The organism is Vibrio sp. B1ASS3 (assembly GCF_905175355.1).
GTDB lineage: Bacteria > Pseudomonadota > Gammaproteobacteria > Enterobacterales > Vibrionaceae > Vibrio > Vibrio owensii.
Map to the genome: position 1 here is coordinate 461,373 of NZ_HG992743.1, position 461,373 is coordinate 922,745.

Annotated in this window: 399 protein-coding genes, 1 tRNA gene, 17 pseudogenes and 2 riboswitches (2 of these 419 running past the window's edge); of the genes and pseudogenes, 214 read left to right on the forward strand and 203 right to left on the reverse strand. The window is 45.6% G+C overall.

Going from position 1 to position 461,373, the window contains the following annotated elements; translation table 11 throughout:
• The 3 genes in view from KJB05_RS20565 to KJB05_RS20575 are tightly spaced (at most 3 nt apart) and all read left to right on the forward strand, a layout consistent with a single transcriptional unit that may run on beyond the window.
• On the forward strand, positions 1-1,083 hold the 3' portion of the coding sequence (locus KJB05_RS20565) for a membrane protein (protein ID WP_005439147.1). Its footprint begins 60 nt before the window's first position; 1,083 of the gene's 1,143 nt are visible here — the last part of the coding sequence; its start codon lies off the left edge, out of view; the stop codon is at positions 1,081-1,083.
• The gene (locus KJB05_RS20570) at positions 1,073-1,999 is read left to right on the forward strand and encodes a zinc ABC transporter substrate-binding protein (RefSeq protein WP_208445083.1); all 927 of its coding nucleotides are present in this window, start codon (positions 1,073-1,075) and stop codon (positions 1,997-1,999) included. The genes KJB05_RS20565 and KJB05_RS20570 overlap by 11 nt, the downstream gene beginning before the upstream one ends.
• Before the next feature lie 3 nt (positions 2,000-2,002).
• Positions 2,003-2,797: a metal ABC transporter permease gene (locus KJB05_RS20575; protein ID WP_208445078.1), complete on the forward strand. Its 795-nt coding sequence runs from the start codon at positions 2,003-2,005 to the stop codon at positions 2,795-2,797.
• 144 nt (positions 2,798-2,941) lie between these two features.
• On the opposite strand, the gene KJB05_RS20580 is transcribed toward KJB05_RS20575, so the two are convergent.
• Entirely contained in the window at positions 2,942-4,288 is a 1,347-nt protein-coding gene (locus KJB05_RS20580; RefSeq protein ID WP_208445077.1) for a DUF1501 domain-containing protein, read from the reverse strand.
• A 5-nt stretch (positions 4,289-4,293) separates the two neighbouring features.
• Complete coding sequence (locus tag KJB05_RS20585) at positions 4,294-5,778, reverse strand: DUF1800 family protein (RefSeq protein ID WP_208445076.1); 1,485 nt, start codon at positions 5,776-5,778, stop codon at positions 4,294-4,296.
• A gap of 440 nt (positions 5,779-6,218) precedes the next feature.
• Here KJB05_RS20585 and KJB05_RS20590 point away from each other — a divergent pair, with 440 nt between their 5' ends.
• Positions 6,219-6,938: a beta-ketoacyl-ACP reductase gene (locus tag KJB05_RS20590; RefSeq protein WP_208445075.1), complete on the forward strand. Its 720-nt coding sequence runs from the start codon at positions 6,219-6,221 to the stop codon at positions 6,936-6,938.
• Positions 6,939-7,086: 148 nt separating this feature from the next.
• Here the strand turns inward: KJB05_RS20590 and KJB05_RS20595 are convergent, their stop codons facing one another.
• Positions 7,087-8,991, reverse strand: a complete 1,905-nt coding sequence (locus KJB05_RS20595; RefSeq protein ID WP_208445074.1) for an acyltransferase family protein — start codon at positions 8,989-8,991, stop codon at positions 7,087-7,089.
• 466 nt (positions 8,992-9,457) lie between these two features.
• On the reverse strand, positions 9,458-9,991 hold the full coding sequence (locus KJB05_RS20600; RefSeq protein ID WP_208445073.1) for a dihydrofolate reductase family protein: 534 nt from the start codon (positions 9,989-9,991) through the stop codon (positions 9,458-9,460).
• Positions 9,992-10,090: 99 nt separating this feature from the next.
• On the opposite strand from KJB05_RS20600, the gene KJB05_RS20605 reads away from it, so the two are divergent.
• Positions 10,091-10,657 (forward strand): TetR/AcrR family transcriptional regulator, encoded by a 567-nt coding sequence (locus KJB05_RS20605; RefSeq protein ID WP_039985357.1) that lies wholly within the window; start codon positions 10,091-10,093, stop codon positions 10,655-10,657.
• Positions 10,658-10,873: 216 nt separating this feature from the next.
• A complete protein-coding gene (yghU, locus tag KJB05_RS20610; protein WP_208445072.1) occupies positions 10,874-11,734 on the forward strand; it encodes a glutathione-dependent disulfide-bond oxidoreductase in 861 nt (286 codons plus the stop codon).
• Between the two features lie 54 nt (positions 11,735-11,788).
• Here yghU and KJB05_RS20615 read toward each other — a convergent pair whose 3' ends face one another.
• Entirely contained in the window at positions 11,789-12,688 is a 900-nt protein-coding gene (locus KJB05_RS20615; protein WP_005439129.1) for a LysR family transcriptional regulator, read from the reverse strand.
• Between the two features lie 132 nt (positions 12,689-12,820).
• Here KJB05_RS20615 and KJB05_RS20620 point away from each other — a divergent pair, with 132 nt between their 5' ends.
• A complete protein-coding gene (locus KJB05_RS20620) occupies positions 12,821-13,783 on the forward strand; it encodes an NAD(P)H-dependent oxidoreductase (RefSeq protein ID WP_208445071.1) in 963 nt (320 codons plus the stop codon).
• A 169-nt stretch (positions 13,784-13,952) separates the two neighbouring features.
• Here KJB05_RS20620 and KJB05_RS20625 read toward each other — a convergent pair whose 3' ends face one another.
• Positions 13,953-15,533 carry a BCCT family transporter gene (locus KJB05_RS20625; RefSeq protein ID WP_213053133.1) on the reverse strand — a complete coding sequence of 527 codons (1,581 nt, stop codon included), beginning with the start codon at positions 15,531-15,533 and terminating at the stop codon, positions 13,953-13,955.
• A 525-nt stretch (positions 15,534-16,058) separates the two neighbouring features.
• On the opposite strand from KJB05_RS20625, the gene KJB05_RS20630 reads away from it, so the two are divergent.
• The 4 genes from KJB05_RS20630 to KJB05_RS20645 all read left to right on the forward strand — a co-directional run bounded on the left by KJB05_RS20630 (position 16,059) and on the right by KJB05_RS20645 (position 20,949).
• On the forward strand, positions 16,059-17,228 hold the full coding sequence (locus KJB05_RS20630; RefSeq protein ID WP_005439123.1) for a D-alanyl-D-alanine carboxypeptidase family protein: 1,170 nt from the start codon (positions 16,059-16,061) through the stop codon (positions 17,226-17,228).
• A gap of 294 nt (positions 17,229-17,522) precedes the next feature.
• Positions 17,523-19,469 carry a diguanylate cyclase gene (locus tag KJB05_RS20635; RefSeq protein ID WP_208445069.1) on the forward strand — a complete coding sequence of 649 codons (1,947 nt, stop codon included), beginning with the start codon at positions 17,523-17,525 and terminating at the stop codon, positions 19,467-19,469.
• Positions 19,470-19,638: 169 nt separating this feature from the next.
• Positions 19,639-20,046 carry an SPOR domain-containing protein gene (locus tag KJB05_RS20640; RefSeq protein ID WP_009706270.1) on the forward strand — a complete coding sequence of 136 codons (408 nt, stop codon included), beginning with the start codon at positions 19,639-19,641 and terminating at the stop codon, positions 20,044-20,046.
• A 198-nt stretch (positions 20,047-20,244) separates the two neighbouring features.
• Complete coding sequence (locus tag KJB05_RS20645) at positions 20,245-20,949, forward strand: class I SAM-dependent methyltransferase (RefSeq protein WP_208445068.1); 705 nt, start codon at positions 20,245-20,247, stop codon at positions 20,947-20,949.
• Between the two features lie 70 nt (positions 20,950-21,019).
• Here KJB05_RS20645 and KJB05_RS20650 read toward each other — a convergent pair whose 3' ends face one another.
• From KJB05_RS20650 to KJB05_RS20660, 3 genes are all read right to left on the reverse strand, one after another.
• Positions 21,020-21,493: a peroxiredoxin gene (locus KJB05_RS20650; protein WP_005531886.1), complete on the reverse strand. Its 474-nt coding sequence runs from the start codon at positions 21,491-21,493 to the stop codon at positions 21,020-21,022.
• Positions 21,494-21,630: 137 nt separating this feature from the next.
• Positions 21,631-22,620: an efflux RND transporter periplasmic adaptor subunit gene (locus KJB05_RS20655; RefSeq protein WP_199455286.1), complete on the reverse strand. Its 990-nt coding sequence runs from the start codon at positions 22,618-22,620 to the stop codon at positions 21,631-21,633.
• A gap of 3 nt (positions 22,621-22,623) precedes the next feature.
• Positions 22,624-23,118, reverse strand: a complete 495-nt coding sequence (locus tag KJB05_RS20660; RefSeq protein ID WP_009706267.1) for a hypothetical protein — start codon at positions 23,116-23,118, stop codon at positions 22,624-22,626.
• A gap of 168 nt (positions 23,119-23,286) precedes the next feature.
• On the opposite strand from KJB05_RS20660, the gene KJB05_RS20665 reads away from it, so the two are divergent.
• Positions 23,287-24,210 carry a LysR family transcriptional regulator gene (locus tag KJB05_RS20665; RefSeq protein ID WP_208445067.1) on the forward strand — a complete coding sequence of 308 codons (924 nt, stop codon included), beginning with the start codon at positions 23,287-23,289 and terminating at the stop codon, positions 24,208-24,210.
• Positions 24,211-24,364: 154 nt separating this feature from the next.
• The gene (locus tag KJB05_RS20670; protein WP_208445066.1) at positions 24,365-25,996 is read left to right on the forward strand and encodes a diguanylate cyclase; all 1,632 of its coding nucleotides are present in this window, start codon (positions 24,365-24,367) and stop codon (positions 25,994-25,996) included.
• 94 nt (positions 25,997-26,090) lie between these two features.
• Here the strand turns inward: KJB05_RS20670 and KJB05_RS20675 are convergent, their stop codons facing one another.
• From KJB05_RS20675 to KJB05_RS20685, 4 genes are all read right to left on the reverse strand, one after another.
• On the reverse strand, positions 26,091-27,095 hold the full coding sequence (locus tag KJB05_RS20675; protein ID WP_045483598.1) for an adenosine deaminase: 1,005 nt from the start codon (positions 27,093-27,095) through the stop codon (positions 26,091-26,093).
• A 95-nt stretch (positions 27,096-27,190) separates the two neighbouring features.
• Positions 27,191-27,290, reverse strand: a riboswitch (purine riboswitch).
• A gap of 325 nt (positions 27,291-27,615) precedes the next feature.
• Positions 27,616-27,756 (reverse strand): adenosine deaminase, encoded by a 141-nt coding sequence (locus KJB05_RS20680; RefSeq protein WP_208445065.1) that lies wholly within the window; start codon positions 27,754-27,756, stop codon positions 27,616-27,618.
• A gap of 62 nt (positions 27,757-27,818) precedes the next feature.
• Positions 27,819-28,028: a hypothetical protein gene (locus KJB05_RS28775; protein ID WP_005452681.1), complete on the reverse strand. Its 210-nt coding sequence runs from the start codon at positions 28,026-28,028 to the stop codon at positions 27,819-27,821.
• A gap of 297 nt (positions 28,029-28,325) precedes the next feature.
• Entirely contained in the window at positions 28,326-28,538 is a 213-nt protein-coding gene (locus KJB05_RS20685; protein WP_005439099.1) for a cold-shock protein, read from the reverse strand.
• A gap of 322 nt (positions 28,539-28,860) precedes the next feature.
• On the opposite strand from KJB05_RS20685, the gene KJB05_RS20690 reads away from it, so the two are divergent.
• Entirely contained in the window at positions 28,861-29,709 is an 849-nt protein-coding gene (locus tag KJB05_RS20690; protein ID WP_208445064.1) for a pirin family protein, read from the forward strand.
• 174 nt (positions 29,710-29,883) lie between these two features.
• Here KJB05_RS20690 and KJB05_RS20695 read toward each other — a convergent pair whose 3' ends face one another.
• Positions 29,884-30,732, reverse strand: a complete 849-nt coding sequence (locus KJB05_RS20695; RefSeq protein WP_208445063.1) for a patatin family protein — start codon at positions 30,730-30,732, stop codon at positions 29,884-29,886.
• Positions 30,733-30,910: 178 nt separating this feature from the next.
• Between KJB05_RS20695 and KJB05_RS20700 the strand changes: the two genes are divergently transcribed.
• The 6 genes from KJB05_RS20700 (at position 30,911) to KJB05_RS20725 (ending at position 36,056) form a co-directional block, all read left to right on the forward strand.
• A complete protein-coding gene (locus KJB05_RS20700) occupies positions 30,911-31,369 on the forward strand; it encodes a transcriptional repressor (protein ID WP_061007726.1) in 459 nt (152 codons plus the stop codon).
• A 104-nt stretch (positions 31,370-31,473) separates the two neighbouring features.
• Positions 31,474-32,808, forward strand: coding sequence for a dihydroorotase (locus KJB05_RS20705; protein WP_208445062.1), 1,335 nt, complete (start codon positions 31,474-31,476; stop codon positions 32,806-32,808).
• Between the two features lie 148 nt (positions 32,809-32,956).
• Positions 32,957-33,517, forward strand: a complete 561-nt coding sequence (locus KJB05_RS20710) for a carbonate dehydratase (RefSeq protein WP_005531901.1) — start codon at positions 32,957-32,959, stop codon at positions 33,515-33,517.
• Complete coding sequence (locus KJB05_RS20715; RefSeq protein WP_208445061.1) at positions 33,507-34,517, forward strand: GTP-binding protein; 1,011 nt, start codon at positions 33,507-33,509, stop codon at positions 34,515-34,517. The genes KJB05_RS20710 and KJB05_RS20715 overlap by 11 nt, the downstream gene beginning before the upstream one ends.
• Positions 34,518-34,725: 208 nt before the next feature.
• On the forward strand, positions 34,726-35,640 hold the full coding sequence (gene dmeF, locus KJB05_RS20720) for a CDF family Co(II)/Ni(II) efflux transporter DmeF (protein ID WP_208445060.1): 915 nt from the start codon (positions 34,726-34,728) through the stop codon (positions 35,638-35,640).
• Positions 35,640-36,056, forward strand: a complete 417-nt coding sequence (locus KJB05_RS20725; protein WP_005439069.1) for a MarR family transcriptional regulator — start codon at positions 35,640-35,642, stop codon at positions 36,054-36,056. Before dmeF ends, KJB05_RS20725 begins: the two co-directional genes overlap by 1 nt.
• Before the next feature lie 59 nt (positions 36,057-36,115).
• On the opposite strand, the gene KJB05_RS28890 is transcribed toward KJB05_RS20725, so the two are convergent.
• The 3 genes from KJB05_RS28890 to KJB05_RS20730 form a co-directional block, all read right to left on the reverse strand.
• Complete coding sequence (locus KJB05_RS28890) at positions 36,116-36,244, reverse strand: hypothetical protein (RefSeq protein WP_009706253.1); 129 nt, start codon at positions 36,242-36,244, stop codon at positions 36,116-36,118.
• Positions 36,244-36,372, reverse strand: coding sequence for a hypothetical protein (locus KJB05_RS28895; protein ID WP_009706252.1), 129 nt, complete (start codon positions 36,370-36,372; stop codon positions 36,244-36,246). The genes KJB05_RS28890 and KJB05_RS28895 overlap by 1 nt, the downstream gene beginning before the upstream one ends.
• A gap of 87 nt (positions 36,373-36,459) precedes the next feature.
• On the reverse strand, positions 36,460-36,795 hold the full coding sequence (locus KJB05_RS20730) for a hypothetical protein (protein WP_005439068.1): 336 nt from the start codon (positions 36,793-36,795) through the stop codon (positions 36,460-36,462).
• Between the two features lie 588 nt (positions 36,796-37,383).
• Between KJB05_RS20730 and KJB05_RS20735 the strand changes: the two genes are divergently transcribed.
• Positions 37,384-37,572 carry a hypothetical protein gene (locus tag KJB05_RS20735; RefSeq protein ID WP_009706250.1) on the forward strand — a complete coding sequence of 63 codons (189 nt, stop codon included), beginning with the start codon at positions 37,384-37,386 and terminating at the stop codon, positions 37,570-37,572.
• Positions 37,573-37,643: 71 nt separating this feature from the next.
• Here the strand turns inward: KJB05_RS20735 and KJB05_RS20740 are convergent, their stop codons facing one another.
• The 5 genes from KJB05_RS20740 to ugpB all read right to left on the reverse strand — a co-directional run bounded on the left by KJB05_RS20740 (position 37,644) and on the right by ugpB (position 42,768).
• Positions 37,644-38,453: an HAD-IIB family hydrolase gene (locus KJB05_RS20740; protein WP_208445059.1), complete on the reverse strand. Its 810-nt coding sequence runs from the start codon at positions 38,451-38,453 to the stop codon at positions 37,644-37,646.
• On the reverse strand, positions 38,446-39,603 hold the full coding sequence (locus tag KJB05_RS20745) for a sn-glycerol-3-phosphate import ATP-binding protein UgpC (RefSeq protein ID WP_041056819.1): 1,158 nt from the start codon (positions 39,601-39,603) through the stop codon (positions 38,446-38,448). The genes KJB05_RS20740 and KJB05_RS20745 overlap by 8 nt, the downstream gene beginning before the upstream one ends.
• The gene (ugpE, locus tag KJB05_RS20750; protein WP_208445058.1) at positions 39,604-40,452 is read right to left on the reverse strand and encodes a sn-glycerol-3-phosphate ABC transporter permease UgpE; all 849 of its coding nucleotides are present in this window, start codon (positions 40,450-40,452) and stop codon (positions 39,604-39,606) included.
• A complete protein-coding gene (gene ugpA, locus KJB05_RS20755; protein WP_038865173.1) occupies positions 40,452-41,333 on the reverse strand; it encodes a sn-glycerol-3-phosphate ABC transporter permease UgpA in 882 nt (293 codons plus the stop codon). Before ugpA ends, ugpE begins: the two co-directional genes overlap by 1 nt.
• Before the next feature lie 127 nt (positions 41,334-41,460).
• A complete protein-coding gene (gene ugpB, locus KJB05_RS20760) occupies positions 41,461-42,768 on the reverse strand; it encodes a sn-glycerol-3-phosphate ABC transporter substrate-binding protein UgpB (protein ID WP_038895557.1) in 1,308 nt (435 codons plus the stop codon).
• 230 nt (positions 42,769-42,998) lie between these two features.
• On the opposite strand from ugpB, the gene KJB05_RS20765 reads away from it, so the two are divergent.
• The 3 genes from KJB05_RS20765 (at position 42,999) to KJB05_RS20775 (ending at position 44,833) form a co-directional block, all read left to right on the forward strand.
• The gene (locus KJB05_RS20765; protein WP_208445057.1) at positions 42,999-43,751 is read left to right on the forward strand and encodes a glycerophosphoryl diester phosphodiesterase; all 753 of its coding nucleotides are present in this window, start codon (positions 42,999-43,001) and stop codon (positions 43,749-43,751) included.
• Positions 43,744-44,496: a DeoR/GlpR family DNA-binding transcription regulator gene (locus KJB05_RS20770; RefSeq protein WP_061007508.1), complete on the forward strand. Its 753-nt coding sequence runs from the start codon at positions 43,744-43,746 to the stop codon at positions 44,494-44,496. Before KJB05_RS20765 ends, KJB05_RS20770 begins: the two co-directional genes overlap by 8 nt.
• A gap of 118 nt (positions 44,497-44,614) precedes the next feature.
• On the forward strand, positions 44,615-44,833 hold the full coding sequence (locus KJB05_RS20775) for a hypothetical protein (protein ID WP_005439057.1): 219 nt from the start codon (positions 44,615-44,617) through the stop codon (positions 44,831-44,833).
• A gap of 65 nt (positions 44,834-44,898) precedes the next feature.
• Here the strand turns inward: KJB05_RS20775 and KJB05_RS20780 are convergent, their stop codons facing one another.
• On the reverse strand, positions 44,899-45,324 hold the full coding sequence (locus KJB05_RS20780) for a universal stress protein (protein WP_009706243.1): 426 nt from the start codon (positions 45,322-45,324) through the stop codon (positions 44,899-44,901).
• 154 nt (positions 45,325-45,478) lie between these two features.
• On the reverse strand, positions 45,479-45,730 hold the full coding sequence (locus KJB05_RS20785) for a DUF6482 family protein (RefSeq protein ID WP_033005935.1): 252 nt from the start codon (positions 45,728-45,730) through the stop codon (positions 45,479-45,481).
• Between the two features lie 367 nt (positions 45,731-46,097).
• Between KJB05_RS20785 and KJB05_RS20790 the strand changes: the two genes are divergently transcribed.
• The 5 genes from KJB05_RS20790 to KJB05_RS20810 all read left to right on the forward strand — a co-directional run bounded on the left by KJB05_RS20790 (position 46,098) and on the right by KJB05_RS20810 (position 53,792).
• A complete protein-coding gene (locus KJB05_RS20790) occupies positions 46,098-47,669 on the forward strand; it encodes an ATP-binding cassette domain-containing protein (protein WP_208445056.1) in 1,572 nt (523 codons plus the stop codon).
• Between the two features lie 176 nt (positions 47,670-47,845).
• Positions 47,846-50,002 carry a prolyl oligopeptidase family serine peptidase gene (locus KJB05_RS20795; RefSeq protein ID WP_208445055.1) on the forward strand — a complete coding sequence of 719 codons (2,157 nt, stop codon included), beginning with the start codon at positions 47,846-47,848 and terminating at the stop codon, positions 50,000-50,002.
• A gap of 630 nt (positions 50,003-50,632) precedes the next feature.
• The gene (locus tag KJB05_RS20800; protein WP_208445054.1) at positions 50,633-51,424 is read left to right on the forward strand and encodes a hypothetical protein; all 792 of its coding nucleotides are present in this window, start codon (positions 50,633-50,635) and stop codon (positions 51,422-51,424) included.
• A gap of 286 nt (positions 51,425-51,710) precedes the next feature.
• Positions 51,711-52,832 carry an outer membrane protein transport protein gene (locus KJB05_RS20805; protein ID WP_208445053.1) on the forward strand — a complete coding sequence of 374 codons (1,122 nt, stop codon included), beginning with the start codon at positions 51,711-51,713 and terminating at the stop codon, positions 52,830-52,832.
• A gap of 162 nt (positions 52,833-52,994) precedes the next feature.
• The gene (locus KJB05_RS20810; RefSeq protein ID WP_038895547.1) at positions 52,995-53,792 is read left to right on the forward strand and encodes a hypothetical protein; all 798 of its coding nucleotides are present in this window, start codon (positions 52,995-52,997) and stop codon (positions 53,790-53,792) included.
• Positions 53,793-53,851: 59 nt separating this feature from the next.
• On the opposite strand, the gene speG is transcribed toward KJB05_RS20810, so the two are convergent.
• Positions 53,852-54,376: a spermidine N1-acetyltransferase gene (speG, locus tag KJB05_RS20815; RefSeq protein ID WP_009706233.1), complete on the reverse strand. Its 525-nt coding sequence runs from the start codon at positions 54,374-54,376 to the stop codon at positions 53,852-53,854.
• A gap of 271 nt (positions 54,377-54,647) precedes the next feature.
• Between speG and KJB05_RS20820 the strand changes: the two genes are divergently transcribed.
• From KJB05_RS20820 to KJB05_RS20845, 6 genes are all read left to right on the forward strand, one after another.
• Positions 54,648-54,800 (forward strand): hypothetical protein, encoded by a 153-nt coding sequence (locus KJB05_RS20820; protein ID WP_005452601.1) that lies wholly within the window; start codon positions 54,648-54,650, stop codon positions 54,798-54,800.
• Positions 54,801-54,885: 85 nt separating this feature from the next.
• Positions 54,886-55,806, forward strand: a complete 921-nt coding sequence (locus KJB05_RS20825) for an IS5 family transposase (RefSeq protein WP_213053073.1) — start codon at positions 54,886-54,888, stop codon at positions 55,804-55,806.
• Between the two features lie 414 nt (positions 55,807-56,220).
• On the forward strand, positions 56,221-57,627 hold the full coding sequence (locus tag KJB05_RS20830) for a cytochrome-c peroxidase (RefSeq protein ID WP_038895545.1): 1,407 nt from the start codon (positions 56,221-56,223) through the stop codon (positions 57,625-57,627).
• Positions 57,628-57,742: 115 nt separating this feature from the next.
• Positions 57,743-58,105, forward strand: coding sequence for a VOC family protein (locus tag KJB05_RS20835; protein ID WP_208446448.1), 363 nt, complete (start codon positions 57,743-57,745; stop codon positions 58,103-58,105).
• 127 nt (positions 58,106-58,232) lie between these two features.
• A complete protein-coding gene (locus KJB05_RS20840; protein WP_208446449.1) occupies positions 58,233-58,748 on the forward strand; it encodes a GNAT family N-acetyltransferase in 516 nt (171 codons plus the stop codon).
• A 19-nt stretch (positions 58,749-58,767) separates the two neighbouring features.
• Complete coding sequence (locus KJB05_RS20845) at positions 58,768-59,166, forward strand: NUDIX domain-containing protein (RefSeq protein ID WP_208446450.1); 399 nt, start codon at positions 58,768-58,770, stop codon at positions 59,164-59,166.
• Positions 59,167-59,236: 70 nt separating this feature from the next.
• On the opposite strand, the gene KJB05_RS20850 is transcribed toward KJB05_RS20845, so the two are convergent.
• A complete protein-coding gene (locus tag KJB05_RS20850) occupies positions 59,237-59,890 on the reverse strand; it encodes a DsbA family oxidoreductase (RefSeq protein WP_208446451.1) in 654 nt (217 codons plus the stop codon).
• Positions 59,891-60,084: 194 nt separating this feature from the next.
• Here KJB05_RS20850 and KJB05_RS20855 point away from each other — a divergent pair, with 194 nt between their 5' ends.
• A complete protein-coding gene (locus tag KJB05_RS20855) occupies positions 60,085-61,248 on the forward strand; it encodes a MerR family transcriptional regulator (protein WP_208446452.1) in 1,164 nt (387 codons plus the stop codon).
• Between the two features lie 7 nt (positions 61,249-61,255).
• A pseudogene (locus tag KJB05_RS20860) lies at positions 61,256-61,706 on the forward strand (GNAT family N-acetyltransferase).
• A 278-nt stretch (positions 61,707-61,984) separates the two neighbouring features.
• Here KJB05_RS20860 and KJB05_RS28780 read toward each other — a convergent pair.
• Positions 61,985-62,610: pseudogene (locus KJB05_RS28780) on the reverse strand (IS110 family transposase); the annotation flags it as partial.
• Between the two features lie 3 nt (positions 62,611-62,613).
• On the opposite strand from KJB05_RS28780, the pseudogene KJB05_RS20875 reads away from it, so the two are divergent.
• The 6 genes and pseudogenes from KJB05_RS20875 to KJB05_RS20900 form a co-directional block, all read left to right on the forward strand.
• Positions 62,614-63,180: pseudogene (locus KJB05_RS20875) on the forward strand (hypothetical protein); the annotation flags it as partial.
• A 910-nt stretch (positions 63,181-64,090) separates the two neighbouring features.
• The gene (locus KJB05_RS20880) at positions 64,091-64,348 is read left to right on the forward strand and encodes an AbrB/MazE/SpoVT family DNA-binding domain-containing protein (RefSeq protein WP_208446378.1); all 258 of its coding nucleotides are present in this window, start codon (positions 64,091-64,093) and stop codon (positions 64,346-64,348) included.
• Positions 64,348-64,677, forward strand: coding sequence for a type II toxin-antitoxin system PemK/MazF family toxin (locus KJB05_RS20885; protein WP_208446377.1), 330 nt, complete (start codon positions 64,348-64,350; stop codon positions 64,675-64,677). Before KJB05_RS20880 ends, KJB05_RS20885 begins: the two co-directional genes overlap by 1 nt.
• Before the next feature lie 67 nt (positions 64,678-64,744).
• Positions 64,745-65,434, forward strand: coding sequence for a ParA family protein (locus KJB05_RS20890; protein ID WP_208446376.1), 690 nt, complete (start codon positions 64,745-64,747; stop codon positions 65,432-65,434).
• A 9-nt stretch (positions 65,435-65,443) separates the two neighbouring features.
• Positions 65,444-66,052 carry a hypothetical protein gene (locus tag KJB05_RS28785; protein WP_244142984.1) on the forward strand — a complete coding sequence of 203 codons (609 nt, stop codon included), beginning with the start codon at positions 65,444-65,446 and terminating at the stop codon, positions 66,050-66,052.
• 410 nt (positions 66,053-66,462) lie between these two features.
• A pseudogene (locus KJB05_RS20900) lies at positions 66,463-66,729 on the forward strand (IS91 family transposase); the annotation flags it as partial.
• Between the two features lie 147 nt (positions 66,730-66,876).
• On the opposite strand, the gene KJB05_RS28970 reads toward KJB05_RS20900, so the two are convergent.
• The 3 genes from KJB05_RS28970 to KJB05_RS20915 all read right to left on the reverse strand — a co-directional run bounded on the left by KJB05_RS28970 (position 66,877) and on the right by KJB05_RS20915 (position 69,347).
• Positions 66,877-67,002: a transposase gene (locus KJB05_RS28970; RefSeq protein ID WP_348542170.1), complete on the reverse strand. Its 126-nt coding sequence runs from the start codon at positions 67,000-67,002 to the stop codon at positions 66,877-66,879.
• A gap of 83 nt (positions 67,003-67,085) precedes the next feature.
• Complete coding sequence (locus tag KJB05_RS20910; protein ID WP_208446375.1) at positions 67,086-67,838, reverse strand: hypothetical protein; 753 nt, start codon at positions 67,836-67,838, stop codon at positions 67,086-67,088.
• Positions 67,839-68,138: 300 nt separating this feature from the next.
• Positions 68,139-69,347 (reverse strand): IS256 family transposase, encoded by a 1,209-nt coding sequence (locus KJB05_RS20915; protein ID WP_208446374.1) that lies wholly within the window; start codon positions 69,345-69,347, stop codon positions 68,139-68,141.
• A gap of 198 nt (positions 69,348-69,545) precedes the next feature.
• Between KJB05_RS20915 and KJB05_RS20920 the strand changes: the two genes are divergently transcribed.
• Positions 69,546-71,009 (forward strand): KAP family NTPase, encoded by a 1,464-nt coding sequence (locus tag KJB05_RS20920; RefSeq protein WP_208446373.1) that lies wholly within the window; start codon positions 69,546-69,548, stop codon positions 71,007-71,009.
• Between the two features lie 114 nt (positions 71,010-71,123).
• Here KJB05_RS20920 and KJB05_RS28975 read toward each other — a convergent pair whose 3' ends face one another.
• From KJB05_RS28975 to blaCARB, 8 genes and pseudogenes are all read right to left on the reverse strand, one after another.
• Positions 71,124-71,528: a topoisomerase DNA-binding C4 zinc finger domain-containing protein gene (locus tag KJB05_RS28975; RefSeq protein WP_348542171.1), complete on the reverse strand. Its 405-nt coding sequence runs from the start codon at positions 71,526-71,528 to the stop codon at positions 71,124-71,126.
• Positions 71,529-73,201, reverse strand: a pseudogene (locus tag KJB05_RS20925) (DNA topoisomerase); the annotation flags it as partial.
• A gap of 2 nt (positions 73,202-73,203) precedes the next feature.
• Positions 73,204-73,734 carry a conjugal transfer protein TraL gene (locus KJB05_RS20930; RefSeq protein WP_208446372.1) on the reverse strand — a complete coding sequence of 177 codons (531 nt, stop codon included), beginning with the start codon at positions 73,732-73,734 and terminating at the stop codon, positions 73,204-73,206.
• A 477-nt stretch (positions 73,735-74,211) separates the two neighbouring features.
• Positions 74,212-75,225: an IS110 family transposase gene (locus KJB05_RS20935; RefSeq protein ID WP_102778931.1), complete on the reverse strand. Its 1,014-nt coding sequence runs from the start codon at positions 75,223-75,225 to the stop codon at positions 74,212-74,214.
• A gap of 55 nt (positions 75,226-75,280) precedes the next feature.
• Positions 75,281-76,660 (reverse strand): IS4 family transposase, encoded by a 1,380-nt coding sequence (locus KJB05_RS20940; RefSeq protein WP_213053097.1) that lies wholly within the window; start codon positions 76,658-76,660, stop codon positions 75,281-75,283.
• A 201-nt stretch (positions 76,661-76,861) separates the two neighbouring features.
• Positions 76,862-77,914 carry an alcohol dehydrogenase family protein gene (locus KJB05_RS20945; RefSeq protein ID WP_208445259.1) on the reverse strand — a complete coding sequence of 351 codons (1,053 nt, stop codon included), beginning with the start codon at positions 77,912-77,914 and terminating at the stop codon, positions 76,862-76,864.
• Positions 77,914-78,429: a TetR/AcrR family transcriptional regulator gene (locus tag KJB05_RS20950; protein WP_005435424.1), complete on the reverse strand. Its 516-nt coding sequence runs from the start codon at positions 78,427-78,429 to the stop codon at positions 77,914-77,916. Before KJB05_RS20950 ends, KJB05_RS20945 begins: the two co-directional genes overlap by 1 nt.
• Before the next feature lie 129 nt (positions 78,430-78,558).
• A complete protein-coding gene (gene blaCARB, locus KJB05_RS20955) occupies positions 78,559-79,410 on the reverse strand; it encodes a CARB/PSE/RTG family carbenicillin-hydrolyzing class A beta-lactamase (protein ID WP_208445230.1) in 852 nt (283 codons plus the stop codon).
• Positions 79,411-79,622: 212 nt separating this feature from the next.
• Between blaCARB and KJB05_RS20960 the strand changes: the two genes are divergently transcribed.
• Together KJB05_RS20960 and KJB05_RS20965 are read left to right on the forward strand one after the other, a co-directional pair.
• Complete coding sequence (locus KJB05_RS20960) at positions 79,623-80,954, forward strand: ferric reductase-like transmembrane domain-containing protein (protein ID WP_208445231.1); 1,332 nt, start codon at positions 79,623-79,625, stop codon at positions 80,952-80,954.
• Positions 80,955-81,064: 110 nt separating this feature from the next.
• A complete protein-coding gene (locus KJB05_RS20965) occupies positions 81,065-81,595 on the forward strand; it encodes a hypothetical protein (RefSeq protein ID WP_041056864.1) in 531 nt (176 codons plus the stop codon).
• Between the two features lie 109 nt (positions 81,596-81,704).
• Here the strand turns inward: KJB05_RS20965 and KJB05_RS20970 are convergent, their stop codons facing one another.
• Complete coding sequence (locus KJB05_RS20970; protein ID WP_208445232.1) at positions 81,705-82,613, reverse strand: LysR family transcriptional regulator; 909 nt, start codon at positions 82,611-82,613, stop codon at positions 81,705-81,707.
• Between the two features lie 150 nt (positions 82,614-82,763).
• On the opposite strand from KJB05_RS20970, the gene KJB05_RS20975 reads away from it, so the two are divergent.
• The gene (locus tag KJB05_RS20975) at positions 82,764-83,291 is read left to right on the forward strand and encodes an autotransporter domain-containing protein (protein ID WP_208445233.1); all 528 of its coding nucleotides are present in this window, start codon (positions 82,764-82,766) and stop codon (positions 83,289-83,291) included.
• 80 nt (positions 83,292-83,371) lie between these two features.
• On the opposite strand, the gene KJB05_RS20980 is transcribed toward KJB05_RS20975, so the two are convergent.
• The 5 genes from KJB05_RS20980 to KJB05_RS21000 form a co-directional block, all read right to left on the reverse strand.
• Entirely contained in the window at positions 83,372-83,938 is a 567-nt protein-coding gene (locus KJB05_RS20980; protein ID WP_208445234.1) for a copper-binding protein, read from the reverse strand.
• A 76-nt stretch (positions 83,939-84,014) separates the two neighbouring features.
• Positions 84,015-87,194 (reverse strand): efflux RND transporter permease subunit, encoded by a 3,180-nt coding sequence (locus tag KJB05_RS20985; protein WP_208445235.1) that lies wholly within the window; start codon positions 87,192-87,194, stop codon positions 84,015-84,017.
• A gap of 2 nt (positions 87,195-87,196) precedes the next feature.
• Positions 87,197-88,915, reverse strand: a complete 1,719-nt coding sequence (locus tag KJB05_RS20990) for an efflux RND transporter periplasmic adaptor subunit (protein WP_208445236.1) — start codon at positions 88,913-88,915, stop codon at positions 87,197-87,199.
• Between the two features lie 12 nt (positions 88,916-88,927).
• Complete coding sequence (locus KJB05_RS20995) at positions 88,928-90,316, reverse strand: TolC family protein (protein WP_208445237.1); 1,389 nt, start codon at positions 90,314-90,316, stop codon at positions 88,928-88,930.
• 135 nt (positions 90,317-90,451) lie between these two features.
• Positions 90,452-90,874 (reverse strand): hypothetical protein, encoded by a 423-nt coding sequence (locus KJB05_RS21000; protein ID WP_208445238.1) that lies wholly within the window; start codon positions 90,872-90,874, stop codon positions 90,452-90,454.
• A gap of 324 nt (positions 90,875-91,198) precedes the next feature.
• On the opposite strand from KJB05_RS21000, the gene fdhF reads away from it, so the two are divergent.
• From fdhF to KJB05_RS21020, 4 genes are all read left to right on the forward strand, one after another.
• Positions 91,199-95,437 carry a formate dehydrogenase subunit alpha gene (gene fdhF, locus KJB05_RS21005; protein WP_208445239.1) on the forward strand — a complete coding sequence of 1,413 codons (4,239 nt, stop codon included), beginning with the start codon at positions 91,199-91,201 and terminating at the stop codon, positions 95,435-95,437.
• A 93-nt stretch (positions 95,438-95,530) separates the two neighbouring features.
• Entirely contained in the window at positions 95,531-96,466 is a 936-nt protein-coding gene (locus KJB05_RS21010) for an endonuclease/exonuclease/phosphatase family protein (protein WP_208445240.1), read from the forward strand.
• Between the two features lie 146 nt (positions 96,467-96,612).
• Positions 96,613-98,421, forward strand: coding sequence for an amidohydrolase (locus tag KJB05_RS21015; protein ID WP_208445241.1), 1,809 nt, complete (start codon positions 96,613-96,615; stop codon positions 98,419-98,421).
• Positions 98,422-98,620: 199 nt separating this feature from the next.
• Positions 98,621-98,992 (forward strand): hypothetical protein, encoded by a 372-nt coding sequence (locus tag KJB05_RS21020; RefSeq protein ID WP_208445242.1) that lies wholly within the window; start codon positions 98,621-98,623, stop codon positions 98,990-98,992.
• A gap of 75 nt (positions 98,993-99,067) precedes the next feature.
• On the opposite strand, the gene KJB05_RS21025 is transcribed toward KJB05_RS21020, so the two are convergent.
• The 6 genes from KJB05_RS21025 to KJB05_RS21050 all read right to left on the reverse strand — a co-directional run bounded on the left by KJB05_RS21025 (position 99,068) and on the right by KJB05_RS21050 (position 106,687).
• A complete protein-coding gene (locus KJB05_RS21025; protein WP_208445260.1) occupies positions 99,068-100,165 on the reverse strand; it encodes an ABC transporter permease in 1,098 nt (365 codons plus the stop codon).
• Positions 100,165-101,091 carry an ABC transporter ATP-binding protein gene (locus KJB05_RS21030; RefSeq protein ID WP_047101669.1) on the reverse strand — a complete coding sequence of 309 codons (927 nt, stop codon included), beginning with the start codon at positions 101,089-101,091 and terminating at the stop codon, positions 100,165-100,167. Before KJB05_RS21030 ends, KJB05_RS21025 begins: the two co-directional genes overlap by 1 nt.
• 4 nt (positions 101,092-101,095) lie before the next feature.
• Complete coding sequence (locus tag KJB05_RS21035; RefSeq protein WP_208445261.1) at positions 101,096-102,043, reverse strand: HlyD family efflux transporter periplasmic adaptor subunit; 948 nt, start codon at positions 102,041-102,043, stop codon at positions 101,096-101,098.
• A 368-nt stretch (positions 102,044-102,411) separates the two neighbouring features.
• Positions 102,412-104,043, reverse strand: coding sequence for a methyl-accepting chemotaxis protein (locus tag KJB05_RS21040; protein WP_208445243.1), 1,632 nt, complete (start codon positions 104,041-104,043; stop codon positions 102,412-102,414).
• Between the two features lie 420 nt (positions 104,044-104,463).
• Entirely contained in the window at positions 104,464-105,327 is an 864-nt protein-coding gene (locus KJB05_RS21045) for a MurR/RpiR family transcriptional regulator (RefSeq protein ID WP_005425077.1), read from the reverse strand.
• A gap of 88 nt (positions 105,328-105,415) precedes the next feature.
• A complete protein-coding gene (locus KJB05_RS21050) occupies positions 105,416-106,687 on the reverse strand; it encodes an amino acid deaminase (RefSeq protein WP_208445244.1) in 1,272 nt (423 codons plus the stop codon).
• Between the two features lie 179 nt (positions 106,688-106,866).
• Between KJB05_RS21050 and KJB05_RS21055 the strand changes: the two genes are divergently transcribed.
• The 8 genes from KJB05_RS21055 (at position 106,867) to KJB05_RS21090 (ending at position 116,254) form a co-directional block, all read left to right on the forward strand.
• Complete coding sequence (locus KJB05_RS21055; RefSeq protein WP_208445245.1) at positions 106,867-108,312, forward strand: D-aminoacylase; 1,446 nt, start codon at positions 106,867-106,869, stop codon at positions 108,310-108,312.
• Positions 108,313-108,363: 51 nt separating this feature from the next.
• The gene (locus KJB05_RS21060) at positions 108,364-108,756 is read left to right on the forward strand and encodes a RidA family protein (protein ID WP_005425100.1); all 393 of its coding nucleotides are present in this window, start codon (positions 108,364-108,366) and stop codon (positions 108,754-108,756) included.
• A gap of 234 nt (positions 108,757-108,990) precedes the next feature.
• On the forward strand, positions 108,991-110,514 hold the full coding sequence (locus KJB05_RS21065) for a sodium:solute symporter family protein (protein WP_038895509.1): 1,524 nt from the start codon (positions 108,991-108,993) through the stop codon (positions 110,512-110,514).
• Between the two features lie 102 nt (positions 110,515-110,616).
• Positions 110,617-111,561, forward strand: a complete 945-nt coding sequence (locus tag KJB05_RS21070; RefSeq protein WP_208445246.1) for a sugar kinase — start codon at positions 110,617-110,619, stop codon at positions 111,559-111,561.
• 16 nt (positions 111,562-111,577) lie between these two features.
• A complete protein-coding gene (locus KJB05_RS21075) occupies positions 111,578-112,207 on the forward strand; it encodes a bifunctional 4-hydroxy-2-oxoglutarate aldolase/2-dehydro-3-deoxy-phosphogluconate aldolase (RefSeq protein ID WP_208445247.1) in 630 nt (209 codons plus the stop codon).
• 90 nt (positions 112,208-112,297) lie between these two features.
• A complete protein-coding gene (locus tag KJB05_RS21080; protein ID WP_208445248.1) occupies positions 112,298-114,751 on the forward strand; it encodes a beta-N-acetylhexosaminidase in 2,454 nt (817 codons plus the stop codon).
• 79 nt (positions 114,752-114,830) lie between these two features.
• Complete coding sequence (locus KJB05_RS21085) at positions 114,831-115,877, forward strand: lactonase family protein (protein ID WP_208445249.1); 1,047 nt, start codon at positions 114,831-114,833, stop codon at positions 115,875-115,877.
• Positions 115,878-115,891: 14 nt separating this feature from the next.
• On the forward strand, positions 115,892-116,254 hold the full coding sequence (locus tag KJB05_RS21090) for a RidA family protein (protein ID WP_208445250.1): 363 nt from the start codon (positions 115,892-115,894) through the stop codon (positions 116,252-116,254).
• Positions 116,255-116,371: 117 nt separating this feature from the next.
• Here KJB05_RS21090 and KJB05_RS21095 read toward each other — a convergent pair whose 3' ends face one another.
• On the reverse strand, positions 116,372-117,163 hold the full coding sequence (locus KJB05_RS21095; protein WP_208445251.1) for a PhzF family phenazine biosynthesis protein: 792 nt from the start codon (positions 117,161-117,163) through the stop codon (positions 116,372-116,374).
• A 189-nt stretch (positions 117,164-117,352) separates the two neighbouring features.
• On the opposite strand from KJB05_RS21095, the gene KJB05_RS21100 reads away from it, so the two are divergent.
• Together KJB05_RS21100 and KJB05_RS21105 are read left to right on the forward strand one after the other, a co-directional pair.
• Complete coding sequence (locus KJB05_RS21100) at positions 117,353-117,886, forward strand: YbhB/YbcL family Raf kinase inhibitor-like protein (protein ID WP_005435484.1); 534 nt, start codon at positions 117,353-117,355, stop codon at positions 117,884-117,886.
• A 38-nt stretch (positions 117,887-117,924) separates the two neighbouring features.
• A complete protein-coding gene (locus KJB05_RS21105) occupies positions 117,925-118,707 on the forward strand; it encodes a helix-turn-helix transcriptional regulator (protein WP_208445252.1) in 783 nt (260 codons plus the stop codon).
• A gap of 35 nt (positions 118,708-118,742) precedes the next feature.
• Here KJB05_RS21105 and KJB05_RS21110 read toward each other — a convergent pair whose 3' ends face one another.
• The 3 genes from KJB05_RS21110 to KJB05_RS21120 form a co-directional block, all read right to left on the reverse strand.
• Complete coding sequence (locus KJB05_RS21110; protein ID WP_104047945.1) at positions 118,743-118,961, reverse strand: hypothetical protein; 219 nt, start codon at positions 118,959-118,961, stop codon at positions 118,743-118,745.
• Positions 118,962-119,114: 153 nt separating this feature from the next.
• Complete coding sequence (arsB, locus tag KJB05_RS21115; RefSeq protein WP_208445253.1) at positions 119,115-120,170, reverse strand: ACR3 family arsenite efflux transporter; 1,056 nt, start codon at positions 120,168-120,170, stop codon at positions 119,115-119,117.
• A gap of 86 nt (positions 120,171-120,256) precedes the next feature.
• A complete protein-coding gene (locus KJB05_RS21120) occupies positions 120,257-120,598 on the reverse strand; it encodes a winged helix-turn-helix domain-containing protein (RefSeq protein WP_009706198.1) in 342 nt (113 codons plus the stop codon).
• A gap of 270 nt (positions 120,599-120,868) precedes the next feature.
• Between KJB05_RS21120 and KJB05_RS21125 the strand changes: the two genes are divergently transcribed.
• Positions 120,869-121,453: an NAD(P)H-dependent oxidoreductase gene (locus KJB05_RS21125; protein WP_005375454.1), complete on the forward strand. Its 585-nt coding sequence runs from the start codon at positions 120,869-120,871 to the stop codon at positions 121,451-121,453.
• A 167-nt stretch (positions 121,454-121,620) separates the two neighbouring features.
• On the forward strand, positions 121,621-121,989 hold the full coding sequence (locus KJB05_RS21130) for a helix-turn-helix domain-containing protein (protein ID WP_005435493.1): 369 nt from the start codon (positions 121,621-121,623) through the stop codon (positions 121,987-121,989).
• A gap of 114 nt (positions 121,990-122,103) precedes the next feature.
• On the opposite strand, the gene KJB05_RS21135 is transcribed toward KJB05_RS21130, so the two are convergent.
• Together KJB05_RS21135 and KJB05_RS28900 are read right to left on the reverse strand one after the other, a co-directional pair.
• Positions 122,104-122,643 (reverse strand): peroxiredoxin family protein, encoded by a 540-nt coding sequence (locus KJB05_RS21135; protein ID WP_005435499.1) that lies wholly within the window; start codon positions 122,641-122,643, stop codon positions 122,104-122,106.
• A gap of 236 nt (positions 122,644-122,879) precedes the next feature.
• Positions 122,880-123,011 carry a hypothetical protein gene (locus KJB05_RS28900; protein ID WP_009706196.1) on the reverse strand — a complete coding sequence of 44 codons (132 nt, stop codon included), beginning with the start codon at positions 123,009-123,011 and terminating at the stop codon, positions 122,880-122,882.
• Positions 123,012-123,238: 227 nt separating this feature from the next.
• Here KJB05_RS28900 and KJB05_RS21140 point away from each other — a divergent pair, with 227 nt between their 5' ends.
• Entirely contained in the window at positions 123,239-125,011 is a 1,773-nt protein-coding gene (locus KJB05_RS21140) for an SgrR family transcriptional regulator (protein WP_061007468.1), read from the forward strand.
• 9 nt (positions 125,012-125,020) lie between these two features.
• Here KJB05_RS21140 and KJB05_RS21145 read toward each other — a convergent pair whose 3' ends face one another.
• A complete protein-coding gene (locus tag KJB05_RS21145; protein ID WP_208445254.1) occupies positions 125,021-125,896 on the reverse strand; it encodes a LysR family transcriptional regulator in 876 nt (291 codons plus the stop codon).
• A gap of 167 nt (positions 125,897-126,063) precedes the next feature.
• On the opposite strand from KJB05_RS21145, the gene KJB05_RS21150 reads away from it, so the two are divergent.
• Together KJB05_RS21150 and KJB05_RS21155 are read left to right on the forward strand one after the other, a co-directional pair.
• Positions 126,064-127,032: an aldo/keto reductase gene (locus KJB05_RS21150; RefSeq protein WP_208445255.1), complete on the forward strand. Its 969-nt coding sequence runs from the start codon at positions 126,064-126,066 to the stop codon at positions 127,030-127,032.
• Between the two features lie 9 nt (positions 127,033-127,041).
• On the forward strand, positions 127,042-127,428 hold the full coding sequence (locus tag KJB05_RS21155; protein ID WP_208445256.1) for a heme-binding protein: 387 nt from the start codon (positions 127,042-127,044) through the stop codon (positions 127,426-127,428).
• A gap of 237 nt (positions 127,429-127,665) precedes the next feature.
• On the opposite strand, the gene manA is transcribed toward KJB05_RS21155, so the two are convergent.
• From manA to mngA, 3 genes are all read right to left on the reverse strand, one after another.
• Complete coding sequence (manA, locus tag KJB05_RS21160) at positions 127,666-128,859, reverse strand: mannose-6-phosphate isomerase, class I (RefSeq protein ID WP_208445257.1); 1,194 nt, start codon at positions 128,857-128,859, stop codon at positions 127,666-127,668.
• Positions 128,860-128,974: 115 nt separating this feature from the next.
• Complete coding sequence (mngB, locus tag KJB05_RS21165; RefSeq protein WP_208445258.1) at positions 128,975-131,629, reverse strand: mannosylglycerate hydrolase; 2,655 nt, start codon at positions 131,627-131,629, stop codon at positions 128,975-128,977.
• 156 nt (positions 131,630-131,785) lie between these two features.
• Positions 131,786-133,720 carry a PTS 2-O-a-mannosyl-D-glycerate transporter subunit IIABC gene (mngA, locus tag KJB05_RS21170; protein ID WP_045414679.1) on the reverse strand — a complete coding sequence of 645 codons (1,935 nt, stop codon included), beginning with the start codon at positions 133,718-133,720 and terminating at the stop codon, positions 131,786-131,788.
• A gap of 313 nt (positions 133,721-134,033) precedes the next feature.
• Between mngA and KJB05_RS21175 the strand changes: the two genes are divergently transcribed.
• Together KJB05_RS21175 and KJB05_RS21180 are read left to right on the forward strand one after the other, a co-directional pair.
• A complete protein-coding gene (locus KJB05_RS21175) occupies positions 134,034-134,753 on the forward strand; it encodes a GntR family transcriptional regulator (protein ID WP_020194774.1) in 720 nt (239 codons plus the stop codon).
• A gap of 146 nt (positions 134,754-134,899) precedes the next feature.
• Positions 134,900-136,279: an IS4 family transposase gene (locus tag KJB05_RS21180; protein ID WP_213053097.1), complete on the forward strand. Its 1,380-nt coding sequence runs from the start codon at positions 134,900-134,902 to the stop codon at positions 136,277-136,279.
• A 40-nt stretch (positions 136,280-136,319) separates the two neighbouring features.
• Here the strand turns inward: KJB05_RS21180 and KJB05_RS21185 are convergent, their stop codons facing one another.
• Together KJB05_RS21185 and KJB05_RS21190 are read right to left on the reverse strand one after the other, a co-directional pair.
• Entirely contained in the window at positions 136,320-138,278 is a 1,959-nt protein-coding gene (locus KJB05_RS21185; protein WP_038877719.1) for a monovalent cation:proton antiporter-2 (CPA2) family protein, read from the reverse strand.
• On the reverse strand, positions 138,275-138,892 hold the full coding sequence (locus KJB05_RS21190; RefSeq protein WP_009704823.1) for an NAD(P)H-dependent oxidoreductase: 618 nt from the start codon (positions 138,890-138,892) through the stop codon (positions 138,275-138,277). Before KJB05_RS21190 ends, KJB05_RS21185 begins: the two co-directional genes overlap by 4 nt.
• 662 nt (positions 138,893-139,554) lie before the next feature.
• On the opposite strand from KJB05_RS21190, the gene KJB05_RS21195 reads away from it, so the two are divergent.
• From KJB05_RS21195 to KJB05_RS21205, 3 genes are all read left to right on the forward strand, one after another.
• Positions 139,555-140,496 (forward strand): LysR family transcriptional regulator, encoded by a 942-nt coding sequence (locus tag KJB05_RS21195; protein WP_032802248.1) that lies wholly within the window; start codon positions 139,555-139,557, stop codon positions 140,494-140,496.
• Positions 140,497-140,675: 179 nt separating this feature from the next.
• Entirely contained in the window at positions 140,676-141,629 is a 954-nt protein-coding gene (locus KJB05_RS21200) for a hypothetical protein (protein WP_039839848.1), read from the forward strand.
• Positions 141,630-141,716: 87 nt separating this feature from the next.
• Complete coding sequence (locus tag KJB05_RS21205; protein ID WP_104029108.1) at positions 141,717-142,367, forward strand: hypothetical protein; 651 nt, start codon at positions 141,717-141,719, stop codon at positions 142,365-142,367.
• A 113-nt stretch (positions 142,368-142,480) separates the two neighbouring features.
• On the opposite strand, the gene KJB05_RS21210 is transcribed toward KJB05_RS21205, so the two are convergent.
• The 5 genes from KJB05_RS21210 to KJB05_RS21230 form a co-directional block, all read right to left on the reverse strand.
• Positions 142,481-142,912, reverse strand: a complete 432-nt coding sequence (locus KJB05_RS21210; protein ID WP_208445114.1) for a YccF domain-containing protein — start codon at positions 142,910-142,912, stop codon at positions 142,481-142,483.
• A 193-nt stretch (positions 142,913-143,105) separates the two neighbouring features.
• Entirely contained in the window at positions 143,106-144,320 is a 1,215-nt protein-coding gene (locus KJB05_RS21215) for an MFS transporter (protein ID WP_208445113.1), read from the reverse strand.
• A gap of 12 nt (positions 144,321-144,332) precedes the next feature.
• Positions 144,333-144,485: a hypothetical protein gene (locus tag KJB05_RS21220; protein WP_005535284.1), complete on the reverse strand. Its 153-nt coding sequence runs from the start codon at positions 144,483-144,485 to the stop codon at positions 144,333-144,335.
• A gap of 172 nt (positions 144,486-144,657) precedes the next feature.
• Positions 144,658-145,380, reverse strand: coding sequence for a hypothetical protein (locus tag KJB05_RS21225; RefSeq protein ID WP_208445112.1), 723 nt, complete (start codon positions 145,378-145,380; stop codon positions 144,658-144,660).
• A gap of 106 nt (positions 145,381-145,486) precedes the next feature.
• Positions 145,487-146,005, reverse strand: a complete 519-nt coding sequence (locus KJB05_RS21230; RefSeq protein ID WP_208445111.1) for a cysteine hydrolase family protein — start codon at positions 146,003-146,005, stop codon at positions 145,487-145,489.
• 120 nt (positions 146,006-146,125) lie between these two features.
• On the opposite strand from KJB05_RS21230, the gene KJB05_RS21235 reads away from it, so the two are divergent.
• On the forward strand, positions 146,126-147,049 hold the full coding sequence (locus KJB05_RS21235) for a helix-turn-helix domain-containing protein (protein ID WP_208445110.1): 924 nt from the start codon (positions 146,126-146,128) through the stop codon (positions 147,047-147,049).
• On the opposite strand, the gene KJB05_RS21240 is transcribed toward KJB05_RS21235, so the two are convergent.
• From KJB05_RS21240 to KJB05_RS21265, 6 genes are all read right to left on the reverse strand, one after another.
• A complete protein-coding gene (locus KJB05_RS21240; protein ID WP_208445109.1) occupies positions 147,050-147,982 on the reverse strand; it encodes a Gfo/Idh/MocA family oxidoreductase in 933 nt (310 codons plus the stop codon).
• Positions 147,983-148,108: 126 nt separating this feature from the next.
• Positions 148,109-149,761, reverse strand: coding sequence for a phosphoethanolamine--lipid A transferase (locus tag KJB05_RS21245; protein WP_208445108.1), 1,653 nt, complete (start codon positions 149,759-149,761; stop codon positions 148,109-148,111).
• 21 nt (positions 149,762-149,782) lie between these two features.
• Positions 149,783-150,139 (reverse strand): diacylglycerol kinase, encoded by a 357-nt coding sequence (locus KJB05_RS21250; protein ID WP_011999519.1) that lies wholly within the window; start codon positions 150,137-150,139, stop codon positions 149,783-149,785.
• Positions 150,140-150,318: 179 nt separating this feature from the next.
• Positions 150,319-150,711, reverse strand: coding sequence for a glycine zipper family protein (locus KJB05_RS21255; RefSeq protein ID WP_208445107.1), 393 nt, complete (start codon positions 150,709-150,711; stop codon positions 150,319-150,321).
• A gap of 133 nt (positions 150,712-150,844) precedes the next feature.
• A complete protein-coding gene (locus KJB05_RS21260; protein WP_208445106.1) occupies positions 150,845-152,131 on the reverse strand; it encodes an ATP-binding protein in 1,287 nt (428 codons plus the stop codon).
• Positions 152,131-152,844: a response regulator transcription factor gene (locus tag KJB05_RS21265; RefSeq protein ID WP_005442490.1), complete on the reverse strand. Its 714-nt coding sequence runs from the start codon at positions 152,842-152,844 to the stop codon at positions 152,131-152,133. Before KJB05_RS21265 ends, KJB05_RS21260 begins: the two co-directional genes overlap by 1 nt.
• A 566-nt stretch (positions 152,845-153,410) precedes the next feature.
• Between KJB05_RS21265 and KJB05_RS21270 the strand changes: the two genes are divergently transcribed.
• Entirely contained in the window at positions 153,411-155,213 is a 1,803-nt protein-coding gene (locus KJB05_RS21270; RefSeq protein WP_208445105.1) for a citrate lyase ligase, read from the forward strand.
• Between the two features lie 78 nt (positions 155,214-155,291).
• Here KJB05_RS21270 and KJB05_RS21275 read toward each other — a convergent pair whose 3' ends face one another.
• Together KJB05_RS21275 and KJB05_RS21280 are read right to left on the reverse strand one after the other, a co-directional pair.
• Complete coding sequence (locus tag KJB05_RS21275) at positions 155,292-156,011, reverse strand: SDR family oxidoreductase (protein ID WP_005442483.1); 720 nt, start codon at positions 156,009-156,011, stop codon at positions 155,292-155,294.
• Between the two features lie 225 nt (positions 156,012-156,236).
• Complete coding sequence (locus KJB05_RS21280) at positions 156,237-156,542, reverse strand: isoamylase early set domain-containing protein (protein WP_208445104.1); 306 nt, start codon at positions 156,540-156,542, stop codon at positions 156,237-156,239.
• A 193-nt stretch (positions 156,543-156,735) separates the two neighbouring features.
• On the opposite strand from KJB05_RS21280, the gene KJB05_RS21285 reads away from it, so the two are divergent.
• Both KJB05_RS21285 and KJB05_RS21290 read left to right on the forward strand, forming a co-directional pair.
• Positions 156,736-157,113, forward strand: coding sequence for a hypothetical protein (locus tag KJB05_RS21285; RefSeq protein WP_009704800.1), 378 nt, complete (start codon positions 156,736-156,738; stop codon positions 157,111-157,113).
• A gap of 86 nt (positions 157,114-157,199) precedes the next feature.
• Positions 157,200-157,799 (forward strand): thiol:disulfide interchange protein DsbA/DsbL, encoded by a 600-nt coding sequence (locus tag KJB05_RS21290; protein ID WP_041053586.1) that lies wholly within the window; start codon positions 157,200-157,202, stop codon positions 157,797-157,799.
• A gap of 56 nt (positions 157,800-157,855) precedes the next feature.
• Here the strand turns inward: KJB05_RS21290 and KJB05_RS21295 are convergent, their stop codons facing one another.
• From KJB05_RS21295 to KJB05_RS21340, 10 genes are all read right to left on the reverse strand, one after another.
• Positions 157,856-158,101: a hypothetical protein gene (locus KJB05_RS21295; RefSeq protein ID WP_199458952.1), complete on the reverse strand. Its 246-nt coding sequence runs from the start codon at positions 158,099-158,101 to the stop codon at positions 157,856-157,858.
• A 154-nt stretch (positions 158,102-158,255) separates the two neighbouring features.
• Complete coding sequence (locus tag KJB05_RS21300; protein ID WP_208445103.1) at positions 158,256-158,702, reverse strand: DUF3429 domain-containing protein; 447 nt, start codon at positions 158,700-158,702, stop codon at positions 158,256-158,258.
• An 11-nt stretch (positions 158,703-158,713) separates the two neighbouring features.
• Positions 158,714-159,259 (reverse strand): glutathione peroxidase, encoded by a 546-nt coding sequence (locus KJB05_RS21305; RefSeq protein WP_171371155.1) that lies wholly within the window; start codon positions 159,257-159,259, stop codon positions 158,714-158,716.
• A 109-nt stretch (positions 159,260-159,368) separates the two neighbouring features.
• The gene (ribB, locus tag KJB05_RS21310; RefSeq protein WP_005433496.1) at positions 159,369-160,025 is read right to left on the reverse strand and encodes a 3,4-dihydroxy-2-butanone-4-phosphate synthase; all 657 of its coding nucleotides are present in this window, start codon (positions 160,023-160,025) and stop codon (positions 159,369-159,371) included.
• A gap of 173 nt (positions 160,026-160,198) precedes the next feature.
• Positions 160,199-160,339: riboswitch (FMN riboswitch) on the reverse strand.
• 122 nt (positions 160,340-160,461) lie between these two features.
• A complete protein-coding gene (locus KJB05_RS21315) occupies positions 160,462-161,079 on the reverse strand; it encodes a cob(I)alamin adenolsyltransferase/cobinamide ATP-dependent adenolsyltransferase (RefSeq protein ID WP_005442468.1) in 618 nt (205 codons plus the stop codon).
• A gap of 59 nt (positions 161,080-161,138) precedes the next feature.
• Positions 161,139-162,995 (reverse strand): MFS transporter, encoded by a 1,857-nt coding sequence (locus tag KJB05_RS21320; protein WP_208445102.1) that lies wholly within the window; start codon positions 162,993-162,995, stop codon positions 161,139-161,141.
• Between the two features lie 182 nt (positions 162,996-163,177).
• A complete protein-coding gene (locus KJB05_RS21325) occupies positions 163,178-163,537 on the reverse strand; it encodes a hypothetical protein (protein WP_208445101.1) in 360 nt (119 codons plus the stop codon).
• 10 nt (positions 163,538-163,547) lie between these two features.
• A complete protein-coding gene (locus tag KJB05_RS21330; protein WP_208445100.1) occupies positions 163,548-164,285 on the reverse strand; it encodes a helix-turn-helix transcriptional regulator in 738 nt (245 codons plus the stop codon).
• A 1-nt stretch (position 164,286) separates the two neighbouring features.
• Positions 164,287-164,940, reverse strand: coding sequence for an HD domain-containing protein (locus KJB05_RS21335; protein ID WP_020194105.1), 654 nt, complete (start codon positions 164,938-164,940; stop codon positions 164,287-164,289).
• 106 nt (positions 164,941-165,046) lie between these two features.
• Positions 165,047-165,817 (reverse strand): hypothetical protein, encoded by a 771-nt coding sequence (locus KJB05_RS21340; RefSeq protein ID WP_038893564.1) that lies wholly within the window; start codon positions 165,815-165,817, stop codon positions 165,047-165,049.
• Positions 165,818-166,351: 534 nt separating this feature from the next.
• Here KJB05_RS21340 and KJB05_RS21345 point away from each other — a divergent pair.
• Positions 166,352-166,534 (forward strand): hypothetical protein, encoded by a 183-nt coding sequence (locus KJB05_RS21345; RefSeq protein ID WP_009704791.1) that lies wholly within the window; start codon positions 166,352-166,354, stop codon positions 166,532-166,534.
• Between the two features lie 50 nt (positions 166,535-166,584).
• Here KJB05_RS21345 and KJB05_RS21350 read toward each other — a convergent pair whose 3' ends face one another.
• The 6 genes from KJB05_RS21350 to KJB05_RS21375 form a co-directional block, all read right to left on the reverse strand.
• The gene (locus KJB05_RS21350; protein ID WP_009704790.1) at positions 166,585-167,862 is read right to left on the reverse strand and encodes a cytosine deaminase; all 1,278 of its coding nucleotides are present in this window, start codon (positions 167,860-167,862) and stop codon (positions 166,585-166,587) included.
• Between the two features lie 9 nt (positions 167,863-167,871).
• Positions 167,872-169,110 carry a cytosine permease gene (codB, locus tag KJB05_RS21355; RefSeq protein ID WP_208445099.1) on the reverse strand — a complete coding sequence of 413 codons (1,239 nt, stop codon included), beginning with the start codon at positions 169,108-169,110 and terminating at the stop codon, positions 167,872-167,874.
• A gap of 850 nt (positions 169,111-169,960) precedes the next feature.
• Positions 169,961-171,307: a magnesium transporter gene (locus KJB05_RS21360; protein ID WP_009704789.1), complete on the reverse strand. Its 1,347-nt coding sequence runs from the start codon at positions 171,305-171,307 to the stop codon at positions 169,961-169,963.
• Between the two features lie 74 nt (positions 171,308-171,381).
• Positions 171,382-172,704, reverse strand: a complete 1,323-nt coding sequence (locus KJB05_RS21365; RefSeq protein ID WP_020194107.1) for an AarF/ABC1/UbiB kinase family protein — start codon at positions 172,702-172,704, stop codon at positions 171,382-171,384.
• A 101-nt stretch (positions 172,705-172,805) separates the two neighbouring features.
• A complete protein-coding gene (locus KJB05_RS21370; protein WP_005442453.1) occupies positions 172,806-174,029 on the reverse strand; it encodes a biotin/lipoyl-binding protein in 1,224 nt (407 codons plus the stop codon).
• The gene (locus KJB05_RS21375) at positions 174,029-174,355 is read right to left on the reverse strand and encodes an MFS transporter (protein ID WP_005442452.1); all 327 of its coding nucleotides are present in this window, start codon (positions 174,353-174,355) and stop codon (positions 174,029-174,031) included. Before KJB05_RS21375 ends, KJB05_RS21370 begins: the two co-directional genes overlap by 1 nt.
• Positions 174,356-174,462: 107 nt before the next feature.
• Between KJB05_RS21375 and KJB05_RS21380 the strand changes: the two genes are divergently transcribed.
• Positions 174,463-175,464 (forward strand): AraC family transcriptional regulator, encoded by a 1,002-nt coding sequence (locus KJB05_RS21380; RefSeq protein ID WP_208445098.1) that lies wholly within the window; start codon positions 174,463-174,465, stop codon positions 175,462-175,464.
• 72 nt (positions 175,465-175,536) lie between these two features.
• Here the strand turns inward: KJB05_RS21380 and KJB05_RS21385 are convergent, their stop codons facing one another.
• Positions 175,537-176,226, reverse strand: a complete 690-nt coding sequence (locus KJB05_RS21385) for a hypothetical protein (protein ID WP_208445097.1) — start codon at positions 176,224-176,226, stop codon at positions 175,537-175,539.
• Between the two features lie 12 nt (positions 176,227-176,238).
• Positions 176,239-177,780: a hypothetical protein gene (locus tag KJB05_RS21390; protein WP_208445096.1), complete on the reverse strand. Its 1,542-nt coding sequence runs from the start codon at positions 177,778-177,780 to the stop codon at positions 176,239-176,241.
• Between the two features lie 369 nt (positions 177,781-178,149).
• On the opposite strand from KJB05_RS21390, the gene KJB05_RS21395 reads away from it, so the two are divergent.
• Together KJB05_RS21395 and KJB05_RS21400 are read left to right on the forward strand one after the other, a co-directional pair.
• Entirely contained in the window at positions 178,150-178,842 is a 693-nt protein-coding gene (locus tag KJB05_RS21395; protein ID WP_009704784.1) for a response regulator transcription factor, read from the forward strand.
• Between the two features lie 3 nt (positions 178,843-178,845).
• Positions 178,846-180,168, forward strand: a complete 1,323-nt coding sequence (locus KJB05_RS21400) for an ATP-binding protein (protein WP_208445095.1) — start codon at positions 178,846-178,848, stop codon at positions 180,166-180,168.
• Here KJB05_RS21400 and KJB05_RS21405 read toward each other — a convergent pair.
• Complete coding sequence (locus KJB05_RS21405; RefSeq protein WP_208445094.1) at positions 180,149-180,805, reverse strand: pyridoxamine 5'-phosphate oxidase family protein; 657 nt, start codon at positions 180,803-180,805, stop codon at positions 180,149-180,151. The two genes, KJB05_RS21400 and KJB05_RS21405, sit on opposite strands and share 20 nt — an antisense overlap.
• 100 nt (positions 180,806-180,905) lie before the next feature.
• Here KJB05_RS21405 and KJB05_RS21410 point away from each other — a divergent pair, with 100 nt between their 5' ends.
• Complete coding sequence (locus tag KJB05_RS21410) at positions 180,906-182,336, forward strand: PLP-dependent aminotransferase family protein (protein ID WP_208445093.1); 1,431 nt, start codon at positions 180,906-180,908, stop codon at positions 182,334-182,336.
• 20 nt (positions 182,337-182,356) lie between these two features.
• Here KJB05_RS21410 and KJB05_RS21415 read toward each other — a convergent pair whose 3' ends face one another.
• Positions 182,357-182,962 carry a TetR/AcrR family transcriptional regulator gene (locus KJB05_RS21415; protein WP_208445092.1) on the reverse strand — a complete coding sequence of 202 codons (606 nt, stop codon included), beginning with the start codon at positions 182,960-182,962 and terminating at the stop codon, positions 182,357-182,359.
• Positions 182,963-183,141: 179 nt separating this feature from the next.
• Between KJB05_RS21415 and KJB05_RS21420 the strand changes: the two genes are divergently transcribed.
• Together KJB05_RS21420 and KJB05_RS21425 are read left to right on the forward strand one after the other, a co-directional pair.
• Entirely contained in the window at positions 183,142-184,239 is a 1,098-nt protein-coding gene (locus KJB05_RS21420; RefSeq protein WP_208445091.1) for an efflux RND transporter periplasmic adaptor subunit, read from the forward strand.
• Positions 184,239-187,289, forward strand: a complete 3,051-nt coding sequence (locus KJB05_RS21425) for an efflux RND transporter permease subunit (RefSeq protein WP_208445090.1) — start codon at positions 184,239-184,241, stop codon at positions 187,287-187,289. The genes KJB05_RS21420 and KJB05_RS21425 overlap by 1 nt, the downstream gene beginning before the upstream one ends.
• A 62-nt stretch (positions 187,290-187,351) precedes the next feature.
• Here KJB05_RS21425 and yjeH read toward each other — a convergent pair whose 3' ends face one another.
• Positions 187,352-188,614, reverse strand: a complete 1,263-nt coding sequence (gene yjeH / locus KJB05_RS21430) for an L-methionine/branched-chain amino acid transporter (RefSeq protein WP_208445089.1) — start codon at positions 188,612-188,614, stop codon at positions 187,352-187,354.
• Positions 188,615-188,790: 176 nt separating this feature from the next.
• Here yjeH and KJB05_RS21435 point away from each other — a divergent pair, with 176 nt between their 5' ends.
• The 5 genes from KJB05_RS21435 to KJB05_RS28795 all read left to right on the forward strand — a co-directional run bounded on the left by KJB05_RS21435 (position 188,791) and on the right by KJB05_RS28795 (position 191,923).
• On the forward strand, positions 188,791-189,246 hold the full coding sequence (locus KJB05_RS21435; RefSeq protein WP_005442432.1) for an Lrp/AsnC family transcriptional regulator: 456 nt from the start codon (positions 188,791-188,793) through the stop codon (positions 189,244-189,246).
• Positions 189,243-189,620 (forward strand): nuclear transport factor 2 family protein, encoded by a 378-nt coding sequence (locus KJB05_RS21440; RefSeq protein WP_039839780.1) that lies wholly within the window; start codon positions 189,243-189,245, stop codon positions 189,618-189,620. Before KJB05_RS21435 ends, KJB05_RS21440 begins: the two co-directional genes overlap by 4 nt.
• Entirely contained in the window at positions 189,610-190,524 is a 915-nt protein-coding gene (locus KJB05_RS21445) for a LysR family transcriptional regulator (protein ID WP_208445088.1), read from the forward strand. Before KJB05_RS21440 ends, KJB05_RS21445 begins: the two co-directional genes overlap by 11 nt.
• Positions 190,525-190,632: 108 nt before the next feature.
• Positions 190,633-191,247: a LysE family translocator gene (locus KJB05_RS21450; RefSeq protein ID WP_009704775.1), complete on the forward strand. Its 615-nt coding sequence runs from the start codon at positions 190,633-190,635 to the stop codon at positions 191,245-191,247.
• Between the two features lie 337 nt (positions 191,248-191,584).
• Positions 191,585-191,923, forward strand: coding sequence for a hypothetical protein (locus tag KJB05_RS28795; RefSeq protein WP_244142924.1), 339 nt, complete (start codon positions 191,585-191,587; stop codon positions 191,921-191,923).
• 114 nt (positions 191,924-192,037) lie between these two features.
• Here the strand turns inward: KJB05_RS28795 and KJB05_RS21460 are convergent, their stop codons facing one another.
• A complete protein-coding gene (locus KJB05_RS21460; RefSeq protein WP_005442428.1) occupies positions 192,038-192,259 on the reverse strand; it encodes a hypothetical protein in 222 nt (73 codons plus the stop codon).
• Positions 192,260-192,515: 256 nt separating this feature from the next.
• Positions 192,516-193,949 carry a glyceraldehyde-3-phosphate dehydrogenase gene (locus KJB05_RS21465; protein WP_208445087.1) on the reverse strand — a complete coding sequence of 478 codons (1,434 nt, stop codon included), beginning with the start codon at positions 193,947-193,949 and terminating at the stop codon, positions 192,516-192,518.
• A 631-nt stretch (positions 193,950-194,580) separates the two neighbouring features.
• Here KJB05_RS21465 and KJB05_RS21470 point away from each other — a divergent pair.
• The 3 genes and pseudogenes from KJB05_RS21470 to KJB05_RS21480 all read left to right on the forward strand — a co-directional run bounded on the left by KJB05_RS21470 (position 194,581) and on the right by KJB05_RS21480 (position 199,731).
• Positions 194,581-197,216: pseudogene (locus KJB05_RS21470) on the forward strand (ATP-binding protein).
• A gap of 59 nt (positions 197,217-197,275) precedes the next feature.
• On the forward strand, positions 197,276-198,265 hold the full coding sequence (locus tag KJB05_RS21475; RefSeq protein WP_208445085.1) for a Gfo/Idh/MocA family oxidoreductase: 990 nt from the start codon (positions 197,276-197,278) through the stop codon (positions 198,263-198,265).
• Between the two features lie 128 nt (positions 198,266-198,393).
• Positions 198,394-199,731: an IS4 family transposase gene (locus KJB05_RS21480; RefSeq protein WP_213053116.1), complete on the forward strand. Its 1,338-nt coding sequence runs from the start codon at positions 198,394-198,396 to the stop codon at positions 199,729-199,731.
• A gap of 53 nt (positions 199,732-199,784) precedes the next feature.
• Here the strand turns inward: KJB05_RS21480 and KJB05_RS21485 are convergent, their stop codons facing one another.
• On the reverse strand, positions 199,785-201,110 hold the full coding sequence (locus tag KJB05_RS21485) for an MATE family efflux transporter (RefSeq protein ID WP_208444463.1): 1,326 nt from the start codon (positions 201,108-201,110) through the stop codon (positions 199,785-199,787).
• A 123-nt stretch (positions 201,111-201,233) separates the two neighbouring features.
• Positions 201,234-201,548 carry a DUF496 family protein gene (locus tag KJB05_RS21490; protein ID WP_005442423.1) on the reverse strand — a complete coding sequence of 105 codons (315 nt, stop codon included), beginning with the start codon at positions 201,546-201,548 and terminating at the stop codon, positions 201,234-201,236.
• 238 nt (positions 201,549-201,786) lie between these two features.
• Between KJB05_RS21490 and KJB05_RS21495 the strand changes: the two genes are divergently transcribed.
• The 5 genes from KJB05_RS21495 (at position 201,787) to luxQ (ending at position 207,086) form a co-directional block, all read left to right on the forward strand.
• Positions 201,787-201,990, forward strand: coding sequence for a hypothetical protein (locus KJB05_RS21495; protein ID WP_009704769.1), 204 nt, complete (start codon positions 201,787-201,789; stop codon positions 201,988-201,990).
• A gap of 93 nt (positions 201,991-202,083) precedes the next feature.
• On the forward strand, positions 202,084-202,737 hold the full coding sequence (locus KJB05_RS21500) for a YceH family protein (protein ID WP_208444464.1): 654 nt from the start codon (positions 202,084-202,086) through the stop codon (positions 202,735-202,737).
• Complete coding sequence (locus tag KJB05_RS21505; RefSeq protein ID WP_208444465.1) at positions 202,734-203,048, forward strand: GIY-YIG nuclease family protein; 315 nt, start codon at positions 202,734-202,736, stop codon at positions 203,046-203,048. The genes KJB05_RS21500 and KJB05_RS21505 overlap by 4 nt, the downstream gene beginning before the upstream one ends.
• 361 nt (positions 203,049-203,409) lie before the next feature.
• Positions 203,410-204,507: an autoinducer 2-binding periplasmic protein LuxP gene (locus KJB05_RS21510; RefSeq protein ID WP_208444466.1), complete on the forward strand. Its 1,098-nt coding sequence runs from the start codon at positions 203,410-203,412 to the stop codon at positions 204,505-204,507.
• The gene (gene luxQ, locus KJB05_RS21515; protein WP_208444467.1) at positions 204,507-207,086 is read left to right on the forward strand and encodes a quorum-sensing autoinducer 2 sensor kinase/phosphatase LuxQ; all 2,580 of its coding nucleotides are present in this window, start codon (positions 204,507-204,509) and stop codon (positions 207,084-207,086) included. Before KJB05_RS21510 ends, luxQ begins: the two co-directional genes overlap by 1 nt.
• A gap of 58 nt (positions 207,087-207,144) precedes the next feature.
• On the opposite strand, the gene KJB05_RS21520 is transcribed toward luxQ, so the two are convergent.
• Both KJB05_RS21520 and KJB05_RS21525 read right to left on the reverse strand, forming a co-directional pair.
• On the reverse strand, positions 207,145-207,807 hold the full coding sequence (locus KJB05_RS21520; protein ID WP_039985188.1) for a PilZ domain-containing protein: 663 nt from the start codon (positions 207,805-207,807) through the stop codon (positions 207,145-207,147).
• A 93-nt stretch (positions 207,808-207,900) separates the two neighbouring features.
• Positions 207,901-208,827 carry a DMT family transporter gene (locus KJB05_RS21525; RefSeq protein WP_039985187.1) on the reverse strand — a complete coding sequence of 309 codons (927 nt, stop codon included), beginning with the start codon at positions 208,825-208,827 and terminating at the stop codon, positions 207,901-207,903.
• Between the two features lie 149 nt (positions 208,828-208,976).
• Between KJB05_RS21525 and KJB05_RS21530 the strand changes: the two genes are divergently transcribed.
• Complete coding sequence (locus tag KJB05_RS21530) at positions 208,977-209,432, forward strand: Lrp/AsnC family transcriptional regulator (protein WP_039985186.1); 456 nt, start codon at positions 208,977-208,979, stop codon at positions 209,430-209,432.
• Positions 209,433-209,476: 44 nt separating this feature from the next.
• Positions 209,477-210,091: a class I SAM-dependent methyltransferase gene (locus KJB05_RS21535; protein WP_039985185.1), complete on the forward strand. Its 615-nt coding sequence runs from the start codon at positions 209,477-209,479 to the stop codon at positions 210,089-210,091.
• A 56-nt stretch (positions 210,092-210,147) separates the two neighbouring features.
• Here KJB05_RS21535 and KJB05_RS28980 read toward each other — a convergent pair whose 3' ends face one another.
• Both KJB05_RS28980 and KJB05_RS21540 read right to left on the reverse strand, forming a co-directional pair.
• Positions 210,148-210,378, reverse strand: a complete 231-nt coding sequence (locus KJB05_RS28980; RefSeq protein ID WP_074051703.1) for a hypothetical protein — start codon at positions 210,376-210,378, stop codon at positions 210,148-210,150.
• 176 nt (positions 210,379-210,554) lie between these two features.
• The gene (locus KJB05_RS21540) at positions 210,555-211,097 is read right to left on the reverse strand and encodes an ATPase (protein ID WP_208444494.1); all 543 of its coding nucleotides are present in this window, start codon (positions 211,095-211,097) and stop codon (positions 210,555-210,557) included.
• 174 nt (positions 211,098-211,271) lie between these two features.
• Here KJB05_RS21540 and KJB05_RS21545 point away from each other — a divergent pair, with 174 nt between their 5' ends.
• The 4 genes from KJB05_RS21545 to secF all read left to right on the forward strand — a co-directional run bounded on the left by KJB05_RS21545 (position 211,272) and on the right by secF (position 215,476).
• A complete protein-coding gene (locus KJB05_RS21545; RefSeq protein WP_208444468.1) occupies positions 211,272-211,940 on the forward strand; it encodes an SH3 domain-containing protein in 669 nt (222 codons plus the stop codon).
• Positions 211,941-212,084: 144 nt separating this feature from the next.
• On the forward strand, positions 212,085-212,564 hold the full coding sequence (locus KJB05_RS21550; RefSeq protein ID WP_039839760.1) for a hypothetical protein: 480 nt from the start codon (positions 212,085-212,087) through the stop codon (positions 212,562-212,564).
• Positions 212,565-212,732: 168 nt separating this feature from the next.
• Entirely contained in the window at positions 212,733-214,571 is a 1,839-nt protein-coding gene (gene secD, locus KJB05_RS21555; protein WP_208444469.1) for a protein translocase subunit SecD, read from the forward strand.
• A 2-nt stretch (positions 214,572-214,573) separates the two neighbouring features.
• Complete coding sequence (gene secF, locus KJB05_RS21560; RefSeq protein WP_005442395.1) at positions 214,574-215,476, forward strand: protein translocase subunit SecF; 903 nt, start codon at positions 214,574-214,576, stop codon at positions 215,474-215,476.
• Positions 215,477-215,615: 139 nt separating this feature from the next.
• Here the strand turns inward: secF and KJB05_RS21565 are convergent, their stop codons facing one another.
• On the reverse strand, positions 215,616-215,882 hold the full coding sequence (locus KJB05_RS21565) for a hypothetical protein (protein ID WP_005435281.1): 267 nt from the start codon (positions 215,880-215,882) through the stop codon (positions 215,616-215,618).
• 13 nt (positions 215,883-215,895) lie between these two features.
• A pseudogene (locus KJB05_RS21570) lies at positions 215,896-216,515 on the reverse strand (LysE family translocator).
• Here KJB05_RS21570 and KJB05_RS28905 point away from each other — a divergent pair.
• The 5 genes from KJB05_RS28905 (at position 216,514) to phaC (ending at position 221,463) form a co-directional block, all read left to right on the forward strand.
• On the forward strand, positions 216,514-216,648 hold the full coding sequence (locus KJB05_RS28905) for a hypothetical protein (RefSeq protein ID WP_280528757.1): 135 nt from the start codon (positions 216,514-216,516) through the stop codon (positions 216,646-216,648). The pseudogene KJB05_RS21570 and the gene KJB05_RS28905 overlap by 2 nt on opposite strands.
• 620 nt (positions 216,649-217,268) lie before the next feature.
• Positions 217,269-218,009, forward strand: coding sequence for an SDR family oxidoreductase (locus KJB05_RS21575; RefSeq protein WP_005435287.1), 741 nt, complete (start codon positions 217,269-217,271; stop codon positions 218,007-218,009).
• Positions 218,010-218,020: 11 nt separating this feature from the next.
• Entirely contained in the window at positions 218,021-219,229 is a 1,209-nt protein-coding gene (locus KJB05_RS21580; RefSeq protein ID WP_009704755.1) for an acetyl-CoA C-acetyltransferase, read from the forward strand.
• A 44-nt stretch (positions 219,230-219,273) separates the two neighbouring features.
• Complete coding sequence (locus KJB05_RS21585; protein ID WP_005435289.1) at positions 219,274-219,621, forward strand: phasin family protein; 348 nt, start codon at positions 219,274-219,276, stop codon at positions 219,619-219,621.
• Between the two features lie 66 nt (positions 219,622-219,687).
• Positions 219,688-221,463: a class I poly(R)-hydroxyalkanoic acid synthase gene (gene phaC, locus KJB05_RS21590; RefSeq protein ID WP_009704754.1), complete on the forward strand. Its 1,776-nt coding sequence runs from the start codon at positions 219,688-219,690 to the stop codon at positions 221,461-221,463.
• Positions 221,464-221,745: 282 nt separating this feature from the next.
• Here the strand turns inward: phaC and KJB05_RS21595 are convergent, their stop codons facing one another.
• The 6 genes from KJB05_RS21595 to napF all read right to left on the reverse strand — a co-directional run bounded on the left by KJB05_RS21595 (position 221,746) and on the right by napF (position 226,358).
• The gene (locus KJB05_RS21595; protein WP_009704753.1) at positions 221,746-221,880 is read right to left on the reverse strand and encodes a TIGR02808 family protein; all 135 of its coding nucleotides are present in this window, start codon (positions 221,878-221,880) and stop codon (positions 221,746-221,748) included.
• A gap of 15 nt (positions 221,881-221,895) precedes the next feature.
• The gene (locus KJB05_RS21600; RefSeq protein WP_005435291.1) at positions 221,896-222,474 is read right to left on the reverse strand and encodes a NapC/NirT family cytochrome c; all 579 of its coding nucleotides are present in this window, start codon (positions 222,472-222,474) and stop codon (positions 221,896-221,898) included.
• 28 nt (positions 222,475-222,502) lie between these two features.
• Positions 222,503-222,958, reverse strand: a complete 456-nt coding sequence (locus KJB05_RS21605) for a nitrate reductase cytochrome c-type subunit (RefSeq protein ID WP_033005082.1) — start codon at positions 222,956-222,958, stop codon at positions 222,503-222,505.
• Positions 222,959-223,034: 76 nt separating this feature from the next.
• A complete protein-coding gene (gene napA / locus KJB05_RS21610) occupies positions 223,035-225,524 on the reverse strand; it encodes a periplasmic nitrate reductase subunit alpha (protein ID WP_208444470.1) in 2,490 nt (829 codons plus the stop codon).
• Complete coding sequence (locus KJB05_RS21615; RefSeq protein WP_005433349.1) at positions 225,521-225,829, reverse strand: chaperone NapD; 309 nt, start codon at positions 225,827-225,829, stop codon at positions 225,521-225,523. The genes napA and KJB05_RS21615 overlap by 4 nt, the downstream gene beginning before the upstream one ends.
• A 43-nt stretch (positions 225,830-225,872) precedes the next feature.
• Positions 225,873-226,358: a ferredoxin-type protein NapF gene (gene napF, locus KJB05_RS21620; RefSeq protein ID WP_009704750.1), complete on the reverse strand. Its 486-nt coding sequence runs from the start codon at positions 226,356-226,358 to the stop codon at positions 225,873-225,875.
• A gap of 246 nt (positions 226,359-226,604) precedes the next feature.
• Here napF and narQ point away from each other — a divergent pair, with 246 nt between their 5' ends.
• Together narQ and KJB05_RS21630 are read left to right on the forward strand one after the other, a co-directional pair.
• The gene (gene narQ, locus KJB05_RS21625; protein WP_039988638.1) at positions 226,605-228,341 is read left to right on the forward strand and encodes a nitrate/nitrite two-component system sensor histidine kinase NarQ; all 1,737 of its coding nucleotides are present in this window, start codon (positions 226,605-226,607) and stop codon (positions 228,339-228,341) included.
• Entirely contained in the window at positions 228,328-228,960 is a 633-nt protein-coding gene (locus tag KJB05_RS21630) for a response regulator (RefSeq protein ID WP_009704748.1), read from the forward strand. The genes narQ and KJB05_RS21630 overlap by 14 nt, the downstream gene beginning before the upstream one ends.
• Positions 228,961-229,018: 58 nt before the next feature.
• Here the strand turns inward: KJB05_RS21630 and KJB05_RS21635 are convergent, their stop codons facing one another.
• Positions 229,019-229,192 (reverse strand): hypothetical protein, encoded by a 174-nt coding sequence (locus KJB05_RS21635; RefSeq protein WP_009704747.1) that lies wholly within the window; start codon positions 229,190-229,192, stop codon positions 229,019-229,021.
• Between the two features lie 263 nt (positions 229,193-229,455).
• Between KJB05_RS21635 and KJB05_RS21640 the strand changes: the two genes are divergently transcribed.
• Together KJB05_RS21640 and pepT are read left to right on the forward strand one after the other, a co-directional pair.
• Complete coding sequence (locus KJB05_RS21640) at positions 229,456-230,316, forward strand: DUF6279 family lipoprotein (protein WP_122069804.1); 861 nt, start codon at positions 229,456-229,458, stop codon at positions 230,314-230,316.
• 192 nt (positions 230,317-230,508) lie between these two features.
• Complete coding sequence (gene pepT, locus KJB05_RS21645; protein WP_009704745.1) at positions 230,509-231,738, forward strand: peptidase T; 1,230 nt, start codon at positions 230,509-230,511, stop codon at positions 231,736-231,738.
• A 120-nt stretch (positions 231,739-231,858) separates the two neighbouring features.
• Here the strand turns inward: pepT and KJB05_RS21650 are convergent, their stop codons facing one another.
• Positions 231,859-232,317: a cytidine/deoxycytidylate deaminase family protein gene (locus KJB05_RS21650; protein ID WP_005435882.1), complete on the reverse strand. Its 459-nt coding sequence runs from the start codon at positions 232,315-232,317 to the stop codon at positions 231,859-231,861.
• A gap of 350 nt (positions 232,318-232,667) precedes the next feature.
• Between KJB05_RS21650 and vmeY the strand changes: the two genes are divergently transcribed.
• Both vmeY and vmeZ read left to right on the forward strand, forming a co-directional pair.
• Positions 232,668-233,795: an efflux RND transporter periplasmic adaptor subunit gene (gene vmeY / locus KJB05_RS21655; protein WP_208444471.1), complete on the forward strand. Its 1,128-nt coding sequence runs from the start codon at positions 232,668-232,670 to the stop codon at positions 233,793-233,795.
• Between the two features lie 8 nt (positions 233,796-233,803).
• Positions 233,804-236,956: an efflux RND transporter permease subunit gene (gene vmeZ / locus KJB05_RS21660; protein WP_208444472.1), complete on the forward strand. Its 3,153-nt coding sequence runs from the start codon at positions 233,804-233,806 to the stop codon at positions 236,954-236,956.
• A gap of 93 nt (positions 236,957-237,049) precedes the next feature.
• Here vmeZ and KJB05_RS21665 read toward each other — a convergent pair whose 3' ends face one another.
• A complete protein-coding gene (locus KJB05_RS21665; protein ID WP_208444473.1) occupies positions 237,050-238,819 on the reverse strand; it encodes a methyl-accepting chemotaxis protein in 1,770 nt (589 codons plus the stop codon).
• Between the two features lie 71 nt (positions 238,820-238,890).
• Positions 238,891-239,304 (reverse strand): alternative ribosome rescue aminoacyl-tRNA hydrolase ArfB, encoded by a 414-nt coding sequence (gene arfB / locus KJB05_RS21670; protein ID WP_032802102.1) that lies wholly within the window; start codon positions 239,302-239,304, stop codon positions 238,891-238,893.
• Positions 239,305-239,380: 76 nt separating this feature from the next.
• Between arfB and KJB05_RS21675 the strand changes: the two genes are divergently transcribed.
• Entirely contained in the window at positions 239,381-239,983 is a 603-nt protein-coding gene (locus KJB05_RS21675) for a beta-phosphoglucomutase family hydrolase (RefSeq protein ID WP_032802100.1), read from the forward strand.
• Between the two features lie 75 nt (positions 239,984-240,058).
• Here the strand turns inward: KJB05_RS21675 and KJB05_RS21680 are convergent, their stop codons facing one another.
• Together KJB05_RS21680 and KJB05_RS21685 are read right to left on the reverse strand one after the other, a co-directional pair.
• Entirely contained in the window at positions 240,059-240,532 is a 474-nt protein-coding gene (locus KJB05_RS21680) for an FKBP-type peptidyl-prolyl cis-trans isomerase (RefSeq protein WP_020194145.1), read from the reverse strand.
• Positions 240,533-240,546: 14 nt separating this feature from the next.
• Positions 240,547-241,179 (reverse strand): thiol:disulfide interchange protein DsbA/DsbL, encoded by a 633-nt coding sequence (locus tag KJB05_RS21685; protein ID WP_009704740.1) that lies wholly within the window; start codon positions 241,177-241,179, stop codon positions 240,547-240,549.
• Positions 241,180-241,551: 372 nt separating this feature from the next.
• Here KJB05_RS21685 and KJB05_RS21690 point away from each other — a divergent pair, with 372 nt between their 5' ends.
• Positions 241,552-242,175 (forward strand): OmpA family protein, encoded by a 624-nt coding sequence (locus tag KJB05_RS21690; protein ID WP_208444474.1) that lies wholly within the window; start codon positions 241,552-241,554, stop codon positions 242,173-242,175.
• A gap of 83 nt (positions 242,176-242,258) precedes the next feature.
• Here KJB05_RS21690 and KJB05_RS21695 read toward each other — a convergent pair whose 3' ends face one another.
• The 4 genes from KJB05_RS21695 to KJB05_RS21710 form a co-directional block, all read right to left on the reverse strand.
• Entirely contained in the window at positions 242,259-242,618 is a 360-nt protein-coding gene (locus KJB05_RS21695) for a glutaredoxin (RefSeq protein ID WP_208444475.1), read from the reverse strand.
• Between the two features lie 146 nt (positions 242,619-242,764).
• Complete coding sequence (locus KJB05_RS21700) at positions 242,765-243,307, reverse strand: hypothetical protein (protein WP_199454655.1); 543 nt, start codon at positions 243,305-243,307, stop codon at positions 242,765-242,767.
• Entirely contained in the window at positions 243,294-243,839 is a 546-nt protein-coding gene (locus KJB05_RS21705; protein WP_009704736.1) for a YaeQ family protein, read from the reverse strand. Before KJB05_RS21705 ends, KJB05_RS21700 begins: the two co-directional genes overlap by 14 nt.
• 74 nt (positions 243,840-243,913) lie before the next feature.
• Positions 243,914-244,123, reverse strand: a complete 210-nt coding sequence (locus KJB05_RS21710; protein WP_005433440.1) for a cold-shock protein — start codon at positions 244,121-244,123, stop codon at positions 243,914-243,916.
• Positions 244,124-244,491: 368 nt separating this feature from the next.
• On the opposite strand from KJB05_RS21710, the gene KJB05_RS21715 reads away from it, so the two are divergent.
• Positions 244,492-244,758 (forward strand): ribosome alternative rescue factor ArfA, encoded by a 267-nt coding sequence (locus KJB05_RS21715; protein ID WP_208444476.1) that lies wholly within the window; start codon positions 244,492-244,494, stop codon positions 244,756-244,758.
• Here KJB05_RS21715 and KJB05_RS21720 read toward each other — a convergent pair.
• Entirely contained in the window at positions 244,755-245,918 is a 1,164-nt protein-coding gene (locus KJB05_RS21720) for a threonine/serine exporter family protein (RefSeq protein WP_009704734.1), read from the reverse strand. The two genes, KJB05_RS21715 and KJB05_RS21720, sit on opposite strands and share 4 nt — an antisense overlap.
• 363 nt (positions 245,919-246,281) lie before the next feature.
• On the opposite strand from KJB05_RS21720, the gene KJB05_RS21725 reads away from it, so the two are divergent.
• The 7 genes from KJB05_RS21725 to KJB05_RS21755 all read left to right on the forward strand — a co-directional run bounded on the left by KJB05_RS21725 (position 246,282) and on the right by KJB05_RS21755 (position 254,255).
• Complete coding sequence (locus KJB05_RS21725; RefSeq protein ID WP_208444477.1) at positions 246,282-247,724, forward strand: sensor domain-containing diguanylate cyclase; 1,443 nt, start codon at positions 246,282-246,284, stop codon at positions 247,722-247,724.
• 117 nt (positions 247,725-247,841) lie between these two features.
• Positions 247,842-248,588 carry an outer membrane lipoprotein-sorting protein gene (locus KJB05_RS21730; protein ID WP_208444478.1) on the forward strand — a complete coding sequence of 249 codons (747 nt, stop codon included), beginning with the start codon at positions 247,842-247,844 and terminating at the stop codon, positions 248,586-248,588.
• Positions 248,589-248,654: 66 nt separating this feature from the next.
• Positions 248,655-249,884, forward strand: coding sequence for an FtsX-like permease family protein (locus KJB05_RS21735; RefSeq protein WP_208444479.1), 1,230 nt, complete (start codon positions 248,655-248,657; stop codon positions 249,882-249,884).
• Positions 249,874-251,109 carry an FtsX-like permease family protein gene (locus KJB05_RS21740; RefSeq protein ID WP_208444480.1) on the forward strand — a complete coding sequence of 412 codons (1,236 nt, stop codon included), beginning with the start codon at positions 249,874-249,876 and terminating at the stop codon, positions 251,107-251,109. The genes KJB05_RS21735 and KJB05_RS21740 overlap by 11 nt, the downstream gene beginning before the upstream one ends.
• The gene (locus tag KJB05_RS21745; protein ID WP_009704729.1) at positions 251,109-251,822 is read left to right on the forward strand and encodes an ABC transporter ATP-binding protein; all 714 of its coding nucleotides are present in this window, start codon (positions 251,109-251,111) and stop codon (positions 251,820-251,822) included. The genes KJB05_RS21740 and KJB05_RS21745 overlap by 1 nt, the downstream gene beginning before the upstream one ends.
• The gene (locus tag KJB05_RS21750) at positions 251,815-253,074 is read left to right on the forward strand and encodes a hypothetical protein (protein ID WP_244142901.1); all 1,260 of its coding nucleotides are present in this window, start codon (positions 251,815-251,817) and stop codon (positions 253,072-253,074) included. Before KJB05_RS21745 ends, KJB05_RS21750 begins: the two co-directional genes overlap by 8 nt.
• Positions 253,075-253,364: 290 nt before the next feature.
• On the forward strand, positions 253,365-254,255 hold the full coding sequence (locus KJB05_RS21755; RefSeq protein WP_208444482.1) for a sigma-70 family RNA polymerase sigma factor: 891 nt from the start codon (positions 253,365-253,367) through the stop codon (positions 254,253-254,255).
• 226 nt (positions 254,256-254,481) lie between these two features.
• Here KJB05_RS21755 and KJB05_RS21760 read toward each other — a convergent pair whose 3' ends face one another.
• From KJB05_RS21760 to KJB05_RS21790, 7 genes are all read right to left on the reverse strand, one after another.
• Positions 254,482-254,850 carry a hypothetical protein gene (locus KJB05_RS21760; protein WP_039839724.1) on the reverse strand — a complete coding sequence of 123 codons (369 nt, stop codon included), beginning with the start codon at positions 254,848-254,850 and terminating at the stop codon, positions 254,482-254,484.
• Between the two features lie 108 nt (positions 254,851-254,958).
• On the reverse strand, positions 254,959-257,097 hold the full coding sequence (locus tag KJB05_RS21765) for an ATP-binding cassette domain-containing protein (protein ID WP_005442632.1): 2,139 nt from the start codon (positions 257,095-257,097) through the stop codon (positions 254,959-254,961).
• The gene (locus KJB05_RS21770) at positions 257,094-258,680 is read right to left on the reverse strand and encodes an ATP-binding cassette domain-containing protein (RefSeq protein ID WP_041053448.1); all 1,587 of its coding nucleotides are present in this window, start codon (positions 258,678-258,680) and stop codon (positions 257,094-257,096) included. Before KJB05_RS21770 ends, KJB05_RS21765 begins: the two co-directional genes overlap by 4 nt.
• Complete coding sequence (locus tag KJB05_RS21775; RefSeq protein ID WP_208444483.1) at positions 258,670-260,094, reverse strand: TolC family protein; 1,425 nt, start codon at positions 260,092-260,094, stop codon at positions 258,670-258,672. Before KJB05_RS21775 ends, KJB05_RS21770 begins: the two co-directional genes overlap by 11 nt.
• Positions 260,069-262,300: a response regulator gene (locus KJB05_RS21780; RefSeq protein WP_208444484.1), complete on the reverse strand. Its 2,232-nt coding sequence runs from the start codon at positions 262,298-262,300 to the stop codon at positions 260,069-260,071. The genes KJB05_RS21775 and KJB05_RS21780 overlap by 26 nt, the downstream gene beginning before the upstream one ends.
• 3 nt (positions 262,301-262,303) lie before the next feature.
• A complete protein-coding gene (locus KJB05_RS21785) occupies positions 262,304-263,653 on the reverse strand; it encodes an HlyD family type I secretion periplasmic adaptor subunit (protein WP_009704725.1) in 1,350 nt (449 codons plus the stop codon).
• A 12-nt stretch (positions 263,654-263,665) separates the two neighbouring features.
• Positions 263,666-264,019, reverse strand: coding sequence for a hypothetical protein (locus tag KJB05_RS21790; RefSeq protein ID WP_029790234.1), 354 nt, complete (start codon positions 264,017-264,019; stop codon positions 263,666-263,668).
• 200 nt (positions 264,020-264,219) lie between these two features.
• Between KJB05_RS21790 and KJB05_RS21795 the strand changes: the two genes are divergently transcribed.
• The 4 genes from KJB05_RS21795 (at position 264,220) to KJB05_RS21810 (ending at position 284,613) form a co-directional block, all read left to right on the forward strand.
• Entirely contained in the window at positions 264,220-281,190 is a 16,971-nt protein-coding gene (locus KJB05_RS21795) for a tandem-95 repeat protein (protein ID WP_208444485.1), read from the forward strand.
• Between the two features lie 167 nt (positions 281,191-281,357).
• A complete protein-coding gene (locus tag KJB05_RS21800; RefSeq protein WP_005375589.1) occupies positions 281,358-281,711 on the forward strand; it encodes a hypothetical protein in 354 nt (117 codons plus the stop codon).
• A gap of 121 nt (positions 281,712-281,832) precedes the next feature.
• Complete coding sequence (locus KJB05_RS21805) at positions 281,833-283,833, forward strand: methyl-accepting chemotaxis protein (RefSeq protein ID WP_208444486.1); 2,001 nt, start codon at positions 281,833-281,835, stop codon at positions 283,831-283,833.
• Positions 283,834-284,133: 300 nt separating this feature from the next.
• Positions 284,134-284,613, forward strand: coding sequence for a Dps family protein (locus KJB05_RS21810; protein ID WP_005388254.1), 480 nt, complete (start codon positions 284,134-284,136; stop codon positions 284,611-284,613).
• A gap of 108 nt (positions 284,614-284,721) precedes the next feature.
• Here KJB05_RS21810 and KJB05_RS21815 read toward each other — a convergent pair whose 3' ends face one another.
• Positions 284,722-285,336 (reverse strand): HAD family hydrolase, encoded by a 615-nt coding sequence (locus KJB05_RS21815; protein ID WP_005388252.1) that lies wholly within the window; start codon positions 285,334-285,336, stop codon positions 284,722-284,724.
• Between the two features lie 124 nt (positions 285,337-285,460).
• Between KJB05_RS21815 and KJB05_RS21820 the strand changes: the two genes are divergently transcribed.
• Positions 285,461-286,456, forward strand: a complete 996-nt coding sequence (locus tag KJB05_RS21820; RefSeq protein WP_208444487.1) for a S66 peptidase family protein — start codon at positions 285,461-285,463, stop codon at positions 286,454-286,456.
• Between the two features lie 26 nt (positions 286,457-286,482).
• On the opposite strand, the gene KJB05_RS21825 is transcribed toward KJB05_RS21820, so the two are convergent.
• The 4 genes from KJB05_RS21825 to KJB05_RS21840 all read right to left on the reverse strand — a co-directional run bounded on the left by KJB05_RS21825 (position 286,483) and on the right by KJB05_RS21840 (position 290,002).
• Entirely contained in the window at positions 286,483-287,559 is a 1,077-nt protein-coding gene (locus KJB05_RS21825) for a PQQ-dependent sugar dehydrogenase (RefSeq protein WP_208444488.1), read from the reverse strand.
• A 150-nt stretch (positions 287,560-287,709) separates the two neighbouring features.
• Positions 287,710-288,858, reverse strand: coding sequence for an L-threonine dehydrogenase (yiaY, locus tag KJB05_RS21830; RefSeq protein ID WP_005442614.1), 1,149 nt, complete (start codon positions 288,856-288,858; stop codon positions 287,710-287,712).
• Between the two features lie 334 nt (positions 288,859-289,192).
• Positions 289,193-289,843, reverse strand: coding sequence for an isoprenoid biosynthesis glyoxalase ElbB (gene elbB / locus KJB05_RS21835; RefSeq protein ID WP_188014297.1), 651 nt, complete (start codon positions 289,841-289,843; stop codon positions 289,193-289,195).
• Positions 289,844-289,855: 12 nt separating this feature from the next.
• Positions 289,856-290,002, reverse strand: coding sequence for a hypothetical protein (locus KJB05_RS21840; protein WP_005453721.1), 147 nt, complete (start codon positions 290,000-290,002; stop codon positions 289,856-289,858).
• A gap of 129 nt (positions 290,003-290,131) precedes the next feature.
• Between KJB05_RS21840 and yddG the strand changes: the two genes are divergently transcribed.
• Positions 290,132-291,034: an aromatic amino acid DMT transporter YddG gene (gene yddG / locus KJB05_RS21845; protein ID WP_208444489.1), complete on the forward strand. Its 903-nt coding sequence runs from the start codon at positions 290,132-290,134 to the stop codon at positions 291,032-291,034.
• A 619-nt stretch (positions 291,035-291,653) separates the two neighbouring features.
• Here the strand turns inward: yddG and KJB05_RS21850 are convergent.
• Together KJB05_RS21850 and KJB05_RS21855 are read right to left on the reverse strand one after the other, a co-directional pair.
• A complete protein-coding gene (locus KJB05_RS21850; protein WP_208444490.1) occupies positions 291,654-292,547 on the reverse strand; it encodes a cation diffusion facilitator family transporter in 894 nt (297 codons plus the stop codon).
• Positions 292,548-292,722: 175 nt separating this feature from the next.
• Positions 292,723-293,601, reverse strand: coding sequence for a LysR family transcriptional regulator (locus KJB05_RS21855; protein ID WP_009704717.1), 879 nt, complete (start codon positions 293,599-293,601; stop codon positions 292,723-292,725).
• A 49-nt stretch (positions 293,602-293,650) separates the two neighbouring features.
• Here KJB05_RS21855 and KJB05_RS21860 point away from each other — a divergent pair, with 49 nt between their 5' ends.
• On the forward strand, positions 293,651-294,349 hold the full coding sequence (locus KJB05_RS21860) for a class I SAM-dependent methyltransferase (protein ID WP_208444491.1): 699 nt from the start codon (positions 293,651-293,653) through the stop codon (positions 294,347-294,349).
• A gap of 63 nt (positions 294,350-294,412) precedes the next feature.
• Here the strand turns inward: KJB05_RS21860 and KJB05_RS21865 are convergent, their stop codons facing one another.
• A complete protein-coding gene (locus KJB05_RS21865; protein WP_208444492.1) occupies positions 294,413-296,383 on the reverse strand; it encodes an acetoacetate--CoA ligase in 1,971 nt (656 codons plus the stop codon).
• Positions 296,384-296,604: 221 nt separating this feature from the next.
• Here KJB05_RS21865 and phhA point away from each other — a divergent pair, with 221 nt between their 5' ends.
• On the forward strand, positions 296,605-297,399 hold the full coding sequence (phhA, locus tag KJB05_RS21870; RefSeq protein WP_045495922.1) for a phenylalanine 4-monooxygenase: 795 nt from the start codon (positions 296,605-296,607) through the stop codon (positions 297,397-297,399).
• The gene (locus KJB05_RS21875) at positions 297,389-297,727 is read left to right on the forward strand and encodes a 4a-hydroxytetrahydrobiopterin dehydratase (protein WP_009704713.1); all 339 of its coding nucleotides are present in this window, start codon (positions 297,389-297,391) and stop codon (positions 297,725-297,727) included. The genes phhA and KJB05_RS21875 overlap by 11 nt, the downstream gene beginning before the upstream one ends.
• A 96-nt stretch (positions 297,728-297,823) precedes the next feature.
• On the opposite strand, the gene KJB05_RS21880 is transcribed toward KJB05_RS21875, so the two are convergent.
• Positions 297,824-299,593, reverse strand: a complete 1,770-nt coding sequence (locus KJB05_RS21880; RefSeq protein ID WP_208444493.1) for a choice-of-anchor I family protein — start codon at positions 299,591-299,593, stop codon at positions 297,824-297,826.
• Between the two features lie 232 nt (positions 299,594-299,825).
• On the opposite strand from KJB05_RS21880, the pseudogene KJB05_RS21885 reads away from it, so the two are divergent.
• Positions 299,826-299,918, forward strand: a pseudogene (locus KJB05_RS21885) (type III effector); the annotation flags it as partial.
• Between the two features lie 13 nt (positions 299,919-299,931).
• Here KJB05_RS21885 and KJB05_RS21890 read toward each other — a convergent pair.
• On the reverse strand, positions 299,932-301,140 hold the full coding sequence (locus tag KJB05_RS21890; RefSeq protein WP_001352368.1) for an IS4-like element ISVsa5 family transposase: 1,209 nt from the start codon (positions 301,138-301,140) through the stop codon (positions 299,932-299,934).
• Between the two features lie 107 nt (positions 301,141-301,247).
• Between KJB05_RS21890 and KJB05_RS21895 the strand changes: the two are divergent.
• Positions 301,248-301,508 (forward strand): annotated as a pseudogene (locus KJB05_RS21895) (HopJ type III effector protein); the annotation flags it as partial.
• A gap of 60 nt (positions 301,509-301,568) precedes the next feature.
• Here the strand turns inward: KJB05_RS21895 and KJB05_RS21900 are convergent.
• Positions 301,569-301,877: a cysteine-rich CWC family protein gene (locus tag KJB05_RS21900; protein WP_054823794.1), complete on the reverse strand. Its 309-nt coding sequence runs from the start codon at positions 301,875-301,877 to the stop codon at positions 301,569-301,571.
• 159 nt (positions 301,878-302,036) lie between these two features.
• On the opposite strand from KJB05_RS21900, the gene KJB05_RS21905 reads away from it, so the two are divergent.
• The 3 genes from KJB05_RS21905 to KJB05_RS21915 are packed head-to-tail and all read left to right on the forward strand — an operon-like array spanning position 302,037 to position 303,235.
• Positions 302,037-302,717, forward strand: a complete 681-nt coding sequence (locus KJB05_RS21905; protein WP_208446508.1) for a DUF3313 domain-containing protein — start codon at positions 302,037-302,039, stop codon at positions 302,715-302,717.
• 18 nt (positions 302,718-302,735) lie between these two features.
• On the forward strand, positions 302,736-302,951 hold the full coding sequence (locus KJB05_RS21910) for a DUF3820 family protein (protein WP_005433583.1): 216 nt from the start codon (positions 302,736-302,738) through the stop codon (positions 302,949-302,951).
• A gap of 41 nt (positions 302,952-302,992) precedes the next feature.
• Positions 302,993-303,235 carry a hypothetical protein gene (locus tag KJB05_RS21915; protein WP_020195304.1) on the forward strand — a complete coding sequence of 81 codons (243 nt, stop codon included), beginning with the start codon at positions 302,993-302,995 and terminating at the stop codon, positions 303,233-303,235.
• 161 nt (positions 303,236-303,396) lie between these two features.
• Here the strand turns inward: KJB05_RS21915 and KJB05_RS21920 are convergent, their stop codons facing one another.
• The 3 genes from KJB05_RS21920 to KJB05_RS21930 form a co-directional block, all read right to left on the reverse strand.
• Positions 303,397-303,735 (reverse strand): cytosolic protein, encoded by a 339-nt coding sequence (locus tag KJB05_RS21920; protein ID WP_199455019.1) that lies wholly within the window; start codon positions 303,733-303,735, stop codon positions 303,397-303,399.
• 411 nt (positions 303,736-304,146) lie between these two features.
• Entirely contained in the window at positions 304,147-305,160 is a 1,014-nt protein-coding gene (locus KJB05_RS21925) for an IS110 family transposase (RefSeq protein ID WP_102778931.1), read from the reverse strand.
• 397 nt (positions 305,161-305,557) lie between these two features.
• A complete protein-coding gene (locus KJB05_RS21930; RefSeq protein ID WP_005442576.1) occupies positions 305,558-305,806 on the reverse strand; it encodes a hypothetical protein in 249 nt (82 codons plus the stop codon).
• Positions 305,807-305,978: 172 nt separating this feature from the next.
• Here KJB05_RS21930 and pcp point away from each other — a divergent pair, with 172 nt between their 5' ends.
• The 5 genes from pcp (at position 305,979) to KJB05_RS21955 (ending at position 312,156) form a co-directional block, all read left to right on the forward strand.
• Positions 305,979-306,617, forward strand: coding sequence for a pyroglutamyl-peptidase I (gene pcp / locus KJB05_RS21935; protein ID WP_208444722.1), 639 nt, complete (start codon positions 305,979-305,981; stop codon positions 306,615-306,617).
• 982 nt (positions 306,618-307,599) lie between these two features.
• Positions 307,600-307,863 carry a hypothetical protein gene (locus KJB05_RS21940; protein WP_009704690.1) on the forward strand — a complete coding sequence of 88 codons (264 nt, stop codon included), beginning with the start codon at positions 307,600-307,602 and terminating at the stop codon, positions 307,861-307,863.
• A gap of 64 nt (positions 307,864-307,927) precedes the next feature.
• Complete coding sequence (locus KJB05_RS21945) at positions 307,928-308,914, forward strand: GTP-binding protein (protein ID WP_208444721.1); 987 nt, start codon at positions 307,928-307,930, stop codon at positions 308,912-308,914.
• Positions 308,915-309,079: 165 nt separating this feature from the next.
• Positions 309,080-310,699: a sensor domain-containing diguanylate cyclase gene (locus KJB05_RS21950; protein WP_199481294.1), complete on the forward strand. Its 1,620-nt coding sequence runs from the start codon at positions 309,080-309,082 to the stop codon at positions 310,697-310,699.
• A gap of 164 nt (positions 310,700-310,863) precedes the next feature.
• A complete protein-coding gene (locus KJB05_RS21955; RefSeq protein ID WP_009704686.1) occupies positions 310,864-312,156 on the forward strand; it encodes a DEAD/DEAH box helicase in 1,293 nt (430 codons plus the stop codon).
• A 60-nt stretch (positions 312,157-312,216) separates the two neighbouring features.
• Here KJB05_RS21955 and KJB05_RS21960 read toward each other — a convergent pair whose 3' ends face one another.
• The 3 genes from KJB05_RS21960 to KJB05_RS21970 all read right to left on the reverse strand — a co-directional run bounded on the left by KJB05_RS21960 (position 312,217) and on the right by KJB05_RS21970 (position 317,097).
• The gene (locus KJB05_RS21960; protein ID WP_208444720.1) at positions 312,217-315,189 is read right to left on the reverse strand and encodes a DUF6701 domain-containing protein; all 2,973 of its coding nucleotides are present in this window, start codon (positions 315,187-315,189) and stop codon (positions 312,217-312,219) included.
• A gap of 327 nt (positions 315,190-315,516) precedes the next feature.
• Entirely contained in the window at positions 315,517-316,356 is an 840-nt protein-coding gene (locus tag KJB05_RS21965; RefSeq protein WP_009704684.1) for an arginase, read from the reverse strand.
• Positions 316,357-316,362: 6 nt separating this feature from the next.
• Positions 316,363-317,097 carry an IclR family transcriptional regulator gene (locus tag KJB05_RS21970; protein WP_005442559.1) on the reverse strand — a complete coding sequence of 245 codons (735 nt, stop codon included), beginning with the start codon at positions 317,095-317,097 and terminating at the stop codon, positions 316,363-316,365.
• 448 nt (positions 317,098-317,545) lie between these two features.
• Between KJB05_RS21970 and KJB05_RS21975 the strand changes: the two genes are divergently transcribed.
• Positions 317,546-319,012 carry an EAL domain-containing protein gene (locus KJB05_RS21975; RefSeq protein WP_208444719.1) on the forward strand — a complete coding sequence of 489 codons (1,467 nt, stop codon included), beginning with the start codon at positions 317,546-317,548 and terminating at the stop codon, positions 319,010-319,012.
• Between the two features lie 4 nt (positions 319,013-319,016).
• Here KJB05_RS21975 and modF read toward each other — a convergent pair whose 3' ends face one another.
• The gene (modF, locus tag KJB05_RS21980; protein WP_208444718.1) at positions 319,017-320,465 is read right to left on the reverse strand and encodes a molybdate ABC transporter ATP-binding protein ModF; all 1,449 of its coding nucleotides are present in this window, start codon (positions 320,463-320,465) and stop codon (positions 319,017-319,019) included.
• Between the two features lie 477 nt (positions 320,466-320,942).
• A tRNA-Ser gene (locus tag KJB05_RS21985) sits at positions 320,943-321,033 on the reverse strand.
• 330 nt (positions 321,034-321,363) lie between these two features.
• On the opposite strand from KJB05_RS21985, the gene KJB05_RS21990 reads away from it, so the two are divergent.
• Entirely contained in the window at positions 321,364-322,044 is a 681-nt protein-coding gene (locus KJB05_RS21990; RefSeq protein WP_208444717.1) for a MaoC family dehydratase, read from the forward strand.
• Between the two features lie 64 nt (positions 322,045-322,108).
• On the opposite strand, the gene KJB05_RS21995 is transcribed toward KJB05_RS21990, so the two are convergent.
• Positions 322,109-322,936, reverse strand: a complete 828-nt coding sequence (locus KJB05_RS21995; RefSeq protein WP_208444716.1) for a phosphate ABC transporter substrate-binding protein — start codon at positions 322,934-322,936, stop codon at positions 322,109-322,111.
• A gap of 299 nt (positions 322,937-323,235) precedes the next feature.
• Between KJB05_RS21995 and KJB05_RS22000 the strand changes: the two genes are divergently transcribed.
• On the forward strand, positions 323,236-323,592 hold the full coding sequence (locus KJB05_RS22000; protein WP_009704672.1) for a DUF3024 domain-containing protein: 357 nt from the start codon (positions 323,236-323,238) through the stop codon (positions 323,590-323,592).
• Positions 323,593-323,630: 38 nt separating this feature from the next.
• Here the strand turns inward: KJB05_RS22000 and KJB05_RS22005 are convergent, their stop codons facing one another.
• Positions 323,631-324,425 carry an AraC family transcriptional regulator gene (locus tag KJB05_RS22005; protein ID WP_208444715.1) on the reverse strand — a complete coding sequence of 265 codons (795 nt, stop codon included), beginning with the start codon at positions 324,423-324,425 and terminating at the stop codon, positions 323,631-323,633.
• A 72-nt stretch (positions 324,426-324,497) separates the two neighbouring features.
• A complete protein-coding gene (gene rnb, locus KJB05_RS22010) occupies positions 324,498-326,501 on the reverse strand; it encodes an exoribonuclease II (protein ID WP_208444714.1) in 2,004 nt (667 codons plus the stop codon).
• A 380-nt stretch (positions 326,502-326,881) separates the two neighbouring features.
• Here rnb and KJB05_RS22015 point away from each other — a divergent pair, with 380 nt between their 5' ends.
• Positions 326,882-328,816 (forward strand): DEAD/DEAH box helicase, encoded by a 1,935-nt coding sequence (locus KJB05_RS22015; RefSeq protein ID WP_005440656.1) that lies wholly within the window; start codon positions 326,882-326,884, stop codon positions 328,814-328,816.
• Between the two features lie 50 nt (positions 328,817-328,866).
• Here the strand turns inward: KJB05_RS22015 and KJB05_RS22020 are convergent, their stop codons facing one another.
• On the reverse strand, positions 328,867-330,405 hold the full coding sequence (locus KJB05_RS22020) for a bifunctional diguanylate cyclase/phosphodiesterase (protein WP_033006261.1): 1,539 nt from the start codon (positions 330,403-330,405) through the stop codon (positions 328,867-328,869).
• Between the two features lie 363 nt (positions 330,406-330,768).
• Between KJB05_RS22020 and KJB05_RS22025 the strand changes: the two genes are divergently transcribed.
• Positions 330,769-331,962, forward strand: coding sequence for an acetate/propionate family kinase (locus tag KJB05_RS22025; protein WP_208444713.1), 1,194 nt, complete (start codon positions 330,769-330,771; stop codon positions 331,960-331,962).
• Positions 331,963-332,057: 95 nt separating this feature from the next.
• Here KJB05_RS22025 and KJB05_RS22030 read toward each other — a convergent pair whose 3' ends face one another.
• From KJB05_RS22030 to KJB05_RS22050, 6 genes and pseudogenes are all read right to left on the reverse strand, one after another.
• On the reverse strand, positions 332,058-334,214 hold the full coding sequence (locus KJB05_RS22030; protein ID WP_208444712.1) for a cytochrome c: 2,157 nt from the start codon (positions 334,212-334,214) through the stop codon (positions 332,058-332,060).
• Positions 334,211-334,822, reverse strand: coding sequence for a cbb3-type cytochrome c oxidase subunit II (locus KJB05_RS22035; RefSeq protein ID WP_208444711.1), 612 nt, complete (start codon positions 334,820-334,822; stop codon positions 334,211-334,213). Before KJB05_RS22035 ends, KJB05_RS22030 begins: the two co-directional genes overlap by 4 nt.
• Position 334,823: 1 nt before the next feature.
• Entirely contained in the window at positions 334,824-335,522 is a 699-nt protein-coding gene (locus KJB05_RS28800; protein WP_244868333.1) for a cbb3-type cytochrome c oxidase subunit I, read from the reverse strand.
• Positions 335,453-336,232 (reverse strand): annotated as a pseudogene (locus KJB05_RS28805) (cbb3-type cytochrome c oxidase subunit I); the annotation flags it as partial. The gene KJB05_RS28800 and the pseudogene KJB05_RS28805, both read right to left, overlap by 70 nt.
• Positions 336,233-336,247: 15 nt before the next feature.
• The gene (locus KJB05_RS22045; protein ID WP_020197235.1) at positions 336,248-336,610 is read right to left on the reverse strand and encodes a cytochrome c; all 363 of its coding nucleotides are present in this window, start codon (positions 336,608-336,610) and stop codon (positions 336,248-336,250) included.
• Between the two features lie 386 nt (positions 336,611-336,996).
• The gene (locus KJB05_RS22050) at positions 336,997-337,167 is read right to left on the reverse strand and encodes a hypothetical protein (protein ID WP_009704664.1); all 171 of its coding nucleotides are present in this window, start codon (positions 337,165-337,167) and stop codon (positions 336,997-336,999) included.
• Between the two features lie 344 nt (positions 337,168-337,511).
• Between KJB05_RS22050 and KJB05_RS22055 the strand changes: the two genes are divergently transcribed.
• Both KJB05_RS22055 and KJB05_RS22060 read left to right on the forward strand, forming a co-directional pair.
• On the forward strand, positions 337,512-338,390 hold the full coding sequence (locus KJB05_RS22055) for a DMT family transporter (RefSeq protein ID WP_005440674.1): 879 nt from the start codon (positions 337,512-337,514) through the stop codon (positions 338,388-338,390).
• Between the two features lie 74 nt (positions 338,391-338,464).
• Positions 338,465-339,016, forward strand: a complete 552-nt coding sequence (locus tag KJB05_RS22060; protein ID WP_045402558.1) for a DUF2301 domain-containing membrane protein — start codon at positions 338,465-338,467, stop codon at positions 339,014-339,016.
• Here KJB05_RS22060 and KJB05_RS22065 read toward each other — a convergent pair.
• The 5 genes from KJB05_RS22065 to KJB05_RS22085 all read right to left on the reverse strand — a co-directional run bounded on the left by KJB05_RS22065 (position 339,013) and on the right by KJB05_RS22085 (position 344,071).
• Positions 339,013-339,909 carry a hydroxymethylglutaryl-CoA lyase gene (locus KJB05_RS22065; protein ID WP_208444710.1) on the reverse strand — a complete coding sequence of 299 codons (897 nt, stop codon included), beginning with the start codon at positions 339,907-339,909 and terminating at the stop codon, positions 339,013-339,015. The genes KJB05_RS22060 and KJB05_RS22065 overlap by 4 nt on opposite strands.
• On the reverse strand, positions 339,906-340,751 hold the full coding sequence (locus KJB05_RS22070; protein WP_208444709.1) for an enoyl-CoA hydratase-related protein: 846 nt from the start codon (positions 340,749-340,751) through the stop codon (positions 339,906-339,908). Before KJB05_RS22070 ends, KJB05_RS22065 begins: the two co-directional genes overlap by 4 nt.
• Positions 340,752-340,776: 25 nt before the next feature.
• Complete coding sequence (locus KJB05_RS22075) at positions 340,777-342,381, reverse strand: carboxyl transferase domain-containing protein (protein ID WP_208444708.1); 1,605 nt, start codon at positions 342,379-342,381, stop codon at positions 340,777-340,779.
• A 21-nt stretch (positions 342,382-342,402) separates the two neighbouring features.
• Entirely contained in the window at positions 342,403-343,572 is a 1,170-nt protein-coding gene (locus KJB05_RS22080; RefSeq protein ID WP_208444707.1) for an isovaleryl-CoA dehydrogenase, read from the reverse strand.
• 115 nt (positions 343,573-343,687) lie between these two features.
• Entirely contained in the window at positions 343,688-344,071 is a 384-nt protein-coding gene (locus tag KJB05_RS22085; protein ID WP_009704658.1) for a MerR family DNA-binding transcriptional regulator, read from the reverse strand.
• A 290-nt stretch (positions 344,072-344,361) separates the two neighbouring features.
• On the opposite strand from KJB05_RS22085, the gene KJB05_RS22090 reads away from it, so the two are divergent.
• From KJB05_RS22090 to KJB05_RS22130, 9 genes and pseudogenes are all read left to right on the forward strand, one after another.
• A complete protein-coding gene (locus KJB05_RS22090; protein WP_208444706.1) occupies positions 344,362-345,573 on the forward strand; it encodes a thiolase family protein in 1,212 nt (403 codons plus the stop codon).
• Between the two features lie 36 nt (positions 345,574-345,609).
• The gene (locus KJB05_RS22095) at positions 345,610-347,103 is read left to right on the forward strand and encodes a CoA-acylating methylmalonate-semialdehyde dehydrogenase (protein WP_208444705.1); all 1,494 of its coding nucleotides are present in this window, start codon (positions 345,610-345,612) and stop codon (positions 347,101-347,103) included.
• 17 nt (positions 347,104-347,120) lie between these two features.
• Positions 347,121-348,275: an acyl-CoA dehydrogenase family protein gene (locus KJB05_RS22100; protein WP_208444704.1), complete on the forward strand. Its 1,155-nt coding sequence runs from the start codon at positions 347,121-347,123 to the stop codon at positions 348,273-348,275.
• A 73-nt stretch (positions 348,276-348,348) separates the two neighbouring features.
• Positions 348,349-349,137, forward strand: a complete 789-nt coding sequence (locus KJB05_RS22105; protein ID WP_020197246.1) for an enoyl-CoA hydratase — start codon at positions 348,349-348,351, stop codon at positions 349,135-349,137.
• An 8-nt stretch (positions 349,138-349,145) separates the two neighbouring features.
• Entirely contained in the window at positions 349,146-350,270 is a 1,125-nt protein-coding gene (locus tag KJB05_RS22110) for an enoyl-CoA hydratase/isomerase family protein (protein WP_208444703.1), read from the forward strand.
• A gap of 11 nt (positions 350,271-350,281) precedes the next feature.
• The gene (gene mmsB / locus KJB05_RS22115) at positions 350,282-351,187 is read left to right on the forward strand and encodes a 3-hydroxyisobutyrate dehydrogenase (RefSeq protein WP_208444702.1); all 906 of its coding nucleotides are present in this window, start codon (positions 350,282-350,284) and stop codon (positions 351,185-351,187) included.
• A 59-nt stretch (positions 351,188-351,246) separates the two neighbouring features.
• Positions 351,247-352,005 carry an SDR family oxidoreductase gene (locus KJB05_RS22120; protein WP_208444701.1) on the forward strand — a complete coding sequence of 253 codons (759 nt, stop codon included), beginning with the start codon at positions 351,247-351,249 and terminating at the stop codon, positions 352,003-352,005.
• Between the two features lie 189 nt (positions 352,006-352,194).
• A pseudogene (locus KJB05_RS22125) lies at positions 352,195-352,287 on the forward strand (protoheme IX farnesyltransferase); the annotation flags it as partial.
• Positions 352,288-352,551: 264 nt separating this feature from the next.
• Entirely contained in the window at positions 352,552-353,646 is a 1,095-nt protein-coding gene (locus KJB05_RS22130) for an NADH:flavin oxidoreductase (protein ID WP_208444700.1), read from the forward strand.
• 75 nt (positions 353,647-353,721) lie between these two features.
• On the opposite strand, the gene KJB05_RS22135 is transcribed toward KJB05_RS22130, so the two are convergent.
• A complete protein-coding gene (locus tag KJB05_RS22135; RefSeq protein WP_009704647.1) occupies positions 353,722-354,618 on the reverse strand; it encodes a LysR family transcriptional regulator in 897 nt (298 codons plus the stop codon).
• A 155-nt stretch (positions 354,619-354,773) separates the two neighbouring features.
• Here KJB05_RS22135 and KJB05_RS22140 point away from each other — a divergent pair, with 155 nt between their 5' ends.
• From KJB05_RS22140 to KJB05_RS22180, 9 genes are all read left to right on the forward strand, one after another.
• The gene (locus KJB05_RS22140) at positions 354,774-355,172 is read left to right on the forward strand and encodes a RidA family protein (RefSeq protein WP_009704646.1); all 399 of its coding nucleotides are present in this window, start codon (positions 354,774-354,776) and stop codon (positions 355,170-355,172) included.
• Positions 355,173-355,266: 94 nt separating this feature from the next.
• Entirely contained in the window at positions 355,267-356,727 is a 1,461-nt protein-coding gene (locus tag KJB05_RS22145; RefSeq protein WP_208444699.1) for an aldehyde dehydrogenase family protein, read from the forward strand.
• Between the two features lie 67 nt (positions 356,728-356,794).
• The gene (locus KJB05_RS22150) at positions 356,795-357,781 is read left to right on the forward strand and encodes a membrane dipeptidase (protein WP_199458530.1); all 987 of its coding nucleotides are present in this window, start codon (positions 356,795-356,797) and stop codon (positions 357,779-357,781) included.
• Positions 357,782-357,895: 114 nt separating this feature from the next.
• Positions 357,896-359,500: a BCCT family transporter gene (locus KJB05_RS22155; protein ID WP_071234343.1), complete on the forward strand. Its 1,605-nt coding sequence runs from the start codon at positions 357,896-357,898 to the stop codon at positions 359,498-359,500.
• A gap of 112 nt (positions 359,501-359,612) precedes the next feature.
• Complete coding sequence (locus tag KJB05_RS22160) at positions 359,613-361,352, forward strand: hypothetical protein (protein ID WP_208444698.1); 1,740 nt, start codon at positions 359,613-359,615, stop codon at positions 361,350-361,352.
• Positions 361,349-362,080 carry a DUF3726 domain-containing protein gene (locus KJB05_RS22165; RefSeq protein WP_208444697.1) on the forward strand — a complete coding sequence of 244 codons (732 nt, stop codon included), beginning with the start codon at positions 361,349-361,351 and terminating at the stop codon, positions 362,078-362,080. Before KJB05_RS22160 ends, KJB05_RS22165 begins: the two co-directional genes overlap by 4 nt.
• Before the next feature lie 832 nt (positions 362,081-362,912).
• Positions 362,913-365,255: a M4 family metallopeptidase gene (locus tag KJB05_RS22170; protein WP_208444696.1), complete on the forward strand. Its 2,343-nt coding sequence runs from the start codon at positions 362,913-362,915 to the stop codon at positions 365,253-365,255.
• Positions 365,256-365,326: 71 nt separating this feature from the next.
• A complete protein-coding gene (locus KJB05_RS22175; protein WP_208444695.1) occupies positions 365,327-366,853 on the forward strand; it encodes a M28 family metallopeptidase in 1,527 nt (508 codons plus the stop codon).
• A 143-nt stretch (positions 366,854-366,996) separates the two neighbouring features.
• Positions 366,997-367,389: a nuclear transport factor 2 family protein gene (locus tag KJB05_RS22180; protein WP_208444694.1), complete on the forward strand. Its 393-nt coding sequence runs from the start codon at positions 366,997-366,999 to the stop codon at positions 367,387-367,389.
• A gap of 77 nt (positions 367,390-367,466) precedes the next feature.
• Here the strand turns inward: KJB05_RS22180 and KJB05_RS22185 are convergent, their stop codons facing one another.
• The 3 genes from KJB05_RS22185 to KJB05_RS22195 all read right to left on the reverse strand — a co-directional run bounded on the left by KJB05_RS22185 (position 367,467) and on the right by KJB05_RS22195 (position 371,941).
• The gene (locus tag KJB05_RS22185; protein WP_208444693.1) at positions 367,467-368,261 is read right to left on the reverse strand and encodes a glycine betaine ABC transporter substrate-binding protein; all 795 of its coding nucleotides are present in this window, start codon (positions 368,259-368,261) and stop codon (positions 367,467-367,469) included.
• Positions 368,262-368,529: 268 nt separating this feature from the next.
• Positions 368,530-369,507, reverse strand: a complete 978-nt coding sequence (locus KJB05_RS22190) for an ABC transporter substrate-binding protein (protein WP_208444692.1) — start codon at positions 369,505-369,507, stop codon at positions 368,530-368,532.
• 205 nt (positions 369,508-369,712) lie between these two features.
• A complete protein-coding gene (locus tag KJB05_RS22195; RefSeq protein ID WP_208444691.1) occupies positions 369,713-371,941 on the reverse strand; it encodes a hypothetical protein in 2,229 nt (742 codons plus the stop codon).
• A gap of 531 nt (positions 371,942-372,472) precedes the next feature.
• On the opposite strand from KJB05_RS22195, the gene artP reads away from it, so the two are divergent.
• The 6 genes from artP to KJB05_RS22225 all read left to right on the forward strand — a co-directional run bounded on the left by artP (position 372,473) and on the right by KJB05_RS22225 (position 377,903).
• Positions 372,473-373,201 (forward strand): arginine ABC transporter ATP-binding protein ArtP, encoded by a 729-nt coding sequence (gene artP, locus KJB05_RS22200; RefSeq protein WP_086371358.1) that lies wholly within the window; start codon positions 372,473-372,475, stop codon positions 373,199-373,201.
• 88 nt (positions 373,202-373,289) lie between these two features.
• A complete protein-coding gene (locus tag KJB05_RS22205; protein WP_005443853.1) occupies positions 373,290-374,021 on the forward strand; it encodes an arginine ABC transporter substrate-binding protein in 732 nt (243 codons plus the stop codon).
• A 1-nt stretch (position 374,022) separates the two neighbouring features.
• Positions 374,023-374,712, forward strand: coding sequence for an arginine ABC transporter permease ArtQ (gene artQ / locus KJB05_RS22210; RefSeq protein WP_208444690.1), 690 nt, complete (start codon positions 374,023-374,025; stop codon positions 374,710-374,712).
• The gene (gene artM, locus KJB05_RS22215; RefSeq protein ID WP_208444689.1) at positions 374,709-375,377 is read left to right on the forward strand and encodes an arginine ABC transporter permease ArtM; all 669 of its coding nucleotides are present in this window, start codon (positions 374,709-374,711) and stop codon (positions 375,375-375,377) included. The genes artQ and artM overlap by 4 nt, the downstream gene beginning before the upstream one ends.
• Before the next feature lie 194 nt (positions 375,378-375,571).
• Positions 375,572-377,188: a methyl-accepting chemotaxis protein gene (locus KJB05_RS22220; RefSeq protein WP_208444688.1), complete on the forward strand. Its 1,617-nt coding sequence runs from the start codon at positions 375,572-375,574 to the stop codon at positions 377,186-377,188.
• A 142-nt stretch (positions 377,189-377,330) separates the two neighbouring features.
• Entirely contained in the window at positions 377,331-377,903 is a 573-nt protein-coding gene (locus KJB05_RS22225; protein ID WP_208444687.1) for a protocatechuate 3,4-dioxygenase, read from the forward strand.
• A gap of 9 nt (positions 377,904-377,912) precedes the next feature.
• Here the strand turns inward: KJB05_RS22225 and KJB05_RS22230 are convergent, their stop codons facing one another.
• A complete protein-coding gene (locus KJB05_RS22230) occupies positions 377,913-378,743 on the reverse strand; it encodes a LysR family transcriptional regulator (protein WP_208444686.1) in 831 nt (276 codons plus the stop codon).
• A gap of 118 nt (positions 378,744-378,861) precedes the next feature.
• On the opposite strand from KJB05_RS22230, the pseudogene KJB05_RS22235 reads away from it, so the two are divergent.
• Positions 378,862-379,436, forward strand: a pseudogene (locus KJB05_RS22235) (glutathione S-transferase family protein).
• A 45-nt stretch (positions 379,437-379,481) separates the two neighbouring features.
• Here KJB05_RS22235 and KJB05_RS22240 read toward each other — a convergent pair.
• Together KJB05_RS22240 and KJB05_RS22245 are read right to left on the reverse strand one after the other, a co-directional pair.
• Complete coding sequence (locus tag KJB05_RS22240; RefSeq protein WP_208444685.1) at positions 379,482-381,248, reverse strand: DUF3859 domain-containing protein; 1,767 nt, start codon at positions 381,246-381,248, stop codon at positions 379,482-379,484.
• Positions 381,249-381,697: 449 nt separating this feature from the next.
• Positions 381,698-383,215 carry an arylsulfatase gene (locus KJB05_RS22245; RefSeq protein ID WP_005443018.1) on the reverse strand — a complete coding sequence of 506 codons (1,518 nt, stop codon included), beginning with the start codon at positions 383,213-383,215 and terminating at the stop codon, positions 381,698-381,700.
• A gap of 635 nt (positions 383,216-383,850) precedes the next feature.
• Here KJB05_RS22245 and KJB05_RS22250 point away from each other — a divergent pair.
• Complete coding sequence (locus KJB05_RS22250) at positions 383,851-386,865, forward strand: flavocytochrome c (RefSeq protein ID WP_017190889.1); 3,015 nt, start codon at positions 383,851-383,853, stop codon at positions 386,863-386,865.
• 95 nt (positions 386,866-386,960) lie between these two features.
• Positions 386,961-387,551 (forward strand): annotated as a pseudogene (locus KJB05_RS22255) (FAD:protein FMN transferase); the annotation flags it as partial.
• Here KJB05_RS22255 and KJB05_RS22260 read toward each other — a convergent pair.
• Positions 387,550-388,758 carry an IS4-like element ISVsa5 family transposase gene (locus KJB05_RS22260; protein ID WP_001352368.1) on the reverse strand — a complete coding sequence of 403 codons (1,209 nt, stop codon included), beginning with the start codon at positions 388,756-388,758 and terminating at the stop codon, positions 387,550-387,552. The pseudogene KJB05_RS22255 and the gene KJB05_RS22260 sit on opposite strands and share 2 nt — an antisense overlap.
• A 107-nt stretch (positions 388,759-388,865) precedes the next feature.
• Between KJB05_RS22260 and KJB05_RS22265 the strand changes: the two are divergent.
• Positions 388,866-389,270, forward strand: a pseudogene (locus KJB05_RS22265) (FAD:protein FMN transferase); the annotation flags it as partial.
• Between the two features lie 52 nt (positions 389,271-389,322).
• Here KJB05_RS22265 and KJB05_RS22270 read toward each other — a convergent pair.
• Both KJB05_RS22270 and KJB05_RS22275 read right to left on the reverse strand, forming a co-directional pair.
• Complete coding sequence (locus KJB05_RS22270) at positions 389,323-389,490, reverse strand: hypothetical protein (RefSeq protein WP_153303268.1); 168 nt, start codon at positions 389,488-389,490, stop codon at positions 389,323-389,325.
• Between the two features lie 154 nt (positions 389,491-389,644).
• The gene (locus KJB05_RS22275) at positions 389,645-390,316 is read right to left on the reverse strand and encodes a type 1 glutamine amidotransferase domain-containing protein (protein WP_208445776.1); all 672 of its coding nucleotides are present in this window, start codon (positions 390,314-390,316) and stop codon (positions 389,645-389,647) included.
• Between the two features lie 117 nt (positions 390,317-390,433).
• Here KJB05_RS22275 and KJB05_RS22280 point away from each other — a divergent pair, with 117 nt between their 5' ends.
• Complete coding sequence (locus KJB05_RS22280) at positions 390,434-391,318, forward strand: LysR family transcriptional regulator (protein WP_208445775.1); 885 nt, start codon at positions 390,434-390,436, stop codon at positions 391,316-391,318.
• Between the two features lie 59 nt (positions 391,319-391,377).
• Here KJB05_RS22280 and KJB05_RS22285 read toward each other — a convergent pair whose 3' ends face one another.
• Positions 391,378-393,039, reverse strand: coding sequence for an electron transfer flavoprotein-ubiquinone oxidoreductase (locus KJB05_RS22285; protein ID WP_208445774.1), 1,662 nt, complete (start codon positions 393,037-393,039; stop codon positions 391,378-391,380).
• 278 nt (positions 393,040-393,317) lie between these two features.
• On the opposite strand from KJB05_RS22285, the gene KJB05_RS22290 reads away from it, so the two are divergent.
• Positions 393,318-394,067, forward strand: coding sequence for an electron transfer flavoprotein subunit beta/FixA family protein (locus KJB05_RS22290; protein ID WP_208445773.1), 750 nt, complete (start codon positions 393,318-393,320; stop codon positions 394,065-394,067).
• Positions 394,068-394,078: 11 nt separating this feature from the next.
• Positions 394,079-395,044, forward strand: a complete 966-nt coding sequence (locus KJB05_RS22295) for an FAD-binding protein (RefSeq protein WP_208445772.1) — start codon at positions 394,079-394,081, stop codon at positions 395,042-395,044.
• 712 nt (positions 395,045-395,756) lie between these two features.
• On the opposite strand, the gene KJB05_RS22300 is transcribed toward KJB05_RS22295, so the two are convergent.
• Genes KJB05_RS22300 through pdhA form a run of 3 tightly spaced genes read right to left on the reverse strand, consistent with a single transcriptional unit; the run spans position 395,757 to position 398,966 of the window.
• Positions 395,757-396,899: a dihydrolipoamide acetyltransferase family protein gene (locus KJB05_RS22300; RefSeq protein ID WP_009700782.1), complete on the reverse strand. Its 1,143-nt coding sequence runs from the start codon at positions 396,897-396,899 to the stop codon at positions 395,757-395,759.
• Positions 396,896-397,879, reverse strand: coding sequence for an alpha-ketoacid dehydrogenase subunit beta (locus tag KJB05_RS22305; protein ID WP_009696326.1), 984 nt, complete (start codon positions 397,877-397,879; stop codon positions 396,896-396,898). The genes KJB05_RS22300 and KJB05_RS22305 overlap by 4 nt, the downstream gene beginning before the upstream one ends.
• Positions 397,872-398,966 (reverse strand): pyruvate dehydrogenase (acetyl-transferring) E1 component subunit alpha, encoded by a 1,095-nt coding sequence (pdhA, locus tag KJB05_RS22310; protein ID WP_208445777.1) that lies wholly within the window; start codon positions 398,964-398,966, stop codon positions 397,872-397,874. The genes KJB05_RS22305 and pdhA overlap by 8 nt, the downstream gene beginning before the upstream one ends.
• A 593-nt stretch (positions 398,967-399,559) precedes the next feature.
• Between pdhA and KJB05_RS22315 the strand changes: the two genes are divergently transcribed.
• The 3 genes from KJB05_RS22315 to yegD all read left to right on the forward strand — a co-directional run bounded on the left by KJB05_RS22315 (position 399,560) and on the right by yegD (position 402,183).
• Positions 399,560-399,880: a DOPA 4,5-dioxygenase family protein gene (locus KJB05_RS22315; RefSeq protein ID WP_005450131.1), complete on the forward strand. Its 321-nt coding sequence runs from the start codon at positions 399,560-399,562 to the stop codon at positions 399,878-399,880.
• 236 nt (positions 399,881-400,116) lie between these two features.
• Complete coding sequence (locus KJB05_RS22320) at positions 400,117-400,743, forward strand: hypothetical protein (RefSeq protein ID WP_061011048.1); 627 nt, start codon at positions 400,117-400,119, stop codon at positions 400,741-400,743.
• Positions 400,744-400,830: 87 nt separating this feature from the next.
• Positions 400,831-402,183 carry a molecular chaperone gene (gene yegD, locus KJB05_RS22325; RefSeq protein WP_049537613.1) on the forward strand — a complete coding sequence of 451 codons (1,353 nt, stop codon included), beginning with the start codon at positions 400,831-400,833 and terminating at the stop codon, positions 402,181-402,183.
• Positions 402,184-402,443: 260 nt separating this feature from the next.
• Here the strand turns inward: yegD and KJB05_RS22330 are convergent, their stop codons facing one another.
• Both KJB05_RS22330 and KJB05_RS22335 read right to left on the reverse strand, forming a co-directional pair.
• Positions 402,444-402,920, reverse strand: coding sequence for a copper chaperone PCu(A)C (locus KJB05_RS22330; protein WP_208445771.1), 477 nt, complete (start codon positions 402,918-402,920; stop codon positions 402,444-402,446).
• 92 nt (positions 402,921-403,012) lie between these two features.
• Positions 403,013-403,474 (reverse strand): hypothetical protein, encoded by a 462-nt coding sequence (locus KJB05_RS22335; protein WP_039985069.1) that lies wholly within the window; start codon positions 403,472-403,474, stop codon positions 403,013-403,015.
• A gap of 407 nt (positions 403,475-403,881) precedes the next feature.
• Here KJB05_RS22335 and KJB05_RS22340 point away from each other — a divergent pair, with 407 nt between their 5' ends.
• Positions 403,882-404,922, forward strand: coding sequence for a Preprotein translocase subunit SecY (locus tag KJB05_RS22340; protein WP_208445770.1), 1,041 nt, complete (start codon positions 403,882-403,884; stop codon positions 404,920-404,922).
• A gap of 144 nt (positions 404,923-405,066) precedes the next feature.
• On the opposite strand, the gene KJB05_RS22345 is transcribed toward KJB05_RS22340, so the two are convergent.
• The 3 genes from KJB05_RS22345 to KJB05_RS22355 form a co-directional block, all read right to left on the reverse strand.
• Positions 405,067-405,363, reverse strand: a complete 297-nt coding sequence (locus tag KJB05_RS22345; RefSeq protein WP_208445769.1) for a hypothetical protein — start codon at positions 405,361-405,363, stop codon at positions 405,067-405,069.
• Positions 405,364-405,480: 117 nt separating this feature from the next.
• Entirely contained in the window at positions 405,481-405,816 is a 336-nt protein-coding gene (locus KJB05_RS22350) for a hypothetical protein (RefSeq protein ID WP_009704615.1), read from the reverse strand.
• Positions 405,817-405,940: 124 nt separating this feature from the next.
• The gene (locus KJB05_RS22355; protein ID WP_208445768.1) at positions 405,941-407,131 is read right to left on the reverse strand and encodes a DUF5666 domain-containing protein; all 1,191 of its coding nucleotides are present in this window, start codon (positions 407,129-407,131) and stop codon (positions 405,941-405,943) included.
• Positions 407,132-407,220: 89 nt separating this feature from the next.
• Here KJB05_RS22355 and KJB05_RS22360 point away from each other — a divergent pair, with 89 nt between their 5' ends.
• The 5 genes from KJB05_RS22360 (at position 407,221) to KJB05_RS22380 (ending at position 411,947) form a co-directional block, all read left to right on the forward strand.
• The gene (locus KJB05_RS22360) at positions 407,221-407,889 is read left to right on the forward strand and encodes a response regulator transcription factor (RefSeq protein WP_009704613.1); all 669 of its coding nucleotides are present in this window, start codon (positions 407,221-407,223) and stop codon (positions 407,887-407,889) included.
• Positions 407,861-409,102: a HAMP domain-containing sensor histidine kinase gene (locus KJB05_RS22365; RefSeq protein WP_208445767.1), complete on the forward strand. Its 1,242-nt coding sequence runs from the start codon at positions 407,861-407,863 to the stop codon at positions 409,100-409,102. The genes KJB05_RS22360 and KJB05_RS22365 overlap by 29 nt, the downstream gene beginning before the upstream one ends.
• 128 nt (positions 409,103-409,230) lie before the next feature.
• The gene (locus KJB05_RS22370; RefSeq protein WP_208445766.1) at positions 409,231-410,160 is read left to right on the forward strand and encodes an SRPBCC family protein; all 930 of its coding nucleotides are present in this window, start codon (positions 409,231-409,233) and stop codon (positions 410,158-410,160) included.
• 132 nt (positions 410,161-410,292) lie between these two features.
• Positions 410,293-411,585, forward strand: a complete 1,293-nt coding sequence (locus KJB05_RS22375) for an alkaline phosphatase (protein WP_208445765.1) — start codon at positions 410,293-410,295, stop codon at positions 411,583-411,585.
• Positions 411,586-411,710: 125 nt separating this feature from the next.
• Positions 411,711-411,947, forward strand: a complete 237-nt coding sequence (locus KJB05_RS22380) for a hypothetical protein (protein WP_227739881.1) — start codon at positions 411,711-411,713, stop codon at positions 411,945-411,947.
• A gap of 135 nt (positions 411,948-412,082) precedes the next feature.
• On the opposite strand, the gene KJB05_RS22385 is transcribed toward KJB05_RS22380, so the two are convergent.
• From KJB05_RS22385 to KJB05_RS22410, 6 genes are all read right to left on the reverse strand, one after another.
• Positions 412,083-412,529 carry a hypothetical protein gene (locus tag KJB05_RS22385; protein WP_009704608.1) on the reverse strand — a complete coding sequence of 149 codons (447 nt, stop codon included), beginning with the start codon at positions 412,527-412,529 and terminating at the stop codon, positions 412,083-412,085.
• Positions 412,530-412,541: 12 nt separating this feature from the next.
• Positions 412,542-414,320: a S8 family peptidase gene (locus KJB05_RS22390; RefSeq protein WP_045417780.1), complete on the reverse strand. Its 1,779-nt coding sequence runs from the start codon at positions 414,318-414,320 to the stop codon at positions 412,542-412,544.
• 255 nt (positions 414,321-414,575) lie between these two features.
• A complete protein-coding gene (locus KJB05_RS22395; protein ID WP_005439286.1) occupies positions 414,576-414,911 on the reverse strand; it encodes a hypothetical protein in 336 nt (111 codons plus the stop codon).
• Positions 414,912-414,919: 8 nt separating this feature from the next.
• The gene (locus KJB05_RS22400; protein WP_244142952.1) at positions 414,920-416,695 is read right to left on the reverse strand and encodes a diguanylate cyclase; all 1,776 of its coding nucleotides are present in this window, start codon (positions 416,693-416,695) and stop codon (positions 414,920-414,922) included.
• A 780-nt stretch (positions 416,696-417,475) separates the two neighbouring features.
• Positions 417,476-418,732 (reverse strand): aromatic amino acid transport family protein, encoded by a 1,257-nt coding sequence (locus KJB05_RS22405; protein WP_005439281.1) that lies wholly within the window; start codon positions 418,730-418,732, stop codon positions 417,476-417,478.
• Between the two features lie 220 nt (positions 418,733-418,952).
• Positions 418,953-421,169 carry an EAL domain-containing protein gene (locus KJB05_RS22410; protein WP_208445763.1) on the reverse strand — a complete coding sequence of 739 codons (2,217 nt, stop codon included), beginning with the start codon at positions 421,167-421,169 and terminating at the stop codon, positions 418,953-418,955.
• Between the two features lie 362 nt (positions 421,170-421,531).
• Here KJB05_RS22410 and KJB05_RS22415 point away from each other — a divergent pair, with 362 nt between their 5' ends.
• The 5 genes from KJB05_RS22415 to KJB05_RS22435 all read left to right on the forward strand — a co-directional run bounded on the left by KJB05_RS22415 (position 421,532) and on the right by KJB05_RS22435 (position 427,940).
• Positions 421,532-421,966: an N-acetyltransferase gene (locus KJB05_RS22415; protein WP_208445762.1), complete on the forward strand. Its 435-nt coding sequence runs from the start codon at positions 421,532-421,534 to the stop codon at positions 421,964-421,966.
• 289 nt (positions 421,967-422,255) lie between these two features.
• A complete protein-coding gene (locus tag KJB05_RS22420) occupies positions 422,256-424,919 on the forward strand; it encodes a nitrate reductase (protein ID WP_208445761.1) in 2,664 nt (887 codons plus the stop codon).
• A gap of 20 nt (positions 424,920-424,939) precedes the next feature.
• A complete protein-coding gene (gene cobA, locus KJB05_RS22425; protein WP_208445760.1) occupies positions 424,940-425,845 on the forward strand; it encodes a uroporphyrinogen-III C-methyltransferase in 906 nt (301 codons plus the stop codon).
• Positions 425,842-426,795 carry a glycosyl transferase family protein gene (locus KJB05_RS22430; protein WP_208445759.1) on the forward strand — a complete coding sequence of 318 codons (954 nt, stop codon included), beginning with the start codon at positions 425,842-425,844 and terminating at the stop codon, positions 426,793-426,795. Before cobA ends, KJB05_RS22430 begins: the two co-directional genes overlap by 4 nt.
• Before the next feature lie 227 nt (positions 426,796-427,022).
• Positions 427,023-427,940: a dienelactone hydrolase family protein gene (locus tag KJB05_RS22435; protein WP_208445758.1), complete on the forward strand. Its 918-nt coding sequence runs from the start codon at positions 427,023-427,025 to the stop codon at positions 427,938-427,940.
• A gap of 155 nt (positions 427,941-428,095) precedes the next feature.
• On the opposite strand, the pseudogene KJB05_RS22440 reads toward KJB05_RS22435, so the two are convergent.
• The 3 genes and pseudogenes from KJB05_RS22440 to KJB05_RS22450 form a co-directional block, all read right to left on the reverse strand.
• Positions 428,096-429,473 (reverse strand): annotated as a pseudogene (locus tag KJB05_RS22440) (IS4 family transposase).
• 136 nt (positions 429,474-429,609) lie between these two features.
• Positions 429,610-430,983 (reverse strand): annotated as a pseudogene (locus tag KJB05_RS22445) (IS4 family transposase).
• Between the two features lie 127 nt (positions 430,984-431,110).
• Complete coding sequence (locus KJB05_RS22450; protein WP_208446484.1) at positions 431,111-431,641, reverse strand: type II secretion system protein; 531 nt, start codon at positions 431,639-431,641, stop codon at positions 431,111-431,113.
• Between the two features lie 353 nt (positions 431,642-431,994).
• Between KJB05_RS22450 and KJB05_RS22455 the strand changes: the two genes are divergently transcribed.
• From KJB05_RS22455 to KJB05_RS22470, 4 genes are all read left to right on the forward strand, one after another.
• Positions 431,995-432,717, forward strand: coding sequence for a sulfite exporter TauE/SafE family protein (locus tag KJB05_RS22455; protein ID WP_208446485.1), 723 nt, complete (start codon positions 431,995-431,997; stop codon positions 432,715-432,717).
• 82 nt (positions 432,718-432,799) lie between these two features.
• Entirely contained in the window at positions 432,800-433,705 is a 906-nt protein-coding gene (gene rarD / locus KJB05_RS22460; RefSeq protein WP_208446486.1) for an EamA family transporter RarD, read from the forward strand.
• A 105-nt stretch (positions 433,706-433,810) separates the two neighbouring features.
• Positions 433,811-434,197 (forward strand): MAPEG family protein, encoded by a 387-nt coding sequence (locus KJB05_RS22465; protein ID WP_009705272.1) that lies wholly within the window; start codon positions 433,811-433,813, stop codon positions 434,195-434,197.
• Positions 434,191-434,724, forward strand: coding sequence for a hypothetical protein (locus KJB05_RS22470; RefSeq protein ID WP_039985857.1), 534 nt, complete (start codon positions 434,191-434,193; stop codon positions 434,722-434,724). Before KJB05_RS22465 ends, KJB05_RS22470 begins: the two co-directional genes overlap by 7 nt.
• Positions 434,725-434,995: 271 nt before the next feature.
• Here the strand turns inward: KJB05_RS22470 and KJB05_RS22475 are convergent, their stop codons facing one another.
• Entirely contained in the window at positions 434,996-436,189 is a 1,194-nt protein-coding gene (locus tag KJB05_RS22475) for an ISL3 family transposase (RefSeq protein WP_213053129.1), read from the reverse strand.
• A 201-nt stretch (positions 436,190-436,390) separates the two neighbouring features.
• On the opposite strand from KJB05_RS22475, the gene KJB05_RS22480 reads away from it, so the two are divergent.
• Both KJB05_RS22480 and KJB05_RS22485 read left to right on the forward strand, forming a co-directional pair.
• On the forward strand, positions 436,391-436,930 hold the full coding sequence (locus KJB05_RS22480; RefSeq protein ID WP_208446542.1) for a phosphatase PAP2 family protein: 540 nt from the start codon (positions 436,391-436,393) through the stop codon (positions 436,928-436,930).
• Between the two features lie 121 nt (positions 436,931-437,051).
• Positions 437,052-438,389, forward strand: coding sequence for an IS4 family transposase (locus KJB05_RS22485; RefSeq protein WP_213053074.1), 1,338 nt, complete (start codon positions 437,052-437,054; stop codon positions 438,387-438,389).
• A gap of 58 nt (positions 438,390-438,447) precedes the next feature.
• Here the strand turns inward: KJB05_RS22485 and KJB05_RS22490 are convergent, their stop codons facing one another.
• Positions 438,448-439,812: an endonuclease/exonuclease/phosphatase family protein gene (locus tag KJB05_RS22490; RefSeq protein WP_208445908.1), complete on the reverse strand. Its 1,365-nt coding sequence runs from the start codon at positions 439,810-439,812 to the stop codon at positions 438,448-438,450.
• A gap of 368 nt (positions 439,813-440,180) precedes the next feature.
• Between KJB05_RS22490 and KJB05_RS22495 the strand changes: the two genes are divergently transcribed.
• Positions 440,181-440,495 (forward strand): multidrug efflux SMR transporter, encoded by a 315-nt coding sequence (locus KJB05_RS22495; RefSeq protein WP_208445909.1) that lies wholly within the window; start codon positions 440,181-440,183, stop codon positions 440,493-440,495.
• 89 nt (positions 440,496-440,584) lie between these two features.
• On the opposite strand, the gene KJB05_RS22500 is transcribed toward KJB05_RS22495, so the two are convergent.
• The gene (locus tag KJB05_RS22500) at positions 440,585-441,484 is read right to left on the reverse strand and encodes a DMT family transporter (protein WP_208445910.1); all 900 of its coding nucleotides are present in this window, start codon (positions 441,482-441,484) and stop codon (positions 440,585-440,587) included.
• Positions 441,485-441,634: 150 nt separating this feature from the next.
• On the opposite strand from KJB05_RS22500, the pseudogene KJB05_RS22505 reads away from it, so the two are divergent.
• From KJB05_RS22505 to KJB05_RS22525, 5 genes and pseudogenes are all read left to right on the forward strand, one after another.
• Positions 441,635-442,088 (forward strand): annotated as a pseudogene (locus KJB05_RS22505) (NUDIX domain-containing protein).
• A gap of 17 nt (positions 442,089-442,105) precedes the next feature.
• On the forward strand, positions 442,106-442,693 hold the full coding sequence (locus KJB05_RS22510; RefSeq protein WP_208445911.1) for a GNAT family N-acetyltransferase: 588 nt from the start codon (positions 442,106-442,108) through the stop codon (positions 442,691-442,693).
• Between the two features lie 173 nt (positions 442,694-442,866).
• Complete coding sequence (locus tag KJB05_RS22515) at positions 442,867-443,277, forward strand: GNAT family N-acetyltransferase (protein WP_208445912.1); 411 nt, start codon at positions 442,867-442,869, stop codon at positions 443,275-443,277.
• Between the two features lie 128 nt (positions 443,278-443,405).
• A complete protein-coding gene (locus tag KJB05_RS22520; RefSeq protein WP_208445913.1) occupies positions 443,406-444,818 on the forward strand; it encodes a coniferyl aldehyde dehydrogenase in 1,413 nt (470 codons plus the stop codon).
• A 103-nt stretch (positions 444,819-444,921) separates the two neighbouring features.
• Entirely contained in the window at positions 444,922-445,899 is a 978-nt protein-coding gene (locus KJB05_RS22525; protein ID WP_208445929.1) for a ribonuclease Z, read from the forward strand.
• A gap of 87 nt (positions 445,900-445,986) precedes the next feature.
• Here the strand turns inward: KJB05_RS22525 and KJB05_RS22530 are convergent, their stop codons facing one another.
• On the reverse strand, positions 445,987-446,466 hold the full coding sequence (locus KJB05_RS22530; RefSeq protein WP_208445914.1) for a YbaK/EbsC family protein: 480 nt from the start codon (positions 446,464-446,466) through the stop codon (positions 445,987-445,989).
• 129 nt (positions 446,467-446,595) lie between these two features.
• On the opposite strand from KJB05_RS22530, the gene KJB05_RS22535 reads away from it, so the two are divergent.
• From KJB05_RS22535 to KJB05_RS22545, 3 genes are all read left to right on the forward strand, one after another.
• Positions 446,596-448,137, forward strand: a complete 1,542-nt coding sequence (locus tag KJB05_RS22535; RefSeq protein WP_208445915.1) for a glutamate synthase-related protein — start codon at positions 446,596-446,598, stop codon at positions 448,135-448,137.
• A gap of 113 nt (positions 448,138-448,250) precedes the next feature.
• Positions 448,251-448,703: an antitoxin Xre/MbcA/ParS toxin-binding domain-containing protein gene (locus KJB05_RS22540; protein WP_005426938.1), complete on the forward strand. Its 453-nt coding sequence runs from the start codon at positions 448,251-448,253 to the stop codon at positions 448,701-448,703.
• Position 448,704: 1 nt separating this feature from the next.
• Entirely contained in the window at positions 448,705-449,175 is a 471-nt protein-coding gene (locus KJB05_RS22545; protein ID WP_208445916.1) for an RES family NAD+ phosphorylase, read from the forward strand.
• Between the two features lie 47 nt (positions 449,176-449,222).
• Here the strand turns inward: KJB05_RS22545 and KJB05_RS22550 are convergent, their stop codons facing one another.
• Positions 449,223-451,070, reverse strand: coding sequence for an acyltransferase family protein (locus KJB05_RS22550; RefSeq protein ID WP_208445930.1), 1,848 nt, complete (start codon positions 451,068-451,070; stop codon positions 449,223-449,225).
• Between the two features lie 255 nt (positions 451,071-451,325).
• On the opposite strand from KJB05_RS22550, the gene KJB05_RS22555 reads away from it, so the two are divergent.
• A complete protein-coding gene (locus tag KJB05_RS22555) occupies positions 451,326-451,601 on the forward strand; it encodes a nitrogenase-stabilizing/protective protein NifW (RefSeq protein ID WP_005441361.1) in 276 nt (91 codons plus the stop codon).
• A gap of 150 nt (positions 451,602-451,751) precedes the next feature.
• Here KJB05_RS22555 and KJB05_RS22560 read toward each other — a convergent pair whose 3' ends face one another.
• Together KJB05_RS22560 and gloA are read right to left on the reverse strand one after the other, a co-directional pair.
• Positions 451,752-452,852, reverse strand: coding sequence for an alkene reductase (locus KJB05_RS22560; protein ID WP_050941227.1), 1,101 nt, complete (start codon positions 452,850-452,852; stop codon positions 451,752-451,754).
• 11 nt (positions 452,853-452,863) lie between these two features.
• Entirely contained in the window at positions 452,864-453,250 is a 387-nt protein-coding gene (gloA, locus tag KJB05_RS22565) for a lactoylglutathione lyase (protein ID WP_010452114.1), read from the reverse strand.
• A gap of 291 nt (positions 453,251-453,541) precedes the next feature.
• Between gloA and KJB05_RS22570 the strand changes: the two genes are divergently transcribed.
• The 4 genes from KJB05_RS22570 to KJB05_RS22585 all read left to right on the forward strand — a co-directional run bounded on the left by KJB05_RS22570 (position 453,542) and on the right by KJB05_RS22585 (position 455,485).
• Positions 453,542-454,033: a MazG-related protein gene (locus KJB05_RS22570; RefSeq protein ID WP_208445917.1), complete on the forward strand. Its 492-nt coding sequence runs from the start codon at positions 453,542-453,544 to the stop codon at positions 454,031-454,033.
• 111 nt (positions 454,034-454,144) lie between these two features.
• Complete coding sequence (locus KJB05_RS22575) at positions 454,145-454,483, forward strand: DUF3465 domain-containing protein (RefSeq protein WP_005441369.1); 339 nt, start codon at positions 454,145-454,147, stop codon at positions 454,481-454,483.
• The gene (locus tag KJB05_RS22580; RefSeq protein WP_208445918.1) at positions 454,480-455,001 is read left to right on the forward strand and encodes a GNAT family N-acetyltransferase; all 522 of its coding nucleotides are present in this window, start codon (positions 454,480-454,482) and stop codon (positions 454,999-455,001) included. The genes KJB05_RS22575 and KJB05_RS22580 overlap by 4 nt, the downstream gene beginning before the upstream one ends.
• 46 nt (positions 455,002-455,047) lie before the next feature.
• Positions 455,048-455,485: a GNAT family N-acetyltransferase gene (locus tag KJB05_RS22585; RefSeq protein WP_208445919.1), complete on the forward strand. Its 438-nt coding sequence runs from the start codon at positions 455,048-455,050 to the stop codon at positions 455,483-455,485.
• Positions 455,486-455,581: 96 nt separating this feature from the next.
• On the opposite strand, the gene KJB05_RS22590 is transcribed toward KJB05_RS22585, so the two are convergent.
• From KJB05_RS22590 to KJB05_RS22605, 4 genes are all read right to left on the reverse strand, one after another.
• Positions 455,582-455,761 (reverse strand): hypothetical protein, encoded by a 180-nt coding sequence (locus KJB05_RS22590; protein ID WP_009705290.1) that lies wholly within the window; start codon positions 455,759-455,761, stop codon positions 455,582-455,584.
• 45 nt (positions 455,762-455,806) lie between these two features.
• Positions 455,807-456,142, reverse strand: a complete 336-nt coding sequence (locus tag KJB05_RS22595; protein ID WP_020196294.1) for an Hpt domain-containing protein — start codon at positions 456,140-456,142, stop codon at positions 455,807-455,809.
• 3 nt (positions 456,143-456,145) lie between these two features.
• Positions 456,146-457,690, reverse strand: a complete 1,545-nt coding sequence (locus KJB05_RS22600) for a response regulator (RefSeq protein WP_208445920.1) — start codon at positions 457,688-457,690, stop codon at positions 456,146-456,148.
• 122 nt (positions 457,691-457,812) lie between these two features.
• A complete protein-coding gene (locus tag KJB05_RS22605) occupies positions 457,813-459,957 on the reverse strand; it encodes a serine/threonine-protein kinase (protein WP_208445921.1) in 2,145 nt (714 codons plus the stop codon).
• Between the two features lie 319 nt (positions 459,958-460,276).
• On the opposite strand from KJB05_RS22605, the gene tagH reads away from it, so the two are divergent.
• A protein-coding gene (gene tagH / locus KJB05_RS22610; protein ID WP_208445922.1) for a type VI secretion system-associated FHA domain protein TagH crosses the window boundary here: on the forward strand, positions 460,277-461,373 show its 5' portion. The gene runs 73 nt beyond the window's last position; the window shows 1,097 of its 1,170 coding nt (coding positions 1-1,097); the start codon lies at positions 460,277-460,279; its stop codon lies beyond the right edge, outside the window.

Below are 461,373 nucleotides of genomic sequence, written 5' to 3' on the forward strand. Positions count from 1 at the left end.
GATACGCTTTCGAACCCTCAGATTGGCGTGGTACTAGACGGTTACTATCAAGATGGCCAGCGTCATAACTCAGAGCGTGAAGAAGGTTTTGGCCTAGGTCATACCGAGCTGAACATGTCTGCAAACATCGATGATAAATTCCACGGCGCACTAACGGCGGTTCTAGAAAGCCACGGTGATGAAACCGAGCTGATGCTTGAAGAGGCGTTTATCGAGACACTAGCACTACCATACGGCTTGAATGTTCGTGCGGGTCGCTTCCTATCTGACTTTGGTTACCTGAACAACCAACACATGCACACAGACAGCTTTGTTGAGCGTCCAATTGCTTACCGTACTTTCCTTGGCTCGCATTACTACGATGACGGTGTACGCGCAAACATCGTTCTTCCAACAGACCTATATGTGAAGTTGGGTGTAGAAGCGTTAAGCGGTAGCAAGATGTCTTCTGTTGAAGATGGTTCTGAAGTTGGCGTTTACACGACAACACTTAAGCTTGGCAGCGATTTCTCAGAGTCTTCAAGCTGGCAGTTTGGCCTGAGCTACCTACGTAACGAAAACGGTAAGGTAACAGAGTTCGAAGACCATGATCACGGCCATGCAGATGAACATGATCATGACCACAGCCACGCAGCTGCGGTAACGGGTGAAAACTTATACGGTGCAGACTTTGTATGGAAGTGGGCGCCAGATGGTAACTACAAGTACAGCAACTTCACGCTATCTGCGGAATACATGTTGCTAGACGGTGTGGTAGACAGCAAATATAAGAACGATGCTGAATCACCAGACAACCTAAGCGCATACTACGTATCGGGTGTTTACCGCTTTAACCCAAGCTGGTCTGCTGGTCTACGTTACGGTGAAGCAGAAAGTTACGATGGCCACGCGCACGGCGACCACATGCACTTCACAGCACTGAATGATAAAGAAATGGATGCGATGATCGCATGGGATTCTTCTCACTTCGGTACTATCCGTGCGCAATACACTCGCATTGATAATCAAGACAGCGAGACAGACAACGTATTCACTCTGCAATACGTGATGACATTTGGAGCGCACGGTGCACATGCGTTCTAAGCTGACATTAAATAAATGCAGTTTAGCGATGATGGCGGCGGGGGCTGCCATCGTCTCTTCACCTGCTTTGGCTCTTAACATCTTTGTGTGTGAGCCCGAATGGAAAGCCCTTCTCGAAAGTCACGCTCCAGACGCGACCATCTATTCCGCGACCACCGCCAAGCAAGATCCTCATTACGTACAAGCTCGCCCTTCTTTGATTGCAAAGATGCGCCAAGCCGACATGGCAATGTGTTCTGGTGCGGAGTTAGAAGTAGGATGGTTGCCTATGTTGCAAGTTCGCAGTAGCAATGGTGCTGTACAAAACGGTTCACAAAGCATGATCTATGCGACCGATTTCGTGCGCATGTTAGACACTCATGATCATGTCGACCGCAGCATGGGGGACATTCATGCGCACGGAAACCCACATGTGCAGTTTGCGGCGAATGACATGGTTGCGATTTCGCGTGCTGTGACAGAACGTTTGAAGAGCATCGATCCTGAAAATGCGCAAAGCTATCAAGTGAATGGTATGAAGTTCCGCGCTCACTGGCGTAAAAAGCTCAATGAGTGGAATGAGAAAGCCGCGCCATTAAAGGGTAAACAAGTGGTGGGTTATCACGAAACCTACCGTTACCTATATGATTGGCTTGGTATGGAGCAAATTGCTGACCTAGAACCGAAACCGGGAATTTCTCCTACCACTTCTCACCTTCAATCCTTAACTAAGTTGGACTCCGATTCTTTTGAAGCGATTGTCTACTCGTCGCATCAAGACCAGCGTCCTGCAAACTGGCTACAGAAACAAACCAATAAGCCGCTGATTCAGCTGCCTTTAACGGTTTCTGATGGCGAAAGTTTGGATGAAATGTACGACCAAGTTATTGATGACTTGTTGGATGTGCTCGTGCAACCTGTTCCGGTGAAGATCTAAGCCATGGCAGATTATGCATGGCTATTACCAGCGGTGCTGTGTGGCTTGATTGCTCTGGTGGGTAACGTGGTGCTCGGGCAACAAGTGTTAAAGCGTCAAATTATCTTCATCGATTTGGCGGTGGCACAAGTTGCGGCTTTGGGGGCTGCACTGAGTCACTATTGGTTGAACCAATACGATCTCTTTTCTGGCTCTTTCTTTGGTGAGATGGTTGGTCCTTGGGTGATGTCGTTATTGCTTTGCGGTCTGATCGCCTTAATGGAAAAGCGCTACCAACAGCATTTAGAGCCAATGATTGGCAGCTTGTTTGTGGTGTCGGCATCACTGGCGATATTACTGGTGAGTAAAGATCCGCACGGTGCCGACTTTATCCAAGGTATTCTCAACGGGCAGTTATTGTGGTCAACGTGGGATGATGTTTGGCCTTTGGCATTAATTACCGCTGCGATGTTGTTATTGGTGTGGGTGAAGCCAGAGTTCATGCAGGGCAGTGGCTTCTATCTCATCTTCGCGATATTAATGCCGATTACAGTCAAGCTAACGGGCATCTATTTGGAGTTTGCATTGTTGGTGATTCCGGCTTTATGTGCGGCAGCACTGAAAGGAACAAGATTTTTCGTTGCGAGCATCAGTATTGGCATCGTGGGGATATTGTCGGGTATCGCGGCGTCAGCGCATTATGATTTGCCAAGTGGGGCGAGTATCGTAATCACCTTGTTCATTGCGGGCATGTTGTTCAATCTTTTGCTTCAGCCTTGGTTGTCAAAAGCGCAATCCGTTTATGAAGAGACGGCATGAAAACAGGCTGAGGAATCTACTCGAACTTTGGCCTAATGATAAAAAGGCTCCGCGTGAACGGAGCCTTTTGTTTAGCACTGCTTTTTCTTATTAGTAACCTTGCTAGTTATTAACTGATTACTTAGTTACTTATCTCCTACTATATTAGCAAGATTTGAACAGAGGTAGAGTCTGAGGTTGGATTGAATCTGTCAAAGTGTTATCCAGCGCAGGGAATAATTGATTAATTCCCGTTTCAGACAGTCCTAACCACGCCATTAAGCTCGCATGAAGCTGATCAGAAGAGATAGTTGGAATCACACGGCCACGCGAAAGCACGTACGGGCTCGTCTCAGATAAGTCTGGATATTCACCCACAATCGCTTTTCCGGCTACACCGCCGCCCATGACTAATGCATGGCTTGCCCATCCGTGGTCTGTCCCATCTGTGCCGTTCGGAATCAGGGTTCGACCAAATTCAGAATGCGTGAACGTGGTCACTTGCTCAAACAAGCCGTTGTTCTCTAGTGCCAATTGGAAAGCGGCCATGGCTTCTGCCAGTTCTTGCAGCAAACCGGTTTGGCGGCTGATTTGAGCTGAGTGAGTATCGAACCCGCCCAACTTACAACTAAAGTACTGCGCAGGATGTTGGAACTGATCTTTGTGCAGCAACAGTTTAAAGACCGCTTTCAATTGCTTACCGATTCGAGTTTCTGGGAATACGTCTGGGATCTCGGCATTTAGAATCGCACTGAACTGCTCATACATTCTGGTTGAGTCCACAGCAACGCCCGCATAATGAGACTGGAAGACATTGCCGTAACTGCCCGTACTCTGCAGTTGATCGAACAGATCGCGTGAGCGTTGATCGTTGAAAATATCACTTGGTGGCTGAGAACCGACAGAGTTGGATTGGGCTTCAATACAGTTGGTCCACACTTGTGTGCCGCCAATATCAAACATCGGTGACAACTCGTTCAAGCTGCGCAGCATAGAGCTAAGTTCTGTGGATGTCTTCGCGCCAAAACCTTCTTTCGACAATGATTTGGTGGCATGAGACTGCACCATAGTAGACTGATGTGAGTGACTGAACAGGTGCGCCGGACGAGTGCTTTCATCGTAAATCACATTGTTTACGCGCTGAGTCAACGGGCCGAGGTTCACCACAGGCACAAGGTTAGCACTATCCCAATAAGGTTTGAGTGCTGCCATCGCTGGGTTAAGTGCCAGTTTGGCCTCGTCGTTCACTGCGTCTAAGTGGATACAGGTTGTCTCATCCAAAGCCAAGTTGCCACGTAGCGCGCGGTATTGGCTGTTGGCGTTAGCGGCGGTTGGGATAAGCATGTTGTAGCCATCATTACCGCCCGCAAGGTCGATACCAACCACAGCGCGATAGCCATTCTTACATTGGTTAAACGAATCAGCGAAGGCTGGAAATGCAGCAAGGTTAAGCGCAGAAATCCCCACACCAGCGGAACCTGCTTGTAAAAATCGACGTCGAGTTAAGTTCATGGTGATTACCCCTGTGTGATGAATTCTGGTGAAAGCAGTGCGTTCATAACGAGATTCTTGATCTCTTTGCGCCATTTAGATTGGCGGCTTGGGCACTGAGCGAGGTAATCGAGGTAGCATTGACGTGCTTGCTCACTCATTTGGTAAGCAAACAAATGCTCGTTGAGGTAATCCACAACGCCTTCGTCGTCAAAAGCAAGGTAACGGGTGAATAGCGCTTCATCCATGTACCAATCTTTGGTTTCTTCTTTAAAACGAGCGATTAACTCGCGGAATTGAATGCCGTATTGATAGATGTCGTGCCATTGGTAAACATTGAACTCGGGTGCAACCAGACCATTAAAATCAGGGTGGTTGGGCGCATCATCCGGTTGGTAGTAATAGAACACGGAAGGGGCAGACAGAGGCAGTGTTCGGTTGTACCAGTTGAACTGCTTTGGCCACATCATAACACCGTCACGTCGCTTCACTTGTAGCGCGCGCATCGCATGCGTAAATACAGACAGTGGGTCACGCAGTTTGCCTACGGTGTTGCCAGAACGCAGAGCGTCTTTGTCGGTTAAAATCGCGATCACTAGCGTTTGCATATCGCCATCGGAGCGCTTAAATGCGCGTCGCACACGGCGAATGTAGCCTGCTCTAGGGTTACTGGTCACAAGCTTATTGATGAAGAATTTGGTCACAAAGGTATAAAGCGTGTTTTGGTTCATCAAGAGTTCAATCACGGCTTCCAGTTCATCTACTGCGCTTACGCCGGCAGGGAACTTCTTACCAAGAATGCGTTTTTCACCCATGTCGTGTTCGCCACGCGGTTCCATCGGTTGGCTGTATTTGTCGTTACCGCGAATGTCGATGAATTTCCAACCGGTAAACACACGAGCCAGCTCTTCAATGTCTTCTTGGGTGTACGACGCCACTTCGTTACCTTCGGCATCCAAACGTACTTCACCGTTATTACGCAGTTTGACTGGGCCAAGCGTGAACAGCTGTAGTAGCTCTCGTGCGTAGTTTTCATCTGGGGCAGTGAGCTCATTAGAAACGTTGTTTACGAAGGTCAGATATTCACCCATGATTGGGGATGTCGACACAAAACGAATCACATCTCGGAAGTTAGCAAAAGCGTTATCGAGCAATCCATCAAAGTATTGGCACATGTAGCGACGCTTAGAGGCGGCACTGAACGCCGGATCTTTCACGCTCACCACAAACAGTTGAGAGAGGGTATATGCGATGCGTTGGCGCAGAATGTCTTGTCCTTCCACCGTCATGCGCGTCCAACTGCTGGCGTAATACAAGCCTTGCCCTAAGTCAGGTACGTTAAGCTCATCTTGTTCAAAGTGCGTCAGCCAAGAAGAAGAGGGGATAAGTGTTTGTTGAGCGACCCAGTTTTCAATGCTTCCTGATTGAACAAGGTCATTAATGTCACGCTGGGAACCCCCAAACGTGCATTGTTGCAGCGTTCTTGCTGCGTCTATGTAAGCCTGATTCATTTTATCTCCCGTAGGTATTCTTATCTTTGTCAGGTAAGGCGTCTCTTTTCATGTCCATGTTTAAAAACACGCTGTATCTTTAAAATCGTAATCCAGATTTTTGATATCAAGAATGTAATACCCATAGGTTTAATGTGACTTTGCTGCCTAATCTAAAAATTATTCGTCTGAGCTTTAAATGAAAGGCGGGTTATTCAACAAAAAGCGCATTTGTTGCACAGGTTGATCGGCAGAACGGTGACGGAAACGAACTATTTGGCAAACCATCATCAAGTTGTCTTGATTAGTTCACATCCGACTCCCAGACTATTTCTATAGTTTTTATAAGATATGAAAGACCCTGCGTATGAGAAGCGCAGCTGTAACGCGACTAGGCATAAAAACAAAAAACGCTAGGGATAAAAGCGAATTTGTAATCTCAACATTTAAGGAAGACCAAGATGAAACCGGAAAAAGTAGCAGTAGTCACTGGTGCGGCTCGTGGTATTGGCCAAGCGATTTGTGAGCAATTACTGGAGGATGGATTCCACGTTGTCGGGCTAGATATATCGCCCGTGGAATGGAGCCAGTCGGCGCAGCTAAGCAGTTATCAAGTCAACTTGTGCGATGCAGCAGCCGTCAGTGAAGTGGTAGAAAGTATCGTCGCGCAGCACGGAAGAATCGATGCGCTAGTTAACAACGCAGGCATCACTCGCGATGCACTGTTGCCAGAGATGTTAGAGCAAGATTGGGACAGCGTTATCGACGTGAACCTAAAAGCGGTGTTCTTACTCACCCAGCGCGTTGCCCCTGTCATGCTAGAACAAGGCGCAGGCAGTATTGTCAGTATTTCTTCTATCGTGGGGACGGATGGCAACATAGGCCAGAGCAACTACGGCGCAAGTAAGGGCGGCGTTATTTCTATGAGCAAAGGCTGGGCGAAAGAGCTATCAAGAAAAGGCGCGCAAATCCGCGTCAATTGTGTCGCGCCAGGCTTTATCGCCACCGATATGACCAAGAACCTACCTGAGAAAGTGATTCAAATGATGGAAGGCAAAACCCCATTAGGCAGAATGGGCTCAGTGCAAGACATCGCCAATGGCGTCTCTTTCCTCACCTCCGACAAGAGCGCCTACATCACAGGCCAAGTGCTCAAGATTGACGGTGGGTTAGTGCTTTAACCTTCAATACTCAGCTTCAAATAACAAACGCCCTTCATCTGAGTGAAGGGCGTTTTTGTTTGGCGCACTTTTGCCTCAAAGTTTGCTAGACCAATAGAAAAAAGAGGCTGATGATCAGTCTCTAGTTTTTTTGGTGCGCACTCGAGTGTTATGGTAAATAAATTTTCACTTTAGGTTTTATTATGTTCTGAACAACATAATTGGAGCCTTGCAAAGTCAGATGTCCATAGTCCCACACTATAGGGGTATTTTTATCATCAACTTTTGCAATACAACCAGTGTCATCACATAAATAATCAAGCAGCGAGATGTAAGTTAAATCCTTATCTGAATATTTTTTTTCTAGTTCATCATCAATCCGAAATAGATCTTGTAAAAAAGAAGAGTCTTTAAACTGTTTTTCATTAACACTCATATGTTTCATGGTAATAGCTTTGGGAAGAGATGGTCTCCACTGCGGAACAGGGCCTATTAGTATAAACTTAGAGCTAATATTATACTCTCTAGCCTTTTCTACTATTTTCATGTAATTATTTAAATCATGATCATAATGTTGGGCTAAAAAAACAAAATCAGGTTTTACATCCACTAAGGCTTTAAATGCTTTTTCATTCGAGCGATCACAAGAATTTTTAAATTCTCCTGTTGTTATAGAGTCCATCTCTACTAAAGGTCTACACCCTGAACTAGCAACTTGAAGTAAGTCCATTTCAGAAAATTGGTTTCTCAAACCATAAGATAACGCTTGTGCATGAGAGTCCCCCCAAAGCAATCCAATAAATTTCTTTTCACCTGTTGGAGTAACGCACTGTTTATCTATATCAGTTTCTTTTGCTACATATGCATCTGCATCAAAAAAATTGCACTCTTCTCGATATTCTATCTTAACAGCTTCCGTTAAATAGTTATCTGGGTGGTATTTATCTAAGAACTTAGACTCTAAAGTATTTGCTCCACTTCTAAATTCGTAGTTAACACCATTATTTACAAAAACAAAACCACTTAAAGCACCTATAACCACCCCCATATAAATAGGCTTAACTTTAAAGGTTTCATGCCAACTAGAAAAAGACTTAAACCTAACCCCCTCTACTAACTTGAAACTAACAAAACCTAAAGTTATAGATAATGGCAATCCATATAAAACCCACCATTGAACATCAAAGTAATAGCCATAAACAACGATAGGCCAATGCCATAAATAAATGGAATATGACCACTTACCTAGATACTGAAAGGCTGAATTATTCGTGATGAAACTAGATTGTTGGTTAGAAACAATCATTAGATAAGCTCCAAGAACAGGAAGCAAAGCAAAGTATCCAGGCCATGGGGTATCACTAGACACAAAAGCGTATGATCCTAGAATCAAAGCTAAGCCTGTCAACTCTACCGCTTTCTTTCTACTTTCAGACAAGCTCCAAGGATAAAGAAAAGCGACACCTCCCATCATCATCTCCCATGCTCTTGTTGGAAGAAGATAATACGCAGGATTTGGCCATTTCATGGTTGCTATAACACTTAGACAAAAACCTAAAACTGTCCCAATAACAATTAATCGCTTTAAGTTTTCTAGAGATAAAAACTTCTTAAGTGCGACTAATACGACCGGATAAAGAATGTAGAACTGCCATTCAACTGACAATGACCATGTATGCAATAACCATTTTTCATGTGATGCAGCATCAAAGTACCCAGACTCTCTCCAATAAATAACATTGGAAAGAAAACCCATACTGCTAGCAACATGCTTACCCAATGCGCTGTAGTCTAAAGGAGTGAGGTAAAACCACCCAAACACTAAAAGCAATGAGCATAAAACAGCAAGAGCTGGAATGATTCGATTAGCACGAGCCACATAAAACTTAAAGAGACTAAAGTTATCATTCTCCAACCCTCTAAAAATTATCCCCGTCATCAAAAAACCAGAGATAACAAAGAACACATCAACACCTGCGAATCCACCAGGAACCCAAGCCGGGTTAAAATGGAAAAGAACCACAGCTATCACCGCAATTGCTCTTAAGCCATTAATGTCATATCTAAACTGCATCAAAACTACTCAAACAAAAAATATACGCAGCATTGTATAATCAAGGCAAGATAAAGCAAGGTGCTATAAGAGCAGAACGAACATTGGAGGAGACATGCGTATTCCTCGGTATTCATTATTCCTATTATGTTAAACGGACGAGTTAGCTATTAGAAATCAGGCGTTAAGGCACCTAGAAAGCGTTAGCTACGATTTTGGACACTTGATCAAGGCGATATGCATCCATATCGCTTTGAAAGTTTATGACAGATCTGAGCGTTGATAGTTAGATATTTAGCTGTGTACAAAAATGTTCTTCGTTTGCCATGCAGCTCTCATTTTTACAAGTTTCAATTGGAAGTATTTTTGTGGTTGGCAAACTCGCTTTTGTCCAAAAACGATTTTCACCAAGCTAGAAAAGTTTAATAAAACGCCCTTCATATATCCATGAAGGGCGTTTTTCTTTTATTCTGACTGTCTAGAAAGGTTACCTTTCACGCACGTAAGTGGTTTGAACTAAGGTATCCAAAACAACGTCACTTTTGGTGACTTTGAAGTTCAGTGGTTGTTCCAAATCCCCAAATAGAGGTGCGCCGCCGCCAAGTAGGATAGGGAAGCGAGTGATTACCATTTCATCGATAAGATCTTCTTTCAAGAAGTTCTGAATCGTTACACCGCCGTCGATGTAAAGATCGTTAAAGCCTTTTGCGTTTAGATCCGCAAGCACATCTTTTAGCTCGCCTTTTACTAGAAAGACTTTCTCTTCGTAGCCTTGTGGCACTTCTGTCATGGTGTTGCTGAGTACGAACACCGGTATGCTGTATGGCCAATCGCAACCAAAGCTCAGCACGACATCTAGGGTGTTGCGTCCCATTACTAAGCCATCAATACGCTCCATCAGTGAGAAGAAGCCAGTATCAATGTTGTCTGGATTTGGTACTGAATGTAGCCAGTCGAGTTTGCCCTGCTTATCTGCGATGTAACCGTCCAGACTGGTTGCAATAAATACGATATTTGCCATGAGTACCTCATCAAAATGGTGATGCTTGAGCCAAGCTAAAGTATGGTTTAAAATTAATTCTACAATGTAGAATAATTCTGAGTTTATCGGGAAGATCAAATGTCTGTCAACGAAAAGAAGCGCGGGAGACCAGCCGCCAAACAGTCGCAGTTAAGCGCAGAAAACATCCTAGATTCAGCTAAGTCATTGATGAAAAAGGATGGTAAGGTACCAAGCATTCGCTCGTTAGCGACGCAATTAAATGTCGATCCTATGGCGATCTATCACTACTTCAAAAACAAGAATGCGTTGCTTGAAGCGTTGACCACATCGCTGGTGGAGGAAATTTATCAACCGAAAGTGAATGAAGATTGGCAAGGCGAACTCAAAAACTTGTGTGTTAGCTACATTGAACTGCTGCGTGAATACAACGGGTTATTGCAAACCATGTTGAGCATGACATCTCATGGCCCTGCTCAAGTGTTTACCGAGCGCTATCAAATCATTGTTCAGCCTTTGGCATTGTCTCCGCAAGTGGAGAAAGACAGTTTGGATCTATTAGCAGATTACCTACACGGGTTCGCGTTCTCGATCAGTTGTTGCCACGATGCGAGTTTGATTAAGACGGAGATGATGGATGGGCCGTTGAATCTGATCTGTTCTTCGTTATTGGCATCTCGAACCTAGTTCACATTAACGTGTACTTTTTACTTATAGCGTGAAAGAAATTCCCATAACCAAAGGTTCTAACTAAAAGAGATTGCAGGACTTTTATTTGGCGAATTCGACCTAATATCTTGAGTATGCCCAATCGCAGTTGGCGAAGTGGTGATTTTAATAATGCTTGCTGGCGCGCAAAAGCCGTCAGTTTGAAGATGCATTCAAACACAATAAGGGATAACAATGACTAACGAATACATTCCACCAAAAGTTTGGACAAACGATAATGAAAACGGCGGTCAGTGGGCGAGCATCAACCGTCCGGATTCTGGCGCACGTCATGAGCAAGAGCTTCCAGTTGGTGAGCACCCATTCCAACTTTACTCAATGGGTACACCAAATGGTCAAAAAGTGACGATCATGTTTGAAGAGCTTTTGGCGGCAGGCGTAACGGCAGCAGAATACGATGCATACCTGATTAAGATTGGCGATGGCGACCAGTTTGGCTCTGGCTTTGTATCAGTTAACCCGAACTCGAAGATTCCTGCTTTGGTAGACCGTTCAGGTGCTGAGCCAGTGAACGTGTTCGAATCTGGTAACATCTTGTTTTACCTAGCAGAGAAGTTTGGTCACTTCCTACCAACAGAAGGCGCGAAACGTGCCGAGGTAATGAACTGGTTGTTCTGGCTTCAAGGTTCTGCGCCATACCTAGGTGGTGGCTTTGGTCACTTCTACGCGTACGCACCAGAGAAGTTCGAATACCCAATCAACCGCTTCACAATGGAAACAAAGCGTCAGCTAGACGTACTCGACAAGCGTCTTGCAAACAATGAATTCCTAGGTGGCGATGAGTACAGCATTGCTGATATCGCAACTTGGCCTTGGTACGGCAACCTTGTATTGGGTCGTGCTTACGATGCGGCTGAATTCTTAGGCGTAGCAAGCTACAAAAACGTTGTGCGTTGGGCGAAAGCGATTGATGAGCGTGAAGCGGTAAAACGTGGTCGCATTGTTAACCGCGCATGGGGTGAAGAGTGGGAGCAAGTGGCTGAGCGTCACAGCGCAGCAGACATTGATGCGGCGCTGGCGAAGAAGCCTGAATAATTGCCCTTTCTGAATGAGTAAAAAGGAATGCTTCGGCATTCCTTTTTTGTTGTATTAAAGCTCAGCTTTCTCAAGTAAGAAGTCAATGAGCACACGGACGCGCTTCGCCTTCTGAGTATTCTTGTGAAAGTAGACATACAAGCCTGAGTAGGGTTGCCAGTATTCTTCAAGCACAGGCACAATTTCACCTTTCTTAAAGCCTTCTTCGACCATAGGCGTCACGATTCGCCCAATCCCCAAACCGTTGTGAGCCGCATCTATCATCACATCCGTATCATTCACAATGAGGGCAGTTGGCATGTTGACGGTAAGGGTCTCGCCTTGATTGTTTAGATTCAGCGGAGCCACTTGGTTCGACGAAATAAATCGGTACTGAATCAGTTTGTGTTGTTTCAAATCATCAGGTGTTTCAGGTAAACCATATTGCTCAACATAGCCCGGTGAGGCGAATAACGCTTCTTTCACTGGGAGTGTAAGCTGGCGTGCAATCATGCCTTCTTCTACTCGGTCACCAAAGCGGATACCCATATCAAAGCCGTCACGAATGATGTCGATGGCTTTGTCAGAAACAGAAATCTCTAGTTGAATGCTCGGGTAACGTTGGCAGAACTCAATGTAGATGGGTTTGAGTAACGATTGATACACGAATCGAGGCACGGTAATACGGACTTTGCCCGAAGGGACTCGGCTCAAGTCGCTGACGCTTTCGACGGCAAGGTTTAGCTCTGACATCGACGCGAGCGTGCGTTCATAGAGCAACTGTCCCGCTTCCGTTAACTCAATGCGGCGAGTGGTACGCGTAAACAGGGGCAAGCCGAGTTGCTCTTCTAGCATCTTTAACGCTTGACTCACCGAGGGTGGAGCGATCTCTAATTTACGTGCGGCGGCGGTGATGCTGCCCTCTTGCGCAATGGTATGGAACATCATTAATTGGTTGTAGGTCGTGCCGTTCATGCCTTTTCCCGAGTGATGTGTTTATCTTTAGTTTCTACCTAATAATGATTTAAGTAAAGAGCGTCTAAAACTAAAGGTCACTTCGGCGTATTCTCTACTCATCGGTTAACGCTTCGAAACAGAGGAATCACGATGAGCAAAGTACTGGTAATTTCAGGCCACCCAAACCTAGATGAGTCATACACAAACACCGTTATCATAGACGAGCTAAAAGCGGGACTGAATGATGTTGAAGTTCGCCGCCTAGATACTCTGTACCCGAACTATCAAATTGATGTTGAAGCAGAGCAAGCGGCGCTCGTGAGTGCGGATGTGGTTGTGCTTCAATTTCCATTCTACTGGTACTCGTCACCAGCCTTGTTGAAAAAGTGGGTCGATGATGTATTCAATTTCAACTTCGCTTACGGCCCAGAAGGCGACAAGTTAAAAGGCAAAGATTTCATTCTTTCCTTTACGATTGGTGGCCCAGAAGAATCTTACGATCCACTTGGCTACAACCACTTTACTATCGAGCAGTTTGTTTACCCATTCCAACAAACTGCTTACTTGGCTGGCATGAACTACCGCAAGCCAATTTACACGCACCGCATGGTTTACATTCCAAATGTGTACAACAAATTGGAAGAGGTGCAAGCACGAGCAAAAGATCATGCGAGCCGTTTGTTGGCGCAGATTGAAGAGATCACGGCTTCACCAGAAAGTCGTATGCAGAAGTTTGTTGCCGAGTGGTTTGCTAAGTTCGATGTACTGGAAGAAGACACAGAGTTCTTTACCGATAAGCTAGCACAAGACGTGAAGTGGTCGATGCCAGAAGGTGAATTCCTAGGGCATGACGGCTTCCGTGATTGGTACGCGATTGCTCGTGCAACCTTCAAACCAAACTGCGATCACGACGTTCAGCAGATCGAAGTGAAACCAAATGGTGATCGTTTCCAAGTGGAACTGCGTATTCGATTAACAGCAGACAGTTATAAAGATTCGATGATGAAAGGTGAAGCCGTTAACTTAACCGTTAACGAGACGTGGCAAGTTTCGATTGAGGAAGCAGGCTCCATCACCATTCATGAATACAACGTTGTTCCAGTGGTGAGTTAGCTACCCTTGACCAATAACTCATTGCTTTATTTGCCCCAGGCCTTTGTGCTTGGGGCTTTTTTATGTGTAGGAACTTAACGTCCTAGCTCGTCAATATAGGCAATGACGCGGATAAAAAACGAGCGCCAAATGGACGCTCGTTTCTCATCTTGATGCTCTACCGCTTTTACTAAGCGACAGATTGTTTCTGTGCGGTGTTTTGATAAGCAGGCAATTCTGATCTCAAACCTTTGATCAAACTGACACACATCAGCAATAGAACAAAGGTAAATGGCAAGCCTGTTGCCACCACGCCGGATTGAAGCGCTTGCAGTGCTTCTTTACCACCGATCCAAAGCATGACTGCGGCGATAGAGCCTTCAATACACGCCCAGAAAATACGTTGTGGTACAGGTGCATCAATTTTACCGCCAGCCGTGATGCTATCGATAACCAATGAACCTGAGTCTGATGAAGTGATAAAGAACACCAAAATTAGAACGATAGACAGAACAGAAATAACAGAGCTAAACGGCATTGCATCGTATACGTGGAATAGCGTTAGCGAGATATCTGTCAGGCCGTTCGCACCCAATTCACCTACTTTATTGACGACTTGATCAAGCGCGATACCGCCAAATACCGCCATCCAAATCAGTGTCACTGTGGTTGGAATAACGATAACGGCAAATAGGAATTCACGAACGGTACGACCTTTTGAAACACGTGCGATAAACATACCAACGAATGGTGACCAAGATACCCACCATGCCCAGTAGAACACAGTCCAGCCGTGCATCCATTCCGTATCATCACGACCATGTGGGTTACTTAGCGCGAAGATGTCTTTTGCGTAAGCGACAGTCGTATCCCAGATAGAAGTTGTCGCTACATCAAAGCTAATGAACAACACGAAAGCCAGTAGGGCAAAGGCCACTGCCATGTTGATGTTACTTAGCAGCTTAACGCCGCCGTCGATGCCTCGAACGACAGAAAGAACCGCAATAAAGGTCACGAACGCGATCACGATCATTTGCATGCCAATACCGCCATCCAAACCAAATACGTGGTTGATGCCGCTGGTGGCTTGTTGTGCACCCAAGCCCAGCGAAGTCGCTAGACCAAACAGGGTTGAAAGTACCGCAAGAATGTCGATGACGTGACCTAACCAGCCCCAAGCTCTATCACCAAATAGTGGGTAGAACGCAGAGCGCAAAGAAAGTGGTAAGCCTTTATTGAAGGCAAAGAAAGCCAGTGAAAGTGCAACGATGGCGTAAATCGCCCAACCGTGAATGCCCCAGTGGAACATGGTTGCACCCATAGCGAGTGATTTTGCTTCCTCGGTGAAAGGTTCTACGTTCAGTGGTGTGCCGTACCAATCAGTGAAGTAGGCCGTTGGTTCCGAAACACTCCAAAATAGCAGACCGATACCCATACCCGCAGCGAACAGCATAGATAGCCAAGAGGCTGTTGAGTGTTCTGCTTGCGCGTCTTTACCACCAATGCGGATTTTACCGAGTGGTGAAAGTAAGACTGCGATAGCAAATACGATGAAGAAGTTAGTAGACCACATGAAGAACACATCGAAGTCAGAAATGATGCTGTTCTTAACGCCGTTTAAGGCATCACGGGCTGTTGAAGGATCAACAATTAAAAGAGAAGCAAGACAGAGAAGAACAAGACCAGCACTAATCCCAAATACTGGATTGTGGATATCAAATCCCCATTTTTGAACGTTATCTTGACCAACCTGATAGTCGGTAGTGTCGATACTATATTTTTTAGTGCATTATCCATAAATACAACATGTACGCTTTTTTAAATGTGCCTTTCCTGAACAAGAAAAACACTAAAACCGCCCTCCGATTGTTTTGAGTTCTAATTAAAAAATGCGACACGATCATAATGTTTTGTGTAAAACATTGCAAATCGATAGAGTTTTAAGGCTTTTAAGCTGGTTGTAAGCAAGGTTTTTAGTGAAAAATGCAATGAGGTGTAATGTTTTGATGTGTAAATATTCGTTTGGTGTTAACGAAGATTGTTTGACCAAAAGTGGCAACGTGGCACGCAAACAAAGGTTGGTAATGCTTCAAAGAACGCGAGCGCTGAACTAGGGCTAATCAAAAATCATGATTTCAAGGAATTGGTTAACGAATAAGCACAAATTCCAACGAACTTCGCATTCTTTTCGACAAATATCGAGTAAACGTAACCAATCGTAACAGAGGTGCTGTAACTGAACAGCGTTTCCATATACTCGACTTAGTTTGTAAGTTGTAAGCCACAGAATGCTGCTATGAGAAAAAACACTTTATTCAATGCTACGTTAGCGACCACCTTGACTGCTGTTTCCGCGTTTAGTTTTGCTGCTCCTACCGTTGTTCCAAATGCCCCAGAGCTCAGCTCTCGTGGCTACGTATTAATGGATTACCACACTGGCACCGTGCTAGTGGAACGTGATGCCGATAAACGCCTAAACCCGGCAAGTTTGACTAAGCTAATGACCGCTTATGTAGCGGGTCAAGAGGTCAAGTCTGGCAACATTAGCCTAGACGATGAAGTGGTGATTAGCCGCAACGCGTGGGCGAAAAACTTCCCTGATTCTTCGAAGATGTTTATCGAAGTCGGTACGTCGGTTTCACTGTCGGATCTTTACCGTGGATTGATTGTTCAATCAGGTAACGATGCCAGTGTCGCTATCGCAGAACACGTTGCAGGTAGTGAAGCGGGCTTCGTTGGTTTGATGAACAGTTGGGCGAACCAACTTGGTCTATCAAACTCTGCATTTACCAACCCACATGGTTTGGATAGCGATGGTCTGTATTCAACGCCGCGTGACATTGCAACGCTAGGCCGTGCGATTATCCGTGATCTTCCTGATATCTACCCGTTGTACAGTGAGACTTCGTTTACCTACAACGGCATCACTCAATACAACCGTAACGGCTTGCTACGTGACCGAAGCATGAGCGTTGACGGTATGAAGACGGGTTATACCAGTGGCGCGGGTTACAGTCTCGCGACTTCGGCAACCAACGGTGACATGCGTTTAGTCGCGGTTGTGATGGGTGCGAAAAGCCCTAGCGTGCGTGAGTCAGAGAGTAAACAGCTTCTGAGTTATGGTTTCCGTTTCTTCGATACCGTTGTACCAACGCAAGCAGGTAAAGAAGTAGCAACGGCACGCGTTTGGATGGGTAACCAAGACGAACTAAAAGTCGGTGTTGATCGTGATATCTACTTAACGTTGCCAAAAGGTGACGTGAACAAGTTGGAAGCCGAAGTGGAATACAATGGCGACCTAATGGCTCCAATTCAGCAAGACCAAGTTGTCGGCAAAGTGTTGTACAAAGTCGATGGTGACGTAGTCAAAGAAGCGGAATTGGTTGCGCTGGAACCTGTTGAAGAAGGCGGCATCTTTAAGCGCCTAATGGATTGGTTCAAACGTTTGGTTGCGAGCTGGTTCTAACTTCTCTTAATCCAATTCTATTTAAGCCGCATCTGAGTTTCAGGTGCGGCTTTTTTATTTTCCTCTCTAGCTCAGCCCTTTCTCCTCCTGACTCCAAAGAAGAACATACACAAATGGCAATAAAACTTGCCATTAGAGCATTTGCCTAACCATGGGCTGAAACGTGACATTCATATAAATATCGATTCTTATGCATGCTTGGGAATGCATTTGATTAATGCTATGGTTTTCTTATAAATCAGATGCTTCTAAAAAGATAAATCTAAATACAATCGAGATGGAACGTAATACTTCGTGAGAAAAAGCTATGTTGTCACCTTGTTAGCGGCGCTGCTTTGGGTAGTGGTCGCTTTCGCTTTGCACGATTACTGGCGTAAGGATTCGCCAAGTGAACATATCAAACAAACTGTCAGTCAAGATCCTCAAATTTTGCTTGCTAAAACAGCTCAAGGACAAGCGCTACTCGATGTGAGTTCGCTTATTTACAGTGATCCTGAAAGTGCGCAACAAGCGTTGGAGGCAGTCGGTAATGCCTTTTCGTCTGAGCTCGAAACCTCCTATGCCTTGTATCAGCAATATCGATTGGCGCGTGTGAATGATGAACCTCTATTGGCGGCAGACTACCTTCAGCAACTTCAAGCCATTGCCCGAGAGAGCGATCAACCATGGCTTGATGCCGTGTTGCTAGCAGACAGTGCGAAAGAGCACACCTTGCACGGTCGAAATGATGTGGGCTTGAGCGAAATAAAACTCGCCATCAATATAGCGGAGAAAGAGCACCTCAACTCGCTTTTGCCCAAGTTTTATAACGTCGCGGGCGCGTTGAGTAATGCGACAAACCAGCTGGTGGATGCTCAACGTTACTTCCTTGATGGCATTGATATCGCCGAACAAGTTGGGCAAGAGGCTTACAAAGGTACGATTTACAATAACCTTGGTCTGCTTTATCTGCACATCGAAAGCTGGGATAGAGCATTAGAGTTCATTCAAAAAGCGCAGCAAATTTACCTCAAGCGCCATGCCAAAGGGCATAAAGCCAGAGGATTGCAGATTATGTATCTCAATGAGGCGCATATCTACAATCGACAAGGTAAAGCCGAATTGGCTCGCACAGCGTATGAGAAGTCGCAAGAGTTCTACAAACCTACGTCAACCAATCTGCGCCATCACCTTATTCAGTTGAAAGGCAAAGCAGATATGTTGCTGTTGGAAGAGCAATATCCGAAAGCGTTGGAAACCACTCAACAATGTGTGATGTTGCCTTCAGCGGCAGATTATCCCATTGAATATGGCCAATGCTATTTGATCATGTCCAAATGCCAATTGGCGATGGGAGATTTAGACAAAGCCATGCAGAGTGCGGCTTTGAGCGCTGCGGCTTTCCGCTCAATCGAGCATCAACGCTGGTTGATTCGAGTGGAAGAACAAAAGGCGAAGATATTTGAACAATTGGGTGAATACGAACAAGCGCTGAGCTCGTTTAAACACTTTTCCGTCGACAGCAAAAAGCAGTTGCTGGGCAAAGTGTATGACTTAGAACAGGCGTTTGCGACAGAGCATATCCAACGGGAAAGAGATTTGTTGGAAGTCGAAAAGCGCTTGGCGGAATCTGAGTTGGACCAAGAAAAACTGCGCTTTCAGATTGCGATTATTTGGATTGCGATTTCAGCAGTGGTACTGGCGCTGACGGTAACAAAAGTGCTAGCCACGCAGCGCAAAAACCAAGAATTGGAGCAGCTTTCGTTGCTCGACCCTTTGACTCAATTGCACAACCGACGCTATTACTACGCGCAGATTGATCATCCAGAACACCTAGATGCCGAGGCGGAATATCGAGTTGTGTTGTTTGATATCGACAACTTTAAACAGGTAAACGATGTGCATGGACACGAAACGGGAGATCGAATTCTAGAAGGTTTTGCTGAACGTTTAAGAGTTCATGTTCAATCTCAAGAGTTACTTATTCGTTGGGGTGGTGAAGAGTTCTTAATGTTGTTGAAAACCACTGAGGATCTGGCCAAGCGTCTTGAGGAAATGCGCCAACACATTGGTGATGTTTCGTTTGAGACAGAAGAAGCGAGTTTGAATGTCACTACGTCTATTGGTGTCAGCCACGGCGGGTTAATCGAAACCTTCACTTACAACGATGAATACTTCCGCCGAGCAGATAAAAGTCTCTACGAGGCAAAACGTAATGGCAAGGATCAGGTCGTATTTCCAGAACCACCGGAGGCTCAGTAGCTTTAAGAATTGCGCTGAAAATAGATAAAACACAGAGAACGAAACGGCAGATTGATATGATAAATCTGCCGTTTTTATTTTGTGTTTCATGTTTTGGAGCCGGTGGTCGCCTACTCAATGTAGAGCACTCTTCAAGAGAACCATTCAGAACAAAAAAACGGAGTTACGTGTGCGCAAGATTCTATCTTTGACTTTGGCTATGTCACTTACTGGCTGTGTGATGCCGCAGCATCAACCAATGGAAACAGGGCAGTGTGTGGGTGTGATGTCATCGCAAGACGCTTATGGCTACCTCAACCCAAATCACTACACCATGCAAGTGCTGGCCTTAAAGAAAGAAAAGGATGTCAAAGAGTACATTCGCTACATCGATCCCAAACATCCGGTGTGGGTAAACTGGAAAAACAGCCGTGGCACACGTTGGTACACGGTGACGGTAGGGGATTTCAAAACCAAGCAAGACGCCTACAACGCCCTGTCCTCATTACCGAGTCGAGTTAAGCAATCTTCCCCGTTCGTCTTAACGTTTGCTGAGATGCAGCGCAAACAAGAGACCAGCGTTGTGCGTATGCGCTAGTGCTGTTCTTGTCATTCCAATAAGCGCGTTATTGTTACATATCGAGCCTTTGCAATCGGTTGGAAAGGCTCAACCTAACCACCAGTCGCCAATCTTCTTCAATCTACGCGCAAGATCACGCTTCTAACGCGCTTTTGATTTTACTTGTTATCGGGTATTTTCTAGTCTTCGCATCCCACTTTTTCTGTCGGAGTCACCATGAAGCAAGAAATGTACACCACCTACGCAAAGCAATACGATTTAGCCGCGCAAGATAACCTGTACAACGCGCATTTTGAGCGTCCAAACACCCTTGAACTGGTCGGTGATGTGGCAGGCAAAAAGGTGCTGGATTTAGGTTGTGGTTCTGGCATTTACGCGCAGCTTCTTCTTGAGCTGGGCGCAAGCTCAGTAACCTGCATCGACGCTGCTCAAGAGATGATCGATATCGTAAAAGAAAAGCTTGGTAGCTCGGTCACCGCTTACGCGCAAAACTTGGCGCTCGGTTTACCAGAAGAGGCGGACGGACAGTACGATTTGGTTATTTGCCCGCTTATGGTTCATTACATTGAAGATCTTCGTCCCTTGTTTAACGATATTCAGCGAGTACTAAAAGCTGGTGGTCAATTTGTCTTCTCGACCCATCATCCATTTGCCGATTTCGAATGTTCGGCCTCTGGCAATTACTACGATAAAGAGTTGGTTGAAGATATGTGGAATACGGTAGGAGAACCGGTTCCTGTGGCATTCTACCGCCGCTCATTGCAAGACATTACCGATGCGATTACGGGCAGTAACATGACGATGCTGGCGATTTCAGAAGGTAAGGTGAATGAGAAGATTCGTGAAATCTCTCAGGAGCATTACCAACGTTTGGCGACGTTCCCGAACTTCATCTTCATTAAATGTGTGGCGCTAAGCTAGCAAAATCAGTGAGTTCAGATAGAAAAAACGGAAGCGCAGAAGCTTCCGTTTTGTGATCTTAGCGTTGAGCTTAAAGTGCAGCGAGAATGGTTTCCGCTTTGCTTGCTTCGAATGTCTTTGGCTCTTCAACGTTTAGTGTCGTAACCACACCATTGTCGATGATCATCGCGTAACGCTGTGAACGAACGCCACCAAAACCGCCGGTGTCCATTTCTAGGCCCAGTGCTTTAGTAAAACTTGCGTCACCATCACCCAGCATTAGCAGCTCAGATGCGTTTTGTGCTTCACCCCAAGCTTGCATTACGAATGCATCGTTAACAGATACACAAGCAATCAGGTCCACGCCTTTTGCCTTTAGTTGGTCAGCCAATACGACGTAACCTGGCAGGTGTGCTTCAGAACAAGTAGGAGTAAATGCACCTGGAACCGCAAATAGAACCACTTTCTTATCTGCAAATAGCTCTGTTACTTGGTGGTTTACCATACCATCTGCAGTCAGTTCGCTTAGCGTTGCAGCAGGCAGTGCTTGACCTTGTTGAATCATGATTTTCTTCCTTTTGTGTATGCTTTATTTAGCTCACTCAGTCTAGCGCTAAAACCGCAGGCTAACCACGGAAGAAATGTAAGGTCTTAATTGGCTTAATAAAAACAAACCGCCGAAGTTGGCGGTTTGTTTATTAACTACATCGCGTTCAGGTAAGACTTATAAGAGTGAAGTCGAACCGTTGCTGCGCCAATCACATCAATGAAGCCAAACAGGCTGTGTGGTTTATTTGCAGCAATCCATGCAGAGCCAGTCGCACCGATTGGAATGGATTTACCTTCAGGTTCGAAGATTTCCAGAATCACTGTACGGCCGTGGCTACTGGTGTTTGCGCCTACGTGTTGACGAACGCTCTGTGGGCCTTGCAATGGCGAGACTGATGATTCTCCAGTACCCGCCGTGATGCTGTGAACGCGAGCTCGGAACACTTCACCCGGATACGCATCGACGTAGAACTCAGCAAACTGACCTTGTTCAACATAGCGGTAGGTTTGGTCTGGTATGCGCATCTCCAAGAACTTACGCGACGTGTCGTAGATGTGCATGTTGCCCACGCGGCTACCATCGGCTACGTTCACTACCGCAACTTGGCCATCGTATGGGGCTCGAACGGTTTTACGGCTTTGTTCAAACTCAGTCTTTTGCAAATCGGCATGCAAAGACTTCAACGACGCTTCTGCAACGCGAAGTTGAGATTCGTAGTATTCAATGTCACGCCCTTTGAAGATCTCTGGTGACGTTTTACCGCGAATAATATCGCGCTTTAACTGAGCCACATTTTCTTCTTGTTGAACAATGCCCGCTTTGATTTTTTCTACGTCAGCTAAAGAAGTGGTGTCGACGAGCGTATAGATCACATCGCCTTTCTTCACTTCTTGGTTGTGGTCGACATAGATGTGGTCAATCTGCTCGCGAAACAGTGGAGAGAGCACCGAGTGGGGCGCTTTCACCGTCGATGAATAAGTCAAATCAACTGGAGCCCACAAACGCGATAGAATTCCTAGCACCACCAGAATGAATGCACCGCCAGAGATGATCCAAAACGCGCTCTTAAATGTCCACTTAATCGCACCCGTTGAAACCAGAATCCACATGATCAGAATGTACGGAATCATTACCTCTTTCATGGCTTATTCCTCCGTCACTTTTGCGGGTGTTTGTGGTTGAGACGACAAACGGCTATTGCGAATGATGTTGCTCAGTGAGTTGCCAATGTGCTCCCAGTTCGCGAAGGCAATGATCAGCGCCAGAACCCACCAAGCTTTGTGAAGGAACAAACCGCACAAGGAGAGGGCAAACACCAATTGGATATGAGAGCTTTTCTTTTCTTGAGCTCGGTGAACCGCAACTTCATGGATCTGCCACAGCAAATAGATGACAAAAAGGGCAAGGGCTATGGTGACAGAGAACAGATAACCACTGAAGTATTCGGAGTTGAAAATCACCATCATGGTGTCGTTGGGCGTGTTGGTGAACAAGCTCATATCAATGTCTTTTGAATTGATCGTGCCCATGGGTGCAAGCAAGTAAGCCCCACCAAGCATGAGAGCCATGAATAGTGAGAACTTTAATAGCACCATAAAAATCGCAAAGATAACGCGACCTATGGCTTTTATGACGTTCATAGTTATACCTTTTGTCGATGTGTGAGGGTAAAACGTTGAGCGTGTGATTATTGTTTTGTCTTTTGTAATCACATGCGCGGAATTGTATGAAAAAACGTCATAAGTTGAGTTATATATGATATAAGTTACGCTCATATCAGTATGAAGATATTCGAGAACACATAATCTATGAAGCACTCAGACTACAGTCTTATCCCGACCTTCGTGGCGATTGTCGAAGAGAAGAGTTACACCAAAGCGGCACAACGACTTGGTGTGAGTCAATCTGCGGTCAGCCAAGCGGTAGTCAGGCTTCGTGAGGTGTTTAAGGATGCGTTATTTATTCGCGAAAGCCACGGCGTGGCACCAACAGCCTTCGCCATTGATATCTATCCCACATTAGCAACAGCGGTAGAAAGCATCGCTTATATGTTGCCAGAGCACTCACGATTTAATCCTGCTGAGTGCGATAAGCGTTTTGTGATCTCTTCACTCAGTGTGTTCAGTTTTACTTTGCTGCCAGAGCTTTCAGCCTTGCTTAACGAAAAAGCACCGGAAGCAAACACACGGATTGAGCCGCTTTTCACTATGGACTTAACCAGTTTGCTGAGGTCACAGCAGTGCGATTTGGTGATTGAAGCTCAGACCAATTTGCACCCGCATTTGCGTTCACAGATTTTGATGTCCGATAAACTCACGGTTGTGTGCCGAGAGGATCACCCTCGGTTACAAGGCAATACCATCAGCGTAGAAGAGTACCTTAACGAGAAGCATGTGACCCTTTCTCAGTTTGACCAACAAAACGGTTATTTGATTGGTCGTGGCATCAAGAACGAGCAGATCCTAGGGAAGCGCCAAGTGGCATGGCAGGCGGGAAGTATCATCGAGATACTGCCAGTGGTACAGCGCTGTGATTATCTTGCTCTGATGCCACAAACCTTACTGGAGCAATATCGAGATTTGTATCACCTCAGAGAGCTTGAAGCTGAGTTCATGAAAGATCCGATCGATGTGGCGATGTATTGGCACCCCTCTCGCACTAATGACCCAAGCCATCAATGGTTACGTGAGCAGTGTTTATTAGCTGCTGAGAAATTTACCAAAAATCATTAGATTAACGCGAATATTTTCTCTATATCGCATGGATGGATCTTTAATGAGACACTAGACTGTAAATATATTCCTCAATATAACTGGGGTTTTTGTGCAGGGAAGTCGCGTTTTTTTTACGAGTATTCGAACTAAGTTTATTGTCACTTATACAGTAATGACGATTTGCTTCGTTTTTATTTTGTTTGGTGCCCTTTACTTTAAAGAGCAGCAACGTGTATTTAGTGTTGCCCTAAATAACTCGATTCAAGTCTCAAACCTCCATTCTGATGTGATCAGCCAAGAGTTACAAAGAAATATCGCTTCACTTCGAACCATCAGTGGTCATCAAAGAGTTCAGCATGGTGACGTTCCGTTCATTATTGAAGAATTGAAATGGCTATACAGCATGTCACAACATGCGATCGTGAACGCTTTGTTCGTCGACAACAAATGGAACTTGGTTGATTATCAAGGTCGCAAAACAAAAGTTACGCTGGCAGATATTACGGAGGATGTGAAATGGCAACAAGCACAATACCATGTCACTAAGCCACACATAGGTTTAGTGACAGGGGAGCCATTGATTGCATTGGGTGTACCGGTCTTTGATTCACAAAATGAGTGGAGTGGAATTGTTGCTGTATCAATCTCAGTTGATTATTTGAGCAAGAGATTGGCTAAAGTAAAACTTGGAAATAGCAGTTATGCTTGGATTGCCGATAATGATGGAAATGTGGTTTCTCACCCGAATAACGCTCTCATTTTAGAGGCAAATATCTTTGATGCTGACAGTATCGGCTTTGAAGGCTTTGGGAGTATTGCACAGCAAACACGACAGCATGATATCGGATACGGGCATTATTATGATGAAAATGTCGGTGAACCTAAGATTGTTACTTTTTCAACCATTGATACTTTACCGGGCTGGACGTTGTTCGTTACAACGGAAGAATCAGATATATTCCTTGATATCAAAGCACTAGTAGAAGATGTCACCATTACTTTATTAGTGGTAACCATCGTTTTTATGCCGATCATTTTCTATCTAACCAACTCAGTGACACGCCCGATTTTAGAACTCACAAAGGACGTAAAAAATTCGGTCAGCAGTCACTACACTGAATTCGCAGGTCAAAACTCTTTGGATGAAATCGGTCAGTTGTCTAACGCGTTTAAAAACACCATAGAGGAGATTCAACAACACAATCGAAACTTGGAGGATGTGGTTGCGCGAAGAACCAACGAGTTAAATGATGCCAATCACGATCTCGCGATGTCTGTGAAACTACTCAACGAAAACAACCAGAAGTTAACTTGGTTAGCTATGTATGATCCTTTAACCAACTTATTCAATCGACGAGCCTTAATTAACCAAGTACATCAAGAGTTGGTCAATAAGACGATGCATTCTCATTCAACTTCTCTGATTCTTATTGACCTTGACTACTTTAAAGCCGTGAATGACACATTTGGGCATGATGTCGGTGACCAAGTGCTAATGCATGTGGCCGACTTCCTGAGTGCCAATGTAAGAACGCAAGATTTGATCGCAAGGTGGGGTGGAGAGGAATTTGTCATTTTGTTGAGGGATACATCGATTGAGCAGAGCGAACAAATTGCTACCAACCTACAAGAAAAAATGACACTAGAGAACTTCTCACCCGTCACAAGCATGACATTTAGTGCTGGTGTTGCTACATTAAGCGCAGGGCAAAGCTTTGATGACTTGATCGCGAACGCAGATAAAGCACTCTACACAGCTAAGAAGTCGGGAAGAAACTGTGTGAAAAGCTGGGTATGTGTTTGATGAGCAAGGGACTTGCGCGACCACAATGCATTTGTTTACCTCTGACGAGGAAGGGCTAGGTCACTAGCCCTTATTTGATTCAATTGGTAATCAATCAGTGATTCGCTAAGTAATCAGCGACTTGAGCACGGTATTTGGCTTTAAGTGCCTCGCTGATGAAGCTCGCATTAATGGCATTGATCGTAAACTGAGCCAACTCTGGCTTCGTCATCGGGTGTGCATTACTGACCGCCATAAAGTTATCTGTCATGTAACCACCAAAGTACGCCGGATCATCCGAGTTAATGGTTACCGCGACACCTTTACGTAGCAAATCGACAATGTTGTGCTGCTCCATTTCGTCAAACACGCAAAGCTTGATGTTCGATAACGGGCATACCGTGAGTGGCATTTTACTTTCGATGAGCGCTTCGACTAACGATGCATCTTCAACGCAGCGAACACCATGGTCGACGCGGCTAACGCCCAGCATCTCGACAGAATCGATGATGTTTTGTGCCGGACCTTCCTCGCCTGCGTGTGCCACGGTGAGTAAACCTGCTTCTTTTGCTTGTTGGAACGCACGTTTGAACTTCTCTGGCGGATGTCCAAGCTCTGAAGAATCCAAACCAACACCGACGATTTTGTCTTTGTGTTTAACAATGGATTGCAGTGTTTCAATCGCGCTCTCTTCCGATAGGTGACGCAAGAAGCACGCAATGATTTGAGAGGTGATACCTAACTTCTCGTTACCATCTTGCATTGCTCGGTGAATACCATTGATAACAGTCTCAAACTCAATGCCACGGTCGGTGTGGGTTTGTGGGTCAAAGAAGATTTCAGTATGGATAACGTTGTCAGCTTTGCAGCGCTCTAGGTATGCCCAAGTCAAATCATAGAAGTCTTGTTCCGTGCGAAGCGCGTTAGCACCTTGATAGTAGATATCTAGGAAAGACTGCAAATCTTCGAACTCGTACGCCTTGCGCAGTGCTTGCGGTGATTCGTATGGGATGTCGATGTTGTTGCGCTGTGCAAGCTCAAACAACAGTTCTGGCTCTAGCGAACCTTCGATATGTAAGTGTAACTCTACCTTTGGAAGACCTTGAATAAATGCGTTCATATTCCACCTCTTCTTATGCTTTTACGTGGATGCAATTACTCTAAGAATAGGTATAGATTGAGAAAAATCGAACGCCATTACAAAGAGTAAGATCCACAGTGATCTCGACTCTTCGTAATCAGCACTTTGCGGGAGCTGGTAGAGACCCCCAAACCATATCATTGGGGTTATACGAAGCAAACGGTTGCGATTATACGCAAAAATTGGGGCTTGGCTAGAGCTAGTGAGTAAATTGTAATTCTTTGGGAAAAGGGAAAAGGGAAAAGGGAAAAGGGAAAAGGGAAAAGGGAGCGATTTCATCGCATGATGGTTTCGTTGTCAGCACACACCTGGCTGAGTCGAATATTCAGTGGCTAATACTGAATCACATCATGCGAGAAACATTGGGAGTCATATCGAGTTTATTGTGCGTTGCTCATTGTGAGCTCTCATTGTGAACTGAGAGAAGGGGTGGCGATACCTTGCACATCGATACTTTAAATTGAGAAGAGTAGAGAAAAGGAAATGAAAGGGAATGTATTTATAGCACGAACATTTTATCAAATTCTCTTTGCTCCATGATGTCCTCAATTCGGCGGCGAGTTTGTTGTTTTATCGCAGCAGCGTTTTGTTCGGACTCTTTCTTTTCTTGCTCAATTTGCTTCTTGCTTTTATTTGCCATGTTTTTCACCTCGGGAATTTCTTCCTAAATTTCCACATTAATTATTAATGCACGAAACTGATTTATTTAATAATAAAACTTCCTAGCTTTGAACCTGAGTCACACAGAATGTCACCGGAATAGGTTTTCTCACAGTATTTAAAATCAATGAGATAGCAAGCAGATTGGAGTTTTGGCAATATATGGCGCCTTAAAATATCACTGTTAAGTTGGTGAATTTTGGCGTTCCAAGAGATGTCGGGTTGTTTTAAACGGAATTCAATCTCTATCATTTATTCTCCTGTTTCTTTGTGATCTTTTCTTTATTCGATAATTGATACCAGTGTCTTTGACGACCTGTTCTTCTAGACATAATTTTTCCTAATTTTGGTAATTTACATACCAACGACGGCGACAGTGATCTGACTAAAGATACCTTGTTCCAACGATGGATACAGTGGTGCAGCCCATTTCTTTTAGGCAGCAGAAAACCGAGCAATATTTGATTGCTGAGTATTAAGTTTGAGGAATTTTTGAAGGGGGGAGAGAGTTTGGTGCAGCGAGGAAATGCTGCACCAAGAAAAGCTATCTTATAGAGGAGTAACTTCAGTCGCTTGAGGACCTTTTTTACCATCTTCTACGTTGAAGCTTACTTTCTGACCTTCAGCCAAAGTTTTGAAACCGTCAGCAACGATAGCGTTGAAGTGTACGAATACATCTTGGCCGCCGTTGTCTTGAGTTAGGAAACCAAAACCTTTAGTTTCGTTGAACCATTTTACTGAACCAGTTACTTTACCAGACATAAAAACCTCTGAAATTAAACAATAATGTACGAATTGTGATGGATCTTTTTTAAGCTATTGAATGTGCAATCAAGAGGAAGTTTTACGCAGGAGTCTGAACCGAAGATTCAGGATGTTACTGAGAGGGAACTTAAACTAAATGTAGCATTAACAGCTCTTTTCTAGAGCCAGCCGCCACTATACAGGGTGTTTAAAAAATAGCTACATTTATTTTTCATTTTTTTTCGTTCGAAAAAGTTGATGAAGTAGAACAATTTTTCCCCCTCATAAACTCAGTACTTGCTCTCTAGAATCAACTCATATCCTAAAGGGAGGCAAGATTATGAGTACAGTGAGAGAGATTCGTCAGATTATCCCATCACATGCAACTGCTGATGGTGACGGCGTGAAAATTCGCCGTGTCGCAGGCTTTAACAATGCGAGCTTTTCACCATTCTTGATGGTAGATGAACTGAAATCAGACCAAAGAGCCGATTACGTAGGCGGGTTCCCTCCGCATCCACACCGAGGCATTGAAACGCTGACTTACATGTTAACGGGACACTTCCAACACCGTGACCACATGGATAATGTTGGTGAACTTCGTTCCGGTGGTGCGCAATGGATGGCAGCTGGTCGAGGCGTCATTCATGGTGAAATGCCAATAATGGAAGACGGTGAGCTGCACGGTTTCCAAATTTGGATTAATCAACCAGCGCGAGACAAGATGGCTCCGGCGCAATATCACGACTTCCAACCGGAAACCATTACCGAACATCGCGCAGAGGCGCATGGCTTAGTTCGCGTTATTTCTGGTGAGCTGAATATTGATGATGAACTAATTCGAGGGCCATTGAGTAAAACTGGTGTGCCTGTGACAGTCGCTGATTGGCAAGCGCACCAAGGCGCGTCGTTAAACCTGATGACGCCTAACGATCACAATATGATGGTCTATGCTTATAAAGGCAGCATTAATATTGGAGAGCGCGTTGTCATGCAGGGAGAAATGGCACTGCTTTCTAAAGGTGAGTTAGTGACGCTTCAATCCAATGACACCAGTGGCGTACTGCTCTTTATCGGCGAACCAATTGATGAGCCTGTAGTGCATTACGGCCCGTTTGTCATGAATAGCATCGAAGAGATTGAACAAGCGATTCAAGATTACAACTCTGGATTGTTTGAAACGTATTAGTTTGACCGACAATCGTGCGCACTGAACTCGCACGATTGGTGACCCCTAAGTGATTTGGAGTCCGTGCATTGGGCTCATACGCAAGCAAAGACGATATCCACTGCCATCGAATTTGCATCAGCCACACTAACATGGTGTGGCTTTTTTTATTCAGCTGCGTTTTGAAAGTGGTGTTTAGCTCTGTTCCCAACGCGTTATGGCATGCTTGCCAAACTCCAAGCCCAATTCATAAGCTTTGCGTAATGGTTCTGGCGAGCGGCTCAAGCGTTTTAATTTAAAGCCTTCTGGTGGACAGATTTGAATGATCTCAACGCCAGCGGGTGGATTCTCTATCAATTCCAAGCTCTGGTTATAGCGAATATGACGCGTGAGCATTGGCTCTACCAAAGCAGGATGATCTTTCAACAGGCGTGCTGTGAGCTTTTCAAGTTTAGGTTTGGATTTACGATAACTGGCTGGCCGACTTCTTAGCACCATGATTCTGGTCGCGCCGCGTTTAATGGCTTCGGCGACGGGAATCGCATCCGCTACGCCGCCATCAACATATCTCACACCATCTAAAGCGACACCGTTTCGGTACATGATGGGCAGGGCGCTACTGGCTTTCATGGTTTCTGCCAGCATTTGAATGGATGGCGTGAGGTATTCTGGTTGTCCGTTGTCCTGTCGAGTGACCCCCAAAAAGAAAGGACGAGGATCAGCAGAAAGCACGTCTCTATCTATATCGAGTTCTTTAAGCGTGATATCCCACATCCAATCCAAGTCCATCATGTCACCGCCACGCAGCAGTTGGGTGGGAGAAATGAACTCTTTACGCAAGCTGTAATCAAGATAGATTTTGAGGTTCCTTCCCGGCATTTGTGCAAGGTATGCGGCTAAGTTGCTCGCGCCTGCCGAAACGCCCCAAAAACTGTCAAACGGGGAGAAGTCTTGCTTAATAAAATGATCGAGTATGCCGCAGGAAAATACCCCGCGCATGGCACCACCTTCAACAACCAGTGCCCGAGAGCCAACGTGTTCCATTCTAGCCATCCGTTTTGATTATTCTGATTTGGGATACGAGCTAATTAGAGTAACGGATCTAATGCGCATTCCCAAATCGCGTTCGCTTTGGTCTCACCTTGATGAATCTATTTTTATGTTATAACATAACAATAATCAAAATTATTAAAAGGTAGCGTGTGTCTTGTGTGAGGTGAGAGTGAGCGATATTGACGCCATTATTAAGCATGTTGAAACGAGTTTTAAGGCTCAAGGTAAGCAACTAACGACTAAGCGGAAGTTAGTCTTGCGGGCTTTGGTTCATGCCGATAAAGCGCTTTCAGCGTATGAATTAGTGGATTACTGCAAAGCGCACTTTGAGCAAAATATTCAAGCGATGTCGGTGTATCGAATTTTGGATTTCCTTGAAGGTGAGCATCTAGCCCACAAACTAAAGGTTTCTAATAAATATATCGCCTGTTCTCATATCCTGTGTGATGACGAACATGGTATTCCCCAGTTTCTCATCTGTTCAAAGTGCAACAAGATCAGCGAACAAGCCATCGATCCTAAATTGATTAATGGTCTTAAATCTCATGCAAAACAAGAGGGGTTTACCGTCGTTAGCCCTCAATTAGAAATCAATTGTGTATGTGATGACTGCGCTGACACCAAATAGCCGTGCTTTTTATTGAGTTTGGCTCACACCATGACGACTTCGTCACCTTTTCCTCAAATACATCCCAACCATTAGCATCATCAGCAAGGAGATTCTGAACCGCTATGTCTGCAACGCTCATTAAAAACGCCCGTGTCGTAAATGAAGGAACCATCACCGAAACCGATTTGCGAATTGTCGATCAACGAATCGAAACCATCGCAACTGACATAGCAGTAAGGGAAGGTGATGTCGTTATCGATGCGAAAGGTTGCTATTTGATCCCTGGAATGATCGATGACCAAGTGCATTTCCGCGAACCAGGACTGACTCATAAAGGCTCTATTGCAACCGAATCACGCGCAGCCGTCGCTGGTGGCATCACGAGCTTCATGGAAATGCCAAACGTAAGCCCAGCAACCACGACGATTGAAGCGTTGGAACGCAAATTTGCCATCGCGGAACAAAGCTCTCTGGCTAACTACTCTTTCTACCTTGGCGCAACTGAAGACAACCTTGAGCAAATCAAATTACTCGATCCAAAGAAACACTGTGGTGTGAAAGTCTTTATGGGCGCATCTACCGGAGATCTATTGGTCGAAGACGAGCAAGCATTGGACGAGATTTTCCGTGATTCACCAGTATTGATCGTAACGCACTGTGAAAGTGGCCCTGTCATTGCTCAGAACAAAGAACGTCTTTTGAAAGAGAAGTCGGAATTCAACATTGAAGACCACCCAGTACTTCGTGATGATGAAGCTTGCTATGCCTCTTCTTCTTACGCTGTTGAGTTAGCGAAGAAGCACAACAGCCAACTGCACGTACTGCATATCACAACAGCAAAAGAATTGGCTTTGTTTGAAGCGGGCCCGATTCAAGGTAAGAGCATCACCGCAGAAGCGTGTGTTCACCACCTCTGGTTTAGCAATGAAGACTATGCAGAGCGTGGTAACCAAATTAAATGCAACCCAGCCGTAAAATACCCAAGCGATCGTGACGCGCTACTAAAGGCATTAAGCACAGGCCAGATCGATATTATTGCGACGGACCATGCCCCACACACTTGGGAAGAAAAGCAAGTGCCTTACGACCAAGCACCTGCTGGCCTACCTTTGGTGCAGCACGCACTACTGACGCTGTTCGATCAAGTGAGTCGCGGGCACATGACGATGGAGAAAGTGGTAGAGAAAACCGCTCATAACCCAGCGATTCGTTATGGTGTTCAAGAGCGCGGTTTTATTCGCGAAGGCTACTTTGCTGATTTGGTTCTTGTTGATGCCGAAGCACCAACGCCAGTGACGAACGAGAACAGCTTGTACCATTGTGGTTGGTCGCCGTTTGCTGGCCATCAGTTCTCGGCTCAAATTAAGAACACATGGGTCAATGGCGGCTTAGTGTATGCCAACCAACAAGTGAATGAGCAGGCTGCACACGCCATGCGATTGGTATTCGATCGCTAGGATTCACGTTTTTCAGAAACTTAGATTATTTGAAAGCTCAGTTTATTTTCGAAAGCTTACATTTATCCGCTTTCTTTGAGCTTTATTTGTAGAAGTATAGTTGTCGTAGCTTGAGTGTCTTTGAGGCACCGAATAAAGAGAAATCAATATGTTAAGAAGAAATCCTACTGGTCACATGCCGGAAGTATCGGAAACGGCGTTCATTGATCCAACGGCGATCATCTGTGGCAAAGTAATCATTGAAGATAACGTTTTTATTGGTCCTTACGCGGTGATTCGTGCTGATGAAGTGAACGAACAAGGCGACATGGAAGCCATCGTGATCAAGCGCGATACCAACATTCAAGATGGCGTCGTTATCCACTCAAAAGCAGGTGCAGCCGTGACCATTGGAGAGCGTTCGTCGATTGCGCACCGTTCTATTATTCATGGCCCATGTGAAGTCAGTGATGACGTGTTTATCGGTTTTAACTCCGTGGTGTTTAATGCTGTGATTGGTACAGGTTGTGTGATTCGTCATAACTGCGTGGTAGATGGACTAGACTTGCCAGAGAACTTCCATGTTCCGCCGATGACCAATATCGGCGCCGACTTTGATTTGAACAGCATCTCGAAAGTGCCGCCAGAATACTCGGCGTTTTCGGAGTCTGTGGTTTCGGCAAACCACGAACTGGTTCAAGGCTACAGGAGAATTGCCAATGAGCTCTGATAATCAGCCCATACTTGGGGTTCCAACTAACATTATTACCGGGTTTTTGGGCGTCGGTAAAACCTCTGCGATTTTGAACCTGATGGCGAATAAGCCAGAGAATGAACGCTGGGCTGTTTTGGTGAATGAGTTTGGCGAAATCGGTGTTGATGGCAGTTTGGTTCAAGGGCAGCAAAGCGAAGAGCAGCAAGTCTTTATTCGTGAAGTACCCGGCGGGTGTATGTGCTGTGCGGCGGGATTACCAATGCAAATCGCACTGAATCAACTGCTGAATGAAGCAAAGCCCGACCGTTTGTTGATTGAGCCGACTGGCCTTGGGCATCCAAAAGAGGTGTTACAGGTTTTATCGACGGATCATTATCGACAAGTGTTGTCATTGCAAAAGAACATCACCTTAGTTGATGCTCGTAAGCTGACAGATCTTCGTTACACCGAGCACGATACATTCAATCAGCAAATTGCCATTGCCGATACGGTGGTGGGTAATAAGCTCGACCTCTATCAAGAGGGTGATACCCAGAAGCTAGAAGCTTACGTGGCGGAAGTTGGTCGTCCAAATACAAAAGTGATTTTCGCGGAGCACGGTGTGATTCCTTTTCATGAATTTGAAGGCGAAACCACCATTCATGAGCATCCGCCGCACCATCACCACCATCATGCGAGTGACAAGCCGTTGGCTTCAGACATGCCAATGCCTGAAAGTGGCATTATTAAAGCGACCAATGAAGGCGAAGGCTTCCAAAGTGTCGGTTGGCGCTTCTCGCCGGAGAAAGTGTTTGACCGTCGGAAGCTGATTCCTTTGTTGGTGGAGCTAGAAGTCGAGCGCATGAAAGCCGTGTTTATTACGAGCGATGGCATTTATGGTTACAACTTAACGCCAGATGGACTAACCGAAGTGGAGTTGGATGATTGTGCCGAAAGCCGCATCGAATTGATTGCAGACAGCATTGACGATCAATTTGAAGCCAAACTGCTTTCGTGTGAACTTTCACACGATTAATAATAACGGGCATTCGTGTTTGGCTGGATGCCCGCCATTTCTTTTTTATACCGCTCGGTACTTTTCTTCCAAGTTTTCTTCTTTCTTAACTTCTCTTGCATGATCTTTTGGTGATTATGCCTTCCTAGGTTGACATTGTTTGATAGTCAAACTAAATTAAAATCAAATAATTTGATAATCAAACTAAAATTGGAAGGTAAGTGTCGCAATGGCTGTATCGCAACATTCACATGATTTCGTTTCTCACAACCAAAAGGGTGAAAAACGCACGCTCTACGTATTGATTCTAACCGTGACCACTATGGTGGTAGAGATTGCTGCCGGAACCATGTTTGGCTCAATGGCATTGCTCGCAGATGGTTGGCACATGGGCACACACGCAGCGGCATTTTGTATTACTCTTTTTGCTTACCGCTACGCGAAACAAAATGCGCACAGTGACCGCTTCTCATTTGGTACGGGCAAGGTGAGTGTACTTGGCGGTTTTACCAGTGCGATTGCGTTGGGGATTGTGGCACTGATGATGATGGTTGAGTCGATTCATCGTCTCTTCAATCCAGAGAGTATCCAATTCAACGAGGCGATCATGGTGGCGGTGATTGGTCTCGTGGTTAACCTTGCAAGCATGCTACTTCTGCAAGATCACCATCACCATGGGCATGACCATCACGATAACCACTCTCATGATCATGAGCACGAACATCATCACGACCACAACTTAACCGCTGCATATTTCCACGTGCTGGCGGATACATTGACGTCTTTGCTGGCGATCGTGGCGCTGATTGTCGGTAAGTTTTACGGTTGGGTTTGGTTAGATGCCATGATGGGTATTGTTGGTGCTATTGTGATTGGTAAATGGACCTTGGGCTTAATGAAGCAAACAGCGCCTGTGTTGTTGGACGAGAGCATCAACAAGTCTTGCCGAGATGAGATTACAGAAACACTCACGCCTTACGCCGAGATCGTTGATTTACACATCTGGAAAGTGAGTGGTCACCATTACTCTGCGGCAATCGCATTAAAAAATCACAGCGACAAAACGCTGGATGAATTTAAGCAATTATTGAGTAAATTTGATAAGATTCACCACCTGACTTTGGAAGTTCAAACGACTGACTGATGCGCGAATTAGAAAAGCTGAATCAAACGCTTACCGAGTTCTATGACAAAATGTCTTCTTGGGAGCAATCTGTAGTAAAAGAAACGGGTTATTCACTGGCTCAAACTCACACCATTGAAGTGTTGGGTGGGCACGGTGCAATGCGTATGAAAGAGTTGGCCGAGAAACTCGGTATCACTACGGGTACGCTGACGGTTCAAATTGAGAAGCTGGTAAAAGCAGAGCTTATTGAGCGTTGCCCGCATCCAGAAGATCGTCGTGCGATTGTCGTGAAGCTCACACCAGCGGGTGAAGAGATTCACCGCCACCACAATCAACTGCATTTAGATTTGGTTCAAGACTTAACGCGCAATATCGACCCTGAGCATCAAGCGATTTTGTTCGCCTGTTTAGAGAAGATGAATCGAGAATTTTGATTGGTTTTTTAAACCCTAAATAGCAAAAAAGTAGAGCACCGAAATGCTCTACTTTTTTATTATAAGCTCGATAGAATTTGCTCTATTGGCAATTGTGTAAACGCGTAAGTGACGCCAACACAGAATGCAGCGCCGGTAATGCCCATGGCGACTGTCGTTGCGAGTAGCAGAAGGGTAATCTTAGGCATTAGAGATTAAACTCCTTCTTAAAGGTTGGGTAAATGACACCATTAGCCTCTTGGTACGCTTTAAAGCCATACCCAAACGTTAGTGCTGCCATCACAATGGCAAATGCCGCAATGTTTCTTCCTTTCATCCTTAAACTCTCAACTGTTTGTATTGAACAAAGGTATAAACACTCTGCCAATAGTTTATCTATTGCTTATTAAATTCGGTTATTCAATTACTGGGTAAAACACACGAACAGTACCCATGCTGTTGTTAGCACAAGTAGTGGTGTGAACACCTTCTGAATTGAAGCACCATCGGTTAGGTCATAAATCACGATCGATTCTTTATAGAACGCGCGTTTGAATGAACCAAAGCTGATTTCATTTTTAACGTCAGATTGCTCGTAGTGCTTGCGAGCTGAGTCTGTCATTTGAGACTCTAGATCTTGCATCTCGTATTCTTTGTTAAAAAACGCATCCCACGCCGAAATACGTGCAATAGCTTTTGGCGAACGATTGCCTTTCAGTTTTTCTAGACGCTTAGCGTATGCAGCTTGATATTTATCCACGATGAATTCCTACATGAATAGACTGTAATGCAGAACACAGCTTTAAATGCTCTGCGCAGTGGTTGTAAAAATTAGAAAATGGGAATCACAAGGAAATTTTTACATCAGTAGGAAAGTTGCAGATGAGGAAGTACGGCATTTGATTGTTAAAGAGCGTAAGGAATGTCATCCCTTGTGCTGCGGATAATATGGGCTGCTTTTGGATGCGACAAACAAAAATAATTAGTGAAAACAACAAGCAATCTTTGTTGCGAGATTGTCCATTCTGGGCATGGTAGGCTACTTGAATTGGAGAAATGCTAAGTGTAGCAAGGGCTTAAGCGGTGTTTCTCGGTGAGAGATTTTTAAGCACTTATGATAAATAAACTTCACAACTGCTAATTATAAATACATCAGAAAGCGATATTCTTTTTCTCGTTGGAGTGCTTAATAAAGATTGAGAGTTTGATTTTCTCATGCAATCCGCCGCAGTCTTTACTCCTTCTTTTCACTCAATCCGAATATATTTCCCCCCTCCATGGTGATATTTGGATTGAGTGTCTTTTTTTCTCAATGAGGGGTTAAATAAGGAATAAGTAGCATAAAAATATGGAACAGCAGCAATTTAGTGCAATAAAGCAAAAACTGAATTCTTTGACGTTATCGCAATTGAATGAGGTTTATCAGTTGGTTCAGAATGCAACCAAACAGGAAGTGACAGTGCGTTTGAGTGAAGAAGAACGCCAATTCATCCATCGACTGTTCGCCGAAGAGAGAACCGCGTCCTCCTATTCTTAGGGTATCCATTTACCCGAGTATCTAACCCTTTCGAAGGCTGCACTTTTACCAAACAGCCCTGTTAAAAGCCGTTACTGCCTTTTGGCTTTGACGATTAGGTTAGCCAATTGAGCAAACCCAAAACCGCCGTTTTCCTCAGTCAAAAAGCTAGGTTGGTGATTCAGTTTCGCCAATAAAGGGCGAATGTTGTTTACGCCAAAGGTCGTTGGCAGCCACTCAAACATGCCTTCATCATTCAATGAATCTCCCACATAAGTGATACGTTCCAAACTCGGTAGCTCACCATTATTGAACTGCTTAATGTACGCTTCACCGCTAGTACGCTTACTGTGATTACCTACCCAAGCATTGATGTGAATCGAACTCAATGTGGCGTTAATGGGGTGAGACTCCACATTCAAATTCACGATGCGATTAAGAATTTCCATTGTCGTGGAAGGGGAAACTGGCGCTCTATCTTGCGCTATGTTCACCGCAACGTCACAGTAGCGAAAGCTCTGATCTTGGCTGAACTCGACATCAGGATACTCTGCCAAAATGCCCGCAATGCTTTCTTGTAATGCGCGTTGTTCTTTGCGCATCGCTTCGGCTGGGCGAGCGAAGGTGGTGTTGAATCCTGTCGCGTCTTTTCTCATCCAAAACGCGCCATTTTCACCAATCACACCATGCAGTGACCACATCTTTGCCATTTGGTCACACCAACCAGCACATGCGCCTGTTACTGCGACCACTTTTACGCCCACACGCTCTAACTCTGCTAGCGCAATTAATGTCTCTGGTGGCAGTTTGCCTTGCCAAGTCAACGTGTCGTCCACGTCGGTCAGCAGCCATTCGATCTGTTTCAGGCTCTCCACATTGAGCTCTGATAACGGGTTAGGCATTCACCACTCCTTGCTTGTTTACTTTAGGATTGATTGCTTGGGTATTGTCACTGACGTCTTGCAGTGACACCGCTGGAGCCAGTGTACACTCGATGCGCTTTTCTGTGTTGGCATCAAATAGATGAACATGCTTTGGTTTGATATCCAGACCAAGCTTGTCGCCAATTTGAATCGGCGTATGCCCCTCAACACGAACAACCAGCTTTTGCGAGTCATCGCCTTCTGTGCGGCAGTAGAGCAACAAGTCAGCACCGAGCGATTCAATCAATTCGACCTCTACCTGCAACCATGGGTTATCTTGGCTGATTTGTAAATGCTCCGGACGAAGTCCCAGTTTAACTTCACCTAGATCTAAGTTTGTTGTGGATGTAGGAAGCAGTGCGTCACCAATAGTAATGCCGTCAGCGCTAACATTGCCATCTAAGATGTTCATGGATGGTGAGCCAATAAAGGTCGCGACGAACAGAGAAGCAGGGTTGTCGTATATCTCTAGCGGCGTACCAACTTGTTCGACGTTGCCTTTGTTCAGCACAACAAGTTTGTCTGCCAGCGTCATTGCTTCCACTTGGTCGTGGGTAACGTAAACCGACGTGGTACCAAGGCGACGTTGCAGCTTCTTTATTTCCAAACGCATTTGAACACGCAGTTTGGCGTCTAGATTAGACAGAGGTTCATCAAACAAGAACACCTTTGGTTCACGCACAATTGCACGTCCCATCGCGACACGCTGACGTTGTCCTCCAGAAAGCTGCCCTGGTTTACGGTCGAGTAGGTGATCCAGCTCCAGCATCTTTGCTGCTTCGTGAACCAATCGCTCGATTTCCGCTTTCGGTGTTTTGCGGTTGCGCAGCCCATAAGCCATGTTGTTGTACACCGTCATGTGTGGGTACAAGGCGTAGTTCTGGAATACCATGGCAATGTCGCGCTCGCCAGGTTCGAGGTCGTTGACGATTGTGGTGTCGATCTTGAGCTCACCAGAGCTGATTTCTTCTAGACCTGCAATCATGCGAAGTAGGGTGGATTTACCACAGCCACTTGGGCCAACCAGCACGACCATTTCGCCGTCGCAGATATCAAGATTGAGTTTTTGGATCGCCTGATAGCCGTTCGGATAACATTTAGCGATATTAGAAAGAGTTAACGTGGACATTTATTTCTCCGAATCTACCAGACCTTTAACAAAGGCTTTTTGCATTGCAATTACCACAATCACGGGTGGCAACATGGCGATAATGGTGGTGGCCATAATTTTGTTCCATTCCACAACACCATCAACTACTCCAAGCATCTGTTTAATGCCCATCACGATGGTGTAGTACTGCACGTCAGTTGTGATCAGCAGTGGCCATAGATATTGGTTCCAGCCGTAAATGAAAGTGATGACGAACAGTGCGGCGATGTTGGTACGCGACAGAGGCAACAAGATATCGAAGAAGAACTTGATTGGTCCTGCGCCATCAATTCGTGCTGCTTCCATTAACTCATTCGGTACCGTTAAAAAGAACTGACGGAACAAGAAAGTGGCGGTCGCACTGGCAATCAGCGGAATGGTTAAGCCGTAAAATGAGTTGAGCATGTTGAGGTTCGTAATCACCTCAAACGTCGGCATGATGCGCACTTCAACGGGTAACATCAGCGTGAAGAAAATCATCCAGAACGCCAGCATCCGTCCCGGAAAACGGAAGAACACCACTGCATACGCTGACATGATGGAAATGCTCAACTTACCGATGGTAATGCACATCGCCATAATGAAAGAGTTCAGCAGCATACTGCCAATCGGCAAAGTATTGTTGTTGTACTGAGTGTCGTTACTCAACAAGTCAGTAAATACACTAAAACCCAAGTCTCCAAACCAAAGTGGAGTACCAGTAGCGAATGCACTGTTCTCATGGGTGGTTGCTACGATTGCAATCCAAACCGGAAGCGCAATCGAAATGATGCCAAGAATCAAAATGACATGGCAAAACAGATTGAAAAACGGTCTTCTTTCTACCATCAGTACGCCACCTTCTTCTCAACATACTTAAATTGAATCACAGTCAGGGAAGCGACCAAGATCATCAGGATTACGGACTGCGCGGCTGACGAGCCTAAATCTAGCCCGATAAAGCCATCGTTGTAGACTTTGTAAACCAAGGTCGAGGTACTGTTACTCGGACCGCCTTGTGTCATCGCGTGGATGATGGCGAACGTATCAAAGAACGCATAAACAAAGTTCACGACCAACAAGAAAAAGCTGGTTGGTGAAATCAGCGGGAAGCTAATGGTGATAAAGCGTTTGATCGGACCGCTACCATCAATGGCCGCGGCTTCGTGCAAAGACTTCGGCACGGATTGCAGCGCCGCTAAGAAGAACAGAAAGTTGTAGCTGATTTGCTTCCACGTCGAGGTGATGATCACCATCCACATAGCATGAGTGCCATTGAGGGTTGGATTCCAGTCTACGCCAAAAAGGTTCAACAGTTCGGTCATGACACCGATGGTTGGATCAAATAGAAACAGCCACAACGAGCCTGCGACAACCGGAGCGACCGCATAAGGCCAAATCAAGAAGGTGCGATACATGGTTGCGCCACGGATGATTTGTTCGGCGAAAGCGGAAAGAACGAGTGCGCTGACCAACGCGAGCACCGCGACGCTGATGCTAAATTGCAGCGTGGTCATTAACGAATCTAGGTAAAGGGGATCATGGATGAGCTTTTCAAAGTTCTCTAAACCCACAAACTCACGACTCATGCCGAAAGCATCTTCAAGTTGAGAAGATTGGAAAATGGCTTGTCCTGCCGGCCAGATGAAGAACACCAAGGTGATCACCAACTGAGGTGCGATTAGCGCAACCGGAAGCCATTTGTGTTTAAAAACAACAGGTGAGGACATACAAATACCAAAGTAAAACAGGCAAGGTGTGTGAACGAATTCCCCACCCAAGATGGGCGGGGAGAGTGCGTATCTGAGCGGTTATTCGAATAAGACTCAGCGCAGCATTGTTCGTTATTAATGTTCGTTACTTCTGTGTGCGCTCAAAGCGACGTAGCTGCTCGTCACCGCGACGAACCGCATTGTTTAGTGCAGCTTGCGCCGTTGCTTTGCCTGCCCACACTGCTTCTAGCTCTTCGTTGATGATGTCGCGTGTTTGCAGGAAGTTACCGAAGCGAATGCCTTTCGAGTTTTCTGTCGGCTCGGTTGACGTCATTTGTAGAACCGCTGTATCTGTGCCTGGGTTCTTAGCGTAGAAGCCTTGCTCTTTTGTTAGCTCGTAAGCCGCTTTAGTAATTGGTAGGTAACCGGTGAACTGGTGCCAATCTGCTTGAACTTCTGCACTAGAAAGGTAAGAGAAGAACTTCGCTACGCCTTTGTATTCCTCGCTTGAATGACCACGAAGTACCCAAAGTGATGCACCACCGATGATGGTGTTTTGTGGTTTAGCGACGATCTCTGAATCATAAGGCAGTTGCGCCACGCCGATATCAACGTCTTTCATGTTCTCTTTAATGCCAGCCAGACCTGCCGAGGAACCCATAGTCATTGCACACTCTTGGGTGTAGAACAGTGGCATACCATCAGATTGGCGACCGCCGTACTTAAAGATGCCTTCTTTCGACCATTTGCCCATTTGGTCAATGTGACGAACAAACGCCGAATCATTGAACTTAAACTCAGTGTCTAAGCCAGCAAAGCCGTTGTTGTTATTGGCAACAGGAACATTGTTACGTGCGCCGAAGTTTTCGATTTGCGTCCATGATTGCCACGTAGTGCTGAAACCACACTTCGCACCGGATGCCAGCAGCTTACGGGAAACTTCTTCCATCTCTTTCCATGTCTTTGGTGGGTTTGCTACGCCAGCTTTTGCGAACATGTCTTTGTTGTAGTAAAGCACCGGCGTAGAGCTATTAAATGGCAGGGAAAGCATGTTGCCTTCATTGGTGGTGTAGTAACCAGTTACGGCTGCAAGGTAATCATCAGGGTTGAACGACTCTTTGGTGTCTTCCATCAATTGGTAAACAGGATAAATCGCTTTGTCTGCGCCCATCATGGTCGCCGTACCCACTTCGAATACTTGTACAATCGCTGGCTGCTCTTTTGCTCGGAACGCCGCGATAGCACTAGTCATCGTTTCTGCGTAGCTGCCTTTGTAAACCGGTTTGATCTCGTATTCTGATTGGCTTGCGTTAAAGTCTGCCGCAATTTCATTAACCTTGTTACCTAGTGCGCCGCCCATCGCGTGCCACCACTCAACCTCTGTTTTTGCTTGTGCTTGCGTGCTGATGAATGCCGCTGCAACTGCAAGTCCGGCGAGGTGTTTAATAGCCATAATGATTCCTTTTCATTGGATGATTTGAACAGGTGTTTCCTTGCGAATGTTCATTTTGATTATGAATCCGCTCCAAAAAATTCAAATGAACATTAAATGAGCCAAATGACGTTCTAGTTACAAAAAAATGAACTTATTTGAACATTGCTTTCGTCACTATTTTGTAATCAAAGCGTCATTGAGGGTTGAGATAGTTCATTTGAAAACAAATGAAAAAGACGGAATAAAAAATGAAAATAACAGCACACCGTGGCTTATCCAGTTTGGCTCCAGAAAACACCTTATCGGCAATACAACGCGCCATTGAATTTGGTTGTGAATGGATTGAAATCGACGTTCAGCTTAGTGCGGACAACATTCCTGTCGTCATCCATGACAAAACGGTCAACCGCTGCACGAATGGTCGAGGCAAAGTCAAAGATCTGACTTGGCAGGAGCTGAGAACACTCGACGTAGGCTTGTGGTTCGGTGATGACTTCGCAGGCGAACCTATCCCTAGTTTAGAAGAGACGCTTGAGTTGACTTCAAGAGCGGGTGTGAAGCTCAATATTGAATTGAAGGTCTACTCCGGTGACGAAATCGATCTGTTGTGCGAAAAGGTTGCGCAGGTGATTGAACATTTAGGTGTAGAAGCGGACGCGATTCTGTTTTCTAGCTTTAACACAGAAGCCTTAATGATGATGAAAAACTACCTGCCAGAAGTGAGAAGAGGGCAGCTATGGCAAGAGATTCCAGATGATTTCGCCGTCGTGCTACAACACATCGATGCATACAGTGTGCATTGTGATTACCGTTTCCTGACCGAATTGCAAGCTCAGAAGATCAAGCAGTATGGTTATCAACTCTTCTGCTATACACCAAACTTTCCTCAATTAGTTGAAGCACATTGGCATTGGGGCGTGGATATGATGATTACAGATAAGCCTCAAAGTTATAAAGTAAAAGTGCCTTCAGCCATACGAGAACCCGCACTGAATGAATAATTTAAACGTCCGTCAACAAAGCATCATTGAACTGGTTCATCAGCAAGAATATTGCTCGATAGAAGAACTTGCCCAACGTTTCGAAGTCACGACGCAAACCATTCGTCGCGACATCAATGAACTTTGTCGACTTGGACTTACCCGACGCCATCATGGTGGTGTCGGGCTACCTGCCACTCTGAGCAATCGCAGCTATGCCTCTCGCCAAGTCACCAATCAGCAGGAAAAGCAGATCATCGCAGATGAAGTAGTTAAAGCTATCCCAAACGGCACGACTTTGTTTCTAGGTATTGGTACTACGATTGCTTTGGTTGCTGAACGTCTAGCCAATCACAGTGAGTTACGTGTGGTGACCAATAACTTCGAAGCGGCGCATATTCTTTCTCACTTTGAGCACATCGAAACTTGGATTCCGGGTGGTCGTATTCGCACGAACGATCGCGACGTGGTGGATGGTTCGGCAGAGCAGTTTTACGGCCAGTTTTCCGCTGACATCGGAATTATTGGCTGTGCAGGTATCACCGAAATCGCGCAGCCTCATTCAGAGATGGTCAATTTTGGTCGCACAGAAGTTGATACTCAGCTGTTCGCGATGGAACATGAATTGAGAGAAGCCAAGGTCAGCCAAGCAATTTTAGCCAATTCTGAACAGAAATGGTTGGTGGCGAACAAGAGTAAATGGCAGCGAAGAGCCAACACTAAGGTGGCGCCACTCAATTATTTCGACCGCGTTTTCAGTAACTAAGCTGTTGCTTACCGAGTTTGTCTAACTCGTAGGAAAATCCGTTATTGATTCGACCTGCATGATGCTTTTTCATTGCGATTCGCTATGCTTAGATGATTGAAAATAAAGAGGTCATGCTATGTTTGAATCGGATAAAACCAAAGTCAGAAACTTGCTTGTTGCGACACGTTTTGGTGTCTCTGCCTCTGAAATGCCAACCATTATTGGGGTGAAGCAAGATAAAGCGCTCAAGCTGATTAATGAGTTGAAGCAAGAAGGAGAAGACATTCACTCGTTAGGGGAAGGGAACAACCCAGAAGAGTTGGTGCTGTATTCGATTGGTGAAATAGAGCCTTAATTGAGCCAACAAGAACAACAAAAAAGCCGCCCATCGTTGGCGGCTTTTTCGATCCTTCAGTCAAACTAGTCGTGAATCGGCACAACCAGAATATCGACCGGTGACTTGTTGATCAGATGTCTTGAGTAAGAAATGATCTTGCTCCAGAAGTCTTGGTGGTGGCCACAAATAAGCAGATCAACTTCTTGCTCTTTGATGGTTACTTCCAGTTTGTCCGCCAAGTCACCCGTGCCAACGAAGAAGTGCTTCAATGGCTGCTCCATGTAATCGCTAAAGGACTTCAAGCACTCCATTGAATGTTCATTCAACGGTCTTTGGTCTGGGTTTGCTTTAATATCGACAAGCTCACGATAAATTTCGCCATGAGTACCATCGATATGAATAAAAGAAATCTCGGCACCGAGATAACTCGCCATAGATACCGCTCGGTCAATCAACACAGTACTCTCATCAGACAGTTCCAGTGCGACTAGGATATGTTTGTATTTCATAACCACGCCCTCTTGTGGAATACACTACCAATAGCATAGTACGCCTTTAACAAAAAATGTGTTGATAAGATCCCGAAATCGCTCAAAGTTTTGGCAAATTATCACCAACCTGAGAGCGAGAGGATATAGAGGGGGGACGAAAAAAGAGCCGGTACTAATACCAGCTCAATTCAATCTCTAATGGCATGTCACAGCGTATTCTTTCTCCACACATTTCATCGGATGCGTTGAGGTGAACCAGTTTTGCAGAGGAGTATCCTTCTCCTCGAAAGTGGTCTCTTGCCTCGCAAAGGCTGGCAAATTTGAGCGGACTTTTGTGCTCGTTCAATATCAGTGATTTTGTATGGTTTTCCACATTGTAAGCGAGGTAGATACCACCCTCGACCGATTCAATCAAAAGATTCATAGCCGTTTCCCATTGGTGTTTTCACTCTTTGGCTATTACGGCGAGCGATGGATTTTAGTTCACTTCTGGATCGAACCGATTCATGTGATGACAGAAGTCGCTTGCTTTTTATACAAGAAAACCTTTAGACTTTGCGTATCACTTCTTTAGGAGATTACGCCAACATGAACAACTAAACCTGTCATCCAACTCTCATTTTATTTTTTGGATTTACAGGGTTAGTAGGCGTAGCTCACTTTCCGATATTTCTTTGCAGTTACCATTTTTCTGTTTGAAGCGCTTCTATGGGCGCGTGTATTTGCATCGATCTCATCTCTAGATTTATCTCAAGCTACGGCTGTTGTCCCTGTCATACAGGAGGCAAATTATGCCAGTCTTACAGGCTTACAATATCAGTCATCAATTTGGTAATGGCGAAACGCTGTTTCAGCAAATCTCATGTTCTATGACCAAACGTCGTGTTGGGTTAGTTGGACGCAACGGTGTCGGAAAATCGGTGTTTGCATCGATACTCAGCGGTGAGCAAACCTCGACCAGCGGTACAGTAACCCTACCAAGGTCATTTGCTGTGTATCGCCAGCAACCATCTCACTTGTTGGGGGGAGAGCTGTCGATTGCCCAGTTTTTAGCAAAGGACAAAGTGCTAAGCGCGCTCAAACAGATCGAAATGGGCGATTGCTCTGAGGATCTGTTTGAGGTGGTGGGTGAACAATGGGATTTGCCCATCCAACTTGCTAAGCAGTTAGAAACCATGGGTTTGCCGCCACAGCCAGACTTCCCTTGCTCGCAATTAAGTGGCGGACAGTTAGCGCGTTTGCAACTGTGGCAGCTGTTCGACAGCGAAGTGGAATTGCTGATCCTTGATGAACCGTCGAACCATCTTGATACGCATGCCAAGCAGTGGTTGATTGATTCGATGCGCAGTTTCTCAGGCGCGATTCTGCTCATCAGTCATGACAGAGAATTACTTCGCGAGATGGAGGAAATCTGGGAACTGTCCGGACTAGGCTTGCAAGTGTTTGGCGGTAATTACGACGTGTATGCCGAGCAAAAGCGCACCGAACTACAAGCGGTGGAACGCCAGTTAGCCAGTGTCGATAAACAAAAAAAGCAATTAGAAGAACAAGCTCAGCGCAATCGGGAGAAAGCAGAGCAACGAGCGGCTCAAGGTAATAAGCTAAGAAAGGATGGCAGTCAGCCGAAAATCTTACTGGATGCAATGAAAAACAAAGCTACAGCCCGAGCTGCCAGTCGTAATAAAAACGAGCAACTTCGCCAAGCGCATCTGCAAGAGAAAGAGCAAAGTTTGCGAGTGCGTAAAGAGCAAATCAAAGGGCAAAAACTATATTTGGCAGACAGTCAAAACCGTTCTCGAAAAGTTGTGTCGCTTTTAGAAGGCATGTTGCCATTTGGGTCGGCTCAACCCATCACTGCGCAAGTTCATGCGGATGATAAATTGCATTTGTTGGGCAAAAACGGATGCGGTAAATCAACCTTACTGAAAACCCTCTTGGGGGAGTTCTCACTGCAAAGTGGTGAGCTACAAATCAATACGCCGCTTTATTATCTCGACCAACACTTTGGTGCGATACAGCCTGAACTCTCCATGTTGGAAAACCTGATGCAACATTGTGAGGGGATGAAAGAGAGCGATGCCAGAACATTACTCGCAGGCATTGGTTTTCGCCGAGACAGTGTATTTCGCTTGGGCAGCGTATTGAGTGGCGGCGAGAAAATGAAGCTCGCTATGCTGATTGTCAGTCATCAACCAACGCAGCCTTTGTTGCTCTTGGATGAGCCAGATAATCACCTCGACTTGGATTCGAAAATCATGCTTGCTCAGGCACTAAGCGCGTATCGAGGCGGCTTTATTCTTATCAGCCATGACCAAGATTTTGCCGCGGAGTCGGGTGTGTCTCGAAGTATTGAACTGAGCTAACAAGCTCTTGTCTATAACTCCACATTAAGGAAGCTTACCGAAGCTAAGCAGCTAGTTTGGCTTTGGTGACTTTAACACCTTCACCAAGCAATTTTCTCAAAGCAATTAGAATCCTTACTTCGATATGGGTAAGATGCTTGATGCATTACACAAAACAAAAACAGAAAAGGAAGTCTATGAAAAAGAAAACCTTAGCACTGGTGACCGCGTTTGCGATGACGGGCGTATTACCAGGAGCTTATGCCGAAGACTCAACAAAGGAGTTGGTTGAACACGTACACAAAATGGCGGTGAAGTACCCAACGACAAAGAAAGTCGATGTGGTGGATGAGTATTTTGGTACCAAAGTTAGTGACCCATATCGCTGGTTAGAAGACGACCGCAGTAAAGAAACCGCAGATTGGGTGAAAGCGCAGAACCAAGTCACGTTCGATTACTTGGCGCAAATTCCTTATCGTCACCAGATCGAAGAACGCTTAACTCAGTTGATGGATTACGAGAAGTTAGGGCGACCATTCAAAGAAGGTAAATACACCTATTTCTACAAGAACGACGGTTTGCAAAATCAAGATGTGCTTTATCGCCAACTTGACGGTGGCAAGCCTGAAGTCTTCCTCGACCCGAATACCTTTAGCGAAGATGGCACGACCTCGCTGGCGAATGTGAGCTTCACCAAAGATGGTTCTTTAGTCGCTTACAGCATTTCAGAGGGCGGCAGCGATTGGCGCAAAGTGATTGTGCTTGATGCAGAAACCAAAAAGCCTGTCGGTGAGACTTTAGTGGATATTAAGTTCAGTGGCGTAAACTGGTTAGGCAACAAAGGCTTCTACTACTCAAGTTACGATAAGCCAGAAGGCAGCGAGCTTTCGGCAAAAACCGACCAACACAAGCTTTACTACCACGAGCTAGGTACTAAGCAGAGTGAAGATAAGCTTATCTTCGGCGGTACGGAGGCTGAGAAGCACCGATACGTTCGTGGTTACACTTCCGACGACCAACGTTACCTGTTTGTTTCGGCAAGCACTTCAACGTCGGGCAACAAACTGTTCTTCAAAGATTTGACCAAGCCAGATAGTCCACTGCAAACCATTTTGGATGACACCAATTCTGATACTTGGGTGATTGATAGTAAAGGCACCAAGCTGTATTTGGTCACTAACTTAGATGCACCAAACAAACGCGTGGTGACGGTGGATGCGAGCAACCCTGAGCCGAAGAATTGGAAAGATTTAATTCCTGAAACTGACAACGTGCTTAGCCCATCAACCGCGGGCGGTTACCTATTCGCAAGCTACATTGTTGATGCCCTTTCGATGGTCAAACAATACGACATGGACGGTAAGTTCATTCGTGAAATCAAGCTACCAGACATCGGCAGTGCTTACGGCTTTTGGGGTAAGAAAGAAGACGCTGAAGTCTACTACTCTTTCACCAACTACAAGACGCCAAGCACGACCTATCGCCTAGACATCAAAGAGGGTGACAGCGAGGTTTACCACAAATCGAACGCACCATTCGATCCAGAACAATTTGAATCTCGTCAGGTGTTCTACAAATCGAAAGACGGTACCAAGATTCCAATGATCATCACCTACAAAAAAGGCACGCCGATGGACGGCAGTGCGCCAACGATTTTGTATGGTTATGGTGGTTTCAATATCAGCCTGACGCCTTACTTCAGTCCGAGTCGAGCAGCATGGCTGGAAATGGGCGGTATCTACGCTGTTGCAAACATTCGTGGCGGTGGTGAGTACGGCAAAGAGTGGCACAATGCCGGCACCAAGTTAGAGAAGCAAAACTCGTTTGATGACTTTATTGCCGGAGCGGAGTTCCTTATCGATAAAGACTACACCTCGTCAGACAAGCTTGCGATCAACGGTGGCTCGAACGGCGGCTTGCTTGTTGGTGCAGTGATGACGCAGCGCCCAGAGCTGTTCAAAGTGGCACTGCCAGCAGTGGGTGTATTGGATATGCTTCGCTACCACACCTTTACGGCTGGAGCAGGCTGGGCTTATGACTACGGTACAGCAGAACAAAGTAAAGAGATGTTCGATTACCTCAAAGGTTACTCGCCAGTACACAACGTCAAAGCCGGTGTTAAGTACCCAGCAACTATGGTAACAACGGGTGACCATGATGACCGTGTGGTGCCAGCGCACTCTTACAAATTTGCGGCTGAACTACAGTCTAAGCAAGCAGGTACAAACCCGACTTTGATTCGAATCGAAACCAACGCAGGTCACGGTGCAGGCACACCGACCAGTAAGGTTATCGAGAAAACCGCTGATGTTTACAGCTTTACTTTGTTCAATATGGGCGTTGAAAAGCTGTAAGCGAGAGGACGGATTAACCAAAGAGCTTAAGCTCATTTACATTGGAATTAAAACGCAGTTTTCGGGCTGCGTTTTTTGTTTAAGGTAGAACAGAAAATATGTGATGCCAACGTAGTTCACATAAATGATATTGAAGAATTCCCAAGAAGTGGAAGTATTGAACGCCAAGGTGAAATAACATTTTTTTAATGAAAAATACTCTACAGTTGTAGAATATATGTTCAAGACAACATGACTTATATATTGGTGAAATCGCTGAAAAAGTATATAGATAAACGTCTAGGTGGTTCCATCTTTCGATTGACCGTTTATTTTTTCTTTGGTTTGATTTCACATGTTCAATCTATATTAACTGAGTATTCATTGTTTGTTGTGATATCTACTATTTAGATAATTGTTAATCTAAATTTCATTTCAAATCTAAACCAAAATTTAGGTTATAACTCATATAACCATAGGTGATTGAACTTACCGTTATCCTCTATTTAATTTAAATGCAGCGTTAAACAACCTGTTATTTGTAAATTCGCGTTGGAAATTGAACTTTCCGAGGCTCGATTCAGCTCGTCCGCGATTTATGCTGGTTTGATGACGCGTGCGTTTAATTGAATAAAAGATGGATAAAATCCTATGAATATCGTGAAACCGTCTGTTGTCGTGATGGCAACAGCAATCCAGTTTGCGTCCCCCGTTTTTGCTGAGACAGATACAGATAAAGAACTACAAGACATGTCCGATCCTCTTGCGGTTTATACCCAAGCCGGCTTTGGCATTACGGACAAAGGGGCAAACATTAAGATAGGTCAAACCTATAAAGCGTCTCAACCGGGCACGATGGCAATGAACGTTATCGAAGTCAAAGGTATTGGTGGCGAACTGTTTGGCATTCGAGATGAAGATGACCCGTTGTACAGTAAAGTGGATGACAGTATTGATTCCTTCCGCCTGCGTAATTTCCAAGTTGAAGTTGCGAAAGGATTAGGGCGTCAGCTTGATGTGAACTACGACGTGGATGCTGACAAGTTGGATGCGTCGTACAGCTTCATCAAGGCCTTACCGAAGCTTGGTGTTGTTCAGCTTTACCCATTAGCTGGTGCAGGTGTGACGATTGCCAATGACTTCAGCGGTGAAGACAACGGCTACGAGATTCCAGGTACATTTACTGTGGTTGGGATGTACTCGAAAATCGATATTACCGACAAAATTTGGATCAACTACAACCCGATGTATATGCACACCTTGTCGGGCTCAAGTGATTATAAAGACACGTATTATGCGGGTGAGGATAATATCTTAACGCATGAATTTGCGATTTCTTACCAAATAACACCGCGTTCAAATATTCGTTACTTCGCTAACTGGAATGAGCAAGTCGACTTTGGCGATGGCGACCACCGCATCGAATACAACTACCAATTCTAATACGACTCATAAGATAAAAATAATTTACGCATTTTTGCTGTGTGATGTTTGGTCGCACATTAAGTGGAAATAACAAGGCGCATCAAATTTTAAGCGCGTTCGTCGTTGGTTTTATTTCAGACGACAAGATGAAAACAAAAATAGAAGAAAGACCAACCGCTTAGTCGGTTTTATTTCTCATTCAATCCACAAATTGCCTGTGCTGTGTGTGATGGTCAGTCCTTTCACTGATATACAACCAACGCCGCAGTACGGGTTTTCTCTTAACATGCTTATAGGTTTTAGTATGAAAAATCTTACCAAAATCGTTGCTGTGGGGTCCCTCATCTCGTGTGCAGCAGCGCAAGCAGGAGGTCTGTACTTGTACGAGACTTCCACTACAGACATTGGTTTAGCGTCTGCGGGTATGGCGGCAAGAGCGCAGGATGCCTCGGTCATGGCGGCGAACCCAGCGGGTTTGTCTAACGTGTCGGGTCAGTCATTTTCGGGTCACTTGATCAGCTTGTATGGCGACACAACGCTGGACACCTTTGGTGGCGGTGACGCAGGTAACATCATTGGTTACGTGCCGCTTGGTTCTGCGTTTTACAGCCAACAAGTGAACGATAAGTGGACGCTTGGTATTGGTATGTACGGCAACTACGGCTTGGGTCTGGAGTACGACAAGCTGTTCAGCCGTATTGATATTCCTAATGCAATTACTCAGGCCGTGACGGTTCAACCTTCTGCTTCATACCGTATTAACGATCAATGGTCTGTAGGTGCTGCATTAGGCATCCATTACGGCATTTTAGATATGGATGTCAAAGTCGATGGTACGGCAATTGCTGGTGGCATTGAAGATACAGACACTCAAGTGAATGGCCGTGTTGGTGTGTTGTATGAGTTGAACTCGGGTACTCGCTTAGGTCTGTCTTACTCGAATGAAACTGAGTTCGAATTCGATGATAAAGACTTCTCAACCAGTGCCGTTGCGCCTCAACAGTTGGTATTCAGTGCATACCATGAGCTTAACGACAAACTGGCGGTGATGGGTAACTTGAACTGGCAAGATTGGAGTGCTTATCAAACGCTGATGGATGTAGAAACACAAGACACCTACCAGATTGCGTTGGGTACACAGTACAAGGTTAATAGCAAAGTTATGTGGAATGCAGGTTTCGCCTTTGACTCAAGCATGTACACAGACCAATCCAACGGTGATTTGACTATCCCAACTGGCAACGCTTACCGTCTAGGTACGGGCATTGATTACAAGATTGATGAAGCAAGCACGGTTTCAGTTGCCTTTGAAGCGACCTTGATTGAATCGTCTGAAGTGAAGGGTCGAGCGGGCAACACGATTGCAAGCTTTGATGATCCAGCGTTGTACTTCCTGAGCATCGGCTACAGCTGGAAAAACCAATAGTCCGGCGTTAACGCAATCACTAGATTAGCGATACGACGAAAAGCAGCGGTAAGCACGTCCTAGGCTTACCGCCGTTTTTGTTTGTAGCGGGATGGTATCAATTCAACTGAACAAAAAGCACAAAGTAAAAAGACGATAGCGAATTCGTCGAGGAAATTTGAAATGAACAACACGTTTTGGCTGGCATGTGCAGCGTTGGTTTTAAGCTCGTCGGCTCTGGCTAGCGAACGCGTTCCCAAAGAGAACAAAAACAAATTAGCTGATGACCCAACAAAGGTGATCACCAAGTTCGGTGCGGCTTATTCCAACAACTATGATTTTGATGACCAGAACATCTCGTTCTCAGGCTCTTTAGCATTGGATGAAGCACGCAAGATTAATGTTCGTATCAATGACGATGCGAGTGAATGGCGCGTGGGCGGCTCTTGGTTGTTTCCGGTGGGTATCGTGAACTTCAACTTTGGTAAGAATGAATACACCAACGGTGCTGATCAAACCAACTACAGTGTCGGAACGTTTGTACCATTGAGCTATTTTGGCATCGAGCCAGCAGGCTTTCAGATCTTCCCTATGGCTGGCTACACCTATAACGACGGCGATGTGCCGGTTTGTGATGGCGCAGAGGGCAGTGCATGTTCAGACCCTGGGTTTACTGGCACTCCTAGCCCAGAGAATGGGTTCAACATGATGAACTCTTCAGGCAGTAGCGGCTATTTGGGAGCGTTCACATTGAAGCCCCTGACAGAGCAATTGACCTTAATGGGATTCGCGGGTGGCTCTTATGGCTCGGAGAACAGTGAAGGCGACAACTACAAAGGCGCTTTTGGTGGCTTAGGTTTAGGTTATCTTGTGCAAAAACGTCACTCGTTTAACTTGATGACGTTTATGATGGACAACAACACTTATCTCGATGATCCAGACAAGCGTGTCATCGTCTCATACCAGTATCAGTTTGATTAAAGAAGCGCAGCCCATCGGCTGCGTTTTAATTAAAAAGTGCCAATCCACATCAGAACCGATCAGCTCTCTAGCTCTGCGCGGTATTGGTCTTGCAGGATGTACATGCGTTTTACATCGCGGTAGCTACCGTTGATGAAGAACTCCTGCACGAGGTGGCCTTCTTCAATAAAGCCGCACTTCTGGTAGAGGTGGATAGCTTTTTCATTGTCCAAGGCAACCAACAGGTAGATTTTGTGTAGGTTAAGAATCGAGAATGAATAATCCAAAGCACGATTGATCACCTCTTCGGCATAACCTCGTCCTTGGTGGTCTGGGGCGATGATGATCTGGAATTCGGCGCTACGGTGGATATAGTTAATTTCAATCAACTCTACCAGACCAATTAAGACACCGTGTTCATCTTCCACTACAAAGCGGCGCTCGGCATCGTCGTGAATGTGCTTGCGATACAGCTCTTCTAATTCATCATGAGATTCGTAAGGCTCTTCAAACCAATACGTCATGATGTTGCGGTTGTTGTTGAGGTCGTGAATAAAGCGCAGGTCTGAACGTTCTAAAGCACGAATAGTGAGACCATTTTTCATCGTCTATCTCCAGATAGCAAAAGCATAATCAAATGCGACTATAACCAAGCCATCTTAGCCCATTAGAGGGAAATCTCCCCTTTACTTCTAAGACTTTAGGGTCGTAAAAGCGATCTTCGTCATACCCTTGTGACGCCTTTACCTATAAGGGCTACAGCAATAATGAAACTTAATCATGACGACAAAAAACCTGATTAGGTTAAGGGTGCAATTTCAGATTAAATACCGCCAACGACTTAAGGTCATAATCTACAGAAACAAGGTATTAAATATGTTTTCAATCGGTGACGTAGTAGTAGCTACTAAAGGTATCGAACTAGGCGAAATGGTTGTTACAGGTCTAAGCAGCGGCGGTTTTTACGCGCACGTTAAAGCTGGCGAAAAGACACTAACTTACCCAGCTAAAGATCTTAAGAAAGCATAATTACATGGCTTTGTTGCTTAAATCGATGGAACTAAATCTAGAAGCTACGATCTGATCGGCTACACCCATCAATCGTCGTAGCCTCATGCCTAAACCTCGTTACAAAACAACTAACTGGAAGCAGTACAACAAAGCCTTAATCAACCGTGGTTCTCTGACCTTTTGGATTGATGAGGAAACGATAGCTGAGTGGAAACAAAACAAACAAGGCAAGCGTGGTAGACCTCGCCGGTTCAGCGACTTAGCCATTACTACTGCACTGATGGTGAAACGCATTTTCTCTATGCCATTGAGAGCGCTACAAGGTTTTCTAGACTCTGTATTTAAGCTAGCTAATATCCCGCTAGTTTGTCCACACTACACCTGTATAAGCCGTCGAGCCAAGGAAGTTGAGATTTCATTTAAAACTAAAACCAGAGGTGCGATACAACACCTGGCAATTGATGCCACTGGCCTCAAAGTTTATGGCGAAGGTGAATGGAAGGCTAAGAAGCATGGTACTGATGGGAAGCGCAGAGTATGGCGTAAGTTGCATATCGCAGTAGATACGAGCACCCACGAGATAATCGCAGCAGAGCTGAGTTTATCGAACGTAACCGATGCCGAAGTGCTCCCCAACTTACTCAAGCAGACACGTCGTAAAATCATCGAGATATCAGGTGATGGTGCTTATGACACAAGGAGTTGTCACGATGCTATACGAATCAAGGGAGCAGTTCCGCTCATTCCGCCACGAGAAGGGGCAGCCTTCTGGGAGCAAGGACACCCTCGAAATTTAGCAGTAGGTTGCCAGAAGCTCTACGGTTCCAACGAGAAGTGGAAAAAGCGGTATGGCTATCATAAGCGCTCACTATCAGAGACAACAATGCATCGGGTGAAACAGTTGTTAGGTGGAAAATTAAGCTTAAGAAACTACAACGCTCAGGTTGGCGAAACTTATGCCATGATCAAAGCGCTGAACAAGCTAACAGGGCTTGGTATGCCTGAAACTCAGTATGTTGTTTAAGAAGCGTTCAACATGGGACTGCCATGTCTTCTCACCGAATTAAGCAACAAAGCCTAATTACATTTGCTGACTTGCTAAAAAGGTAGCTCCCGAGCTGCCTTTTTTTGTGCCTACAATTCCTTCCTAAATTCCTACTTTATTTCGACCTGAATTATTTTTAATCAAATTTAATATGTTTGGTTAATATATTATCGTCTCCGTCATTTTTGACTCATATCAATAAAAGCTCCGGTTTTAAGTTGTTGTTTTTATGTTGTATTTTTCACTTGTTGCCGCAAGTGTCTGTTTTTATAAACTTTAGATGTTAAATTCGTTGCTCATCTAAATATTCGATTAATATCTATTCCTTTTTCCCATTTTTAAAAATATTGGCATTTCAATAACTTTCGCCCCAACTGATTTAGGGGAACAGTGATGAATAAAAAGAAAATAACACTAGGGATCGTGGGAGCAGGCTTGGTGGCTTACTTTGGCACCGTTTACATGGTGAACCAAGACGATAAAAAAGTGGCTCAACAAAATCTGGCGCAATTTAGTTCGCTAGATCAATCTACGCTGGATTATCAAGCGATGAAGGTTTTAGCGGATAAAGGTTGTGGCTATTGTCATACACCAAACAGCGAAATGCCTTTCTACTCAGAAATGCCAGTGGCGAAACAGATCATGGAAGCGGATGTGAAGGTGGCCATGCGTCACTTTGACATGACCAATCTGTTCGACGATGTGAAGCAGAATGATCCTGTTTCTGAAGTCGCACTTGCTCGTCTTGAGAAGGTGCTCTACGACGACTCAATGCCGCCCGCGATTTACCTGACTATGCACTGGTCAGCGAGCATGTCGAAAGACGAAAAGCACACCTTATTGAAGTGGATTCGTGAGAAGCGTGCAGAGCGTCATGCTCAGTCTCCGGTATCTGAAGAACGTAAAACCAAAGTTCTACAACCAATTTACACGACGTTCGAAACCGATGCAGACAAGGCTGAACTGGGTAAGGTGCTTTATCACGACACGCGATTATCAGGAGACAATAGTGTCTCATGTGCGTCATGCCATAGCCTTGATACAGGGGGCGTGGACCGACTCGTAACGTCTGTTGGTATTCATGGCCAAGTGGGTGGCATCAACGCGCCAACCGTGTTTAATGCTGTGTACAACAAGCTTCAGTTCTGGGACGGCCGTGCTGCCGATCTACAAGACCAAGCGGGTGGTCCTCCGTTTAACCCGATTGAAATGGGCTCTATGGATTGGGATGAAATAGTCGACAAGTTAAGCCAAGATCCAGAAATGGTCGCGATGTTCAAAAAGGTTTATTCAGGCGAGATTAATGGCAACAACATTACGGATGCGATTGCCGAGTTTGAGAAAACCCTAACCACACCAAACAGCCGCTTCGACCAATACATGATGGGTGACACTCAAGCGCTGGACTCGCACGAGAAATACGGTTTGATGTTGTTTAAGAAGTACGATTGTCAGACCTGTCACGCAGGTGAAGCGATGGGTGGGGAAACGTTTGAAACCATGGGTATGAAAGCGGATTACTTTGCTGAGCGTGGTACTGACATGACGGACGCAGACCTTGGTCGTTACAACTTCACTGGCAACAAAGAAGACAAGCACAAGTTCAAAGTACCAACCTTGCGTAACATTGAACTGACACCGCCATACTTCCACGATGGACATGCCGATACGCTAGAAAAAGCCATCTACGACATGGGTAAATACCAAGTCGGAGTGGAAATGTCGGATGAAGAAGTGGATGCCATCAAAGCGTTCTTGAAAACACTGACAGGTGATTATGAAGGCCGCCCTTTAAGTTAGGCTGAGGCATTGCCGACAAGTTTGTCACCGATAAAACGATAGACTTCGCAATCGAGACCACCTTTGATTAAGGTGGTCTTTTTTATGGAACAAATTCAATCAAGTAGGGATAGATATGATTGATCATTTTGAAATTAAGGTTGTGGATTTTGATGCCTGTGTCGCTTTTTATTCCAAGGTTCTTACCCCTTTGGGCATCGAACTAAAATGGTCGGACGAAGCAGCGGCAGGCTTTGGATTAGTTGGTGAGCCCAATACGCGTTTCCTGATAGAAAAGGACGGCCAAAGTGCCCCTTGCCACATTGCGTTTAAAGCGAATGACAAAGCGTCCGTCGAGGCCTTTCATAAAGCAGGTATTGACGCTGGTTTTACTTGTCATGGTGAGCCAGGTTTGCGTGAACAGTATGCGCCAAATTACTACGCGGCGTTTTTTTATGATCCCGATGGTAACAACATCGAAGCGGTGGCTTATTTATAGGGCGTTAGCTATGGGATTATCTAGTGAGTATTTACTGCTCGAACGATCGTCATATCATTGGTTTTACGATCAAGATAGAAGATAATCGAGCTCCTATTTCATCCCTATAAAAAGAACGAAAAATACTATGAAAGTTGTCGTTACAAAGGCACAAAAACAGCACGCTCAAGGCATTACCGAAGTTCTCAATCCCATCATAGAAGAGGGCTTATATACCATCCTTGATACCACCTTCACCCCAGAAGAGGAAGAAGGCTTCATTGAAAGCTTTCCTGAAACGGGTGTGTTCAATGTGGCATTGAATGTAAAAGAAGAGGACGAGGAAGACAGTGCTGTGCTCGGTTTCCAAAACGTAGAGCCTTTCGCCAGTTATACCAAGGCATTCGCTCACGTTGGCATTATTGGTACATTCGTCGATGCCAAATGTCGCCGACAAGGTGTCGCTTCAGCGCTGTTTACCGCCACCTTTGCTGATGCGAAGTCCAAAGGTTATGAAAAGTTGTTTGCTTATGTCCGAGAGGACAATCCCAACGCGCTCGCAACGTATCTAAAACATGGCTTTGAAGTGGTTGGAACCGCAAAGAAGCATGCCAAGGTTAACGGCCAGTACATCAATGAAGTTATGATCGAGAAGTTTCTCTAACGCCTAGAAGGAAAGCAAGATGCACAAGTCAGCAGGTATCATCATTAAAGACGGCTCACTGTTGGTGCTGCGATCAAAAGGCAAAGACACCTTCTATGCGCCGGGCGGAAAACTAGATAGTGGCGAAACGTCAGAGCAAGCGTTGTGCCGTGAACTGCAAGAAGAAGTAAGCATTGTCGTGGCGGAAGATGCCTTGACGCTGTTTGGTCGTTTTGAAGCGCCTGCACACGACAAAGACGGCATTACTTTGGTCATGGATGTGTTCTTCGTTAATGATTATTCGGGCGAGGTGGTTGCCAGTAACGAAATCGAAGAGTGCCAATGGGTAGATTCTTCAAACGTGGATAACATCGCGATAAGCACGATTTTCCGCAATGAGGTCTTCCCGAGCTTGGTTGAACAAGGATTAGTGAAATAACACTAAACCTCGAGCAGAATACAAAAACGCCCACAATGCGAACGTATTGTGGGCGTTTTCTTATGACTTGTTACTTAGCCAGTTTTTCTGCGTATTCGCTCAGGATCTGCTTGTAGACTTCAACTGGTTGAGCGCCAGTCACAGCACTTTCCATATTGAACACCACTGTTGGTACTGAGTTCACGCCAAGTTGATGCCATTGGCTTTCTTGATACTCGATAGAGTCAGCATTGCTTGCGTCGTCTAGGGTGGCGATGCCCATATTTGCATCTAAACCAATGTCAGTCAGAATGGTTGCCAGTGTGCTTCGGTCAGAGACATCTTTGCGTTGACCAAAGAAGGCCGCAAACAGGGCTAACTTCAATTCAGTTTGCTTACCAAATTGCTCTGCCCACTGCAGCAGCACGTGTGCATCTCGCGTATTGACCATCTTCATGTCATCAAAGTAATCAAAGTCGAATCCCACTTCTTTACCCAGATTAGTCAGGTTATCGCGTGCACGAACGCTGTCTTCTGGCGTTGTTCCGTATTTATTCGCTAGGTGTTGGCGTAGGTTTTCACCTTCTGCTGGCATGTTTGGGTTCAATTCGAACGGTTGCCATTCCAACTCAATTTTGTCTTCCAATCCTAGTTCTTGAATTGCTTGTTCTAAGCGTTTGTAGCCGATGATGCACCAAGGGCAAACCACATCCGACACTACGTCGATTTTGATTACTGATTCCATAAAACAGACCTTACTTTTTCGAGTTATAAAGTGGATATGGAGACCAAGAGTGTGAATTCAACCAGTTACCTTTTAGTAACCTGATGCTTTTCTCTCCGAGTTTTATCTTTCAGCGTATCTTTTTCTACAATTCATGTTGACCTGTATATAACTCTACAGTTTAAGATGCTTTCATCAGCGCTGAGGAAAATTACATGTATCGGATATCGGAACTGGCAGAGATGCTGGGTTTGTCTCGTACCACATTGCTCTATTACGAGAAGATTGAGCTCATCAAAGGGCAACGGTTAAGCAACGGCTACCGCGCGTATAGCGATGCGGATCTACAACGCTTGCGTTTGATCCAGCAATTGCAGAGCGGCGGACTGACGCTCAAGGAGTGTAAAGCCTGTTTGGAAGCCAAAGTAGATCGACAGTTGATGCTGGAAAGACTCAAACAGCTCGATGAAGAGATTGAGCAAAAGCAAAAATCGCGACAGCTGTTGGCGGCGCTGCTTGGTGAAACACCGTTAACCGATTGGCATGAATCGTTGGATGAAGTCGCGCCGGATGCGCACTTGAAATGGCTGATGACGCAAGGTTTTAGCGAGAAAGAAGCCCTTCACTTACGTTGGTTATCAAAAGATATGAATACTCACGACGACTACATGGCGGACTTCTTCCGCGTGTATGAAGCCTTGGAGTTTTGGGGCCCAGGTTCAGAACAAGATACGTTGAAAGCATTGAGCCTATTGCCAACTCAACCTGATGAAATATTGGAAATCGGGTGCGGGCAGGGCATTGCGACTCGTACTTTGGCAAAACATGCACACATCACAGCGGTCGATAACGACGAGCCGTCTTTGCAACGCCTACAAGACAAAGCGGAGGCTCTTGGCTTAAATGACAATATCACCACGGTGTGTGCGAGCATGACAGAACTGCCATTTGCAGAAGGCTCGGCCGATGTCATTTGGGCAGAAGGCAGTGCTTACATCATGGGTGTGGAGAACGCATTCAAAGCATGGCGCCCATTGCTTAAAGACGGCGGTATCTTAGTGGTGAGCGATTTGGTTTGGAACACGGATACGCCAAGCGAAGATACGGTGACATTCTGGCAAAAAGAATACCCAGATGTGGGCAGTGTCGAGAAGCGTATTGCGCAGGCGAAAGTAGCAGGCTACCGAGTGTTAGATACATTCCCAATTAGTCAACAGGCATGGGATAACTACTACGTTCCTTTAGATGAGCGTGTGCAAAGTTTGAAAGCTGAGATGCCAGCATCACAAGCATTAAAAGACATACAAGTTGAATTAGATATCGTTAAACGCCGTGGTAATGAAGTGGCGTATCAGATGTATATCTTACAAAAAGATTGATAGAAAAATGAACGAAACAACAAATCAGAATACTCAAAAATCTAACTACACTCTTTCTCAATATGAGAGAGCTATGAGCAGCGAGATGATCGCTTTGTTTACTCAAACCTTTTCTGATTCTGAAGGTGAAGCAGAAGGTAAAACCATTGGCTTACTCGTCGGTGATTTGTTAACGACAACGTCAGAGCCAGAATTGAAAGGCTTTGTTGCAAAACAAGGTGAACGCTTGATCGCAGGCGTGTTGTTTACACCGCTACGTTTTGAGAATGGTGAAGTGGGGTACTTGTTGTCGCCAATGGCAACGTGGTTTCCAACAGGTGACGGAAGCGCAGTTCAAAGCGCCTCATACTTTAAGCTTTCCACATGGTTGGTTGGCACAATCACTTGCAGGTGAACTGACGCCAATCCAAGGCTCGTCCTCTTGCGTGCAAGGTTTGGATAGTCCTGCTTACTGGTAACCCATTAAGCTCCGGTCATTAGTTGATTTTACCTGAACGAAAATGTATGGTCCGCCCAGTTATTGCAACTACAATTTAGTAATAACGGAGTTGGTTTGCGCTAATGTATTCGGAGTCCACGTTGGGAACATTAACTTCCCGCTCCACGATGATATCTGCGCCAGATTATCCTTAAAAGCCCCAAAGCAACTAGGTGCTATTTTTTGTATCAGGTTACTAATCTGGCCGATTGACCGTTTTTGTCATCACGTTCATTGGCGTTGCAAACTTGGTTATGGCTATACTGCCTTAAAAGCTTGGCGGTGGTACAACACCGCCCAAGCTATTCTTACTAGCTTATTGGCAAGTGCGACTACCACTACATTAAACGGCTTTGTTGCTCGTAAATTGACTAACCAACCTCCGAACACTTTTCCTGTTGTTTCTATCCTAGATAGCACCGACCTCGCTCCATGTATAAATAGAGCGCGAAGGTGTTTGTTCCCTCGTTTACTCATGCCTAATAACTTTGATTTGCCACCCGTTGAATACTGCCTTGGAACGAGTCCTAGCCATGCGGCCATCTCGCGACCTCCACCAAGTTGGAAGGAGAACTGATATTGGCCACACACAACGTTGCTGTTAAATCACCAACACCAGGAATACTCTTCAAAAGTTCAGCATTTTCATTATTTTCAGTAATCGCTTTCAGCTTTCTATCTTGAGTAGATATTTGCTCATTTAGGTATTTATAGTGCTCATGAATCGAGATTAACTCAGCGACCAGACTCGGTGGTAGTTTTATATCTTGCTCGGCCAACCACTGAAATAGCGCTTTCATCTTGGCATGGCCTTTAGGAAAACTCAGCCCAAACTCAAGTAGTATTGCTCCAATTCGGCTCATACAAGCCGTTCGTTCTTTTATAGCTTCCCTGGTCTTTTTGCGTGGGGCGGTGATGGTGTGAACAACATCCAGTGCCGCCGTCTTATTGCGAAAGTGCTTGCTTGTATCCTTCCCAATACCGATTTGATTGGTGGCCGCATTGGTGAGCCGACTGAATCAGGGATCAAGACCATCAGTTGGGATCAAATCCAAGAAGACTACGCCCTGCGATTTGGTGAGTTCATTGCGCCGAAGTCATTTGCGAAAGCGCTCAAGTACCTCAAGCGAGCTGGCTACCTGCGTTGTGAACGCATCAATGTGAACGTAGACCAAGCGGAAGGGGCTATTCGCAGTGCACCAGCCTACAAACAACTAAGTGAACGCTTCTTTAACGATCTAAAAGTGGTGCGTTACAGCAACATCGTAGAATTGATCCTAGCGACTCGCAAGCGTCAGGAAAGTAAAGGACTTCGCTTTAAGTGGTTGTCGTTCCGTGAGATCGCGAAGAAAGTACAAGAGATCTACAACGCGACGCAACTTGATGCTGTGGCTGATTCTGTTGCTACCGTCTTTCAGGCGCATTCTGCGTCCCCTGCTCCCGTTCCCCACTAAAATGAGTGATGCTATCCGCGCAAGCGGAGGATTACGCACATCTGTTATTTGGTAAATGCGATCTGAATCATGTTCTTATCATCGTTTACCGTTCCTCTGTTCTCAACACGCCTATCTTTTTGCCCTTTTTCAGTGCCGATTTGTCTTTGTCCCTGTCGCACATCTTCTTTTTTTTAAAAGGTAGTGCAAGAAATTACTCTAAGAAGGTACTCATAAAAATGGAGCTATTAAAGCAGGGTGCTTATGTAAACTCCGTAGTTAGACTTTGTATCTAGATAAATATAAAAATGAATATCTAGTAAAAGACGATCGCTTCGCTCATTAGTACCTCCCATCAAAAGCCATTAACTTCTGTTCACATCGAATGTCCACCTCAAGCTTTTGACGGGCATATTCGAGCACAAGGATAATTTCATGTTCAATTCAGGTTCATGCGGAAGGGAATATCAGGAGCGAGCCTAAGCGAGTGAACATATTTCGTTCTGCGTGAAGCCAGTAAGCGATAGCGCGCTAGTCTCATGTTTCCATGGCTAGCTTGATCGATCTACTCGTACTCAAGACGCTGAACCTTTCTTTTGTCATTCGACAGGAAACTATCGCACCTATACGCATGATATTGTGGAACCCCAACACAATGATCGAGCTTAATTCAACCTACAGTGCAAATCAGGGTCTAGCAGGGCGAAGGGCAATTTTCGTACCGGAACCACTGTAAACCCAAAAAGCTTCTGAATGCTCGGATAGGACGGATCTTACTCACTGCGTGAGCGCGTTCTGGTATTCGTCGCACAGCGACTCATAAAAATATTAGTTACAGCGTCACGAATTATGTTGTTTTATTTAGGTTTTATTTTAGTATAACTTTTATTGTGTTATACTAATGTATAACTAATGAGGTGAGGATTAAAAAATGACCGCTGTTACTATCCGTCAATCTGGTGGCGCTAATATAGTTAGCATCCCTAAAGCCATTGTAAAAACGTTGAGTCTACATACTGGTTCTAAGCTAGAGTTATCTATTCAAGATAACAACATCGTACTCTCCCCTATCGAGGAAGAATTGACCCTAGAGTCGGTGTTAGCTGGAAGTCCTAAAACTTGCTTTGCGATTACTGAGGAAGATAAGGAATGGATGAATGACAAGCCTGTTGGAAAGGAAATAATCTGATGTACATTCCAGATAAAGGTGACATTGTTACTCTCGATTTCGATTCTAGCGCTGGAAAAGAGATCATGAAACGCCGTCCTGCTTTTGTGATCTCTCGAAAAATGTTTAATGAGCATACTGGATTTGCTGTAGTGGCTCCAATTACTAGTACGATTAGAGGGATGAAGTTAGAAGTGGTTCTTCCCGAATCATTATCTACTCAAGGTGCCGTACTTATCCATCAAGTGAAGTCGCTCGACTTTTCTAACCGTCAGATTCGTTTTGTTGAAAAGGCTCCTAAGCACATAACGGAGAAAGTTTCAGAATTGACTAAGGTTATTATTTCCTGAATCCCTAAAAGGTATAGCTAGCTATCTTGCTTGTCGTATAGCTAGCTATTTGGTTAGGAGAAATAAAATGCCCGTTATTGTATTTGCTTCCAGTAAAGGGGGAGCAGGAAAAACAACAGCTTGCCGATTGTTGACAGGTGAATTTGCTCGACAAGGCTTATCTAAGAATATTGAAGTAACGCTTATCGATGCAGACCCCAATCAACATGCCGCTAAGTGGGCTTTGATGGATGGATGCCCTTCAAATGTTCGTCTTATTCAAAAATCGAACGAAGAAAGTATTCTTGAAGATATTGATAATGCTCAGGATAAAAGTGCTTTCGTTTTAGTTGATCTTGAAGGGGGTGCGAGTATGACTGTTGCCCATGCTATAAGTCGAGCCGACTTGGTTATATTAATGACACAACCATCAGAAGATGATGAAGACGAACTTATTAAGACTGTTCAATTAGTACGAAGACAAGAGAAAGCGTTAAGACGTTCAATTCCCCACGCTGTAATGATTACTCGAACCAATGCCGCATTCTATACAAAAATGCATAAGGCTATTTTGGGGGATATGAAAGCTAATAATGTAGACGTTTTTAACGTGTCGTTGATCGAGCGAGCTGCATTCAAGGCTATTCGTACTTACGGTGGCATTGTTCACGATTTAGATCGTGCGGAAGTTTCAGGTGTTGATAAAGCAGCCTCAAATGTTGAAATGTTTGCTGAAGAAGTAAAACGAAATCTGAAAGAAAATATGATGAAGGGCTAGGTGATACTAATGCGTGAAACTAAATCTTTTAATGATGATCTCATTGATCTCGAAGAACTTGCTGGTAGAACAAAAAAGAAACAAGATGATGTAGAGATTGTGACGGCAGTTGCTCAGCAAAGTAATTTTTCTAGTCGAGGTGATAACAAGAAAAAAGAACGTAAGCGTAGCCCTTACGTTATTCAAAAAAATATAAAGATGCGAATAGGTATGCCTGAATTACTGGCTGACATTACGAGCCGTATTCGTTCTGATAGCGATCAAGAAACTCTAGAAAGAGCTATTTTAGCACTAATAGAAAAGGAAAAATTGAACGATATAAAAGTCAAGTACAATGAATTGATAGCTAGCTATATAGCCTCTCAATGCTGTTTTGACCGACGAACATTGAGAGGCATACACCTCAAATATAGGAAAATTAAGATGCAAGTGAATTGTAGCATTAACCATACCCTGAACCAAACTGCGACTGACGACGAACTCAGATTGTTATCTAGTCTCATTGAGCGTGACTTCTTTCAGCCAGCTCAACGAGCTGTCGTTGAGTCATTCGTGAGCCGAAGATCTATTGAAAACTATCTCAACGCCCACACATCAAATACTACAGAGTTAAATTGATGAGAGGGCAGCGCATGAATCCACACTACTGGCAAAGCCAAATTGAAGACATTGCAGATCGGGCGAGTAAGGACAGTGGGACATCGTATGACGAATACATTCGACTATTTACTCAATACTTTGATCAAGCATTCAAACGTAGGTCAAGTATGGCCGTGCGCATTGCTCGTGATTCTGGTTACTCCCCGAATCGCTCCAAGGGGTTTGAGGTCCAACGGAACGAAAACGTACGGTAAGCCCTAAGAAAGGTGTCCATTAAGTCGATTTTTACACAAATGTGTCTATTAATTGCTCATTTCCGATTTAATAGACGCCATTTTATCCCTTGTTTTTACTGTCTAAAATATTTTGATATATCAGACAGTTAACCCCCTTAGCGTACAGAACCGTTCCATTGGACCTCAAACCCCTATTACGGTTTTCTGTCCAACAGAAAACGGGGACGTCTACTCCCTCTGGTGTATTTAGCGCTGGGAGAGAAAGCGGCAAAGCTGCCAGAGCTGCTCACGTATGCGAAGCAATACAAAGGCTTTACGGGTAACGACCCGTATCAGTGTGTGTTGTGCGGAAGTAGAATGGTGTTTACAGGTTTTACAGTGGGATCAAAAAATAATGAGCTGTTGGATAGTCGCCGGATGAGCATGCGCGAATCGCGGCGGCTTGGTGCGCCGGCGTAGGATAAGTCTATCTAAGCTCAGGAAATTAGGTGCAAAAACGACCAATTAGCTGATTAAATCATCACAGGTTCAATTTGTCTTTAGGACAATCACACCGAAAACACACAATCACCTCGCAGAGTTCCTTGATGGTTAGAATTGAAATTCCTAACCATCAAGGCCTGTATTGCATGGCAGATTGTAAGCATGAACATGGCAATTCCAATTGAGCTTGCGGCCGTAGGTATGAAGCGCACAGAAAACGCCTATTAACAGAAAAAGCAGCTGTATAATTTACAACAGACGTCCATTACATCACTACAAAACACAGTGTTTTAATAGGTGTTGATTTAACTCAACACCTATTAATATAAGTTTTAAGGTTGTATAGGCGCCGGAATTACTTGATCATCACTAACAAAAACAAAAGGGTAAGGTCGCTGATGATATTCATATCTGACAATAGGAACATAACGATTTGCTATGGAGTACATGTCTTGTTGTGCTTTTTGAGCATAAACTAATCCTTGTTTATCAATTCCTTCCATGTCATATTTAACCCATATTGCATCTATTGGTAAATTATTTGGATTGTTAATATCCCATAAATTCATAACTAATTCATTATAGGCTACATATTTATATTTTTTCTGAGTTTCAAGACCAATATTAAACCGCTCTACATCATGAATTTTAAAAGAGCATTGGTCATGAGTTGATAATGATAACCAATCCTCCGGAGTTATAATGCCTTTGTCTAAGCATGTGCCTTCATCTTCAAGAGAGATTCGTACAGAGTTCTTTTTTTGGGATAAAAAGTCACCACAACCATGTCCTTCTCTTGACATGGTTACGCCGTCAAGTGGGAAGAAGCAATAAAAATCATAATCTTGAAAGTTTGTGCTAGATAATTCATACCTAGGTTTTAATATAATCCCCGCGACCCCATAATTTGGGTTTTCATATAGATGACTAGCGGAAAGATCGGCTCTGAGATAGGAAAAGGCCATAGATTCTTTTACGCTATCTATATAAGAGTAATCCCATGGGTGGGCATCTTCTGTTATATTTTCAAATGTTCGGATAACAACACCAGAACAATTATACGGGGAAGAACCGTCTTCACACATGTAAGGAATATTAAGATAGTTATTATTGATGGCCTCTGTAATTAATTCCCCCACATTATTGGAAAACGCGTTGAATGATAAACTTCCCAATATGAGAAATAATGTATTAGATAAGTTTTTTTCATAAGATGATCCTTTTAAATATGTGATTATCCATTTTGGATTTAATCATGAAAATAATTTTTAATTTGTGATTTGTTTATAATGCAAATCATAACCAGAATATTCTTACATGAATTTATGAAGGGGAATCACTAATTTTTGAAAGACCCTGTAAATAATTCTGTGTAACTGTCGGGGTTACATATATTCAGTTAATCGGTCTTCGAACATAATCATAAAGCGGTTCAGTGCTTGTCGCCAGTTTCTGATTGGCATGGTCCATTTCTTGGAGGCATCCTGAATCGCTAAGAAGATCACCTTTCTAGCTGATTCATCAGTCGGGAACAATTTACGTTTCTTGATTGCCTTTCTGATTACGCTGTTTAGCGATTCGATAGCGTTAGTTGTATAAATCGCCCGTCTAATATCTTCAGGGTAGCTGAAGAGCGTGTTTAAGTTATCCCAGTGAGCTGTCCAAGAACGACTGATTTGAGGGTATTTATCATTCCACTTATCCGAGAACTGCTCCAATGCTAGCAGTGCTTCATCCTCAGTCTTCGATTGGTAGATTTTCTTAAGGTCTGTCGTCACAGCTTTGTAGTCCTTCCAAGGTACATACCTGACCGAGTTTCTTACCATGTGTACGATACAGAGCTGAACTTGGGTGTGCGGGAATGCTGCATTGATCGCATCAGGAAAGCCCTTTAGGCCGTCTACACAAGCAATTAGAATATCCTTTATCCCTCGGTTTTGTAGTTCGGTGAGTACGCTGAGCCAGAACTTAGCGCCTTCTGTTTCTGATAACCACATCCCAAGTAGTTCCTTTTGTCCCTCCATGTTCACACCTAGAGCAAGGTAAACCGCTTTGTTTATGACCTGTTTATCTTGTCTAATTTTGACGACAATGCAGTCTAGGTAAACGATAGGATAGACTTCGTCTAATGGGCGAGATTGCCATTCAACAACCTGTTCAAGCACTGAGTCTGTAACTTTCGATATCAAGGTTGGAGAGACATCTGCATCATAGATTTCCTTGAACGTAGCTACGATTTCTCGGGTTGTCATTCCCTTGGCATAAAGGCTCAAGATCTTGTCATCCATAGACTGGAAACGAGTTTGATGCTTACGCACCAATTTAGGCTCGAAGCTTGATTCTCGGTCACGAGGAACGTCTATTGGAACTGCGCCATCATCAGTGATAATTGACTTAGAAGAGTAGCTATTACGGGAGTTAGAGCTTGGTTTTTGGAAGTGTTTTTCGTAGCCAAGGTGCTCATCAAGCTCAACATTCAATGCTGTCTCAACAGTCACCTTGGTTAGCATCTTACGGAAGTCATCAAGATCAGATTCGGTCTTGATTGATTTAGCTGCTTCACGAGCAAAAGCTTCAAGTGCTTTCTTATCCATACTGTCCATCCTTAGCCTTTAAGGCTTAAGTTTAGACAGTTACACAGAATTCAGGACAGTCTCCGATTCTCTGGTGCTAGGTCGTCAATGTCTAAATGAGTCGTGATATTCTTACTTAATCTACTGTTCTTTCAGAATTTTTATTAAGCGAGTATCTATGCCTACCCCCCCCCTTTAGCCTTTGATTGGTCATCCTCTGTGACTCACGATGACATAACTTATCCCACCGATACTTTAAACCGTAAACAATACGCTGAATTTTTACATAATTACCTAGCGAGCAATGCTTCAAATGGTGGCTATGTTCTGAATGTTAATGCCAAATGGGGCGCAGGTAAGACGTATTTTATCAACCGTTGGATTGAGAGCATCAAAGAGCATCATCCCGTTGTCTATGTCGATGCATGGAAGCAAGATTATTCTGATGATCCAATGCTAACGGTCATATCATCCATATTGGATGCTTTCTCCGAACACTTACCGCCCGAAAATGAAACGATATCGAAGATCGGAGTGAGGGTTTCACGTTTTTTCAAAGCCGCAGCTCCTGTTCTAACAAAAGGCGTGATAAAGAAACTTTCTGGTTTAGACGTTGATCATTTAGCGGAAAGAATGGATGAAGATGGTTCGGATGAGGAAGAACAAGGACAGGACGTGTATGGTGAGGTCGGAGCTAAGCTGGCGGATTGTTTAATCAAAGAGCACAACGAAAAGTTGGCATCCGTTCAGTTTTTGCGTAATGAAATCAAATTGCTTGTTGAAGCGGTAAAAGGAAGTCAAGAACTCGACTTTCCAGCGTTCATTTTTATTGATGAACTCGATCGCTGTCGTCCAACTTATGCCGTCGAAATGTTGGAAACCATCAAGCACTTTTTTGAGTTAGATAACGTTGTCTTTGTGATAGCGACTGATACCGAGCAATTGCAGCATGCCGTAAAAGCCGTTTACGGGGAAGGGTTTGATGCTCAAACATACTTAGGACGTTTCTTTCGTCGTCGTTATTCTTTGAATGAATTGAGTCGATATCAGTTTATTGAGCAGGTTGTTCAAACCAAAGTGACCATCAACGATAACTGGATGGAACATATACCAAGAATTGGAAATGCCGAGTTTTTTTGTTATGCGGTTGCCGTTGTTGCTGACCACTTCGAACTTTCTTTACGAGATACGGAACAACTGATTGATAAGTTTGTTGCTGTCTTGAACAACACAAATAAAACAATGAACTCGTATTTGCTTCTTATTCTCTTTGTTCTTCGTGATAAGTATTACCCGCTCTATTCTGAGTGGATCAGTAATGATGAACCAAGCCGTGTTTTTTCGGATTCGTTCAACAAAATAAAAAATACTGATTCAAATTTTGGGATATCTAATTATCGAGAAAATAGAGGTGCCTTTCCTATTCGAAAGGGGAACTATGAGGGGGTCACAGTATTTTATAATATAAACGAGATCTTAACCGATATGAATCGATATACGCTGCCCTGGGGCAGTGAGGTGGATAGAGTGGATCATCAGGGGCATTTACATTCCACTATGGAAAATTCACATGAAAGTAAAAATAGATTTGATGCCTATTTAAAGCTTATTTGTTTAGGTTTTACGGCGAAAAAGGAAGACTATAAGAATTGGGTGGAACTTGCCGTGTCATTTGATAACTGATGATGTGTTTTATGAAAAAAGCCCTGAATAATGAAGCGTCAGGGCTTTTATGATTAGTGGTTGGGCGTACTCAATGACGGTTTGGCAGAGTTAAAATCCGGTCTGCCTTTGTGGTCAAAAAAGCATGGTGTTGCAGTCTGGATAACCAGAGCAGCCCCAAAAATACTTACCTTTGCAGCGATGAGTTTTACGGCGGATAAGCCCTTTGCCGCATGTTGGACACTTGTGCTGACTCACTACGGGTTTAGCTCGCGGCGTGAAGTCAGGTTTACCTTGCTTATCAGGATACGCCTTCTCACACTCAGGGTAGCCCGTGCATGACCAGAACTTGCCGTGTTTGCCTTGTCTTGGCACAAGTGGTTTACCGCAGCTTGGACAAGGCACGGTGTTAGCCGTGATATCAATGCCGTGTTTATCGAGCGCGTCAATGCGCTGCGCAATGTAGCTGTCCACCTCTTCAATGAACGCCTCAATGGTAAACTCCCCAGTCTTAATTAAGGCTTGTTTCTCCGCCCACATGGCAGAGATGTCCGGTTGCGTGACTTCTTTAGGCAGTGCCTGACAAAATTCTTGCCCTTGTTTGGTGGTCTTCCAGACTTTTTCAGAATAGCCTTTCTCTTCCACCACACTAATAAGGTTGGTGTTGGCCGCCAGTCTTTCTAAGATGCTGGCGCGTGTGGCTTCGGTTCCGATGCTGCCACGGTCGCTGCTGTCTTTGTCCTTGGCTTCAAGCTTGGCGCGAAGCTCAGGGTTTTCAATGAAACTGGCGGCGCGAGTCATGGCGGACAGGAGTGTCGATTCCGTGAAGTATTTCGGCGGTTTGGTTTTCTTCTTTTCAACGCTGGTATCGAGACAAGCCGTTGGTGTGTTGGATTTTAAAGACGATAAATCAAACCCTTGCGAGTTATCTGTTTCATCTCTTTCTGCAGAATGAAGCGCTTCCCAACCTTGCTGCATTAACACGCTTTGCGTGGCGCTGAACTGATGCCCTTCCACGTTAAACATGACTTTGGTTTTATCGCGCACTGACTCAGGGTAGAACAAGCCAATGAAGTAACGTGCTACCAAGTCATAAACCTGTTGCTCTTCTTTGCTTAGCGCATTGCCGTTGCCGTTGCCGTGTTTGGTGGTCGGTATGATGGCATGGTGGCTTGAATTGCGGTCAGGATGTCACGGCTTTGGTAATAATGCTCGTCGGAGAGGAAGCGATTATCAGTACGCGGATAAGTGAGTAACTTATGCGTTTCGTACAAGCTTTGCATGATATCGAGCGTGTGCTTGGCACTGTACCCAAACTGCTTAGCACAAAGTTGTTGCAACGTAGACAGGTTGAGTGGTTGAGGCGGTTGCTTCTTCTCAGGCTTTGTGACGGCCAACGTCACCAGTCCCGACTGACCTTTTACTTTCTGTTGAAGAAAGTTGGCGTGTGATTCAGATATCAGACGTTTCTTATCATCCACTTGGTCATCGTCGGTGGTTTGGTACTTGGCTTTGACCGCCTGACCGTTGCAATCAAATTGGCCGTACACATCGTAATAAAAGCTTTCGGTGTGGTTTTGATTGGCAAGGGTTCGTGTGTTGACGAGACCTAATACCGCACTTTGCACATGCCCCACGTTTAGAACGCCGTAGAAGCCTTTCTCACGCCCTTTTAAGGTACAAGCTCTTGTTAGGTTATAACCGAAGCTTTGGTCGCCCACCGAGCGAGCGAGGGCGCTCATACCTAATGGTACGTATTTCTCGTTAGGCTCCATGTTGGCTAACGCTTTTTGTACAGGAGCAAGGTTTAAGTCGGCCACCAGTAAGCGAAGAACCGGTTTGGTGTTCCCCGCGTAGTTCAGCACTTCATCAACCAGCAATTGCCCTTCATCGTCAGGGTCGCCAGCGTGAACGATGGTATCGGCTTTTTTGATGAGGTTGAGTACAGTTTGTAGTTGCTGCTTGGTGTTCGATTTCCCTTTGAGCTTAGGAGGGTAGTGCGTGGCAATGAGTAAATCGGCGTAAGACCACTTTTGATATTTTTCGTCGTAATCTTGTGGGTCAAAGAGTTCCATTAAGTGACCCACGCAGTGGGTGACGCAATGTTCGTTATGTTGGTAATACCCTTCTCTTTTTTGGGTTTGAGGGTTGCCGCCCAGACCTTCAAAGATGGCTTTAGCCAGTGAGGGCTTTTCTGCAATGTAGACAATCATGTTTAATTCTCCAACTGTGTTGAGCCTTCGACGTAAGTGCCCCCGTTATTGTCGTAGTAGTACGGGTCGCCATAGAGTTGGCCGTCGAGTTTGGTTTGGACGTAATGAATGGTTTTGGTGCAATGACGAGGGTTGTGCTCGCCCCCTTCTGCGCGTCGGCACGATTGGTCTTTCACAATGCGACTTGGGATGATTTCCGATTCCATACATTCGTTACCGAACATGCCCCACCGTTTGCATTCTTCACGTGCAGGAACATAAGCGGCGGCTCCCGTGACGGAACTCATTTCAGAGCTGTCAGGTGTGCCGCTTGGCAGGTCTCCGGTGTACATGCAGGAGGTAAAGCTTGGGATGGGTGGTTTGAAGTGTTTGATGCGGTCAATAAAGGCATCTTTTGCGGCGCCGCAACCATCAACGGCAAAGGCGGCCGGAAGGCACAACCAAATGGCACATTCGTTTTCACTAGCTGCGTAAGAAGTCGTTGGCAATAAAAAAGCCGCACTGAGTGCGGCGGTGATAAATAACGGTTTCATGGACGTGTTCCTTATCTGTTAAGGTTTGAAAATTCAATGAATTGCTGATTTTTTTTGTGTGAGGGGGATAGAGCGAAAAGTGGGTATTGAAAAGCGATGTTTTTTTAATGATTCTCGCTAGCTAAAAGAAGAATACCAAACAAAAATAGGGTGAAAGCGCAACCCATTAAGGTACAGCGGACGAACTGATGTTTGCGCGTGTTGTTTTGTCGTGACTCAGAGAAGATAAAAATATAAAAAATGTATGGTCCGCCCCGTTATTGCAACTACAATTTAGTAATAACGGAGTTGGTTTGCGCTAATGTATTCGGAGTCCACGTTGGGAACATTAACTTCCCCGCTCCACGATGATATCCGCGCCAGATTATCCTTAAAAGCCCCAAAGCAACTAGGTGCTACTTTTTGTATCAGGTTACTAATCTGGCCGATCGACCGTTTTTGTCATCACGTTCATTGGCGTTGCAAACTTGGTTATGGCTATACAGCCTTAAAAGCTTGGCGGTGGTACAACACCGCCCAAGCTATTCTTGCTAGCTTATTGGCAAGTGCGACTACCACTACATTAAACGGCTTTGTTGCTCGTAAATTGACTAACCAATCTCCAAACACTTTTCCTGTTGTTTCTATCCTAGATAGCACGGACCTCGCTCCATGTATAAATAGAGCGCGAAGGTGTTTGTTCCCTCGTTTACTCATGCCTAATAGCTTTGATTTGCCACCCGTTGAATACTGCCTTGGAACGAGTCCTAGCCATGCAGCCATCTCGCGACCTCCACCAAAGTTTGAAGGAGAACTGATATTAGCCACACACAGCGTTGCTGTTAAATCACCAATACCAGGAATACTCTTCAAAAGCTCGGCATTTTCATTATTTTCAGTAATTGCTTTCAGTTTTCTATCTTGAGTAGATACTTGCTCATTTAGGTATTTATAGTGCTCATGAATCGAGAGCAACTCAGCGACCAGACTCGGTGGTAGTTTTATATCTTGCTCGGCCAACCACTGAAATAGCGCTTTCATCTTGGCATGGCCTTTAGGAAAACTCAGCCCAAACTCAAGTAGTATTGCTCCAATTCGGCTCATACAAGCCGTTCGTTCTTTTATATAACCATCCCTCACTCGATGGATAGCTGCGATTACCTGAGCTTCCTCTGACTTGGCAGAGACAAATCTCATGCTTGGTCGACTCGCTGCTTCTGCTATCGCAGCTGCATCAATAAAGTCGTTCTTGTTACCTTTGACGTAAGGTTTTACATATTGAGGCGGGATAAGTCGAACTCGATGCCCATAGGCTTCACACTTTCTCGCAAGCCAGTGAGCACCACCACAGGCTTCAAAAGCGATGATGGTAGGTTCAAGTACAGATAAGAAACGGAGTAGTTGGCTTCGACTAAACTTACGGCGAATAACGTCTTTGCCAGTGTGATTGTTGCCAACCGCATGAAAGCAGTGCTTGCCTAAATCGATACCTAAGATGTGAATGGTAGACATATGCTTCACCTCGTTCTGAGAGCCTACTCTAAGCGTCTGTCTCTTGATCACAAGTCTAGTGATCAAGAGACATTGCGAGTTCGTAGCCTTCAAGGATGGTTTGTAGTTTAAACCATCCTTCCCAAAGTGCCTTTATTGAAGCTCTGCCCGTCCTCTTGGTATCTTTCCAACCGCCTAATTTAGCGAGATTCTTGTACGCCCAGCCCATATCCGGCGTTTCTTTAGGTAACGTCTTACTTTCTAGTTTCAACCACAGCAGCTTCCAAGCTTTTTTGCCCAAGACCTTTTCACAACTTTCTGTTGATAGCTCATCAACCTCTTTAATGAAGCGTAACGCCAATAAACGTGTCGCAACAAAGGCATAGATGACACTTAACCTCTCTAAGTTACCTTTACTTTGGAGTCTTAGTGACTCCACATCCGTACCTTCACTTTTCCAGACTTTATGGAAGTCTTCAATCAGCCATCGACGCTCGTAATAACCGATAATTCTCATGGCGTCTTCAGCGTTGTTTACTGGCTCCGACGTCAAGAGGTGCCATGCTAACTTGTCTTTTGATGTCCCTTGCTCAAGGCAACCAACATAATAAACAGGTATGCCTGCGTGCTCCTTTTTGTTTGCTGGAGCCTTTAATGTCACCTGACCATATTTAACATCAAGATTTACATCTCTCGCTTTTCTTCCTCCTTTTTGGGGGATGGTAAGCTCTTTTGTCTGGACGCTTGGTAACGCTTGCGCATAGTCGTAAAGCTTTTGAGCGTGCTCTTCTAGACAGCGGCTTTGCATTGAACGAACGACAAAACGCTGCTGATGTTGACGTTTATAAGTTAAGTATTCGAATAGGTCAGCTTCTCGGTCACAGACCGAGATAACATCTAACATCTTATCCCCTAGGCGCTCAACGACACGGCGAGAAGCTTGCTCCCATTTGTAACTCTCTTTCTCCTCGTAAGGACGAGTCGCGTGTTGGTGCTTTTGCCCACGCTTAGTAATATCTCGGCTCCATCGTTGTTGCTCTATAAGACCAACAATGGTCTGACTTTGTGGTGCAAAAAGTAACGTCGAATGTACATGGAGAGCTCGAATTCTGTCGCCTTGATTCGTGTGCCCGAGTTCATCTTTTATACTTCGATGAGGAAAACAGAGCGTTGTTGTATCTTCAAGCGCGAGTAATTCCTCATGCTCGTTAGCTCGAGATACCGTTGATTGAAAACCTGCTTCAGCGATGTCTTTTGCATCGATGTTTTCATTGCGGATAAAGCGATATGCCCCTTCCATATCGGCGGGAGAAAAAGGAAGTTTAGCCACGGAGACTCCTGGTTGATTAGCAATGGAAGTCGCTAAACTGATGAGGCGTTGTGTTCTTCGAGGGTCTTTAAGTTGTGCTTGTCCAAATTGTTCTTGTGCCCAAAGTTTAGCGTCTGAGTGTGTCATCTTAGTGTTTCAGTAAGGATTCTTAAGTGATCAGAGCGCACACACGTTAAAGAGTTCAAAAAAAATCCCCAAGCTATAAGCTTGGGGATTTGTGTATAAGAGACAGACTCTAAGCGTAGGGCTTGAGAGTGAGGCGGACCATATAATTAGCCCCTCTGCGATGAACTTGCAGAGGGGCTTTTTAATGCGTTCTACCAGATATTACTTCACGGTAAGGACCATCTTGCCTACATGTCCCTTCTCTTGGAATGCCGCTTGCGCTTGGTTGATGTCCTCAAGTGGGAACGTTTGTGCGACTAATGGTTTGATGTTGCCTTGTTCAATATGATGAACCAAGTTTCCAAACACTTCAGGCTCAAGGACGGTACAACCAAAGAAGCTGAGATCTTTGAGATACAAAGTGCGAACCTCTAACTCAACCATTGCGCCGCCAATGGCACCGGATACCGCGTAACGACCTTTTGGGCGCAAGACTTCAAGGAACTGTGGCCACTGGTCGCCAGCTACCAAATCAATCACCACATCGACGCTGTTATTGCCAAGCGCTTCAACAAGATTTGTATTGCGTGGCACGACTTCATCTGCGCCCAACTCCAGCACTTGTTCATTTTTGCTTGGGCTTGTGATGGCAATAACAGTAGCACCGCGCGCTTTGGCAAGTTGAATCGCCGCAGAGCCGACCCCGCCGGAAGCACCAGAAATCAGGACACGCTCTCCTTTGGCAATACGAGAGCGCGTGAGCATGTTTTCTGCCGTTGAGTACGAACATGGGAAAGACGCAAGTTCAACGTCAGTCAAATCCGTCTTTAGCTGGTAAGCGTGCTTAGCTGAGACCACGGTGTATTCAGCAAATCCACCGTCGCATTCTGAGCCAAAGTACCAAGGTGGATTAATGGTTTCGCCATTTACATCGCTTAAGCAAGGCTCAATCAGAACGCGTTCACCGATGCGGCGTTCATCTACCATACTACCAACGGCAACGATCTCGCCACAGACGTCAGCACCTTGAATACGTGGAAGAACCAGTGCGTTGCCGATCCAACTTGCGTCTTCGCTGTCGTTGTCACCTTTTGAATACCAGCCGATACGTGTATTGATATCGGTATTGTTCACGCCTGCTGCGGATACACGAATCAGCACTTCGTTCTCTTTTGGCGTTGGGACAGGAATATCTTGGCGGTATTCCAACATTTCTGGTCCGCCGTGACCGGTCAATAGAACACCTTTCATTGTGGTTGGTAGTGTTGTCATGATTAATCTTCCTTTAGCAATCTTAAAACAGCTTGTTGCGCAGAGTTCAGAGCCTCGTTACCGAGTACCGGCCAAGCGCTGGAGACGCCTTCGTGCAGTAAGAACAGCTGCGTGGCGAGGTCTTGGCGAAGGCTCTGTTTACCCAAAAATTGTCGAACGTCTTCTTTGTGTGCTTTCACGGTTTGGTTGATGATGTCGTGCTCGGGAAATGCCGCAATCGCGTTCATCGACATGCAACCATGCGGTGCGTAGTCTTCCATCCATTGTTTGAGCTTGTTGAATACGTGCTGAGTCGCTTCTAGCCCGGCTTGTGGCGAGTTATCCAGCAGGAAGTTTAAGTAGCGCTGGTGGCGGTGTTCTAACGCAGCCACGATCATGTCTTCCTTAGAAGGGTAGTGCTTGTACAAGGTGCGTAGGCTAACGCCACAGGCCGTCTTGAGCTGTGCCACACTCGGCTCGGCAAATCCAAGCTCGCTAAAAGCTTGCTCTAAACTGGCGGCGATCTGTTCTTTCAACATAGCGTCTTCTCATGGGTAGAATGAATGTTCTACTTTTAGGGTAGAGCGATCGTTCTACCTGTGTCAACCAAGATCGTTGACATAAAAAAACGGAGCCCGAAAGCTCCGTTTTAAATCATCAAGTTAGCGTTAAATATTTTTGTATTCGTCCAACACCAACTGGCTAATCTGAGCGATGACTTGGTCGCGCGCCTGCAACGATAAATCGGTCTCAGTAATGTAAATGCTGATGTAAACCGGTTTATGGTTTTCTTTCCAGATCATCGCCGTGATACCACGCGAGCCAAACCCGCCAGCGCCAGAACGATCGGCAATTGACCAGCCTTTTGGCAACACCGAGCGCATCAAAGAATCGGAGACTTTGTTGTCTTGCATCCAAATCTTTAACTGAATACGTGATTCGTAAGATAGCGCATCGCCTTCTAGCAGGGTGTGTAGAGTGTTTACCATGGCGTTAGGCGTTGTTGTATCTTGCTTGTCGCCAGGTTTTGCTTCATTCAATCTTGGTTCAAAACGGTCAAGGCGAGTGGCCTTATCACCAATAGAACGCAAGAATCTGGTTACGCCATGCGGACCACCAATACTGCGTAAAACAATGTTGGTGGCGGTGTTGTCGCTCATCAGCATTGCGGCTTCACAGGCATGTTCAATACGCGTGGTTTGGCCTGCCATTCGATCCATGACAGGTGACCACACCACCATGTTGCGCTCTTCGACTTTCGCGGTGGCGTTTTTATCAAGCTTTTCGCTGTCCATGTCTTTCAGCATGGTCGCGCACGCCAGCGTTTTAAAGGTACTCATCATTGGGAAGCGCTCGTCGCCACGGTAATCCCACTTTTCGTCTGTTTGCGTATCCCAAACAGAAACACCAATACGACCCGCAATGTGGTCTTCAATTGCGGAGAGGTCTTCATTCAGTTTGGCGGCGTACGTTGCACTCGAACAGACTAACAATCCGAGTAGCAGAAATAGCTTTTTCATTATTGATTTTCTTAGTGTTATTTATTCCAGTTCGCACCTTGGCGAATTTAGCCGGAACTATAGCGAGTGAATACTCTAATGACTGTTAGATTCTTGTCTTTTTTCTGTAGGAATCCTTGCATATGTCGAGCTTTACCCGCTTTTACTCTTATTGACGTTGCTTTACATGTGAAGCGCTAAAGTAAAGTTGTCGATTAACCGAGTAACCAATCATGAAAACATTCCGCAATATCATCTGGGCAATGATCGCCGCGATGTCCGTATTATGGTTTGCGATGGAACCGCAGCTTTTCTCTTCTACCAATGTGTTTGAATGGCGATCTGCCATGATCCAATATTCAGGCATTCTGTCTTTGATGTTGATGTCGATCACCATGGTGTTGGCAATGCGCCTTCCTGTGGTTGAAAACTGGCTACATGGCATGGACAAAGCGTATCGGGTGCACAAATGGCTCGGTATTGGTGGCGTAGCATTAGGTTTAACACACTGGCTTTGGTATCAAGTGCCGAAGTGGCTAGTCATGTCTGGTGTACTAGCAAGACCAGAGAAACACACAGGTACAGGGCCGGAGGGTAACCTCTCGGGAATCGAAGCTTGGATTCATGGTCTGCGCGACCTTGCTCAAGGCATGGGTGAGTGGGGCTTCTACATGCTGTTGGTTTTGCTGGTGGTTTCTCTATGGGGCGCAGTGAAATACAAACCCTTTAAACTATCGCACCGCTTTATGTCGGTGGCGTATCTACTGATTGCGATTCACTCCGTACTGCTGCTCAAGCGCGCGTATTGGGGCGAGCCTGTTTACTATCTCACAGTAGCATTCGCAGTTGTGGGCTCGATTGCTGCACTTTACAGTTTGTTTGGCTTCGTTGGTCGTCGTAATAAACATTCTGCGGTTGTCGCGTCGACACGTTACTTCCCTCAAGCTGAAGTGATGGAATTGGTCGTTAAACCAAATGCGTCTTGGCAAGGGCACAAGGCGGGGCAATTTGCTTACTTACGTTTTGGTGATGAAGATGCCCATCCGTTCACTATCGTATCTGGCAGTGAAAGCAATGAATTACGTTTCCTAATCAAAGAGCTAGGCGATTTTACTACCGGCTTGTATGAGCGCGTAAAAGCGGGCGATGCGGTAATGGTAGAGGGGCCTTACGGACGTTTGGAATTTGATTTAGAGAAACCTCAAATCTGGATTGCTGGTGGGGTAGGGATTGCTTCTTTCTTTGCTGCTTTGGAAGCATTGAAAGTGCAAGCGCAAACTAGCGATGTTCATCTGTTTTACTGCAGTCGTGGTATCGACGGCCAGTTGGTCGATGAACTTTGGCACTTAGCGCACCAAGCAAGCGTCAAACTGCATGTGATAGATACCATGAAATCGCCACGTTTGAATGCTGAACGTATTGCGGCTCAGTGTGGTGATTTGAGCCAGTATGAAATGTACTTCTGTGGACCAGAAGCGTTCTCAAAAACACTGAAAAAAGAGCTAGATGCGCATCAATTTAATATTGAGCAGAGTTATCACGAAGAGCTATTTATTATGCGCTAAGTGTCAAGATTGTTAGTCATAAGTTAGCTCAGCGGTGAGCTTTTTAAGCCTCAATTTCGATATTCAGAAATGGGTAGGGTAATAAGCAAATCCAAACCGAGAGAGTAAAGATGACTATCACATCAAAACGCATTCTAGCGCTAACAACATTGGCAACTGTGACCGCTTCAGGCCACGCATTGGCAGAAGGCCGCAACAACTCAATTGAAGCGGGTGCGACCTTCGTTGGTGACCACGAAATGTACACCTTGGGTTACAGCCGTGATGTGGGCAACAACATCGTCACTGGTGGTGGTATTTTCGTTGGTTCTGACGCAATTGATATGCCCGTAAAGAACGATCAAGACGCTTGGGGTATGTACGCGAACATTGGTTACCGCTTTGAAATTGCTGAGTTCGATATCATTCCTAAGCTTGGTATCAACTACTTTAATGCGGATGTTGATATCAATAGTGGCACTCACTCTGGCCAGAGCATGAACATTGATAGTGTTTACGCTTCTGTTGGCGGTACGGTTAACTGGCGCATGGTTGGCTTAACGGTTGATTACGGTAAGATCAACGACTCAGCGGTTAACCCGATCAATGGTAAAGAATTTGAAGAAGATGTGGTTCGCGCTACGTTGAGCTTCAACTTTTAACGTTTTTCATCGACCTTTATATTTTTATCGTTTTATTGCACATACTGCTTGTTTGCCGCCTGTACCGGGCGGCTTTTTTGTATGTCCAGTATCGCGATGACCATTGACGTTATAAATCATTGAGAATATCGGATAGGTGCTTTTCTAATTTCACTATCGTTGGATGTTGATAATAGCCTCGGTGAAACTGCAAGCCGATATCAAAGAACATCTGAGCGTTATCCTGAATCAACGGAATCTTCTTGATGCCTTGCAGCAAAGCCGAATCGGGCAGGGCAAAGCAAATCAGAACATAATCGGTTTTGATCAACCAATCCAAAGCGGCATGAACCGATGGCACGGTTAACCGTCTTTCCAGAGCAAACCCAAGTTGTCGCTTCACCCTCTCATAGTAAATGGCGTCATCCAGTGCGCCCATCGACACTCGCACCAGTTTTTCGTTTTGTAGGCGCTGAATATCAATACGTTCATGTTGCCAAAGCGGGTTGTTCTGCGAGGTATAGAGGTACAAACCTAGTTCACCGATTTTCCGCTCAACCACGCGTTCATTCATGACGGAAGGGTAACCAGAAATGCCGACGGCGAGTGAACCCGCTTTTGGAAATTCGATGCCTTCAAGATTCCAATCCACCATCGAGAAGTCAGCGATATTGTCGTGTTGGCTGAGCAATTCGAGTAGCGGTGTGGTGAGAATAGCGCTAAGAGGGTTCGGTACAAAAAAGCGAAATTGGGTCGGTTGCGTTGCGGCTTCAAGGACGTTGACTTGAGTTTGAGCAGACTCCAGTTGCTCTAACGGTTCCTCGATAATGTTCATGAGCTGGCTGCAAAACAAGGTTGGGAAATACAGCCCTTTGTTGGCAATGAACAGCTCGTTGCCAAACAGCTCACGGCAGTCAGCCAGCTGGCGATTAAACGTGGCTCGGCTGATATCGAGCGTATGGCACACCTTGGGCAACGCCTTCTGTTCAAAAATTAGGTTTAAAAAGCGATACAGGTTGAGGTCTATGGAGTGTTTCACAAAGCGCCTTAAGCATAAATTTACGTCGTTGGTTACGACATTGTGTGGTGTTCAAAGGTTCAAATTTGAGCTTCTTAACCGTCAAAAATGCGCACGTAATCCACGTATTCTGAGAGTGGTAAATCGACGTATTCATTGCTCGGAGGTGTCATGCTTAAAGATCTGGTTGGCTTATTCGTTTTGGTGCTTTTGCTTAGCGCTCCAGTGTTTGCAGAGGAGAGAGAACCCTTTATCGCCGGTGGCGTGACTTTTTTGGATGAGCATGAGGTCTTGAGTGTAGAGATGGGTGCAGAAGTGTTACCCAATATCAATTGGTCACTTGGCTTCAACGCACCGATAGATAACGGTGAGCAAGAGCACTTTGGTACGCATTGGGCAGAGAAGCAAGTTTGGGGATTACATACTGCGTTGGGCTACGAAATTCGCGTGAACGATGTGTTGGCGATAACGCCGCGTATCGGTTTGAATTACAACAATGTCGAGATTGAGTATTTCGAAGAAGAGACGGGTGAGTATATCGACACAGACAGCCAAAACAACTTTGAACCAACCTTAGGTATCAAAGTCGATATTGCCAGCGTTGGACTTATTGTTGAAGGCTACAAAATTGACGAGGACATCAGCTTATCGGAGGAGGATGAGATGGCGGTTCGAGTCATGGCAGCCTATAACTTCTGAGCCGATAACACTACGTAAGTATGGATTCAGAGAGAAAAAGGAGCTGAAACGTCAGCTCCTTTTTGGTGTGCAAGTACGATTTACAGCGTAATGTTCTTCGTCATGCCCGCCTCTGCATGCCCTGGAATGTTGCACGCGAACTCAACGTTGTTGTCACCGTGGAAATGCCACAATAACTGCTTCGCTTTACCCGGTTCTACCGTTACAGAGTTGCCCGAGTCGTGAATGTGATCGCCACTCATTGTTTTCATCATTTCGCGATGTTCTAGCTGCTCTTTAGCCGAACCAATCGTAAACTCGTGGTTGATCTTACCTGTGTTCATGACTACAAACTGCACCACATCGTTTGGCTCAATCTTAACGTCTTTCTTGAACTTGATGGTCATGTCATCACCCAAGATAACGTGTACCACCTTGTCTGGCTTTGCGCCTTTTGCTGGCATACCTACTGCCGACATGCCCGGCATATCCATCATGTTTGAATGGTCCATTTTACTGTGGTCCATCTTCATGCTGCCGTGGTCCATGTTTTCATGCTTCATGTTGCTATGATCCATGTTCGCGTGGTCCATGTTTGAATGATCCATTTGGGCAAACGCAGTCGTTGTTGTTAGGGCTAGAGCAAGAGTGATTAGTGTCTTTTTCATTTTTATATCCTTGTTTTAATTCATTAATAACTTGGTTGCTTCCCCCCAAACGAATTGATTGAGGGGAAGGTAGGGATTAAGCGTTGTTGTTTACATCACTAGCTTGAGTGCTAGCTTGGTGATTAGTCACATTGCTATGACGCAACTCACGTTGTTTCCACAGCTTGAAGATGGCAGGAAGCACCAACAGCGTCAGCAGCAGTGCCGATGCCATACCGCCAATCATTGGTGCGGCGATACGTTGCATGACTTCTGATCCTGTACCTTCGCCGTACATGATCGGAATCAGACCAATAATGACCGTCAGTACCGTCATCATTACTGGGCGGACACGCAGGCCTGCACCTTCACGAATGGCATCGGTTAGGTCTTTCGCCTCAAGCTTCTGTTGGCTCTCTTCCGCATCCAGCTTTTTGTAGTGCCATGCTTGGTTGAGGTAGACGAGCATGATGACCCCAATTTCAACCGCGACGCCTGCGAGGGCAATAAAGCCGACCCCAACAGCAATCGAGAAGTTGTAGTTGAGGATATGCATGAGCCACAAACCACCAACCATAGCGAGTGGTAGCGTAAGCATGATGATCATCACTTCGCCAACGCGACGGAAGCTGAAGTAAAGCAGCAGCATAATGATGGCGATGGTAATTGGTACCACGACGCTCAAGCGGTCTTTCGCACGCTCCATGTATTCGTATTGACCAGACCAAGCCAGTGAGTAACCCGCAGGAAGTTCCAATTGATCAGCAACAACCTGTTGCGCTTCTACGACGTAAGAGCCAAGGTCACGACCATCGATGTCGACAAACACCCAACCGTTTGGACGCGCGTTTTCCGTCTTGATCATCGGAGGGCCGTCTTCGTAACGAATGTCCGCTACATCAGCCAGCGCAATACGAGCGCCATTTGGTGTGACTAATGGTAGGTTTTGCAGTTTAACCACTGAATCACGGTAGTCTTGTGGGTAACGAACGTTGATTGGGTAACGCTCCAAGCCTTCAATGGTTTCACCCACATTCATGCCACCCACCGCAGTGGAGATCACTTGCTGAACGTCTTTGATGCTTAAGCCATAACGCGCTGCGGCACGACGTTTAATGTCGATCGTGACATAACGACCACCTGCTACACGTTCTGCGTAAACGGATGCCGTGCCTTGTACGCCATTAAGAATTGGCTCTAGCTGAGAACCGATCTTCTCAATCACTTTCAGATCAGGTCCGGCGATCTTAATGCCGATAGGGGTTTTGATGCCCGTTGCCAACATGTCGATACGCGTTTTGATAGGCATTACCCAAGCGTTAGTAAGACCAGGGAACTGAACCAGCTTGTCGAACTCTTTGCGCAGTGACTCGGTTGTTACCCCTTCACGCCATTGGTCGCGTGGCTTCAACTGAATCACGGTTTCAATCATGGTGAGTGGCGCTGGATCGGTTGCGGTCTCAGCTCGGCCAATTTTGCCCCATACGGTTTTCACTTCTGGAACGGTTTTGATCAGCTTGTTGGTCTGTTGTAGAAGCTCGCGTGCTTTACCAATCGAGATACCCGGATAGGTCGTTGGCATGTACATCAAGTCGCCTTCATCCAGCGGAGGGATGAACTCGCTACCCAGTTTACTGGTTGGGTAGTAAGCCGATGCCATCAGACCTAATGCGATAATAATCATGGCCTTAGGGTATTTTAAGCTAGTGTTCAACAACGGACGGTACAACGCGACCAAGCCACGGTTAACTGGGTTTTTGTGTTCCGGTAACACCTTACCGCGAATGAAGTAGCCCATAAGAACAGGGACGAGTGTGATTGCCAAACCTGCTGCCGCTGCCATGGCGTACGTCTTAGTGAACGCAAGTGGCGAGAACATCTTGCCTTCTTGGCCTTCTAAGGCGAACACAGGTACGAAGCTAAGAGTGATGATCAGCAACGAGAAGAACAGCGGTGCGCCGACCTCTTCTGCGGCTTTACCTATTACTTGCCAGCGGTTTTTGTCGGTCAGTGGCGTTCGTTCAATGTGCTTATGAACGTTTTCAATCATCACGATTGCACCATCCACCATGGCACCGATGGCAATCGCAATACCACCCAAGGACATGATGTTGGCGTTGATGCCTTGCCAATGCATTACTATAAACGCAGTGAGAATGCCGACCGGTAGGCTCAGAGCGATAACCAACGAAGAACGAATGTGGAATAAGAACAACGCGCACACAATCGCGACGACGATGAACTCTTCTGCAAGCTTTTTCCATAGGTTTTCTACCGCTGAATCGATAAGGGTAGAGCGGTCGTAGGTTGCTACAATTTCCACGCCTTCTGGCAGGCTGCGTTGTAGGTCTGCGAGTTTGTCTTTGACTTTCGCAATCACTTCACTGGCGTTCTCACCAAAGCGCATCACGATTACGCCACCGACCGCTTCACCTTCGCCATTCAGCTCTGAGATACCACGACGCATTTGTGGACCAAGGTTAATGTCTGCGATATCACCTAATAGCAACGGCGTGCCTTTCTCGGTGACTTTGAGAGGCAGTGATTTGATGTCTTCAATGCTGGTTAGGTAACCCGTGGTACGAACCATGTGTTCGGCTTCCGCAACTTCGATAACGGACGCGCCGGTTTCTTGGTTGCCGTTTTGGATTGCCATGTTCACTTGTTGCAGAGTGAGGTTGTAAGCACGCAGCTTGGCAGGATCAATCTGCACTTGATACTGCTTCACCATACCGCCCACGGTCGCGACTTCAGAAACGCCATCAACGGTTTGCAATTCGTATTTCAAGAACCAGTCTTGCAGGCTGCGAAGATCCGCCAAATCATGCTTGCCAGTTTTGTCTTGTAATACGTAGCTGTAAACCCAGCCCACGCCCGTTGCATCAGGACCTAGGGTTGGTTTTGCGTTCGGTGGCAGCTTTGGTGCTACTTGGCTTAAGTACTCCAACACGCGTGAACGTGCCCAGTACATGTCGGTATCATCGTTGAAAATGATATAAACGTAAGAGTCACCAAAGAATGAGTAGCCACGAACCGTCTCAGCACCCGGCACGGCAAGCATGGCGGTGGTGAGTGGGTAAGTAACTTGATCCTCGACAACTTGAGGAGCCTGACCCGGATAGCTTGTCTTGATGATCACTTGCACATCAGAAAGATCCGGAATCGCATCAACAGGCGTATTCTTTACACTGTAAAGTCCGCCTAATACAAGGGCTAAGGTCGCGACCAACACTAGGAATCGGTTGCTCAGTGACCAACGAATAATAGCATTGATCATAATTAACCCTCGACGGCTGTTGTTGCAGGAACTAGCTGTTTAAGAACGTAGTCAGATCCTTGTTTTTCAACTAGAAACCGAACTTTCTGTCCTTCTTCAAAACCCGATAGATCAACGTCTTCACCCACTGAGAAGTTCATCTCGCCTGCATCCCAGTTCCATTCTGCAACGGGTAGGTGGTTTAAGGTGATCATGCCAAAGTCGGCCATCAACATTGTGATGTCACCAGTTAGCCAAACTTCTGCCGCAATGACGCTGTTGTCTGCCTTGTAGTCGATGATTTGGTACTGACCGGACTCCGTCTTTTGCATTTCAAATTCGATAGCCTGACCTTTTTTCAAGTCACCCATTTCAACGCCATCTGCGAAAGTGAAGTTCATTACCATGCCTGGCCAATCCCATTCTGGTACCGGCTGGTGGTTGATGGTCAGCATGCGGTGATCTTTCATTACGTCTGTGATCTCACCTTTGGCCCATGCCGTTTCTGCCGCTGCTTCTACACCATTGATGCGAGACAGATCTGCCGACTGGCTTGATTCAGAGTCGAGCATGAAGTGAGATGACGTAACGATCTTGTCGCCTTGTTTAAGTCCTTGTAATATTTCGATTTGTTCGCCAGCTTCGCGGCCAACTTCAATTCGAGCAGAACGGTATTTGCCATCACCTTCCGCCAGAACAACGCGAGTCATACCGCCAGAGCGGATAACAGATGATTTGGGAATCGTTAATACTGCGTCGTCAGTGACAGGCTGCAAGGCAATATTGGCGAACATGTTTGGCTTCAATGCACCATCTGGGTTAGGGAATTTAAGACGCACACGCAACGTACGTGTTTTCGGATCGAGGATTGGGTACACGTAATCCACGACGCCTTGCCATTCATTGCCCGGAATCGCATCAAGGGTCATCGTGGCTTGAGAGCCCGCTTTCATCCAGTGTGCTTGACGCTCAAAAACTTCTGCATCAACCCAAACATTGTCCAAAGGACCTGCACTGATCACCGCTTGAGCAGGGGATAAATAGCCACCTTCACGCACGTTTAAGCTCGCGATAACCCCATCAGCAGGCGCTTTGACTTCAATGGTTTGCGATGCTTTACCACTACGAGTAATGGATTGGATTTGAGCGCGGTCAACACCAAGTGTTACCAAGCGTTCGGTCGCGCCTTTTACCAGACCTTTGCGGCCAGTGCGGTACGCATTCAGCAATTCTTCTTGTGCTTTAACCAGTTCTGGAGAGTAGAGCGTGAAAAGCACATCGCCTTTCTTCACTTTCTCACCCACGGCATTGATGTAGAGTTTTTCTACCCAACCCGCCACACGAACGTTGGTTTGCCATAACAGACTTTCATCGAAAGCAATATAACCAACGGTTTCGATGCGTGGTGACAACTGTTGCAGTGTCGCGTTTGCGGTTTTAACTCCGAGGTTATTTTCTACTGAAGGGTCAATAGTCACTGTACCCGGTGCGTCTTGTTCACCGGATAGGTCTTCTGCGTAAACCGGAATCAAATCCATGCCCATTGGGGATTTACCCGGCTTGTCGCGTTTGTAGTTCGGATCCATTGGGGCAACCCAGTAAAGCGGATCATTAGAGCTTGCAGCAGATTCGCCACCCATCGCACTCATGTCGTGAGCCGAGCCCGTAAGAAAATGATTAGCACCAAACCCTAAAGCACCACCAACAATCAGCGCGATGGTTGCAACTTGTAATGTTTTCATTGTTTTACCTTATTATTTTTTAAATTCAGACAGTTCTGGTTGCTCGACTTGATAGTCGAAACCACCGAGTAGGGTGGCTAAATTGCTGTTTGCGATGTTGAGATCGGTCAGCAGACGTTGTTGCTCTAATTGCAGAGCCAACTCATCAGTCGTGGCAGAAATCACATCGTTAAACTGCGCTGTGTTGTTTTGATAACCCCGCTCGACGGCTTGAATGCGCGCTTTCGCTTGAGGCAATAAGGTGGATTGATAACGTTCTAAACGCTGGGTTAAGTTGCCGCGATCAACCAGCAAAGTGTTCACCTTGGCATTCATCTGCGTTAGTAAGGTGTCTTTTTGCGATTGAGCGGCGCCAACTTGATATTGAGCGGCCGCGAGGTTGCGATCTTGGCGGTCACCGGTGAACAGTGGAATGTCCATGGTTAGGTAAGCGCTGACCAAATCGGAAGCGGGTTCACCCATCATGTTGTCGGCTTGGCGGTAGGCGTACATTACTTCGACGCCAAATTGCGGGTTGTAGGCTTGCTCAGCAATTTCCACCTGAGTTTTATTGGCAGAGATGCTGACGTCGGCCATCTTAACCATCGGGTGTTGGCTGAGTTGCTGATAATGCTTGGTGGAATTCTGACTGGCAGCAAGTTTGCTATTCAGTGTGTCCCAATTAAGTTGATTGCTCGCGTGCAAAGCCTGTTCGTTTGCCAACCAATCTGACCCCAACCATTCGGAGAGTTGAGAGATAAGACGACGTTGCATTTGTGCGTTGGCTTGCAGTTTCTCATCCAACTTGCTGACTTGTAATTGAGCGTTGAGTAGGTCTTGCGCTTCACTCTTACCAATCGAATAGTTGGTTTGAATAAAGCTTTCCATCTCCTTCATCAACTTGCGATTCTCAAGCATGATTTGTTCAGCGCGTTGCTGGTAACCAAGTTCTAACCAAAGTTGAGTCATGCTGTTGGCTACCTCAAGCTCACGAGCATGGACTTGAAGCCCAAGGCCGTCAGCTTGTTGATTGGCCTTCTTCTGCTGTAAATCAAGCGTCGAGCCACGCGCAAACTGTTGCATTAAACCAACGGAGATGTTGGTCATTGGGTCTTCATCGAATTTGAAGCTGTCGACAGGCAAGCCACCAAAACCCACTTTCAGTTTTGGGTCCATTAAGGTCGCACTCGCAACGCCCGTTTCACGCATGGCAGCAGATTGCGCTGAGTATTGCTTACGATTGCCATCGTTACTCAAAGCGACGTTGATCAGTTGGGCAAGCTTGGTCGTTGAAGCTCGCTCAGTTGATGCGGAATTTTGCGCTGCGTGCGTCTCTTTACCTGCGGCGTTAACCAAGGTTGGCGCAGCGACCAGAGCCACCATAAAAATAGGTGCAGCTAAGCGGTATGGTTTGATATCCATAATCTAAATCCAGTGTTCGCCGGATCGATGGAGGTGCGGATTTTATTGCGGGAACAGTAAAGCCTTGTTACCTCATCGTTCAGGCGCATTAAAACAACCTGCGATACACGCGCAGGGTCGAATGCTAGGACGGGTTTAGGCTATAGGAGGTCGGTATAGGTCACGGCTGACGTGTACGACTGGGGAAGCAACTTCAGGAGTAATAGTTGCGCGATAGACGACGGGCATCGGGCTATTGACAGGATTCGGTAGGGGGACGAAAACTATCGTACACGCGGCAGTACAGCAGGTATAAACCATGCCAGAGCCTCCACCACAGTTCATGCTGGTTTCTCTTGCATCGCCATCTTCGGACATAGAACCGTCAGTCATGGAGACGCCCATCATGCCAGGCATACCGCAGTGTTCGCTGTCACTCATCATAGAAGGATGGTGAGCCATGCCAGTAGACATCATTTGAATATTCATCAACGGCTCACTGTTCGCCACACTAGATACCAATAGTACTAGCGTAGTGAAGAGAGTTAACCAGATTGTATGCAGCGATTTTAAATGCATACCCTTTCCCATGTATTTGATGAAAATGATGAAAATGATGAAAACCCTTCGATTCTAAAGGTTAACCTAAGGGTAAGGTCAATCATTTATTACTCTTATTATCAAAATAGTCCACCCCTTCAGTTTTCGCACTTTCGAGGGAGTAAAACGTTTGTTAAACACCGAGTGTTGAAAGTTAGCGAAAGAAGCCCTCGCTTTTTATGACACGTGAAAAATGTGGTTTATAAGTTTTACATCACACTAACTTGTCTTACAAATGATTATCCTTATAGAGTGCATGGTTTTACTTGTGCAGATTTGGATTTGCTTTGCTGCGGGGGTTGCATGATAGAAATTGTCATCGATGGAAAATATAGAATTGTAGAAGAGGGTCTAACCCTTTTAGAAGCAGCAAAAGTGTGTGGGGTCGAGATCCCATCGCTGTGCGGAATGAACAAAAGTAATGAAAAAGTACCGTGTGACTTGTGTGTGGTTGAAGTCGAAAGCGGCGGTACTAAGCGTGCGTGTGAACTTGAAGTTTACCGCGGCCTTAATGTGGTCACGCAATCAGAACAATTAAGCGAGCACCGCAGAAAAGCACTCAACCGCATCATGACGGACCATTACGCCGATTGTGAAGCGCCATGTAAAACCGCGTGTCCAGCGGGCGTGGATATCCAATCGTACCTTTATCACATCGTACAGAACGATCATCAAAAAGCGATTGAAGTGATTAAGCGTACGCTTCCTATGCCACTATCGATTGGCCGCGTATGCCCAGCATTTTGTGAGAGCGAATGTCGCCGCTCGTTAGTCGATGAACCAATCGCAATTCGTCAGCTAAAACGTCATGCCGCGGATGCGGATTTGTCTGCGCATGAAGCCTATGTACCGGAAAAGAAACCAAGCAAAGGTTTGAACATTGCCGTCGTCGGCAGTGGTCCTGGTGGTCTAACGGCTGGCTACTACCTATCGAACGAAGGCTATGACGTTACGGTCTTTGAATCCATGCCAAAAGCGGGTGGTTGGTTGCGTTATGGCATTCCTGAATACCGTTTGCCAAAAGACATTCTCGATAAAGAAATCGAACTGATGTGCCGCAATGGCATGCAAGTTCACACCAATCAAAAGCTGGGTGTGGATTTCACGCTTTCTCACTTGAGCGAAGAATACGACGCAGTGTGTTTGGCTGTCGGCGCGTCTCAAGCGGTTGAAATGCATTACACAGGTAGCGAACTTGAAGGTTGCTACTTAGGCGTTGATTACCTTAAAGATTACGTTACCGAGCAAAACTATGTAACGGGTCAGAAAGTCGCGGTGATCGGTGGTGGTAACACGGCAATTGACTGTGCTCGTACTGCGCGTCGTGCTGGTGCCGACACCACGTTGATTTATCGTCGTACCCGTGACGAAATGCCAGCGGAAGACTACGAGATTGTCGAAGCGGAACACGAAGGGGTGAAATTCCACTTCTTAACCAACCCTGCAGAAAACCTTGCCGATGAAACCGGACGCGTGAATGCGATTCGTCTAGAGCGCATGGCGTTGGGTGAGCCGGATGCATCTGGTCGTCGAAGCCCTAAACCAACCGGCGAGTTCTTTACCGAAGAGTTCGACACCGTGATTGCGGCAGTATCGCAAAAGCCAGATCTGAGCTTCCTAGAGGGCGAAGACTTGTCGATTCCGCTTACGCGCTGGAACACCTCAGATGCAGATGAAAAGACCATGCACACAGGCACGGGCAACATCTTCAGTATTGGTGATTTCCGCCGTGGTCCTGCAACGGCAGTTGAAGCCGTGGGTGATGGCCGCGTTGCGGCAAAAGCGATTGACCTGTTTTTGAATGGCGATATGGCGGATATGCCAAAGGCAGCGTTCAACTCGCGTAAAGAGAAGAAGCTCTCTCAAGTCGACCCGCTTCACTTCGAGAACATCCAGAAAGTCGCTCGCTCTATCATGCCAGAGCTGACTCCAGCACAACGCGAGCAAAGCTTCGCTGAAGTGGAGTTAGGCTTTGATAACGAAGAAGCGATGAAAGAAGCGGCGCGCTGTCTAGAATGTGGCTGTCAGGCAAATACCGATTGTGCGCTGCGTGATTACTCCACCGAATATGAAGCTCAGCAAAGCTTTGACTTCTCCTTGCAGATTAAATCACATCAAGATTGGTTAGATCTTCGTGCGAAAGACTTGCGTCATAAGTACGAAGTTGACCGCAGCTCTGAGTTTATTGAGTTTGATGCCAACCGCTGTATTAGTTGTGGTCAGTGCATCCAAGCGTGTCGCGACAAAGCCGTGCACGGTGTACTGAACTTTGTGTGCGACAAACAAGGTCGCCCCGCGTTACGTCCAGACGATCGTCCACACTTTGGAAGTAACAAGAATGGTTTAACCCTGATGGGCGATTCGAACTGCGTGCAATGTGGCGCGTGTGTTCAAGTGTGTCCAACGGGCGCAATGGTCGATAGTCGTGACCGTTCACAAGGTCGAACTGAAGATCTGAAAGCGGTCGACACTATTTGTACATACTGTGGTGTGGGTTGTAAGTTGACCATGTACGTGGACGAAACAACCAATACGATTCGTTACGTGAAGGGCGGTGACTCGCCGGTTAACCAAGGCATGCTGTGTGTGAAAGGGCGCTTTGGTTTTGATTTCATTGGCAGTGAAGAGCGTCTTAGCACGCCATTGATCCGCAAAGACGGTTGGTTGCAGCCTGCAAGTTGGGAAGAGGCGATTCAACTGATTGCGAGCAAGTTCTCTGGCATCAAGCAAGATTTTGGCAGCAACGCATTGGCGGGTTTCTCTTCAGCGAAAACCACTAACGAAGACAACTACGCGTTCCAAAAATTTGTCCGTCGTGAACTGGGCACCAATAACGTCGACCACTGTGCGCGTTTGTGCCACGCATCGAGTGTAACCGGTCTTGAAGCGTCACTGGGTAGTGGTGCAATGACCAACGACATTCCAAGCATTAAGCACTCTGATGTGATCTTTATTATTGGTTCGGATACCACATCGGCGCACCCGATTATTGCTTCACATATCAAACAAGCAATTCGTCACCACGGCGCTCGTTTGATTGTGGCTGACCCGAAACGTGTCGATATGGCAGAGCATGCTGAGCTGTATATGGCGCACCGTCCGGGTACGGATGTGATGCTCCTAAACGGTGTCATGCAGCAGATCATCAAGAACGGTTGGTACGATCAAGAGTACATCGAAGAACGTGTCGACGGCTTTGATACCTTACTGCAAGAAGTAATGTCGCCAGCTTACAACCTCGATAAAGTGGAGTTGGTTACAGGCGTTAAAGCTGAAGACATTCAAGCAATGGCGCGCATGATCGGTACGGCAGATCGTACCGCTGTGTACTACTCGATGGGGATTACTCAGCACACGACAGGTCATGACAACGTGCGTTCTATCGCTAACCTGCAATTGCTGTGTGGCAACATCGGTATTGAAGGTGGTGGTATCAACCCGCTACGTGGTCAATCAAACGTGCAAGGCGCGTGTGATATGGGCGCGTTGCCAAACAGTTTCCCGGGCTACCAAAAGGTATACAACCCAATTGTGCGTCAGAAGTTTGCGATTGAATGGAACGCACCAAATCTGCCTTCTGAGCAAGGTCTAACCCTGACAGAAATCATTGATGCGGCTTGCCATCGTGACGTTCGTGGTATGTACATCATGGGTGAGAACCCAGTGTTGAGTGACCCGGACCAAGCGCATGTGATTGAAGGTTTAGAAGCACTCGACTTCTTGGTGGTTCAAGACATCTTCTTAACGGAGACTGCACAATACGCGGATGTGGTTCTGCCTTCTTGCTCATTTGCAGAGAAAGCGGGTCACTTCACCAATACGGAGCGTCGTGTTCAGCGCGTGAATCCGGTTGTCACGGCGCCGGGTGAAGCGAAAGAAGATTGGTGGATTATCCAAGAGATCGCCAATGCAATGGGTAGTGATTGGGATTACCACTGCGTGTCTGATATCACTAATGAAATCGCACGAGTGACGCCTCAATACGCTGGTCTTCGTTGGGATGCAATTACGCCAAACGGTGTGCAATGGCCGAGCAACAAGAACAACCCGGCAGGTACTCGCATCATGCACCAAACCCAGTTTACTCGTGGTAAAGGGCAGATGGTGGGTGTACCGTTCCGTTATGCGGCTGAGTTGCCAGATGAAGAGTACCCACTTGTGTTAACGACGGGTCGCGTACTTGAGCAGTTCCACACTGGCACCATGACGCGTAAGACCAAAGGGTTGGATAACCTTGCTGGCCCTCGCGCGATGGTGAGCGTGGAAGACGCAGAGGCACTTGGCATCAGTAATGGTCAGCGTCTGACAGTGTCTACACGTCGCGGTAGCATTGAGATTGATGCCTTTGTGACTAAGCGGATTCAAAAAGGTGTGGTGTTCATTCCTTTCCACTTTGTTGAATCACCAGTCAACCGTTTAACGACAACGGCAACTGACCCGCATGCGAAGATCCCTGAGTTCAAGGTCGCTGCGGTTAAAGTGGAAGTGAGCGAAAAAGCGCTGCTCACAGAGCCTGCAGCGGAAGCGGTTCATTCCATTTAAGCCAATCTGTTTATATACAGTTCAGCAGCGCACTGGCGAGTTGGGCGATTACATATAAGCTTATGATATGTAATCGCTAAATGAGCCGTGCGTGTGCTGAAAGTCATTAAATGGATTGTGTTGTTTTTACCCGCTTCAATTTGGCTGGTGGCAAGGCAATATCATGATATTTGGTGGGCGGAGAATCTAACCTCGATTCCCGCTCTTCTTTTATTCGCCTACCTAGGTTTTGCTTTGGTACTTTTGGTTTGCCGTCACTGGGTGAAAGCCATTGCCACCACTTTGATTGGTTTCGCTTCGATTGCGTTTCTCTTACCCACTCAAATCACGAACAACCAAACCTGCGAAAATCCGCTGACGATAGTCCAATTCAACTTGTTCTACGAGAATCCGGACATCAATCAGTTTATCAATTACTTGCTTAAACACCCTGCGGATTTGGTAGTGATGCAAGAGCTCTCGCCTCAAGTTGGGGAGAAGCTTCATCTTCTCGACGATATTTATCCTTTCTATTATGGCGGCCAGCGCGGTGTTGGTTATCCGTCAAATCAGATGATTTTGAGCCGTTATCCTTTGGAGCCAGTTTCGATTTATCACACCCCAGATGGTCAAGAGGTGATTCGAGCAACATGGCAAGTGGACAACCCTATTACCCTAATGACGGCGCATCCTCCCTCGCCAAGAACAGAGCCGTTATGGCAACGCCGCAATGCCCTGATTCGAACCATAGAAACCCTTACTGATTTGTATCCAACACCGGAAATGATCGTGATAGGGGATTTCAATCTTTCTGCTTCAAGCCCGAGGTTTGATGGGCTGTTTTCTCGTTTCCAAACTCAACCCGTAGCCAGTTGGCCAACATCAGTAAAGGACTTGCCGGTTCCTGCTTTCGCCATGATAGGGATTGATCACCTCTGGCTTAAGTCAGAAAGCTCAAATCGGAGAATCTGCTCAAGAACATCGACAGATCAACCTAATGGCTCTGATCACCGCTTGGTCACCACGGTGATAGGTAACGTTCTGAATTAATTCCTGTTTCATTCTCAAGATTGTGAGCGAAATCGGTTCACCCCTGACAAAAGCGGTCTTTACTTTATACACCATGCTTCCCTTTTTTTTTGGAACGGGATTCTATAACTAGAGCAGTAAATAAACTGGTGATATAAGGGTTAAAAATGAAACCATTCAAACGAACGTTAGTGGCAGGTGCCATCCTAGGGTTAATTGGCGCTGTGGCAGGATGCAGCCCAGCAGAAGAAGCGAAACAACAAGAACCAAAACCTGAGGCTCAGGTAGAAGAGCAAGCTCAAGCGACTGCGCCTGTGGAAAACGGTGAAACGATCTATCTGGCTGACACCATCATCACAATGGATGAAGACCAACCTCGTGTAGAGGCGGTTGTAGCGGATGATGACGGCAAGATTGTTTTTGTTGGACAAGAAGCGCAGGCGCTGAAGCAGTTCCCAAATGCGGATAAAGTCGATTTAGAAGACAAGGTGATCATGCCTGGCTTTATTGAGCAGCACCTGCATCCATTTCTTGGTGCACTTACGCTGAGCATGCCGGTCATCGCTCCTGAAGAGTGGCAGTTACCAAGTCGTACTTGGCCTGCGGTGAATGGACATGAAGAATACCTGGCTGCGCTGACTGCCGTTGAAAAAGAGATGCAGGAGCCAAATGAAGTATTGTGGACGTGGGGCTACAACAACTTCTTCCATGGTGAATTGACGCGTGCTGATCTTGATAAGATCTCGAAAACACGTCCAATCGGTGTATGGCATCGTTCAGCACATGAGTTCTATGTAAACACGGCATTTGTTGAGAAGTTTGGTCTTAACCAAGCAGACATCGACAAACAAGGTAAAGAGGTAGCTGCTCAGTCAGATCTGGAAAATGGGCATTTTTGGGAAGGTGGCGCGTTGATTTACCTGTTACCGCGTATCTACAAAGATCTTGGCAGTGAAGCAAGGTTCCGTGCCGGGCTAGAGCAAATGGTGGAAATGCTGCACGAGAAAGGGGTAACGGCTTACAACGAACCTGGCGCGTTTATACCAGAGGATATGGTGGGTCTGTATAAAGAGATCTTGGGCGCTGATGAAACGCCAATGTACTCCTTCTTTACACCAGAGAGTAAGTCACCGTATTTTTTGAAAGGCAAAGAGGGTGTGGTTCAAGCGGTTGAAGAGATCACCAAAACCTTCCCTGATGAAGGCAAAGTTCGCTTCTTTAAAAACCAAGTTAAGCTACTGTTCGATGGTGCAATCATCTCTCAGTTAATGATGATGAAAGACGGTTATCTGGATGGTCACCATGGCGAGTGGATTCAAACCCCTCAAGAAGTCGAAGACATCACCAAGCTTTTCTGGGAGAAGGATTACCAAATCCTTGTTCATGTAAACGGTGATAAAGGCGTTGAAAAGCTGATTGAAATTTTGAAACGTCGTCAAGCTGAATACCCGCGTGAGAACCACCGTTTTACGATTGTTCACTTTGCCAATTCGACCGACGAACAAGTCAAGGAGCTGAAAGAGCTCGGTGCGATTATTAGTGTTAATCCATATTACGTGACGGGCTTCGGTGACCGTTTTGGTGAAGTAGGGTTAGGTGAAGAACGTGCTCACGCTATGGTTCGATTGGCGACGATCGAAAAAGAGCAGATCCCAGTGTCGTTGCACTCAGACATGCCAATGGCACCGGCTGACCCATTATTGCTGGCGTGGAGTGCTGCTACTCGCCAAACCAATAACGGAAATGTGTTGCGCCAAGATCTCGCACTCTCTCGTGAAGCCGCATTAAAAGGCATTACCATTGAAGCGGCATATTCGTGGGGGATGGAGGATACGCTCGGTAGTATTGAGGTAGGTAAAGTAGCTAACTTTACGGTGCTGGAAGAAGACCCTTACAAAATCGACATCAACAAGCTGAAAGATGTGCCGATTTATGCGACCGTCTTTGAAAGCAAGCTGTTCCCTATCGATAAATAGAACCAAAATCCAGTACTTAAGAACTGCAGAGTGTCTAGTTATTTAGAATTAGGTTAAACCAAGCGACGGCTTGTCATGGAATTGACTGACTCTGACCGTCGCTTGTTATTTGTGTGAATTCTTTAACCTAAACTTCATCCGCTTTCTATACTGAACAGGAAGCAAAGAGAAAAATTCATAACGATAAGAGGCAACTTGCATGACAAGAACTACCTCAGCAGTGTTAATACTTATTTTAATGAGCGCCTATTTTGCCTATAACCGTTTTTACGTTTATCCGCAAAAGCTAGAAACACAGGCGGAATCGATGCTGATCCAAATGGCCAACCGTGAAGAGTGGCTTGACGTACATGAGATGATGGAACGTGTAGATGCGCACAAGGCGCATCTGGAGTTGAACGCAGACATCACCTCAACCAGCGGCAAACGTGCATACAGCGAAGGTTACATTACCTATAGCGACCGCAGTCGAAACGTATGCAAACAAGTGGTGTTCAACTTCAAAATCAATTCGCTAAGAAGTTATAGCATTTCAGATTTGCACGATTGTTCTCTGGGTGAGTACTACTGATCTCGCTACGATAATTGATGATTCAATAAAAACGCCTCCAAATCCGGAGCGTTTTTAGTTTTAGAATCTGATGGGTTAATCGAGTGATTTTTTGAAGCGTAATGACGCAACAACTAAACCTATTACCGTAAAGCCCATTAGCCAAAGTGTATCTCGCCATAGCTCCATCAAATCTGCACCACGCAACACCACACCACGAATAATACGCATAAAGTGAGTGGCAGGCAGCGCTTCGGATATCCATTGTGCCGCAACGGGCATCCCTTCATAAGGGAACATAAACCCTGATAATAAGATTGATGGCAAAAGAATAAACACCGTCATCTGCATGGCCTGAAGCTGTGTCGTTGCAATGGTGGATATCACCAAACCTAAGGTTAAACTCGCGGCGATAAACAACAGCGTGCCAAACAGTATCTGACTAATGGCGCCGTTTATCGGCACGCCAAATATCCAGTGACCCAAGCCTAAAATGATAAACACCTGAATCAGACCAACAAAGATGTAGGGGATGATCTTCGCTACCATGAGTTCGATGGAATGGATTGGCGTAGTAATCAGTAACTCTAAATTGCCACGTTCTCGTTCTCGAACAATGGCTGCACTGGTGAACAAGATCATAGTCATAGTCAGAATCACGCCCAATAAACCAGGGACAATGTTCACCGCCGAGCGCCGACTCGGGTTGTAATACAGCGCAACTTCAAAGGTTTTGGTTGGAGCAGGGCGTATCTCAAAATCAAAATCCGTTAACGGCATGGTTTGTAGTGAGAGAATCGCAGAACTGATCATGGTGTCTGAACCATCCACAATCCACTGGCCAAGCTCTCTGCCTTGCACCATACGTTGGGTTAAGTCGCTAGGTAGAATTAAAGCCGCACGAACAATACCATCCTGAATGGCTTGCTCGGCTTCTGAAGCGGTAGCAAAGGTTTCTACCACATCGACCACTTGCGTCACTTTGACGGATTCGGTAATCACGCGCCCGGCGGTACTGCCACTTTGATCGACGACGCCAACGGGAATGTTACGAATATCCGTATTAATGGCAAAGCCGAACAGCAGGAGCTGAATCAGTGGGATCATCACGACCATGCCAAAGGTAATTCGGTCACGTGAAAGCTGACGGATCTCTTTGATCATCACCGCTTTCATACGGGCGATAGATTTCATCATTGGCGACCTTCTCCCGTAACACTGACAAACACATCTTCTAAGCTCGGGCGAGCAATGTTCATCTCGCAGCCCTCAAGCTCAGGAAAGGTTTGGGTTAACCACTCGATCGGTTGTTCGATGTGCTGGTGGATCAAAATGCGTAAGCGAATGCCGAGCTGTGCGGCTGAGCGTACCTCTTCGCGCTGAATGACTTTCTCTTTTAGCTCGCGTAAGTTATCCGCTTTGACTTCGACGATGTTAACGCCCATTTGCGCCATGAGTTCTTCTGGCTCACCATCGGCGCGGATTTCCCCAGCTTCCATAATCGCCAGACGATGGCAGCGTTCTGCTTCATCCATGTAGTGTGTTGTGACCAAAATCGTCGTGCCTTGGTCAGAGAGATCAAACAATTGCTCCCAGAAATCGCGTCGGTTCTCTGGGTCAACCGCAGACGTGGGTTCATCAAGAAACAACAGTTCTGGTTTATGCATAGTGGCTGCGGCGAGAGACAAGCGCTGCTTCTGGCCGCCACTCATTCCGCCGACGCGCTGCTTACGTAGTTGGTCGAGACCGTAGGTGGATAGTTGTTCTTCGATGCGAGCTTTCAGCGCCTTGGTTTCCATACCAAAGATTTGTCCAATAAACTCAAGATTCTCTTGAACCGTCAGGTCATCATAGAGGGAGAATTTTTGTGTCATGTAGCCGATCTTGAGGCGCAGCAGTTCCGATTGTTTTGGGATCTCTAGCCCAAGCACATCCACGTTGCCCTCACTTGGGCTAAGCAAGCCAGTCAGCACACGAATGGTTGTCGATTTACCGCAGCCGTTGGGACCAAGAAAACCATAAATACTGCCTTTGGGTACATTGAGCGTGATGTTGTTGATGGCGGTGAAGTCACCAAACTTTTTCACCACATTTTCAGCTTGAATCGCGTATTCGGTCATTGGCTTACTCCACCAAATCCACTTGCGCTGGAATACCTGAAGGCAAGGATTGCGCTGAGTCTTGAAGGTCGACTTCTGCTAGGTACATCAAGCGCGAGCGTTCTTCCTCGGTAAGCGCGAAATAAGGCGTAAATGAAGGCTCAGTCGCAACCCAACGAACGGTGCCGCTATATGGTTGCTCAACGCCATCTACATGCACGTTAACCGTTTTACCCGGCACAAAATCGACTCGGTAGTTGGCAGGAACATAAACGCGAGCGTATGGGATGCGGCTTGCTTGTATCACAGCAACAACACTATTGACAGGGACGCGTTCGCCAAGGTTAAACGGTAGGTTATCTAACAAGCCATCTCGCGTGGCGGTGATGGTGAGCTCTGCCAGTTTCTGTTCTTGCAGTGCCACATCGGCTTTTGCTGCCATGAGTGCGGCTTTCGCTTGTTCAATATCTTCAGGGCGAGAGCCAGCCGTTAGTTTGCTGAACTCTTCTTGTGAGGAGTCTAGCTCTGCACGGGCAGAATCTCTGGCTGCTAAAGCGGTGTCTTTTTCTGATTGGCTGATGAGTTTCTTGCGAACTAACTCCGCTTTACGTTGGTAGTTCTTTTGCGCTTCAACCAATTGAGCTTCCGCTCTGGCAACGCGTGCTTGCGCTGCGGCAATGTCTTCTGGTCGCTCACCATTGGTCAATTTCAAAAGATAAGCTTCAGCCTTGGCTTGTTCGGCTACGGCGTGAGCTAAAACGGCTTCTTGGTTCTTTGTATCGAGCTGAACCAGCACTTCTCCTTCGGTGACTTGGCTGCCTTCCTTGATGGGTAGGGCACGAATTATCTCGCTAGAGGTTGCAGTAAAGGTTACGCGGTCACGTTCTAATGTGCCAAGGGCTTGCTGTCCGTCATCTTTGGAACAGGCAGTTAAAAGAGTCAGGGCTAGGGTGCCAAGAATGATTCGCTTCATCATGCGACGCTTCCTCTAAGAAGGTGAGCTCGAATTCGTATCAAGCTATAGAAGAGTGTGGGACTGAATTCAGTGTAACGTGAGTCAGTTTTGTCCGGCTAGGAAGTTAATTCCTTCAATATTCATCAATTGATTAATTATTGAAACTGGCCTCACCTTTGAATGGGTCTCTAAGAATATTCTCATTCAAATATAGTGGGTTACCGTGATGTTGGTGGGATTAGGAAAGATAAATTGAAGAATCGAGACAAGGATCAGGTTTACTGTGCATGCGTAAAGAAATGGCGAGATAAAGTAAAGCCCGATGGCTGAGCATCGGCCTTTACAGAGCGCGCTAGGACAAAGTTAACGCAACCTTTAATGGCTGTTTAAGCCGTTTTAAATTGACTGACGATTTCTTGTAGACCAACCGCCAGTTCACTCAAGTCTCGACATGCAATCGCGGTTTGACGAGAGCCTGTAGCAACTTCACTAGAGAATTGGTTGATGTGTTCAACATTGCGGTGCAGCTCTTCAGTCACAGAGCTTTGCTCACTGCACGCACTCGCGATTTGGATACTCTTCTCGGCGATGTTGTCAGCGCTTTGTTCAATGTGACCAATCGTCGTACCTGCTCGCTGAGCTTGTTCAACGCACACTTGAATCAAATCGCTGCTGTTATTTGTAGCCGATACGGCGGTTTTCGAGCAGTTCTGAAGCTTACTGATGATAGAAATGATTTCTTCTGTCGATGCTTGTGTGCGACTCGCTAGCGTACGAACTTCATCAGCTACAACTGCAAATCCGCGGCCTTGTTCACCCGCGCGGGCAGCCTCAATTGCGGCATTGAGAGCAAGTAGGTTAGTTTGCTCTGCGATGTCTTGAATCACGTCAACCACCACGCTGATGTTCGATGCGTCTTGCTCTAGCTCACTTACCATGGTGCCAACAGATTGAATCGCGACTGAAGCTTCGTTGATCTGTTCAATACACTCTTGAACCACTTCTAAGCCTTCTTTGGCTTCTTGAGAGGCACTGTTTGCAGTTTCTGAAGCGGCTTCTGTGTTGCTTGCTACATCATGCACCGTTGCTTGCATTTCGTTCATGGCGGTCGCAATCAGGTTAAGTTGTTGCTGTTGTTCATCCATGCCAGAAGAGGTTTGTTCTGAAATGGCGCTCACTTCCTCGGTAGCGGTGCTTACCTGAGCGGTAGTAGAAGAGATGCTGTCGACCAGACTCAGCAGCTTGGCTTGCATATCTTCACAGGCGTCTGCCAATAAACCGAGCTCGTCGTTACCAATTTTATTACGCGGAAGTTTGTAGGTAAGGTCGCCAGAAGCAATCTTAGAGGCCATTTCAACCACGTATTGCAGTGGGGAACAGATTTGTTTTGTGAGGAATAAGCCAAGTACAAAGCTCAATGCCAATAAAGCAACAATCGCGATAATGCTATAAGTGATGGCGTCTGCAACCACATCGTGAGTGCTGTTGATGTCTTCTTTGATGAAGGTTTGGTTTAACTCAACCAGATCTTTAATCGAGCTAGAAAGTGCTTGGAATGTTGAAAAACCATCCAGCAGCATAGCGTTGGCTTCGTCAATGCGTTTCGTGGTTAGTAGCTCTGAATATTTGTCGTTGAAGCTACGGTATTTTGACCACGCACTCGATACTTCATTATAAGCATCACGGTCGCGCTGATCCCAAAGTGATTTACCGTATTGTTCAATATAGTTGTCGATTTTATTTTCTGATTCATCCAAACCTTTAAGCCAAGTGTTAAATTCAGGATGGTTTACATTGGTCAGCAAAGAGAATTCGTCTTTTCTTAAGGTGCCAATTTCGATTTCAATGTTTTTTACCAATAAAATACTTGGCACTGTGGTGTCAGAAAATTCTGTCATCTTGCCATCAATAAGTTTTATTTGAGAGGTAAAGAAGAAAGATAACGCAATGACGGCAGCGGAGATAACAAGTATCAACGCACTGATTTTACTTTTAATACTTAGGTTAGAAAGTTTCATAGACTCACTGTAAATTGGGGGGCTTGAAAGGCTCGGAGTCTATTCCTGAGATTTGAGATTTAGTGTGATGAAAGTCTCAAATAGTTTTATCGGAAACCAAAATAAAATGGAAACTTAATGTTCATATTTCGTTTGAAAATAAGTTAATAGTTAATCAATATTGATGAGGGAAATAATTAATTAACTTATAAATTATTTCGAGTACGAATTGGTATTAATCTTGATAACCTTACATTCAATCGGAATTTTCTTATTGATTAATTTCGTTATTTATGTGTTAGCAAGTTTTCCTAAATATTAAAACAAGACATCGTACCGAATTGAAGTGTTATTTCGGTAAAATAAAAGCCCGATGCTGAACATCGGGCTTCATTGTTTGAGTTTTATCAGCGAGATTTTGGGTATCTAGACTACGTTGGTTTAATCACCAAGAGGCTGTCTTTCCAAACCGCCACGATAAGAGTCGAGGGCAACTTTGAGTCGACGAAGTTTATCGCGCGAGCGTCGCTTATGATTAACGGCTAACGCCATCGAAAGTACATCAACCAAAGCCAACATCGCGTAACGAGAAGCCGATGGCTTGTAGATGAAGTCCGTCTCTTGGTGCTCAATAGGCAGAACCAAATCGGCTTGCTCAGTCAAAGGCGTGTCTTTCGGAGTAATCACAATAACTTTCACGCCGTACTGCTTGGCTAATTGCGCGGTTTCTATGATGGCAGGGGTATAGCCAGTGGCTGAGATCATCACCAACACATCGTTCGCGTCTGCAGTCGCCGCAATCATGCGCGATAACAAGCCATCGTTGTACGCCACAACAGGGTAGCCCAGACGGAACAAACGATGTTGCATCTCTTGTGCTGCGATGGTTGAACCGCCACCCATACCAATACAGATCACTTGTCTTGCGTTGTGCAGCCAGTTCACGGCAGTGTCGATATCTTCTTCAACAATCAAACTGCGGTTTACATCAAGGGATTGCTTGATCGACTCATAGATGCCTTGGTAGCCACTTTGATCAGGCGGTTCAAGGATGAATCGTTGTCCAACCGTTAAGGTTTGTGCCAGTTTGATCTTCATATCACGCACGTTTTTACAGCCAACAGCTTTGGCAAAACGGGTGATGGTGGCTTCACTCACTTCTGCACTTTCTGCCAGTTCAGTAATGCTGGCATTGGCGGCAGTTTGAATGTCGTCCATGATCAACTTCGCGACCTTCTTTTCGGCATCGCGCAGCGCACTGAAACGTTCAGTGATTTGAGAGATAATATCGACTTCTAAACTCAAGCTGTGTTCCTATCTTTGCATGGAGGCGATTGTGCCGCCTCCACTGGTTTGGCATGAAGTATAACGAAAAGCCTCACTAAGCTCATCATCAGAAACGGGTTTTCACCCAATGAGTGACTTGATACTCATCATCACAAACCGCCACGGCACGCCACTTATCAAACGTTAAACATGGATGAGAGGTTGAGAAGGCAATCATATCACCCACTTGGAGGTCGCTGTTTGCGTCTACTTCGATGAACGCATGCTGATCCATCACCGCGGTCGTTACCGCACTTTCAATAGAGATTGACTCACCTTCGCGGTATGCGCGCTCAGGGATTGGCAATCCAGCATCAAACGCCACGTCACGTTTACCGAATCCGGCAACTAGCTTGGTTGGCTCAGGGCGAGAAATCACATAAGCCCAAAGCTCTAGTGCTGATTCCAGATCACCACCTAAGTCACACGCGGCACCTTGGTTGTTTTCAGCGCGCTGCATGACTTTGTTTTGTGCGTCTAGGTAAATGCCTGTGTCATGAATTGCGTAGCAACCTGGGCGAATGATGGCGTCAAAATCTTCTAGGTTGGCAAAGCATTCAGAAACCACGTCATACCAAGCAGAGCCTGCGCCAGTGACCAGAGGTTTGGACTCAATCAACTTATCGCTTTGTAGTTGGGCGGCGATTTCTAGTGTGGTGTTGAGGAAGTCACGGATGTCCTGCTCAGCATTGTCACCATGAATGACACCTTCGTAAACCTCGATACCTTTGAGCGTAAGGTGAGGTTGCTGGTGGATGAGAGTGGCGAGCTCAACCACATCTTGTTGATTTCGGCACCCACAGCGACCGCCCTCGACACCAAACTCAATCAGTACATTAAGTGGCAATTGATGTTCAGCGAAGGCACGCTCTAGCGCTTTGACGTTTCGGTTTGAGTCCACACAGCAATAGAAGTTGACCCCGTGGGTTTCAATCAGGTTGGCGATGATAGTCATGTTTGCGCGCCCAACTAGTTGGTTCGCCATGATGATGTTTTTCGCTCCGCCTAGCGCCGCAATCTCTGCCTGAGCCGGCGTTGCGACGGTAATGCCCCAAGCGCCGTTTTTTAATTGCTGCTGAAAGAAAGCGGGAGTCATGGTGGTTTTACCGTGTGGTGACAACTTCACTTTGTGCTGATTGGCAAAACGCTGCATCCAATCGAGGTTGTTCTTCAATGAAGAAGATTTGATCACTGCAGCGGGCAAGGTGATCTCTTCATGGATCAAACTGTGTAACCCATCGGAATTGCACGCAACAGGTTGAGCCTTTTCTCCGTAACCTGGCGTGGTAACACACTCATTATGATAGTTTTTATCACACTTTTGTCGATTGTCTTTCATGGCGCACCTACTTCTAACATGGTCTAAGTGATTGATATTAAGTGTTTGTTGCTAACTACCATAAATAATATGTTAGAAAGTATCAAACAAGTTTGAGTTTTTTGTGTGTTTCTTCACTGTTTAAATTTCAATAATTATTAAGATGGAATCATGTTAACGACGGACGAAGAGAGTGAAGTATGTTGTTCGATACCATTATCAAAAGCGTAGAGGTATTTGACGGTACGGGTGCAGCACCATTCATTGCTGATGTTGCGATTCGTCAAGATCGTATTGAGCAAGTAGGGCAGCTAGACGAGCTTTCTGCAAAGAAGGTTATCAACGGTCAGGGTCTTGCGTTGGCTCCGGGATTTATTGATGTGCATACGCACGATGACACCAATGTGATTCGTTACCCTGACTGCTTGCCAAAGATCAGCCAAGGTGTGACGACGGTAATCGTAGGCAATTGCGGAATTAGCGCGAGCCCTGCGGTACTCAGTGATACCCCGCCAGACCCAATGAATCTATTGGGCAAGCAGGAAGACTTCAAATACCCAACTTTTGCGGAGTATGCGAAGGCAGTGCAAGCGGCGAACCCTGCGGTCAACGTCGCTGCGTTGGTCGGTCACACAACTTTACGTAACAACGTGATGGATGACTTACTGCGCACGGCTACTGATGAAGAAATCGAGCAAATGCGCCAAACACTGGCACAAGCGATGGAAGAGGGTGCATTGGGTTTGAGCTCGGGTCTTGCTTATGCGAGTGCCAAGCAAGCCAACGCGGATGAAGTGATGCGCTTAGCGGAAATTCTCGGTCATCACGGTGGTATCTACACCACACACATGCGCACCGAGTTTGAAGAAATCATCAGTGCAATGGAAGAAGCCTTTGAAACTGGGCAGTACGCCAAAGTGCCAGTGGTGATTTCTCATCTGAAATGTGCAGGTGCAGGTAACTGGGGACGTACGGTAGAAGTGCTGGATTTGATGGATAAGGTTTCTGAGCATCAAGACGTGTCTTGCGATTGCTACCCATATTCTGCCAGTTCTTCAACGCTGGATTTAAAACAGGTGACGGATGAAATCGACATCTTCATCACTTGGTCTGAAAGTAAACCTGAACACGCTGGCAAGATGCTGAAAGACATTGCTGACGAGATGCAACTGCCTCTTATGGAAGCAGCAAAAGCGTTGCAACCTGCGGGTGCGGTTTATCACTGCATGGATGAAAACGACGTCAAACGTGTCCTTAAGTATAAGTTGACCATGGTGGGCTCGGATGGATTACCAAATGACCCGCATCCACATCCACGTTTGTGGGGCACATTCCCGAAAGTCTTGGGGCATTACTGTCGTGAAGAGCAGCTTTTCCCATTGGCAGAAGCGATTCACAAGATGACGGGGATGTCGGCAACACGCTACCAATTGAAAGATCGTGGGGAAATAAAAACAGGCGCTTACGCAGACTTGGTTTTATTTAACCCAAATACAATTAAAGATACTGCAACGTTCGAAAATCCAATTTCCGTCTCGCAAGGTATTGAATCTGTATTTGTAAATGGCGAACTATCTTATTTAAAAGATAAAGTCACCGAAAATAGAAATGGCGTATTTATTTATAGAAATAATACCCATCAATAACTTATTAAATAAATTAATTTTATAGATTGAGCATTATCACTGGAGAATATTATGTCAATTAAACGTTATGGTGTAGAAGGCGGCGTAGGTACTGGCGGTCAACATTTACCATTTGCACGTGCAACTGAAGCGGGCGGCTTCTTATACGTATCGGGTCAAACACCAATGACTGATGGCGAAGTGGTAGAAGGCGGTATCGTTGACCAGTCTCGCTTAGCGATTCAAAACTGTGTCGATATTATGGAAGAAGCAGGTTACACGTTAGCTGACGTGGTACACGTAAAGGTGGTGCTAACGGATTCTCGTTACTTCCAATCGTTCAATAAAGTGTTCAGAGAGTTCTTTGGTGACCACCCACCTGCACGTATTTGTATGGTGTGTGATCTCGTGGTGGACGTGAAAGTCGAAGTCGATGTGACTTGCTACCGCGAAGATCGCCGATAGAAATCACACTTTACCTAATTCAATAAAATAGAGTGCCGGAAATAATTACTTTCCTGTTATTATCTTTTTGGCACTCTCACTCCCTACATAAATATAATTTCATAAAGCAGTAGTGCCTAATATATTTAGCAAAAGCTATAAAAATAAAATTAGATAATTTCTGGAATAAAATCTAATACTTGCTGCTGGAATTATATCAATCTGAAAGATGGATTTTGATATGAGAGGTGTTCAATGAACAGTACACTTTTTCTTACCGGCTTCGGTGCGTATGTCTTATTTTTAATTTGGTTGGGATGGTTTGTCTCTCGCAATCAAAAATCAGGTGAAGACTTTCTACTCGGTGGTCGAGGCTTACCTCTGTTCCTCGTATTAGGTACCACGGTAGCAACCATGGTTGGCACGGGCTCAAGTATGGGCGCGGTTGGCTTTGGTTACTCAAACGGTTGGGCCGGTGCGCTTTATGGCATTGGCGGCGCAATTGGTATCTTGTTATTGGCGCTGTGGTTTGCGCCAGTTCGTAAACTCAACTTTATGACCATGAGTGAAGAGCTCGCATACTACGTAGGTGCAAACCGCATCGTGAAGAACGTGGTTGGTCTGCTTATCTTTATCGCTTCTATTGGCTGGTTGGGCGCACACATCCTTGGTGGTGGTATGTACCTAGCGTGGATTGCCGATATTGAGCTGAGCACTGCGAAGATGATCATCGCAGCAGCGTTTACTATTTACGTCGTTATTGGCGGCTACACGGCGGTGGTTTGGACGGATACCATTCAAGCTATCATCTTGTTTGTTGGCTTCATCCTAATGGCGGTACTGTCTGTGCAGCACATTGGCGGCTTGGATAACCTGTATTCAGCCATGGATCCAGAAGCGGTTAGCTTCCTTGCGATTGATAAGCTTGGTTTAATCCCTGCAGTTTCTCTTGCTGTTGTGATTGGTGTGGGTGTACTTGCAACGCCTTCATTCCGCCAACGCATCTACTCAGGCAAAGATGTATCAACCATCCGCCGTTCGTTCGTGGCTTCTGGTGTGCTGTACTTGTTCTTCTCTATCATTCCAGCAGTCATTGGTATGGCGGCGCATGCGATTGACCCTGAACTAAACAACGCGAACTTTGCTTTCCCATACATCGCGGCAACGGTATTGCCAGTAGGTGTTGGTCTTATCGTTCTGATTGCTGGTCTATCGGCAACCATGTCGAGTGCAAGTTCCGATGCGATTGCGGGCGTGTCTATCTTACTGCGTGATGTTTACGTCATGTTCACCGGTCGCGTGCCAAACAAAGAATCTATGTTGAATTACTCTCGCTTGGCTTTGGTTGTGGTGATCGGTTGTGCATTGCTGTTCGCTCTAACTTCGAACGACATCATCGGCTACATCACTAAGATGATCTCGACAGTTATGTCTGGCATGTTCGTGTGCGGTATGTTGGGTCGCTTCTGGAAGCGTTACAACTGGCAAGGTGCATTGGCAACATTGGCAGGTGCGTCTATCGCTTCATTTGCTGTAATGATGAGCCCAGACCTAACCGCTTTCTGGGGCAACCCAGTCATTCCATCTTGTTTGTTTGCCCTAACAGCGGGCGTGGCAGTGAGCCTAGTGACTCCAGCTAACCAAGTGTCACCAGAAATGGCACGAGCAATCCTAGATGATGAGCGTGCTCTGATGGAAATGGAACTGTCTGACAAAGGCGTTCTGGAAGAAGACGCTTCTCTACAAAACCGCGCAACGGCGGCAAATCAAAACGCTTAACAGCAGAGAGTTTCGGCTCGAACAGAAACTCGCTTATTAGCTCCTGACAAACTGGTGGCTCCCCCGAGCCACCATTCTAAATTAATCCAAAGTAGGTGAACGATGACCGATTCATCCCTGACTAAAATTGCTTTCTTTGGCGAATGCATGATTGAACTGAGCGGCGACCCAATTCGCAAAGGCTTTGGTGGCGACACGCTCAATACCGCACTTTACCTCTCTCGACTGACGGCTCAGCAGCTTGTCCAAGTGTCCTACGCGACCGGTCTTGGGGAAGACGTACTTTCTCAAGAGCTTTTGGAAAGTTGGCAACAAGAGGGCATTGCGACTGATCTTGTCGAGATCTTCCCAGCTCAGCTTCCGGGTTTGTACATGGTGCAGACTGACCAAGAAGGCGAACGCAGCTTTCTTTATTGGCGTGACAGCGCAGCCGTTAAAAGTTACTTCTCTACCTCTTCGCTCAACAAATTAGAAGCCGCGATTGCGAACCGAGAGCTGCATTATCTCTATCTGAGTGGCATCAGCATTGCGATTCTAAATGACGATAGCAAAGTAAGGCTTAAAAAGGCGTTAAGTCAGTTCTCACAAGCTGGAGGCAAGGTTATGTTCGATAATAACTTCCGTCCTCAACTTTGGTCTGCACAAGAGGCAAAGTATTGGTACAGCCAAATTCTGCCTTTAGTCGACATTGCGCTTATCACTGAAGACGATGATGTCTTGGTATGGGGTGAAGAGGAAAGTGCCGAGCAGCGCTGCCTTCGCTTTGGTTGCCAAGAAATCGTGATTAAACGTGGCTGTGAGCCTTGCAAACTGGTTTGGTCGCATGGTGATGACAAGCAAACCGCTTACGTAGCCGCCGAGAAGGTTGTCAAAGTGATCGACACCTGTGCCGCCGGCGATTCATTTGCTGCTGGTTACCTTGCAGGACGATTGACCGGACAAAGCTGTGAGCAGTCTGCCCAACTCGGTCACGCACTGGCGGCAACCGTTATTCAATATCCTGGCGCAATCATTCCAAATGACGCCATGACTCATCTAATTCGATAATTTCCGAGAACGTATTATGTCCCAAGCAATGATTAAGCAACTTCAGCAATTCAAAGTTATTCCAATTATTCAACTCAACAAGGTTGAGCACGCGATTCCATTGGCGAAGGTGTTAGTAGAAAACGGTCTGCCAGTTGCGGAAGTGACGTTTCGAACAGAAGCCGCAGCCGATGCGATTAAAGCCATGCGTGATGCTTATCCGCAAATGTGTATCGGTGCTGGCACGGTACTGACTCCAGAGCAAATTACTCAAGCGAAAGACGCGGGTGCAGAGTTTATTGTCGCGCCGGGGTTGAACCCAAATACCGTGCGTCGCTGCCAAGAAATTAACATGCCAATCGTGCCGGGTGTGAATAACCCAAGTCAGGTTGAACAAGCACTTGAGCTGGGGTTGAACTTCCTCAAACTCTTCCCGGCAGAAGCGAGCGGTGGTATCGCGATGGTGAAGTCGCTCCTGGCTCCATACGTTGATGTGAGTCTGATGCCGACAGGCGGTATCGGTAAAAGCAACGTCAATGATTACCTAGCCATCGACCGTGTGGTTTGTTGCGGTGGCACTTGGATGGTGGCACCGAGCTTAATTGAAAACGAACAATGGGACAAAATTGGTAAGCTGGTTCGTGAAGCAGTAGAGCTGGTTGCGTAACTCAAACAGAGCTCTTTTACCCAAGTCACCAGACCCCATTAAATAGCGTGACTTGGGTTGAACAATAATAACAACGATAGGATGGCGCGGATGAACAAAGGTACATTAGCACTACTCATTTCAGGCTTAATCACAATTCCAACGGCAGCGATGGCGATAACTCCCAACACCGATCTTAACCTAATGCCTTACCCACAAAATGTAGAGTTGGGGCAGGGTAAAATCACACTGGATAAATCCTTCAGCATTTACATCAAAGGTTACGATTCCCCGCGCGTGCAGTTCAACGCAAAGCGCACCATGGACCGTCTGTATCGCCAAACCGGCTTACCGATGTTGAACTGGCATGCCGAGTCGGAAAAAGACGCGACTCTGGTGATTGATATTCGTAATGCGCCCAAGTCAGAGGTGCAAGACATTAACAGCGATGAATCGTACCAACTTGAATCGCGTAATGGTCAGATCATCATTCGCTCCGAACGCCCTTACGGTGCTTTCCATGGTTTAGAAACCTTCTTGCAGTTAGTGACTACGGACGCGACTGGCTACTTTGTGCCTGCGGTGTCGATTCAAGATGAGCCACGTTTTCCTTGGCGTGGTGTTTCTTACGACACTTCTCGTCACTTCATTGAACTCGACGTGATCCTTCGTCAACTCGATGCGATGGCATCAGCAAAAATGAACGTCTTCCATTGGCATATTTGGGATGACCAAGCGATTCGTATCCAGCTCGATAATTACCAAAAACTGTGGCAAGACACCGCAGATGGTGATTACTACACCAAAGATGAAATCCGCTATGTGGTGAATTACGCGCGTAACCTTGGGATTCGAGTTATCCCTGAAATTTCTTTGCCGGGACATGCTTCGGCAGTAGCGCACGCTTACCCTGAATTAATGTCTGGTATGGGTGAGCAATCTTATCCGCATCAACGTGGCTGGGGTGTGTTTGAGCCGTTAATGGACCCGACCAATCCTGAACTCTACAAGATGCTGGCGAGCGTGTTTGACGAAGTGGTTGAGCTCTTCCCAGATGAGTATTTCCATATCGGCGGTGATGAACCAAATTACCAACAGTGGAAAGACAACCCGAAGATTCAGCAATTCATCAAAGACAACAATCTGGATGGTGAACGTGGTCTTCAATCGTATCTGAACACCAAGGTTGAACAGATGCTGGAACAGCGCGGTAAGAAGATGACTGGCTGGGATGAAATCTGGCACAAAGACCTTCCTACCTCGATTGTGATTCAAAGTTGGCAAGGGCACGACAGTATCGGTCGAGCAGCAAAAGAGGGCTACCAAGGTATTCTCTCAACAGGCTACTACCTAGACCAGCCGCAGCCAACCAGTTACCACTATCGCAATGATCCAATGCCGAAAGGCATCACGGTTGATGATCAACTTCATCAAGGTGAGAAATTCGCGACTTACGATTGGGTGAAACCGCGTAACAAAGGCGGTCCACGTACAGGTAATCTAACCATTATTGAAGCGACAGACGGCAGCTACCGTGCGTTTACCGATTACAACGGTAAGTCTCGTGAAGAGGTGTTCATCATCGAGTACGTGCCGGGTGTGAAGTTTAAAGGGCATTTCGATAACTTTATGTCTTACACCGAATTCAACTATGACTTTGCGGATGGCAAGTTGAAAGACACCAGTTACCAATTGATTGGCAATGTTCGTTGGCCTGCGACTGGAGAATTGGTCGCGAGCAGTGACATGCAGGGGAGTGTCATTCCTGAGCCGAACGGTGGCTATCCTGCTGAACTGATCGAAAAAGAACAGCAGTTAATTTTAGGCGGAGAAATCACTATCTGGGGTGAGAACCTCGATTCAATGACCATCGAGCAACGCTTATGGCCACGAAGTTACGCGATTGCTGAGCGTCTATGGTCGAGCCAAGACCTGACCGATGAGCGCAGCATGTACAAGCGCATGAAGGTGATGGATACATGGTCTGAGATCTCGCTTGGTCTACGCCATCACGCCGATGCCAATATGATGCTAAAACGTCTTGCCAATGGTGCGGACGAAACGCCGCTACAAACGTTAGCGAAGTACATCGATCCGGCTCAATACTACGCTCGTCATTGGGAGAAATGGATCTCTACGCCAATTGAAGGTGATTTGTACAATCAGTATGAGCGACTAAACCGCTTTGCGGATGCATTGCCAGTAGAAAGCCTAGCAGTGTATGAGATGCAAGATTTGGTCGCGGCTTATGCTCAAGGTGATAAAACCGCGTTGGATGCGTTAGCGATGCATTATCAAAGCGTTAAGTTAGCGGCGCAGCAAGCCAAACCTATTTTCGCTGCAAACGTGGCGTCGGTAGAAACAGTGCCAGTTGCAGAAGCCGCAATCAAAGTTGCCGATTTAGGTTTAACCTTGATTGAGCTCGCCAAGCAGGGCAGTGACATTAGCCAATCTGACGCTGAAGCGTATCAACGCATCATCAATGAAAATGCGATTATTTTTGATGAAACGATTGTCGCCATCGTAGTACCAACCGAGCAGTTGCTTCACACTTTAACCGATTGATAACTAAAAGGGATTGCCGTCTGATAACGCAGACGGCATCTTATCGGTTAAGCACTCTTTTATCTCCCAAAGGTTTCCCATGATAGTAAATGGTCACTTACATTTTTATGTAGGCACCTATACCGATTCACCAAGCCAAAGTCAGGGCATTGCGTGTGTTTCTCTCGATACTGCTACTGGCGCATTAACGCTCATCAATGAACATGTTCCAGAAGCAGTAAAAACGGTTCGTAACCCTTCTTACCTTGCGCTCAAAGGAGAGGGTTTATATACCTTTAATGAAGTCGATCGCTTGGAAGGTGCAGAGCTAATATTTTCTGAAAAAACAGACAGCTATGCATTGCCAATTGAAGGTGATTACCCTTGCCATATCGACATTAAAGAAGAGTTACTCGCTGTTGCAAACTACGGTTCCGGCAATGTAAGTGTTTACCAACTTGATGAGCAAGGTAAGCCATTGAAATCCATTGCAGAATTGTATGTAGAAGGCAATGGCCCCAATATTGACCGTCAAACTTCCCCTCATGCCCATCAAGTCACTTTTCTAGAACATTCCGCTCAATTGGCTGTGGTCGATTTAGGCACAGACTGTGTTCATCTCTATGACTATAAAAAAGATGGTGAGACAGTTAAGTTTTCACTTTCTCAAAGCATCGCGATGCCTCCTGGTTCTGGCCCTCGTCATTTGGTCTTCGATAGTGATGAGTCTGTCGCGTACGTTGTTTGCGAACTGTCCGAAACGCTAGCGGTACTTCACAAGCAAAGGGGGCAATGGAATCTGGCTCAGCAAGTGAAGCTGCTAACCGACGAGGAGAACAAAGAAGCGGCGTCTGCTATTCGTCTCTCTGCGGATGAGCGCTTTGTCTATGTCTCATGTCGCGCACAAAATCTGATTAGCACATTTGATGTAACTAGCAATACTCCGGTTCAAATTGCCGCGTCCGATTGTGGTGGCGCGTTCCCAAGAGATTTTGTTTTATCCCGTGACGGGCAGTGGATGCTCGTTGCTAATCAACATTCACATAATGTCGCTAGCTTTCACAGGAATCCGGAAACTGGCGCTATCACTCCAACCGGATACTCATGCGACATCGGTGCGCCTGTGTGTTTGGTTGAGAAGCCGTAATTAAGAGAAATAACATGACAATTCATCGTATTAATCCATGCAAACGTTGGTCTGATGTAACGGTGTTCAACGGTATTGCCAACTTTGTTGAGGTGGCAGAAGCAGATACAACTGCAGATATGAAAGGGCAAGTGCAGCAGATCTTCGACCAAGCCGAACAAATGCTAGCCAGTGTTGATAGCGATAAATCGCGCATTCTATCTGTGACGATTTACGTGACGGATTTTGTGAACTTCGATGCCCTTAATGAAGTGTGGGATGCGTGGTTTCCTGAGGGCTGCGCACCAAGCCGTGCTTGCGTCAAAGTTGAATTGGCGAACCCTGAACTGTTGGTAGAAATGGCGTTCGTTGCTGCTGCGGGTGAGAAGTTCCAGTAGTTCGACATCTCTCTACTCAAACCATCAAGCCCAGCGTTATCCTCTAGCCCAGCGTTATATAGCTCAATAACGCTGGGCTTTGTTCTATTGGACTAATGCTATAGACAAACTAAAGGTCTACACAAAAATCTTGCCTTTCATGTAGAGCACGCCGTCGCCAGATACTCTTACTTGTTCGCCGTTTACTTCACAGTGCAAAATGCCTCCACGCTGAGAAGCTTGATAAGCAACCAGTGATGTTTTGCCTAATTCTTCTGCCCAGAATGGTGCTAATCCAGCGTGAATCGAGCCGGTTACGGGGTCTTCATCGCCACCATTTGCAGGCCAAAAGTAACGCGATACAAAGTCTTGTTGATCGCCTTTCGCAGTAACGACCACATCGTGAGGAGCGAGTGTCTTGAGATGTTCTGAACGGTATTGAAGCTCAAGTACCTCCTGTTGGCTGTTGACCACTACGAAGTAAGCTTGAGGGCTAAGCAGTACGCGTTCCACATCGCAAATCAAGCCTTCAATCAACGCCGAGGGAATATCAGAAACGGCTTTTGGAGGACGAGCAGGGAACGTCATCTCGATCTTACCTTGCGTATTCTTTTCTACGGTGAGCGTTCCTACTTCTTGAGTATGGAATTCAATCGTGCCACTAATGCCAAGCTCATCAAACAGAACTAACGACGAGGCCAGTGTGGCGTGTCCACAAAAGTCGATTTCAGTAATCGGAGAGAACCAACGAATCTCATATTGGTTTGCGCCAATGGATTTTAGAAAGGCTGTTTCCGACAAGTTGTTTTCTGCCGCGATATTCTGCATCAACTCTGGAGCAAGCCATTCCTCTAACGGTACCACTGCTGCAGAGTTGCCTTTGAATTGCGTATCGGTGAAGGCGTCCACCACGTAGATATCCAGTTCCATTTACGCTTCCTTGTTTGCTTTTGGGCTAATCAGCATAAACCAAATAAGTCGCTGATAAGCGCAAATTTAAAAATATTACGAAAAGTATCACTGATTGGCTTAAAATAAGTTCTGTTGATACTTAATGGTGGGTTGCTGTTTCTTTTGGGGCATACACTTATCCCGAACTTAAGAAATAGGAGCATCATCATGAAAGCAATCACTACATCGGTTTTGGCATTAAGCTTATTGGCAGTGGGTTCAGCGCAAGCATTTGAGTTAACCAGTAAAGACATCCAAGAAGGTCATCCTATGGCGAAGACCTTCGAATACAACAGCTGGGGCTGTAATGGTGGCAACCAATCTCCACAATTGATGTGGAAGGATGCGCCAGCCGGAACTAAGAGTTTTGCAATCACGGCTTATGACCCTGATGCACCTACTGGCAGTGGTTTCTGGCACTGGGTTGCGTTTAATATTCCAGCTTCAGTTAGCGAACTGCCACGCGCAGTGAACATTGAAAAATTGGGCGGTAAAGAGTCGCGTATTGACTACGGAACGGTTGGTTTTGGTGGCGTTTGCCCACCAGAAGCAGACGGCATGCACCGCTACCAATTTACGGTTTGGGCATTGCCAACAGAGAAACTAAACCTAGATGAAAACACACCGGCTGCTGTGGTTGGTTTTACGCTTAATAGCATGGCATTAGACAAAGCAAAACTGACGGCGACGTACACACGTTAAGCCGTAATGGGTAGATGATAGAAAACGAGGGGGAATAGATGAGCCATCAATATCGAGTCACGTTGTTTCGTGCCGAGCAGTTACAGAAACTGCGTAATGTGAAGATCCATTCCCCAAGTATCATTCAGATCATCACGGGCAGTAAGCGTCTTTTCTGGAAAGAATCGGCGCTGGATCTTTCCCATTCTGAGTTGCTGCTTTGTGAGGCTTCCGCATCATTGAGTTTTGAGAACTTACCGCAAAAAGGTAAGTTTCTCTCTAGAATGTTCAGCTTTCATTGTTTGCCGTCAGAAGCAATGCTTGAACTTAGCGCGAGCATTGATAAGGGTGAAGAAAAGCCGACATTAGAAGCCGATAAAGCTTTGGAAGACACGCTCAATGCTTTGTTTTCGTTTGACCAACAAACCATGAGCAAAGAGACCCAAACCTTCTGGGTAATGGGGTTGTATCAACAACTTGCTGAGCGTGGCGTGTTGCATCACTTGTTTGCGAGTGCGAACACAACATTCAGCCAGAAGCTGAGCCGTTATTTGTCGCATTCTCCGGGAGAGGAACACCCACTAAAACTGGTGGCTGAACGTTTTGCCATGAGCCGCGCGACCATGATTCGCAAGCTCAAGCAAGAGGGTACTCAGTATCGGGAAGTGCTGGCGGAAGTGCGCTTAAATCATGCCTTGTATTTGATGCAGAACGGCCACTACAACGTCGCGCTGTTGGCTCAGTCTTGCGGCTATCAATCCGAGGGGCGTTTTAGTCAACGCTTTAAAGGCAAATTCGGATTGACTCCGAGTGACTACATCAAAACGGTTGTGGTCAGTTAGCGTTAGCGAATAATTGCTTGCGCGCGTTTAATAGCTTACGCGCGTTTTATCGAGTGCAACGCAGTTGGTGCTTTGGAATCTGCAATCGCCAAATCAGACAGAAGCTGTTGCAGTAACTCTGCAGCGTGGACGTTCGCTTTTACTTTATCAACGTCACTCCAGCTCGTACTGTTTTCTTCTTCAAGGTATTTAATTGTCTGTTGTGAAAGCTTGAGAACAGCATGCCACTTCAGTTTTTTATATTCTAAATTCATACTCAAACTCCTATGTGAATGATTAATTTAAAACATTGTTCAAAACTTTGAGTTAGCAAATAGGAATTTGTCAATAAGCCTATGCCTAGAGCGGATATAAAAAAGCGCCCATCGCTTTAACGACGGGCGCTTTCAAGTCACTATAACCTTTGGTTATTTGTAGTATTTCTTCTTCATTTTTAGCGCTACGTTCACTAAGGCAATCAATACAGGCACTTCGATCAGTGGACCAATGACACCTGCAAAAGCTTGGTCTGAGCTTAGGCCAAATACCGCGATAGAAACTGCAATCGCAAGTTCAAAGTTGTTACCTGTTGCTGTGAAAGCAATCGACGCGTTCTTGTCGTAGTCGATGCCCATTTTTTTACCAACGAAGAAGCTGATAAAGAACATCAAAACAAAGTAGATACCAAGAGGAATTGCTACACGGAAAACATCCATTGGCAGTTCAAGAATCATTTCACCTTTCAAGCTGAACATCAGTACGATGGTTGCTAGTAGTGCAATCAAAGTAATTGGTGAAATGCGTGGGATGAACACCTCGTTGTACCATTGCTCACCTTTCGCAGCGACCAGCCATTTACGGCTTAGGAAGCCCGCTAGGAATGGGATACCAAGGTAAATCAGAACGCTTTCCGCGATGTCCGTCATCGAGATATCTACCACGAAACCTTCGTAACCAAAGACTGGTGGCAAAACAGTGATGAACAACCATGCCATGACGCTGTAAGTCACGATTTGGAAAGCACTATTTAGTGCAACTAGGGCTGCACCGTATTCTTTGTTACCGCCACCGATATCGTTCCATACAAGTACCATCGCGATACAACGAGCAAGGCCGATAAGAATGATACCAACCATGTAACCCGGATGATCACCTAGGAAAGTCAATGCAAGGACGAACATCAAAATAGGGCCGACAATCCAGTTCATTACCAATGACAGCGTGATCGCTTTTCTGTCTTTAGTGACGGTACCTAATAGGTTGTAATTTACTTTTGCTAGAGGCGGGTACATCATTAAAATCAAACCAATCGCTAGTGGGATGTTTGTGCTGCCCACTGACATTGATTCATTCCATTCAGCAACCTGCGGAAAAGCAGCGCCAATACCTACACCGATTGCCATTGCCACAAAAATCCAAACCGTTAAATAACGATCGAGGAAGCTCATTTTGTTGCTGGCACTATTTAAAACTTGAGTAGTCATAGTGGTCTCTTTATTCGTTTATCGTCGAAAGGCGATAGTTAAAGGTATAGTTTATCTCTGCACGCCTGACCAGCGTGCAAAGGGAATTAATCAAATAACTTGGAAAATCCTAGATTGAACTGATCAAACGCGTCGCGTTGAATGCGGTAACACACCTTAGGTGGGTTTGGCTCGGCGCTGATAAAGCCAGCTTGCTTTAGAATACGCAAGTGCTCGGAAACAGTAGATTGCGCAAGACCCAGTTCAGAAACCAAATCACTGTTCAAACAACCACCCATGGTATCGAGCGTGTGCAGGATATGCAGAATGCGTAAACGTGCTGGGTGTGACAAAGCTTTTGCTTGTGCTGCTAGAGTTTGTTCTTTCTCGAGCTGTTGTTGCGTTGTCTGAAAAACAACTTCGCACGTGTCGTTGCACTTATCACTCATTCGCTGGCCTTAATAGTTAATCGTCGAATTGCGATAAAGTGTACGCCTGCTCTGTGGAAGATGCAACAAATCGATGAAAAAATTAATCGGGAAATAACGATGAATAAAAAATTTAAAAAATATCTCTTTTAAAAACAGTAATATAACAAAAAATCAAGTAGGTTACTAAAAGTTAACTAATTGCACTATATTTCTAGGTTACCATAATAAACCACATCCGGCGCACAATGGTTATTGCGTCATCTTGTGAACTTATTTAAAGGTAATCCCATGAGCAACGTACTGATCATCAATGCACACGAACCATCACCATACTCAGAAGGTCGTTTAAACGCTTCTCTTGTCGACAAAGCACAGACGCTTCTGCAAGCAAAAGGCCATGAGGTTCGCGTTGTGACAATGCAAGATGAGATCAACGTAGATGAGCAACTCGCACACTTTGAATGGGCTGATCGCGTGATCATCCAAAGCCCAATCAACTGGATGTCTGTGCCTTGGTCATTCAAAAAATACATGGACGACGTGTTTACTGCGGGTATGGGCGGCGCACTGTGCGCATTCGATGGTCGTAGCGCAGAAGAACCAAAGAAAAACTATGGTACAGGCGGCACTCAAACCAACAGCAAATACATGCTGTCACTGACATTCAACGCGCCAGAAGAATCGTTTGATGATGAGAACGAATACCTATTCCAAGGTAAAGGTGTGGACGATTTGATGTTCCATATGCACGCTAACTTCCGCTTCTTTGGTATGTCAGCACTGCCTACATTCGCTTGTTACGACGTGATGAAGAACGCAGATATCGAAAACGATTTTGTTCGTTTCGAAGCGCACATTAACGAAAACTTCTAATCCTTTTAGAAACATAGTGCGAACTGAATGATGGATTGAGATGGACTGCTGCATGCGGTCCATTTTTATTTGTTTGCGACGAGGTGACGTTTTTATTACTCTAAAGCACTAAATGTATCTAGCTTACTTTTCGTTACCTAGATTAGGTGCGTATCTTGAGGTGTATTGTGGAAAGCAGAATCAGTGTAGATAGCAAAGGTCGTAAGTCAGTGGCGAACGTATGTGCGGAGCCATGTGCTATCGAGAAAGGGATGCGTCTAATTGGTGGTAAATGGAAAGGCTCTTTGATTTTTCATTTGAAAGATGGCCCAGTTCGTTTCAATGACTTAGCACGCATGCTAGGCGGCGCAAGCAAAAAGATGATCGACCAACGCCTTAAAGAGCTAGAAGCGGAAGGTATGGTGGTGCGCAAAGTGATCAGCGATCGCCCAATTGCAGTCAGCTATGAGCTAACAGAGTTCGGCCGTACCGCACTTAAGATTCTTGATGATTTGCGAATCTGGTCTGAGACTCACCAGATTGAGTTGCGTAAATAACGCGGCCTTTTATATATCATCATCGCTTAACGGTTTAAGCCAATAAAAATGCCAGCATATCGCTGGCATTTTTTATGTTTGATTGTTGTTTGGGACTGATTGGGCTTAATCCGCTTAGTAGTCCAACGTACCACGGATAGGGTAGTTGTTGTCTGGATTACGAATCCAAGCCAAACCACGTGATAGTGCGCCAAGCTCAGGGCGAACAAACGGGTTGTTTGAAATATCCACCACGTGCAAGTTGCCGTGTTCATTCACCACAAACAGACCTGGTTCTGCGAAGTTATGGTCAGTTTCTTGTTCTGAACGAGGCAGTGAAATGTACAGACCTAGTGTTTTCATTTGTTCTTCGGTTAAGCCGTAAGCAATCGGGAAGCTGATTTCGAGTTTCTCTAGATGTCCCTCAAGCTGCTCTTTTGAATCGCCTGAAACCGCAAGAATATCAACGCCTGCTTCTGCGAAAGCTTGCTTGTAGCCCTCTAACTCATTGAGGTATTTGGTACAAAGAGGACAGTGTTTACCACGATAAACGAATACGGCTTGCCAAGTCGCATCACCTTGCGGCTGACCTAACGTCACGCTTGAACCATCTAGCAAGGTTGCTTGAAGAGAAGGGAAGCTGTCGCCCGCTTTAAGTTTCACTGAAGTTGCCATAATGACTCCCGAATTGGTGGTATATATCCATGGATGCCCCTTCTCAATAAAAGCGATTGTGTAGGGGGTGAGACTTCAATGTAGACCCAGTTTTGCGGCATTTCAACTAGTTAACTTTTGGTAACCTAGATAATGAATGGCAAGAAAAAGAAACAGTTAGAAGAGGAAAGCAGAACTTAAAGATACAACGAAGTGGGGGGTGTAGTATCAGGAGCTAAGTTCTGCTTAAGGTTCGTTTACCAGTTGAAGAAATCGTTCATTGTTACCAGAGCCATTACTTCAAGCTTGTTGTCTGAATGCGCAACGCGCTCTCGGAAATAGGTTGCCATTGTAGGCATGTCTTTTGCTGATCGAATTTGGAATCGCATAGTGTTTCTTCCTTGTTGCTGATAGGGTCAGTATGCGAAGAAAAGAGGAGCTGAAAAAGAGAGTAGATTTCTGTGGTTTATTCCTAGTTAGCCCCAGAAGGTGCGCTAACTCACCGATTTTTGCATTAGTGAGGGTAAAAAGGGGAACAAAGTGTTTGGAAGTTTTCTTATTTTCTCTCGGATAAGTTGAGTAAAATAAACCTATATTCACTTTTTGAGGGCGCGCGGTGTCTGATCTCAACTTGTTCCGCTACTACCAACGACTCACACCATTTGGCGTGGGAAGTGAAGCCAAAACCACATTACAGGAAGTCGCTGACTTGCTGTTCACTTCTCCTCGCCATGCACGCAGCTTACTGTCGCAAATGCAGGAGCAAGCGTGGTTGAGTTGGCTGCCAAAAGCGGGACGAAATCAGCGTTCAACGTTATTGCTGAACATCGAGTTGAGTGCATTAAAAGAAAGCCTCGCACTGGAGCGAATCAAGCTGGGTAAATACGAAAAAGCGTTGGCGATTCTCGATGAAGATGAAGCGGCATTTGGACGTTTGCTCAAAACGACTTCGGGAGCGTCTGTTCAAGAAGGTCGACTCAACATTCAGCTCACCTATAAACGTATGTTTGAGCGTATTGTTCCTCATCAACTGCACCGCAGTAGTGAGCGCTTCTTCTTGCGTCAAATCTACTGTTGTTTGGTATCGAGTGACTACAATGGAGTGGTGAAGCCAGAGCTTGCTCATCATTGGCGGTATGACGAGAAAAGTTACGAATGGACCTTTTACCTGCGCCCAGGCTTAACCTTCCACAATGGTGCACCGATTGATGCCGATACCGTTGTTAGCCTGTTTGCCAAACTCAGTTCCCTTGAGTTGTATGAGAAAGAGCTAGCTCATGTCGATAACATTACCGCGCCAAACCCACTCAAGGTTGTGTTTACCCTCAGCAAGCCAGATTTGGGTTTTGCTGGGCTTATTTCTGGCGTGAAGTACGGTATCCAACCTGTTAGCCAAGTGAACGTTGCCAATAACAATTTGGTCATTGGTAGTGGCCCTTTTTCTGTGATTGAACACAGTGCTCATCGATTAAAACTGCAAGCTTTTGACGGCTATTACGCCTGTCGAGTACTGACCGACATGGTGACAATCTGGATCGTCAATGATGAGAAAATGGAGAACCCATCCCTAGCCGCAAACACTCCACCTAAGCAGGTAGAAAAAGCGGACGACGAGCTTGCCGACAGCATGTGCGGGCATTACATGTCGACACAAGATGCCGAGACTGCCCCGGCGAGTCAGCACAGTCGCACCGAGGACGGTTGCTTGTTCGCCTTGTTTAATCAACATGCCAAGTATCCTCTGTCTCAAGCGCAGCGTCGTTATATCGCCGAGTTGATTCAACCGGAACGACTTGCAGATGTAATGCGCAAAGAGAAGATCGTGTTTGGTAGTGTACCTGCTTACAACATGTTGCCAACGTGGAAGCCCGTACTAAGACCGTTTGGTGAAGAAAGCAAACTGCCTAAACATATCACCATCGCGGGGTACAACTACACGGCATTGAGACGATGTGCGCGTGCAATCGCTAACCTACTTGAAGGGACGGGAAGCAAAGTCGGCATTGTGATGTATTCCTACCGAGAGCTAAGCGAAAAAGCCAAAAACGGCACGCTAGATGAAACCTTGGTGGTGACGAACATCAACTTGGATGACAACCGCCATGCATCGGCGTTTACCAACTTTTTTAGCAATACCGTGTTGCACCACACCTTGGGTGAAGAGAATGCGACTTGGTTGGATGAGCAATTAGAGAAAGTGCGGGCGTATACCTCGCTAGAAGGTTATCTCAAAGCGCTTGAACCTATTGCTTCCACACTCGTCAGCGAGTATTGGATTGCACCTATGTTCCACCATACACAAACTTTGCGCTTCCAAGGTGTATTGGAAGATGTTGCTTTAACCAACTGGGGTTGGCCAGATATTCGCTCGGTGTGGTCAGCGGATTAACTGTCTTACTTATTTAGCAAAGTGCTGCTTCACGAATTCAATGAAGGCTTTGGTTTTCGCCGATTGATAGATGAGTTGCGGATACACTAAGTAAACCGCGTTGTGCTGGTGGTCGGTTTCTTCCGATAGAACCTGCACTAGACGGCCGTGTTCAACGTCTTGCTCGACAAAGTAACTTGCTAATCGAGCGATGCCATTGCCAGACAGGGCTGATTCTTTGAGTAAGCGGTTTTCATTGGTAGAAAGCCAACCTTGGGTTTGAACCGTTCCCGTTTTTAAAGGCCACTCTTTTTGATGCAACGTGGTTAAGCATTGATGGCTTTTTAAATCATCTAATGTCTCCGGCGTGCCTTCTTCTTGCAGATACTGAGGAGAGGCAACCAGCCAGTGGTAGTAGTCCAAAAGGTGATGCGCAATCATATTCTCTGGTGGGGTTCTTGTCGCTCGAAACGCAAAGTCGACGCTGGTTTCCGTTAGATTAAACGCTTGATAGCTAGAAAGGATCTCGAACTCTACGTTTGGATGTAGAGCGCGAAACGCTACGCACAAATCATGCAGCACCGCTTCAGCAAACATCTTGGGAGCGGTAAGTCGAATCAGACCGTCTATTTGCTCAGATTGCTGACTTAAACTCTTTTCCATTTCCATTACGCGGCGTTTGAGATCTTCCGCTTGTGCAAAGATCGATTCACCCTCTGCCGTTAGTCTCACGCTGCGTGTGGTTCGAACAATCAAAGGCGTGGCGAGTTCCGATTCCAATCGCTTGATTTGTTCAGACAGGTAACTTTTAGAGATACCAAGTTGCTCTGCTGCTCTAGAAAAGTTGAGTGTTTGAGCCACTTCGGCAAACAGCATTAGTTTTTCGATTCTTTTGTAATCTGCCATCTTGATTGTTCGCTTTAGTTGTCCGTTTTTATTGTTCGCTTTAATTGTTCGGTAGCGAGGATAATGAATTCGATTTTACGGTATTAAACTAATTTTTACGAACGGTAAGATGGTTCGAGTTAATTTCAGAAATTGAAAATGCAGAAATCGGAAAAGTGAGAATAACGATGAACAATCCAAAACTACCGCTCGCCAAAACTTTACCTAACGTTAGCCGCTTGGTCTTCGGCTGTATGGGACTTGGAGGCGAATGGAATCGCAACTCATTAACCGCCCAAGATGAAAACCAAGCTTATGCCGCAGTAGAGGCAGCATTAGAGGTGGGCATCAATCTCTTTGATCATGCGGATATCTACAAATTCGGTAAGGCAGAAGAAGTGTTTGGGCGCATCTTAGCCAATCACTCAACCTTACGAGAGCGAATTTATCTGCAATCCAAGTGCGGTATCCGTCTAGGAGATGAGCAAGGTGTTAAGCAGTATGACTTCTCTGCTAAATGGGTGACGGCTTCTGTTGAGGGCATTCTTGAGCGCCTTGGCGTGGAGAATCTTGATGTTTTGATGCTGCATCGCCCTGATCCTTTGGTTGAATTTGAAGAACTAGGCACAGCGCTACAAGCACTGAAACAAGCTGGCAAAGTTAACCACTTCGGTGTCTCTAACATGAACAGTGCTCAAATTGATCTTCTCCAACAAGCAACGGGCGAAATTGTTGTGGCGAACCAGTTGGAAATGAGTCTGGCTAAGTCTGACTTCATCAAGCAGGGCATGGGGCTTCCTTCGTCTGCATCTGATTACGTTGCGGGAACACTGGAGCATGCCCGTAAGCACAATATCCAACTGCAAGCGTGGGGCAGTATGGCGCAGGGTAGATTCTCAGAGCGTGGCTTACATTCTGATGATCACAATACCAGACAGACGGCGGAGATGGTGATGGCGCTAGCAGCTGAATATGGCGTGTCGTCTGAGGCGATTGTTTTAGCCTTCCTGACGCGTCATCCAAACCAAATTCAGCCTGTTATTGGTACTGCAAACCCACAGCGTATTCGCGCTTGCACTCAAGTAGAGAACGTCACGCTATCACGCAGCCATTGGTATGGCTTGTTCGAGAAAACCCTTGGTCATGAGATTCCGTAGGAGAGAAAAATGAAATACGTACAAGTTCAAACTCTGATTCAAGCAGCATTGGAAATTGCTGCTGATCGCAAGCAAAACATTGCGGTTGCCGTGGTTGATACGCATGGTGAGTTGCTCGGTTTTGCCCGAATGGATGATGTGAGCGTGCAAGCAGGTTTGTTGGCACAAAATAAAGCCTACACCTCGGCTAGAGACCGTCAGCCTAGTGGAAATTTGGGCGCTTGGGCTCGTGAGACGGGTAAGCAGTTGAGTTATTGGACTGACCCAAAGATCACAGGCTTTATGGGCGGTGTACCTGTAGAACAAGAGGGGGAAGTCGTCGGTGCAATTGGTATCAGTGGTTTAGCAGAGCAAGACGATGAAGCGCTTGCGATGGAAGTATTGAAAGCGCTGTAAACAAAAAATCCCACCAATGCTCTTCGCTAGACATTGGTGGGGATGGTCAAAATGATGGAGTTGACCACGAATATCAACGGTAAATGCCTGCTCGCCCTCGAAAAGCGTCATCGAAGTGGAGCGTGACAAGGTGGTTATTGCTGACCACTGACAAAATCAGCGCAAACCTAGGTTAGGAGCGTGCTTACTGGATAACAGAAAGCCGCTATCCAATAAGCTGTCAGTTCATTTTGCTAATCAGTTAAAGGCGCGAGCTAAGGTGCCGTGACCTTGGCAAACGTACTTCACTGAGTTGCTGCAAACGAATACCGATTCACCCGCTTTCAACGTGATGTGCTCGTCTTGGCTAGAAACCGAGATTTCCCCTTCGATACAAAACAAAATCTCTGCGCTACGCACGAATTGAGTCGTTGCTGTACCTTCAACGGCCATCACTTCAAAACCGAAATCATCCACCGGAATTGGGTAACTAAGCTTGCCTTGCTTATGTACTGGCGCGAGCTTGATTTGTTCTGGGTCAATCGCGTTGAATATGGTGTTGTCGATAAGCTCAGGAACATCGATGTACTTAGGTGTTAAGCCAGCGCGCAGCACGTTGTCTGAGTTCGCCATGATCTCCAAACCTGTCCCTTGAACGTATGCGTGTGGCGTTTCTGCATGGAGGAACATTGCTTCGCCCGGAGCGAGTTCAATCGTGTTCAACATCAATGGCGAAAACAGACCAATATCGTCCGCGTAATGCTGACGGAAGTCTTGAATATAACCGTAAGCTTCTCGTGCCATAGCGGTTTTCGCAGGGCGCTCTAGGCTTGCGTATAGCTCATTCAACGCCTGCTGTTTGCGTTCGCCTTCTAACGACATAATTGCTGAGAAGAACACTTTAAGACCTTCACTGTTTGGTGTGGCTTTCAGTGCGTTGATTTCTGTCTCTAGACCAGAGATGTTCGCTTGCTCAAACAGAGATAAGATCTGCTCAATTGGGCGGAAGCCGTTCATCGCTTTGTAAAATGTCAGCGCGTAAACCAGCTCCGGTTTATGGTTTGGATCTTTGTAGTTACGGTTTGCTGCATTAAGTGGAATGCCTTGTTCGTTTTCACGAGCAAAGCCAATTTCCGCTTTGTGCTTACTAGGGTGTACTTGGATAGACAGCGGCGTTTCAGCGGCCAGGACTTTGAATAGGAATGGCAGTTCACCAAAACGTGCCGCGGTGTAATCACCCAGCGATTGCGTTTTGTTTTGGTTAATGACTTCTGACAACAGTTGTTTGGTGTCAGCAAGCTTTGAACAGCCGTTTGGATGAGCACCCATCCAGATTTCTGCTTGTGGCTCGTTTGCTGGATTGTCGATGCCGAATAAATCATGAATCGAGGTGTGGCTGCCCCAAGCGTAGTTTTGAATCACATTGTCCAGTTTGAATAGAGCGTGTTGCATGGCGATATTCTCTTGATTGGAACGAAAGAAGAGGAGAGGCTTGCTCCACGATGAGAGCAAGCCTGAGTCGGTTTGGACGGGTTATCTAGTTGATGACCTTATCCTGAGAACCGGATTAGAACTTCACTTGGAAAGATTTAACCTGACACGGTTTCAGCGTACCGAACGATGCTGTGTCCACTTCGTTTGATAGCACTTTCTCGTCTAGCTGTGTTTCTTTCCATGACGTTACTTCTGAAGTAAACGCCACTGTGTCGTTAATCACTTCGCTCTCTGATGGGTTGTAGACACGCAGGATGAGTGCATCCTCGTCTTCCGCTTTCTTCAGTACGCTCAGTACCGCGCCTTCAAGCGATTTGTTTAGTAAGCTGTGCGTTAGCGGTAGGTTTTGTTCGCCTACATTCAGCTTCATCGCGTTGTAAGGGATTTTGTTGTAGCACTGGATTGGAGTCACGTTGTCACGCGCCGCCGCCATTACGTTTACTTCGATGTGGTTGCCCGCGAAACCAAACAGTGCGAACTCACAAACGATCTTGCCGCGTACTTGTGAATCTGGCGTCGGGATCTTGATACCAGATGGACGACCCGGACGAAGCAACAACTCTTCTTTTCCCAATACGCCAATACCACGCAGAAGGGTTAAGGCGAATGTGTCACGCTCTTCATTGCCTTGGCTTGAAATCACTTCAAACTCTCGCAGACCGTTGCTCATTAGTGCCATACCACCTTGTTCGTTTTCAACCGCAGCAAAGTTCATTAGCTGGTAAACCGGCACTGGTGCTTCTTTCCAGCCGTCTGTTTCCCAGTTCGCCATTTCTGGATCGTTCGTTGGACGAGTGATCAAACCGAACTGGTTGTCTGCTACTACGGTTTCAGACACAAACGGTGTTGGTACTAATACGCGAACGCGGTGGTCGTCTGCTTGGTTGTCCAGCTCCATACGAACTTCAATACGGCGTGTACCTTGTTTTAGAACCACTTGGCAGTTCACGTCTAGGTAACCGTTTTGACCTGTGCGCTCTTCACGTTGTTGTAGGTTCTCTGGCAAGTTCATGCGCAGCTTGATGGTTGCCACAGATTGGAAACCTTCGTGCTTCACATTCACTTCTGCGTCGAATTCGTCTGAGTACAGTAGCCACTCTTTACGAGAAGGTGAGTAGTCGTATTCGTCGCCATCGTCAGAGCCGTCTTCAATGCGCAGTGCTTGTTCGTAAAGGTGCTCTGTTTCTTTGTCGAAGATGTTCAGAGTGCCGTTTGCGTTCACGTTGATGCGGTAGAATTCGTTCTCCAGCAGGCTATTTTCATATGAGAAAGCTTTCTGCTCAGCCACTTTTTGCGTGCCTTTCTCATTCGCTTGAATGTGTAGGGTAGTGAAGCCCATCGCTGGCACAGTGTGTTTGATTTGAATGTCGTATTCGATGAACGGGTCGTAGTTACCGTAGTGAACGATTTGACGGTCAATCTTACCTGGGTCGATCACGCGTTGATCTTGGATGAAGTACTCAACTGGCGTGTCGTTTTCATCAAACAGGTTGAACTGTTCCGCACGGATAGTGATGGTGGTGTTCACCACTTCTTCACGAGCGTATGGCGATAGGTTGAATAGTGCTAGCTTGTCGCAACCTTCGCGCGCTGGCATGTGGTCAACAATCTTACGTTTGTAGAAGTTGATCAAGTTGGTCGCCATGTCGTCCGCAAGGATGTAACGGTTCAAGATCTCAGCGTGTACTTTGTCTGAACAGCAGCAGCCAATCGAGTCGTGAGCGTGGTTCTTCATGCTTTCTTTCCACATCTTCTCGATTAGACCGTGGTGGTATTCAAAGCCCAGTGTCCATGCGATAGACGCTAACGGCTCAAGAATGTTTACGATCTTGTTTTCTACTTCTGCGTGGATCAGTTTGATGTCCATACGCGTTGAAGAAATAGTACGGTGAACACGCATGTATTTACCGTCGTTGAACTCGCCTTGGATGGTATCAAGCTGATCGCGCTCGGCTTCAATACGCTCGAACACTTCTTCAAAGCGGCTCATTTTGAATTCTTTGTCTGGGTAGATCTCACGTAGCTTATCCATCACCTCGAAGATGTCTTTTTGGATAGGCATTTGGTCGTGACCGTTTGGTAGTAAGATGTCTTTGGTTACCGACGGTTTTTCTAGCACTGGGAAGTACTTATCTAGACGTGCGCGCAGACCTTCTTCGTCTTGCGGTAGGTATTTACCAATCGCGTAGCCCAGTGGCAGGACTTGCGCAGAGACTTCGCTGCCATCGTTTGATTGCCACAAGAATTCGGTTTTATCTGTGCCGTGACGCTCTGAACAACCACGCCAGAACATCGCGCGATTGATGCCAAAACCGTTGTAGATAGCTGGTAGCTGAGAGCTCATAGAGAATGAATCTGGCAGGTAACCAATCTTCATTGGCTCACCTAGCGCTAGACAGTCGCGCAATCCGTAAAGCATGTTACGTACAATTGATTCGCCAGATACTTGCATCGTATCCGTTTGAGAGTACCAAGGGCCAACAATCAGTTTGCCTGCTTGTACTAGCTCACGTACGCGCTCTTTATTTTCTGGTTTGATTGCGAAGTAATCTTCCAGAACTGCGGTTTGACCGTCTAGAACGTAGTATTTGTAGTCTGGATCGTTTTCCAGACGAGTCATGATTTCTTCCATGTTGTTCACTAGCAGAATGCGAGACTCTTCTGTAGTGAAGTACCATTCACGATCCCAGTGCATGTGAGGAGTAATATGAACGCGAGATGTAGTCATAACTTTTACCGTCTTAGGCAATAATTGCCGTTAATTTGTTTTAAATTTGATTGTTTTCTATTCGTTTTTGCGACGTTTTTGCTGGCCGACGAATATTTAGGGCGCAGAAATCCCACGCCCAAAGTTTGTGTTGAGCGAATCTATGAGTGATTCGAATCAATGTTGAGCGGCAGCCTCAGTGACAAATTTGCCCTTTTTTACTGCGTGTGCTCGCCACATGATGAGAGTGATGGTCGAGATAGTTGCACCAATCAGCGCAGCGCCAAACCAGATTGCCGCAGCAGTGAATGCGCCTAGACCTGCATCGTGTAGTAGGAAGATTGAGAAGATACCTGCACCTGGAGTCGATAGACCTACGCCAGCAGCACCCACCATTGCGCCTGTTACGACAGAGCCAAGTAGGAACGAGCCAATAACGCGGATTGGATCTTCGATAGCCATCGGAATCGCACCTTCAGTGATACCTGCTAGACCAAGCAACCACGTTGATTTACCCGTCTCGATTTCGAAGTCTTTGAACAGGCGAGGTGCAAGCATGGTTGAAGCCGTTACCGTGAACGCTGAGACCATTTTCACCGAACCGAAGATAGCGTATGGGCCGTAAACGCCGTTCGCCATTGCACCCAGACAGAATGCGTAAGCGGCTTTGTTAACTGGACCGCCAAGGTCGAACGATACGAATAAACCAATTACTGCGCCTAGAAGTAGGGCGTTGGTGCCAGACATGCCGTTTAGCCAGTCCGTCAAACCTTGGTTTAGCCAAGCAACAGGTTTACCAATAACGAACAGCATCAACGAGCCAGCAACCAAAGTACCGATAACCGGGTATAGGTAGAAGGTTAGGAAGCCGTTGAACGCAGGGTTTAGACGTACGTTTTCTTTTACCCAACGCATGACGTAACCAGCAATCAAACCACCGACAACACCACCAAGGAAGCCAGAGCCGATAAGGTTTGCGGCAATACCTGCGGCAAAGCCTGGACCAAGCGCTGGTTTATCTGCCAATGAGTAAGCGGTGTATGCCGCCAGTACAGGAACCATCAATGTACCCAGTAGACCACCACCTAGCTTGCGGTACATCCACAACCAAGAGCCTTCTTCTGCATACAAATCTTGTAGATTGAACATTTGTGCCAATAGCACGGCAACAGCAAGTACGGTACCGCCAGCAACGATAAGAGGAACTGCGTAAGAGATACCTGATAGCAGTGCTTGTTTCAGTTCAGTTTTAAGTGGTAGCTTCTTCGGTTTGTCGTTGGTTGCAACTGCAGCACCAGCACTTCGACCTGCTTTACCTGCTTCAACCGCTTCGTTAAGAATGCGCTCAGAGTGCTTGATTGGCTCAGCAACTGGCACTTCTACACGAGGAATACCGTCAAAACGCTCTAACTCTTTGATTGCCACTTCAGCCGCGAAAACGACCGCTGTTGCACTGTTGAGCTGTTCAGCAGTTAGACGATCTTCAATACCGTTTGCGCCTTGCTTTTCAACATGCACGTTGTAACCCAGCTTCTTACCTGTCTTCTCTAGGTATTCTGCTGCCATGTAAGTGTGCGCAATACCCGCAGGGCAAGCCGTCACACAAACGATGGTTGGTGCATTTGTATCTAATTGGTCTTGTTTTTCTTCTTGCTCTGCTTGACCATCAAGCAAAGCGAAAATTTGTTCTACATTTGTAGCATTGAGTACCGCTTCACGAACATCGTCATCCACTAGCGTTGTGGTGAGTTCGGTCAACAGGTGCATGTGTGTTGAACCTGCTTCTGCATTTGGAATTGCGATTAGGAAGATCAGGTTTACGTCTTCGTCTTCATCCAGACCTTGCCACTTTAAGTCTTGTTTTAGTGTGGCTACGGCAAACGCCGCCTCTTTTACTGCATCTGTCTTACCGTGCGGTACTGCCAAGCCTTCGCCTAGCGCTGTCGGGCCTTGCTCTTCACGAGCAAACACTGCTTGTAGGTATTCTTCCTTGTTATGCAGTTTGCCTTGCTGGTCTAGCTGGTCGGCAAGTGCACGAATCGCTGCGTCACGACTTTCGAACGTCGTTTGTAGGTTTATCAGCGATGGGTTTGTAAGAGAGGTTAATTTCATAACTTTTGTCCCATTGTCACATTCGACATTGTTGTGCATTCAACAATGATGTGAATAATACCTTTTAAATACAAATGATCTGTGATCAGGATCGCAGTTGAATTAAAATATGTATTATTGTTGTATTGTTTTGGCTTGTTTTTGTATGCCGATATGCGAACAAGTGCTTGTCATGTTGATCTGAATTCGTATTATAGAGCTCATAAACCAAGTCTTTCTTGCAATGATAGTTCACTCCAGTGTGTTCGGTTCTTGAGTTGTCTCAAACAAGTTCACTTGAATGGTCATTTGTATTGTTTTTATAGAGGTAAACATGGCAAGACTGCCAATGTATCGCCAGATTGCGGACGCGATTCGCGAGAAGATCAGCGATGGCGAATACAAAGTAGGAACCGCTCTTCCGACCGAAGCTCAGTTACGCGAAGAATTTTCTTGTAGCCGAGTCACGGTTCGCCAAGCGTTAAAACTGCTGATTGAAAATGGTGAACTGGAAAGTGTGCAGGGTAGTGGTACCTATGTGAAAGAGAACAAGGTTAACTACGACATTTACCAGCAGACCAGTTTTGCAGAGAAGTGGGCGCACCTAAATGCAGTCACGCACAGTGATGTGGTCGCGTTCGAGATCACTAAAGCATCGCTCACGATGGCGGATGCGCTGAACATTAATGAAGATGACAAAGTCTTTTACGTGAAACGCGTTCGTTACCTAGATGACAACCCAATCACAGTAGAAGAAACTTGGCTGCCGACAGACATGTTCCCTGATCTCACCTACCAAGTGATGCAAGGTTCTAAGTACCACTTTATTGAGAAAGAGAAGGGCATGGTGATTGATCGCAGTGAACAAGAAATCATCCCGGTATTGCCACCGCAAGACATTGCAGAGTTGCTAGATATTGACCCGGCCGAGCCAATCATCGAAAAGCGCACGCGTGGTTTCCTACAAGGGGATGTGGTGTTTGAATACAGCCGCAACTACTTCAAATCGACTGACTATAAGTTTACGCTGGTGGCAAAACGTCATAAGTCGTAAGCGCGATACTACGCATTTCATTTTAAACCCGCCACTCGGCCTGTCTCTTATACACAAATCCCCAAGCTTATAGCTTGGGGATTTTTTTTGAACTCTTTAACGTGTGTGCGCTCTGATCACTTAAGAATCCTTACTGAAACACTAAGATGACACACTCAGACGCTAAACTTTGGGCACAAGAACAATTTGGACAAGCACAACTTAAAGACCCTCGAAGAACACAACGCCTCATCAGTTTAGCGACTTCCATTGCTAATCAACCAGGAGTCTCCGTGGCTAAACTTCCTTTTTCTCCCGCCGATATGGAAGGGGCATATCGCTTTATCCGCAATGAAAACATCGATGCAAAAGACATCGCTGAAGCAGGTTTTCAATCAACGGTATCTCGAGCTAACGAGCATGAGGAATTACTCGCGCTTGAAGATACAACAACGCTCTGTTTTCCTCATCGAAGTATAAAAGATGAACTCGGGCACACGAATCAAGGCGACAGAATTCGAGCTCTCCATGTACATTCGACGTTACTTTTTGCACCACAAAGTCAGACCATTGTTGGTCTTATAGAGCAACAACGATGGAGCCGAGATATTACTAAGCGTGGGCAAAAGCACCAACACGCGACTCGTCCTTACGAGGAGAAAGAGAGTTACAAATGGGAGCAAGCTTCTCGCCGTGTCGTTGAGCGCCTAGGGGATAAGATGTTAGATGTTATCTCGGTCTGTGACCGAGAAGCTGACCTATTCGAATACTTAACTTATAAACGTCAACATCAGCAGCGTTTTGTCGTTCGTTCAATGCAAAGCCGCTGTCTAGAAGAGCACGCTCAAAAGCTTTACGACTATGCGCAAGCGTTACCAAGCGTCCAGACAAAAGAGCTTACCATCCCCCAAAAAGGAGGAAGAAAAGCGAGAGATGTAAATCTTGATGTTAAATATGGTCAGGTGACATTAAAGGCTCCAGCAAACAAAAAGGAGCACGCAGGCATACCTGTTTATTATGTTGGTTGCCTTGAGCAAGGGACATCAAAAGACAAGTTAGCATGGCACCTCTTGACGTCGGAGCCAGTAAACAACGCTGAAGACGCCATGAGAATTATCGGTTATTACGAGCGTCGATGGCTGATTGAAGACTTCCATAAAGTCTGGAAAAGTGAAGGTACGGATGTGGAGTCACTAAGACTCCAAAGTAAAGGTAACTTAGAGAGGTTAAGTGTCATCTATGCCTTTGTTGCGACACGTTTATTGGCGTTACGCTTCATTAAAGAGGTTGATGAGCTATCAACAGAAAGTTGTGAAAAGGTCTTGGGCAAAAAAGCTTGGAAGCTGCTGTGGTTGAAACTAGAAAGTAAGACGTTACCTAAAGAAACGCCGGATATGGGCTGGGCGTACAAGAATCTCGCTAAATTAGGCGGTTGGAAAGATACCAAGAGGACGGGCAGAGCTTCAATAAAGGCACTTTGGGAAGGATGGTTTAAACTACAAACCATCCTTGAAGGCTACGAACTCGCAATGTCTCTTGATCACTAGACTTGTGATCAAGAGACAGCCCAGTGGGAGGTTTTCGCGTTTATTGAGCGTCTTCTTTTGGTGGATGCAGCTCTTGGACGTTTTCTTCGCTGAAGTCGTCGGCATAGCCTTTTGGTGGCGGTGTCCAACCACGTTCAGAACGGGAGAGCTTGTCGTGACGATCTTTTTGCATCTCTTCTGCCATTTTTTCTTCAAGATGAATAAATAGCTGACGGAAGTTGTTGTCGTAACGTTCACCCTCTGAGTCATCGACCCACGCTTCATAAAGCATGTTGGATTTGCGATCTTCAACGCGGCGATAAGTCGATTTTTGTTGCTCAGTGAAGAACGGATGAATACCAATGGCTTTCATTGCGTGACCACCAATCTCCAATGCAGAATGGTAAGTTTCTGATTCGATGATATCTGCGCCTGCTTGGCGTAGTAGGTAGCCATGCCCGCGGTCAAATGCACGCGCAATCACTGTCACGTTTGGATAGGTGTGTTTTACGTACTTGACCAACTCAACGCTCGATTCTTGATTATCTATCGCGACGACAAGCGCAGAGGCATGCTCAATACCTGCCGTGTGTAGCATGTCTGGTCGAGTCGCATCACCAAAGTAAGCGCGAGTACCAATTTGGCGCATGTTATCAATCTGGCTTGCTTGGTGGTCTAGTACAACCGTTTCCACGCCATTAGATACCAATAAGCGGTTTACGATCTGACCAAAGCGACCAATACCTGCAATGATGACGGTGCCTTGCTCTTCAATCGTGTCACTTTCACGCTCATTCGATTCACTTTCAAAGCGAGGAAGAATCACCTTATCAAATAGAATAAATAGACCAGGTGTTAGGAACATAGAGATCGCAACAACTAATGCCAGTGTTTGTGAAAGCTCGAATGGGATTACGTGGTTTTGTACCGAGAAGCTCAATAGTACAAAGCCGAATTCACCTGCTTGTGCCAAGCTCAAAGTAAACAACCAACGGTTACTGCCTTTGATACGGAAGATGAACGCAAGTGCGAATAGAATCGCTGCTTTCAGAATCATCACACCAAGTGTTAGACCGATGATCAAACCAAAGTCGCTGAACAGTACTGAGAAGTCGATGCCAGCACCTACCGTAATAAAGAACAAGCCAAGCAGTAAACCTTTAAACGGTTCGATGTTTGACTCTAACTCATGGCGGAACTCACTGTTCGCCAGAACCACACCTGCTAAGAACGTACCCAGAGCCGGAGACAGACCCACTAGGCTCATCAAAGCCGCAATGCCGATCACCAGCATTAATGCTGTTGCAGTAAAGATTTCACGTAGACCAGAGCTTGCTACGTAGCGGAATAGTGGGCGACTGAGGAAATGCCCGCCAACAACGACGATAGCAATAGAAGCCGTAATCACTAGACCGTAAGCCCAGCCAGGAAGTCCAGCAACTAGGCTAAGTTCTTCATGATGTTCTGCGGCTGCTTGCGCTGCAGATTGTGCTTGTTCTACCAACTCAGGCAGTGCTAATAGCGGAATAAACGCCAACATTGGAATTACGGCGATATCTTGGAAAAGCAGCACCGAGAACGCGTTCTGACCACCCTCTGTTTTAGTCAGTCCTTTCTCGCTAAAGGTTTGCAGAACAATCGCGGTGGAAGAAAGCGCGAAGATCAAACCGATCGCTAATGCAATGGTCCAAGATTGGCCAAAGTACAAGGCAATCGCCATGATCAGTGCGGCAGTACCACCAACTTGTAGGCCACCTAAGCCCATTAAGCGGTTACGCATTGCCCACAGCATCTTAGGCTCAAGTTCCAAACCAACGAGGAACAACATCATAACCACACCAAATTCAGCAAAGTGTTGAATTGTCGTGGTTTCTTCACCTACGAGGCCAATAATAGGGCCAATGACCACACCCGCAATCAAGTAACCTAATACCGAGCCTAAGCCTAGACGTTTTGCTAAAGGAACGGCGACGACAGCGGCAATAAGGTAAACAAAGGCTTGTAAGAATATCCCTGTCATGATGCTTCCTTAATCAGTTGTGGTAATGCACTGTTGAGTTTGATGAGCGATGCCGCTGCTTCAAGATCAAGTGTGTCATTGACGAGCGCATTGAGCAGCGTTTTGTAGCGTTCAACATGCTGTGGAATTCGATCTTCTTCTTGAGCGGTACGGGAACCAAACAACGCAAGTGGAGCGATGTAGTTCATCCCAGTCAGTGCCGACATTTGCTCGATAGGGGCGAGTAATTCTCTAATGGTGAAGTGGTTGTAGCCTTCGGCTTTATAGGCCTCTTCTTTACCACCTGCGGATAAGACACAAAGCATGGTTTTGCCATGAAGCTCTGTACCTTCCGAGCCATAAGCAAAGCCGTATTCTAAAACCAGATCTTGCCACTCTTTTAGAATGGCTGGTGTGGAGTACCAGTACAGCGGAAACTGAAAAATCACCACATCGTGATCGCGTAAACGCTGTTGTTCTCGGTCAATATTGATATTGAAGTGCGGGTACTCGGCATAGAGATCGACACAAGTGACACCTTCAATCGTATTAGCTGCTTTAAAAAGGGGAGCATTCACCTCTGAGCGATGCTGGGAAGGATGCGCAAAGAGAATCAATACTTTTTTATTTATCATAGGAATCCTTGCTATGCGTCTAAACCATTTTTGGTATAAGAATGAAAGACTTTGATTGTTGTAAGAAACTGTAACCCATAAACCTTATCCTATCTACTTTAGTGATTGAACATTGGAAAGTTAAAATCACTTTCAATGAAATATAGAAAATCTTCATAGGGCACTGCTTTTTATCTGCCCAAATAAAGGCTTGAGTTGCTCCTTTATTAAAGAAAGGTGGATACCCCTAACGGAAGTTCTCAATTTACAAATTTGGTGTGGGTTGTCTTGTTTAATGTACTAGGTTTTTTACTCTATTTTTTGAGAATCAACGCATAAAAACCAACACTGGATATCCTCATACCTGCATCAAAGAAGTTATCTAAAAGCCCGCATCCGAGCTGATACTAGGATGAACAAACGACTTATTTCAAAGCGATGTGAAATGATAAGTTTGAGGAATGTGATAAGCGAAGAATGCCGCAGATTAACGTTTACCGAGAGCAGGGTGTTCATCGGAGCGGCGCATTTCGAATTTTATAAACGCCAACTTGATCGCGGCCATTGTTATTTTTCCGTCATAGAAGCGTAGCGAGCGCAAAGAATTCATGCGTTGAGATTGGAAAGTACGCAAATCTGTTCTTATGCTGAATAATAACCTCAAGTTATTATCGACGTGGAATATGGCCAAAGATCTCTTCTCAAACCTCGACCTAAATTTGCTCAGAACATTCATCATTTTGCACCAAGAGCGCAATATGCGCCGAGCGGCAGAGCGCTTGTTTGTTTCTCAACCCGCCGTGAGTAAGGCATTGCAGCGGCTGCGTGATCATTTTGAAGATGAGCTGTTTGTGAAAACCCATCACGGGTTGCGGGCGACGGAGTATGCGAACGATTTAGCGGAAAACCTCGCGCCGTTACTGGATGAAATCTCTATCACGCTCAATGGTTCTAAAGCATTTAACCCATTAGAAATGAACGGAACCATCAAGATCGCGCTCGCTCCTTTTATCTTGAGTTCTTACGCGAGTGAAATCTGTCAGGCGATTCGACAAGCAGCGCCAAACGTCCAGATCCACTTGTTGAATTGGTCTCGCTCCACCATGGATGAGATCATCAAAGACGATGTTACGCTTGGTGTGAACTATGAAATCAACCACGCCCCAAAAGAGCTACTGACGAAAATGATCGTCAAAGACACCTTCTGTGCGTACGTGCGAAAAGATCATCCGTTTCCCGGTGACCGATTACAAATCTCGGATTGCAGGGATTTGGAGTTTGCGACCGTGATTGCGGCCGATTGGAACTCCAGCGTGTCGTTTTCTGAGAAGATAATGAAAATCAAAGGTGTGGAGCCAAAAATTGCGTTTCGCTCTGAATTGCCGTCGGCCATTATCGACGTGGTGGCTAACTCGGACATGGTCTTTCCCGCTTCAAAAACGGTGAACGTCGATAAGATCTCTCAATTGAGAAGATTGGATATCGAGTTTGACGGTATCGTGATTGAGCCTTGCTTGCACGCTTACTATCACCATAAGAATCGCCGTAATGAAATGGTTCATTGGCTACGTAGCATAATCACGGATGTCATAACCAAACACCTAGAGCGCTCGCAACAGCAATAATAACCCTTGGTTATCAAGCTCTCTACCTTTGTTTATTAATAACCCGCCGTTAAATGCGGGTTTCTTTTTAGCGATTAGAGTAATAAAACACTGCTCAATATACTTCTCTTCATCGGGCAGGGAGTCCACTTTTTTTGCAAGAGGCATCCCTGAGTTTCGACAAATTAAGAGAGTAAATCATGAAAGTTAAATTACTGAGTGCAATCATCGCGGCGACGTTTCTAGCTGGCTGTTCTTCATCGGGTTCGGATTCTGACACTGAAACGCCAAATGGGGTAGCGAGTGTGGAGGTTTTCAACGGTGAAAACTTTGACGGCATGGTTATTCAAGGCGATGAAGGTGAGTACAACACGGTTGCAATCCAAGGCGCAGAAGGGAACACGGTATTCAATGTTGGTGGTGAGCTTTACTACACCAACGGCACTGAGGTAATGAACAAAGACCACGAAGTAGTCGGTGTGATTGAAGTGGTTGATAACCAGCTTATGTTTGTTGGCCCTGCAGGTTATGTGCACCTATCTGTTGAAGATGGTCGTCTGATTGTGAATGAGAAAGGCGCTGCGAACCCTGAGAATCCAATCGTTTCTGACCCAGATTATGACGCTGGCGTTATTCCAACATATGGTGACATTGTTGACTTAGGCGGTGCCGCGATGATCGTTGGTGACAATGATAACGTGGCTATCGTAAGCAAAGATAATGATGGCAATGTGCATATTGTTATCAACGACGAAGAGAACCATTACACGGTTGAAAGCGGAACGGTAAAAGATCCTGAAGGCAACACGATTGGTTCGGTTGAGCAAGACGGCGACAACTTCGTTATCACTTTAGACAGTGGTACTCAATTTGTGGTGCGCAATGAAGATGGTCGCTTGTTTGCCGCGATTATTGAGCGTCCAGATGTATCACACCCGATTGAGGGCGTGCCGATGCTACCAATTGAAATTGGTCCCGTTCACCCAATTGAAGATGTTACGCCAGTCAACCCTATTGAGGGGCCGGTAACGCTTCCTAGTGGAGAGCTTACTCAAGAACAGCGCGCAGAATTGAAACAAAAGGTTCAATCCCTATCACAAGAGCAACGTCAGGAAATAAAAAGAGCGATTCGCGACCGCGTTGAGCGCTCGTAAACCAAATCGCATAAGGGTAAGTAGCAAGGAGCCGCTTGATTTAAGTGGCTCCTTTTTTCTTTTCGAGTCTTTCTGATAGGTATTCCAATGAATAAATCTCTGACGCTGCTTTGCGCGCTCTTTGCCGTGCCGTGTTTTTCTGCTGACTACAAAATGCCAGAGTTTGGTTTAGATGTGTCCAATACAGATGATGAATGGATTGTGACTGCTTCAGGGTACTTACAAGCAACCGAAGAGTGGAACATTTCTGCTGAGGTCGATTCTACGGGGTATTTAGAATTGGGGACGGGATATGGCGTGATGCTCGGGCAATTCTACACAGAAGCATTTGTGAGCTATGGCCGCGCAGATCTGTTCGACGTTTATGATGCGGGCGTGTTTACCGGCACCGCGTTAGGGGATGATTGGATGGTTTTCGCCAACAGCTCTCATGAGTGGAGAACCAGCTCAATTGGTAAGTCATTCCCATCATTGGAAAAAACAGAAAGAGAGTGGAAAAACACCGTTGGTGCAAGCTATACACCGATTGATTTTATCCGGCTTGGTTATTCTTATAACTACGATAAAAAACTCACTGAGGGCGGTCATCGAACCAATCACGAAGTGCGTATTACTTTAAAACCGAAATGGGTAGAGCCTTATGTGAAGTACACATTTGGTGAGCATCGAGTTTCACCGGGCTCGACCAAGATAAGTGAAGAGAACAGCGTAGAACTAGGTATTAATTTTAACTTTTAACTAAGGTGGGAGTATGAACTTTCAATCCATTATTCTTGAGTATGCAGTGGCAATTATGGGCTTACTTTTGACAGGAATAACCCTCTAAGCAGGATGCTCAGAGGGCGATAAAATTAACGGTTGATGTTGTAGCGAGCCATTGCCGCTTCTTCTGTTGTCACGACTGTTTTACCAATCGGAGCCAGAGAGATAACCGCCAGTTTCATGTGTTGAAGTGCGAACGGAATACCAATGATGGTTACAAAGCATGCTACGGCAGAAAGTATATGACCGATTGCCAACCAAATACCTGCAAATACAAACCAAATCACGTTACCAATCACGCCAAGCGGGCTAGTACCGATGTCCATTTCATTGGTCAGTTCATCTCGTGAAACCGCTTCTTTGCCGAATGGGAAGAACGAGAAGTTACCCATCACAAAACAAGCGCGTCCCCATGGAATGCCGATGATGCTGATGAAAGCTAATAGTCCGAAGAACCACCATAGCAAACCCATGAATACGCCACCGAATACAAACCAGATGATGTTGCCGAGTGTTCTCATTTAAAACCCTTTTTGATTTATAGCGTTGTGTTAAGTATGTCACACGAATCTTAACAGAGGATGAATGGACGCACTTTATCTTAAATAAGCAATCATTGATGAGAATGCCTATTCGATTGAGGGAAAACAGAAAGCGTGTTGCGGGGAGAAAAGAGAAAAGGCTCCCAACGACAACGTTAAGAGCCTTCTTAAATTACGCGGTTGCCAAGTTCAAACGTGGCACCGGTTTGTCATTGATCGGCAGGTGAATAAGAGCCGCGATAAATGCCAACACAACCGTTGACCACCAGATTGGATCGTAAGAGCCGTAGTAATCGTAAATGCGACCACCAACCCAAGCCCCCAAGAAGCTGCCTACTTGGTGCGTGAAGAATACTAAGCCGTACAAGGTTGAAAGGTAACGAGCACCAAAAATCTGGCGGACCAAGCCGGAAGTCAGTGGCACCGTGCCTAACCAACAGAAGCCGATAGCACCGCCAAAAATGGCAGCGGTGTGTTCGGTGACAGGTAAAGTCACAAAAGCACCAATCACAACCGTGCGCATTAAGTACAGTGCAGACATAACGTGACGCTTGTTAAAGCGATCGGCCATCACACCCCAGAAGTAAGAGCCAAAGATGTTGAAGATGCCGACATACGCCAGTGCCATCGCTGCTGTTGAAGCCGGTAAATCTTTATCTGCCAAGTAACTTGGTAAATGAGTGGCGATAAACATGACATGGAAGCCACAAACGAAGAAACCGGCGTGGATCAACCAGTAACCTTTGTGTGCGAAAGCTTCTTTTAACGCTTCTTTCAGAGTTTGCGTATCTTCTTGAGCACTTGCGGCGTTGTTGGTTAGTGGTTTTGCCGTTCTCATGAACAACGCAAACATCACCATAAAGCTACACAATACGGCAAACACCTGAAGTGCGCCTTGCCAACCAAAGTCACTTAATAGGGCTTGTGCGCCGGGGATCATCGCAAACATGCCGAATGAGCCCGCAGCAGTCGTCAAACCAAATGCTTTTGCTGCGTGTTGGGCAGGGACCACTTTCGCCACTGCGCCTAGCACGATCACGTAGCTGGTCGCGCTTAAGCCGAAGCCAACCAGAACACCCAGCGACAAATACATCATGGTTGGTTCAACTGCGATAGAAGTCAGGTAAAGACCTAAAGCGTAAGAAATGGCACCTAAAATGATAATACGCTTTGCGCCCCAACGGTCTGACGCCATACCAACAAATGGTTGGAACACACCAAACAACAGGTTTTGCAAGGCAATAGCAAAGCTAAAGAACTCACGGCCCGTTTGGAAGTGGTCTGAAATTGGCATCATGAAAATGCCGAACGATTGTCTGATCCCTAGACAGATAATCAAAATCCCTATTCCAAGCCAAACAAGAATTGGAAATCGGAAAATACTCATAATTTGCTCTTATTAATGGTGATGGTGGTGATGAGAGTGGTCCTGGTGTTCGCCGTCGCCAGTGGTTTGATGGCAACCGCTGTTGATGGCTTGTTCTGCCAATATTTCCAATAACTTAGGTGAGTTATGGACGATGATTAACGACAGGCCCAACATGACGGACATTCTCAGCACCTGAGCGAAAATGGTTTGAGAAAAAAGCATGCATTGTGCGCTCAAGTAGAAAAAAGAGCGCGAAGTGTAGAGATAAGTCTGTGATGACACAAATGATAAAAAGTGAAGTAAGGTATGCGTTTTATGCATACCTTATTGAGTGTCCAAAATACCAACAAATGGTTTAAAAAACAGAGTCTAAAACAGACAGCACTCGACAGTTGCCCAATGGATCCAATATCACCATGATGGCTCTGGTTTCGGTAGAAATACTGCACGTGTCTATCACCGTTGTAGTGCCTGTTTCTCTGATTTCAATCGGAACATTTGCGGTATTTGCGCCCACGATGATCTGGCTCGACAAGGTTCTTTTGCTCAGATTAAAGATCCGTTGGGACCCATCCACCCAAACATCACTATTGATACCGCCTTGTAGTTGGCTAGCATCCATAACGAATACAGAGACTTGAGTATTGGTTGTACTGCTCGTGTCGGGCTTGTCTTGGAAGACGAGGTCATAAAAACCTGTGTTTGCGTCACCAAAAGCAAAGATCACTTGAGGATTAGAGACAGTAATTGAGCGTGTCTCACTGACTAAGGTTTGCTGGCTATTGGTTTCAATCAAATCAAACGTGATATCAAAAGTACTGGCGTTTTCTTGAATCAACAGCAAACCTGTTTCTGTCGCACCATAAAGTGGCAAGTTGGAATAAATATCTTCTTGCAGGTTGCCATAGTTGGCTTGAACACTGATATCTGAAACACCGCTCGGGTTTTGGTTGACGAAGTTAACGGTCTGAAAGTTGAGCGCTCTTACCGCAATCTCTGGATCTGAGGAGTCGCTCCCTCCACAACCGGTGAGTGCGCTCGATAAGGTGATAATTGATAAAACTGACATCCACTTCATTGTGCTGTCCCTATAGAGTTAATGAGAGTCAGTGCCAACCAACAGGACCCGACGCGTGGCGCATCGGGTCATTCTAATTAAGACAGTATAGTGGATGCTCGCAGGCTTACAGTTTTTGCTCTGCCGTTACTAGTGGGACGCGAGTTGATACAGCGTGCAGTGCGATGTTGTGGATCATTTCATCGACCGTTGTACAGCAGTCCATAAGAATTGATACCTCGTATTTTTCTGCCGCTTTAGAAATCGCAGTATGAGTGACACAGTTTTGCGTCATCATGCCACTTATTAATAGCTCTGTTACCCCATGTTTTTGCAGTACTTCTTCAAGGTTTGTTTGTTCAAAGCCGTCCGCAAAGTGTTTGATGACCACATCGGCATTTGGCGCTAACGCTAAGATCTCAGGGTGAATGTCAGCGCCTTCAGAGCCTTCATTAAAGAAAGGTGCAATGCCCATTGCTGGATCGGCGATGTGCTGAATATGAATGACAGGAATATTTTTCTCATTCGCTTTAGCAATTGCGCTCTGGATGTTGTTTAGTGTTGCTTCTGTATTCCATAGCGGAAATTTACCGTTAGGGAAGTAGTCGTTTTGTAGATCGATAATAAGAAGTGCTGCTTGGCTCATGGTGTTTTCCTTTTGTTTTCAGTGAATGTGTTGCTTTGGTATGGGAGCTATTATGCGTACTTTCTTTTGTCTTGCTTAGTGTCTAAAATGACACAAAATAGGCCAAAAGCGACATTTGGAATGAACAAGATAAACATTGCTATTGTGAACTATCCGGGGGCTTCAAAAGCGTCAGTCTATGGTTTGCAGGAGCTGTTTGAGATGGCAAACCGTGCTTCGATTGAGCTTGATGTTGAATGCCGCTTTCATGCCGACATCATTGATTGGAAAGAAGGCGTTATTCGAGCCGATGATTTCACGGTGGTCATACTGCCGCCAAGCGGTGCGGAGCAATATTACCTTTCGCCTAGTGAGGCGTTAACGTCTTGGTTGTTTGAGCAGCACAAGGCCGGTGCGGTTGTGGCGTCTGCATGTGCAGGGGCATTTGTTCTCGCTCACGCTGATTTGTTGAATAACAAAGCGTGCACAACACACTGGGGGCTGGCAGGGTTATTCCGAGATAGGTTTCCTAACGTGACGCTTAAGCCCGAGTCCATCCTTATCAACGAGGGCAGTATCATTACCTCTGGTGGCATGATGTCTTGGCTTGATTTGGGGTTGGAGCTGGTTTCTCAGCTAAGTACATCTGCAGTGATGCGTCTGTTGGGAAAGATGCTGGTGGTCGATACAGGTGCCAGAGAGCAGCGTTTTTATCAGCAATTCACGCCTAACTTTCAACATGGTGATAGTGCCGTTCTTAATGCTCAGCACTACATGGCCGATCATTTCTCACATGTGATTTCAAACCAAGCGCTATCGGAGATCAGTTGTTTAACTGAACGCACGCTTCAGAGACGTTTTCAAAAAGCGACAGGTTTGAATTTGAATCAGTATCTGCAACACCTTCGTGTGCAAAAGGCGTGTGATTTATTAGAGTCGAGCAACTTAGCTTTTGAAGTTATCGCTTATCAAGTTGGGTATCAAGACGCGAGCGCGTTTCGCAAAGTGTTCATTAAAACCATGGGATTGGCTCCCAAAGCGTTCCGCGCTCGTTTTAGTGCTTAATTATCGACGCACTGACTGTACAATATTCTGACAAATCGCTTCGGCAAGTTGGTGGCTAGCGATATTGCGCGCTACGATTTCAGAAGCGATTTTGCCTGACTGGATGACTTCAAACCAATCCAGCAACATAGAGTGGAAACCTTTACTGGTCAGCATTGGCGTCCAATCTTTTAAGCTCAACTTTTGCTCCTGATTGTCTTGCCACAGTTTCCCTTCAACAAACGAATCAAACTCCATTGCTTTGTTTGAATAGCACGCTTGGACACGCTCTGTGGTGATCCCAAAATGGCGGTTCATGGATGCATGAAGTTGTGTCTCACCATGCTGCCATTGGATATCTAAACGAGCCAGTTGGTCACCATCCATTTGATGTGTAATGTAAGCGTCTTTCAGATCTGCTCTGGCCGTGATGTTCACGCTATCAAGAGGGTGGATAAAATCATCAAAAATGAAGGTACGGATATCCCCCGGTAATTGATGGCGGTTCTTCTCCCAACGCAGAGATTTCAAGCCTGAAAGTTCGCCTTTCTGGATGTTCGGCATATGTTGATTGTAGAGCGGAATATGACGGCGATTGAAGCCAACATACAGAGGCTGTTTCATGCGTTCTGCCAGTTCATATAGCTTTTCTACTTCAGTAGCGCTGTCTGCCAAAGGCTTATCAACGAATGTCGGGATGCCTTGTTCTAAAAAGAAAGACGCGATTTGAGGGTGAACGCTAGTAGCGGCGTGAATCATGACCGCATCTACGCCCATGCCAACCAGTTGCTGATAGTCTTGGCAGGTTTCTGCGATTCGATACTGTTGAGCGAGCGTGTTGAGTGCGTTTGCATTGCGGGTACAGAATACCAACTCTACATTGGGAAGTTGAGTGATAACAGGAAGGTAAGCTTTTTGAGCAATGTCGCCCAAGCCAATGATGCCAATTTTCATTTGGTTCTACTTTGTTCGTTGACGGGATAAACATTATAACGAGAACCTGTTGGATTTCTGAGAGCGAAATGTCATAAAAAGCCTGACCCAAGTAAATGGGGCAGGCTTTTACTTATTTGTCTTTAACTAAGATGTTCGACAAGTCTTAAAGATATCTAAAGCGCCGTCGTAGGCATTGGTTTCCACATCCATAATGCCCAACAATGAGTGGAAGACATTATCGTGTGAGTGCGTTGCGGTTTGTTGTGCTTCTTGTGCCAAGCAATCGGTGTTGACATGTTTTGCTTGTTTAAAGCCCGGTGACATCCAAAGCATCATAGGAACACGCTTTTGGAAATCCGGTGCTAAACCATAAGGCATGCCATGTAAGAACAATCCGTTTTCGCCCAGAGACTCGCCGTGGTCAGAGACGTAGATCATCGCCGTGTTGTATTTATCTTCCAACGTTTTCAGTTTTGCAATGGTTTGATCCAAGACGAAGTCTGTGTAGCGGATCGTGTTGTCGTAAGAGTTCACAATTTGCGCCACACTGCAGTTTTCAATATCTGCGCGAGGGCAGTCTGGTTGGAAAAACGCTTTGTCTTTCGGGTAGCGCTGGAAGTATGTCGGACCATGGCTGCCAATCAGGTGAAGCGCAACAACTCGGTTACCTTTCATGCTCGCGATTTGGTCGTCCAAATTGTCTAGCAGCGCCATGTCGTAGCAGGTATTGCCGTTACAAAGCGTGTTTTGTTTGCCGCGTGCGACATCCATCTTATTGATCTTATGAGCAACGCCCTTGTCGCCACCGTCGTTGTCTTTCCACATCAAATCAATGCCAGCGCGCTGCATGATGTCCAACGCGTTATCTTGGTTGTCAGCTTTACTGCGATCAAAGTCGTGGCGTGGTAATTGAGAGAACATACAAGGCACAGAGACAGCCGTTGCGGTACCACAGGAAGAGACGTCTTGGAACGAGATGACATCTAACTTACTGGTGTATGGGTTGGTCTCTCGTTCATAGCCATTAATTTGATAATTCTGAGTTCGTGCTGTTTCACCTAATACAAAGACAAGCAGCGTTGGTTTCTCTTTAGCTTGTTCTAGTGCAAGTTGGGATTGTTTCGCATCCGTACCAATCTCACGGTAAGGTTCTGGTGTCGTTAAGTAGTTTTCTTTTACATAGCTAGAGATCGCGTACACGTACTGAGTCGGAATGATGACTTTCTTTAGGTAACTGTTGTTGCGACCAACTGACGCATAGTCTTGGTAATACATGCCTGCAATCACAGCGATAACAGCCAACGAAGCGAGCATTGAGACGATTTTGGTCAACGTGAAGCGAAGCCATTTGCCTTCAAGAGGCTTAAACTTAATCTTGAAGACGACTAGGGCAGGGAGAACTCCCATCAATAGTGTCCAGATAAGTGAGTAGGCACTCAAGTATGAGCTGGCTTCACTGGTATCTGTCTCAACGATGTTGGTGATCATGTCCGTATCGAACAAGGTGCCGTAGTTGTAGCTTGCGTAACTCACCATGCCCGATGTGATCAGCAATAAGATGAAGAAAGGCTTGCTGATCCAAGGCCAACTGAACAGGTTAAATAGGAAATTCAACGCCGCAAAAAAGAAGATTGGAATCGTAATGATGAAACCGATCTTAACCTGGTCGAGATCCGCAAAGATATGCACCAACTCTTTGTAGATGGGGATATTGACTACAAGAGCGAAATACAAGGCTAATAAAAGCGTAAAGGTAATGTAGGAGATACCTTTAGTTGGGAGTTCAATTGTCTTCATAATTGACGTGCTTCGATGTGACTAAAGTAAAATCGACGCCCAAACAAATAGGGCGAGAAAAAGTGCAACAAATACTGCTGCGGAGCCAATGTCTTTGGCTCTTCCACTGAGTTCATGCCAGTCATCGCTGACACGATCGACAACCGCTTCGATGGCGGAGTTAATCAATTCAACAATCACGACCAACAGGAGGCTGCTGATCATCATGATGCGTTCTAAGGTGGTGACAGGAAGCAAGAATGCGCAAACAGAAAGGACAAGTGTAAGTACCAGTTCTTGTCTGAAAGCGGCTTCATGAGTCCACGCTGCTTTCAATCCTTGAAGTGAATAGCCGGTTGCGTCCAATATCCGGCGAATGCCTGTTTTACCTGGTTTCAAAATGTGGCCTTTTAACTGCTAAGCCCTAAAAAAGAGGGGCGCTTTGAGGGATAAAGCCTCCCCTGATGACAGAAGTGCATCGAATTGGAAAACATGACACTAATAGATCGAGCGTGAAACATTTGTGAAATTAACGTCGCTCAACGCAAAATTTTGTGTAATTGATGCGAATTTATACGTTATGAATCAAGGTCGTATACGGTATAGCCTTTGTTCGCTAGGCATTTACGCAGAACTAAGGATTGCGTTTTGGTTGAGTCGGTAGCACCACCAACAGCCCCAGCTCCTGCACCAACAGCAGTGCCTGCCACCGTGCCCACAGCGGCGCCGCCAATGCCATTTTCTAATGCACCTGCAACGGCACCGACCAACGCACCCGTAACGGCACCGTTTTGTGCTTCAGTTTTAGCGGCTTCGCCTTTATCCACTTTTTCTGCGTAACCTTGGCAATACGTGAAGTCTTGCTCGTATTGGGCTTGGTCAACATTGGTCATATCGACAACAGGTTCTTGGTTGTAAGCACAAGCAGCAAGTGTGGAAGAAAGGGTGACGAGAAGAAGAGGTTTATACATTGCGTTGATCCATTATTGCTGTGAATTTATGGATTAAATGTACACTGTTTTATTGTGGTGCTCTGTCGGCCAATTGTATTGAAGTGTCGCCTTTTGTAATGGCGTTTAAGGGAGTATTGATAAGTTTATGAATTTACTTGGGAAAGCAGATTGTAAAACACGCACCGCCATGCGGACTGTGTGAGACATAGACTTCGCCGTTCTGCAATTCCACGATCTGTTTGACGATGGCAAGCCCTAAACCGAACCCGCTAGTGCTCTTGTTACGTGATTTATCAGCACTGTAAAACGCATCAAACAGATGAGGCCAATCTTTCTCTTCCACACCACAGCCATCGTCATGCACACGAATACAAGATTTCTCCGGTGTCTCCATAATCTCTAGCACGATTTGGGTTTGTGCGTAACGCATCGCATTGCGAAGTAGGTTATCTAAGGCGCGTTTTAGCAGTTTTGGGTCGGCGTCAATGATTGCCTGTTGTGAGCTCGTGTCGTCAATCAAGATAGAAAGTTGGGTGTCACGTTGCCACTTGGGTAAAAACGATTGGGTAAAGCTAGATAGGGCGACAGAAGAAGTTTGAATCTCGGCATTTGGTCGCTCCATTTTGGCGTAGTAGAGCAGTTCTTCCACCATATTTTCCATGTCGTCGATATCTTCTACGATGCTGTCGACGTACTTCTGTTGTTGTTCATTTAAAGCCGCGTCGGCTAGTAGATCGGCTTGCCATTGCAGACGAAAAATAGGGGTACGAAGCTCATGCGCTACCGCGTTGGTGAGCATTTTATTGGTGGTGATGAGTCGAGACACCTTATCAGCCATGTGGTTGAAGCTTCTATTCAACGTACCGACGGATTTGGCACTGGAGGTGTCCGCTCTGGCGTTGAAATCTCCAGAGGCAAAATCAATGGTGACCTTTTCTAGAGCGCGAACTCGTCGGCTTAAGAACCAAATCAGCAAGACACAGTAAAGCGCGAAACCAGCAAGGAAAAACAGCCAAACGATGTTGTCGTCAAAATTGATGGCTTGAATGATAGGGCTGTTGGGGTTTTGGGTTAACTTGAAGATAGGGGAGCCGGGCTCAAAGCGAAACCACAAGTCCCGCTCATCATCAAAGGCCGTATTCACCGATAGATCTTCATCGAATGTTTTCTGAACCTCAGGAGGAAGACTCGTCATTTCCTGAGCAACTAACAACATGTGACTCGATGTTGCGAATTTCTCTAATTGCTGAACGGTGTATTCCTCGCCTTTTTCTTGATACATCGGATAGATCAGCTCATGGAAAGCTTGAGCTTCATGCTCTTCTAGTAGGTAGTCGTAGTCCGTATTAAGTTGATAAACAATGACTTCATAGCCAACAAGACTGGCTACAAATAGGATGATCAGACCTAAAAAGCTTTCCAGATAAATACGTTTCATTACGCATTCCAAGCATCGGGCATAAACAAGTAACCTTTACCGCGCACAGTAATGATTTTTTGTGGTGGTGTGGTGCTGTCGCCTAACTTTTTACGCAGCGTTACCACACGGTTATCAATGGTTCGGTCGGTGCCGTCGTATTCGATGCCACGCAATGTTTTGGTGAGCCACTCGCGAGAAAGGGTTTGTTCAGGATGGCTTGCGAGTACCCAAAGGAGATCAAATTCACCGTCGGTGAGAGGAATGGGTTCTTGGTTTAGAGCGCACGTTTTACGCAGGCGGTTAAGGCACAAGACGCCCACTTCTAAACATGTGTCTGAATCTGTTGCTGATGCTTCTTTACGGCGTAACAGCATTCGAATGCGAGCAAGCAGAACACGTGGCTTGATCGGCTTCGTCACAAAATCATCGGCACCAATTTCAAGCGCAGCAACATGGTCAAAATCATCATCACTGGCAGTAAGCATCAGCACTTTGCCTTTATAGCATTCGCGGATCTGGCGGCAAACGCTCAATCCATCTTGCCCCGGCAACATCAAGTCTAAAAGAACGAGATCTGGCTGGCTTTCAAGAATCGCATCCGGGGCGTCCGTTCCATTGTCTATACAGCTAACTTCAAAGCCTTGTCCTTCAAAGTATTCGCTTAGCATAGCCTGCAGCTTGGGATCGTCTTCCACGATGATAAGTGATTGCTTAGTGTCTTGTACGTTCATAGCAGTGATGCATCTTGTAGGAATTATCCCTGAAACTTAAACAAATTTGTCAGGGATTTCAATAAACGTAAAGAGTCAGAGGGGATTTATAGACGAGAGTGATTGAAATTAACAAGACAAAACAAAAAAGCTCCGAGATTACTCGGAGCTTTTTACTATCGGTGTGCAACCTTTAACTAGTTTGTGGTGCGGGGTCTTGGTTAATCACTTCAACCTCTTGTTCTTGCGTTTGTTTTGCAAGAACTTCGTCTTGTTGGCGTTGAAACTCCATTCAGGTATTGTGAGGAGGTTTTTAAGGAAATGTTACATGAGGTTTCTTTGTAATGTTGGATCGATCTAAATGATAAAAATAAGTTAAATAAACTTCGGTTTAATTGATTTTTTTCCACTGAATTTAGCGATGTGAATGATTGTAATCGTGTTATTACTCGCCATTACAAACCCTTACATAACTATTGTTTGATAACTATTCATGGTGTGATTAAATTTTAAATATTTTATAAAATTAATTTTTGTCAATTGGCAATACTCTACTTTCTGTAGAGCTATTGCGTTTAAGGTGTTTTGTGATTTTTAATAGAATTAAGTTTAGGTTGTTTTTATATAAGATTGAAAGCAATTTCGCTAACAAAAAAAGATTGAACTATATAAAAAGAAGATTGCTGAATATATATATTAAAAATGGTGATCTAAGTAAAGCTATTAAAGAAGCCGAGTTTTTATTTAATCATGATAAAAATCCAGACTGGTACTTTGTCCTCAAGAATCTATTTCTAATTAATAATCAATTGATTGAAGCCAATAATCTAGAAGAAAAATCAGATAATTATCGGAATGACATAGTATCTTCGATAAACGTAATGAATAGAGCGATGCCAGATTCTTATAAGGTTGAGTTTATTGAAAACTATGTAAGATCTAAAGGTGGAATTCCTTCTTTAATATGTATAGAGAATAAAGGACGAAGGTTAGGTAAAAAGTCTCGCACTGAAATAGAGTTGTTAAAAAACTCCAAGTTATATATCCAAGATAGAAAATATTGGTGTCAGGGAAATAATGTTCCTGAATATGTAAAAAGCTTATATACTATTGATGAGCGTGAAAACATATCAAAACTATTCGAATGCGGTTCACCAATAATAAAAGCAACGAAAGTCGTACTTTCCGATTTTGATAATGGTTTTGTTTCTGTAAAAAATGGACAAAGAACAACAACAGGGCAACCAGAAAATGCAGTCAAAAGAGTTTTGTTATTTGGTTCTTCAACAACCTGCAGTTTTGGTGTAAAAGATAGTGATACAATTGCAAGTCAATTACAGGCATACTTTAACAACCATTATGGTGATGTGATCGTAGAAAATCACGGAAGTCATGGGATGAACCTTTTATTGGCTGTTAACAATCTTGTTCAAACCAAGATTAAACCTGGTGATATTGTTGTATTCTTTGATTTTATAGAATTTAGCGATCTAAATAGCACTAGTATTGAATCAATTGATTTAAACGAGATAGATAGAGGTAACAAATTCTTTCTTGACTTAGATAAAGTAAATTGCCACTTCTCTCCTTTAGGGAATGAAATGATGGCGAACGAAGTTGGGGATAGAATTCTTTCAAAATTAATAAGCCTACCAACGGTTCAATCAGTTTGTGCTCTCACAGCTAATCAAAATGAAAGCGATTTCTATAAAATATTGGATAATTTTAAGTACTTTTTATTTAAACATGTGTCTCGAACATTAGAGTCTTGTGAAATGAAAAGTTATTTATCTTTGCTAGAGCAATATATTCCAGATGATGGGGTTAATGTCGGTAGCATTGCTGTAAATTGTAATCCTATCACAAATGGTCACATGCATTTGATTGATTATGCTTCTAAAAAAGTTGATAAGCTATTTATTTTTGTTATTGAAGAGGACTTGTCTTTCTTTAAGTTTAAAGACCGCTTACAACTTGTTCATGATAGCTCTCGACATTTAGAAAATGTAACGGTACTCCCTGGCGGGAAGTTTATTTGTACTGAACTTACTTATCCAGATTACTTTGATAAAGATGCAAAAAGTGAAGTTGTGGCTGATGCTTCTATGGAAGCTTGGTTCTTTTGTGAGTTTATTGCTAAGAAATTAAATATTAGCAAGATTTTCTTGGGTGATGAGCCAACCTGTAAAGTAACCAAGCAGTACAACCAGAAAATGCAAGAGCTGTTGCCTGAATATAATATTGACGTGGATATTATTGAACGTATTTCAACAGGTGGGCGCGTCATAAGTGCTTCTACAGTTCGTAAACTACTAGAAGAAAGAGATTTTGACTCAATTAAGCCACTAGTGCCGACTCCGACATATGAGTTTTTGATGGCTAATTATTGATTTGTTTTCCAACGCTTCAAAACAAAAAAAGCGGCATTGAGCCGCTTTTTGAATTTCTTCGTCTTAGAATCGCAGAGATTAAGGCTGTTGCTTAGTTGGTGCTAGAGCGATTTCACGGATACAAACGTTTTGTGGTTGCTGATAAGCAAATACAACTGCACGTGCGATGTCATCAGCAGCTAGCACGCCGCCCATGTCTTCTTTCCACGCACCGTAACCATCTTTGATTTCTTGTGATGTAGTGTGAGAAAGCAGTTCAGTTTCTACTGCGCCCGGTGCGATTGTTGTTACGCGAACGTTTGATGCTGCAACTTCTTCACGAACGTTTTCAGAAATTGCGTGAACTGCGAATTTAGTACCACAGTAAGCCGCGTGATCTGGGAACGTCTTTTTACCTGCGATTGAGCTAATGTTGATGATAGTACCGCTGTTACGTGCTTTCATTGGTGCTAGCACAGACTGCATGCCGTTTAGCAAACCAAGTACGTTCACGTCGAACATGCGTTTCCACTCTGATGCATCTTGTGTGTCGATTTGACCAAGTAGCATTACGCCGGCGTTGTTTACTAATGCGTCAGCAGGGCCAAATTTCTCTTCTGCTTTAGCGATTGCCGCTTCAAATGAAGCTTTTTCAGTAACGTCTACTTTTTCACATAGCGTGTTTGGCAGGTTTAGTGCTTCTAAGCGCTCTACACGACGAGCAAGAAGAAGAAGTGGGTGACCTTCATCGCTTAGACGGCGTGCGATAGCTTCACCAATACCAGAACTTGCACCTGTGATTACAATCAGTTTTTTCATCTTTTGTTTCCTTAATTTTTTAAGAATCGCTTTCGTTTGAGAGCAGCTTTTAGTTAAGAACATCTATCTCGCTGCGATGTGGATATATTAAGGAAATGGCTTTTGTTGATATATATCACTTCAGTTAAAACACTGTTGCCATATGGCAACAATAAGTAATAACTTAATGAAAATTAGACAATAAAAAAGGCGCACTCGGTGCGCCTTTGTTTCTGAATTCGGTGCTTAAGCGATTTGCTCTTGTGTGCATACAACGCTGTTATCGCTACCAAAGCCATTTGGCACGTATGCGTCTGCTTGTGGATCGTTTTCCCACTCGGCTTCGTTAAATAAGTAACGGAACTGGATATTCTGTTCCTTCGGCAAGCGCGTCTTAAACTTAAACTGCCCACTTTTCTTCACGAGCTTCATTGGTTCTGGTTGCCAGTTGTTGAAATCGCCTGCAATTTGAATCGACTCCCACTGGTTTTTGTCTAGCTCGAACGTGACTTCGACTTCATTTTTTGTTTTAAAGAATCTCTTTTTAAGCATTAATCTTTCCTTGTTTGTACAAAAACTGATCTAACTATTACTCGGGTTTCATAGTGATTTCAAGTGTTATCGGCATTGCAGTCGGTATCGAGTGTCAGAATCGTCTTGTTTGTGAACCTAGCATTAAGTGATTGGCTTGTATGAAAAGAAGGATTCTGTATGATGAAGATTCACCGTATTTTGAAGAAGTTATATGCTGAGTTTTAACCGTACATTTATGACGACAATGCTCTGTCTATTAGCCATGTTGCTAACGGGCGTAGCGTCGAGTGTGCGTGCAGCCACAGCGCCAATCGAAGTGAGTTCGAATAACGATAGAACGGCTGAGCTTCATCAAAAAATGGGCGTGGACAATACGGACTGTATTGAATCACACCATGGTGATCATCTGATGGAGAAAGGGCAGCAAGTACACACCAGTTGTAGCTCTTCTTGTATCGTCAAAATACCAACCAACCTCTTACAAGATGATGTAATTTTATTACCACACAGTCTTGCATTGATTGATAAATCACCCACCCCAAAAGCAGTGACAGTGATTTATAAGCCTTACCGTCCTCCTATTGTTTGATTCCTTTATTCATCACAAACCAGCACTGCTGGACTTTTAAACATTAATTAATGAATACGGCACACCTGTGCCGAAAGGAATCAAAAATGAAAAAGCTATTTGCTCTTTGTAGCACTCTACTACTGGCATTCACTGCTCACGCTGCACAATTTGAAGCGGGTAAACACTACAAAATCTTGGATGTAGAGAAAGCAAAAACACCGACAGTCACTGAGTTCTTCTCTTTCTATTGCCCACACTGTTACAAATTTGAATCTGTCATCGATAACTTGAAACCAGCGTTACCGAAAGACGCTAGCTTTGAGAAGGTGCATGTCGCATTTATGGGGGGTGATATGGCTGTTCCGATGGCGAAGTCTTACGCAACAATGGTGTCACTAGGTGTTGAGGATAAGATGGTGCCGGCGATGTTTGCGCAAATTCATCAGAAGCGTCAAGCACCTCAAAACGAAGCAGAGCTTAAGCAGTTATTCGTTGACAATGGTGTCGATGGCAAGAAGTTTGATGCAGCGTACAACAGCTTTGCAGTGAACTCTATGCAGAAAGGTTTTGATAAGCAATTCAAACAAAGCACGCTGACTGGGGTTCCGGGTGTTGTGGTGAACAACAAGTACATTGTGTTGCCAAATGAGATCCGCAGTTACGATGATTACAACGCGTTGGTGAACTACTTATTAACGCTATAATCGCATCAATAAAAATGGCGACCAATGAGGTCGCCATTTTTTATGTTGTTTTTGCGTTAGCGGAGCACAGCCGTACAAGCTGCGGTTGGCATATCAGTCATAAAGATCGCATTTGGATAAAACAAGCTAGCAACAGTGACGGCAACGTTACAAGGCTGAGCGATGGTGGTTTTCACTACGTTGTTAAGAACCACTCCAGTGCTATTCACCGTATTGACCGCAGCCTGTTGTGCTTGATAAGACACGCAACCCGCTGTTGCATTGATAACTGCGGTACTAAAAAGAAGTTTACGAAAAAACATATTCATATCCTTTGTGAATGTTTTTGAGATACTTATATGACCATCCATTCATAATTAAAACAAAACGGCGTTCAAAATTACGCACACTTCACGAAATGAACATTGTTTTATATAACTTAGTTAATTTTGTGATCTGGTAGGTGGACAGACCAGTTTAAGCAATTAAAACCAACCCATGCATAAGTACCACACCTGTCGTGAGCTTGCCTCGCATCATCTGATACCCTTTTGGCTCCGCCTCTTTTTCTACTCTTCGAATCAACTTTTCTGCGTACCAAACGGCAATGTAGCCAGCAGCCAATAACAGAGTCGCGACGACATAATGCTTGTTACCTTGCAGCAGCGCTCCCCAAGCAAGCAATACGAATAAGTTACTTAACACCAAGGCATTTCGACTCAAGCGGTGATAAAAATGATCAATGGCGTTGCCCCAAAGTACCCCGGAAAGAAAACTCAAAATCACTGCACTGTAAGCAATAAAAAACTGCTCCCCAGATAAGTTAAACAAAGTCCTTTCTGTAACGATGAGAACCAAGCTGAACAGAAAGGGCAGCAGTCCTAAATAACCCAATTGCAGCATTGTCGTACGTGTGGTTGTCATGGCAGCCTTCCTTACAGTTGTTGTTCAATCATGTTAGTAAGCGTAGTACTTGTTGGAGAGGTTGAACTTGGGAAGGTCGCAACGACTTTACCTTCTTTGTTGATCAAGAACTTGTAGAAGTTCCACTTCGGAGTAATGCCCGCTTGAGTACTGATCTCGGCGAATACTGGGTTTGCATCCTCGCCAAGAACAGAGGTTCGCGCCATCATAGGGAAGGTAACACCGTAGTCGAGATAGCAAATTTTAGCGGTTTTTTCTTCACTGCCACGGTCTTGACGAAAGTCGTTACTAGGAAAGCCCACAACGGCAAAGTTTTGATCTTTGTAAGTCTGATGCAACTGCTCTAATTGCTCGAATTGAGGGGTAAAGCCGCACTGGCTTGCGGTGTTCACTACCAGTAGCGTTTTGCCTTTGAAGGCGTCACAAAGCTCTATTTCTTCCGTTGAATTGAGAAGCCTTTGCTTTCCCTGCAAGATATCTGGACAGCTCGATGCAAAAGCCAAAGAGCTAGCGGAGAGTAGTGTCGCGGTAAGTGCGCTGCGAGTGATTCCCTTCATGATGTTGATTCCTTTTGTTTTTACTAAGTATAACTACTCGCAAAGGAATCAAATCGATCAAAAAAGCCGCTGAGTTCAGCGGCTTTTGACTTGGGCAATTGCGTGTTGATTACGCTAGCTTCAAATCAAATTGATTACGGTAAGCAACCATATCTTCGATGGTGAGTACTGGCATGTTGTGTAAACGACCAAACGCGACGATCTCTGGTGCTTTTGCCATTGTGCCATCTGGGTTTGTCACCTCACAAAGCACACCTGCAGGCTGCAAACCGGCCATTTGCATCAGATCGATAGTGCCTTCTGTGTGACCACGACGAGTCATGACGCCACCAGGGCGAGCACGCAAAGGGAATACATGACCAGGACGAGCTAAGTCATCTGGTTTTGCATTTGGGTTTGCTGCTGTTTTGATGGTTGTTACACGGTCAGCGGCAGAAACGCCAGTTGTTACGCCTTGTTTCGCTTCAATAGAAACCGTGAAAGCCGTTTGGTTTGCGCTGTTGTTGTTCACAACCATTGGTGGCAGTTCCAATTTGTCTGCTTGAGCGTCTGTCAGGCACAGGCACACAATGCCGCTGCATTCGCGGATCATCAGAGCCATTTGCTCATTAGTTAGGTGTTCTACGGAATAAATGATGTCGCCTTCGTTTTCACGATCTTCATCGTCGAGGAGAAGCACGCCACGGCCTTCTTTAAGTGCGATAAGTGCGTTTTCTACGCGAGTAATTGGGTCGCCAAATTCGGCAAGTAGTGATGACTGATTCATGGTTAACTCCTAAATATCACCAGAATCAGGGCGGTATGAGGGATCGTCACATTTTATGCACGTAATAAGCTGCCTACCACAAAATGGCACAAGCTCACGCAATAAAAATGCGATCCAAAAAGAAGTGCACCAGTGTTCACCAACACAGAACGTTGAGGAAACCGCTGATGTTTTCTTATTCTCTTTCATCCGGACTATAACCGTCGGCTCTGGCATCTCACCAGATCTGCTGACCTCGACGAATCGAGCGCTCGCGGGCTCACTCAAAAGAGTATACCGCCGGTGGGGAATTTCGCCCCGCCCTGAGAACATTGAATCCAACCAATATGGTTAGAAGTAAAAAACTCCGACACTCAAATGAGTGGTCGGAGTAGAGATAGTACTGCGAACGCCTTGGCTTGAAAAGTAGATTGCAACTACTTGATGGAAAAGTGCGCTATCTGCTGAAGTGATCAGTTTTGATAAAGTGATCAATCTGCGCAGGTACATAGGTGTTGTAGATAAGGCTAGTGTGAGTCTGTTTCGTCTCTATATGATCTTGCATGCCTTCTAAACGTGTTTCATCTACAGTAACCGTACCGTCAGACATGGTGTTGTCTTTGTGCATTAGAATCGGCCTTGCGCCAATGCCCATTGTGCCTGCGATGCTGCCGAGCTTTTGTGGGAAAGTCCAAACATCTTCGTGCTTGTTAAGGCCGTGATACGGTGAATTACCCAGCATCGCACCGAATCCCAAATCTTGAATGCGAGTCACGATAGATGCGCCTTTCAGTGGCGAGCCAATTGCCACAACGTGGGACACCAGACTTGTCGATGGTTTTCTGCTTGCGAGGTATCGTTTAATCATCAAACCACCTAGGCTATGACCCACCAACACATTTGCCGTCAGCGGATTAAGCGCCTTATCGATAGAATCGAACAGCGACTCTTCGTTAATTGAAACCGTGTTGTAACTCAATACTTGGGTCTCGTAGCCCAGCTTTCTCAGCTTTTGGCTAAGAGGCTGCATGACCAGCCCATGCATATAAAGACCATGTAAGATGATGATTTTCATAATACCTCCTAGATTTATGACGTTGATTTTATCCTACTAGATTCTCCACAAGACTACTGTCAGCGAATTAGCAAATCTTGCACTTCTTTTTGTAACAAATGGCGATCTAATGTGGTTGGTTGTAATAACTCACCAATATTGACTTCGATACGAGACCAAAAGCGAGTAGGGCGCTTCGTTAACGCATGTCCATTCTTGTGGCTGAAGAAAGAGCCCCATAAGCCTTTTAACGCCATTGGAATCACGGGAACTGGTGTACGTTTTAAAATCTTCTCAACACCCGGTCGGAACTCGCCCAGTTCGCCATTTGAGGTCAAACGACCTTCAGGGAAGATACAAACTACCTCGTCGTTATTAAGAGCTTGCTCAATCTGTTCGAAAGCTCTTTTGTAAGTCTCTGCGCATTTGCGTGGAGAGCAGATTGGGATAACGCCAGCATGACGAAAAACATATTTAAGAACAGGCAGCTCACTGATTGATTTGTCCATCACAAATCGAACTGGACGGGTTGATGTACCCATTAGAATCAAAGCGTCTACATAGCTCACATGGTTTGCCACAATCAGCGCAGCGCCTTGTTCTGGAATATGCTGACGACCGGTTACCGAAACTCGATACAGACAGTGGCTCAGCAAGTAGCTAACAAAGCGCTGAGTAAACTCAGGTACTTGACGGTAAACGTAGATAGCCACGATGAAGTTACCGACGGCCAAAATGGCAAATAGCTCAACAATAGAGAACTCTAAAACACTTAACACCAAGATAGAAACAGCAGCGGAAGCGACCATAAACAGTGCGTTCATGATGTTGTTTGCCGCAATAGATTGAGCGCATTCGCCTTCTTCTGAGCGCGATTGGATAAACGCATAAAGGGGAACAATAAATACGCCTCCGCTCACACCAACCAAGAACAAGTCGATCATCACTCGAATATGTGAAGATTGGGCAACAAAGCTTTGTACATCGTAATACTGACTTGGGAAAGATTCGATTGCAGGTACTGCCCATAGTAGGTCGACACTGAAAATCGTTAAGCCCAAAATACCAAATGGCAGAATACCCAGTTCAACTTGATTGAAAGACAGCTTTTCACATAACCATGAGCCTGTCGCGATACCAACTGAGAACAGAGCCAACAACAGAGAAACCACAGTGCTGTCTGCAAATAGGTGTTCACGAGCAAAATTTGGGAATTGAGTCAGGTAAGTCGCACCCATAAACCAGAACCAACTAATTGCTAGAATCGACATCCAAATACCGCGTTGTTTTTGTGCCAGTTTGAGTGTTTTCTTCAAACCAGTAACAGGTTCGAATTTTACTTGGTCACTTTTCTTACTTGGCAGAGAAGGGATGTTTGCGCTGCTTAAAAAGCCCAGTAGTGACAGCGTAATCACAATGCAAGAGGCGATAAGCATACCATTTGGAATCGCAAGCAATAGACCTGCGCTTAATGTACCAATCAGGATAGAAAGGAAAGTCCCAATCTCAACCCAAGCGTTGCCTTTCACTAGCTCATCAGATTTTAGCGCTTGAGGAAGTAGAGCGTATTTCACAGGGCCGAAGTAAGCCGATTGAGTACCAGTCATGAAGAGTAGAACCAGCATTAGAATGGCACTCTGCGTCATGATAGCCGTCGCTGCACAACTCATGATCACTAATTCAATAAGTTTTAAGCGGCGGATTAACTTGGCTTTGTCCATGTTGTCGGCAATCGCACCCGCGTGGGCAGAAAATAGAAAAAAGGGAAGAATAAATAAGCCAGCCGCAAGGTTAACAAAGAGGTCGACCGACATCGGTAGTGAGTCAATTTGGCTGTAGGTAACCATCAACAAGAGAACATTCTTGTAGATATTGTCGTTCAGTGCACCAAGGCACTGAGTCACGAAATAGGGGAAGAATCGTTTAGTGAGAAACATGCTGGCTCCGTAATTGCAAAATCGCGTTGAGATGGGAGCACTTTAAAGGTTGCGTTTTAGGAAGCTAGCACGAAGAAAAGAGTTACGTTATGAGAAACTAAAAGTAACACTTTGCGATACTTTTGGTTTCATGATTTTGTGATATTGCACTGATTGGTGCTCTTATGTGTTACGAGATTAGCTTAGTGTCGAAACCAGACTCTGAGCATTCTCAATGTGACAAACAGAATAAAACCAGAGAGTCCAATAAAGCCTAATGTCACCAAATAAAAGAACAGGCGCACCAAGCGAGCTTTCATTCGTTTGAAAAAACCGAGGCTTGGCGTAAGTTCAGGAACATGCTGAAAGCTTGAGATCATCACCCAAGCGGCAAGCGCCCACAACGCGGTTACGCCACTCGGAATAAGATAAGACTCCTTAACCACATCAGAAAGTTGCAAGAGTGTGGCAATGAACACCGCAAAACCACCAAAGGCAATGAGTACGAACAAAGGGAGAATCGGTCTTGTCTTGACCGATAGGCTTTTGAGTTTATCGAGCATCAGTTCTTCTCTATTTACGTTCCCAATGATTAAACAGCGGGAATGTCCAACGACGCATAGCTATCACCAGTGAGGTACCGTGCTTCTCGTTCATATCCAGTGAATCGTCGCTTTGACAGATCTGATAAAACTCATCAATGACCTTTTGTAGCTTTTGCTGCATCTTCTTGTTGGTTGGCAAGCTCATTAAGCCCGTTGCCATCACTAGCTTTTCATCTTCAGCAGAGAAATAGCTCTGGAAGAAAGCTTCTTGAACTTGTTGCTGGAAGAAACGCTGAATAGGGCCACCTGTGTGCCACTTGAATGTCGGAGATATACGCAGACGAATCTTGTTACCTGGCAGCAAGTCGATGATATTGAGGCGGTCGAGTTGAGCGAGCTTTTGTATCAGCTCTAACTCATCAAAGGTGTATTGCTCGATGATTTGTTCGAAGCGATAACCATTGACCACACAAACCGCAACCAACAATAAGCCTTTATCATCAACCAGCTGTTTTTCTTGTTCTAGCGTGAGCGACTCCAGCCCTTTGTTGTGTGCTGCTGCCAGTTTAAATAGCTCTGCCATTTCTAACCCAATCAGCTGACAGATACGCTCCAAGCGGTCGAGGCTGATTTGACTGCCTTCTGCCAATAAGCGTTTTACTGAGCCCTCGCTTAGCTCCAAATGCTGTGCGACATCGACATAGTGCAAACCAGACTGCTTGAGCTGGCGTTTGAGCTCTTTAATTAGGTCGTGACTTTCCGACATATTAACCTTCTACTTCTTGGCGCAACTGATCTAGGTAAGACTGCATAAACGCTTTACGCTTCAAACCTTCTTCATAGGCTGCTTTGGTGTTCATCGTCTCGACTATTTTAAACAATTTGGTTTGGAAATGATCGATGGTGAATCGTTTATCTTCCAATTCTCGATGCTCTGCAAACATGTCCTGTTCGTTATATAAGACGGCATCAAACAACGTGCTCACTTGAATACAACGTGTCACACCAATTGCGCCAAGCGCGTCTAAGCGGTCTGCGTCTTGGACGACCTGAGCTTCCAAAGTATTAGGTGTAATGTTGGCGCTAAAGCTGTGAGATTCTATAGCGTGGGCGATAGCGTCATGGTATTGAGCAGGGTAGTCGATGCTTTCTAGAAACGAAATCGCTTTGGTTGCCGCAATTGTTGAGCTTTGCTTGCGGTTCGGGTGATCTTTTGGGTAAGTAAAGCAATCGTGCAGATACGCAGCAGGCAATACAACGGCTAAATCTGCGCCTTCTTGTTCTGCTAGCTGACGAGCGGTTTTGACTACGCGTCGGACGTGACTGAGGTCGTGAGCGGCATCAGTTTGCATCTCTTGCTGCATAAACTGTAGGAACTGAGGCTCAAATTGGCTGAGCTCTGCTAGGTTAAGTTGAGACATGGATTTCTTCTAAAAAATAAAGGCTTAGACAGAGTATGCCTAAGCCTTTATTAAATTGCCAAATGAGACGTTGTTATTGAGATGTTGCGAAGAAAGCCTTGTTGTTTTACTGGGTGCGAGTGAATCGGAACGTTTGTACTTTTTGTTCTGCTCCGTCGATGTAAGCGTAGCTATCGATGGTCCAAACGTTTGGACCTGCAAAACCTAGCTCGACACGCACATCACCTGTCGGAATGCCTTGGTAAATGACGTCGTTAATGTTCATCGGGTAGAAGTTGTAGCGATGGTTTTGTGATTGTTGTTCACCAGCAAAAGCAACCGATACATCTTTTGCTTCATTAGTCAGCGTTAGTTGGTAGCCTGCTTGTGGATCGAACGTGAACGCGGCATTAAGGTCAACACCTTGCGAATTGGTCACCTTAACATTTGCTTCTGTTGTTTTTGCTAGCGAGCCGTGTGCCGACAGACCTTCTAAACCTTTAAAGTCGCGATTGTGGTTCTGGATATTTACGTTCCAATCACCAACAAAGTTATCGATCTCTTGCCACTGCTGCGGGGTATTGGTTGCTGCTGTGTTCTGACCACCGTTAATACCACTAATCGCGTCATTGCGGCTGTCGTGGCGAATGTTGTCACGGTTATTGTGAATATCCGCGCCAGCACCTGCGACACCACCGGCTACACCACCCGCAACTGCGCCTTTCACGGCGAGCTCAGCATCACCCGTCAAAGCGCCCATCGTCAGGCCTAAAAGTGCACCACCTGCAGCGCCTTGTTTTGTTAATGCGTTTGGATCATCTTCTCCCGGAGTCACGCATCCTGCAAGTAGGGGAAGAGATAGCGCCGCGACCAATGTAGTTTTGTTGAAAATGTTCATGTATTTCACTCCGAGATGTTTGGTTCGAAGCTATTATTGAACGCTGTTTGATTAGGAATCCACTTATCTCGCTGATAACCGACAGTTATCACGCAAAAGTTTTGTTTACTATAAGGCTCAAAGTTTTTCTGCTTGGCTCGAATTGAGGGAAGCAAAGAAAAGGGTCAACATTGCTGTTGACCCTAGGTTTGTTTTATTCTTTATTTTATAAGCACTAATTTTGACGTTGTTAGTGTTAAATCTGTGTTTGGGCGATTTGTGGCTTTTTATTATAAAGCTCAACTAACTCCCTAACTTTAGTGTTTGTTACGAAGGAGTGCAAATATTTATTACGCAAACTGTCTATATTCTGAAATTTAATTTGAATGCGGTTCACAAAATTTCACATTCAAAAATACATTCAAACCATGAAGTGTCTCAAGTTTGAGCCCACCATAATTAGGATCTATCTTTCATGATCCAGATCAGTATTGATATCTCTTTAGAGGGATAGCATTCACGCGAAAATTGATAATTATAAATTGAGTCCGAGATATGCAGGATTTATATGAGCTAGAACGTAAGTTGGTGGAATACGGCGCAGATATGAAAGGCTTAAAGGTTGTACCTGCCATTGTTGATGAAGATGGCAAGGTTGTCTATTTAGGGAATACGCCTTCGTTGCTAAGGAATGTCATTAGTTGCCGTAGACACCTAACACAGCGCGTGAAGAAATAAAAAAAGGGTCTGATTCAATCAGACCCTTTTTTTGTTTAAAAGCTCAATGATTAGCGCTTGTAAGTCACTTGCTCTTGCTCACCAAGGTGAATGTGTGTTGTCGCAGGCTGTGTTTCTGCAATCACTTTACCGTGACGAACTGAGTAGCGAACCGGAACTTGGCGACGTACTGCATCAAAACCATTTTCTGCAGGAAGAATCAGTAAACTACCTGGCTTACCTGTTTCTATGCCGTGCTTGTCTTGAATGTTCAGTGTACGTGCTGAATTGGTGCTGATCAGATCCAGTGAGTTGTTGATTTGGTCGTAACCCATTACCTGACATACGTGCAGACCCATGTGCAGAACTTGCAGCATGTTTGCAGTGCCTAGTGGGTACCAAGGGTCAAATACATCATCGTGACCAAAACATACGTTGATGTTGGCATTCAGCATTTCTTTTACACGAGTCACACCACGGCGTTTCGGGTAATCATCGAAGCGGCCTTGAAGGTGGATGTTCACCAATGGGTTTGCAACGAAGTTGATGCCAGACATGCGTAGCAGACGGAACAGGCGAGATGCGTAAGCACCATTGTAAGAGCCCATAGCCGTTGTATGGCTTGCGGTTACCTTGTGACCCATGTTGAACTTGTGCGCTAGCGCTGCAAGCGTTTCAACAAAACGTGATTGCTCGTCATCGATCTCATCACAGTGTACGTCGATCAAACGGTCGTATTTCTGTGCCAGTTCGAAAACGTAGTGCAGAGACTCGATGCCGTACTCACGAGTGAATTCAAAGTGAGGAATTGCACCAATAACGTCAGCACCCAGCTGAACCGCTTCTTCCAGTAGTTCTTTACCGTTTGGGTAAGACAAAATGCCTTCTTGTGGAAACGCAACGATTTGGATGTCTACCCACTCTTTCATTTCTTCACGAACTTCTACCATCGCTTTTAGGGCAATTAGGGTAGGGTCAGAAACGTCAACGTGAGTACGAACGTGCTGCACACCGTTTGCAATTTGCCACTTAAGTGTTTGCTTTGCGCGTGATTTCACGTCTTCAATCGACAGTGTCTCTTTACGCTCAGCCCAACGCTCGATACCTTCGAAAAGCGTGCCAGAGATGTTCCAGCTTGGCTCACCGGCGGTTTGCGTGGTGTCTAGGTGAATGTGCGGCTCACAGAAAGGAGCGACAGCCATGCCGCCCTCCGCATCAAGAACATCACCTGTGTAATTTAGTTCTACATTATTGTCTTCAATACGCTTGAATTGACCATCCTCAATCAAAATTTGCTGGAGGCCTTCCTGTCCCTTTAGCGTTGCGTTCTTGATCAATAGTGTTGTCATGATGGTTCCTTACGCTGGCTGTTGTGCCAGTGTCTTTTTATTAAGAATAGGATTTAGAATCAGGTAGCTGATTGTGCCGCCTAGTACCGCATTCACAGGCACGATACCCGGAAGGAAGTGACCTGCTGCAACACCAATCGCCACAGCGATAATGCCAGCCCAGTTAACCGTTTGGAACTCTGCTGCTGCGAAATTTGTGTAACGTTTATGGTTCATGAAGAAGTCCGCAATGATTACGCCGCCAATTGGTGGAATTGCAAGCGATAGGAAGGTTAACCAGCCTACAAAGTTATTGTACAACCATAGTGCACACAATGTACCTACTAAACCGTTCGCCATTGAGATGTATTTACTTGGCAAACCAGTGATGTTGGAGAAGCCTAGACCCGATGCGTAAAGCGCGTTGTCGTTGGTTGTCCAGATGTTCAAGCCAAGAACGATGATAGCTGGAATAAGAAGACCTTGCGCAATCATCACTTCTGAAATGTCCGATTGACCTGTTACCGCCGCACCAGCTGCGCCGAAGATGAACATCAGTGAGTTACCGATAAAGAACGCCACCATCGTGACCATCACTGCGCCTTTTGGCTTCTTGCCGAATCGAACAAAGTCTGCGGTTAGGGTACCCGCACTGATGAATGAGCCAACCACCATTGCTAGGGCTACTGAAAAGTCGATAGGTTGTGCCGGTTGTACTTTTTGCAGTTCAGCCACGCCGCCAACGCTGTTTACTGCTTCAATCACAGAGTAACCGCCAAGAAGGGCAATCGCTGGAACTGCAATCGCAGATAACACCATAAGCGCAGAGATGCCGAAGTAAACCGTTGCGGTCATGAGTAGACCAGAAATGATGATAAGCGTGTTTGTATCGATGCCTGTTGCTTTGTTTACTGGAATCGCAAACATTGCTACGCCAACACCAAACCAACCAACTTGTGTACCGCCAAGAAGTGCGGAAGGAAGCCAAGAGCCTTTAGAGCCAAAAGAGAAACGAGCAAGGAGGTGAGTGGAGAGACCAGTAGAAGCGCCGATGTAACCGAGGAAAGAAGTGTAGATACCGAGGATTAGGTTACCAATGAGAACAGCGAGGAAGAAATCATCAAAAGAAAGGCCAGTACCGAGCGAGCCGCCCGTCCACATACTTGCGGAGAAGAAAGTGAGTCCCAACATAACCATGGTTAATGATGCCACGCCTTTTCTGGCAGTGTTAGGAACCGGTCCGAGACTGTAGTTATTGTCTGCAGCCATTTTTACCTCCGCATAAAAATTAAAACTAATTATATATCCCAATTTCTGGGCAAACGGCGCGTATTATCGTGATGTAAATCTCATAGTCAATGAGTTTTTTGTCATTTAAACGTTTACTCAAGTCTTTGTGTTTTTTTATTCCATTAAAAACATAAGGTTATATTTTATTTGAAGAGCAAAAAAGTTTGTTAATTGATTGCTCCATGCAAGAGTAATCTGTCATGAAATCGGTATCATTGGGCACTTTCTTATATCACCTTTGCTTTACACGCTTTCTTTATAAACTCAACCATTGTTACCTCTTATGTTTTTTAAGCAAACGTTTTCTTTCTGATTGGGTGTTGTGTTGCGCATAAATTAAACATAATTAAGTTTAATCACTGATGTTTATGCGGCTTAAATAAGGAATGTAGCCTCAGGTGGTTGTTTTTAGTGGTTAACTTAGCGAAATATGGAGTGAAATCGTTTGTAAGTTTTTGGAGTTTTGACTTTGATACTGGGATTTTGCTGCAGCTTGAATAGAGAGTACTGAGTGCGAGAAGGAGGAAGGCGAAGAAAGGAATCACGAAAACACAGATAAAAAAATAGCCAACCGCAAAGAGTGCGATTGGCTTATATACTTGTGAACAAATTCAAGTTCACTAACAACGTCAGTTGGCTAGGTGACCCTCGGCTTAAGAAGGGTCACTATAGATAATGCAGTTAGCGTGCCAACTTTAAAACCACCGTAAAAACGCGGTTTCTGTGATATAGGTTGCCTAATTTATTGTGTTAATTGCAAAATGCAAATGCGGATTGCAATTTGTAATTAATATGCTAATGATGAATTAATTAACTAGGGCAATCATTTTTACAACATTACTAGGCTGGCAGTCCCCAAGAAAGCAAAGAAACCGACGACATCAGTAACGGTTGTCAGGATGACTGAACCTGCCAAGGCTGGGTCTAGCTTTAGTTTATCCAGAACAATAGGGATCAGCACGCCAAATAATGCTGCGGTAACGATATTGACGATGATGGCTAACGCGATGGTTCCGCCTAAAACGGGAGATTGGAACCAAAGTCCTGCTAATCCACCGATGATCAGCGCCCACAACAAAGCGTTAAGAGAGCCGATACCCAGTTCGTTTTTAAGCAGCGCAAAACGGTTACCTGGGGTGATCTGATTTAATGCCATAGCACGAACCATCAAGGTCAGTGTTTGACTGCCCGCAATACCACCCATAGAGGCAACGATTGGCATCAGAACAGCAAGAGCAACCACTTGTGAAATCACGTCTTCAAACAAACCGATAGTGACAGACGCTAGAATCGCAGTCAGTAAGTTGATACCGAGCCAAACGCCGCGCTTTTGCGAGCTTTTTAGAATAGGTGCGAACAAGTCATCGCCCTCATCCATACCGGTACCCGCCATTAAGCGTGCTTCGTAGATTTCACGTTGAGTGCTCAGAGCAAACTGCCAATCTACTTCCCCAATTAAGGTTTGGTCAGCATCCGTCACTGGCAAAGCAGGAAGAGGGCTGTGCTCTAGCGCTTCGACCGCTTCTGGTAACTCCATTTTACTGTCGAGTACGGTGACGGTTTCTATCGCTAAGGTTTTAAGGCGAACGTCTTCCTCACTACGCAAGATTTCATAGTAGTTCACCGCGCCACGAAACTGTTTCTTACGGTTGATGAGATACACTTGTTGCGGTGTATCGTAACTGTAACGCTCCATTAGGCGTCGAGCTTTGCCAACCGTGATATTAAAAGGGAGGGTGATGATCTTACGCTCAGCCCAGCGGCCAAGTTCTTCGTCTTCGTATTCGTTTGCTTGATCGTAGAGGTCGAGTTCGTCTTTCTCAATCAGCTCTAACGCTTCATTGATAAACTCTTCAGGCAGAGAGTCTGCCCATTCGATCAGAGATAAGTTATCTAGCTTTGCTAAAGTAAGCTTTAACTCTACTTCAGAAAGCGCTTCGATGATCGAAAGACGCACTTCTGCACGCATTTCGGTTAGCACATCGATGTGCAGTTCCATAGGTAACGCACGCCACAAGCGCACACGATCATCGATCGGGAAGGCTTCGAGGATCAATGCAACCGCACCGGGCTCGAGACCGCATTCGATAGAATCATTCAAAGCGGTGACTTGTTCCGCTTCGTCTGCTTGGACAATTTGTTCGATTAGAGTGGAGAGGTCTTGAAACTTACTCACCGAGCACCCCGACAGTCAGATTATTCTTATAGGCAGCTGATCAAGGTACTCGAAAATAGCAGAAAAACAATAGCCTATTGGTCAGTTATCTGTAGGTAAGGTGAGACCAATTGGCGAATGTTCACTTTTGCGCCAATACGAGCGGCGAGCAAGTACATACCGCCAATTTTTCGGTGTAGGAATAGGGCATCGGCTGGTGGCGTGTGCCAGTACTCTTGCTCCATGCTTAGAATAGTGCCAGCCTCGCGAAGCTTCTGTGCTAGACCACTGGTTTTGAAATCATACGGCTCATCGACCAACATAGGTTCACATGCCATTTTCACTAGATCGAGAATCGCTTGGCGCTGGTCTGGAAGGATGGTTTGGCTGAAGAAGCCTATTTGTTCAAGCGCATCATTTAAGCCTTGTTCGTCATTATTCACGACAGAAGCAAAAGCTTGGCGATAGCCGGTACTGAACCGTTCGCTATATTCGCGGGTCGCACCAAAGTCTAGCAAGCCGATTTGACGAGTGTTTTCGATATATAAGTAGTTGGCGAAGTTGGGATCGGTTTGCACCATCTTAAATTCGAACAGCTCTCGAAACAGTAATTCGAGTAGGCTGTGCATGACAAAATCTCGCGTACTCTGATCATAATGTTCGATTTGCTCAATCGGGCTGCCATCAATGAACTCCATCGCGAGAACGGAGTCTGAGCTGCTTTCGGTGTGAATCTTTGGCACCACAAAATGAGGGTGCTCCTTCAAAGCGTCATGGTAACGAATGGCAAATTGAGCTTCTCGTGCGTAATCGGCTTCATCATGCAGTTGCTTTTTCGCTTCTTCCAGCAAGCCTTTGTAATCAACAGACTCTGGAATCAACCCAACGACTTTAAGTAGTGTGCCGACATTATCGACGTCGCTATCGATACTTTTTCGTATGCCAGGATATTGTACTTTGACGGCTAGGTTATCACCTGCATCGCTGTAGGCCTGATGCACTTGTCCGATTGAGGCGCTGGCAATAGGTTTGAAGTTAAAGGACAGGAACTCGGCTTTCCAGTTAGCACCAAGCGAACCTTCCATAACACCGTTTAGCTGCTTTGCTGGCATTGGGTCTGCGTTGGAGCGAAGACGTGAGAGAATATCAGCGAGCTCAGGTTCTAAAACATCACCAGCATCCATTGACAGCATTTGACCGAGCTTCATTGCTGCGCCACGTAGATGTGCAAGCTGGTCGGTTAAGCGCGCGATGTTCTGCGGCGTCAGCAATAGGTCTTTCGCTTTTGGTTTGTTGCCTTTGGCGATCTGCTTCGTGCCTTCTGCAATCACATTGCCGGCGACACGGGTAGCAAGTGAAGCGAACTTGCTGAATCTTGAGATACGATGGGTAGGTAGGCTTCTTTCCTTTGCCGACATGAATCTTCTCCGTTGTTTACTAACTAATTGTTATACGGGAAAAGTACGTGCTTGGATACAAATGAAAAGAAAACCGCCAGCGTAACTGGCGGTTTGTGAGTTTAGATAGAGTAGAAGAAGTACAGTTGAGACTTCATTCGGATGATGATCCCGCGAATCACATCCAAGAAGGCCATGAAGCCTATCGGTTTTTCACCGCTGACCCATGCAAGGCCAACAGAGCCTACAGGGATGTCGTAGCCTTCTGGCTCATCAATCTTAAGACGAACAAAGTGGTGTTTGTTCTGCAAGTTCTTACCGGTTGTGACGCGAACAGAGTCATCGAAGCCCATTAGGTTACCTTGTGATTCACCTGTTGCCTCAACAATGCCCTCGACAGTCGCTGAGAAGATCTTACCTGGATAAACCGAAGAGGAGAATTCCGCAGGTTGACCCGGTTTGATGTTACGAATCGCTTGGTGGTTCACTCGCATCAGTACGTACTTCTCGTTGGTGTACATATTAATACGTGGCATCGCTGATACGCGCTGACCTTCACGCAGGATAAAGTTAGTTACAAAGCCATCACTAGGTGCATGCACTTTGGTGCTGTTCAAATCCCATTGTGCTTTTGCAATTTGCTCTTCCGCTTGACGCAATTCAGCCTGCTTCGTTTCAACCGCTAACTCCGCTTTATGAATCGCCAGCTTTGCACGTGAAATATCGACTTGTTTCTTCTTGATTTGAGATTCAAGAGTCAACACATTGTGGCGAGCCATGTCTACTGTGCTCGACTGTTTGTCGATGTCGCTTTCCGTAATGGTGTTTTGCACCACTCGGTTTTGCTCAACATAACGATCTAGCATCTTTTTCTGCAATTTGTAGTCAACTTTCGCGGCTTCCAATTGGCTCTTTGATGTTTCCAGATCTTGCACTAGCGCTTCGTGGTTAGCTTCTTCAATCTCGATGTCGCCTTTTGCTGTCGCTAATGCAACGCGAGCAGAATCAGCGGATACGTTCGCTTGATTTAATGCAATCTCGTATTGCGTTGGGTCGAGTTCATAAATGAGCTGACCTTTTTCAACTTGTTGATTCGGCTTGATGTAAATGTGGTCAACTTTGCCTTTCACGTTCGTTGAATCTGGACGCAATTGAACATGAGGAGATTGCACCACTGAACCGCCGGATAAATCCATCGGTGTGAAGTTAATCAAGCCCACCCATACGAACATCAGCCAACCCAAACCGCCAAGATAAGCGAACGATTTAGTCGCTTTGTTCCAGGGCATGCCGACTAAACGCAGCAAATAGATGAAGAGTGCCCAAACCGCTAAACCTTCTAACATTACGCCTCCTCTTGTGGCTGTGCTTCTGTTTGCGGTTTACTTTTCCATGTATCACGCAGATTGATGATGGCTTTTTCCATATCAACGAATGCAAAAATCACGGCTAGCACCCATACCCAGTGCCAGACAAAACCTATCCAGGTGAGGGCGGTGATCAACCCTATCTGATGGTGGTCTTTGCTATGTGCCTTATTAATTGGCAACTCATGGATTTTCCAAAAGCCGTAACACGCGCCTGCAACACTCGCGATTAAAACGACGGCAGCAACGACATGCAACGCTGTATCTGCGCCGGTTCCGACAAATGGGACACTCAGTAAACTCATTAAACACTCCTCTATCAAACTGTTGGCTTATTGTGATCAGGAATTGAAATAGGTGAGTCTTTGTGACAAATTCAATCACTAGAGGATTAAATTTGATGTGATTGGTTATGAGAACAGTTCGGTTTATTCGCGCCATGGGTATTTTAAACATGAATAACCTTGCGTTATCTAAGTACAATTTGAGCTCAGATGAGCTTGGTATACCTGCTTCGGTGTTTCATAACCCGATGGGTTTAATTCCCTTGAGAGCGGTGTCCGAATGGTATCGACGTGTTGAAGAGCGAAGCAATGACCCAGATGTGATCTTGAACCTTAGCCGAGACATTGAGTTGCAAAAGCTTGGCCCTGTTGGGCGATGGCTGTTCTCTGGCAATGACTTAGCTAGCACGATTCGAAGAGTCAATTATGGTACGAGTAATCTTCAATCTGGTGCTTTCTTTGCGGGTGAACAATCCGGAAAAATCATCAAATGGACCTATCATAATCCCTTTATTGAAACCTCAGTCAAAGTGCACGACAGCATTCGTTGTGCAATATTCATGATCAAAATCTTACGCGAGTTTTTGGGTGAAGATTATCAACCTTTGCGAGTGATGATTTCTGGCTCTAGGAAAAACAGTGCGCTCTATAAAGAGTACTTCGGCTGTGAAGTGGAATGGAGCCAACCCAAGACAGAAATATGGATTAACGGCGATGATCGTCTTGCTTCGCGGCAGGTAAATCATCGTGAAGACAACCGTTTAGCGATGAGTTTTTCCGATTTGGATGATTTACTCAACATGCCCGATCCAGAAGATGAGCTGAAAGTGATTTATGAAGTGGTGAATTACAGTAGCCATTATGGGCTTCCTACACTTGAGCGCGTTTCTGCATTATTGGGTTTGTCTGAGCAGCAGTTTCAACGCCGCTTACACAAATTAGGGCTTAACTTCTCAACCGTATCTGGCTATGTACTGAGTAATGTCGCGGCAGAGTTGTTGAGTAAGCAGAATAGCATTGAGGATATTGCACTGCGGCTTGGCTACACCAATGTGGCGAGTTTCAATCGCATGTTCAAAAAGCACCGAGGCTTAACACCGAAACAGTATGCAGCGCGACTAGAAAAATAGCCTGACAAGGTGTGTATTAACAAAAAAGCCCTCTAGGTTGAGGGCTTTGGTTTTTATGCGTTATTTAGACGCTTATTCTTCAGGGCGCCAGCTCAGTGCACTCGCAACGGCACCGATGACAACCACATCTTTTTGTTTATCGTTAAGCTCTGGCAACATCTGTACGGCAATTGTGCCGTTCGTCTGTACTGCTGCAACTTCTTGTGTGCCTTGCTTGAAGCTGTATCCCAATGGAATGTCTACCGCCATCATGGAATCAGGGCTCGTGTGTACGGTTTCAACATTGAAATGCGTGTTGCCAACTCGAACGACGCCAGTCTCTTTTTTCTCAAGGCTGATATCGATAAGTGCAGATTTTGGCTCCATCGCAAACTCACCGACTTTTTTACCATCTTGAGTAATGTCGCAGGTGTATGGATCGTTGCCACCAAAATCAACGCCCATGTAGTTAACCGACATGCCGCCGCCTGTGCAGTTTAGGAGCCAAGTTTCACCGCTGTCTATGCGAGTCACTTCTGCGCCCATTGCGCCTTCTTTAAATGAGATGCGATTGAACCAGCTTGAGTTTGAAGCACTGCGTGAATATTTGCCTTTGTACTTGCCAGCAAAATCAAAATGGCCGTCCGCACCGAATCCCCAAAAATCGCCGTCGGTTTTCACCAACATTTCTGGCTGCGCTTTTACTGCATCAGTACGATCCATGACGGCTAGGCCACCACAACCAACAAGGAATAGGGGAGCGAGTAGATTAAGTTTCTTCATGTTTTTCATTGTTTATAGCTTGGTTACATCTAAAGTTTTATCGGTGAATTGGATGTTCTGAATGTCGTATAACTCGTCGGAGCCTGTGCTAGGACACTCAACAGAGACGTTCTTCGCTTTGATTACGATACATTCCGCCAGTTTGTGCGGCACGATGTAGGTGTTGACGCCGCCTTCACCATAAATGCTGTTGTCTTTGCTGTTGCCTTCAAACGTATTGTCTTGGTCATTACCGATGACATTGATTGCGTCGTCGCCAACAATCTTCACTTTTGTCAGCCACTGAGATTTGTAGGTGTACGTGTCTACCAAACCGTCTTTGTTTGGTGACATACGGAAGGTAGGCACCGTACCCGGATTCGTCTTCTCTGTGTAAAGCTTGACGCCTGCAGAATCGATGTTCGCAGTGTATTGCAGATACCCGTGGAATAAGCCGCCAATCCAATCAACCGCTTGTGGATCTTGGGTTTGCATTTCCTCACGCGTTAATGCTTGGTAGCCGTCTAAACCTTGCCCGTTTGCTTTTGCTACGCCCATGTACGCTTCAAAAGCGGCAGCCAAATATTCGTGAGAGTAAGAAGAACCGGTTTGTTTAACGCGCTCTGGATCGAAGTCGTCTGACTCCCAATCTTCCCAATCATTTTGTGTCGGGCGCCATACCGTTGGCTTGCCGGCTTGGATATCGTTATAGATGCTTAACGCATGAGCTTGAATGTCGTTTTGCAGTGTCGCAGTCGACGCGTTAGGTGCAATGCCTTGCGCTTGGACCAAGTGTAGAATTTCTTCAAAAGCGGCATCACGGTCGGCGTGGTTGCCAAGATTGGCACAGTAATCAGCAAAGTTGCTCATGTAATGGCAATCGCCTTCAACCGTGAGTTCTCGGTACATTAGAGATTGGCTGTTCATGAGCCAGTTTGGCGTGTCTTTGCTGCTCATTAGTGTCGTTATCAAAGACTCCACTAATGTGTCCATGTCGTCTTCGTTAAGTGCCATCATGTCAGCAATAAACTTGTCTAGTGAACTGGTATCAAAAGATTGAGATAACCCTGAGTCTGTGACGGCATCATTTAGCTTGTCTTGACGAAGTAGCTCACCAATAAAGATCTTAGTTAGCATTTCGTTATTCTGGTCATCGTTTGCTGTCAGCATTAGTGTCGCATCACGGTCGGCTAATGTCTTAGCGATACCAGACTTGTCGGCGCCGTACTTAGAATCCGGTTGGTTTGTGAGTAGGTGCTGGATGATTTTTGCGGCACGAAAGATTTTTTCATTATTCACACCATCATCAACCGCCACAATGTGAAATGCATCGTCGCTGTTTGCTTCAGAAAGGGAGATTTTTACGTAGTGGGTGAAGCCAGCATCTGCCGCTACTTTTAACTCGGCTGGAAATTCTGTAGAAACGACAGTAGGGATAATAACGGTGTTCAATGTTGGGGTTGGTGGCGTTGGAGGTGTGGTTGTCGAGGTTTTCGAATTTGAGTCACTACCACCGCAAGCTGTTAGGCTAACCGCACACAACATGGCTAAAGGCGTTAATCGAGCGAATTTCATTTTTGTATTACTCACAGGCTGAGGGTTCGGTGGGAATTTAGGGGGAACAGAAAAATCTGTCTATATGAGCAAGCTGAGTCATAATGATTAGAAATGTTTTGTTGTAAGGTTTTTAATTCGATAAATCCAAAATAATAAAGGATTTATATATTGCCATGGTTGGTTTTAATTATTTAATGCTCTGTCTTTGATTTATAAATTGGTGGTTTGCTCTAATTGTCTTATTTTTAGTGTGGTTGGCTTTTATAAATGTATGGTTTGTAAGTGTTTGTAAGCGATCTCTTGTAGGAAAAAGTGTCGTGCATGTGGGTTGCGCCCTACAAAACGAACGATATACTTCTCCTGTTTTATAGATGGAGTGAATGGTTCATGGGTGGCAATAAAATCTTGCTAGTAGAGGATGATTCTGAGATTGCTCGACTAACCAAAATGTATCTAGAGGCGGAAGGCTATCTAGTCACAGTGGTCGATAATGGTCTAAACGCGTTAGAGGCGATTAAGGAACTCAAGCCGGAATTAGTGCTGTTAGATTTGATGCTACCCGGCAAAAATGGCGCGGAAATATGCCAAGAGGCGCGAGAGTTCTACCACGGTATCATCATTGTTTTAACCGCAACGGATGATGAGATGAGTGAAGTCAGCTTGTTTAAGTTTGGGGCTGATGATTACCTGACCAAACCGATCAAAGGTAATATTCTGCTTGCCCGTATTGAGGCCGCATTGCGCCGTTATCGCCGTCAAGTGGATACCGTAGAAGAGACTGAATTGAGTCGATATGGTATTGACCTCTGCACACGTCGTTCCAAAGCTTACTACTTGGAACAAGACATCGATCTCACAGACTCTGAATTTGAGATCCTAGAACTCCTAATGCTCAACGTCGATAAACCTGTCTCCCGAGAGTCATGCTGCCGTCTCGCCCGAGGTATTGAATATTGCATTACCGATCGTTCCATTGACATGCGAATCTCCTCACTCAGGAAAAAATTTTCCAAGGCTCATATCCATACCGCAACCATAAAAACCGTGCGTAATCGCGGCTATATGCTCACAGGGAAGTAGCGCATGTTTTCCATGTTTACTCGTCTTTACGTGGGGTTGGTGACTGGCCTCGCGTTAACGGTCGCGTTGTTCCTTTTCATGGGCGACGAGTACATGCGTAAAACAGAAGCCGGTATTTTCTTAAGTGACGGTGCTTACTTTGTTGACCAGTATATCGAACAGCGAGGCTCACCCGATTCACTGTACAAAAAGCTCACCGTCAACGGAAAACAAGATTTCTTTATCTTCGACCTCACATTGTTGAACAACTGGGATGGCTCACCCCCGTGCTTGGACTGCGAGTTACTTTATCGTATGCAAGGGGTCCCCGTTTATTTGATCGATGACAGTATCTACGCTGCGGTGTTTCCGCTTCCTAATACGTCAGAGAGCTTGGTCTTTAAAGAAAAGCGTGACTTTTTCAGTCCAGATATCGATTGGGATGAAGATTCCGAGATCATTTTCGTTCTCACGCTGTTACTTACTGTGGTGTGCAGTTTAGGTGTCATGGTTTACATACCTGTGCGTCGCCTTGATCGCCAGATCCGACAGCTGACGGCCGCACAACAACAGTTTGGATCTGGTGAGTTGAATACGCGAGTCGATCTGAAGCAATTTTCGCAACCCGTGAAAGAACTTGCCCAAGGTTTCAACAACATGTCAGAAGACATAGAAAGGCGAGTACGCCAGACACACATCTTTACCCAAGCCATTCCTCACGAAGTTCGCACTCCCCTCAGCCGAATTCAGTTAGCGACGGATTTAGCAAGGCGCACCAGCGGTGAAATGCAGGCAGAGTTGCATGATGATATTGAACGGTACGTTGATGTGGTGACGGATTTAACGTCCGACATTGTCATGCTGTCTCGTTTGAGCGTCAAAAACCATTCTTTGAACGATTCTGTTGAAACCATTGAACTGCCGCTTTGGTGCAAAAGCCGAATGAATTACCGAGGCTTAGAGTTCGCCAAGTTGACGGTAGAAAATGAACTTGCGTATCAATCCATTCACTTGCAACCGACTTTAGGCAACCTTGTTCTCGATAACTTACTGCAGAACGCGAAACGTTACGGTGAATCTTGCGTTGAGGTGACGATTCGGTCGGTTGAGCACTTCTGGATTGTTGATGTCGAGGACGATGGTCCGGGTATTCCCGAAGCGATGCGAGAAGAAGTGTTTGTTCCATTCTCTCGTTTAGACAAAAGCCGCAACGCCGACGTGAAAGGTTTTGGTTTAGGGCTTGCCATCGCTACCAGTGCAGCGAGGCAATTAGGTTGGGAACTTTCCGTCGGCGAGAGTCACTTAGGCGGGGCACGTTTTACGGTGCTTATTCCTGCCAACGATTAGGATAGGCACTGCGGTAATCTGGCTCAGCAATACCTTCATACAAATCGTCACAAGCTTGCAGTGGGCCTACGACGGTTCGGTAGGGTAAGACACCAGCCCAAACAGGAATGTCCATGTCTTCCGCATCATCATTGACGCCAAAATTGCTGATTTTCACCGATGCTTCTGTGAGTGGAATGCGCAGTAGCATAGTGGCTTTGAGCTCTTTCTCATTACTCAAACGGACTTCTTCGGTTCTCCCCGGAGCGATCTGTTCGATAAAGTGATTCAGTAATCTGTCTTTCTCTTGGTTACAATCCACAATCTCAAACTGACCAAAGACCACGGCGCTACGATAATGCGCGCTATGATGAAATGCACTTCGAGCTAATACCCAACCATCAAACAAAGTAAAGGTAAGGCACGTTTGCACTCCTTGTTTGAGTGAGCGTAACAATCGACTGTTGTTGGCACCATGGATATACACGTAATCATCGACACGCCATGCCAACATGGGAATAACTACAGGGTCAGACTCGTTGGTTATTGCAACATGAGCGATTAGGCTTTCATCTATGATGGCGTGCAGTTTGTTAACATCAGAGACGGCTTTGTGTACGCCTTTCTTAATTTCCGTTCTATTGGTATTGGATAACATTTTCTCTCCTTATTTGCTCACATGGACGAGCACTTGCTCCTCAATCTCTGATTGCAATGTAGCGTTTAACTGGTAGCTTAAAGAGAGCCAGTTTTAACTAATGGATGGATCCAGTTTGTCTTTGATTGATATCGGTGACCTGCATTTAAAAGAAAGTGATGGAACGCGTCAGCAAGCGTTGTTTTTTGCAATCCGCGAGAAGATTGTTCAAGGGTTGTGGGCGAAGAATGGGAAATTACCCTCTACACGAAAGCTCTCACAAGAGCTTAATCTTAGTCGGAATACCGTGATTTCAGCCTACGAGCAGCTTGTAGCGGAAGGGTACTTGAACAGTCAGAAAGGTTCGGGTTTTTATGTTGCCGTCGAACTGCCGGAGCAGTATCTACCTGAACCTCGTTCAATCAAGACGGACTCTTCACCAAAAACTAATTTTGATATCAACTGCGCATTTGCACCGGGTGTGCCTGATTTGGAAGCGTTTCCGATGGCGCAGTGGCAAAAGTTACTTGCTCGCCATCTCTCCCGTTCCTGCTTGTTGGGGAATCAAGATATCCAGGGCAGTTGGACATTACGCTGTGCTTTAGCTGACTACCTTGCATCAAGCCGTTCAGTGAATTGTTCCCCAGAGCGCATCATTATTACCTCTGGGGCACAGCAAGCGTTGTCGATTGCGACGATGGTTGTTCTCAAGCAAGGTGATAAGGTTCTGATGGAGCAACCGGGTTACGCGCAAATGCGGAAGTTGATTCAATTCCAACAGTATCAATTTGAGCCTTTATTCGTCCGAGAGAAACTAGGCTTTGATGTGGAAGCGGTGAGCACAAGTGATGCCGATGCCCTGTATATCACCCCAAGCAATCAATATCCCATGGGCACCACACTCAATATCGAGCAAAGGGGGAAGATCATCAACTGGGCAGTTGAACAGTCACGTTGGATCATCGAAGACGATTATGACAGCGAATTCCAGTTTGCTCATCGCCCCTATACCAGCTTACAAGGGCTAGCGGCTCAAATGGGGCGAGATGATCGCGTGTTGTATGTGGGTTCTTTCAGTAAAGTGATGTTTAACGGCTTACGACTTGGCTACCTTGTGGTTCCTGAACGTTTAGTAGAGCAATGTTTGGTGGTTAAAGATGCGTTAAGTGGTGATTCACCTACGCACACACAAGAAGCGTTGGCAGATTTTATTACCGAAGGTGGGTTATTACGTCATATCCGTAAAATGCGCCGACTGTACAAAACTAAGCATGAGCAGATGTGTTTGGCGGTTGAAAAGCACTTTGGCGATAGAGTTGCGGTGATCAGTCAGGCTGCTGGTCTCCATATCACTTTAAAGTGGCAGCAGGGTATTGATGAACACGAATGGACGCAGCGCGCTCAGTCAAAAGGTATTGTGCTGCGTCCGATGAGTTTTTATGAGCATTCAGATTTTAGAACGCGAGATTGGCAAGGCGCTGTACTAGGCTACGGCAATGTCGCGCTGAGTGAGATTGATGCTCTGGTTGAGCAGCTTTCTGAGTTGTTTTAGTTGCAGCAGTATCACTTTAACTAACGTTGAATTGATGCTTCACAGGTGCTTGAGATAACAAAAACAAGATGTTCGATTTTCTGCTCTATTTCGTCTGAGGATGGAAGTGGTTTCATGTTGAATACGAATGGCCACAAAAACAGACCATTGAACAGGCTAGAATATGTATTAGAAAGCAAAGCACTATCAATGTGTTGTATTGCATTGGCCTGTTGTGCTTCCTCAAACCATTTCGCTAGGACGTGAGAACGATACAGCTTTGTTATGATTTGTTGAGCCATTTCTGGTTGGCGCAAAAACTCAGCCAACACCACCCGAGTAAACGGAATTCCATAAGTTTTGTAAAGAATTTCCACTTCATTCCGAGTTATGACTGTCAGTTGTTCAGCTAGGCTCTTATGTGCATCAAACGGATAATGATTTTTTTCATCGACACTTGATTTGATGATGGCAAGTATCGACTCAAACAATACCTCCTTACTCTTAAAGTGACGATAAAGAGTTCGCTTTGATACCCCTGCAGACGCGCATACTCTATCCATATTCGCCTTGGTAAACCCATGTTCAATAAACTCTTCTTTAGCCGCAATAATAATGGCTAAACGCTTTTCTTCTATGAGTGCCATGGTCTCTCTCCTTTATGCATTCCGGCCAATCTAACAAATTGATACAAACAGGTAAACTTTTGAGTTTACCCTGTGTTGAATTGGCCTTAAAATAAACTCCGAAGTTTACCTTTTTACAAAGTTGTCACATAACTGTTGGCCGGTAGGTTTATCGGTCACGCTCTTGGAGTGAAGTATCTATGGTCGTAGCAAAAGTTGGCCAAAAAGTTCTTAAATTGAGTGTAACCTCGGCATTGTTGATGTCCGTTATTAACCTTAGCGGCTGTGGTAGTGAGGCGAATCCTTCAGTGGTTGTCCCTACTGCTAAGCCTGCACTTACGGAGGTAGTTAGTACCCAGTCAGCAACGGAGCTCAGCTTTAATGGCATCGTGCGTGCTGCAGATAGTGCAGATCTTGCTTTCCGAGTAAGTGGAAAACTGACCAATATTTTCGTTAAGGAAGGAGATGAAGTAAGCAAAGGGCAACTGCTTGCTTCCTTAGATGATAGAGATGCAAAAAATGCATTGGTGTCAGCGCAACTAGAGTTTGAGAATGTGTCTCGTGAGTACGAGCGAGCTCAAGCTGTATTTAAGAAAAGCCAAGCAATTTCAAAGGCTGACCTAGATACCATCACGACACGCTATAACCTTGCTCGTACACGCGTGGAAGATGCAAAACGTCACCTAGAATACACCCAGATCTTTGCTCCTTTTGATGGTGTGGTTGGTCGCAAGTTGGTTGACAACTACATTCAGGTCCAAGCAAATGTACCGATTTTGATTGTTCATAATATTAATGATCTTGAGGTGGTCATCCACATTCCGCATAAAGTGATGCTCTCTGGTAAAGAGGAGACTAAAGCGATTGCTGAAATCTCAGCCATTCCAGGTCAATCTTTTCCATTAAAGCTGCGTACAGTTGCGACCGTCGCAGACCCTGTGTCTCAGACGTATCCGGTTGTGTTGGGCTTCGAACACTTGAACGGTTTCCATGTATTACCGGGAATGGCGGTGAAAGTGTTGCCTGTTTCTTCCTCTGGTAAAGCTCAGAATCAACAAATTACTTTACCGCTGACGTCTATTGTCCCAGATAACCAAGGCAAGCAATTTGTCTGGGTAGTTGGTAATGACAACAAAGCACAGAAGCGTTATGTGGCAATTGGCGCGCTCAGCAAAGATCGCATTATTGTCACGGAACACCTTTCGTTGGGTGAGAAGGTGATCATTGCAGGGGTATCAAGTGTGAGAGAGGGTATGGAAGTTCGCCCTTACACGGATGATCGCGCTGGAGCACAATGATGGACATTGCACGTTATACCATAGCCAAGCGAACGAGTGTTTGGGTGCTGATTGCTCTGATACTGTTAGGCGGTTACATCAGTTACCTCAAGCTAGGCCGTTTCGAGGACCCTGAATTTGTTATTCGTCAGGCGGTGATTGCAACCCCATACTCTGGTGCGACCGCACAGGAAGTCTCTGATGAAGTGACCGATGTTATCGAAGGCGCTGTTCAAGCTTTGCAAGAAGTCAAAGAAGTGAAATCCGTCTCGATGCAAGGAATGTCAGAGGTCACGGTCGAGATCAAGTTGGAGTTTGCAGGCAGCGCCGCTGAGCTACAACAAGTATGGGATAAACTTCGCCGCAAAGTGACAGATGTACAGCGTCAGCTTCCACCGGGAGCTGGGCCATCAATTGTGAATGATGACTTTGCGGATGTGTATGCCTTGTTCTTTGCCGTTACTGGTGAGGGCTTCAGTGATAAGCAATTGCAAGATTATGTCGATGGTTTACGCCGTGAAATCGTACTTGTTCCGGGTGTTGCGAAAACAGCGACGCTGGCACAACAGCAAGAAACCATCTTCGTGGAAATCTCAAGTGAGCGCTTAGCCGAATTTGGTGTATCAGTTGAGAAAGTGTTTCAGGTTCTGCAAAAGCAAAACTTAGTCACAGTAGCTGGCAGCATCGAAACCAATGCGATGCGCATTCCTGTGATCCCAAGTTCCAATATTGACTCTGTTGCCGACCTGAAAAACCTACAAGTAGGGCTGGGTAACAACAATACTGTACTTCGTTTAGGCGACATTGCAGACATCACTCGCGGTTACCAAACACCAGCAACCATGTTGATGCGTTTTAACGGTGAGCGAGCTGTGGGCTTTGGTATCTCCAACGTATCCGGCGGTAACGTGGTGGATATGGGAGACGCAGTTAAAGCACGTTTGGCCGAGTTGGAAAGTCAGCGTCCATTGGGTATGGAGCTGAATGTGATTTCGATGCAGTCAGACTCTGTACGCGCATCTGTGGCGAACTTTATCGACAACTTGATCGCTGCGGTTGGCATTGTATTCGTCGTGCTTCTGCTGTTTATGGGGGTACGCTCGGGTGTCATTATCGGTTTCGTTCTTCTACTAACGGTCGCAGGCACGCTATGCATCATGCTCATTGAAGATATTGCAATGCAGCGTATTTCTCTTGGGGCGTTGATCATTGCCTTGGGTATGCTGGTGGATAATGCGATTGTAGTGACCGACGGTATTTTGGTTCGTTTTCAACAAGATCCAAACGCCGATCGCAATGCTGTGGTGTCTGAAGTTGTCGATGCAACCAAGTGGCCTTTGTTAGGAGGAACCGTCGTTGGTATCTGTGCATTCAGTGCGATTGGTTTATCGCCTTCAGACATGGGGGAATACGCAGGTTCTCTGTTTTGGGTGATCCTTTACTCAATGCTCCTTAGTTGGGTATTCGCAGTCACAGTAACACCAATGCTGTGTCACGATTTCCTCAAAGTAAAAGCGGCAAATGCAGATAAGAAGCCTAGTCGCGTCGTGGCAAGCTACAAGTCACTGCTCGCATGGGTATTGAAATATCGCATCATCAGTTGTGCACTGTTGCTGGGAATGATGACAGCAGCAATTTGGGGCGTGAAGTTTGTACCACCGGGCTTTATGCCGGAATCTCAACGCCCGCAATTTGTTGTGGATGTTTACTTGCCGCAAGGCTCTGATATCAAACGTACTGAAGCTGTGGTTGCGAGTATTGAGCAAGATGTGAAAGCCAAAGAGGGAATTACCAACATCACCAGTTTTATTGGTGGTGGCGGCTTACGTTTCATGTTGACCTACGCGCCAGAAGCTCGTAACCCAAGTTACGGTCAACTGCTGATTGATATCGACGATTACACAAAGATCGCTCCATTACTGGGTGAGCTACAAGGTGAGTTGGAAGCCAAATACCCAGATGCGTCCATCAAAGTGTGGAAGTTCATGCTTGGTCGCGGAGGCGGTAAGAAGATAGAAGCTGGTTTCAAAGGGCCTGATAGTGCGGTGTTGCGTCAACTGGCAGAGCAAGCGAAAGCCATCATGCTAGCAGACAGCAACTTGATAGCGGTTCAGGATGATTGGCGTCAACAAGTTCCTGTGCTTCGCCCTGCATATTCTGCCGAAGAAGCGCAAAGATATGGGCTGACAACGATGGAAATTAATCAAGCCATCGCGCAAACCCTAACAGGCCGAAACGTGGGCGTGTATCGAGAGGGAGATGATTTGATCCCAATCGTTGTCCGTGCGCCAGAAAGTGAGCGAAGCCACCAACGTGCGATTGAAAATACGGAAGTTTTCAGCCCAACGGTTGGTGCTTATATTCCGGTAAGTCAATTAGTGAACTCTGTGGATGTGGTATACCAAGATGCCATTTTGCGTCGAATTGACCGCATGCCGACGATTCTGGTGCAAGCGGATCCAGCTCCGGGTGTATTAACAGCGGATGCATTCAAGCAAGTACGTTCTCAAATTGAAGCCATCGAGCTGCCAGCAGGGTACGAGTTGAAATGGTATGGGGAATATAAAGCGTCGAAAGATGCCAATGAAGGGCTAGTTATCTCAGCGCCATACGGGTTTGCTGCGATGATTCTTTCGGTGATTTTTATGTTCAACGCACTGCGTCAGCCATTGGTGATTTGGCTAACGGCACCGCTCGCGGTTGTCGGCGTCACCGTGGGGCTTATCATCTTCCAAACCCCGTTTGAGTTTATGGCCATTCTCGGCTTCTTAAGCTTGATTGGTATGATGGTGAAAAACGCGATTGTATTGGTGGACCAAGCGGATGTTGAAATTCGCGAAGGTAAAACACCGTATACCGCGATTATTGATGCGGCACTAAGCCGTGCTCGTCCGGTTCTACTGGGCGCATTTACGACTATTTTGGGTGTTGCCCCGTTGTTGGTTGACCCATTCTTTAAGAGCATGGCGGTGACCATCATGTTTGGTTTACTTTTTGCCACGATTCTTACTTTGGTTGTCATCCCGTTGTTTTACGCCATTTTCTTCCGCGTAAAAATAGAGACGGCGTAAACTATCGTTAAAACTTAAGAAGGAGTCATTTGGCTCCTTCTTTTTTTGGGGATTTGTTTTACTTATTCAGTCACCCGTCTAGTGTGCTTTTTTCGCCATTGCTTCCAAGGTAAAGAGATCACGGCAAAAATAGTAACGGCGTAGAGCATAGACCAACCTAAGCAAATGAATACTGCGGTGCACAACACAAGAGAAATTCCCGCGAGGATCTTTCCCCAACCTTGTAGCAATTTGTAAGCAGCAAGCATGGCTAGAAGATAGACCAGAACAAAAATACCATTCGCAAGCTTAAGGAAGAACTCCAAATCCAATCCGGATAGCGAGCCAATAATACAAGAAGCAAGCAATATAGCGCCGACGATTAACGTGGCATTGGCTGGCACACCTCGAACTGACACTCTCGCGATAGCGCTGGTTGGTTTGTGTTCTCTTGCTTGCGCCCACACCATTCGAGCTAGGCTTTGAGTGTAGAGGTTCACACTTGCAAAACACGCAGAGAAACCGATAACACTGATTAGCCATTTGGCGTGATCACCAAATAGATGGGCACTTAGCCAAGGAATCGATGCACTGTCGAACTTTGCACTGCCGTAAGCACCAAATTTTAGTATCACAACAGAACATGCCCAATAGGTCGCGCCTGCGACAAAACAGCCAACGATAATCGCAATTGGAAAGTCTCGTTGTGGGTTCTTAAACTCTTCGCCCATATGAGCAAAAGCTTCTATTCCAACAAAACACCAGAACATCACGCCCAAAGCTGCTGCAATCGACCACGTTGAATCCATCGTAATTGCAGGCATGGTTAAATCGACAGAACCAACATCGCCTTTCCACAGAAATGCACCGACCAGAGCAAAAATACTCAGTGCGATAATGGTTTGTAAGCGACCTGATGATTTGGTGCCGAGCAAGTTGACCACCATTAACAGAGCGACCGTGAGAATTTGAGCGAAAAGGTGATTACTAATGGACTCTGGTAACAGTTGTTGTAAAAAGCCTGCAGCAAGTGCGACAGCGGCAGGTACACCAACAGGAATGACGCTAACGAACAACCACGCCACGCTGCTTTCTAGCTTACTGTTGAAGGCTTTGCGGACGAAAAATGCTGTGCCGCCAGCACTTGGGTAGCGTTTGCCTAATTGAGCAAAGGTAAGGGCGATAGGGCAAATAGCGATAAATAAGATAATCCAAGCCCAAAGCGAGAAGTGACCTGCAATGCCAGCGGCAATCGCTGGGATCATAAATAGACCCGTGCCCATTAAGGTTGTTGAGAGCTGACCGATTCCGGATATCAGCGTAATGTCTTTTTTGAGTTGTTCCATAACGACCTCTGAACGTCTAGGTAATGCAAGCCATAAGCATATCTAAATTCTGCACAGCAAAATGATGTTGTCGACCGTCAAAATGACGGTTGTTTTGCCGATAAACCGCAAATTGTCGGTTTTCAATAAGTTGTAATTGAGTAGAATGACAAAATTAAGGAAAGCTTGGTGATGTTATGGACAAATTTGATCATCAGATCATAGACCTCTTAAGGCAGAACGCCCGTCTCTCTATTACTGAAATCTCAGAGCAAGTTAACTTGTCACGTTCTGCAGTGACCGCACGAATCAAAAAGCTTGAAAAAGACCAAGTGATCCTTGGCTATCATGCCGATATTGCGACATCGAAAGAGTCGACGATTTGCGCGTATATGGCGCTGAAATTTGATACATCAGCCTCTAGCCATCACTGTGATAACTACGCGAATGATCTGTATAAAATCGATGGCGTGAAATGGTGCCATGCGATCAGTGGTGAAACCGATATGATGTTATTCGTCGAAGTGCCAAATATCGCTCGCCTCAACGAGATTCGAGACTATATCCAAAGCTATCCAGAACTTCGTAACGTGATGACACATACCGTGTTAACGGAGTTTTTCAATACCACAGGGAGCAAGTTCGTAAAATGACCGAGAAAGATATCGTCCTCAATTTCTGGAAAGTAATGGCAAGCAATGACTTCTATGCGGCAGCAGAGCTCCTTTCGCCCGATTGTGAAATTGTTTGGCCACTGACAAAAGAAGTGATTCGTGGCAGAACGAATTTTGCCCAATTGAACTCTGCTTACCCAGCAGAAGGTGAGTGGACCTTTACGATTGAACGTATTGTGGGGGAAGGCGAACAGGTGGTCACTGATGTGATAGTTAGCGATGGGGTTCGCTCTGATCGCGCGATTACTTTTCACACTGTGCGAGATGGATTGATTTGCAAGCAAGTTGAATATTGGCCAGAAGAGTATGCCGCTGCAGATTGGCGCGCGAAATGGGTAGAACGTGCTGAATAACATTAACCTGAATCTGCTGCGCTCTTTGCATGTATTGCTTGAAGAGTGCCATGTGAGCAGAACTGCAGAGCGTTTGCACATCACTCAATCGGCAGTAAGCCGTCAATTAGCGCAGTTACGTGAATTGTGCGGCGATCCTTTATTGGTTCGACAGGGTAACCAACTCATTCCAACACCAAGAGCATTGCTTCTAAAAGGGAAGCTAGATGACTTATTAGCAGAATTCGATCACCTTCTCGATGACAAGCCTTTTGAACCTGAGGATTGGAAAGCGGAGTTAGTATTTGCATCGAGTGATTATGTCGCCCAATACGTACTCCCCGATATTGCTTCTCACTTGAGTGGCTTTGCTCCTCAGTTAGATATGGCGTACCGACTATGGCAGCCCGACTTTCTCGATAAGCTTCATGAGACTGGTATTCATATCGCGTCTTCCATGTATCCAGAGAAGCCTCAGGGTGTATCCAGTGTGAAGATTGGTGAAGACTCATCAGTTTGTTTGATGAAAGCTTCTCATCCGTTGGCAAAGCAAGACAGTATCAGTGTTGAAGATTTAATTTCTTACTCCCACATTAAAGTCACAGGCGGTGGGGACAAAGATTCGTACACCGACTTAGCCTTAAGAGAGCTAGGGCATACACGTCATATTACGTTCAAAGTGCCGTTTTTCTCTGCTGCCATTAATCGCTTAGTTTCTAGTGAGCATCTGATGGTGGTTCCAGAACATATTGCGGTCAATCTTGCGAAGCATTGGGACTTAGCCCATAAAGCACTGCCTCTCGAAACGCCTATTCATCAGTATTGGTTAATGTGGCATCCAAAATACGATACGGATCCGGCGCATAAATGGGTGCGCGAAGAGATTCGTTCGGTCATGCAGATTTCAGAGTATTCCATCCGATAATAAATGCCTTATTAGGTTATGATTTTAAATCATGGTTAGTATGAAAAACTTTGATTTCTAATTATACCTGTTACGTTGATAGATTAGCGTCAAAGAGGGGAGATTCTTATGACACTAACAGTTTGGTTATCACTTTTTACCGTGTGTTTACTAGGTGCAATGTCGCCAGGCCCGAGTTTAGCGATTGTAGCTAAGCACTCGTTAGCTGGTGGCCGCATGAATGGTTTGGCTACCGCATGGGCGCACGCGTTTGGTATTGGTATTTATGCGTTCATTACCTTGATAGGTTTGGCAGTGGTACTTCAACAAAGCCCATTGCTATTTAAGACTATCAGTTTGGCAGGTGCAGCTTACTTGGCGTATCTCGGTTTCAATGCATTACGCTCAAAAGGTGGTGTGGCAGCGAAGCTCGAATCCGGTGAAGAGACGACGGTTTTACAATCGGCGCGAGAAGGCTTTCTTATTTCGATTCTAAGCCCGAAAATTGCTCTGTTCTTCATCGCATTGTTCAGTCAGTTTGTGGCGCTAGGTAACGATCTAAGTAACCAAATGATCATCGTCGCGACCCCGTTCGTCGTCGATGGTTTGTGGTACACCTTCATCACATTGGTGCTGTCGAATTCGCGCGTTGTGGACCGTATTCGCTCAAAGGCGGTATTGATTGACCGACTATCTGGCATCGTTTTAATGCTGCTGGCAGTGCGCGTGGTTGTGACGATTTGATCATCATTCAGCTTGTCAAAAGCAGCCTAAATTGGCTGCTTTTTTTGTTTAATTAGTTTGATTTTTTTATGAATTATTCGCATTCATTTGACATGCGCTATAGTTAAAAAGATTATTATCAATAAATGTTACCTTGGTTCATAAATCAGGTATTATTGGTGAGATTCCCTACTCTGACAGTGAAGTCTCTAGCTAGAATCATCATTCAACTAGTGTATTTAACATAGTGACTAATTTGGTCGCATATAACACCTAGATAACTTGTTCGAACAAATGGATTTCCCTTACCCGCCGCACAAATGGGTTTAAACAAGATCTTGATTTAAGTGAGAGAAAAGTGAAAAAAACACTTGGCTTGATTCCTGCTGCGTTATTGACTGGCTTGCTTTTTTTAGCTTGGTTTTTTCTGACTGGAAAGAGTTCGATGGGTTTTCTAAGCCTATTCTTTTTTACCGTTAGCTGTGCGTTTTTAATTCGATCGTACATGCATAAAATTGATCCTGAATCCTCTTCGTATATCAGGAGCAAGATTGAAGATATTCGCGGTGAAGGAAAAGCTGCTTTTCTGTGTGGTGAGCCAAAAGTGGCGAACCCTTATACAGGTGCTGATGGTGAGCTTTGGGATGAAGGTTATGATTTAGCTAGTAAGCAAAACGCCCAAGAGAACAAACTCTAATTTTGCCATTGGTTTTTTCTACAGACAAAAAAACATCCTAACTCTTAACGAGATAGGATGTCAGCAAAGAAGGTTGCTCAGGAACATAGGGGGAGTGTGGAACCTTCAGAAGCGTTAGCGACGAACTTCTTCAAACTCGCCTTCAATCGCGTCGGATTTGCCCGTATTGAATTCATACTCTTCATGCATTTCTTGTTGCATTTGCTTCACGCGCTTTTCAATACGTTTACCAGTAATCAGTGCAGCGATGGTCAATGGAATCGCCATGATTAGGCTGAATACCAAAGTAAAAAAGCCAGTAATCAGTGCTAGTGCAGTAACGATAATTCGATTCATAATCATGACCTCTCTTTCAATCTATGGGTTCATATTACGAGTTTGAATATGAACGAAACATGAATATACCGTTCAATTTCGTATCGATTTGTCTGAGGAATGTCAAAGTGTCTTAAAAACGAAAAAACGCCTGAGGGTCATCAGGCGTATAAGCGGGGAAGTATATTAGTAATGCGCAAGGCGCTTATTATTTAAAACAAATGCTGGGGTGTTGCTCGTTACACATTGTGGTTAACGTTGTGGAGCAAGGTTCACCTTATTGAGGGAATGTTTGGTAACGAACGCCCATCATTTGTTCCATACAGTGCACAACTTGGCAGCTGTAACCGAATTCGTTGTCGTACCAGATGTACAGTACACAACGCTTGTCTTGAGCAATGGTCGCTTGGCCATCTACTACGCCTGCGTGGCGAGAGCCAACTAGGTCGCTTGATACGATTTCTGTCGAATCTGTGTAATCGATCTGTGCAGAAAGCTCAGAGTTTAATGCCATTTCACGTAGGTATTCGTTTAGCGAATCACGGTCTACATTTTCACCTAAGTTTAGGTTCGCAACTGCCATTGATACGTTTGGAGTAGGTACACGAATTGCGTTGCCTGTCAGCTTACCTGCAAGTTCTGGAAGTGCTTTTGCTACCGCTTTCGCAGCGCCCGTTGATGTCAGAACCATGTTCAATGAAGCGCTGCGACCACGACGATCGCCCGAGTGGAAGTTGTCGATTAGGTTTTGATCGTTGGTGTAAGAGTGAACGGTCTCAATGTGGCCAGAAAGCACGCCGTACTTATCGTTAAGTGCTTTTAGAACCGGAGTAATGGCGTTAGTCGTACAACTCGCTGCAGAGATGATAGTGTCATCTTCTTGAATCACAGATTCATTCACACCAAATACGACGTTCTTGATGTCGCCTTTACCTGGTGCAGTAAGCAGTACTTTCTCTGCTCCGTTACAAGCTACGTGTTGGCTAAGACCTTCAGCATCACGCCAAACACCTGTGTTATCAACAACAAGTGCGTTGTTGATGCCATAAACCGAGTAGTCCACATCACTTGGGCTGTTAGCGTAAATGATTTGAATGTAGTTACCGTTCACGATCAGCGCTTTACGCTCTTCGTCAATCACGATACTACCGTTGAATTGTCCATGAACAGAGTCACGACGCAGCAAGCTAGCACGCTTTTCTAGGTCGCCTTTCTTACCGCCACGCACAACAATTGCACGCAGACGCAGTGGGTAACCAGGACCGCTCTTTTCAATCAGCAGGCGAGTCAATAGGCGACCGATACGACCGAAACCATAAAGCACCACATCACGAGCAGCCAGAGATGAATCTGCATCGCGAGCACCATGTAAAGCGGTGTGTAAGAAGTCGTTAAGTGCAGCTGTGTCTTCGTGATCTTTCCAGTACATACCAGCAAGCTGACCAACATCTACGCGGCAAGATGAAATGCTCATTTCGCACAATGCTTGGATGATTGGCATGGTTTGTTCTAGAGAGAGAGGGCTTCCGGTGTAACGTCTTGCAATGCGGTGAGTTTTGAGAATGTCTATGGTTGTTGCGTTGATAAGTGTTTTACCAAACAGAACCACTTCGATTCCTTTTTGACGATACAGCTTACCAATAAGAGGGGAGATAGATTCAGCAATCGTTTGGCTAGTTTGCCAGTCTTGGAGATATTTCTCTGGACTCATTGTTGTTTTGGACCTTTCACGTTTTGGGGGCTGACCTTACTTTCTGCTGTTACCTCAACGGTAGAGCGTGAAGTGAGGGTGTTTTGTAATTGGGTTGTAATAATTATGTGTGCGGATTGTACGGGTGGAGGTCTTATTCTGCTAGGAAAAATAAATCCAGTTTAAAGTGTCGTGAATCGTCTTTTTGATGGTCGATTAATGTGACTAAGGCAGGGTTTGATGGGGATTGACTTTTTACAAATATGAAACTTAATTCGCGATGATAAAGGATCGTTTCAAATATGAAGGTTGTAACAATGATAGGGTGCATTTGGTTTTTGTGATTCTTGTTATCTTTAACACGAAAATAGTAAACGTTTTAGGCGCTTTTTAGCGGTAGTTCGGGATTCACCAATGGTATGAGTCGATTTAACCAAATCTGTTTAAAAATGATGCTGCAAAATTTTGCAAGCAGTCACACTTTTTGTTTGGTTAACCTTGGTGCAACAAAGGGCTCTAAGTGTTGTTTTTGCCTATTTGAGCAGATAAGCGAAGCAAAAGCGCCAATAAAACCCTTCGCATAAGTTCATATTCAATCTATGAAAGTAGTCTAGTATTAATTCGAGGGCCTTTTCTTAACTCGGGCGAACGGATGATAAAACTTTCTATAAAATTACGTTTAGCTCTACTCGCACTGTTACCTGCGGTGGTTATTTCTGTGTTCGCCGTTCACCAATTCTCTGTTAACTCCCAACGAGTCGCCAGACTCAACCAAACCGTCAGTAATATCCAAGGCTTAAAGCTGATTTCAGAAGCCTCTCACTTTGTATACGAGATGGAGAAAGAGCGTCACCAATATGGAGAAGAACAGCCTCTTCCTATTGAAGTTAAAGTTCAACGAGATAAAGCGCTCGCCATTTATGACAAGTTCATGAAAAACAGCCATACCTTGAGTACTCCGATGATTTAAAGCAAGCCATGTTAGATGTGATCTCTGGTGACATAAGTGGCAGTGTGGATGCGGGAGATTGGTCATTTCGTCTCTTACAGGAAATGTCTGAAGCGCTGGTTCAGCATTACCATCTATTCGAAAGTGACGAGGCGCATTGGATGCAAGACTTCATTGCTTATCTCGCACAGCTTTCTTATTGGACGCAAAAAGAGGCATGGTTGACCTATCGCTTGGTGCTAGAGCCGGAAAGCAAGCCGAATCAAGGGATGTTTTTCCAAGCAATTGAGCGACAACAGCAAAGTTTGGAAGGGTTCCTTAAGTTAGGGGCTTCAAATGAGCAAGTTGATAAACTACTGAGCTTGTACACATCGCCGCGCTATCTCTCTAGCATTGAAGCTCGTGGACGTTTGATGGCTGGTGAGTTGTCGCAATCGGACTATGTGACTTATCTGAGAGACCTCGACCACCGCGTGCAACGTTTACAAGTGATAACTGAAGGGTTCACTCAGCAAGTCGAGAGTGCGCTATTAGTCCAAGTCAGTTCTCAAAAACAAAGCATCACGCTGATGACATCGGGAGTCATGGTTATCATCGTCTTATTGTGTTGGTTGGGGTTTGGTACTTGGTATCGAGTGCACAGCAAACTGGACGCTATCATTCACTCTCTCAACACTCTCATCCATGAGCATGTGAAAGGAGAGAAGGTTGCCGTTGACGGTCATGATGAATTCACCATTTTCGCGCAGCAAGTCAATCGCATGATGGAAGAGCAAAACCGACAAACAGAAGAGATTCTTAAAACCAAAGAGTCAGCCATCTCTGCAAACCGCGCAAAATCGGTCTTTCTTGCCAGCATGTCCCATGAAATACGAACGCCTCTGAATGGCATTATTGGGATGACGGAGATACTGTCGCAAAGTGATCTTTCCGATCATCAGAAAGAAGTCTTAACCGATATTGATACTTCGTCTCATACCTTGTTGACTCTTCTAAACGACATTCTCGATTTGTCGAAAATTGAATCCGGACACTTGCAGCTTTCCTTAATCGAGACGGACATTCGCGAGGTCGTCTATCAGTCGATGATTTTATTTCAATCCAAGGCAACGTCTAAGCAATTGGAATTAAACATCAACCTGGATGAACGTATTCCTCCGCGCATTATGGTCGACGATCACCGCATCAAACAGATCATCATGAACTTAGTCTCGAATGCGGTGAAGTTCACTCATGACGGGCACATTTCCGTCGATGTTGATTATCAAGAATCGACGACGCAAAAGAGCGTTTTCTTAACATTCAGAGTGACAGACACAGGGGTAGGTATTGAGCGAGACAAACTGAATACCATCTTCGAACCTTTTACTCAGGAAGATGAAGGCATCTCGCGCCAGTTTGGTGGCACTGGATTAGGTTTAGCGATTTGTCGTCAATTGGTTGCCATGATGGGGGGCAAACTCACCGCTACGTCATCGAAAGGGATTGGAACCAGTTTCGAATTCTCAATCGAAGTGGAGGTGCTTCCAATTGTTGGCTGGCGTTCAGAAATAATCCGAACCGGTATACTCATCGCAGACCAATACCCTTACACCGATCAAATCGTTAAAGAATGTCGCTTAGCAGGAATACAACTCTCAGAGGTTAAGCACATTGAGGATTTGACCTCTTCCGCAAGAGAATCTGAAGTCATTTTTTACTGCCATGATGGCAAAAGTAAGTTGGATTCAGCGATTGATGAGCTAGAGAGTTATGCCGACGCGAGCCGAATTATTGTGTGTCAGCATCATCTCACTACCACCTATACCAACTCAGAACGAATTCATGCAGTGTTGACTCAACCATTTCTTGGTAATCGCTTTAGGCATTCCATTGATGAGCTTGCTCAAGTTGAGCAGAATGCAAAAAGTTACCATGTCACGCAATCAGCTGTAATTCACAATATTAATCAGTCACGCACGCATCGTCGCATTTTGATTGCCGAAGACAATTTGATGAACCAAAAGATAGCCAGTTTCTTTCTAGATAAAGCAGGGTACGATTATCTCATCGCGAGCAATGGGCAGGAAGCTCTGGAGGCAATCACCACAGGCGAACAGTTTGATGCCATATTGATGGATTGCATGATGCCAGTAATGGACGGGTTGACTGCGACAAAAGAGATTCGTCGTTGGGAGAAAGAAGTCGGGAGCGACAAAATCACAATCATTGCTCTTACAGCTAGCGTGCTAGAAGAAGATATCCAAAACTGTTTTGCTGCAGGGATGGACGCATACTTACCGAAACCTTACAAATCGAATCAACTATTTGAGTTGTTTAATGAACTAAAGCTTGCTTAAATCGCACTTGAAAGCCGGACTCTTTACGGCTTTTAGAACGATAAAGAAAAGGAAGTAACATGTTCAAACTTGCTGTAATCGGGACAAACTGGATCTCTCAACAATTTGTTGAAGCAGCGATTCAGACCAAAGAATTTTGCCTCCAAGCCGTTTACTCACGCGATGTAGAGAAAGCGCGCGAATTTGGCTCACCTTACAACGCAGAAGCATACTACGACAACCTAGAGGCGTTGGGTGCCGATGAGAGTATTGATGCAGTGTACATTGCGAGCCCTAACTCATTTCACGCGCCTCAAGCAATGCAAATGCTTAAAGCCGGTAAGCATGTGATTTGTGAAAAGCCGATGGCGTCTAATTATTCTCTTGCTCAAGCGATGTTCAAAACGGCTGAAGAGAATAACGTCGTATTGTTTGAAGCCTTCATGTCGCCATACACACCAAACTTCCAAGTGCTAAAAGATAGCCTTCCGACGATTGCTCCTCTTCGTCATGCCACCATTAGCTACTGTCAGTATTCTTCTCGCTATCAGAAATACCTGAACGGTGAGAATCCAAATACCTTCAATCCAGAGTTCTCCAACGGTTCTATCATGGACATTGGTTACTACTGTGTTGGTTCTGCTGTTGAGTTGTTTGGAGAGCCTAACAGCGTGCAAGCAAGTGCTCATGTTCTGCCTTCCGGCGTTGATGGTTGTGGCAGCGTGACGCTAGCGTACGATGGCTTTAATGTGAACCTATTGCACTCGAAGGTGAGTGATTCACTCATCCCAAGTGAATTCCAAGGTGAACAGGGCAGTGTGCTGGTGGATATGATTGCCACAGGTCGTGGCGTTGAACGCATTCTGCGTGGTGAAGGCAAAGAGGTTCTCACGCTACCTCAAGAAGAGAACCACATGTTCTATGAAGCGCAGGCGTTTGCTAAGCAACTAAAACTTGGCGCGATTGACCCTCAAATGAAGCAGCGCTCATTGACGGTCGCCAAAGTGCTAACCGAAGTGAGAAGACAAACTGGTGTTGTATTCCCTGCCGATAAAATCGCATTAGGCTAATTTATTCAACTTCCCAATCAAACACTAAAAAGCCCTCGTTATGAGCAATGTAGATCAGATAAGGATCGGTTGACCGATCCTTCTGCTGAGAGATAATCGGAAGTCTGTTTCTAGGCTTCCGATTTTTTATGTCTATCCAAAACTGTTTTGCCGATTTCCTCGAAGAAAATCCTGTTGATGTAGCTCAACTCACTACTTTCTCTGAACATATTCCAGATGAATGGGTTGTTAAGGCGGCCAGTCTTTCTGATAAAGCGACTATTCGCCGACGTCGATTACCAAGTGACATGGTCTTGTGGTTAATTGTCGGCATGGCCTTCTTTCGTAATGAACCTATTGCCGAAGTTGCACGAAGAATGAATGTCTGTGCGGATGGCTTAGCTGATGAAGAGTTATTAGCAAAAAGTGCTTTAACTCAGGCAAGACAACGTTTAGGTAGAGCTGCACCAGAGTGGTTGTTTAAACAATGTGGGCGGACGTGGGGTCTTGAACGATACCGTGATGATACGTGGCAAGGATTACAAGTTTTTGCTGTAGACGGTGCTCTTTTTCGAACCGCGGATACCCCCGAACTTAGAGAGCACTTTGGCTCAGGTAATACCTCTAGCAACAGACAGACACCGCATCCAGTGCTAAGAGTTGTGACCATAATGAATGTCCGCTCTCATGTCATCGCTGATGCCGCCATAAGCCCCTATCGGCGTGGTGAAATCCCACTTGCTATGCCCTTCATCGACTCTTTGCCAGATAACTCTGTGACGCTACTAGATAAAGGGTTTTACGGTGCGGACTTACTTCTCTCTCTTCAAAATAGCGGTATTAATAGACATTGGTTGATACCAGCAAGGAAGGGGTTGAAATACACTCTTTTAGATGAAGAAGAAAGTAATGACATGGTCATCGAAATGAACGTCTCACCGCAAGCTCGCAAAAAGAATCCTAGCTTACCTGAAAAATGGCAAGTCAGAGCGGTGACCTATGAAGTACAAGGTAAGCAGAAAACTGTTTTTACCTCCCTTCCTAGGACAAACTACGACGCGAAAGCGGTAGCTGAACTTTATCACGAACGTTGGGAAATCGAATTAGGTTATCGTGATATCAAAAGCTCAATGCAACACAATGCCTTAGTATTACGTAGTAGAACAGTAGACCTTGTTTATCAAGAACTCTGGGGGCTGTTGCTTGGTTATAACTTAGTAAGACGTGAAGCGAGTCAGGCAGCAGTTGAGCATGGAAGAATGCCGAATGAAATTAGCTTTAAATACGCTTGTCAGTTTATAGCGAGTCAACTGAAAGTGATGAGTAAAGCGTTATCGCTAGGCAATACACCGAAGCGTTTAAAGAGTCTCAGGGGAGACTTATCCATCCTCTTTATAGACAAACGCCCTAAGCCTAATCGGCCTAGGGCGGTAAAAATGTCAAAGACTCGCTACCCAGTTAATCGCAAAGCAGCTCCGCTTAAGTGAACTACATTGCTCGTTATGAGGGCTTTGTTTTGTGCGATATTCTTAAATTGTTTTTAAGCGGATACAAGCTTATGAATGGTTTTGCGGTACGTAATATAAGCGGCAATACCAGCCATTATGTTACCGAGACATGCCCCTATAAGCAGGCCTTTGATTCCGCCCATTTGTGCACCGACCCACAGGCAAGGAAGGAAAAACAAGAACAGACGCAATGCTGAAATCGTTAACGCGGTGTATGACTTGCCTAAAGCATTGCAGATAGACACCATTAGCATACACACGCCCAAAGAGCCCAAGCTAATTGGCACAATCATCAGGTGCATTTCAAGTACGTTGGTCACTTCTGCGTCGCTGGTCATCAGTAGCGCCAGTGGATCTGCGGCGATAAATGTAATCACTGCAATCAATAGCTGGAAACCTAGAATGAATTTCACCGCGATAGAAATCAGCGACTGGATGTCAGTGTAGTTTTTCGCCCCCAACAAACGACCAACCATCGGTGGCATAGACATGGTTAATGCCAATACCGAAACGATGGCGAAGAACTCGTAGCGAGACCCCAAGGCCCAAGAAGCGACAGCGGCAGTACCAAAGCCTGCAAGTAGCTTGGTCGCTAACATAGATGATAGCGGTGGTAGAAGCTGGCTGATCATCGCTGGGCCCATGATATTACCAATGGAAGTGATGCTCTTAACCACATTCAAATCTTGCCATTGGAAGGTTGCCCAATGGTTTCTTTGAACACGGGGAGCGACGACCAATATACCGAAACCAAAGGCGATGATGGTGGCAATTGCCGCACCGTTAATTCCTAAATCAAACGTGAAGATAAATAACGGATCGAGCACTAAGTTCACACCGCTGGTGACCATCATCATGGTGCCAGGTAGCATGGTGTTGCCATTTGCGCGGCAGATACTGTAGTAGAAGTACAGCACAGCTCCTACCCAAGAACTCAACAGCCACCAAGGCCAGTAACTGTCGATAATTGGCATCACGGTATCAGGTGCGCTCAACAGCGAGAGAATAGGGTAGCGCAATAGCCAGATAAGCAGGCCAAATACAGCCACGCCCATAGAGCCAATCATCAGGACGAGACCGCCTAACTGTTTTGCATAGCGACTGTCATTCGCGCCTAGCGCTTTTGAAATAACAGCGGTGGTAGCAATGCCAAGGCCAACTTGAATGCCAATGACCACCATTTGCAAAGGCAGAGTAAAGCCTTGAGCCGCGAGCGGCAAAATACCCAGTTGACCGATGAAGGCACTGTCAACAAGTTGAAAGCTCATCAATGACAACACACCAAAGAGCATTGGCCATGTCATAGTAAACAGTTGTTTTGCTAACGTAGGTTGTGCGTTAGAAGAAGTAGAAGGCATAGGAACGTTGAGTGTGTTTAGAACAGAAATTGATTTTATTGTACACAGTGTACAACAAAGAGACAAAAAGAAACCCCGAGCAAGTTATCCCTGCTCGGGGTTGAATTCTGAAACTAATTCGACTTATTTTTTGCCGCTAGTTTGCTTGTCTTCTTCAGTCAGTTCGCGGATACGACGGCTGATGTCACGACGTGCTTTAGAGATTTCTGCACTCTTGATGATGTGATCGTCAACGCGGTCTTCGTAATCTGCTTTCATGTTTTTGATGATTGCTAGGATTTCATCGTGAGTCATTTCTGGCTTGATGTAGTCTAGTAGGTTCTCTAGTAGATCTACGCGTTTACGGTTGTCACGAACTTTTTTCTCGTTATCAAGCAGCTCACGTTTTAGTTTGTTTTTACGACGAGCTTGGTTCACGATTTCAAATACGCTACTCATGGTTCCCTTTCCTAATTTGTGAATATCTGACTCGATTAAAGCACAACATCTCGTGGCATAACAGTCTTTAGATCAAACGTCATGCTGGGTTGAGCATTTATCCATCAATTCTGATAAGCTATTAACAATCGAGTGTTAAAAGCGTGAATGTTGCTCACTTGAACGCAGGGACTCGTTGTCATGGTGATGCCTTCGCTATATTATCAGCGTCATTCAATACAAAAATATGAAGCTCGAAATGAACTCTGGGACTATTGCGGAGCAAGTTGAAAGCCAAGATGTCGAGACCCAAAACGACTCTCTGGCGGCCAAGCTCAAAGCATCCTATGTTGCGGCGAGAACGCAACTTGAAATCACTGAAGTCGAACTCAATCGTTCGAAGATAATGATGATTGATGAGAATGGAAAAATGACCAAGGTGTCGATTCTCTCAGAGCATTAAGACCTAACCCGATTCGCAAAGGGTGTCAGGTCCATGCGCTATGCTTTAGCCTGATACCCAAATTCAAATGCAACAATAATAAGGAAATGCATTATGAAAGTTGAGCTAACGGCAATTGAAGCACGAGTAATTGGCTGCTTAATCGAAAAAGAAGTGACCACCCCCGATCAATACCCTCTAAGCCTTAACGCGCTGACTAACGCATGTAACCAAAAAAGTAACCGCGAACCAGTAATGTCGTTATCCGAAGCAGATGTTCTGGATGCGGTTGATGCGCTAATTGAACGCCGTCTAGTAAGCGACGAAAGTGGTTTTAACAGCCGCGTGAGCAAATACCAACACCGATTCTGCAATACTGAGTTTGGCGACCTGCAACTGACGGAACAAGAAAAGGGCATCGTATGCTGCATGTTGCTTCGTGGCGCGCAAACTCCAGGTGAAATTCGCACTCGTACTAACCGTCTGGCTACTTTCAATGATGTAAAAGAAGTTGAAAACGTACTTGAGCATCTAGCAAGTGATGAGAAAGGCCCGCTTGTGGTTAAACTTCCTCGTGAAGCTGGCAAACGTGAATCACGCTACATGCACCTATTCTGTGGTGAAGTGGATGTGAGTGAGTTGGCAGTAGCAAGTGCTACCCCTTCTTCTGCGGGTTCTGAGCGTATTGCTCAATTAGAACAAGAAGTCGCGGAACTTCGTGAAGAGCTTACAGCGCTAAAAGAGCAGGTTGAATCTCTACTTTCATGAGTGAGACTGCCGAGCAGAATTGGAGCGTCTACCTGATTCGTAATAACCGTAATGCACTGTATTGCGGTGTGACGAATAACGTTGAGAGACGCTTCAAGCAGCACGAGAGTGGGAAAGGCGCGAAAGCCTTAAAAGGAAAAGGGCCGCTAACGTTAGAGTGGTCCTGTTCTTTTGAGAACAAAAGCGTGGCAATGAAGGCTGAATACTTCATCAAGCAACTGACCAAGACGAAGAAAGAATTGTTAGTGCAAAAAAGCGCGGATATTCAGGTAGGTGAAGACCAATTGCTTGCATTTCAAACGCGTAAATAACAACGCTAAGAGATCATCCAGTTGCCTGAAAGGCGTTTGAGTTAAATCTAGCAAGTACAACCCTCAATCGGTCAAAAAGTGCAAAATTGTGCAGCTAGTTCAACGTTTATCCTCTAAATTAATACCTAATTATGTCAAAAAATAAACCGCCTTCAAATGGCGGTTTATTTTTGGCGCTTGTGGGTATCATTTCGGGCGCTTGTACCACATAATACGTTGATGTCCGTTCGGCTTTATATCAAAAATATTTATATAGAAACGGACAATTTATGGAAGATGAAATTAATAGGGTAAAGGATGACTCGGCTAGGTAATAAAATAGAGCAGCTCCATGCTCCATAAAAAACTAAATGAGCAACAAATGAATAAAGCGTTACTATTTTCCTTAATTTCTATGGTGAGTTTTTCTCCAGTTACCCACGCCACTCAAGTGTTGAATGGGTACTGGGCATATCAAGAATTCTTAGATGAATTTCCTGAGCAGAGAAAACTGACCAATGCGTTGGCGGAAGCCGTTCGAGAGCGTCCTGTTCCGCTTTCTAAAGCCAAAAAGCGTCCACTCAAAATATCGGTTGTTTATCCAGGGCAACAAGTGTCCGATTATTGGGTAAGAAACATCGCTGCATTTGAAAAACGATTAGACAAGTTGAATATCAACTATCAAATCAACCAAGTATTTACACGACCAAATGCCGATATTAAGCAACAGAGCTTGTCATTAATGGAGGCGCTTAAGAGCAAATCCGATTATTTGATTTTCACGCTTGATACGACGAGGCACCGTAAATTTGTAGAGCACGTGTTAGATTCCACCGACACCAAATTAATTTTACAAAATATCACCACACCAGTGCGTGAATGGGATCAGCATCAGCCATTCTTATATGTTGGGTTTGACCACGCAGAAGGCAGTCGTGAACTCGCAACAGAATTCGGAAAGTACTTCCCAAAACACACATATTACAGTGTGCTTTACTTTTCTGAAGGGTACATTAGCGACGTAAGAGGTGACACTTTCATTCACCAAGTTAACCGTGACAATAACTTTGAGCTACAATCAGCGTACTACACGAAAGCAACCAAGCAATCTGGCTATGAGGCCGCGAAAGCAAGTTTAGCGAAACACCCAGACGTTGATTTTATTTATGCGTGTTCGACCGATGTGGCCTTAGGTGCTGTCGATGCATTGGTTGAGTTGGGTCGTGACGACATTATGGTTAATGGATGGGGTGGAGGCTCTGCTGAGCTAGACGCTATTCAAAAAGGCGATTTAGACATTACCGTCATGCGTATGAATGATGATACTGGCATCGCCATGGCAGAAGCCATTAAGTGGGACTTGGAAGGAAAGCCAGTGCCAACCGTATACTCCGGTGACTTTGAAATTGTCACAAAATCGGATTCACCGGAACGAATTGAAGCGCTTAAAAAGCGTGCATTTAGATATTCAGATAATTGATGACGACAACGCGTTCAACTATAAAAAAGCGTCGCTCTCTGGCGACGCTCATTACAAAGATCATCATCCTTGTTCTTGCTCCGATCATTCTCGGGATTTTCATTCAGAGCTACTACTTCTCCAAGCAGATCATTTGGCAAGAAGTGGACAGAACCAAGCAACAAACCTCTGCACTGATCCACAATATATTTGATAGCCACTTTGCGGCGATTCAAATACATCATGACAGCAATACCAAAAGTGAAGTGATCCGTGATTTTTACACCAGTCGAAATACGGATGCGCTCAACTTCTTCTTTCTCAGCATCGACCAGAGCGACCCGTCACATACACCAGAATTTCGCTTTCTTACCGATCACAAAGGCATCATTTGGGACGATGGCAATGCACACTTCTATGGTGTGAATGACCTGATTCTGGATAGCCTTGCTAATCGAGTGACCTTTAGCAACAACTGGTACTACGTGAATGTGATGACCTCTATTGGGTCAAGGCACATGCTGATTCGTCGAGTTCCTGTATTAGACCCACCAACTGGTGAGGTGCTTGGCTTTTCGTTCAATGCTGTTGTGCTGGACAACAACTTTGCGTTGATGGAAAAACTCAAGAGCGAGAGTAACGTTGATAACGTCGTCTTGATTGCCAATAACGTTCCTCTAGCTAACTCTTTGATTGGTGATGAGCCTTATGATGTGGTGGATGTACTGCACCGCAAAGCCTCAGACAGAAGACTCGATAAACTGTTGGTGATTGAAACGCCAATTGAAGTGAATGCGGTGACAACCGAGCTTTGTCTGTTGACGGTACAAGACAACCAGAGCGTCGTGACGTTACAGATCCAACACATTTTGGCCATGCTCGCTTCTATCATCGGTATGATCATGATTGCGCTCATGACCAAAGAGTGGATTGAAAGCAAAGTGGCGGCTCAGTTGGAATCTTTGATGTCCTATACCCGCTCAGCGCGAGAGGAGAAGGGGTTTGAAAGATTTGGCGGCTCCGATATCGAAGAGTTTGATCACATAGGCTCAACCCTAGAAAGTACCTTTGAAGAGCTAGAAGCACAGAAAAAGTCCTTCCGAGATCTGTTTAATTTTGCGCTATCGCCAATCATGGTTTGGTCTGAAGAAAGCGTCTTGATTCAAATGAACCCAGCAGCGCGCAAAGAGTTAGTGATTGAAGACGACCATGAAACGATGCATCCGGTATTTCAAGGTTTCAAAGACAAACTGACGCCACACCTTAAGATGGCCGCACAAGGCGCGACATTAACGGGCGTTAACGTGCCTATCGGTAACAAGATCTACCGCTGGAACTTGTCGCCAATTCGTGTTGATGGTGATATCAGTGGCATCATCGTTCAAGGCCAAGACATTACAACGCTTATCGAAGCCGAGAAGCAGAGTAATATTGCTCGTCGAGAAGCAGAGAAATCAGCGCAAGCACGAGCCGATTTCCTTGCCAAGATGAGCCATGAAATCCGCACGCCTATCAACGGCATTCTTGGTGTTGCTCAGTTGCTTAAGGATTCGGTAGAAACGGAAGAACAGAAGAATCAAATCGACGTACTTTGTCACAGTGGCGAACATCTGTTGGCGGTATTGAACGACATTCTTGATTTCTCGAAGATAGAGCAGGGGAAATTCAATATTCAGAAACACCCATTCTCGTTCACCGACACGATGCGCACGTTGGAAAACATCTACCGCCCAATCTGTTCGAACAAAGGGGTCGAGTTGGTTATCGAGAACAAACTTGATCCGAATGTCGAGATCTTCACTGACCAAGTTCGTCTCAACCAGATTTTGTTTAATTTGGTAAGCAACGCTGTTAAGTTCACCCCTTCTGGCTCGATACGCATGAATGCCGAACTGGAGCAATTTTACGGCGCAGATAACAGCGTTTTGGTGGTGGAAATCACCGACACGGGTATCGGTATTGAATCCGACAAACTAGATCAAATGTTTGAACCTTTTGTGCAGGAAGAGGCAACGACCACACGTGAGTTCGGCGGAAGCGGCCTAGGTTTGACCATTGTGAAGAACCTTGTCGACATGCTAGAAGGTGACGTTCAAGTTCGCAGTAGCAAAGGGGTGGGGACCACGTTTGTTGTGACGCTTCCAGTGAAGGATCGTGAACGCGTATTGAGACCTTTAGAGGTCAGCCAACGTGTTAAGCCAGAACTCTTGTTTGATGAGAGTTTGAAAGTGCTCTTGGTGGAAGACAACCACACCAATGCGTTTATTCTTCAGGCTTTCTGTAAGAAGTACAAGATGCAGGTGGATTGGGCAAAAGGTGGGTTGGAAGCGATGGATTTTCTTGCTGATAATACCTATGACCTCATATTGATGGATAACCAGTTGCCGCACCTTGGTGGTATCGAGACAACACTTGAGATTCGTCAGAACTTACGTTTAGGTACGCCAATCTATGCATGTACAGCGGATACCGCGAAGGAAACCAGCGATGCATTTATGGCAGCAGGCGCGAACTATGTCTTACTTAAGCCGATAAAAGAAAACGCATTGCATGAGGCGTTTGTCGATTTTAAGCAGCGATTCTTGCTTGAAAGAACATAATGAAAAAGAGAAAGGGAGCGACATGCTCCCTTTTTTGTATCTGATTGTTTGCCAAGTCTTAAATAGTGCTGGCCGAAAAAGATTGCTCTAGCAGTTCATTCTTAAGTGCTTCCGTCATATCGAGAGGCTCTTCAAACTTAACCCCAACAATCCAGCCTTTTTGTAGCTTCTTGATATTGGCGATAGAGCAGCGGTTGTCTTCATCAATGTAGCCACTTAGAGGGGACTCAATCGTGATTCTATCCCCAACGGCAAACTCTGGTTCAATTAGAGTGGATATACCACACCCAGAAAGTGAGAAGTCGACCAAACAGCCGTCGTATTTGTTGCTCATGTGGTCGATCGCGCAATCTAGCTGCAATTTATAACGCTCATGTTCTCGTACTGGCTTCGTTGCAAACGTTGCAGGGATTCGAATAAACAACAATGGCGAAGGACGAACTAAGTTCATCAACACACTCGTTTTGAAAGCGACAACATGCCCAAGATCGGTGTCTGACACACCACGAATAACAACGTCGACATTGTTGAGTTTTCTAAGTGCTTGTTCTTCCAATAAGCGAGTAGGTATATCGAGGATGATATAAGCGTTTTCTTTTAGTCCCAGATAGGTCGCAGCGTAAATGTACTTTTCGTCCTGACCAAACTCAAAGTTAATTGAGAGTCGCATCCCTGTTTTTAGGAATTTGTTCAGTTCATCTTTAGTATGAGTGGATGGCATAACTTCTGACGTTTTAATTTATTATCCAGACAGGTTATCAAATCGCCGTTTTTGCTTTCAATAGGCGAGATGAAAAGTTATGCAGTTTTATTCTTATCTGTGAACGGGAGGCTGATAATTTTGGCTAGGATCTTGTTTCATCAGAACATTGCTTGCGACGATGCTTCCGCAGGTAACGAACAGCAGCGCACACCAAGTGAGAGTGTCAGGTTGTTCGTTAAAGACTGGAATCGCTAATAACGTTGCTAATACGGGTGTGAGTGACCCAAATGCCGCACTGGTTTCTGCGCCTATGGTTCTGACCGCGTAAAGGAACGTGAACGAAGCCAACAAGCCTGCTCCTATGCCTTGTAACATTAAGTGACCAAACAACTCATTCCAAGGCCATTGATTGACAGGCGTTGTCGCAAGGTAGCTATCAAGCCAGCCAAAACCAACCGCGATGATCAGTAGTGCAAATGAAATCAGCGAAACAAACCCAGCACAAACATACGCACTCAAATTGGCGACGCGCGCGCTGATGGTGAAGCCTGCCCACATCAAACTGCCAACCAAAAACAGAAGATGTCCTTTTAATTGTAGCCAGTTGTATTCTGCACCAACGTTAGATAGCAAGAAGATCAGGATGCCGAGTAAAACTGCGGATAAGCCAATAATGCGATGTTGGCTTAACGGTTGTTGATAACACACTACTGCGATCGCAGAGACAAATAGAGGCAAAGTGCCAGGGATAAGTGCGCTGCCATGAGAGACGGGCGCAAAGTGCATTGCTGTACCAGCGACAAGGAGATAAGGCAGGCCACTGCCCACAACGAGACCCAGCAAGTATTTGCTCGGTACAGCACGGATGCTATCCATAGACTTTAGAACGAATGGAAGCAGCACAATGGCAGGGATAAGAAAGCGCGCTAATGCAATGTCGGCGGGTTGAAGGTTTGATATCGCGCCTCCGCGTAGGGAGAGAAAAAAGCCCGACCAAAGAAATAACGTGGTGATGATTGCGGCGTATCCAAGTGCCATAAGGCGTTCCGTGCGTTTGTAAATAATGTGTTAATTATCGAATGAAAGTGGCGCTCAATGGTGGCAAAATATGACCGAATATAATTAGAACTTAGCGATTTTCATCTTAGAATGAACATTGCTTGGTGAAATTTGGCAGGGAAGACGTAATGGATAAAATCGATCGACTGTTATTGGACTTGATCCAACAAGACGCCACAATGACGACAAGCGAGCTCGCGGATAAGGTAGGGCTTTCTGCTTCGCCTTGCGCGCGAAGAATAAAACGCTTAGAACAAGAGGGCGTGATCAGTGGTTACCGCGCAATGATTTCTCGCGAACAAGCCGGGATTGCGATGACGGTGTTCGTAGAAGTCAGCCTAAACAACCATCAAGCGGCCTCTATTGATGATTTTGAGCAAGCAATTAGCGATATGGAAGAGGTGATTTCATGCCATGTGGTCTCTGGCGCTTATGACTACTTGTTAGAGGTCGTGAGTAAAGATCTCACCGGGTACGAAGCTTTCACGCGTAAACTACAACGACTTGAAAACGTCAAAGACATCCATACGCATCTGGCCATCCGCCAAGTGAAGGGCAATGGTAACCTGCCAATTTACTCGTAAATACGGCAATTCACGGGTAACCCACACAAAGGTAATAAGGCATTATGAAATGGCTCGATAGACTACGCATCACACACTATCACCGCAAAAGACACAAGCAGTTTGGCGACGACAAAGCCAGAACACTTGGTTGGCAAGACACTTTTAGCCAAATCACGCGCTTTGAAGCTCTATGCCGTGATCTGGAGTTAGATGGTAAAAGCGTTCTCGATATTGGTTGTGGTTATGGAGACTTATTGACCTTCATCGAACAAAAGGGCAGCAGCCCAAGCCTTTATGTTGGCATCGATCAGCAAAAACAGTTTGTCGCGGAGTCTCGCAAGCGCAGTTTCCAGACTAAGACTGATTTTATTCGCGGTGATTTTTCGAGATTAGTGTTGCCAAAGTCGGACTACGTGATTGCTTCGGGGTCACTGAATTACCAGTCCGCAAACCCGAATCATACAGTAGAGATGATAGAGAAGATGTATCATGCAGCGAACATCGCGTGTGCGTTTAACCTTCTGGATGAGGCCAAACTACCGAGCATGAGATTACTAGAATCTCATAATAAAGAGGGCGTGTTGCGTTACTGCAAATTGCTGAGTGAAAGGAGTTATCTCATTGAGGGATATTCCGACCATGATTTCACGGTGGTGATGCCTAAGCTGAGCAAATAGCGCGCAATAAAAAACGGAGCCAGTTTCCTGTCTCCGTTTGCGTATTCTTTTAAGCCTTATTGGTATTTGTATTTTGAGATCTCACAGTTACCTGTGTGTCTATCAACCCTAAAAGAGAAAGCAGCTGAATGGTATTCCCTCCCATCACTCCAAATTGTTTCTCCGAAGATTTTACATAGGTCCAAATCACTGATTGAACCGAACTCTTTAACATGCCTAACTACTGACAAAAACTTGGCTTTGGTAGCATTAGGACAATCCCTGTTACTTAATCGATTGATAACCATTGGTTTAGCATCATCTCCAGCCAAATGTGACTTTATATTAAATTTTGTTAATGGGTAAATTACCCAAAAACTGGTCGCAAGTAAAGCGTTATTGTGACGTACATCTCTATAATTTGACCTGTTTGTCTATTAATTGCTCAATTTTTAAAAAGGGAACAATCCCAATATGAACAGAATTATTGGGGACTATTTTTGGCAAAACGGAGGGCGTTGGCTTCTCGATCATACAGTCGTGCTAATCCAAGGTATTGTGTCTCCAGTTGCGTATAGTCTTTGGCAAGCTGAGAGGCGTTAACTTGATACCATTCGGCGGTAATCTGATTTGCTTTTTCATCCGAAACTTCACACTTCTCTGCGAGTTTCCCCCAGCCGTTGGCCATCCATATCGACTCTTTACTGAGCTTTGCTAACGCTTTAGCCTTGTTGGTCAGCTCTTCGTGATACTGAATGGATGCTTTAAGTTGATCTTGAAAAGCTCGTTGGTTGTTTTGTGCACGCCACAACAGGGTTAGCTCATGTAACGAAAAGGTTTGTGAAAGTAATTGCCTTTGCTTGTGTTCAGTTAGGAGTGCATTGAATGTCTCAACATACTGATTGTAGTTGGACTCTAAACGGTTGAATTGGGTAAGATTGTCATTCCACGATGCGTGATCACATTGAAGATTCGCCAAAGCGGAAAAAGGCAGGAGTAACAATATCCAACTGAACTTGTTCATCATTCTTTTCATGCTTATGGCTTTCAGGTCCATTGTTTTGGAATGAATGGTTTTACGATGATTGGTTTTGAAATTATTTGTTTTCACGTTAATTGGTTTCGCGTCAGCTATGCATCTTCTATCAGTATAGTTAGTGTGGAAGCGTCTACTGCATAAGGAACGAAAAAGGAATTGAACATGAAGAAAGCCCTGATAGCGTTGGCCATTTTGCTTTTATTAGGCGGAGCAGGAGCCGGGTACTACTTTTTCTTTATGCAAAAAGACGAGCCAGTGGTTGAGCAAAAGCCCGAGCCTGAACAACCAAGCGAGCCAGAAGAAAAGCCAAAGCCGATCATGGATCTCGAAGCTCCGGCACCGGAAATCACCGAATACTACGTGACCGAGCGACGCATTAACGTGTTCAACAAGCCGGAGCGCCAAGCCTTAATCGTTGATACTCTCTACAAAGGTGAGAAAGTCTCTGCGCTTGAAAAAACCGATGGTTGGTTCCGTCTATCAGATTACATCGTGTATGAAGAGGGTGGGGAAGAAACCGCTGAGTGGGTGGATTCAAAAGGGCTGTCTGATGCAGAGCCAGTTATCAAAGAGCAAGAGCGTTTGGAAATCTTGGATGGCTACCTACAAAAATCCGACGATTTAAAAACGCATTTAGATATGTTCCGCAACAAAACGCAGCAATTGCTTGATGATGAAACCTGTGACCCTAGTGATTTCGAAGAGCTCGGTGGTTGGGTTCGCTCAGTTACCTATAAGAAGCGTAACGTGTATTTCATCTATTGTGGCGGGCTGGAACAAGAAAACAAAATCTACTTAGATGTGGATAAAGGCGAAATATTTTATCGATGAATATAGCTTCAACCCTTATGGCCATTGCTTTCCACGATTGAAAACAGAGATTTATAACTTTTTAGTTGTTAAGTATAAGCAATAGGAATACTATCTCCGAGCTGAGTTGAAGAACTCGGCTCGTTTTGTTTTAAGTGAGCTATCATGCCTTGGATTTACGTTAGAAAACTGTTTTTGCTGCTTCTTGCAATGGCTTTGTCGCCAATGCAGGCGTCGGCTGCACAAACAGAACAAAAATCCTATTTGCCTCACTTTTCTAAACTGCAGCCTTTTACGGCGAGCAGCTCTGCGTCTAACTCTCCGGTTGATTTCTCTGAACTGACCGAAGAAAGCACGCAGTCTCCAGTTTCTGAAGGGCATGCGCTTCAAGATTCACTGGCCATCTTTAATTCTCAGCGTTGGACATCGCATCTGCGTGAGAATATCGACGATGAACACATTGATTTCATTGGCGATTTAAATGCGCCTTTCTACGCTGATGCTGGCTACGCTTATAGCCTAATGGACATCAGCTGGCGTCAAAACCAATCCGTATTTAATCACTTCGTTAGCGACCATCGTCTTTCCGGCTGGAAAGAAACCAATGCCATGTACGTCGCCCTCAATAGTCAGTTTTCTGCGTAAGCACCATCACTCTGCACATCTTGTGCGTTCTTAACACGACAACTCTTCGACAGAGCGATTGAAGCTCTGGGCATTCTGTACCTGCATTTTTAATCAGGTGAGCGTTTTTGTCGTGTCTTGAATCCAATTATTGAAAACTTCACTGTTTAGTGAAGGGATGATGTTTACATGAAGAAAACACCAAAACCACAAAAAACCAGAAAAGTGCTGAATCATTACTCAGCATGGAAATACGTCGTACTTATCACGACCATTATCATTTTAACTTTAAGTGCCATTCCAACTTGGTTTGGTGAGCAGCCTTCTATTCAGGTGACGTTTGCTGACCAAAAAAACAGCGCAATGTCTGTGGTTCAGTTAGACCAATTGCTGAAAACGCACCACATTCCTGCGTCTAAGATCATTGAGAAAGACGGCAAAACCACCATCGTTTTTGATGGTGAAGACGCACAAAGTAAAGCGCGTGCATTGCTTAACGAACAGCTAGACAAAGATGACAACATTACGTTCTCTTACGTTTCTGTTGCACCTGAGTGGTTGAACGAAATGGGCTTTAGCCCTATCAAACTTGGTCTTGACCTTCGCGGTGGTGTGCAGTTCCTTCTGAACGTAGATGTGAACAAAGCTTTCGAAGAACAACGTGATGCACTCGTTGATGAGATCAAAGCAAGCCTTCGTGAAGATCGTGTTCGTGGCGTTCAAGTTCGTGCAGAAGCGCATAACCACATCGCAGTAAACAGCGAAAACGAAGCGGGCCTAAAAGCGGCGAGCCAGTTCATTCGTCAGAATTACCCAGGTTGGACAATGACAAGTTCAGACCGTGGTTTTGAACTTCAACCAAGTGAACAGAACATCCAAGAGTTCCAAACCACGACACTTCAACAAAACTTGAAGATCATGCGTGGTCGTATCGAAGAGTTGGGTATTACTGAAGCGTTGGTACAACGCCAAGGTAAAGAGAGTATTCGTATTGAGCTTCCTGGTGTTCAAGATCCTGCTCAAGCGAAAAACGTTATCGGTGCAACAGCGAGTCTTGCGTTCTACGAAGTAAAAGACGCAGGCCAAGCACGCAGTAGCCAAGATCTCGTTCTGAAAGACAACGATGGCCGCACAGTAATCCTAACTAAACGTCCAGTACTAACGGGTGAGCACATTGTAAACGCGCGTGCGGGCGTTGATAAAATGGGCATGTCTGAAGTAAACATCTCTCTAGACCACGCGGGTGGTAAGAAGATGAGTGACTTCTCTGCAACACATATCGGCAAACCAATGGCGACCGTATACCGCGAGTACAAAACTGACGAACGTGGTATGACAGAGCGTAGTGAGCGCGTCATCAGTGTTGCAACTATCCAGTCTCAACTTGGTAGCCAATTCCGCATCACAGGTGCGGGCAGCATGGATGAAGCACAGCAACTTGCATTGCTTCTACGTGCGGGTTCTCTAACTGCGCCAGTAACCATTGTTGAAGAACGCACAATCGGTGCTTCTCTAGGTGCAGAAAACATCCAAAACGGTTTTGCTGCTCTAGCATTGGGTATGGGTCTAACACTGACATTTATGGCACTTTGGTACCGTCGTCTTGGTTGGGTTGCGAACGTGGCTTTGTGTGCAAACATGCTTTGCTTGCTTGGTCTAATCGCACTGCTTCCTGGTGCCGTGCTAACGCTTCCTGGTATTGCCGGTTTGGTTCTGACTGTCGGTATGGCGGTAGATACCAACGTAATCATCTTCGAGCGTATCAAAGATAAAATGCGTGAAGGTCGCAGTTTCGCTCAAGCGATCGACCTAGGCTTCGACAGTGCGTTCGCAACTATCCTTGATGCCAACATCACCACCATGATCACTGCTGTGATTCTATACGCGATTGGTAACGGTCCAATCCAAGGCTTTGCACTAACGCTAGGCTTGGGTCTGATGACCAGTATGTTTACTGGCGTATTCGCTTCTCGTGCAATGATCAATTTAATTTGGGGCCGCGATGGCCGTCGTGATGTGAGGGTTTAATCATGGTCGAAATGCTAAAACAAAATATCCGCAAGATTCGTTACTTCACGACTGTAGTATCGGTAATTCTAACGATTATTGCTCTGGTTGCTCTTGGTATGAAAGGGCTTAACCTAGGTCTAGACTTCACTGGCGGTATGGTTACTGAAGTGAAAGTCGATAAACAACTGACTAACCACGATCTGCTTAACGCACTTCAACCTAAGCTTGGTGAATCAACATCAGTAACACGCTCAGGTGAAGATGGCCGTTGGGTGATTCGCTACTCTGCGCCTGCAGAAGGTCAAACACTACCGAGCGTAGCTGATGTGCTGAAGCCTATTTCACACCAAGTGGATGTGGTGAGTAACAGCATCGTTGGTGCTCAAGTGGGTCAAGACCTGTTCGATCAAGGTGGTTTGGCACTATTAGTATCGGTACTAACGATTCTTGGTTACTTGTGTTTCCGCTTTGAATGGCGTCTGGCGAGTGGTTCTCTATTCGCATTAGCCCACGACGTTATCTTGGTATTAGGCTTCTTTGCGATTACCCAAATGGAGTTCAACCTAACGGTGTTTGCGGCGATTCTGGCCATCCTTGGTTACTCACTCAATGACTCGATCATCATCGCAGACCGTATTCGTGAATTGCTGGTGGCTAAGCAAAGTTGGAAAACAGAACAAATCAACGATGAAGCCGTACTGGCGACATTCTCTCGTACAATGGTGACATCAGGTACGACTCTGATCACTGTTGGGGCGTTGTGGATTATGGGTGGCTCGGCTCTGGCTGGCTTCTCAACAGCGATGTTTATTGGCGTACTTTCAGGTACGTGGTCATCCATCTCGATTGGTACAGTGCTTCCTGAATGGCTGAAGCTAGAACCAAAACACTACCTACCAGTAGAGATAGACACTGCACCATAATACTTGGTGTTTAAGGTAAAAGTGCTTGCGCCACTCGATTTGAGTGGCGCTTTTTTATCTAGAGAAACGAGAAACGAGAAACGAGAAACGAGAAACGAGAAACGAGAAACGAGAAACGAAATAGAAAATAGAAGAGGGGTTATTTCACTCGCATCAAGCGATGTTTGACTGCACCTAAATCAAACTCAATGATTTGCGAACGCTTCATTGATTCAACTTTGGTAAGCATCGCCTCTTTATACCCTTTCTTTTTCATCCATTGTAATGGCTCAGAAAAACTGTCTTCATTGACGACATAAGACTCGCCTTTATGTTCGCCCGCATAGACGTTGACAACCCACACTCGGGCCTGAAAATCCAACACTTCACCAATAGATTGCTTGAGCTTGTTTAAAATGTTCTTCATAGCTTTGGCTTTTCTAACTCATTAATAGCCATACACCCACACCCATCATCAAGGTGCCAGCGATTCGGTTCATTAAGCGTACGTTTTTTGATTGCCCCAGTAAACGCTTCAATCCTTTGCCGCCTGTTGCGTAAAGAGACATACAAATGAACTCGAACATCAAAATAATAGAAACCAGTATGACAAGCTGAGGTGCAAGAGCAGCACTCTGATCGATAAAAGGAGGCAGAAGAGAAATCATAAACGCCCAGCCCTTCGGGTTCGCGATAGCGGTAACAAAGCCCTGCAAGACCAAATCCCAGTTGCCGCTGGTAGGGACATCAACGTTCTCAACATTGATTGCGAGTTTGCCTCTTGAGCGCCACATTTCGATACCCAAGTAGAGTAGGTAACCACCACCAATCAATTTAAGTGCGGTAAATAACCAAGGGTAGTTAAGCATAATGGCTGCGATGCCGAGTACTGCTGCGACAGAAACGAGAGCAACACCAACTAATTCGCCTGCCATCATCCATAGAGTTCGTCGATATCCGACACTCATCCCTAGTGTTAGAGCAAGCGTCATGCACATCCCAGGCGTAATAGAGACAAAAAAGAGGTGGGGATGAACATGGTTAACAAGGCTGTATTCATGAATATTGATGATTGTATAAGTAAACAACTAGGCCACAAAGATAGTGCAAAAGGAGAAGAGATGCCACCTCTAAACAATCTTGAACGCGCCAGTATAGAGTTAACATTCAATTATTTAATAAAACTTAAATAGTAATTAAATGCATGCGACATATTAGTGCGACATTGCACCAAAGAATGACATTTATAAATAAGCGTGACTGATTGGAATTAAGATTAAAAGAATGTTTACTTGATATTTAATATTTTCCCAATAAACAAATTTATCACCAATTGACGCTTGTTTTAATAAATTAAATACTCAATAAAATGCTAACCAAATGATATATTTCATATTTATTAGTAAGTCGGTTAGAAGTATTGCTCCAATGATTTAATCGCAATTTATTACTTGATTGAAGAAGGATGATCTTAAACTCTTAGTCAATGTAACGCACATAAAAATGCGTGCAACTTACTGAATAAGCAGTGTTTTTTAAATTTAATAATGACATTGTAGTTAAGGTTTTTTCTTTTAAAACATGAGCTTATGTTGGGTTAACGTTTTTATAACATTTCATTGCGAGTGAGATCTAAATCAATCTTATGCAAATGAATGAGTTTTTTATTTGAAATGTAATATTTCTAGGTTAACTTAAAATAAAAGGCGGCAGAGGATTTGTTGCCACAAGAATAAATTAACACGTCAGTTGGCGATACATTTCGCCAGTGTCTTAATTCGCTTTTTTAATGCCGTTAAGAATGGAGTCTTCAATGAAGAAAGTCGCTTTGATCACTGGATCAAAAGGCGGAATTGGTTCTGCTATTTCCTCTCAATTAGTGAATGATGGTTATCGAGTAATAGCTACTTATTATACTGGTAATTATGAATGTGCTTTGGAATGGTTTAATGAAAAAGGGTTTACGAAAGATCAGGTACGCCTTTTTGAATTGGATGTCACCAACACAGCGCAATGTGCTGAAAAATTAGCACTTTTGCTTGAGGAAGAAGGAACCGTTGATGTCGTGATCAACAATGCAGGTATCACACGTGATGGCGTGTTTAAAAAGATGACTGCACAAGCTTGGAACGATGTAATCAACACCAACCTCAACAGCTTATTCAATGTCACACAGCCTTTATTCGCAACGATGTGCGAAAAGGGTGGTGGTCGCATCATTAACATCTCTTCTGTAAATGGCCTTAAAGGTCAGTTCGGTCAAGCCAACTACTCGGCGGCTAAGGCTGGCATGATTGGTTTCTCGAAAGCATTGGCATACGAAGGTGCTCGTTCTGGCGTAACCGTGAACGTGATTGCTCCGGGATACACGGGCACGCCAATGGTTGAACAGATGAAGCCGGAAGTGCTTGAGTCTATTACCAACCAAATTCCAATGAAGCGTTTAGCGACGCCTGAAGAAATTGCAGCATCAGTAAGCTTCTTAGTGAGTGATGCCGGCGCGTACATCACTGGCGAGACATTGTCGGTGAATGGCGGCCTATACATGAGCTAAGGAGTGGGATGATGGAAAAAGTATTTATCGTTGCAGCGAAACGCACACCTATCGGTGCGTTTGGCGGAAGCTTAAAAAACACATCAGCAGGCGATCTAGCTGCGGTTGCGATCAAAGGTGCTCTTGAGGCCGCATCCCTATCTGGCGAGAAAGTTGATGAGGTTATCGTTGGTAACGTTATTGCCGCAGGGCAAGGCATGGGGGTTGGGCGTCAAGCGGCATTGTTTGCTGGCATTCCAGAGTCAGTCCCTGCATACGGCGTCAACATGGTTTGCGGAAGTGGTATGAAAACCGTCATGGATGGTGTTTCTCATATTCGCAGTGGCGATGCAGAAATCGTTGTGGCAGCAGGTGTAGAAGTGATGTCACAAATCCCATTCATCGTGCCTAGCGTTGTACGTGATGGTAATAAGATGGGCAACATGGAGTTGAAAGATCTCCTCATTGCTGACGGTTTGACGGACGTTTACAACCAATACCACATGGGCGTAACCGCAGAAAATGTGGCTAAGGAAGTGGGCTTATCGCGTCAACAACAAGACGAATACGCACTTTCAAGCCAACAGAAAGCCGTGGCTGCGATTGAAGCGGGTAAGTTCAAAGATGAAATTGTCCCGGTAGAAGTCAAGCAGCGCCGCGAAACTGTTGTATTTGATACAGATGAATATCCAAAAGCGAACGCGACGCTAGAAGGTTTGAGCAAGCTACGTCCTGCGTTTGACCGTGAAGGTACAGTAACCGCAGGTAACGCTTCAGGTATCAACGACGGTGCAAGTGCCATTATTTTAGCATCAGAAAGCGCGGTTCAAGCGCATGGTCTGACGCCAATTGCTGAAGTGGTGAGCTACGCTCAATCCGGTTTGGATCCTAAGATTATGGGTCTTGGTCCTGTGGAATCAGTGAACAAGGCGCTGCAAAAAGCCGAACTGAAAACCAGCGACATTGATGTTTATGAACTGAATGAAGCCTTTGCTGCGCAAGCACTAGGTGTGATTCATAAACTGGCAGAAACCAACCAAGTACCAGTGAGCTCAATTCAAGATAAAGCCAACTTTAATGGTGGTGCTATCGCATTGGGCCACCCACTCGGTGCATCGGGTAACCGCATTCTGGTTACGCTAGTACACGAACTTCACAAACAAGACGGTCAGTACGGTGTTGCTTCACTTTGTGTAGGCGGCGGTATGGGCACGGCTGTGGTTGTAAAAGCAGTTAAGTAGTTATTTAAACGGACATTTTTAATTCTTTCTCTAGGAGATAAACCATGTACACTGATTTCTTCAAAACTTTTAGCGATCAAACTGAAAAGAATCTAGAACCATACTTGAAGTTCAACAAGCTAGTGACAAAGAACGTGGAAGTTCTTACTGAGCTTCAACTGAACGCAATCCGCACTTACAGTGAAGTTGGCCTAAACCAGATGAAAGCGGCGTCTGAAATCAAAGACGTGACTTCTCTAACCGCTTTCAACAGCCAACAGCTGGCTGTTCTTACTAAGCTTTCTCAGCAAATGATGGACGACAGCAACAAGCTGCAATCTATCGCGAAAGAATTCAAAGAAGACGTTGAGCAAATGACTTCGGAAAACCTAAAGACTGTTACTCCTGCGTAATACGTCCGCTTATCGCCGCCCGAGATCTTGGGCGGCGTTGTTTTTTCCGAATACAGGAGTAAGACTATGTTTCAACACTTCTTTTCGGACTATCTTGTAAAGCTTCAGGAAACCAATCATCAGTGGTGGCATGATTTCGAAGTGAACAAGGCAGTCGTGAATTCTCCTTTGAATAAGGCCATGCAAGAAGTGAACTTCGAAGATACTGCCAAACTATTCGAACAAGCGGCAAACCAGCCAGCAGCGATTCTAAAGCTGCAAGCCGAATGGTGGGAGCAACAGCTTCAAATATGGCAGAATGTGGCACTAGCGGGTAACCAAACACAAATTATCGAAGCAGAGAAGGGTGATAAGCGTTTCTCAAACGATGCTTGGCAACAAGAAGCTATGTACAGCTTCATCAAACAATCCTACTTATTGTTCAGCAAGACATACCTCGACACGCTCGATTCTATCGAAGGTCTTGATGAGAAGACGAAAGAGCGTATTACTTTCTTTTCTCGCCAAGCTATCAATGCACTCTCTCCTTCTAACTTTATCGCGACCAACCCAGAACTGCTTAAACTCACTCTTGAGCAAAATGGTGAAAACCTGCTGACAGGGCTGGAAAAGCTTAAAGAAGATGTTGAGTCGAGTGCCGATATTCTCAAAGTGCGCATGACCAACAATAATGCCTTCCGCGTGGGGGATGATGTTGCGACAACGCCGGGTGACGTCGTTTTCCAAAACGAACTGTTTGAGTTGATTCAATACCGTCCTTTGACAGAAAAAGTGAATGCAACGCCACTGTTGATCGTCCCGCCGTTTATCAACAAATACTACATCCTTGACCTAACGGCGAAGAACTCTATGGTTCGCTGGTTGCTAGAGCAAGGCCACAGCGTATTTATGATGTCTTGGCGTAATCCGGGTAAAGAGCAGGCTCACGTTGAGTTTGGCGATTACGTAACGGAAGGCGTGGCGAAAGCGGTCACGGCGATTGAAGACATTACAGGCCAAGAGCAGATCAACGCAGCGGGTTATTGCATTGGTGGTACGGTTCTGGCGAGCACGGTTGCGTACTATGCGGCGAAGCGTATGAAGAAGCGCATTAAGTCGGCGACCTTCTTTACCACGCTACTGGACTTCTCTCAGCCGGGCGAAGTAGGGGCGTACATCAACGATACCATCATTAGTGCAATTGAGACGCAAAACAACGCGAAAGGTTACATGGATGGTCGCTCTCTTAGCGTGACGTTCAGTTTGTTGCGTGAGAACAGCTTGTACTGGAACTACTACGTTGATAACTACCTCAAAGGCAACAGCCCTGTAGACTTTGACCTTCTGTACTGGAATAGCGACAGCACCAATGTGAGTGCAGCTTCTCACAATTTCCTATTGCGTGAACTCTATCTAGAGAACAAGCTCGTTCAAGACAAGGGCGTGAAGATCGGTGGCGTCTGGATCGACCTGAATAAGATTAAGATCCCGAGCTACTTTGTATCGACCAAAGAAGACCATATCGCATTGTGGCAGGGTACATATCGCGGCGCACTAAACACAGGTGGCAACAAGACCTTTGTGTTAGGCGAGTCTGGTCATATCGCGGGCATCGTTAACCATCCTGCTAAAAACAAGTATGGTTACTGGTTGAACGACAACCTTGATGACTCTGCTGATGAATGGTTTAACAACGCTAATCATCAGGAAGGCTCTTGGTGGACGCATTGGCATCAATGGCTGTTGCAATTCAACCCAGAAGAGCAAGTGGAGCCGTTCCCAGTGGGTTCAGAGCAGAATCCTGTGATTGAAGACGCTCCGGGTCAGTACGTAAGACAAGTATTGCCAATCAAAGAGTCCTAAGCTGCTCCTCACAGCAGTCTCATTTGGCGGCCTACCATGGTCGCCTTTTTTGTTTCTGGCGTACCTCAAGGAAGCCGAGGAGGCTTAGTGAGGGAGGGAGTGAAGCACGGGAGCCTGAGTCGTGGTAATGAGAGCTTGAGTCGGTGGGAGATTGAAAATAGAACTTCTTAGATCGTTTTCAGCGCAATTGAATTGTCAGAACCACAAAGAAAAAACGCCAAGCAATTGCTTGGCGTTTTCCGTCAACAAAATAGGCAAAAATGTCGACTGATTCGAGGCAGATTAAACCTCTTTATCCTTACCTAGTGAGAGTAGCCATAGAGAGACTGCTGCTACTCCGACAAAGCCGGAAAGAATAATGACTGGCATTGCACTGTACCCAAGGAAATGCCAGATAAAGGATTCAAGATTACTCATTGTCTTTGTTTCTCCTTATTGCCAGCCTTCAACGCCGTGCATGTCAGGCAGTTTGTGTGCGATACCTTTGTGACAGTCTACACACGTTTTCTCGCCTGAAGCCAGAGCGGTTGAGTGTTGTTCAGCTGCACGTTTACCCTGTTGAGAGTAATCCATGAAGTCGAACTCGTGACAGTTACGACACTCAAGTGAGTCGTTTTTCTTCATTCGTGCCCATTCGCGTTCTGCTAAGTGCTCACGACGTGCTTGGAATTTCTCCGGCGTGTCGATCGTCTTCGTTACGAAGTGCGCAAACAGCTCTTTAGATGCCTGAACTTTACGAACGATTTTATCAGTCCATTCGTGTGGTACGTGACAGTCTGAACAGATTGCACGAACACCAGAGCGGTTCGAGTAGTGAATCGTTTCTTGAATTTCAGCAACGATTGGAGCGTGACAGCCAGAACAGAACTCTTCTGTGTTGGTTGCTTCCATACCCGTGTTGAACGCGCCCCAAAATAGAAGACCACCAGTAAAGCCTAAGAATAAAACGATACCAGCGGCAGCTTTACTCGGGCTCGACAGTCTCTTCCAAAACGCTTTAAGTATTTTCATAAGTAACCTCTTAGTACTCGCGTTTCAATTACTGAAGCGAATCGACTGCCTTAAACTCGTTTTCCACTAGTGGAGTAGCACTTGTTTGTGGAACGTGACATTGCAAACAGAAGTAACGACGTGGCGACATATCTGCCAGTACCGCGTCTTCACGGTTAACGTAGTGCGTTACACTGATTTTGGTAGCGCCTGCGTCTTTAGCATTTTTCCAGCTGTGACATGCTAGACATTTGTTTGCGTTCAAAGACACTTCGTAGTTACGGATGCTATGTGGGATCAGCGGCGGCTGATATACAAAGCTGTCTGCAACGATTTGGTCTTTTGGAAAGTCTTTGAAATCATCTGCTGGACGCGTGTCTTCAAGTTGTGCAGTACCACGTAGCGAGTCTAGACCGCCTGTGCCACCCGGATTGTCCAACTCAGCTTGTGCAACGCCTGTCAACAAAGCACCTACAGATAAAAGTGCGATAAGGTATTTTTTCATCATTTCATCTCCGCCTTATGGCTTAAATTCTTTTTAGGCCGCCGAGTAGACGGCCATTGCATTCGTTATTTGACGGTTAAGCGACTTTGGTGATTTTGACTGGACACTTCTTAAAGTCTGTCTGTTTTGACAGTGGGTCAGTCGCATCAAGGATCAACTTGTTAATCAAAATACGGGCATCAAAGAACGGTACGAATACCAAGCCTTCAGGTGGACGGTTACGGCCGCGAGTTTCAACGCGAACGCGTACTTCACCACGTTTGTTTGCAATCAGAACTTCTTCACCGCGACGAACGTTACGTTTCTTCGCATCCGCAGGGTGCATGTAAACCACCGCGTCAGGAACCGCTTTGTAAAGCTCTGGTACACGACGAGTCATAGTACCTGTGTGCCAGTGCTCAAGAACACGGCCAGTACATAGCCATAGGTCAAACTCTTCGTTTGGCACTTCTGGTGGCGCTTCGTATGGTGCAGAGATGATCTTCGCTCTACCATCAGCGTTGCCGTAGAAGTCCCAACCTGAACCAGCTTTCGCGTACGGGTCAGAGCCTTCTTTAAAGCGCCATTGTGTTTCTTTGCCATCAACAACCGGCCAACGTAGACCACGTACTGTGTGGTAAACATCGTATGGTGCTAAGTCGTGACCGTGACCACGACCAAACGTTGCGTACTCTTCGAACAGACCTTTCTGTACGTAGTAGCCGAAGTGGTGAGCGTCATCGTTCATCTCACGCGCTTCTTCGATAGGGAACTTGTCGACTTGACCGTTCTTGAACAGCATGTCGTACATTGTCTTACCGCGGTATTCAGGTGCTTTTGCAAGTAGCTCTTCTGGCCACACTTCTTCCATCTTGAAGCGTTTTGCAAATTCCATTACCTGCCATAGGTCAGATTTCGCATCGCCGATAGTCTCAACTTGTTGGTACCAAGCTTGAGTACGACGCTCTGCGTTACCGTAAGCACCTTCTTTCTCAATCCACATTGCTGTAGGAAGGATAAGGTCAGCGGCTTGCGCTGTTGCTGTTGGGTATGGGTCAGATACAACGATAAAGTTTTCTGGGTTACGGTAACCAGGAAGACGTTCAGTGTTGATGTTCGGACCTGCTTGCATGTTGTTGTTACATTGAACCCAGTAACAGTTCAGAACGCCGTCATGCAACATACGGTCTTGAAGTACTGCGTGAAAGCCAGGTTTTGGTGGAATAGTACCTTCTGGTAGTTTCCAGATGTCTTCTGCGATCTTACGGTGTTTAGGGTTAGCAACCACCATGTCTGCTGGTAGACGGTGAGCAAACGTACCAACCTCACGAGCCGTACCACACGCTGATGGCTGACCTGTTAGTGAGAATGGGCTGTTACCCGGAGTCGCAATCTTACCGGTTAGTAGGTGGATGTTGTAAACCAAGTTGTTCATCCATACACCACGAGTATGTTGGTTCATACCCATCGTCCATAGAGACATTACTTTCGTGTTTGGATCCGCGTATTGCTTCGCAAGCTCAATCAGTTTTTCTTTCTCTACACCAGAGATTTCAGATGCCTTCTCTACTGTGTATGGTGCAACTGACTTCTTGTACTCTTCGAAAGAGATAGAAGTTAGCTTACCAGAGTTCGGGTTCTTCGCTGCTTTTTGTAGCGGATCATCGTCACGTAGACCGTAACCGATGTCAGTATCTGCTTGAGTGAAGTTCGTGTGCTTGTTCACGAAGTCCCAGTTTACTGCATCGTTTTCGATGATGTAGTTTGCGATGAAGTTAGCAATCGCAAGGTCAGACTGAGGATTGAAAATGTAGCCGTGGTCTGCCAACTCAAATGAACGGTGGTAGTAAGTAGAAAGCACGTTCACTTTAACGTGAGGGTGGCTTAGGCGACGGTCAGTAATACGAGTCCAAAGAACTGGGTGCATTTCTGCCATGTTTGAACCCCAAAGAACGAAGGCATCTGCGTTCTCGAAGTCATCGTAACAACCCATTGGTTCATCGATACCAAATGCACGCATGAAGCCTACTACTGCAGACGCCATACAGTGACGTGCGTTCGGGTCGATGTTGTTAGAACGGAAACCCGCCTTCATCATTTTAGCGGCAGCGTAACCTTCCATTACGGTCCATTGACCAGAACCAAACATACCGATGCTTGTTGGGCCTTTTTTCTCTAGAGACGCTTTCCATTTCTCAGCCATGATGTCGAAAGCCGCATCCCAAGATACAGGAGTGAATTCGCCATCTTTGTTGTATTTGCCATCTTTCATTCGTAGAAGAGGCTGAGTCAGACGGTCTTGACCGTACATGATCTTAGAAAGGAAGTAACCTTTGATACAGTTAAGGCCTTTGTTTACTGGTGCTTCAGGGTCACCCTGAGTTGCTACCACTTTGCCGTTTTGTGTACCAACAAGAACAGAACAGCCTGTACCACAGAAACGACAAGGCGCTTTGTCCCATGTGATTTTAGTTTGATCAGAGCTTGCAATCAGATTGGTTGCAGAAGCCGGTAGTGTAATACCTGCGACAGCAGCAGCTGATGCAGCCGCGTTTGCTTTCACAAACGCACGTCTTGTCATTTTCATACTTCACCCTCGATTTGGGAATGTTGTGTTCCAGTGTCTTTTTCTTCCGTTTCTTCAAGCCCAGTTTCGATTTGGTGATAAACCAGTACTGTGCTCAAGACATTCGGTAAATTATTAATCGCATCGATAGTGTCGGTGATGAAACCTTGGTTCTCAGTTTCTAGCACCACCACGATTTTGCCTTCTGGGCTGTCACCGTAGATTTCCGCGTTTTCGTACGCTTCAATCTGGGTTTTGACCTCAGCCAGATGTTCAGGCAGAACATGGACTACCAGACTCGAAATGTGCACTTCGTTTAGTGACATACATCTCTCTCGTTTTATCGCCTTTCGCGCCGACCACTAACGGCTAGGCTGTTATATTGCTCACATTGATGGATGAAGTAGGGCACACTGAAACACAGGCGCCGCAGCCGTTACACTCATCAAGGTCTAAATTTGGTTGTGCTACTTTGCCAAGTTCTAACTTGAACTGGATTGCCATCGGGTCGCACATGTCCCCACAGCTTCGGCATTCGACATTTTGTTTTGCTAAACAGCTTTCGTTGATGCTTGCTTTTGCGTGCCACGGTTGTTCAGCTTCTGCTAAGAATAGCGGCTCTGGACAAGCTTCAGCGCACTGGTAACAAAACGTGCATTCATCAATCGAAAAATCGACCGCAGGAAATCCGCCGTCGCTTTTGGTTATAATCTTAGTTTCACAAGCCTCGATGCATTTACCGCAACGAGTGCAATCGTCTGTGAATTGAGTCGGCTTAGCTAACCAAGGAAGACGTACCGAATTATCTGGCTGCGCTTTACGTGCAAAAAGTCTTCTTCTAGAAAGGTCTACCACTTAGTCACCTCGGAAATTGAAACCCAAACTAAGCATAGTCCACAATTTCATTAATAAACTGTCATTTAAGTACACGAAATTGTAGTTTTTGACATATATCTATAAATACCTCTTAGGGGGTAATTAGGACGCAATATTGTTTTGGATCAATAAATTCCGTCGCAGGTGATCACATATTGATAAAGTTGAAAGATAATACGTGTTGTATAAAGACAAACATGGTTATCAAATGAGCGGAGTTCAGAGTTGTTTAAAAATGTGAAAAAGTCAGTAACGCGCACGATTGCGTCTGCCATGATGTTGATTTTGCTTCTTTCTGTCGCAACCACTGGCTTTGCTATTTTCACTCTTGCGTCGAGCTTAAATGATGCAGAGGCCGTCAACGTTTCTGGCTCTATGCGAATGCAGAGCTATCGCTTAGCCCATGATATTCAAAGTGAATCTGTCGATTATTCTTCACATATTGATTTATTTGAGCAGTCCATTTATTCCCACTCGATGCTCGCACTGCAACATTGGTCGGTCCCAGAAGATATTACAAAAGATTACTATCGATTGATTCTTCGCTGGCACGAGCTGAAAACCGTATTAAAGAGCCAAGACAGAGATCAGTATTTGGTGTTAGTGGCTGGTTTTGTTCAACAAATTGATGGTTTCGTGTTTAAGCTACAGAACTATTCTGAACAAAAACTGATTAACTTAGCGTGGATTGGTGGATTAGGGCTTGGCGGGATCTTGTGCGTGAGCATGTTTGTTGTGCACTTTGTGAGGCTAGAAGTTGTAAGACCATTACGCGCACTAGTGTTTGCCAGTGAGCAGATCCAGAACCGTTCTTTTGACGTGTCACTGAATGTGTCGAGTGACAATGAAATGGGCATTTTAACTCGAACTTTCAATCGGATGGCGACTGATTTAGGGAAGTTATATCGAGGGTTGGAGCTGGCGGTGGATGAGAAAACGCGCAAGCTTCAACATGCAAACCAAACACTCCAAGTGCTGTACGATTCATCAAAAGAATTGACCGCTTCTCGTATTCATCAAGAAAATTTCCAAGCGATTTTACAACATATTGCAAGTTTGGAAGGAATTCGTGCTGTTAAGCTCGAAATTGATCAAATTGGGGAACCAAATTGGATTCTTACGGAAGGGGAAGAGTGTCGTCATGAGTGTGACAGTGAATGCCACAGTAAGCCGCTTACTTTAGATGGCGAGCATCTTGGCTTCTTGCATTGGAAAGTAGGGCTACCTTGCCCAAATGAGTCCCTTATTGATAACTTTGTTCAAATCTTATCTCGTGCGGTATATTACAACCGAGCGCAACGACAAGCCGAGCAATTATTGCTGATGGAAGAGCGTGCCACCATTGCTCGCGAGCTTCATGATTCATTGGCTCAAGCCTTGTCTTATCTGAAGATTCAAGTGTCGCTGTTAAAGCGCAGTGTGAAGAACATCCCTGATGAGAAAGCGATCGCGCAAACTAATCAAGTGATTGCTGAATTAGATACCGGGCTTTCAGCGGCCTACACCCAGTTACGTGAATTGCTGACTACATTCCGTCTCACGATAAAAGAGGGCAGTTTTGGTCAGGCACTTCAAGAGATGGTTTCGACGCTAGACGATCAAACGGCGGCTGAAATCTCTCTCAATAACAAGCTCTCTTCAACAGAATTAGATGCGCACCAACAAGTACATCTACTACAGTTGATCAGAGAAGCGACAATTAATGCGATCAAGCACGCTCAAGCTAAAAATATTGAGATTCAATGTCTTGATTCTGAAGGGACAGTCACAGTGACGGTCACCGATGATGGTATAGGCTTTGAGCAACAAGATGAAAAATTAAATCATTACGGTATGAGCATCATGCAAGAGCGTGCGGCAAGGTTGCACGCCGACCTCAGAATAGAGGCAGCGAAGAATAGTGGCTGTATCGTAAGACTAGAATTCCAACATAGTAAGGAAGTAAACATTGACAGTGTGTAAAGTAATGCTGGTGGATGATCACCCACTCATGAGACGTGGTATTCATCAGCTTCTCAGTTTCGAGCCAGAGTTTGAAGTGGTTGCAGAGGCGAGCAGCGGCGCAGATGCGGTTGCTAAAGCTCACGAACTAGAACTGGATTTGGTACTTCTTGATCTGAACATGAAGGGCATGTCGGGCCTAGATACGCTGAAAGCGCTGCGCGCGGACGGTTGTGAAGCGCGTATTGTTATCCTTACGGTATCGGATAGCCCTGCGGACATCGAAGCGATCGTGCGAAGTGGTGCAGATGGTTACTTGTTGAAAGATACCGAGCCAGATGAGTTGGTTGAACTACTAAAACAAGCACACGAGGGTGACAAGGCATACAGCCAAGCCGTTGCTAAATATCTGAACGAACGTGAAGGGCAAGAAGACGTGTTTGACACGCTTACTGACCGAGAAACGCAGATTTTGCAAGAGGTCGCACGTGGCTTCCGTAATAAGCAGATTGCAGATCGTCTGTTTATCTCTGAGTCAACGGTGAAAGTGCACATGAAGAGCTTGTTGAAAAAGCTCAAAGTGCCTTCTCGCACCGCCGCGACTGTGCTTTACCTAGAGCGTTTTGGCGAAATTAAATAACCGCCCAAAGCTAAACGCATATTAAGCACAAAAAAACCGCCAATCACTGGCGGTTTTTTTATTTGTCTGGGCGAATCGAATACAAATCACTGTTATGCTTGCCGCACTCCAAGTAGTAATGATGTGCCGCGTTTTTATCTTCCGCGACGACTCTCATACTGTGCATTTTCCCCTGTTCAAAGTAACGAATTTCGTACTCTACACTCGTATCAAGTTGCTCAGCAGCAGCCATGCTACGCCTCCATAAACTATCCTGATGTTATTGATGCAAATTATATGCCATATAAGGAACGCCGTTTCGTTCAAGTTTTGGTCGATAATTGCGCACTAACTCACTTTTTTGCGAATAGTTGTGATAAAAAAGTTAATTTCAAACTCTATATACTACATGAGTGGCAATGTCACTTTGCCGTACTGACGAAAGTTTGCCGCAATAATAAGTGATTAAGATTGAGTATAGAACTTAATCAATGGAAAAGGGAATATGGATCGGTGATGAAATTAAAAAGTTTATCTAATAACGCGGTTCGATACGGATGTATTTTGATATCTATTCTGGTACTCGCTGGCTGCGCGAAAAAGTTCTTATACAGCAATATTGATTGGGTCGTGATTGAATATTTGGATGACTACGTCTCATTAGATGGTGAGCAAGAAGCTCTGTTGGAAGAACGTATCTTATTATTGGCGGATTGGCATAAAGAAGAGGAATTACCCTTATATATCGATCACTTAAAACAATTAGAATCTCTGAATAAAGACAACGTGACACTAGAGTCATTGCAAGCCAACCGAGATCAAATGCGAGACCATTACCAACGTCTTGTCTCGAAAGCCGCGCCAGACCTGTTCTCGTTGAGTATGCAGTTAGACAGTAAGCAAGAATCGGAGTTCGTCGATAGCGTAAAAGAGCGTTACAAAGAACGAGATGAAAAATACGCAGGGAAAACGGAACAAGAGCTGAGAGAAATTGTCTTAGAGAATACAGAAGAGTGGATGGAAGAATGGTTAGGTAAATTATCTAGTAAGCAAAAAGCACGTGCTAAACAGCTTTCTCAAGATGTGATAATTAATAGCCCATTATGGCGTGATTACCGTTCCTCTATAATTCAGGAATTAGAGTATCTTTTCGAAAATAAAAACAATAGCGTGGTTTACCAGCAGGTATTCATGCAGCTCCTGTTTGAGCCGGAAAGTTATTATAGTGATCAACTGACCAAGAATATTGATCATAATATCGCTCTAACGGATCAATTCACCCTAGATATTTCTCAAACAATGAGTGATAAACAGTGGCGACATTTCCACGGAAAAATCCGCGAATGGCGTGAACTTGCTGAAGACTTATTGAATTAATTCTCGATAAAACAATCCCTTAATGTGAGTGCTGATGTGGCGTGTCAGTACTTTCTGATGAAAAACTGATTCAAAGCAAATTCTTATTGTGGCATGAGCGTAACATGGCTTGTCGAACCATGTTGGATAGGATCCTCGCACACCTTACATCCTTGTGCGTGGCATCCTTCGCTCAAAACAATGAGAATAATTATGAAGCATTTAGTTGAAAGATTTCTTCGCTACGTCACGTTCGATACTCAATCTAATCCCCACGAATCAGCTTGCCCGAGCAGCGGCGGGCAACTTGTATTTGCTCAGCAGCTTAAAAAAGAAATGATTGAACTTGGTTTAAGCAATGTGACCTTGAGTGACAATGGCTACCTAATGGCTAAGCTGCCATCTAACGTTGATTATGATGTGCCAGCAATTGGTTTTATCGCACACATGGACACGGCTCCTGATGCTTCAGGTAAGAACGTAAAACCACAGTTTATTGAAGACTACCAAGGTGGCGATATCGCACTTGGTCTAGGTGATGAAGTGCTTTCTCCGGTGCAGTATCCAGATTTGCACGAACTTCATGGCCACAACCTGATTACCACAGATGGCACAACGCTTCTTGGTGCTGACAACAAAGCGGGCATTGCAGAGATTCTCTCTGCGGTAGCGATGTTGATTGAAAACCCAGAAATCCCACATGGTGACATCTGTATTGGTTTTACTCCAGACGAAGAAATTGGCCGTGGTGCTGATTTGTTTGATGTTGAGAAATTTGGTGCTGAGTGGGCTTACACCATCGACGGTGGTCCGCAAGGTGAGTTGGAATACGAGAACTTCAACGCAACCAGTGCAGACGTTATCTTCCATGGCGTGAGCGTTCACCCAGGCACAGCAAAAGGTAAATTGGTTAATGCAATGAACTTGGCGGCTAAATTCCAAGTGCAAATGCCAGAAGATCAAACGCCAGAAACCACAGAAGGCTATGAAGGCTTCTTCCACCTAAAATCTGGTGAGCTTGGTGTTGCTCGCAGTGAGCTAGGTTACATCATCCGTGACTTCGACCGTGAAGGTCTGGAAAACCGCAAAGCCTTTATGCAGAAGCTCGTTGATGACATGAACGCAGGCTTGAAACACGGTTCGGTTGAGTTGAAGTTAACTGACAGCTATTACAACATGCGTGAAATGGTTGAGCCATACCCTCACATCATCGACTTAGCGAAGCAAGCGATGGAAGCGTGCGATGTTGAACCTCTGATTAAGCCAATTCGCGGTGGTACAGATGGTGCGCGTTTATCGTTCATGGGCTTGCCTTGTCCAAACATCTTCACAGGAGGTTACAACTTCCACGGTATCCATGAGTTTATCTCTGTGGAGATGATGGAGAAGTCGGTACAAGTGATCGTCAAAATTGCAGAACTAACGGCGAAGAAACACGGTTAATCATACAGCTGGTTGACCTAACCATTTAGACAAACAAAAGCCCAGACGCGTGTCTGGGCTTTTTCATTTGTCTTTCGAGCTATGGTTGTCTGAGTGTTCAAACAAAAGCTCAGTGATAACTTAGCGAACGCTTTTCTCTTCGATTTCGCTGATTGGTAGCCAGTTCACTTCCACACCTGCTTGGTCGAACATGTCTTGGCTCACTTGAATCTTGTCGCCCCAGCGAGATAAGAAATCTTCAGATTGTTCAGGACAGCTAACACGCGCAATACCTGTTTGAATGATTTTCGCAGCACAGTTCGGGCAAGGGAAGTGGGTAACCCAAATATCACAACCGTCTAAATCGCGTTTAGAGAACAAAATCGCGTTCTCTTCAGCGTGCAACGTTTTTAGATACTTCAGTTCACGTTCATCTGTATCCACACTGTCGGAAACACCGTGTGGGTAGCCGTTAAAGCCAACAGAGACAATGCGATTGTTTTTAGTGATTACCGCGCCAACTTGTGTTGATGGATCTTTACTCCAAGACGCCACAAGCTCAGCCATTTGGTAAAAACGTTTCTCCCATTTAGAAATCATAGTAATCCTCTCGGTCGAAAGCTTTGAATTACTTGCATGATAACGCATTTTGTTTAAAAAAATAGTCAAATCATACGCTGCGCTGACGAAGTTTTCGTTTTACTAGGTTATCGGCCTATCATTGTGCAAATAACCTCCGTTCTCTAACCCACAACATTTACACGACTTTCATTGCGATTCGAGCACAGGATCGCAACAAATATAGCCTGCTAATTACGATGTTTGCGAGTCGTTTCATTGGCTTACACTTTGATACACTTTCCCCGGTTTCCTTTAAAGTTTTCGGACAAAGCACCCTGTAAGGTTAGGGTATTGTCAAACGAATCCTGTTCTATAAAGACGGTATATACATGCAAAAGAAACCACTCGTCGCATTAATGGCGGCAACAGCTATCCTCGCAGGATGCGGAGAAGCAAACAATGCCCAGAAGGGGGGCCAAGCTCCTCTTGTTGTGACTCAAGGTGTCACAATTATCGACTACCAGCCGAGCAAATCTTATATCGGTCGCATTGAAGCAGTAGAAGATACAAATATCACGGCACAAGTCTCTGGCTATCTTGAAGCTCGCCATTTTGATGAAGGTCAAATGGTCGAGAAAGGACAACTGCTTTACTCCATCGAGCCTTCTTCTTTCGAAGCGCAAGTGGCGAGTGCAAAAGCGGCCTTGGCTCAAGCTAAAGCTGCCTTGAAGAAAGCGGAACTTGACCACGAACGAGGTAAGAACTTGTTGCCACGCGGCAGTATTTCTCAATCTGAATTTGATGCGTTAACTGCAACTCTTCTTGGCGCGCGTGCCGAGTTAGAAGCGGCAAACGCTCAGCTTAAGCTTGCAGAAGTAAACCTTTCTTACACGCAAATTCGTGCGCCATTCAGCGGCCGCATCAGCGACAGTAAAGTAAGTACGGGTGACCTGCTTTCTCCTTCTTCTGGCATTCTGACAACGCTTGTTAGCTTAGACCCAGTGCATACTTCATTCAGCGTTAGTGAACGTGAGCGTTTAACGCTTGGTATGGACCGCATCAAGGGTGACGGCAGTGATGAGTCGAGTGGTGTAGAAGTTCAACTTGAACTGGAAAACGGTGAGTACTTTGAGCACCTAGGTCAGTTAGACTTCTTGGGCAACCGTATCAATACCCAAACCGGTACGATTGCGATGCGCGCACTGGTACCAAACCCAGAACAACAACTGCTTCCTGGTCAGCACATTAAAGTGAATCTACGAGATAAGAACGCGAAAGACGTTATCGTGATCCCTCGTCGTGCGGTACAAACTGACCTAGAGGGCGATTTCGCAATGGTGATGACTGAAGGCAATGTTGCAGAGCGTCGCAACGTAAAACTTGGTCCTCAAGTAGAGCAGGGCATCATCATCAATGAAGGTTTGGAACAAGACGACACTGTGATTACACAGGGTCTGCAACGTGTACGTAACGGTGTAGAAGTGCGCATTCAATCTCCTGCTGAAGACAAGCAGTAGGAGGCGCAATGTTAAGTCGTTTCTTTATTCAAAGACCAAAATTCGCACTGGTTATTTCGATCATATTGACGTTGGCAGGAGCCATCTCTTTAGCGATCTTGCCAGTTGCTGAATATCCAAAAATCAGTCCGCCATCGGTGAGCGTGACCGCATTCTACACGGGTGCAAGTGCAGAGGTTGTGGAACAAGCAATAGCTGACCCGATAGAAACCTCCGTAAACGGTGTAGAAGACATGATCTACATGTCGTCTAAGAGCGCGAACGATGGTTCTTACAGCCTAAACGTTACCTTCGATGTGGGCACTGACCCAGACATGGCGCAGGTTAACGTGCAAAACCGTGTATCACAGATTGAGTCCAAACTGCCTCAAGAAGTGCGCATGGTAGGCGTAACGGTGAAAAAGCGTTCTCCTGACTTGTTGATGGTTCTGAACTTCTACTCACCAGACGGTAAGTACGATGACAAGTTCCTTATCAACTACATCAACCTTAACGTAAAAGACCAGCTGGCGCGTGTTAAAGGCATCAGTGAAGTTAACGTTATAGGTGGTGGTGAATACGCGATGCGTGTTTGGTTAGACCCAGAAAAGATGGCTAACCTGAATCTCACGACAACTGACGTTTACTCGGCATTGGCGGAACAGAACGTACAGGTAGCGGCAGGTCGTATCGGTGCTGCGCCGTACAATAACCCTCAAGAAGTTCAGTTCAACTTAGTGACCAAAGGTCGTCTTGAGAGCGTGAGCGAGTTTGAGGATGTAGTACTTCGCGCAAACCCAGATGGCTCTACGGTATACCTAAAAGACGTAGCTCGTGTTGAGCTTGGTAAGAAGTTCTACGATGGTAACGGTAAGTTCCGTGGTCAAGACGCGTCGATTGTTGCTCTGTCACTACAGTCAGACGCAAACGCACTGGAAAGTGGCCAAGCGGTTATGGACTTGCTTGAGCGCTTAAGCACGAACTTCCCTGAAGGCATGGCTTACGAGACCAGTTACGATACGACCGTATTCGTTGCTGAGTCGATCAAGGGCGTAGTGAAAACGCTGATTGAAGCTATTTTGCTGGTAATCGCGGTAACCTACCTGTTCCTTGGTAGTGCGCGTGCAACCTTGATTCCGGTTGTTGCGATTCCGGTATCCCTTATCGGTACATTCGCCATCATGCAGGCGACGGGCTTTACCATCAACACGGTAACCCTATTCGGTTTGATCCTAGCCATCGGTATCGTGGTAGATGACGCGATTCTGGTTATCGAAAACGTGGATACCACCATGGCGAAAGACCCAACTATTTCACCGCGTAAAGCAACGTTGCTGGCGATGAAAGAAGTAACGGGCCCAATCATTACTTCGACCTTGGTTCTATTGGCGGTATTCCTACCAGTAGCCATGCTTCCGGGTATTACTGGCATCATGTATCGTCAGTTCGCATTGACGATCTGTATCTCAGTAGTTATCTCGTCTATTAACGCACTAACTCTGTCTCCAGCACTATGTTCGTTGGTACTGAAGCAGGGTGGTGGCAACACAGCAAACTGGTTCCAAGCGTTCAACCGTGGTCTAGAGCGTGTAACAGCGCGCTACGGTCAGATCGCTGGATTCTTGGTTAAGAAGTCTATGTTGCTGATTGCTTTCTTCTTCGTGGCGGTTGCGGCTGTAACGTTCTTCGCGAAAACAACCTCAACGGCGTTTGTTCCTCAAGAAGATAAAGGCATCTTGTTGGTGAACGTTCAGCTTCCGGATTCGGCGTCGCTTTCTCGTACCGAGGAAGTAACCAATGAATTGATGAAGATGGTTGAGCAAGAGCCGGGTGTTGATGGCGTGACAGTTGCGAATGGTTACTCATTCATGACTGGTGCAGCAGCATCAAACGGTGCGTCTCTGTTTATCAAACTGCATGATTGGGACACGCGTAACTCGCTTGACGGTGAACACGCTGCTAACGCAATTGCCAACCGCATCAACGGCCGTGCTGCGATGGAACTTCCTCAAGCCGTGGTATTCGCGATGGGACCTCCTGCAGTACCGGGCATGGGCGCGGCGTCTGGCTTCGAGTTTGTACTGGAAGACTCGCTAGGTCGTAGCCGTACTGATTTGTCGATGGTAATGGGTGAGATGATTCAGGCGGCTAACCAAGCACCAGAAATCGCTTATACCTTTAGTACTTTCCGTGCGAACGTACCGCATTACTATGTGGATATTGACCGTGAAAAAGCACAGCAGTTGGGTATTCCACTGTCGTCAATTTTCCAAACACTGCAAGGTAACCTTGGTTCGTTGTACGTGAACGACTTCACCATGTTTGGTAAGAACTTCCGTGTAACCATGCAAGCAGACAGTGAGCACCGCAGCAGCATGGACGATCTGGAACGTTTCCACGTTCGTTCTTCAAGTGGCGATATGGTGCCGCTGAGCACGCTAGTAAGCTACGAGCAGGTGTTTGAGCCAGATGTTGCATGGCGTTACAACATGTACCGCAGCGCGATCATTCAAGGCCAACCAGCACCGGGCTATTCAAGTGGTGATGCGATCGCAGCGATGGAGCGCGTCGCAGCTGAAGTGCTGCCACAAGGTTACACTTATGAATGGACGGGTATGGCTTACCAAGAAGTATTGGCAGGCAACCAAGCAATCTACGCGTTTGCGTTGGCATTGATCTTTATCTACTTGTTCATGGTAGCTCAGTACGAGAGTTGGAGTATCCCTCTGGCGATCATCCTTGTGGTACCTGTGGCAACGTTAGGTTCGTTCCTCGCGTTGAACCTAACCGGAACGCCACTCAACTTGTACGCTCAGATAGGTCTCGTCTTGCTCATAGCGCTCGCGGCGAAGAACGCAATCCTGATTGTGGAATTCGCCAAGCAAGAGCGTGAAGAGAAAGACGTGGATATTGATAATGCGGCAGTAGAAGGTGGTAAGCTTCGTTTCCGCGCGGTGAACATGACTTCTTGGTCGTTCATCTTGGGTATCTTCCCGCTGATCTTCGCAGCAGGTGCGGGTCACGTGAGCCAAAACTCGTTGGGTATTTCCCTAATTGGTGGTCTGTTGTGTGTACTTCTAGCGGGTACCTTCCTGATCCCAGGCTTCTACGCTCTGGTACAGAGAAAGCGTGAGAAGATCCACGGCGGTAGCACCAAGCTTGTTCCTCTTGATGACGAATAAGCACTGAGTTTCCTCAGATAGAAAAAGCCCGAAGCATGAGAGTGCTTCGGGCTTTTTGTTTATCTGGCAATAATGATTGCGAGGGAGGGTAGATTACACGCTGCGTGTTTTGAATTCAGCAACAGCATCATCCATTTCATGGGCTTGAGCCGAAACAGAGTTCACCTCATGTAAGCATTCTTGTGCTGATTGCATGTTGTTCTCTGAAATCACGTTTAACTCAGTAATCGAATCGCTCACCTGATTCATTACGATGCCTTGCTCTTCGATGGCTGAGGCGATGCGCTCGGAGTTGCCCTGAATTGCGTGCATGTCTGCGATGATTTGTTGCAAGCTAGAATCGAGCTTCTCTGAAGCGTGGAGAGTTTGCTGACCCTGATCGTTACATTGGTCGATATCAGATACGACCATCGACATCTGCGATTGAATATCAGACACCACGCGGGTGATTTCTTCAGTCGATTGATGAGTACGACTTGCCAGTGCACGTACTTCATCGGCCACAACAGCGAAGCCACGACCTTGTTCTCCGGCACGTGCTGCTTCAATCGCTGCGTTAAGCGCGAGTAGGTTAGTTTGTTCAGCGATATCTTGGATGATATTTACTGCGCCGCCAATCTTCGCCACGTGCTCGTTGAGAGAGCCAATGGACTGCTGACTGTTTGAAAGAATACCGGTCAACTGGCCGACATTCGAAACTGTCGTCTCGACAACGGTACGACCTTGTTCTGCATTGTTTGCTGCTTGGTGAACGCCTTCCACTGCCACAGAGGTGCTTTCAGAGATTTCACCAATGGTTGCGACCATTTGCTGAACGGCTGTTGCCATAGACGAAGTATGATCGGCTTGAGCATGAAATTGTTCCATTACGCCTTCTAGCTCACGGTGCATGTTGTCTGTACTTGCCGATAGTTGCGCTGACTTCTCTTGTGTTCCGTGGATAAGGTGCTCAAGTTTGTCTAACAGATCGTTTAAATGATGGCTGATGTCTGCCAGTTCATCTTTCCCCGCAAGCTCAGAGCGTAGGCCCATGTTATTGCTTTCACTAATGTTTTTAATAGTGGTAAGCAAGCTGCTAACGCGAGTATTGATCGAACGTGAGATTTGGAAGATCAAGGCAAAGATGATGACCAGCACCACCGCTGTGATGACTTGTTTCACCAAGTTGTTTTGGCTATCACGAGCTTGTGCTGCGTCGCTCAGGGCAGATGAAAAGGTTTTGAACTGCTGCTCTACCGCATGTGATAGAGCACGAGTATCACCCAATAAACCTTTATTGTAAGCCACGCCGATAGTTTGCTTTTGCGCAGCAAGCTGACGTGCACTTTCAATCAAAGCAGGTACGTATAGGCCTTGTAGAAGGCTTTCGTCCATTTCACCGGCTTTAACAAGTTCTGAGAATTTAGTCAGAGCCATGACTTGTTGATGATCAGCATTTTGCTCTGCAGCAGAAAGCTCTTGTTCAAAACTTGCCCATAAGCCGCTTTCCGCATCTAGACCGTAGCGTCGGTAGGCAGAAACTAAAGTCTGGAAACCTTTTTGATAGGCCAATAAGTCTTGCTTGAATTGGTGGCTAGAAGGGAGGTCATAACGGTTAAGGATACCAGCCAATTCTTGTTCAATCACCAAGAACTTATCGACGTTACCATCGAACTTATCAAGGTACTTGATGTTACTGCGCAGTAATAAGTCTTTTTCATTACGGCGTAAGTTAAGGAGACGAATCTCTAAATCACCAACGAGCTTAACGGCATGGCCGAGTTCTTGGCTTTGGTTAGCGAAGTGTGACGAGGTACCCAGCAGGGTCATAATGCCCAGAATGGCGATCACTCCTAAGGAGTAGAGCTTGTGCCTAATAGTCATAAAGTTTGTCCTGAATAGTTGACTAAAGTAAGGAGCCCAAAAAGGTTCCCAATGGCTAGCTCTGACGTTTATTAGTACAGCACTCTTTGGCGTTGCTGTTTTTTTGTCGCTTGCTTGTTTTTGCTATCAAGTCTACGACGTTGCGAAGCGCGAGTTGGTTTGGTTTTAATACGCTTCTTTTCTTGTCGGCTTGCAGATTGTATCAATGCTTGTAATCGATTTAGTGCGTCTTCTTTGTTCTGCTCTTGCGTCCGAAACTGTTGTGCTTTGATGATGATGACGCCATCTTTGGATATTCGGCTGTCAGAAAGGGCAAGTAATCGCTCTTTATAGAATTCCGGCAGCGTGGAATGACGTACGTCAAAGCGCAAATGTATCGCGGACGATACCTTATTAACGTTTTGCCCACCACTTCCTTGAGCCCTGATGGGAGATAATTGGATTTCCCAATCTTGAATTGTGACGGAGTTCGAAATTTTGAGCATGTTTACTAAATGCCAATAAGGAATGTTGTAATGGCTGATAAATTACCATCAGAGATGTACAAATAGAAGAATTGACATGAATACGATAGATTTAAGCCCCTATAAAGGGTTGATTTTCGATATGGACGGCACCTTAATCGACACAATGCCTGCGCATCTAGCGGCGTGGCAAGCGACGGCAGATCGTTTCGATTTTCCTTTCAACCAAGATTGGTTGCACAGTTTAGGTGGCATGCCAAGCTTCAAAATCGTTGGCGAAGTGAACCGTCAACACGGTTTGTCTCTCGACCCTAAAACCGTATCTCGATTCAAAATGGACACGTTCGCAGAGATGGAACAACACGGAGAAATCATCTCGTGTACCAACATCGTATTGGATGAACATCTAGGCAATAAGAAAATCGCAGTTGGAACCGGTAGCCAACGAGACAGTGCACTGCGTCTATTGGCGAAAGCAGGCATCTTGAAGAAGCTCAATGCAGTGGTCACAGCGACGGACGTCGAAAACCACAAACCTTTCCCAGATACATTCCTTATGGCCGCAGAACAACTTGGTTTAAACGCACAAGACTGCGTGGTGTTTGAAGATACCGAGTTAGGCAAGAAAGCCGCTCACGCTGCAGGCATGGATTGTGTGATGGTGGAAGGTGATAAGTTGGTCTTTTATCCAAAGGCTTAATTCGCCGTTGCTCAGAAGAGCTCATTCAATAAAAAACGCCGCAATCAATGCGGCGTTTTTTGTTCTTGCTGAGGATTATTGGATGTCCAATAGTTCCACATCAAAGATCAGTACACTTGCTGGTGGGATAGGGCCCGTACCGTTTTTACCGTAACCAAGTGTGCTTGGTACGAACAGGCGGATTTTCTCACCCACAACCATGTATTGCAGACCTTCTTGCCAGCCTTTAATCACTTGGTTTAGGCCGAATGTGATTGGCTCGCCACGCTCTACTGAGCTATCGAAAACTGTGCCGTCGATCAGTGTGCCGTGGTAGTGCACCTTCACTTTGCTCGTTGCGGTTGGGTGAACGTCACCAGTACCTTTTTCAAGTACTAGGTATTGCAGGCCACTCTCTGTGGTAATTACACCTTCTTTCTTGCTGTTCTCAAGCAGGAATTCTTGGCCTTTAGCAAAGTTCTCGTCAGCCACTTTGTGGTTGGTCCAAGTGCGGTAGATAAAGAATGCCGCTAGGACGAAAATAATAAGAGGAAACAGAAATTTAGACACAGTAGCTCCTTGTCTTATTTTGGTTGTTTTAGCAGATAGTTGATGGTGTCAGCCATAGCTTCAACGGTTTCGTGACCGCCAGTGATCACTTGGTATTTACCGTTGACGATAAACGCTGGAACTGAGTTAATTTGACCACGAGTTGTGATCTCTTCTGCTTTGGTGATGTATTCAAACAGTTTTGCTTGTTGCGCGTCGTCTAGTTGGTATGGGCTTACTAGGTTGCGAGACTCAAAAGCTTTCTCAACTGCTGCTTGGCGCTCATCCGCTGTTGCATCTGCACCCATTTGAACTGCCGCAAACAGCTCTTCCATAAACGCTTTGTCTGGTGTGCCGTTAACTTGCATTGCTGCTGTGTAGAAGATGATCGCGCTGATCTGTGCACTCTCGTTAAAGGTAACGTGCATCTTCTCAACTTTTTGTTCTGTCAACGATTCGATCTGAGGAACGAACTGTTCCATCGTACGACAGTGGCCGCAAGTTAGAGAGAAAACTTCAGTAACTGGCGCTAGGTTGTATTCAGCAAGAGAAACAGGTAGCTCTTCGTACTGCTTGCCTTGTTGTGGCTGACTATTGCCGTTATCACAAGCTGTAAGGGCAAATACTGCCGCAAAAAGTGCAGCGCCTTTAGAAATAGTTTTAAACATGGGTCAGGCTCTAAATAGTAAAATTGTTGCTAGTTTATCGGTTAACGGTATCGACGAAAACCATTAATACGGCTTGTTACACTAAAGTGAGACAATCGGAGAAAGTTTAGACAAAACATGGCTATGACGAGTCAATTAAGGACTTCGATGCTTGAAAAGTCGAAGATTTCGGCCGTAACAAAGATCGCTCTTGATAAGTGCAACATTGGTATTCTGCCAATCATCATTGATGACGTTAGACAAATGAGAAGTGAAGTCAGAACTTTGGCACGATAGGTGCTTGGTAAATGGGATGAAATGGTAAAAAGCACTAAAGTTTGGACGATTTGAGCCGACACAGTGAACAGGAATTCATTCTACGTTGGTAACGGTATGAAGCATTGGTTTTTATTGGCATGCGGCCTTTTAGCTGGATGTGGCAGCATTAATTCGGATATGGTTCCGGGCGGTAACATCTTGGATACCGCTCCTCGAACTAACTCAGAACTTAGACACCCTGAGTGGGGTTATGCGAAGTCTTACGCATCAACACCTCGCTATGTGGCTCAAGCACCGAGCTCAATGGGAAAAAAGTCACAGGGCGTGACGTCACTGGAGATGTTTTTAAATAGGCATCAAATCGCCCACGAAACCATCAGTGGCGACCACCTTATGGTGCGTTTGAAAGAACAGGTACACTTCCAAACTGGATCTGCGAGATTATCATCGCAGTCCGAAGACTGGCTACGTAATCTTGGGCATTATCTTGCCGGACGAACAGACGTTGATGTAGTGATTGATGGTCATGCGGACAGCACAGGCGCAGCAACCTTCAATGATTCTCTGTCTGAGGAACGTGCTCGTGAAGTTGAAAAGCAATTGTTAGCCACAAGCTTGCCGCGCCAACGCGTCTTCTCGCGTGGTTTTGGTGAGTATGTACCCCAGTGCAGTAATGCAACGGCAAGTGGTAAGGCGTGTAACCGCCGCGTGGAATTGATGTTGATTGTCGATCAGTAAATTCTAATTCTATTGAATCGAAACAAAAGAAAAGAGGCACCGTATGGTGCCTCTTTTGCATCCGCCAATGTTCTTAGGGGGAACTAGGCAAATTCTTTTTCAATGTAAGCGACAATGTCTGAAGATTCGTAAAGCCATTGCGTTTCGCCATCTTTTTCAATGCGAAGACAAGGTACTTTCACGCGACCGCCACCTTGCTCAAGTGCGTCACGATGCACTGAGTTGTTTTTCGCATCACGTAATTCAATGTTTACGGATTGGCGCTTCATAGCTCGGCGAACTTTTACGCAGAAAGGACAAGCTTCAAATTGGTATAGTGCGTAGTTCTTCGCTTTGTCATCAACGCTTTTTTGTGCCTCTGCTGAGCGTTTAACGCCACGAGGAGAGAATACAGCGTTGAGAAGTAAGATGATTTTTCCCAAAATCCAACGGATAAACTTCATAATGATCCCTTGATGTTCAGTGGATGAGTGTCCTTGAATGTCATGCAACGAACTATAAATAACAGGTTATGTGTAACAACCAAAGCAAGCCGTTGCATGAAAGGAAGTAGTCTATCAGGTGTTTGGTTTTGACAAAACCATGTTTTTTATGAGGAAAATAGGCGCTTTATCCAGCTAATTAGCCCACTAGTTTTTGCTGGGTTTGCTTCTTTACCGAGGTAAAAACTCTGCATTAAGTCGGTACGGAAAGCATCGAGATCCATACGCTTGATCACTAACTCGTGTTGCAGAACGTTTTGCGTTTGCTCAGCATGGTCGTGCGCAAGGCTAAAGTCCATGTTGAGATAACCTTGAGTATACAACCACAAATGTGTCACTAGCACGAGGTCTTCTGCGGACTGATTAGTGAACTTTTCTGCGTGCTCCTCACCTAGCGTGTCACTCAAGACTTGCTGCATGTGATGAGTCGACGTGGCGTGCTGCTCATAGAGGGCACTGGCTTCGATGTGAGATTTGGTTAAAAGCCCAAGTAGATGCAGCGCAGGAGCTGTCTCAGGCTTATTTTCACATACTCTAATGAACAATGGGGCTTGTTCCTTTGTCCAACGTCGCCTTGCTGCTTTGTGCTCGTTAACGAAGGGAATGTTTGTGAACCCCATTTGTTGGATCAGTTCATTAAGAGGCGTCATTACTTTGCAATTCCTTCACCGTCACTTCGACGTGTTGTTCGTTAATATCAACGAAAATAGAGGTGCCGGTAATCATAACAGATAGACTAGTGCCGCGGTCAAGGTGCTGTGAAATCAAGTCGATAGCGTCGTAATCTAGACTTGCCACATCCACTGGAAGCATGCCAAATTTGCCTGCCATTTTATCCCACCAAACCGATGCTTTCGTGTTGTACGTGTACACCTTCACATGTTTAGCAAGGCGTGATGCTTTCTTGATGCGGTCTGGCTCTGGCTCACCGATTTCAATCCAATGTGTAATGGATTGATCATCTTCAACGCGCCACAAGTCCGGTTCTTCTGTCGTAGAAAGCCCCTTAGTAAACTCAAGTTCTTTTTGGGCATTCAAACAGTAAGCCAAAATACGCGCTAACATGCGCTGTGGTTTTTCTGAAGGGTGTAGGGCAATGGTCAGGTTTTTTGAATCGTAGTAATCGTTGTTCATATCGGAGATCGCGATACGAAACTTGTATATCGTCGGTTTAAGAGCCATAAGAGTGATCAATAATTTGAGGGCAAAAAATAGCCAGCTAAAAAGCTGGCTACCATATCAAAATCTTAAAAGGATTAAACTAGAGTGATTTTCTCAGCTTGTGGACCTTTTTGACCTTGAGTGATTTCGAATTCTACTTTCTGGCCTTCAACAAGAGTACGGAAGCCGTCACCTTGGATTGCAGAGAAGTGTGCGAAAACGTCAGGACCGTTTTCTTGTTGGATGAAGCCGAAGCCTTTAGTTTCGTTGAACCACTTAACTGTACCAGTAGCTTTGTTAGACATGTTTATTTCCTAAATATCTAATTTTATGTAAATCTTCGCCTAATCGGCGCTTATAGCGTGGAAAAATAAATTGCTATTGCGTACCACAGGACGGGGGAATTACGAGTAATCCAACGAAATGTGAAAACAAAGAACTTTCTTTCTAGCCGTGTTCGAGTCTAGGTTAATTACGGGTATAGTCAACATTTATTGCTCTATCAAAGGCAAATATTTGTATCTAGTCACTTTTTATACAGTGTTTTTTTGATGAAATTTCAAATAAATGACGTTGATGTGAAGTTTTTGAAGAATAAAATGAAAATAATTCTACAAATTTGACTATTTTATCTAATTATTGTCCAATCTGGTTCGACCATTACGGAGGAACTATGGGAAAGAAAAAACTTAATCCTCAGCCAAATGAATTGAATCAAGATACCGAGTTTGGCAGAGGGGAAATCAAAGACAACGCACTTAAAGCGGTCGTCACTAGTCAACTGTTTAGAACGCGAGTTGTGAAAGCCAAAAAAGGCAAAGGCAGCTTCAACCGGAAAGCGAAGCATAGAGGCAAAGAGCCCTATTCAAAGTTCTCACTAACGTGGATTTTGAATAGGGCTTTTTTCTTGTCTGAAGGTAATGGCGAAGCGGTGTGCTAGCGTTCTATTTTTGGCGAGTAAATCGAGTAGGCTGTAATTTGCCCGGCAACGATGGCTGAGAACATGAACAGCGCTGAGAGACCAATACTCGGAATCGGAAGGATCGATTGTTCAAATACCGACTGACTCGCACTGACCAAGACGCGACTGCCTGGAACCAGAATAATGATGCCCTGAACAATGTAGATAGAACCGGTCAGCTCCATCTTTTTCGCAATCCAAGTGCCATAAAGTGTAATCAGAACAGTCGTCACCCAAGTTCCAACCACCCAGCCACTTTCGAAGCCGAGATAGAATGGCCCCCACATCCCCAGCATCGCGACAGGTAGCCCAAGCAGTATATCGATAGGACGGGCGTTAAAAATCACACCAAGACATGCTGAAATTAAGAACAAGCCGCTAATGTGCATCCAGATCGGAATTTCATTGGTGTAAGCAATAGACTGAGCTTGTCCCCAAATCGCTTCGCCAATGTTCAGACCCATAGTGATACCAACAAACAGTTTGATCAGCGTGAGAGCGCATTGTCCCAATAAGCTAGTGCCCGAAACCAAATCATTAAACGCCAAACATTCGAGTGAGTTAGCGATGGAGAGGCCGGGGACAAATAAGACAATCGTCGCGATACATAGCGCCCAAACAGGGATCGGAAGTCCAGTGCTAGATAGATAAGCGACAATAATGCCGGTGAACAACGCAGCGATAAACTCAACCGCAATTGCACGTCTCGCTCGGCAAACTTGCTGACATCCCCAGACCATAAAACCGAGAATAAAAGCAAAGCCGACCGCCTCTAAGGTGCTGCCAACCAGCATCAAGTACGCGGGCGGAATGCCCATGTTTGCCAACGCGATAACCCACGACGGATAACCAGCAGGTTCTGGAACGGGTTCGCTACTCGGTTGATTGATACGGATGATGGTATTCGCGAGCAAGCTGAGGTTAATTGATGCCGGTTTAAGGCGCTTGAGCACGACAGCGTTGTTGTCATCAGGAAACTGATAGTTGATTGCGGTGGGTGTAGCTTGAATCATCACATCCACGCCATGTTTTTGCGCGTAGTGTTGAGTGTATTTCTCTACTTTGTAAGGCGCACAGCCACTACGATGCAGCGTATCGCCAATTTCGACGATTTTGTTAATTCTATATTGAGAAGGCATGGCGAAAGCGAAAATTTCGGGTCACAAAAAAATTGCGCGTAAGTTAACAAAGTGATTCTTATCGAGCGAATAATCATTACTTTTTTTATGTGATTTTGTGGGCTGTGTCAGGTGTTTTTACGCGCAATGATAAAACCTAAGAAAGCAGAATGTATTTATCGCACTTTTATCCATATAAAATTCATAATAATTCGCGATGGATTAATAAAATATTATGGTAATAAAGTACCGTTTTGCAGCACAAAGGTACTAATTTAGATTCATATCAATAAGAGTCACTTCCCATCATTAAAAGCTCTGCTATACCTTTAGTTCGAATTAAGTCTTAGATAATACTTTCGGATAGGTTGGCGAGAAGTAGGTATGGCTCTCATACGTTATAGTACTTATGGTTGGAAAAGCGCAACATTTGGCATCGCTCTGATGATCGTGAGTGTGTTTTACAGCGCTGCATCCCAAAGTCATGAGACTAAACAAGGTACCTTGATTGTTGCCAATTCCAAAGCTTGGAAACCATTCTCTTATCTTACCCCAGACGGCGAGCCACAAGGCATTTTGATTGATTTTTGGCGTGAGTACTCTGTTCGTAATGATGTTCACGTTAAATTCCTTCTGCTTGATTGGGAAGAGTCTTTACTCGCAGTGAAGGAGGGGCGTGCAGACGTTCATGCGGGGCTAATATATTCCGAAGCACGAAGCCAGTACTTGAATTTTGGTACGGTGATTATGCCTATCGATACTCAGCTTTATGTAAACAGTGACCTGTTAGGAATTGACGTGGAATCGGTGCTGAAAGGTGATTCGGCAATGGAAATTGGTTTGGTGAAAGGAGGATACGAAGAGACTTTCGTTCGTAAACACTACCCGAACGCGGCAATACGGTTGTTTTCGAATAATGATGCGTTGCTAAAAGCGGTTACGAATAAGCAAATTTTTTTGTTTGTTGCTGATACTCAGGTATCCAATTTCTACATGGCAACAACACCTGACTCGGTGACTTTCTTACCTGCATTGCATCTTTACAGCAAAGATTTAAGAATCGCGACGGGTGACGGCAGTGCAAAGTCGATTGAAGAGGTATCGAGGAATTTTGAGATAGTCATGGAGGCAAATAAGGACCGGATCCTCAGTCGTTGGATTCATGTTAAAACTGTCTATCCAGCGTATCTGGCGCCCTTGGCCGTGTTCGCTTTGGTTATTGCCGCCATGTTCCATATCTTTTCACTCAAAAGAACGGTGGCGTTGCGAACTCGACAGTTAACTTTAGCCAACCAACAGTTGTTTGAGTTGACCCTTACAGATCCGCTTACCAAGCTTTATAACCGACGTCATTTGATTGAACGGTTGGCGACGTTAAGCACAGTAAAAAGAGACCTGACGGTGATGGTGTTTGATATTGATGACTTCAAATCCATCAATGATCAATTTGGTCATTTAGCTGGAGATCAAGCAATCGTTGCTGTTGCGAATGCCGCGAAATCGGTAACCGATGAAAAGGTGACATTAGCTCGAATTGGTGGTGAGGAATTTGCTTTGGTGAGTGTGTCACTATCGGCAGAAGAGGCCCAAACGCTGGCGTGTGAAATCTGTACTCACGTTAATCAAATGCCAATCCCATTAGATGGTCAGAACATTCATGTGAGCATCAGTCTTGGTTGCGCGTATTATCCTAAGTTTGATGAGACGCCAAGCCTGCAAGATGCTGATCAACTTATGTATCGTGGAAAAGCCAGCGGCAAGAATCGCGCGGTGTTCCAAATCATCAACAGAAACAAAGTGGAACCATTACTTCGTAAAGCTCAGTAAAACTTTGAGCGAGCTCTCGCTGACCTTCATCCTCTCCTTGCTATACTGATTTGAACTCACTGTTTTTATTGTTATTTCTGATGCGAATAGTGTTGGATTTCAGTGTCGAGGACGGTTATGCGTACTGCTTTGTTATCTCTATTGTGTTGGTCCATTTCATTTACTGCTGTGGCTGAAAGTGCTTTTGATATAGTGCAAAAGTCAGATCAAGCCATGCGCGGTGATTCCAGTTATACCGAATCTACAATGGAGATCATTCGCCCTGATTGGACTCGGTCGATGACCATGAAGAGTTGGACCAAAGGGACGGATTTGTCTTTGGTGTTGGTTACGGCACCAGCCAAAGATAAGGGCAGCGCTTCTCTAAAACGACAAAGAGAAATGTGGAATTGGGTGCCGAGTATTGAACGCGTCATCAAAATTGCGCCATCTATGTTGAGCCAATCGTGGATGGGCTCAGACTTCACCAATGATGACTTGATAAACCAGTCCTCTATCGTGGTCGATTATCAGCACCAATTGAAAGGCGAGGATGTGTTTGATGGCGACAAGGTTTGGGTGATAGACGCCGTTGCAAAGCCCGATGCTCCTGTGGTTTGGAGCAAAGTAACGTTGTGGATTTCCAAATCGACCTATCTGCAGCGCAAAGTGGAATTCTACGATGAGTTTGATGAGCGAGTGAACGTGATGACGACTTATGACGTGAAAGAGATCGGCGGGAGAAAATTAGCAACCAGAATGGAAATGCAGCCGCTTGATAAGCCAGAGAACAAAACCGTACTCGTCACCCACCAAGCACAGTTTGATTTCGATATCGATGACAGTTTTTTCTCTCAGCAACAGATGAAATCGCTGCGCGACTAAGTTTGGGTAAATGAACGGCTAAAAGAAGAAGCGGATAATCAAACATCAACGGAAGGAAGCGAATCAATGCTTGTGAAACTGGCTTGGCGAAACCTCTGGCGACAAAAGCGCAGGACACTACTGACGGCGTCTGCGTTGGCATTGGTGCTGTTTCTTTCGCTTATTACGCGAGCGTTTCAAGAAGGCAGTTATACGTCCAATATCAAAAATGCCGCTAAGTTTTATACGGGTCTGATTCAACTGCAAAATCCCGAGTTTGGTGACTCTTCCAGTATTGATGATGTCTTGCCGCAAACCGCCTCTTTCATTTCCGCGGCGAAAAACAATCCCAATATTGATGTCGTATTACCTCGGGTAGAGTCTTTTGCTTTAGCCGCAAAAGATGAACGCTCAAAAGGCGTGATGGTACTAGGCGTTGAGCCTGAAGCTGAAGATCAGTACTCCAATATCAGCGACAAATTGATTGAGGGAAGCTACATCCAATCAGGGCAAAAATCAGTGCTAGTTGGTGGTGGTTTAGCCAATTATTTGCAACTCAAGGTTGGCGATGAATTGGTGCTTTACGGTGTCGGTTATCGAGGACAGACCGCGGCAGGTTTGTATCAAATCTCGGGCATTCTTCATTTTCCTTTGCAGCAGCTTGATTCTCAGTTGGTCTATATGCCGCTCGATACTGCGCAAAGCCTGTATTCATTGGATGACCAAGTCACCGCATGGGTTTTAAATACGGAGAGTTTAAGAGCCTTACCTGATACCGTTGAACAACTTAAAGCCGAGTATGGCAAAAATATCGCCGTGAAGGATTGGAAAGAGTTGTCGCCAGAAATGGCACAGCAAATCGCCTTAGATAAAGCGGGCGGTATTTTCTTGATTTACATTCTCTACGGCATTGTTGGTTTTGGCTTGTTTGCGACTATCTTAATGACGACATTAGAACGCCAACGTGAGTTTGCTGTTATGTTAGCAACCGGAATGCTGCGCTCCAAGCTCGTCCTTCTGCTCACGATAGAGTCTCTGTTTATGTCCGTCATTGGCATTCTTATTGGGCTTATCGTGAGTGCTCCTGTGTTGGGGTATTTCTATTTTAATCCAATTGAAATTACCGGCGATGCTGCCAAGTTGATGCGCGAAAGTGGTTTTGAACCTATTGTGCCTGTCTCGCTCGACCCACATTTACTGCTCAATCAAATCGCCGTCGTGCTGTTCATTCTTTTATTATGTCTGCTTTACCCAATGGTTCGCATGTTTCGAATGCCAATTGCGGCAGGGTTAAAAGGAGGTGCTCATGCTGGTTAAGTTGGCGTGGCGTAACTTGTGGCGCAACAAGTTGAGAACCTCAATTATGCTCGGAGCCATGGTATTTGGCTTGATGGGCGTGGTTGCCATGATGGGATTCATGAATGGCTTGGTCGATAGCATGATCAAGAACGCCATCTCTTGGCAAACCAGTCATTTGCAGATCCAGCAAAAGTCCTACTTAGTCAATCCAGAGCTAAAAGATGTGATTCCCGATGCGGATAAGATAAGCAAAGTGTTGGCCAGTAACCGAGAAGTGAAAGCCATCTCTGAGCGATTTATAGCAGATGGCATGATAGCGTCGGCGCGCAGTACACGTGGTATTCGCATCAACGGCGTTAATATCGAGCAAGAGCAAAACATCACGCCACTCTCGAAACATATTGTCGACGGAGAATGGCTGAGCGAAGAAGGCAGAAATCCGATTTTAGTATCGAGCAAGATAGCTGAGCGATTAAAGCTACGTGTCGGCTCCAAAGTGGTACTCACTCTGTCTGATGTGAATGGGGAGGTTGCAGGTGCGGCATTTCGTGTTCGAGGCATATTCAAAACACCATCGACAGGGTTTGATGACGGGAATGTTTACGTCCGAAAAGCGGATCTTGAAAAGGTAGCGGGGCTGAGTGGCACGCACGAAATTGCGATACTCCTTACTTCTAATAACGATGCTGAGCTCAAGCAGTTACTGGCGTTCAGTCACTCTATTTTGTCGCCGGAAAGTAAAGGCTTGCTCAGTGTGAGACCTTGGCAGGAGATCCAGCCTTTGCTCTCCACCATGATGAGCACGATGGATGTTTCCAACCAAGTGATGTTGGTGGTATTTGTGCTGGCGATGACCCTTGGCATCATTAATATCATGCTGATGTCGGTGTTTGAACGCACGCGAGAGTTCGGTGTGTTAATGGCGGTCGGGATGCAAAAACACAAGATACGCTTGTTGATCGTTTTCGAAACCTTGTTCCTCGGATTAAGCGGTTGTGCGCTTGGGTTACTCGGGAGTGCAATTATGCTTAAGATGCTAAGTGTTACCGGATTGTCGCTGGCTGGCATGGCGGAAGGGCTAGGGGCTTATGGCGTGGATACCTTGCTTTATCCACGGGTATCAATAGCGGAATATCAAATGATCATGGTCGCGATTTTTGTTGCCAGCCTTATCGCAGCCCTGTATCCCGCACGACAAATTTTGAAGCATCGACCTGTGGATGCTATGGCGGAGAAAAGCTAATGACCATCAAACTAGAAAACCTAACTAAGATTTACAACGCCGATGGTGATTACCCTGTGCACGCAGTGCAGTCGGTAGACTTAGAGATTAAGCAGGGGGAATTTGTTGCGATCATGGGACCATCCGGTTCGGGCAAAACGACGTTGCTGAACATGATTGGCGGTATTGATGCCCCAAGCTCTGGCAAAGTGGAAATCGACGGTTGCATGATTTCATCGATGTCAGAAAAAGAACTGATTGCCTATCGTCGCGATAATATAGGCTTCATCTTCCAAGACTATAGTTTGTTACCTGTGTTAACCGCGCTTGAGAATGTGGAATTCGTCATGCAGCTGCAAGGTAAAACCGAGCGAGAGTGTCGTGAACGTGCGACGTCCTTACTTGAACAAGTGGGATTAGCGGAACAGATGAATAAGGTGCCAGGTAAAATGTCCGGCGGGCAGCAACAGCGTGTTGCGGTTGCTCGTGCTTTAGCGCCGAAGCCTCGTTTTGTCATGGCGGACGAACCTACTGCCAATCTAGACGCTAAAAGCACTGCGGAGCTGCTCGACATTATGGAGCAACTTAGCGAACAAGAGGGAACGACGTTTATCTTCTCGACCCATGACCCGCGAGTGATAAAACGTGCACACCGCATTATCGTATTTGAAGATGGTCGTTTAGCGCGTGATTTCAGTAATATTGATAATCGCGCAGAGAGGTCGCATGCATAGAGCGGTTTCCTATTTGTCTGCGACTTGCACCAAAGCTCTCCAATTCAATATAGGCTTGCCCAGAACAAAAGTAAATGCAGTGTTTATTAAGGCGTTAAGTCTTTCATTGCTTAGTCTTCAAGCTGGTTCTGTCTTGTCTGCTGTTCCCGGATTAGAGCCTCAAAAATCATGGGATTTGGATGGTTACATCAAATACATGGCAACCTACAGTATTCCTGATGGCACTGATAATACGTTCGATAACCTGATACACAATCGACTTAACTTTGAATACCGTTTTTCCTCTAGCTGGCGTGTGAATGTTGGGTTACGAAACCGAGCTCTTTGGGGCGATTCTACCGACTTTCCTGGCTATGCCGATTTAGTCGCGTTGGATTCTGGTTACATGGATTTAAGCAAAAACTGGCATGAAGATGATGTGGTCATTAACAGTCAGCTTGATCGCTTGTATCTCACTTGGCAGCAAGATGACTGGGGAGCGCAACTAGGGCGCTTTCGTATCAATTGGTCGATGAATACGATATGGAATCCAAACGATATCTACAATGCGTATTCGATTTACGATTTTGACTATGAAGAGCGAGCAGGCATGGATGCGGTCATGCTGAGCAGAAAATTAGGTTTTGCCGATGGGGTAGATTTGGTGTTTTCACCAGCTCGTCAATCAGGACAAGACAGTGCCTCACTGCGTTATTTCGCCAATCAATCGGGATGGGATTATCAGTTTATTGCAGGACGAGCTCGGATGGATTACGTACTCGGCGTTGGTTTTGCAACGGATGTGTTTGATGCGGGTTTTCGTGGAGAGCTCACGTGGTTTGATCCCATTGATCCAGAATTTGAGGGTGAACCAACCAAAAAGACCACGGTTGCCAGTATTGAATCAGATTACAGCTTTGGCGGCAAACGCAGCTGGATGGGGCGTGCAGCGTGGTTATTTATCTCTGAACCGCAAGATGCATCAAGCGCATTGGCGTATTTGAATCTTCCTCTCGATGCAAAAACGTTGAGCTTTACAAGAAATACATGGTACGCCGATGTGAGCTTTGACTTAACGCCTTTAAATCGCGTCACGCTCTCAACCAGTTACTACGATGATCATTCCTATTTCCTTGGGATATCGAGTAACTATTCCCTTGCTAATGACTGGCAGTTGCTCACGGTAATCCAAAGCTTTAACGGTAACGGTGATAGTTTGTTTGGCGAAACACCTGCGACTTTGTTGTTTGCTAATATAAAGTACAGTTTTTAAATGTGTGTTTTAACAGTGAATTTGTTTAACTGTTAGTAAGTAAAACTCTTCTATCAACTCTGATGTAAGTACGATACTGAATGTTGCTCCATAAATCTCAACCCGCTCGCGCTTTGACAGTTGAGTGCTGGGTTGATATGAAATTAAATGCAATTTCTTGGTAAAGCTAAAAAGCCTTGTCTACACTCAACGTAAAACGAATATTATTCGTTGGGTGGCATATTGGTTGAGCCACGGAGAAAAGTAGCCAAAGAGCTACAACAGTTAAGTTGGCTGATAAGGACGGGGAAATGAACAACGAGTGTTTTGCTAGGTCCCGAGGTGTCACGGATGAGATGCCAATGAAAGAAACGCCTTCTGCAGGTAAAGATCCTTACGCGCATTATCTAAAAGACATCGTGGGGATTGATTTACTCTCTCGAGAAGATGAACTGCATTACGCCAAGCTTAATCGTGCGGGTGATAAAGAAGCGCGCGAGGTAATGATTGAGTCTAACTTACGTTTAGTGGTGAAAATTGCAAAAAGCTACTTAAAACGTACTGGTAACAACTTCACGCTGCTTGATTTGATTGAAGAAGGCAACATTGGCTTGATCAAAGCCATCGACAAGTATGATCCTGAGCCGGGTTATCGTTTTTCAACTTACGCAGTGTGGTGGATTCGCGAAAACATTGAAGCGGCATTAATGAACAACGGTCGCACGGTGCGTTTGCCTGCTCACGTTTGTAAAGAGATAAATAGCCTTGCGTCGAAAAAGCATGATGCGAGCAAAACCATGAGCAAAGACATTTCGATTTCAGAGTTGTCCCATTGTTCAGGTGTAAAGGTAGAGCGTGTTGATGAGTTAGTCGCGTTGAGTGGCTTTATCGATGTTTCAACAACTGTCGACCTTAATCATGCGCCATTTGTGCTCGAACAGTGCGAAAGCGAATACACAACAGATCCACAGCAAGATTGCGAAGACCATTGCTTTACTCAAGCACTGGAACACGTCGTTAACACATTGCCTGTGAAGTTACAGCAAGTACTCATTCATCGCTTCGGTTTATTTGAACATAACGTGAAAACATTAGCTGAAGTCGGGGACTTACTGAATGTCTCTAATGAACGCGTGAGACAAATGCAGAAAGAGGCGGTAGAGCGAATACAAAAACGTCTTCAGTTTGATGGATGGGTTTGATACCAATCGTAGCAAATAAGTGATCAATCTAGCTGGTTAAAACGCTCGATAACGTCGTTTAAAATTTTAATTGTAGAATCACTACTTATCGAAAATTTTCGCCTTGTTCTCAAGCGTTTTTCCTGCGCTAACTTTGATCACCTACTTACTGTGATTGGTATAAACACCGATAAATAGCTTCTAAAAAGCCAGCGTCATTGCTGGCTTTTTTCTATCTGCGTGTTGCTCAGTTGGTCTTTGCTTGTTCTTCGGCAAAAAGCAGTAACTCAAGTTGTGCTTTTGCGGAGGGTTCGAGTGTCCAGATGCTCAACATGCGGTTAAGGGCAGCTCGATACACTTTGCTCTTGAGTAAGAAAGCGAGGGTGCTCGTGTAGTTGTTCACCACTTGAGTTTGTGTTGCCACTAGCTCCGCTTTGTTTGCGATGTCGATTTGCTCGAGATTGAAATCAGGCAAAAATGCACACTCGTACCACACCTCGACAATCTCGCGGATTTCGAGTTCTTCTTCAGGCACATCAAAGTCCTGCAATGCGTGGTTTTCCGGTATCGCTGATAAATAAACCACATCCAATTTGTCAGCAACAAATGTATACATCTGAATCCTAAATACCTCTAAATCTCGGTCGAATCATCTCTCTGGTTTATATCTTTGTCAATTGTATCTGTCTGATTAAAGAGTTAATTGTGAATAAGCGCCACAGTCTTAACTTAAGCTGTTTAAGTATTTGTCTGTTAAGCCAAAATATTTCAAGTTGCCGTCTGGCTCTAATACCAAGCTCATGTTCGAAGTGGCGATCAAACCCGGATCATTTGTAGAGAACACCACTGTTTTGTTTAGCAATTTATCGGTGAACAAGCGGTTGAAGTACTGGGCATTTTCTTGCTCAGCGCCATTAAATGGCTCATCAATGATGATCAGTGATTGTTCACAGCTTCCAAGCCCCAGCGCGAGGCGCAATTTCTGTTGAATACCGTTAGGTAAATTCTTGCATTTATCTACGCTTAGCTGAGTGTTCAATCCTTCTGGCAACCACGCATCGAGTTCGAAAAAGCTCACCATCTCTTGCATCTTTTCTGTAGGGATGAGTCCATTATGCAAGATGAAGTTGGTCTCCAAAGAGCCTTCAAAAATATGTAAATTAAACGGGATGTAGTTAATCGAGGTTCGGTAGCGATAGCTGTTGAACTGTTTGATGTTGTAGCCGTCTACCGACACTGCGCCTTGGTATCTATCTTCTAAACCCGCAAGAATGGAAATTAGCGTGGTTTTACCGCAACCAGTCGGTCCACAAATCACCACTTTCGCCCCTGGGGCAATTTTAAACCCGAGATTGGTTAAGCCTGTTGCCGCGCCAGTGTAGCGATGGCTTACACCGCTGCCGACAATGCTGCCTTGGAACAGGCGAATAGGGGGGCTTTTCTCTAACGTTAGCTTGTCGTCATTCATTGCCATAAGGTTGTTGATTTGCGCAGAAGACGCCTTAATGGATTGGAATTTAGATATGGAGTTGTAGATACCCATTATCGGACCTAACGCCTTCCAGACTAAAATTACAGTTGCAAGCATGGCGCCAGCGTCAGACGTTCCATCCATTACACCGATAACCGCGGTCACGATACTTGCGGTACCAATCACCTGAATCAAACTGCCACCTGCGGCTTGAACCTTACTGTTGGTCACAGCAACGTTTTCTGCATCGTTGGTGCTTTGCATGTGTGAAGCGCTGAAGCGAGATTGAATAACGCGCAACAGTGGCAAGCCTTGGATGGTTTTGATGCCGCGAAGAATCTCATTCCATTGGTAAGAAACCATGGCGTTGGCGCGAGAGCTCTTAGACGTGGCTTGTGAGTAGATGTAACGAGAATAAACACAGAACACCAACATCAGAATCAACCCCGCCATGACGACCAATGCAGCGGTTCCGGACATGATGGCAATCGCGACAATGAACACGATAACAAACGGCATGTCGAAGTAGCTCAAAGTTGACTCTGCCGTTACCAATCGGCGAAATGTGTCGATGTCTTTTAAACGCGCCAACTGAGAAGACACGCCGGCGGTGGACGTCATCGCATAAGGGAGCCATAGCAGCTTGGATATAACCGCTTGAGAAATGTGCACCGCCAAGTCCTTACCTGACGTGGCAATGATGTTGACCCGCATCTTCTTGAAAAAGTATTCCGAGAACCCAACAATCACCGCAAACAAGGTGAGCCAATAGAGCGTGGCTTGCGAGCTAGACGTCAAGGCGAAGTTGTACACACTCATGATAAAGAAGGGTTGGAGCGCGCCCAGGATACTGATGACAAAACTCAGAATAATCAGGCTTTTGAGTTCATTGTTGTAGCGATAAAACGCGTATTTAATCCAGTTACTGCGGTCTTGAGATTCAGGTGGTGGCTCTCGGAACAAGCGCGAGTATTCGCTGATCGAGACCAACAAACACGGCTTTTTGCAGAGCGGGTATTCAATGGTGTTGTTATTGGTGTAATCAAACAGGATCAGTTTGCCGTCTTTAGTGCCCAAGAAAATCGCAGTGAGGTTTTCTATCTCGATAAAGCAAGGATGAGGGTGCCCCTCGATGTGCTCCAACGTTTTTAATTTGGTGACGTCACAACGGTAACCAAGGCGCTCAATCGTGGCAATAAAACTGTCACTGTCTTTTGGTTTAGGGATAAAAGCGTCGCTGAGGATAGAAGGTGTGCCTTCCCATTCAAGCGCAATGAGGGTGTAAGCTAAACCACGAATTAAAGGTGACTGATTGTATCGTTCATCATAACTGCGAGCCTCAAAGTCCAACAAGCGTTGAGGAACATTATTAAAATCAACCAAAATACTCATTGGTCACCTCCGGTAAGTTTGACGCGTTTGAGGCGATGATTGAGCTTGTCCATCTTATTGCTGACGATGATGAGGATTTTGTCGTTGGCGCGATAGGCGGTACTGGTCAAAACCAATCGAGCAAAGTCGTCGTCATAAACACAGTCGATGTCGTCGAAGATCAACACTCGTTTGTTTGCAAGCAAGGCGCGCACTAGCAGCAAGGCATAAGCGACTTGGCGCGAGAATGGATTGCGTAAATGTCCTTTAAGTTCGGTGTAAAAACCAGCAGGAAGGGCATCGATTTGTGCTTTGATGTTCATGGTTTCGCAAAGCGCAAATGCGGTGTTGTTTAAGCTCGGGCGGAAACAAGTTAGGTTGTCGATGATGGTGCCTTCGACGAACGAACTGGTTTTGTCGACCATGAGCACGCTATTACGCCAGACGTTGTAGTTAACGTCATCGAGCGGTGTCTCGTTGATTTGGATATCGAGTTTGCTATCGGTGTTTTGCCGCGTAATGCAATTGGCGAGGTGGGTTTTGCCTGCGCCGCTTTTCCCCGTCAGCAAGTAAGCCTGACCGCGTTCAAACTCGATGCGTTGTTTTTCCGAATACTTCACCGAGATACGCTCGACTTCTGTCGTGTCATTTTGTTGTTCTACAGATGCAGCAAGTTCAAGTAACTCGGCGATACGCTGAATATGAAGCTTGTTCAACTCCCAGCGGCTCACCGTGCGCATCACTTGCTGGTATGGCGCGAAGTAACGGTTGGTAAGCATTATGATGGCTGCCATGATGCCTTGACTCGATTGCATGTTGATAACTGCCGTTGCCAAAACTACCACCACACAAGCAATGGAGAGCTGTTGTATGAGCGACAAGATAAGGCTGAAGTTCGATTCGATCTGCTCGTATTTGATGTTCTCGACTTCACGCTCTTCCACCATTTGTGTCATCAAGCTCTCAACGCGATATTCCATATTGCGCGCTTTGATATCAAGGGGGCTAGAGATGATCTCGATGATTTTCGAAGTGGTTAAGCCTTCGATGTCGGATTTGTTTTCTAGGCTGTTGATTTTTTGCTTAGACAGGCTCAGCGCGAACACCGCCAAAACGATGGAGGCAAGTAAGATGGTCACCCCAGCCCAGATGTTGATCAGACCGATAATCAGAATGGTCAGTATGCTGACTGCAAGGTTGATCAATGCCCGTACAGATTCTCCGCCAAAGAAGGATTTAATCTCTGGAATGGTGGCAATACGTTCTAGGTATTCACCGGGTTCTAGGCGACGAAACTTCGATATCTCAGCCAAACAGATGGATTGAAACACTTTGTTGGTTAAGTTGGTTTCGAACTGCTTCATGATCACCGACGAGATCTTCTCTTCCTGATTCTTTAAGTGATAATCGAGGAAGATAGTGATCAAGATAATGGCAAACAGAAGAAACAGCGTGTCTTTAGCTTGGTTAGGTAAAACACGGTCAAAGATAATCAGAATCGAAAAGGGCAGCACTAAACCAAACAGCGTCGAGATGACCGTGGAGAAAGTCAGGTAACACTTGTCTGCAAAGTTAATCTTTTGGGAAAAATGCTCAGTTTGCATTGCGACCTCCTTTCTTAATCGATGGTTTGGAGAGAAGGTGTTTTGGAACTAAGTCTTGATTGCTTCTGTCTTCGATATTGCTCATCAACTGCATGATGCTTTCGATGGATTGCACCGACAGCATGCCTTTGATTTGCTCAAGATTGATCGATTCAATGATGTAGTCATAACGCGCGCTCTCGTAATCACGTAGCGCGCTAAACAGTTTACTTTCCGCTGCCAGTAAGTCGGTAATGGTTCGCGTGCCAAGCTGGTAAGCGCGTTGAATGCCTTTGTAGGAAGCGTAGTTTGCACGGATGATGTTCTCGTAACTGCTGATGGCGCGCGAGAAGTCATTAATGTTGAGTACCGAGGTGTTAACGCTATTGCGCGTCGTGAACAATGAATCTTGGTACAGTAGCTCCGTTCGCTCGATGGCAGTCGACGATTTTTGATAACCGTAGTAATCCGAACCGCCGGAGAAAATCGGCACATTCAAGTTCAAGCCGACGCTGGTGGAGTTACTGTCCCCTGTTGCGGTGGGGTCGGTTCGGTCATAGTTGTTCGCATCGTCATAACGGTAACTGGCAGAGAGCGATACGGTCGGCACAAAGTTTGAACCGCTTTCTTTCAAGCCTCTTCGGCTGCGTTCTACGGTCTTCTTCGCAACCAATAAGTCGTTATTTAGCTTCAAAGCTTGCTCAAGAATCGCGCGTTGTTCGGATTCGCTGATTTCCGCCAAGGGCACGCTTTCGTAGATGTCCTGCGATGGGGTGACTGGATATTGAACTTGAATCTCTAAACCGTTCAAAATCACACGTCGGTCTTTCTCTAAGGTTCTTAAGCGATTGGCAATGCCTTCTTTCTGGGCAATTACCTCATACAACTCGCTCGCCGCAGTGTTGCCAAGTTCCACGTTGCGGCGCATTTGGCGCTCACGTGTTTCAGACGATTTAAGCTCGACTTTGGTGGCTTTGATTTGCGCGTTGTTTTTCAGGTACTCGAAATACTGAGTCGCGATTTCAGAAATGGTGCTCTGGATTTTGTTCTCGTGTTTGATTTCTTCAATGTTGAAATCAAGCTTCGCGGTGCCGTATTTGAAGATGTCGCCAAGGTTAAACACCGATTGAGATAAAGACACGCTGTAGCTGTTCGAGTTGTAGCTAGAACGTGTATCCGGTGTTCCCGTTAAGATGGTTTCGTTCTCATTCCATGTGGTATCAGCGGCACCGTTTAAAGAGGGTAGAAACTTAGAACGGCTAATGTCGATGTTGTATTCGTTTTCTTCCACGCCTTTGTCACTAGCGCGTAGAGATAAGTTGTTTTCCAAGCCGAGTTTGACCGCCTCAAGCAAGGTGGTCGCCATTGCCGAAGGAGCATTGCTCAATGTAAGCGCTGCCAATACGCAGCTAGTTAAGTTTCTGTACCGCCACATACTTGTTGATCACCTTGATGATTTCGTCGTTTTTATAAGGTTTGCTGATCACGTAATCCATTCCAGCTTCGATACAAGCTTGGTGTTCATTACTGCTGGTCAATGCTGTCGCACCTATAATGGTGCAAGGGTTTTGTCCGCTCTCTTGTTCGTATTGTCGAATGCGTTTGGTCGCTTCAATGCCGCCCATGCCCGGCATGATGCAGTCCATAAAAATGATGTCCGAGCGCTGGTTCATGAAGTGCTGAACGGCGTCTGCGCCATCGCCAACGGTATCGGCTTCGTATTCTTGCTTGCTCAAAATACGTTTGAGTAGAATCTGTTGAACACGGTCATCTTCCACAATTAGGAATGAGCTGTTCTCCATCTGATCTTCAGAGGCTTCCGCTTCCATGATTGCCAATAGGTTAGGGATGAACTCATACGGAATCGCAGGAGAGTTCAGAATCTTGTCGACAAAGGTATGGCTCTCTTGTGCTTGCTGAGTGCTAGAGACTGAAAGCAGCAATTTAGTATTCGGATGATTGCGCAGTTGCGATTTCACTGTTTTGCTCAGTGAGGGCAGCTTGTTTGGCTCGAACGTGTCGGTCAGCATGATGGCATCGTATTCGCCAAAGGTTTTTGCAGCAGAGAAGAGCTCGTTCGGCGTTCGAATTGGCGTGATCTCTAAGCCCAAGTTGACGAGCATCTTGTTCATCACATCAATGCGCAGCTGAGAGTTGGCACACAATAAGAGGCGCTTATTGTCGAAGCGAGTTTTCTCGGTGTGGAAGTTTTTGGCTTTCAAATCGAGCTGAATTTGAAAACGTTCCTGATTGCCCGATTGATACCAATGGCTCTCGTAATAGCCATAATCTTTCAGTACGCTTTTTGCCAAATCGTCTTTGGTTGCAGTGTGCTGTTTATGGTCGCTCCAGTGTAGAGTATTGAGCTTGGCAAACGGCACATCCAGTGTGGTTAAGAAGTTTAGATTGATGGTCAGGCGAGTGTTTTCAATGTCTGACGCTGCGCCCGATTCAATGGTGACAAACAGTTTTTTGTCGGCTTTGAGCTGGATGGCATTCGATAGCTGTAGGAACAACACCCAGAATAAGCTGGTGGATTGCCCTTCAACACGGTTTGGTAAGTTATCCGAGATAAAGCAGTCTAGCTCACCTTCATTTCGCTGCACTTTTGAACTGATGTGAATCATCAATTCAGACAGTACATTTAGCAGTGAAAACTCTTTCGATTTGCTCTCGGTCCCTTGTGAAATGAGTCGGTTGTAGTTCTCTGCCAATTCAGACAGGGTATTGGCAGCCGAGGTTATATCTTGCGCCATCAACACGCCGCTTTCATCGGTCTCTTGTACGAGATATTGCACGCCGCCGTTAATAGTGTTGGTGATGCCACGAATCTCGTAACCAATCAGAGCATAGAGTTGCTTGTAGAGATCGTTATTGCGTTTTTGCTCTTCGAGTTTGCTGAAAATCAGTTTTAGGTGAGAGTAAATCTGACGCTGCTTCGGATTGATGCTCACTTCATTCAGCAACTCTTCTAACCTTTGTAAATCAAGTTGTTTGAGCTCTTGATAAAGCCCATCGAATTCTTGGTCAATGTCTCGCTCATTCGAACTGGATTTTTTCAGTTTTAGGATTGCCACTAAATTCGATAGAACGGCGATACCAACCAGTACGACAACAACCATAAACAACCAAATGAAGAACTCGTTTTTCTCCATCATTAGGTCGCTCGCATGGTTGTTAAACATGGTGCGATAGTTGTCGTCCATTTGTAGGTAGTTATTGGTGAGCGAGAGATACAATGCCAACACATCGTCGCGTGTTTTTGAGCTGTCCGAGAAGCGATTAATCGCCAATTCAAGTTGCGTATATTCGGTCGCACCTACCAAGCTAAACTCGGTTTTGTTGAGTGACGCGAGAGACTTAAACTGATCAATTTCGTTTTTCAGAACCTCAAAATCGAGCTCTGTTGTACTGCAATAACGCGCGGCTAAACAGCGCTGAAGCGTTTGGATATCAAGTTCGATGGTTTGGTTGAGTTGTTGAGCTTGAACTAACAGAGGCGCGTTTTGCACTTGCTCCACTGAATCCACTTTTTCCCAAGAAACATACAAATAGAAGGCGAGGGCAGCCAGCACCAAGCTGAAAGCAATGCTCAGGCGCATAACAGGAACGGAAATATTGTAGGAAGGTTTGTTACTCATCCATTACCTCTCATCGAACGCGTCTTCGATAGCCGACATAACTGGCTTCGCAGCGTATTCGATAACCCGACGTGACCCTGTTTTGACGTCGGCGGTAAACTCCATGTAAGGGGACAGTTTGTATTGTGTGCCTCCACGCTCTAGATAGTTTTGGCTGATTTGGATTTCAGCGAGGTAGAATTCAGCGTCCTCTTCTTCATAGGACGAACGGCTGATCGACGCGATTCGACCTTCCAAAAATCCGTATTTGGCAAAGTTGTAGGTGTCCATCTTCACTTTGACTGCCTGTCCGATTTCAACAAAGCCCATGTCTTTACGTGGAATCTTTGCTTCGCCATGAAGGGAGTTATTAATCGGCGCAATGTCCGCGATACTTTCCCCCGGCGGTATCACGGCAGAGCGGAAGTTGAAGTGCACTTTATCCACCACACCATCAATAGGGGCGTAGACCACAAGACGATCCACTTTGTCTGAGTGTTGAGGACGAAGAATGCGTTTCAGCTTAAGATCTTTCTTCGCTTGAATGATTTGCGCTTGGTATTCGGAGTTGCGGTTTTCCACCAAGTCTCGGTATTGCTTCTCTAGTTTGTCGAGTTGGAAGCGCTCATTCATGACTGACTCATCAAGGTTTTCAATCTCACGCACCATGTTTGACTCTTGAACCTGCATATTCAGAACATCGACATAAGATGCCATTTCTTCTTTATAGAGGGTGTTCTTGATATTGAGCTGCTTGCGAATCAAAGAAAGCTGGTTTTCGGAGCTTTTGCGGCGCTTAAGCATAGAATCAATCAACGAGTTCTTGTGATTGATGTCGTGGGTGATCAACTCTTCATTAGAGCGGTTTTTGGAAAACTCTTGCTGCCAGGTATTCATATTTACCTGAACCAATTCTGGATATTTTTCGATGTAGGCAGAGAAATCGGGCTCCACCATATCGCGCAAGCTTTCATAACGGAGTTTGTCTAACTCGAGCTGAATGATTTCTGTGTTTACCGTATCGAGTTGAGTGTTTCTATCCAAAGAACGAATTCGCGCAATGGGTTGACCTTCGTAAACCACTTCGCCTTTGCGCACTAACATTTCTTCGAGAATACCGCCTTCAAGGTGTTGCACTTTTTCTACGTCAGATTCCAGCAATAGCTCACCGCGCACCGACACCACAATGTCGATACGAGCTTGAGACGCCACGGCGATCGCCACCATTGAAAGCAAAAAGATAACCAGCAGTGTTTTGTGTACGCTGGTCATCGCACTGGCTAGCACGATCGTATCGTCTGCGGTCACCTTCGAAGACTCGTTGTTGGACACGAGTGCTTTTCTGAGGTGGTGCTCGATCTGCTTGTTACTCATGATCCACCCCGGTTATTCATCATCTGCGCTGTCATCGATAGAGTTCTCGATATCTAACAGCTGGCTTATTTGTTTGTTCACGTTGTTGAGCTCAGTTTTGATGTCCTCGATCAATTCATTAGGTGCGGGAAAGTGGTGCTTACTTAAATGTTCTAGCTTTGCCATCTTGGGTGGTAAATCATCATCACAAAGCAGGACCAGAATGGTTTTCAGCTTTTTTGAGTAGCCGCTCAGCTCTTCAAAACGGTTTTGTTTATGCAGCATTTCGATGTTGATCGCCGCGCTGCTGAAATCCTTATAAAAATCTCCCAATAGCAATTGCAGCCCTTTGTGGCTGTTGTCGACTGAGCGCAACAGATTCGTCATGTTTATCATTGTTCCACCGCCCTAATTGCTTTAATGACAATAACTAAGGATCTTTAAATTGCGTTTTCAAATTTTTTTTACCTCTTTCTGGTTAAACAACATGAGTATGAAAAAAGTTGGATAAAAAAGTTGGTTTTCCAGAATGGTGTCCTTTACTGCCTCTAAACACGATCAGTTAGCTAATGGCAACGGAGGCTGTAATGGCAGGTGACAACAACCAAAATAACCAAAACAAAGACCTAAATGACGCGGTAGAACAAACGGAAACCAATGACGCGGGTACGCCCTCCCAGCAGCAGAATCAGCAAAATCAACAGAATACGATTGCTTCGACCGTAGCGACAGGTGCTGAAAACACCGACGCAGCAGATGAAGCCAATCAGGCGATGGAAGATAACCCAAGTGGTGCCGGAGCAGAGGAAGAAGCCTCGGCGTCCGGTGGTGCGGTACAAGAAGACGCGCCAGAGAGTAGCGGTGGTTCGGATGCCGCTCAATCGAATGTGGTAGACAGCGTGGCATCAGACGGTGGGTCTGGTGAAGAAGCGGCTGGCAGCGGCGGTGCGGCTTCCGGTGCGGGTGCACAAGCTGTTGGTGGCGGTGATGCCTCTGGCTCTGAAGGTGGTTCGGACGCAGAAGGCAATGAAGCACAAGGACAAGCTGTACAAACTTCGGCTGCGCCAAGTGCCTCTTCATCTGATTCTGAAGGTTCACAAGGTGGTGATAACCTAGATTCAGAAACCACAGAAGAAACCTTTGCGGTGGACGTTCAAGACACCAGTGAAGAGACCACGACGCAAGTAGAAGATGATTTCGACTCAGAAACTACGAGCGAAACGTTCCAAATTAAAGTCGAAGGTGAAAACGATGCGCCAGAGGTAGAACAAGATCTGGCTTACATCATGGATGAAGATGGCACCATTACCTTCACGCAAGAACAATTACTCGAATACGCAAGTGATGTTGATGGCGACGACCTTGTTGCGTCTAACGTCCAAGTAGGTGCGAATGCATCGGTTCAAGACAATGGTGACGGCACGTTCACCGTGGTTCCGGACGCTGATTTCAATGGTGAACTCGACTTAACGTTTGATATCAGTGATGGTCAAGAAACCGTTTCAAGTTCTATCGATTTAACCGTTCGTCCAATCAATGACGCACCAGTGCCTGAAGATAAAACCTTTGAGGTGGAAGAAGACGGAACTCTGATCTTCACCGATGCTGACCTGCTTGCTGGCGCAACGGATATTGAAGGCGATAACCTAACAGTTGAAGGTGTGAGTTACGATGGTGGCGACGGCATCCTGACCGACAACGGTAATGGGACTTACACTTTTGCGCCAAATGAAAACTTCAATGGTGATGTGAACTTCAGCTTTGACGTGTCTGACGGGACAGATACGGTTTCTGCTAACATTGATGTAAGCGTCACGCCTGTCGATGACGCACCAGTATCAGGCAATCTTGCTTACTCGGTGGATGAAGATGGCTCGATTCGTTTGAGCCAAGAGCAGTTGCTGTCGCAAGCTTCCGATGTGGAAGGTGATGCACTGACGGCGTCTAACCTTTCGGTAGATGGCAATGCGACGGTGACTCAAAATGACGATGGCAGCTTCACCATCACGCCGGACGCAGATTTCAACGGTGATATCGACATCAGCTTCGATATCTCAGATGGCACGAACACCGTTCAAGCAACCGCTGATCTAACCGTTAACCCAATCAACGATTTGCCGGTTCCTCAAGACCAGCAGTTCAGCGTGGAAGAAGATGGCACGCTGATCTTTACGGACGCAGACCTGCTTACTGGCGCAACGGATATTGAAGGCGATAACCTAACAGTTGAAGGTGTGAGCTACGACGGTGGCGACGGCATCCTGACCGATAACGGTAATGGGACTTACACTTTTGCGCCAAATGAAAACTTCAATGGTGATGTGAACTTCAGCTTTGATGTGTCCGATGGCACAGATACGGTTTCTGCCAACATTGATGTAAGCGTCACGCCTGTCGATGACGCACCAGTATCTGGCAATCTTGCTTACTCAGTGGATGAAGATGGCTCGATTCGTCTGAGCCAAGAGCAGTTGTTGTCGCAAGCTTCTGATGTGGAAGGCGATGCACTGACGGCTTCTAACCTTTCGGTAGATGGCAACGCGACGGTGACTCAAAATGACGATGGTAGCTTCACCATCACGCCGGACGCAGATTTCAACGGTGATATCGACATTAGCTTTGATATCTCAGATGGCACGAATACCGTTCAAGCAACCGCCGATCTAACCGTTAATCCAATCAACGATCTGCCTGTTCCTCAAGACCAACAATTTAGTGTGGAAGAGGACGGCACGCTGCAATTTACTGATGCGGATCTGCTTGCTGGTGCGACCGACATTGAAGGCGATGACCTTTCTGTAACCGGAATCAGCTATGAAGGCACCGACGGCGTTCTAACTGACAATGGCGATGGCACGTATAGCTTTGCGCCAAATGAGAACTTCAATGGCGATGTAAACTTCAGCTTCGACGTATCTGATGGCACAGATACGGTTTCAGCGAATGTAGATGTGAGCGTCACGCCGGTGAATGATCCTCCGGTGGCTGGTTCAACGTCTTACACGGTTCACGAAGACAACTCTATTACCATTTCTGACGCGCAACTGTTGGCAAATTCTTCGGATCTAGAAGGGGATGTCTCGATTGATAGCGTGAGCTACTCTGGCAGCGATGGTGTGTTGCAAATCAATGGTGACGGTACGTACACCTTCTCTCCAAATGAAAACTTTAATGGTGAAGTGACGCTTGATGTCGTCGTCGCTGATGAAGAAGGCGCAACGGATGCCACCGCTGCTGGTATTACGGTGCTGGAAGTGAACGATCCACCAGTCGCTGGACCAACTTCTTACACTATTGATGAAGATTCAGTTCTGACGTTTAGTGAGTCGCAAGTGCTGTTGAATGCCTCTGATGTGGAAGGCGATGTAGAGCTTGTTGGCATTAGCTATGATGGTCCGGATGGCATTTTCACCGTTAACGATGATGGCACGTGCAGCTTCGCGCCAAACGAGAACTTTAACGGACAAGTTCAACTTGATGTCACCATTCGAGATGAAGATGGAGCAGAAGTTGATACCGTCATCAATGTGAATGTATTGTCAATCAATGATGCGCCAGTATCGGGTGATTTGGCTTACAGCGTTGATGAAGACGGTGCGATTACACTCAGCCAAGAGCAGCTTCTTTCTCAAGCGTCTGATATTGAGGGCGATGACCTGACTGCTAGCGATTTGACTGTCGATGGAAACGCAACCGTTACAGCGAACGACGATGGCAGCTTCACGATTACGCCAGATGCGGACTTTAATGGTGACATTGATATCCAATTCAACATTACGGACGGCACAGACACTATCCAAGCAACAGCGGATCTAACGGTTAATCCAGTTAACGATCTTCCTGTCCCTCAAGACCAGCAGTTCAGTGTTGAAGAAGACGGCACGCTTCAGTTTACCGACGCAGACCTACTTGCCGGCGCGACCGACATCGATGGCGATAACTTAACGGTTGACGGCATTAGCTATACAGGCAGCGATGGTGTGCTGACTGACCACGGCGATGGTACTTACACCTTTGCACCAAACGAAAACTTCAACGGCGATGTCAGCTTTAGCTTTGGTGTTTCTGACGGCACTGAGACCGTACCAGCAAATGTGGACGTGAGCGTCACTCCAGTCAACGATCCTCCGGTTGCGGGTGCAACGTCTTACACGGTTGATGAAGACAACGCGATTACCCTTTCCGACGAGCAGCTTCTGGCTAACTCTTCGGATGTAGAAGGCGCAGTGTCCATCGATAGCGTGACCTATTCAGGCACCGATGGCGTATTCCAAGACAACGGTGACGGCACTTATACCTTCATGCCGAATGAGAACTTCAGTGGTGATATCAGCCTTGATGTGATTGTGGCGGATGAGCAAGGAGCTATTGACGAAACGACCGCAGGCATTACGGTTATTGAAGTGAATGACCCTCCAGTTGCCGGTCCAACGTCTTACTCGGTTGACGAAGATTCAGTACTGACATTCAGTGAGTCACAAATTCTTGCCAACGCATCTGATATCGAGGGCGATGTAGAGCTTGTTGGCATCAGCTATGAAGGCTCGGATGGTATCTTTACCGTCAATGGCGATGGTACTTGCAGCTTTGCGCCAAACGAGAACTTCAATGGTCAAGTTCAGTTGGATGTGACCATTCAAGATGAGAATGGGGCAACCGTTGATACGCACATCAATGTCGACGTATTGCCAATCAACGATCCTCCAGTATCGGGTGATTTGGCTTACACCATCAACGAAGACAGCTCAATTACGCTAAGCCAAGAGCAGTTGCTTGCCAAAGCGGGCGATATTGATAGCGAGAACCTTGAAGCCATCAATTTATCGACAGATGACAACGCGACAATTCAATACAACGATGATGGCAGTTACACCATCACACCGGATGAAAACTACAACGGCGACCTAGATCTGACCTTCGATATCATTGATAACGATGGCGGCTCGGTACAAGTTGGTCTGGATATTACGGTTAATCCTGTGAATGACTTGCCACAAGCGCAAGATCAACAGTTCACGGTAGAAGAAGATGGCACCCTGCTGTTCACGGATGCAGACCTATTGGAAGGCGCATCGGATATTGATGGCGATGATCTGTCTATCGAAAACGTTCTCTATACAGGTGCGGATGGTGTGCTTACCGATAATGGTGATGGCACTTACAGCTTCGCGCCGAATGAGAACTTCAACGGTGATGTTCAGTTCACATTCGATGTGTCTGACGGCACAGGTTCAACACCAGCATTCATTGATGTCAGCGTGACTCCAGTGAACGATCCTCCGGTAGCAGGTTCTACGTCTTACACGGTTCAAGAAGATGGTCAAATCACCATTAGTGACGAGCAGTTGTTAGCCAACTCTTCTGATGTGGAAGGTGACGTAGCCTTGGCGAATGTTAGCTACTCTGGTAACGACGGTAGCTTCGTGGACAATGGCGACGGCACATATACCTTCACGCCAAATGAAAACTTTGACGGTAACATTTCTCTCGACGTTACGGTTATCGACCAAGATGGTGCAACGGATACGACAACCGCAGGCATCGATGTTATCGCGGTGAACGACGCACCTGAAACGTCAGGCATTCAAGCGGAGGTGGATGAAGATAACGCCATCACCATTACACAAGAACAGTTGCTTGCGAATGCGACAGACATTGAAGGTGATGACCTTGTTGCCAGCAATCTGCAAACCAATGACCCGGATGCGACGATCGTAGCCAATGACGATGGTTCTTTCACCATTACGCACACCGAAAACTTTAACGGTGAGTTGGACTTCACTTACAACGTCAGCGATGGCGAAAATGATGTTCTGACCACGTTGGATCTGACCGTTAATCCTGTCAACGATGCGCCAGAAGCGGGCGACGAGATCTTTATTCAAGCGGAAGAAGACCAAACAGTGGGTGTTTCTCTGCGTGAAGAGCCTGCGTTACGTCTCGACCAAGCCCCTGAAAACGGCATCATTGAAGCAAATCTAAATGACGAATGGGTACAGCTAGAAGTCGGGCAGGAGGTTCCTGCAGACACGGAAGTGCGCTTCATTCCAAATGATGATGCATTGGCGAACGGTACGCACACGAGTCAAATTGGTACCTTTGATGACAACGCCAGCCTTGATGATTGGGGTACGGCTGTTGACCCTTACACTCGTGAGTTTGTCGATGGCGATTTGAAAGTTACTGTTCAAAGTAATGATGACCCACTCGGTGCTTGGAATGGTAAAACACACATCGGTCACGGTATTGGCGATACTGACCGTCAAGGCTTGAGTGGTGATGAAAAACTGACTGTGAGCGTTGAAGGTCAAGACATCAACGAAATCAGCTTCCACCTAGATGGTCTAGGCGGCTGGTTTATGGAAGAGTCTCGCCACTTTACCGAAGTCGAAATTCGCGCATTCAACTCTGATGGTGACTTGATCGACTCGATGACTTACCACAAAGAAGATCGTGGTAGCTATGAGACGGATTACACTCTAACGGTGAACGAGCCGGTGTCTTACTTTGAGCTAGGTACGATTCAAGGTAACGGTACTTACGTGGTTCAAAACATGACGGTTTCGCAAACTTGTCATGATGAAGCGGTGTTCACATCTATTGGCGTGGACGGCACGGAAATCACGGAAACGGTAGAGCTTAATATCCGTGAAGGTGACAGTGAAATCGAACTGACCGCTGACCTGCCAAATGTGACCATTGATACCGAAGGTTCTACGCAGTTTGCCTCTGTGGTAATCACAGAAGAGCAGCTTCTCGCACAAGCGAGTGATATCGATAGTGACGTTCTTGATATTCAAAACCTTGAGCTGGTGGGGGACAACGCGGAGCACGCTACGTTAACCGACAACGGCGATGGTACATGGACAGTTACACCAGATGAGAACTTCTACGGTGAGATTGAGCTAGGTTACCAAGTCACGGATGGTGAACTCACCGACGACAACATCATCAACATCAACTTCGAAGCGGTAAACGATGCGCCAATCGTTTCTGGTCCAATTGTGTTGTCGACTGATGAGGATGTGGGCATTACGTTTAGCGCGGACGATCTGCTTGCCAATGCAAGTGATGTGGAAGGCGATGCGCTGTCTATCTCTGATATCTCTTACAGCGGTAATAACGGTGAGCTTGTCGACAATGGCGACGGCACTTACACCTTTATGCCGAATGAAAACTTCAATGGTGAAGTCGATATCGATTACAAAGTCTTCGATGGCACCGATGAAGTCGATACCCATCTAGATCTGACCGTTATTCCGGTCAACGATGTGCCAGTTCCTGGTGCGCCGCTGCATACTCAAATGCTAGAAAACGGCACCATCATCATCGAAGCAAAAGACCTGCTATCAGGTGCGACCGATGTGGATGGCGACATTCTGCATATCGAAAATCTGCTGCTTGTTGACCAGTCACAAGGTACGTTGACAGACAACGGCGACAACACCTTTACCTTCGAACCAACTTCGAACTTCTATGGTGAAGTGAACTTGACCTTCGACATCAGCGACGGTCAAGCAAGTGCACCAAGCACTGCGAAGATCGATGTTGAGATCGTCAACGAAGGTCCAGAGGTCAGCGGCCCGGTTGATGCGGTCGTTGATGAAGATGGCTCAATTACCATCACTCAAGAAGACTTGTTAGCGAACGCGACGGACGTGGATGGTGACAACCTTGAAGCGGTGAACCTGTCGACCAACGATCCTAATGCAACCATCGTTGAGAACGCTGATGGTAGCTTCACGATTACACCGAGCGAAAACTTCTTTGGTGAAATCGAATTTACTTATGACGTAACTGACGCGATCGAAACCGTCGCTGCGGATCTAAACCTCACCGTTAACCCAGTGAACGACCTGCCAGATGTACCTGATTTGTCCTTCACTACAGAAGATGGCGAAGCTATCACGATTACTGAAGCAGAGCTGCTGGCTGAAGCGAGGGACATCGAAGGCGATGATTTATCTGTTGTGAACGTGACGAGTTTAAGCGACACGGTTCAAGTGACAGACAATGGCGATGGCACTTACACGTTAACGCCAGAGCAGGGCTTCTTTGGTAATGTTGACCTCACGTTTGATGTGAGCGATGGCACCGATGTGGTGGCGGCAAACATCGACTTGAAAGTTGAGTTCGTCAACGATGCTCCAGAAGCAGCATCAATCGTGGCAGACGTGGACGAGGATGGATCTATCCTCGTGACACAAGAAATGCTGCTTGAAAACGCTAGCGATCAAGATGGTGATGACCTATACGCAACGGCACTAGAAACCAATGACCCGAATGCCTCTATCGTGGACAACGGCGACGGTACCTTTACCGTTACGCCTTCACAACATTTCAATGGAGACATCGAGTTTACTTATGAAGTGAGCGACGGTGAATTGAGTGTTGCCAATGAAATGACATTGACGGTGAACCCAGTCAATGACATTCCAATTGTTGCACCTGGCATGTACCACATTGAAGAGGATGGCAGCATCCTGTTCACGCAAGAAGATCTGCTAAGTGGCGCGATTGATATTGATGGTGATGACCTCACCGTTACCAGCATTAACTACTCGGGTGATGAAGGTACTGTAACGGACAACGGTGACGGTACGTTTAGCTTCGTACCAGAAGAGCACTTCAGTGGTGACTTGCAATTCAGCTTTACGGTTTCTGACGGTACTGATGAAGTTGAGCAAGACATTAATGTCCATATCGAAGCCGTGGCAGATGCGCCAGACCTAGTCATCACTGATGGCGATGGTCGAAACGTGGATGATCAAGCAATCTTGGTTGAGCCAGGCGGTATTGTTGAAGTGAACATTGCCGCAGCATTGGTTGACCAAGACTTGTCAGAAACGCTGACGGTGACCGTGGATGGTGTTCCTGAAGGTTCGGTGATCAGTTACGACAATGAAGGGGTACTTAACGATCAAGACAACGGTATCACCAGTTTCAACGATACTGAAATCACGGTTACGTTTGAAGGTGAAACCGCGGGTTACCAAAACACAGCGGGTTACTACAAAGTCGATGAAGATGGCAACATCACGGGCGTTGAAGTGGTATACGAAAACGCCTCTCAAGTTGGCGGCGGCGGTGACCTCGTTCCGGGACAAGATCAGTTCAGCTTCCAAATCTCGGAAGGGGAAAGCTTCAACCTATTCTTGATTCCTAACGGTCATAACTTCAATGACTTTGCATCCATGCAAGATGGTCAGTACGAGTTCCGTGCGGCAGATGGCTCTCCTGCGAACATGGATACAGTTGACCCGCAACTCGTGTTTGTTGGTGCTGATGGTTCTGAAACCGTGATTCAAAGTCAATTCGGTGATGCAGTCTTCCATGGTGGTTCAAGCTCAGAGCTTAACCAAGATGGTATTGAGCATACCCGAACCACCGTGAACGAGGACGGTGAACTGGTTTACGGCTTTGAAGATCTCTACGGTGGCGGCGATGCCGATTACACCGACTTCAACTTCACCATTGATGTCGGTGAAGTGAACAGCCAGATCTACAGCGGTGAAGTGACAGTCGGTCCAGATGGTTCTGTAACGCTTCCAACCACAGCAATTGAACAAGAGCTACAGATTCAATTGCCAGAAGACTTTAACCAACAGCTAGAAATCAACGTAACGGCAACGGCAACAGAGCTATCAAATAATGATTCTGAAACCGTTTCTCAAACCATCTACGTCAATGCAACAGGTGCCCACATTGAACACGCGCCTGAAGCATTGCCTGTTTCAGCGATGGTTGAAGAAGATGGTTCAATCCTAATTACGCAAGAAGATTTGCTTGCTAATGCGAGTGACTTGGATGGAGACCAACTGACAGCACTGAATCTGGCAACGGATGATGAAAACATCACCATCACAGACAATGGTGACGGCACTTACACCTTAACGCCAGATGCGGACTTTAATGGTGATATCACCTTTACGTTCGATGTGTCTGACGGCGATGATGTTGTCTCAACCAACCTTGAGTTATTGGTGTCACCAGTTAACGATGCGCCTGAACCACAAGATCAAGCGTTCACTGTTGGTGAAGATGGTGTGCTGACCTTTACTGATGCGGATCTGCTAACAGGCGCTACCGATATTGAAGGGGATGACCTATCTGTTGAGGGCGTCACTTACACAGGCGCGGACGGTGTTCTTACTGACAATGGTGATGGTACCTACAGCTTTGCACCGAACGAAAACTTCAATGGCGACGTAAACTTTACCTTCGATGTTTCTGATGGCACGGATACTGTGACCGCGAATATCGATGTAACAGTGACGCCAGAGAACGATCCACCGGTTGCAGGCAGCACGGCTTACACCGTTCATGAAGACAATTCGATTACCATCAGTGACGAACAGCTATTAGCGAACTCATCGGATATTGAAGGCGATGTGTTGATTGATAGCGTGAGCTACAGCGGTAACGATGGTGTGTTAGAAATCAACGGTGATGGTACTTACACCTTCTCACCAAACGAGAACTTCAGTGGCGAGGTGAGCCTAGATGTTGTCGTTGTCGATGAAGAAGGTGCAACGGACTCTACCACTGCTGGCATTACTGTGATTGAGGTAAATGACCCACCAATCGCAGGTCCTACCGCATACACTATCGATGAAGACCAAGTTCTAACCTTCAGTGAATCGCAAGTGCTACTGAATGCTTCGGATTTTGAAGGGGATGTTGAGCTAGTTGGCATCAGCTACGACGGTCCAGATGGTATCTTCTCAGTAAACGGCGATGGCACCTGTAGCTTTGCACCGAATGAAAACTTCAACGGCCAAGTGCAGTTGGATGTGACCATTCGCGATGAAGACGGCGCAGAGGTTGATACTTACATCACAGTCGATGTCTTACCAATCAATGATGCACCAGTATCGGGTAACTTGGCGTACAGCGTCGACGAAGACAACTCAATCACACTTAGCCAAGAGCAGCTTCTTGCTCAAGCATCGGATGTGGAAGGGGACGCGCTAACCGCATCTAATCTAGTGGTTGACGGTGATGCAACGGTTACGGCAAACGACGATGGTAGCTTTACTATCACGCCAGATGCGAACTTCAATGGCGACATTGATATCACGTTCGATATCAACGACGGCAGCGATACTATTGTTGCAACGGCGGACCTGACCGTTAACCCAGTTAATGACTTGCCGCAGCCGGAAGATCAAGCGTTCACCATTGGTGAAGATGGCGTGTTGACCTTCACTGACCAAGATCTGCTTGATGGTGCAACGGACATCGATGGTGATGACCTATCGGTAGAAGGTGTCACTTACACTGGCGCGGACGGTGTCCTAACTGACAATGGCGATGGCACATACAGCTTCGCTCCAAACGAAAACTTCAATGGCGACGTGAACTTCACCTTCGATGTTTCTGATGGCACGGATACCGTGACCGCGAATATCGATGTGACAGTCACGCCAGAGAACGATCCACCGGTGGCAGGCAGCACGTCTTACACAGTGCATGAAGACAACTCGATCACCATTAGTGACGAGCAGTTACTGGCGAATTCATCAGACGTCGAAGGAGATGTTGCGGTTGATAGCGTTAGCTACAGCGGCACAGATGGTGTGTTCCAAGACAATGGTGACGGTACGTACACCTTCTCGCCAAACGAGAACTTCAATGGCGAAGTGAGCCTAGACGTTGTCGTGGTCGATGAAGACGGTGCGACGGATTCAACTACCGCAGGTATTACAGTACTTGAGGTGAACGATCCACCAATTGCAGGCGCGACCAGCTACTCAGTGAACGAAGACGAAGTCATCACCATTAGCTCTGAGCAGTTATTGGCGAACGCTTCTGACGTTGAAGGTGAAGTTGCGATTGATAGCGTGAGCTACAGCGGCTCCGACGGTATCTTTACCGATAACGGTGACGGCACATTCAGCTTCGCACCAAACGCCAACTTTGATGGCGATGTTAGCTTAGATGTTGTGGTTGTTGATGAAGACGGTGCAACTGCGGCAACTAACGCAAACATCGATGTATTGCCAATCAACGATGCGCCAGTATCGGGCAACTTGGCTTACAGTGTCGATGAAGACAATTCAATTACGCTAAGCCAAGAGCAGCTTCTTGCTCAAGCATCGGATGTAGAAGGCGACGCATTAACCGCGACTAACTTAGTGGTTGACGGTGATGCAACGGTGACGGCAAACGATGATGGCAGCTTTACCATTACGCCTGATGCGAACTTCAATGGTGACATTGATCTGAGCTTCGACATTACGGACGGTGATGCAACCATTCAAGCGACTGCCGATCTGACTGTGAACCCAGTGAATGACTTGCCAACGGTTGGTCAGCCACAGTTTGTTACGCAAGAAGACACCAGCTTCACCTTCACTGAAGAGCAACTGCTGCAAAATGCAGGTGATATCGATGGTGATAACCTAACGGTTGAAAACGTTGCCTCTGATAGCGGTACGTTAGTCGACAACGGTGACGGCACTTACACCTTCGCACCGAATGAAAACTTCGACGGCAACGTGAACGTGACGTTTGATGTCAACGATGGCACTGCAACGGTTCCTGCTGAAGCGAACATTGATGTTCAATCTGTGGTTGATATGCCAGAGCTGTCGATTGCTTCGGACTTGGTGATTGCTTCAGACAACTTCGAGTCTGGCTCGAACGGTTGGAACGCGAATACTGAAAGTTCACAAGGCTTCGAAACGGGCGACATGCTGGGTCGTATTGGTGGCACTGGCGGTGATGAAGCGGTCAGCAAAACCTACGAGATCCCAAGCGATGTCAACGAAGTGAATATCTCGTTTAGCTTCTACGAAATCGATTCTTGGGATGGCGAGTCGTTCCAAATCTTTGTCGGCGGTGAACAGCTAACCACCTTGGAGAACTCCGCGTTCCGTACTCAAGATGGTACGACAACGCTTTACGACTCAGATGGTAATGAAGTGGGTGAAGTCGTCCATGGATCTTCACAAGGCGAAGGCTTTAGCTTCTGGAATGATCAGGCACACCAAGTGAACTTAACCGTTCCGGTGGAAGACGGTCAGCTTCAGTTGGGCTTTGGTTCTACACTAAACCAAAGTATTCCTGACGAGTCATTCGGCATCGACAACATCGAAATCACGGTAGCGGACGCGGATTACCAAATCATTGGTACCGAAGATACGCCAGTGCCGCTTGATATCGATGCTGCGTTAACCGATACCGATGGTTCAGAAAACCTCGCTATCTTGATTGAAGATGTGCCAGAAGGCAGCGCACTATCGGCAGGTGTCGATAATGGTGACGGCACTTGGTCACTACAACCAGGCGAGCTAGAAGGACTAGAGTTTATCCCTTCTGCGGACTTCAACGGCGATGTGACACTAACCGTGAACGCAACCTCTACGGATGTGGATACCGGAACCACAGCGACAGCGACGCAAGATGTGACGATTCATATCTTGCCAACCAATGATGCACCAGAAGTTACGGGTGATATCAGCGCAGTCACTGCCGAAGACAACAGCATCACGCTAACTCAAGAGCAGTTACTTGAGCATGCCGTTGATATCGATGGTGATGATCTAAGCGCAATCAACCTGAGCACCAATGATGAAAATGCAACGGTTGAAATGAACGAGGATGGCAGCTTTACCATTACTCCGAGCGAGAACTTCTACGGTGATATCGAGTTCACCTACGATGTGACTGACGGGGAAGAAGTGGTTGCGGCTGGTCTCGACTTAACAGTAACACCAGTCAATGATGCGCCAGAGCCACAAGATCAAGCGTTCACCGTGGGTGAGGACGGTCTTCTTACCTTCACAGACGCAGACTTGTTAACAGGCGCGACGGATGTAGAAGGTGACAACCTAACCGTTGAAGGTGTGACTTACACTGGCGCGGACGGTGTCCTAACCGACAATGGTGACGGCACTTACAGCTTCGCACCGAACGAGAACTTCAATGGCGATGTGAACTTCACGTTTGATGTATCAGACGGTACGGATACCACCTCTGCCAACATTGATGTGAGTGTGACGCCAGAGAACGATCCACCGGTGGCAGGCAGTACGTCTTACACAGTACATGAAGACAACTCGATCACCATCAGTGACGAGCAACTACTGGCTAATTCGTCGGATATTGAAGGCGGCGTAGACATCAGTAGTGTGACTTACAGTGGTAACGATGGCGTCTTCCAAGACAATGGCGATGGTACGTACACCTTCTCTCCAAACGAGAACTTCAATGGCGAGGTCAGCCTAGACGTTGTAGTTGTCGATGAAGAGGGTGCGACAGACTCGACCACTGCGGGTATCACAGTACTTGAGGTGAACGATCCACCAATCGCAGGTGCGACCAGTTACTCTGTCAATGAAGACGAAGTCATTATCTTCACGGAAGAGCAACTGCTAGCGCAATCAAGCGATGTGGAAGGTGACGTGAGCCTAGAAAGCGTCTCTTACAGTGGTAGCGACGGTATTCTAACGGCGAATGACGATGGCACTTACAGCTTCGCACCAAATGAAAACTTCAACGGTGGCGTAAGCCTAGACGTAGTAGTCGCTGATGAAGACGGTGCAACTGCGACAACCAACGCGAACATTGATGTATTGCCAGTCAACGATGCTCCGGTATCTGGCGACTTGGCTTACAGCGTCGATGAAGACGGTTCAATCACATTGAGTCAAGAGCAGTTACTGGCTCAAGCGGGTGACGTCGACAGCGATAATCTAGAAGCAGTGAACTTAACCGCGGTAGCCAATGCAACCGTTGTTGAGAACCAAGATGGTAGCTTTACGATTACGCCTGATGCGAACTTCAATGGCGATATCGACCTAAGCTTCGACTTGATTGATAACGATGGTGCGAGCGTGGAAGTGGGCGTCGACCTAACGGTGAACCCAATTAACGATGCGCCGCAATCAACGCCAGTGAATATTGTTGGCACCGAAGATACCACCATTCTTATTACGCAGGACATGTTGCTTGCTAACGCGACAGACATCGACAACACCTACGACGAACTGTCTGCTGTCGACCTAGTGATTGATGAGCAATACGGTGACTTGCTAGACAACGGTGATGGCACTTGGTCATTCACTCCGGCTGAGAACTTCAATGGTGATGTGCCAATGTCGTTCGGCGTCAGCGATGGTGATTTAGTGACGCCGGTTGAAGGCAATCTAAACATCGAAGCGGTTAACGATGCACCAGAAGCGCCAACCATCCAGATGCAAGGCGAAGAAGATGTGGTCATGGTGATTGACCCAGCTTACATCGCTGATCAAGTTACGGATCTTGATGGTGATGAAATCAGCGTAGAAAGCATCACGGTTCGTGCTCCTGCAAACGCGACATTAACCCAGCAGCCAGATGGTATGTACCACTTGGTAACCACTCAAGACTTCAATGGTTTGGTGGAACTGGGCTACACCGCGACGGATGGTGAAGAAGTGGTTGAAGGCTCGTTGAATGTGGATGTTATTCCAGTCAACGATGCTCCATTTAATGTGGGTAATGCCTTTATGGCAACCGACGAGGATGGCGCATTCACCTTCGACGCTGGCGACCTGATGAACTTGTTCGGCGATATCGATACTGAAAACCTAGTCGTATCACGTATTATCACCGCAGAAGGTGAAGATGGTGGTGAGGTAACAGACAACGGTGACGGTACTTGGACATTCACACCGACTGGCGATTTTGCAGGGGTTTCTGACTTGCAAGTTGTGGTAAGTGACGGTGAGTTTGAAACAGTACTTGATGTACCAGTGTTTGTTCGCCCTGTTGCGGATGGCGCAGTCATTACAACCGACCATGATGGTCCGTTAGTCTTCGGTGAGGACGAAACGGGTCACCTAGGCTTGAATGTCGGTCTAATCGACGATTCAGAAACGCTAAGTAACCTAGTGATGACTGGTTTCCCTGTTGGCTTCGAAGTTACGGATGGTGTGAACACCATTACCATTACGGAACCGGGTCAATACATCGACTTGAACGAGTGGGATATCTCAGACCTGCAAATGACGCCTCCGGCTGACTTTAATGGCGAGTTCTTCGTAACCGTGACCGCAACAACGGTGGATTATGGTGATGAGCCAGAAGAGTTCGAAGATGGCATCGATTCAGGTGACTTCGAAACCCTAGCAGGTGAACCCGTTATCCTAACCGCTGATGACCTAATCGGATTGGCAGAAAACGTAGACGCTGACGCGGGTGATGAAGTGAAATTCGTTCACCTAGCTGATCGCAGCCAAGGTGAGATTGTCGATAACGGTGATGGCACATGGACATTCAATCCAGCACCAGGCTTTACTGGTGAAGCGGATATCGCTTATGTGATTGATAAAGACGGTGTGCTTCATGATGAGCAAACGGGTGTGGTCGTGAAAGAAGACGCACCACAAGATAATGCTTCTCCAGAAATCGACAGCATTTCTACCACAGAAATGGCAGCGGATGGCACCTTGTCGTTCACCAATGATGACATGCTATCGACCTTGAGCGATGCAGAAGGCGACAGCTTAAGCATTGAGTCAGTGAGCCTAATGGAAGGTCAAGGTGTGATAGAGACCGATAACCAAGGTAACTACCAATTCACACCAGCAGAAGGCTACACCGGAGATGTTCAAGTTGGCTTTATTGCAACTGACGGTGAAAACCGCATTGAGAGCTTCTTTAATGTCGACATCCAAGGTGAAGGTGAAACCACAACCAGCGAAGGCTACGCACTGGCTGATGATGGTTCACTGACACTAACGGAAGCACAGTTGATTGATGAACTTGGCATTAGCCCTTCAGCAGAAGTGTTGGATGTGGCCGATGCAAACGATGCAGGTTTCTTCGCGAAATCAGGTGATGAAGAGTGGACATACTGGCCGAACGATGACTTCGACGGCAATTTGGCTATGGATGTTCAGGTCAACGACAACGGTGAAGTATCGACTCAGAATCTGAGCATCCAAGTTGCGGACGATTCAGCGCAAAGTGACGAGCCACAAATCCAAACTGCTCAAGCATCATCAGAGCAGCAAGTCGGCGAAGCGCAACAGCCTGAAGAGCAAGCAGCAAACGGTGCAGACAGTGAAGAGGAGAGCGCAGCTGATGTGACTGCAGCACCAGGCGATACCATTTCTATCTCGGTTCCAGATGAGGTCAGTGGTAACGAATCGGTGGATTATGCAGAAATGTCCGGTCTACCTGATGGTGCATCAGTAAGCAACGCACTGGATAATGGCGATGGTAGCTTCACATTAAGTGGCAACCTGAACCAACCAGTATCGGTTGACCTACCAGAAGGTTACGAAGGTACGAGCGAAATCCAATTCCAAGGTTACGATGAATTGGGCAGCGCAGTAGAAGGTGCGAGTGGCACAGTTGAAGTTGAAGTCGATGATCAATACACCATGCAAGGTTCTGCTCAAGATCAGCAACCAGACATGGCGGGTATGGAATCTGGCGGCAGCGACTGGACAAGTGCGGGAGGTCAAGATCAAGGTGTCGACTTCACGGATGACTCTGGCAGCTTCGACTCGGATACTCAAACGGGTACTGACCAAGGCAACGATTTCGATCAAAGCTCAATGTAACCAGTCCTAGACAAGGGCAGTGTCATTGCTGCCCGAACCAAAGCCATGCAGAGCCTAGTTTGCATGGCTTTTTTGTTGGGCTTCTTTCTATGAGCTGTAGAAAAAAACTTGGAAATTGAAAAAAGTATTCTTATCTAATTAAAGAGTGAATTATAAGGAGGAGCGACATGTACCGTTATGTCAGTTCGCCAAAAGCATCGAAGTACATAGTGCCACCACCACAGCATCGTGAGTTGTCGAGTATCGATGTGCCGGAGTCAGAACTAGAGATGCGTGAAATTCTGAACAATTGGTTTGCCGATGGATTGGCGCCCATCATTCAGAATGAAGACAATTACATCTCTGCTAATGAGCAACAGCGCTTTGAGCAGCTCAGCCGTACGGTGGGCGTGTTACTGCGTAATAAAGATTACTACTTTGCCACCAAGCGGATTCTCTCGTTGTGGGAGCAAGACTGTTTAGAAACCACTTACGTTAATTATCTGATTTTACGTAGTGAGCGCATACCATACTTCGAATAAGTCCCATTTCTTGGCTTGAAATAGTGGTTTACATGGTTTTCTTAGTAACTTTTGATACCTGTATTTAACATTTTTGTAAACATCGTTATATTTAAGGCTCATCGTTGTCAGGAGTTTATGGATGAACCTTACGATATCAGGGAAGTTGCAGCTCAGTTTTGTGCTGCTAGCCGTACTTTTTATGGCATCAGCGGTATTCACGTATCGCAACGTCACCACCGTAGAGCAACACGCCTCTTCGTTACTTAAATCTGATCTACCGACCGTCGACACCAGTCGCGGTATACAACAGTCCGTTCAAGCGTCACTGTCTTCTATTCGAGCCTACATGTTGCTAGGTGGCGATGAAGAGGCGAGCGCACGTCTGAGTGAGGACGTTCGCAATATCATGGCATCTACAGACGAGTCGCTTCCGACTTTGCAGGCTTTGATCTCTGAACAGGATTTTCAAGCGATCCAAAGCCAGTGGGACGCAGTAAAAGTTTCTCTAAACAAGCTGATTGAACTTAGCCACAGCGATGAGAACTTACCCGCGCACAACCTCTTTATTAACGAAGCGGCACCCATTGCAGAAGTGGCACTTGATCAGCTTCAAAGCTTAATTAATGAAGAGTCAGGAAACCCATTTGGTGGAGACAGAAAGCGTCTGTTTAAAGTTTACGCGGATAGCTATACCTCGCTCGCCAATGCACTGTCTGCTCTGCGAGATTTCCTGTTGTACGGGCAGCAAGATCATTTGGACAAATACCACGACTTGATTAAGTACCATAATCAGTCTGTAGCGGAAATCGACAGTAAACTCGACAGACTGACTGATAACGACCAATCATTGTGGTCACTGTTTAAGGAAATGCAGCAACTGTACTTTCCTTTAGCAGAGCAGGTAATTGCATTGCGTCAATCGCCAGAGTGGAATGAATCAAACTTGTTAATGGCGAATGAACTGTTGCCAGCAGCGGATGCACTAGACCAAAGCTTAGAAACGATCGTATTGGCTCAGCAAAGTCGTGCTGATCAAAGTGGACAGGGCATTAATCAGTCGATCAAGAACGTACTCACCACTATGTTGATTGCTGCGGCATTGGTTTTGTTTGCCGCAGTAGCGATTTCAAAATACATGGGCAATACCATTGGTCGCCGAGTGAAAAACTTATCGGAGCGTGCAAAGACGATCGCTTCAGGAGATGTTTCTCAGCCTCCGCTCACTGTTGTTGGGAAAGATGAATTGGCAGACCTTACCGATTCGATTAACCGCATGAACCAATCGTTAGCGAGCATTGTGGCAGGGGTGAGTGAAAAAGCGCATCAAGTGGATACCAGTATGGGGGCTTTGTTGGAATCGGCGCAAGTCACCTCATCGAATTTAGAACAGCAACAAACCAGCATTTTTGAAATGGGAAGCCAATTGGATGAAATCGCTTTAGCCGCGCGTAACACCCTAGATCAAGCCAATCAATCGGTGCAGAAGCTTTCTGATTCAAAAGGCGAGATTGAACAAGGTCGCGATGCACTAGAGCAAAACAAAGTCACCATGGAAAGCTTGCACGGCAGCATTGAAACCGCGAGCACGCAAGTGACGCAGTTAAGCAAAGAGAGCGAAGCCATTGGCCGAGTTACGGAAGTGATTGAAGGCTTGGCAGAGCAAACCAACTTACTGGCATTGAATGCCGCGATAGAAGCAGCGCGTGCGGGCGACCAAGGGCGAGGCTTTGCGGTTGTGGCGGACGAAGTACGTATGTTAGCGACTCGCACTACTCAATCGACGACAGAAATCAACGGCATCATCAATGCGATTCAACGCTCGACCAATTCGGTGGTTGAGGAGATAGAACACAGCCAATCACTTGCGGAGCAGGGCGCTGAGCACATTGAAAAAGCGGTAACTCGTTTGCTCGTCACTACTGAACAAATTGGTTCTTTGAATGAACAAATGGCAGAGCTTGCGGCAGCGGCAGAGCAGCAATCTCATGCGACCAATTCGATCACTGGATTGATGTCCGGTATTACTCAATCAGTGGATGAGGTTTCGAATAACAGCCAACGTGCATCAGAGACGTCATTGCAAGTAAAAGAGCAAGTTACTGAGCTGAATCAACAGATGGCAACTTTTAAAACGGCGTAGATAAGGTTTAGGTCTGTTCATCTACTTTTGAACGTTAACCAAATAGTAAAAAAGCCCCAATCCTTTTTACACAAAAAGGGTTGGGGCTTTTTGTTGGATGATACGCCGATATTCGTCTACTTGCTCATTGGATTTAGCTATTTAAATCATAGTTAAAACCAAATTTTCTTCACCGAGCCGGAGTCGTAATATGACTCCATCGGCAGCAAATACTGCAAAAGAATTTTTAAACTTTATACCAATCCCGGTAAGAGAATCGTTCGTTACTACGATTGGTATCATCCTTCTAGGAGCAAGATTATGAACAAACAAGTAAGCCTAATTGGTCTAGACAGCGAACAATCAGCACAACTAGCTCAACAGTTAAATCAACTGCTAGCGCATTACCAAGTGTTGTACATGAACTCTCGCGGTTACCACTGGAACATTAAAGGTGCGCAATTCTTCGAACTGCACGTAAAATTTGAAGAGATCTACACGGATCTACAAACAAAAATCGATGAGCTTGCAGAGCGTATTCTAACTTTGGGTCATACGCCAGCGCACGCATTCAGCAACTACTTGGAAGCAAGTGAAATTAAAGAACATCAAAACGCGACTTCTGGTGAGGAGTGTGTACAAGGTCTGGTTCAAGGCTTTAGCGTTCTACTTCTAAAACAGCGTGAGATTCTACAAAACGCGGGTGAAGCAGATGACGAAGGTACAGCGGCATTGATGGGTGACTACATCCGTGAGCAAGAAAAATTAATGTGGATGCTTAACGCTTACCTACAAGGCTAAGCAGCGCATCACCCAAGCAATCCTTGGGAACGCATGAAACAATCGGGAATAAGTCATAAGGGGCACGTTGGTGCCCCTTTTTTTGTTTGCGTATTTTATGTGTGTGCTTTATTTGCGTGGTAAAGATTCGAAACGGCTCAATAAATCACTGAGTTCATTAAGCGCCAACGAGGCTGAATCATTGAAGGTTTCTTGATTACCATGATGAACAAGGCAAGAGGGCATCTGCGCGTTATACGCGGCCTGTAAGTCGTAAAGGTAATCGCCGACATAAAGCACTTCATCAGGCATCAAGCGCCACTCTTTCGCCAATACCTGCAGAGACAAAGGGTCTGGCTTGGGCGGGAAGCATTCACGAGTGATGACACGCTCCACAGAGATTTGGTTGTGTTCTAGTTTGCGCTGCGTGGCGATTTGGCAGTTGCGCGTCACGATAGCGGTTTTGATTTCATTTTGATGCAAGTGGGCGAGTAATTCATGGCAGCCAATCATTGGAGCAGACTGCTCAGCATCTGAAATCTCGTAATCAAATATCACGTTATGAGCGTGCTCTCGATGATGAGGATGCTCAAGTGCGTCGACAAAATCCAATAGATCTTCACTCTGCGGACAACCTAGCTGTTGTCGCAATTCGCCGAAGTTCATATCAGAACTCACCAAGGTGTTGTCTAAATCAAACACCACGGCTTTAATTTTATCGAGCTGTAAAGGGAATGGAATCATAATGACCTCGTACAACTTAACCGAACTATCGTTTTAAAAAACAAAAGGTTATTGTTAAGTTTAGATTCTTCTGCTTAGATTGTACGAAAATAAATCAACCATGTATCACAAAACAAGGACGCGCATGATCATTCCTAAACCATTACAAAAAGGCGACACCATCGGCTTTTTCTCGCCATCCTCCCCAGCCACGGTATTTGCACCAGCGCGTTTTGAGCGCGCCAAAGCGTACGTGGAATCTCATGGTTACCAGCTAAAAGCAGGCAGCTTAACGGGCAAAACTGACCAATACCGCTCGGGTTCGATTCAAGATCGAGTAGAAGAATTGAATGCGCTGATTCGTGATCCTCAAGTGCGCTGTATCATGTCGACCATTGGCGGTTACAACAGTAACTCTTTGCTGCCTTACATCGACTACGAAGCGTTGAAGAAGGATCCCAAGATCATTGTTGGCTATTCGGATGTGACGGCTCTACTCATGGGCATTTATGCACAAACCGGCATCGTCACTTTCTATGGTCCCGCTTTAGTGGCATCTCTGGGTGAATTCCCGCCACTGGTGGACGAGACCTTCGCTTCGTTCGAATCGATTGTGAATACGCTAGATAGCTTGGCGCATCAATACACAATGCCTCAAGGGTGGACCGATGAATGGATAGAGTGGGGCGAGCAAGACCGCGCGAAACAGACCTTGCAAAACCAGTGGCACTTCAAAGGTGAAGGCAAGATCACAGGGCGTTTGATTGGTGGCAACCTCAATACCATGACGGGTATTTGGGCAAGTAAGTTTATGCCGAGTATCGAACAAGGCGATATTTTGCTAGTGGAAGATTGTTTGCAGGGCATTGAAACGGTCGAACGCTCTTTTGCGCTGCTCAAGTTATCCGGTGTGTTTGAAAAAGTCAGTGCAGTTGTTCTTGGCAAGCATGAAAAGTTCAACGATAAAGGCACAGGACGAGCACCTATAGACGTGTTGCTAGAAGTACTTAACGGTCAACCACTGCCGATTTTGTATGATTTTGATAGCTGTCATACCCACCCAATGCTTACCGTTCCATTGGGCTCGACCATGACGCTCGATTTTGACAATGAAACAGTGGCAGTGAGTTTAAAGAGCTAGCTTTTTGACTAGCTCGTCAGAGAAAACTATTTCTCCTCAAGACGAAATATTTTGCCGCTGTCGGTAGAAAAGTAGATATAACCATCGGGGCTGATGGTTATATCTCTTACTCGCTCACCAAGATTCTCCATCAATCTTTTTGATTCGGTGAGCTTGCCATTCTCAATAGAGACCACGTTGATGTGCGCCAGTTTCAATGCACCAGCGAGGATTTTTCCGTCCAACTCTGGGTATTTATCGCCACGGTACAAAATCATATTGCTGGGTGCGATAGAAGGGATGTACACCAACTTTGGATCTTCCATTCCCGGTAACGACTTAGCTTCCCCGACGTCCAACGGTCCCCAATATTCTTTACCATGAGAGACTTTAGCCCAGCCGAAGTTCGCGCCTTTCTTGATTAGGTTAATTTCATCGCCGCCGCGTGGTCCATGTTCAATCGACCACAGCTGTTTTGTTGCTTCGTCGTAAAACATACCTTGTGGGTTGCGGTGCCCGTAACTCCATATCTCAGGACGAGCTTCGGAAGGTTTGAATGGGTTGTCTTGTGGAACCGAACCATCAAGGTTAAGGCGCAGAATACTGCCAGCATGGGTTTGAGTGTCTTGCCCATTATCACGTTCGCCACGGTCACCGATTGAGAAGTAAACTTTGTCGTCTACAAATGAAATTCGACTGCCGTAGTGGCGACCTGTGTCGGTGATGGCATCAGCAACAAAGAGATCTTTCCAACCTACAAGCTGATTGTTTTGCAATTGCGCCGTCGCTAACGCCACCGTATTGCCTTTACTCGTTCGCTTGCTGTAGGTAAAGAAGAGTTGCGGGTTTTGCTTATCGGCATTCGGTGCGAGCGCGACATCCAATAAGCCAGCTTGTCCACTTGTGTTCACATCGGGGACGTTAAACAGCTTTTGAGGTTTGCCTGTGGCGATATCCAGCAACGAAACCGTACCGTTCTTTTCATTGACGATAACGCGTTGGTTATCTAAGAACTCGATCCCCCAAGGGGTCTGAAATCCATTCGCCACTTCGTTAGCGCGGTATTCGGCAGCGTTGGCAGAAAAGGATAAACAAGCGAGTAGGGCAGCAGCAATCGTTCTCATGGTTCCTTCCAATATGAATCGTATTAATGCTTAAAAGCTAACACTAAAAGAGAACGTTTTGCAGAGCATGGATTGTATAAGAATGTAAAAAAATCCCCGATACGAGATCGGGGATTGAATTAAGGCTAGAGAATTGTTTATGTAGCGAGATTACATCGCTTCTTCGAAGATCTTAGAGATTTCTTCGTGAGTTGCTTGTTTAGGGTTAGTGAAACCACAAGCGTCTTTCAGTGCGTTATCTGCTAGTGTTGGGATGTCTTCTAGTTTCGCACCAAGCTCTTTAATACCTGCTGGGATACCTACATCTTTCGCTAGAGTAACGATAGCGTCGATTGCTGCCGCTGCGCCTGCTTCAGCAGACATGCCTTCTACGTTTACGCCCATTGCTTTTGCTACATCACGTAGACGCTCAGGACATACTTGCGCGTTGTAGCGCTGTACGTGAGGTAGAAGAATCGCGTTACAAACACCGTGTGGAAGGTCGTAGAAACCACCAAGTTGGTGTGCCATTGCGTGTACGTAACCTAGAGAAGCGTTGTTGAACGCCATACCCGCCATGAACTGTGCATATGCCATTTGTTCACGAGCTTCTAGATCTTCACCGTTTTTCACTGCTGTGCGTAGGTACGCTTGGATAAGTTCAATCGCTTTGATTGCTACCGCATCAGTGATTGGTGTTGCTGCGATAGATACGTAAGCTTCAATCGCGTGAGTTAGGGCATCCATACCTGTTGCCGCAGTTAGCGAAGCAGGTTTAGCTAGCATTAGCTCTGGATCATTTACAGAGATAAGCGGTGTTGTGTGCTTATCAACGATAGCCATCTTGATGTGACGCTCTTCGTCAGTGATGATGCAGAAACGCGTCATTTCAGATGCCGTACCCGCAGTCGTGTTGATTGCGATAAGTGGCATCATTGGTTTTGCAGATTGGTCTACGCCTTCGTAATCTGCGATTTTGCCGCCGTTAGAAGCAACAAGCGCGATACCTTTCGCACAGTCGTGTGGTGAACCACCGCCAAGAGAGATAACGAAATCACATTCGTTATCAGTAAGAAGTGCCAAGCCGTCGTTAACGTTGCTGATAGTAGGGTTTGGTTGAGTGCCATCGAACACAACAGTTGCTACGTCGCGTTCTGTTAGTAGATCTTGAACCTGCTTTACTACACCGATTTGGTTAAGAATCTTATCCGTAACAATCAAACCTTTTTTAAAGCCTTGAGATTGGATGCTGTCTGCTGCGTCTTTCAGACAACCAGCGCCCATTAGGTTTACGGTAGGGATAAAAAATGCACTTGTCATATTGGATTGCTCCGTCGTTATTTTTAATAATCTTTCTTAATCTGTCATTTACTCTTGCATACCCCGTTCTTGATTTAGATTGATCTAGGACAAGTTTAACCCCTTAGGGGTATCTTGAGGGCTGAAAGTGTGATGACAGTCTTGTTGCACAGTGAGATGGTGCAACACCTACTTAACGTAGCTGAAATATCTCATTTATCACGCAAACGATTGGCAAAAATAACAAGATTCGTACGGTTTATCTCTCAATTCGACTAAAGTATAAAAAATCCCCATTAATATGTAGTCTATCAATGGGGATTAGTATGGTGTGTTTTAAGCAAACGTTTTCGATTTAGGCGATTTTAACTAACTTATCTACTAGTTTTTCAATGCCTGATGCGGCTTGGGAGATATTCTCCGCTAACATATAAGCTGGTGTTGAAAGCACGTTGTGTTTTTCATCGAAATGGATTTCATCCACCTGACAATTGACGTGCTCACCCCCCATATGACCGAATGCTGCTGCAGTGGCTTCATCGTTACCAATTGTGCCTTTTACACCTTGATCATAAATCATCGGGATAATAGTTGGTGCAATGCATAAATAACCTGAAGGTTTGCCTGCTTGAGCGAATGCACGACACGCTTGGGCGACGTGAGTATTAATCGAACACTCTGCGCCTGAGACGGCGAAGTCGGTTAAGTTTTTCGCGGCACCAAACCCACCGGGAAGCAGTAGGGCATCGTATTCATCAACGTTAAGTTTGGCGACATCGTCAATATTCCCGCGAGCGATACGAGCTGATTCGATCAAGACGTTGCGTGTTTCATCCATTTCGTCACCAGTTAGGTGATTGATGACGTGGAGTTGGTCAATGTTAGGTGCAAAGCAATGCCAAGTTGCACCTGCTTTCTCGATGGCGTAGAGCGCCAATACGGCTTCGTGGATCTCAGAACCGTCGTAAACGCCTGAACCACTTAAAATGACTGCGACTTTTTTCATGATTGGATTCCTTTACTCTGAACGTTCCTTAGATTGCTCTTCACTATCTAGACCATGCGTTTCCGAATGTGTTTCAACGTTTTCACTTTCGTCGTCTTCCTCATAGTAGCGCACAACAAACGGTGTCAGCATGACACTCGAAGGCAGAAAATGTTTCATATCGACTCCAACCGCTTAATAGAGTGGTTTTTATACCGATTTTGGAAAAAGAGTACGTTGAAGCGGATCATTTTTGAGTTAAGCTGCAGTTTCCTTTGGCATTCATGAGCAGTAGGTCACATAGATAACATGCAATCCTATCAGTTTCGTTTCACCCTTTATGGTTGTATCGCCATTCTCTCTTGGAGCTGTTTGTTAGGCATCGCAAGATTGGTCACAGAAAGTTTGGGACCCGTGGGCGGATCAGCCATGCTGTATTCTCTGAGCTCCATTTTTCTGTTGATTGTGGTTGGCATCCCAAAACTGTCGTATTTCTCACCCAAGTATTTAGTTCTCGGTGGAGCGATGTTTGTCTGCTACGAGATCTTCCTCGCGTTGGCATTGGGCTACTCCAATTCTCGTTCTCAGGCGATTGAAGTTTCCATCGTCAATTATCTATGGCCGGCACTAACCGTTTTGTTTGCGGTATTGGGCAGTAACAAAAAGCCAAACTGGCTACTGTACCCGGCAGTTATGTTGGCATTCATTGGTGTCGCTTGGACGGTCAGTGGTGATAGCGGCTTATCACCGACGCAGTTAATGGCGAACATCAGTAGCAATCCGATTGTTTACTTCATGGCATTTGCAGGCGCAGTCATCTGGGCTGTGTATTGCAATCTGACTCAAAGACAACAATCGAAGCACAACGCGATTACTTTGTTCTTTATCGCGACAGCCATCTTTTTGTGGATCAAATACGCCTTTACTGATGAATCGCCAATGGCATTCAGTTGGGAAGCGATGGGGTACTTAGTGGCTTCTGCAGCTTTAATGGCTGGTGGTTACGGGTTGTGGAATATCGCGATTGTTGGCGGCAATATGGTGTTTCTCGCAACCTTGTCTTACTTTACGCCGATTTTCTCTGCTCTGTTTTCTTCTATTATTCTAGGCGTCACTTTGAGCCACAGCTTTTGGCAAGGGGTCGTAATGGTGACGGTTGGTTCGCTGATGTGTTGGCTGGTTACTAAAGAGAAGCGCGAAGCGGCTGGATAAGCTTTCTGTAGGAGAGGGTAAGTTCACAAGCCACAGTTCAATGTACCAACCCCTCCTAACCTCCCCTTGTATTTGGCATCCAAGCTCTCAACACCCCGAGCCAAAGGGGAGGGACTGGTCCTGCATCCGAGAATAAATCAATTGCCCACTATGAGCATTCTCCGGAGCAGTAGAAGAGCGGCTAGCTGAAGTTAGCAAAGAATAACTCTCCCCCTTAATCGCCGTATTCAAATGCGAAGCAACGTAAGTCAATAAAAGGGGGAGTTGGAGGGGGTTACAAGTTCACAAGTCACAGTTCAGTGTACTAACCCCTCCTAACCTCCCCTTGTATTTGGCACCTAAGTTCTCAATATCCCTGAGTTAAAGGGGAGGGACTGTTCCTGCATCCGAGAATAAATCAATTGCTCACTATGAGCATTCTCCGGAGCAGTAGAAGAGCGGCTAGCTGAAGTTAGCAAAGAATAGCTCTCCCCCTTGAACACCGTATTCAAATGCGAAGCAACGTAAGTCAATAAAAGGGGGAGTTGGAGGGGGTTGTAAGTGCATCAATCGAAGAAATGCAAAAAGCTCCCGAGATTGGGAGCTTTTCTTTCGAGTTCTAATGATTTCAGGTGGCGCTCTAATACGCGACGTTCAATTGTAATTGAAGCTTGAATCTGTGCTTCGATAGTCGCTTAGTAAGTTGCTTACGAGTGTGCTCTAGCGTATCAAGCTCTAGCGTGTCGTCATCCACATGCACGTCCACATTTACTCGTAACTCTTGACCAACTTTAGTTACGCCCGCCAATTTCAATTGGTGCTCAGTCACTTTTTCAATCTCAAGAACGTCTTTACCAACGCTCTGACACAGCTCTTTGCTAGGTGTCATCATTAGCAGCTCACGTAGGGCACCAACTAGCATATCAAATGGTACTTTAAGGAAGTAGAAGCCCATCAACACCATCATCATAGGGTCTGCATAGACCGCATAGTGTGCATACGGTGTCAGTGATACTAACCATGCAGCGATAAAACCAAGGGTTACTGCAACACTAAGTAGCGTATCCATTTGCCATTGTTTTTTCTCGGCTTCGATTAAACCTGATGAAAAACGACGGCTTTTCTTCGCCATAAACCACCAAGCGTAACCACAACCAACGACGTTAACCACACCGAAGATGGTTGCGATGGAAGCGTCTACCTCACGACCGCCTGTCATCAACGCTGTTACCGCAGAGAATAATGAGAAAGCAACAACAACTAAAATAACGGCTGCTTTGATAGCGATAACGATAGGTTCAAGTACAGCTTTGCCGAAAGGAAAAGTAGATTTTGATGGCTTGCTGATGTAGTAAGAAGCTGCCAGTGACAATAAAGTTAACAGCAGACTGACTAGAGAATAAACACCGTCAAATACGATGACGATCGACCCAACAAGCAAGCCAAGTACCATCCCTCCGACTGCAAACCCAGATGCTAAAAGGGCAGAGAAGGTTAAGATACGGTTTTCGTTTTTGCTTGTCCTGTCACACATAAAAGATGCCTTAAATTATTACACCCTTACATTCTTCTCCTTGGGGTAAATTTAAGCAAATGAAAACTGTGTGACATTTAAACGATGAAATGAGGGTTTATATATATTTTATTATATATCAATAGCTTGCGCTAAAATCTCGCTGTCAATTTAATTGACGCTCACTGCAATATGTTTAGAAGTCGAATAAATACTCGCTTAACTTATCGGCCAACCAACTCATGGCTGGGTGTTCTGTTTGTCCATTTGGAACGAACATACAGTAGTCTTCTTGCGTCAAACCATAAGTGTGTTTGATCACTGCAAGTTTCTGATGTCTCAAGTAATGTCGGATCAGTGGCTCTGGCAATACGCCCCATGCATCTTCTTCCAAAATGGTATTCAGCATGTAGTCAAAACTGGAGAAGCCAATGTATCGAGTAGAAAAGGGTTGCAGCTCCGGGTTGTCTTTCTCGTTCAAATACACCATCAACGCTTGCATCTGGTTACGCAAATCTTCGTCTGTGACACGGCGCATCTTACTTAAGCGATGTTCGAAGCTGCATACTGACATCATGCGAATTTTGCCTAGAGGATTGTAGACAATATGAGGATCGTCGACACGTTCGTAGTCCACGCCAAATGCAAAGTCGACTTGTTGTGTACTGACTAAATTTGAAAGGTCACCACTGGACGCCAATATTAAGTTGAAGGTTGTCGACGGGAAGCGATTGTTTAGAGTATGAGATAGCTCTTGCCACAGTTCGTCTGGCAGCGAGTCATCACGTGCCACCCAGACCTCGGCGTTGAAGCCGTCAGAAACTTGAGCGCAAGTCTTTTTGATTCGCTGTGCGGTTACGAGCAGGTTTTCGCAGTCTTTAAAAATCGCTTTCCCTGCTTCAGAGAGTGTTAGCTGATTGCCAGTACGAGTGAATAACTCGACGTCTAGGTCTTTCTCAAGCGCCTTAATTGCCATACTCAGCTTAGTACGATTGCAATCGAGTTGACGCGCAGCCTCCGAGACGGAGCCATACTCGGCAATGGTACAAAAGGCTTCAACTTGCGATAAGTTCATGATTAAAAAAGACCTAAACTGAAATGATGAGAATCGATAGCGTAGACGAATGAACGTACTGACGCCTAGAAAGATTATCGAAAAAAACACGGATTCGCCAGATAAGTCTATGGTGTTTTGGCGTTTTTGCGGTAATCTATGGGGGTTACAAGAAGTGAACATGGAGGCCACGATGGCACAAGATTGGGACGGCTTAGCAAAGAATTGGGAATCTAACCCAGCAACAGATCAATTTGCTCAGTCGGTGTTTGCACAGTTACAACAGCTTACTCAGCTTGATGGCATTAAAGTATTGGATTTTGGATGTGGGACAGGGCAGTTAAGCCAACTATTGTCGCCATCCACAAAAGAGATTGTGGCGCTGGATGCATCTGAAGCCATGATTGAAGAGCTTGATAAGAAAGAGCTAGAGAATGTAGAACCGGTTGTTGACGCATTGACGCGTGGTCTAGTCGCTCAGCACCCAGCATTCCGTGGTCAGTTTGACCTAGTTGTTGCTTCTTCAGTGTTGGCGTTCATCGAAGATTACGAAACGTCTCTAGAGATCGCTCACTCGTTACTCAACGCTGGTGGTCACTTCGTTCATTTTGATTGGATCGCAGATTCAGCAAAAGAAGGCTTCACGCTAGCGAAATCAGAGAACGCACTTATCAAAGCTGGCTTTACTGAGGTAGAAACGAAGAAGGTCTTCGAAATCACGTCAGACGGTCACACAATGTCAGTATTAATGGGCGTAGGTCGCCGTTAATCCCCGACAAAGAACATAAGGAAAGCGAGCTATTTAGCTCGCTTTTTTGTTTCCTTTGATTCGCTAGACAAAGGTGAGTTGTCGAATTTCTTCTAAAACGTTCGGATTCGCAATCGCACCTAAGTTCTCAACTTCCTTACCATTTATGACTTGTTTGACTGCAAGTTCTACCAACTTTCCTGAGCGTGTTTTAGGAATGTCGCTGATGGCGAAGATTTGGCTTGGCACGTGCCTTGGCGAGCAGGACGTTTTGAGACGCGACTTAATCTCTGATACTAATCCGTCATCTAAAGTGACACCCGAAGCGGTCTGCACAAACAGCCAAATTTGTTCGTTTCGCTCGATCTCTTTACCAACGGCAATGGAATCGACGATACCTTCAATGGCATTTACCTGCTGATAAATCTCCGCAGTGCCGATACGCACGCCTCCTGGATTCAACAATGCATCGCTACGACCGTAAAAAACGAATCCACCTTTGGTGCTACGCTCGACATCATCACCGTGATGCCAGATATCATCGAACTTGTCCCAATACGCATTGTGATAGCGCTCCCCTGTATCGTTCCAAAAGCCGACAGGGAAGTTAGGCATGGAATTGACACAGACGAGCTCACCGCGTTGTTCACTCACGTTTTGACCTTGCGAGTCAAACACTTGAACATCAATACCCAAGCCGGCGTACTGGCACTCACCACGATAAACAGGCGAGATAGGATTGCCTAATACAAAGCAGCCACAGATGTCTGTTCCGCCTGAAATAGAAGCCAAGTGCAGATCTTGCTTGATGTGTTGATACACGTAATCAAACTGCTCTGGATAAAGCACTGAGCCCGTAGAGCACAAAGTTCTTAAAGCAGGGAGAGAGTAATCTTGGATTGGTGACAGTCCGGCTTTTTCTATCGCCTCTAGGTACTTGGCGGCAGTACCAAAGAGACTCACCTCGGCGCGCTGAGCTAAATCCCACAACACATTAGGTGCTGGATAAACCGGGCTCCCGTCGAAAATCACCAAGCACGCGCCACTCGCTAGAGCAGATACGTGCCAGTTCCACATCATCCAACCACAAGTTGTGTAGTAAAAGACGCGGTCTTTAGGCTGAATATCTGAATGAAGTTGATGTTCTTTAAGATGATTAAGAATCGTACCGCCAACAGAATGCACGATGCACTTAGGCTTGCCCGTCGTGCCAGAGGAATAAAGCACAAACAGCGGACTATTGAATTCCACGCGAGTGTAATGCAACGGAGCTGGGGAATACTGATTAATGATGTTTTGCCAATCGTGAGTACAAACATCGCATTCGAACACATGCGGTTTGAGGTAACCGATCTGACATACTTGTTTCAGTCCATCAAGATGATCTGCGATGTGATGGTTCTTCTCTGACATATCGAAAGTTTTGCCGTTGAAGGTATAACCATCGCAGGTGAAGAGAACCTTTGGCTTCACTTGCCCGAAGCGCTCAATAACGCTTTCTACGCCAAAATCAGGGGAGGTGGACGTCCAAGTCGCTCCCAAGCTGGTGGTAGCAAGCATTGCAATAATGGTCTGTGGCATATGTGGTAAATAACCTGCAACCACATCGCCTTGCTTGATGCCACATTCGACTAACCATTGCTGAACGCTCGAGACCTCGTCACAAAGCTGCTTCCATGTGTAAGTCTGTTTGTCGCCGCGTTCGTTTTCAAACCAAATCGCCAGCTCATCCGCTTGTTGCTCTGCCAAACTGAGCAGGTTCTCTGCGTAGTTAACTTGAGCTTGAGGGAACCACACGGTATCTCGATTTTGCATTGGTGATTGCCAACGGCTTTCACCTTGTGCTTTTACGGTATCGCCTTTCGTGCCAATTAGGTCGCAAAATTGCCAAACCTCTTTCCAGAAATGCTCGTTATGCTCCAAAGACCATTGGTGCAAATCAGAGTAGTTTTTGAGCTCGAAACCCTGCCGATTAATGTGCTCGATAAACTGCGTGATATTGGCTTGCTCGATTCGATCTTCCGTCGGCTGCCAGACTTTGTTGCTCTCGCGCATAGCTCCCTCTATAACAAAGTTTTAACGTTTTCAGTCTGAGGTGAACCAGAAATAAAGTCAAACTCGTTGGAGAAACTAGCTCCTTATGTATATCAATGTGTTAGGTGTTTGTGTAAAGAAAATGTTACACCCGAATTTTGAGTGGAAAATGGTCAGGGGATTGGAAGGACAAAAGAGTGTAGATAGGCTTAATGTAAAGAATTTGTTAACGGAGATGTGCAATGACTCAGTATCATTCAAAACCCGTCGATCAGGATGGAAGGGTAGAATGGAGCCATGAAGAGGATGCCATTTGGCGCGACTTGGTAACAAGACAAATGAGCGTGATTCAAGACCGTGCATGCGACGCGTATCTACATGGACTCAAGCTACTCGATTTACCTCATGACCGCGTGCCACAACTACCCGAAATCAATCGTGTCTTGATGGAAACAACGGGCTGGCAAGTGGAGCCAGTACCTGCATTGATCGACTTTGATCGTTTCTTCAATTTGCTTGGCAATAAACGCTTCCCAGTCGCGACGTTTTTGAGAACGCGAGAAGAGTTTGATTACCTACAAGAGCCAGATTTCTTCCATGAGATTTTTGGTCATTGTGCCATGCTCACCAACCCTGATTTTGCCGCCTTTACCGAGCACTACGGACAGCTTGGACAAGCCGCGACACCAAAGCAGCGAGGGTACCTTGCGCGTCTATATTGGTTTACAGTCGAGTTCGGCTTGGTTCAAGAGGGTAACAAAACCAAGATCTACGGTGGCGGCATCCTTTCATCTCCGGGAGAAACCATCTATTCATTGGAAAGCGACATCGCGATTAGAGACGAGTTTGACCTGCAAACTGTGCTAAGAACCCCTTATCGCATCGACATCATGCAGCCGAAATACTACGTGATTGAAGATTTGTCCCAGCTTTTCCAAATTAGCCAACTGAATTTATTGAAACAAGCCGATCTAGCGATTGAAGCCGGATTGCTTCCACCACTTTTTGAACCAAAGGAACCTGCTCATGTTGAATGAACAAAAATGCGAAGCTTGTAGTATCGATGCCATTGCACTTAGTAAAGAGGAACAACAGTCTTTGCTGCTGCAATTATCAGATTGGCAGATCATTGAGAGAGATGAGATTCCTCAACTTGAGAAGGTCTACAAGTTTAAGAACTTCAAGCAAGCGTGGGCGTTTAGCAACAAGATTGCTGAGCTTGCAGAAGATGAATTCCATCACCCATCTATCTTGCTGGAGTGGGGCAAAGTGACCATCACGTGGTGGAGTCATTCTATTAAAGGTTTGCATAAGAACGACTTTATCTGTGCTTCGAAGTGCGATGCATTGGTGATTGAGGAATAGAGCTGAGTGATTATGTTCACTCGTTATAAACAAAAAGCGCCCGGACTTAAGTTCGGGCGCTTTACTTTTTTATTTTGTTCTCTTGAAGAGTGGGTATTAAAGCTCAATTCGAAACACAGACGTCGTGCCTGACACTTCATTGCCTACTGCGATAAAGTGTTGTCCGTTACGAGCAAAGTAGTTGATTGACTCTGGCGCCAGATCCCCTACTTCTGGATTGTAAGTGTCGTTCGCGCATTCGCCATCTTCCACTTCCGTACAAACGGGTTGGCTGTAATCACGACGGTTTACGTAATGCATGAACTGCGCTTGTTTCGGGTCTGTGATGTCATAAATCATGATGCCACCTTGGCGCTCCAAACCGATGAACGCATAATGACGACCATTGATTTGTGCTACTTCAATCGCTTCTGGCTCAATGCCTTTGTCGTCGCTGCGGTCATCGCCACTGTCATTGCTATCGTTGGTACTGTTGAAGTTTTTACCTTCATTCATTAGTGCGATGGTCGCGAAATCGTCACCACTATCGAAAACCAACTCACCGTTTTCATCCCAAATAGAGAATGAACGTGCGCCAAAGGCTTGAACATTGTCTTGCGCAGAAAGCGTTTGTTCAGGCTTAATCACTTTTAGACGCGCGAGTTGCTTGTTATCTTTTAGCGCCTCTGCCAGCGGGTGATCTGCTGCAACTTTTAGCTTCTTACCGCGCACTTCGTCAACATGGCTTAAACAGGTACCTTGCTGTGAAGTATATTCATCTGTACCGAGGTAATCGTCTTCATCCCACTTAAAGCCCGCTTGGTCACATAGAGCTTGTGTTGTTTTGAAGCCATATTCACGACCGTCACCTTCGTTGGCAGAGAGTATGTACGTTTTACCGTTTACCGAGTAGCTGTCGAGGGTATCTGGCATATACAGACCAACCAATTGTGGGTAGCTCTTAAAGTTGCCAATAATTTTGTCTTTGTTAGACGCATCCAGTTTTGAGTCAGACCAAGATTTCTCGCCTAGACCAACAATTTTCTCTACCGATTTGCTTTCAGGGTTTACAATTGCCATCGCGTTGTTTTCTTGCAGCGCAACGTAGATTTTACCGTTTTCAGCAAAGGTGAGGTATTCCGGCTCTAGATCCTGCGCCACCGTGGCATTTGGACCAGAGATTCGAACATCAGCTGGTAATTCAGGCTTACGTGCCCCATCAAACTCATTGAAACCAATCTGCGTGACTTCTGCTTGGTTTACGCCTTGGCTCAAGTCGATCAATGTGATGCTGCCTTCTGGATCGACACTATAGTCACCATTTGGCTCACCTTCGTTTGCTGTCGCAATGTATCTGCCATCTTTTGAGAAGCCAACCATGTCTGGCAGTGCGCCGGTAGGGAAGGTGGTGATCAGCGACAAATCATCTGAGCGGTATAAGCCAACAATGCCATTCGCCTGCTTATTACTGTTTTCAATCGCAACAGCGACTAAACCATTAAAGACAGCAACGCTGTTTGCCGCACCAATTTCAACGCCTGCCGCTTCACCTGCGCTGTTGAGATCGATGAATGCGGTTTGCGTTGGTGCGCCGTTGTCATCCATAGAAAGCACATCGACACGCTTTGCTTGAGCGTTGACCACGTATAGCTTGTCAGTACACGCATCATATTGAACGATTTCTGCTGCCGATGTATCGAATGGTGCGTCAGCGATAGACGTTCCCATAAAGGTCAAACCTTGGATGGATGTCTCCCCAGCAACAGGTGCTACCGATGCTTTACACTGAGCTGCAAACGAAGAGAGAGAATCGTCAGGTTGAGATGAACATGCGATGGCAAGTGAAGATAATGCCAATACGCCTATTGCCTTAAATGGGGTGGTCATGATATTTCCTTATTAAGCAGATACAATGTTGCTCAATGCACCTAAATTAGATATCTATTCATTCACTACAACAGTGAGGAATAGTGCATTGATTGATGTGTTATTAAATAAGGCTCTGAATATATTTATGATTTATGACTCTTATATTGGCTTTTGATGAAACAAATGTGTCAGTTTTAATCTGAACGTATGTCGAACACCTAAGATGAAAAGACACTAGGAACTAGAAATAATGGAACTTAAAGAATTTTTGGATGCGCTAGCGGCATCACCTGAGACAGTCGAATTTGAAACGACAATGGCAGCGATAGAGGCAAACTACGCGCTGAGAGATCCCCTCATAATTTCCCCAAAACGTAACCATGTGTGAATAGATTTTGAGTAAGCAGGGTTGCAGCCACGAGTGAGTCTTCCCTTGTTATTGTGTAGCCAGAATGCCGCAAAACTTCCATGCCTAAGCGAACTGTTGAGAGTACGTTTCGATTTCTGACTGTGTTAGCCTGGAAGTGCTTGTCCCAACCTTGTTTCTGAGCATGAACGCCCGCAAGCCAACATGTTAGTTGAAGCATCAGGGCGATTAGCAGCATGATATCAAAACGCTCTGAGCTGCTCGTTCGGCTATGGCGTAGGCCTAGTCCGTAGGCAGGACTTTTCAAGTCTCGGAAGGTTTCTTCAATCTGCATTCGCTTCGAATAGATATTAACAAGTTGTTTGGGTGTTCGAATTTCAACAGGTAAGTTAGTTGCTAGAATCCATGGCTCCTTTGCCGACGCTGAGTAGATTTTAGGTGACGGGTGGTGACAATGAGTCCGTGTCGAGCGCTGATTTTTTCGGCCTTTAGAGCGAGATTTATACAATAGAATTTGGCATGAGATTGGATTGCTTTTAGTCAGCCTCTTATAGCCTAAAGTCTTTGAGTGACTAGATGACATATCATGTAAGTTGCTGATAGGTTTCCAGTTTTCCGCTCCTAGGTCTGCATATTGTACTTTTCCTCTTACTCGACTTAACCAGTACCAACCCAGCTTCTCAACGGATTTATACCATGGCACTTTAAAGCCAGCATCACTGACAATGAGCGGTGTGGTGTTACTCGGTAGAATGCTCGCAAGGTCGGCTAGAAATTGGTCATGAGCTTTCTTTGAACATTGCTCTGAAAGCGGGAACGCTTTCTCATAAAGAGTAACAGAACGACCGTGTAGTGCGACTGAAGCTCGCAATACCATAAGCCGTTTTTGCTCACGGATATCAGACCAGTCAACAAGTACAATGGGCATCGTATTGCCCGAACAGATAAAGCTAGCATGCCAACGGTATACAGCGAGTCGCTCTTTGTGGAGGTGACGATTACCTAACAATCGGTCGATTCGTTTGATGTTATGTTTTGTTCTCGCTTTGGTTGGCAGGTTACGGCCAAGTTCGGTAAGAGTGAGAGTTTTACAGTCAAGTAAGGCGTGGCAAGCCAACGTTAAGCTGTTGAGTCGTTTTAAGTGTAATTCGGGGCAGAATTGGTAAAGAGAGTCGTGTAAAATATCGAGTTCGCACATTTTGTTGTCTGATTATTGATTTTTGGCGAAACCATTTGATCATATGACAAGATGTGTATCTACCTTAACTTAATGATTTTGATAAAAATCATTAGGGGATTCATCAGAACTACGCGTTTACGCCAGCGGCTTTTGTGAATGGTGAAACGCAGAACAATGCCGGTGAGAATAACGGCTCGTGCAAGATCTTCGCGTTTGGTCAATTGAATAACCTAAGCAAAGAGGCGACGCTAGCGTGTTTTGGTCGCTTCTACCGTGAAGATGTATTGGCACATCCAGAGAACAACGACCATCAAAACATTCGTAACTTTATGGTGACAGGTTGGGATGGTGTGAAGTTTGAATCCCAAGCGTTAGCGCAGAAATAGTTCGCAGACCTCACCTTCATTTCAATGATCGCCAGTCCGATACGTCCTATATTCGATAGGCTAGGCGACTGGCTTTTTCTCCAAACATTTACGACACAAACAAAGCTGCCCCGCATCTGGTTTTGGTAAATCTCTGGTCTCAATATCAAAGCACCAGCACGTCTCTTTCCCCGCAGCAATATCGCAGTGCGCGTTCGTGCCACACTCAGGACAAGAGTGGGTTGAATCATTTCCAACCAATTGCTCGATGATCGCGTCTCGTTGAGCATCAGACTTATCTTTCCACTGCACGATTTCTTCCATGGTTCGGTGACAGCCAGAACAGATTCCGCCGTTGTTTTTACAGGCTGCGCGGCAAGGTGACTTCATTATTTTTCTCGTTATGCTTTCCAGTAAGCGGCGTACTTTAACATGAAATTGTGCAGCGGGAAGCTCAATACTTGATTCAACAAAATATCCATTAGGTGAATAAATACTGGTCAAATTTATATGGAATGATAAACTGTATATTCAATTTTAGGAGGCGTCATGTTTAAACCGTATTTTAAGTGCATCACCTTGTCTGTTTTTATCGTTCTTTTGGCTGGTTGTGCCAGAGGTCCACAAGTCGATGAGACGAAATTTACTTCGTATGAGGATTTTCGACCGGGTCCTGAAGGCAGAGTCGATTTAGTGTGGGCAAGAGATGACATTAAAGATGCGCAAACATTAAAAGCCGTTCTAGATAAATACGACAGCGTACTGGTGGACCGTGTTTTTGTGGTTGTGAAAGATGCTGAGTTGGATGATGAGAGCATTAATGAATTGTCTGATTACATGGTGATGAGGCTCAAAGAGAAGATCTCGACCAATAAACGCATTGTGGATGAGCCAAGTGACTCAACACTTCGTTTGAGTATCGCGATCAGTAATGTGGAAACGCCCAATCCGATCTTAGCGGTAACAAGCTCTGTACTGCCTTTTGGTATTGGTGTTTCTACAATATCCAAGCTAACAACGGGCGAGCACACCAATGTGGGAGAGGCGACCATTGAACTGCTGGTAAGCGACTCCAAAACGGCGGAACCTATCTTTGCGGTGATAGACCGACATGTTGGCGATAAAGATTTGGATAACATTGTTGATGGGTTAAGTGGAGCGAAAGACGCAATCCACTGGTGGGTTAATCGATTATTTGTTACTTTCGACAACCAAGTTACCCAAATCTAAGTCGTTAGACAAAACGCCATGTTAGAAAAAGAAAATTTGATCAAACTCGCTCGAATGCAAATGCCGTTTGGCAAATACGCAGGGCGAGTACTGATTGATCTTCCAGAAGAATACCTACTCTGGTTTGATAAAAAAGGCTTTCCTGAAGGGGAGCTAGGTGAACTGCTAAAACTTTGCCTCGCCCTAAAAATTGAAGGCTTAGATAGTGTTGTTAAGCCTTTAAAGCGCATGTAACCTGCCACAGAAACTCCCTATTTTTGATTTAAAGAATTACCATGAATTTTGATATTAATGCACTGAAACACCACCAACTGGTCGAAGATGGTCAACTAGAAGGGTGCTACCTTCATCAACCTGCAAAGGGCAGTCAGCAAGATGACAAAGCGGTTTTGGCAGAACGCCAAGCGTTGGAAAAGATGGGGTACAAGGTGATACAGGTTCAAGCTAAAGGCGGGACCACAACGTTTGCCGAAGCGATGCAGGAGTTTGCAAAGAAGACTGGCCACCAGCCTCAGTAATAAGCGGATTCAACCGATTCAACGACCTTCAACCTTCTCGCAATACCCTCGGTTTCATACAAAAGAGTCAGACTATCAGGCTGACTCTTTTTTACCCCCTCGATTGCAAGTAATGCTGCTCGCCAGTTAACCGCAGCATTGCTCTTCTCATGGAATAATTTTCAGTTCATTCGGGTAATAAACGTCTGCTCATCATCTACAAAAGCGACAAATCCGCCGTGATAGATAAACACTCGCCCGCGCCCCTCGACTAAGCATGCTAGCTGTGGGTTTAAATCTTCGTCGTTATTTTGGCTTTCAAACGTGCCGGTATCCGTGATTACACCGTCGAGTGCAGGCAAATATCCATAAGTCCGTTTGGCTTGATCAATCAGGCTCAATTCACTGTCGATAGAGAAGCAAGAGGGGATCGCACCAGCATCTTCGATGAATATAGGTTTCAGTTCTTCAAAAGCTGTAATCACCAGCCAGTCGATGCCGTTAACATGATGGATAAACATAGAGTTGCTCGATAGTTTTGATGCGGGGATTCTATCATTATCAGTTGCAGAGCGTCGGAGAAATTTAGTTGTTAAAGGCGATAATTCTGCGCCATTTGCCGACATTTGGCCTGCCAACTGGAAACACGTTTGCTTCCGACAGTAAGTTACAACAAGTAATAGACACCTCTAAAAAATGTATGGTCCGCCCCGTTATTGCAACTACAATTTAGTAATAACGGAGTTGGTTTGCGCTAATGTATTCGGAGTCCACGTTGGGAACATTAACTTCCCGCTCCACGATGATATCCGCGCCAGATTATCCTTAAAAGCCCCAAAGCAACTAGGTGCTATTTTTTGTATCAGGTTACTAATCTGGCCGATCGACCGTTTTTGTCATCACGTTCATTGGCGTTGCAAACTTGGTTATGGCTATACAGCCTTAAAAGCTTGGCGGTGGTACAACACCGCCCAAGCTATTCTTGCTAGCTTATTGGCAAGTGCGACTACCACTACATTAAACGGCTTTGTTGCTCGTAAATTGACTAACCAATCTCCAAACACTTTTCCTGTTGTTTCTATCCTAGATAGCACGGACCTCGCTCCATGTATAAATAGAGCGCGAAGGTGTTTGTTCCCTCGTTTACTCATGCCTAATAGCTTTGATTTGCCACCCGTTGAATACTGCCTTGGAACGAGTCCTAGCCATGCAGCCATCTCGCGACCTCCACCAAAGTTTGAAGGAGAACTGATATTAGCCACACACAGCGTTGCTGTTAAATCACCAATACCAGGAATACTCTTCAAAAGCTCGGCATTTTCATTATTTTCAGTAATTGCTTTCAGTTTTCTATCTTGAGTAGATACTTGCTCATTTAGGTATTTATAGTGCTCATGAATCGAGAGCAACTCAGCGACCAGACTCGGTGGTAGTTTTATATCTTGCTCGGCCAACCACTGAAATAGCGCTTTCATCTTGGCATGGCCTTTAGGAAAACTCAGCCCAAACTCAAGTAGTATTGCTCCAATTCGGCTCATACAAGCCGTTCGTTCTTTGATATAACCATCCCTCACTCGATGGATAGCTGCGATTACCTGAGCTTCCTCTGACTTGGCAGAGACAAATCTCATGCTTGGTCGACTCGCTGCTTCTGCTATCGCAGCTGCATCAATAAAGTCGTTCTTGTTACCTTTGACGTAAGGTTTTACATATTGAGGCGGGATAAGTCGAACTCGATGCCCATAGGCTTCACACTTTCTCGCAAGCCAGTGAGCACCACCACAGGCTTCAAAAGCGATGATGGTAGGTTCAAGTACAGATAAGAAACGGAGTAGTTGGCTTCGACTAAACTTACGGCGAATAACGTCTTTGCCAGTGTGATTGTTACCAACCGCATGAAAGCAGTGCTTGCCTAAATCGATACCTAAGATGTGAATGGTAGACATATGGTTCACCTCGTTCTGAGAGCCTACTCTAAGCGTAGGGCTTGAGAGTGAGGCGGACCATATAATTAGCCCCGTTTAGTCCAAGGCTGTCAAGCGGGCTAAACGGGGCAAACAGAGCAACTAGGATAACTGCTCTGCGATGGTGTCCGGAAACGAAAATTAGAATCGCTTCCGAGATGAATTCTAGGAGTTTCTAGAGTGGTTTTGTCAGCAAAATGTCACGACTCGATACCATGCTGACAAGCTTATTTTTTATTTTTGAACAATAGCTTATAAAGCAGGCGAGTATTGTAGGAATGCGCTTAATACACTTACAAATAGCATAAAAAAACTCGCTATTTAAGCGAGCTTTATAACTAAAAATGTCAACCCAATCATGACGGGTCAGAAACGCGAATTAATGTTTGCGTTGTGGGCCGTTACGAACGATGTCTTTACCGTTGTCGTAAACGTGCTGAGAAACCCAGCGACCCATGATGAGTTGGTGTTGGTCACCTAATACAGCGACAAAAGGGCGGCCATCGGTGTTGGTTGTAGCCAATGCGACACCTGTTACGCCTTCAAGACCCAGTGCGCCACTTTCAATTAGGTGTAGGAAAGCTTCTAGCTCTTCCAATGTTTCTATTACGTGATTATCAATGTTCATCGTCTTCAATCTCTTCGAATTGTCGATATTCAATGGTCGCGTACTCTACCTAAGTTGCTTGCAGAAACCAAGGAAGGATTTGCATACAATAATGCTTGGCGTTATCACGCTAAATTGTTGTAAATTCGAATTTCAATCATACGTCGAACAAAAATTACAAAGAGTCACATTGATGAAGAAAGTGTTAATCACCGGTTTTGAACCATTTGGTGGCGAGTCAGTTAACCCTGCATTAGAAGCGGTAAAACGATTAGAAGGCAAAAAGCTCAACGGTGGTGAAGTGGTGATTTGCCAAGTGCCAGTAACCCGTTGTGAATCCATTGACACCGTGGTTAAGGCTATCGAGCAATACCAACCAGACATTGTCATCACAGTAGGGCAGGCTGCGGGACGAGCTGCGATTACACCAGAACGTGTGGCAATCAATGTAGACGACTTCCGTATTCCTGATAATGGCGGTCATCAACCAATCGATGAGCCAGTGGTTCAAGATGGTCCAGACGCTTACTTTACAACGCTACCCATCAAGGCGATGACAAACGTTTTACAGAACGCGAGCATTCCATGCCAAGTATCAAATACGGCAGGGACGTTTGTGTGCAATCACCTGTTTTATGGTATCCAGCATTACTTGCGTGATAAATCAGTACGTCACGGCTTTGTGCATATTCCTCTTTTGCCAGAACAAGATGCTTCAGGCAACCAGCCAACCATGTCGTTAGATGTCATCGTCGAAGGGTTAGCGCTATTAGCTCAAGCTGCGATTGACAACGAATCTGACATCGCAGTCACCGCAGGCCAAATTTGTTGATAATTCATTAACTGAGTTATTAAAAGGAAGTAAATAGTACCGAATAAGCCTTAATCATGATTCTGCCATCTAAAGGGTACGAAACTGTACTAACAAAAAACAATTTGATTGGCAGCATAGACTTTAGTACTTTTATTCAATCATTATTAAACCGCTTCAGTTGGCATATTTTTTTGTGGTTATATTTTATATGCTAATGATTTTTTTTGTTTAGCCTCTAATGTACAAAGAATCAAAGCATGAAGATGGATAATATATGGCTTATATTGTTAAACCATTAACATTTTGTACGTTACCTCTACAATATTCAACTTGGCTAGATTATTGGAAAGCCAAGAAGCAGATGGATCTAGGAGCTTGCTCTGTAATTCAATGTGTTGGCTCCGCAACAAGTGCTGTGCAGGTCCGAAGTCTAGGTAGAGAGACGACCTCGATTGTACCATTATGCAATCTTTGTGAAAGTGCAATTTTGTCGAATAGAACTTTAAAAGTTAACGGGCTTTATCTACTGGATACAACCGGAGATAAGTCTATTGATGCAAATGGTTAGATAAAATCAAGGGATAAAGGTAGACCTAACTAAAAATAACCAGGATAAATTACTTTTCGTACTTTTGCTCGTTAAGTGTTTTTGGGTGTTGCTCGATATTGAGTAAAACTCAATTTTTACAAAAATCAGAATTATATTTACTCCTACGACTACCAATAAGTTAAGCCTTTTTGATCTTTATAGAGTAAATACTTCTCGTTTAATATGTTTAAACAGACAAAGAGCTACTACACACAGCTGTAACATTGCCTCTTCTTTGATGACTAGCTGATATCTATTAATTCAAGCTTAGAGCGACTCATAGCTCGGTGTTTTTGTATCTGTTAAGTCGCTCAAATTTTGTGTGTTATGAAAGGAGTAGCATCGAGCTATAAAGTGAAAAGTCACAGGTATTCACTTTGAACTCTTGTTCAATAAAAAAGGCGAACTATCATGAAAAGCAATAGAAGTAAGATCATTGCCCTTTCCTCTGCGGTTGTTTTCGCTTTGGCTATTGCCGCTCTAAAATTCGAAAACACCCTCGGACTACTTCCTATCCTCGTTGCGATTGTCGCATTCTTTACCTGCGTGATTCATACCAGCATGCACCTGTCTGGTGTTAAAAATGCGGACGCATTCGGTTATTACCAGCAATCACAACAAACCAAAGCGAAAGCACTGCATAAAGGCTTAGACCCACGCGATAAAAAGCGTTGAAGCATGTCACATTCTCCGTATACTTTGGCAAAGCATTTAAAGCACAAGCTTGTCGGAGAAAAGCATGTCACATCGAGTACCTACCAACATACTGACGGGATTTCTGGGCGTCGGTAAAACCACAACTATTCTGAACTTACTGAAAAACAAACCAGAAAACGAAAACTGGGCTGTATTAGTGAATGAGTTTGGTGAGATAGGTATCGATGGCGCGATGATGACCGACCAAGGAGCGATGATTAAAGAAGTTCCGGGTGGTTGCATGTGTTGTACAGCGGGCGTTCCTATGTCTGTTGGTATCACGGCTTTGCTACGTCAAAATCCAGATCGCCTTCTTATCGAGCCAACGGGGTTGGGGCATCCAAAGCAAGTAGTTGCGACGTTAACGTCTGAGCAATATCTGCCTTATGTTGATCTTAAAGCAACGATCGCGCTGGTGGATCCACGTAACCTAAGTGACGAAAAATACCTTTCAAACAAGAACTTTGTTGATCAATTAGGCAGCGCCGATGTGGTTATCGGTAGCAAGGTTGACCTGTGTACCAGCCATGACATTGATGTGTTCAACGATTGGGTAACCGATCAAACGCCTTCTAAAGTGTTCAGCAAACTGATTCATGATGGTGACCTACCAATTGAAGTGTTGGACATTGAACGCGTACACGGCAGTGCATCTTCCCACATTGAAGCTCATCATCACGACCACGCGCATCAAGAGCCACAATTCCAATTACCTCCTGGTGAAGCCTTTATCCGTAAAGAGAACAAAGGGCAGGGTTACTTTAGCTGTGGTTGGTTGTTCGGGGCAGAATACACCTTTAATTTCGACCAACTGTTTTCAATGCTATCTAATCTTACGGCAGAGCGTATCAAAGCCGTAATGAATACTGACCAAGGCTGCTACGCATTCAATGTTGCGAATGGCATCGTATCTGTAAATCAGATGAGTTTAGAAGGCTTTGAATCTCGCATCGAAGTGATTGACTCACAATTGATGCCTTGGGATCAGTTAGAAGCGATCCTACTCAAGCTTTGTGGCATTGCTGAATAAACACGAATGAATACCTAACAAGGCCCGAGCAGATGCTTGGGTCTTTTTCTATAAATTTTCATTGTTGAGACGATAGAAAACTATCATCGTTTCAAGTCTATATATATGTGATTCGTATCACTATAATCGCCGGCTTTTCTCATCGAGCAAGAAACCGGAGACCACTTGAATCCCACCCTAACTTTCTCAGTAGTAAAGTTCTTTTGTTTACGCTTTGTCGCGATTTTCTTCCTGCTAGTCACCGTATTTGGCGGCATCATCCATTACGACAAGTCTGCATCGGAAAAAGCGGAGAAGAGTAATATTCGAGTTGAACAAAAGGCATTGCTAGAGGGCAAAAAGCAATACATCGAGTGGGTAATGGGCTCTGTTGTAAGAGAGACTGCTTTATTGTCGGATATCATGACGGCAAGACGAGTTTATGAGGTCGTTGAACTCCTGCCGAATGCAAAGCGAGAGGCGGAATTAACACGCCTGAGCACTATTCTAGAGGCTGTAAGCCAAAGAAAAGAAGTGTATGACCAACTCCGTTATCTCGATATGGACGGAAATGAAGTCGTGCGAATCAACTTCAATGATGGTCACGCTAAAGTTGTATCTAAAGATCAATTGCAAAATAAGCGTCATCGCTACTACTTCTCGAAAGCCTTGCAACTCGGCTGTCGTAAGATTTATGTGTCACCATTAGATTTGAATGTGGAGCATGGTCAAATTGAAGTACCGCTAAAGCCGATGATTCGCTTGGCAACGCCTGTTTATGATGATGCAGGCGAAAAGCGTGGCATCGTTGTTGTGAACTACCTTGCGAAATACCTAATGGAAGGCATGGCGCTATTCAATCTTGATATGGGGACCAACTATATGCTCCTCAATAAAGATGGTTACTTCTTGTTTAATAAACAAAATCGCGAGTCCGAGTTTGCGTTTATGTATAACCATCGAAAAGATGAGACGATTTACAATGCATTCCCACAGCTAGCGAATGAGATTCGAGATACGTTATCTGGTCAGATAGAAAGTGAAAATGGGATTATGACGATTGAATCGGTTGGAGCAGTCGATCGTATCAATCCATATTGTTTTCAGGAATATCATGTTAGTGAGAACAGCTCGACCGCTTGGAAGTTGGTTTCGTACGTTGATTTTGCCGATAGAAAAGAAATTTCTGGTTCGCAGTACGAGCGCAAATGGCTGATGCAAGTCGGCGTGGTGTTAAGCATTATTCTTGCTTACTTTATTGCGCGTTTTCAACTCCGTGCATTTATTGATAACCAACGTATTCATCATTTAGCCCATCATGACAGTCTTACGGGGCTTTTGAACCGAGCGGCGTTCCAAGCTGGAGCGACAGAAACCATATCGCAGAGTGTTAAAACTGGGAAGAAGGTTTGTTTGGTCTATCTTGATCTTGATGGTTTCAAGTTCATCAACGATGAATATGGGCATGCCGCAGGGGATAAAACCTTGGAGCATGTTGCGTCGGTAATGAATCGTATATTTGGAAGCAAAGCGTTACTCGCACGCTTAGGTGGTGATGAGTTCGCTATCTTGTTGAGCTCCCAAGAGCATATGCAAAACCCAGAGCACTATGCGGCGTCTTTGATTCAATTGATTCAAGATCCAATTGAAGTGTTACCAGATACCTTCCATCAAGTGACAACCTCGATTGGTGGCTGTTACACAAAAGGGCAAGATTGCACTCTAGAAGAGTTAATGCATCAGGCAGACATGGCAATGTACGAGGCGAAGAAGGCGGGTAAAAACCGTTATTTCTTCATCCAATAAGAGAAAACAGCGTTGAAAATATAAGGTGCTGAATCGGGAGACGCATAATTCCCCGAGTTTTTACGCCAACACACGAGAAAAGTGAGATAAATCACTTGAATTCGGGTATAGTGCACGGCTAAATTTTCAAAGCTATCTAGTGGTTTGTTTAAGGAATACGCTCAATGTCATTTTCATCTCAAGGTTTTGCGCCAGAAGTGGTTAAAGCACTGGCAGAATGCGGTTATGAGAAGTTAACGCCAATCCAACAGAAGGCGATTCCAATGGCTCGTCGTGGTCATGATATTTTCGCTACTGCACAAACAGGTACGGGTAAAACCGCAGCCTTTTCTTTGCCAATGATTCAACGTTTGTTGGATAGTGGTCGTAATGCGTCTCGTAAGACAGCACGTGCACTTATCATGGCTCCGACTCGTGAATTAGCAGAGCAAATCGCAGATAACATCAAAGCATACACTAAGTACACGAACCTCTCAGTGGCGGCGATCTTTGGTGGTCGTAAAATGTCCTCTCAGATTTCGGCTCTTGAGAACGGTGTAGATATTCTGGTTGCAACACCAGGGCGTCTAGAAGAGCACATTGAGCAAGGGAACGTTTCAGTAGCAAACATCGAGTTTCTTGTATTTGATGAAGCTGACCGAATCTTGGATATGGGCTTTATTAATGCCGTTCGTAAAATCATGTTAGATGTGGATACCGATCCACAGATCATGATGTTCTCTGCAACAACGTCGACCCAACTGAATGTACTAGCAAGAGATATTCTACGTAAGCCAAAGCGCATCGAAGTAGAGCGTGCGAACACAACAGCACAAACCGTTGCTCACGTGCTTTACCCAGTTGATCAAGAGCGTAAAACTGAGCTGCTTTCTGAACTTATTGGTCGTAAAAACTGGAAACAGGTATTGGTGTTTGTGAACTACAAAGAAACCGCAAACGACGTAGTAAAAGAGTTGAAACTCGATGGCATTAAAGCGGTAGTTTGTCACGGTGACCGCGCGCAAAGTGCTCGCCGTCGTGCTCTAGAAGAGTTCAAAACAGGCAAAGTACGCGTGATGGTGGCAACAGACGTCGCAGCGCGTGGCTTGGATATCGAAGACTTACCACACGTAGTGAACTACGACATGCCATTCCTTGCAGAAGACTATGTTCACCGTATTGGTCGTACGGGCCGTGCTGGTAAACAAGGTCATGCCGTTTCTTTTGTTAACCGTGAAGAAGAACTAACGGTAGTGCAGGTTGAAAATCTAATTCAACAACACATCCGTCGTATTGAACTAGCGGGCTATGAACCAAAGCAACGTGAATCTTACATCGAGAAGCTAAACTCTAAACCAGCATTCAAGAACCGCCAAGGTCGTCGTAACAACCCGAACCAATCGGCAACAGACCAAGGTTCTGCAGAGCGTCGCCTAGCCATGGTTAAACGCTTGAAAGCGCGTCGTTCAACTAAGTAACGAACAAAATATAAAAACGCCCCTCACGAGAGGGGCGTTTTTGTTTGTGTTGGTAAGCTTTTAGTTCATCCCAATGAAGTTGGGCTCTCCACGATAAATAATGCGGTCATTCCCACGATGAATTCCGAACGTGACTACCGTCGGTGGGTTATCTTCGTCCGCGTCACTCTTATCCCAATTGTATTTGAGCCAAGGTAAGTTATTGCCTGCACTGCTCAAGTCTAAATCGAAGCGAACTTGTTCTCGTGCTGAGTCAATCTGGCTCGCGACAATGTCATACGTTCTGCCTGCAAGCATGGTGCCTTCTCCGGATAACAAAGTGTTATCAGCAGGAGAATTAGACCAAATTGGTGTGCGCGTATGATGCTGCCCATTGGCTGTGGTTGCGCTGTCCTCAAAGTGGGTCACGAAGCGACCGTCTTGCCATACTTCGACGTCCAGTGGAACCTTGATTGTCATACCTTGGTTGCCACCAACGTCTTTAAAGTTGAGCCTGCCAAAACGGACATCTGGTTGCTGTTCTAAGATATGGAGATCATCAAAGAAGTGTATTTCGTCGACGACATTTGTGTGAATCAGGCCGATTTCACTCTGTGTTGATTTCGAGTCTTTGTTGAATGGCCCATCAGGGTAGTTTCCGTTAGTCTCATCCTTTTCCCAACAAGGACTATTGTCGCAAGTTGCATTGCCACTGGCTTTCTCTATTGTGAAAGTGCCAATGCTAGCATCACCAACCAAGTTCCATTCCACTGAGTTAGCAGGTGGTGGAATAAAGCGATCAACGTAGTTACTCAATTCACCTAAGTGTAAATGTTCGCGAAGGCTAGCATTGAAATGCACGTAGTTCTGAATATCTTCTTTCTTTGCATTAAGTGCGACCACGTCATAACTTACGCGCTCAAATGGCTGATTCATATAAATGAAGTCTTGCTTTGTTGGGTATGTCCATTTGACTTCACGCGCCGTGAAGTACTTAGCGTAAAAGCGGCCAACATTTCGATAGCCGGTGTTGACGGTCATATCTAAATACTGACTGTCCAAGTTAGCTTTAATCTTCAAGCTACCAACTTCTTCCCAGTACAAGCCGGAGAAGGTGTATTGAGAGTTTTCGCTTTCGATATGACTGCGAGTGAGTGATAAAGTACTTTCCAATAACTTCTTCGTCTGAGTCGCGGTTTCAGTGGGTGTTTTTTGCTCACTGCTTAAAACGATACTGGCTGCTGGCGCATCTTCCAACATGAAGTTTTGAGTGACATCAGCACTGCAGTAGCTTGTTGTATTAACTTCTCCAGTTAATGAACCGCCACTTTGCCAGACGATCGGCTTCACTGTGAGGGAAAAGTGTTCGCCGGCAGCAATAAAGCCCGGTCCACTTTCGGAAGTACCAGAGGCCAGTGCTGTTGAACCATCACAGATGGCTAGCGTCCAAGGTCGTGACTTCACATTAAATGTACCTACAACCTCTACCGAACCTTCATCTGGACACTCCTGAAAACCTGTACATTCGAAAGTATCGAAGAGCCTGACGGAGAACAGACCTGATTCATTGGTAATTAAACCATGACTGGACAGACCGTCTTTGAACTCCGCAGAGTAGCTGAAGTTTCCTTCGTTGCCGCCTACAGGTTTGATTAGAGGGTGGGTGACTTGGGGTGTTCCGTCGTAATTTGTCGCAATAATCTGTTCACCCGTTGCAGCACAAGCCAATAAACGCGTGTTCACAGTTTTTGATTTACCAGCAATAACATGGACTTCATCAAGTGAGCTCAGATCTTCTGCATAAGCTTCGAACATGTATGGCGTAAACATAAACTGTACCGTCTGCGCCTTGTTTATGTCATCGACCATTGTAAAGCTAAGGGTGTAGTTTACATCGAGCGAGATAGCGTTTATATCGTTAGGTACGACTTTGATGACTAACGTACCTTCGACTTTTGAGATAAAGTTAGAATCATCAATTTTCTGTTTGCCTTCAACCATCTCAAGCGTGAATAGGTCAGGATCGGAAAGGGAAGCTAGCACCTGAGCACTGGTGACCTCACCATTGTTGGTTGTGGTCACAGTAAACTGAGGCAACTCATCACCACACATCAACGCCATGTCTTCTGCTGGTGTTACAACGAGATCGAAGTCATCTTCTGATGGCCTTTCAATTGTACAATTAGGAATAACATCGGGCACGGGGCATGCTCTCGAAGGCGTAACGTAAGAACAATTGGGTTCTGATATGCCGCAATAACGATCAACGTTTCGAATGTTCTCCTCGTGGGCGTTTATCGTGCCGCAGATAGTACCATTTTGAATACTGGTCGCATGGAATGAACTGATGGCTTCTTTTTTCGCAAATATTGAGCTTGAACCTAAATCAAATAGTCCACTTTCACCTTGAGAATGAATTGTTCCATAAACATCGGCTCCAGAAAGTTCAATAATACTGTGCGAGTTAATATTGCCAACTATAAAGTTTGAACTCGCATTGACTGAGATTTCATGCCCTATGGCCTCGACATCACCACAGACGTTTGTGTTGTTTAGTGTGACAGTACTGTTACCTGATACTTTACCGTTTATAACGTTATAGTCGCCAACAGTAGTTACCATGCCCCCGACAGAATCGACCATTCCGTCAATGAGAGTGTTTTCCAGAACAACCGAATATTGCGAGTCTATACTTCCGTAGATCAGTGAATACTCGGCGTTATCCCCAAGGTTATTTTGAGAATTAACACCTACAGATAAAGATCGTAGATTGATTTTTTTTTCTGGGCTGCCAATTGTGTTGTTACCTAATAGAGTAATGCTGCTGAAGGACTCCAATATCGAATGGGAAGCGCCGGGTAATGACGAAACGATGCTTGAACCATGAGGTAACAATATACTGGTGGGGCAGTAAAGTGTTCGGCCTGTTTTAGTAAATGAGCTCTGATAGCAAATCTCATTTAAGCTTGTGATGTCAGCCAGGTCGTAAATTTTTGCCTGACCATAAACTGGGAAGAGAAGTGCTGTACCTAAAAGGCTAATAAAGCGCATCATCAAGTATCCTAAATCTAGTGGAACTTAATGGCACCAAGCGAGAGTGAGTAAAATACTCACAGAAAAGGCATAAGCGTTCTTATTTTGATTTTGTATGTCGCTTACTTATTGAACTGCGGTTTTTTTTTATTCGTATGTCATACCAAGTTCATATGTCAGGTATTAAAGCTTGAATGTGATCTTAGTTCAAGCCTTGAGGCTGAAGTGTGTCCCACTTTTGAGGGAATAAATTGTTAGAAAATAATAAGAAAGGGTGATGTTAGAGGTGATAGCTAAAGGTTAGAGATAAAGCCAAATCGGATGATGGCTCTATCTCTATAAAACTGACTAAGCGGCATGGTCAATCAACGGCGCCATTTGGTACAACTCTTCAAGAATCGCTTTGGTTTGCTTTGAGTAAATCAGGCGATCTCGATCACCGACTAACTGAATCGCTTTTATCTTTCCTGAAACCAAACACAGCCGAATGGTACGAAGTACCATCTGAATATCCAACGCAGGCGTGCCGTCTAAATTGTTTTTCGTTAATAGTGACGCTAAATCAATCGACATGACTATTTGATCGCAATGATCAAGATAATTGCCCACATGCTGCTTAAGATGATTGCGGTAGCGGAAAGTAAACTCTCGGTCTGTTACCCAATCACAACCTTGGTCTTCGGCGTATTCCCATGCTTCTTGCTTGGTTTCTTGTTCGCTCACACCTGCGAAAAATAGACGGACATTTTGGTAACGAGACAAGGCAAAGTGGAAGGCGGAGCCAATTCGCGGCTCCAGTGTCGCGTTGAGGTTTATTTTATGGCCAATATTGATGATACCTATTTCATCGTTATCACAAACAACGACCGGTAACATCGACAGAATAGCTTCAGTGCAATTTGATAGAACAACCGGAATAGAATGGCGTGACAAAGATAAGCTCAGGGCTTCTTGAAAGTCACCATTATCGATTTGGTGATGAGAAAAATGGCCAAGGTTAGCGGCAGAGACCTGATCATGTTGTTGGTAAAGCCAATCACTGGCATTTTCTAAACTTTGGTCAGCTAATTCAAACGTTCCATGGCTCATCGGGGCTAAATGCTCACATACCGTCATAAAAGAAAAAGGGTAGTGGTGGATAGGTTTACTAGCTCGATGAAGTTTGTAACGTTTGAAAAAGCTCAACATGGTGAATTACCTTTCTGGCGGCAACGCCCTCGCTGCCTGCAACACATGCAAAATGATACGCTGCTTATCCTTTTCGACTCGGTGGGCCGGAGCCATCACAGAGACTGCACCAATCAACTTACTTCCTTTCATGACTGGTGCGCTGATACCAGATACACCAGGATCAATTTCTGATGTACTAACAGCGTATCCGTTCTTACGGATGGTGCTGAGCTCTTGTTCCCACTCGCTGAGACGATGATCTTGCCCAAAATGACGCAAGATTTTTTCGCAACGGCTTTGAGGCATGAAAGCCAGCATCACCTTAGATGAGGCGCCACGAAGCAATGGTTGACTTTGACCCTGGACGTAGCTGCATCGAAGCGCCTGCATACTCTCTTTTTGTCTGACACAAAGCGCACGATAACCAGATGGCACCATATAAGCCGCCATTTCACCCGTTTGTTGAACCAAGCGAGCAAGGATGGTTTCCACCATATCCAAACCGTGCTGAGCGGTTTCATAGCTGTGCATTAACAGCAGGGCGGCAGGACCAACTACAAATGTTTTGTCGTGTACGCTTTCTTCAATCAGGTTCCACTCTTTAAGTAGCTTCAAGTGTCGATAAAGACTGCTCAAAGGCACATTCAGTTGTTCACTGAGCGTTTTCGCAGAGACTGGGAACTGACTAACTGCGACTTGCATTAGCAATTGCAGCGCCTTTTCGTTTACCTGATTAGCGTTGGCTTTGTTTGTCGTCATGAGCGTGTTGTAACGTGATAATGGGTAGGCAACAACTATAATTCTTAATAGCTGAGAAAAGGAAAATAATTAGAAATGGATATTCTCACACAGTGAGAAAATAGCCTATTAATGTTTTCTTTGCCTGAGTTGGGTGCCAACGGGAATCTGACTGACAAGGTATCCATGCCTTTGTGAACGACTTGGGAAGAAGTGAGATAGGCAAATTTTGTGTGAATTTCTCTTCACTCATCTCTATGAAAGCAAGAATGTTGATACACTCTGTCTCTGAAATGAGCCATGTATCAATAACTCATTGTTATGTTTGTACCTTTGTAGCTTGTTAACCATACTCAATCTGTAGTGCTGATTAGTGCCTCTGCTTACTCTGGAGCGTTTTAAGTGGTTGATGAGTAAGTGTTAATGGCTTTTTTCTTCCTTGTTCTTAAAGATAAGAGATAACTTCTAGATGATAAATAAAGAGCTTTTAAAAAAAGCCATCATATACTTGCTCCCGTTACCTCTTATTGTCGCGGAGGTGTTCTATTTAGCGCATCAAAGCGTCCAGCGAAATCTAGACCATATTCTTGATAAAAACCTTCAAGTTGCGGATGAAATTCTGTTTCAAATAGAGACAGAGAATCGGACCGCTCTGATTAATCCGGAACGTTGTGAAGCGATACAACAAAATTTGATGTTTGAAAGGCATATCGACGAGACCCTGATTGTAAAAGATGGTCAGATTATTTGTTCCTCGAAGTTGGGAGCAATGAAACGTCCGATGGACAACTATGTCCAGTTATATCGTAAAGGAGAGCTCACTTTAGGCCATATTACAGGCTACCCTGACCAAGTCTTATTTCTGATCACACCAAAAGAGGATGCTCCGGAATACCAAGCCGTTACTATCGTTGATAGAGACTACTTTGGCGCGACGATTGGCTATCGTAATGATGTACGTTTAAAGCGTTCTGCCATGTTTGTTGGTAAGGATTCCGCGCCTAAAGATGCTTCTATGAAGGGTGAAAATGCCGTGTCGCTCGGCTACTCAAAGTTGTTTGATTATGAGGCATTAGTGGAAGCCAGTGACTTTTACGTTGAGCAAAAACGCTTTTCTTACATCGTTTCTGCCATTCCTATTTTGCTCGCGTTTTACCTTTTGATCTTCATAATTAATCGCTTTATCGATCCTCAGCGAAGTCTTGTCTCCGAACTAAAAAAAGCACTCAAGAAGCGTGAGCTCGTGTTGTATTACCAACCTCAAGTGGATACCAGTACGGGAGAGACGTTTGGTTATGAAGCCTTGATCCGCTGGCCGCATAAACTGCGAGGCTTCATCTCTCCTGATGAATTTGTACCTGCGGCAGAAGAGAGCGGCTTAGTTGAATTACTTACCGACTTTGTCTTGGATAGAGCCTGTGAGGATTTCTCAAAAGAAAAGTTTGATTACCCGATTCATCTTGGTGTGAATGTCCCTCCGGGCTATTTCACGGGTTCTCATATAATAAGAAAAATTGAAACGATTCATCGCAAGTTGAAAGCGTACAACGTTGACCTCAGCATAGAGATTACCGAGAGGCAATTGATTGATGGCAACGCACGTAACCATATTACAGCGTTAAGGCTACATGGTATTCAGGTGCTCATTGATGACTTTGGTACAGGGCAGACCGCACTGGCGGTACTTCAACACATGAAGGTTGATTACCTGAAAATAGATAAATGCTTCATAGACACAATTGGCATTGAGAGCGTGAACTCTACGGTATTAAATGCAATTGTTCGTTTAGCAGGGGATTTACGAGTCGATTTGATTGCCGAAGGTGTAGAAACCCAAGAGCAGGCAGCACATTTAAAAATGCTCGGCGTGAAACTGCATCAAGGGTATTTATACGCCAAACCACTCCCATACGCGGAAGTGGTGGGCAGTAAATAGGGCTTTAATCGATGTAACCCTTATAGCAGTGAGTTTGCTCATCGAACTTAAACTCAAGATAGTTCTGAATGCTATCCAAGCCATCTTCTTGATAGTGGGAAACATAAAGAAGTTGGCTTAGGTTCTCTTTGGCAATCAGCTCTAGCGTGTTTTTCACCAGCACCCGTCCCAAGTAGTCCAAGCCTTGGTATGGCTCATCCAAAATCAACAGCGTCGGTTGTTTTACAATGGCTCGTGCAATCAGTAGTAAACGTTGTTGCCCGTATTCGAGTTGTTTAAAAGAGGTTTTCTCGTATTGTTCCATGTGGAGAATCGTCAGCCATTCTTTCGCAACGTTGATTTCTTTTTTGCTTGGTTGGGAATAGAGACCAATTGAGTCATAAAATCCGGATAAGATCACCTCTAAAGCGCTGCAATTGACGCGGTATTGGAGATGCAATGCCGAAGAAACCATACCAATATGTTGTTTGATTTCCCATATGGTCTCGCCAGTGCCGCGTTTCTTACCAAAGATATGGATGTCGTTACTGTAACACTGCGGATGATCGCCAAATATCAGCCCTAACAAGGTGCTTTTCCCGCAACCATTTGGCCCTTTTACTTGCCAGTGTTGACCTTTATCGATACGCCAGTTTAAGTCGGTGAAAATGGTCTTCTCGGTGTATTCCACCTTACCATTCTTTAGCTCAAAGATAGGATTATCGAAGTGCGTTGAATGCTGATGCTGACGAATCAAAGTCATCATCTCTTCGCTTTGTTTTTCTGACTGGGATTTGATCTGTGCGATGATAGGGTGATTATCCCAGCTTTGCTTGTCCATGGTGCTATCGAGTTTGCCACCATTAAACAGAGCAATGCGCTCTATCCAGTCAGGCATGTCAGATTCACGAGAGAAGGTAATCAGCATTTGTACTGATTGAGAGAGTGTTTGAAGGTAAGCCGTCAATGACGCACGGTGAGCGATATCTAAACCAGTGAACGGGTTATCTAGCAGAACGAGGTCAGGCTTGGTCGCAAGCGCTCGGGCAAGCATGACGCGTCGTGTTTCGCCGGTTGAAAGCACTCGAAAGCCGCTTTCAGTTAAGTGTGAAAGGTCGAGATCTTCAATCAGAGTCTGTGTGAAGGCTTTATCTTGGCAGACTTCAAAAATTAACTGGTAAACGGAACTACCTTGGTCAATACGGTCAAGAAAGTCGGTATCGTCCTTTTCTATCTCCAGTTCCAACAATCGCTGTTGCTCGGAAAGAGAGACCTGAGCAATATGGCAACGCTCGATGTTCAGTTGACCGGATTCAGGCTTGATTTCTCCACACAGTAAGTCCCCAAGCATCGAGCCAATATCGCCCTCAGAGCTAAAAATACCCCAAGATTGTCCGGCATCAATCTGCCAATCGTCGATAGAGAGAGTAGATGTGTTTTCCTTTGCAGTAAGCTGATGAAATTGAATCGGCATTGTGTCTGTCTTCCATGATTTATTGTTATCTTGCTCCTAGTTATAACAAGTCTTGAGTCTGCATAGAACGGATTGATGTGCAGATTTTTTCGTCTATTGCGATAAGTGGGGAGTTGGTCAGTAAATCTAGAAGAAGGTGAAAGGGAAGAGTATGTAGTGGGGGAGCAAGCCACTAAGGAATAAACAGTTCTGTATTTTACAAGATTCAAAACGACGAAAGCCTGTTGATTTCTCAACGGGCTTTCTAAATGTGGGGAGTTCGGGGACGCCTAGTCTGGGCTTGCATTCAAGGAGGGGTTTGGGCTAATCCCTTTAAAGCACTGAAATACGAAAGAGCCCGCTAATCTCTTAGCGGGCTCTTTACTGGAATGTGGCGGAGTGCTGGGGTCGCACTCGACTAGGGATTTAGAAATCCCGTAATTTTCCAAATGCTAAAACGACGAAAGCCTGTTGATTTCTCAACAGGCTTTCTAAATGTGGCGGAGAGATAGGGATTTGAACCCTAGATACGCTATTAACGTATGCCGGTTTTCAAGACCGGTGCTTTCAACCACTCAGCCATCTCTCCGTTGCGGGACGTATAATAGGGTGAGGTAGAAACGTTGTAAAGCATTGTTTTAATGAAAAAGAACTGTTTGCTTGTTTTGTGGTCACATCCATAGAGAGGATTAGTACGAAAGGGCACCAAAAAGGACAGTTGTTACAGTATTTTGTAGAGTATTTACTTTATGTTGTGGTTACTTAATAAAATAGTGTTTTATTGCTATCTTTATGAAAAATAAGAAGTAAATGACTTTGAGTATACATGTGTTCGCCCGAAAGTATTTGCAACATAGTGTGAGTTAATTCAAAATTAACTGGTATAGCCAGTTGTGCTTGAATTTATCGAAGGGTTTTTATGAAAGTCACGAATCTATTTAAAGACAAAGTTGGTGCGATTTCCGCTCACCAATCAGAGTTTATGAATTGGATGTCTCCAACGCTACGCGATTATTGGGGTGACTTTTTAGGTCGAGCACAAAGCAGCTTTCTTTTTTCTAAAGTACGTGATCACCAACAGCCAGCTGTAAATGAGGAAGTCATTTGTCAACCAGATCCAATTGTCCTAAAACCAGAAGCGCAAGTTCTATTTGATGAGCTAAGCGAGAAAGTGGGCGAAGTGATCCATGTGGGTGATTGGGTTCATGTATCTCAAGAACGTATTAACCAGTTTGGTTCGGTAACTGAAGATATGCAATGGATTCATACCGATCCAGAGCGTGCTTCAACAGAGTCTCCATTTAAGACTACGATTGCTCATGGTTTCCTTACGTTGGCGCTTTTGCCTAAGTTGACCGATTCTGTTGATCCAGAAAATCCAATGTTCCCAACAGCGAAATTGGTGGTGAATCTGGGTCTGAACCAAGTACGTTTCCCGTACCCAGTAAAAGCAGGCAACAACGTACGCGCATCGAGTACGCTAACTAAAATCACGCCAATCAAGAAAGGTCTTGAAATTGAGCGTGAAATCAAAGTAGAAATTGAAGGCATTCGTCGACCAGGCGCTGTGGTTGTTTCAGTGATTCAATTACACTTCTAATTGCATTCTAAGATTCAAACAAAAAAGAGAGCCGAATTTGGCTCTCTTTTTTTGTGTCTGCGGTTTATTGATTGAAGCTTTTCACTGGAGTGTAGCCGTAATCTGCAATCGCTTTTTGACCTTGTTCCGATTTCAGGAACTTCACGAAGTCTTTGCCGGCTTTATCCAGACCATTCACTTTGTACAGAACCAAGAATGGACGCGCCAATTTGTACTTGTGATTAGCGATGTTGCTTGCCGTCGGATCCGTGCCTTCAAACTGAATGGCTTTTATTGATCGATCAACAGAGCCAACCGAGATGAAGCCAATCGCATGTGGGTTATGGTTAACAATGGTTTTCACCATGCTGTTGCTGTTTACCACAAGATTGTTTGGGTTAATGTCTGAAACCAAACGGTTGTTGATGATCTTGGTAAGACCTAGCAAACTTTCAAAGCTGTAACGAGAGCCAGAAGAAGCTTCACGTGTTACCACAGCGATAGGTTGATCGTTACCGCCAACTTGTTTCCAGTTGTCGACTTTACCTTTATAGATATCAAACAGTTGTTGCTCCGAAAGGTTGGCTACAGAGTTAGTGCGGTTAACAACAACAGCAAGACCGTCATAAGCGATAGGGAACACGTTAAGATCTTCGCCTTTCTCGCTTTCCGTTAGATAACGCGAACTCATGCCAATCTCAACCACGCCTTTGTTCACCATCGTGATGCCTGCGCTTGAGCCAATACCCTGAACGGCAATGTAATCATCAGGGTGCGTTTTATTATACTCTTCAGCCAATACATCCATTACGCGTGCAACAGAGGTAGAACCTGAAATATTGACTTCTTTTGCCATAGCAGAAGGAAGGGACAGAGCCATGGCCAGTAAGGTCGCCACAGAAAGACGTAACATATTTAACTCCATATACGGTATATAGCAGCGCTCATCATATTTCGTTCAGGTTACACTTTTGTGAATGCAGATTGATATCCATAGCGAATGATCGATTGCGCTCGATTTATGTTGATAACTATCAATAATATCGGGTGGGTGGGTTTTACTGATTTGAAGCGAAAGAGGTGACGCAGTTAGCTTTTCGGCATCAAATGGGATGCTATTCTAGGTTTGAGCGGGCGCATGCCCCGATGGTGATTTCTGCCTCTCTCAGGCACTTGGGTATATACTAAGAACAACATATCAGGAGTACGCTCATGTCCGTGTCTCAAATGGCGACCAGTCGCTTGCACAAGTTGGTTCAAACGCTCTGCGCTAGGCGCAATGTCAATTTGCCAGTCGAAGCGCTAGGGAAGTGCTTATACGAGCCTATAGAGAACGGTGTCGAGCTTTATCATGCGCACTTCTTACTTGATTCACAACACAGTGAATACACGTCTCCCATCGCTAAAATTCTATTTGATGCTAAAACTCAGCTTTGGTGCTTTTATGTGCCGATCTATCGTGAAGAAGAATTGGTCTGGGTACCTTATGAAAAGCTACCGAGTAGTGAAACGCTTGAGGTGCTTCTCGCCGAATTAGAAAGCGACCCTCAAGCGTGTTTCTGGGATTAACAGATTTCTCTGCCTGCTAACGCGTAGCGTGCCAAGCGTTACTTTGCTATTTGGCTACGAAACTCTTTTGGCGTAATGCTGTAAATCGATTTAAATGCTGTACTAAAGTGGGCGGCACTCTTAAAGCCTGATTCAAATGCAATCTGAGTGATCGATTTCTGCGATACGCGCAGTTGTGTCGCAGCGTGGTTAATACGTTTCACCTTCAAAATGTGCGAGAACGAAAGGTTCTCCGCTGCCAATCTACGTTTTAATGTCGCGATAGACATGCTCATGTGCGTAGCTAAGGCTTCTAATGTGATGTCTTTCTCGATGTTCTTTTCGATGTACTTAATTGCCTTCTGAGAAGCGGTTAGGCTGCTTGCATCATCAATGATTGACAGTATGTCCGGCTGCACTTCGACCATCAATGAGAGTAGGGCTAGGGCAATATGACCCTGAGCGTACTGGGGCGCTTTATTGTCCGCTAACTCAATTAACGCGTCTTTAAGCTGTGCAATTGATGATTGGCTTTCTGAAGAGAAAGGGTAGAAGCGGCGTTCTTCAGCTTCTGACTGCACATTAGGATGCACAGATTTAAACTCACTAAACAAACCAATATCAAAGACGAGTGCGAGTGCTTTGAAATTGCCTGGTTTGGCTTCAGCACTACGCAAATCTGCGGAGTTATAAAGCGTAAAGTCTCCTGCGTTTAGTTCAATTTGTTCACCACTAGGCTGATTAATAACGAGTGAGCCTTCTTCAACAACGTATAGGCCGTTGTGTGTAGCGGTGTAGCGTTCACTTTTGCGAGCAGTGAAGTGATTAAAGCGAATGATCTCAATGTTCGGCATATTCGTTCTTATCTTTCTTGTATGACATACAAAAAAGGCGCTCATTTGAGCGCCTTTAAACTTCAATCGGTATTATTCACTCACAGTTTCTTCTGTTTGTGGTGCTGGTTTATCAGCGAATACCTGGGTCGGCTTTGCAACGATGCTGCGGTTCTCTTGGTTCACGTCTGCTAGAACGATTTCCAATGTGTCACCTAACTTGTATACCACTTCTTTGTCGATAGAAATGGTACCGTTGTCGCCGTTACACTCAATTCTTTCTTTATTATCAAGAATCAAGCTACCAGGAATAAAGGCTGCTGCGCCATTTTCGAGAAGTCGGACACGTGCACCAGCACGATTAATATCGAAAATCTCACCTGTGAAACACGTTTTCTTGTTTGGCTCGTCCGCTAGAGTGCGTGCGTATAGCCAATCAGACACGTTTCGCTCGGCAATTTTGTGGTGTTTGCGGTGCAGAGCCAGCTCTTCGCCCACTTCATCATCTGGCTTTTGAACTGGTTCTTTGTTCAAAATAACTGCCTTCAGCATGCGGTGATTGATCATGTCTCCGTATTTACGAATTGGTGAAGTCCAAGTCGCGTAGATATCAAGACCCATAGCGTAATGAGGAAGAGGTTGATTACCTACTTCACTGTACGTTTGGAACTTACGAATACGGTTGTCTAAGTATGACGTCTCTTGCTCACCTAACCAGCGGCGAAGTGCGGCAAAGCCTTCTAGTGTTGCGATAGATTCTGCAGTGAATTCTAGTGTGCCTTCTGGGTTAACCAGTTCAACCACTTCTTCGATCTTCTCTGCTTTTAGGCCTGCATGTGTGTTAAATACGCCAGTCTCGAACTTTTCACGTAGCGTACGGCCAGCACAGATGTTTGCAGTGATCATCGACTCTTCAACTAGGCGGTTTGCGCTACGACGCATGTCAGCGTGGATCGCTACCACATCGTTGTCTTCGCTTAGTTCGAAACGGTAGTCAGGACGATCTGGGAACACAACTGCGTTCTTTTCACGCCACTCAGCACGAGCACGAGAGAAGTCGAATAGGTCGCGTACAATCGTCGCAATCTCTTCTGATGGTTGCCATTTATCCGAGCTGCCGTTTTCTAGCCAGTCAGATACGTTGTCGTATGCTAGACGAGCGTGTGATTTGATGTTCGCTGCAAAGAAGTTGATGTCATCACCAATCACGCCATCTTTACTTACTGTTACTGTACAGCAGATAGCAGGGCGGACTTCGCCTTCAATCAGAGAACATAGGTTATCTGCTAGATCGCGAGGCAGCATTGGGATGTTACGACCTGGTAGGTAGATAGTGTAGCCACGTTCGCGAGCCACCTTATCCATATCGTCTTCAGGTGTGATGTACGCTGTTGGGTCTGCGATTGCGATAGTCAGCTCGAAATCGCTAGATTCTGTCTTCTTCGCGTACAGCGCATCGTCCATATCTTTGGTTGATTCACCATCGATAGTCACGAAAGGAACGTGAGTCATGTCTACACGTTCTAGATCCGCGTCGTCTTTCAGTTCCCAGTTCTCGATGCCTGCTGGCTCAGAGTTTGGTAGATCATTTTGAGCAAGCGTTACCCACCAAGGTGCAATCTTGTCGTTTGAATCGGTAATCTTCTCTGAAATTTCTACAAAGAAAGAGTTATCGCCTTTAAGTGGGTGGCGAATTAGATGCGCGACAACCCAGTCACCTTCTGCGAATTCATCAGGTTTTAGACCTTTCTTTAATTTCGCTTTAAGAGAAAGCTTTTTCAGCTGCGGGTGATCAGGTGCTACGTTTAGCTTGCCTTTGAACATTTTTACTCGGCCAATAAAGCGAGTTACGGCTTGTTCTAGCAGCTCTTGTGGTTCTGCGACTTCGCGTTCGTTTTCTGTGCGGATGATGGCAACTACTTTGTCGCCGTGCATGCACTTTTTCATGTACGCTGGTGGGATGAAGAAGCTGGTTTTACTGTCCACTTCCAGGAAGCCAAAGCCTTTATCAGTTGCTTTGATTGAGCCTTCTTTTTTAGGCAGGTTTTCTTGGATTTGCTGCTTAAGCTGAGCTAATAGCGGATTATCTTGAAACATCTTTTTTTTAACTTACCAATGGAATTGGGCACACTATAATCATTGCGCACTATTATTACTACCTAAAGCACACAAATTCGCTGTGAATTATTGATGAATTGAACAGCTTGTTGGTGCTTTTCTCTCCGGAGAATCGGGGGAGAGGTGGAAATTTATGCGAATAATACCATTAGTGAGAATAAATTGTGATGTAATTCAATTTTTTCTAGCTTTTTTTATGCATTTAAGGAATAATCCGCCTCCCTTAGTCGTCCCTAATGGCTTATCGCGGTTGTGTACTGTGCTAATTCCTGTCTGAATGGATTTAGTAACTGGATGGATCAGTATCGAATTGGAAGAGCATATGGGACTGTTTTTTTGTTTAATTAAGTAGGATCCCAATGCAAGATTCTGTTATTCAATTCAGCGATTTATCTCTGAATGATTCTATCCTTTCTGCTCTAGACGGAATGGGTTTCGTGTCACCAACTCCAATTCAGGCTGCGGCAATCCCACACCTATTGGAAGGTGCTGACGCGCTGGGCAAGGCACAAACGGGTACAGGTAAAACGGCAGCATTCTCTCTGCCTCTTCTAAACAAGCTAGATCTTGATCAACGTAAACCACAAGCAATCGTTCTTGCTCCAACTCGTGAGCTAGCGATCCAGGTTGCGGCTGAAATGAAAAACCTTGGTAAAAACATCAAGGGTCTTAAAGTTCTAGAAATCTACGGTGGTGCATCTATCGTCGATCAAATGCGTGCTCTTAAAAACGGTGCACACGTTGTTGTTGGTACTCCTGGCCGTGTTCAAGACCTTATCAACCGTGAACGTCTACATCTTGACGAAGTAAATACTTTCGTACTTGATGAAGCGGACGAAATGCTAAACATGGGTTTCGTAGACGACGTAACTGCGATCATGGAGCACGCTCCAGAATCTGCACAGCGCGTTCTATTCTCTGCAACTATGCCTCCAATGCTGAAAAACATTGTTGAGCGCTTCCTACGTGAACCTGTAACAGTTGACGTTGCTGGTAAGAACCACACTGTAGACAAAGTTCAACAGCAGTTCTGGGTAGTGAAGGGTGTAGAGAAAGATGAAGCGATGTCTCGTCTTCTTGAAACTGAAGAAACTGACGCGTCAATCGTATTCGTACGTACTCGTCAAGACACTGAGCGTCTAGCTGATTGGCTATCTGCACGTGGCTTTAAAGCTGCTGCACTACACGGCGATATTCCTCAGTCTCTACGTGAGCGTACTGTTGATCACATTAAACAAGGTGTTATCGACATCCTAGTTGCAACTGACGTTGTTGCACGTGGTCTAGACGTTCCACGTATTACTCACGTATTCAACTACGACATCCCATTCGATGTTGAGTCTTACATCCACCGTATCGGTCGTACTGGCCGTGCTGGACGTAAAGGTAAAGCGATCCTTCTAGTTCGCACTAACCAAATCCGCATGCTTCGCACTATCGAGCGTGTAACTAAGTCATCTATGGAAGAAATCCAACTTCCTCTACGTGACCAAGTTGCTGAAGCTCGTCTAAGCAAGCTAGCTGCTGAACTGGAAGCTGAGAAAGAGCACAAGTCACTAGACAAATTCGCTGAGCTAGTAGAGAAACTACAAACTTCTCTTGAGATCGACCCAGCGATGCTTGCTGCAATGCTTCTTAAGCGTCAGCAAGGTAAACGTCCTCTATTCTACATTGGCGAAGACCCAATGGTTGAAGCGATTGAGCGTGACAAGCAACGTCGTAAAGAGCGCCGTGAAGGTGGTCGTGAAGGCGGCCGTAGCTTCAACACTCAAGATTGGGATACTTACCAGCTTCAAGTTGGTCGTGAGCAAGGTGTTCAAGTTAAAGACATCGTTGGCGCTCTAGCAAACGAACTAGGTCTTGGTAAAGGTTCTATCGGTGCGATCAAGCTAGCGCAAGGTCACACATTCGTTCAGCTACCTAAAGCAATGACTTCAGACGCTGCGAACAAGCTAAGCAAACTACGTATCCGTCAACAAGATGTTGGTGCTGTAGTATGTGACTTCGATGACTTCCGTGAGTCTCGTGGTGGTCGCCGTGACGGTGGTCGTCGCGATGGTGGTCGTCGTGATGGCGGCGGTTACCGTGGCAACCGTGAAGGCGGCAACCGTGGTGGTGAACGTCGTGAAGGCGGTCGTCGCGAAGGTGGCTTCCGTGGTAACCGCGATGGCAACCGTGATGGTAACCGTGAAGGTGGCGAACGTCGTTTCGATCGCAACCGTGGTGGTGATCACCGTGGTGCGCACCGTGGTGAACGTGGTCACGGCCGTGGTCGTCGCACGCAAGACGCATAATTGCTTAATCATTAAGTGAATTTAAAAACCGAGCCAAGTGCTCGGTTTTTTTATGCGCGTCGAATTCGATGTTGTTCTTCGTCGTGATTGTTCACCCAACTGATGACTTCGTTTAGCGGTAGAGCAGGGCAGAATAGATAGCCTTGGATGATGTCACAGCCTCGACTGCGTAAGAAGTGAAGTGTATCCATGTCTTGAACGCCTTCTGCAACCACTGAGTAACCAAGGCCGTGAGCGAGCGCTATGGTGTTTTCGACAATAGAGCGAGTGCCTTCAGTTTTGCTTGCGGTACTCAAAAAGGAACGGTCGATTTTGATTTGGTCGACAGGCAAGTCTCGCAATAGGGAGAGGGAAGAATAACCGGTGCCAAAATCATCTAAGCTAATTTTGATGCCCAGTCCTTTGATTTGATTGATAAGTGGGTTGAGCTCAAGCACGCGATCAATCGCCATCGTTTCGGTGATCTCGAGACTAATGAGATTTGCAAAGTTAGGATTTTCGCTAAGCATCCTATCGAGCCTAGCGAAAAGTAAATTTGAGGATAGATCTTTGGCTGATAGGTTTACGTGTACAGGCAAGCGAATGCCTTGTTCGATAAGGCTCAATAGATCTCTTTCGACTTGATCCAGCACCCACATGGTGATGTTGTGTACTTGATTGCTGCGTTCTGCAATTGGGATGAAGTCATTCGGTGAGATGTTTTTTCCGTTGCCATCACGCCATCGAATTACCGCTTCAAAGCCGACTGCAAGGTTGGTGTGAGCATCAATCAAAGGTTGGTAATAAAGCTGAAACTCTTCTTTTTCTAAAGCACATTGAATACGTGATGAGATTTCGAGTTGGTATTTAGCACCAACGTTCATGTCTTCATTGTAAAACGCCATTAACTGTCCGTTGCGCTTGGCATGGTACATCGCGATATCTGCACACTTAATAAGAAGATCGTTTGAGTCAGCATCAAAAGGAAATGTACTGATGCCAAAAACGACACGAGAAGAGACCTGAAATTCACCGAGATTGAAACGCTGAGACATCGCATTATCCAATCGTCCGACGAGGTTTGAGCCTGCGCTGTGTTCCGCACAAGAAGTGAGAATCACGAATTCGTCGCCGCCCACTCTAAAAATTTCGTCGTCTCCGGTCAGTTCTGTTTGAAGCCTTTGCCCGATTTGAATCAGCAGTAGGTCTCCACTGAAATGGCCCATCGCATCGTTGATCTGTTTGAAATTGACCACATCAAAAAGAATAACAGAGAAGGGGGCGCCTTCTTGGATGCGGTCATCAATTTGTTCAAAGCAGAACTTTCGATTTGGGAGCCCGGTAAGAGAGTCATGAACAGCATTGTGTTTCTCTCGCTCTGCGACCTTATGCAGCTCATTTATTGAATCGTTACTCCATTTGATGACGAGCACAACAAAAATGCTTCCACCAAATAGCAGTAGCGCCAATCCTGTTTCTAGTAGCGAAGCAACAGGTTTATTGATGATCTCATGAAGAAAGGCCGCGTAGGCAAATATGAACCCGGTGATTAAAATTAACAACACGATCCACCCTGGAACGTCTGTCTTCGAGCAAATACTTTTTGTCATCTGCCATCCCCAGCAGAGCAAAACTAGGCCTATTATGACCAATACAAAGGCAAATGTGGGCACGTTATTATCCCGACCTATTGATAGGTTTGTTAGTTTTTCATTCTCATTAAACAACGTAGCTCATACTTTAGGTTTTGTACAAATATGACTATTCATACATTTGTTGTAATAAGAGATATTTTTTAGTCTTCAAATAAAATCTAAACTTGTCATAGATCAACAAAAAATGTTCAACTAAAAAACTATTACTAAAAGATAGTTGAAAGATTAAAAAATTATTGAATAATAGAAGACACAAACAAGAAGTACGCAGCGCGGAAGCGCAATTACAACCTCTGCTCCACAACAGGAAACTATTTCATGTCTAATTCGTTTGTACTGGTGATCAACTCTGGTAGCTCATCACTAAAATTTGCAGTAATCGACTCTCAATCTGGCGATGCTGTGCTAAGTGGTCTGGGCGAATGCTTTGGTCTATCAGACGCTCGTATGAGCTGGAAATTCAACGGTGAGAAAAAGGAAGTCGCAATCGAAGGCGACGATAGCCATCACAAGATCGCTATTGGTAAGCTGGTAGGTTTAACCGAAGAGTTAGGTCTGGCTCAAGACATCGTGGCTGTAGGTCACCGTATCGTTCACGGTGGTGAGAAGTTCACACAAACTGTTCGCATTACTGAAGAAGTAACGGCTGAAATCGAAAAACTTGCAGACCTTGCTCCACTACATAACCCTGCAGGTGCTATCGGTATTCGCGCTGCTATCGAAGCGTTTCCAAGCCTTCCTCAGTTTGCTGTATTCGACACTGCATTCCACCAAACAATGCCTCAACGCGCATTCACTGGTGCTATCGCGAAAGAACTTTACACTGATTTCGGCGTACGTCGTTACGGTTTCCACGGCACTAGCCACTACTTCGTAAGCCGTGAAGCTGCGAAGATGATTAACAAGCCAGTGCAAGAATCTAGCTTCATTTCTGTTCACTTAGGTAATGGTGCTTCTGTTTGTGCAATTAACAACGGCGAGTCTGTTGATACGTCAATGGGCTTCACGCCTCTGTCTGGCCTAATGATGGGCACACGTTGTGGTGACCTTGACCCAGGCATCATTGAGTACCTTCTTAAGAAAGGTTGGTCTCAAGAGAAAGTGTTCAACTCTTTGAACAAAGCTTCTGGCTTCTTAGGTGTTTCTGGCCTAACAAGCGATGCACGCGGTATTTTGGAAGCGATGGAAGAGGGTCACGAAGGTGCAACTCTAGCATTCCAAGTATTTACATACCGTGTGTCTAAATACATTGCGTCTTACCTTGCTGCTCTTGATTCATTCGACGGCATCATCTTTACAGGCGGCATCGGCGAAAACTCAATGCCAATCCGTAGTGAAATCCTGAAGAATCTTAAACTTCTAGGTTTCGTTGAAGATGTGAAAGGTAACGAAGACGCTCGATTTGGTAACGCAGGTGTTGTTGCTACATCTGAGTTGCTTGGTGCGAAAGCGCTAGTTATTCCTACCAATGAAGAGTGGGTTATCGCTCAACAGTCGGTGGAACTGCTGTAAAACGGCAAAAATTTTGGGAACTAAGTCAAAGCCCTTTCCGGTTGGAAAGGGCTTTTTTTATGTTTAACTAAACAACACTTTCTTTCGGTGGTGTGTTACTTGATATGTATGTTGTTGTCGCGTCTGTCGTACATTTCCGGTGTGGTGTGTAGACCGCCTGCGTAACCCGCTTCTTCCAAGGTTTCCCTCACATCACGAACGTCAGCTGCGGTGACTGGCGTTTGCTGGTCGCCAAGGTGTTTGCGTACAAAGGTAATCAACTCTGCCAATCGAGCGTCAGAGAGGATGTCCTCAAAACTTGCCATTGGCATAAAGTTACGATCTGGGTCGATGTAAGTTGGCTGTAGGCCACGTACCGTTACTGCAATGGTGTTGAACGGGTCGCTGTGCATGATAATGCCGTTGTTCAAGAGCGTTGGTGCTATTGGGTCTCGCCCTTGACCATCGTTACCATGGCATGCTCCACATGTTTGCTTGTAGGTGGCATAGATTGGCTCTTGATAAGCCGCTTCATCAAACCCTTTAGGCTCTAAAGGAACGGCATCTGCGGCAATGAAGTTGTTTACGTCCCCATTGAGAAGATAGTAGGACATGGATTCAACGTCTTCGCGAGTCATTAAACTCAAACTGTTTTTGACCACGTCAGCCATCCCGGCAAAAGCAGTGCCTTTGTCTGAATGACCTGTGTGCAAGAAGTCGGTCAGTGTCTTTTCATCCCAACCACCCACGTACAGCTCCGTAGAGGTAATGTCAGGTGCGTTCCAGCCGTCTATCAAGTTACCTTGGAAGATGCGCTCAGGAATCAATGCTTGCGCAATATTACGCGGCGTGTGGCACTCTGAGCAGTGTCCTAAGCCTGCAACCCAGTATTTGCCTTTTTGCCACTTCTCTACGTCTTCCACCGTACCCTCAAGCTCTGAAGGTAGGCTGTAGTCGATAGGGTCGGTGTCCATAAAGACAATGTTCCAGCCAAGGAGACCAAGGCGAATGTTTGATGGGAACATCATGTGGTTTTCATCGTTACGACGGGCGACGGCAGGGATAGACTGCATATATTCCCACAAATCCGTCATGTCTTGTTCCGTGAGGTATTGATAAGAGGTGTAAGGCATCGCTGGGTACAAGTAACCATGTTTGCCTTTACCGTGTACCAGAGCATCACGAAAGTTGTCGTAATCGTATTCACCAATTCCTTCACTAGCATGAGGAGTAATATTGGTCGAATAGATGGTGCCAAATGGCGTAACAAACGGTAGACCGCCGGCAAAAGGTTCACCACCTTCTGCACTGTGACAAGCCACACAATCCCCCGCGTGTGCGAGATATTCACCACGTTCGACTGATTGAGCGTTAAGTGCTGCGAGTTTCTGCTCTTCCTCTTCGCCAGCTTTGCGAATGTAGGCTCCAATCGCGAGGATTTCGTGTTCTGAGAGTTGATTTTCAAACGCTGGCATCAAGTTATTTAAACCGTAATTGATGGTGTGCTGAATCTCTTCAATACTGCCACCATGAAGCCATACGCTGTCTGACAAATCTGGAACACCAGTTTGTTGATTGGCAAGTGAGCCATCGCCGTGACAAGAAGAACAATATTGAGCGAATAGGTTTTTACCTAATTCGATCTTCACTTCAGGTACGTTGCTGTGGCGTTGATTGAGCGACGCAAGATAGTAAGAAATCTTGTCCACTTCGTCCTTTCTCATCACTTCAACCCAACCGGGCATCGCACCGTTACGGCCTTTCGCGATGGAATGAATGACGGCTTCATCATCACCGCCGTACATCCATTCTTTGTCGATAAGGTTAGGGAAGTGTTTTTGACCTTGTGCATTATCTCTATGACAAGCTGCGCAATGGGTTTGAAACAACATACGACCGCTACGAACGATGTCGGCATCTTGCGCAAGTGCCGCCAAAGAGGTATCGGTTACTTGGCTGAATTGCTGGTCGAGTGTGGTTGATGGTGAGCTAAGTTTGTCGTCCGCTTGGTCATAGTTTGCCAAGCCTTTCCATTCACCAAGCCCCGGATACAGAACCAAATACCCCACAGAGAGTAAAAACGCGACAGCGTAACTAACGAAGAGGAGCTTAGGTGGTGGTGCGTCCTTTTCATCTATCCCATCAAAAGAGGCGATAGTGTGGTCTTGGTCCGCTTTGTGGTTACTTCGCCAATACTTTACGATAACGCCCACCATTAAGACGAAGAAGATTATGGTGCAGGCAACGGCCCACCAGTTCCAGAATGTGCTCATGGTGCCACCTCCTGTGCTGTATCTTGACCAAGGCTTTGAAGATAACGGATCAGCGCTTCGCCTTTGGTTTTACCGCGAACTTGTAAGCGCGCATCGGAAATTTCTTGGTCTGTGTATGGAACCCCTAGTATGCGTAGTGTCTCCATCTTGTCGCCAATTGTATCGCCCGAGAGTGTTTGTTCGAACAGCCAAGGGTAGGCCGGCATTATGGACGTTGGAATGACCTGACGAGGATCGATGAGATGCAATACATGCCATTGGTCAGAGTATTTACGGCCAAGATTGGTTAAGTCCGGACCTGTACGCTTTGAGCCCCATAGATTAGGGAATTCATAAATATCATCTGATTCTTTGTTTGCACGACCATTACGTTTGGTCTCCGGCTCTAGAGGACGAACCATCTGCGTGTGACAGACATGACACCCTTCACTCATGTAGATATCGCGACCAGCAAGCTCAATGGCGGTTAAAGGCTTGGCTAAACTGCCTTTGGCGATATCGTCAGTGCGAAGAATATTCGGCACAACCCAAACCGCGAGTGAGAAGGAGGCCACAACCACCGTAGTGATGATCAAGATGACCACTGAGTGAGTAAAGTCTTTGCTCATCTTATGCCTCCTTTGCCACTAACATCGATGGAGAACGCACGGTTTTGTACAAGTTGAATGCCATCAGGAATAAGCCAAGTACAAAGAGTGCACCCCCAAAGAACCGCAGGAACAACCATGGCGCTTTGAAGTTCATGGCTTCAATAAAGCTGTAAACCAGTTCGCCATTCTCGTTCTGAGTTAGCCACATGTAGCCTTCGCCAATGCCAGCAACCCATAGCGCGATGGCGTAAATCGCAACACCAGCATGCGCTAGCCAGAAATGCCACTTGATCAAACGCTTCGACCACAACTCGGTTTTGTTCCATAGACGAGGGATGAAGTAGTAGAACACCGCTATACCGGACATGCCTACCCAACCTAATGCCCCAGAATGAACGTGGCCGATGACCCATTCAGTGTTGTGCGCGAGCATATTGAACCAACGAATCGCCAGTAGAGGCCCTTCAAATGTAGCCAAGCAGTAGTAAAGAATGGCCGAGAAGAAGAACAGGCAAATGTAATCAGACTTGAGCTTCTCTTTGTTTTGAAGCAGCGTCATCGCACTGTTGAAAGCGCCAGCCCAAGATGGTAGCCAAAGAATGAGTGACATGATGATGCCGATGTTTTGCACCCAAATAGGTACCGATGAATAAACCAAATGGTGGGTACCTGCCCAAGTGTAAAAACCAACCAAGCCCCAAAAGTGGATAACAGACAAGCGGTAAGAGTAAATAGGGCGGTCTGCGGCTTTGGTATGAAGTAATAGTTCATACCTATCACACCTGCAGTCAGTAAGAAGCCCACTGCATTGTGACCCCACCACCATTGCACAATGGCGTCTTGCGCTCCGGCAAACACAGAATAGGACTTCATCAGAGAGACGGGCATAGCCAGATTGTTCACGATGAAGATCATCGCTATCACAATGATAAAGGCGGCGAAGAACCAGTTGGCAACGAAGATATGATCAACTTTCCGCTTGGCAATCGTGCCAAAGAACAACACTGCGTAGAGCACCCAGACTAAGACGATAAGAAGGTCGATCGGCCACTCTAACTCAGCGTACTCTTTTGATGTTGTGTAGCCTGCGGGCAGACTGATTAACGCCAAAAAGAGTACCAGTTGCCAACCCCAGAAAACCATCCAAGATAAGCTTTGGTTAAAGAGATTACAGCGTCCGGTGCGTTGAGCGATGTAGAGAGAGGTACCCATCAAAATGTTGACGACAAAGCCATATATCACGCCGGAAGTGTGTAGCGGTCTGAGTCGACCGAATTGGAAGTATTGAGAATCGAAGTTGAGTACTGGCCAATACAACTGTGCCGCGAGGATCACACCAATGATCATCCCGACGATAGCCCAAACTAACGATGCCAACACAAAATACTTCACAACTTTGGTGTTGTATTGAGTTGCTGCTTGTTCCATAAGAACGCTCCTCGTTTAAGGTTGAGCTTCTTTGCCTAGCTGAGAGTAATAGTGGGCAATGTCTTCAATGTCTTGATCAGAAAGCGCGTCGGCCTGCTGTTGCATTAGCACTGCGAGACCACTGGTTCGCTCCCTTGCTTTGTAGTCCTTTAGGGAAGAAATCAGATAGGTTTTGTTCTGGCCGCGTAAGTTTGGGTACGCATCAATGGTCGATATGCCATCGACACCATGACAAGTCATACAAACTTTCGCTTTTTCTTTGCCGACTTCGAATTGCTCATCACCTTCTGCAGCAAAGGTGAGGGGAGAGAAGCACACAGCGGCGACGAGAGCCGTCCTCAAAGCTGCGCTCATGTTTTGGGTGTTCTTTAATCTCATCACTGATTCCCTAGTAATTTGAATGCGTGTTTCACTAACTTGGGCGCTGATATTCCAGATTTTCACTGTTATTGGTGGCGTGAATGCACTGGCGTATTTTTTATAGTTGTAGGTTAAAGAGTAAGCAGGTACTGGCAATATCGCTACGTACGAGCCGATTTAGTTGTGAATTTAATTACTAATACGTGTGAGGCTTGTGGATTGGACAAAATCAATCTCAATAAAACTAAAGTGAAAAGAATCGCTTAGCGATACACATGTGAAAAGTGGTGAGTTTTATTGAATTAGAAGCGTTAAGCGGCGGTTTTGGAAAGAAGGCGTGAAATTGAAAACCGCTCATGATTTGAGGCAAGAGCGGTTGTGAAAGAGAGAGTTATAAAAACAAACTAACGTCCACGGTACATCATCATGTCGTAGATATGAGTGATGGAAATTGGGTCAGCCTCGATGCTGCCGATGCGTAATGAAGAGACAAGATTAAACAACGAACCAAGCACCATTGGCGCCAGAATAAGCAGGGCGATCAGAATGAAAAAGAGTACGGTTGAGTGTCTCATAAAGCACCTCCTGTCGTCTGTTCTACTGTGTTCCGATTTTAGCATTTTGAACACCAACAGATGATGAGATTATTCCGTATATTATTTGAGCTAAAACCTGATTGTGAGCGTTTTCGTTAACCACATAAACCACAAAAATAATGAAGGGATTTCACAGCAATTTACTCGATGAGAAGCATGTCACAATGTATACTGTGAGCGTTTCGCAAACGTTAACTTCCTCCAATCTAATTACACATCCTGTCAGCATTTGCGATGCAAATATAACTAGCTATCACGCATTAAAATCAATGATAAATAAACCCCTGACGAATCCCTCGCAGGGTCTTTTTTTGTGAGTAATTATGTTTAACTCAGAACGCAAAGCTGCATTCGTGCTCGTCGCTACTACGATGATCGCGGCATTAGGGTGGATCTTCTCCAAAGAAACCATTCAAGGTCTCCCACCATTCGGATTTATCGGTCTGCGATTCACCATCGCGTCACTGTGTTTGTTGCCTCTGTGTATCAAACCACTTCGTGCTGCCAATAAGAAAGATATTTTTGCCGCGGCAGGCGTAGGTGTGCTTTTAGGTGGCGCACTGATGTGTTGGATCTACGCGATTTCAATCAGTGACACGTTAGGTGAGGGCGCATTCATCATGAGCCTGTCAATGCTGTTCGTACCCATTGTCGCTTGGATTATGTTTCGTCAAAGACCTCAAAGAATTTTTTGGGTTTCACTGCCGATCGCGATTCTTGGCCTAGGATGTTTGTCTTTGGCTGGTGGTTGGCAACAATCTAGCAGTCAGCTTTGGTTCTTGGGCGCGGCTTTGATGCTCGCTTTGCACTTCAACGTAAACAGCAAGTATTCGCAAAAATTGCCTGTGTTGTTGCTAACCTGTATTCAGCTGTTCGTCACGGGTTTGATTGGTTTGCTGATTTCATCGTTGGTGGAAACGGTGCCAACAGAGGTAAGCACATCTATCTGGATTTGGTTTGCGTTGAGCACGCTTTTGGCAACCAGTCTACGTTACGTGATGCAAACCATGGGGCAAAAGTTTGTCCAAGCGGGTAACGCTGCACTGATTATGATCCTTGAACCTGTCTGGACTGTAATTCTGAGTGTGATTTGGTATGGCGAAGTGCTGACCTCTAATAAACTTGTCGGCTGCGCACTTATCTTATTCTCTTTGGTGATCTACCGAACTGGCGGTAAACTTCGCTTTCCCAAACGGGCGTAATTAAGTTTATAGAGCCAACGATTTCACCCTCGTTGGCTTTTTGTTCCTTTTCATTTCTAGGCAGGATGCTTTCCATGGCAAACACAGAACATCAAGAGACGCTGGATTCACTCGATAAAATCAGCGTGTGCTTGTATCGCTTTGGTATTACTTTGTTTGCTATGGCGCTGCTTGTTTTTTCGGTTCTTGTCTCTGGTGCAATTTCTAGTTCACCATTGGTTTACCAAACCTCAGTCATTGCGCTTTGTGTGGCTGGTGCGTTATCTGCCGCGAACGTTCACGTTTACAGCAAACACGTACGTGCCGTGATCAGTTGGGCGTCTTGGATTGGTTTGGTATTGATGGTGAGTGACTTGGAGTTTCAGCGCACTTGGTTAGGGCTTGGCTTTATCTTTGTGACCTTTTCGGGCATTGCGCTTAAAGAGTCTTTTTGCTTTAAAGTGCCAGGCTTGAAGATGGTGCCCGCGTTTCTCGCTGTAGCAACGTTTGCATTATGGTTTAACCTTCCAATCCTTGCTGCCATTACTATGTTGTTGGCTGGATTAGTCATGGGCTTTCTGTCTTTTGCTAAGTGGCGTATGCCGCTGCATTTTGATATCGGTATCAAAGCGAATTACGAGATCTAGTGCTGCTTTAACGCCAGTGAGACTTTTGAGGTCGGCTGGCGGTTTAACTCTTCGCTGATCATCCATCCGGCTTTTGCCAGCAACTCCAAATCTACTCCGGTCTCGATTCCTAAGCCTTGGCAAAGGTAGAGCACATCTTCGGTGGCAACATTACCTGACGCGCCATGAGCATAAGGGCAGCCACCAAGCCCAGCCACACTACTATCGATGGTATTGATGCCCATCGTTAAGGCTTGGTAGATATTCGCCAATGCTTGTCCCCATGTGTCGTGAAAATGCACCGCAAGCTTGTGGGTTGGGACTTTTACTTGCACGGCTTCTAACATTTTAGCGATGCGTATCGGCGTGCCTGTACCTATGGTGTCTCCAAGTGAAACCTCATAGCAGCCTAATTCCATCAGTAGGTTGGCGACTCTTGCGACTTGCTCGGGCTTGGTTGGTCCATCGTACGGGCAATCTGCCACGCAAGATAAGTAACCCCGAACGGGAATGTTATGCTTTGCTGCCAATTCCATTACTGGTTCAAAGCGGGTAAGACTATCCGCAATCGAGCAATTGATATTGTGTTGGCAAAAGCCCTCCGATGAGGAGGTGAAGATGGCGACTTGGGTAGCGCCGGCTTCCAATGCTTTCTCAAAGCCTTGCACATTAGGCGTTAGTGCTGAGTAGATGACGTTGTGGCGGCGGGTGATTTTCTTCATCACATCAAGCGAATCCGCCATTTGAGGTACCCATTTAGGCGACACAAAAGAGCCTGCCTCAATATGGGTGAGCCCTGTATCCGAGAGCAGGTCGATTAAGCGGATCTTGGCTTGCGTGGACACCGGTGATTCGTTTTGCAGACCGTCTCTCGCACCTACTTCGACAATATTTACCTTGTTTGGCAAATTCATTTTTTGCCCTTAGTTGGCTTGTTTATCCAACCCGGTTCTCGTTTCTCCAGAAAGGCTTGCAAGCCATCTTGTCCTTGCGGCGATACGCGAATGTCGGCGATAAGTTGGCTCGTGTACTGGATAAGCTGACCATCAATCGGATTTTGGTGGCATTGATGACACAAGGCTTTGGCTTTTCGCATCGCATCTGGGCTATTGATCAGCAACGAATCAATCAAGCTTTCTACCACGGCTTCGATTTTATCCAGCTTATGAACCTCATGCACAATGCCAAACTTTTCTGCTTTGTCAGCGTTAATTACTTCGGCGCTGAGTATGTAACGACGAGCTTGACGGTTGCCCATCGCTCGCATGACATAAGGAGAGATGGTTGCGGGAACCAGCCCCAGTTTGACTTCACTCAAGCAGAACTTCGCATTCTCCGCTGCGATTGCGATATCACAACAACAGATCAAGCCCAATGCACCACCAAAAGCGGAACCTTGCACAACCGCAATAGTAGGCTGAGGGAAAGCGTCCAATGTATGCATCAGACGTGCAAGGTTCTGCGCGTCTTCTAGGTTTTGCTTTCTGGTGCTACTTGCCATGGATTTCATCCAATTCAAATCAGCCCCAGAGGAGAAATGTTTGCCGTTTCCTCGAAGCACTAAGCAGCGAACATCAGTACGCAAGGCGAGGTAATCCAGTCTGTGGATCAGCAGATCAATCATGCAAGCATCAAACGCATTGTGCTTCTCTGTGCGATTGAGTGTAAGCGTTGCGACGCCGAATTCATCGACGTTCCAAAGTACTTCATCTTGTCGTTGGGTATTGGGGATAATACTCGGTTGATGATCCTGCATGTGACGTCCTTTCTTCTCTACATTGCTACATTCTGAATATGCCAAAGTTGCTGTCAGGAATTGGCGCATTGAGCGCGGCTTTTAAGGCTTGAGCCAATACTTGACGCGTCTCTTTCGGGTCGATAATGCCATCATCCCATAAACGCGCACTGGCGTAGTAGGGATGCCCCTGAGACTCATACAAGTCTACGATAGATTCTCGGAATGCACTTTCTTCGGGCTCTGGCCATTCTTCACCTTGGCGTTTTTTCACTTCTCGTCGCACTTGAGTGAGCACGCCTGCGGCTTGTTCTCCACCCATTACTGAGATTCGTGCGTTTGGCCACATCCACATCATGGTTGGGTCATAAGCACGACCGCACATGCCGTAGTTGCCTGCACCGTAAGAGCCGCCAATAATCACGGTGAACTTAGGCACATCCGCACACGCAACCGCCATCACCAGTTTCGCGCCGTGCTTGGCAATGCCTTCCGCCTCAAGCTTTTTGCCCACCATAAACCCAGTGATGTTTTGCAAGAACAGTAGGGGAATTTTGCGTTTGGCACACAGTTCAATAAAGTGCGCGCCTTTCTGTGAGGACTCAGAAAACAAGATGCCGTTGTTTGCCACAATGCCAATCAGATTGCCGTGGATTCGCGCAAAGCCACATACTAAGGTCTTGCCATAAAGTGCTTTGAATTCATCAAAATCTGAGTCATCGACCACACGAGCGATGATCTCTCGAACATCAAAAGACAAGCGCAGATTCGCATTGACGATGCCATACATCTCTTCTGCGTCATAACGTGGTGGCAAGACGGCTCTGTCGCTTTGGACAGGGAGTGATTGATTGGTATTGGAGACAGCTTCGCGCGCAAGCTGCAATGCATGTTGGTCGTTTTCCGCGTAGTAATCGGCAACGCCAGACTTGCGACAATGCACATCGGCACCGCCTAATTCTTCATCGGTGACGATCTCTCCGGTTGCGGCTTTTACCAGCGGGGGACCTGCTAAGAAGATGGTGCCTTGTTCTTTGACCATAATGGAAACGTCCGCCATCGCAGGTACATAAGCGCCACCAGCGGTACAAAGCCCCATAACCACTGCGACTTGAGGGATACCTTGTGCAGACATTCTGGCTTGATTGAAGAAAATACGTCCGAAGTGCTCCTTATCAGGAAAGACTTCCGCTTGATGAGGGAGATTTGCGCCACCAGAATCCACCAAATAGACGCAAGGTAATTGGCAACGTTGAGCGATCTCTTGCGCACGCAGATGCTTTTTAACCGTGAGTGGATAGTAGGTGCCGCCTTTGACGGAAGGATCATTGGCGATCACCATGCATTGAATGCCTTCAATGGTGCCAATGCCCGCGACGACACCTGCGCATGGAATTGATTCTTCGTAGACGTTCCACGCGGCGAATTGTCCGACTTCAAGAAACTCGCTGCCTTCATCTAAAAGGAGCATGACACGCTCACGAACGGGCAGTTTCCCTTTCAGGCGCTGGCGGTCGATGGCTTTTTGTCCGCCACCTTGCTTGATGGCTTTAATATTGGCATTAAGGTTGTTTACCAACTCGGTCATGACCGCTTTATTCGACAAAAACAGCTCGTCGGTTGGCTTGGTTTTACTTTTAATGATTGCCATAGTGACTTCCTTGTCGGTGGGTTAGCGAGACTCTTCGAACAACTCTCGTCCAATCAGCATGCGGCGGATTTCAGAAGTGCCAGCACCAATCTCATACAATTTGGCGTCACGGAGTAAACGCCCAGTCGCGTACTCGTTGATGTAGCCATTACCGCCCAATAGCTGAATAGCATCGAGGGACATTTGTGTGGCAAGTTCGGCGCTGTAAAGGATAACGCCAGCGGCATCTTTACGTGTACATTCTCCTCGGTCACAGGCGGCTGCGACAGCATAAACATAAGCTTTGGCGGCGTTCATGCGTGAATACATGTCAGCGAGCTTTCCTTGCACGAGTTGGAATTCACCGATGGATTTGCCGAACTGCTTGCGGTCATGAACATACGGAACCACTTCGTCCATACAGGCTTGCATGATGCCAAGCGGTCCAGCTGCTAATACCACGCGTTCGTAATCCAAGCCACTCATCAACACTTCGACACCACGGTTTAACTCTCCTAAAACATTTTCTTTTGGCACGACACAATCTTGGAACACCAATTCGCAGGTGTTGGAGCCGCGCATACCAAGTTTGTCGAGCTTCTGTGCATGGTTAAAGCCTTCAAACTCTCGCTCAATAATGAAAGCGGTGATGCCGCGAGAGCCGCCATTGGGATCGGTTTTCGCGTAAACCACTAAGGTATCGGCGTCGGGCCCATTGGTGATCCACATTTTGTTGCCGTTCATTAAAAAGTGGTCGCCTTTATCTTCGGCTCGTAGCTGCATACTAACCACATCAGAACCTGAGTTCGGCTCACTCATGGCTAGTGCACCGACGTGAGAACCATCAATGAGTTTAGGTAGGTACTTTTCTCGTTGAGCAGGAGAGCCATTGCGAAAGATTTGGTTAACACAAAGGTTGGAATGCGCGCCGTAACTGAGCGCGACAGACGCCGAAGCTCGGCTGATCTCTTCCATCGCGACAACGTGAGCAAGATAACCCATGCCTGCACCGCCAAACTCTTCGTCGACGGTTACGCCGAGCAAACCCATTTCACCAAACTTGGACCACAAATGATTGGGGAATTGGTTATCGCGGTCGATGTCTGAGGCGATGGGGGCGATATGCTCGGTGGCGAACGCATTGACGTGGTCTCGGAGCATATCGATGGTTTCACCAAGCCCAAAGTTGAGTGGGGTGTAGCTGCTTTTCATAACATTTCCCTGTTGAAAGTACTGCGTTTATTAGTACGGATAAGGTTCGAGTTACACTGCTTGGGCTTGGAAATTATGGTTATTCTTGTTTGTTTTCGTCGTTACAAGTTTTTAGTTATTGGCTGTTAGTTTTATTGTCGCTTAGCGCTTGCTTGCATCGCTCTTTGGCGGTTTCTAGCTCGTTCATTACAACGCTAATATCATCCAGTTGTTGCTGTAAGTGCGCTTGTTTTTCATCAATAATGGTTAGCATTTTAAGCAGCTGTCCATCGCTTTGTTGGGTATCGTAAAGCTCGAACAACTCTCGAATTTCCGCAAGCGAAAAGCCCAATCGCTTACCACGTAAAATCAGCTTGAGACGGATCTTATCTCTGCGTTGATACACGCGAATGTTGCCTTTTCGTTCCGGCTCTATCAGCCCGACATCCTCATAGAAACGAATGCTTCGGGTCGTGATGTCGAACTCTTTGGCGAGGTCACTTATCTTGAATTTATCCACTCGGTTTTTCCCTCTAATGAATAGTTTTGGCTTCTTAAAATCCCTTCAAGCCTTGAACTAAACGGGCTAGCTAAAAGCATGAGAGTAAAATTGTGTTGTTATTAATGTGTTTCTTTACGTTAACGTAAATGTTAGTGCTATGCTTACGTAAACGTCAAGAAAGCACAGTGCGAAAATTCATCGTTTTATGAGAGGCTGGAGTGATACCACATTCTGTGTGAAAGCTCCGTGGTAGCAGGTGTGAGAGATGAGTTCGTGAACTGTGAATTATCGTCAGAAGGGACGAAATCATGGGAAACGACATCTGGATTGTCAGTGCAAAGCGAACGCCAATCGGGCGCTTTCAAGGTCAGTTACAAGGTTATTCAGCGCCTCAATTAGGGGCATTTGCTATCAAAGCGGCAATGGACGCGAGCGGAGTTAGCGAAGTCGACGAAGTCTATATGGGCTGCGTACTACCTGCAGGGTGCGGACAAGCACCAGCCAGACAAGCAGCGCTAGGTGCAGATCTTCCGCTGACGACAGGCTGTACCACCATCAATAAAGTGTGTGGCTCTGGCATGAAAAGCGTCATGCTGGCTCACGATCTTATCAAAGCGGGCAGCATTCGCAGCGCCATCGCTGGTGGTATGGAAAGCATGACCAATGCGCCGTATCTGCTTAAAGAAGCACGTAATGGCATGCGAATGGGTCACCAATCTACCTATGACCATATGTTTCTCGACGGTCTTCAAGATGCGTATGAAGGGCACTTGATGGGAGTCTATGCGCAACAAACGGCTGACCGTTCTGAATTTACCCGTGAACAAATGGATGAATGGGCAATCCTATCCGCGACCAGAGCGCTGGAAGCGCAAGAGCAGCGTCTGTTTGACGACGAAATCTCGCCGATAGAAATCACGACTCGTCATGGCGCTTCAACTTTGGATTACGATGAACATCCACGCTCCATCAAGCTCGACAAGATCCCTCAACTCAAACCTGCGTTCGATACGAACGGCTCGGTGACGGCTGCAAACTCTAGTGCGATTTCCGATGGCGCAGCTGCCTTAGTATTAATGGACTCGCAGGTAGCACAGCATCAAGGTTTAACGCCATTAGCAATCATCAAAGGGCACTCGACCCACGCCAGAAAGCCCACCGAATTTACCCTCGCGCCCGTCTTTGCAATAGAGCAGTTGTTATCTCAACTCGATTGGTCAGTGGACGAGGTCGATCTTTGGGAGATCAACGAAGCTTTCGCCGTTGTCACGCAAATCGCGGTACGCCAGTTAGGCATCGATAAAGACAAAGTAAACATCAAAGGCGGTGCGTGTGCGCTTGGGCATCCAATTGGCGCAAGTGGAGCTCGTATTTTAGTGACCCTCATTCATAGCCTGCGCCAACTGCAATCGCTTGGTGTAGATGGCGACAACAACAATAAAAAGGTGATGCGAGGTGTTGCATCACTGTGTATCGGTGGTGGTGAAGCCACTGCTATTGGTATCGAGATACCGCTTTAATTCCAATTACGACAAACGTTAACAAAGGACTAGATTATGACTCGCACGGTTCCCTTATTCATCGATGGTGAGTTTCGTGAATCTCAAGCAACGGATTGGGTAGAAGTGACAAACCCTGCCACCAATGACGTGATTGCGCGCTTGCCATGCGCAACGGATGAAGAGATGCACGCGGCCATTGAGAGTGCAAAAGCCACCTTTACCTGTTGGAAAGATGTCGCTGTTTCGGAGCGTGCGCGTTTAATGCTGCGCTACCAACACCTACTGAAAGAACATCATGATGAATTGGCGACGCTGCTGTCTCACGAGACGGGCAAGATCTTTGCGGATGCAAAAGGGGATGTGTGGCGTGGTATCGAAGTGGTTGAGCAAGCTGCCAATATCGCCAGCAACATGATGGGAGAAACCGTCGAGAACGTTGCGACCGATATCGACAGCTACTCGCTGATTCAACCGCTTGGGGTGTGCTGCGGCATTACGCCGTTTAACTTCCCTGCCATGATCCCTTTGTGGATGTTCCCAATTGCGATTGCGAGCGGGAATACCTTTGTCCTGAAACCTTCTGAACAAGTGCCGCTAACGTCCATTCGCTTGGCTGAGTTGTTCGAAGAAGCGGGTGCACCAAAAGGTGTGCTGCAAATCGTGCACGGTCGTAAAGAGCAAGTCGACTTGTTGCTGAAACATCCCGACATCCAAGCCGTTTCTTTCGTTGGTTCTGTACCCGTAGCGCAATACATCTACATCACAGGCACACAGAACTTCAAACGTGTTCAAGCCTTTGCTGGCGCGAAAAACCACATGGTAGTAATGCCAGATGCGAACAAAAACCAAGTGGTGAACAACTTAGTTGGCTCTTCGGTTGGTGCGGCAGGGCAACGTTGTATGGCGATATCCGTTGCGGTGTTTGTAGGCAGTTCGAAAGAGTGGATTGCCGATTTAAAACAAGAAATGGCGAAAGTGCACCCCGGAGCTTGGGATGACGAAAATGCCGCGTATGGTCCTTTGATCAGCGCACAAGCAAAACAGCGCGTACTTAGTTTGATTGAAGAAGGCAAACAACAAGGCGCGGTGTGTGAACTTGATGGTAGCCAATGCGAAGTCGAAGGCTTCCCAGAGGGTAACTGGGTTGGTCCAACCTTATTCAGTGGCGTCACCACCGAAATGTCGATTTACACCCAAGAAATCTTCGGACCTGTTTTGGTGTGTATTGAGGTCGACACGTTACAAGAAGCGATAGATCTCGTAAATCGCAACCCATACGGCAATGGCACCTCTATCTTCACTGCGAATGGTGCGGCGGCGAGAAAGTATCAACATGAGATTCAAGTCGGACAGGTAGGTGTGAACGTTCCGATTCCCGTGCCTTTGCCATTCTTCTCATTTACGGGGTGGCGCGGCAGTTTTTACGGTGATTTGCACGCCTACGGCAAACAAGCGGTGCGCTTCTACACCGAGACCAAAACCGTGACGGCTCGTTGGTTTGATGACGATATCCCAATCGGTCCAAACCTCACTATTAACTTGCGCTAACGAAGTAAGGAGCTCATATGGATTTTGAACTCAACGAAGATCAACGTATGTTTGCCGACACCGCTCAGCAGTTTGCGGCAGAGCGTTTAGCGCCAATGGCAGCAGAGTGGGATGAGAAACAAATCTTCCCGAAAGACATTCTTCGAGAGGCAGGAGAACTCGGTTTCTTGAGCCTCTACACCCCAGAAGAGCAAGGTGGTTTGGGATTAAGCCGTTTGGATGCGTCTATCATTTTCGAGCAACTCTCCATGGGGTGCACATCGACCACCGCGTTTATGACCATTCACAACATGGTGACTTGGATGGTTGCGAGCTTTGCAACTGATGAAGTGAAAGACACGTTTTGCCCAAAACTCATTACGGGTGAATTTCTCGGATCTTATTGTTTAACCGAGCCAAACGCAGGCTCGGACGCGGCGTCTCTAACGACTTCTGCGACTAAGCAAGGCGAGAACTACATTCTCAATGGCGGCAAAACCTTTATCTCCGGCGCAGGCGATACTGAGGTTTTAGTCGTGATGGCGAGAACCGGCGATGCAGGTGCGAAAGGCGTATCTGCGTTTGTTGTCCCCGCCGATGCAGAAGGGATTAGCTACGGACGTAAAGAGCCGAAAATGGGTTGGAACAGTCAGCCTACACGCGCGGTGACTTTCGACAATGTTTCTATTCCTGCCTCACATTTACTCGGTGAAGAGGGGCAAGGGTTTGTGTTCGCCATGAAAGGTTTGGATGGTGGACGCATCAACATTGCGACCTGTTCTGTCGGTACGGCTCAACAAGCGCTGAATCAAGCGGCAAAGTACATGCAAGAACGTAAACAGTTCGGCAAATCATTAGCTCAATTCCAAGCATTGCAGTTCAAACTGGCAGACATGGCAACCGAGCTTGTCGCTGCTCGCCAACTGGTACGTTACGCCGCCAGCAAGTTAGACCGAGGTGACCCAGACGCCACGACTTATTGTGCCATGGCAAAACGCTTTGCAACCGATGTTGGTTTTCAAGTTTGTGACCAAGCACTGCAACTTTACGGTGGCTACGGTTACATCAAAGAATACCCAATGGAGCGCTATTTCCGTGATGTTCGAGTACACCAAATTTTGGAAGGTACTAACGAGATCATGCGGTTGATCATCGCGCGTCGATTGCTCGCAGAGGAGTCGGCATTGCTATAAATGCGCCGACAAGCTCTGCTTTTATTCATAAAGCTCAGGTCATTTTCACCAAGAAAGGAAAGGATTCAGAGATATGTCACTAACAGAACAACAAGCGATTCAACATACCATCAGCAATCATGTTGCGGTGGTGACCATGAACAACCCGCCCGCCAATACTTGGACGTCACAAAGCTTAACCGCGTTGAAAGAGTTAGTGCTGGCGTTAAACGACAATAAAGACGTTTACGCTCTAGTGCTCACAGGGAATGGTGAGAAGTTTTTCTCTGCAGGTGCAGACCTCAAGTTGTTTGCTGATGGCGATAAAGCGGTTGCGTTAGAGATGGCGCGTATCTTTGGCGAAGCCTTTGAAACGCTCTCTGCATTTCGAGGGGTTTCTATCGCTGCCATCAACGGTTACGCCATGGGAGGCGGATTAGAAGTCGCATTGGCATGTGATATTCGTGTGGTGGAAGAGCAAGCTGTGCTGGCACTGCCAGAGGCGAAAGTGGGCTTATTGCCTTGTGCTGGTGGTACGCAAAACCTAACCGCATTAGTCGGTGAAGGTTGGGCGAAACGCATCATATTGTGCGGCGAACAAGTCGGTGCAGCACAAGCGCGAGAACTTGGCTTAGCGGAAGAAGTGGTGGAAAAAGGTGGAGCGCTTAATAAAGCCATTGAGCTTGCAGAATCGGTTGCCAATCAATCGCCTTCTTCGGTAACCGCGTGCAAAGCGCTTATCCAAAACATGCGTTCAGCGCCACTCAAACATGGTCTGATTAAAGAGCGAGAACTGTTTCTAAACTTATTCGATACCGAAGATCAAACCGAGGGGGTTCGTGCCTTCTTAGAAAAACGTAAACCCAACTGGAAGAATCAATAGGAGGTCGCATGACAGGGAAAGTAACCATTAGCGAAATAGATTGCTTAGACGGCGTGCACCGAATTGGTATCGCGATGTTAGACAATACGGCTTCTTTGAATGCGCTGACTTACGACATGTTGGCAGAGCTCAACGACCAACTTATCGAATGGCAAGATGACCCTGATTTGGTGTGTGTCATCCTCAATGGAGCGGGTGAAAAAGCGTTTTGTGCAGGGGGCGATGTACGAACCATGTACCACGTCATGCACGAGAAAAGCAAAGAAGAAACCGCAGAGTTCTGTTCTAACTACTTCTCGCTCGAATACGAATGCGATTACCTGATTCATACCTACCAAAAGCCAATCATTGGCTGGGGAGAGGGCATTGTGATGGGCGGCGGCATGGGCTTGTTTATGGGCACCAGCCACAGGGTCGTCACCCCTAAATCTCGTCTCGCGATGCCAGAGATCAATATCGGTCTTTACCCAGACGTAGGTGGCACTTGGTTCTTAAGCCAAATCGACCCAGAGGTAGGTTTGTTCCTTGGTCTAACTGGTGCAATGGTGAATTCAAGTGACGCTGTCACTATAGGATTGGCGGAATGGTTGCTGCTGGAAGAGCAATATCCCGCACTGTTAGAAGAACTAAAACAAGTCGATTGGAGCTCTGCCGATGCCAAATCACTCGTCAGTGCGTTACTTCAATTGATGGAAGATCAAGTCATCGACAGCAAGCCGACAACTCAGATTTGCCCTTATCTCGACCAAATTAAAGAAGCCTGCAAAGGCTATGACTTAAATCAGATTGCCCAACGTATTCAAGCAATGGAAGGCGAGACTCAATGGCTTGAGAACGCACAAAAATCGTTTGTTGCGGGCAGTCCAATCACCGCACATATCTGTTTTAGACAAGTCAAAGAGTACCACCGTTTGTCGTTGGCGGATTGTTTCCGTCTAGAGCTTACCTTGTCAGTTCGCAGCGCATTACTCGGTGAGTTTGAAGAGGGCGTGCGCTCTCGATTAGTTGATAAAGATGGCAATCCAAAATGGATGTTTAACAGCGTCAGTGAAGTCGATGAGAGCGTCATCGACACCTTGTTCACTTCTCTTTGGTCAGAAGAGGAACATCCACTTGCACAGCTAGGAAAATAAGGAGAAACAACATGAGTACCATTGCATTTATTGGCTTGGGCAACATGGGTAGTCCAATGGCACAAAACCTATTGGCGTCAGGGTTTCACGTGCAAGTGTTCGATGTGGATGTGAATGCGGCGAGGCAACTCGAACCGTTTGGCGCAGTGGTCGCCAGTACGCTAGAAGAAGCCGTAGATGGCGCAGGAACAATCATCACCATGCTACCAGCAGGTGCACACGTGCGCGCGGTGTATTTGGGGGATTTACACGGTGGTGTCGGTCTTCTCAACATTGTGCAGGACAACGCATTGCTGATTGACTGTTCGACCATCGATCCAGATTCCGCACGCTTGGTGGCGAACGAAGCTCAGAACAAACGACTGTTGTTTGTCGATTCTCCCGTCTCCGGTGGTGTAGCAGGTGCAAAAGCAGCAGCGCTGACCTTTATTGTTGGTGGCTCGGATGAGGCGTTCTCCAAAGCCAATGCGATCTTGCAATACATGGGCAAGAACGTGTTCCACGCTGGTAAAGCGGGCGACGGTCAGATGGCAAAAATCTGTAATAACCTGATGTTGGGTATCTTGATGTCGGGAACCTGCGAGGCGCTCAATCTCGGTATTGACCATGGTCTCGACCCGAAAGTCTTATCCAATATCATGCTGCAAAGCTCTGGTCGAAACTGGGCGTTGGAACTCTATAACCCATGCCCCGGTGTGATGGACTCTGCACCAGCGAGCAATCAATACAACCCAGGCTTTATGAGCAAGTTGATGCTAAAAGATCTCGGCTTAGGCTTGGATGCGGCGCTGCAAACCAACTCTTCTGTTCCGATGGGCTCTTTGGCTCGTAATCTTTATGCATTCCATAACGCAGCAGGTCATGCAGAACTCGATTTCTCTAGCTTGTTTGAATTCTATAAGAACCAGAAGGGCTAACGGAGATATTTCCTATCAGGCGTTTGAGCATGGAAGTTATCCAGTAATGGAGTACAGATATGGATTTAAAAAACAGTGTCATTGCAATCACAGGTGCGGGGCAAGGACTAGGACAGATGATGGCGGTCAGCCTTGCTCAAGCGGGCGCGGATTTAGCATTGTTAGATGTTAACGAAACGGGACTGCTGAATACCCAAGAACAGTGCCGGATGCTCAGTGCCAAAGCATTGATCTATCGACTTGATGTGACCAATGAATCTGAAGTGGAGGATACCTTTAATGAGATTCTTCAAGACTTTGGGCAGCTAAATGGCTTAGTTAATAACGCTGGCGTTTTGCGAGATGGATTGTTAGTCAAAGCCAAAGACGGCGAGATCACCAAGATGTCGCTTGAGCAGTTCAACCTAGTGATGAACGTCAACGTCACAGGCACCTTCTTGTGTGGTCGAGAAGCGGCAGTCAAAATGATCGAGAGTGGCTCGAAAGGCGCCATCATCAACATCTCCAGCGTGGCGAGAGCGGGCAATATTGGGCAAACCAATTACTCTGCCTCTAAAGCAGCCGTCGCAACCATGGCAACAACATGGGCAAGAGAACTCGCCAGATACGGCATTCGCGCTGCTGCTATTGCACCCGGAGTCATCAAAACGGCGATGGCAGACCAAATGAAGCCAGAAGCCATAGACCGACTGCAAAAGATGATACCTGTCGGAAGGATGGGGGAGACGAGCGAGATTGCTCATGCCGTAAAATACATTCTCGAAAACGACTATTTCACTGGGCGGGTGCTCGAAGTGGATGGCGGAATAAGAATGTAGGGCTAGATCACTTTTCCCCTTATAGCGAGCGCTAGTTAAGTAGCGCTCGTTTCGTTTTAGTGACTTCATTCGATTAACAATTGAACCAAATAACGCTTCAAAAAAGTGCCTAGTATTAATCTGGTAAATTGGATTGCATGATTAGTTGTTTGTGCTGGAAATGCCATGTCAATAGTATGTGAATTCATAACTAAAGTGGTGTTTAAGATGTCGTTATTGGTTGTAATGGGCATCAGTGGCGTGCTTGGTTTAGAGTTGATTCCATTGCCGTTTATTCATTAAAGGAAAGTAAATCTGAGTTAACGATTGATGCCATCAGTAGTAGTGGTGAGAACAAAACCAATGAATGCGGAATCGGTGATCTATCTCACCAAACCTTAATCCAGATTAAAGTTTTGCCGCAGTTTCGGCGGTAAGGTTCGCGTCGCTCATCGCACTGAACAGAAATTCAGAGAAGGAACAGCCATGCTTTGTGTATCGCTGTTCCTTTTTCGTTCCTGCCCGGTAGTGATGCATCTAAAAAGACAGATTTTAAGAGGACTGGACTTGAGCATTTTGTTTTCAGAAGCCCGCATTGGCAACATGACACTAAAGAACCGCTTTGTACGTAGTGCAACGTGGGAAAATATGGCGACAGAAGACGGTCACATGACTGAGAAGTTGTACGACATTTATGAAGAACTTGCCAAAGGTGAAGTGGGTCTGATTGTTACTGGTTACGCAAACATCGTAGAAGAAGAGAAGCCGAACGCAGGCATGATGGGGATCTACAACGACTCTTTCATCGATGAATACAAAAAACTGACTGACCTTGTCCATGAGCATGACTCTAAGATCGTCATGCAGATTGCTTACGGCGGCACAAAAACAACATTCAATGTTGGCGAGCGTGTGATTTTTGCTCCAAGTGAAGTGCCAGAACGTGGCACCAAAACGGAAGGCAAAGCGATGACTCAAGATGAGATCGACTACATCGTTAAAGCATTTGCGCTAGCGAGTAAGCGTGCACAAGATTCTGGCTTTGATGGTGTAGAAATCCACGCGGCGCACACGTACCTAATCAACCAGTTCTTGAGCCCATATTACAATCGTCGCGAAGACCAATACGGCGGCAGCCTTGAGAACCGCATGCGTTTCCTTATGGAGATCTATGCCGAAACACGCAAGCTAGTTGGTGATGACTTCCCAATTCTGGTGAAACTGACAGCAACGGAGTTCTTCGATGGTGGTTTGACGTTCGATGAAACGCGCATTGTTTGTAAGAAGCTAGAGGAAGTGGGCGTGGATGCGATCATTGTATCGGGTAACATTCATGGCAACGCAAGCACCATGGTAGGTGAATCGTTCGACGGTTACACGCTACAAGAAGAGGGCTACTTCCACGAGTACGGGCAAGTGATCAGTCAAGATGTGAACGTACCTGTGATTACCGTAGGTGGCTTAAACGACTTCTGTGCGATCGAAGATTTGGCTGAAAACACCAAGATCCAATTCTTCGCGCTTTCTCGTCCGTTATTGGCAGAGCCACAATTGATCAAGCGCTGGAAAGACGGTAACCGCGCCGAAGTGGACTGCGAACGTTGCTCTAAGTGTCGCACCAAGCGCGGCAACTTCTGCGTGGTTTACAAGCGCAGAAAGTAACGTGTTCTGACGTATAAAATTTAAAAAGCCCCTGATGCTTAACGTGTCAGGGGCTTTTTTAGTTGTGAGTTATGCCTACGCAGTTTCGACTTCTTCTTGGTAGTTCAAGTAGTGAATGCACAAATCATGAAACGCTTTTGCCTGAGGGGAGATGGTTCTATCCGTCAGAGTAAAGATGCCAACTTGCCTCTCCAAAGGCGGATCGATCAGTGGAATCCAAACCAGCCGAGTTTCGTTGGTCGGAAACGCTAATTTTGGCAAGGTGGTGACACCAATACCAAGTTCAAGAACGGAGAACAAAGACGTAATGTTCTCCACGGAATACAAAGCTTGTTCACTTAGCGCGCGTGCAGGCGTGGGATCGAGTAAGGTGCAAGTTCCGTTTCGAATAAAAGGTTGTTCTAACAGCGTTTGCCACTCAATCCCTTCTGGATGCTGAGCGATAGGGTTGTCCTTCAAACACACCACGCCAATGGGGTCAGAGATTAGCGGGGTAAACTCGATACCGCCTTCGTCTAAATGTGATGGGTTACCTAACGCTAAATCGACTTCACCTGATAACAAACGCGCTTCAACCCCAGCGGCGTTATCATCAATCAAACTGACTTCTACGTTTGGGTGTTGTTCGCAGAATGCGCCGAGCACACTAGGAATCAGCTTGGCTGCAACAGAAGGGACACTGGCGATGCGTACTCGACCTTGTTGTCCTGCAGCGGCGGCTTTTAGATCGTTATCAAGGGCGTTATAGATGTTGAGAAACTGAATGATCTTAGGCAAGCAGATCTCACCGAATGGAGTGAGTTTGGATTTGTTGCCCGGCTCAAATAGGGTTTGACCGAGTATTTTTTCCAGTTCTTTGATTGACGTTGACAGCGCAGCCTGAGAACGGTTCGCTCGATGTGACGCCGCTCTAAAACCACCTTCCTCGACCACCATCACAAAATGCTTTAATTGTTGAAGCTTGATACTCATGGCGAAACCTCTGCAATCCCTTTATTTACCTTAGTTTTAATAAGGTGATAGATTTTTCTTATCAAATGTAAAAAATTTACCGTTCGATTTATCGCCTGTCAATGTGCAGTATTTAACCATATTGAAACAAGGTTGTTACAAAGGTTGAAAGGCACGTGAATACTTCTACGAAAAAATACCCAGTCAAAACCGCATTGTTTGCCTCTAAAGCGCCGCTGGAATGGGCAATTGTTAACAATGGCACGTTATACACCGCGCAAATCCCGATTGATGATACAGGTGCTGTCGTGGAAGGCGGTATCGAAGCCCAAACTCGTCAAACTTTTAATAATCTCGTTCACACGTTGGAGTGTGCAGGGGAGTCTTTAGATTCTGTTCTGCAAGTGCTGATTTATGTGACGGATCGTGAGTACTTAAAAACGGTTAACCAAGTCTACGCTGAGTATTTTGAAGCGCCTTACCCTAATCGCGCCGCTATGGTTGTGGCAGGGCTGGCGCGTGAAGAGATGCTGGTGGAGTTTGTGGTGTACGCATCAGCGAGTCAGCCAGAGTAAAGAATAATAATCAAAGCCTCATCACCGGGCTTTGTCAGTGAGATTAGTGAGCTGGTGGCGATCACCAGACGTCAGGAAGAATAAGGACAGAGCAATGACTTTTATCAATAATGTTCAAGCAGAGAAATCTCTCTACATTGCAGGCGAATGGCAATCTGGCATTAGTACGATTGCGAACATTAACCCTTCAGACATCAGTGAGAACTTAGGCGATTTTGCTCAGGCGAGTGAAGGCCAAGTAGAGCAAGCCATTCAAGCAGCCAAAGTCGCACAGCCAGAGTGGGAAAAAACGCCAATTGAGCGTAAACAAGCGGTATTGCAGGCGATTGGCGATGAGCTGATTGCTCGTTGTGATGAGCTTGGCACGCTACTTTCACGTGAAGAAGGTAAGCCTTTTGCTGAAGGTCGCGGTGAAATCTACCGCGCCGGTCAATTCTTCCAATATTTCGCAGCGGAAGTGCTGCGTCAAATTGGCGATAACGCAGCTTCTGTCCGTCCAGGCGTTTCCGTTGAGGTGACTCGTGAAGCCGTCGGCGTTATCGCCATTATCTCTCCTTGGAATTTCCCAACTGCAACGGCTGCATGGAAAATCGCGCCAGCACTTGCTTTTGGTAATAGCGTCGTGTGGAAGCCCGCTAACCTAACGCCTGCTAGTGCGGTTGCACTGACTGAGATTATTCATCGTCAAGGTTTACCAGCAGGCACCTTCAACCTTGTGTTGGGCAGTGGCTCGCAAGTGGGTAACACGCTTATCAACTCGAAAGACGTAAATGGTGTGAGCTTTACTGGCTCTGTTGATACCGGACGTAAAGTAGCGGCAGCAACAGCACCGAATTTTGTTCGCTGCCAGTTAGAGATGGGTAGTAAGAACGCACTTGTGGTTGCTGATGATGCAGACATTCAAATCGCAGTTGAAGCGACCATTGCAGGCTCTTTCTCTGGAGCAGGTCAGAAGTGTACTGCGTCATCTCGTCTTGTCGTCATGGATGGCATTCACGATGCCTACGTGGAAGCACTGATCAAACGTATGAGCGAGCTTAAAGTCGGTCACGCCTTAGAAGAAGGCATCTTCATGGGGCCAGTGGTGGATGGAAACCAATTGAATGCGAACTTCGAATGGATTGAGAAAGCACGCCAAAGTGGCGCAGAGTTAGCGTTCGGTGGCGAGCGCTTGAACTTGAAGCACGACGGTTTCTACATGTCACCAACCCTTTTCCTCAATACGCAAAACAGTTGGGAAGTGAACCAAGAAGAAGTGTTTGCGCCAATGGCAAGCGTGATTCGAGTTTCAGACTTGGATGAAGCGATTGCTGTTGCGAACGATACTCGCTTTGGCTTGACGGGCGGCATCATCACGCAAAGCCTTCGTAATAGCGCCATCTTCAAACAACAAGCTCAAACTGGTTGTGTCATGGTCAACCTACCAACCGCAGGAACGGATTATCACGTGCCGTTTGGTGGCCGCAAAGAGTCGAGCTTTGGTCCACGCGAGCAAGGTCAATACGCAAAAGAATTCTACACCGTGGTGAAAACCGCTTATCAACGTCCTTACTAAGTGAAATAGGGCAGCCGAGGATTCCGCTGCCCAACCTTAAAGGCTCATTAACGTTTAAGGAGTGGTTATGTATCAACAACGGATTGTGATTGATGGATTGCAGTACTGCAATTGGGACCGAGAATACTTCCAAACGCTGAAGGCGAGCGGTATTACGGCTGTGCATGCAACGATTGTTTATCACGAAAATGCACGCGAGACCTTAACTCGCTTTGCCGAATGGAACCTGAGATTCGAACAAAATGCAGACCTGATTATGCCTATTTACTCGATGGCTGACGTCGAGAAAGCAAAGGCTGAGGGTAAGGTCGGGGTCTTTTTTGGTGCGCAGAATTGCTCTCCAATTGACGATGAAATCGGCTTAATAGAAGTCATGCGCCGTCAAGGTTTGCTGATTATGCAGCTGACCTATAACAACCAAAGCTTGCTGGCGACAGGGTGCTATGAGCAGAACGACTCTGGTGTCACGCGCTTTGGTAAACAAGCCATCGAAGAGATGAACCGTGTCGGGATGATCATCGATATGTCCCATAGTGCTGAGCGCTCAACGTTGGAAGCGATTGACCTTTCTTCACGTCCAATTTGTATTAGTCACGCAAACCCAACGTTTGCTCATGATGCTCTGCGCAACAAATCGAACAACGTCATTAGAGCGCTCACCGAACGTGGCGGCTTGATTGGCTTTAGTCTTTATCCATTCCATCTTCCAAACGGAAGCCAATGCACGCTAGAAGATTTTTGCCAAATGGTCGCGAAAACTGCTGACCTGTTCGGTGTGGATCATTTAGGCATCGGCAGTGATCTTTGTTTAAACCAACCACAGCAAGTGCTTGAGTGGATGCGCAACGGTCGTTGGTCCAAAGCGATGGATTATGGCGAAGGCTCAGCAAACAACGCTGGTTGGCCTGATGCGTTGCCTTGGTTTAGTGGCAGTAAAGGGATGGAGAACATTTACAACGGCTTAATGCGTCATGGATTCAGTGAATCCGAGGCAGGAAAAATCCTGGGTGAGAACTGGTTTAACTTCCTTAAAGAAGGGCTGGAGGCGAGCTAGGTCGTAACCCAAATAAACATGGAATAGCTCGCTCAAAAAATAATAACAAGGCGAGTGTTAAAGTCACTTTTTGTAGCCGTTAAGGCAGCTGCAATAAACCTCTGGAGTCAGAGTATGTCTGATCTAACCGATAGCATGAAAACTTCTGCGATGAGCGTGTCATCAAAGAAGCCACTAGCAACACACAATGACATTTCAGCAACTGAAAATTCACCGGACAAACTGGGTCTAAGCAATCCAGCACTTTGGTACAGTGGCGGCTTTATCGCCCTGTTCGTTGCCATCGCGCTTTATGATGGTGAACTGCTATCCACATTGGTAAACACAGGATTTGCGTGGTCAGTAAAAGTCTTCGGCCCATATTGGCAACTACTGCTTCTTCTCACTTTTCTTATTGGTCTTGGTTTGGCTGCAGGGCGAACAGGCAAGGTGATTTTAGGTGGCACGACCAAACCTGAAATGGATGGTTTTCGTTGGATGGCAATCATCTTCTGTACACTTTTAGCTGGTGGTGGCGTGTTTTGGGCGGCGGCAGAGCCTATCGCGCATTATGTGAGCCCTCCACCTTTGTATGGCGCACAAGATAATCCACAGCAGGGTGCAGTGAACGCACTATCGCAATCTTTCATGCACTGGGGTTTTCTAGCGTGGGCTATCGTTGGTAGTTTGACGTCTATCGTGGTCATGCATTTACACTACGATAAAGGACTACCGTTAAAACCTCGCATCTTGCTTTATCCTGTACTGGGCGAACGAGCGCTAAAAGGCCAGATAGGTGCGTTGATTGACGCATGTTGCATCATTGCCGTAGCGGCAGGAACCATTGGACCGATTGGCTTCTTAGGTTTGCAGGTTAGCTACGCGTTAAACGCCCTGTTTGATATCCCAGACGGCTTTACCACACAGTTAATCATCATTTTATTTGCGATTGTGTTGTACACAGTGTCTGCGCTGAGTGGTTTGAACCGTGGTATGCAAATGCTGAGTCGCTACAACGTGATTCTCGCACTGGCATTGATGGTTTACATCCTTCTATTTGGTCCAACAGATTTTATTTTCAATGGTTATATTCAAGGCGTGGGTACCATGCTGGATAACTTTATCCCAATGGCGACTTACCGTGGTGATGAAGGTTGGTTGAGCTGGTGGACAGTATTCTTCTGGGGCTGGTTCTTGGGCTACGGACCGATGATGGCAATCTTCATTGCACGTATCTCTCGCGGTCGCAGCATTCGTCAAATCATCTCGACGATCAGCATTGTTGCTCCGCTTACCACGTGTTTTTGGTTCACCATTGTTGGTGGCTCAGGCCTAGCGTTTGAAATTGCCAATCCGGGCAGTGTGAGCGCGGCATTTGAGGGCTTCAACTTACCGGGCGCGTTACTCGCAGTGACTCAACAACTACCGATGCCAATGTTGGTTTCCATCTTGTTCTTGATTTTGACCACCATCTTCATCGTTACCACCGGTGACTCAATGACGTACACCATCAGTGTTGTGATTAGTGGTGAGACAGAACCAAATGCGATTATTCGTACCTTCTGGGGCGTGGCTATGGGTATCACGGCGTTGATTCTCATCTCACTTGGCTCTGGCGGTATATCAGCCCTGCAATCCTTCATCGTGATTACAGCCGTTCCAGTGTCATTAATACTGTTGCCGTCACTTTGGAATGCGCCGCAAATCGCTATGAAGATGGCGAAAGAGCAAGGGCTATAACAACGGTTATAACAAAAAGATCAAACCCAATAACGTGGCGCTTGTGCGGGTGAGTCCTCCCCATACCCGCACAAGCCCTTATTCTTACAATAAAAAATAAGTGGTGAGCAAAATGGATGCACATCGTTCTACTTACACTGAAACAACACTTCGCAACGCTGCAATTGTGATGGCACCAGACAGGCTAGGGGCTATGCACCAAAATCGAATCAGCTTTGTGCGAAGCTTGATCCGAAAAATGGCGAGTCAGGAATGGCGAGTGAGCAAACATGAGTGGCAACTGTGTCCACGCGGTTTTGGTCATGTGATTTACAAATTAGCGACGCCGGAACACGTTTATCACTTGGTTGTGTTTTGCGATGAAATTGCTGATGAAGAGCGTAACGACCGAGTCATTGCTGAGAAATGGGACGTGACTTTTGCGTTGGTCAAAGGTGAGGTTAATGTTGAACTGTTAGAGCAACTTCGAGCCAATGTACCTTTGCAAGAAGCGGGGCGCAATCCAAACAACGTGCTTGTTCTTGCTCGTGCGAATAAAAGCGTTCGTGTGTTTGAGCACATTGTGAATGCACTTTCTAAAGGTGAGCAGCCAGAGCCTTCGGAACTGGCAGAAGTGGGGTATATCCTAAGAACCACCGCCGTTTATGGTAACGGTAAATTTGGCATTGCCGATTTTAAACTGCTAGAGAACAACCCTGATTTCAACCAGTCATTTAGTGCACAGATGTGTGCCGTTTATATGCTGCGTGAATTCAGCTTAGATTGGGTTCATTACCTTGCTGCGCAAAAGGGGGGAGATAACGCTATTGCACTTCACAAAGGTTTGCAGCGCTATCTTGGTGTGGGGAATGCAACTGGCTTGGGTATGGCGCCATATTTAATCAATCATCCATGTATCGTCGATCAATGGATGACATCACGTGAGCGTGCGATTGCCAACGTGCTTGCTATGCCATGTGAACCTAACGAGCTAGAGCAACCATTAAAAGCCCTGCTTAAAAAAGCACAGCGACACTTAGAGCAGGTAATAACAATCAATGAACATCAAGATCAGCTTAATCATCAAGCCATTGCTGATCTCCAAGCGCTACAAATTAACTTAAATGCTTTGATGGTAGAGCACTCGAATTGGGCAAGCTTGATCAAACAAACCACAACCATGAGTTTGGAAGCCCAAGAAATCCTAACTTCATGTTTGATCGAGCTTTACCCGTCTTTGGTTGATGAATTTGAAAACCAAATGAACACCGACGAATCACTCTCTATTCCTGGCGGAAAAAGCGTTCAAGATGTGTTGCAAATACTAGAGAGTAAATACCGTTGGTCAATCGATGCCGACTACACGTTACCAGAGAACAACTATTGGTTCTGGTATCGCTCGCAAGACAAAGAAGAACCGAGACTAGGCGTTCGTGGAGAAGAAATCGGTGAAGAACGTGAGTTGCCACTCGATATAGGGCGACAAGTGAACCGCCTTTACCAAGCGCTACAAACGTGCCAACCAGAAACATCGTTGGCGGAGTTCTTACTGCAGCATCCACAGTATCGTGCCATCACTCGTCGTGTATGGACGCTCGGCAACCGAGAAATGGGTGATATCCAGATGAACGTGCTACGTGAAGACGCACTGCCAATGCATCTACTGCGTTGTAAGTTGGCTATCTTTGGGGCAACCAAGTTTGATCCGCGTTCAGACCGATGGGTGCGCGTGACCTTTTTCCAAGGCGCACCATTGCTTGATGAGATTCAGGACCCGCGTTTCAGCGATACGTGGATTTTCCCAACCATGCCCGAGCGTGAAGAAATCGCGCAAAGCGACAATCAAAAAATCAGTGGAGGTTTTGCATTATGATCGTCTCGCATAACGAGCTGGTAGCAGCAGTAAACAAAGCTTTTCTTGGTATGCGCCGTCATTGCGGTGAAGCTGATGTGATTGCCAATATGGTTGCGGATCTGCAAATGGTGGGTTTGCACGGGGTGCGTCACTTCAACAACGCCAGCCTGTTTCTCAACTTAGATTCAGATTGCGCGGTCACTATTACGAGTAACACCGACTCTCATATCGAAGTCGAGTTACACAATGGCAGTATCGCCTGTCATTTACCGGCGGTGTTGGATTTTGCGCTTGAGAAAATGGTCAACAGCAAGAGCGTCACTATCACACTGAAACAATGCCACAATCGCTGGCTCGCATTTAGTGAGTTAGTTAGGCTCTCTGCCAAAGGCATTGCATGTCGTGCTCAGTGGGTTAATGGCACTAGTCCAAAGCGAACCTTGTATGTGCTAAACCGTGGACGAATTGCACCAGAAGTATTCTTTTCTGATCAGATCGAAGACAACAGTACCGATTATCACAATATGACGATAGAGCTTGCCGTAACGGATTTTGATATTGAAGCGAGCTCTCAAGGTTACGCAATTCATATTGATGGTGAAGAGCTGAGCCGTGCGCAGAAAACATCATGGGAAGAGGGCATCTTTGTCGAGGACGCAGAGTGGAACGCGCTTAAACAAACTGCCACGGTTTTCCTTGTCGAGAACAGTGAACGTTCGGTGCAAGGTGCTGGCGAATTAGCCTGATATTGATACATTAACGAATAAAAGTGTGAGGCTGCCCAAGGGTAGCCTTTTTTATTTTCCTAACCTTACTCTCTGGTTTATGTGTCTCTCTCCTCATTTATAATATTAAATATAACGTTTTTGAGTCATTATTATTACATTGGATTTATTTGACTTTGTTCTAACCAATAAATATGGTCGTTGTTTTTATTAGTCTCGCCAAAACTATTCTGTTACCTATTGTTTAAAACGTTGTTTATTATCATCTCATTTGTAATTTATCTATTCATAATTAATGCCTTTATATTCTAAGTGTTATTGTTTTTGGAAAATACCCTTTATTTAAATGTGGAATTAGGTGTTTGGTATAAACTATAGTATTACTTAGTCCTTTGAATTAAATAGGCTCCAGTGCTGTTAAAGCTCTTGTTTTATAGGCGGTCATTCAATTAGGATGGCATTCATTCTAAGTTAAAGTGCAATATTTGAATTTTGATTGTTATATTTGAAATCATAAAGTTAATTATGCTAAATTCCCCGTCCGACTTAGGGTTATTCCTCATTATATTCATCTAATCATTTAGTCTTAGTAGTATGGTGTATTTATAATTAGATAAAACAAACAATATTTTTAAACAAAAATAGCTAGTGATAAAAATAGCATTTCTTGATTTTATAAATGAGATCTTCTTTCCTAAAAAGAGTCATTGAAATAAATTTGTAATTTTCATTTTTACCAGTTTCATGAATTTATTTAATTGATGTATCACAACTATTTTATTGATCTTAATTATCGACTCCGGTGTGTTTTTTTCTGATAGATTCGACGCGAACACATCAAGGAGATAGATAAATGAAAATCAAGAAACGTCTGATAGCTATCGCTGTTGCAGGTGTCATGACGATGTCAGTTCATGCAGGTGAATCAGTGACATTGAATAAGCCAGTCAACTTTACCAACTTCTCTGGGCTTAATTCACAATTGGGTGTTAATAATGCATCGAGCTTTAAACAGGTTAAGAGTATTCACCTAAAAAAACGCGGTGTTTATAAAGTAAAGATTCAGCAAAACGTCTGGGGTATTCCTGTTTGGGGACATTCACTGAACGCAACCCAAAGCTTTAAAGGCGGCGCTTTAAAAGCCGTGCAAGGCAATTATTTGCGCGTTAACGACTTAGATCGAAGCTTTGTAAAGCCTAAGCTGAACCGAGCAGAAGCGTTAAAGGTTGCGTCAAAGAACCTCGAGAATAAAGGCATCGCAGGTAAGTTTCTAAGAAATGTCGAAGATGAGTTATTCATTTATCAAGATGGCAAACAAACACGATTGGTTTACGTGGTTTCTTATCTGCTAGCTAACAGCCTTCAACCTTCTCGCCCATTTACCATGTTAGATGCGCACAGTGGTGAAGTTATCGATCGTTGGGAAGGGATTGCTCATGCGCAAATCGGTACCGGCCCTGGTGGTAACGAAAAAACAGGCATGTATGAATACGGCACCGACTACCACTATCTCGATGTACAAGAAGATGGCAACAATTGTGTGATGGAGTCGGAGAACGTCATCACGGTTAACCTAAATGGTGCCACTGAAGGTTCTACACCTTACAGCTACGAGTGTCCTCGCAATGAATTTCAAGAAATTAACGGTGCTTACTCTCCACTGAACGATGCTCATTACTTTGGCAATATCGTATTCGACATGTACAAAAACTGGTTCGATACTGCGCCACTTACTTTCAAGTTAATGATGCGTGTTCACTACGGCACGGGTTATGAAAATGCCTTCTGGGACGGCCAAGCGATGACGTTTGGTGACGGTGAGAGTTATTTCTACCCATTGGTTAGTCTGGATGTTTCAGCCCACGAAGTGAGCCACGGCTTTACCGAGCAAAACTCGGGGCTAGTGTACGCAAACCAATCTGGTGGTATGAACGAAGCTTTCTCGGATATTGCAGGTGAAGCCGCAGAGTTCTACATGAAAGGTGAGAATGACTGGATGGTTGGCAAAGACATCTTCAAAGAGGAAGGGGCATTACGCTACATGGATGATCCTTCACGAGATGGTTCGTCTATCAACCATGCACAAGACTACTATGATGGTTTAAATGTGCATTACAGCTCGGGTGTTTTCAACAAAGCTTTCTATCACTTAGCAACGACATCCGGTTGGGATACCAAAAAGGCGTTTGAACTGTTTGTGCTCGCGAACCAAATTTACTGGTCACAAGACAGTGATTTTTGGCAAGGCGCATGTGGTGTGAAGAACGCAGCAAACGACCTAGGGTATGACGCCTCTGCGGTTATGGATGCATTTGCTGTTGTCGGTGTTGAGCCATGTGCAGAGCCACCGCTGCCGCCAGAGCCAGAATATCAGCGTCTTGAAAACGGCCAATCAGTCACAGTAAATGGCGCTACAGGGTCGAAAACCTATTTTGATATCGAAGTCCCAGAAGGCCAACCGCAGCTTACAATTAATCTAACCGTGCCAAATGGTGATCCAGATATTTACGTAGGCTTCGATTACGCGCCTTCTTCAACTGAAAATATTTGTTCTAGCTTGTCCGTTAGCGATGAAGTGTGTGTGATTGAGAACCCAGAGCAGGGGCGCTACACGGTGAACGTGTTTGGTTACGCTGAGTATGACAACGCGGAACTGACGGTAACGTACGACGATAGCAGTGCAAACCTTCCTCCAGTAGCGGAGTTTGATCAGTCTGTTTCTGGTAAAACAGTGACACTTCGCAGCACCAGTAGCGATAGCGACGGCAGCATTGTTTCTTACCAATGGAACCTAGGTGACGGCAGTTCGCAAACTGGCGAAATGGTGACGCACACTTACGCCGCAGCGGGTGATTATGCGGTGACATTAACCGTAACGGACGATGCAGGCAGTGCGACATCAACCACACAAACGGTAACGATTGAAGAAGGCCAAACAGATGCGTTCCCGCTGAAACTCAACTTCGGTAACAAGTTCCCGAATGGTAAGGCTCGCGTGAAGTTGTCTTGGAAGTACGACACCAACGATTACTTCATTGTTAAACGTAACGGTAAGAACGTTGGTGCAACAGACTTTAAGTCTTATGTGGACCAGTTTGAGCACAACGGCACTATCGACGTGGAATACCAAGTGTGTACTTCGGGCAACGTATGTTCTGAAACCAAGCGTTACCGATTCATCAAACCAAACAAATAACAACGCAATAGCAAAGGGCTCCAGACGGAGCCCTTTTTTCGTCAGTAAGGTTAGTAAAGGAAAATACCAACATGAAAAAGAGTCTTTTAGCATTGGCATTGTTGAGCGGTACGTTGAGCAGCAGTGTTGTAGCCAATGAATTGACCGAGCAAGAACAAGTTTGGATCACCACCGATGCGGATGCGTTGGATCTGATTACCAAACACGGAGCCACGGTTTATTCTGATTTCTTTGGTGCTCGTCCCGCCGTGGTCGCGAAAATATCGCCAGATCAGTTAGCGACGCTATCCAGTCACATGCATCATGAAAAGCATCGCTGTGGTGGTTATATGGTGCACCCAGACAAAGCCAGTGCATTGAAAGCCGCAACCATGCCAACCACATTGAAGACGTTTAACAAACCGATGATCAGCCACCATGACACGGTTGAAGCGCTCATCAATCAAGTAGAGCCGACGAACTTGGTGAAGACAATAGAAGGCATGACGTCATTTACCAATCGCTTTTATACCACCGCTACGGGTGTTGAAGCCTCTGATTGGTTGCTGGCGCGTTGGAGCCAAGAGATTGAAGGAGTCTCTTATGCTTTTGCGGAACAAATTTCCCATCGTGGCTACCCACAGAAATCCGTCGAAGTGACGTTACTGGGGGCAAAATATCCCAAAGAAATTGTTGTCGTGGGCGGACACCTAGACTCTACAGCTGGCGCATGGACAAAAGAGGGAACCGTTTCTCCGGGTGCCGATGACGATGCTTCGGGTATTGCAACGGTGACTGAGTCACTTCGCTTAATGATTGCCAGCGGTATCCAACCAGACAGAACCATCAAATTCTATGGCTATGCAGCGGAAGAAGTTGGGCTGAGAGGCTCGCAAGACATCGTTGAAATACTGAAAGACGAAAAAGCCAACGTGCTATCTGTGTTGCAATTAGACATGACCAATTACAGCGGTTCTGCGCATGATATTACGTTTATTACCGACTATACCGATAGCAACCTGACGGTATTTTTGTCTGAGTTGATTGATGTGTACACGCCTGAAATCACCTACCAGTTTGACCGTTGCGGGTATGCTTGTTCTGACCATGCCTCTTGGCACAATGCTGGTTATCCGGCAGCCATGCCATTCGAAAGTATGTTTGAAGACTACAACCCGAATATTCATACCCAATTTGATACGTTGGAAAATTCAGACCCGACTGCCTCGCATGCCAGTAACTTTGCAAAGCTTGCTATCGCCTATTTGATTGAATCAAGCATGGACAGCACGACTGGCGTGACCCCCTTACAAGATGGTGAACCTGTTGAGAATTTACGAGCAGGCTATGGAGAGGAGCAGTTCTTTAGTTTTGAAACTCAAGAGGAGGGGAAGGTGACCATTTCCTTGTCTGGGCCAAGAAGTGGCGATGCGGATCTCTTTGTGAAATACAACGATCAAGTGTCAGTCAGTAACTTTGATTGTCGTCCATTCCAAAATGGGAGCAATGAACAATGTGTTCTAAATAAACCCGCAGGAACGTTCAGCATTATGGTGCGAGGTTATCGCAATTTCGACCAAACCAGCCTTGTTGCGAGATTTGAAAAAACAACCAACTGATCGTAAAGAATTGTTCTCATAAAACTCTTAAATGCCGCATGACACAGTGCGGCATTTTTGTTTATTCGTTACGAGGGAAATGCTCCGCGCTTTGATTCTCGACTACGCTTTGTAGACGATCGCGAGTTGAATAGGAGAAACCCATGAGCACCTTGCAAATCGACATTGAAGAGAACAAACGTAATGCCATTGCTTTCTATGAAATGGCATATCGAGGAAACCCAAGAAAAGCGATCGAGCTCTACGTAGGGGACGAGTATATTCAGCACAACCCGTTAGTGGGTAATGGTCCTGATCCTTTTATCGCTTACTTCGAGAGAATGCAGGAAGAGTACCCAGAAAAAGACATTGCATTTGTTCGCGCAGTCGCAGAGGGCAATTTAGTAGCGCTGCATACGCACCAAACGTGGCCTGATGACGTGGAATACGTAACGATGGATTTCTTCCGCTTTGATTTAAATGGCAAGATTGTCGAGCATTGGGATGCCTTGCAAGAAATCCCGAAAGAGTCAGCAAACGGGAATACCATGTACTAACTTAACGTGCTTTGCCATGCAATGTAGTAATGTGACAATGTAAGCAAGGCAAAGCACTATAAACCGCGTAAAGCTTATTAGAACTGGTTGTCTAACCACTCACGTGTCACCGCGTCTAAATCTCGTCCTTCACGACTGATTTTGTAATCTAATTCCGCAATGATGTCGTTTGAGAAACGTAGCGCGTCCAGTCTGCTCAACTCATCTTGAGTAAATTTATCTGATTTGTTTTGGCGCAATAGCAAAACGGCTTTATCGACAATACCCAGCAAACCTTTTGGTTCTGCGATTTCTCGAATTGCGTACTTATAGTGGAGAAATTGAGGCTTCCAAAGTGGCACGACAACCCATTGTTTGTTCTCTACCGCCTTTTCAAATGCAGTAAAGCAGTCTTCTTCCGTCCCCGTATGGAAACGGTAACCCGCTTCGGTCAGCGAGTATTCGTCCATCATCTTAATCGAAAAGCGCGTGATGCCCGCTCCAGGGTTGATGCCTTGAATATCCGATTTCATCTTCGCCACGACTTCTGGTTTCGTCAGGTCGCTTACTTCTGATACCAACTCTTCAGGCACGTAATCGGGCACGCCCCAAAGCGCGTATGGTTCGTAGTGTAAGCCCAGTTCTAACAAGGGTTGTACTTCCTCTACCGAAGCTTTGTAAATGCCGTGACTTGATGGTAACCAAGCCGAAGAAAGCATATCGATTTCACCGGATTTGAGTTTTGAAAAGTTCTCTTCATGGGGTGAATAAACACGCTCAACCTCAAAGCCCACATCATTGAGCACGTGGCTAACAAGAGAAGCGGTAACGCGGTGGAAAGAGAGGTTAGTGACACCAAGTTTTATCGTTTTTGACGCGTGAGTACCAGTCATACTGAAATCCTTATTATGGAGCAGTGCGAAGGGGAGTCATGCACTGCTTTGTGACGGAAATAGTAGGCTTGTGGTGAAGAGGGATAAACAGCGCTGTCTTTGAGTCACTGTCAAAAATGATTTGATAATGTGGCAGGGAAAACTCACAAAAGAATGTACGGAAGAGATAAAGTAACGCCCACACTGATAGAGCTAAAGTCAGTGTGGACGTTGTGTTTACATTGGAGTGTTAGACATTTTGCGAGATCATTTAAATCGCTTTTTCTACCTACGCAGCCACGTCTGCCGATACCCATGTTTTCCATAGTTCAGGATAGGTTTCGAAGAAGTAGTACATCGCTTCTTCTGCGTCCGCTTGGTTATCTTCCATCCATGCAAGTAACTGGCTCATCTGCTGATTGGTGAACCCGCGTTTTTGCAAGTAGGCGTAAGCTTGTGGCTCTTTATTCGCAAAGGCTTCGGTTGTAACTGTATGAACCGGTGAAGGTGGGTACATAGTCACTTTTGGTGATTCACACTCAGGTTGCGTTGTACAGTTGCGGTATTCTTCCACATCTGTGCCGCTGCCGAAGTCGACTTTCACCATGTCATACTTGCCTAATACTGGCGTCGGTGACCAGTAATACCCGAACCAAGGTTTCTCACGTTCATAAGCTTTCGCGATAGTGCCAGCCAGCGCAGCGCCCGAACCCGGGTCAATCATATCGAAGCCGTGTTTCTCGAGTTCCATGGCATCAAACAGGTGACCAGAGGTGATTTGGCACGTCCAACCGGCAGGGCAGCTGTAAAAGGCGAATTTCTCATCATCTTCTGGGTGTTCAAACAACTTGGCGTGTTTAATCACACCTTCAATGGTTGCTAATTCCGGATACTGCTTCACCAGATAAGAAGGAACCCAAAAGCCTTCCTCGCCACCATTGATCAAAGATTCTCCAGCGATACGTAAGCGCTTGGCAGCGATACCTTTGTCTAACGCTTCCTTGATTCCGTTGGTCCATAGCTCAGGAGCAACATCCGGTTGGCCTTTCTCAATCATTGAGGTGCCAGTCGGTACGCTATCACCCGGGATAAGTTCTGCATCGCATTGATAGCCTTCATTAAGAATGAACTGGTCGATGTGCGCCATCAAACTCGCCGAGTTCCAGTTCATATCCGCTATGGTGATTTCACCACATTCACTAGCATAAGATTGAGCAGAAAAAGCGGACAGCAGCAAAACGGAAAGAACGGACGGTGTTGTCTTCATGTGACTGAATTCCCTTATCATTGTCATTTGATTCAGTATATACACAAGGTTTATGAAGATTCAGAGAATAGGGTGTTATCTGTGAAGTTGAAAACGAAGAGATTCAGAAGATTAAAACGTTAGACCCACGCTCTCCCGTTAACGCCGAAATCAGCAATTTGGATTGGGAGAGAGTGGAAGCAAGCGCTATGTTTGGCAAGCTTAATCAGTACAGCAAAAACAGACCTTCGTAACCACCGATTTCGATTTGCGACACGTAGTCACCGATGTTGCCGTCCTTGTCTACGGGCCTCATTGGCTCGTCTAACGTGATGGTGATTTTAGGCGCAGTGAAATAATCCGCGCTCTTGCCGAAAAAGTCGGTGCGGTACAACACTCTGCCTTTGCTAAACTCGCGTGCTAACACCATCTCTGTAGGGCCTTGGGCCACCACATTGTTCTCAGAGCGATACGCAAAGTAGGTGAACGTGGGAGAAACGTAAGTAATGCCATCTGGTAGATCTGCATGTACCACTTCGTTCATCGACGAATCACCAATAACCGTGTAATCCGCTGGGTAAGGCGTGCTGGTGGACATCATCAGTGGGATGGCCTCTGCATCCTCGGGGAGCTGATTGGCAGGCTCTCCCAAATCAACAGCAAGTAAGGTACTTGGTTGATACGCAATATTCTTTGGTACGCCTGCTTTCCAGAAGTTATCACCAGTGGTGTTATTACTTCCATATAGGTAACCATTATTCCACTGATTAAAGTAGCTGCACTCAGGGTGATGATTTAAGTAAAACGCCGCCAGTGCAGAGTATTGGTCTTGCTTCCAGTTATCTTCAGTGTTGCCAAAGTATTGCACTCGACCATAACGCGTGGTCGCTTGATAAATCACTTTCTGGCCCGCTTTGGCGAGTGCAGAGTTATCCCAAAACTTAGCTAAACCAGCATAGCCACTAAATCCAGTAGAAGGGAAAAGGTAATGCTCGCGTAAGTAAAGAGAACCAGCTTCAACTAAGTGGTTCTGTCCATTGCGACCGAATAAGTTTGCCGTGCCGATGTTGAGGCCAATTAACGCATCCGCATCCAACGTCACCAGTTTGTTTAAAAACGCCGAGAATTGCGCTTTGTAAGCATCGTCAGCAGCTTGGCTACCCGCCACCAAACCAAGTTCATCCACCGTACCACCGGAATAAACGTAGAACTGATTTGCTCCGAGTAACTTATTCGTATCGTCGTTGTACGCACCGTTTAAACCTTGCTTTGCCCATTTAGCTTGGTAATAGTGGTGCATTGCGTTGGCAAAATCGGGATTGCCTAGATGGGTTAATGCCCAAGAAGAGGTTTGGTTCCACATACGACCAAATGGAATAACACGTGACTCCCAACGAAATCGTGCTGTTGCATTCTTATTCGAGCGGTTTTTGTATTCATTCCAAGAAAGATAATTGTCTTGGTTGAGATCCGCAGATTTGTCGAAGCCACGAATCTTACGCCAGCGTTGAATGGTTTGACCTTCAGGTGTTGCCGTTGGAGCGTCGGTCAACTTAACGGTTTGGAAGCTGTTTTTGAGCTTTACTTCTTTTAGACGAGGGCGATTCTCGATGTTTTCGTCATGCCAAGTAATTTTCGCTACGTAAAGACGGCCGCCATCGCGTAAAAAGGTGGAGCCAAAGTACTGACCACCACCATAGGTCTGTCCGTTGCCATCGTGTGTTGTAGCGCGAACCCAATCCGAAGGAACAGACCAGTTTACCGTTTGGTTTTTAATCATGTTCTCAGTTTTGTCTTTTTTAATCGCGAAGCTTTTCCATTCTGTTACCTGACCAAAAGAGTCGATGGCAGAAGGGTATTCAATCGTGAAGCTGCCGCCTTGAGCAAATTGAGAGAACTTAAAGGTTAAGCGGTCGAACTTCTCTGAGTGATAAACATAGAGCGCGCCACCATTATTCGCCTGACCGAATACGTCAGCATCCCATGGTGGTTGTTGATATAGCCAAAAACCGGCGTGGTCAGCGCTGGCGGTATAACCAACGATCATCGGTTTTCGATTGAGTAAGGTATTTTCACCATGGCTAGAGTCTACCTCTGCGATGATGGTGTCTTCGGCAAAATGGAGAAAGTAATCCTCGTAATCAATCCCATTCAGTTCTGCCTCGTTGCGAATATCGTTTTCTACCCAACCCGCATTCAGCTCAAGCTTTTGGTTGTACATATAACCGATGGCTTGGACACGCTCGTTGTCAGCCTTGTTTGGGTAAGCACCAAACACAATATCGGCATTGTTAATTTCCCAATCGATCACATCATCAGCAGAGAGCGGGGCGTCTTGTAAATCGACACCTTGCTCATGTAACCCCGGTAAAACGACAGCAGTACCAGCCCAAGTAGTAGGCGAAAATAGGTTCAAAGAACCAAGCGCAAGCAGCGCAAAACGATATGGCTTCATTATTGAGTTGTCCCAATCAAAAAACTTCGATTACTCAAATTGCGAGTCAAATTACGAGGAAGTATTAGCGATCGGTCAGACCAATTCAAGAAAGCACTAGAACATCTCTCTTTTGATAAATTCTTTATAAGATGAATACGCTAAGCAAATCAGCTTTTTACAAAATGACTCCTGTTTGTCTCAATTTTAAGCCTTGAAGAAGTGGAGAAAAGCTACGCGAGATTTTTCTCAGAATGAGAGGGGAAAATGCTTATACAACCAGTTACTGTCTTTCGGAATGATACTCTCAATTAATGGCGCTGCAGAGCATCAGTTTAAGTCTCCAATGGAATTCTAAGCTATCGAAATTACGGGCTTTTTTGATCAACAAATACGGTTAAAACCTTACTCATTGCACCAGTCATATACTCTGCTGAGCTGGTTGTTTCTTATACAAAAAATTAACAATCTAAATTTTTATACATTTTTATTGCATAAAATCTCTTTCTTGCTAGTATAAGCTCCAGATGACAATTAATGCAGTATGGCAGCATGAGTATTCAAGTTAAAAGTATCAATAAGTCTTACGGCGATACCCAAGTTCTACACGATGTCAGTTTTAATTGTGAAAGCGGTGAAACGCTGGTGTTACTCGGTCCAAGTGGTGCAGGGAAAAGCTCTCTACTACGTGTTCTTAACCTTCTTGAAGGAGCGGATAACGGCCAGTTAAACATCGCTGATGACGCATTCGACTTTTCTACTGAAATCAAAGAGAAGCAAGGTTTAGCGCTTCGTCGTAAAGTGGGCATGGTGTTCCAACAGTACAACCTATGGCCACACATGACAGTGATGGAAAACCTGATTGAGGCTCCGGTAAAAGTCTCTGGCATGGATAAAGAAGAAGCGAAGAAGCAGGCAATGCAAATTCTCGCGACGCTGCATTTGGCAGACAAAGCGGATGCATGGCCGATGCAACTTTCTGGCGGTCAGCAACAACGTGTGGCGATTGCCCGCGCGCTGATGATGAAACCAGAAGTCTTGCTTTTTGATGAGCCTACCGCGGCGCTTGACCCTGAAATCACGAACCAAGTGGTCAAAATCATTAATGATTTAAGCGAAACCGGAATTACACAAGTAGTTGTGACCCACGAGGTGGATTTCGCCAAGAAAATCGCTAGCCATGTTCTATACCTAGAACAAGGACACATCGTAGAACACGGCACGCACGACGCATTTGTTAATCCGCAAACCACTCAGTTTGCCGATTACCTAAATCACTAAATTACGTTTTTAAAGTTCAGTCTATTTAACAGATAAGCTCGGCTGTCATTGCGAGTGTCAGCCCACTAAGTACACACGGAGTATTGCAATGAAAAAGATTTTACTAGCTTCACTAATCGGTCTTGTCTCAGCGAACGCAGCAGCACAAGAAGAGATCAAATTCGCGATGGAAGCGACTTACGCACCGTTCGAATACATGGATGAAAACAACCAAATTCAAGGTTTTGATGTAGATCTGGCGAACGCACTATGTAAAGAAATGGAAGCAAAATGTACTTTCCACAACCAATCTTTTGACAGCCTGATCCCTGCATTAAAATTCAAGCGTTACGATGCGGCTATCTCTGCAATGGATATTACTGACGCGCGTTTGGAGCAAGTGAACTTTTCTGACCCTTACTACGACAACTCAGCAGCATTTGTTTCTATCAAAGAAAAAGTGGCTGATCAAAAAGCACTAGAAGGTAAGCGTGTTGGTGTTCAAAACGGTTCAACACACCAAAGTTACCTGATTGAGCAAATGCCAGGTGTAACTGCGGTTCCTTACTCAAGCTACCAAGACGCATTCATCGATATGAAAAATGGTCGTATTGATTCTGTATTTGGTGACACAGCAGTCGTAGCAGAATGGTTCAAGAAAGAAGACAACCTAGCTTACGTGGGTGAGCACGTCACTAACCCTAAATACTTCGGTAACGGTTTCGGTATCGCAGTAAACAAAGGTAACGACGAGCTAGTGAACAAGCTGAACACAGCACTGAAAACAGTGAAAGCGAACGGCGAATACGACGTAATCTACAACAAGTACTTCGGTAAGTAATATGGCACTAACGGGTTACTCTTTATCGCTTGTTCAAGCTAGTTGGATGACTGTCCAGCTAGCCTTCACAAGCCTTTTCGTCGGTTTGATTCTGGCAGTGGTATTCGCCAGTGGTGAAATGTCTCGCCGCGTTTTCGTTAAATGGCCAATGACGGCGTTTGTGACGATTGTACGTGGCTTGCCAGAAATCCTTGTCGTGTTGTTCATCTATTTTGGTTCGACGCAGGTTCTGTTTTTAATCACCGGCGACTTTATTGAAGTTAGCCCGTTCTTGTCTGGCGTGGTGGCGTTGTCATTGATCTTCGCTTCTTATGCTTCTCAAACTCTACGTGGTGCATTAAAAGCGGTTGGAAGAGGGCAGAGAGAAGCAGCAAGTGCACTCGGCATCAGTCAAGCACACGCTTTTGTTCGCATTGTTTTGCCACAAGCAGTAAGACACGCACTACCAGGTTTAACTAACCAATGGTTGGTTCTGCTGAAAGATACCGCGCTTGTATCACTGATTGGCGTAACGGATTTGTTGAAACAAGCGCAGCTAACGTCTGCAGCGACCCATGAAGCGTTTACATGGTACGCAACTGCTGCGGCGATTTACTTAGGCATTACTTTGATTACGCAACGTGCCGTAAAACTGATTGATAAGAAGTTCTCAATTCAAGGCATGAGCATGGGACAGGAGGCGACCGCATGAACGAACAACACGTTTGGCAAATGCTGGATGGCTTAGGCACCAGCCTTCAATTGACCGCTGCTTCTTTGGTGGTAGGCTGTCTCTTAGCTCTGATGATGACGCTGACTCTGATCCTACGTACTCCGGGTTTGCATTGGGTAGGCCGTGGCATCATCACCTTGTTCACTGGTACACCTTTGTTGGTACAGATCTTCTTGGTGTACTACGGTCCGGGTCAGTTTGATGCAGTAAGAGAAAGCGTATTTTGGACATGGTTAAGCCAACCGTGGTTCTGTGCGATGTTAGCGCTAGCACTGAATACCGCGGCATACAGCACTCAGTTGTTCAAAGGGGCGTTTAACGCGATTCCTTCCGGTCAATGGCAAGCGTGTCGTGCATTAGGCATGAACAAAACCGCAACACTGAAAGTGCTGCTGCCATACGCCATTCGTCGCGCTGTTCCGGCTTACTCGAACGAAGTGATTTTGGTCTTCAAAGGTACGTCACTAGCAAGCACGATTACGATCATGGATTTGATGGGTTACGCGCAACGCATTAACGCACAAACCTACGATACGTTGACGGTATTTGGTATTGCAGGCGCATTTTATTTAACGGTAAATGGTGTGCTAACTCTCATTTTCCGTCAGGTAGAGAAGAAAGCATTGGCGTTCGAAGCCGCATAAACACATTTAGAAACAATTTGATTTTATAAATGCCCCTACTTAATGACTCTCGAGTAGGGGCATTTTTTATGATTGAAGCATATTAAAAGTGTCATATTTCTTGATGCTAAGTTCCTTCCATTCCCCGTTTATATGATTGCGGTGTTCTGTAAAGGACAACACACAACATAATGAACTAAATTGGGGAAAACCCTGTGAAAACAATAATTAATAATCTGTCTATACGAGCGCAACTTGTGTCGCTCTCTGCCGTGGTGTCTATTTTCTTCGTCTTGATTTATTCGATAAGTATCTATCGTTTAGATGTTGCCGCTGAGCGGTTAGTCGAAGCCAGAGACTCATCTTTTTCTACCATAAACTCCGTCTATAAGAATGAACTGATCACGGCGTACAACATTCGTTTGTTGTTCTCGAAAGCAGCGCAACGAGAGGAGTTTTACGAGCAATTCAATCGAGGTTTGAACGACTGGGCAAGAAGCATCAAAGATAAATACAGCGAGGACAAAAGCCGAGAAACGCAAGACCGCCTCGACAACTTTGAGCGCTACTACAATCACGTTTCAAAACTGGGCCAGATCACGTACCGTTTTCAAAATGGCGCTTTGTCTGAAGAAGCCTATGACGAATATTTCAGTCAAGCTGATGATTTAGCGTTTGAGCTGATCGATTCGCTGAATGACTTCATCGAGCAGGTCAACTTCAGCATTGATGAAGAGTTTGCGGATGTGGAATCGGACGTGTACCGCGATGAAATTATTGGTGCGATTCTTATGGCAATCGCAGTTGTGCTATCACTTGGTCTGGTGTTTATTGCCTCTGGTTACCTCTCTCTGCCAATCAAAGAAGTGGATACCAAGTTGAACCTTATGGCTGATGGCGATTTTCGTGTTCGAACCAATGTGAAAGGGAAGAATGAGATTGGCAGTTTGGCTAGTTCAATTAATCAAGTGAGCGAGTCTGTGGGTAGCGTTGTTCGTGAACTGAATGACAACGGCGAGCGTGTTGCCGCGTCTGCCTCTGAGCTTTCTTCAGTGATGCAGCACTCTAAAAAGAACATGGAACAAGAAAAGGCACAGTTTGATCAGATCAGCGTTGCGGTTACCGAGCTATCAAACACCTCGCAAGAAGTGAATAGTAATGCTCAAATGGCAGAAGAAGCCTCTCGCCTTGCGATTTCGAACATTACTCTAGGGCAAGAGCACGTAAATCGTTCGCAATCAGTGGGTGAAGATATGTCTCTCGCAATTCAAGAAGCTTCAATAAAAGTTGAGAAGCTTAATGAATACTCGCAGAGCATCAGCAACGTGATTGAAGTGATTGATAATATCTCCGGCCAGACAAATTTACTGGCACTCAATGCTGCGATTGAAGCCGCAAGAGCAGGAGATCAAGGCCGAGGGTTCGCCGTAGTTGCTGATGAAGTTCGTAGCTTAGCGGTACGTACTCAAGAGTCGACGTCAGAAATCTATGAGGCGGTTGAATACCTTCAAAGCCAGTCAGTTGAAGTCAGCCAACTGATGGAACAAAACGTTGAACTGATAGATCACAATCGCACCATAACGGAAGAAGTACGTTCTGCCTTTGGTCAAATTTCAGAGGCGGTGGAGAACATTTCCACACTTAATGCGCTGGTCAATACCGCCTCATCTGAACAAGCGGATGTAACCCAAGAAATTGCACAAAGTTTGGGGCAATTGAATGACATTGTCAGCCTCAATTTAGCGGGATCAGTCCAGTCCAATGTTGCAGCCGAAGAGTTAGCAGAAATGGCAGAAAACCAGAAGAATACTCTCAGCCGATTTAGCGCCTAATCGTTATTCTGAGTTCTAGCGATTTAATCCGTGCCTCTGCAATGCAGGGGCATTTTTGTGTCTACTATCTGGCGCTATCTTAAGCTGGAAAAATGAAGAGGTTTCGCCACACTTACTACAATAAACGGAAAAGGCTGAAACCATGGAAAGAAGGCACTTTTTAGCGCTGTGGACATTGTTGTTCGCACCCTCTTTAAAAGCGAAAACACCAATGCGGCCGACGCCAGCACAAACAGAAGGGCCATTTTATCCGGTAGTGGATATTCCTCTTCGTCAAAACTTGATTCTGCAATCAGAAGGCTTGGTCGGTGAACCTATCGTGTTGCAAGGCAGAGTAGTAGATACATCGGGAAACCCTGTCTCAGGCATCAAAGTAGAAATCTGGCAATGCGATGGGCAGGGGATTTACGATCATCCTAAGCAGCCAAATAATGATAAGTTTGATGCTCACTTTGCAGGCTTTGGCGCGGCAGAAACTCAATCGGATGGTCGCTACTTATTCCAGACTTTGTATCCTGTGCCTTATGCTTCTCGTCCGCCGCACATTCACGTTAAGTTGTGGCGGGATAACCAAGAGCTTCTGACCACCCAGCTGTACTTAAAAGGCAATACTGGTGATGAATGGTGGGGTGGCAAAGCCCGTGATTATCTACAGTTTGAAACCATACGAATCGACAGGCGATTAACGGGCGAATTCAACTTTGTGATTGGTTAGCGAATTCAGTTAAGCCATTAACTCAACCAATTGCGCCAAGCATTCTTTATCCAGTATCGGATGAGGCTCGACGCCCGTGACCAAAACGATATCCACGGAAGGCAGCGATGGCATATCGTCTAAGATCTTAAGATCCTCGCTAACGCTAATACTGCCCATCGCACCGATAGCCATGCTTGAACGTACAATCGCTCGTTGTGCCGAGGCCGTATTGCAACACGCCAGGAGTTGATAAGGGATACCACGTTTGGTTAATCCGTCTACCGCTGCCGCATGGTATTTGCAGTCGGTTTGGAATAGGGCTAGAGGGAGAGGTTGGGCGTTCTCGATGTCAAAATCAGGATGAGCAATCCACACGCCTTTGTCGCTTGCTAGCCAGTAACCTTCCTCACTGTCCGGTGCTCTTGTCACAATAGCGGCGTCTAGCTTTCCTTCATCAAGTTTTTCTCTCAAGGTGATGCTCGGCTCACTGAAGACTTGAATAGAACATGTTGGCTCAGATTGCTGTAATACGCGGATGACTTTAGGCAGGATATTATCGTTGTAATCCTCGGGGCAACCCAAGCGAAGAGGGCGCTTATTCTCATAACGTTTCACTTGTTTCAGCGCTTGATTGTGCAAGCTGACCAATTGCTCGGCGTGAGAGCGCAGTGCCAGCCCTGCTTCACTCAATACTAGGTTGCGACCTTCTTTTTCAAACAAACTGACGCTGAGTTCGTCTTCCAGCTTACGCATTTGTGCACTGAACGCTGATTGGGTGCGATTGATCTGCTTGGCTGCACGAGTGAAACTTCCCGTTTCGACAAAAGCCAGAAAGCTGCGTAACGCATCGATATCCATATCTAAAACTCATCCATCGTTTTTGTTGAGGTGTTCCATCAAAACTATCCGTTAGTCCCCTTAAATACAATCAGATATTGTGAATGGGTAATCAAAACACGAACCGCATGGAGGCGTCATGAAACTGTTTATTGCTAATCAAAACTACTCAAGCTGGTCACTTCGCGCATGGCTGATCTTTTCTCAATTCAAATTGGATGTGGAAGTCACTAAGCTGACGTTATTCACGGAGGATTTTTACAAGACCTTGGAAGGTATTACACCAACGGCGAAAGTACCTACCTTGGTGGATGGCGATGCAACCGTGTGGGATTCATTAGCGATTTTGGAATACGTAAACGAGCAATACCTGCAAGGTAAAGCATGGCCAAGCAACTCCGCAGAACGGGCTAAAGCACGCGCCATCGCTTCAGAAATGCACTCGGGTTTCTTTGATTTAAGAAACGAACTCCCAATGAATATCCGCGCGCGCAGAAAAGTCGATTTAACGGAGGGGGCGTGTAAGGATATTGCGCGTATTGATGCCATTTGGGCTGAGCAAGCCAAGCTGTATCCCAACGACTGGTTATTTGGAGAATGGTCGATTGCAGATGCCATGTATGCACCTGTGGCATTGCGTTTCCAAAATGGTTGGAAGAGGCGAGCCAAGAAACGGATATCGTAGAGGAAGATGAAGCAGGGGTAGAAGTTTAACGGCACTAGAGCCTCACGTGATGGGAGGCTCTATTCAAAAATACCTTATTTACTTTTCATACATTGAAGTACTTCTGTTCGCTCGAAATGATTTTCTTCTGCGTAGCTCCCCATTAAACACCCTGTATAAAAGAGAAAAGCATTTTTCAGAGCGTCTTTACTGTCAAACTTGCCCTTTTGTTTTTTGATTTCTCGCGCCATTAATGACTGGCAGCTCTTGGTATAAGGCTCAAGAGCTTGTTCACATTTACTGGTACTACTATCGAACCCAAAACAGCGCTGAAATGCGGTTTCTTTACAAACATAGCTAGAACCTTTGCTGAATAAGTTTTGCATGACCAGAGCTTCCTTGATTGAAGTGAGTTCTTTCGGATCATCCATATTGACTAGCTGGAAGGCTTTTTTTGCTACCACGCTATCGCGATAAAGTATCTCGAGTTTCCAACGGCCGGACACCAGCTCGCTTTTATCGCCGAAATACCACATCGCGAGGTTACGATCATGCTTAAACATGGTGTCAGGCCAAGTGGATTCGGTGAACCCTTTGCCCGTTTTAGGATCGACAATCTTCGGATGTGTCATCCGGACGGTAATTGGGAATTTGTTGGTTTTTGCAAGGCTAGGCTCTACTTCACCCTGTGCATTCTTGGGCAACGTAACCGAGTATCGAAAGCCTATGTATTGGCCGAGTTTTGGCATCACCATTTGTGTTGGAGTCACGGTGTACTCTTTTCCCTCTTGCGTTATTACACCCCCTTCAATAATGCTGACACGAGGAGATAGTAGGTTTGAGATGTTTTTCTCTTCGCTTGCTTGAGAGGTCGTCGTTAGAGCAGCGGCATAAGGTGAACCCTCGACTGAAAACAGATCAAACTCATGACCTTTAGGCAATGTAATATCATAGAGTGGGTTGTTGAATGCTGTGAACTTCTTCAAGGCCAGTTGTTGAGTCAGGTCCAGTTTGGTCAGTTTATTATTGTTTAGCTCGAGTGATGCTAAATTTGGGTTTTTACCCAACTGGAATTCGGCTAACTGGTTATAGTCTGCTTTGACTTCTTGCAACTGTGTCTGTTGGCTTAAGTCCAAACTGGTGAGCTTATTATTGCGCACGTTAAGGTGCTTAAGATTCGCGTTTTTCGACAAATCAATCTTTTGCAATTGGTTTGATTGAAGAGATACGTGCGAAAGCTTTGGGTTATGGCTTAAGTCGATCGTAGTTAGGCTGCCATTTCCAAGAAAGAGGGTCTTGAGTTCGGAGTTTTGGCTAACGTTAAGTTCTGTCAGTTTATGGGCGCTGAATCCAAGGTCACGCAACTGTGATAGGTGGCGAACGTCTATTTCTGCAATAGGCATTTTGTAGGCGTAGAGACTTTTCAGCTTCGAGTTCTTATTGATGTTGAGCTGTGTCAGGTTGTTTTCTGAAATAGTCAGAGTTTCAAGCTCTGGGTTATGAGAGAGATCGATATCTCTCAATTGGTTGTTCGCCAAGATCAGGCGTTTGAGCTTTGGATTATTTTTAGTATCAACGCTTTTAATATTGTTATTTAGGAGAATCAAGTCTTCTAGCGCAGGGAAAAATTTAATTTCTTCCACAGAGGTAATGTTATTGTTGGAGCAGTCGAGTTCGGTCAAAATGTTTGGTGAAGAAGCTTCGTAGCCAGAAAAGCAATCAGCAAAGTTTGGGTCGACAAACTGAATGTCACCAATGGTTTCTGGGGCGGAACCATAAGCAAAACCGGATAACGCCATACCACTTGTTGCCATCACCATTTTACTGGATAACCAGATTCGGTTTACCACTGACGCCTTCATATATGAATCCTTTTCGAAGTATTTTCTTTTTAGTTTTAGGCGCTCAATTGCCTTGCCGTTAGTGAATGCTGTTTCGACAATGAATAGAGCAACAATGAATAGATCTGCAGTAGTTTACGCAATTTCTCAAAATAAAACTGTAGGTAAACTACCGGAACTATTAGCTTTTTCATCTGAATTTTTCGAATGGTGATGAAGATAACGTCGGTGGGAGGGGGTATTTCGAAAGCAATTAAAGTAGCGGCGAATTGTGCAATGGGTGACAGGCAATATCTGTTATTTGTAAAACTACCTGACCGTGATGAAAGTCAGTTATGTGACCTTTAGATATGAGTCATAGAGACTTGATTGAGACGTAAAAATACGGAGTACAGATACCAGCGATAATATCCGTACTCCGTAGGCTTAATGCTTTTTAAGTGGAGTAAATGTAGTTAAGTTCGTTTTGACTAATTCCGTTGTGGTTGCGTCATAGCATCAACCACTTGTTCGATACTCAAAGAGCTGCCTTTTGTCGCAGGGAACTCTTTAAAGGTTTCGAGGAATTTGCGAACGATCGCTTGAGCTGGCACAAACATCCACATTTGATCTGCGTAGAAATGGCGAACATAAAGTGCAGAGTCTGGGCCTACTTCAAATGGGTCCATACGCAGGTTAACAATCAACGGCCAGCTAGGCGTTTTACGGTAAGCTTCGTTAATCGCACCTTCCATAATCGTAAAGTGGATTTTCCAATCTTTGTAACGCAGTGCATTTAAGTGACCACCGGCATCGAAGTAGAAGATCTCGTTACGTGCGCCCGTTTCGGCTTTACCAGTAAGTAGATCCAACTGGTTGTAACCATCAAGGTGCGCTTTAAAGGTCTTGTTGTTTGCCTTATGGCCTTTTAGCAGTTTCTCTTTGATATCTGGCTCACCAACGGCAGCAAGCAGTGTTGGCATCCAGTCTTCTTGAGAGAAGATATCGTTGATCACCGTACCTGGCTTGATTTGACCCGGCCAGCGAACCATCATAGGAACGCGGAAACCACCTTCCCAAGTTGTACCTTTCTCGCCTTTAAATGGTGTTGTACCACCATCTGGCCAAGTGAATTTCTCCGCACCATTGTCGGTACTGAAAATTACGATAGTGTTGTCAGCGACGCCAAGTTCGTCGAGCTTTTTCAGCATCACGCCAACTTGATCATCTAAATCCATCATGCCATCTGCATATAGGCCATAACCGGATTTGCCTTTGTATTCGTCGCTTAGGTGAGTCCAAACGTGCATACGAGTTGAGTTGTGCCAGATGAAGAAAGGTTTGTCTTCTTTTACCGCTTTTTCCATGAAGGCAAGGCTCGCTTCCATAAACTCACGGTCTACGTTTTCCATGCGTTTACGAGTCAGTGGACCTGTATCTTCGATCTTGCCATCTGCTGTGGATTTAAGAACGCCACGAGGGCCGAACTTTTTTCGGAATTCAGGATCTTTAGGGTAGAACTCTGATTCAGGCTCTTCTTCTGCATTCAAGTGGTAGAGGTTACCAAAGAACTCATCAAAACCGTGGTTAGTCGGTAAGTGTTCGTCTTGGTCACCCAAGTGGTTTTTACCAAACTGACCCGCGACATAACCGTGGTTCTTCAGCAGTTCGGCGATGGTTGGATCTTTAGCTTGAATCCCTTCCTTTGCGCCTGGCATGCCAATGGTAAGAAGACCGGTTCGGAATGGGTGCTGACCAAGAATGAAGGATGCACGACCCGCAGTACAGCTTTGTTGCGCGTAGGCATCAGTGAAAATGGCACCTTCCTTTGCGATGGTATCAATGTTTGGTGTACGACCGCCCATCATGCCGTTGTGGTAAGCGCTAATGTTGTAAACACCCACATCGTCGCCCCAAAATACCAAAATGTTGGGTTTATCTGCTGCTAGCAAACTGACAGGCGCGACCGCGCTCATCAATACAAGAAACTGTCTCAATATCCTGTTCATCGAGTCCTCCTGGACAATAAATAGAGTTCATTTCTTTTGGAGTAAGAGAATGCGAATTAACCGTAAAGCTGATCAGTGAATTGCCAAGTAAGCATAGTACACCTGATTGTTTTTTCGGCTTTAGATACGCTTTTCTTATGAATAGCAAGAGGAAGAAAAGTAGAGCAATCACAATGAAACTGCGGTGGACAAAGGATTTGGAGCGTTAAACGGCGTTAAAAATCATTTTTTATTTTGTTAGAAGTAGGTGTTTTTATGAGTCTCTGTACTTTTCTTTGTCTATCGAATTTGATGACAGGCACTTCTATTTTCAAACTATTTCTTCGCAAGCCCGAAGCTTCCATTACCTATTAAATTCTCGATTAGAAAAGGCTTAACGTTTAATTAAACATTAAGACGTCGCACTTCATCTCCTGCCGTTTTTGCCATTCAAATCAAACCACTTAGCCTGTAATTAATGCGCTTCAATCATAGCTAAAATGCAAAGTATTCATTTTACTCATACGGTCAAATCAATAATATTTTTGTGGTTATCGAATAAGGACATTGGTTTTCATATCAAAAACACTTGTGGTGCGCTGGCCGAACTGGAGGTGCCTTTGATATGAGAATTAATCTGTTAAAGGAAACTATTTATGGCTCAGTTAGTCGATGAAATTGTATTTCAATCAGGGGTCAAACTGCATAATCGTATCGTGATGGCACCGATGACGATTCAGTCTGCATTCTTTGATGGCGGCGTCACGCAAGAGATGATCAACTACTACGCGGCACGTTCTGGTGATGCAGGGGCTATCATTGTCGAGAGTGCGTTTGTAGAGAATTACGGTCGTGCTTTCCCTGGTGCGCTTGGTATTGATACCGACAGCAAAATCGCAGGTTTAACTAAACTTGCCGATGCGATTAAAGCAAAAGGCTCTAAAGCGATTCTGCAGATCTACCATGCGGGTCGTATGGCAAACCCTGAGTTCAATGGCGGACACCAACCGATTTCTGCAAGTCCTGTCGCTGCCCTACGTGACAATGCTGAAACACCACTTGAAATGACCAAAGAGCAAATCGAAGAGATGATCGAGCGCTTTGGTGATGCAGTAAATCGTGCAATCCTTGCTGGCTTCGATGGCGTTGAAATCCACGGTGCAAACACATACCTGATTCAGCAGTTCTTCTCGCCACACTCAAACCGTCGTAACGACAAATGGGGTGGCAACATTGAAAGACGTACTTCCTTCCCACTGGCTGTACTTGCAAAAACCAAGCAAGTGGCTGAGCAACATAACAAATCTGATTTCATCATCGGTTACCGCTTCTCTCCTGAAGAGATTGAACAACCGGGCATCCGCTTTGATGACACCATGTTCCTGCTAGATAAGCTTGCGACTCACGGCTTGGATTACTTCCATTTCTCAATGGGTAGCTGGTTACGTAACTCAATCGTTACGCCAGAAGACCAAGAGCCGCTAATCGACAAATACCGTAAGCTTCAATCTGAAAGTGTTGCGAAAGTACCAGTGATTGGAGTTGGTGGTATTGCTCAACGCAAAGATGCAGAAAACGCACTAGAGCAAGGTTACGACATGGTCAGTGTCGGTAAAGGTTATTTGGTTGAACCAACTTGGGCAAACAAAGCGCTTAACGATGAAACTTGCGCCGAATTCGCGGACATCGCGCAACAAGAAGCGCTGCAAATTCCAACGCCACTTTGGGAAATCATGGATTACATGATTGTGGACAGCGCAGCAGAAGCCTTGAAGCACCAACGCATCAAAGAGCTGCAGAACGTTCCAATCAAATTTAACTCAGGTGAATACACGGCGTATGGTCGCGGTCACAATGGTGACTTGCCTGTTACCGTAACGTTCTCTGAAGATAAAATCCTCGACATTGTGGTGGACTCTTCAAAAGAATCGGACGGCATCGCAAACCCAGCGTTTGAACGTATTCCTCAACAAATTCTTGATGGACAAACACTGAACATCGACGTGATTTCAGGCGCAACAGTCAGCAGCCAAGCAGTACTGGACGGCGTATCGAACGCGGTTGATCTGGCGGGCGGTAACTCAGAAGCACTGCGCTGCAAAGCCAAAGAAGCGGTGGCATGGTCATCGAAAACCATCGAAGAAACCGTGGATATTGTGGTTGTTGGTGGCGGCGGTGCCGGCTTGAGTGCAACGTTGACGGCACTAGATAAAGGTAAGTCGGTTATTTTGCTTGAGAAGTTCCCTGCAATCGGTGGTAACACGGTGCGTACTGGCGGTTGGGTGAACGCGGCAGAACCAAAATGGCAAGGTGATTTCCCAGCACTTCCTGGCGAAAAAGAAACCTTGATGCTGCTAGCGAAAACAGCGGAATCCGAGTTTGCGGGTGAGTACCTTGAAGATTTCAAAGTACTTAAAGCGCAACTGGACGGTTACTTCACGGACCTTGAGAACGGCAAGCAGTACTTGTTTGATTCTGTCGAATTACACCGCATTCAAACCTACCTTGGCGGCAAACGTACTGACCTGAACGGTGAATCGATTTACGGTCAATACGATTTGGTTGAAACCCTAACATCTCGCTCTATGGAATCCATTGATTGGTTGAGTGAAAAGGGCATTGATTTTGACCGTAGCGTTGTTGAGATTCCTGTTGGTGCCTTGTGGCGTCGTGCACACAAACCTAAGCGTCCAAAAGGCGTAGAGTTTGTCGACAAACTATCAAAACGCATTCAAGAACAAAACGGTCGCATCATCACAGATACACGTGCAACGGATTTGATGGTTGATAACGGTAAAGTAGTTGGCATCAAAGCGGTTCAAGCGGACGGTACTGAGCTTATCCTACATGTGAATCATGGTGTGGTGTTGGCTTCTGGTGGTTTCGGCGCAAACACTCAGATGATCAAAAAGTACAACACATACTGGAAAGAAATCGCGGACGACATCAAGACCACAAACTCACCAGCATTGGTTGGTGACGGCATCGAAATTGGTGAGAAAGCGGGCGCAGAATTAGTCGGCATGGGCTTTGTGCAATTAATGCCAGTTGGTGACCCTAAATCAGGTGCGCTGTTAACTGGTCTGATTGTGCCACCAGAGAACTTTGTATTCGTGAACAAGCAAGGTAAGCGCTTTGTTGATGAGTGTGGTAGCCGTGACGTACTTTCTGAGGCGTTCTTCGACAACGGTGGTCTGATCTACATGATTGCGGACGAGAACATTCGTCAAACCGCAGCGAATACGTCAGATGAAACCATCGAGCGCGAAATCAAAGAAGGCATCATTATTCAAGCTGACACGCTAGAAGAGTTGGCAGAGAAAATTGGAGTTCCGACGCAAGAGCTAACTAACACCATCGCACAATACAACGCTTGTGTGGATGCGGGGCAGGATCCTGAATTCCATAAGAGTGCGTTCGGTTTGAAAGTGGAAAAAGCACCGTTCTACGCAACGCCACGTCAGCCCTCGGTTCATCATACAATGGGCGGCTTGAAGATTGATACTAAGGCGCGAGTGATTGGTAAAGATGGCGAAGTTATTCAAGGTCTGTACGCAGCAGGCGAGGTTACGGGTGGTATCCACGCGGGCAACCGCCTCGGTGGTAACGCGCTGATCGATATCTTCACTTATGGTCGTATCGCTGGTGAGAGTGCATCTGATCTTGTTTAAGCACTCATTCAAGAGCGAAACAGAGCAAGATAAGTAATCAATAAGAGGGGAGTGGTGCTTCCCTCTTTTTCCGTATTTAGTGTTTGGAGAAATCGATGAGCACAAATAAATACAGCGCTAGATTTCAGATGATGGGCACCTTTATCGATGTGGTGGTGTATCACTCGAACGGTGAGCAACTGATAAGAGAAGCCTACGCGCAACTTGCCGATTATGCAGAGCGATTTACGGTCAATCAATCCGACTCTGAGCTGATGTGCGTCAACCAAAATGCGGGCATTGCGCCTGTGGTGGTAACAGATGACCTATTTGACCTGATTAAGCTTGCTAAACAATACAGTGAAGACACAAGAAACCCGTTTAACGTTGCAGTTGGTCCGCTTGTAAAAGCGTGGCGAATTGGTTTTAAGGATGCCAAAGTGCCGTCTCATGATGTGATTACCGACAAGTTATCCTTGGTCGATCCTACCAAGATCATTTTGAACGAAGATGACCACTCGGTGTTCTTAGCTCAAAAGGGGATGGAGATAGACTTGGGCGCGATTGCTAAAGGTTACTTCGCTGATCAGGTAAAGAACAAACTGGTTGAAGCAGGTGTACAAAGCGGTTTTATCAGTTTGGGTGGGAACGTACTGACCATCGGTCATTCGCCAGATAACAGCAACAAAGCACTGAGAGATCCCCTCATAATTTCCCCAAAACGTAACCATGTGTGAATAGATTTTGAGTAAGCAGGGTTGCAGCCACGAGTGAGTCTTCCCTTGTTATTGTGTAGCCAGAATGCCGCAAAACTTCCATGCCTAAGCGAACTGTTGAGAGTACGTTTCGATTTCTGACTGTGTTAGCCTGGAAGTGCTTGTCCCAACCTTGTTTCTGAGCATGAACGCCCGCAAGCCAACATGTTAGTTGAAGCATCAGGGCGATTAGCAGCATGATATCAAAACGCTCTGAGCTGCTCGTTCGGCTATGGCGTAGGCCTAGTCCGTAGGCAGGACTTTTCAAGTCTCGGAAGGTTTCTTCAATCTGCATTCGCTTCGAATAGATATTAACAAGTTGTTTGGGTGTTCGAATTTCAACAGGTAAGTTAGTTGCTAGAATCCATGGCTCCTTTGCCGACGCTGAGTAGATTTTAGGTGACGGGTGGTGACAATGAGTCCGTGTCGAGCGCTGATTTTTTCGGCCTTTAGAGCGAGATTTATACAATAGAATTTGGCATGAGATTGGATTGCTTTTAGTCAGCCTCTTATAGCCTAAAGTCTTTGAGTGACTAGATGACATATCATGTAAGTTGCTGATAGGTTTCCAGTTTTCCGCTCCTAGGTCTGCATATTGTACTTTTCCTCTTACTCGACTTAACCAGTACCAACCCAGCTTCTCAACGGATTTATACCATGGCACTTTAAAGCCAGCATCACTGACAATGAGCGGTGTGGTGTTACTCGGTAGAATGCTCGCAAGGTCGGCTAGAAATTGGTCATGAGCTTTCTTTGAACATTGCTCTGAAAGCGGGAACGCTTTCTCATAAAGAGTAACAGAACGACCGTGTAGTGCGACTGAAGCTCGCAATACCATAAGCCGTTTTTGCTCACGGATATCAGACCAGTCAACAAGTACAATGGGCATCGTATTGCCCGAACAGATAAAGCTAGCATGCCAACGGTATACAGCGAGTCGCTCTTTGTGGAGGTGACGATTACCTAACAATCGGTCGATTCGTTTGATGTTATGTTTTGTTCTCGCTTTGGTTGGCAGGTTACGGCCAAGTTCGGTAAGAGTGAGAGTTTTACAGTCAAGTAAGGCGTGGCAAGCCAACGTTAAGCTGTTGAGTCGTTTTAAGTGTAATTCGGGGCAGAATTGGTAAAGAGAGTCGTGTAAAATATCGAGTTCGCACATTTTGTTGTCTGATTATTGATTTTTGGCGAAACCATTTGATCATATGACAAGATGTGTATCTACCTTAACTTAATGATTTTGATAAAAATCATTAGGGGATTCATCAGAACAAAGCATGGAATGTGGGCATTCAGAACCCATTATCAGAGCGTGGTGACGTCGTTCGCGTCGTACCTTTACAAGGCATGTCGATGGTGACATCGGGTATCAATGAGCGATTTTTTGAGTTAAACGGACAGCGTTATCATCACTTGTTGGATGCAAGTACAGGTAAGCCGATTTCGACAGATATAGCCAGTTTGACGATTATCTCTCACCTGTCTGTCGATGGTGAAATTTGGAGTACCGCCGGCTTTTTATCAAGCGTAGAAGAATCAATGTCTTACTTAAATCAGCAACAGGGTATCGAGGCAGTGGTTGTTTCAAAGCAAGGTGAAGTGCACGTCACACAAGGGCTGATGGATTATAAAGGCTGTATTTTATTGCGCGAAGAGTCAGCTCTGGAAGAGTAAGATGAGGCAGAGATTCAAACCTGCCTCGTATCATTAAATTATCGCATTAGCGTTAATCGTCCGCACCGCATTTAGCGCACTCTTCGTACGTGCGTTCGCCTTCACTGATCACAACATAACTACCCACACATTGGTCACATAGCGCCAGTTTTGGGTAGGCAATTTTCTCTTTCTTAGACGTCGTGTCGCCTTCAGTTACGTAGTATTTTCGCATTGTCATGATTCATCAGCTGGTACAAGGGCGGCATTATATCCGGAATTGAAATGCGTTGGTGGATTTGTTCGTTTCGAAGGAAAATTTATCTACACAAACAAAAAGGAAAGCGACATGAATGCGGCTTTCCTTTGTTCTTCGTGGGTAGAGTGTCTAGGGACTAGCTCAATAGATCCACGATTGCTTTACCTACGCCGTGTGCGCTCGTTGGGTTTTGACCTGTGATTACTCGGTCGTCCACAATCACAAGCTCTTGCCATGGTTGCACTTTGGAATAACGCGCTGCGCCACGAGCAAGAGACTCTTCCAATAGGAATGGGATGTCGTTGATGGTGCCGAAGTCGATCTCTTCTTCGCGAGTGAAACCTGTTACTGATTTAGACGCAAGCAGCTTTTCGCCATTGCTAAGCGTGATCGGAAGAAGAGCGCCCGGACCATGACAAACTGCTGCCACAATACCGCCATCTTCATAGTGTTTTGCAGAAATCTTGGCAAAATCTTCGTTGCTCGCTAGGTCTGAAAGAAGACCAAAGCCACCCGGATAGAAGATCGCATCGTAGTTGTCACCGTTGATTTGTGACACTGGAATCGTGTTGTTGATGCGGTTCTGGAAATCATCATCCGCCAAGATTTTCTCGTTTACTGCGTCACCTTCGATGTCGGTTCCGTACAGTGGTGCTTGCCCGCCTTTGATAGAGGCAATGTCGTAATCGAAGCCTGCACCCAGTAGTTCGCTAAGGGCATGAGTGAGCTCTGGTGAGTAAGTTCCGTTTGCTTGGTCAGTTTCACCAAGGGTCGCATGGTTCGTCACAATGATGAGTACTTTCTTCATGATGGTTTCCTTTTTGGCTTACGTATATTTGTTGAACACCTTCATACTAATTGCTAAACAAATAAGTGATAATACGATTAATTGGCAAAACATTATTGCTATATAGCAAAGGTAAGTATGGACAGTTTTGAAGGCATCAATGAGTTTGTTACGGTGGCTGAGAGCTTAGGGTTTTCTGCAGCGGCAAAACAGCTAGGTTGCAGTACCAGTCATGTCAGTCGCCAAGTCACAAGATTAGAAGAGCGATTAGGTGTCGCCTTGTTAGCACGTTCGACAAGAATGGTGAGTCTAACGGAAGCAGGGCAAGCGTATTATCAACAGTGTAAAGAGCTGGTGATTGGGCTTCAGCAAGCCAATGAACAGCTCACCACGCAGCAAACTCAATTGAGCGGTACGTTACGCGTGAGTGCCGCTGGTGCGTTTTCTGAGAACCATGTAGCGCCTGCCTTGATGGCGTTTGCCAAGCAACATCCTAACCTCACGGTTGAAATTAACTTCAACACCAGCATGGTCAACTTTATTGAAGATGGTTTCGATTTTGCCATTCGTTATGGCAGGTTGAGTGATTCAGGCTTGGTTGCGAGAAAGCTGGTGGATCGTCCCATGGCTGCGGCAGCCAGTCAGCGTTATCTTGCTGAACATGGTTTGCCAACGCACCCCGAGCAACTCAAGCGTCATAGCTGCATTATTGCCAATAAGGACGTTTGGTTGTTTGAAAAAGACGGCAAGCCTTTAGATGGGGTAAAAGTGCAGGGCAGGTGGAAGAGCAATAACGCACACACGGTCTTGCAAGCCTGTGCAGAAGGATTAGGTGTGGCGTACTTACCGAAAAGCAGTTTCAACGATGCTATTTCGTCTGGTCGTTTGGTGCCAATCCTAGAGCCCTATTGGGGAAGCGGTAACAGCAGCTGGATTGTGTATCAGAATCGTCACTTTTTGCCTCTACGAGCGCGATTGGCTATCGATTTTCTACTTGAACATTTTGCCGATTGGCAGGAGTGATGATGCGCTGCCAATCGGTTTATTTATCCATTCATTAGACTATCAACATACTAACGTATCTACATGTTTTGATAGCTCGGTCCGCCGCCACCTTCTGGCGCTTTCCATGTGATGTTTTGCGAAGGATCTTTGATGTCACAGGTTTTGCAATGCACACAGTTTGCGGCATTGATTTGGAATGTTCGCTCGCCTTCGACTTCTACCACTTCATACACGCCAGCAGGGCAGTAGCGCTGGCTTGGCTCATCAAACTTCTTCAAATGGACTTGAATCGGAATATGAGGATAGGCGAGTTGCAAGTGGCAAGGCTGATTTTCTTCGTGTTGTGTTCCAGACAAAAATACCGATGAGGGTTTATCGAAGCTGATTACACCATCTGGTTTCGAGTATTGAATAGGTTGGCACTCATCAATTGGTTTCAGCTGTTCATGATCGTGCGAAGGATCTGTGACCGTCCAAGGTATTGGTTTCTTAACCAGAGGCTGCCACAGATTGTGTTCGAAGGTGGAAAGTGCGCCGCCGAGTACGCTGCCGAATTTGTGAATGTTCGCACCAAAGTTGCGTGTGTCACTAAGCTCTTCATACAACCATGAATCTTCAAACTTGGTTTGGTAATCCGGTTCCGAATTGGATTGTGTGAATGCTTCAGCAATGGCTTCTGCGGCTAACAAACCGGATTTCATCGCAGTATGGCTACCTTTGATCTTGGCGACGTTCAAGGTACCTGCATCACAGCCGATCAACAGACCGCCGGGGAATTGCTGTCTCGGCAGAGAACATAGTCCACCTTTCGCAATGGCTCTTGCGCCGTAAGCGATGCGTTGAGCGCCTTTCAAATGTTGTTCGATAGCAGGGTGGTGCTTAAAGCGTTGAAATTCGTCAAACGGACTCAAGTAAGGATTGCTGTAATTTAGGTCGACAATAAGCCCGACGGCGATTTGGTTGTTCTCCATGTGATAGAGAAAACCGCCCCCCGTGGTGTTGGATTCACTCAGAGGATACCCTGCGGAATGAATCACGCTGCCTGATTGGTCTCTAGCATCGGCAGGTAACTCCCAAATCTCTTTAAGCCCGAGCGCATGATGTTGCGGTTGTTTATCATCGTCTAAACCAAATCGTTGAATGAGCTCTTTACCAAGATGACCTCGGCACCCCTCGGCGAATACGGTGTATTTGGCTTTTAGCTCAATACCGGCTTCAAAGTTGGGTTTTGCTTCTCCTTTTTTGTCCAAGCCCATGTCGCTGGTGTTTACCCCTGTAACAGCGCCAAATGCATCGTAGTTAATTGTGGATGCGGCGAAACCGGGATAGACCTCGACACCAAGCGATTCTGCTTTTTCTGCTAACCAACGACACAAGTTCGCTAAGCTGATGACGTAGTTGTTTTCATCGTTAAGCATTGGGTTTGGTGTCAGAAAGTGAGGCACGCGGACGTGGTTGAGCTCTGTCGTAAGGTATAAGAAGGCGTCGTTTTTTACGAATGCCGAGAGAGGCGCGCCCATGCTCTGCCAGTCTGGAAAGAGTTCATCCAGCGCATGAGTCTCAAATACCGCGCCAGATAAAATGTGGGCGCCAACTTCTGAACCTTTTTCAACAACACAAATAGAAAGCGGCTCACCTTCACGCTCTTGATTGAGTTGCGCTAAGCGGCATGCTGCACTCAAACCTGCAGGTCCGGCGCCGACAATCACGACATCAAATTCCATGCATTCTCTTTCCATCTTCTTGCTTCCTTTATGCGAAACCTTTCTTTGTGTTTCAGGTGCTTCTTCTATTACGCAGTGCTCGTATAAAGAACTATAGTCCAGTTGACGTAAACGTAAACTAAACTAAGCTCAAATGGTAACGTCATAGGGCGTGATAAAGATTTTTTGTGACAATGTCACAATGCGTTTTTTGTTAGCAAAGTAATGAAAAGCCAAAGCTTTAACACAAATCTTTGTTACGCATGACCCAATTGCTAGGACGCGTATCGCTTTGCGATCTGCTAGGAGGGAATGTGAAAGTACTGGTTGCGATTAAACGTGTAATTGACCCTTACGTTAAAGTAAGAGTGAAATCTGATGGTTCCGGTGTGGAAACCAACAACGTGAAAATGACGATGAACCCATTCTGTGAAATCGCGGTGGAAGAGGCAGTACGCCTGAAAGAAACTGGGGTAGCAGAGGAGGTGTTGGTGGTGTCGATTGGTGACACCAGTTGTCAGGAACAATTGCGCTCAGCGCTTGCATTAGGTGCGGATCGTGCGATTCATATTGATGTTGAACAGTCACCAGAACCGCTTGCGGTCGCGAAGTTACTCAAAGCTGTGATGGAGCAAGAACAGGCTCAACTGGTGTTGTTGGGTAAACAGTCAATCGATACGGATAACAACCAAGTCGCGCAAATGATGGCAGCACTGACGAATCGTCCACAAGGGACATTTGCATCGGAAGTGAAAGTAGAAGGGGAAACGGTTCTAGTTACTCGAGAAATCGACGGTGGCTTAGAAACGCTCAAACTGGATCTGCCTGCGATCATCAGTACGGATTTGCGTTTGAATGAACCGCGTTACGCCTCGCTACCGAATATCATGAAAGCGAAGAAGAAGCCGCTATCAGTTATGACGCCAGACTTTTTTGGTGTGAGTGTTGAGCGCTCTCAGCAAGTGCTGGAAGTCATGACACCGCCTGCCCGTAAAGCTGGTGAGATGGTTGGCAGTGTGAACGAGTTAGTCGACAAGCTCAAAAATGAAGCGAAAGTGATTTAGGAGGCATAACCATGGAAAACAAACCGTTAGCAACCTTGGTCGTTGTAGAACACGATAACCAATCACTTTCAGCAGATACATTACGTGCGTTGAGCGCGGCTTCTCAAATTCAACAAAACGGTGCCTCTTTGCCTGTCACCGCCTTGTTAGTCGGACACCAATGTAGCTCAGTATTGAATGAGTTGAAGTGTGTGCAAGGTATCTCGCAGATCATCGCTATTGATGCTACTGAATATCAGCATGCATTGGCAGAAAACCTGTCTACTTTGATTGCCGAAGTTGGTCGGGATTATTCTCATATCCTAGCCCCTGCCAGTACCTTCGGTAAGAACTTGATGCCCCGTGTCGCTGCTTTACTGGATGTTGGGCAACTGTCAGATGTGATTGCAATTGAATCGCTCGATACGGTTGTTCGCCCTATCTATGCCGGTAATGCGTTAGCCAGAGTTCGTTCGGACGATGCTACCAAAGTGATGACGATTCGAAGTTCAGCGTTTGACGCAATTGCTGTGTCTGACTTACCAGTAATGGAGAATGTCGTGACGTTAGAAACGGTCATTAAGGCAGAGCACAGTGAGTTTGTTTCACAGCAAAAAGCGGAAAGCGAAAGACCAGAGCTACCAGCAGCAAACGTTGTGGTTTCTGGTGGTCGAGGGTTAGGCAGCAAAGAGAATTTTGCGCTGGTGGAACAACTTGCTGACAAGCTTGGTGGTGCAATTGGTGCATCACGCGCTGCGGTAGACGCAGGCTTTGTCTCTAACGATTTGCAAGTTGGGCAAACGGGTAAGATTGTCGCGCCTCAACTGTACATTGCCGTGGGTATTTCCGGAGCCATTCAGCATTTGGCAGGGATGAAAGATTCCAAGGTAATTGTGGCGATCAACAGTGATCCTGAAGCGCCAATCTTCCAAGTCTCAGACTATGGTTTGGTTGGTGATTTGTTTGAGATTATGCCGGAGTTGTTGGATAAGGTTTAAGTTCGCTATTTTTCGGGCGTCATTCCCTAGAGTGAAGAATGAACGAGTAGGGAGTCCCTTCTTGCTCGCTACCTTAAGTTGTCATTCTGAACAGCGAGGAACGAGTGTGATTCAGAATCTATTGTCAAAGTGCGCGGTTAGTTTATTGCTATAAAGGTGCTTCAGCTTTCGTTGTCATTAGATTCCTAGTCGCGCCTAGGCTTGCTGGAATGACGCGCTAGAGTTTCTTGTTAAGATTCAAATTCTTAAGTCGCTTTTTGCTAAGTGCAAACCAAACCGCCTCATTCCCTAGAGCGAAGAATGAGCGAGTAGGGAATCCCTTCATGCTCGCTACTTTAAGTTGTCATTCTGAACAGCGAGGAACGAGCGTGATTCAGAATCTGTTGTCAAAGCGTGTTGCGGGTTTGTGTCTATGAAGGTGCTTCAGCTTTCGTTGTCATTAGATTCCTAGTCGCGCTTAGGCTTGCTGGAATATCGCGTTAGAGTTTCTTCTTAAGAATCAGATTATTAGGGAGCTTTTGCTGAGTGAAAACCAAACAGCGTCATTCCCTAGAGCGAAGAGTGAGGGAGTAGGGAGTCTCTTCTTGCTCACTACTTTAAGTCGTCATTCTGAACAGCGAGGAACGAGCGTGATTCAGAATCTTTTCAAATTCAATCTCAAAACAAAAGGGCTTCCAATCAGAAGCCCTTTATTATTTATGACAAACATTGCTTAAACGCTCGCTTTTCTCAAGTGCTCTGCCAGTACTTTTGTGAACCTTGCTGCTTCACCGCCGGTACATGCACGGTGGTCAAACGTAATCGACAGCGGCATGGCTTTCACTGCCACAGCTTGCCCGTCTCGAATTACAACCTTCTCAATGATTCGACCTGCACCTACAATCGCAACTTGTGGCGGCGTGACCACTGGCGTTGCGTAAATGCCTGCAATCGCACCAAAGTTTGAAAGCGTAATTGTGGCGTGCTGTAACTGCTCACGACCAATCTTGCGTTCGCGTATGCCTTGTACGGTTTGATCTAACCAACGGCGTACTTCCTGAGGCTCATATTCGTCGGCATGTCGCAGAACAGGCACGTACAAACCGTGTCTACTGTCTACGGCAATACCAATATTCACCGTGCTGTGGACACAACGCGTCATGGTTTCTGCATCAAACCATGCATTCATGGCGGGTTCTTCCTGACATGCATGCACAATGGCTTGGACTAGACGAATACTGATGTCTTCACCTTGCTTCCAGCCATCTAAGACAGCTTCCTCAGTAATGGTCACTGCCGCGACATTGTGATGGGATTCCGCCATGGTCGACACCATGGTTCGGCGTGCGCCTTTAAGTACTTCTGTACCGGGACGTTGTTTGCCCGCTTCATCGTAGATATCGGCATCGACGATCAAACCATCCGGACCGCTGCCTTTGACCAACTCCAAATCCACACCCAGTTTCTTCGCCAATAAGCGAGCGGAAGGAAGCGCAGTGATGAGGTTATCTGGCGATGGATTGTGTTCGCCACCAATCCAGAAATCGTCCACATTGACGCTGTGTGCATGTTGGGAGACATTACCAACCACGGTTGCTGCATCGGCAGTTTGTTTCTGCTCGGAGACGGTCTGCTCTGCGCCCGTTTCATCGATTTCCAGAAGTAAAGCACCAATGTTGATTACGTCGCCTTCTTCACCATGACGACTCACGATGCGACCGCCATAAGGCGCAGGGACGTCCACGGTCGCTTTTGCGGTTTCGACGGTAAGCACCACTTGATCGAGCTTGACCATATCGCCGACACTGATATGCCATTTCACAATTTCTGACTCAGCGAGACCTTCGCCGAGATCGGGTAAGTTAAATGTCTTCATTTCCAATCCTCCACGAGTTCGCGCGCGGCGAGAACAATGTCTTCTTCCTGAATCATGTAATAATCTTCGTTGCGGTAGTACGGCATGATGGTATCCATGCCCGTGACGCGTTTTGGTGGTGCTTTGAGTAGGCACATCGCATGTTCTGCGGTTCTGGCTAGCAATTCTGAGCCGACACCACAGGTTTTGCTGGCTTCATGTACCACCAAGAGGCGTCCGGTTTTCTCTAGCGAACGGAAGATGGTCGCGGTATCAATGGGTTTGATGCTGGCTAAATCAATCACCTCAACTTCGATACCTTGATTGGACAGCGTTTGAGCCGCTTGCAGTGATTCGACCACGCATGCCCCCCAAGTCACTAACGTAATGTCGCGACCTTTGCGAAGGGTAAAGCAAGTGTCGAGAGGTAGCGCTTCGCCGTTATCCACCACTTCAGATTTCACCGTGCGATAGATACGTTTTGGCTCAAAGAACATCACCGGATCGTTGCTACGAATGGCTGCTAGGAGCAAACCATAAGCGCGTTGCGGTGATGAAGGAATCACAACCTTAAAACCTGCGGTGTGAGCGAACAACGCTTCGACACTTTCGGAGTGATGCTCTGGTGCATGAATACCGCCACCAAAGGGCGCGCGGAACACTGCAGGGCAGGTGAGTCGACCACGAGTACGGTTACGCATTCGTGCCGCGTGACACATCAAATGTTCCAATGCAGGGAAGACAAAGCCTTGGAATTGAAACTCTGCCACAGGTCGTAAACCTTGCGTTGCCATGCCGACAGTGACTCCGCCAATAAGCGCTTCAGCTAGAGGTGTGTCGATAACGCGCTTAAGACCGTATTTTTGTTTGAGTCCTACAGTGGCGCGGAATACACCGCCGTTGTCACCCACGTCTTCGCCAAGGACGATGACATTCGGATCGTGTTCCATTTCATGGTGCAGTGCGAGGTTCACTGCTTCAACTAGCGTGAGTTCAGCCATGTTTCCCTCCCTGCATTCGCATTGCTTTGTTGATTAGCTCATCCCTTTGCGAATGAAGCTCTTGGGGTAGGGATTCATAAAGGAAATCGAAGCCCGTTTCAGGTGCTTGATTTGGCATGTTGAGATAACGTTCAACGGCGAGTTCTACTTGTTCTTTACAGTGGGCTTGCCACTCTTGTTCTTTCTCGTTACTCCAAACGCCTTGATTGGTGAGAAAGGCTTTAAGTCGACGAACGGGTTCATATTGCCAAGCCGTTTGAACCTCATCCTCGTTACGATAACGGGTCGCGTCGTCGGCGGTGGTGTGATCGCTCAAGCGGTAACTTACTGCTTCAATTAACGTTGCGCCTTTGCCTTTTCTGGCTCGTTCAAGGGCGGTCATTGTTGCATCAAATACCGCGACGACATCGTTGCCATCCACCGTAATACCAGGAATGCCAGCACCTTTGGCTTTCTCTGAGAGAAATTCCGCAGCACATTGCAAGCTACGTGGCACGGAAATCGCCCATTGGTTGTTGTTCACCACAAAGACTAATGGGATGTTCCATGCGCCCGCACAGTTAATGGATTCAAGGAAGTCGCCTTTGGAAGTGCCGCCATCGCCGCACATCACCAAAGCCGCATCGTGATTGCCTTGGATTTTCAGTGCTGCTGCAACACCAACGGCATGGGTACACTGGGTTGCGATTGGGACACAGAAGGGCAGATCTTTGCTAGGAAAAGGGCTGCCTTCAGGAGCGAAGTCGCTGCCGCGTTCATCGCCTCCCCAGTATTGCAGGTTCTTTTCCATGCCTATACCACGACACCACATGGCGGGCATATCGCGATAATAAGGAACAAATACATCACTGGCTTTTAGCGCTCTGCCTACTGCTATCCCAACGGCTTCCGAGCCAAGGTGTGATGGGTAGGTGCCTAATTTACCAGTGCGTTGCAGGGCAACGGCTTTGTTATCGTAGGTGCGAGTTAATACCATGTCTTGGTAAAACCCGACCAATATTTCGAGATCAGCCCAGTTGGGTAGTTGGCTGACGAGGTTCCCATCATGGTCGATAAACCGATGCATGGGTAATGCCTGAACGTTCATCTCAAGCTCCTTTTGACGCTGCGGGTCTTTTGGACTGCAGCTGCTCATTGTTTCGATCTCAGCCTGTATGGGTACTCAGGCTTTGATATCAGCGCAAAAGGTCATACCTAGGATTGCAGTTGTTTTGATAGCTATCGACGCTTTTGGTGCTCGTCTCTCTAACAAAAGTGTGTTCTGGTAAAACACAAGGCGTCATTTATTACTGCTGTTTACACCGCCTAATCCAGTGATGAATCTTGGTATAACCAGATACAGTAAGTGTAAACAAATTGTTAAATTATGCTTTAATTTGAGTTGTAACCCACAGTAAAGTTTCGCTTACACCGTAGTTTTCTAGGATAAAATACTGCTTTTTTGAATTGTACGTTTTCGAAGTTGAAGGGAATCACTGAGTTTGACAGGAAATTTGTAATAAAATTATGCTGTAAAATTCGACAGGTTGAGTGATTTATCAACCATATTCGCGCAGATCCAGTAACACGTTAATCTCTCCGTCACGCTTTGACGATAGATTTGAATTTGTCGCTTCCCTCGATAGTTGAATGCAGGTAGTGTGGCGACTAATGAAAGTCAGTGATACGCATGGAGAAGTTATGTACCACATTCATGTTTACTTCCCGCTTCAGCAGCAGGATAAAGCTCAAGCCTTGAATGAGATCATTCGTCAAGAACGCCAAGATGTCTTGCGCGTTTTCCCTTTAGTGTGCAAGTTGGTTGGTCCACATAAGATGCCGATGTTTGAGCTGCATGTTGAATCGATAAGTGATGAGTTTATCGCATGGCTTGATACCATTCGTGGCGGTTTTTCGGTTTTGATTCATCCAGTCAGTGACAACGAGCTGCGTGATCATACCGAGCGTGCGATTTGGTTAGGTCGTGAGCTTGGCGTGTTTGAAGAAAAGCTCGAAGCATAATTCGTTTGGGTAGACCGTTTCTTTCCCTCCTATTTGGTCTATCCAGATTCAGCAATTCCGTCCATCGTGTGCTAAACCTTAATAACGGTAGTGATAAAGTAGTCACTGCCGTTTTGAGTATATTTATGATGTTTAACAATGCATTAAAACAAGATTAAGCACAAAAACAGGGAAGTGCAGTTTACGACCCCAACGCCATTGGCAGTGGAAAAGGACATTTCTGGAGGGGAAAGGGTATGCTTACAATACTCTTAGTAGCACTTGCGCTGTATATTTTCTGGTTGTTGTTTCGTAACGGTCCTGCGTTTGCAGAGCGAGTGCCGAACAAAAAACGTAACTGGGTCGGACCCACGTCAAATCAAAAAGAATGGCAGGGCTATTGCTCCGAGGTCTTTCAGCCATTCAGCTCTCAAACTACCTTTTATGCCATCGCATATTTTGCCAACTTTGTCGCTGCGGCAAACGCCATATCATGGTCGATAGTGTACGAGGGCGACTACTCCGTCATCATCAGTCGCTTTGGCAGCTACTTCATTCTCAACACGCACGATGCCTTGGTGATCTCTGGGTTTGTCGCACTGGCTTGTTTCATCATTAATTGGCAAATGGCGGTACACTGCGCGGGGATCATGAGCCAGTATTTGGTGCGAATCTTAATCATCAATCGTACGCGCTTCGTTGCGATTAGTTTGGTGTTCTGCAGTTACTTTGCCTACCTGCTGACTGTCGGCATTTTCTGGTTGTTCCACGATGGATACTCTATTTGGCATGGGCTTACGCTCACTCCGGTATTTCTGCTGTTGGCTTTGTTGCTTGCGGTTGTGTTGCCATCAATGAAGAAAGAACCTGTCGAGAAAGAGTAAGCGCCACTTATTTCATTGAGTTGCGGTAGTAATTCCATTGAGGTTGAGGTAGGATTGCCGACCTTTTTTTCGTCAGTGGGAGGACTTATGTATATCGGCTTTGACTACGGCACCGCGAACTGTTCGGTGGCGAAAATGGAACAAGGTGAACCGCAACTTTTAAACCTTGAAGGGAATAGCCCTTACATTCCTTCCACCCTTGCTGCACCAACGCGTGAGTCGGTGTCTGAACACTTGTTCCGCCATCGCAGCATCAAACCGTTCGATCAGGTTGGTGAGCAGGTTTTGCGTCGCGCGATCAACCTTAATCGTGAAGAAAGTATTGAACTTGAGCCAGAAGACATGGCGTTTGGTCAAGCGGCATTGAATCGCTACTTGGAAGATCCTCGCGATATCTATTACGTGAAATCACCAAAGTCTTTCCTTGGTGCTTCTGGTCTGCGTGATGTTCAGCTGAGTTTCTTTGAAGATCTGGTTTGCGCCATGATGGACAACATCAAAGCGCAAGCAGAGAACAGCGCACAGCAAATCATTACTGATGCGGTGATTGGTCGTCCGATCAACTTCCACGGTCGTGGCGGTGAGACGGCGAACATTCAAGCGGAAGGCATTCTTTTAAGGGCAGCAAAACGCGCTGGTTTTCAGAACATCGAATTCCAATTTGAACCGGTCGCCGCAGGTCTGGAATACGAAGCAACGCTAACCGAAGATAAAACCATACTAGTGGTCGATATCGGTGGTGGTACGACAGACTGTTCTTTGATTCAGATGGGGCCATCTTGGCGAGGTAAAGCCGACCGTACCGCCAGTCTGTTGGCGCACAGTGGTCAACGTATTGGTGGTAACGATTTGGATATCGCGTTGGCGTTCAAACAACTGATGTTCCCATTCGGTATGGAGAGCAAGATGGAATCGGGCATCATGATGCCAACCACGCAGTTCTGGAACCCAATTGCGATAAACAATGTGGAAGCGCAGAGCGATTTCTACTCACGTGAAAACTTATCGGCGTTGAAACTGCTGCACAAGCAAGCGCAAGAGCCTGAGAAGCTGGCTCGTTTGTTAGAGGTTTACCACGAGTCGCTGGGCTACAACATCGTGCGTCGTGCAGAAGAAGCCAAAGTCGCGTTGTCTGATCAAGCGTCTTACCGTGCGGGCATTAACTTGTTGTCTGAGTTGATTGAAGTCGATGTTCAACGTGATGAGATGATTGAAGCGATTGAATCACCGAAGAATAAGATGACGGCTTTGGTTACTGAAGCGGTAGAGCAAGCGGGCGTGAAACCGGATGCGATCTTTATGACGGGCGGTTCGGCGCGTTCACCTATTTTGCGTGATGCAGTGCAGACAGTATTGCCAAACATTCCAGTGGTGAGTGGCAACTACTTTGGCTCGGTCACCGCAGGTCTAGCGCGCTGGGCAGAGGTTTGTTTTAAGTAAGACCGAGTTAGCTGTTATTAGATTCCTGATCTCGCCTAGACTTGTCGGAATGACGAGGGGGGAGTTTGGCTGATGTGTGAGCACTAAGCCACTCAAACTTTGACAGAAGACTAAATAGGGTCATTCCCTAGAGCGAGGAACGAGCGAGTAGGGAATATCGAAAGTGCACATCAGTACAACCAAAGGTGCACACGGCTAGAATCATAGGTACCAAAAGAAAAACAGCCCGCTGAAGTAGCGGGCTGTTTTCGTTTAAGCGATTAATGGTGGTGCGTGTGCTTTTCCATGTGGTCTTTCTTCTCAACCGCCATTTCGACTTCCACTTTACCTGCTTTTTTGAACGTCAAAGTCACAGGGAAACGGTCGCCTTCTTTTAGCGTTTGGGTTGGGTTGAAGATCATGAGATGGAAGCTGCCAGGCTTGAATTCCACTTTTTGTTGAGGCTCTACTACGACTTCATCAATCTTAATCATCTTCATCATGCCGTCTTCTTTTGTGTGAGTATGAATCTCCACACGGTCAGCAATCGGTGTTGAAGCCGCGATCAGCGCGTCATCAGCGTCACCTAGGTTACTTAGCTGGAAGAAACCGCCAATCACTGGGGCATTTGGTGGCGCTTCACGGCTCCAAGGATGATCGATGTGAATCTTGCCTGCTTCGTATTCGTGAGCAAGGCCAAGTGGGCTTGCCAATAAAGCGACAAGAGCGATGGTTGTGGTTTTCATCAGTTTGATCATTTGTGTTTTCCTTTTTAAATCTGGCTGTTCTCTGTCGGTTCTTCGATAGGATTAATACGTTATGTTTATTTACCGACTACTTCGTTGAGTATTTAGGTGTGGAAAACACAAGGCGGAGATTGCTTGGGCGCTACGTATTTGTAAACTTTTCTTCCGCAAGCTGCGAAATGATAGGGAGTGAAAACATGCTTGGTGCGTCTTAACCAAGAGAGCGTGGTCAGATACAGACCGAACGCGATAGCAATAAAGAATTGCGCCGCTTGCAGCAATGGACATTCAAACTGAAACCCATCGTGCAGGTTAAGATCTTGAACAAATTCAGAATTGGGCAGCGCGTTGGCTTCAATTAGTTCGTTAATATCCACCCATTTAAAGCCATCAGCGGTACACAGCAACACCTTTTCATCTTGAACTTGGTTTAGCCAATTTTCGCTGTGGATTTGCGTAGGGTTCAGTGCCGCAGTCGACGTTAGGTACAGCTGAAACAGCACAGCGATGATGATCATGACTGCGCTTATCGCTTTCTTTCCATGCTGTGTTCTGAGTGTGTCCATACGACTTTTTATTATGAAGCGGAGATACGCTAATTGGCTGTAAGACTATGTTTCGGCGCAGGATAGTAACAAACGAACATCAAATTGTAATCGCGAGTTTATAAAAAGGTGATGTGAGTGTGTTTTATTTGTTTTGCGGTTTTTTATTCTGAGAACACATATCGCAAAGATTTATCGTTCGGAAAGCTTTCAAACCTATTGGTGCGCTGAATGTCGCAAATTGAGCTGGTGATTTTGCGTGCTAGAATCGCACTGATTCAATTCAAACTGATTATCTATTCCTCACTTGTTTTCCATTAACGGAATTATGACAGTAATTTAATAAAGGATACGGTATTCTCCGCACCTTTGTAGTTGCTTGAAGCGCCCGTCAAATAAGGGCTGCGGAATCTTAAGAAATTTCTCCAATGAAATACGAACAACAGATCGGATATCGATATCCTAAAGGTCGATTTGCTATGGTGAGCGTGTACGCGTTTACTGGCGCTGCGATTTTAGCATCGACTATTTTTTCTCTTTTACTGTTTTTGTCGATTGACGAAAACCCAATGATGCAGGCGCTATTTGGCGGTCTGGCCATCATCTTTGAAGCAGGCAAGTTTTACGCTTGGTATGAATACGGTGAGCGTCGCGCACACAGAAACTACACCGGAGCCCTCACGGCGTTAGTGTTCTATTTGGTGCTTGCCGCTATTTCTATCGGCGGCAGTATTGGTGGCATCAACAGTGCGACCAACAGCGCCCAAAATCATATCTCGGTAGAACAAGCGAAAGTGGAAGCCTACAACCGTCAGATTGCGTCAATCGATCAGCAGATTGAACTGAACAACATGGCGGCGCAAAAGTACATCGAGATGGAGCGTATCGCGACTGGCGTAACGCGCATTCAAGAGCAGAACAAAAAGCTACGTGAAGAGCAGCAACGTTTAGCAACAGAGCGAGATAGCTTACCGCCAGTGGCGCAAGGCTCGGTGATTGGCCTGATCGACAGCTTAGCGAAAGCATTTGGAACGACTTCTTCTCAAGCGCAGTTGGGCTTGGTGGTGTTCTTATCTATCTTGTTGGATTTCTTTGCTGCTTTCTTTGTGGGTTTGATTGGTGAAGAGAACCGCTTCCGCCATTTCTTCCGTCGTAACGATGGTATAACGCTAGCAAACGTTCGAGATATTGACCCAGAGCCAGCGGGATACTTGCCTCATATCAAAGAAGAAGCTGAGCCTGAAGCGCCACAAGAGCTTGAACCAGAAGAGCCAAAAACGTTATTAGAGCAGGTGAGTGATGCGTTAAAAGGTCACCAAATTACTTGCACCAAAAAAGCGGTGGCGAAGCAGTTCAGGCTCTCGGCAGAAGAAGTCGACAAAGTGTTTGAAGAGCTAGCCGAACTTGGTTTAGTCGGTAAGAAAGCCAACCACCATTACCACTGGATTGGTCAGGCCGAAGCGGCTTAAGCATAGCGAACGAAAAACAAAAGAGCGTCCAGATGGACGCTCTTTTTTTTACTTTAAACTAATGGTCACTTTAAACCAACAGCCACTTTATACCTATATTCACTTCAAACAAGTAGACACAAATCGATTCACATCAGGCTGAGATTAATCTGTGACGATCTTCTTAGTCGTGTTTTTAATTGGTTTCTTTTCTTTCTCTGGCATGGCCGCATCAACGGCTTTCCCAGCAAGCCCTTCGTCTGGCAGCGCTTCTTTACCGGCATCTACCGTCGTGTCTTTTAGGGCTTCTTTTGGTGTACATCGACCACCGACACCCACAACCGCTTTAGTGGCTGTTGCTTTAGCTGCTTTTTCTGCATCACAGTCTGGATTCAAAACACCTGCGTGCGCAGAGGTTGCGCCGAATAGGAGAAGAAGTAGGGCAAGGTTACGTTTGTTCATTACAGTTACCGTCTTCGTGTAAACATGAATTAAGTGTAACTGAGTGATGTGAGTTTGCAGGAAAAGAAAAGTGCCGCCGAAGCGACACTTGCGAGTTTCTGTTGTAATTTCGAAACTTTAGTCGTTCGCGAGTTCAATTTCTCTTGCGATATTTTGATCGTTAATTACTACGCCATCGACTTCGATCGTTGCACCATCTAATTGTGCTTCTTGCACGCCATCGAGCTGGGTATTGGTATCAATCACCACCGTTTTGGTTTGGAATTCTGGCCCATGATCGTTTTGGCAGGCCAGCACGAAAGTTCGGGAGTTTGCGTCGTAACTGTTTACTAAGCCTGTGCACTCAAAAGACTCCAATCGCTCTGGTGTGTTGTCGCTGTTTGTCGCCGCGAAACTGCTTGCTGAAGCACAAGCACCGAAAAGCATAATTAGAGGCAGTGTCATTTTACGCATTATTAATCCCTCATTTGGTCATACGTATCTGTTGTAAAAATTGAAAAGAAAAGACGATACGAGAGAGGGAAGAAGCACCACAAAGGCGGTGCTTCTTAGTTGTGTTTGTTGTACTTAATTCGACTTAGTCGTCGTGGCCTTCTGCTTCCACTTCACGTGCGATGTTTTGGTTATTGATGATGACACCTTCAACTTCTACTCGCGTACCGTTTAGGTTGTGTTTATTTAAGCCTTCAAAGCGAGTTTGGGCGTCAATCACAACGGTATTGTTTGCCATAACTTGGTCTGCGTCGTTTTCGCAGCGAGCTACTTGGAAGGTTTCAGCATTCACATCGTAATTAGAAACGATACCTTCACATTCGAACTCTTTACCTTGCCAGTTGCTGTCGTGGTCACCATCAAAATCAGGGCCATCGATTTCAATGTTTGTCGCTGTGCGAACGCCGTTCTTCATTACCGATGTTACTTCCACTTCTTGACCTTGTTTAAGATCCGCTTTAGTACCATCTTCAAAACGTGTTGCGTTGTCGACCGCAAAGTTGCCACGGTAGTTTAGTGAGAATTGGCTGTAATCGTTCGCAACCCATGTCACGATACCTTCTACATCATTGTCGCCAACAAGGCTGTCGTAGTTTTCTACTTCCACTTCTGTCGCAACAAACACGTCGCCTTGCATTGAGCCTTCAGCTTCAACCCATTGACCAACCTCTAGACCGTCAACTCGGTTGTAAGATACCGTTGTGTTTGCGCCAAGTTTGAACGTGCTGTTGTTTGCATCAATGCTTGAGATACGGCCTTCGATTTCGTCAGGACCAGTGATATCAAAATCAAATTTCACAACGGATAGCACTTTGTAACCAGCATCAGCAGTTGGTAGTGATGACACCATGACCCAATCGTTTAGCTCGATCTCGCTGCTCAAACCGTCAAACTGAAGTTCTACACCGTTAACTGTGAAGGTTTTGTTCGCATGATCAATCGCGGTTACCGTTCCAGTCATGGTTGGTTCTAGCGTAACGACGACGGGTTCATCTGTCGTGTTCGACGCTGCTTTTACTGCTGAGCCAACTTGCACCATCATGTTTGGATGTACTGCACCAAGGTTCATTTTTTGAGTGCCATACATGACTTCAGACACTCGGTAAGTGTAACCATTCACCGTGATGGTACTTGCTTCATCGTTTACTGATTCAACCGTACCGATTGCAGCGCTTGGCTTCACAACCGGTTGTGGTGTTGAACTACCGCCGTCACCAGAGCCGCCACAACCAGATAATGCCAAACCCACTGCCGCTACAAGCGCTAATTTTTTCATGATATCGACCTATTTTTGAAAGCTTATTTATGAATTTGGTTGTATCTTATGACGCGTATCGTGAAGTGATCGTGAAGAAACGTGAGCCTATGAAAATATTAATTGTCGACGATAATCACAATGTTTCAGAAACCATTGCCGATTATCTAGAACTCGAAGGAATGACCATTGATTGCGCTTACCACGGAGAGGCTGCGCTAAATTTAATTCAAGAAAATCATTACGATGTCATCATCATGGACATCATGATGCCAAAACTCGATGGCATCAGTACGGTTGAGAAACTACGCCAAGAACTTCTTTGTGGTACCCCAATTTTGTTCTTAACCGCCAAAGATACCTTAGATGACAAAGTGGCTGCCTTTAACGCGGGTGGCGATGATTATCTGATGAAGCCTTTTGCCATGCAGGAGCTGAGCTTGAGAGTTCATGCTCTGGCCAATCGAGGCCCAAGACAAGACATTGGTACATTGAAGTTTGCCGACATTAGTTTGGATGCTCGCACTGATGAAGTGACGCGCATGGGCAAACACATCAAGCTGAGTCGTATTCAAACCAAAATTCTCAAGTTGTTATTGAAGCGTGCACCGTCTGCGGTTTCTCGTACTGAAGTTATTGAGAATGTGTGGGGCGATGAACCGCCGGGCAGTGATGCGTTAAGAAGCCACATTTATGGTTTAAGAACGGCACTCGACAAGGGTTTTGATGATTCCAGATTAGAGACGATTCATGGACAAGGCTACCGACTCAAAGCATAAAGAATACCCGAGTATCTATCGCAAGATCCGCTGGGGTTTTGGCTTGATGACCTTTGCGATGTTCACCTTGTTTTGGTCATTAATCTACGTTGCTGAGAATAAACTCGAAGTATTGAGCTTGCACCACTGGCTTGATACCGAAGTGGCACTATACAAAGAAAACTACCAACAGATGGGGTGGGATGCGCCATTGCCAAATGTGATGGAGTTTGACTCGTATTGGAGTGAAGCGCCAACGCCTGATTGGTTGTTGTCGTTCAAGTTTCCGGGGTTCTACGAATACTTATTAGGTGAAGAAGATAAGCACTTCGTGGTGTTCGAGCATCCGTCCGGAAAAGGGCTAATGTACATCGTCTTCCAAGATGATTCCGATGACTACTTGGACGAATACGAAAGCTCGCTGCATCAATTTACTTTCTTCTTGGGTGGCTTGTTCTCCATCATCATGGTGGGCTATGGCGTTTACATGGTGCGTATTCTGTCTCGACCGTTGGCGAAGATCGAAGACAAGATTGGCAGAATGCCGCCGGACCAACCAACGTTTGAGGTTGATACCAAGTTCAGTGAAACACGCCATATCGAACAGACGCTGTTAGACAGCAAGAACGAGATCGCGGGCTACTTCAAACGAGAACAAGAGTTCAGCCGCTTTGCGTCACACGAGCTACGCACGCCAATCATGGTGATCAAAGGGTCTACCGATATTCTGAGCCGTGTGCCAGAGCAACTGCCCATCGCACAAAAGGCAATTACACGTATGCAGTCGGCTTGTGAAGAGATGCGAGTGTTAACGGAGGCCTTTTTGCTATTGGGTAAAGAGAAGGTAGAACCACAACATTACGCTGATCATGCGTTATTGCGTTGTTTGAACCAGCAGCTCGACGAACTCGCGCCGTTATTTGCCAAGCAAGGGGCGGAGTACAAGTTGGAAGAGACCAACAGTGGTATGGTGCATGCACCGGAAAGCTTCGTAACGATTGTCATCAATAACCTGATAAAAAACGCTTTCAGCTACAGTGTGGGTGATATAGAAATTGCTCTCAATGAGACACAGCTTATTATTGTGAATCGCCACGATGGCAATGAAACCTACAACGCTGGCTATGGATGTGGTTTGGTGATTGTCGAGCGTATCTGTGAGCGAATGAGTTGGCCATTTGAACTGGACGATGATGGCGTCAGGTTTACTGCAAAAATCGATTTTCGCTCTTAAACGCGGGCAAATTATTTAAAGCCAGAGAACGTACTCTGGCTTTTTTGTATCTAACTGCCAGTGAAACAAGAAAAAAATTCGATATCGATTAGACTCAAAAGAGTCAAAGTGAATTGGAAGGAGTGGTTATGCTCTCGTATCAGGTCAATCGAAGTATCGAAATTGAAAAGACACAAAGTGACATCATCGAGTACTTGAAAGACTTTACTCATTGGCCAGAGTGGTCGCCGTGGATCATTATGGAGCCAGAATGCGAACTCACCTACAGTGATGAACAAGGTGTGGTTGGTTCTGGGTATCAGTGGAATGGTCATCGTATCGGGACAGGGGCGATGGTACTTGAGAGCACACAAGAACACCGCCTAGATATGGAACTTCACTTCTTCCGACCATTCAAAAGCCACGCAAAAGTGACGTTTTTAGTGACGCCGTCACAGAGTGGCTGCACGGTTGAATGGATGATGCAATCGCGAGTACCTTGGTTTTTGTTCTTCTTGAAAAGCATGTTTAAGTCAATGATTGGTATGGATTATGACCGCGGACTTCGCATGCTGAAGAGTCAGATGGAAACGGGCCAAGTGCTGTCTCAACTTACCGACGTCGGTTCCCGCAAACAAAATGAAATTAACTACATTGGCTTAATGGGTTCCGGAACCATCCCAGAATTGGGGTCCGTCATGCAAGAGCATATGGCGCGACTGTACGAGATGGCAGAGCGAGAAAGCTTACCAGTGACAGGGGAGTTATTCTGTTACTACCTTTCTATGGACATGAAACAAGGTTATTTCGAGTTCATCACTTGCTTGCCAGTGAAAGCAGGCGTCGCAGCTACTGGCGATTTTGTGGCTGGGACGATCCCTGAGTGTGAAACTTATGTGGTTGAACACAAAGGCGAGTACTGGTTCTTAGGGAATGCCTGGTCGTTTGTCATGAATCTTACTCGACAAAACGGCATCAAAGTCAAAACCAAGCCATTGGGTATCGAGCGCTACCTGAACAATCCAAATGAAACCGATAAAGCAGATTTGTTGACGGAAGTGATTGTCTTCAAGAAATGATGTGCGTTGTAAAACTATGAAGCAACGCCATGTTTCATCCCAACTGCATGATAGTATTCGTTTATAAATTAGAACGATACACAAGTTGATGCGTGCCCTTGTGGCACCATCGTATTATGTCATGGATGAGATATGAAGCTTAAATACCCCCTAATTACTGCCTGCCTTTTTGCCACGCCTACCTTTGCAGATGATGCACCAAAGAACATTATATTTATGATCGGTGATGGCATGGGCCCTGCGTTTACTACCGCTTATCGTTATTACCACGATGATCCAAAAACCGAAGAGATTGAACCGACCATCTTCGATTCCATTTTGGTTGGTATGGCGAAAACATACCCTGATGACGTCACTTATGTTACCGACAGTGCGGCGAGCGCAACGGCTCTTAGTACAGGTGTGAAAAGTTACAACGGTGCGATTGCGGTGGATACCGATAAGCAGCCAATCAAAACCATGTTAGAGATGGCAAAAGAAGAAGGGATGACGACAGGCTTAGTGGCAACGTCACAAATTAACCATGCGACCCCAGCAAGTTTTGCAGCGCACAATGAATCCCGCCGAAACTACGATGCCATCGCCAATGACTACATCGACAACAAAGTGGATGACCAACTGCCAGTGGACTTACTGCTGGGTGGCGGTGTGCGCTATTTCGAGCGTGATGATCGCAACCTTGTCGATGAGTTCAAACAGCAAGGTTATCAGTACATCACGGATTTCAAACAATTGCCTGCTCTGCAAACCTTACCTGCATTAGGTTTGTTTGCAGACAAGGCCTTTCCGTTTGCACTGGATGAAAATCCAACACGATTAGAACAGATGACCAATAAAGCCTTGTCACTAATGCAGCGTCAGGACAATGGTTTCTTTGTCATGATTGAGGGGAGCCAGATCGACTGGTGTGGCCATGCGAATGATATAGCATGTGCAATGGCAGAGATGAGTGACTTTGCCAAGTCCGTAGAGTTAGCGAAAGCCTATGTGGATGGTCATCCCGATACTTTACTGGTGGTCACGGCGGATCACTCTACTGGCGGTTTAACGCTTGGCGCGAATGGACAGTATCAGTGGAATACTGAAGTGATCAAAGGCGTTCATAAAACCGCATGGCCTCTAGCGATGTCTCTTGCGCAGTCGAATGACATGATCGCGACATGGATTGAATCTGTCGATTGGCCTTTGTCCAAAGAGCAAGGTAGAAAACTGGCTTATGCGAAATTGAGTGAGGAGCCGGCAAAAACGCTCTACAAAGAAGTGAAAGCCATCATCAACGAGAAGAGCTATACCGGTTGGACAACAAAAGGGCACACTGCGGTTGACGTTCAAGTGTTCGCTTATGGCAAAGGTTCTGAGCAGTTTGTCGGTTCACAAAATAACACCGACATTGCCAAGAAGTTGATTTCATTCATCCAAGATTAACAGGGTAGATTGTTACGTGAACTTGCCGCCTAGATCACTGTTTTATGGGTAATTTTGCATGACAAATAGAGCGAATTAGCATAGCTTAGTTTTTGTGCAACATGCAGTGCGGAATCTTTGATGTGATGCGTATAGAGAATAAAGCAAACCCTTATGTAACCAGTAGTCAGCTCGATTTGAAAAACGCCAGTCGTTATATGAATCTGGCGTTTAAAGCGAATCGAATTGATGTGAGTGCAGAATTGAGCACCCAAACTGGAAAACCAACGATGGTAATCAAGAATGAGGATGGGGCGGTTGTGCGTCGCATTGATGGTCAAAAGATCATTAATAAAATGAACCACGTTGATACTTACGTCTGATGTGACACTTCAAAGTGAAAATGAACTAAACAAAAAATGCCTCAGCAATTGCTGAGGCATTATTTTTATCGCTCTATAACGTTAACTCAAGTGTTACGTCATAGTGCTCAGAGCCAACTTCTCTTTGCTAGAGAATTATTGTGCACGGAATTTACCGCTGTTAAGTTCAATTTTAGACGCTTTTACGCGACTGTCAGCATTCAAGTAATCGCTGATACCAAGCAGGTCTTGGCCTTCAGACGCTTTGAATACTGCAGACTCACCTTGTGCAAATACAACGTCAAGCTTGAGTTCTTTAGCCACGGCTTTCGCATCCGCTGGATTTTTCACGGTAACGAAAATCAGGCCGGTGGCTTTCGATACGTTGCTAAACGCGTTCTTAAACACTTCATCGCCTGCATGCAGTTCTGCCGCTTCTGAAAGGTTATCGACAGAAAGTTTGCGGTAATCTTGGCCGTTAATCTCGACGGCATCTGATGCTACAAACAGCTCAGGCGCAGGTTGTTCTGCTAGTTGTTGCTCTGCATGGACAGCGGTTGCCATAGTCGAAAGAGCCAGAATAGAAAATGTCATAAATTTCATGTGAATGACTCCTTAGTGACCGAAGATACGCATAGACCAGTTTTTAATAACACCAGGTTTTGCGTTGTTTGCCATCGGTACATCATAGATAGCTGAAGAGTTGAAATATGCAATGAATGAGAACACTTCATCACCGTTTGTATCGATAGCGCGTAGCGTCCATTCGCCTTTTGCGTCCTCACCGTAGAACTGGTTAGAAAGCAGAAGTTGATTCTCATAGCCTGTCACGTTTGGATCGAGCGATTGACCAACAAGGCCGTTACGCGGCGTTTGTAGAACAGAACGTGTGCCTGATGGAGAAATCAGTTCGATTGCCAAATCAGGCAGACGCGAGTGCTCAAGTGTGAGTTTCACCTGTACCGATTCAACCGTAATGTCATCGGTCACTGCGATAGCTGAAGAGCCGCCAACCAAGCTTGCATCTGGCACGCTGACTTCTGTCGCATTGCTTGCCCATGGAGTAATGATTTGTGCAGGCAGAACATTGTTTGTCATGCGAGCACGTTTCATAGCTTCATCAAGGTTAACCGCACCAAAGCCATAGAAGGTGTGGAAGTCGACGCCCGCTGCGTTTTTCTGCCATGGTGAAATTGCTTCGTAGCTCACCAGTTCACCTTGGTTGTTTACGAACTCAAGCTGAACGCCAGGGTGATCTTTGTCAGTCACGCTTGCGGTTTCTGCGAGCAGCGCACGCACATCACGAGCGGTTAGCGCATGGTTTGTCGACATAATTGCCGCAATCGCACCTGAAGTGTTTGGCGCAGCAGAAGAGGTACCATTCATCGTACTGGTGTAATTACAGCTCGGATCTTGCTCTGTACCACCGTGTAGGCCGTTAATACCAAGATCAGCGCTGGTGTTTTGCCCTTCTTCACAGCCCATCAAGTCGGTTGTGACCATAGCTGGGAAATCTTGACCATATTCACCTGCTGGTGCAGCAACCCAAACGTTAGCACCAACGGAAGAATAACTTGCACGCGTACCGTCGGCACGAAGCGCACTAGTGACTAGGTTGTAATAACTTGAGTTATCGTAAGATTGTGCCGAGTTGTGCATTGGTAGCCCTTGGTTACCGCCGCCTGCGAAGAAATCGCTTGGAAGCACAAAGAAACGACCAGTGTTGAAGTAGCGGTATCCATTACCTGCAGACTTCACGAAGACCGCACCTCGGCCCCAAGCATTGCTTTCGCTGACGTCCTTCATCACATCCATTTCAAGTTTGAACTGTGGGTCGTTCTCATCGAAAGGAATCGGTGTGATAGGGCTAAAGCCATAGCTTTGGTTGAATACGCGGACATCGCTAGTGGACGCGTCTGCACCGTGTGAAATCAACCAACCTTCAAGAGTTTGGTTAGCAAGCCAGTTAAAGCCCATTAGAGACGAGCGAGAAGCAACGCCGCGAACACCTTCACCGTTGTTACCAACCGCACTGATTAGGCCTGCAACAGCAGTACCGTGGCCATTTGCGTCTACTGGGTAATCGGCTGGGAATGGTGAATCTTCAACGAAGTTTCTGCTACCTGTGACTACGTTACCCGCAAGGTCTGGGTGGTCGATCTGTACACCAGAGTCAATGACTGCAACTTTTACGCCTACACCCGCAATACCCATTGCTTGTGTCAGTTTGGTGTTTAAGTCGTTACCCGCAACAGCAGGGTTAGCTGCAAATGCAGTTTGGCCTGTGTTATCTAGGTGCCATTGCTCAGAGTAGAGCGGATCATAAGCCGAGACGGCAGGTGAAATGCCTACTGCTAACATCGCAGCGAATAGGCGATTAATGCGTGTTTCCATTTGTGACCTCATGTCTTTGTTTGGAATTTTTGTCCCTGTTCGATACTCCTTTAAACAGGTCTAAACAAAGCTAGCGGGTAAGAATGGAGACGAAAACTGTTTACATCTTATTTACTTTTGTTTTTCGACGCACGACATTATCTTGACGTTAAATGCTTGAAGTCACGGAAGATTCTAGATATTTGGAGAAAAGATTGCGTGTTTAAAAAGCAGGAAAATTAGAGTAATTTCCTGCTTTTTATGGAATGGGGTGATTTATATGGCAGGTTGTATGGTTGGCTCAGGTTCTGTAGGGGCTTGTTCTTTACGAGACAGCAACCCGTCAACCACTTTTTCTACATAGAACTTCTTGTATTCTTGATCGCACCAACGTTTGTTTAAGCCTCTGCGATTAAACTCAGCGCCAATGGCAACACGAGTTTGGTTGGATGCTCGATTGTAATACAGGGTTTCACATAGCTGTATGTTGCTCATCTGCTGAGCGTATACATTCACACTGCTGCTTCTCATTCCCAATTGTGCGGCTTGTTGATTGCTGCATGCGGCCAAAATGAATGGCGATAGGGCAGCAATAATCCATGTTTTCTTCATTGTGCTTTCTATGACGTCGAGTGAATTTTGAACTGGTTTCGTCCAGCTTGTTTGGCATCATACAGAGCTTGGTCAGCAGCGAAAAACCATTGATCCCACTCTTGTCTGATGGATTGCGCGCTTAACTCGTTAACCGCGCCGAGAGAGATTGTCGCGCCTAGAGAGTCTGAGTCAACCTCTAGGTTGTTGTTTTCAACTGCAAGTCTCAAACGGTCTAAGGTTTTTGCGCAGTCGTCGGCGTGGCGGATTTCAAATAATAAGACGAATTCTTCACCACCCCAGCGTACCAATAAGTCTCCAGAGCGAGTGGCTTCATCAAGGATACGCGCGACATGAGTCAGCATCTTGTCACCCAAGTCATGCCCGTATTGGTCGTTGAACGTTTTAAAGTGGTCAATATCAATCACGGCCAAGGCAAACTTACGGCCCGGGCTGTGTTTCGCCATGTTATCTAACCAATTCGGCAGATAGCGTCGGTTGTGGATCTTCGTCAATGGGTCTGTTGTGTTTTGTTGTGTTAACTCTTCATTGATCTTGTTCATTTGGCGAATGTAACGGAAGAGCCAAAAACCAATTGCAGCGACCACACAGAAGTAGAATATCTCTCGATAGCGTTGAGATTCTAACTCCGATGCTTGTAAGGCGTTTTTGGCTTCAAGCAATGTCAGTTCTTTCTGTGCCAGTTTCGCTTCTAAGTCGAGCTTAATGTTGATCATCTCTTCGCCATGAACATGACTAGAGAAGTTTCGCTCCAAACTACGCAGCTGCCCGAGGTAATCAAAGGCAGCTTCAAATCTTTTTAGCTCTTGATGGGCTCGGACTAGCACCAGCAACAAATCCATTTTCTGCTTTGTTTCAACGCTGGATGTCTGACTCAAATTGTCTAGTGCTAGCTTAGCGTTATCGATCGCTTTCTCGTATTGTTCATCAATCAAATAAGCTTCAGCAAACGCTTCATAACAAGAAGCCTTAATGCCTTTGTGCTTCTGCGGGTTTGGTAAATCGAGACATGCTTGAGCTAACTGAAGCGACTCATCCATTTTACCTAGGGTACTTAGTAACTGAGAAAGGTTAGACACCGAGTTGTGTTTGATTCGAACCGACCCCGTCTCCATAGAGAGCTTTGCCGCTCTTTGAAAGTAGCGTTCTGACTCTTGGTATTGTTCCATACCAAAATAAACCACACTTTGGTTTGCATACATAATGGCAAGGAACAAGCTGTTGTCATATTTGTACTTACTGCTTAGGTAGGTATCAATCGCTTGATCAAGATAGGTTTTTGCTCGTTTCCAGTCCGAAAGCTCCATATACAGAGAGGCGATGTTGTTGAGTGTCATCGCAGTCTGAATTTCAAACTCAGAATTTTCGAGAAGGTCGTAGGCGGTACGGTAGTGGCTTAATCCGGTTTGAACCTGAGCTCGTTGCACCTCTGCATTACCTAACCATCGATATGCTCGACCTTGGAGTGAGTCGTAGCCAATTTCACGGGAGATATTAATCACATCGTGCAAGAGCAATTCACCTTGCCAAACGTCATCCGCTTCGACTAAATCAACCGCTTTATTTAATTTGGCTTCAGCAACCACCCAAGGTAAGTCGTGGTCATGTCCAAATTCCACAAGGTCTGGGAGCTTAGGTAGGGGAACACCTTCGTAACGCTCTAGGTAGATGCGCGCGAAGTAATATAAAGCTTGCGCTTCTGGCGAGGCGTTTGCAGGCAGCGATAATTCACCAGACTTGATTGAGCGGGGTTTGCCGATGGAGTCAAAGTAAAACTTCAACATCGGATAATCTGCAGCAGCAATTTGTCGCTTTAGATAGCTTTCCTTTTTTGGAGCGTCAGAAGCGAAGCTATGTGGTGAGCACAACATCACACTCAGCACGACAGGAAATAAATATCGCAGCGTTTTTAACGGTAAAAGCATCAGACTGTTGATAGAAAAGCTGACTCTTATGATTGAAACACTTGATAAGTTTATCATTTCTTAACGGCGATTACCCATAGATTTAATAGTTTTCTCTTAGGAAATTACTATTGACCAAGTCAATAATAATAGGCATTTCAGAGATAAAACGTTTTAAAAACGACGTACATTTGAGTGTAGCAGTTAGATAAGGTGTTTTATGCCTTTGATTTAGGGCTGGGGGTTTGAAATCACAACTATAAAGTATAGAAAGAACTGAAAAGGAGTAGCGATAAGAGGGAAATGAGTCTTAAAAAATCGTTCGATCTCTAAAATTTCATCAGACTGTCATAAATATTTAATACTGGTATGTGTTGTGAAAAAAGGTGTTTTTAGACATAGTGTTATTAAGCCATGAAAAATTGGCTGTTCTAACAAAAAAGGAGATTGCCTATGCACAACGAAATGATTCAACCTTCCCACTTCGGTATTATCGGCCGCACTTGCATCGCGTCAGTGCTAATGATCGTGGGTGTTTTCACTTTCATGTAATGAGAGAATTACTCTCTACTACTGATTAGAAAACTGTAGCAAAATTCAGGGAATTACCTTAATAAAAAATAAGGTATTCCCCTGAAAATCCCATCTAAGTCTCTTTTCTTAACTCAACAAGCTAAAAACCAACGCACTTACTGCAACAATACCCGTCATCAGTACAAAGTATGTCGATACTTTTCCACGATATTTGTGCAGCGCTTTCACTTTGTATACCGACAACATCGGCATAATGAACAAGATCATCGCGATAACCGGGCCAGACAGTGCCTCCATCATCCCCAAAATGCTTGGGTTCATGATTGCCGCAATCCAAATAGACACGAATAGCACCACAACACTAATGTGATCAACACGGCGTTTCGGCATATCTGAATGCTTAGTGATCAAACCATTTAGACTTTCACGTGCGCCCAAAAAGTGGCCAAGGAAAGAAGAGGTGATCGCGACAAATGCCACAAGCGGACCAAGTGTTGCGATAAATGGGTTGTCCGTTGCGTTAGCTAAGTAAGAAAGCACAGAGACGTTCTGTGACTTTGCTTCTGCCAGTTGTTCTGGAGAAAGCGCCAAGACACAAGAAAACACAAACAGAAGAACAAATGCGATCAGCATGACGCTTGTACGGCGCAAGATAAGCTCCGATTTTACGTCCGCACCTTCTCCATAATGACGACGCTGTACATTTGCAAAGCTAGAGATTGCTGCCGCGTGGCTGAACGAGAAGATCACCACGGGAATCGCCAACCACATTGTGCTTGCGAAAGACGACATTTCTGGTGCATCCATCACTGGCATGCTCCAGTTTGGCATTAGATAAAATGAAAGAAACGCCAGAATCGCAACCAATGGGTAAACCATGATGGCAAACGCACGTAGCATCACCTTTTCACCCGCCATCATGATAGCAATTAAGCTAAACACCAATACGCCAGACAGTAGGGCACGCGGTAATGGCTCCATACCCGCTTGGTTGACCATGAAGCTGTCAACGGTGTTGGTAATACCTACACCATAGATAAGAAGAATCGGGAAGATAGAAAGAAAATACAGCAGCGAAATGGAACGGCCCGCTTTCGCGCCAAAGTGTTCTTCTACAACATCGGTAAAGTCTGCGTTTTTGATCTTTGATGACAGTACGAAACGAGCGAGGCCACGGTGCGCTAGGTAAGTCATTGGGTATGCAAGAATCGCCATGACAACCAGCGGCCAGAAACCACCAATACCAAGGTTTATTGGTAAGAACAGAATGCCAGCACCTACGGCAGTACCAAACAAGCTTAATACCCAATGAGTATCGTGTTTTGTCCAAGTATTTGTTGTGTTTAATTCACTAAAATTTAACGTATCTCGAGATTCTTTCACTTAAAACTCGCCTTTATAAAAATAATAATCGCGCGGATGTTATATGTTTTAGTGATTGTTATCACATTGGGCAAGTGGTGAATCGTGCTAGTGAAAAGGCAGGGCAGTAAACTATCGAACCATGAAAATTTGAAAAAAGCGATATATAGTTCCAGTTTGATATGTGTGGATTGAAACTATATCGCGAAATTTTCTGTTTTTATGGTTTTAGATGTCGTGGTTAAGCTTTGTTCGATAACATTGTAAGGTGGTCCGAAAGCGGCAGTGGTCTTGCGACCCCAAACCCTTGAGCAAACTGGATATTTAGCGCTTTCAGTGTATCGATATGATCTTCTGACTCGACAAACTCGGCAACCGTAACCAACTGCATGCTGCAGGCGACTTGGCTGATGGCTTGGACGATGATTCGATCATTTTCACTGTCGACAATGTTTTTCACGAATGAACCGTCCACTTTCAACACGTCAAGGGGAAGGCGACGCAAATAATCGAAGCTCGCATAACCGGTGCCAAAATCATCCAGCGCGATGGTGGAACCTGCTTCTCGAAGTCTGTTTAAGTTTTGAATTGCAATTGGTTCATTACGAAGTGCATCCGACTCAGTGATTTCAAAACACAGTTTGTTCATTGGGATCTGGTGTAGATTCGCTTCGGTTTGAATGTCTTCCGCTAAACCCTGTGAATTCAGCGCTTTGGCGGTCAGATTGATGGCACACCGCCCGATCGAGTTCCAATCTTCAATATGGTTTTTTAGCGCTTTGAAAGTGTTTTCGATTACCCATTTATCTAGCTCTCTTTCTAAACCGAACTCGTTGATCAAAGGGAAAAACTCGGCCGGAGACATAAGCTCCCCCTGCTTAGGTTTAAGGCGCAGCAAAATCTCAAAGTGGGCATTTTGAGTGTTATCCGATAGCGCTCGATACGGCTGACAATAGAGCTCAAACTCGTTTTCGCGAAAGCACTGTTGGATGAAGCTCAATTGGTTAAGTGTCTTATTTTCTTCTTGATTGTGTGTTACCCAGTTCACGCATGCGGTGTCGCGACCTTGTTGCTCGCACAGTTTGGAGATCAAAGGATCAAGATTGTGGTTTCCATAGATGGAAGCACACTGGATGGTACGCTTTACAAGGCTTACCGCGCTGTCGTCGAAGTAAAAATAGAATCGATCTAAAAGCCCAATCAGTTTGGATAACTCGCTTTCCATCTTAGGTAGTTTTGGGGCAAAACAGAGTAAACCACTGGCAAAAGGTGGCAGATAAGCGCGTTTTAAATGCTCGGTATTGGCAGCCAAATATTGGCTTAACTGTTTCATAAGTTGCGCGCGGCCTTGGTGCCCGAGACCGTTGAGCTTAGAAAGGGTGGGTTCAAGGTCAATGTAGATCAATGTCGCATGAGTTTGCGTTGCGACATCTTCTTTTAGTTGGGCGAGATTGTATAACCCCGTGAAGCTATCGATGCGTTCTTTTCGAATCGCATTACGTGTTGTGACATAGTTCTTTATTGTATGAGCACCAAGCATAAAAGTGAGCATGGTCAGTACAAACAAAACCAGCAACATCGCATAAACTTGTTCACGTGATATGAAACCTAGGTTGTAGCGGCTGATGATGTTCTCGACACAAACGAGCAATGTTGCAGCGCCAATCAGCATTGGACGAAGCAAGCCAAACTTTCCGAGCCCCATGCCGACCAAACACAGCAGCATTAAGCTAAGCGTATTCAGAGTCAACGGGTTTTGTGCCGAGATTCCGGCCACTAAAAACAGCGCACACACCATCAGCCACAGCCGATAATGCAAAGGGTTGGAGTAGGCCGCCATCATGGCACGATCAAGTTTTATGTAAGGCGCGTTTTCCCCATCAAGTACATAGCTAAGACCAAGGCTTAGCAGTGGGGTAAGTACCATCTGAGTCAGGATTGCGCTTAACACTGAGTAAGCGACAAACTCGAAAGAAAAGTCAGAGGATCCACCTAGCATTACACTGATCAACATGAGCAATGCGGTGTTTGCAATTGGATAGAGTATTCCGATAAACGCGGCGTAGTAGCCAAGTTTAACCGTGAAGTTGTACGCAGCAACGCGTTTTAAGGCTGCACGATACAATTGGCAAAACAACAAAGGCAGTGCGGGGAGCAACACAGAAAACAGCACCGTCATTTCCCATGGACGCTTGGAAAAGAATCCATAGTAAAACAGCAGTCCTGCCACGATAGTCGGGAGGACTCGCCAACTGTATCGCAGCGTTACGGTAACAACGAAAGCAGCCGTAAAAGAGAGTACGTGAACGCGATCTTGCGCAATCACATAGAAATTGGAGAGGCTATAGCTAACTTGTATTGCGCAAAAGATTAGGATTTGAATGCCTAAAAACTGCCACCACTTTTTATTTTTATAATCGAGCAAAGGGCTGATTTGTTCGAATCCAGACACCGACATTATCCACTCTAATTCTGACAACTAAATCGAAGCGCTGACGTAAACGCGAGTTCTTCATTTCCATGATGATTCGCCTAGCAAAATGAGCGTTGTTGCTCATGTTGGACGGTGTTCGCCCGTATTATTTTTATTATTTTTGTATATAAGAGCGGCGATTATTCAACAAAAAAGCGCTAACAATCAAATAAAAACTGGTACGACGTTCCGTTTATATGAAAGAGCTCTCATGGAAAGTCGCGCAGAATACTTCAATTTAGAGGTACGACTATCAATAAAATCGAAAGAAGTTCATGAAATCGTTAGGTTCCGTCTCATTTCGCCACTATATTTCGTTCGTCATGCCGTAAAAAGAAGAGACCACAATGAAGAGCACCTCAGCAGAAAAACAAGATTTAGTTGCACTATACGAGCTCGAACACAAGCTGTTTGGGCATCATGCGTATCCAAGATTCTTCTTCAGACAAGCATTTGATTGCTGGCAACAGGGATTGGTGGTTTCCAAACACGGCGAGCAAGTCACTGGCTATGTTTTGATGGCACAAAGTTATGAACAAAACACCCATTGGATCTTGTCACTTGCGGTAGATAGTCAGCATCGAGGAAAGGGGATTGCACGTTCGCTTGTGGAGAATGTGATCGCAAAAGCAAGTTCCGGTTCTGTTATTAAGTTAACTGTCGATCCAAACAATGCGCCGGCTTACAAGTTGTACACTTCGTTAGGCTTTAAGGTTCTGGAAAAAGAAGAAGATTATTTCGGTGATGGAGAGCCGAGACTGGTCATGGCACTAGCCCGTTAATCTTGCACTTCTGTGATTCACATTCGCACCTAATCAGTGCATTGCCAATGATAAAGCGAAAACGGATTTTGTTAAGTTATTGAAATTTAGTGTAATATAAATTGGCATCGGGTTTGCAATTTAGATTACGTTCATCGTTAACTCGATGCGCCGCTTTCCCTTAGCAGGCGGTTAAGCGGATAGGGTATTACTTTTTTGAGCTTTTATAGGCAATGCAGCCTCTCTCGTTTCGGGAGAGGTTTTTTTTCGCTTGTAGCTCGTCATTCTAAGGAAAGAATCAGGGGGCGGAATGTCGCAAGGATGCAAAAAAACCACTTGTCCCTATTGTGGTGTTGGATGTGGTGTCGAGGTCAATGCGAAAGGAATCGTTGGGGATGCGTGTCATCCTGCAAATGCGGGATCACTGTGCGTAAAGGGCGTCGCGTTGGCAGAGAGCTTGAATATGCCTTCGCGATTGCTGTATCCAAAGCTTGTCACCAAGCAGCGACCTCAAGGGCAAGAAGTACAATGGCAACAAGCCACGGATCTGATTGCAGAAAAGATTCATCAAGCGAAAGCAGAGTTTGGACCGGATTCCGTCGCGATGTACGTGTCAGGCCAGTTGTTGACGGAAGACTATTACGTCGCCAACAAACTCATGAAAGGCTATGTTGGCAGCGCAAACATCGATACGAACTCCCGTTTGTGTATGTCTTCGGCGGTTGCGGCTCATGTACGAGCATTTGGTGAAGATGTGGTTCCCGTCAATTACGATGATATTGATAAGACTGAGCTATTGATAATTTGCGGTGCTAATACCGCTTGGACGCATCCTGTTTTATTCCGACGTATTCAACAAGCGAGAGAAAACAATCCTAACCTCAAGTTGGTGGTCATTGACCCTCGTGAAACGGTCACAGCACAGCAAGCCGATTTGCATCTACCGATTAAAAACGATGGGGATGTATCACTTTTTAATGGGCTGCTTAAGTTTCTTATTGAGCAGCAATGCATTGATTCTGAATACATAAATTCCTATACCGACGGGTTTGATACACTTAAAGAAGAAGTTTCTGACTTGCGTTACGATGTCACTAATCTAACGTCTTCCATTGGGATTTCAGAAGAAAAACTCACGACATTCTTCCAATGGTTTGCGCAAAGCCCAACCGCAATCACGTTGTTTTGCCAAGGGGTTAACCAAGCCGAAAATGGTGTCGACAAAGGCAATGCCATTATTAATGCACACTTGGCGACAGGTAAAATTGCCAAGTCAGGTTGCGGGCCATTTTCTATTACAGGTCAGCCGAATGCGATGGGCGGGCGAGAAGTCGGAGGGTTGGCAAATCAATTAGCGGTTCATCGTACTTTTGATGCTAAATCTACCAAACAAGTGCAAACATTTTGGGACTCTCCAGAGATTGCCACTAAGCCCGGATTTAAAGCTGTTGAATTGTTTGAGGCGGTAGAGCGTGGTGAGATTAAAGTTCTGTGGATCATGGCAACCAATCCTGTTGTTTCTTTGCCAGATAACCAACTGGTAAAGCGTGCACTTGAGATTTGCCCGTTTGTGATTGTTTCAGATATTACTGCTGATTCGGATGTGGCGCATTACGCTGACTTGTTATTGCCCGCCGCTGGTTGGGGAGAAAAGCAGGGCATGGTGACGAACTCGGAGCGTCGGATCTCAAGACAACGTCAGTTTCAAAACCCTCCCGGTGAAGCAAAATCAGATTGGTGGGCGATCAGTCAAGTTGGACAAGCATTTTGTGCTTTGGAAAGTGCGCAGAATGGCTTTGCGTTTACTTCTGAACGAGCCGTGTTTAATGAATATGCAGCGATGACGGGCATAAATGCGAAGTCACCTTTGAAGTTAGACCTGTCTCACTACGCGAATTTAACAGAGCAAGAATACGAAGAGTGGATGCCGACCCAATGGGGAGGAGAGCGTCCTTTTGCTGATGGAATCTATTCGCACTTAGATGGTAAAGCGCGTTTTGTCGTGACTAGTGAATCTCCAACGCGTTTAGAGAGAACAAAAGGCTGGTGGCTCAATACGGGCAGACAACGTGACCAATGGCACACCATGACGCGAACAGGGCACATCGCACACCTTGCTGCCTCTGAGTTAGAACCAACCGTGTACATGAATACACTTTCCGCCACTCAAAATCGTTTAAAAGCAGGGCAACTCGCCAAACTGTTCCAGCCTGCTTCAAACACCAGTATTTATGCCAAAGTTGCCATTGATGACGGTTTAGGTTTTCAGGAGCTGTTTATGTCAATGCACTGGGCAGGTCGATATGGCGGAAAAAGCAGCGTTAACGCAATAGTAAACAGCGCGAAAGACCCTATTTCTGGTCAACCTGCGTTTAAGTCGTCTTATGTTGAAGTGCAAGACGCAGCGGTAAAAACCTACGGTATGTTCATCGGTACACAGTTTGATTCCGGCAAATTTCTCTACAGCGCATTTCAAGCAGAAAGCAATTTGGGCATTTGGCGCTTTGCACACGATAAGCGACCAAAGAAGCAGAGTTTTTGTCGAACGGAAAAGAGCCGCAGAATTACGATAGATATTGCCCAAGGTTGGCTAGCGGTGGATTACGACCTTGTTGGAGACGTTCGTATCATTCGCTCTGTTTTGGTGGTGTCTAGTGAACCGATTCAAACCGAGAACACCAACTTTACCGGCTTGATTGGCAAACCGATGGAGCTATCGCAACTGCTTACCATCACTCAATCGCAAAGCAGTGCCAAACTGGTTTGTAGTTGTTTCCGTGTCACTGATAAACAAATACATGACGCGATGGAGAAACAAGACTGCACGTCACTGACTCAACTTCAAAACAAACTCAAATGCGGCACTAACTGTGGCTCGTGCGTCTCTCAAATCAAACAAATGGTCGACAGCCATCAGCATCAAAAGGGCAAACAGCAAGCGAACCAGCAAAGTCTGGCGATTCAAATAAAGTAAGTCATAAAGAGGATAAGCACATGGAAGCGCCTTATCAAAAGTCTTGGTTTAAGAAAGGACAAGCGAGTCAGAATCAAGAACGCTCGTCTCACTTTTCTAAGCATGACCAAGCAAGCAAACTGAACCAACTTTTAGAAGACCATTCAATAGACCTCGACGCGAACCACAAAGGTTTTGTCTCGATAGTTGGAGCAGGGCCGCACGATCCTGACTTGTTAACGGTAAAGGCTGTAAAAGCGATTATGTCGGCAGAGGTTCTGTTGTACGACCGTTTGGTTAACAAAGATATTTTGGAGTTGGCTTCGCCACAAGCCGATTGGATTTACGTGGGCAAACGATGCGGACAACCTAGTATTGGTCAGGAAGAAATCTGTGACTTGATGGTATCGCTCGCTCAACAAGGAAAGCGAGTTGTGCGCTTAAAAGGGGGAGATCCTTTTGTATTTGGCCGTGGAGGTGAAGAGGCATTAGCACTCGTCAAACACTCTATCGCTTACGAAGTCATTCCCGGCATTACCGCTGCGATTGGATGTTCAGCAAACAGCTTGATTCCGCTGACTCATCGTGGCGTTGCTCGTAGCGTTACCTTTGTGACGGGGCAAGTGGTAACAGGCGCATTTGAAGCGTGGAGCCAACTGATGCAAAGCGGACAAACGTTAGTCTTCTATATGGGTTTAGAAAAATCATCGCAAATACAAACGGGTTTAATAGGCTCTGGTTTGAGAGAAGATTTTCCAGTCGCGATCATCACTCATGGTTGCAGTCCTCAACAACAAGTGCACGTTACCCAACTCAATCAGCTCAATGATTTATCGATTACACTTAAAGGCATGAGCCCAGCATTGATTGTGATGGGAGAAGTTGTCAAACTGCGCGAACAACTAATAGAAACCGTACAGTCAGTGACGGAATACGAGGGAATATGAGCAGCATTTTGGAATGTATTAGAACAGTCGGTCGCGGTGAACGTGGTAGAAAACCACTGAACTTTGACCAAGCGTTTCGAGTTATGGATGAATACCTAAACGGTGAGTGCGACGACGATCAGATGGCGATGTTATTGATGCTGAGCCGTGTACAGAACGAGACTCAACAAGAAATCGCTGGCTTTGTGAAAGCATTCCAATCCCGCATGCCTGCTATTGGTGCAGACATTGACTGGCCATGTTATGCAGGCAAACGTGAAGCGGCAGGTCAGCCTTGGCACCTGTTGGCAGCGAAGATCCTCGCCGATAATGGTCATAAAGTGCTGATGCACGGCTATCACGACCGTCAATCTGGTCGTTTGCATGCCGAAGATTACCTCGACAAGTTTGCTATCAAGAAAGCGGAATCAGCCGAAGACGCAAAACGTGTCTTAGACACACGAAACATCGTGTATCTGCCGCTGAGTGCGTTTGCTCCTCAAGCAGAAACCATGATCGGTTGGAAGAATCGTTATGGGCTTAGAACGCCGATTAATACTGTGGTCCGAGCATTGAATCCAGGGCAAGCAACGGTTGGTATTCGTGGTAGCTTCCATCCTGGATTCCAACAACTTCATGCTGAAGTCGAATACGAGATTGGTCAAACCGCTCACGCTGTTGTGTCATTCAAAGGGCAATCGGGTGAGTCCGAATACAATCCGAAAGTAAGCCAAACGGTATGGCTAAGCCAAACAACTGGCGTGACATCGCACTACTGGACGGAGCAAATGCTGTCTGAGGTGCCAATGCCTGCGAACTGCCCATTTGGGACGTCAGAAGATGACATGAACCAAATGGCGAATACGGTTCTCGCTACCATGACAGTGGTCTTGTTTGCACAAATGCACGACAGAGAAAAAGCATTCGAACGTGCCTTCTCTTACTGGCAAGCCTATTGTGGCCAACAATAACGCACTACTGTCAATTAATGTAAAACCAATGACGCAAAGTTGTTGAATCTGAATCCATTATCTATTGTTTGTAGAAAGGAAAAGATCCTAGCTCACCAATGATATATTTCGCCAGTCTGTTTCGTATGAGAGTGGTGAAATTGCAGTTCTAGCCTCAATCACCTTGGTTTTTATGTTCGATTGAGAATTTGAAATCCGTTTATGGTAAGACACAGAGGACATGGATAATGGTTCTAAAGCATACCACTCCGAGTAAAAAGGCTTCTCATCCCATTCCGCAAGAAGCTTTCGATTGGTACGATGAATATGCACACGGAAAGATCTCTCGCCGTGAGTTTATTAATAGGCTGGGTGGCCTTGCGGTGCTTGGTTTTAGCATGACAGCGCTTGTCGATGCTTTAACTCCGAATTACGCACTGGCAGAACAAGTTTCCTTTAATGATCCTGAAATCAAAGCAACTTACGAAACCTTTCCATCTCCAAATGGGCATGGAGAAGGGCGTGGTTATTTGGTGATGCCACAGAAGAAGACCTTAAAATCGCCGACTGTGTTGGTGATCCATGAAAACCGAGGTCTGAACCCTTATATCAAAGATGTCGCAAGACGACTTGCAAAAGACGGCTTTATTGCTTTCGCTCCAGACGCACTTTATCCACTTGGTGGCTATCCGGGGAACGATGATGAAGGTCGCGCCATGCAGAAAGAGATGGACAGAGCAAAGATAGAGCAAGATTTTATTGCGGCGGCTAATTTCATCAAACAGCATGAGGATGGGAACGGTAAGTTGGGGGCGGTCGGGTTCTGCTTCGGTGGCTACATTGTCAATATGCTTGCGGCGGTAATGCCAGAAGAGTTAGACGCTGGTGTGCCTTTCTACGGAACGCCAGCGGCGCAAGAAATTCAAAAGCAGGTCAAAGGCCCCTTGATGATTCACTTTGCAGGGCTCGATAAGCGTGTTAATGACACTTGGCCTGCTTATGAACAGCAATTGATCGCGACCGACGCGCAATACCAAGCCTTGATGTATGAAAATGTAAACCATGGCTTCCATAACGATTCAACAGCACGCTACGCACCAGAAGAAGCGGCACTCGCTTGGGAACGTACACTAGGCTTCTTCAAAGAACATCTCGCCTCTAGTTAAAACGCTTCAACTTTAGTTGGCACAGTCCTTGTTATGTCTTTCTTAATGAGTGAGATATAAACAAGGAATGTGCATGACTCAATCAACGTCAAAAACACCCGTCATAGTATGCTGTGCTGTGATAGCCTCCAAGAGCCTGTCTCTTGATCACAAGTCTAGTGATCAAGAGACATTGCGAGCTCGTAGCCTTCAAGGATGGTTTGCAGTTTAAACCATCCTTCCCATAGTGCCTTTATTGAAGCTCTGCCCGTCCTCTTGGTATCTTTCCAACCGCCTAATTTAGCAAGATTTCTGTACGCCCAGCTCATATCGGGTACTTCTTTAGGTAATGTCTTGCTTTCTAGTTTCAACCACAGCAGCTTCCAAGCTTTTGTGCCCAAGGCCTTTTCACAACTTTCTGTTGATAGCTCATCAACTTCTTTAATGAAACGTAACGCCAATAAACGAGTCGCAACAAAGGCATAGATGACACTTAACCTCTCTAAGTTACCTTTACTTTGGAGTCTTAGTGACTCCACATCCGTACCTTCACTTTTCCAGACTTTATGGAAGTCTTCAATCAGCCATCGACGCTCGTAATAACCGATAATTCTCATGGCGTCTTCAACGTTGTTTATTGGCTCCGACGTCAAGAGGTGCCATGCTAACTTGTCTTTTGATGCCCCTTGCTCAAGGCAACCAACATAATAAACAGGTATGCCTGCGTGCTCTTTTTGTTTGCCGGAGCCTTTAATGTCACCTGACCATATTTAACGTCAAGCTTTACATCTCTCGCTTTTCTCCCTCCTTTTGGGGGATGGTAAGCTCCTTTGTCTCGACACTTGGTAACGCTTGCGCATAGTCGTAAAGCTTTTGAGCGTGTTCTTCTAGACAACGACTTTGCATTGAGCGAACGACAAAGCGCTGCTGATGTTGACGTTTATAAGTTAAGTATTCGAATAGGTCTGCTTCTCGGTCACAGACCGAGATAACATCTAACATCTTATCCCCTAGGCGCTCAACGACACGGTGAGAAGCTTGCTCCCATTTGTAACTCTCTTTCTCCTCGTAAGGACGAGTCGCGTGTTGGTGCTTTTGCCCACGCTTAGTAATATCTCGGCTCCATCGTTGTTGCTCGATAAGACCAACAATGGTCTGACTTTGTGGTGCAAAAAGTAACGTCGAATGTACATGGAGAGCTCGAATTCTGTCGCCTTGATTCGTGTGCCCGAGTTCATCTTTTATACTTCGATGAGGAAAACAGAGCGTTGTTGTATCTTCAAGCGCGAGTAATTCCTCATGCTCGTTAGCTCGAGATACCGTTGATTGAAAACCTGCTTCAGCGATGTCTTTTGCATCGATGTTTTCATTGCGGATAAAGCGATATGCCCCTTCCATATCGGCGGGAGAAAAAGGAAGTTTAGCCACGGAGACTCCTGGTTGATTAGCAATGGAAGTCGCTAAACTGATGAGGCGTTGTGTTCTTCGAGGATCTTTAAGTTGTGCTTGTCCAAATTGTTCTTGCGCCCAAAGTTTAGCGTCTGAGTGTGTCATCTTAGTGTTTCAGTAAGGATTCTTAAGTGATCAGATCGCACACACTTGAAAGAGTTCAAAAAAAAATCCCTAAGCTACAAGCTTAGGGATTTGTGTATAAGAGACAGGCCGATTGGCCTGTCTCTTGATCACAAGTCTAGTGATCAAGAGACATTGCGAGCTCGTAGCCTTCAAGGATGGTTTGCAGTTTAAACCATCCTTCCCATAGTGCCTTTATTGAAGCTCTGCCCGTCCTCTTGGTATCTTTCCAACCGCCTAATTTAGCAAGATTTCTGTACGCCCAGCTCATATCGGGTACTTCTTTAGGTAATGTCTTGCTTTCTAGTTTCAACCACAGCAGCTTCCAAGCTTTTGTGCCCAAGGCCTTTTCACAACTTTCTGTTGATAGCTCATCAACTTCTTTAATGAAACGTCGCCAATAAACGAGTCGCAACAAAGGCATAGATGACACTTAACCTCTCTAAGTTACCTTTACTTTGGAGTCTTAGTGACTCCACATCCGTACCTTCACTTTTCCAGACTTTATGGAAGTCTTCAATCAGCCATCGACGCTCGTAATAACCGATAATTCTCATGGCGTCTTCAGCGTTGTTTATTGGCTCCGACGTCAAGAGGTGCCATGCTAACTTGTCTTTTGATGCCCCTTGCTCAAGGCAACCAACATAATAAACAGGTATGCCTGCGTGCTCTTTTTGTTTGCCGGAGCCTTTAATGTCACCTGACCATATTTAACGTCAAGCTTTACATCTCTCGCTTTTCTCCCTCCTTTTGGGGGATGGTAAGCTCCTTTGTCTCGACACTTGGTAACGCTTGCGCATAGTCGTAAAGCTTTTGAGCGTGTTCTTCTAGACAACGACTTTGCATTGAGCGAACGACAAAGCGCTGCTGATGTTGACGTTTATAAGTTGTATTCGAATAGGTCTGCTTCTCGGTCACAGACCGAGATAACATCTAACATCTTATCCCCTAGGCGCTCAACGACACGGCGAGAAGCTTGCTCCCATTTGTAACTCTCTTTCTCCTCGTAAGGACGAGTCGCGTGTTGGTGCTTTTGCCCACGCTTAGTAATATCTCGGCTCCATCGTTGTTGCTCTATAAGACCAACAATGGTCTGACTTTGTGGTGCAAAAAGTAACGTCGAATGTACATGGAGAGCTCGGGTTCTATTGCCTTGATTCGTGTGCCCGAGCTCTTCTTTTATACTTCGATGAGGAAAACTGAGCGTTGTTGTATCTTCAAGCGCAAGTAATTCTTCATGCTCTTTAGCTCGGGATACGGTTGATTGAAAGCCAGCTTCAGCGATGTCTTTTGCATCGATGTTTTCATTACGGATAAAGCGATATGCGCCTTCCATATCGGCGGGAGAAAAAGGAAGTTTAGCCACGGAGACTCCTGGTTGATTAGCAATGGAAGTCGCTAAACTGATGAGGCGTTGTGTTCTTCGAGGATCTTTAAGTTGTGCTTGTCCAAATTGTTCTTGCGCCCAAAGTTTAGCGTCTGAGTGTGTCATCTTAGTGTTTCAGTAAGGATTCTTAAGTGATCAGATCGCACACACTTGAAAGAGTTCAAAAAAAAATCCCTAAGCTACAAGCTTAGGGATTTGTGTATAAGAGACAGGCCGATTGGCAGCCTTTTGTTTATTCAGGACAAGGGAGTATTTTTAGGGTGTAGCTCTCATTTTCCGACTCCGGTGGGCCATATAGAATGCCACATTGAGTGAGGCTTGCCCGAGGATCGTCAGCTGCTGCTATTACCATTTCACGAGTAGTTGACCCTGCTGGGTGGTGAATTGTTTTCCAGTCTGAACCGTTTTCATTAAGGTTTTGCACTAGTAATTGCATTGCCTCGCTATCTGCGTCCGGATAGCCGTAAAGAAAAACACAACGCTTTGAGCCTCCAATCTCGCAGCCATCAAAGGGTAAGTCTGCCTGCGGGGTGTTTTTATCAAAGTTCGAAACGTAGCTTCGGTTCTCTAATCCTGCTACCGCCATTTTCCCATATCCAATTCCTAGACCTGAAGCGATTGCACCTTTCATACCTTCTAAACGAGCTTCGCGAGCATCGTCTTGAATGTTTAAAAAGCGTGGCGCGGCAGTGACAGCAAGGATGCCGAGAATTACGATAACAACAACAAGCTCAATTAAAGTAAAACCTGATTTTCTTTTCATAAACCATCTTTAAGTTAGGTTGATACGATAGTCTAATGTTTATGTGTTTTATGGTTCTATAGACTACTAAAGTTCATCTTTGGTGAATTTTATTGGTGTATTCACTCTAAATGGAGTGTGATTATAGTTCTGTATTTTTGTTCTTGATAGCATTCGTTTTATAAATGTTATGACAGGGCACCACTGATTTTGTAAGTCGCAAAATGTGAGACTTAAGAACTCAGATATTGAAACATTTTGATTGTGTTTTTAATGGCTTTGGTGAATCCTACGCGGGGTGAGAGTGAGGTATTGATAGGTGGTGTGTATTCAATCAACTCTCTAATAATTAATTAAAATATAAGATCATATCGATGGATTTCGATTCAACTAATTTGCTTGCAATAGGACTGATTTTCCTTGGCTCTTATGTTCAAACCGCCATTGGTTTTGGCCTCGCTATTGTGGCTGCGCCATTGTTGATTCTTTGGGCACCTGAATATGTACCTGCACCAATCTGTCTGGTGGCTCTGTTTATTTCATTAATGAACGCAATGAAGCACCGCAGCAGTGTTGAAATTGGTGGCCTAAAAATGGCTTTGATTGGTCGTGTGCCAGGCTCGCTAGCGGGTGGGGCGCTGTTGTTCTTTGTTTCCACTGAAGCACTCACACTTTGGATCGGTTTTCTCGTACTGTTTGCCGTAGCAGTAAGCGTACTCCCATTCCGTATTGAACCAACTCCCGGACGCATGACGTTCGCAGGCTTCTTCTCTGGTCTGTTTGGTACCAGTTCTGCGATTGGTGGTCCACCGATGGCTTTGCTATTGCAACATCAAGAAGCGAATCAGTTACGTGGTAACCTGTCTGCATTCTTCGTATTTAGCTCTATTATCTCTTTGATAGTCCAGATACCCGTTGGTTTCTTTAATCTTCATCATTTGGTGATCACGTTGCCATTGCTACCGGCTGCTGCATTTGGTTATTGGTTAGCAATCAAAACGACACAGTCATTGCCGAAAGAAAAGATTCGCTTTGGCGCACTTACGCTGTGTTTTGTTAGTGGAATTACCGCCGTGGTTCAAGGCCTAGCACTGTAAAGTTGAGTCATCGTTTCAAATTCGCTTTACAAGAGCACTTTGCTCTATAGAATCGCGTCACTTTTTATTTGTCGAGTTAGTTATGAACAGCAATCGTTACGGCAACTTTATGGCTGCATTGTCCTTCGTCATTTGGGGACTGTTGCCAATTTACTATCGCTTTTTACCAAACGCATCGATGGATGAACTGCTTGCGCTGCGTATTATTGGTTCAGTGCCTGTAGGTTTTGTTCTCGTTCTGGCGATCACGCGTCATATGCCAAAATGGTCTGCGATCTGGCAGGATAAAAAATCGCTTTGGTATACGTTTGTTGCCGGTAGCTTAATGTGTATTTCTTGGGGGGCATTCACTTGGGCATTAACGAACAACCGCGTCATTGATGCGAGCTTGGGCTTCTTTATTGGCCCATTAATCTCCGTTGCACTCGGCGTGTTTGTGTTGGGCGATAAGCTTTCAAAAGGGCAGTTCATTGCGATTCTTCTGGCGACCATCGGCGTGTTATATCAAGTTATCCAGTACGGTCAATTACCACTGGTCGCTCTGACAATGGGGATATTCTTCTCGCTTTATGGTCTGTTTAAGAAGAAGATTAACTTTGATTGGAGCACGACGCTGTTTATCGAAGCGGTAGTGCTGACGCCAATTGCACTCGCTTACTTAATCGTAAAACAAGTCACAGTGGGCGAGTTGGCCTCAACCGTGGATATGACCACTTTTATGCTCTACTTGGGTAGTGCGCCTGTGACACTTTTGCCGCTGATCTTCTATTCGATTGCGATTCGCATCACCAATTTATCGACGGTGGGGTTGATGCAGTACATTGAGCCAAGCTTGCAGTTTGTACTGGCTGTTGTGTTCTTTGGTGAGATGTTCGACAGCGTTAAAGCGGTGACTTTTGCCTTTATTTGGGTGGGACTTCTGTTCACGATCTTCGAGGGCATCGCTAAGCTATCAAAAAGAAAAAAGCTTGCTGACCACTCAATTTAGCCAATTCCTTCTTTAGATTCATAGGGCTAGCTTATATTTAATATATAGTTAGCCCTTAGTTTTCGTTATTCGAATGCTATCGCAATATCTAAAGAAGGAAGATTTATGATCACCGCTCTCTACGCATCCATTCTCGCTTTACTGCTCATCTGGCTCGCTTTTCAAGTCATCAAACAACGTCGAAGCAACAAAATCGCCTACGCTGACGGCGGCGTTGAAGCGCTTCAAATCGCCCGAAGTGCCCAAAGCAACGCAAGTGAATACATTCCTATTACTCTGATTCTAATGGCACTTGTCGAATACAACGGTGCATCAGTTTGGCTGATTCATCTTGCTGGTGTTGCATTCGTCATTGGACGCATTATTCATGCGCGCGGAATATTAGGTGAAGACTTAAAAGGGCGCGTGACCGGGATGAAGTTCACCTTCTTTACTATGATTGGTTTAGTGGTGCTAAACTTAATCTACTTACCTTACGGTAATTTATGGTAAAAAACGCGACTTACTTACCGCCAGCGTGGCTACTGGTTCTTATCGGATTGGTGCTAAATATCGCGGCGATCGTACTGACGAGCGTGGTGCTCGATAAACTAGGAAAAGAAACCAGTTTGTTGGCCGATCAAAAGGCCGACAACTTGTACTCCATTCAATTGGCGTGGAACAGTGTAGAAACGCTTGAGAGAAAGCGAGAAGTGTTGCTACTGCATCTCCATTTGTCGCAAAGCGAAGCGGTGTCTGAAGAGATGAATCAAGTCCTACAAGGACACCTTTCTGCATGGACGGGGGAAAAGGTTAGCGCCATTGAGATCACCCAACTGCCCAACCTTATGTCTGAAATCAATCAAGCTCAAACTAACTATCGAAACCGCATCGACAGTTACTACCTAGAAAACCTTGAGGTAACTGAAGTTATGTCGAGTTTGGAAGAAAAGATCGCATGGTACAAAAGCATTGGACTGTTTTTGCAAGTTTTTGGCTTAGCTTTGATTTTAGCGCGAGACCTTGCTCGTAAACCTTAATGGCCAATGTAACTTGTTTGCCATTTGCAAAAGATTGTTTGCAATATGCATATGATCTTATCTCGCAAGAGTGACTATTCGTTCAAATTAAGTGCAAATGGTTAAATAACAATCGGTTTGAGTGCGTCAGAAAGTTGGCATGCCTAATGCTTTAGTTATAGCGACCCTTTTAAGCCGAGGGTCACCTAGCCAACTGACGTTGTTAGTGAACCCAATTGTTCACACGTATATACAGCCAATCACATCTCTTGTGGTTGGCTTTTTTTTTGGTTCATCGCGGCTTTCCGGGGAAAGCCGCTTTTATCTTTAAGAAGAAGTAATCAGTATCTCGATAACCATATCCCATCCGCTTGATTAACTTTATCTTGTTATTTATCCCTTCAAGCGTACAGGTATTCAGCGGGTAGCTTGCCGAAGCAGTAATCCCATGAAGATATGGGCGGAGCTTTCGAGCAAACTCTTTTAGCGGCTTAATTCCACTCTCATTCACTTGCCCCAACCATACCTGCCATAAGTTTTTAGCCTGAAGTTCAGACTCGCAACGCCATAGCTCTTTTAATTGCGCACCCAGTAAGTAGGTTGTCATCAAGTCCTGATTCATATTCAATATTTCTGTGAGGTAGCTTTCCTGTTGTGTATTTAAATTATCCTTATTTTTCAATAATACCCAGCGCGAACGCTTGACCCATTGCCTTGCTTTTTTATCCTGTTTTAGCTTATTGGCTTGGTCGACTCTGACTCTATCCATCACTTCACGACCGAACTTAGCAACAACGTGGAACAAGTCATAAACGACACGGGCATTTGGGCAATGCTCTTGGACTTCAAGGTCAAAAGCCGTATTCATATCCATTGCTACTGCTTCGATATTTTTTCCGTGCTCGCCTAATTGTTCAAAGAACGGTCGAATATCCTTGCGGCTACGACCTAGCCCTATCCAGATAACCTGATGACTTTTCGCATCTGCAATGACCGTCGCATAGCGGTGTCCTTTAAAAATGGCGAACTCGTCCATGACGAGTTGCCTTAATTCACCCCATTCAACTTGCGGTACTACTTGTTGAAGCCGACGCTTATCTATCTCTTTGATTGTGTGCCAATGAACGCCTGTCACTTGGGCTATATGCTTAATAGGTAGCAGAGGTAACAACTGTTCTATATAGCTTCGTAGGCGGTTAGTGATACGAGCATAAGGCTCTAACCAAGATAGTTGTTCTGTTTTAATGCCGCAGTGGCTGCACTTGATGCGTCGGGTTTGAACGGACAGTTCAACGGGAGCTCCTAGCAGTGTGGCTTCCTTCACGTTACGCCACTGATACTCATGTATGGCTTGAGCTTTAAGCCCGCACGGACACCTAGCGATAGAGTTAGGTTTGAGAGTGAGCTTTATTAATGATGGAGTCTGATGAGACTTTACTATATGAAAGCCTTCCCAGAATGAAGATAGGAAAGTATGATTCGACATGAAAACGGTAGTTTGTGTAGGTTTTGTTTGGCGATAAAACTCTATCACTTACTGCCGTTTTTGTTTTCAGTTCCCGCTTATCCGCGATGAACCTTTTTTTTTCACAATCAATTCACGCTTTAATTGTTACAGTTTCCAGTCGAACAATGGCGATGGCTGTGGTAGTTTTCGCGCGCATATAAATTCTAATTGGTTGTATTAATGAAGAAAGTTGTACGTTTAGTTGGTGTTGTCTCTATTTTTGGCGCTCAATCAGCAAACGCGATGAGTGAAAAAGATTGGGACGTGCTTACCGATATCGGTGCTTATGGTTTGGTTGCAACGGCTGCCGCAGTACCTGCATATAAAGGGGACTGGGAAGGTTTTTGGCAAGCCGGTTTCAGTATTGGCGCTGCGTCAGGAATTGGTTTGATTGGTAAAACGACCATCGATGCGGAGCGCCCAGACAAAAGTGGTAATGACAGTTTCCCTTCTAACCATACGGCTAACGCTTTTGCTTCGGCGACAAACCTTTATTTACGTTATGGCTGGGAAGCGGGCTTACCTGCTTATGGGGTCGCGACTTTAGTTGGTGTTGGTCGAGTAGAGGCGAAGAAACACTATTGGCGCGATGTACTTGCTGGTGCCGCTTTAGGAACCTTGACCGCATACGTGTTCACTGACGCTTATGATGAAAATGTTCAGTTCGTTCCTTGGGTGACGAGCGAAGATATGGGCGTATCACTTACATACCGCTGGTAGTTTGAACTTTGAAAAACAAAAAGCCTCGGCATAAACCGCAATGTAGATCAGATAAGGATCGGTTGACCGATCCTTCTGCTGAGAGATAATCGGAAGCCTGTTTCTAGGCTTCCGATTTTTTATGTCTATCCAAAACTGTTTTGCCGATTTCCTCGAAGAAAATCCTGTTGATGTAGCTCAACTCACCACTTTCTCTGAACATATCCCAGATGAATGGGTTGTTAAGGCAGCTAGTCTTTCTGATAAGGCGACTATTCGCCGACGTCGGCTACCAAGTGACATGGTCTTGTGGTTAATTGTCGGCATGGCCTTCTTCCGTAATGAACCTATTGCCGAAGTTGCACGAAGAATGAATGTCTGTGCGGATGGCTTAGCCGATGAAGAGTTATTAGCAAAAAGTGCTTTAACTCAGGCAAGACAACGTTTAGGTAGAGCTGCACCAGAGTGGTTGTTTAAACAATGTGGGCGGACGTGGGGTCTTGAACGATACCGTGATGATACGTGGCAAGGATTACAAGTTTTTGCTGTAGACGGTGCTCTTTTTCGAACCGCAGATACCCCCGAACTTAGAGAGCACTTTGGCTCGGGTAATACCTCCAGCAACAGACAGACACCGCATCCAGTGCTAAGAGTTGTGACTATCATGAATGTCCGCTCTCATGTCATCGTTGACGCCGCTATAAGCCCCTATCGGCGTGGTGAAATCCCGCTTGCTATGCCCTTCATCGACTCCTTGCCAGATAACTCTGTGACGTTACTGGATAAAGGGTTTTACGGTGCAGACTTACTTCTCTCTCTTCAAAATAGCGGTATCAATAGGCATTGGTTGATACCAGCAAGGAAGGGGCTGAAATACACACTTCTAGATGAAGAAGAAAGTAATGACATGCTCATAGAAATGAAAGTCTCTCCGCAAGCTCGCAAAAAGAACCCTAGCTTACCTGAGAAATGGCAAGTCAGAGCGGTGACCTACGAAGTACAAGGTAAGCAGAAAACCGTTTTTACCTCCCTTCCTAGAACAAACTACGACGCGAAGGCAGTAGCCAAACTCTACCACGAGCGTTGGGAAATCGAATTGGGTTATCGTGATATCAAAAGCTCAATGCAACACAATACCTTAGTATTACGCAGCAAAACAGTAGACCTTGTTTATCAAGAACTCTGGGGGCTGTTGCTTGGTTATAACTTAGTAAGACGTGAAGCGAGTCAGGCCGCGGTTGAGCATGGAAGAATGCCGAATGAAATTAGCTTTAAATATGCTTGTCAGTTTATAGCGAGCCAACTGAAGGTGATGAGTAAAGCGATATCGCCAGGCAATACACCTAAGCGTTTAAAGAGTCTCAGGGGAGATCTATCCATCCTCTTTATAGACAAACGCCCTAAGCCTAATCGGCCTAGGGCGGTAAAAATATCAAAGACCCGATATCCTGTTAATCGCAAAGCAACTCCGCTTAAGTGAACTACATTGCGGCATAAACCGAGGCTTTGTTGTATCTGAATGTTAGCGTGTTCGCGTTTTAGAACTGAGCTTTAATCCAGATCATGCGGTGGTCAGAAGAAACATCTTTACCATTACCGTATTTACCAATGCGCTCATCGTTAAACAGTTTACGACCTTCTTCGTATGACGCAGCCCAGTAAACGCCAGAATCAACCACGTTTAGGTTTGCTGAAGGCATTGCATAGTCAACACCCAGACCGAACGTCGAAGTGATGCGGTTAGGGATTGGGTGAGTAGAACTGCTATCTACTGCGTGTTCTGCAGCACCGAAGCTAGTTGGGTAAAGCTCACCGTTCATCACTTCTTGGTTTACTAGTGGATCGTTATGGAATGCTTGCATGATTTCACTAAAGCCGTCGCCATCTAATGGATCAAGGTTTTGGTCACCCATCATGACGAATTTCGCACCTTCTGTCAGACCACCTTTGTTGCCAGCATCATCGTAAAAGTATTCTTTGCCTTGTACGTAGTGATGCCAGAACTCAACTTCAGCTCCGTTTTGAACTTTGTTCTTGCCTGGATCGAATACTGGTGGAGTAGGGTGAGACATCAGTAGGTGAACAACTTCGTCGCCTTTCTCGGTAGGAATAATAATTGGTGCATCTACGTGGTTTTTAGACGACAGGCGAACGACGTCCCACTCTTCATCAGTGTACCAATCGTCACCACACTTCATGCCATCTGGAATGGTTTGTGAACCGTCACAGATTGTGATTTTAGGGATTTCTGCGCCTTCCATGTCCTTCCATTTGAACTCTTGGAAAGTACGAGTGTTTTCTGTGTCGATCTCGTATTTAGACATCAACGCGAAAGCGTATTGGCCGTGGTAGAAGCCAAAGCCCCAAGCATCGCCAGGAAGCTGGCCAGCTGTGCCGTTGTTATCTAGGTCAAGACCACTGTTTAGGCCTGTGTTTGTTGAGTAAGACTCGGCGTAAGGGTACTCGATTGGCTCTAAGTTTGCTTCACCACCTGCACCGTTAAGGCTTTGCGCAACAGATAGGTAGTTATTTTGGAAACCTTCCAAAGCAACCATATCCTCACCAGTACCGTCGTTGTTGTATTCCGCCATCATAAGAACGTCAGGACGGTTCTTCTGAATGATTGCGGCAACGTTACGGATCTGAATGACTTTCTCAGCCATTGTTTTGTCTTCATCCGCGATAGTGCCATCAAGGTAAGCGGTGACAAGCTCAGTTTGTTTTGCTGGCTCTACTTGCATTTCAGCTACAAGGTCTTCAAAAGTACTGCGATCAAAAGAGAGGTTATAAGTGGCGATCTTTACTTCTTTAGGTTGAACATCTACGTATTCAGTGTCGTCATTACAGCCAGTTAAAAGCGCTGCACCAACAAGGAGAGCAAGAGGAGTTTTGATGTATTTCATGGGTATGTCATACCTTATAATTGGATTCGCGCAAATACTAAAGTTATCAGTAGCTTTTGTAAGCGATCTGGGTCACACAAACGATTGCGTAGTTACACGTTCGCTCAAGTTTTGTGTGATTAATGCAATAAATGCATCATTTTCAACAGCAGAAGGTTATATTCAAACTGTTAAATAATGATGTCTATTTTATTTAATGTGTTTGGATTTATATTTCATATTAATCAGTTTGGATAGACTTTGTTCGCTACTCATCTGAGTTTTAGTAGTGGGAAATTTTTCTTTATACTAGGCGTCTAACAGAAGTGAGGACGACCTCACCGCTCTTTTCTTTCTCGGGGACGACCCCAATCGTTAGGAATCTCTCAATGGCTTGGGCAATTCTTTTTCTTGCTGGTCTATGCGAAGTCGCATGGGCGGTCGGGCTAAAATACACCGAAGGTTTTAGTAAGTTTGCACCATCTGCATTCACTATTGGATTTATGGGGTTGAGCTTTTGGTTACTGGGTATCGCACTAAGAACGTTACCGCTAGGCGTTGCTTATGGAGTTTGGGTAGGTATTGGTGCGATAGGTACCGCAATTGCCAGTATCTATTTATTTAATGAGCCAGCCACGTTAATCAAGCTTATCAGTTTACTGCTCATTGTTACGGGTATCGCGGGTTTGAAGTTCGCAGCTTAGCGGTACAAATACAGCCAAAAGAAAAGCCAGAGTGATGCTCTGGCTTTATTCTTTTTCGATCAAACGAAACGTAAGTAGAAGGGCGATTGCTATCGTTTTATAAACGGCAACTTGAGATGCTGACCAAATACGTTGACCAGCGCGCCTGTTACGATTAATGCGCCACCTAAGTATGTCCACGCCGAAGGTAATTCACCAAAGAAAACGATGCCCAAAACGACAGAGAAAATGATCTGTACATAAGAATAAGCCGATGCTTTTCCTGCTTCTTGTGTTTGCATTGCTTTCGTGAGGCCCAGTTGTCCTATTTGTGTAAAGACGCCGACCAAAACGAGCATCATCGTCAGATACAAATCTGGCATGACGAATTGATCGCCAATCAAAAGAATCGATGCAGGCAGCGCCACCAACGGGAAGTAAAAAATGATCACCGAGCTGTCTTCGGTCTGACTTAACTTACGTACGATTACGTACGCGATGGAGCTACCAAAAGCACCTAAGATGGCGATCATCACACTGAACATGGGTAAAGCATGTTCGGCGTCTGGACCAGTTTCTGGCCTCACCATAACGTATACCCCAAGCAAACACAGGGCGATACAGATAAACGTCGAAGACTGGATACGTTCTTTAAGGAAGAAAACCGCAAGTAAGGCAGTAAATACAGGGTGGATGTACTGGAAAATGGTCGCTTCAGCTAGTGGTAGCGTTGTAACGGAATAGTACACGCACATCAAAGCCATGGTTCCTACAGCGCCTCGCGCGAAAAGGAGAGGCTTATTATTACCCCAAACCGAAATACCTTTGCGTTTTACATCAAGATAGCTGATCACCAATGAGACTAGTGCCCTCGCTGCTACGATTTCAAATACAGGAATGCGGTGCAAGCTAACATGTTTTACGGTGGCGGACATCAGTGCAAAGCCAAAAGCGGACAGCACCATAAAGCGCACGCCAATGGGAATCATCGAATTGATTGAGTTAGGCATCTTACTGCTCGTTTATTGAGGGAGATCGCACTTTAGCATACTAGACTGACAAAAAGATCAGCACCTTGTGATTAAGACTCCTGATCTTCTTGAAGCAAGGTAGACTGTCTCGTTCAGATATAAAAACAATAAATACATAAGGAGAAAGGGATGATTCCTATTCAAGCAACGCATGTGTCTGGTGTGGTGATTTCCGAATTCGACGGCATAAAGAAAATGCTGTTGTTAGAGCGAGTCAAAGGTGGTTATTGGTGTCATGTCGCTGGTGGTGTGGAAGAAGGGCGAAACTGGCTGGCAAGCCATCGTACGAGAGCTTAAGGAAGAGACACAAATCGAAGATGTAGAGCTCCATAGCGCCGATTTTTTAGAACAGTTTTATGAGGCACACAAGAATCGAATCATGGTCATTCCTTGTTTTGTCTTGTTCTGCAAACCGAATCAAATGGTGACGCTAAATCATGAACATACGGATTATCGTTGGTGTACATTACAAGAAGCCAAACAGCTCGCACCATTTGCCAATCAACATCAACTATACGAGCATGTATGGAAGCACTATGTTGAAAGCAAACCTTCACCATTCACAGTGATTAAACAAAAGTAGGTCAACAAGTTCTCCAGATGTACCAAGGATATGAAAAACACCAATTGCGACAAATCACAGAGCGCATATCCATTGAACCTTTATTGACAAAGCATGCGACGCCTTTGCTTGCTGCCGTGAATAAGAGCCGTGAACACTTGTCACAATATTTGCCTTGGACGGATTGGGTCACGAATCGCAGAGAGGCTGTCGCTTACATATCTCAACGTATTAACTCTAATGCGTTTGAGGCGTATTGGTTCGCCATTCGCCTCGATCAGAACTTTGTTGGTGTGCTCGGTTTGAAAGGCGTGAACCAAGAAACGGGTGTGGCGGAAGTGGGATATTGGCTCGCTGAACAGGGGTATGGTCATCGCATTATTGATCACGTTTTATCTGTTTTATTGCCATTGGTTCGTGAGCGAGGGCAAACAAGTGCGGTTCAATTCCATTGTATGGAAGGCAATGTTCCGAGCATCAAGATTGCAGAGCGAGCAGGGGCGGTATTAAAGGAATACATAGACCATGATTTTGAAATGCTCGACTCTCGTCAGAGGTTAGGAGTTTATGAGTTGGTATTTGAAGCACACCCAAGGACGAGCCATTCGCTAGAAGAGCGTGCATAACCGCAACAAATTTGAGCCTACTGGAAAAGGGGCGTGATGGTTGTAAATTGTTCGATTTAAGCCTTTGTCACAAATTACAAACTGCATTCCGGTTTTAGTGATAAGAAACTTATCATGTTCGAAAAGATAATCCATTATTGCAGCGATGAATGAGTACTCATTGGTATTTAGATATGGAAATTGCAATTAACCGGATCACGTGGCAGCAAGCCATGCCTATCCGACACCAAGTATTATGGCCTAACAAGCCTGTGGAACATTGCCACGTAGAGGGTGATGAAGAAGCAGAGCATTATGGTGCGTTTGTTGATGACGTTTTAGTCGGCGTTGCGTCGATATACCTTGACGACAATCAAGCTCGGCTGAGCAAGTTCGCCATATTACCTGACTATCAAGGGCAAGGTATTGGCTCTTCAATGGTTCGCTATATTTTGGTGAACTTGAAGCTATCTCCTGTTGAGTATTTTTGGTGTGATGCAAGAGAATCGGCGCTCATCTTTTACGAACGTTTTGGAATGCATACAGAAGGTGAACGTTTTTACAAATCGGAAGTGCCGTATTTTAAAATGAAGCTTGCGCTCTAATGAACAGAAATCTGAGTTTCAACTCTAACTTCCTAACCTCTTAAATAGTCACAATGTTGCACCTATGTTAAGTTTAAATCGTACATAAGTGCGACATTGCCAGTTGTCAGGGGTACAAGGAGAAAATCATGAATGCGATCGTAGACGTCGAAGTTGGTCAACTGCTGCAACAAAAGTTAGATAAGCTCAAAGCCGGATACAACACGGATCCTTATCCGAGCTTGGATTCGAGAAAGCAAAAGCTGACTCTCCTTAAACAAACCATCTTAAATAACCAGCAAGACTTGGTGGAAGCGTTAAGCGCCGATTTCGGTTATCGCTCTGAATTTGATACGGCTATGACGGATGTATTGCCGACGGTTGCGCAAATCAATTACACCCTGAAACGCCTCAATAAATGGTGTAAGCCAAGTCGTCGTCATGCAGGTTTGTTGCTTGCTCCTTCAAAAGTCACCGTTGAATATCAACCGGTTGGCGTGGTTGGCATCATTTCGCCTTGGAACTTCCCAGTCATTCTCAGTTTATCGCCATTAGTGACCGCGCTTGCAGCTGGTAACCGAGTGATGATGAAACTCTCTGAATTCACCCCTATGGCCAACAAAGTGATTTCTGAGATTTGTCGAGCATTGCCTGAAGATGTTGAAGTCGTAGAGGGCGAAGCGGAAGTTGCTCAAGCGTTCAGTAAATTGCCGTTTGATCATCTGCTGTTTACAGGATCAACCAACGTTGGTCGCGCGGTTGCTCGTGCTGCTGCTGAGAATTTAACTCCAATTACGTTGGAGCTCGGTGGTAAGTCACCGGTGATCGTGGCAGATGACGCTAACTTGAACAAAGCAGTTGATGCGATTCTATTTGGTAAATGCATCAATGCTGGACAAATCTGTGTTGCGCCAGATTATGCCTTTGTACCAGAGGGAAGAATCAACGAATTTGTCGCGCTGTTTCTACAACGTTTTGAAGCGTTGTACCTCAAAGGCCAAAACGACCAAGGCTTTACTCATATCATCAATCAGCGCCAGTACGATCGCTTAAAGGCAGTATTGGAAGATGCCAAAGCCAAGGGCGCGGAAATACATACCGTGTCCGAGACGAGCGTAGAAGGCCGACTACTATATCCGCACCTAGTGACCAATGTTTCGGAAGAGATGACCATTATGCAGGAAGAGATTTTTGGTCCTCTTATGCCAATCAAGCCTTACCGTGAGATCCAAGAGGCCATCGACTACATCAACCAGAATCAACGTCCACTTGCTCTGTACGTCATGTCAGAAGATAAGAACGTTATTGAGCGTATTACCCGTAATACCCACAGTGGCGGGGTTGGAGTGAACGACACGATTTTGCACGTTGGTGCGGAAGACGCGCCATTTGGTGGTATTGGTGAATCTGGTATCGGCCACTACCATGGCGAGGAAGGTTTTAGAACCTTTAGCCACGCCAAAACCATTCTAAATACACCAACGTGGTTACCGCGTGTAGGAGTGTTGATGGAAAGACGTGGCATGGCAATCAAAGCATTACAAAAGTTGTTTATGAGGTAAGTCGTACGCTTCGGAACTTCACTCATTAAAGCCGTCGGTAGGACGGCTTTTTCAATTCATGTAAGTTAAAATAATGGTAGTTAATGGAGTATTGAATAGGCATATGGAGCTGTATTTCTTAGGAACGTCCTCTGGGGTTCCAACTAAATCCCGTAATGTTTCTGCGACTGCTTTGCTGGAGAGCAAGGGAAAAGGGTGGTTTCTAGTTGACTGCGGAGAGGCGACTCAGCACCAATTGCTACACACTCCGTTATCACTTAATTATTTACGAGTTATTTGTATTACCCATATTCATGGTGACCATTGCTATGGCTTACCGGGCTTACTCGCCAGTGCAGGCATGAATAACCGTAAAGATCCTCTGACGATCATTGCCCCAGAGGGGATTAAACAGTGGTTTGAAGCGACTCAGGCGTTCACCAAACTCTATCTGCCATTTGAACTTCACTTCATTGAAGTAGAGCAGTTTGATTCGATTGAAATTGGTCAGTTTACGATTACCGCTACCGGACTTTCTCATCGCGTTCCTAGCTTTGCTTACTGTTTTGAAGAATCAGCCATTCGTATGTATCCAGACATTGAAAAACTTGAGCAATTGAACATACCGAGGGGACCTATCTGGGGAGAGCTTGTGCGGGGCAATGATGTGGAGTACCAAGGTCAAACCCTAATGAGTAAGGCGTTTACTAAGCTTGCACACCTTCCTAGAAAAGCGATCATTTGTGGTGATAACGACACACCAGAGAAGCTCGATAGTCTAATTGAAGGCGCGCATCTGTTGGTACACGAATCAACGTACTCAGAAGCGATGAAAGAGCGAGCAGGAGAAGTCGGTCACGCCTATTCCTCACAAGTCGCCAGTTATGCGCAGACAACACAAGTTCCGAGCTTGATTCTCACTCACTTTAGTCCTCGTTATCAATTCAGCCCTGAAGCGGAAGTGTCGATCGAGCAGATTCGGCAAGAAGCTCAAACCGCTTATTCTGGTCATCTCTTTCTTGCTCACGATCTCGCCCATTATCGAATTGACAGGGCGGGTTTGGTTGAGGAGATTAAAGACGCCAAGGATAAGGACGAATAAAGGCTCTTGTCGCGAAAGCAATTCTAAATGAAATCATCACAACAAGAGCCAACCTGTTCTAGATACCGCATTCATTGCAGCTTAAGACTAATGAAATACCTGACTACTAAAGCGTAGAAAACGACTTTCTCCCATCAGTTCGCGGAACGCTTCTTTATCTAACTTAATCAAGGTTTTATGATCGCCTGCTTCCAAATACACATGCTCTAAATTGGCGAGCATTTCATCGCAAATGGTTGCCATGTGATAAGCGCTACCCACTGGAGGTATCGCACCGTTATCGCAATCGGTAAACAAACGATAGACTTCTCTTTCTTTGATCAAATGGAAAGAAGCATTGAGCTCGTCATTCAATCGAGACAAGCTGATTTTATTATTCGCAGGCAAGACAGCCATCATATGACGACCTTGGTGATCTTCCAAAATCACACCTTTTGCCAAGTTATTGAGAGGGATACCCGCTGCAACACCGCTTTGCAGCGAACTATTACTATGACTGTGATTCACGGTTTGAAAGTGAATATGGTGCTCAGTCAAATAGTGGTCGAGCCGGGTTGACATGGTCATGTTAGCCTCCAGAGTGTTGAGACCCACATAAAGTATAGGTAAATCTCTATTCCCCTGACGCTTTACTTGAGCTGTTCTACGCTTACTGAAAGCCAACCACAGAGTATGGCATTGAAAAAGGGAAGCAAAATGAGCAAACCAGTAATAGCGGATAACAAACCCATCAAAGTTGAGCTTGTGCAAGGGCAAGAATATTACTTTTGTCGATGCGGGCGATCTAAGAACCAACCTTATTGTGATGGCTCCCATGCCGGAACCGATTTTAAACCCATGAGCTTTGTCGCTGAAAAGGATGAAGATGCGTATCTGTGCCAGTGTAAACACACCGCAAATGCGCCTTTCTGTGATGGGACGCATAAGCAGTTTACCTCTGAGCAAGTGGGACAAGAAGGTCCGGGTATCCAAGCCGGACATAACGAAATCCCAATTGCAGTGGCGACGCAAGAAGAACCCACAGTTGAGTTTATTCACCAATTGGCAAGAGAAGGGCTATCAAAGTTAGGGCATCATGGACCGATGACGGCGATGGGAGTGCCGAGAGACCAATTGCCACATTGGGATGAACTGCAAATGATGGTCGCACAAATGGCAACCAAACCTCTGATGGAGGATGTGCTAGTCAAAACTGAATTGGTAATTGGTCCCAAAGCGAAGAAGCCGTTAGTGCTCAAAATTCCGTTGTTTGTCTCTGACATGAGCTTTGGCGCGTTATCAGAAGAAGCCAAAATCTCACTCGCGAAAGGTGCGGAGTTAGCCGGAACCGGAATCTGCTCCGGAGAAGGTGGCATGTTACCAGAAGAACAAGCGGCGAACTCCCGTTATTTCTATGAACTAGCGAGTGCGCAATTTGGTTACGACGAATCTAAGTTGCTCAATGTTCAAGCCTTCCACTTCAAAGGTGGGCAGGGAGCAAAAACAGGGACTGGTGGTCATTTACCAGCCAATAAAAATGTGGGTAAAATATCGCAAGTGCGTGGCATTCCCGAAGGGCAATCTGCGATTTCACCACCGACGTTTAAAGATCTGCATACCGCAGAAGATTTCAAAAAGTTTGCAGATCGGGTACGTGAAGTGACAGGTGGTATCCCGATAGGCTTCAAGCTCAGTGCAAACCATATCGAAGAAGATATTCAATTCGCACTCGATGCCAGTGCGGACTACATCATTTTGGATGGTCGTGGAGGTGGCACGGGCGCAGCGCCTGCTATGTTCCGTGATCACATCAGCGTGCCAACCATTCCAGCTCTCGCTAGAGCAAGACGCTACCTGGATGCACAAGGTGTGAGTGACCGTGTCACGTTGATTGTCACGGGTGGACTGCGTGTTCCAATGGACTTTGTAAAAGCGATGGCGCTCGGTGCAGATGGCGTTGCGATTTCTAACAGTGCGATGCAGTCGATAGGTTGTGTAGCCGCGAGAATGTGTAATACAAACAATTGTCCAGCAGGCATTGCGACACAAAAAGCCGACTTAAGACAGCGGTTGAATGTGGATAAAGCCTCGGTTCAATTGAAGAACTTCTTTGAAGCCTCGGTTGAGTTGATGCAAGTGATGGCAAGAGCGTGTGGACACGATGATCTCAGCAAGTTCAATCAACACGACCTCGCCACTTGGAATCGCGATATGGCGTTGCTTTCTGGGGTGAAATACGCAGGCGTAGACAAGCCTTAATGTTTCTCTTGCTCTGATTCGTGCCTGTTTTACTGTGGCTGCATTTTGTACGATTGATAATTGAGCTCATATGGACCATAATATTAAGACCATTTGGTCTATAGGAGCTCAGTATGGCAACAGCAACATTAAAAAGCTTTAAACCGAAGCTGCCTCATAAGGCAAACTTTTGGTTTATGCTGGGCATTGAAGATGCCGAAACCGGCCGTACCGATGCGGTGCATAAAGGCTTTGAGCCAAAGGTATACCGTAATATCGTCGAGCGTGTGAAGCTTTCTCAAAGCGAATTCCAACACGTCACATTGATCCCGGTGAGCACTATCAAACGTCGACTCAAAAACGAAGAGCGCTTCAACACGCAAGAGAGTGATGCCATCTATCGTTTAGCGATGCTACTTAAGCTAGCAACAGAACTGTTTGATGATGAAGAACGCGCACTAGGTTGGATGCGAGAGAATGTTTATGGTTTGGGTGGAAAGCGCCCACTAGACATGGTTTCAACCACGGTTGATTTTGAAATCGTCAAAGATTTAATTGGACGACTAGAGCACGGGGTATTCTCGTAATATGAAGCTCTATCGACTGACTCAAAAGAAGTTCTCTGAGTCTCCATTTAGCCCAATCGGTGCTAAGCTGTACGGCGGGCGATGGAACTCCAAAGGAACCGAAGCACTGTATTTTTCTCAGTCCGAATCTCTTTGCTCGTTAGAAGTTTTCGTTCATGTAAACAACGATCCGGCGATCACCAAGCTTTACGATTTGTATCGTATCGAAATGCCAGAGTACTTAATTGCTGCACTGGATGACGAAGACTTGCCGGTCACTTGGCGCTCCATTCCTGCTAGTGAATCCACACAATACATTGGCGACCAGTTTCTCAACGATCCACATCCTGAGTTCGCTGCACTGCAAGTACCTTCGACAATTTCTCCTCGTGACAACAACTACGTCGTCAATCCAAATCATCCCAAGATGAAAGATATCCTGAAGAAAGCAGAGAAGCTTGATTTTGCTTTTGACCCACGAATCTTCAAATAAAAAAGCTCAGCGTTTGGGTTAGCGCTGAGCTTTCTTTTGTCATTGGGTTAATGCTGAACAGTCAGCTGTTGATTGTCACTCAACCCCTTCTGATAGCTACTCAATACAATTTCTGCGCCTTTGTAAGAGAGGTGGCTTGCATCGGTGTACATGGCATTGTTGCTGCCCACTTTCATTGCGCATTTGCCCCGTTGGCAGATGTAGTTAGTAAGGTCGACAAACTCGACATGTTCAAATTGGTCAAAGTACGTTGCCAGCGTCGCTACATGATGCGGGTGTGACTGCTTCGGCGAAAAGTCACATTCATTGCCTTTGTTGTCACCAAATAATTGCGCTTTCCATAAGCATTCGCCAATAGCATGCGGTGCAGAAGGTGTCGGACCAAAGACAACGATTTCTCTGTCTTCTAACTCGTTCAATAGATGGGTGAGCGAAGCTTGGTAGTCTTGCTTAGAGAGCTCTTTATTGAAGTTAGAAGAAATCACCACGCGTCGAATTGAAGGCGTATTCTGAATGGTTTCTACTGCATCGGTGAAGAAGCTTCGACACGATAGATTATTGACTCCTGCAATCATGTCGACATAACCCACCGCACAAGAATCTTGCGTAAGCTGGACAACTCCCGTTGGTGTGTCATTTGAGAGCTGCTGAACAAAGACCATGCTGTGGCTGTTACCCAATACTGCGACAGTAGGCTCAGAAGATGAAGAGCAGGTGTCATTGATGCTGGTGTTACCGTTACATGCAATGCCGTAGCCATTGTTTACACGCATGGCTTCAAAAAAAGCGCTACGGTCGGGAAAGCCTCCGTTTTTATGACCGACGACACCAAAAGCAAGCAGCGGCAGGGTGACTAACACAAGTGAGGCTGCAAGTGTGCTCATGCCGATTTTCTTGCGACTTCGGAAAGGCTTTTCAACAAAGCGCCAAGTTAGATAAGAAAAGGCAAATAGAGCGACAAGATAAAACGCGAGGCTGAACTCTTGTCCGGCAGTAAGTACGTAGCGATAAAAAACCAGCAACGGAATGTGCCATAAATAGAGGCTGTAACTGATCAACCCAACAAAAACCACCGATTTGAGACTTAAAGCTTTACCCAGCGTGTTGTCTTTGGATGAGAACAAGATAATAAGCGCGGTGCCAATCACAGGGATTAACAGCATGAGCCCAGCGCCATCTTTTGATTTATCAAACAACAAAGCAGAGGCGAGAACTAGCGTTAAACCAATCATTGCTAAGGTGTTGTTGGGTTTGATGACGGTTTTGCGCATCACTAGGGCAATCAGAGAGCCCGCCGCCAGTTCCCACGCACGAGAGAAAATCATGTAAAAGGCGAAATCCGGATCACCACTGGCGTACCAAATAGTCATCAGGCTTAGTGCAAACACCGCAATGAAAAAGGTCAGGTAAGACATGAGCTTGCCACGTGCCAGAAGCATAAGCAGAAGAGGGATTACAATGTAGTATTGTTCTTCTACACCTAAGCTCCAAGTATGAAAGAGCGGATTGGCTTGTTCTTCCAGCCCAAAATAATTGTGCCCTTTGAGGTAAAGCAAAACATTAGAAGCGGACAGAATGGAAGACACAGAAAACTCGCCCACCTCTTTGTGTGCATGTGGAAGGAACAACCACCAAGAGAGTAGGTAACATACTGCAATAACCAGCAGCAGTAAGGGCAGAATCCTACGAATACGGCGCTCGTAGAAATCAGCAAGGCTGAATTGGTTCTTATCCAAATCGTTTATCACAATTGTGGTAATTAAATAGCCACTGATCACGAAGAACACGTCTACGCCAATAAAGCCACCAGCGAACGCTTCGATGTCTGCGTGGAAGAAGATCACCAATATGACGGCAATCGCTCTTAATCCATCTATTTCTGCTCGGTAAGTCATCATCATCTCTCCCTAGTCAACAAACTCACTAACGCAAAATGCGCACCAAGAATTAGACTGATAAAATCAGTGAGTTAAAAACCATTCTGAAGATGAGAAGAGTTTTGCAGGGTGACTTCTTATATTGATTTTCATTTTGAAAATTTAAAACTCCGCGGTTTCTAGCAAAATGACGTGCTACGGATGTAAATCAAAGAACGGTTGAATGGAAGTTTTTATACTCGGAGCTAAGTGAACAAACTCAGAAACGAGGCTATGAGCCAAAACGATATTCAAGCCAAGATTGCTAGCTTTACTTGTATCGAAGAAGCTTTGGATTACTTCGATATTGGTTTTGACAGCCGCTTTATTGATAAACACAGAGTGGAGTTAGTGAAGCGCTTCAATGGCTATTTGATTCTGACTAAGCCTGAAGATTGGTTTGCGGCTCGCCGTGCATTAAAGAACGCATACTGCAAAGTGCAGCGAAGTTTGTTGGATAAAACCACACGCTCGGCTTGTCGTGGTTGCACTTCTTGTCAGCGTCGTTAGAACGCCTTTCAATACCCAAACCATAATGTCAGGCAACACTGGGCGCTAAAAAAAGAAACCCCGCAGATGCATTCAAACTCATCTGCGGGGTTTTTGTCTATTCAACTTGCCTATTTAACTAATTAAGCTGAACTAAGCTAGCTCAACGATTTAGTTTGCTTGATAAGTTGGGTAATCCAACAGACCTTTTTCGTTACCACCAAACAGCGTCGCAGGATCGTGAGCCGCTAGCGGGTAATCGTTCTTGATACGGTTCGGTAGGTCAGGGTTCGCGATGAACGGACGACCAAAGCCAACCATATCTGCCAAGCCACTTTCTAGAGCTTCAGCCGCTTTCTCTGTGTTGTAGCGACCAGCATAGATGATGGTGCCTTTATAAGCTTCACGAACAGCTGTTTTGAACTCAGCAGGCGTATCTGGTGCGTCATCCCAGTCTACTTCTGCAATGTGCATGTAAACAACGTTTAGCTTATCAAGCAGTGCCGCAGCAGCTGTGTAAGTTTCTACTGGAGTTTTATCTACAGTACCATTTAGTGACGTAAACGGAGCAAGACGAACACCAACGCGCTCAGCACCAATCGCTTGAGTCATCGCTTCAACCACTTCACCCAAGAAACGTAGACGGTTTTCAACTGAACCACCGTATTCATCTGTGCGGTTGTTTGCTTCAGAATCGATAAACTGGTTTACAAGATAGCCGTTCGCTGCGTGCAGCTCGATGCCATCAAAACCAGCTTCAATCGCATTCAATGCCGCTTGACGGTACTCTTCGATAACCACTTTAATGTCTTCTTTCGTCATCTCACGTGGTTCTACCACGTCAACAAAACCAGGCTCATCCGTGCCGTTATCGATAAACACTTTCACGTTTTCTGCTTTTAGTGCAGAAGAAGAAATTGGTTGCTCACCACCGATGTTGTCAGGGTGAGTTACACGGCCTACGTGCCAAAGCTGAGCGAAGATCGCTCCGCCTTTTGCATGTACAGCGTCAGTGACTTTTTTCCAACCTGCGATTTGTTCTTGGCTGTAAATACCCGGAGTCCAAGCGTAACCTTGACCCATAGGTGAAATCTGTGTGCCTTCTGCAACAATCAAACCCGCAGATGCGCGCTGTGCGTAGTACTCAGCCATCATGTCGTTTGCAACGTTGCCAGGTTGGCTTGCACGAGAGCGAGTCATTGGTGGCATAACGATACGGTTCTGAAGCGTTAGAGAACCAAGTTGCACAGGTTGAAATAATGTATCTTTCATGACTAACCTCGTTATTTGCTTGTTTGAATCAATTCGATTTGGTAACCGTCAGGGTCTTTAATGAATGCGATATGCGTTTCACCGCCTTTCATTGGACCTGGTTCACGAGTGACATTGCCACCAAGTGCTTTGATTTTGTCGCATGCAGCGTAAATATCTTCACAACCCAATGCCATGTGACCGAACGCATTACCTAGGTCATAGCTATCTGTGTCCCAGTTGTAAGTCAGTTCAATCGTCGCGCTGCCTGGTTGGTCTGCGTTACCGACAAACACGAGTGTGTAGCGGTATTCTGTGTTTTCGAAGCGATCAAGCTCGCTCATACCAAGAACTTTGGTGTAAAACTCGATAGACTTATCTAGGTCAGCCACGCGGATCATAGTGTGAAGAAATTTCATATTTAACCTTCTTATCTCGGCTTGTGAGGCGATGTCGGAGTGACAAAGGCATTTCAACAAGCAACGTTGTTGAAGCTAAAGATAAAGGCATTTCATGCAAACATGAAATTATCATTGATTATTGTTTGTATAATATTTTGTTATCGAGATCGTAGGGTATTTGATCATTTTGGTGGCTCATTAATCGAAGTAAAAGCGCGAGGCACTTTAACCTTTTATTTTTAATATAAATTACTTACAGTAATTGATTATTGGATTGAATGCATACTAATGAAAACAAAAGGACAGCGGATGAATGAATCAGTGTATCGTGCAATGTCTTGGCTGAAAGGAATACTGGATAAGCAAGATATTCGTTACCAGATTGTCGGAGGTTTCGCCGCCCACCTTCACGGTGGTTCTCGGCCTATTGCTGACATTGACCTCTATATAGAAAAAGAGGATGTACATGCGCTTCTACCGTTCTTTCAACCTTTTGTAAGTAAACCGCTTAAACACTACTGTGAAGAAGGGTGGGACTTAGAATACCTTCAACTGATTTATGAAAACCAGAAAATCGAAATTGGATTGACTCCGGGGACGAAGATTTTCAGCACCTCAAACCAGCAATGGGTATTGCTTGATATTAATTTGGCCGAATCCGTACAGCGCGATTTTCATGGGCTCACTTTGCCTGTCATCAATGCGAGTTCTCTCGTTGAGTACAAACGAATCCTCAATCGAGAAGTCGATCAAATCGATATCAAAGAGCTAGAAGAAATCCAACAAGCGGGTGGTGCTTAATCAAAAACTCAAACCAGAATTTAGAGAAATACAAGGCAACAAACTATGAAGAAAAGTAAGTTTCTATTGGCATTAATACTCGGCAGTTTGGCTGTAATACCGAGTGTATCAATGGCGAATGACCAAGTATTGAAGCAAGCTTATCAGTCGCAGCAAAGCGATGTACAAGTTCGAGGTTCTGGTGTAGTCATTCGTGTGTTACGAGATGATAACGTTGGCTCGAAACATCAAAAATTCATCCTTAAGTTAGAGTCCCGCCAAACGCTTTTGGTTGCTCACAATATTGACTTGGCTCCAAGAGTTGCGAATCTGAACGTTGGCGACCGTATTGAATTTAATGGTGAATATGAATGGAATTCAAAAGGTGGTGTTTTGCACTGGACGCACCACGATCCACAAGGACGCCATGAAGGTGGTTGGTTGAAACATAACGGTCGAACGTACCAATGAACATTGTTCCAGAGCTAGATTTAAGCCCAGCCGAGCATCTAGCCATCAAGCATTTGCGAAATGCCGCATTTCCCGAGCATCAGTCAGACCGATCTTATTACAAGCAGTTACCTCATTATCGTGCTCTTGAGTTTCAAGGTACAAAGCTGATTGGTTATATGGGGCTGGACTATCGAGTTATGAACTTGAATGAAGAGCCAATCAAAGTCTTGGGGATCATCGATTTATGCGTTGATACTGATTTCCAAGGGAAAGGGCTCGCTTCAACAATGCTTACTCGTGTTACAGAGTATGCCCAAGACAAAGACGTTGATTTCATCATTCTTGTGGCTGACGATCCTTCGCTTTATCTAAAAAACGGATTTCAGTGTTTAGAGGTAGAGGCGACTTGGATGAGAGTGCACGAACACAAAAATTATGGCGTCGCAGAAGAAAGGCTTAATGACCTTTATGTGAAACCATTGCGTGGTCAAATAGTGACAAAGGGTGCACTCGATTGGTTGGGGTATATGTACTAACCATCATAGAAAATATCGAATTAGACATGATTAAGGAAAGGATGCCATGAATATCTCTCTGAGAGAGGTTACGAAACAAAACTATGAACTCGTCTGCGACTTAGACGTAACGAAACCACAAGAAGAATTTGTAGCATGCAACATGTGGTCGCTGGTGGAGTCTTTCTACAATAAAGGCCATGTAGTTCGTGCAATCTATCTAGACGAGGAAGCCGTTGGTTTTTTCATGTGGGTTCATGAAGCAAGTGATAAAGTTTCTATTTGGCGTTTTATGGTCGATGCCAAACACCAAAACAAAGGGATAGGGCGAGTTGCATTAAAACTGGCAATAGAAGAAATCAAACAAGCGCCCAATCTCAAACAAATCGAGATCTGTTACAACCCGACTAATCCAGTCGCTAAGCCTTTCTACAGTCAGTTTGGTTTTGAAGAAGTTGGTATGGATGAAGATGGTGAAGATATGTTGGCAATCATCGAACTCTAACGCAGATACCATGAAAAAGGGGTCAGCACAGCTAACCCCTCTGATTCAGAATTTGAAAAACCGTAGTGGTCGCGTCTAGCTCCCTCTATCGGTCTTTCATTTTGCGTTTGTTACAGCAAGCAATAATTCGAGCTCTTCAGGTGTCAGTAAGTCTTTGTTTTTTAGGACTTCACTTTCTTCTAAAGAAAGCCGCGTCTGGCTTATTAAGTATTTTTTTTGAGTTGGCGTCAGATCCTTAAGCGAATCTATCAACTCTTTAAAATTTGTGTTGTTCATAGCCTAGCATTTCCAATTAACGTAATAATTTTTATTGTTTTGTCACTAATCCATGTTAGATAAGTAATCAGTTATCTGTTGGTTTATCGTAACCAACTCTTTATTAACTATAGCCAGATCCCCGCTATCTGGTGCGATATTATCTCTTGTGTGCTCCTCTATATTGTTAAGTGCTGATACTGCCGACTCCTCTCCAAAGCTTGAAAGGATGCCTTTTAAACTGTGTGACAATAGGAACAACTCAGGCCAATTTTGGTCTTGGTTAAGTTGATTAATACGCTCCAATCCATCTTCGTAGTCTTCCATATAGGTTGAGAAAACAGCAAAGATAATATCGACATCATTGTCCATATAAGTATTGAGTACTTCGAAATTGATCATTGCTCATCTCCACTGTGTGGCTTGTAGGTTAAAAGGGGTTGGCAACTGGGACGAGTAAGAGCCGGATAGGTAATCTTTGAGCCAGTTAGACCAATTGGGTGGTAAAGGACGCTGAGAAAGAAACTCAATGCTCTCGTCCAATATAATATCTGTGGCATCAATGCTGTTATCAGAGAGTTTTTTGAGACGCATTTCAGTTGAGAACGGGTACCTATCTCTCAAGCGTTTGTCGTCGTTGTCTCCTTGAGCGCATTGCTTCATCGGCACTCCAGACTTTGCTGCGAGTAGTGCCAGTAAGCTCTGTTTAATTGCGAATTCACCGAAGAAATCCATCAATGGAATCGCTTGTTTCAGCAAGGGTAACGGGGTTTTATTTGGTGTTGCATAGTAATAGCTGAGAGACTTCATCAGTTTTCTGTGCGCGTATTCTGGTCGCGCTTCAAGCAACAACAACTTGCATTGCATCATTTGCTTGAAGGCCGCTAAATCGACTTGCTGATTTCGGTTCAGTTGTTTCTCCGCCAGTAAGCAAAATTCATTCAGTTTTATAAGCACTTTTTTCTTCTCGTTGGCGCTCGAAAGCGTCTTGAAGTGCTCACTGATCAAATCAACATACGAATTCATTGCAGATAACCAGAGCGTATCAGTTGAAGAGACATTCGAGGCATACAGATACCCAACCTCGTATAGTCTTTCTATCTGTCCAAGCTTAGACACTATTCGAGAAACAGTGACCATACGTGCGCTACTGCTTGTTGTAAGCTCAAACGCTCGGTTTGCCAGAATGGACGCATTATTGTGCTGGCCAAGTGTTTCGTATAAACCAACGAGATTATCAATTGCTCTCAAACAAAGAGGGTTATGCGTGACATAATTTGCTAGTACGTCCACCGCTTCCCTGATCTTTCCTTGTTTATGTAGCAGAAAGGCTTCGGCGCAGATCCGGCTCGCGTGTTCTTTGTCATTGCAGAAGGGAAGAAAGTTCTCAAGCACATCAAACTGCTGAGTCTCGACCAAGGTATCGATAAGCAGTGATTCCACACAAACGCTCGTCGCATACTTTTTATGTAGGCGTGCTACTTCAGCGAGAGTTAGAGCACTACATTTACCCAGTGATTGACGTACTTCCGTAAGGTTATGCTGCTCTTGTAATGCAGCAAGCATCTTGTTCTTCAACGCTTTGGTTTGAAGTGGTTTGGTAAGAAGGTGTCTTACTCGGCCAGAGAGGGCAGTTAGTACCGTTTCCTGCGTTGCATCACCAGATATCATAAGAACCGCAGTGGTGTCAGAGATTAACTTGGCTCGGCTCATCAAATTGATCAAATCAAGCCCAGTCAATTTAGTCGACAAGTGATAGTCCATTACAATAAATGAGTAAAAGCGTGTTTTCACCGCGTTCAATGCTTCTTGCGCGCTATTCACACAAGTGATGTTTGCCAATTTTGCCCCGAGCGAAACCAGTTGATGCTTGATCAACGTCGCTGATGTGGAGCAGTCATCAATGACTAAAATGCTGATGTTATCGACTTCGATCTTCCCTGCGGTCAAACTTCTACCTATTTATACGGATTAGCACACTCTAAAATAAAGTTAGTCATCAGTTTGCATAAAGGCAAGTGGTTTTTGCGACAAAGAAGGGGCGATATGCCCCTCATCAACTTTTGTAGTCATTAACTCTGTTCTGCGTCACTTTCTAACCGTTTTAATAGCTCGTTCGCCTTTTTCATTGCACGCCTTGCACTCTTGGATTTTCGTTTATTCAGCAAGATATCGGAAAACTGAAGGTATTTATCAGCAGTTTGAAACCTAAGGTCGTTAATGTCTTGGAAACCTGGCGGAAAGTTCTCGGCAAACACATCAATGTCTTTTACTAACTTATCGAGATTTACTGTCGTGCGAGCCTGTTTTAGGCGGTAGTACAGTCCTTCAAACTCTTCTTGATAGAGAAGTCGAGCGGCATCCGAGGGGAAAGCAAGTGGGGTAGTGCTGTCTTTGGCTGTCTCATACAACTTCATTTCCAACACGGCATCTTTCATCGCATTGCTGAAAGCCAAGTTTTCTTGATGTTCTTCAGATTCGGAAAAGAACGTATTTCCAACCCTAATCAAGGTAACCAAAGCGGCAGCATCTCTCAGTTGAAGTGCGTCATTCAAATGCTGCCCAAATACTTCACTAGCCAGAGAGCTTGGTGTGAATGGGTATTCTTGGTGGATCTCTTGCAGCTCTTTCTTGAGATCATAGATCGATTTCTCACCTTCAACCTGAGCATAAACAGATTTTTCTAAGTGGCTGTTTATCTGACGTGCAATCGCAAGAAGCGTTGAATGTTTACTTGATTGAATATCCAATGCCAACACTTCAATTTTGTGTGAGTCAGGGTAGTAAACCTTTGCCTGTTGCAAGATAGATTCAATTTGGTCGTAATTTGGGTAAGTGGTGACATCGGAATTCAGTACATCATCAATTTTCGACTCAAACTCGCCCAAGAGGTGAGGCTTATACAGGCGTAGGAAACCAGCCTCAATCACAGGATGTAGCCCTTGTTTGTCATCTATTAACGCTTTTGTGTCTTCTGGTAATGTATTTAGTAACTGTTCGGCCAACTCGATCGTTTGCTCTTTCTCTGCCAGTGCTAGGTTTAGTTTGGAGATCGTACCTTGTTGCTGTTGATAGAACATGCCAAGTGCCGCCAATAAAGCGACACTAGTGGCAATACCAGAGTACAAAGGCCAACGGTTTGTATTGAGTCGCGCTTTTATGTCAACACAGTTCAAGCCTTGAGGCACGATTCCTGTCGCAAAAGCATTAGCGAATAGACTCCACTTTGAGAAGGGTAAATTAGTTGGCTTCCTCACTTTAATACCTTTCTTCAACGCTTCGTCGACAGGGGTACGGCCATAAGGATGCTTGCAGCTTAAAAGTTCAAAAGTGATACAGAAGAAGGCAAAAAGGTCGTCACTGAATTTAGGCTCTTTACCCGACAAAATGTCTAGTGACGCATAATTTGGTGTATAGCCAAGTGTGTCTGTATCTTGGGACTTCCGCTTAGCGGCGTATTGGTCATGTTTTAATTGCTGAGTTTTTGATACACCAAAATCTAACAGTTTCACTTTTCCCTCAGACGTGAGGATGACGTTGGCAGGTTTTAAATCGGCATGAACGACGCCGAGTGAATGCGCATACGACAACGCGTCCAGCGTTTGATTAAGAATCGATAGGGCAGCGTTGTATCTTAACCCGTCCGGTCGAGAGCGTTGAATTAGCCCTTCCAAAGTTTCACCATCAACGTACTCCATAACAAGGAAATAAATGTCGCCATCAACACCGAAGTCGTAAACGCGGATAATATTCGGGTGGCTTAATTTCTGAGTTTGTTGTGCTTCACGAATCAGCATGCGTGCGGTCTCAGGCTGCGAGGCATACTCATTCTGGAGAACTTTAAGTGCGACATATGGAGTATCAGAACCGGACGATTCGAGGATCTTGTCTTTCGCTAAAAAGACGTCACACAAACCACCATGACCAATTAAAGACTCGATTTCATACCGGTTTTTGATTGTCTCACCGAGTAAAGAATCAGGACCCTTTTTATGAGCGCTGTTCTCGAAGTTAGAGTGAGGGTTACCCACTGGTGGAATAGTGTTTTGATTATGAGACACTTTTGTATTTGTCTCATTATTATTTTGGGCTGAGCCTTCATTATTTATATTGCCCATCTTGTCGTTTGTATTTTCTCTTTTTTGAGTCTTTACAATTTTTGTTTTATCACCATTTGAATCTTTATTTATAGAATTGTTTTTACTTTGGTCGTCCATCACGAGGCTCCATATAAAATGATGGTGTGAATATATAATTCATCAACTAATGAAAAATAGTTAAATGTTGATTTCTCGGTAAAGCTAACATCGGTTTTTTGACGAATGAAAAATTTAGCGTCAAAAATTTGAACCTCGTTGTATATTTTGTTCTGGGTAATAATCCTCGATTGCTTTGCTGTAAATTTAATTCATTATTCACGTTCGTGAAATCTAATTATTATTTGATTGGGCATTATTAACTTTAGTGTTAATAAGATGTCGCCTAACTATTAAGAACTAAATTTATATATTAAGCAGTTCCTTTGGCGAGGTTTACATGACGTTGGTTTTAACCATTACGAGCTTTCATAAGTTCACACCAGAGATAGACAACGAATTCATTTTTGACGCGACAGGCGAGCATGAGAAAGTCAGTTTTGGTCGCTCAGAACAGTGTGATTGGACGTTGCCAGACCCTGAAAGAGTCATTTCAGGTAAGCATGGAGAGTTGATCAAGTTTGGTGACAAATATTTGATTAAAGACCTCTCCACTAATGGCACTTTTGTAAACAACGCAGTCAGCCCTGTTGGTCAAGGAAATGAATTAGCACTGAATCATGGTGATGTAGTGACCCTCGGCGATTATCAAATTCAAGTCAACCTTGAAGAGCGTCGAATTGACGACTCTTTAAATGAGGCTAATAAAATCAATGAATTAGGTGAGGAAGTGGCTATTGAAAACTTGGCTCACGACAACTTTGGTTTGAATGCCTCAGATCTATTAAAAGAGAGCGTTTCTTCCGAGTTTCAACTAGATATCGGTCTCATGGATGACTTTTTAGATGCACCTACATCTCACTCTCAAGATGACCGAGAAGAAGAAAAACTACCTTCTCATACTCCAATCTCACATGAGTTCGATGAGAAAAATGCACAGGCTTTTATTAGAGGTTTAGGTATCAATCCTAATATGGTCCCAGATGAAGGCAGTGAGCAATGGTTTGAGCAGTTAGGTCAATCGTTTTCCCTGATGCTATTAGGCTTAATGGAAACATTACACAATCGTGCTGAGTTTAAACAAAATAATCGTTTGAATCATACGGCGTTTAGAAAATCTGAAAACAACCCGTTAAAGTTCTCGGCTAATTTAGAAGACGCAATTCATAATTTATATAATCGTCAATCGGCAAGTTTTATGCGCGCTGATATTGCGATAAAAGAGGCGTTCTTTGATATTGAAAATCATGAGCGTGCCTTAATGAAAGGTGTCGAAGGTACTGTATCAAGTGTTATGTCATTAGTAGAGCCAGCAACGATTTATTCTGATGCGATGTCCAATGATAGTGTCTTAAATAAATTAATTCCGGCGAGAAAATATGCATGCAGTTGGAAAAAATTTGAAGGTATTCATCATCAATTGACAGATGAAGTTAT

What these genes read in the sequence shown, in the direction of transcription:
- KJB05_RS20570 (WP_208445083.1), top strand. Translation starts at nt 1,073, where the DNA reads ATGCGTTCTAAGCTGACATTAAATAAATGCAGTTTAGCGATGATGGCG.
- KJB05_RS20575 (WP_208445078.1), top strand. Translation starts at nt 2,003, where the DNA reads ATGGCAGATTATGCATGGCTATTACCAGCGGTGCTGTGTGGCTTGATT.
- KJB05_RS20580 (WP_208445077.1), bottom strand. Translation starts at nt 4,288, where the DNA reads ATGAACTTAACTCGACGTCGATTTTTACAAGCAGGTTCCGCTGGTGTG.
- KJB05_RS20585 (WP_208445076.1), bottom strand. Translation starts at nt 5,778, where the DNA reads ATGAATCAGGCTTACATAGACGCAGCAAGAACGCTGCAACAATGCACG.
- KJB05_RS20590 (WP_208445075.1), top strand. Translation starts at nt 6,219, where the DNA reads ATGAAACCGGAAAAAGTAGCAGTAGTCACTGGTGCGGCTCGTGGTATT.
- KJB05_RS20595 (WP_208445074.1), bottom strand. Translation starts at nt 8,991, where the DNA reads ATGCAGTTTAGATATGACATTAATGGCTTAAGAGCAATTGCGGTGATA.
- KJB05_RS20600 (WP_208445073.1), bottom strand. Translation starts at nt 9,991, where the DNA reads ATGGCAAATATCGTATTTATTGCAACCAGTCTGGACGGTTACATCGCA.
- KJB05_RS20605 (WP_039985357.1), top strand. Translation starts at nt 10,091, where the DNA reads ATGTCTGTCAACGAAAAGAAGCGCGGGAGACCAGCCGCCAAACAGTCG.
- yghU (WP_208445072.1), top strand. Translation starts at nt 10,874, where the DNA reads ATGACTAACGAATACATTCCACCAAAAGTTTGGACAAACGATAATGAA.
- KJB05_RS20615 (WP_005439129.1), bottom strand. Translation starts at nt 12,688, where the DNA reads ATGAACGGCACGACCTACAACCAATTAATGATGTTCCATACCATTGCG.
- KJB05_RS20620 (WP_208445071.1), top strand. Translation starts at nt 12,821, where the DNA reads ATGAGCAAAGTACTGGTAATTTCAGGCCACCCAAACCTAGATGAGTCA.
- KJB05_RS20630 (WP_005439123.1), top strand. Translation starts at nt 16,059, where the DNA reads ATGAGAAAAAACACTTTATTCAATGCTACGTTAGCGACCACCTTGACT.
- KJB05_RS20645 (WP_208445068.1), top strand. Translation starts at nt 20,245, where the DNA reads ATGAAGCAAGAAATGTACACCACCTACGCAAAGCAATACGATTTAGCC.
- KJB05_RS20650 (WP_005531886.1), bottom strand. Translation starts at nt 21,493, where the DNA reads ATGATTCAACAAGGTCAAGCACTGCCTGCTGCAACGCTAAGCGAACTG.
- KJB05_RS20655 (WP_199455286.1), bottom strand. Translation starts at nt 22,620, where the DNA reads ATGAAAGAGGTAATGATTCCGTACATTCTGATCATGTGGATTCTGGTT.
- KJB05_RS20660 (WP_009706267.1), bottom strand. Translation starts at nt 23,118, where the DNA reads ATGAACGTCATAAAAGCCATAGGTCGCGTTATCTTTGCGATTTTTATG.
- KJB05_RS20665 (WP_208445067.1), top strand. Translation starts at nt 23,287, where the DNA reads ATGAAGCACTCAGACTACAGTCTTATCCCGACCTTCGTGGCGATTGTC.
- KJB05_RS20670 (WP_208445066.1), top strand. Translation starts at nt 24,365, where the DNA reads ATGACGATTTGCTTCGTTTTTATTTTGTTTGGTGCCCTTTACTTTAAA.
- KJB05_RS20675 (WP_045483598.1), bottom strand. Translation starts at nt 27,095, where the DNA reads ATGAACGCATTTATTCAAGGTCTTCCAAAGGTAGAGTTACACTTACAT.
- KJB05_RS20680 (WP_208445065.1), bottom strand. Translation starts at nt 27,756, where the DNA reads ATGGCAAATAAAAGCAAGAAGCAAATTGAGCAAGAAAAGAAAGAGTCC.
- KJB05_RS28775 (WP_005452681.1), bottom strand. Translation starts at nt 28,028, where the DNA reads ATGATAGAGATTGAATTCCGTTTAAAACAACCCGACATCTCTTGGAAC.
- KJB05_RS20685 (WP_005439099.1), bottom strand. Translation starts at nt 28,538, where the DNA reads ATGTCTGGTAAAGTAACTGGTTCAGTAAAATGGTTCAACGAAACTAAA.
- KJB05_RS20690 (WP_208445064.1), top strand. Translation starts at nt 28,861, where the DNA reads ATGAGTACAGTGAGAGAGATTCGTCAGATTATCCCATCACATGCAACT.
- KJB05_RS20695 (WP_208445063.1), bottom strand. Translation starts at nt 30,732, where the DNA reads ATGGAACACGTTGGCTCTCGGGCACTGGTTGTTGAAGGTGGTGCCATG.
- KJB05_RS20705 (WP_208445062.1), top strand. Translation starts at nt 31,474, where the DNA reads ATGTCTGCAACGCTCATTAAAAACGCCCGTGTCGTAAATGAAGGAACC.
- KJB05_RS20710 (WP_005531901.1), top strand. Translation starts at nt 32,957, where the DNA reads ATGTTAAGAAGAAATCCTACTGGTCACATGCCGGAAGTATCGGAAACG.
- KJB05_RS20715 (WP_208445061.1), top strand. Translation starts at nt 33,507, where the DNA reads ATGAGCTCTGATAATCAGCCCATACTTGGGGTTCCAACTAACATTATT.
- dmeF (WP_208445060.1), top strand. Translation starts at nt 34,726, where the DNA reads ATGGCTGTATCGCAACATTCACATGATTTCGTTTCTCACAACCAAAAG.
- KJB05_RS20725 (WP_005439069.1), top strand. Translation starts at nt 35,640, where the DNA reads ATGCGCGAATTAGAAAAGCTGAATCAAACGCTTACCGAGTTCTATGAC.
- KJB05_RS28890 (WP_009706253.1), bottom strand. Translation starts at nt 36,244, where the DNA reads ATGCCTAAGATTACCCTTCTGCTACTCGCAACGACAGTCGCCATGGGC.
- KJB05_RS28895 (WP_009706252.1), bottom strand. Translation starts at nt 36,372, where the DNA reads ATGAAAGGAAGAAACATTGCGGCATTTGCCATTGTGATGGCAGCACTA.
- KJB05_RS20735 (WP_009706250.1), top strand. Translation starts at nt 37,384, where the DNA reads ATGGAACAGCAGCAATTTAGTGCAATAAAGCAAAAACTGAATTCTTTG.
- KJB05_RS20740 (WP_208445059.1), bottom strand. Translation starts at nt 38,453, where the DNA reads ATGCCTAACCCGTTATCAGAGCTCAATGTGGAGAGCCTGAAACAGATC.
- KJB05_RS20745 (WP_041056819.1), bottom strand. Translation starts at nt 39,603, where the DNA reads ATGTCCACGTTAACTCTTTCTAATATCGCTAAATGTTATCCGAACGGC.
- ugpE (WP_208445058.1), bottom strand. Translation starts at nt 40,452, where the DNA reads ATGGTAGAAAGAAGACCGTTTTTCAATCTGTTTTGCCATGTCATTTTG.
- ugpA (WP_038865173.1), bottom strand. Translation starts at nt 41,333, where the DNA reads ATGTCCTCACCTGTTGTTTTTAAACACAAATGGCTTCCGGTTGCGCTA.
- ugpB (WP_038895557.1), bottom strand. Translation starts at nt 42,768, where the DNA reads ATGGCTATTAAACACCTCGCCGGACTTGCAGTTGCAGCGGCATTCATC.
- KJB05_RS20765 (WP_208445057.1), top strand. Translation starts at nt 42,999, where the DNA reads ATGAAAATAACAGCACACCGTGGCTTATCCAGTTTGGCTCCAGAAAAC.
- KJB05_RS20770 (WP_061007508.1), top strand. Translation starts at nt 43,744, where the DNA reads ATGAATAATTTAAACGTCCGTCAACAAAGCATCATTGAACTGGTTCAT.
- KJB05_RS20775 (WP_005439057.1), top strand. Translation starts at nt 44,615, where the DNA reads ATGTTTGAATCGGATAAAACCAAAGTCAGAAACTTGCTTGTTGCGACA.
- KJB05_RS20780 (WP_009706243.1), bottom strand. Translation starts at nt 45,324, where the DNA reads ATGAAATACAAACATATCCTAGTCGCACTGGAACTGTCTGATGAGAGT.
- KJB05_RS20785 (WP_033005935.1), bottom strand. Translation starts at nt 45,730, where the DNA reads ATGAATCTTTTGATTGAATCGGTCGAGGGTGGTATCTACCTCGCTTAC.
- KJB05_RS20790 (WP_208445056.1), top strand. Translation starts at nt 46,098, where the DNA reads ATGCCAGTCTTACAGGCTTACAATATCAGTCATCAATTTGGTAATGGC.
- KJB05_RS20795 (WP_208445055.1), top strand. Translation starts at nt 47,846, where the DNA reads ATGAAAAAGAAAACCTTAGCACTGGTGACCGCGTTTGCGATGACGGGC.
- KJB05_RS20800 (WP_208445054.1), top strand. Translation starts at nt 50,633, where the DNA reads ATGAATATCGTGAAACCGTCTGTTGTCGTGATGGCAACAGCAATCCAG.
- KJB05_RS20805 (WP_208445053.1), top strand. Translation starts at nt 51,711, where the DNA reads ATGAAAAATCTTACCAAAATCGTTGCTGTGGGGTCCCTCATCTCGTGT.
- KJB05_RS20810 (WP_038895547.1), top strand. Translation starts at nt 52,995, where the DNA reads ATGAACAACACGTTTTGGCTGGCATGTGCAGCGTTGGTTTTAAGCTCG.
- speG (WP_009706233.1), bottom strand. Translation starts at nt 54,376, where the DNA reads ATGAAAAATGGTCTCACTATTCGTGCTTTAGAACGTTCAGACCTGCGC.
- KJB05_RS20820 (WP_005452601.1), top strand. Translation starts at nt 54,648, where the DNA reads ATGTTTTCAATCGGTGACGTAGTAGTAGCTACTAAAGGTATCGAACTA.
- KJB05_RS20825 (WP_213053073.1), top strand. Translation starts at nt 54,886, where the DNA reads ATGCCTAAACCTCGTTACAAAACAACTAACTGGAAGCAGTACAACAAA.
- KJB05_RS20830 (WP_038895545.1), top strand. Translation starts at nt 56,221, where the DNA reads ATGAATAAAAAGAAAATAACACTAGGGATCGTGGGAGCAGGCTTGGTG.
- KJB05_RS20835 (WP_208446448.1), top strand. Translation starts at nt 57,743, where the DNA reads ATGATTGATCATTTTGAAATTAAGGTTGTGGATTTTGATGCCTGTGTC.
- KJB05_RS20840 (WP_208446449.1), top strand. Translation starts at nt 58,233, where the DNA reads ATGAAAGTTGTCGTTACAAAGGCACAAAAACAGCACGCTCAAGGCATT.
- KJB05_RS20845 (WP_208446450.1), top strand. Translation starts at nt 58,768, where the DNA reads ATGCACAAGTCAGCAGGTATCATCATTAAAGACGGCTCACTGTTGGTG.
- KJB05_RS20850 (WP_208446451.1), bottom strand. Translation starts at nt 59,890, where the DNA reads ATGGAATCAGTAATCAAAATCGACGTAGTGTCGGATGTGGTTTGCCCT.
- KJB05_RS20855 (WP_208446452.1), top strand. Translation starts at nt 60,085, where the DNA reads ATGTATCGGATATCGGAACTGGCAGAGATGCTGGGTTTGTCTCGTACC.
- KJB05_RS20880 (WP_208446378.1), top strand. Translation starts at nt 64,091, where the DNA reads ATGACCGCTGTTACTATCCGTCAATCTGGTGGCGCTAATATAGTTAGC.
- KJB05_RS20885 (WP_208446377.1), top strand. Translation starts at nt 64,348, where the DNA reads ATGTACATTCCAGATAAAGGTGACATTGTTACTCTCGATTTCGATTCT.
- KJB05_RS20890 (WP_208446376.1), top strand. Translation starts at nt 64,745, where the DNA reads ATGCCCGTTATTGTATTTGCTTCCAGTAAAGGGGGAGCAGGAAAAACA.
- KJB05_RS28785 (WP_244142984.1), top strand. Translation starts at nt 65,444, where the DNA reads ATGCGTGAAACTAAATCTTTTAATGATGATCTCATTGATCTCGAAGAA.
- KJB05_RS20910 (WP_208446375.1), bottom strand. Translation starts at nt 67,838, where the DNA reads ATGTGTGAAGACGGTTCTTCCCCGTATAATTGTTCTGGTGTTGTTATC.
- KJB05_RS20915 (WP_208446374.1), bottom strand. Translation starts at nt 69,347, where the DNA reads ATGGATAAGAAAGCACTTGAAGCTTTTGCTCGTGAAGCAGCTAAATCA.
- KJB05_RS28975 (WP_348542171.1), bottom strand. Translation starts at nt 71,528, where the DNA reads ATGTGGGCGGAGAAACAAGCCTTAATTAAGACTGGGGAGTTTACCATT.
- KJB05_RS20930 (WP_208446372.1), bottom strand. Translation starts at nt 73,734, where the DNA reads ATGAAACCGTTATTTATCACCGCCGCACTCAGTGCGGCTTTTTTATTG.
- KJB05_RS20935 (WP_102778931.1), bottom strand. Translation starts at nt 75,225, where the DNA reads ATGTCTACCATTCACATCTTAGGTATCGATTTAGGCAAGCACTGCTTT.
- KJB05_RS20940 (WP_213053097.1), bottom strand. Translation starts at nt 76,660, where the DNA reads ATGACACACTCAGACGCTAAACTTTGGGCACAAGAACAATTTGGACAA.
- KJB05_RS20950 (WP_005435424.1), bottom strand. Translation starts at nt 78,429, where the DNA reads ATGTTGAAAGAACAGATCGCCGCCAGTTTAGAGCAAGCTTTTAGCGAG.
- blaCARB (WP_208445230.1), bottom strand. Translation starts at nt 79,410, where the DNA reads ATGAAAAAGCTATTTCTGCTACTCGGATTGTTAGTCTGTTCGAGTGCA.
- KJB05_RS20960 (WP_208445231.1), top strand. Translation starts at nt 79,623, where the DNA reads ATGAAAACATTCCGCAATATCATCTGGGCAATGATCGCCGCGATGTCC.
- KJB05_RS20965 (WP_041056864.1), top strand. Translation starts at nt 81,065, where the DNA reads ATGACTATCACATCAAAACGCATTCTAGCGCTAACAACATTGGCAACT.
- KJB05_RS20975 (WP_208445233.1), top strand. Translation starts at nt 82,764, where the DNA reads ATGCTTAAAGATCTGGTTGGCTTATTCGTTTTGGTGCTTTTGCTTAGC.
- KJB05_RS20980 (WP_208445234.1), bottom strand. Translation starts at nt 83,938, where the DNA reads ATGAAAAAGACACTAATCACTCTTGCTCTAGCCCTAACAACAACGACT.
- KJB05_RS20985 (WP_208445235.1), bottom strand. Translation starts at nt 87,194, where the DNA reads ATGATCAATGCTATTATTCGTTGGTCACTGAGCAACCGATTCCTAGTG.
- KJB05_RS20990 (WP_208445236.1), bottom strand. Translation starts at nt 88,915, where the DNA reads ATGAAAACATTACAAGTTGCAACCATCGCGCTGATTGTTGGTGGTGCT.
- KJB05_RS20995 (WP_208445237.1), bottom strand. Translation starts at nt 90,316, where the DNA reads ATGGATATCAAACCATACCGCTTAGCTGCACCTATTTTTATGGTGGCT.
- KJB05_RS21000 (WP_208445238.1), bottom strand. Translation starts at nt 90,874, where the DNA reads ATGCATTTAAAATCGCTGCATACAATCTGGTTAACTCTCTTCACTACG.
- fdhF (WP_208445239.1), top strand. Translation starts at nt 91,199, where the DNA reads ATGATAGAAATTGTCATCGATGGAAAATATAGAATTGTAGAAGAGGGT.
- KJB05_RS21015 (WP_208445241.1), top strand. Translation starts at nt 96,613, where the DNA reads ATGAAACCATTCAAACGAACGTTAGTGGCAGGTGCCATCCTAGGGTTA.
- KJB05_RS21020 (WP_208445242.1), top strand. Translation starts at nt 98,621, where the DNA reads ATGACAAGAACTACCTCAGCAGTGTTAATACTTATTTTAATGAGCGCC.
- KJB05_RS21025 (WP_208445260.1), bottom strand. Translation starts at nt 100,165, where the DNA reads ATGAAATCTATCGCCCGTATGAAAGCGGTGATGATCAAAGAGATCCGT.
- KJB05_RS21030 (WP_047101669.1), bottom strand. Translation starts at nt 101,091, where the DNA reads ATGACCGAATACGCGATTCAAGCTGAAAATGTGGTGAAAAAGTTTGGT.
- KJB05_RS21035 (WP_208445261.1), bottom strand. Translation starts at nt 102,043, where the DNA reads ATGAAGCGAATCATTCTTGGCACCCTAGCCCTGACTCTTTTAACTGCC.
- KJB05_RS21040 (WP_208445243.1), bottom strand. Translation starts at nt 104,043, where the DNA reads ATGAAACTTTCTAACCTAAGTATTAAAAGTAAAATCAGTGCGTTGATA.
- KJB05_RS21050 (WP_208445244.1), bottom strand. Translation starts at nt 106,687, where the DNA reads ATGAAAGACAATCGACAAAAGTGTGATAAAAACTATCATAATGAGTGT.
- KJB05_RS21055 (WP_208445245.1), top strand. Translation starts at nt 106,867, where the DNA reads ATGTTGTTCGATACCATTATCAAAAGCGTAGAGGTATTTGACGGTACG.
- KJB05_RS21060 (WP_005425100.1), top strand. Translation starts at nt 108,364, where the DNA reads ATGTCAATTAAACGTTATGGTGTAGAAGGCGGCGTAGGTACTGGCGGT.
- KJB05_RS21065 (WP_038895509.1), top strand. Translation starts at nt 108,991, where the DNA reads ATGAACAGTACACTTTTTCTTACCGGCTTCGGTGCGTATGTCTTATTT.
- KJB05_RS21070 (WP_208445246.1), top strand. Translation starts at nt 110,617, where the DNA reads ATGACCGATTCATCCCTGACTAAAATTGCTTTCTTTGGCGAATGCATG.
- KJB05_RS21075 (WP_208445247.1), top strand. Translation starts at nt 111,578, where the DNA reads ATGTCCCAAGCAATGATTAAGCAACTTCAGCAATTCAAAGTTATTCCA.
- KJB05_RS21080 (WP_208445248.1), top strand. Translation starts at nt 112,298, where the DNA reads ATGAACAAAGGTACATTAGCACTACTCATTTCAGGCTTAATCACAATT.
- KJB05_RS21085 (WP_208445249.1), top strand. Translation starts at nt 114,831, where the DNA reads ATGATAGTAAATGGTCACTTACATTTTTATGTAGGCACCTATACCGAT.
- KJB05_RS21090 (WP_208445250.1), top strand. Translation starts at nt 115,892, where the DNA reads ATGACAATTCATCGTATTAATCCATGCAAACGTTGGTCTGATGTAACG.
- KJB05_RS21095 (WP_208445251.1), bottom strand. Translation starts at nt 117,163, where the DNA reads ATGGAACTGGATATCTACGTGGTGGACGCCTTCACCGATACGCAATTC.
- KJB05_RS21100 (WP_005435484.1), top strand. Translation starts at nt 117,353, where the DNA reads ATGAAAGCAATCACTACATCGGTTTTGGCATTAAGCTTATTGGCAGTG.
- KJB05_RS21105 (WP_208445252.1), top strand. Translation starts at nt 117,925, where the DNA reads ATGAGCCATCAATATCGAGTCACGTTGTTTCGTGCCGAGCAGTTACAG.
- KJB05_RS21110 (WP_104047945.1), bottom strand. Translation starts at nt 118,961, where the DNA reads ATGAATTTAGAATATAAAAAACTGAAGTGGCATGCTGTTCTCAAGCTT.
- arsB (WP_208445253.1), bottom strand. Translation starts at nt 120,170, where the DNA reads ATGACTACTCAAGTTTTAAATAGTGCCAGCAACAAAATGAGCTTCCTC.
- KJB05_RS21120 (WP_009706198.1), bottom strand. Translation starts at nt 120,598, where the DNA reads ATGAGTGATAAGTGCAACGACACGTGCGAAGTTGTTTTTCAGACAACG.
- KJB05_RS21125 (WP_005375454.1), top strand. Translation starts at nt 120,869, where the DNA reads ATGAGCAACGTACTGATCATCAATGCACACGAACCATCACCATACTCA.
- KJB05_RS21135 (WP_005435499.1), bottom strand. Translation starts at nt 122,643, where the DNA reads ATGGCAACTTCAGTGAAACTTAAAGCGGGCGACAGCTTCCCTTCTCTT.
- KJB05_RS28900 (WP_009706196.1), bottom strand. Translation starts at nt 123,011, where the DNA reads ATGCGATTCCAAATTCGATCAGCAAAAGACATGCCTACAATGGCAACC.
- KJB05_RS21145 (WP_208445254.1), bottom strand. Translation starts at nt 125,896, where the DNA reads ATGGCAGATTACAAAAGAATCGAAAAACTAATGCTGTTTGCCGAAGTG.
- KJB05_RS21150 (WP_208445255.1), top strand. Translation starts at nt 126,064, where the DNA reads ATGAACAATCCAAAACTACCGCTCGCCAAAACTTTACCTAACGTTAGC.
- KJB05_RS21155 (WP_208445256.1), top strand. Translation starts at nt 127,042, where the DNA reads ATGAAATACGTACAAGTTCAAACTCTGATTCAAGCAGCATTGGAAATT.
- manA (WP_208445257.1), bottom strand. Translation starts at nt 128,859, where the DNA reads ATGCAACACGCTCTATTCAAACTGGACAATGTGATTCAAAACTACGCT.
- mngB (WP_208445258.1), bottom strand. Translation starts at nt 131,629, where the DNA reads ATGACTACATCTCGCGTTCATATTACTCCTCACATGCACTGGGATCGT.
- mngA (WP_045414679.1), bottom strand. Translation starts at nt 133,720, where the DNA reads ATGAAATTAACCTCTCTTACAAACCCATCGCTGATAAACCTACAAACG.
- KJB05_RS21175 (WP_020194774.1), top strand. Translation starts at nt 134,034, where the DNA reads ATGGCAAGACTGCCAATGTATCGCCAGATTGCGGACGCGATTCGCGAG.
- KJB05_RS21180 (WP_213053097.1), top strand. Translation starts at nt 134,900, where the DNA reads ATGACACACTCAGACGCTAAACTTTGGGCACAAGAACAATTTGGACAA.
- KJB05_RS21185 (WP_038877719.1), bottom strand. Translation starts at nt 138,278, where the DNA reads ATGACAGGGATATTCTTACAAGCCTTTGTTTACCTTATTGCCGCTGTC.
- KJB05_RS21190 (WP_009704823.1), bottom strand. Translation starts at nt 138,892, where the DNA reads ATGATAAATAAAAAAGTATTGATTCTCTTTGCGCATCCTTCCCAGCAT.
- KJB05_RS21195 (WP_032802248.1), top strand. Translation starts at nt 139,555, where the DNA reads ATGGCCAAAGATCTCTTCTCAAACCTCGACCTAAATTTGCTCAGAACA.
- KJB05_RS21200 (WP_039839848.1), top strand. Translation starts at nt 140,676, where the DNA reads ATGAAAGTTAAATTACTGAGTGCAATCATCGCGGCGACGTTTCTAGCT.
- KJB05_RS21205 (WP_104029108.1), top strand. Translation starts at nt 141,717, where the DNA reads ATGAATAAATCTCTGACGCTGCTTTGCGCGCTCTTTGCCGTGCCGTGT.
- KJB05_RS21210 (WP_208445114.1), bottom strand. Translation starts at nt 142,912, where the DNA reads ATGAGAACACTCGGCAACATCATCTGGTTTGTATTCGGTGGCGTATTC.
- KJB05_RS21215 (WP_208445113.1), bottom strand. Translation starts at nt 144,320, where the DNA reads ATGAGTATTTTCCGATTTCCAATTCTTGTTTGGCTTGGAATAGGGATT.
- KJB05_RS21220 (WP_005535284.1), bottom strand. Translation starts at nt 144,485, where the DNA reads ATGTCCGTCATGTTGGGCCTGTCGTTAATCATCGTCCATAACTCACCT.
- KJB05_RS21225 (WP_208445112.1), bottom strand. Translation starts at nt 145,380, where the DNA reads ATGAAGTGGATGTCAGTTTTATCAATTATCACCTTATCGAGCGCACTC.
- KJB05_RS21230 (WP_208445111.1), bottom strand. Translation starts at nt 146,005, where the DNA reads ATGAGCCAAGCAGCACTTCTTATTATCGATCTACAAAACGACTACTTC.
- KJB05_RS21235 (WP_208445110.1), top strand. Translation starts at nt 146,126, where the DNA reads ATGAACAAGATAAACATTGCTATTGTGAACTATCCGGGGGCTTCAAAA.
- KJB05_RS21240 (WP_208445109.1), bottom strand. Translation starts at nt 147,982, where the DNA reads ATGAAAATTGGCATCATTGGCTTGGGCGACATTGCTCAAAAAGCTTAC.
- KJB05_RS21245 (WP_208445108.1), bottom strand. Translation starts at nt 149,761, where the DNA reads ATGAAGACAATTGAACTCCCAACTAAAGGTATCTCCTACATTACCTTT.
- KJB05_RS21255 (WP_208445107.1), bottom strand. Translation starts at nt 150,711, where the DNA reads ATGTATAAACCTCTTCTTCTCGTCACCCTTTCTTCCACACTTGCTGCT.
- KJB05_RS21260 (WP_208445106.1), bottom strand. Translation starts at nt 152,131, where the DNA reads ATGAAACGTATTTATCTGGAAAGCTTTTTAGGTCTGATCATCCTATTT.
- KJB05_RS21265 (WP_005442490.1), bottom strand. Translation starts at nt 152,844, where the DNA reads ATGAACGTACAAGACACTAAGCAATCACTTATCATCGTGGAAGACGAT.
- KJB05_RS21275 (WP_005442483.1), bottom strand. Translation starts at nt 156,011, where the DNA reads ATGAAAAAACTGATTGTAATCACAGGTGCAAGTTCTGGTATTGGTGAA.
- KJB05_RS21280 (WP_208445104.1), bottom strand. Translation starts at nt 156,542, where the DNA reads ATGCTTAAAAAGAGATTCTTTAAAACAAAAAATGAAGTCGAAGTCACG.
- KJB05_RS21285 (WP_009704800.1), top strand. Translation starts at nt 156,736, where the DNA reads ATGCTGAGTTTTAACCGTACATTTATGACGACAATGCTCTGTCTATTA.
- KJB05_RS21290 (WP_041053586.1), top strand. Translation starts at nt 157,200, where the DNA reads ATGAAAAAGCTATTTGCTCTTTGTAGCACTCTACTACTGGCATTCACT.
- KJB05_RS21295 (WP_199458952.1), bottom strand. Translation starts at nt 158,101, where the DNA reads ATGTTTTTTCGTAAACTTCTTTTTAGTACCGCAGTTATCAATGCAACA.
- KJB05_RS21300 (WP_208445103.1), bottom strand. Translation starts at nt 158,702, where the DNA reads ATGACAACCACACGTACGACAATGCTGCAATTGGGTTATTTAGGACTG.
- KJB05_RS21305 (WP_171371155.1), bottom strand. Translation starts at nt 159,259, where the DNA reads ATGAAGGGAATCACTCGCAGCGCACTTACCGCGACACTACTCTCCGCT.
- ribB (WP_005433496.1), bottom strand. Translation starts at nt 160,025, where the DNA reads ATGAATCAGTCATCACTACTTGCCGAATTTGGCGACCCAATTACTCGC.
- KJB05_RS21315 (WP_005442468.1), bottom strand. Translation starts at nt 161,079, where the DNA reads ATGAAAATCATCATCTTACATGGTCTTTATATGCATGGGCTGGTCATG.
- KJB05_RS21320 (WP_208445102.1), bottom strand. Translation starts at nt 162,995, where the DNA reads ATGTTTCTCACTAAACGATTCTTCCCCTATTTCGTGACTCAGTGCCTT.
- KJB05_RS21325 (WP_208445101.1), bottom strand. Translation starts at nt 163,537, where the DNA reads ATGCTCGATAAACTCAAAAGCCTATCGGTCAAGACAAGACCGATTCTC.
- KJB05_RS21330 (WP_208445100.1), bottom strand. Translation starts at nt 164,285, where the DNA reads ATGTCGGAAAGTCACGACCTAATTAAAGAGCTCAAACGCCAGCTCAAG.
- KJB05_RS21335 (WP_020194105.1), bottom strand. Translation starts at nt 164,940, where the DNA reads ATGTCTCAACTTAACCTAGCAGAGCTCAGCCAATTTGAGCCTCAGTTC.
- KJB05_RS21340 (WP_038893564.1), bottom strand. Translation starts at nt 165,817, where the DNA reads ATGAACATTTTCAACAAAACTACATTGGTCGCGGCGCTATCTCTTCCC.
- KJB05_RS21345 (WP_009704791.1), top strand. Translation starts at nt 166,352, where the DNA reads ATGCAGGATTTATATGAGCTAGAACGTAAGTTGGTGGAATACGGCGCA.
- KJB05_RS21350 (WP_009704790.1), bottom strand. Translation starts at nt 167,862, where the DNA reads ATGACAACACTATTGATCAAGAACGCAACGCTAAAGGGACAGGAAGGC.
- codB (WP_208445099.1), bottom strand. Translation starts at nt 169,110, where the DNA reads ATGGCTGCAGACAATAACTACAGTCTCGGACCGGTTCCTAACACTGCC.
- KJB05_RS21365 (WP_020194107.1), bottom strand. Translation starts at nt 172,704, where the DNA reads ATGTCGGCAAAGGAAAGAAGCCTACCTACCCATCGTATCTCAAGATTC.
- KJB05_RS21370 (WP_005442453.1), bottom strand. Translation starts at nt 174,029, where the DNA reads ATGTTAGAAGGTTTAGCGGTTTGGGCACTCTTCATCTATTTGCTGCGT.
- KJB05_RS21375 (WP_005442452.1), bottom strand. Translation starts at nt 174,355, where the DNA reads ATGAGTTTACTGAGTGTCCCATTTGTCGGAACCGGCGCAGATACAGCG.
- KJB05_RS21380 (WP_208445098.1), top strand. Translation starts at nt 174,463, where the DNA reads ATGAGAACAGTTCGGTTTATTCGCGCCATGGGTATTTTAAACATGAAT.
- KJB05_RS21385 (WP_208445097.1), bottom strand. Translation starts at nt 176,226, where the DNA reads ATGAAGAAACTTAATCTACTCGCTCCCCTATTCCTTGTTGGTTGTGGT.
- KJB05_RS21390 (WP_208445096.1), bottom strand. Translation starts at nt 177,780, where the DNA reads ATGAAATTCGCTCGATTAACGCCTTTAGCCATGTTGTGTGCGGTTAGC.
- KJB05_RS21395 (WP_009704784.1), top strand. Translation starts at nt 178,150, where the DNA reads ATGGGTGGCAATAAAATCTTGCTAGTAGAGGATGATTCTGAGATTGCT.
- KJB05_RS21400 (WP_208445095.1), top strand. Translation starts at nt 178,846, where the DNA reads ATGTTTTCCATGTTTACTCGTCTTTACGTGGGGTTGGTGACTGGCCTC.
- KJB05_RS21405 (WP_208445094.1), bottom strand. Translation starts at nt 180,805, where the DNA reads ATGTTATCCAATACCAATAGAACGGAAATTAAGAAAGGCGTACACAAA.
- KJB05_RS21410 (WP_208445093.1), top strand. Translation starts at nt 180,906, where the DNA reads ATGGATGGATCCAGTTTGTCTTTGATTGATATCGGTGACCTGCATTTA.
- KJB05_RS21415 (WP_208445092.1), bottom strand. Translation starts at nt 182,962, where the DNA reads ATGGCACTCATAGAAGAAAAGCGTTTAGCCATTATTATTGCGGCTAAA.
- KJB05_RS21420 (WP_208445091.1), top strand. Translation starts at nt 183,142, where the DNA reads ATGGTCGTAGCAAAAGTTGGCCAAAAAGTTCTTAAATTGAGTGTAACC.
- KJB05_RS21425 (WP_208445090.1), top strand. Translation starts at nt 184,239, where the DNA reads ATGGACATTGCACGTTATACCATAGCCAAGCGAACGAGTGTTTGGGTG.
- yjeH (WP_208445089.1), bottom strand. Translation starts at nt 188,614, where the DNA reads ATGGAACAACTCAAAAAAGACATTACGCTGATATCCGGAATCGGTCAG.
- KJB05_RS21435 (WP_005442432.1), top strand. Translation starts at nt 188,791, where the DNA reads ATGGACAAATTTGATCATCAGATCATAGACCTCTTAAGGCAGAACGCC.
- KJB05_RS21440 (WP_039839780.1), top strand. Translation starts at nt 189,243, where the DNA reads ATGACCGAGAAAGATATCGTCCTCAATTTCTGGAAAGTAATGGCAAGC.
- KJB05_RS21450 (WP_009704775.1), top strand. Translation starts at nt 190,633, where the DNA reads ATGACACTAACAGTTTGGTTATCACTTTTTACCGTGTGTTTACTAGGT.
- KJB05_RS21460 (WP_005442428.1), bottom strand. Translation starts at nt 192,259, where the DNA reads ATGAATCGAATTATCGTTACTGCACTAGCACTGATTACTGGCTTTTTT.
- KJB05_RS21465 (WP_208445087.1), bottom strand. Translation starts at nt 193,949, where the DNA reads ATGAGTCCAGAGAAATATCTCCAAGACTGGCAAACTAGCCAAACGATT.
- KJB05_RS21475 (WP_208445085.1), top strand. Translation starts at nt 197,276, where the DNA reads ATGTTCAAACTTGCTGTAATCGGGACAAACTGGATCTCTCAACAATTT.
- KJB05_RS21480 (WP_213053116.1), top strand. Translation starts at nt 198,394, where the DNA reads ATGTCTATCCAAAACTGTTTTGCCGATTTCCTCGAAGAAAATCCTGTT.
- KJB05_RS21485 (WP_208444463.1), bottom strand. Translation starts at nt 201,110, where the DNA reads ATGCCTTCTACTTCTTCTAACGCACAACCTACGTTAGCAAAACAACTG.
- KJB05_RS21490 (WP_005442423.1), bottom strand. Translation starts at nt 201,548, where the DNA reads ATGAGTAGCGTATTTGAAATCGTGAACCAAGCTCGTCGTAAAAACAAA.
- KJB05_RS21495 (WP_009704769.1), top strand. Translation starts at nt 201,787, where the DNA reads ATGAACTCTGGGACTATTGCGGAGCAAGTTGAAAGCCAAGATGTCGAG.
- KJB05_RS21500 (WP_208444464.1), top strand. Translation starts at nt 202,084, where the DNA reads ATGAAAGTTGAGCTAACGGCAATTGAAGCACGAGTAATTGGCTGCTTA.
- KJB05_RS21505 (WP_208444465.1), top strand. Translation starts at nt 202,734, where the DNA reads ATGAGTGAGACTGCCGAGCAGAATTGGAGCGTCTACCTGATTCGTAAT.
- KJB05_RS21510 (WP_208444466.1), top strand. Translation starts at nt 203,410, where the DNA reads ATGAATAAAGCGTTACTATTTTCCTTAATTTCTATGGTGAGTTTTTCT.
- luxQ (WP_208444467.1), top strand. Translation starts at nt 204,507, where the DNA reads ATGACGACAACGCGTTCAACTATAAAAAAGCGTCGCTCTCTGGCGACG.
- KJB05_RS21520 (WP_039985188.1), bottom strand. Translation starts at nt 207,807, where the DNA reads ATGCCATCCACTCATACTAAAGATGAACTGAACAAATTCCTAAAAACA.
- KJB05_RS21525 (WP_039985187.1), bottom strand. Translation starts at nt 208,827, where the DNA reads ATGGCACTTGGATACGCCGCAATCATCACCACGTTATTTCTTTGGTCG.
- KJB05_RS21530 (WP_039985186.1), top strand. Translation starts at nt 208,977, where the DNA reads ATGGATAAAATCGATCGACTGTTATTGGACTTGATCCAACAAGACGCC.
- KJB05_RS21535 (WP_039985185.1), top strand. Translation starts at nt 209,477, where the DNA reads ATGAAATGGCTCGATAGACTACGCATCACACACTATCACCGCAAAAGA.
- KJB05_RS28980 (WP_074051703.1), bottom strand. Translation starts at nt 210,378, where the DNA reads ATGGTTATCAATCGATTAAGTAACAGGGATTGTCCTAATGCTACCAAA.
- KJB05_RS21540 (WP_208444494.1), bottom strand. Translation starts at nt 211,097, where the DNA reads ATGATGAACAAGTTCAGTTGGATATTGTTACTCCTGCCTTTTTCCGCT.
- KJB05_RS21545 (WP_208444468.1), top strand. Translation starts at nt 211,272, where the DNA reads ATGAAGAAAGCCCTGATAGCGTTGGCCATTTTGCTTTTATTAGGCGGA.
- KJB05_RS21550 (WP_039839760.1), top strand. Translation starts at nt 212,085, where the DNA reads ATGCCTTGGATTTACGTTAGAAAACTGTTTTTGCTGCTTCTTGCAATG.
- secD (WP_208444469.1), top strand. Translation starts at nt 212,733, where the DNA reads ATGAAGAAAACACCAAAACCACAAAAAACCAGAAAAGTGCTGAATCAT.
- secF (WP_005442395.1), top strand. Translation starts at nt 214,574, where the DNA reads ATGGTCGAAATGCTAAAACAAAATATCCGCAAGATTCGTTACTTCACG.
- KJB05_RS21565 (WP_005435281.1), bottom strand. Translation starts at nt 215,882, where the DNA reads ATGAAGAACATTTTAAACAAGCTCAAGCAATCTATTGGTGAAGTGTTG.
- KJB05_RS28905 (WP_280528757.1), top strand. Translation starts at nt 216,514, where the DNA reads ATGAATATTGATGATTGTATAAGTAAACAACTAGGCCACAAAGATAGT.
- KJB05_RS21575 (WP_005435287.1), top strand. Translation starts at nt 217,269, where the DNA reads ATGAAGAAAGTCGCTTTGATCACTGGATCAAAAGGCGGAATTGGTTCT.
- KJB05_RS21580 (WP_009704755.1), top strand. Translation starts at nt 218,021, where the DNA reads ATGGAAAAAGTATTTATCGTTGCAGCGAAACGCACACCTATCGGTGCG.
- KJB05_RS21585 (WP_005435289.1), top strand. Translation starts at nt 219,274, where the DNA reads ATGTACACTGATTTCTTCAAAACTTTTAGCGATCAAACTGAAAAGAAT.
- phaC (WP_009704754.1), top strand. Translation starts at nt 219,688, where the DNA reads ATGTTTCAACACTTCTTTTCGGACTATCTTGTAAAGCTTCAGGAAACC.
- KJB05_RS21595 (WP_009704753.1), bottom strand. Translation starts at nt 221,880, where the DNA reads ATGAGTAATCTTGAATCCTTTATCTGGCATTTCCTTGGGTACAGTGCA.
- KJB05_RS21600 (WP_005435291.1), bottom strand. Translation starts at nt 222,474, where the DNA reads ATGAAAATACTTAAAGCGTTTTGGAAGAGACTGTCGAGCCCGAGTAAA.
- KJB05_RS21605 (WP_033005082.1), bottom strand. Translation starts at nt 222,958, where the DNA reads ATGAAAAAATACCTTATCGCACTTTTATCTGTAGGTGCTTTGTTGACA.
- napA (WP_208444470.1), bottom strand. Translation starts at nt 225,524, where the DNA reads ATGAAAATGACAAGACGTGCGTTTGTGAAAGCAAACGCGGCTGCATCA.
- KJB05_RS21615 (WP_005433349.1), bottom strand. Translation starts at nt 225,829, where the DNA reads ATGTCACTAAACGAAGTGCACATTTCGAGTCTGGTAGTCCATGTTCTG.
- KJB05_RS21635 (WP_009704747.1), bottom strand. Translation starts at nt 229,192, where the DNA reads ATGGCTGCTGCTGAGCAACTTGATACGAGTGTAGAGTACGAAATTCGT.
- KJB05_RS21640 (WP_122069804.1), top strand. Translation starts at nt 229,456, where the DNA reads ATGAAATTAAAAAGTTTATCTAATAACGCGGTTCGATACGGATGTATT.
- pepT (WP_009704745.1), top strand. Translation starts at nt 230,509, where the DNA reads ATGAAGCATTTAGTTGAAAGATTTCTTCGCTACGTCACGTTCGATACT.
- KJB05_RS21650 (WP_005435882.1), bottom strand. Translation starts at nt 232,317, where the DNA reads ATGATTTCTAAATGGGAGAAACGTTTTTACCAAATGGCTGAGCTTGTG.
- vmeY (WP_208444471.1), top strand. Translation starts at nt 232,668, where the DNA reads ATGCAAAAGAAACCACTCGTCGCATTAATGGCGGCAACAGCTATCCTC.
- vmeZ (WP_208444472.1), top strand. Translation starts at nt 233,804, where the DNA reads ATGTTAAGTCGTTTCTTTATTCAAAGACCAAAATTCGCACTGGTTATT.
- KJB05_RS21665 (WP_208444473.1), bottom strand. Translation starts at nt 238,819, where the DNA reads ATGACTATTAGGCACAAGCTCTACTCCTTAGGAGTGATCGCCATTCTG.
- arfB (WP_032802102.1), bottom strand. Translation starts at nt 239,304, where the DNA reads ATGCTCAAAATTTCGAACTCCGTCACAATTCAAGATTGGGAAATCCAA.
- KJB05_RS21675 (WP_032802100.1), top strand. Translation starts at nt 239,381, where the DNA reads ATGAATACGATAGATTTAAGCCCCTATAAAGGGTTGATTTTCGATATG.
- KJB05_RS21685 (WP_009704740.1), bottom strand. Translation starts at nt 241,179, where the DNA reads ATGTTTAAAACTATTTCTAAAGGCGCTGCACTTTTTGCGGCAGTATTT.
- KJB05_RS21690 (WP_208444474.1), top strand. Translation starts at nt 241,552, where the DNA reads ATGAAGCATTGGTTTTTATTGGCATGCGGCCTTTTAGCTGGATGTGGC.
- KJB05_RS21695 (WP_208444475.1), bottom strand. Translation starts at nt 242,618, where the DNA reads ATGAAGTTTATCCGTTGGATTTTGGGAAAAATCATCTTACTTCTCAAC.
- KJB05_RS21700 (WP_199454655.1), bottom strand. Translation starts at nt 243,307, where the DNA reads ATGACGCCTCTTAATGAACTGATCCAACAAATGGGGTTCACAAACATT.
- KJB05_RS21705 (WP_009704736.1), bottom strand. Translation starts at nt 243,839, where the DNA reads ATGGCTCTTAAACCGACGATATACAAGTTTCGTATCGCGATCTCCGAT.
- KJB05_RS21710 (WP_005433440.1), bottom strand. Translation starts at nt 244,123, where the DNA reads ATGTCTAACAAAGCTACTGGTACAGTTAAGTGGTTCAACGAAACTAAA.
- KJB05_RS21715 (WP_208444476.1), top strand. Translation starts at nt 244,492, where the DNA reads ATGGGAAAGAAAAAACTTAATCCTCAGCCAAATGAATTGAATCAAGAT.
- KJB05_RS21720 (WP_009704734.1), bottom strand. Translation starts at nt 245,918, where the DNA reads ATGCCTTCTCAATATAGAATTAACAAAATCGTCGAAATTGGCGATACG.
- KJB05_RS21725 (WP_208444477.1), top strand. Translation starts at nt 246,282, where the DNA reads ATGGCTCTCATACGTTATAGTACTTATGGTTGGAAAAGCGCAACATTT.
- KJB05_RS21730 (WP_208444478.1), top strand. Translation starts at nt 247,842, where the DNA reads ATGCGTACTGCTTTGTTATCTCTATTGTGTTGGTCCATTTCATTTACT.
- KJB05_RS21735 (WP_208444479.1), top strand. Translation starts at nt 248,655, where the DNA reads ATGCTTGTGAAACTGGCTTGGCGAAACCTCTGGCGACAAAAGCGCAGG.
- KJB05_RS21740 (WP_208444480.1), top strand. Translation starts at nt 249,874, where the DNA reads ATGCTGGTTAAGTTGGCGTGGCGTAACTTGTGGCGCAACAAGTTGAGA.
- KJB05_RS21745 (WP_009704729.1), top strand. Translation starts at nt 251,109, where the DNA reads ATGACCATCAAACTAGAAAACCTAACTAAGATTTACAACGCCGATGGT.
- KJB05_RS21750 (WP_244142901.1), top strand. Translation starts at nt 251,815, where the DNA reads ATGCATAGAGCGGTTTCCTATTTGTCTGCGACTTGCACCAAAGCTCTC.
- KJB05_RS21755 (WP_208444482.1), top strand. Translation starts at nt 253,365, where the DNA reads ATGAACAACGAGTGTTTTGCTAGGTCCCGAGGTGTCACGGATGAGATG.
- KJB05_RS21760 (WP_039839724.1), bottom strand. Translation starts at nt 254,850, where the DNA reads ATGTATACATTTGTTGCTGACAAATTGGATGTGGTTTATTTATCAGCG.
- KJB05_RS21765 (WP_005442632.1), bottom strand. Translation starts at nt 257,097, where the DNA reads ATGAGTATTTTGGTTGATTTTAATAATGTTCCTCAACGCTTGTTGGAC.
- KJB05_RS21770 (WP_041053448.1), bottom strand. Translation starts at nt 258,680, where the DNA reads ATGCAAACTGAGCATTTTTCCCAAAAGATTAACTTTGCAGACAAGTGT.
- KJB05_RS21775 (WP_208444483.1), bottom strand. Translation starts at nt 260,094, where the DNA reads ATGTGGCGGTACAGAAACTTAACTAGCTGCGTATTGGCAGCGCTTACA.
- KJB05_RS21780 (WP_208444484.1), bottom strand. Translation starts at nt 262,300, where the DNA reads ATGAGTAACAAACCTTCCTACAATATTTCCGTTCCTGTTATGCGCCTG.
- KJB05_RS21785 (WP_009704725.1), bottom strand. Translation starts at nt 263,653, where the DNA reads ATGAGTAACAAGCAGATCGAGCACCACCTCAGAAAAGCACTCGTGTCC.
- KJB05_RS21790 (WP_029790234.1), bottom strand. Translation starts at nt 264,019, where the DNA reads ATGACGAATCTGTTGCGCTCAGTCGACAACAGCCACAAAGGGCTGCAA.
- KJB05_RS21795 (WP_208444485.1), top strand. Translation starts at nt 264,220, where the DNA reads ATGGCAGGTGACAACAACCAAAATAACCAAAACAAAGACCTAAATGAC.
- KJB05_RS21800 (WP_005375589.1), top strand. Translation starts at nt 281,358, where the DNA reads ATGTACCGTTATGTCAGTTCGCCAAAAGCATCGAAGTACATAGTGCCA.
- KJB05_RS21805 (WP_208444486.1), top strand. Translation starts at nt 281,833, where the DNA reads ATGAACCTTACGATATCAGGGAAGTTGCAGCTCAGTTTTGTGCTGCTA.
- KJB05_RS21810 (WP_005388254.1), top strand. Translation starts at nt 284,134, where the DNA reads ATGAACAAACAAGTAAGCCTAATTGGTCTAGACAGCGAACAATCAGCA.
- KJB05_RS21815 (WP_005388252.1), bottom strand. Translation starts at nt 285,336, where the DNA reads ATGATTCCATTCCCTTTACAGCTCGATAAAATTAAAGCCGTGGTGTTT.
- KJB05_RS21820 (WP_208444487.1), top strand. Translation starts at nt 285,461, where the DNA reads ATGATCATTCCTAAACCATTACAAAAAGGCGACACCATCGGCTTTTTC.
- KJB05_RS21825 (WP_208444488.1), bottom strand. Translation starts at nt 287,559, where the DNA reads ATGAGAACGATTGCTGCTGCCCTACTCGCTTGTTTATCCTTTTCTGCC.
- yiaY (WP_005442614.1), bottom strand. Translation starts at nt 288,858, where the DNA reads ATGACAAGTGCATTTTTTATCCCTACCGTAAACCTAATGGGCGCTGGT.
- elbB (WP_188014297.1), bottom strand. Translation starts at nt 289,843, where the DNA reads ATGAAAAAAGTCGCAGTCATTTTAAGTGGTTCAGGCGTTTACGACGGT.
- KJB05_RS21840 (WP_005453721.1), bottom strand. Translation starts at nt 290,002, where the DNA reads ATGAAACATTTTCTGCCTTCGAGTGTCATGCTGACACCGTTTGTTGTG.
- yddG (WP_208444489.1), top strand. Translation starts at nt 290,132, where the DNA reads ATGCAATCCTATCAGTTTCGTTTCACCCTTTATGGTTGTATCGCCATT.
- KJB05_RS21850 (WP_208444490.1), bottom strand. Translation starts at nt 292,547, where the DNA reads ATGTGTGACAGGACAAGCAAAAACGAAAACCGTATCTTAACCTTCTCT.
- KJB05_RS21855 (WP_009704717.1), bottom strand. Translation starts at nt 293,601, where the DNA reads ATGAACTTATCGCAAGTTGAAGCCTTTTGTACCATTGCCGAGTATGGC.
- KJB05_RS21860 (WP_208444491.1), top strand. Translation starts at nt 293,651, where the DNA reads ATGAACGTACTGACGCCTAGAAAGATTATCGAAAAAAACACGGATTCG.
- KJB05_RS21865 (WP_208444492.1), bottom strand. Translation starts at nt 296,383, where the DNA reads ATGCGCGAGAGCAACAAAGTCTGGCAGCCGACGGAAGATCGAATCGAG.
- phhA (WP_045495922.1), top strand. Translation starts at nt 296,605, where the DNA reads ATGACTCAGTATCATTCAAAACCCGTCGATCAGGATGGAAGGGTAGAA.
- KJB05_RS21875 (WP_009704713.1), top strand. Translation starts at nt 297,389, where the DNA reads ATGTTGAATGAACAAAAATGCGAAGCTTGTAGTATCGATGCCATTGCA.
- KJB05_RS21880 (WP_208444493.1), bottom strand. Translation starts at nt 299,593, where the DNA reads ATGACCACCCCATTTAAGGCAATAGGCGTATTGGCATTATCTTCACTT.
- KJB05_RS21890 (WP_001352368.1), bottom strand. Translation starts at nt 301,140, where the DNA reads ATGTGCGAACTCGATATTTTACACGACTCTCTTTACCAATTCTGCCCC.
- KJB05_RS21900 (WP_054823794.1), bottom strand. Translation starts at nt 301,877, where the DNA reads ATGAAGTCACCTTGCCGCGCAGCCTGTAAAAACAACGGCGGAATCTGT.
- KJB05_RS21905 (WP_208446508.1), top strand. Translation starts at nt 302,037, where the DNA reads ATGTTTAAACCGTATTTTAAGTGCATCACCTTGTCTGTTTTTATCGTT.
- KJB05_RS21910 (WP_005433583.1), top strand. Translation starts at nt 302,736, where the DNA reads ATGTTAGAAAAAGAAAATTTGATCAAACTCGCTCGAATGCAAATGCCG.
- KJB05_RS21915 (WP_020195304.1), top strand. Translation starts at nt 302,993, where the DNA reads ATGAATTTTGATATTAATGCACTGAAACACCACCAACTGGTCGAAGAT.
- KJB05_RS21920 (WP_199455019.1), bottom strand. Translation starts at nt 303,735, where the DNA reads ATGTTTATCCATCATGTTAACGGCATCGACTGGCTGGTGATTACAGCT.
- KJB05_RS21925 (WP_102778931.1), bottom strand. Translation starts at nt 305,160, where the DNA reads ATGTCTACCATTCACATCTTAGGTATCGATTTAGGCAAGCACTGCTTT.
- KJB05_RS21930 (WP_005442576.1), bottom strand. Translation starts at nt 305,806, where the DNA reads ATGAACATTGATAATCACGTAATAGAAACATTGGAAGAGCTAGAAGCT.
- pcp (WP_208444722.1), top strand. Translation starts at nt 305,979, where the DNA reads ATGAAGAAAGTGTTAATCACCGGTTTTGAACCATTTGGTGGCGAGTCA.
- KJB05_RS21940 (WP_009704690.1), top strand. Translation starts at nt 307,600, where the DNA reads ATGAAAAGCAATAGAAGTAAGATCATTGCCCTTTCCTCTGCGGTTGTT.
- KJB05_RS21945 (WP_208444721.1), top strand. Translation starts at nt 307,928, where the DNA reads ATGTCACATCGAGTACCTACCAACATACTGACGGGATTTCTGGGCGTC.
- KJB05_RS21955 (WP_009704686.1), top strand. Translation starts at nt 310,864, where the DNA reads ATGTCATTTTCATCTCAAGGTTTTGCGCCAGAAGTGGTTAAAGCACTG.
- KJB05_RS21960 (WP_208444720.1), bottom strand. Translation starts at nt 315,189, where the DNA reads ATGATGCGCTTTATTAGCCTTTTAGGTACAGCACTTCTCTTCCCAGTT.
- KJB05_RS21965 (WP_009704684.1), bottom strand. Translation starts at nt 316,356, where the DNA reads ATGTTGAGCTTTTTCAAACGTTACAAACTTCATCGAGCTAGTAAACCT.
- KJB05_RS21970 (WP_005442559.1), bottom strand. Translation starts at nt 317,097, where the DNA reads ATGACGACAAACAAAGCCAACGCTAATCAGGTAAACGAAAAGGCGCTG.
- KJB05_RS21975 (WP_208444719.1), top strand. Translation starts at nt 317,546, where the DNA reads ATGATAAATAAAGAGCTTTTAAAAAAAGCCATCATATACTTGCTCCCG.
- modF (WP_208444718.1), bottom strand. Translation starts at nt 320,465, where the DNA reads ATGCCGATTCAATTTCATCAGCTTACTGCAAAGGAAAACACATCTACT.
- KJB05_RS21990 (WP_208444717.1), top strand. Translation starts at nt 321,364, where the DNA reads ATGAAAGTCACGAATCTATTTAAAGACAAAGTTGGTGCGATTTCCGCT.
- KJB05_RS21995 (WP_208444716.1), bottom strand. Translation starts at nt 322,936, where the DNA reads ATGTTACGTCTTTCTGTGGCGACCTTACTGGCCATGGCTCTGTCCCTT.
- KJB05_RS22000 (WP_009704672.1), top strand. Translation starts at nt 323,236, where the DNA reads ATGTCCGTGTCTCAAATGGCGACCAGTCGCTTGCACAAGTTGGTTCAA.
- KJB05_RS22005 (WP_208444715.1), bottom strand. Translation starts at nt 324,425, where the DNA reads ATGCCGAACATTGAGATCATTCGCTTTAATCACTTCACTGCTCGCAAA.
- rnb (WP_208444714.1), bottom strand. Translation starts at nt 326,501, where the DNA reads ATGTTTCAAGATAATCCGCTATTAGCTCAGCTTAAGCAGCAAATCCAA.
- KJB05_RS22015 (WP_005440656.1), top strand. Translation starts at nt 326,882, where the DNA reads ATGCAAGATTCTGTTATTCAATTCAGCGATTTATCTCTGAATGATTCT.
- KJB05_RS22020 (WP_033006261.1), bottom strand. Translation starts at nt 330,405, where the DNA reads ATGACAAAAAGTATTTGCTCGAAGACAGACGTTCCAGGGTGGATCGTG.
- KJB05_RS22025 (WP_208444713.1), top strand. Translation starts at nt 330,769, where the DNA reads ATGTCTAATTCGTTTGTACTGGTGATCAACTCTGGTAGCTCATCACTA.
- KJB05_RS22030 (WP_208444712.1), bottom strand. Translation starts at nt 334,214, where the DNA reads ATGAGCACATTCTGGAACTGGTGGGCCGTTGCCTGCACCATAATCTTC.
- KJB05_RS22035 (WP_208444711.1), bottom strand. Translation starts at nt 334,822, where the DNA reads ATGAGCAAAGACTTTACTCACTCAGTGGTCATCTTGATCATCACTACG.
- KJB05_RS22045 (WP_020197235.1), bottom strand. Translation starts at nt 336,610, where the DNA reads ATGAGATTAAAGAACACCCAAAACATGAGCGCAGCTTTGAGGACGGCT.
- KJB05_RS22050 (WP_009704664.1), bottom strand. Translation starts at nt 337,167, where the DNA reads ATGAGACACTCAACCGTACTCTTTTTCATTCTGATCGCCCTGCTTATT.
- KJB05_RS22055 (WP_005440674.1), top strand. Translation starts at nt 337,512, where the DNA reads ATGTTTAACTCAGAACGCAAAGCTGCATTCGTGCTCGTCGCTACTACG.
- KJB05_RS22060 (WP_045402558.1), top strand. Translation starts at nt 338,465, where the DNA reads ATGGCAAACACAGAACATCAAGAGACGCTGGATTCACTCGATAAAATC.
- KJB05_RS22065 (WP_208444710.1), bottom strand. Translation starts at nt 339,909, where the DNA reads ATGAATTTGCCAAACAAGGTAAATATTGTCGAAGTAGGTGCGAGAGAC.
- KJB05_RS22070 (WP_208444709.1), bottom strand. Translation starts at nt 340,751, where the DNA reads ATGCAGGATCATCAACCGAGTATTATCCCCAATACCCAACGACAAGAT.
- KJB05_RS22075 (WP_208444708.1), bottom strand. Translation starts at nt 342,381, where the DNA reads ATGGCAATCATTAAAAGTAAAACCAAGCCAACCGACGAGCTGTTTTTG.
- KJB05_RS22080 (WP_208444707.1), bottom strand. Translation starts at nt 343,572, where the DNA reads ATGAAAAGCAGCTACACCCCACTCAACTTTGGGCTTGGTGAAACCATC.
- KJB05_RS22090 (WP_208444706.1), top strand. Translation starts at nt 344,362, where the DNA reads ATGGGAAACGACATCTGGATTGTCAGTGCAAAGCGAACGCCAATCGGG.
- KJB05_RS22095 (WP_208444705.1), top strand. Translation starts at nt 345,610, where the DNA reads ATGACTCGCACGGTTCCCTTATTCATCGATGGTGAGTTTCGTGAATCT.
- KJB05_RS22100 (WP_208444704.1), top strand. Translation starts at nt 347,121, where the DNA reads ATGGATTTTGAACTCAACGAAGATCAACGTATGTTTGCCGACACCGCT.
- KJB05_RS22105 (WP_020197246.1), top strand. Translation starts at nt 348,349, where the DNA reads ATGTCACTAACAGAACAACAAGCGATTCAACATACCATCAGCAATCAT.
- KJB05_RS22110 (WP_208444703.1), top strand. Translation starts at nt 349,146, where the DNA reads ATGACAGGGAAAGTAACCATTAGCGAAATAGATTGCTTAGACGGCGTG.
- mmsB (WP_208444702.1), top strand. Translation starts at nt 350,282, where the DNA reads ATGAGTACCATTGCATTTATTGGCTTGGGCAACATGGGTAGTCCAATG.
- KJB05_RS22120 (WP_208444701.1), top strand. Translation starts at nt 351,247, where the DNA reads ATGGATTTAAAAAACAGTGTCATTGCAATCACAGGTGCGGGGCAAGGA.
- KJB05_RS22135 (WP_009704647.1), bottom strand. Translation starts at nt 354,618, where the DNA reads ATGAGTATCAAGCTTCAACAATTAAAGCATTTTGTGATGGTGGTCGAG.
- KJB05_RS22145 (WP_208444699.1), top strand. Translation starts at nt 355,267, where the DNA reads ATGACTTTTATCAATAATGTTCAAGCAGAGAAATCTCTCTACATTGCA.
- KJB05_RS22150 (WP_199458530.1), top strand. Translation starts at nt 356,795, where the DNA reads ATGTATCAACAACGGATTGTGATTGATGGATTGCAGTACTGCAATTGG.
- KJB05_RS22155 (WP_071234343.1), top strand. Translation starts at nt 357,896, where the DNA reads ATGTCTGATCTAACCGATAGCATGAAAACTTCTGCGATGAGCGTGTCA.
- KJB05_RS22160 (WP_208444698.1), top strand. Translation starts at nt 359,613, where the DNA reads ATGGATGCACATCGTTCTACTTACACTGAAACAACACTTCGCAACGCT.
- KJB05_RS22165 (WP_208444697.1), top strand. Translation starts at nt 361,349, where the DNA reads ATGATCGTCTCGCATAACGAGCTGGTAGCAGCAGTAAACAAAGCTTTT.
- KJB05_RS22170 (WP_208444696.1), top strand. Translation starts at nt 362,913, where the DNA reads ATGAAAATCAAGAAACGTCTGATAGCTATCGCTGTTGCAGGTGTCATG.
- KJB05_RS22175 (WP_208444695.1), top strand. Translation starts at nt 365,327, where the DNA reads ATGAAAAAGAGTCTTTTAGCATTGGCATTGTTGAGCGGTACGTTGAGC.
- KJB05_RS22180 (WP_208444694.1), top strand. Translation starts at nt 366,997, where the DNA reads ATGAGCACCTTGCAAATCGACATTGAAGAGAACAAACGTAATGCCATT.
- KJB05_RS22185 (WP_208444693.1), bottom strand. Translation starts at nt 368,261, where the DNA reads ATGACTGGTACTCACGCGTCAAAAACGATAAAACTTGGTGTCACTAAC.
- KJB05_RS22190 (WP_208444692.1), bottom strand. Translation starts at nt 369,507, where the DNA reads ATGAAGACAACACCGTCCGTTCTTTCCGTTTTGCTGCTGTCCGCTTTT.
- KJB05_RS22195 (WP_208444691.1), bottom strand. Translation starts at nt 371,941, where the DNA reads ATGAAGCCATATCGTTTTGCGCTGCTTGCGCTTGGTTCTTTGAACCTA.
- artP (WP_086371358.1), top strand. Translation starts at nt 372,473, where the DNA reads ATGAGTATTCAAGTTAAAAGTATCAATAAGTCTTACGGCGATACCCAA.
- KJB05_RS22205 (WP_005443853.1), top strand. Translation starts at nt 373,290, where the DNA reads ATGAAAAAGATTTTACTAGCTTCACTAATCGGTCTTGTCTCAGCGAAC.
- artQ (WP_208444690.1), top strand. Translation starts at nt 374,023, where the DNA reads ATGGCACTAACGGGTTACTCTTTATCGCTTGTTCAAGCTAGTTGGATG.
- artM (WP_208444689.1), top strand. Translation starts at nt 374,709, where the DNA reads ATGAACGAACAACACGTTTGGCAAATGCTGGATGGCTTAGGCACCAGC.
- KJB05_RS22225 (WP_208444687.1), top strand. Translation starts at nt 377,331, where the DNA reads ATGGAAAGAAGGCACTTTTTAGCGCTGTGGACATTGTTGTTCGCACCC.
- KJB05_RS22230 (WP_208444686.1), bottom strand. Translation starts at nt 378,743, where the DNA reads ATGGATATCGATGCGTTACGCAGCTTTCTGGCTTTTGTCGAAACGGGA.
- KJB05_RS22240 (WP_208444685.1), bottom strand. Translation starts at nt 381,248, where the DNA reads ATGAAGGCGTCAGTGGTAAACCGAATCTGGTTATCCAGTAAAATGGTG.
- KJB05_RS22245 (WP_005443018.1), bottom strand. Translation starts at nt 383,215, where the DNA reads ATGAACAGGATATTGAGACAGTTTCTTGTATTGATGAGCGCGGTCGCG.
- KJB05_RS22250 (WP_017190889.1), top strand. Translation starts at nt 383,851, where the DNA reads ATGGCTCAGTTAGTCGATGAAATTGTATTTCAATCAGGGGTCAAACTG.
- KJB05_RS22260 (WP_001352368.1), bottom strand. Translation starts at nt 388,758, where the DNA reads ATGTGCGAACTCGATATTTTACACGACTCTCTTTACCAATTCTGCCCC.
- KJB05_RS22270 (WP_153303268.1), bottom strand. Translation starts at nt 389,490, where the DNA reads ATGACAATGCGAAAATACTACGTAACTGAAGGCGACACGACGTCTAAG.
- KJB05_RS22275 (WP_208445776.1), bottom strand. Translation starts at nt 390,316, where the DNA reads ATGAAGAAAGTACTCATCATTGTGACGAACCATGCGACCCTTGGTGAA.
- KJB05_RS22280 (WP_208445775.1), top strand. Translation starts at nt 390,434, where the DNA reads ATGGACAGTTTTGAAGGCATCAATGAGTTTGTTACGGTGGCTGAGAGC.
- KJB05_RS22285 (WP_208445774.1), bottom strand. Translation starts at nt 393,039, where the DNA reads ATGGAAAGAGAATGCATGGAATTTGATGTCGTGATTGTCGGCGCCGGA.
- KJB05_RS22295 (WP_208445772.1), top strand. Translation starts at nt 394,079, where the DNA reads ATGGAAAACAAACCGTTAGCAACCTTGGTCGTTGTAGAACACGATAAC.
- KJB05_RS22300 (WP_009700782.1), bottom strand. Translation starts at nt 396,899, where the DNA reads ATGAAGACATTTAACTTACCCGATCTCGGCGAAGGTCTCGCTGAGTCA.
- KJB05_RS22305 (WP_009696326.1), bottom strand. Translation starts at nt 397,879, where the DNA reads ATGGCTGAACTCACGCTAGTTGAAGCAGTGAACCTCGCACTGCACCAT.
- pdhA (WP_208445777.1), bottom strand. Translation starts at nt 398,966, where the DNA reads ATGAACGTTCAGGCATTACCCATGCATCGGTTTATCGACCATGATGGG.
- KJB05_RS22315 (WP_005450131.1), top strand. Translation starts at nt 399,560, where the DNA reads ATGTACCACATTCATGTTTACTTCCCGCTTCAGCAGCAGGATAAAGCT.
- KJB05_RS22320 (WP_061011048.1), top strand. Translation starts at nt 400,117, where the DNA reads ATGCTTACAATACTCTTAGTAGCACTTGCGCTGTATATTTTCTGGTTG.
- yegD (WP_049537613.1), top strand. Translation starts at nt 400,831, where the DNA reads ATGTATATCGGCTTTGACTACGGCACCGCGAACTGTTCGGTGGCGAAA.
- KJB05_RS22330 (WP_208445771.1), bottom strand. Translation starts at nt 402,920, where the DNA reads ATGATCAAACTGATGAAAACCACAACCATCGCTCTTGTCGCTTTATTG.
- KJB05_RS22335 (WP_039985069.1), bottom strand. Translation starts at nt 403,474, where the DNA reads ATGGACACACTCAGAACACAGCATGGAAAGAAAGCGATAAGCGCAGTC.
- KJB05_RS22340 (WP_208445770.1), top strand. Translation starts at nt 403,882, where the DNA reads ATGAAATACGAACAACAGATCGGATATCGATATCCTAAAGGTCGATTT.
- KJB05_RS22345 (WP_208445769.1), bottom strand. Translation starts at nt 405,363, where the DNA reads ATGAACAAACGTAACCTTGCCCTACTTCTTCTCCTATTCGGCGCAACC.
- KJB05_RS22350 (WP_009704615.1), bottom strand. Translation starts at nt 405,816, where the DNA reads ATGCGTAAAATGACACTGCCTCTAATTATGCTTTTCGGTGCTTGTGCT.
- KJB05_RS22355 (WP_208445768.1), bottom strand. Translation starts at nt 407,131, where the DNA reads ATGAAAAAATTAGCGCTTGTAGCGGCAGTGGGTTTGGCATTATCTGGT.
- KJB05_RS22360 (WP_009704613.1), top strand. Translation starts at nt 407,221, where the DNA reads ATGAAAATATTAATTGTCGACGATAATCACAATGTTTCAGAAACCATT.
- KJB05_RS22365 (WP_208445767.1), top strand. Translation starts at nt 407,861, where the DNA reads ATGGACAAGGCTACCGACTCAAAGCATAAAGAATACCCGAGTATCTAT.
- KJB05_RS22370 (WP_208445766.1), top strand. Translation starts at nt 409,231, where the DNA reads ATGCTCTCGTATCAGGTCAATCGAAGTATCGAAATTGAAAAGACACAA.
- KJB05_RS22375 (WP_208445765.1), top strand. Translation starts at nt 410,293, where the DNA reads ATGAAGCTTAAATACCCCCTAATTACTGCCTGCCTTTTTGCCACGCCT.
- KJB05_RS22380 (WP_227739881.1), top strand. Translation starts at nt 411,711, where the DNA reads ATGCGTATAGAGAATAAAGCAAACCCTTATGTAACCAGTAGTCAGCTC.
- KJB05_RS22385 (WP_009704608.1), bottom strand. Translation starts at nt 412,529, where the DNA reads ATGAAATTTATGACATTTTCTATTCTGGCTCTTTCGACTATGGCAACC.
- KJB05_RS22390 (WP_045417780.1), bottom strand. Translation starts at nt 414,320, where the DNA reads ATGGAAACACGCATTAATCGCCTATTCGCTGCGATGTTAGCAGTAGGC.
- KJB05_RS22395 (WP_005439286.1), bottom strand. Translation starts at nt 414,911, where the DNA reads ATGAAGAAAACATGGATTATTGCTGCCCTATCGCCATTCATTTTGGCC.
- KJB05_RS22400 (WP_244142952.1), bottom strand. Translation starts at nt 416,695, where the DNA reads ATGTTGAAGTTTTACTTTGACTCCATCGGCAAACCCCGCTCAATCAAG.
- KJB05_RS22410 (WP_208445763.1), bottom strand. Translation starts at nt 421,169, where the DNA reads ATGTCGGTGTCTGGATTCGAACAAATCAGCCCTTTGCTCGATTATAAA.
- KJB05_RS22415 (WP_208445762.1), top strand. Translation starts at nt 421,532, where the DNA reads ATGAAGAGCACCTCAGCAGAAAAACAAGATTTAGTTGCACTATACGAG.
- KJB05_RS22420 (WP_208445761.1), top strand. Translation starts at nt 422,256, where the DNA reads ATGTCGCAAGGATGCAAAAAAACCACTTGTCCCTATTGTGGTGTTGGA.
- cobA (WP_208445760.1), top strand. Translation starts at nt 424,940, where the DNA reads ATGGAAGCGCCTTATCAAAAGTCTTGGTTTAAGAAAGGACAAGCGAGT.
- KJB05_RS22430 (WP_208445759.1), top strand. Translation starts at nt 425,842, where the DNA reads ATGAGCAGCATTTTGGAATGTATTAGAACAGTCGGTCGCGGTGAACGT.
- KJB05_RS22435 (WP_208445758.1), top strand. Translation starts at nt 427,023, where the DNA reads ATGGTTCTAAAGCATACCACTCCGAGTAAAAAGGCTTCTCATCCCATT.
- KJB05_RS22450 (WP_208446484.1), bottom strand. Translation starts at nt 431,641, where the DNA reads ATGAAAAGAAAATCAGGTTTTACTTTAATTGAGCTTGTTGTTGTTATC.
- KJB05_RS22455 (WP_208446485.1), top strand. Translation starts at nt 431,995, where the DNA reads ATGGATTTCGATTCAACTAATTTGCTTGCAATAGGACTGATTTTCCTT.
- rarD (WP_208446486.1), top strand. Translation starts at nt 432,800, where the DNA reads ATGAACAGCAATCGTTACGGCAACTTTATGGCTGCATTGTCCTTCGTC.
- KJB05_RS22465 (WP_009705272.1), top strand. Translation starts at nt 433,811, where the DNA reads ATGATCACCGCTCTCTACGCATCCATTCTCGCTTTACTGCTCATCTGG.
- KJB05_RS22470 (WP_039985857.1), top strand. Translation starts at nt 434,191, where the DNA reads ATGGTAAAAAACGCGACTTACTTACCGCCAGCGTGGCTACTGGTTCTT.
- KJB05_RS22475 (WP_213053129.1), bottom strand. Translation starts at nt 436,189, where the DNA reads ATGTCGAATCATACTTTCCTATCTTCATTCTGGGAAGGCTTTCATATA.
- KJB05_RS22480 (WP_208446542.1), top strand. Translation starts at nt 436,391, where the DNA reads ATGAAGAAAGTTGTACGTTTAGTTGGTGTTGTCTCTATTTTTGGCGCT.
- KJB05_RS22485 (WP_213053074.1), top strand. Translation starts at nt 437,052, where the DNA reads ATGTCTATCCAAAACTGTTTTGCCGATTTCCTCGAAGAAAATCCTGTT.
- KJB05_RS22490 (WP_208445908.1), bottom strand. Translation starts at nt 439,812, where the DNA reads ATGAAATACATCAAAACTCCTCTTGCTCTCCTTGTTGGTGCAGCGCTT.
- KJB05_RS22495 (WP_208445909.1), top strand. Translation starts at nt 440,181, where the DNA reads ATGGCTTGGGCAATTCTTTTTCTTGCTGGTCTATGCGAAGTCGCATGG.
- KJB05_RS22500 (WP_208445910.1), bottom strand. Translation starts at nt 441,484, where the DNA reads ATGCCTAACTCAATCAATTCGATGATTCCCATTGGCGTGCGCTTTATG.
- KJB05_RS22510 (WP_208445911.1), top strand. Translation starts at nt 442,106, where the DNA reads ATGTACCAAGGATATGAAAAACACCAATTGCGACAAATCACAGAGCGC.
- KJB05_RS22515 (WP_208445912.1), top strand. Translation starts at nt 442,867, where the DNA reads ATGGAAATTGCAATTAACCGGATCACGTGGCAGCAAGCCATGCCTATC.
- KJB05_RS22520 (WP_208445913.1), top strand. Translation starts at nt 443,406, where the DNA reads ATGAATGCGATCGTAGACGTCGAAGTTGGTCAACTGCTGCAACAAAAG.
- KJB05_RS22525 (WP_208445929.1), top strand. Translation starts at nt 444,922, where the DNA reads ATGGAGCTGTATTTCTTAGGAACGTCCTCTGGGGTTCCAACTAAATCC.
- KJB05_RS22530 (WP_208445914.1), bottom strand. Translation starts at nt 446,466, where the DNA reads ATGACCATGTCAACCCGGCTCGACCACTATTTGACTGAGCACCATATT.
- KJB05_RS22535 (WP_208445915.1), top strand. Translation starts at nt 446,596, where the DNA reads ATGAGCAAACCAGTAATAGCGGATAACAAACCCATCAAAGTTGAGCTT.
- KJB05_RS22540 (WP_005426938.1), top strand. Translation starts at nt 448,251, where the DNA reads ATGGCAACAGCAACATTAAAAAGCTTTAAACCGAAGCTGCCTCATAAG.
- KJB05_RS22545 (WP_208445916.1), top strand. Translation starts at nt 448,705, where the DNA reads ATGAAGCTCTATCGACTGACTCAAAAGAAGTTCTCTGAGTCTCCATTT.
- KJB05_RS22550 (WP_208445930.1), bottom strand. Translation starts at nt 451,070, where the DNA reads ATGACTTACCGAGCAGAAATAGATGGATTAAGAGCGATTGCCGTCATA.
- KJB05_RS22555 (WP_005441361.1), top strand. Translation starts at nt 451,326, where the DNA reads ATGAGCCAAAACGATATTCAAGCCAAGATTGCTAGCTTTACTTGTATC.
- KJB05_RS22560 (WP_050941227.1), bottom strand. Translation starts at nt 452,852, where the DNA reads ATGAAAGATACATTATTTCAACCTGTGCAACTTGGTTCTCTAACGCTT.
- gloA (WP_010452114.1), bottom strand. Translation starts at nt 453,250, where the DNA reads ATGAAATTTCTTCACACTATGATCCGCGTGGCTGACCTAGATAAGTCT.
- KJB05_RS22570 (WP_208445917.1), top strand. Translation starts at nt 453,542, where the DNA reads ATGAATGAATCAGTGTATCGTGCAATGTCTTGGCTGAAAGGAATACTG.
- KJB05_RS22575 (WP_005441369.1), top strand. Translation starts at nt 454,145, where the DNA reads ATGGCGAATGACCAAGTATTGAAGCAAGCTTATCAGTCGCAGCAAAGC.
- KJB05_RS22580 (WP_208445918.1), top strand. Translation starts at nt 454,480, where the DNA reads ATGAACATTGTTCCAGAGCTAGATTTAAGCCCAGCCGAGCATCTAGCC.
- KJB05_RS22585 (WP_208445919.1), top strand. Translation starts at nt 455,048, where the DNA reads ATGAATATCTCTCTGAGAGAGGTTACGAAACAAAACTATGAACTCGTC.
- KJB05_RS22590 (WP_009705290.1), bottom strand. Translation starts at nt 455,761, where the DNA reads ATGAACAACACAAATTTTAAAGAGTTGATAGATTCGCTTAAGGATCTG.
- KJB05_RS22595 (WP_020196294.1), bottom strand. Translation starts at nt 456,142, where the DNA reads ATGATCAATTTCGAAGTACTCAATACTTATATGGACAATGATGTCGAT.
- KJB05_RS22605 (WP_208445921.1), bottom strand. Translation starts at nt 459,957, where the DNA reads ATGGACGACCAAAGTAAAAACAATTCTATAAATAAAGATTCAAATGGT.